The 461373-nt window shown below is 72.2% G+C and carries 372 protein-coding genes, 8 tRNA genes and 4 pseudogenes (2 of these 384 running past the window's edge); 166 read left to right on the top strand and 218 right to left on the bottom strand.

The window, feature by feature from the left end:
- Both AB0L89_RS02135 and AB0L89_RS02130 read right to left on the bottom strand, forming a co-directional pair.
- A protein-coding gene (locus tag AB0L89_RS02135; RefSeq protein ID WP_365132789.1) for a glycogen debranching N-terminal domain-containing protein crosses the window boundary here: on the bottom strand, positions 1–677 show its 5' portion. 1303 nt of this gene lie to the left of the window's left edge; only the first 677 of its 1980 coding nucleotides appear in the window; the start codon lies at positions 675–677; the stop codon falls past the left edge of the window.
- Complete coding sequence (locus tag AB0L89_RS02130) at positions 674–2152, bottom strand: hypothetical protein (RefSeq protein WP_365132786.1); 1479 nt, start codon at positions 2150–2152, stop codon at positions 674–676. The genes AB0L89_RS02135 and AB0L89_RS02130 overlap by 4 nt, the downstream gene beginning before the upstream one ends.
- Positions 2153–2574: 422 nt before the next feature.
- Between AB0L89_RS02130 and AB0L89_RS02125 the strand changes: the two genes are divergently transcribed.
- Both AB0L89_RS02125 and ppdK read left to right on the top strand, forming a co-directional pair.
- The gene (locus tag AB0L89_RS02125; RefSeq protein WP_365132783.1) at positions 2575–4086 is read left to right on the top strand and encodes an ROK family protein; all 1512 of its coding nucleotides are present in this window, start codon (positions 2575–2577) and stop codon (positions 4084–4086) included.
- 428 nt (positions 4087–4514) lie between these two features.
- Positions 4515–7250, top strand: a complete 2736-nt coding sequence (gene ppdK / locus AB0L89_RS02120; RefSeq protein WP_365132780.1) for a pyruvate, phosphate dikinase — start codon at positions 4515–4517, stop codon at positions 7248–7250.
- 218 nt (positions 7251–7468) lie between these two features.
- Here ppdK and AB0L89_RS02115 read toward each other — a convergent pair whose 3' ends face one another.
- Together AB0L89_RS02115 and AB0L89_RS02110 are read right to left on the bottom strand one after the other, a co-directional pair.
- On the bottom strand, positions 7469–8023 hold the full coding sequence (locus tag AB0L89_RS02115; protein WP_365132777.1) for a hypothetical protein: 555 nt from the start codon (positions 8021–8023) through the stop codon (positions 7469–7471).
- 4 nt (positions 8024–8027) lie between these two features.
- Positions 8028–12614: an RHS repeat-associated core domain-containing protein gene (locus AB0L89_RS02110; RefSeq protein ID WP_365132774.1), complete on the bottom strand. Its 4587-nt coding sequence runs from the start codon at positions 12612–12614 to the stop codon at positions 8028–8030.
- 333 nt (positions 12615–12947) lie between these two features.
- Here AB0L89_RS02110 and AB0L89_RS02105 point away from each other — a divergent pair, with 333 nt between their 5' ends.
- The 4 genes from AB0L89_RS02105 to AB0L89_RS02090 all read left to right on the top strand — a co-directional run bounded on the left by AB0L89_RS02105 (position 12948) and on the right by AB0L89_RS02090 (position 17355).
- Complete coding sequence (locus AB0L89_RS02105; RefSeq protein WP_365132771.1) at positions 12948–13223, top strand: hypothetical protein; 276 nt, start codon at positions 12948–12950, stop codon at positions 13221–13223.
- Between the two features lie 758 nt (positions 13224–13981).
- A complete protein-coding gene (locus AB0L89_RS02100; RefSeq protein WP_365132768.1) occupies positions 13982–14695 on the top strand; it encodes a TIGR02391 family protein in 714 nt (237 codons plus the stop codon).
- 72 nt (positions 14696–14767) lie between these two features.
- Entirely contained in the window at positions 14768–15892 is a 1125-nt protein-coding gene (locus AB0L89_RS02095; protein WP_365132766.1) for a hypothetical protein, read from the top strand.
- 221 nt (positions 15893–16113) lie between these two features.
- A complete protein-coding gene (locus AB0L89_RS02090; RefSeq protein ID WP_365132764.1) occupies positions 16114–17355 on the top strand; it encodes a hypothetical protein in 1242 nt (413 codons plus the stop codon).
- Between the two features lie 540 nt (positions 17356–17895).
- Here AB0L89_RS02090 and AB0L89_RS02085 read toward each other — a convergent pair.
- Positions 17896–18795: a hypothetical protein gene (locus AB0L89_RS02085; RefSeq protein ID WP_365132761.1), complete on the bottom strand. Its 900-nt coding sequence runs from the start codon at positions 18793–18795 to the stop codon at positions 17896–17898.
- 670 nt (positions 18796–19465) lie between these two features.
- Here AB0L89_RS02085 and AB0L89_RS02080 point away from each other — a divergent pair.
- On the top strand, positions 19466–20350 hold the full coding sequence (locus AB0L89_RS02080) for a hypothetical protein (RefSeq protein WP_365132758.1): 885 nt from the start codon (positions 19466–19468) through the stop codon (positions 20348–20350).
- A gap of 150 nt (positions 20351–20500) precedes the next feature.
- Here AB0L89_RS02080 and AB0L89_RS02075 read toward each other — a convergent pair whose 3' ends face one another.
- Entirely contained in the window at positions 20501–20707 is a 207-nt protein-coding gene (locus tag AB0L89_RS02075; protein ID WP_365132755.1) for a hypothetical protein, read from the bottom strand.
- Positions 20704–21228, bottom strand: coding sequence for a hypothetical protein (locus AB0L89_RS02070; RefSeq protein WP_365132752.1), 525 nt, complete (start codon positions 21226–21228; stop codon positions 20704–20706). Before AB0L89_RS02070 ends, AB0L89_RS02075 begins: the two co-directional genes overlap by 4 nt.
- A gap of 161 nt (positions 21229–21389) precedes the next feature.
- Here AB0L89_RS02070 and AB0L89_RS02065 point away from each other — a divergent pair, with 161 nt between their 5' ends.
- Entirely contained in the window at positions 21390–22523 is a 1134-nt protein-coding gene (locus tag AB0L89_RS02065; protein WP_365132749.1) for a helix-turn-helix transcriptional regulator, read from the top strand.
- 85 nt (positions 22524–22608) lie between these two features.
- Here AB0L89_RS02065 and AB0L89_RS02060 read toward each other — a convergent pair whose 3' ends face one another.
- From AB0L89_RS02060 to AB0L89_RS02040, 5 genes are read right to left on the bottom strand one after another with little or no spacing between them, the layout of a single operon-like run.
- Positions 22609–23811: an FAD-dependent oxidoreductase gene (locus AB0L89_RS02060; protein ID WP_365132746.1), complete on the bottom strand. Its 1203-nt coding sequence runs from the start codon at positions 23809–23811 to the stop codon at positions 22609–22611.
- Positions 23812–23814: 3 nt separating this feature from the next.
- The gene (locus AB0L89_RS02055; protein WP_365133942.1) at positions 23815–24003 is read right to left on the bottom strand and encodes a ferredoxin; all 189 of its coding nucleotides are present in this window, start codon (positions 24001–24003) and stop codon (positions 23815–23817) included.
- Between the two features lie 30 nt (positions 24004–24033).
- Positions 24034–24888, bottom strand: coding sequence for a fumarylacetoacetate hydrolase family protein (locus AB0L89_RS02050; protein ID WP_365132743.1), 855 nt, complete (start codon positions 24886–24888; stop codon positions 24034–24036).
- A gap of 31 nt (positions 24889–24919) precedes the next feature.
- The gene (locus AB0L89_RS02045; RefSeq protein WP_365132740.1) at positions 24920–25873 is read right to left on the bottom strand and encodes a 3,4-dihydroxyphenylacetate 2,3-dioxygenase; all 954 of its coding nucleotides are present in this window, start codon (positions 25871–25873) and stop codon (positions 24920–24922) included.
- Positions 25863–27323 (bottom strand): aldehyde dehydrogenase, encoded by a 1461-nt coding sequence (locus AB0L89_RS02040; RefSeq protein ID WP_365132737.1) that lies wholly within the window; start codon positions 27321–27323, stop codon positions 25863–25865. Before AB0L89_RS02040 ends, AB0L89_RS02045 begins: the two co-directional genes overlap by 11 nt.
- A 479-nt stretch (positions 27324–27802) precedes the next feature.
- Between AB0L89_RS02040 and AB0L89_RS02035 the strand changes: the two genes are divergently transcribed.
- Complete coding sequence (locus AB0L89_RS02035) at positions 27803–29314, top strand: aldehyde dehydrogenase (RefSeq protein WP_365132734.1); 1512 nt, start codon at positions 27803–27805, stop codon at positions 29312–29314.
- Positions 29315–29385: 71 nt separating this feature from the next.
- Positions 29386–30114 carry a gamma-glutamyl-gamma-aminobutyrate hydrolase family protein gene (locus AB0L89_RS02030; RefSeq protein WP_365133940.1) on the top strand — a complete coding sequence of 243 codons (729 nt, stop codon included), beginning with the start codon at positions 29386–29388 and terminating at the stop codon, positions 30112–30114.
- Between the two features lie 165 nt (positions 30115–30279).
- Here AB0L89_RS02030 and AB0L89_RS02025 read toward each other — a convergent pair whose 3' ends face one another.
- The gene (locus AB0L89_RS02025) at positions 30280–30864 is read right to left on the bottom strand and encodes a MarR family winged helix-turn-helix transcriptional regulator (RefSeq protein WP_365132731.1); all 585 of its coding nucleotides are present in this window, start codon (positions 30862–30864) and stop codon (positions 30280–30282) included.
- A gap of 175 nt (positions 30865–31039) precedes the next feature.
- Between AB0L89_RS02025 and AB0L89_RS02020 the strand changes: the two genes are divergently transcribed.
- Positions 31040–32533 (top strand): APC family permease, encoded by a 1494-nt coding sequence (locus AB0L89_RS02020; RefSeq protein WP_365132728.1) that lies wholly within the window; start codon positions 31040–31042, stop codon positions 32531–32533.
- Positions 32534–32544: 11 nt separating this feature from the next.
- Here AB0L89_RS02020 and AB0L89_RS02015 read toward each other — a convergent pair whose 3' ends face one another.
- On the bottom strand, positions 32545–33336 hold the full coding sequence (locus tag AB0L89_RS02015; protein WP_365132725.1) for an acetoacetate decarboxylase family protein: 792 nt from the start codon (positions 33334–33336) through the stop codon (positions 32545–32547).
- A 1022-nt stretch (positions 33337–34358) separates the two neighbouring features.
- Between AB0L89_RS02015 and AB0L89_RS02010 the strand changes: the two genes are divergently transcribed.
- Together AB0L89_RS02010 and AB0L89_RS02005 are read left to right on the top strand one after the other, a co-directional pair.
- A complete protein-coding gene (locus tag AB0L89_RS02010) occupies positions 34359–35693 on the top strand; it encodes a glutamine synthetase family protein (RefSeq protein WP_365133937.1) in 1335 nt (444 codons plus the stop codon).
- Positions 35694–35795: 102 nt separating this feature from the next.
- The gene (locus AB0L89_RS02005; protein WP_365132722.1) at positions 35796–37067 is read left to right on the top strand and encodes a cytochrome P450; all 1272 of its coding nucleotides are present in this window, start codon (positions 35796–35798) and stop codon (positions 37065–37067) included.
- Positions 37068–37085: 18 nt separating this feature from the next.
- Here AB0L89_RS02005 and dusB read toward each other — a convergent pair whose 3' ends face one another.
- The gene (dusB, locus tag AB0L89_RS02000; RefSeq protein ID WP_365132719.1) at positions 37086–38222 is read right to left on the bottom strand and encodes a tRNA dihydrouridine synthase DusB; all 1137 of its coding nucleotides are present in this window, start codon (positions 38220–38222) and stop codon (positions 37086–37088) included.
- Positions 38223–38470: 248 nt separating this feature from the next.
- Here dusB and AB0L89_RS01995 point away from each other — a divergent pair, with 248 nt between their 5' ends.
- The 4 genes from AB0L89_RS01995 to AB0L89_RS01980 all read left to right on the top strand — a co-directional run bounded on the left by AB0L89_RS01995 (position 38471) and on the right by AB0L89_RS01980 (position 42548).
- On the top strand, positions 38471–39286 hold the full coding sequence (locus AB0L89_RS01995; RefSeq protein ID WP_365132716.1) for a hypothetical protein: 816 nt from the start codon (positions 38471–38473) through the stop codon (positions 39284–39286).
- A gap of 51 nt (positions 39287–39337) precedes the next feature.
- Positions 39338–40813: an MFS transporter gene (locus AB0L89_RS01990; protein ID WP_365132713.1), complete on the top strand. Its 1476-nt coding sequence runs from the start codon at positions 39338–39340 to the stop codon at positions 40811–40813.
- Between the two features lie 108 nt (positions 40814–40921).
- A complete protein-coding gene (locus AB0L89_RS01985; RefSeq protein ID WP_365132710.1) occupies positions 40922–41938 on the top strand; it encodes an aldo/keto reductase in 1017 nt (338 codons plus the stop codon).
- A gap of 25 nt (positions 41939–41963) precedes the next feature.
- Positions 41964–42548 carry a TetR family transcriptional regulator gene (locus AB0L89_RS01980; RefSeq protein ID WP_365132707.1) on the top strand — a complete coding sequence of 195 codons (585 nt, stop codon included), beginning with the start codon at positions 41964–41966 and terminating at the stop codon, positions 42546–42548.
- Here the strand turns inward: AB0L89_RS01980 and AB0L89_RS01975 are convergent.
- The 3 genes from AB0L89_RS01975 to AB0L89_RS01965 all read right to left on the bottom strand — a co-directional run bounded on the left by AB0L89_RS01975 (position 42545) and on the right by AB0L89_RS01965 (position 44120).
- Entirely contained in the window at positions 42545–42859 is a 315-nt protein-coding gene (locus AB0L89_RS01975; protein WP_365132704.1) for a DUF1330 domain-containing protein, read from the bottom strand. The genes AB0L89_RS01980 and AB0L89_RS01975 overlap by 4 nt on opposite strands.
- A 39-nt stretch (positions 42860–42898) precedes the next feature.
- Positions 42899–43555 (bottom strand): class I SAM-dependent methyltransferase, encoded by a 657-nt coding sequence (locus AB0L89_RS01970; RefSeq protein ID WP_365132701.1) that lies wholly within the window; start codon positions 43553–43555, stop codon positions 42899–42901.
- Positions 43556–43664: 109 nt separating this feature from the next.
- Positions 43665–44120, bottom strand: coding sequence for a hypothetical protein (locus tag AB0L89_RS01965; protein ID WP_365132698.1), 456 nt, complete (start codon positions 44118–44120; stop codon positions 43665–43667).
- Positions 44121–44198: 78 nt separating this feature from the next.
- Here AB0L89_RS01965 and AB0L89_RS01960 point away from each other — a divergent pair, with 78 nt between their 5' ends.
- Positions 44199–45047, top strand: a complete 849-nt coding sequence (locus AB0L89_RS01960) for a helix-turn-helix domain-containing protein (protein ID WP_365132695.1) — start codon at positions 44199–44201, stop codon at positions 45045–45047.
- Here the strand turns inward: AB0L89_RS01960 and AB0L89_RS01955 are convergent.
- Positions 45044–45268 (bottom strand): hypothetical protein, encoded by a 225-nt coding sequence (locus tag AB0L89_RS01955; RefSeq protein ID WP_365132692.1) that lies wholly within the window; start codon positions 45266–45268, stop codon positions 45044–45046. The two genes, AB0L89_RS01960 and AB0L89_RS01955, sit on opposite strands and share 4 nt — an antisense overlap.
- A 105-nt stretch (positions 45269–45373) precedes the next feature.
- Entirely contained in the window at positions 45374–46756 is a 1383-nt protein-coding gene (locus tag AB0L89_RS01950) for a glycine--tRNA ligase (RefSeq protein WP_365132690.1), read from the bottom strand.
- Between the two features lie 177 nt (positions 46757–46933).
- Between AB0L89_RS01950 and AB0L89_RS01945 the strand changes: the two genes are divergently transcribed.
- The 4 genes from AB0L89_RS01945 to AB0L89_RS01930 all read left to right on the top strand — a co-directional run bounded on the left by AB0L89_RS01945 (position 46934) and on the right by AB0L89_RS01930 (position 50118).
- Positions 46934–47905, top strand: coding sequence for a metal ABC transporter substrate-binding protein (locus AB0L89_RS01945; RefSeq protein ID WP_365132687.1), 972 nt, complete (start codon positions 46934–46936; stop codon positions 47903–47905).
- Between the two features lie 32 nt (positions 47906–47937).
- Positions 47938–48738, top strand: coding sequence for a metal ABC transporter ATP-binding protein (locus tag AB0L89_RS01940; RefSeq protein ID WP_365132684.1), 801 nt, complete (start codon positions 47938–47940; stop codon positions 48736–48738).
- A 13-nt stretch (positions 48739–48751) separates the two neighbouring features.
- The gene (locus AB0L89_RS01935) at positions 48752–49645 is read left to right on the top strand and encodes a metal ABC transporter permease (RefSeq protein WP_365132681.1); all 894 of its coding nucleotides are present in this window, start codon (positions 48752–48754) and stop codon (positions 49643–49645) included.
- Between the two features lie 71 nt (positions 49646–49716).
- Positions 49717–50118: a transcriptional repressor gene (locus AB0L89_RS01930; protein ID WP_365132678.1), complete on the top strand. Its 402-nt coding sequence runs from the start codon at positions 49717–49719 to the stop codon at positions 50116–50118.
- A gap of 80 nt (positions 50119–50198) precedes the next feature.
- Here the strand turns inward: AB0L89_RS01930 and AB0L89_RS01925 are convergent, their stop codons facing one another.
- Genes AB0L89_RS01925 through AB0L89_RS01915 form a run of 3 tightly spaced genes read right to left on the bottom strand, consistent with a single transcriptional unit; the run spans position 50199 to position 52067 of the window.
- The gene (locus tag AB0L89_RS01925; protein WP_365132675.1) at positions 50199–51020 is read right to left on the bottom strand and encodes an isoprenyl transferase; all 822 of its coding nucleotides are present in this window, start codon (positions 51018–51020) and stop codon (positions 50199–50201) included.
- Between the two features lie 23 nt (positions 51021–51043).
- On the bottom strand, positions 51044–51793 hold the full coding sequence (recO, locus tag AB0L89_RS01920; RefSeq protein WP_365132672.1) for a DNA repair protein RecO: 750 nt from the start codon (positions 51791–51793) through the stop codon (positions 51044–51046).
- A gap of 58 nt (positions 51794–51851) precedes the next feature.
- Positions 51852–52067 (bottom strand): hypothetical protein, encoded by a 216-nt coding sequence (locus tag AB0L89_RS01915; protein WP_365133935.1) that lies wholly within the window; start codon positions 52065–52067, stop codon positions 51852–51854.
- A 348-nt stretch (positions 52068–52415) separates the two neighbouring features.
- Between AB0L89_RS01915 and AB0L89_RS01910 the strand changes: the two are divergent.
- Positions 52416–53257 (top strand): annotated as a pseudogene (locus tag AB0L89_RS01910) (helix-turn-helix transcriptional regulator).
- Positions 53239–53448, top strand: a complete 210-nt coding sequence (locus tag AB0L89_RS01905; protein WP_365132670.1) for a DUF397 domain-containing protein — start codon at positions 53239–53241, stop codon at positions 53446–53448. Before AB0L89_RS01910 ends, AB0L89_RS01905 begins: the two are co-directional and overlap by 19 nt.
- Here AB0L89_RS01905 and AB0L89_RS01900 read toward each other — a convergent pair.
- From AB0L89_RS01900 to AB0L89_RS01890, 3 genes are all read right to left on the bottom strand, one after another.
- Positions 53435–54907 carry a membrane-associated oxidoreductase gene (locus tag AB0L89_RS01900; protein WP_365132667.1) on the bottom strand — a complete coding sequence of 491 codons (1473 nt, stop codon included), beginning with the start codon at positions 54905–54907 and terminating at the stop codon, positions 53435–53437. The genes AB0L89_RS01905 and AB0L89_RS01900 overlap by 14 nt on opposite strands.
- A gap of 10 nt (positions 54908–54917) precedes the next feature.
- Positions 54918–55718 (bottom strand): isocitrate lyase/phosphoenolpyruvate mutase family protein, encoded by an 801-nt coding sequence (locus tag AB0L89_RS01895; protein ID WP_365132664.1) that lies wholly within the window; start codon positions 55716–55718, stop codon positions 54918–54920.
- Between the two features lie 63 nt (positions 55719–55781).
- Positions 55782–56255 carry a cupin domain-containing protein gene (locus AB0L89_RS01890; protein ID WP_365132661.1) on the bottom strand — a complete coding sequence of 158 codons (474 nt, stop codon included), beginning with the start codon at positions 56253–56255 and terminating at the stop codon, positions 55782–55784.
- A 140-nt stretch (positions 56256–56395) separates the two neighbouring features.
- On the opposite strand from AB0L89_RS01890, the gene AB0L89_RS01885 reads away from it, so the two are divergent.
- Positions 56396–57304 carry a LysR family transcriptional regulator gene (locus tag AB0L89_RS01885; RefSeq protein ID WP_365132658.1) on the top strand — a complete coding sequence of 303 codons (909 nt, stop codon included), beginning with the start codon at positions 56396–56398 and terminating at the stop codon, positions 57302–57304.
- A 10-nt stretch (positions 57305–57314) separates the two neighbouring features.
- On the opposite strand, the gene AB0L89_RS01880 is transcribed toward AB0L89_RS01885, so the two are convergent.
- The 16 genes from AB0L89_RS01880 to AB0L89_RS01805 form a co-directional block, all read right to left on the bottom strand.
- Positions 57315–57644, bottom strand: a complete 330-nt coding sequence (locus tag AB0L89_RS01880; RefSeq protein WP_365132655.1) for a transcriptional regulator — start codon at positions 57642–57644, stop codon at positions 57315–57317.
- Positions 57641–58078 carry a hypothetical protein gene (locus AB0L89_RS01875; RefSeq protein ID WP_365132652.1) on the bottom strand — a complete coding sequence of 146 codons (438 nt, stop codon included), beginning with the start codon at positions 58076–58078 and terminating at the stop codon, positions 57641–57643. The genes AB0L89_RS01880 and AB0L89_RS01875 overlap by 4 nt, the downstream gene beginning before the upstream one ends.
- 50 nt (positions 58079–58128) lie before the next feature.
- The gene (locus tag AB0L89_RS01870) at positions 58129–58890 is read right to left on the bottom strand and encodes an ABC transporter permease (protein ID WP_365132649.1); all 762 of its coding nucleotides are present in this window, start codon (positions 58888–58890) and stop codon (positions 58129–58131) included.
- Entirely contained in the window at positions 58887–59903 is a 1017-nt protein-coding gene (locus AB0L89_RS01865; RefSeq protein WP_365132646.1) for an ABC transporter ATP-binding protein, read from the bottom strand. Before AB0L89_RS01865 ends, AB0L89_RS01870 begins: the two co-directional genes overlap by 4 nt.
- Positions 59904–60040: 137 nt before the next feature.
- Positions 60041–60928 (bottom strand): thiopeptide-type bacteriocin biosynthesis protein, encoded by an 888-nt coding sequence (locus AB0L89_RS01860; RefSeq protein WP_365132643.1) that lies wholly within the window; start codon positions 60926–60928, stop codon positions 60041–60043.
- Positions 60925–63471 (bottom strand): hypothetical protein, encoded by a 2547-nt coding sequence (locus tag AB0L89_RS01855; protein ID WP_365132640.1) that lies wholly within the window; start codon positions 63469–63471, stop codon positions 60925–60927. The genes AB0L89_RS01860 and AB0L89_RS01855 overlap by 4 nt, the downstream gene beginning before the upstream one ends.
- Positions 63468–64568 (bottom strand): hypothetical protein, encoded by a 1101-nt coding sequence (locus AB0L89_RS01850; protein WP_365132637.1) that lies wholly within the window; start codon positions 64566–64568, stop codon positions 63468–63470. The genes AB0L89_RS01855 and AB0L89_RS01850 overlap by 4 nt, the downstream gene beginning before the upstream one ends.
- A 202-nt stretch (positions 64569–64770) precedes the next feature.
- On the bottom strand, positions 64771–64953 hold the full coding sequence (locus tag AB0L89_RS01845; RefSeq protein WP_365132634.1) for a thiocillin family RiPP: 183 nt from the start codon (positions 64951–64953) through the stop codon (positions 64771–64773).
- Between the two features lie 64 nt (positions 64954–65017).
- A complete protein-coding gene (locus AB0L89_RS01840) occupies positions 65018–65194 on the bottom strand; it encodes a thiocillin family RiPP (protein ID WP_365132631.1) in 177 nt (58 codons plus the stop codon).
- A gap of 43 nt (positions 65195–65237) precedes the next feature.
- A complete protein-coding gene (locus tag AB0L89_RS01835; RefSeq protein ID WP_107101937.1) occupies positions 65238–65414 on the bottom strand; it encodes a thiocillin family RiPP in 177 nt (58 codons plus the stop codon).
- A gap of 73 nt (positions 65415–65487) precedes the next feature.
- Entirely contained in the window at positions 65488–65661 is a 174-nt protein-coding gene (locus tag AB0L89_RS01830) for a thiocillin family RiPP (RefSeq protein ID WP_107101938.1), read from the bottom strand.
- A gap of 33 nt (positions 65662–65694) precedes the next feature.
- Positions 65695–65880, bottom strand: a complete 186-nt coding sequence (locus AB0L89_RS01825) for a thiocillin family RiPP (RefSeq protein WP_266489245.1) — start codon at positions 65878–65880, stop codon at positions 65695–65697.
- A 35-nt stretch (positions 65881–65915) separates the two neighbouring features.
- Positions 65916–66662 (bottom strand): nitroreductase family protein, encoded by a 747-nt coding sequence (locus AB0L89_RS01820; protein WP_365132627.1) that lies wholly within the window; start codon positions 66660–66662, stop codon positions 65916–65918.
- Entirely contained in the window at positions 66659–68314 is a 1656-nt protein-coding gene (locus AB0L89_RS01815; RefSeq protein ID WP_365132624.1) for a nitroreductase family protein, read from the bottom strand. The genes AB0L89_RS01820 and AB0L89_RS01815 overlap by 4 nt, the downstream gene beginning before the upstream one ends.
- Complete coding sequence (locus tag AB0L89_RS01810; RefSeq protein ID WP_365132621.1) at positions 68311–68940, bottom strand: TOMM precursor leader peptide-binding protein; 630 nt, start codon at positions 68938–68940, stop codon at positions 68311–68313. The genes AB0L89_RS01815 and AB0L89_RS01810 overlap by 4 nt, the downstream gene beginning before the upstream one ends.
- A gap of 8 nt (positions 68941–68948) precedes the next feature.
- The gene (locus AB0L89_RS01805) at positions 68949–70304 is read right to left on the bottom strand and encodes a YcaO-like family protein (RefSeq protein ID WP_365132618.1); all 1356 of its coding nucleotides are present in this window, start codon (positions 70302–70304) and stop codon (positions 68949–68951) included.
- 309 nt (positions 70305–70613) lie between these two features.
- Between AB0L89_RS01805 and AB0L89_RS01800 the strand changes: the two genes are divergently transcribed.
- Together AB0L89_RS01800 and AB0L89_RS01795 are read left to right on the top strand one after the other, a co-directional pair.
- The gene (locus tag AB0L89_RS01800; RefSeq protein WP_365132616.1) at positions 70614–71138 is read left to right on the top strand and encodes a SigE family RNA polymerase sigma factor; all 525 of its coding nucleotides are present in this window, start codon (positions 70614–70616) and stop codon (positions 71136–71138) included.
- A 232-nt stretch (positions 71139–71370) separates the two neighbouring features.
- Positions 71371–71556 carry a hypothetical protein gene (locus AB0L89_RS01795; RefSeq protein ID WP_365132613.1) on the top strand — a complete coding sequence of 62 codons (186 nt, stop codon included), beginning with the start codon at positions 71371–71373 and terminating at the stop codon, positions 71554–71556.
- A gap of 173 nt (positions 71557–71729) precedes the next feature.
- On the opposite strand, the gene AB0L89_RS01790 is transcribed toward AB0L89_RS01795, so the two are convergent.
- Entirely contained in the window at positions 71730–72389 is a 660-nt protein-coding gene (locus tag AB0L89_RS01790; RefSeq protein WP_365132610.1) for a GPP34 family phosphoprotein, read from the bottom strand.
- A 91-nt stretch (positions 72390–72480) separates the two neighbouring features.
- Between AB0L89_RS01790 and AB0L89_RS01785 the strand changes: the two genes are divergently transcribed.
- Positions 72481–73158 (top strand): AIM24 family protein, encoded by a 678-nt coding sequence (locus AB0L89_RS01785; RefSeq protein ID WP_365132607.1) that lies wholly within the window; start codon positions 72481–72483, stop codon positions 73156–73158.
- A 16-nt stretch (positions 73159–73174) separates the two neighbouring features.
- Here the strand turns inward: AB0L89_RS01785 and AB0L89_RS01780 are convergent, their stop codons facing one another.
- A complete protein-coding gene (locus tag AB0L89_RS01780) occupies positions 73175–74452 on the bottom strand; it encodes an aminotransferase class I/II-fold pyridoxal phosphate-dependent enzyme (RefSeq protein WP_365132604.1) in 1278 nt (425 codons plus the stop codon).
- Between the two features lie 179 nt (positions 74453–74631).
- Positions 74632–75747 (bottom strand): PP2C family protein-serine/threonine phosphatase, encoded by a 1116-nt coding sequence (locus tag AB0L89_RS01775; protein ID WP_365132601.1) that lies wholly within the window; start codon positions 75745–75747, stop codon positions 74632–74634.
- 207 nt (positions 75748–75954) lie between these two features.
- Between AB0L89_RS01775 and AB0L89_RS01770 the strand changes: the two genes are divergently transcribed.
- A complete protein-coding gene (locus tag AB0L89_RS01770) occupies positions 75955–78045 on the top strand; it encodes a regulator (RefSeq protein WP_365132598.1) in 2091 nt (696 codons plus the stop codon).
- A 10-nt stretch (positions 78046–78055) separates the two neighbouring features.
- Here the strand turns inward: AB0L89_RS01770 and AB0L89_RS01765 are convergent, their stop codons facing one another.
- The gene (locus AB0L89_RS01765; protein ID WP_365133932.1) at positions 78056–78784 is read right to left on the bottom strand and encodes a FadR/GntR family transcriptional regulator; all 729 of its coding nucleotides are present in this window, start codon (positions 78782–78784) and stop codon (positions 78056–78058) included.
- A 167-nt stretch (positions 78785–78951) separates the two neighbouring features.
- Here AB0L89_RS01765 and AB0L89_RS01760 point away from each other — a divergent pair, with 167 nt between their 5' ends.
- From AB0L89_RS01760 to AB0L89_RS01740, 5 genes are read left to right on the top strand one after another with little or no spacing between them, the layout of a single operon-like run.
- Positions 78952–80601: an ABC transporter substrate-binding protein gene (locus AB0L89_RS01760; RefSeq protein ID WP_365133929.1), complete on the top strand. Its 1650-nt coding sequence runs from the start codon at positions 78952–78954 to the stop codon at positions 80599–80601.
- 28 nt (positions 80602–80629) lie between these two features.
- The gene (locus AB0L89_RS01755) at positions 80630–81592 is read left to right on the top strand and encodes an ABC transporter permease (protein ID WP_365132595.1); all 963 of its coding nucleotides are present in this window, start codon (positions 80630–80632) and stop codon (positions 81590–81592) included.
- The gene (locus tag AB0L89_RS01750; RefSeq protein WP_365132592.1) at positions 81589–83634 is read left to right on the top strand and encodes a dipeptide/oligopeptide/nickel ABC transporter permease/ATP-binding protein; all 2046 of its coding nucleotides are present in this window, start codon (positions 81589–81591) and stop codon (positions 83632–83634) included. Before AB0L89_RS01755 ends, AB0L89_RS01750 begins: the two co-directional genes overlap by 4 nt.
- Positions 83631–84671 (top strand): oligopeptide/dipeptide ABC transporter ATP-binding protein, encoded by a 1041-nt coding sequence (locus tag AB0L89_RS01745; RefSeq protein WP_365132589.1) that lies wholly within the window; start codon positions 83631–83633, stop codon positions 84669–84671. Before AB0L89_RS01750 ends, AB0L89_RS01745 begins: the two co-directional genes overlap by 4 nt.
- On the top strand, positions 84668–85603 hold the full coding sequence (locus AB0L89_RS01740) for a dihydrodipicolinate synthase family protein (RefSeq protein ID WP_365132587.1): 936 nt from the start codon (positions 84668–84670) through the stop codon (positions 85601–85603). Before AB0L89_RS01745 ends, AB0L89_RS01740 begins: the two co-directional genes overlap by 4 nt.
- Positions 85604–85621: 18 nt before the next feature.
- Here AB0L89_RS01740 and AB0L89_RS01735 read toward each other — a convergent pair whose 3' ends face one another.
- The 6 genes from AB0L89_RS01735 to leuA form a co-directional block, all read right to left on the bottom strand.
- A complete protein-coding gene (locus AB0L89_RS01735; protein WP_365132584.1) occupies positions 85622–86308 on the bottom strand; it encodes a response regulator transcription factor in 687 nt (228 codons plus the stop codon).
- Positions 86305–87489, bottom strand: coding sequence for a histidine kinase (locus AB0L89_RS01730; RefSeq protein ID WP_365133926.1), 1185 nt, complete (start codon positions 87487–87489; stop codon positions 86305–86307). Before AB0L89_RS01730 ends, AB0L89_RS01735 begins: the two co-directional genes overlap by 4 nt.
- Before the next feature lie 119 nt (positions 87490–87608).
- Positions 87609–89705 (bottom strand): MMPL family transporter, encoded by a 2097-nt coding sequence (locus tag AB0L89_RS01725; protein ID WP_365132581.1) that lies wholly within the window; start codon positions 89703–89705, stop codon positions 87609–87611.
- Positions 89706–89825: 120 nt separating this feature from the next.
- A complete protein-coding gene (fxsT, locus tag AB0L89_RS01720) occupies positions 89826–93800 on the bottom strand; it encodes an FxSxx-COOH system tetratricopeptide repeat protein (protein WP_365132578.1) in 3975 nt (1324 codons plus the stop codon).
- Between the two features lie 67 nt (positions 93801–93867).
- Positions 93868–94599, bottom strand: coding sequence for a TerB family tellurite resistance protein (locus tag AB0L89_RS01715; protein ID WP_365132575.1), 732 nt, complete (start codon positions 94597–94599; stop codon positions 93868–93870).
- 171 nt (positions 94600–94770) lie between these two features.
- Complete coding sequence (gene leuA / locus AB0L89_RS01710) at positions 94771–96492, bottom strand: 2-isopropylmalate synthase (protein WP_365132572.1); 1722 nt, start codon at positions 96490–96492, stop codon at positions 94771–94773.
- A 327-nt stretch (positions 96493–96819) separates the two neighbouring features.
- Between leuA and AB0L89_RS01705 the strand changes: the two genes are divergently transcribed.
- From AB0L89_RS01705 to AB0L89_RS01690, 4 genes are all read left to right on the top strand, one after another.
- Positions 96820–97893, top strand: coding sequence for a M4 family metallopeptidase (locus AB0L89_RS01705; protein ID WP_365132569.1), 1074 nt, complete (start codon positions 96820–96822; stop codon positions 97891–97893).
- A 43-nt stretch (positions 97894–97936) separates the two neighbouring features.
- Positions 97937–98203: a protealysin inhibitor emfourin gene (locus AB0L89_RS01700; protein ID WP_365132566.1), complete on the top strand. Its 267-nt coding sequence runs from the start codon at positions 97937–97939 to the stop codon at positions 98201–98203.
- 135 nt (positions 98204–98338) lie between these two features.
- Positions 98339–99691, top strand: a complete 1353-nt coding sequence (locus AB0L89_RS01695; RefSeq protein WP_365132563.1) for a GH1 family beta-glucosidase — start codon at positions 98339–98341, stop codon at positions 99689–99691.
- Entirely contained in the window at positions 99688–100926 is a 1239-nt protein-coding gene (locus AB0L89_RS01690; RefSeq protein ID WP_365132560.1) for an MFS transporter, read from the top strand. The genes AB0L89_RS01695 and AB0L89_RS01690 overlap by 4 nt, the downstream gene beginning before the upstream one ends.
- 6 nt (positions 100927–100932) lie before the next feature.
- Here the strand turns inward: AB0L89_RS01690 and era are convergent, their stop codons facing one another.
- The gene (gene era, locus AB0L89_RS01685) at positions 100933–101886 is read right to left on the bottom strand and encodes a GTPase Era (RefSeq protein ID WP_365132557.1); all 954 of its coding nucleotides are present in this window, start codon (positions 101884–101886) and stop codon (positions 100933–100935) included.
- A gap of 197 nt (positions 101887–102083) precedes the next feature.
- Here era and AB0L89_RS01680 point away from each other — a divergent pair, with 197 nt between their 5' ends.
- Both AB0L89_RS01680 and AB0L89_RS01675 read left to right on the top strand, forming a co-directional pair.
- The gene (locus AB0L89_RS01680; RefSeq protein ID WP_365132554.1) at positions 102084–103397 is read left to right on the top strand and encodes an ammonium transporter; all 1314 of its coding nucleotides are present in this window, start codon (positions 102084–102086) and stop codon (positions 103395–103397) included.
- Positions 103394–103732 carry a P-II family nitrogen regulator gene (locus tag AB0L89_RS01675; RefSeq protein WP_365132551.1) on the top strand — a complete coding sequence of 113 codons (339 nt, stop codon included), beginning with the start codon at positions 103394–103396 and terminating at the stop codon, positions 103730–103732. Before AB0L89_RS01680 ends, AB0L89_RS01675 begins: the two co-directional genes overlap by 4 nt.
- A gap of 184 nt (positions 103733–103916) precedes the next feature.
- Here AB0L89_RS01675 and AB0L89_RS01670 read toward each other — a convergent pair whose 3' ends face one another.
- Together AB0L89_RS01670 and AB0L89_RS01665 are read right to left on the bottom strand one after the other, a co-directional pair.
- Entirely contained in the window at positions 103917–104270 is a 354-nt protein-coding gene (locus tag AB0L89_RS01670; protein ID WP_365132548.1) for a cytidine deaminase, read from the bottom strand.
- Between the two features lie 26 nt (positions 104271–104296).
- Positions 104297–105205 (bottom strand): helix-turn-helix transcriptional regulator, encoded by a 909-nt coding sequence (locus AB0L89_RS01665; RefSeq protein WP_365132545.1) that lies wholly within the window; start codon positions 105203–105205, stop codon positions 104297–104299.
- Positions 105206–105296: 91 nt separating this feature from the next.
- On the opposite strand from AB0L89_RS01665, the gene AB0L89_RS01660 reads away from it, so the two are divergent.
- Positions 105297–106772: an MFS transporter gene (locus tag AB0L89_RS01660; protein ID WP_365132542.1), complete on the top strand. Its 1476-nt coding sequence runs from the start codon at positions 105297–105299 to the stop codon at positions 106770–106772.
- A gap of 57 nt (positions 106773–106829) precedes the next feature.
- On the opposite strand, the gene AB0L89_RS01655 is transcribed toward AB0L89_RS01660, so the two are convergent.
- Both AB0L89_RS01655 and AB0L89_RS01650 read right to left on the bottom strand, forming a co-directional pair.
- Entirely contained in the window at positions 106830–107030 is a 201-nt protein-coding gene (locus AB0L89_RS01655; protein ID WP_365132539.1) for a DUF397 domain-containing protein, read from the bottom strand.
- Between the two features lie 193 nt (positions 107031–107223).
- Positions 107224–108144: a helix-turn-helix transcriptional regulator gene (locus AB0L89_RS01650; RefSeq protein ID WP_365132536.1), complete on the bottom strand. Its 921-nt coding sequence runs from the start codon at positions 108142–108144 to the stop codon at positions 107224–107226.
- Positions 108145–108592: 448 nt separating this feature from the next.
- On the opposite strand from AB0L89_RS01650, the gene AB0L89_RS01645 reads away from it, so the two are divergent.
- On the top strand, positions 108593–108724 hold the full coding sequence (locus tag AB0L89_RS01645) for a hypothetical protein (RefSeq protein WP_365132533.1): 132 nt from the start codon (positions 108593–108595) through the stop codon (positions 108722–108724).
- 205 nt (positions 108725–108929) lie between these two features.
- Here AB0L89_RS01645 and AB0L89_RS01640 read toward each other — a convergent pair whose 3' ends face one another.
- The 16 genes from AB0L89_RS01640 to hrcA all read right to left on the bottom strand — a co-directional run bounded on the left by AB0L89_RS01640 (position 108930) and on the right by hrcA (position 127211).
- On the bottom strand, positions 108930–109286 hold the full coding sequence (locus AB0L89_RS01640) for an MmcQ/YjbR family DNA-binding protein (protein ID WP_365132530.1): 357 nt from the start codon (positions 109284–109286) through the stop codon (positions 108930–108932).
- Positions 109283–110590 (bottom strand): hemolysin family protein, encoded by a 1308-nt coding sequence (locus tag AB0L89_RS01635; protein WP_365132527.1) that lies wholly within the window; start codon positions 110588–110590, stop codon positions 109283–109285. Before AB0L89_RS01635 ends, AB0L89_RS01640 begins: the two co-directional genes overlap by 4 nt.
- 4 nt (positions 110591–110594) lie before the next feature.
- Positions 110595–111092: an rRNA maturation RNase YbeY gene (ybeY, locus tag AB0L89_RS01630; protein ID WP_055701710.1), complete on the bottom strand. Its 498-nt coding sequence runs from the start codon at positions 111090–111092 to the stop codon at positions 110595–110597.
- A 12-nt stretch (positions 111093–111104) separates the two neighbouring features.
- Complete coding sequence (locus AB0L89_RS01625; RefSeq protein WP_055701709.1) at positions 111105–112139, bottom strand: PhoH family protein; 1035 nt, start codon at positions 112137–112139, stop codon at positions 111105–111107.
- Positions 112140–112636: 497 nt separating this feature from the next.
- Positions 112637–113740 (bottom strand): PfkB family carbohydrate kinase, encoded by a 1104-nt coding sequence (locus AB0L89_RS01620; protein WP_365132523.1) that lies wholly within the window; start codon positions 113738–113740, stop codon positions 112637–112639.
- A 64-nt stretch (positions 113741–113804) separates the two neighbouring features.
- The gene (locus AB0L89_RS01615; protein WP_365132520.1) at positions 113805–115118 is read right to left on the bottom strand and encodes a glucarate dehydratase family protein; all 1314 of its coding nucleotides are present in this window, start codon (positions 115116–115118) and stop codon (positions 113805–113807) included.
- Positions 115119–115211: 93 nt separating this feature from the next.
- Positions 115212–116402: a macrolide family glycosyltransferase gene (locus AB0L89_RS01610; RefSeq protein WP_365132517.1), complete on the bottom strand. Its 1191-nt coding sequence runs from the start codon at positions 116400–116402 to the stop codon at positions 115212–115214.
- 172 nt (positions 116403–116574) lie between these two features.
- Complete coding sequence (locus AB0L89_RS01605; protein ID WP_365132514.1) at positions 116575–117576, bottom strand: adenosine deaminase; 1002 nt, start codon at positions 117574–117576, stop codon at positions 116575–116577.
- Positions 117577–117646: 70 nt separating this feature from the next.
- Complete coding sequence (locus AB0L89_RS01600) at positions 117647–118552, bottom strand: ribonuclease Z (protein WP_365132511.1); 906 nt, start codon at positions 118550–118552, stop codon at positions 117647–117649.
- Between the two features lie 15 nt (positions 118553–118567).
- A complete protein-coding gene (locus tag AB0L89_RS01595) occupies positions 118568–118921 on the bottom strand; it encodes a histidine triad nucleotide-binding protein (RefSeq protein ID WP_365132508.1) in 354 nt (117 codons plus the stop codon).
- 109 nt (positions 118922–119030) lie between these two features.
- Positions 119031–122255: a S41 family peptidase gene (locus AB0L89_RS01590; protein ID WP_365133923.1), complete on the bottom strand. Its 3225-nt coding sequence runs from the start codon at positions 122253–122255 to the stop codon at positions 119031–119033.
- 73 nt (positions 122256–122328) lie between these two features.
- The gene (locus tag AB0L89_RS01585) at positions 122329–122862 is read right to left on the bottom strand and encodes a hypothetical protein (protein WP_365132505.1); all 534 of its coding nucleotides are present in this window, start codon (positions 122860–122862) and stop codon (positions 122329–122331) included.
- A gap of 280 nt (positions 122863–123142) precedes the next feature.
- Positions 123143–123883, bottom strand: coding sequence for a 16S rRNA (uracil(1498)-N(3))-methyltransferase (locus AB0L89_RS01580; protein ID WP_365132502.1), 741 nt, complete (start codon positions 123881–123883; stop codon positions 123143–123145).
- Entirely contained in the window at positions 123880–124953 is a 1074-nt protein-coding gene (locus AB0L89_RS01575) for a nitronate monooxygenase (protein WP_365132499.1), read from the bottom strand. The genes AB0L89_RS01580 and AB0L89_RS01575 overlap by 4 nt, the downstream gene beginning before the upstream one ends.
- A gap of 101 nt (positions 124954–125054) precedes the next feature.
- Positions 125055–126194, bottom strand: a complete 1140-nt coding sequence (gene dnaJ / locus AB0L89_RS01570) for a molecular chaperone DnaJ (protein WP_365132496.1) — start codon at positions 126192–126194, stop codon at positions 125055–125057.
- Positions 126195–127211, bottom strand: coding sequence for a heat-inducible transcriptional repressor HrcA (gene hrcA / locus AB0L89_RS01565; protein WP_365132493.1), 1017 nt, complete (start codon positions 127209–127211; stop codon positions 126195–126197). It abuts the gene before it with no gap.
- Between the two features lie 217 nt (positions 127212–127428).
- Between hrcA and AB0L89_RS01560 the strand changes: the two genes are divergently transcribed.
- Entirely contained in the window at positions 127429–128166 is a 738-nt protein-coding gene (locus AB0L89_RS01560; RefSeq protein WP_365133920.1) for an MBL fold metallo-hydrolase, read from the top strand.
- 35 nt (positions 128167–128201) lie between these two features.
- Complete coding sequence (locus tag AB0L89_RS01555) at positions 128202–129026, top strand: DUF3097 domain-containing protein (protein ID WP_365132490.1); 825 nt, start codon at positions 128202–128204, stop codon at positions 129024–129026.
- 422 nt (positions 129027–129448) lie between these two features.
- On the opposite strand, the gene hemW is transcribed toward AB0L89_RS01555, so the two are convergent.
- Both hemW and AB0L89_RS01545 read right to left on the bottom strand, forming a co-directional pair.
- On the bottom strand, positions 129449–130681 hold the full coding sequence (gene hemW / locus AB0L89_RS01550; RefSeq protein ID WP_365132487.1) for a radical SAM family heme chaperone HemW: 1233 nt from the start codon (positions 130679–130681) through the stop codon (positions 129449–129451).
- A 96-nt stretch (positions 130682–130777) separates the two neighbouring features.
- Positions 130778–132589 (bottom strand): SpoIIE family protein phosphatase, encoded by a 1812-nt coding sequence (locus AB0L89_RS01545; RefSeq protein ID WP_365132484.1) that lies wholly within the window; start codon positions 132587–132589, stop codon positions 130778–130780.
- Positions 132590–132934: 345 nt separating this feature from the next.
- On the opposite strand from AB0L89_RS01545, the gene AB0L89_RS01540 reads away from it, so the two are divergent.
- Both AB0L89_RS01540 and AB0L89_RS01535 read left to right on the top strand, forming a co-directional pair.
- The gene (locus AB0L89_RS01540; RefSeq protein ID WP_365133917.1) at positions 132935–137065 is read left to right on the top strand and encodes a HAMP domain-containing protein; all 4131 of its coding nucleotides are present in this window, start codon (positions 132935–132937) and stop codon (positions 137063–137065) included.
- A 12-nt stretch (positions 137066–137077) separates the two neighbouring features.
- Positions 137078–137662, top strand: coding sequence for a response regulator (locus tag AB0L89_RS01535; protein ID WP_365132481.1), 585 nt, complete (start codon positions 137078–137080; stop codon positions 137660–137662).
- 44 nt (positions 137663–137706) lie between these two features.
- On the opposite strand, the gene AB0L89_RS01530 is transcribed toward AB0L89_RS01535, so the two are convergent.
- Complete coding sequence (locus AB0L89_RS01530) at positions 137707–139596, bottom strand: long-chain fatty acid--CoA ligase (protein ID WP_365132479.1); 1890 nt, start codon at positions 139594–139596, stop codon at positions 137707–137709.
- Positions 139597–139844: 248 nt separating this feature from the next.
- Positions 139845–141713, bottom strand: coding sequence for a translation elongation factor 4 (gene lepA, locus AB0L89_RS01525; protein ID WP_365132477.1), 1869 nt, complete (start codon positions 141711–141713; stop codon positions 139845–139847).
- Between the two features lie 217 nt (positions 141714–141930).
- Between lepA and rpsT the strand changes: the two genes are divergently transcribed.
- Positions 141931–142191, top strand: a complete 261-nt coding sequence (gene rpsT, locus AB0L89_RS01520) for a 30S ribosomal protein S20 (protein ID WP_055702434.1) — start codon at positions 141931–141933, stop codon at positions 142189–142191.
- A 266-nt stretch (positions 142192–142457) separates the two neighbouring features.
- On the opposite strand, the gene holA is transcribed toward rpsT, so the two are convergent.
- On the bottom strand, positions 142458–143444 hold the full coding sequence (gene holA / locus AB0L89_RS01515; protein ID WP_365132474.1) for a DNA polymerase III subunit delta: 987 nt from the start codon (positions 143442–143444) through the stop codon (positions 142458–142460).
- Positions 143445–143538: 94 nt separating this feature from the next.
- On the opposite strand from holA, the gene AB0L89_RS01510 reads away from it, so the two are divergent.
- Positions 143539–143784 carry a hypothetical protein gene (locus AB0L89_RS01510; RefSeq protein ID WP_365132471.1) on the top strand — a complete coding sequence of 82 codons (246 nt, stop codon included), beginning with the start codon at positions 143539–143541 and terminating at the stop codon, positions 143782–143784.
- 94 nt (positions 143785–143878) lie between these two features.
- On the opposite strand, the gene AB0L89_RS01505 is transcribed toward AB0L89_RS01510, so the two are convergent.
- From AB0L89_RS01505 to leuS, 6 genes are all read right to left on the bottom strand, one after another.
- A complete protein-coding gene (locus AB0L89_RS01505; protein ID WP_365133914.1) occupies positions 143879–144760 on the bottom strand; it encodes a YceI family protein in 882 nt (293 codons plus the stop codon).
- A 235-nt stretch (positions 144761–144995) separates the two neighbouring features.
- Positions 144996–147593, bottom strand: coding sequence for a ComEC/Rec2 family competence protein (locus tag AB0L89_RS01500; RefSeq protein WP_365132468.1), 2598 nt, complete (start codon positions 147591–147593; stop codon positions 144996–144998).
- Positions 147590–148645 carry a ComEA family DNA-binding protein gene (locus AB0L89_RS01495; RefSeq protein ID WP_365132465.1) on the bottom strand — a complete coding sequence of 352 codons (1056 nt, stop codon included), beginning with the start codon at positions 148643–148645 and terminating at the stop codon, positions 147590–147592. The genes AB0L89_RS01500 and AB0L89_RS01495 overlap by 4 nt, the downstream gene beginning before the upstream one ends.
- A 318-nt stretch (positions 148646–148963) precedes the next feature.
- Entirely contained in the window at positions 148964–149815 is an 852-nt protein-coding gene (locus tag AB0L89_RS01490) for a DegV family protein (protein WP_365132462.1), read from the bottom strand.
- Between the two features lie 88 nt (positions 149816–149903).
- Positions 149904–150650, bottom strand: coding sequence for a hypothetical protein (locus tag AB0L89_RS01485; RefSeq protein ID WP_365132459.1), 747 nt, complete (start codon positions 150648–150650; stop codon positions 149904–149906).
- Positions 150651–150767: 117 nt separating this feature from the next.
- The gene (gene leuS / locus AB0L89_RS01480; protein WP_365132456.1) at positions 150768–153668 is read right to left on the bottom strand and encodes a leucine--tRNA ligase; all 2901 of its coding nucleotides are present in this window, start codon (positions 153666–153668) and stop codon (positions 150768–150770) included.
- 397 nt (positions 153669–154065) lie between these two features.
- Between leuS and AB0L89_RS01475 the strand changes: the two genes are divergently transcribed.
- Complete coding sequence (locus tag AB0L89_RS01475; RefSeq protein WP_365132453.1) at positions 154066–155250, top strand: hypothetical protein; 1185 nt, start codon at positions 154066–154068, stop codon at positions 155248–155250.
- Positions 155247–156839, top strand: coding sequence for an NADH-ubiquinone oxidoreductase-F iron-sulfur binding region domain-containing protein (locus AB0L89_RS01470; RefSeq protein ID WP_365132450.1), 1593 nt, complete (start codon positions 155247–155249; stop codon positions 156837–156839). Before AB0L89_RS01475 ends, AB0L89_RS01470 begins: the two co-directional genes overlap by 4 nt.
- Before the next feature lie 102 nt (positions 156840–156941).
- Here AB0L89_RS01470 and AB0L89_RS01465 read toward each other — a convergent pair.
- A tRNA-Ala gene (locus AB0L89_RS01465) sits at positions 156942–157014 on the bottom strand.
- A gap of 112 nt (positions 157015–157126) precedes the next feature.
- Here AB0L89_RS01465 and AB0L89_RS01460 point away from each other — a divergent pair.
- Positions 157127–158359, top strand: coding sequence for a glycosyltransferase 87 family protein (locus AB0L89_RS01460; RefSeq protein WP_365132447.1), 1233 nt, complete (start codon positions 157127–157129; stop codon positions 158357–158359).
- Here the strand turns inward: AB0L89_RS01460 and AB0L89_RS01455 are convergent.
- The 3 genes from AB0L89_RS01455 to AB0L89_RS01445 all read right to left on the bottom strand — a co-directional run bounded on the left by AB0L89_RS01455 (position 158328) and on the right by AB0L89_RS01445 (position 160283).
- Positions 158328–158561, bottom strand: a complete 234-nt coding sequence (locus AB0L89_RS01455; RefSeq protein ID WP_365132444.1) for a hypothetical protein — start codon at positions 158559–158561, stop codon at positions 158328–158330. The two genes, AB0L89_RS01460 and AB0L89_RS01455, sit on opposite strands and share 32 nt — an antisense overlap.
- A 3-nt stretch (positions 158562–158564) precedes the next feature.
- Positions 158565–158747 (bottom strand): hypothetical protein, encoded by a 183-nt coding sequence (locus AB0L89_RS01450; RefSeq protein WP_365132441.1) that lies wholly within the window; start codon positions 158745–158747, stop codon positions 158565–158567.
- A gap of 69 nt (positions 158748–158816) precedes the next feature.
- A complete protein-coding gene (locus AB0L89_RS01445; protein WP_365132438.1) occupies positions 158817–160283 on the bottom strand; it encodes an MFS transporter in 1467 nt (488 codons plus the stop codon).
- Positions 160284–160386: 103 nt separating this feature from the next.
- On the opposite strand from AB0L89_RS01445, the gene AB0L89_RS01440 reads away from it, so the two are divergent.
- Entirely contained in the window at positions 160387–161397 is a 1011-nt protein-coding gene (locus AB0L89_RS01440; RefSeq protein ID WP_365132436.1) for a helix-turn-helix transcriptional regulator, read from the top strand.
- Positions 161398–161475: 78 nt separating this feature from the next.
- Here AB0L89_RS01440 and AB0L89_RS01435 read toward each other — a convergent pair.
- The 7 genes from AB0L89_RS01435 to AB0L89_RS01405 all read right to left on the bottom strand — a co-directional run bounded on the left by AB0L89_RS01435 (position 161476) and on the right by AB0L89_RS01405 (position 166041).
- Positions 161476–161548 (bottom strand) — tRNA-Ala (locus AB0L89_RS01435).
- Positions 161549–161643: 95 nt separating this feature from the next.
- Complete coding sequence (locus AB0L89_RS01430) at positions 161644–162285, bottom strand: histidine phosphatase family protein (RefSeq protein ID WP_365132433.1); 642 nt, start codon at positions 162283–162285, stop codon at positions 161644–161646.
- Entirely contained in the window at positions 162282–162725 is a 444-nt protein-coding gene (gene rsfS / locus AB0L89_RS01425) for a ribosome silencing factor (protein ID WP_365132430.1), read from the bottom strand. Before rsfS ends, AB0L89_RS01430 begins: the two co-directional genes overlap by 4 nt.
- 164 nt (positions 162726–162889) lie before the next feature.
- Positions 162890–164674 (bottom strand): LCP family protein, encoded by a 1785-nt coding sequence (locus AB0L89_RS01420; protein ID WP_365132427.1) that lies wholly within the window; start codon positions 164672–164674, stop codon positions 162890–162892.
- Between the two features lie 16 nt (positions 164675–164690).
- A complete protein-coding gene (gene nadD / locus AB0L89_RS01415) occupies positions 164691–165329 on the bottom strand; it encodes a nicotinate-nucleotide adenylyltransferase (protein WP_055702806.1) in 639 nt (212 codons plus the stop codon).
- A gap of 77 nt (positions 165330–165406) precedes the next feature.
- A complete protein-coding gene (locus AB0L89_RS01410) occupies positions 165407–165571 on the bottom strand; it encodes a hypothetical protein (RefSeq protein WP_365132424.1) in 165 nt (54 codons plus the stop codon).
- Between the two features lie 86 nt (positions 165572–165657).
- Positions 165658–166041 carry a hypothetical protein gene (locus AB0L89_RS01405; protein ID WP_365134020.1) on the bottom strand — a complete coding sequence of 128 codons (384 nt, stop codon included), beginning with the start codon at positions 166039–166041 and terminating at the stop codon, positions 165658–165660.
- 99 nt (positions 166042–166140) lie between these two features.
- Here AB0L89_RS01405 and AB0L89_RS01400 point away from each other — a divergent pair, with 99 nt between their 5' ends.
- Complete coding sequence (locus tag AB0L89_RS01400) at positions 166141–167265, top strand: M48 family metallopeptidase (RefSeq protein WP_365132421.1); 1125 nt, start codon at positions 166141–166143, stop codon at positions 167263–167265.
- Positions 167266–167275: 10 nt separating this feature from the next.
- Here the strand turns inward: AB0L89_RS01400 and AB0L89_RS01395 are convergent, their stop codons facing one another.
- The 5 genes from AB0L89_RS01395 to proB form a co-directional block, all read right to left on the bottom strand.
- Complete coding sequence (locus AB0L89_RS01395) at positions 167276–168388, bottom strand: hypothetical protein (RefSeq protein ID WP_365132418.1); 1113 nt, start codon at positions 168386–168388, stop codon at positions 167276–167278.
- Positions 168389–168522: 134 nt separating this feature from the next.
- The gene (locus AB0L89_RS01390) at positions 168523–169134 is read right to left on the bottom strand and encodes a hypothetical protein (protein ID WP_365132415.1); all 612 of its coding nucleotides are present in this window, start codon (positions 169132–169134) and stop codon (positions 168523–168525) included.
- 83 nt (positions 169135–169217) lie between these two features.
- The gene (locus tag AB0L89_RS01385; protein WP_365132412.1) at positions 169218–170510 is read right to left on the bottom strand and encodes a glutamate-5-semialdehyde dehydrogenase; all 1293 of its coding nucleotides are present in this window, start codon (positions 170508–170510) and stop codon (positions 169218–169220) included.
- 132 nt (positions 170511–170642) lie between these two features.
- Positions 170643–171131 carry a hypothetical protein gene (locus AB0L89_RS01380; protein ID WP_365132409.1) on the bottom strand — a complete coding sequence of 163 codons (489 nt, stop codon included), beginning with the start codon at positions 171129–171131 and terminating at the stop codon, positions 170643–170645.
- Positions 171132–171348: 217 nt separating this feature from the next.
- Positions 171349–172455 carry a glutamate 5-kinase gene (gene proB / locus AB0L89_RS01375; protein WP_365132406.1) on the bottom strand — a complete coding sequence of 369 codons (1107 nt, stop codon included), beginning with the start codon at positions 172453–172455 and terminating at the stop codon, positions 171349–171351.
- Between the two features lie 314 nt (positions 172456–172769).
- Here proB and AB0L89_RS01370 point away from each other — a divergent pair, with 314 nt between their 5' ends.
- A complete protein-coding gene (locus tag AB0L89_RS01370) occupies positions 172770–174860 on the top strand; it encodes a hypothetical protein (protein WP_365132403.1) in 2091 nt (696 codons plus the stop codon).
- Positions 174861–174993: 133 nt separating this feature from the next.
- Here AB0L89_RS01370 and obgE read toward each other — a convergent pair whose 3' ends face one another.
- From obgE to AB0L89_RS01285, 17 genes are all read right to left on the bottom strand, one after another.
- Complete coding sequence (gene obgE, locus AB0L89_RS01365; RefSeq protein ID WP_365132400.1) at positions 174994–176442, bottom strand: GTPase ObgE; 1449 nt, start codon at positions 176440–176442, stop codon at positions 174994–174996.
- Between the two features lie 155 nt (positions 176443–176597).
- Positions 176598–176852, bottom strand: coding sequence for a 50S ribosomal protein L27 (rpmA, locus tag AB0L89_RS01360; RefSeq protein ID WP_010986870.1), 255 nt, complete (start codon positions 176850–176852; stop codon positions 176598–176600).
- A gap of 14 nt (positions 176853–176866) precedes the next feature.
- Positions 176867–177187: a 50S ribosomal protein L21 gene (gene rplU, locus AB0L89_RS01355; protein ID WP_362339609.1), complete on the bottom strand. Its 321-nt coding sequence runs from the start codon at positions 177185–177187 to the stop codon at positions 176867–176869.
- 186 nt (positions 177188–177373) lie between these two features.
- The gene (locus tag AB0L89_RS01350) at positions 177374–178726 is read right to left on the bottom strand and encodes a phospholipase D-like domain-containing protein (protein ID WP_365132396.1); all 1353 of its coding nucleotides are present in this window, start codon (positions 178724–178726) and stop codon (positions 177374–177376) included.
- A 242-nt stretch (positions 178727–178968) separates the two neighbouring features.
- A complete protein-coding gene (locus AB0L89_RS01345; protein WP_365132393.1) occupies positions 178969–182934 on the bottom strand; it encodes an Rne/Rng family ribonuclease in 3966 nt (1321 codons plus the stop codon).
- 235 nt (positions 182935–183169) lie between these two features.
- On the bottom strand, positions 183170–183970 hold the full coding sequence (locus tag AB0L89_RS01340; RefSeq protein ID WP_365132390.1) for a TIGR03936 family radical SAM-associated protein: 801 nt from the start codon (positions 183968–183970) through the stop codon (positions 183170–183172).
- A gap of 71 nt (positions 183971–184041) precedes the next feature.
- Positions 184042–185331: a hypothetical protein gene (locus tag AB0L89_RS01335; RefSeq protein ID WP_365132387.1), complete on the bottom strand. Its 1290-nt coding sequence runs from the start codon at positions 185329–185331 to the stop codon at positions 184042–184044.
- 47 nt (positions 185332–185378) lie between these two features.
- Positions 185379–187304 (bottom strand): TIGR03960 family B12-binding radical SAM protein, encoded by a 1926-nt coding sequence (locus AB0L89_RS01330; protein ID WP_365132384.1) that lies wholly within the window; start codon positions 187302–187304, stop codon positions 185379–185381.
- 50 nt (positions 187305–187354) lie between these two features.
- Positions 187355–188968 carry a CYTH and CHAD domain-containing protein gene (locus AB0L89_RS01325; protein WP_365132381.1) on the bottom strand — a complete coding sequence of 538 codons (1614 nt, stop codon included), beginning with the start codon at positions 188966–188968 and terminating at the stop codon, positions 187355–187357.
- 84 nt (positions 188969–189052) lie between these two features.
- Positions 189053–190246 (bottom strand): rod shape-determining protein RodA, encoded by a 1194-nt coding sequence (gene rodA / locus AB0L89_RS01320; RefSeq protein WP_365132378.1) that lies wholly within the window; start codon positions 190244–190246, stop codon positions 189053–189055.
- Positions 190247–190249: 3 nt separating this feature from the next.
- The gene (gene mrdA / locus AB0L89_RS01315; RefSeq protein ID WP_365132375.1) at positions 190250–192427 is read right to left on the bottom strand and encodes a penicillin-binding protein 2; all 2178 of its coding nucleotides are present in this window, start codon (positions 192425–192427) and stop codon (positions 190250–190252) included.
- 64 nt (positions 192428–192491) lie between these two features.
- On the bottom strand, positions 192492–193163 hold the full coding sequence (mreD, locus tag AB0L89_RS01310) for a rod shape-determining protein MreD (protein ID WP_055702327.1): 672 nt from the start codon (positions 193161–193163) through the stop codon (positions 192492–192494).
- A gap of 11 nt (positions 193164–193174) precedes the next feature.
- Positions 193175–194119, bottom strand: a complete 945-nt coding sequence (gene mreC, locus AB0L89_RS01305) for a rod shape-determining protein MreC (protein ID WP_365132372.1) — start codon at positions 194117–194119, stop codon at positions 193175–193177.
- Positions 194120–194276: 157 nt separating this feature from the next.
- The gene (locus AB0L89_RS01300) at positions 194277–195296 is read right to left on the bottom strand and encodes a rod shape-determining protein (protein ID WP_030362602.1); all 1020 of its coding nucleotides are present in this window, start codon (positions 195294–195296) and stop codon (positions 194277–194279) included.
- 311 nt (positions 195297–195607) lie between these two features.
- The gene (ndk, locus tag AB0L89_RS01295) at positions 195608–196021 is read right to left on the bottom strand and encodes a nucleoside-diphosphate kinase (protein WP_365132368.1); all 414 of its coding nucleotides are present in this window, start codon (positions 196019–196021) and stop codon (positions 195608–195610) included.
- Positions 196022–196132: 111 nt separating this feature from the next.
- Positions 196133–196480, bottom strand: coding sequence for a DUF4233 domain-containing protein (locus AB0L89_RS01290; RefSeq protein ID WP_365132365.1), 348 nt, complete (start codon positions 196478–196480; stop codon positions 196133–196135).
- Positions 196481–196485: 5 nt separating this feature from the next.
- Positions 196486–198006 carry a folylpolyglutamate synthase/dihydrofolate synthase family protein gene (locus tag AB0L89_RS01285; RefSeq protein ID WP_365132361.1) on the bottom strand — a complete coding sequence of 507 codons (1521 nt, stop codon included), beginning with the start codon at positions 198004–198006 and terminating at the stop codon, positions 196486–196488.
- Positions 198007–198173: 167 nt separating this feature from the next.
- On the opposite strand from AB0L89_RS01285, the gene AB0L89_RS01280 reads away from it, so the two are divergent.
- Positions 198174–199181, top strand: coding sequence for a rod shape-determining protein (locus AB0L89_RS01280; protein WP_365132358.1), 1008 nt, complete (start codon positions 198174–198176; stop codon positions 199179–199181).
- Positions 199182–199696: 515 nt separating this feature from the next.
- Here AB0L89_RS01280 and AB0L89_RS01275 read toward each other — a convergent pair.
- Positions 199697–200857 (bottom strand): histidine kinase, encoded by a 1161-nt coding sequence (locus AB0L89_RS01275; RefSeq protein ID WP_365132355.1) that lies wholly within the window; start codon positions 200855–200857, stop codon positions 199697–199699.
- A gap of 181 nt (positions 200858–201038) precedes the next feature.
- On the opposite strand from AB0L89_RS01275, the gene AB0L89_RS01270 reads away from it, so the two are divergent.
- The 5 genes from AB0L89_RS01270 to AB0L89_RS01250 all read left to right on the top strand — a co-directional run bounded on the left by AB0L89_RS01270 (position 201039) and on the right by AB0L89_RS01250 (position 206220).
- Positions 201039–201674 carry a hypothetical protein gene (locus AB0L89_RS01270; RefSeq protein ID WP_365132352.1) on the top strand — a complete coding sequence of 212 codons (636 nt, stop codon included), beginning with the start codon at positions 201039–201041 and terminating at the stop codon, positions 201672–201674.
- Positions 201675–201684: 10 nt separating this feature from the next.
- Entirely contained in the window at positions 201685–202821 is a 1137-nt protein-coding gene (locus tag AB0L89_RS01265) for a HAMP domain-containing sensor histidine kinase (protein ID WP_365132349.1), read from the top strand.
- Positions 202818–203504, top strand: a complete 687-nt coding sequence (locus AB0L89_RS01260) for a response regulator transcription factor (protein WP_365132346.1) — start codon at positions 202818–202820, stop codon at positions 203502–203504. The genes AB0L89_RS01265 and AB0L89_RS01260 overlap by 4 nt, the downstream gene beginning before the upstream one ends.
- 171 nt (positions 203505–203675) lie before the next feature.
- Positions 203676–204842, top strand: coding sequence for a UDP-N-acetylglucosamine 2-epimerase (non-hydrolyzing) (gene wecB / locus AB0L89_RS01255; RefSeq protein WP_365132343.1), 1167 nt, complete (start codon positions 203676–203678; stop codon positions 204840–204842).
- A gap of 28 nt (positions 204843–204870) precedes the next feature.
- Positions 204871–206220: a glycosyltransferase gene (locus tag AB0L89_RS01250; protein WP_365132340.1), complete on the top strand. Its 1350-nt coding sequence runs from the start codon at positions 204871–204873 to the stop codon at positions 206218–206220.
- A gap of 152 nt (positions 206221–206372) precedes the next feature.
- Here AB0L89_RS01250 and AB0L89_RS01245 read toward each other — a convergent pair whose 3' ends face one another.
- Positions 206373–208997, bottom strand: coding sequence for a valine--tRNA ligase (locus tag AB0L89_RS01245; RefSeq protein WP_365132337.1), 2625 nt, complete (start codon positions 208995–208997; stop codon positions 206373–206375).
- A 136-nt stretch (positions 208998–209133) separates the two neighbouring features.
- On the opposite strand from AB0L89_RS01245, the gene AB0L89_RS01240 reads away from it, so the two are divergent.
- From AB0L89_RS01240 to AB0L89_RS01225, 4 genes are all read left to right on the top strand, one after another.
- Positions 209134–210144: a hypothetical protein gene (locus AB0L89_RS01240; RefSeq protein ID WP_365132334.1), complete on the top strand. Its 1011-nt coding sequence runs from the start codon at positions 209134–209136 to the stop codon at positions 210142–210144.
- 199 nt (positions 210145–210343) lie between these two features.
- Entirely contained in the window at positions 210344–211399 is a 1056-nt protein-coding gene (locus AB0L89_RS01235; RefSeq protein ID WP_365132331.1) for a hypothetical protein, read from the top strand.
- A gap of 168 nt (positions 211400–211567) precedes the next feature.
- Positions 211568–212560, top strand: coding sequence for a hypothetical protein (locus AB0L89_RS01230; protein ID WP_365132328.1), 993 nt, complete (start codon positions 211568–211570; stop codon positions 212558–212560).
- Between the two features lie 71 nt (positions 212561–212631).
- Positions 212632–213543 (top strand): hypothetical protein, encoded by a 912-nt coding sequence (locus AB0L89_RS01225; RefSeq protein WP_365132326.1) that lies wholly within the window; start codon positions 212632–212634, stop codon positions 213541–213543.
- A gap of 85 nt (positions 213544–213628) precedes the next feature.
- On the opposite strand, the gene clpX is transcribed toward AB0L89_RS01225, so the two are convergent.
- The 5 genes from clpX to AB0L89_RS01200 form a co-directional block, all read right to left on the bottom strand.
- Complete coding sequence (gene clpX, locus AB0L89_RS01220) at positions 213629–214915, bottom strand: ATP-dependent Clp protease ATP-binding subunit ClpX (protein ID WP_365132323.1); 1287 nt, start codon at positions 214913–214915, stop codon at positions 213629–213631.
- A gap of 167 nt (positions 214916–215082) precedes the next feature.
- A complete protein-coding gene (locus tag AB0L89_RS01215) occupies positions 215083–215787 on the bottom strand; it encodes an ATP-dependent Clp protease proteolytic subunit (protein ID WP_055698249.1) in 705 nt (234 codons plus the stop codon).
- A 59-nt stretch (positions 215788–215846) separates the two neighbouring features.
- Positions 215847–216452 carry an ATP-dependent Clp protease proteolytic subunit gene (locus tag AB0L89_RS01210; protein WP_055698256.1) on the bottom strand — a complete coding sequence of 202 codons (606 nt, stop codon included), beginning with the start codon at positions 216450–216452 and terminating at the stop codon, positions 215847–215849.
- Between the two features lie 394 nt (positions 216453–216846).
- Complete coding sequence (gene tig, locus AB0L89_RS01205; RefSeq protein WP_365132320.1) at positions 216847–218229, bottom strand: trigger factor; 1383 nt, start codon at positions 218227–218229, stop codon at positions 216847–216849.
- A gap of 139 nt (positions 218230–218368) precedes the next feature.
- Positions 218369–218445, bottom strand: a tRNA-Pro gene (locus AB0L89_RS01200).
- A gap of 143 nt (positions 218446–218588) precedes the next feature.
- Here AB0L89_RS01200 and AB0L89_RS01195 point away from each other — a divergent pair.
- The 3 genes from AB0L89_RS01195 (at position 218589) to AB0L89_RS01185 (ending at position 221815) form a co-directional block, all read left to right on the top strand.
- A tRNA-Gly gene (locus AB0L89_RS01195) sits at positions 218589–218659 on the top strand.
- Between the two features lie 395 nt (positions 218660–219054).
- Positions 219055–220443 carry a family 2B encapsulin nanocompartment shell protein gene (locus AB0L89_RS01190; protein WP_365132317.1) on the top strand — a complete coding sequence of 463 codons (1389 nt, stop codon included), beginning with the start codon at positions 219055–219057 and terminating at the stop codon, positions 220441–220443.
- Positions 220430–221815, top strand: a complete 1386-nt coding sequence (locus AB0L89_RS01185; RefSeq protein WP_365132314.1) for a cysteine desulfurase — start codon at positions 220430–220432, stop codon at positions 221813–221815. The genes AB0L89_RS01190 and AB0L89_RS01185 overlap by 14 nt, the downstream gene beginning before the upstream one ends.
- Before the next feature lie 16 nt (positions 221816–221831).
- Here the strand turns inward: AB0L89_RS01185 and AB0L89_RS01180 are convergent, their stop codons facing one another.
- Positions 221832–223952, bottom strand: coding sequence for a serine/threonine-protein kinase (locus AB0L89_RS01180; protein ID WP_365132311.1), 2121 nt, complete (start codon positions 223950–223952; stop codon positions 221832–221834).
- Between the two features lie 86 nt (positions 223953–224038).
- Positions 224039–224233, bottom strand: coding sequence for a hypothetical protein (locus AB0L89_RS01175; RefSeq protein ID WP_055698257.1), 195 nt, complete (start codon positions 224231–224233; stop codon positions 224039–224041).
- Positions 224234–224853: 620 nt separating this feature from the next.
- Between AB0L89_RS01175 and AB0L89_RS01170 the strand changes: the two genes are divergently transcribed.
- The gene (locus AB0L89_RS01170) at positions 224854–226089 is read left to right on the top strand and encodes an acyltransferase family protein (protein ID WP_365132307.1); all 1236 of its coding nucleotides are present in this window, start codon (positions 224854–224856) and stop codon (positions 226087–226089) included.
- 7 nt (positions 226090–226096) lie between these two features.
- Here AB0L89_RS01170 and AB0L89_RS01165 read toward each other — a convergent pair whose 3' ends face one another.
- From AB0L89_RS01165 to AB0L89_RS01155, 3 genes are all read right to left on the bottom strand, one after another.
- On the bottom strand, positions 226097–226549 hold the full coding sequence (locus tag AB0L89_RS01165; RefSeq protein WP_365132304.1) for an HD domain-containing protein: 453 nt from the start codon (positions 226547–226549) through the stop codon (positions 226097–226099).
- 109 nt (positions 226550–226658) lie between these two features.
- The gene (locus AB0L89_RS01160; protein WP_365132301.1) at positions 226659–229112 is read right to left on the bottom strand and encodes an FtsX-like permease family protein; all 2454 of its coding nucleotides are present in this window, start codon (positions 229110–229112) and stop codon (positions 226659–226661) included.
- Positions 229112–229903: an ABC transporter ATP-binding protein gene (locus tag AB0L89_RS01155; protein WP_365133911.1), complete on the bottom strand. Its 792-nt coding sequence runs from the start codon at positions 229901–229903 to the stop codon at positions 229112–229114. Before AB0L89_RS01155 ends, AB0L89_RS01160 begins: the two co-directional genes overlap by 1 nt.
- Before the next feature lie 364 nt (positions 229904–230267).
- On the opposite strand from AB0L89_RS01155, the gene AB0L89_RS01150 reads away from it, so the two are divergent.
- Positions 230268–231485, top strand: coding sequence for a cation:proton antiporter (locus AB0L89_RS01150; RefSeq protein WP_365132298.1), 1218 nt, complete (start codon positions 230268–230270; stop codon positions 231483–231485).
- Between the two features lie 127 nt (positions 231486–231612).
- Here AB0L89_RS01150 and AB0L89_RS01145 read toward each other — a convergent pair whose 3' ends face one another.
- The gene (locus AB0L89_RS01145) at positions 231613–232788 is read right to left on the bottom strand and encodes a PP2C family protein-serine/threonine phosphatase (RefSeq protein ID WP_365132295.1); all 1176 of its coding nucleotides are present in this window, start codon (positions 232786–232788) and stop codon (positions 231613–231615) included.
- A 184-nt stretch (positions 232789–232972) separates the two neighbouring features.
- On the opposite strand from AB0L89_RS01145, the gene AB0L89_RS01140 reads away from it, so the two are divergent.
- On the top strand, positions 232973–234202 hold the full coding sequence (locus AB0L89_RS01140; protein WP_365132292.1) for a GNAT family N-acetyltransferase: 1230 nt from the start codon (positions 232973–232975) through the stop codon (positions 234200–234202).
- 36 nt (positions 234203–234238) lie between these two features.
- Here AB0L89_RS01140 and AB0L89_RS01135 read toward each other — a convergent pair whose 3' ends face one another.
- Together AB0L89_RS01135 and AB0L89_RS01130 are read right to left on the bottom strand one after the other, a co-directional pair.
- Positions 234239–235054 (bottom strand): DNA-formamidopyrimidine glycosylase family protein, encoded by an 816-nt coding sequence (locus AB0L89_RS01135; RefSeq protein WP_365132289.1) that lies wholly within the window; start codon positions 235052–235054, stop codon positions 234239–234241.
- A 123-nt stretch (positions 235055–235177) separates the two neighbouring features.
- The gene (locus tag AB0L89_RS01130; protein ID WP_365132286.1) at positions 235178–235663 is read right to left on the bottom strand and encodes a ribose-5-phosphate isomerase; all 486 of its coding nucleotides are present in this window, start codon (positions 235661–235663) and stop codon (positions 235178–235180) included.
- 184 nt (positions 235664–235847) lie between these two features.
- Between AB0L89_RS01130 and AB0L89_RS01125 the strand changes: the two genes are divergently transcribed.
- Positions 235848–237329 carry an amino acid permease gene (locus tag AB0L89_RS01125; RefSeq protein WP_365132283.1) on the top strand — a complete coding sequence of 494 codons (1482 nt, stop codon included), beginning with the start codon at positions 235848–235850 and terminating at the stop codon, positions 237327–237329.
- A gap of 168 nt (positions 237330–237497) precedes the next feature.
- Positions 237498–238826 (top strand): FAD-binding oxidoreductase, encoded by a 1329-nt coding sequence (locus AB0L89_RS01120; protein WP_365132280.1) that lies wholly within the window; start codon positions 237498–237500, stop codon positions 238824–238826.
- 22 nt (positions 238827–238848) lie between these two features.
- Here the strand turns inward: AB0L89_RS01120 and AB0L89_RS01115 are convergent, their stop codons facing one another.
- Complete coding sequence (locus AB0L89_RS01115) at positions 238849–239424, bottom strand: biotin transporter BioY (RefSeq protein ID WP_069886577.1); 576 nt, start codon at positions 239422–239424, stop codon at positions 238849–238851.
- A 262-nt stretch (positions 239425–239686) separates the two neighbouring features.
- Here AB0L89_RS01115 and AB0L89_RS01110 point away from each other — a divergent pair, with 262 nt between their 5' ends.
- The 3 genes from AB0L89_RS01110 (at position 239687) to AB0L89_RS01100 (ending at position 243552) form a co-directional block, all read left to right on the top strand.
- Entirely contained in the window at positions 239687–241087 is a 1401-nt protein-coding gene (locus tag AB0L89_RS01110) for an amino acid permease (RefSeq protein ID WP_365133908.1), read from the top strand.
- A gap of 146 nt (positions 241088–241233) precedes the next feature.
- Entirely contained in the window at positions 241234–242694 is a 1461-nt protein-coding gene (locus AB0L89_RS01105; RefSeq protein ID WP_365132276.1) for an amino acid permease, read from the top strand.
- A gap of 207 nt (positions 242695–242901) precedes the next feature.
- Entirely contained in the window at positions 242902–243552 is a 651-nt protein-coding gene (locus tag AB0L89_RS01100; RefSeq protein WP_365132273.1) for a superoxide dismutase, read from the top strand.
- A gap of 195 nt (positions 243553–243747) precedes the next feature.
- Here the strand turns inward: AB0L89_RS01100 and AB0L89_RS01095 are convergent, their stop codons facing one another.
- Entirely contained in the window at positions 243748–244389 is a 642-nt protein-coding gene (locus tag AB0L89_RS01095; protein WP_365132270.1) for a DsbA family protein, read from the bottom strand.
- Between the two features lie 145 nt (positions 244390–244534).
- Here AB0L89_RS01095 and pepN (AB0L89_RS01090) point away from each other — a divergent pair, with 145 nt between their 5' ends.
- Both pepN (AB0L89_RS01090) and AB0L89_RS01085 read left to right on the top strand, forming a co-directional pair.
- Positions 244535–247111 carry an aminopeptidase N gene (pepN, locus tag AB0L89_RS01090; protein ID WP_365132267.1) on the top strand — a complete coding sequence of 859 codons (2577 nt, stop codon included), beginning with the start codon at positions 244535–244537 and terminating at the stop codon, positions 247109–247111.
- A gap of 574 nt (positions 247112–247685) precedes the next feature.
- Positions 247686–248741, top strand: coding sequence for a hypothetical protein (locus AB0L89_RS01085; RefSeq protein ID WP_365132264.1), 1056 nt, complete (start codon positions 247686–247688; stop codon positions 248739–248741).
- Between the two features lie 105 nt (positions 248742–248846).
- Here AB0L89_RS01085 and AB0L89_RS01080 read toward each other — a convergent pair whose 3' ends face one another.
- The 5 genes from AB0L89_RS01080 to AB0L89_RS01060 form a co-directional block, all read right to left on the bottom strand.
- Complete coding sequence (locus tag AB0L89_RS01080) at positions 248847–250022, bottom strand: serine hydrolase domain-containing protein (protein WP_365132261.1); 1176 nt, start codon at positions 250020–250022, stop codon at positions 248847–248849.
- Between the two features lie 102 nt (positions 250023–250124).
- Positions 250125–251945 (bottom strand): TIGR03767 family metallophosphoesterase, encoded by a 1821-nt coding sequence (locus tag AB0L89_RS01075; RefSeq protein ID WP_365132258.1) that lies wholly within the window; start codon positions 251943–251945, stop codon positions 250125–250127.
- 255 nt (positions 251946–252200) lie between these two features.
- Positions 252201–252665, bottom strand: a complete 465-nt coding sequence (locus AB0L89_RS01070; protein ID WP_365132255.1) for an NUDIX hydrolase — start codon at positions 252663–252665, stop codon at positions 252201–252203.
- Positions 252666–252674: 9 nt separating this feature from the next.
- Complete coding sequence (locus tag AB0L89_RS01065) at positions 252675–253580, bottom strand: pyridoxamine 5'-phosphate oxidase family protein (protein WP_365132252.1); 906 nt, start codon at positions 253578–253580, stop codon at positions 252675–252677.
- A gap of 66 nt (positions 253581–253646) precedes the next feature.
- Positions 253647–254102 carry a VOC family protein gene (locus AB0L89_RS01060; RefSeq protein ID WP_365132250.1) on the bottom strand — a complete coding sequence of 152 codons (456 nt, stop codon included), beginning with the start codon at positions 254100–254102 and terminating at the stop codon, positions 253647–253649.
- A 125-nt stretch (positions 254103–254227) separates the two neighbouring features.
- Here AB0L89_RS01060 and AB0L89_RS01055 point away from each other — a divergent pair, with 125 nt between their 5' ends.
- Together AB0L89_RS01055 and AB0L89_RS01050 are read left to right on the top strand one after the other, a co-directional pair.
- Entirely contained in the window at positions 254228–254782 is a 555-nt protein-coding gene (locus AB0L89_RS01055; protein ID WP_365132247.1) for a CGNR zinc finger domain-containing protein, read from the top strand.
- Between the two features lie 222 nt (positions 254783–255004).
- On the top strand, positions 255005–258289 hold the full coding sequence (locus AB0L89_RS01050) for a S8 family serine peptidase (protein WP_365132244.1): 3285 nt from the start codon (positions 255005–255007) through the stop codon (positions 258287–258289).
- Positions 258290–258395: 106 nt separating this feature from the next.
- On the opposite strand, the gene AB0L89_RS01045 is transcribed toward AB0L89_RS01050, so the two are convergent.
- Both AB0L89_RS01045 and AB0L89_RS01040 read right to left on the bottom strand, forming a co-directional pair.
- On the bottom strand, positions 258396–259142 hold the full coding sequence (locus tag AB0L89_RS01045) for a hypothetical protein (protein ID WP_365132241.1): 747 nt from the start codon (positions 259140–259142) through the stop codon (positions 258396–258398).
- The gene (locus AB0L89_RS01040) at positions 259139–259672 is read right to left on the bottom strand and encodes a sigma-70 family RNA polymerase sigma factor (RefSeq protein ID WP_365132238.1); all 534 of its coding nucleotides are present in this window, start codon (positions 259670–259672) and stop codon (positions 259139–259141) included. Before AB0L89_RS01040 ends, AB0L89_RS01045 begins: the two co-directional genes overlap by 4 nt.
- Positions 259673–259867: 195 nt before the next feature.
- Here AB0L89_RS01040 and AB0L89_RS01035 point away from each other — a divergent pair, with 195 nt between their 5' ends.
- On the top strand, positions 259868–260884 hold the full coding sequence (locus AB0L89_RS01035; RefSeq protein WP_365132235.1) for an aspartate-semialdehyde dehydrogenase: 1017 nt from the start codon (positions 259868–259870) through the stop codon (positions 260882–260884).
- A 41-nt stretch (positions 260885–260925) separates the two neighbouring features.
- On the opposite strand, the gene AB0L89_RS01030 is transcribed toward AB0L89_RS01035, so the two are convergent.
- Positions 260926–262125, bottom strand: a complete 1200-nt coding sequence (locus tag AB0L89_RS01030; RefSeq protein ID WP_365132232.1) for an MFS transporter — start codon at positions 262123–262125, stop codon at positions 260926–260928.
- Positions 262126–262236: 111 nt separating this feature from the next.
- Here AB0L89_RS01030 and AB0L89_RS01025 point away from each other — a divergent pair, with 111 nt between their 5' ends.
- Entirely contained in the window at positions 262237–263118 is an 882-nt protein-coding gene (locus AB0L89_RS01025) for a LysR family transcriptional regulator (RefSeq protein ID WP_365132229.1), read from the top strand.
- On the opposite strand, the gene AB0L89_RS01020 is transcribed toward AB0L89_RS01025, so the two are convergent.
- Both AB0L89_RS01020 and AB0L89_RS01015 read right to left on the bottom strand, forming a co-directional pair.
- Positions 263115–263681 (bottom strand): DUF1203 domain-containing protein, encoded by a 567-nt coding sequence (locus AB0L89_RS01020; protein WP_365132226.1) that lies wholly within the window; start codon positions 263679–263681, stop codon positions 263115–263117. The genes AB0L89_RS01025 and AB0L89_RS01020 overlap by 4 nt on opposite strands.
- 88 nt (positions 263682–263769) lie before the next feature.
- Positions 263770–265047: a flavin-dependent oxidoreductase gene (locus AB0L89_RS01015; protein ID WP_365132223.1), complete on the bottom strand. Its 1278-nt coding sequence runs from the start codon at positions 265045–265047 to the stop codon at positions 263770–263772.
- A 362-nt stretch (positions 265048–265409) separates the two neighbouring features.
- Between AB0L89_RS01015 and pepN (AB0L89_RS01010) the strand changes: the two genes are divergently transcribed.
- Positions 265410–267977 carry an aminopeptidase N gene (gene pepN, locus AB0L89_RS01010; RefSeq protein WP_365132220.1) on the top strand — a complete coding sequence of 856 codons (2568 nt, stop codon included), beginning with the start codon at positions 265410–265412 and terminating at the stop codon, positions 267975–267977.
- Between the two features lie 100 nt (positions 267978–268077).
- Here pepN (AB0L89_RS01010) and AB0L89_RS01005 read toward each other — a convergent pair whose 3' ends face one another.
- From AB0L89_RS01005 to AB0L89_RS00995, 3 genes are all read right to left on the bottom strand, one after another.
- Positions 268078–268995, bottom strand: a complete 918-nt coding sequence (locus tag AB0L89_RS01005) for a LysR family transcriptional regulator (RefSeq protein ID WP_365132217.1) — start codon at positions 268993–268995, stop codon at positions 268078–268080.
- Positions 268996–269046: 51 nt separating this feature from the next.
- Positions 269047–269967 (bottom strand): DMT family transporter, encoded by a 921-nt coding sequence (locus AB0L89_RS01000; protein ID WP_365133905.1) that lies wholly within the window; start codon positions 269965–269967, stop codon positions 269047–269049.
- A gap of 195 nt (positions 269968–270162) precedes the next feature.
- A complete protein-coding gene (locus AB0L89_RS00995) occupies positions 270163–271650 on the bottom strand; it encodes an FAD-dependent monooxygenase (protein ID WP_365132214.1) in 1488 nt (495 codons plus the stop codon).
- A 99-nt stretch (positions 271651–271749) separates the two neighbouring features.
- Between AB0L89_RS00995 and AB0L89_RS00990 the strand changes: the two genes are divergently transcribed.
- Positions 271750–272343: a TetR family transcriptional regulator gene (locus tag AB0L89_RS00990; RefSeq protein ID WP_365132211.1), complete on the top strand. Its 594-nt coding sequence runs from the start codon at positions 271750–271752 to the stop codon at positions 272341–272343.
- A 156-nt stretch (positions 272344–272499) separates the two neighbouring features.
- Here AB0L89_RS00990 and AB0L89_RS00985 read toward each other — a convergent pair whose 3' ends face one another.
- The 3 genes from AB0L89_RS00985 to AB0L89_RS00975 are packed head-to-tail and all read right to left on the bottom strand — an operon-like array spanning position 272500 to position 275152.
- Positions 272500–272739, bottom strand: a complete 240-nt coding sequence (locus AB0L89_RS00985; RefSeq protein ID WP_055701284.1) for a hypothetical protein — start codon at positions 272737–272739, stop codon at positions 272500–272502.
- 20 nt (positions 272740–272759) lie between these two features.
- The gene (gene malQ, locus AB0L89_RS00980) at positions 272760–274919 is read right to left on the bottom strand and encodes a 4-alpha-glucanotransferase (RefSeq protein WP_365132208.1); all 2160 of its coding nucleotides are present in this window, start codon (positions 274917–274919) and stop codon (positions 272760–272762) included.
- Positions 274919–275152: a hypothetical protein gene (locus tag AB0L89_RS00975; protein WP_365132205.1), complete on the bottom strand. Its 234-nt coding sequence runs from the start codon at positions 275150–275152 to the stop codon at positions 274919–274921. The genes malQ and AB0L89_RS00975 overlap by 1 nt, the downstream gene beginning before the upstream one ends.
- A 406-nt stretch (positions 275153–275558) precedes the next feature.
- On the opposite strand from AB0L89_RS00975, the gene AB0L89_RS00970 reads away from it, so the two are divergent.
- On the top strand, positions 275559–278486 hold the full coding sequence (locus tag AB0L89_RS00970) for a beta-N-acetylglucosaminidase domain-containing protein (RefSeq protein WP_365132202.1): 2928 nt from the start codon (positions 275559–275561) through the stop codon (positions 278484–278486).
- 103 nt (positions 278487–278589) lie between these two features.
- Here AB0L89_RS00970 and AB0L89_RS00965 read toward each other — a convergent pair whose 3' ends face one another.
- Positions 278590–279126, bottom strand: a complete 537-nt coding sequence (locus AB0L89_RS00965) for an HNH endonuclease (protein WP_150184145.1) — start codon at positions 279124–279126, stop codon at positions 278590–278592.
- Positions 279127–279420: 294 nt separating this feature from the next.
- Here AB0L89_RS00965 and AB0L89_RS00960 point away from each other — a divergent pair, with 294 nt between their 5' ends.
- The 14 genes from AB0L89_RS00960 to AB0L89_RS00895 all read left to right on the top strand — a co-directional run bounded on the left by AB0L89_RS00960 (position 279421) and on the right by AB0L89_RS00895 (position 298600).
- Positions 279421–280500, top strand: a complete 1080-nt coding sequence (locus AB0L89_RS00960) for a mechanosensitive ion channel family protein (RefSeq protein ID WP_365132199.1) — start codon at positions 279421–279423, stop codon at positions 280498–280500.
- Between the two features lie 259 nt (positions 280501–280759).
- Positions 280760–281887, top strand: a complete 1128-nt coding sequence (locus AB0L89_RS00955) for an ROK family transcriptional regulator (protein WP_365132196.1) — start codon at positions 280760–280762, stop codon at positions 281885–281887.
- Positions 281888–281945: 58 nt separating this feature from the next.
- Complete coding sequence (locus tag AB0L89_RS00950) at positions 281946–283286, top strand: ABC transporter substrate-binding protein (protein ID WP_365132193.1); 1341 nt, start codon at positions 281946–281948, stop codon at positions 283284–283286.
- A gap of 11 nt (positions 283287–283297) precedes the next feature.
- Entirely contained in the window at positions 283298–284233 is a 936-nt protein-coding gene (locus tag AB0L89_RS00945; RefSeq protein ID WP_365132190.1) for a sugar ABC transporter permease, read from the top strand.
- Positions 284234–284242: 9 nt separating this feature from the next.
- Positions 284243–285151: a carbohydrate ABC transporter permease gene (locus tag AB0L89_RS00940; protein ID WP_365132187.1), complete on the top strand. Its 909-nt coding sequence runs from the start codon at positions 284243–284245 to the stop codon at positions 285149–285151.
- A gap of 8 nt (positions 285152–285159) precedes the next feature.
- The gene (locus AB0L89_RS00935; RefSeq protein WP_365132184.1) at positions 285160–286425 is read left to right on the top strand and encodes a 6-phospho-beta-glucosidase; all 1266 of its coding nucleotides are present in this window, start codon (positions 285160–285162) and stop codon (positions 286423–286425) included.
- A complete protein-coding gene (locus AB0L89_RS00930; protein ID WP_365132181.1) occupies positions 286416–287390 on the top strand; it encodes a BadF/BadG/BcrA/BcrD ATPase family protein in 975 nt (324 codons plus the stop codon). Before AB0L89_RS00935 ends, AB0L89_RS00930 begins: the two co-directional genes overlap by 10 nt.
- Before the next feature lie 345 nt (positions 287391–287735).
- On the top strand, positions 287736–289145 hold the full coding sequence (locus AB0L89_RS00925; RefSeq protein ID WP_365132178.1) for a hypothetical protein: 1410 nt from the start codon (positions 287736–287738) through the stop codon (positions 289143–289145).
- A 47-nt stretch (positions 289146–289192) separates the two neighbouring features.
- A complete protein-coding gene (locus AB0L89_RS00920; protein ID WP_365132174.1) occupies positions 289193–290188 on the top strand; it encodes a glutamate ABC transporter substrate-binding protein in 996 nt (331 codons plus the stop codon).
- A gap of 83 nt (positions 290189–290271) precedes the next feature.
- On the top strand, positions 290272–291591 hold the full coding sequence (locus AB0L89_RS00915) for a hypothetical protein (protein WP_365132171.1): 1320 nt from the start codon (positions 290272–290274) through the stop codon (positions 291589–291591).
- A complete protein-coding gene (locus AB0L89_RS00910) occupies positions 291588–294122 on the top strand; it encodes a tetratricopeptide repeat protein (RefSeq protein ID WP_365132168.1) in 2535 nt (844 codons plus the stop codon). Before AB0L89_RS00915 ends, AB0L89_RS00910 begins: the two co-directional genes overlap by 4 nt.
- A gap of 2 nt (positions 294123–294124) precedes the next feature.
- Positions 294125–295534: a protein phosphatase 2C domain-containing protein gene (locus AB0L89_RS00905; RefSeq protein ID WP_365132165.1), complete on the top strand. Its 1410-nt coding sequence runs from the start codon at positions 294125–294127 to the stop codon at positions 295532–295534.
- Positions 295535–295672: 138 nt separating this feature from the next.
- Positions 295673–297019, top strand: a complete 1347-nt coding sequence (locus AB0L89_RS00900; protein ID WP_365132162.1) for a VWA domain-containing protein — start codon at positions 295673–295675, stop codon at positions 297017–297019.
- Between the two features lie 87 nt (positions 297020–297106).
- Positions 297107–298600: an FHA domain-containing protein gene (locus AB0L89_RS00895; protein ID WP_365132159.1), complete on the top strand. Its 1494-nt coding sequence runs from the start codon at positions 297107–297109 to the stop codon at positions 298598–298600.
- 18 nt (positions 298601–298618) lie between these two features.
- Here AB0L89_RS00895 and AB0L89_RS00890 read toward each other — a convergent pair whose 3' ends face one another.
- Positions 298619–299584: a methyltransferase domain-containing protein gene (locus AB0L89_RS00890; RefSeq protein ID WP_365132156.1), complete on the bottom strand. Its 966-nt coding sequence runs from the start codon at positions 299582–299584 to the stop codon at positions 298619–298621.
- A gap of 177 nt (positions 299585–299761) precedes the next feature.
- Between AB0L89_RS00890 and AB0L89_RS00885 the strand changes: the two genes are divergently transcribed.
- Complete coding sequence (locus AB0L89_RS00885; RefSeq protein WP_365132153.1) at positions 299762–300175, top strand: globin; 414 nt, start codon at positions 299762–299764, stop codon at positions 300173–300175.
- Positions 300176–300256: 81 nt separating this feature from the next.
- Here the strand turns inward: AB0L89_RS00885 and AB0L89_RS00880 are convergent, their stop codons facing one another.
- The 7 genes from AB0L89_RS00880 to AB0L89_RS00850 form a co-directional block, all read right to left on the bottom strand.
- The gene (locus tag AB0L89_RS00880; RefSeq protein WP_365132150.1) at positions 300257–300943 is read right to left on the bottom strand and encodes a hypothetical protein; all 687 of its coding nucleotides are present in this window, start codon (positions 300941–300943) and stop codon (positions 300257–300259) included.
- Positions 300940–301374 carry a thioesterase family protein gene (locus AB0L89_RS00875; RefSeq protein WP_055697022.1) on the bottom strand — a complete coding sequence of 145 codons (435 nt, stop codon included), beginning with the start codon at positions 301372–301374 and terminating at the stop codon, positions 300940–300942. The genes AB0L89_RS00880 and AB0L89_RS00875 overlap by 4 nt, the downstream gene beginning before the upstream one ends.
- Positions 301375–301381: 7 nt before the next feature.
- On the bottom strand, positions 301382–303046 hold the full coding sequence (ettA, locus tag AB0L89_RS00870; protein WP_365132147.1) for an energy-dependent translational throttle protein EttA: 1665 nt from the start codon (positions 303044–303046) through the stop codon (positions 301382–301384).
- 241 nt (positions 303047–303287) lie between these two features.
- Entirely contained in the window at positions 303288–304679 is a 1392-nt protein-coding gene (locus AB0L89_RS00865; RefSeq protein WP_365133902.1) for a Cys-Gln thioester bond-forming surface protein, read from the bottom strand.
- 320 nt (positions 304680–304999) lie between these two features.
- Positions 305000–305446 carry a single-stranded DNA-binding protein gene (locus tag AB0L89_RS00860; RefSeq protein ID WP_365132144.1) on the bottom strand — a complete coding sequence of 149 codons (447 nt, stop codon included), beginning with the start codon at positions 305444–305446 and terminating at the stop codon, positions 305000–305002.
- Positions 305447–305545: 99 nt separating this feature from the next.
- Positions 305546–307390: a GTPase gene (locus AB0L89_RS00855; protein WP_365132141.1), complete on the bottom strand. Its 1845-nt coding sequence runs from the start codon at positions 307388–307390 to the stop codon at positions 305546–305548.
- 5 nt (positions 307391–307395) lie between these two features.
- Positions 307396–309087 carry a dynamin family protein gene (locus AB0L89_RS00850; RefSeq protein WP_365132138.1) on the bottom strand — a complete coding sequence of 564 codons (1692 nt, stop codon included), beginning with the start codon at positions 309085–309087 and terminating at the stop codon, positions 307396–307398.
- Positions 309088–309357: 270 nt separating this feature from the next.
- On the opposite strand from AB0L89_RS00850, the gene AB0L89_RS00845 reads away from it, so the two are divergent.
- Positions 309358–309430: transfer RNA gene (locus AB0L89_RS00845), tRNA-Arg, on the top strand.
- Between the two features lie 97 nt (positions 309431–309527).
- Here AB0L89_RS00845 and AB0L89_RS00840 read toward each other — a convergent pair.
- The 6 genes from AB0L89_RS00840 to AB0L89_RS00815 form a co-directional block, all read right to left on the bottom strand.
- Complete coding sequence (locus AB0L89_RS00840) at positions 309528–312704, bottom strand: type I restriction endonuclease (protein WP_365132135.1); 3177 nt, start codon at positions 312702–312704, stop codon at positions 309528–309530.
- 2 nt (positions 312705–312706) lie between these two features.
- Positions 312707–313885 (bottom strand): restriction endonuclease subunit S, encoded by a 1179-nt coding sequence (locus AB0L89_RS00835; RefSeq protein WP_365132133.1) that lies wholly within the window; start codon positions 313883–313885, stop codon positions 312707–312709.
- On the bottom strand, positions 313882–315894 hold the full coding sequence (locus tag AB0L89_RS00830) for a class I SAM-dependent DNA methyltransferase (RefSeq protein WP_365132130.1): 2013 nt from the start codon (positions 315892–315894) through the stop codon (positions 313882–313884). Before AB0L89_RS00830 ends, AB0L89_RS00835 begins: the two co-directional genes overlap by 4 nt.
- On the bottom strand, positions 315891–318077 hold the full coding sequence (locus AB0L89_RS00825; RefSeq protein WP_365132127.1) for an N-6 DNA methylase: 2187 nt from the start codon (positions 318075–318077) through the stop codon (positions 315891–315893). The genes AB0L89_RS00830 and AB0L89_RS00825 overlap by 4 nt, the downstream gene beginning before the upstream one ends.
- A gap of 400 nt (positions 318078–318477) precedes the next feature.
- Positions 318478–320400: an AMP-binding protein gene (locus AB0L89_RS00820; protein ID WP_365132124.1), complete on the bottom strand. Its 1923-nt coding sequence runs from the start codon at positions 320398–320400 to the stop codon at positions 318478–318480.
- A gap of 182 nt (positions 320401–320582) precedes the next feature.
- Positions 320583–321254: a TetR/AcrR family transcriptional regulator gene (locus AB0L89_RS00815; RefSeq protein ID WP_365132121.1), complete on the bottom strand. Its 672-nt coding sequence runs from the start codon at positions 321252–321254 to the stop codon at positions 320583–320585.
- A 70-nt stretch (positions 321255–321324) separates the two neighbouring features.
- Between AB0L89_RS00815 and AB0L89_RS00810 the strand changes: the two genes are divergently transcribed.
- The 3 genes from AB0L89_RS00810 (at position 321325) to AB0L89_RS00800 (ending at position 324824) form a co-directional block, all read left to right on the top strand.
- Positions 321325–321798 carry an SCP2 sterol-binding domain-containing protein gene (locus AB0L89_RS00810; protein ID WP_365132118.1) on the top strand — a complete coding sequence of 158 codons (474 nt, stop codon included), beginning with the start codon at positions 321325–321327 and terminating at the stop codon, positions 321796–321798.
- A 10-nt stretch (positions 321799–321808) separates the two neighbouring features.
- Positions 321809–323032: an acyl-CoA dehydrogenase family protein gene (locus tag AB0L89_RS00805; RefSeq protein ID WP_365132115.1), complete on the top strand. Its 1224-nt coding sequence runs from the start codon at positions 321809–321811 to the stop codon at positions 323030–323032.
- Positions 323033–323102: 70 nt separating this feature from the next.
- Positions 323103–324824 carry a hypothetical protein gene (locus AB0L89_RS00800; protein ID WP_365132112.1) on the top strand — a complete coding sequence of 574 codons (1722 nt, stop codon included), beginning with the start codon at positions 323103–323105 and terminating at the stop codon, positions 324822–324824.
- On the opposite strand, the gene AB0L89_RS00795 is transcribed toward AB0L89_RS00800, so the two are convergent.
- From AB0L89_RS00795 to AB0L89_RS00785, 3 genes are all read right to left on the bottom strand, one after another.
- Positions 324821–326461 carry a von Willebrand factor type A domain-containing protein gene (locus AB0L89_RS00795; RefSeq protein WP_365132109.1) on the bottom strand — a complete coding sequence of 547 codons (1641 nt, stop codon included), beginning with the start codon at positions 326459–326461 and terminating at the stop codon, positions 324821–324823. The two genes, AB0L89_RS00800 and AB0L89_RS00795, sit on opposite strands and share 4 nt — an antisense overlap.
- A 106-nt stretch (positions 326462–326567) precedes the next feature.
- Complete coding sequence (locus AB0L89_RS00790) at positions 326568–327431, bottom strand: ABC transporter permease (RefSeq protein WP_365132106.1); 864 nt, start codon at positions 327429–327431, stop codon at positions 326568–326570.
- Positions 327428–330085, bottom strand: coding sequence for an alpha/beta fold hydrolase (locus AB0L89_RS00785; RefSeq protein ID WP_365132103.1), 2658 nt, complete (start codon positions 330083–330085; stop codon positions 327428–327430). The genes AB0L89_RS00790 and AB0L89_RS00785 overlap by 4 nt, the downstream gene beginning before the upstream one ends.
- 110 nt (positions 330086–330195) lie before the next feature.
- On the opposite strand from AB0L89_RS00785, the gene AB0L89_RS00780 reads away from it, so the two are divergent.
- Both AB0L89_RS00780 and AB0L89_RS00775 read left to right on the top strand, forming a co-directional pair.
- Positions 330196–330651, top strand: coding sequence for a GNAT family N-acetyltransferase (locus tag AB0L89_RS00780; protein ID WP_365132100.1), 456 nt, complete (start codon positions 330196–330198; stop codon positions 330649–330651).
- Between the two features lie 15 nt (positions 330652–330666).
- Positions 330667–331938: a pyridoxal-phosphate dependent enzyme gene (locus AB0L89_RS00775; protein WP_365132097.1), complete on the top strand. Its 1272-nt coding sequence runs from the start codon at positions 330667–330669 to the stop codon at positions 331936–331938.
- Between the two features lie 206 nt (positions 331939–332144).
- Here AB0L89_RS00775 and AB0L89_RS00770 read toward each other — a convergent pair whose 3' ends face one another.
- The 6 genes from AB0L89_RS00770 to AB0L89_RS00745 form a co-directional block, all read right to left on the bottom strand.
- Positions 332145–333587 carry an APC family permease gene (locus AB0L89_RS00770; protein WP_365132094.1) on the bottom strand — a complete coding sequence of 481 codons (1443 nt, stop codon included), beginning with the start codon at positions 333585–333587 and terminating at the stop codon, positions 332145–332147.
- Between the two features lie 385 nt (positions 333588–333972).
- On the bottom strand, positions 333973–334323 hold the full coding sequence (locus AB0L89_RS00765; protein WP_365132092.1) for a 5-carboxymethyl-2-hydroxymuconate delta isomerase: 351 nt from the start codon (positions 334321–334323) through the stop codon (positions 333973–333975).
- 96 nt (positions 334324–334419) lie between these two features.
- Positions 334420–335931, bottom strand: coding sequence for a CoA-acylating methylmalonate-semialdehyde dehydrogenase (gene mmsA, locus AB0L89_RS00760; RefSeq protein WP_365132089.1), 1512 nt, complete (start codon positions 335929–335931; stop codon positions 334420–334422).
- Positions 335932–335948: 17 nt separating this feature from the next.
- Entirely contained in the window at positions 335949–337838 is a 1890-nt protein-coding gene (iolD, locus tag AB0L89_RS00755; RefSeq protein WP_365132086.1) for a 3D-(3,5/4)-trihydroxycyclohexane-1,2-dione acylhydrolase (decyclizing), read from the bottom strand.
- Positions 337835–338647, bottom strand: coding sequence for a 5-deoxy-glucuronate isomerase (iolB, locus tag AB0L89_RS00750; protein WP_365132083.1), 813 nt, complete (start codon positions 338645–338647; stop codon positions 337835–337837). Before iolB ends, iolD begins: the two co-directional genes overlap by 4 nt.
- A gap of 51 nt (positions 338648–338698) precedes the next feature.
- Complete coding sequence (locus tag AB0L89_RS00745; protein ID WP_365133899.1) at positions 338699–339526, bottom strand: deoxyribose-phosphate aldolase; 828 nt, start codon at positions 339524–339526, stop codon at positions 338699–338701.
- On the opposite strand from AB0L89_RS00745, the gene AB0L89_RS00740 reads away from it, so the two are divergent.
- A complete protein-coding gene (locus AB0L89_RS00740) occupies positions 339446–339697 on the top strand; it encodes a hypothetical protein (RefSeq protein ID WP_365134017.1) in 252 nt (83 codons plus the stop codon). The genes AB0L89_RS00745 and AB0L89_RS00740 overlap by 81 nt on opposite strands.
- 187 nt (positions 339698–339884) lie before the next feature.
- Here the strand turns inward: AB0L89_RS00740 and iolC are convergent, their stop codons facing one another.
- Positions 339885–340832: a 5-dehydro-2-deoxygluconokinase gene (gene iolC / locus AB0L89_RS00735; protein WP_365133896.1), complete on the bottom strand. Its 948-nt coding sequence runs from the start codon at positions 340830–340832 to the stop codon at positions 339885–339887.
- Positions 340833–340996: 164 nt separating this feature from the next.
- Between iolC and AB0L89_RS00730 the strand changes: the two genes are divergently transcribed.
- The 5 genes from AB0L89_RS00730 (at position 340997) to AB0L89_RS00710 (ending at position 346414) form a co-directional block, all read left to right on the top strand.
- Positions 340997–341896, top strand: coding sequence for a sugar phosphate isomerase/epimerase (locus tag AB0L89_RS00730; protein WP_365132080.1), 900 nt, complete (start codon positions 340997–340999; stop codon positions 341894–341896).
- Between the two features lie 140 nt (positions 341897–342036).
- Complete coding sequence (locus AB0L89_RS00725; RefSeq protein ID WP_365133893.1) at positions 342037–342906, top strand: helix-turn-helix domain-containing protein; 870 nt, start codon at positions 342037–342039, stop codon at positions 342904–342906.
- A 459-nt stretch (positions 342907–343365) separates the two neighbouring features.
- A complete protein-coding gene (locus tag AB0L89_RS00720) occupies positions 343366–343563 on the top strand; it encodes a MerR family transcriptional regulator (protein WP_365132078.1) in 198 nt (65 codons plus the stop codon).
- Between the two features lie 148 nt (positions 343564–343711).
- Positions 343712–344035: a heavy-metal-associated domain-containing protein gene (locus tag AB0L89_RS00715; protein WP_365132075.1), complete on the top strand. Its 324-nt coding sequence runs from the start codon at positions 343712–343714 to the stop codon at positions 344033–344035.
- Between the two features lie 120 nt (positions 344036–344155).
- Positions 344156–346414 carry a heavy metal translocating P-type ATPase gene (locus AB0L89_RS00710; protein WP_365132072.1) on the top strand — a complete coding sequence of 753 codons (2259 nt, stop codon included), beginning with the start codon at positions 344156–344158 and terminating at the stop codon, positions 346412–346414.
- A gap of 472 nt (positions 346415–346886) precedes the next feature.
- Here AB0L89_RS00710 and AB0L89_RS00705 read toward each other — a convergent pair whose 3' ends face one another.
- Together AB0L89_RS00705 and AB0L89_RS00700 are read right to left on the bottom strand one after the other, a co-directional pair.
- On the bottom strand, positions 346887–348176 hold the full coding sequence (locus AB0L89_RS00705) for a citrate synthase (protein ID WP_055702552.1): 1290 nt from the start codon (positions 348174–348176) through the stop codon (positions 346887–346889).
- A gap of 205 nt (positions 348177–348381) precedes the next feature.
- A complete protein-coding gene (locus AB0L89_RS00700; RefSeq protein WP_365132067.1) occupies positions 348382–350616 on the bottom strand; it encodes an ATP-dependent RecD-like DNA helicase in 2235 nt (744 codons plus the stop codon).
- Positions 350617–350941: 325 nt separating this feature from the next.
- Between AB0L89_RS00700 and AB0L89_RS00695 the strand changes: the two genes are divergently transcribed.
- Positions 350942–351490, top strand: a complete 549-nt coding sequence (locus AB0L89_RS00695; protein ID WP_365132064.1) for a DUF937 domain-containing protein — start codon at positions 350942–350944, stop codon at positions 351488–351490.
- Positions 351491–351556: 66 nt separating this feature from the next.
- Here the strand turns inward: AB0L89_RS00695 and AB0L89_RS00690 are convergent, their stop codons facing one another.
- The 3 genes from AB0L89_RS00690 to AB0L89_RS00680 are packed head-to-tail and all read right to left on the bottom strand — an operon-like array spanning position 351557 to position 354716.
- Positions 351557–352393, bottom strand: a complete 837-nt coding sequence (locus AB0L89_RS00690; protein WP_365132061.1) for a sugar phosphate isomerase/epimerase family protein — start codon at positions 352391–352393, stop codon at positions 351557–351559.
- Complete coding sequence (locus AB0L89_RS00685) at positions 352390–353559, bottom strand: dihydrodipicolinate synthase family protein (protein ID WP_365132059.1); 1170 nt, start codon at positions 353557–353559, stop codon at positions 352390–352392. The genes AB0L89_RS00690 and AB0L89_RS00685 overlap by 4 nt, the downstream gene beginning before the upstream one ends.
- Complete coding sequence (locus AB0L89_RS00680; RefSeq protein WP_365132056.1) at positions 353556–354716, bottom strand: Gfo/Idh/MocA family oxidoreductase; 1161 nt, start codon at positions 354714–354716, stop codon at positions 353556–353558. The genes AB0L89_RS00685 and AB0L89_RS00680 overlap by 4 nt, the downstream gene beginning before the upstream one ends.
- Before the next feature lie 136 nt (positions 354717–354852).
- On the opposite strand from AB0L89_RS00680, the gene AB0L89_RS00675 reads away from it, so the two are divergent.
- Positions 354853–355896: a LacI family DNA-binding transcriptional regulator gene (locus AB0L89_RS00675; protein ID WP_365132053.1), complete on the top strand. Its 1044-nt coding sequence runs from the start codon at positions 354853–354855 to the stop codon at positions 355894–355896.
- Between the two features lie 29 nt (positions 355897–355925).
- On the opposite strand, the gene AB0L89_RS00670 is transcribed toward AB0L89_RS00675, so the two are convergent.
- Entirely contained in the window at positions 355926–357467 is a 1542-nt protein-coding gene (locus AB0L89_RS00670) for a PLP-dependent aminotransferase family protein (protein ID WP_365132050.1), read from the bottom strand.
- A gap of 28 nt (positions 357468–357495) precedes the next feature.
- Between AB0L89_RS00670 and AB0L89_RS00665 the strand changes: the two genes are divergently transcribed.
- The 5 genes and pseudogenes from AB0L89_RS00665 to AB0L89_RS00645 all read left to right on the top strand — a co-directional run bounded on the left by AB0L89_RS00665 (position 357496) and on the right by AB0L89_RS00645 (position 363339).
- Positions 357496–358095 (top strand): LysE family translocator, encoded by a 600-nt coding sequence (locus AB0L89_RS00665; protein WP_365132047.1) that lies wholly within the window; start codon positions 357496–357498, stop codon positions 358093–358095.
- A gap of 84 nt (positions 358096–358179) precedes the next feature.
- Entirely contained in the window at positions 358180–359160 is a 981-nt protein-coding gene (locus tag AB0L89_RS00660; protein WP_365133890.1) for a helix-turn-helix domain-containing GNAT family N-acetyltransferase, read from the top strand.
- A gap of 55 nt (positions 359161–359215) precedes the next feature.
- Positions 359216–360016, top strand: a complete 801-nt coding sequence (locus AB0L89_RS00655; RefSeq protein WP_365132044.1) for a sugar phosphate isomerase/epimerase family protein — start codon at positions 359216–359218, stop codon at positions 360014–360016.
- A 711-nt stretch (positions 360017–360727) separates the two neighbouring features.
- Positions 360728–362554: pseudogene (locus AB0L89_RS00650) on the top strand (glycoside hydrolase family 3 protein); the annotation flags it as partial.
- 128 nt (positions 362555–362682) lie between these two features.
- The gene (locus AB0L89_RS00645; RefSeq protein ID WP_365132041.1) at positions 362683–363339 is read left to right on the top strand and encodes a hypothetical protein; all 657 of its coding nucleotides are present in this window, start codon (positions 362683–362685) and stop codon (positions 363337–363339) included.
- Between the two features lie 36 nt (positions 363340–363375).
- On the opposite strand, the gene AB0L89_RS00640 is transcribed toward AB0L89_RS00645, so the two are convergent.
- The 7 genes from AB0L89_RS00640 to AB0L89_RS00610 all read right to left on the bottom strand — a co-directional run bounded on the left by AB0L89_RS00640 (position 363376) and on the right by AB0L89_RS00610 (position 374660).
- A complete protein-coding gene (locus tag AB0L89_RS00640; protein WP_365132038.1) occupies positions 363376–364836 on the bottom strand; it encodes an aminopeptidase in 1461 nt (486 codons plus the stop codon).
- Between the two features lie 98 nt (positions 364837–364934).
- The gene (locus AB0L89_RS00635) at positions 364935–365342 is read right to left on the bottom strand and encodes a hypothetical protein (protein ID WP_365132035.1); all 408 of its coding nucleotides are present in this window, start codon (positions 365340–365342) and stop codon (positions 364935–364937) included.
- A gap of 142 nt (positions 365343–365484) precedes the next feature.
- Positions 365485–369237: an ABC transporter ATP-binding protein gene (locus AB0L89_RS00630; protein ID WP_365132032.1), complete on the bottom strand. Its 3753-nt coding sequence runs from the start codon at positions 369235–369237 to the stop codon at positions 365485–365487.
- Positions 369238–369349: 112 nt separating this feature from the next.
- The gene (locus AB0L89_RS00625; protein WP_365132029.1) at positions 369350–370288 is read right to left on the bottom strand and encodes a serine hydrolase; all 939 of its coding nucleotides are present in this window, start codon (positions 370286–370288) and stop codon (positions 369350–369352) included.
- A 150-nt stretch (positions 370289–370438) separates the two neighbouring features.
- Positions 370439–372127 carry a thiamine pyrophosphate-binding protein gene (locus AB0L89_RS00620; RefSeq protein WP_365132026.1) on the bottom strand — a complete coding sequence of 563 codons (1689 nt, stop codon included), beginning with the start codon at positions 372125–372127 and terminating at the stop codon, positions 370439–370441.
- Positions 372124–373116 (bottom strand): agmatinase, encoded by a 993-nt coding sequence (speB, locus tag AB0L89_RS00615; protein WP_365132023.1) that lies wholly within the window; start codon positions 373114–373116, stop codon positions 372124–372126. Before speB ends, AB0L89_RS00620 begins: the two co-directional genes overlap by 4 nt.
- A gap of 77 nt (positions 373117–373193) precedes the next feature.
- Entirely contained in the window at positions 373194–374660 is a 1467-nt protein-coding gene (locus tag AB0L89_RS00610) for a sodium:solute symporter (protein WP_365132020.1), read from the bottom strand.
- Between the two features lie 179 nt (positions 374661–374839).
- Here AB0L89_RS00610 and AB0L89_RS00605 point away from each other — a divergent pair, with 179 nt between their 5' ends.
- Together AB0L89_RS00605 and AB0L89_RS00600 are read left to right on the top strand one after the other, a co-directional pair.
- The gene (locus tag AB0L89_RS00605; RefSeq protein WP_365132017.1) at positions 374840–376339 is read left to right on the top strand and encodes a PucR family transcriptional regulator; all 1500 of its coding nucleotides are present in this window, start codon (positions 374840–374842) and stop codon (positions 376337–376339) included.
- A 356-nt stretch (positions 376340–376695) separates the two neighbouring features.
- The gene (locus AB0L89_RS00600) at positions 376696–377484 is read left to right on the top strand and encodes a phosphatase (protein ID WP_365132014.1); all 789 of its coding nucleotides are present in this window, start codon (positions 376696–376698) and stop codon (positions 377482–377484) included.
- Here AB0L89_RS00600 and AB0L89_RS00595 read toward each other — a convergent pair.
- The 4 genes from AB0L89_RS00595 to AB0L89_RS00580 all read right to left on the bottom strand — a co-directional run bounded on the left by AB0L89_RS00595 (position 377445) and on the right by AB0L89_RS00580 (position 381236).
- Positions 377445–378416 carry a cation diffusion facilitator family transporter gene (locus AB0L89_RS00595; RefSeq protein ID WP_365132011.1) on the bottom strand — a complete coding sequence of 324 codons (972 nt, stop codon included), beginning with the start codon at positions 378414–378416 and terminating at the stop codon, positions 377445–377447. The two genes, AB0L89_RS00600 and AB0L89_RS00595, sit on opposite strands and share 40 nt — an antisense overlap.
- A 57-nt stretch (positions 378417–378473) precedes the next feature.
- Positions 378474–379334: an acyl-CoA thioesterase II gene (gene tesB / locus AB0L89_RS00590; RefSeq protein WP_365132008.1), complete on the bottom strand. Its 861-nt coding sequence runs from the start codon at positions 379332–379334 to the stop codon at positions 378474–378476.
- Positions 379335–379358: 24 nt separating this feature from the next.
- On the bottom strand, positions 379359–380516 hold the full coding sequence (locus tag AB0L89_RS00585; RefSeq protein ID WP_365132005.1) for an acyl-CoA dehydrogenase family protein: 1158 nt from the start codon (positions 380514–380516) through the stop codon (positions 379359–379361).
- 126 nt (positions 380517–380642) lie between these two features.
- Positions 380643–381236, bottom strand: coding sequence for a TetR/AcrR family transcriptional regulator (locus tag AB0L89_RS00580; RefSeq protein WP_365132002.1), 594 nt, complete (start codon positions 381234–381236; stop codon positions 380643–380645).
- 142 nt (positions 381237–381378) lie between these two features.
- On the opposite strand from AB0L89_RS00580, the gene AB0L89_RS00575 reads away from it, so the two are divergent.
- From AB0L89_RS00575 to AB0L89_RS00545, 7 genes are all read left to right on the top strand, one after another.
- On the top strand, positions 381379–382995 hold the full coding sequence (locus tag AB0L89_RS00575; RefSeq protein WP_365131999.1) for a carboxyl transferase domain-containing protein: 1617 nt from the start codon (positions 381379–381381) through the stop codon (positions 382993–382995).
- A 52-nt stretch (positions 382996–383047) separates the two neighbouring features.
- On the top strand, positions 383048–385015 hold the full coding sequence (locus AB0L89_RS00570) for an acetyl/propionyl/methylcrotonyl-CoA carboxylase subunit alpha (protein WP_365131996.1): 1968 nt from the start codon (positions 383048–383050) through the stop codon (positions 385013–385015).
- Complete coding sequence (locus tag AB0L89_RS00565) at positions 385012–385986, top strand: hydroxymethylglutaryl-CoA lyase (protein ID WP_365131993.1); 975 nt, start codon at positions 385012–385014, stop codon at positions 385984–385986. Before AB0L89_RS00570 ends, AB0L89_RS00565 begins: the two co-directional genes overlap by 4 nt.
- A 6-nt stretch (positions 385987–385992) precedes the next feature.
- Positions 385993–387150: an acyl-CoA dehydrogenase family protein gene (locus AB0L89_RS00560; RefSeq protein ID WP_365131990.1), complete on the top strand. Its 1158-nt coding sequence runs from the start codon at positions 385993–385995 to the stop codon at positions 387148–387150.
- A 186-nt stretch (positions 387151–387336) separates the two neighbouring features.
- Positions 387337–388380 (top strand): ABC transporter substrate-binding protein, encoded by a 1044-nt coding sequence (locus tag AB0L89_RS00555; RefSeq protein ID WP_365131987.1) that lies wholly within the window; start codon positions 387337–387339, stop codon positions 388378–388380.
- A 136-nt stretch (positions 388381–388516) separates the two neighbouring features.
- Positions 388517–389941 carry an aspartate aminotransferase family protein gene (locus AB0L89_RS00550; protein WP_365131984.1) on the top strand — a complete coding sequence of 475 codons (1425 nt, stop codon included), beginning with the start codon at positions 388517–388519 and terminating at the stop codon, positions 389939–389941.
- Positions 389925–390596: a GNAT family N-acetyltransferase gene (locus AB0L89_RS00545; RefSeq protein ID WP_365131982.1), complete on the top strand. Its 672-nt coding sequence runs from the start codon at positions 389925–389927 to the stop codon at positions 390594–390596. Before AB0L89_RS00550 ends, AB0L89_RS00545 begins: the two co-directional genes overlap by 17 nt.
- Here AB0L89_RS00545 and AB0L89_RS00540 read toward each other — a convergent pair.
- Positions 390560–392122, bottom strand: a complete 1563-nt coding sequence (locus AB0L89_RS00540; RefSeq protein ID WP_365131979.1) for a beta-N-acetylhexosaminidase — start codon at positions 392120–392122, stop codon at positions 390560–390562. The two genes, AB0L89_RS00545 and AB0L89_RS00540, sit on opposite strands and share 37 nt — an antisense overlap.
- Positions 392123–392332: 210 nt before the next feature.
- On the opposite strand from AB0L89_RS00540, the gene AB0L89_RS00535 reads away from it, so the two are divergent.
- From AB0L89_RS00535 to glmS, 3 genes are all read left to right on the top strand, one after another.
- Positions 392333–393223, top strand: coding sequence for a DUF4429 domain-containing protein (locus AB0L89_RS00535; protein WP_365131976.1), 891 nt, complete (start codon positions 392333–392335; stop codon positions 393221–393223).
- Positions 393224–393497: 274 nt separating this feature from the next.
- A complete protein-coding gene (locus AB0L89_RS00530; RefSeq protein WP_055698481.1) occupies positions 393498–393755 on the top strand; it encodes a hypothetical protein in 258 nt (85 codons plus the stop codon).
- 58 nt (positions 393756–393813) lie between these two features.
- Positions 393814–395631: a glutamine--fructose-6-phosphate transaminase (isomerizing) gene (glmS, locus tag AB0L89_RS00525; RefSeq protein ID WP_365131973.1), complete on the top strand. Its 1818-nt coding sequence runs from the start codon at positions 393814–393816 to the stop codon at positions 395629–395631.
- Positions 395632–396088: 457 nt separating this feature from the next.
- On the opposite strand, the gene AB0L89_RS00520 is transcribed toward glmS, so the two are convergent.
- The gene (locus AB0L89_RS00520) at positions 396089–396613 is read right to left on the bottom strand and encodes a universal stress protein (RefSeq protein WP_365131970.1); all 525 of its coding nucleotides are present in this window, start codon (positions 396611–396613) and stop codon (positions 396089–396091) included.
- 494 nt (positions 396614–397107) lie between these two features.
- On the opposite strand from AB0L89_RS00520, the gene AB0L89_RS00515 reads away from it, so the two are divergent.
- The 5 genes and pseudogenes from AB0L89_RS00515 to AB0L89_RS00495 all read left to right on the top strand — a co-directional run.
- Positions 397108–397431: a hypothetical protein gene (locus AB0L89_RS00515; RefSeq protein ID WP_365131967.1), complete on the top strand. Its 324-nt coding sequence runs from the start codon at positions 397108–397110 to the stop codon at positions 397429–397431.
- A 396-nt stretch (positions 397432–397827) separates the two neighbouring features.
- Entirely contained in the window at positions 397828–399057 is a 1230-nt protein-coding gene (locus AB0L89_RS00510; protein WP_365131964.1) for a helix-turn-helix domain-containing protein, read from the top strand.
- A 10-nt stretch (positions 399058–399067) separates the two neighbouring features.
- Positions 399068–399670 (top strand): oligoribonuclease, encoded by a 603-nt coding sequence (gene orn / locus AB0L89_RS00505; protein ID WP_365131961.1) that lies wholly within the window; start codon positions 399068–399070, stop codon positions 399668–399670.
- 111 nt (positions 399671–399781) lie between these two features.
- Positions 399782–399854, top strand: a tRNA-His gene (locus AB0L89_RS00500).
- Between the two features lie 90 nt (positions 399855–399944).
- Positions 399945–400499: pseudogene (locus AB0L89_RS00495) on the top strand (HAD family hydrolase); the annotation flags it as partial.
- Positions 400500–401080: 581 nt separating this feature from the next.
- Here AB0L89_RS00495 and AB0L89_RS00490 read toward each other — a convergent pair.
- The 3 genes from AB0L89_RS00490 to AB0L89_RS00480 all read right to left on the bottom strand — a co-directional run bounded on the left by AB0L89_RS00490 (position 401081) and on the right by AB0L89_RS00480 (position 403245).
- Positions 401081–401290, bottom strand: a complete 210-nt coding sequence (locus AB0L89_RS00490; RefSeq protein WP_365131958.1) for a hypothetical protein — start codon at positions 401288–401290, stop codon at positions 401081–401083.
- A gap of 9 nt (positions 401291–401299) precedes the next feature.
- Positions 401300–401911: a hypothetical protein gene (locus AB0L89_RS00485; RefSeq protein ID WP_365131955.1), complete on the bottom strand. Its 612-nt coding sequence runs from the start codon at positions 401909–401911 to the stop codon at positions 401300–401302.
- A gap of 278 nt (positions 401912–402189) precedes the next feature.
- Positions 402190–403245 carry a LacI family DNA-binding transcriptional regulator gene (locus tag AB0L89_RS00480; protein ID WP_365131952.1) on the bottom strand — a complete coding sequence of 352 codons (1056 nt, stop codon included), beginning with the start codon at positions 403243–403245 and terminating at the stop codon, positions 402190–402192.
- 304 nt (positions 403246–403549) lie between these two features.
- On the opposite strand from AB0L89_RS00480, the gene AB0L89_RS00475 reads away from it, so the two are divergent.
- From AB0L89_RS00475 to AB0L89_RS00445, 7 genes are all read left to right on the top strand, one after another.
- Positions 403550–404884 (top strand): extracellular solute-binding protein, encoded by a 1335-nt coding sequence (locus AB0L89_RS00475; protein ID WP_365131949.1) that lies wholly within the window; start codon positions 403550–403552, stop codon positions 404882–404884.
- A 5-nt stretch (positions 404885–404889) separates the two neighbouring features.
- Positions 404890–405906, top strand: a complete 1017-nt coding sequence (locus tag AB0L89_RS00470) for a sugar ABC transporter permease (RefSeq protein WP_365131946.1) — start codon at positions 404890–404892, stop codon at positions 405904–405906.
- Between the two features lie 21 nt (positions 405907–405927).
- A complete protein-coding gene (locus tag AB0L89_RS00465) occupies positions 405928–406815 on the top strand; it encodes a carbohydrate ABC transporter permease (protein ID WP_365133887.1) in 888 nt (295 codons plus the stop codon).
- Positions 406816–406889: 74 nt separating this feature from the next.
- Positions 406890–408359 (top strand): family 1 glycosylhydrolase, encoded by a 1470-nt coding sequence (locus AB0L89_RS00460; RefSeq protein ID WP_365131943.1) that lies wholly within the window; start codon positions 406890–406892, stop codon positions 408357–408359.
- A 116-nt stretch (positions 408360–408475) separates the two neighbouring features.
- Positions 408476–410152, top strand: coding sequence for an aspartate-alanine antiporter (gene aspT / locus AB0L89_RS00455; RefSeq protein WP_365131940.1), 1677 nt, complete (start codon positions 408476–408478; stop codon positions 410150–410152).
- 3 nt (positions 410153–410155) lie between these two features.
- A complete protein-coding gene (aspT, locus tag AB0L89_RS00450) occupies positions 410156–411859 on the top strand; it encodes an aspartate-alanine antiporter (protein WP_365131937.1) in 1704 nt (567 codons plus the stop codon).
- Between the two features lie 49 nt (positions 411860–411908).
- The gene (locus tag AB0L89_RS00445) at positions 411909–413558 is read left to right on the top strand and encodes a bifunctional aspartate transaminase/aspartate 4-decarboxylase (RefSeq protein WP_365131934.1); all 1650 of its coding nucleotides are present in this window, start codon (positions 411909–411911) and stop codon (positions 413556–413558) included.
- A 105-nt stretch (positions 413559–413663) separates the two neighbouring features.
- Here AB0L89_RS00445 and AB0L89_RS00440 read toward each other — a convergent pair.
- The 3 genes and pseudogenes from AB0L89_RS00440 to AB0L89_RS00430 form a co-directional block, all read right to left on the bottom strand.
- Positions 413664–414551, bottom strand: a pseudogene (locus AB0L89_RS00440) (chitinase); the annotation flags it as partial.
- Positions 414552–414965: 414 nt separating this feature from the next.
- A complete protein-coding gene (locus AB0L89_RS00435; protein WP_365131931.1) occupies positions 414966–416354 on the bottom strand; it encodes a HAMP domain-containing sensor histidine kinase in 1389 nt (462 codons plus the stop codon).
- On the bottom strand, positions 416351–417055 hold the full coding sequence (locus AB0L89_RS00430) for a response regulator transcription factor (RefSeq protein ID WP_365131928.1): 705 nt from the start codon (positions 417053–417055) through the stop codon (positions 416351–416353). Before AB0L89_RS00430 ends, AB0L89_RS00435 begins: the two co-directional genes overlap by 4 nt.
- 122 nt (positions 417056–417177) lie before the next feature.
- Here AB0L89_RS00430 and AB0L89_RS00425 point away from each other — a divergent pair, with 122 nt between their 5' ends.
- Complete coding sequence (locus tag AB0L89_RS00425; RefSeq protein ID WP_365131925.1) at positions 417178–417714, top strand: hypothetical protein; 537 nt, start codon at positions 417178–417180, stop codon at positions 417712–417714.
- A gap of 27 nt (positions 417715–417741) precedes the next feature.
- Here AB0L89_RS00425 and AB0L89_RS00420 read toward each other — a convergent pair whose 3' ends face one another.
- Together AB0L89_RS00420 and AB0L89_RS00415 are read right to left on the bottom strand one after the other, a co-directional pair.
- Entirely contained in the window at positions 417742–418602 is an 861-nt protein-coding gene (locus AB0L89_RS00420; RefSeq protein ID WP_365131922.1) for a fused MFS/spermidine synthase, read from the bottom strand.
- Positions 418603–418668: 66 nt separating this feature from the next.
- Positions 418669–419172: a hypothetical protein gene (locus tag AB0L89_RS00415; protein ID WP_365131919.1), complete on the bottom strand. Its 504-nt coding sequence runs from the start codon at positions 419170–419172 to the stop codon at positions 418669–418671.
- Positions 419173–419463: 291 nt separating this feature from the next.
- Here AB0L89_RS00415 and AB0L89_RS00410 point away from each other — a divergent pair, with 291 nt between their 5' ends.
- On the top strand, positions 419464–420939 hold the full coding sequence (locus AB0L89_RS00410; protein WP_365131916.1) for a tetratricopeptide repeat protein: 1476 nt from the start codon (positions 419464–419466) through the stop codon (positions 420937–420939).
- 18 nt (positions 420940–420957) lie between these two features.
- Here the strand turns inward: AB0L89_RS00410 and AB0L89_RS00405 are convergent, their stop codons facing one another.
- On the bottom strand, positions 420958–421551 hold the full coding sequence (locus tag AB0L89_RS00405) for a histidine phosphatase family protein (protein WP_365131913.1): 594 nt from the start codon (positions 421549–421551) through the stop codon (positions 420958–420960).
- Positions 421552–421808: 257 nt separating this feature from the next.
- Here AB0L89_RS00405 and AB0L89_RS00400 point away from each other — a divergent pair, with 257 nt between their 5' ends.
- From AB0L89_RS00400 to AB0L89_RS00370, 7 genes are all read left to right on the top strand, one after another.
- A complete protein-coding gene (locus tag AB0L89_RS00400; protein WP_365133884.1) occupies positions 421809–422774 on the top strand; it encodes a phosphatase PAP2 family protein in 966 nt (321 codons plus the stop codon).
- On the top strand, positions 422725–423864 hold the full coding sequence (locus AB0L89_RS00395) for a hypothetical protein (protein WP_365131910.1): 1140 nt from the start codon (positions 422725–422727) through the stop codon (positions 423862–423864). Before AB0L89_RS00400 ends, AB0L89_RS00395 begins: the two co-directional genes overlap by 50 nt.
- Positions 423865–423928: 64 nt before the next feature.
- Positions 423929–425515, top strand: coding sequence for a hypothetical protein (locus tag AB0L89_RS00390; RefSeq protein ID WP_365131907.1), 1587 nt, complete (start codon positions 423929–423931; stop codon positions 425513–425515).
- Positions 425512–426876 carry an AAA domain-containing protein gene (locus AB0L89_RS00385; RefSeq protein WP_365131904.1) on the top strand — a complete coding sequence of 455 codons (1365 nt, stop codon included), beginning with the start codon at positions 425512–425514 and terminating at the stop codon, positions 426874–426876. The genes AB0L89_RS00390 and AB0L89_RS00385 overlap by 4 nt, the downstream gene beginning before the upstream one ends.
- A gap of 181 nt (positions 426877–427057) precedes the next feature.
- A complete protein-coding gene (locus AB0L89_RS00380) occupies positions 427058–427408 on the top strand; it encodes a hypothetical protein (RefSeq protein ID WP_365131901.1) in 351 nt (116 codons plus the stop codon).
- A gap of 170 nt (positions 427409–427578) precedes the next feature.
- Positions 427579–428235 (top strand): bifunctional DNA primase/polymerase, encoded by a 657-nt coding sequence (locus AB0L89_RS00375; protein ID WP_365131898.1) that lies wholly within the window; start codon positions 427579–427581, stop codon positions 428233–428235.
- A tRNA-Lys gene (locus AB0L89_RS00370) sits at positions 428226–428299 on the top strand. The genes AB0L89_RS00375 and AB0L89_RS00370 overlap by 10 nt, the downstream gene beginning before the upstream one ends.
- Positions 428300–428369: 70 nt before the next feature.
- On the opposite strand, the gene AB0L89_RS00365 is transcribed toward AB0L89_RS00370, so the two are convergent.
- Positions 428370–429650, bottom strand: a complete 1281-nt coding sequence (locus AB0L89_RS00365) for a M6 family metalloprotease domain-containing protein (protein WP_365131895.1) — start codon at positions 429648–429650, stop codon at positions 428370–428372.
- A gap of 313 nt (positions 429651–429963) precedes the next feature.
- Here AB0L89_RS00365 and AB0L89_RS00360 point away from each other — a divergent pair, with 313 nt between their 5' ends.
- Positions 429964–431817, top strand: a complete 1854-nt coding sequence (locus tag AB0L89_RS00360; RefSeq protein WP_365133881.1) for an EAL domain-containing protein — start codon at positions 429964–429966, stop codon at positions 431815–431817.
- Between the two features lie 23 nt (positions 431818–431840).
- Here AB0L89_RS00360 and AB0L89_RS00355 read toward each other — a convergent pair whose 3' ends face one another.
- Positions 431841–432914: an LLM class flavin-dependent oxidoreductase gene (locus tag AB0L89_RS00355; protein ID WP_365133878.1), complete on the bottom strand. Its 1074-nt coding sequence runs from the start codon at positions 432912–432914 to the stop codon at positions 431841–431843.
- A gap of 186 nt (positions 432915–433100) precedes the next feature.
- Between AB0L89_RS00355 and AB0L89_RS00350 the strand changes: the two genes are divergently transcribed.
- Together AB0L89_RS00350 and AB0L89_RS00345 are read left to right on the top strand one after the other, a co-directional pair.
- On the top strand, positions 433101–433349 hold the full coding sequence (locus AB0L89_RS00350; protein WP_365131892.1) for a hypothetical protein: 249 nt from the start codon (positions 433101–433103) through the stop codon (positions 433347–433349).
- Between the two features lie 65 nt (positions 433350–433414).
- Positions 433415–433606, top strand: coding sequence for a hypothetical protein (locus tag AB0L89_RS00345; protein WP_365133875.1), 192 nt, complete (start codon positions 433415–433417; stop codon positions 433604–433606).
- A gap of 9 nt (positions 433607–433615) precedes the next feature.
- On the opposite strand, the gene AB0L89_RS00340 is transcribed toward AB0L89_RS00345, so the two are convergent.
- Both AB0L89_RS00340 and AB0L89_RS00335 read right to left on the bottom strand, forming a co-directional pair.
- Positions 433616–434353 (bottom strand): decarboxylase, encoded by a 738-nt coding sequence (locus AB0L89_RS00340; protein ID WP_365131889.1) that lies wholly within the window; start codon positions 434351–434353, stop codon positions 433616–433618.
- A complete protein-coding gene (locus tag AB0L89_RS00335) occupies positions 434350–435183 on the bottom strand; it encodes a decarboxylase (RefSeq protein WP_365131886.1) in 834 nt (277 codons plus the stop codon). Before AB0L89_RS00335 ends, AB0L89_RS00340 begins: the two co-directional genes overlap by 4 nt.
- A 290-nt stretch (positions 435184–435473) precedes the next feature.
- Between AB0L89_RS00335 and AB0L89_RS00330 the strand changes: the two genes are divergently transcribed.
- Complete coding sequence (locus AB0L89_RS00330; protein ID WP_365131883.1) at positions 435474–436454, top strand: D-2-hydroxyacid dehydrogenase; 981 nt, start codon at positions 435474–435476, stop codon at positions 436452–436454.
- A gap of 31 nt (positions 436455–436485) precedes the next feature.
- On the top strand, positions 436486–437889 hold the full coding sequence (locus AB0L89_RS00325) for an amidase (protein WP_365131880.1): 1404 nt from the start codon (positions 436486–436488) through the stop codon (positions 437887–437889).
- A gap of 57 nt (positions 437890–437946) precedes the next feature.
- Here AB0L89_RS00325 and AB0L89_RS00320 read toward each other — a convergent pair whose 3' ends face one another.
- Positions 437947–438447: a DUF3830 family protein gene (locus tag AB0L89_RS00320; RefSeq protein WP_365131877.1), complete on the bottom strand. Its 501-nt coding sequence runs from the start codon at positions 438445–438447 to the stop codon at positions 437947–437949.
- Positions 438448–438544: 97 nt separating this feature from the next.
- Between AB0L89_RS00320 and ehuB the strand changes: the two genes are divergently transcribed.
- The 7 genes from ehuB (at position 438545) to AB0L89_RS00285 (ending at position 443690) form a co-directional block, all read left to right on the top strand.
- Positions 438545–439474, top strand: coding sequence for an ectoine/hydroxyectoine ABC transporter substrate-binding protein EhuB (gene ehuB / locus AB0L89_RS00315; RefSeq protein WP_365131874.1), 930 nt, complete (start codon positions 438545–438547; stop codon positions 439472–439474).
- A 2-nt stretch (positions 439475–439476) separates the two neighbouring features.
- Entirely contained in the window at positions 439477–440208 is a 732-nt protein-coding gene (ehuC, locus tag AB0L89_RS00310; protein ID WP_365133872.1) for an ectoine/hydroxyectoine ABC transporter permease subunit EhuC, read from the top strand.
- Positions 440205–440852: an ectoine/hydroxyectoine ABC transporter permease subunit EhuD gene (gene ehuD / locus AB0L89_RS00305; protein ID WP_365131871.1), complete on the top strand. Its 648-nt coding sequence runs from the start codon at positions 440205–440207 to the stop codon at positions 440850–440852. The genes ehuC and ehuD overlap by 4 nt, the downstream gene beginning before the upstream one ends.
- The gene (gene ehuA / locus AB0L89_RS00300; protein WP_365131868.1) at positions 440842–441657 is read left to right on the top strand and encodes an ectoine/hydroxyectoine ABC transporter ATP-binding protein EhuA; all 816 of its coding nucleotides are present in this window, start codon (positions 440842–440844) and stop codon (positions 441655–441657) included. Before ehuD ends, ehuA begins: the two co-directional genes overlap by 11 nt.
- Positions 441658–441854: 197 nt before the next feature.
- A complete protein-coding gene (locus tag AB0L89_RS00295; RefSeq protein WP_365131865.1) occupies positions 441855–442622 on the top strand; it encodes an IclR family transcriptional regulator C-terminal domain-containing protein in 768 nt (255 codons plus the stop codon).
- 71 nt (positions 442623–442693) lie between these two features.
- A tRNA-Lys gene (locus tag AB0L89_RS00290) sits at positions 442694–442767 on the top strand.
- Positions 442768–442934: 167 nt separating this feature from the next.
- Positions 442935–443690, top strand: coding sequence for an alpha/beta fold hydrolase (locus AB0L89_RS00285; RefSeq protein ID WP_365131862.1), 756 nt, complete (start codon positions 442935–442937; stop codon positions 443688–443690).
- On the opposite strand, the gene AB0L89_RS00280 is transcribed toward AB0L89_RS00285, so the two are convergent.
- Entirely contained in the window at positions 443670–445058 is a 1389-nt protein-coding gene (locus AB0L89_RS00280) for a class II 3-deoxy-7-phosphoheptulonate synthase (RefSeq protein ID WP_365131859.1), read from the bottom strand. The two genes, AB0L89_RS00285 and AB0L89_RS00280, sit on opposite strands and share 21 nt — an antisense overlap.
- 267 nt (positions 445059–445325) lie before the next feature.
- Here AB0L89_RS00280 and AB0L89_RS00275 point away from each other — a divergent pair, with 267 nt between their 5' ends.
- A complete protein-coding gene (locus tag AB0L89_RS00275) occupies positions 445326–446837 on the top strand; it encodes an anthranilate synthase component I family protein (protein WP_365131856.1) in 1512 nt (503 codons plus the stop codon).
- Positions 446838–446866: 29 nt separating this feature from the next.
- Complete coding sequence (locus AB0L89_RS00270) at positions 446867–447463, top strand: aminodeoxychorismate/anthranilate synthase component II (protein WP_365133869.1); 597 nt, start codon at positions 446867–446869, stop codon at positions 447461–447463.
- On the opposite strand, the gene AB0L89_RS00265 is transcribed toward AB0L89_RS00270, so the two are convergent.
- Complete coding sequence (locus tag AB0L89_RS00265) at positions 447450–448838, bottom strand: PLP-dependent aminotransferase family protein (protein WP_365131853.1); 1389 nt, start codon at positions 448836–448838, stop codon at positions 447450–447452. The two genes, AB0L89_RS00270 and AB0L89_RS00265, sit on opposite strands and share 14 nt — an antisense overlap.
- 119 nt (positions 448839–448957) lie before the next feature.
- On the opposite strand from AB0L89_RS00265, the gene trpD reads away from it, so the two are divergent.
- On the top strand, positions 448958–450016 hold the full coding sequence (gene trpD / locus AB0L89_RS00260; protein WP_365131851.1) for an anthranilate phosphoribosyltransferase: 1059 nt from the start codon (positions 448958–448960) through the stop codon (positions 450014–450016).
- On the opposite strand, the gene trpC is transcribed toward trpD, so the two are convergent.
- The 8 genes from trpC to AB0L89_RS00220 form a co-directional block, all read right to left on the bottom strand.
- Complete coding sequence (gene trpC / locus AB0L89_RS00255; RefSeq protein WP_365131848.1) at positions 449988–450800, bottom strand: indole-3-glycerol phosphate synthase TrpC; 813 nt, start codon at positions 450798–450800, stop codon at positions 449988–449990. The two genes, trpD and trpC, sit on opposite strands and share 29 nt — an antisense overlap.
- Positions 450801–451117: 317 nt before the next feature.
- Positions 451118–451402 (bottom strand): acyl carrier protein, encoded by a 285-nt coding sequence (locus tag AB0L89_RS00250; RefSeq protein ID WP_365131845.1) that lies wholly within the window; start codon positions 451400–451402, stop codon positions 451118–451120.
- 60 nt (positions 451403–451462) lie between these two features.
- Positions 451463–453217, bottom strand: a complete 1755-nt coding sequence (locus AB0L89_RS00245; RefSeq protein ID WP_365131842.1) for a fatty acyl-AMP ligase — start codon at positions 453215–453217, stop codon at positions 451463–451465.
- A gap of 13 nt (positions 453218–453230) precedes the next feature.
- Positions 453231–453788, bottom strand: a complete 558-nt coding sequence (locus tag AB0L89_RS00240; protein WP_365131839.1) for a hypothetical protein — start codon at positions 453786–453788, stop codon at positions 453231–453233.
- Positions 453785–454717, bottom strand: a complete 933-nt coding sequence (locus tag AB0L89_RS00235; protein ID WP_365131836.1) for a hypothetical protein — start codon at positions 454715–454717, stop codon at positions 453785–453787. The genes AB0L89_RS00240 and AB0L89_RS00235 overlap by 4 nt, the downstream gene beginning before the upstream one ends.
- A gap of 109 nt (positions 454718–454826) precedes the next feature.
- Positions 454827–456086: a cytochrome P450 gene (locus tag AB0L89_RS00230; RefSeq protein ID WP_365131833.1), complete on the bottom strand. Its 1260-nt coding sequence runs from the start codon at positions 456084–456086 to the stop codon at positions 454827–454829.
- Positions 456087–456114: 28 nt separating this feature from the next.
- Positions 456115–456966, bottom strand: coding sequence for an ABC transporter permease (locus tag AB0L89_RS00225; protein ID WP_365131830.1), 852 nt, complete (start codon positions 456964–456966; stop codon positions 456115–456117).
- Positions 456963–461373, bottom strand: the end of a protein-coding gene (locus tag AB0L89_RS00220; RefSeq protein ID WP_365131827.1) for an amino acid adenylation domain-containing protein. 6902 nt of this gene lie beyond the right edge of the window; 4411 of the gene's 11313 nt are visible here — the last part of the coding sequence; its start codon lies off the right edge, out of view — the gene reads right to left on this strand; the stop codon is at positions 456963–456965. The genes AB0L89_RS00225 and AB0L89_RS00220 overlap by 4 nt, the downstream gene beginning before the upstream one ends.

Below are 461373 nucleotides of genomic sequence, written 5' to 3'. Positions count from 1 at the left end.
GGCGCGCCGTGCGGACGCGCGGCGGCACTCAGTGCCACCTGGGCGGCGCCGTGCGCGTCGAGCTCCAGCGTCCACACGAGCCGGCGCGCACCGGCCCCGGTCTCCTCCACGCCGTCGGGCGCGGGGTCGGCCGTGACGGTCGTCCGCGAACACCACTCGCCGCGCCGGTAGGTGAACTCGACCCCGGTCGCCGCCTCGCCCTCCCCGCCGTCCAGCGGCTGCCGCGACCGGACGGCGCCGGACTTCGCGTACGTACGGTGGTCGGCGCGCAGCTCGAACTGGTCGGTGAAGTCGGCGTCCACGGTCAGCGCGAGACGGACCCGGGTGGGCACGGGACGGTTGCTGACGACCCGTAAGGACTCCAGGAACGCGCCCTCGGCGACGGCCTGTTCACGGAAGACCGTGTACGCGGGCGGCTCCTGGCGGGCGCCGCGCGGCACCAGGACGCAGCGGGCCGCGCCGGTGGCGGCGGGCGAGGTGTCCACGGGGGTGAGGACCTCGGGCACGGCGCCGTCGACGGTCAGCTGCCAGCGGCTCAGATGCCGGGCATCCCGTACGAACAGGCCGTCCGGGCCCGCGCCCGTGCCCCGCACCGCGCCGACGCCGCTGATGTCACCGCCCGCGCCCACCGCCGCGAACGTCCGTCCCCGCACCAGCAGTCGATGCCGATCACTCATGCCCACACCTCTCCCTCAGAGAGCCCGTCCCGCTCGCCGCGCCCACGCGTCCCGGTCCTGCCGTCGAGCAGCAGGTCCAGCGTGAGCGCGGCCGTCCAGCCGAAGCCGCGCGCCCCGCAGCCCCGGCCCGTGTACGGATCCACGTACTCGGCGAAGCCGCTCGCGCCCGCGACGTCGAGCAGCGTCTCCCGCAGCCCGTCCGCCCGCGCCGGCTCGCCGTGCAGCCGCAGACCCTTCTCCACCAGCCAGTTGGTGTTGAACCACGCCGGTCCGCGCCAGTAGCGGTGCGGGTCGAAGGCGGGTCCCGTCAGATCGTGGCTCGGCACGAGCAGTGCCGGGCCGCCGAGCCCGAAGTGCGGGCCGCACACGGTGCGCACCAGCGCCGCGGCGATGTCACGCGGCAGGCCGGGCAGCGCGAGCGGGACGAGTCCGGTGACGCCGCGCTCGGGGATGGGCGCGCCGGGCCCCGCGGCCGCACCGGGGCGCGGGTCGGGACCCGCGCGCAGGTCGCGGCAGAGGAAGAGCCCACGGGCCGGGTCCCACAGCCGCTCCACGAGCGTCCGCGTCAGCGCCTCGGCCCGGTCCCGCCGCGCCCACGACGCCCGCGCGAGCGGCGCCGGGTCGGCCGCGGAGTCCGCCAGCTCGGCCTCGATCAGGGCCAGGGCGTGCTCCGAGAGGATCAGCAGGGCGTTGAAGGCGGGGTCCTCCACGGCGAAGGCGCCGGGGCCGGGACCGTCCGCGTAGCCCCGGTCGCGGTACTGCTCGGCGAGCCGCACGTACCGGCCGTAGTCGAGGTCGGTCGGCCGGTCCCCGGGCGCACCGTGCTCCAGGTCCGTACGCCGGAAGGCACCGGACTCCGCGGGCCGCACCCGGCTCAGCGGGCCGTCCCAGCAGGGGCTGTTGTCCATGCCCTGCTCCCAGGGGTGCACGACGGCGGCGAGCCCCGCGCCGCCCGCGTTCCTGGCCCGCAGCAGATAGCCGTGCCAGGCAGCGAGGCGCGGCCGGACGCGGGCGAGGAAGGAGCGGGCCCCGGACAGACCGGGGTCGGCGCGGTGCACCAGCCAGGCGGCGAGCGCGTGCACCGGCGGCTGCACGATGCCGGAGGTCTGTACGCCGCCGGGGGCGCCGGCCGCGCGGCCCGCGGTGGTGGAGCGCCAGAAGTCGGGGCTCGGGAAGTAGGCGTCGAGGGGGACGGCGTCGTCGAACACGATGTGCGGGACGCGGCCGTCGTCCCACTGGGCGGAGAGCAGCATCTCCAGCTCCAACTGCGCGCGCAGCGGCGAGAGATGACGCAGGCCGATCGCGATGAAGGCGGAGTCCCAGGACCACTGGTGCGGATACAGCGCGCGGGACGGCACGGTCGACGTCCCCGTCCAGTTGGCCCACAGCACCTGGGCGGCCCGCTCGCGCAGCTCCCGCCGCGCGCCATGGCTGCTCCGAACGGCCGCCGGCCCGGTGGTCGCGCTGCGGTCCACGCGGAACTCCGATCTCCCCGGGGCACTCGACGGCCCGTCAGTTCGGTGTTATCCACCATAGAGTTACGTCTACGCAACACGCAAAACCCAATATGTAACGGGCAGTTGCCAAGCACAAGGGCGCTCGACGGGACCGGACCGACGACGGTCCGGAACGCGCCGCGGACGAACGGGAGGGGCGCATGAACGGGGCCGGGGCGGACGGGGCGGAGGCGACGGAGCAGCCCGGGGGCACGAGGGATGCCGGTGGCTCGGGGGATGCCGGTGGTGGCGACGCCGTCGGGGGCGGCCTCGCCTCGGTGGGCAGCCGCGGGGTGACGCGGGCTCCCGGGGTGCCGGGCGGGCATGGGGCGTCGAGCGGGCGCGGGGCTTCGGGCGGGCATGGGACGTCAGTCGGGCACGGGACGGCAGGTGGTCGTGGGATGCCTGGCGGCCGTGGAACGACGGGGAACCGCGGGACGGTCGGGAGCCGCGGGGCGCCGGGCGGCCCCGGCGATCTGCTGCACCTCGTCCGCAGCGGGCGGGCCACCACGCGGGGGGCGTTGCAGCAGGCGACCGGCCTGTCCCGGGCCACCGTCGGGCAGCGGCTCGACCGGCTGTTCCGGGCGGGGTGGCTGCGGGAGGGGGCCGGGGATCCCGTGGCGTCGCCCCTCGGCGGGCGGCCCGCGCTGCGGCTGGAGTTCGACGACGCACACGCGGTCGTCCTCGCCGCCGACCTGGAGACCCGGCACGCCCGCACCGCCCTGCTGACCCTGGGCGGCGAGATCATCGCCGAGCGCTCGGGGCCCCTCACCATCGAGGACGGACCCGACGCGGTCCTCGGCGAGCTGGGCGCCCGCTTCGGCGCGCTGCTGCGCGAGAGCGGACACCGGGCCGCGTCCGTCTGCGGCATCGGGCTCGCCGTGCCGGGCCCGGTCGACAGCGAGACGGGCCGCGTCGTCCAGCCGCCGATCATGCCGGGCTGGGACGGGTACGACATAAGGGCCCGGCTGCGGCGAGCCCTCGCCGAGGAGAGCCGGGGGCGGGCCGGTACGGGACCGGCCGGTACGGGGCAGGCCGCTACGGGACCGGACGGCGCGAGGGCGGACGGCGCGAGGGCGGACGGCGCGAGGGCGGACGGCGCGAGGGCGGACGGCACGAGGGCGGACGGCACGAGGGCGGACGGCACGAGGGCGGACGGCACGAGGGCGGACGGCACGAGGGCGGACGGCACGAGGGCGGACGGCGCGAGGGCGGACGGCGCGGCGCAGGACCCGGAACCCGGCGTCCCCCCGGACCTGCCCGTCCTCGTGGACAACGACGCCAACCTCATGGCGTACGGAGAACAGCGCACCCACTACCCGGACTGCTCGGCCTTCGCCCTGGTCAAGGTCTCCACCGGCATCGGCTCCGGCGTGGTCGTCGGCGGCGCGGTCTACCGGGGCATCGACGGCGGAGCCGGCGACATCGGGCACATACGGGTCCCCGACGGCGCGGACGCGCTGTGCAAGTGCGGCTCCTACGGCTGCCTCGCCGCCGTGGCCAGCGGCCGTGCGGTCGCCCGCCGCCTCACGGAAGCGGGCGTCCGCACGGCGGCGGGCGCCCCCGTGGCCTCCGGCTCGGACGTGCGCGCCCTCCTGGAGGCGGGCCACCCCGAGGCGGTGGGCCTCGCGCGCGAGGCCGGGCGGCGCGTCGGCGAGGTCCTCGCGACCGTCGTGACGCTCCTGAACCCGGGCGTTCTCATGATCGCCGGAGATCTGGCCGGAACTCCCTTCCTCACCGGCGTCCGCGAGCTCCTCTACCAGCGCGCCCTGCCCCGCTCCACGGCCCACCTGGAGGTCGTCACCTCACGGCTCGGCGAGCGCGCCGCGCTCATCGGAGCGGGAACGCTGGTGGTGGAACACCTGTACGCGCCCGAGCGCGCGGAGCGGCGGCTCGCGGCACTGGGCGTGTAGCGCCACCTGGAGCAGCCGCCGGGCGCGGCGCGGAAGGTCGCGAAGTCGGTCCGGATGCCAAGATCCAGCCCCTTCAAACGGCGTGATTCTCGCCACCCCTGATAGCCCTTGCGCTCAGATGAGCGGATCTGGGGCGACTGCACTTCTCCAAGGGGTGGCACTCAGTGCCACTGCTCGATCATTCATGAGCTGAACTCACATCTGAGATCAAGTCGCTCATCTGAGCAATTCCCAGGTTCTACAGGGGTTGCGACTTCAAGACTTGAACACAAGACCGCGCCGTCGGCTACCGCTCAGTCACTTTCGATCTAGCGGCGGACGGGTGGTTACGGCCGCATGACGCACAAGTGGACGTACCCAGGCGCCTTCGATCTGGGTATGTTCCTCGCCGTCAGGGCAGCCACCGAGCTCTCGAGGAGTCGAGACCCGTGTCGGAAAACAAAGATCCCCACGTAGCTCACACGAGTGAGAGCGTGAAGTTCGTTTACGACTTCACCGAAGGCAACAAGGACCTCAAGGACCTTCTCGGCGGGAAGGGCGCGAACCTCGCCGAGATGACCAACCTCGGGCTGCCCGTCCCCCCGGGCTTCACCATCACCACCGAGGCGTGCAAGACGTACCTCGACAGCGGCGACGAGCCCGTCGAGCTGCGTGACGAGGTGAGTGCGCACCTCGACGCCCTCGAGAAGACGATGGGCAAGAAGCTCGGCCAGGCCGACGACCCGCTGCTCGTCTCCGTGCGCTCGGGCGCCAAGTTCTCGATGCCCGGCATGATGGACACCGTCCTGAACATCGGGCTCTCCGACAAGTCCGTGACGGGCCTCGCCAAGCAGTCCGGCGACGACCGCTTCGCGTGGGACTCCTACCGCCGACTCATCCAGATGTTCGGCAAGACCGTCCTCGGCGTCGACGGCGAACTCTTCGAGGACGCGCTGGAGAAGGCCAAGGAGGCCAAGAAGGTCACGGTCGACACGGACCTGGAGGCGGCAGAGCTCAAGAAGCTCGTCACCAGGTTCAAGAAGATCGTCAAGACCGAGGCCGGGCGGGACTTCCCGCAGGACCCGCGCGAGCAGATGGACCTCGCGATCCGTTCGGTCTTCGAGTCGTGGAACACCGACCGCGCCAAGCTCTACCGCCGCCAGGAGCGCATCCCCGGCGACCTCGGCACCGCGGTCAACATCTGCTCGATGGTCTTCGGCAACCTCGGCCCGGACTCCGGCACGGGCGTCGCGTTCACCCGCGACCCGGCCTCGGGCCACCAGGGCGTCTACGGCGACTACCTGCAGAACGCGCAGGGCGAGGACGTGGTGGCGGGCATCCGCAACACCGTCCCGCTCGCCGATCTGGAGCAGATCGACAAGAAGTCGTACGACCAGCTCATGCAGATCATGGAGACCCTTGAGACGCACTACAAGGACCTCTGTGACATCGAGTTCACCATCGAGCGCGGTCAGCTGTGGATGCTCCAGACCCGCGTCGGCAAGCGCACCGCCGGTGCCGCCTTCCGCATCGCCACGCAGCTCGTGGACCAGGGCCTGATCGACGAGGCCGAGGCGCTCCAGCGCGTCAACGGCGCCCAGCTCGCGCAGCTGATGTTCCCCCGCTTCGACGAGGGCGCGAAGGTCGAGCAGCTCGGCCGGGGCATCGCCGCGTCACCCGGTGCCGCGGTCGGCAAGGCGGTCTTCGACTCGTACACCGCCATCAAGTGGTCGCGTTCGGGCGAGAAGGTCATCCTGATCCGCCGCGAGACCAACCCCGACGACCTCGACGGCATGATCGCGGCCGAGGGCATCCTGACCTCGCGCGGCGGCAAGACCTCGCACGCCGCCGTCGTGGCGCGCGGCATGGGCAAGACCTGTGTCTGCGGTGCCGAGGACCTGGAGGTCGACACCAAGCGGCGCCGCATGACCGTGGGCGAGACCGTCGTCGAGGAGGGCGACGTCGTCTCCATCGACGGCTCGACCGGCAAGGTGTACCTCGGCGAGGTGCCCGTGGTCCCCTCCCCCGTCGTCGAGTACTTCGAGGGCCGCATGCACGCCGGCGCCGACGACGCCGACGAGCTGGTCGCCGCCGTGCACCGGATCATGGCGTACGCGGACCGGGTGCGGCGCCTGCGGGTGCGCGCCAACGCGGACAACGCCGAGGACGCTCTCCGTGCCCGTCGCTTCGGCGCGCAGGGCATCGGCCTGTGCCGCACCGAGCACATGTTCCTCGGTGAGCGCCGCGAGATGGTCGAGCGCCTGATCCTCGCCGACGCCGACGACGAGCGCGAGGACGCCCTCAAGCAGCTCCTGCCGCTGCAGAAGCAGGACTTCGTGGAGCTCTTCGAGGCGATGGACGGCCTGCCCGTCACCGTCCGCCTCCTCGACCCGCCGCTGCACGAGTTCCTGCCGGACATCACCGAGCTGTCGGTGCGCGTGGCGCTCGCGGAGTCCCGCGAGGACCACAACGAGAACGACCTGCGCCTGCTCCAGGCCGTGCACCGCCTGCACGAGCAGAACCCGATGCTGGGCCTGCGCGGCGTGCGCCTGGGCCTCGTCATCCCCGGTCTGTTCACCATGCAGGTGCGGGCCATCGCGGAGGCCGCGGCCGAGCGCAAGAACGCCAAGGGCGACCCGCGCGCGGAGATCATGATTCCGCTCGTCGGCACGGTCCAGGAGCTGGAGATCGTCCGCGAGGAGGCCGAGCAGGTCATCGCGGAGGTCCAGGCGGCCACGGGCGTCGAGCTGAAGCTCGCGCTCGGCACGATGATCGAGCTGCCGCGCGCCGCGCTGACGGCCGACCAGATCGCGGAGGCCGCCGAGTTCTTCTCCTTCGGCACGAACGACCTCACGCAGACCGTCTGGGGCTTCTCGCGGGACGACGTGGAGGCCTCGTTCTTCACGGCCTACCTGGAGAAGGGCATCTTCGGCGTCTCCCCGTTCGAGACGATCGACAAGGACGGCGTCGGCAAGCTGGTCAAGGACGCCGTCAAGGCGGGCCGCGCCACGCGTCCCGACCTCAAGCTCGGCGTCTGCGGCGAGCACGGCGGTGACCCGGAGTCCGTGCACTTCTTCCACGAGGTGGGCCTGGACTACGTCTCCTGCTCGCCGTTCCGGATCCCCGTGGCCCGCCTGGAGGCCGGCCGCGCCGCCTCCCACTCGGTGGGCAGCGACCACCGGTAGGCAACGGCCCACCGGCCGAAGACCCCGGGACCGTCGCCGTGTCCCCGACCCTCAGTACCGATGCGGCGGCGGTTCCGGTTCGCGATGAAGGGGCAGCACCCGTGCGGGGGTGCTGCCCCTTCGGCATGGCCCGACCGGGCCGGGCCACGTGCCCTGACCGGTCGGACCACATGCCGTGACCGGCCAGACAACATGCCCTGACCGGTCGGGCCACCGGCTCATTCCGCTCTCAGCTCGCGGCTTCCGGCCCGGTTCTTCGCGATGTTCCGTGTCTTCTTGGTGTTGGCCGACTCGGCGACCACGGCGAGTACCGCCGGCGACCTCGACCACTCGGCGAGGTGGCGCTGCATCCAGTCCGTGACCTCCGCCAGCTCGGCCGGCGTCGGCACGTGACCGTCCTCGACGGACAGGTGGAACAGCCAGTCGTCGATGCGACGGCGGATGAACTCGCGGTTCCCCTCCGCCGTGAGCCGGTCGATCTCCGGCAGCAGTCCGTCCGCCCACTGCCGGAACTCGGCAGGACCGGCCGCCTTCCACGCCATCTCGTCCACGAGGGCGACCACCGCCGTCTTGGCCCCCATCTCATTGGGATCCCGCAGGATCGTGGCCACGATCGCCCGGTCCCGGTCGCGGCTCTGTGAGGAAGCGGCCGCCGAGACGACGCGCAGGTACGCGGACGTCCGGACGTGTTCGTCCGCGACGGCCTCGTCGACGTCCACGTCGAGGATGCCGGCCTCCGCCAGCAACTCGGCCACGTCGGAGTGCAATGTCATCGCTTCATCCCTTCCCGCAGGCTTTCTTGGCCGCCTCGGCGGCCTCGCGCTGTTCCTTCGCGGCCCGCTCCTCCGCCTGGCTTCGCTTGCCGAGCTTCCTGACAGCGGTCCTGATCTGCGGCTTGAAGTGCTCCACCGCTTGTCGCTGCTTGCTCGAAAGCTCCGGTTGGTTGTGGAGGGGTTTGCCGTTCGCCCCGATTCTGACCTCGCGGCCCCCGCCGCCGGTGACATGGGCGTGCGCCGGCTTGTCGACGTCGTACTCGTGCACGACGATCTTCACGCCGTTCTTGCTGACGTCGAGCAGGGAAAGGCCCAGCGGGTCGATCCACATGAACGGGTTGGGCACGTAACTGTGCGGCGTGAAGCCACCGTTGAGACCGATCGGGTCCGAGGTGAGGTAGCGGGCGGTCTCGGGGTCGTAGTGCCGGAAGAAGTTGTAGTGCAGCTCTGTCTCGGGGTCGTAGTACTGGCCCGGGAAACGCAGCGGTGTGTAGGCGGTGGCGCCGCGGTTCCAGACCGTGGTGCCCCAGAGGGTGGTCCTGGTGCGCCAGGCGATGTCGCCCTGTTCGTCGAGGAGCTCGGTCGGGGTGCCGACGAGGTCGGAGACGATGGCGTAGAAGCGGGCGTCCACTTCCTCGTCGGTGAGGTGTTTGCGCTCGGTCTGGGCCAGGGGGCGCAGGCCGTCGTGGTCCCAGGTGAGGGTCACCGATTCCGGTGCGCCCGGGGTGTGGCTCGTCTGTTCGCACAGGGTCGTGCCGTCCCAGGTGAAGTCGACCTGTTCGGCCACTGCCTCCCCCTGGTCCGTCATGCGCTGTTTGGACACGCGGCGGCCCAGGGGGTCGTAGAGGTAGCGCCACCGTGTGCCGTCGGGGGTCACCACGGAGGTGAGGCAGTCGTCCGCGTCCCATGCGTAGTGCCAGGTGTCGGGCTTGCGGGACAGGCGGGTCTTCTGGCGCAGGGTGGTGCGGCCCGCCGTGTCGCGCTCGTAGCGGACGTTGCCCGCCGCGGTGATACGGGTGCCGGTGTAGGTGCGGGGACCTGTCGCCTCCTGGCCCGGCATGGCGGCCGGCCAGGACGCGTCGGTCTGGTTGCCCGCCTCGTCGTAGGCGTAGGTCTCCGTCCAGCCCGCCGCGCGGACCGCGGTGACCCGGCCCGCCGCGTCCAGGTCGAAGCGGCGCGGACCGTTGAGCCGGTCCTCCATGCCGGTCAGATGGCCGTCCGCACGGTACGCGTACGCACGGTGCTGGATACGCGTGCCGGCCGGGCCCGTCAGTTCCTGTGCCGACAGGCGGCCCATGACGTCGTACACGTTCGTCAGCGTCAGGGCCTCGCCGACCGTGCGGGTGAGTTCCCGGCCCGCCTCGTCGTGCGTGAACGCCAGCCGCCGCCCGGACGTGGTCAGTTCGGTGGGGTTGCCCGCCGCGTCGTACGTCCACGTGCTCGTCGCGCCGGACGGTGTGGTGCGGCCGGTGCGGCGGCCCATCGCGTCGTACGTGTAGGTCAGGGTGCGGCCGTTGACCGTTTCCGAGAGCAGCCGGCCGACCTTGTCCCACTCCAGGCTCAGTGTCACGTCCGGGCCGACCGCCTCGGTGAGGCCGCCCGTCGCGTCGTAGGCGTACCGCGTGATCGCGGCGCCCGCCACGCTCTTCGTGACCGTCCGTCCCATCACGTCCCGTTCGAAGGTGATCTCGTCGCCCGCGGCCGTCGTACGGGTCACCAGATCGCCCGCCGCGTCGTGGGTGTACGTCAGCGTACGGTCGTCGAAGTCCGACTCCGCCACCAGGCGGCCCGCCGGGTCGTACGCGTAACTCCAGTTCAGACCCTGCGGGTTGGTGACCTTGCGGAGCTGGAGCTGGGTGTCGTGGTCGAACTCGTAGCGGACGCCGTCGGGGTCCGTGCGGGCCGCGATCAGGTCGAAGTGCGTGTACTCGTAGGTCGAGGTCGCGCCCATCGCGTCCGTGTGCGAGGTGCAGTTGCCCTCGCTGTCGTACGTCCACGACTCCGACGCGCCGTCCGCCTCCGTGCGACGCGCCAGTTTGCCCTCCACCGTCCACTCCAGGCGCGTGATCGCGCCCGTCGGGTCGGTGATCGTGTGCGCGCGGCCGAAGGCGTCGCGGTCGTAGCGGGACACCGCGCCCAGCTGGTCCGTGACGGCCAGCGGCAGGCCCGCCGCGTCGCAGCGCTGCTCGATGGTGTGGCCGAGGGGGTCCGTGACGGTGGACACGGCTCCGATGGGGTCGTGGGTGAAGCGGTGGGTCGTGCCGTCGGGGGCGGTCATGCTGGTGCAGTTGCCGTGCTCGTCCCATGTCTGGCGCAGGACGCCGCCGTCCGGACCGACGATCTCGACGGGCAGGCCGAGGTCGTTGTACTCCGCGCTGGCACACGTGCCGTCCGGAGGGCGAATGGCGGTCAGATTGCCGTGCTCGTCCCAGGTGTTCTCGGTGCGGCGGCCCAGCGCATCGGTGCGGGCGAGCAGGTTGTTCCAGCTGTCCCACTCGCTGTGGACCGTGCCGCCCAGGGGGTCCGTCTCGGACAGGAGCTGGCTGAGGTCGTTGTAGCGGTAGACGGTGACCCGGCCGAGGGCGTCGGTGTAGCGGGTTTCCCGCTCGTCGGGGCGGTACTCGATGGTGCAGGCCAGGTGGCCGCCGGTGCTCTCGCCGCGGACGCAGCGGTCCTCGTCGTCGTAGGTGAAGCGGTACCAGGTGTGGTTGCTGTCGGTCCAGGACGTGATGCGGGCTTCGTCGTCGTAGTCGAGCCACAGCCTCGGCTGCCCGGCCGAGTTGTGGATCTCGGCCAGATTGCCGACCTCGTCGTAGCCGTACGCGGCCACGAGTGTGCCGCCGGGGGTGTCCTCGGGGCGGGTGCCGGTGCTCTTGCCGGTGCCGGTGCCGACGCCTGCGCCCGTGCCGGGGGTGAGCAGGCGCAGCGCGGTGACGCGGTGGTCGTCGGTGTCCACCTTCAGGTGATAGCCGCCGGTGTGGCGGATCGCGGTGGGTACGCCGGTGGGGTCGTGGTCGATGTCGATGCGGTTGCCGTTGCGGTCGGTGATGGCGCGCAGGGGCAGGATTTCGTGTCGTTCTGCGGGAGGGGGGTTGTCCGCGGTGTCCGTGGTGTCCGTGGTGTTCGCGGTGTCCGCCGTGCTCACCGCGCCCGCCACGTCCTCCGTGCCCGCCGCGTCGGATATGACCGGGAGGAAGTGGCGGACGCGGCCGGTCTGCGGGTCGGTGGCCGTGACCGTGCCCGCGTCGTCGACGGCCAGCGGCCAGCGGGGGCCGTGCACGGGGAGCACGGGTTCGCCGCCGGGTTCGGGGTGGGGGTAGCAGAGCAGCTGGCCGTCCTCGGTGACGTAGATCAGACCTTCGTCGTCGATCTCGACCCGCTCGTCCAGCGTCGAGGCCCACGAGTCGCCGTACCAGTGGCCCCAGCGGTACGTGGACAGGTGCGTGCGCCGGAGGGCGAGCGGGAGCAGCCCCGGCAGCTCGACGTCCACCTTCTCCATGAGCATTTCGCCGGAGACCATGTCGATGGGGTCGCCGTTCTTGCAGCGCCCCTTGGTCGGCTTGCCCTTCTCCGCCACCTTCTTCATGCCGCCCGAGAGGGCCTTGCGCAGTCCCCCGGAGCGCAGTCCGCGGGCTCCGGCCTTCATGCCCTTGGCGAGTTTGGCGGCGGTGGTGAGGCCCTTGGCGCCCGGGATGCAGTCCATGGCGGCGAAGGCCACGTCCATGAGCGTGGCCTGGCCTTTCGCGTATTTGCTCAGTGTGTCCGCGAGGACGATGGCCCCGGCCACAATGACGATCGCGGCGAGGATCGGGCCGCCCACGATCATCGCGATGACACCCACGACGGCGACGACGACCTTGCAGACGGCGACGATGGTGTCCCAGTTGTCGGAGACCCAGTCGCCGATCTCCTCCCACCACTTGCGGTTCTGGATCCCCGCGTCGGAGGCCTCGTCGATCTTCCGCTTGGCGGTGCCCGCCGCGTCCTGACGGATCTTGCGGGCGTCCTCGGCCATCTTCTTCGCGGCCTCAAGCGCGCTCTGCGCGGAGTCGACGTCGCCCTGCGCGGACTTCTGCGCCTTCTCGGCGGAGGCGGCGTTGCGGGTGGCGGCCTTGACCTTGTCCGGATCCGGCTTGGGCACATCCTTGCCGGGCTTGTCCTGATACTTGTCGGCTTCCTTGCCCGCCTTGTCCACCCAGGAGTCCGCCGAGGACAGCCGGGTCTTGGCACTGCTGAGATCAGCCTGGGCCTCACGGCCCTTCACCAGGGCCTTGTCGGCCATGGTCTGGGCACGCTCCAGTTCCGGCCAGTACCCCGACAGCGCGTCGCCCGCCATCTCATAGCTCTTCTTGAGCTTCTTCAGCTTGCTCGGCGCGTCTTCGAACTTCTCCGTGAACGCCTCGGCCGTCTGCCCGGCCCACTGCAGGATGGCGTCCTCGCCCGCCATCCCCTTGATGTCCCGCAGGACTTTGCCCACGTCATCGGCGAAGTCATGCAGACTCCCGGCGAGCTTGCGCACCCGCTGCGGATCACCCGGCGTCGGATCCTTCTCCAGGTCAAGTACATGCCAATCCTGAGGTCGGTACGACACCGAAACGTTCCCCCGTCAAGTTGTCCACTTACGTCCCGAGACGCACCAGAAGCAGCTCTGGCGCTGCCCGTCCTGCACGAAGGATAGCCATAGCATTCAAGCCACTTGATCTTGATCACGGAAGTGCGGCGCCCCAAGCTCACCGGCCCGACGAACCCTGGACTGCACGCATCGAGTGCCAGAGCTGTTGACCTGTGGTCGCACTACTGAAGGTCGGCGCGGTGGGACTCTTGGTCGTGATGGTGATGAGCGATGCGACCATCCTCAGCAGGGCAGGTCGAAGCAAGGGGGGCCATGAGCAGTTCGCACCTCAACGCTCCTATCCAAGCCCGCATGTACGCGAAGACCCTGCACAAGGTGATCTGGATCGCCGCGATTGTGGTGTCAGCGGGCCTTCTGGCGCCGCCGCTGTTCTTCATCGCGGCCAAGAAGCGCGTCGCCGGTATGGCCGTGCCAGTGATCTACGCAGTGATCATCTATAGCTCGGTCATCGTGGCAACGATCCTCGGCAACTCGAAGAACTGGGAGGGGCTCGTTCTCGTAATCACGACGATCGTCGCCGCCGTGCACGCCACCATCCTCGATGCGGACTGGAAGCCGGGTCGATGACCGCCTAGGCATTGCGGCGTTATGGGTCTTGAAGGTTCCCGGGCCCGTGGCCCGATGATTGCCCGAGGCCCAGGTGATGCAACCCCAACTCGCAATCCCAGCTTGGGAAGCGACGGCGCTTGGGGAGCCATTCCGTTGCTGACCTGGCCACATGCTCTCTGAGTAGCCACGCGTCCGGGGCCCTGGGGAGCCGCTGTTGACCGTGGTTGTCCGCTCTTATGGGCACGCTATGGGCACGCCCCTGCGAGGAGGACGCTGGCGTCCTGGCGTGGCCTGCTTGATCTTGGGCTTGCGGCAATGCGCAGCGCTAATGCATGACGGCGTTGCGGTCGCACATGGTCACCGCCCCTCAGCCGCAAGTCCAGAGATCACAAAAAGTAGGCTTGGCCCTACAGACCTCGATCTCGATTACGCGCAGCCTGGTACCCATAGCGGCGGGCACGATGTGCCGCTGCGACTCCGAGGTCGAAAGATGTACCCACTTAGGTACTGACCTCGGTTCTCATCCCGGGGAGCCTGACGCTTGAGGTCAGGAGGCCAAGCGATGCGATGGATCGCCGAGGGATGCGGCGCGGTCGTGGCGCTGGGTGTGGCACGCCTGTTGCTTCGGCAGGTCCGGGGGCTTCTATTGGATGTCCGGTCGGTCATCCGCGCGTGGCGTGACCTTGTGCGCATCGTGGGAAGCGCAGCCGCGACCCGCAGCGGATCACGTCGACACAGGCACTGAAGCTGCGAACGCACCAGCCTACGATGTGTTCGTGGATCGTGACTGGATGCGGCAGCAGCTTGAGGGGTTCATCAACCTGGCCGCTCGCTACGAGGCCACTGAGCAGCCTGGAGATTACATCGGCGACGAGGGCCTGTACGCGCAACTCCACAGGGCCGAACCCACCGTCAAGCGAATCCTGCGTCTGTTGGATCCTGAACTGCCTGACAAGATCAATATTGATCAGATGGCGGGCGTCGCTATGGCCTGTAACGAAGTTCAGCGTGGTCTGGGCATCCTCGCCGCCATGGATGACTGGGCGACTCGGCTATTGCCGGACGCCCCGAGCTTGTCCGCCGACCGGTTGCACCCCTGGGTCTGGGAGCCGGCAGCTCCGCTGTGGGCCGCGGAGGCTCGGCAAGATGCCGTTCTCGCTGCTGCTCGGACCGTCAACCGTCGACTTCAGCAGAAGCTGAATCGCCACGACATCGGCGAGACCGACCTGTGCATGCAGAGCTTCGACTTGAAGGATCCTGTGGCCGGGAAACCCCGACTGCGGTTTCCCGGCGACCGCGATACGCCGACCTGGCGTGCTCGTCAGGAAGGGGCCAAGTACGTTGCCGCTGGTGCCTTCCTGGCAATCCGCAACGTTGCTGCTCACGAAGACGAGGTGACGTGGTCCGAGCAGGAGGCGCTGGAGCACTTGGCGACCCTGAGCGTTCTCGCCCGCTGGGTCGAGGAATGCACGGTGGAGTCCGCCACCTGACATAGGCCGGGCTCGGGATGCCACATCGACGTGGCACCGTCACGCTGCGAGCTCCGTCGCGTTGAAACAGGCGTGAACTCGATCTTCTCGTCTGCCGAGCGGCCGCTCTCGGCCGAACATGTCCTCAGCCTTCGGCCACTGCGCGTCGCGCAGCTCACGCGTGGTTGGGCCGTGGATGTCACTGCGGCCGACCTTGTGCAAGTCGCGGCTCCGGTTGATGCGGCGCGCCGGCTGTGGGCCGGCCGCGGCGACCTCGGAGGTACCGAGGCCAATAGGGGACTGGCGCGGATGCTGGAGGATCGGCCTGAGGACTTCGGTGCCGCGGGCCATATCGTGCTGGGCGCCGATGCCGTGGAAGTGCAGTCGGGTGTGCGGCCGTTCGGCGACTCCCTGCACATCATCGGGCCCGAGTGCATTGACGGTTTGCAGCGTTTGAAGGTCATTGCGGACGCGAGGGACCGGCTGTCGTACGACCATCTGCAGCTTTCCGTCATCCGCCTTGAGATCTACTGCGGCCCCGAGAGGGAGCGTGCTCGTCGCGTCTATGACGTCGCCGATCGATATCTCAACCCTTCCACGGCGCAGGATCGCTTGATCCGCTGTCCGAACATCCTCAACTTGATGCGGGGAGACTGGGAGAAGGGTGACTTCGATCCTCGGCGGGGCATGACGACAGGGATCCATGGGGAGCGCTTCTCCATGGCGGATGTGACCTCGGCCCTCGCCTGCCTGTCGGTCGATCCCCGACCGATCGCGGCGAACCTTGCTGCCACGGCGGAAGGGCGGGAAGCGCTGTGGGGCGACCGTGGTTCGCCCGTCTACCGAACTCTCTTTCATGGGCAGATGACCCCAGTGGGTGTAATGCGTGCCGTTGAGGCTTGGAGATCAGCTCATTTGGCGCTGGGGGCGATGCCACGGAAGTCCAGGCAGGGTTATGGCCACTTGATCGAGTACGCGCCGGAGTTGATCTGTTGGAAGGCTTGCCGCTCTCTGTCCCAGCCCTTGCCCCTGAGCTCGCTTCACGACCCCAAGTCGGCCTTTCCCTGGGTCAAGGCGATCGAACGCGATCTCCCCGCCGTCACAGTACAGACGGCAGGGAGGATGGTAGCCCGCTACCGGGCAGTTCGTCCTGAACGCAGTCGCCCGTACAAGGCAGAGGCTCCCGAACTCGGCTTGTGGATGGAACTCGCTGAGTGATCGATGTAACCAGTCTGAATTGGAGGGGCATTGTGGGCCCGGGCCGGCAGCCGAGCATCGCGTCGGCCTGGGCAGTGGGCGCCGGGGGCTACTGTACGGCGCTGGCTGTGCCCCCTAGTGTCAGCGAGCGCTCAAAGATCGCCATGATGCTGTGATCTCGCGGGCGCCAGCGCATGAATTCGGCCTTGGACATCGAGGTGTTGTGCCTGCAAGATGTTGTCGTGAGCAAGAAGGCCGAACCCTTCATCGTGATGATGACCCTCGACAGAGAGACGTCATCCGTGGTGCTGACTCGTTCGGACGGCAAGGAGGCTCGGCAGCCGATGGGCCAGTCACCGTTTGACAGCACCAGCCTCCTCTCGCGGTTGCACTACTCGCCTGCTCTTGGCGGCTTGCTTGCCGTCACATGCAAGGGCGATGACATCGCCTTTGAACTGCCTGCTCGTGACCGCGGTGACCAGCTCGAGCGTCGTCTCGTCGTATACCTGGACCAGAACATGTGGCGCCCGGTCAGCGAGGCCCTGCAAGGTGAGGCGACGGTAGAGGGTAAAGATCGAGACGCGGCAAATCAGTTGGCCGAGTGGGTACGGGACCGTCGTATCGTCCTCCCGGCTTCCGCCGGCCACTATTACGAGTCGACAAAGTGGTCGTTGACGGACAAGCGGTACCGCCTCGGCTTGACGATCCTCCAACTCAGCCGGGGATGGCAGATGCGGGATCCGCTTCAGGTACGCCGTGACGAAATCGACGGGATGTTCCGCGGTTGGCTAGGACAGGTCGATGACGTGCGAGCGGAGTCTGTATTCACACTCGCGCCCAACTCGCTCCATTCATCGAGTCGCTTGACGCCCTACACACCGCCTTCGGATTTCTCCGTCGATGACGCTTTTCGCATGGTCTCCCTGACGTCTGCTTCCGCATACATCGACGTCATGCTCGACACCGAGCAGGTTGAGCCTGGGCCAGAGCCCGGATGGGTCCAGTCCAATCAGCAGTTCAGCGATTGGCTGGATGGCCAAAGCTGGGACTCGCAACAGAAAAGGCGATCTATCGACGCCTTCCTGTTCGCCGACCTTCAGCGCGACCTGGCAGAGGGGGCACAAGCGGCCGGTCTCTCTCGGCAGGACCTCCAACAGTGGGGGCAGAAGCAGCCGATGGACGGCCTCAGCACATTGCCTGCGACGGGGATCTATCGCGAAATCCTTCACAACCGCCACCTCAACAGGGGCACGACTTGGCAGAGGAGTGACCTCACGGACATGATCTACCTGTCGTGCGCGGGCGGGTATGCGGACTTCGTCGTGTGCGAGCGACACATGCGGGATCCGTTGGAACGAGGAGTCAGACGCCTTGGGCTACGCACGAAGGTGTTTCGCCGCCTGAGTGAGGCCGTTGCGGCCATCGGCGATACTTTGGAACAACAGGCGCACGATACGAGTGCCCCCACAGAGCAGGAGTCGTAGGGACCTCGGTGCGGGTGATGGCTTGGGATGGTGCGTTGTGCCCAGGTGTCACGACCTGGGCGTCGTCCCCGCGGCGCCTCATCGCTGCGGCTGTCTCTACATGCCCTGCTTTGGCAAGTCCTTGGTGTTGCAGGGCCGGACGTTATTGACGCAAGCCAGTGCAGGGACTCGGTTCGAAGGATAGACAGGATGTCGTTGACGGCGCCGAATATGATCGCGGCAGTTTTTCCGCTCTTCCTCATAGGCTTCTTCGGTGCTCATGAACCAATTCTTCGGACGCCCTTGGGCCGCGTGCCGATAGTGGACGCTACTTGACAGAACTTTACATAGACCCCTCACCCGGTGGGGCATCCTGCGAGTTCGCTGTCCCAGCCGTGTGCAACGAGGCGGCGAGGATCCGACAAACCTCAACTCGCTGCCCCTGGTCGCAGCCCTCCAGAAGTCGCTCCAGGCGGCGAAGCACTGCCAGGTCTCGCCCGCAACGTGCGATCACACCCAGGACCACGCAAGCCGGCACTACCAGCACCAACGCAGACAAGGTCATGAGTCGTAGCCCTTCTTGATGTAGTCCACGACATCCCAAGTCTTGTTGTCGTACAGGCATGAACCGTGGCGATTCAAGATCACTGTGCGATCGCCGAGGTGAGCCGAGTGAGGAGAGAGCAAATTGAAAGCATTCCCCCGTGGCAGGCCGTCAGCGATGCCGTGAGCCAAGAGGTTTGCACAGAGTGTCTCCACGGTGTCGCCGCAGCACCACTCGATGACAAGATCGCCGGAGTGATGCGTGTAGCAGTTGGCGAACCCGTGCGGCTCTGCTGTTCTGTTCACCAACCGCGGACGACGCAGAATTCGACTCATCAACAGATCGCGCACCCGTAGGTCCGCGCTGCCTTCCGAGTCGGCCCACTCCTCGGCCTCCTGCCTTTCGTCGCGAGAGAGGCCGCCAGGGCCACGCTTCCAAAGAAGCACTTCATCCTCGCGCGCAGACGGCAGACGCATGTGACCGTGATCGGAGTGGATCACGGTGACTTGCGCCGGGCCGAGGGCGTCGTGGAGAACCACGCGGTCCCCGTTCCCTCGGGTGCGAAGCCCGGGGACTCCGCGGATGCCTCCGTAGATGTGATCGAACCGCGGCAGGAGCTCACGCAGAACCTCGTCCGCCATGTCGGACTCCAGGGTCAGTTCCAAGCTCTGACCATCTGGCCGCGCTTCACGCACTCCAAGAAGAGCACCGTTGAGTTGACGGTCCTTGAAGCTGCTTGCCAACACATGGGCCATGTGCGCTTCTAGACGGCGCTGATGAGGATCGGCGGCGTCTGCGACAGAGGATCCGAGATAGACGTTGGCCTGCCGGGCGAGCCTGGAAGCAGTCGAGAGCGTGAGTGATGTCTGGTTGCGGATCTTCTTGGCCAGACGGTTGGTGTTGCCTGAGCTGGACATGCGTCGGCCCTCCTTTTTTGCCGCCCGGCGACGACAAGAAGAGACAGATCGGATGTCCTAAGGCGTACTGACTGCTAACTGCGGGTGACTCTCAAGAGCCCACTGCTCGCTCCGACGCCGGGACCGGATGTAGCGAGACACGCTGCCGCAGCAGCGCCGCACACAATGTACACCAGGATCTTGCGCTCCATCCGGAGAATGGACGGCTTTTCGGTGCAGGGCACGGCACCCCCAAATTGGTCTAGATGACAAACAAACCCCAGGTCGCCGACCTGGGGTTTCATTATGGAGCGGGTGACGAGAATCGAACTCGCGCTCTCAGCTTGGGAAGCTGAGGTGTCCTAGGGGACCTCGCGGTGCAAGACTCTCGTTGCCTGACGCCGGGTCGTTGATTCCTCGGCGTTCCCCGCGGTTCCCCATACGATCGGGCACGTGTCTGGCACGGCCTCTGTCCGGAGCGGCGGGTGGGGCGTATGACTGTGAGCCCATGGCTCCGAAATCAGCACAGCCGCATGAGAGCATGGGTAGTTACCCATCCGCACTACGTACGCGAGTCAACGGCCTACGTCGACCCGGCCGTCTGGAACGCACGGCGAAGGGACACGTGGCCGTGGAATCTTCAGTGCCGCCGAGCAACGCGCGAACTGCTGGGCCTGTCTCGACCCACGTCGTGCGAGCTGCCATCACTGTGTGCCGCGATGCCCTGCATTGGCGTGACGATCTCCGCGGCATCTTCTGGGCAGCGGGAGTCTCTCGCCAACTCTACGAACGCTACGACCAACTCGGGATGAGCAAAGCGAGGATCGCACGCGCCATCTTCGATGAGTTGCATGAGCAAGGTTCGGCCGGACACGCGGTTCAGCGCAAGATCGTTGAAGAGCTCTGCCACATGCGGAAGCCCCATGCGGATGCTCCGGACCAGAAGGCCGGTGCCGAGGCACTGGCCGAGTTGAAGCGCGCAGCTCAGGAGCAAAGGATCCTTGTCGACCCGGAGCTTGCAGCGGCAGCTGCCCGTCGAGCTGCTGACAAGAGGCGCCGCCAGGTACTTCAAGAGCGTCAGCAACTTCTAGGAGAGCTGCGGCCCAGGTTCTTCGACCTCGTGAAGCAGGACGCAGCCGAATTTGCGCAACGGCGTGGATACGAGCTTGAGAAGCTACTGGCACAACTCTTCCGTGCCTACGAAATCGACTATCGCCCTTCCTACCGCATAGCCCACGAGCAGATCGACGGTTCGTTTCACTTTCGAGGATTCACATATGTCGTCGAGGCGCGATGGAGGACAGCACAGCCGGACTTGGGTGATCTGCTGGACTTCAAGGGGAAGGTTGACGGCAAGCTGGACAGCACTCGCGGCGCTTTTGTCTCGATGGCCGGCTACGACACCGAAATCCTCGACTACTTTGTGCGCAACTCTCGAGGGAGCAGGAACAACATCATCATGTTCACGGGGCGTGACATATCCCAGCTCTTTGAAGGACGTATCGGCCTTGTGGACGCGCTCACCAAGAAGGTCGACGCAGCCGAACAGGAGGGCCAGGCTCTGTGCGAGCTCTGATGCGAGGCGGTAGCTCTAGCGCGGGAGAGTGAGGGCGCACTCGACTGCATGCCCTCAAGGGCAGGGCATGGATCGGCCTCCAAGGCGGGGAATTCGACCCCACGCGCGCGAAGTGCGCCCCTTTGGCTTGCACCGCAGCTTCTCGTCGAGCTACCTCTCGAACTGCGTCAGCATGGAGCCGTTTGCCGTCTGCGCGGCGCGGGCGGCGGCGCGTAGGGCGCGGCGGATCCGTGTTCCGCCGTCGCACGTCTTCATGGCCTGGCAGGCCCGGCACGCGTCGATGTGCGCGAGGAGGACGTTGTACGTCTCTCGGGCGCGACGGTCCTCCTCGCGCTCGGCGGTATGCGCGGCGGTCACTGATCGGCCTCGCTGAGGACGGCGTGACCGGCGGTGACGAGGCTTTCGACGGCAGGCAGATCGCACAGGTCTCCCTGGAACCGGGGGCGCACCACCCAGTAGGTACCGGGCGGCTCGGTGCGGGTGAGCCTGGGCACGCCCATGTACGTATCCGTCCCGAGGCGAGGGGCAATGTCCTGGTGCCGCCACACGCTCCGTTCGATCGGCCGGATCAGGGCGTAGTACGTGCCGCCCATGGTCCGGCCGTCGTAGATCACAGGGCCGCGGAGGAGCTGCCCGAGGCGCCGAGAGACCTCTTCGGCCGCGGTGGAGCCCACCGACGCGTGGACGAGTGCGTCCGGCAGGCGGACCGCGTCGAAGCGGTGGCCCAGCGGCAACAGGGCGATGCCTGTGTCCGCCCACTCACGCCGTGCCTGTTCGGGCGTTTGCAGGGTGCACGCGAACCAGTCGGTGATGGCGCTCACGAGCGCCGGGGACACGCCGCTTCCTGTAGTCGGCAGACGTCCGGTGCCCTCATCCATGTCGACTCCTCGATGGTCGGCCGTGCCCGGAGCCGGTCGCAGGGCTGGCGGGCGCTGTCCCCATCTATGGAAGTGGGTCACCAGTGCGGGTGGAGGTGCCCCACCAGGGGCCTGCCAGGGGCCAGTTCGGCAGGTAGCGTGGCAGGCAGGAGGCCCCTTGCATGGACGACCTGAAGACGGCGCGGCGGAACTTCGGCGTACACCTCGCCGCTCTGCGCAAGCGGGCACGACTCTCCCAGTCCCAGCTCGCCGCACGCCTGTGCGCACTGAGTGGCACGACAACGCTGACCCGCAACGAGGTCTCCCGGTGGGAGCGGGGGGAACGGCTGCCGGATGCTTGGCTGGCCTCACTTTCCAGTGCCCTCGCCGTACCCGTGGAGGACCTCGGCCGCGCCGTCGCACGGGCCCGCGGGGAGGCGGACGAACCGCAGGACGACCACCCGCACGCCGTCGTGCGGGAACGGGCGGGCTGGCTGCTGGCACACGACAATGCGCACGGTGGCGACCACATCGCGGGCGCGGCGCTTCAGGTGTGGAGAGCGGAGCGCGCGCGGATCACCGGTGACGACAAGGCGCACCTGGCCGTCGTCGCCGAACTCGCCGAAATCACGGGGTGGCTGCTGTTCGATGCGGCCCGGCGCGAAGAGGCCCGCGTCGCCTGGACGGAGTCGCTGCACTTCGCGCGTGCCGCGGGCGACCGGACCATGCAGTGGTTCGCGATGGACCTGCTGGCCATGGAGGCGACGGAGAGCGGTCGTCCTGGCGAGGCACTGGCGCTCTGCGCGGAGAACACCGATGGCCGGGTGCCGCCACGCGTGGCACTGCTCGCCGAGCTCCGCCGCAGCCGCGCCCTCGCTGCCGTCGGCGACCGGGCCCGGGCTCGGCAGGCCATCGGCAGGGCACGCAGCAGCCTGGAGGACTCGCTGCATCCCCGCGACCCCCAGTGGTCGTGGTGGATCAACGACCTCGAGGTCACCGGGCACGAGGCGGAAGTCGCGCTGCTGCTGGCCGAGCCCAGGGACGCGGTGCCTCACTTCGAGCGGATCCGCGATCTGGTCCGTGCGGTCGACCCCACAGGCCGTGGCGCCCTGTTCTACGCGACCGCCGAGCTCGACGCCCTCGTGCGGCTCGGGGCCTGGACGGAGGTGGAGGAACCTCTCACGCGGCTCGCCCCGCTTCTGCGCAACGTGTCCTCGTCCCGTAATCGCAAGCGTCTGCGCAAGGTGCTGGGGTCCATCGACCGGAACGCCCCCCGCTGGCTGTCCGACACCGCGCACGAGGTCGCGGCAGGCTGAGGCAGAGCGTGCCGAAGGGGCTTCTTCCGGCTCAAGGGGCACGACCTTAAGGGGCACGGGGCCCAGAACTCTGGTCAGGACCGGCTCACGCCACCGTCTCGGGGAGGGCCAGCAGCTCTGCTCGGTGGTGGGCCGCCGCTGCTGCTGCGCTCGGGCCGCCCAGTGCCGCCACGCCGATCAGGCGGTCTCCCTGGTAGTAGCCGTAGAGCAGGTCGCCCCGCGTGGAGTCCGCGTCGCCTGACAGGAGGCGGGTTCGGGTGGCCAGGGCCGGCTGGCCGAAGGACTGGAGGCGGAGGTCGAACTGGTCGCTCCAGAAGGACGGCAGCGGTGCGAACGGGGCGGGGTCGGGCGGGTGCGTGCCGTTCAGGCCCGCGACCAGCGTGCGGGCCGCGTGGCGGGCGCTGTCGCCGGGGATGGACCAGTGCTCGACGCGGCGCGGCAGCGGGCCGTAGCGCGGGTTCGGGAAGCGTGCCACGTCGCCGACGGCGACCGCGTGCGCCAGGCCTCCGACGCGCAGCTGGGCGTCGCACAGGATGCCGTCGCCGAGGTCGAGACCCTCGGTGGCGGCCAGCCATTCGGTGTTGGGCAGCGAGCCGACCGCCTCGACGACCACGTCGGCGGCCACCTCGGTCCCGTCGTCGAGCACCGCGTGCGTGGTGGTCAGGTCAGCGACCAGACGGCCCATCAGGAACCGTACGCCGCGCGCCTCGTGGCGTCGGCGCAGCGCCCGCGCCAGGTCCGCGCCGACGGCCAGGACCATCGGCTCGGACTCCGGCGCGACGACCGTCACCGCGCAGCCCGCCGTCCGCGCGGTGGCGGCCACCTCGCAGCCGATGAAGCCCGAGCCGATGACGAGCACCCGGGCCCCCTCGACCAGCCGGGCGCGCAGCGCCGCCGAGTCCTCCAGTGTGCGTACGACGTGCCGGCGCGGGCCTCCGGCGAATGGGAGCCTGCGTGGCCGCACCCCCGTCGCGGCCACCAGACCCTCGTACGCATGGACGGCACCGTCGGCCAGCGTGAGCGTGCGCGCGGCCAGGTCGGCGGCGGCGACCGCCGTGCCCAGGTGCCATTGGACGTCGTCGACGCTGGCCCTGCGGCGCAGCACCGTGCCGGCGGCGGGGGCGTCTCCCGCGAGGACCTCCTTGGACAACGGAGGCCTGTTGTACGGGAGATGGGGCTCGTCACCGAAGACGGTGATCGCGCCGCGCCATCCCGCGGCCCGCAGCTGCTCCGCCGCGCGCAGTCCGCCGAGCGAGGCGCCGACGACCGCGATGCCCGCTGCCGTCACGCGTCAGCCCTCGACCCTGATGGCCTGCAAGGGGCAGACGTCGGCGGCGTCCTCGGCGTCGTCGCGCAGCGCGTCGTCGGGGTCCTCGACATAGGCGAGGTGCCCCTCCTCGTCGAGCCGGAAGATGTCCGGCGCGGCGAAGACGCACTGCCCGTGGTCCTGGCAGACGGCCAGGTCGACGGTGACTCTCAGCATTTCGACTCCCTTCCCCCGCAGGGGCTTTCAGCGGCGCGGCGGGCGGATGCCGCGGAACTCCCAGTCGCCGCCGAGCGCCGTGGAGAGGACCTCCTCGGACTCGGTGGGCTGGGCGCCGACGTCCGTGCGGACGGCCGTCGGTCCGGTGACGATGTGGTTGGTGAGCCGCCCGAGCCCTTCGGCCTCGACCTCGACGACGTCGCCCGGCTGTACGGGCCGGGAGCCCGCGGGCGTGCCGGAGAGCAGGACGTCGCCGGGCTCCAGGGTGATCGTGCGGGCGATGTCGGCGACGAGGTAGTGCATGTCCCACCGCATCTCGTCGGTCGAACCGTCCTGCACCAGGCGGCCGTTGACGTAGGTGCGCAGGTACTTGCCGCGGAAGTCCCAGCCGGTGACCAGGCCGGGGCCGAGCGGGCAGAGCGTGTCGGAGCCCTTGACGCGGAGCATGGAGCCGGCGTCGGTGTCACGGAAGTCGTGCAGCCCGAAGTCGTCGGCGACGGTGAAGCCCGCGATGTACGCGCCGGCGTCGGCGGGCGCGATGTTGCGGCAGGTCCGGCCGATGACGATGCCGATCTCGCCCTCGTAGTTGAGGTACTTGCAGCCCTCGGGGCGCACGACCGCGCCGCCGTGGGCGTTGAGCGCGGAGACCGGCTTGTGGAAGTAGGTGGGTGCGGGCGGCAGGCCGACGCCGAACTCCTCGACGCGGCTGCGGTGGTTGAGGTGGACGGCGACCACCTTGGAGGGGCGCACGGGCGGCAGGTGGTGCGCCTCGGCGGCCTTCACGGTGCGGCCGTCGGCGGCGATCAGCTCGTCGCCCTCGCGCACGACCTGGACGGCGGCACCGTCGAGGAGGACGCGGCGGTACTCGGTGGTGGCGGTCATGCGGCGCCCTCGCTCGGATCGGGAGAGACGGTCATGCGGCGTCCTCGCTCGGGTCGGGCGTGCCGGTCCAGCCGTCGGCCGGGCGGTCGAACCACAGGTGGATCTGGCCGGTGCCGACGGAGTTCTCGTACGCGCTGTAGGCACGGCCCCGGGCGGTGCAGCGCTCCTCTCCGAGGGCGCCGATCATCATCAGGTAGTGGCCGAAGCGGGCTTCGGGCCTGTGGGCGATGAACTCCGGCATCGTGGCGAGCACTTGGGCGTGGTCGCCGCGCTCGAACCACTCGATGCGCCGCTCGTCGGCGGCCCGCGCCTCGGGGGTGCGGATGTGGGACGGGTCGCTGGATTCGTGGGCGCGCAGTTCGCGCAGCGGCCAGAAGGTGTGGGACAGGGCGCCGGAGGCGATGAGCAGGACCTTGCGGCCCGCCAGCGCCCTGACTCCGTCGGCGAGCGCGCGGCCGAGCCGCAGGTGGTCCTCCGCGTCGCCGGTCTGACAGACCCCGATCGAGATCCACTTCTTGTCGGGGAGGCCGAGGCCCAGGTACGTCCACAGATTGATCGTGGCGTAGTACACGGGCAGGAAGGGATCGTCGATCGGGGTGATCCAGGTGCCGTGCGCGTCCGCGAACCGGGCGATGGAGTGGGCGAGTTCGGGGTCGCCCGGGTAGTCGTAGGGCATGCGGCACATGCCGCGCGGCAGCTCCTCGGAGGTGAAGAGCCCGGCACGGCGGGGCTGCGCGGAGACGACGAACTCGACGGTGGTCGCCCAGTGCGAGTCGAGGACGACGACGGTGTCGTAGTCGAGGGTCTCGAAGACGTCGGCACGCAGCGTGCGCAGGCCGGGGACGAGACTGATCTCGCGGCCTTCGTTGAGCTCCTTGCGGGCCGCCTCGGGCAGCACGATCGTGGGCACGTGGGCGAGGAGCCCGGCGCCGACGATCTCACCCGGGGCCTGCCGCGGCGGCCGGTGCGTGGTCTCACTCGTCACGGGCCCACCCCTTCGGCGCGGTCACGGTGTTCTTCAGGTCGCAGTAGAAGTCGAAGGACCAGTCGCCGCCCTCGCGGCCGACGCCGGACTGGCGGGAGCCGCCGAAGGGCGCGGAGAGGTCGCGTACGAAGAAGCAGTTGACCCAGACCGTGCCCGCGACGAGCCGCTCGGTGATCCGCCGGGCGCGCTCGCGGTCGCCGGTGGCGAGGGTGGCGGCGAGGCCGAAGCGGGTGCCGTTGGCGAGGCGTACGGCCGCGTCGTCGTCGCCGTCGGGGAAGGTCTGGAGGGTGAGGACGGGCCCGAAGACCTCCTCCTGGACGATCTCGGAGTCCTGGTCGACGTCGGTGAGGAGGGTGGGCCGGTAGTAGGTGCCGCCGAGCCGCGCGTCCAGCTCCTCGTGGCGGCCGCCGCCGATGACGGCCTCGGCGCCCGCGTCGAGGGCGCGGCGCACGAACCCGTCGACGCGGTCCACGTGGCGGGGGTGGATGGTGGGGCCGATGCCGGTGGCCTCGTCGCGCGGGTCTCCCTGGGTCAGCTTCGAGACCCGGTCGAGGAAGTGGCCGAGGAAGGCGTCACGTACGGACTCCTCCACGAGGAGGCGGGTGCCCGCGAGGCAGACCTGCCCCGCGTTGTCGTACTGCTCCACGGCGAGGTCGGCCGCCAGTTCGAGGTCGGCGTCGGCGAAAACGAGCAGCGGCGACTTGCCGCCGAGTTCGAAGCTGCACGGCACCAGGTGCGCGGCGGCGGCCCCGGCGATGCGGCGCGCGGTGGGCACCGAACCGGTGAAGCTGATGCGCCGCACGTCGGGGTCGGCGGTCAACGGCGCGCCCACCTCGTCGCCGTACCCCTGCACCACGTTGAACACCCCGGGCGGCAGCCCCGCCCCGTGCGCGATGTCCGCGAAGAGCGAGGCGGTCAGCGGGGTCCACTCGGCGGGCTTGAGGACGACGGTGCAGCCCGCCGCGAGCGCCGGCGCGATCTTCCAGGTGGCGAGCATCAGCGGGGCGTTCCACGGCGTGATCAGGACGGCGGGGCCCGCCGGGTCCCAGCTGACGTGGTTGGTGTGCCCGCGGGTGTCGAAGTCGTCGTGGCCGAGGGCGAGGAGGCGGTCGGCGAAGTAGCGGAGGTTGTGGGCGACGCGGGGCATGACACCGCGGCGGTGGGAGCGCAGCAGGGCGCCGTTGTCGGTGGTCTCGACGAGGGCGAGGTCCTCGGCGCGGGCCTCGACGCCGTCGGCGACGGCGTGCAGCAGCCGGGCGCGCTCGGCGGGCGGGGTGGCGGCCCAGCCCGGGAAGGCGGCGGTGGCGGCGGCGACGGCGGCCCGTGCCTCGGCGGCGCCACCGCGGGCGATCTCGGCGAGGGGCGCTCCGTCGATGGGCGAGCGGTCGGTGAACGAGATCGGGGAGGCGACGCGGGTGCCGCCGATCCAGTGCCGGGTGTCGACGGGCACGCCGGCGACGGTCGCCGTGTGCGGGGGCTGCGCGGGCTCGGGTGCGCGGGACGCGGGGGGCGCAGGGGGTGCGGGGGGTGCCATCGCGACCTCCAGTTCGTTTGAACCCAAACAACATTACGAACGGAGGGGCGACAGGGTCAACCCCCCGAACGGGCAAGCCTGTTCACGGGGCCAACTCCCGGAATGGGCAGGCCTGTTCACAGGGCCAACCCCCGGAGCGGGCAGGCCTGCTCACGGGACCAATTCCCGCAACGGACAAGCCTGCTCACGGGACCAACCCCCAGAACGGACAAGCCCGCCCACAGGGCCAACCCCCGGAACGACAAGCCCGCCCACAGGGCCAACCCTTCCAAGCGACAGGCCAGCCCACAGGGCCAACCCTTCCAAGCGACAGGCCAGCCCGCCGGACCAACCCCTCGTACCGGCAGGCCCGTTCAGCTACCGTTTGGACTCAAACAAATCTCAGGGAGGCACCGATGCCCGACGACGCCCTGACCACCTCCGGCCACCAGGACTGGCTCCGCCTGGCCGGGGAACTCATCCCCCGGCTGCCCACCCGGCACCGCGTCGCGGGCGCCGACGCGGACGGCTCGGGCGACGCGTTCCCCGTCGTCGCGCCGCGCGACGGCCGCACGCTCGCGCTGGTCGCGGACGCCGGCGAGAAGGAGGTGGACCTGGCGGTCGCCGCCGCCCGCCGCGCCTTCGACACCGGCCCCTGGCCCCGCCTCTCCCCCGCCGACCGGGGCCGCGCCCTCCTGCGGATCGCCGCTCTCGTCGAAGAGCACCGCTCCGAACTCGCCCTCGCCGTCACCCTGGAGAACGGCAAGCCCATCACGGAGTCGTACGGCATCGAGCTGCGCGCCCTGGCGAACACCTTCCGCTGGTACGGCCAGCTCGCCGACAAGCTCACCGACGAGTCCCCGCACACCTCCCCCGACGCGCTCGCCCTCGTCACCCGCGAGCCGTCCGGCGTGGTGGGCGCGGTCGTCCCGTGGAACTTCCCCCTCACCCTGGCGGCCTGGAAGGTGGCCCCGGCGCTCGCCGCGGGCTGCACGGTCGTCCTCAAGCCCTCCGAACTCACCCCGCTCTCCGCCCTGTTGCTCGCCCGCCTGGCCGACGAGGCGGAGCTGCCGCCCGGCGTGCTCAACGTCGTCGCGGGCGACGGCCCGACCGCCGGGCGCGCGCTCGGCCGCCACCCGGACGTGGACGTCCTCGCCTTCACCGGCTCCACGGCCGTCGGCCGGCACTTCCTGCGGTACGCCGCCGACTCCAACCTCAAGCGGGTCTGGCTCGAACTCGGCGGCAAGTCGCCGAACATCGTCCTGCCCGACGCCCCCGACCTCACCGCCGCCGCGGCCACCGCCGCGTGGGGCATCTTCTTCAACCAGGGCGAGATGTGCACGGCGCCGTCGCGGCTGCTCGTGCACTCCTCCGTGGCCGAGGAGGTCACGGAGGCGGTCGTCGCGCGGGCGCGCACGCTGCGGGTGGGCGATCCGCTGGACCCCGCCACCGAGATGGGGGCGCTCGCGGGCGCGGCACGCGTGACCGCCGTCCAGGAGCACGTGCGCGCGGCCCGGGAGGCCGGGTCGCGCCTGCGCGCGGGCGGCTCGCCGCGCGATGTCGTCCCCGGCGGCGCCTACTTCGACCCGACCGTCTTCGACCGGGTCGCCCCGGACACCGCGCTGGCCCGCGAGGAGGTCTTCGGCCCGGTGCTCGCCGTCCTGTCCTTCGACACGCTCGACGAGGCGGTCGCGCTCGCCGACGCCACCGAGTACGGGCTCGCGGCCGGCCTGTGGACCGCCGACCTGTCGACCGCGCACACGGTCGCGCGGCGGCTGCGCGCGGGCACGGTGTGGGTCAACTGCTACGAGGAGGGCGACCTCACGGTCCCCTTCGGCGGCTACAAACGGTCCGGACACGGGCGGGACAAGTCGGCGCACGCGCTGGAGAAGTACACGGAGCTGAAGACGACGTGGATCCAGCTGTGACGACGGCTCCCCGCACGGCGACGGCGCCCGGGGCCGTCGCGCGGACGCGCACCCCGGCCTCCCCCCGCCCCCTGATCGCGCTCCCCCAGCGGTACGCGGCGAAGACCTCCGCCCTGCGCTACGCCGCCGTGGTCACCGCGCGCGCCCTCGCGGACGCGGTGTTCCGCGCGGGCGGCGAGCCGTTCATGATGCACCCCGGCCCGCCGGAGGAGGCCGCCGAGCGGCTGGCGCGCTGCGCCGGTCTGCTGCTGCCCGGCGGCGGGGACATCGCGCCGTGGCGCTACGCGGACGGCGCGGACGATGCGACCGACGCGCAGGTGCACCGTTCCGTGTACGACGTGGACGACGCGCAGGACGACTTCGACCTGGCTCTCGCGCGGTGCGCGCTGGACACCGGCCTGCCGACGCTGGCGGTCTGCCGGGGGCTGCAGGTGGTGAACGTCGCGCGGGGCGGCACGCTGCGCCAGGACATGGGCGGTCCCGGGTCCGAGCACCGCCACAAGGTGCATCCGGTGCGGGTGGCGGCGGACTCCACGGTGGCCCGTGCGCTGGGTGCCGCCACGGGGATGGCGTCGGCCTCCTGCTACCACCACCAGTGCGTGGACGGTCTCGGGCGGGGCCTGGTCGCCACGGCGTGGGCGGCCGACGGGACGGTCGAGGCGCTCGAACTCCCCGGCCACGCGGGGTGGTTCGCTGCGGTGCAGTGGCACCCGGAGGACACGGCGGCCGCGGACGGCGCCCAACAGGGGTTGTTCGCGGGGCTGGTGCGGGCGGCGGAGGGGGCGGCCGGACGAAGGTGACCCGCGAGCCGACGGGGCCGTTCGCGCAGTTCCCCGCGCTACGGGGCACGGCCCAGGGACTGCGGGGAAGTCCGCCGACGCCCCGCCGGTGGGGGCTTGGCGCGCAGTTCCCCGCGCCCCTACGGGGCACGATCCAGGGACTGCGGGGAAGTCCGCCGGCCCGTCCTACGCCGCGCCGTCCGTCTTCGCCCGGCGGCCGCTGCGGCGGCGTGGGGGTTCCGCGCCCGCCAGGAGGTGGAGGCGGCGGTCGTCGCCCTTCTCCTCCGTCTGGAGCACGATCTTGCGCAGCAGGTCCGCGAGGGTCCGGCACTCCTCGTCCGTGAGGCCCTCGGTGACGAAGGCCTCCTCGGCGTTGAAGGCGGGGAAGACCTCGCCCATGAGGCGTTCGCCCTCGTCGGTGAGGCTGAGGAGGGCGAGCCGGCCGTCGTCGGGGTGGCCGCGGCGTTCGACCAGGCCACGCCCCGCGAGCGTACGGGCGACCCCCGTGAGCGTGCCCTTGGAGATGCCGGCCTCCTCGGCGACGTGCCGCGTCTCCATCTCGCCCCAGATCCAGACGACATAGAGCACGACGAAGGACGTCCACGTCAGGTCCGCCCCGCGCAGCACGGAGTTCTCGAAGTGCTGCCGCACGGCGGCCGCGGCGCGGTAGATGTTCGATACGGCGGCCATCTGCTCGTACGCGACGGGGGTGCCGCCGAGCCTGGCCCTGACCGCCTTCTCGGTCTCGCGGATGGTGCGATGGCCCGTCACGTCCGTGTCTCCCTGTTGCCGTGGTGCGGGTGGTGCGCGTGCCCGCCCCCAGTCTTTCAACACCCCTTGCCGGAGTGCACGCGTCTCCGTACCATCGGCGCCACTCGAATTTCGTACGGGCTCAAACGATATCGCGTTTCCGCCAGAAACGCCCTCCCCTCCCCGGAGTCCCGGTATGGCCATCGATCACCACGGCTCAGCCTCGCCCGCACCTCCCCTCTCCTCCCGCACCGCTCCCGAACGCCGCATCGGCGTCCCCGGGATCGTCTTCTTCGTCGTCGCCGCGTCCGCTCCCCTCACCGTGGCCGCGGGCGGCGTCCCGCAGTCGCTCGGCGTCTCGGGCGTGCTCGGCATCCCCCTCCTCTACCTCCTGACGGCCGCCGTGCTCGCCCTGTTCAGCGCCGGGTACGCGGCCATGAGCCGGCACATCACCGGCGCCGGGGCCTTCTACGCGTACGCCGCACAGGGCCTCGGCCGCACGCCGGGCGTGGGCGCCGCCTTCGTCGCGCTGCTCGCGTACAACGCCATGCAGATCGGCATCGCGGGGCTCTTCGGCGCCACCACCGCGGAGTTCATCGACGCGAAGACCGGCGTCGCCATCCCCTGGTGGGTGCTCGTGCTCCTCTGCACGGCCGTCGTCGGGGCGCTCGGGTACCGGCGCGTCGACCTCGGCGTGAAGGTCCTCGCCGTGCTCCTGGTCCTGGAGTTCGGGACCGTACTGGTCTTCGACATAGGGCAGTTCGGCCACGCCGCGGAGGGCGTCTCCGCGACGCCGCTCACCTGGGCCGCCGCCACGGACGGCTCGCTCGGCGTCGCGCTGTGCTGCGTCTTCGCCGCGTACATGGGGTTCGAGTCGGCGGCGCTGTACAGCGAGGAGTGCCGCGATCCGCGCCGGACGGTGGCACGCGCGACGTACATCGCCGTCGGGCTCATCGGCGTCTTCTACGCGGCGACGGCCTGGGCCATGATCACCGGCGCGGGCACGGAGCGGGCCACGCGGGTCGCGGCCGAACAGGGGCCGCAGATGATGTTCCTGCTCAGCGACTCCACCCTCGGCACGGCCTTCTCGGACTTCGCCCAGCTCTTCCTGATCACCAGCCTGCTGGCGGCGCTGCTGTCGTTCCACAACGCGGTGGCGCGGTACGTGCGTTCGCTGGGCCGGGAGGGCGTACTGCCGCGCGCACTGGGGGTCCTGCACCCCCGGCACGGCTCACCGCACCGGGGCTCGCTCCTCCAGACGGCGGTCACCGTCGTCGTCATCGGCGTGTTCGCGCTCGCCGGGCGGGACCCGGTCATGGACGTCTTCACCTGGCTGACGAACCTCGGGGCGCTCGGAGTGATCCTGCTCCTGCTCACCACGTCGGCCTCGGTGATCGGCTACTTCTGGCGCCGCCGCAGGCCGCCGCCGGAGCCGTTCTGGAACCGCCTGGCGGCCCCGGTCCTCTCCGGCGCCGCGCTCGCCGTCATCTTCTGGCTGGCGCTGACCAACTTCAGTGTGCAGCTGGGGGTTTCGTCGGGGAATCCGCTGCGCTGGATCCTGCCGGGCCTGATCGTGGCGGCGGCGGTGGCGGGGCTGGCGTGGGGCATGTGGTTGCGGCACGCGCGACCGGACACGTACGCGCGCATCGGCGGCCCGCCCGAGGACGCGGCGAGCGCCCCCAAGCCCTAGGCGCGCCCGCTTCAGAGCCCCCGCTCCAGCAGGGTGCCGCCGTTCCAGGTCACGCCCACCTGGCGGTAGTACGCGCCGATGGGCTCCTCGACGGTGAGGGCGGCCAGTTCCTCCGTGGGCGCGTCGAAGAGGTCGAGCTCGGCGTCGCCGGACCAGGACTGGCCGCCCTCGAAGGCGGCGGCGCCCGACTCGACGAGCTCGTCCAGGGCCAGGCCCTTGCCGTCGATGGACGGGAGTTGACGGTGGTGGGCCATCGGGTGGGCGTTGACGAACCCGTTCGTCGACGACGGGGCGCGCAGGGTGACGACCGCCTGGGCGAGACGGCGGTCGGCGGCGGCCAGCGTCGCGCCGAAGACCGCGCCGGCCTCGATGCGGGGGGCGGGGCCGTAGGGGTGGGGGCGGGTCAGGTGGATCGAGCCGAGCTTCTTCGGGTAGCCCTGGTGGTTGCCGCGGGCGATGGCGAAGTCCTTGTCGACCCAGATGTAGACGCAGCGGGAGTAGGTGCGGCCCCGGTAGGCGCAGCGGACGACCGCGAAGCACTCCTTGTACTGGGCGCGGACGGGGTCGAGGAGTTCGGCCCTCGTCGGGCCGCAGGACTGCCAGTCGGCCCAGATCAGGGCGACGGCGCCGGGGTCGTCCGGGGCGGGGTCCAGGGGGGCGGGGAGGAGTTCGCGGACGCGGGCGGGGTCGGTGCGGTACTCGATCGTGAGGAGGTCGCCGGAGTAGTGCCAGGGTGGGGGTGGCACGAGGGAGGACCTGCCGGTGGCGGTCTTGGGCGGAAAGAACCCTTGAACTCCGTTCATGGCGAACCCTTTCTCGGGCGCTTCGTTTGGGCCCGTACGATACGCCGGGGGCGGCGAGGTGTCACGGGTTCCTCCCTGGGGTCCCGCGGGGCGGGGGCCGTCGCCCGACCCTGCGTGCGGCTGCGCCGGGCTGGAGCCACTTTCGCCGCCGCCCGGCATCGGGGCTCATCCCCGCCTGCGCCGGGGCGGGGGCCACCTTTATCGCCGCCCGGCACGGTTCGGCTGCGCCGGGCTGGAGCCACTTTCGCCGCCGCCCGGCCCCGGGGCTCTTCCCCGCCTGCGCCGGGGCGGGGGCCACCTTTATCGCCGCCCGGCACCGTCCGCTTCCCGGCGCTCCGCGCCGGGTCTTCCCCACCCACCCACCCGTTTACCCCGCACCGCCCTGCCGGACCGGCTGCGCCGGGGCTGGAGCCTCCTTGATCGCTGCCCGGCACCGGGGGCTGTGCCCACCCGTTCCGCCCTGCGGAACGCCTGCCCACAGCAGCAATCACCGACGGCCGGTTGCCGCCCGCCGCGGGGACGGGCGGGCTGTTGTCCACCGGGTGCAGCGCGGGCGCACCGGCCCCCACCGGGCCGCACGCGCCCGACCGGCCCGAGGGGACGTGGGGGTATGTGCGAACGGAGCACCGAGCCAGCCATAGCGCCTTTGGACTTGAGGCGCGGCGCAGGGATGGCGAGTACGCACATACCCCCGCGACCCCGCCCCACAGACGGCAGGCGCGCACCAGCCCAAGACGCGTCGCCAGACGCCACGCCACCCGCGCCCGAGACGGCAGGCCACGCACCGGCAGACGCCAACGCCGCCCACCCCGCCCACAGGGCGACCGCGCATCCCCACCCGAGACGCCCCGCCCGAACCCTTGTCGTGGCGTCCCGCCAGTCATATCGTTTGAGGTCAAACAATAGAACGCGCACACGTCCCGATCCACCCACGCAGAAAGGCTGGGACCCGGGTGAGCGATGAAGCGAGCGCACACGCCAACGGCACCGCCAACGGCACCGTCACCGAGACCGTCGAGTCGCTGCGCGCCGCCGGTACCGACGTCGTCCGCGTCGTCTACCCCGACCTCATCGGGGCCGACCGAGGCCGCGACATCCTCCTCGGCCACCTGCCGAGCGCCTGCGGACACGGGCTCACCTTCTGCCGGGCCGTCTACCACACCACCCCGCGAGGCGACGTCGTCCCCATCCCCGGCGGCCTGGACGAAGGCCTCCCCGACCTCTGCGTCCGCCCCGACCTGGACACCCTGAAGCCCCTCCCCTGGGAGCCCGGCGTCGCCTGGTGCCTGGGCGACACCGTGGACCCCCACACCGGCACGCCCGTCGCCGAGTCACCGCGCGCGCTGCTGCGCCACGTACTCGCGCAGAGCGGCGACTACGCGGCGGACTTCGCCGGCACCGGCGGCGTCTTCCCCGTCGTCGGCCCCGAGCTGGAGTACTTCCTCTGCGACCCCGACCCCGCCGCCCCCTCCGGCTGGACCCCCTACGGCGGCGCCACCGGCAACGTCTACAGCGCGGGCCGCCGCGGCGACCCCGACGGCCATCTGCTGCGCACCCTGCGCCAGTTGGCCGGCCTGGACATCGGCGTCATCGCGGGCAACCACGAGTTCGACGGCGGACAGTTCGAGGTCAACCTCATCCACTCCGAGGCCCTGGACGCCGCCGACCGCGCCTTCCTGTTCAAGGCGGCCGTCAAGGAGAGCGCCCGCCGCGAGGGCCGCCTCGCGACCTTCATGGCCAAGCCGTTCGGCGGGCTGGGAGGTTCGGGGTTCCATCTGCACCTCTCCCTCGTCGACGGCTCCGGCCACAACGTCTTCGACGGCCCGGACGGCGAGCACGGCCTCTCCGACGCCGCCCGCCACGCCGTCGCCGGCGTCCTGCGGCACGCGCCCGCGCTCACCGCGCTGGCCAACCCGACCGTCAACTCCTACAAGCGGTTCGGCCCCGACACGCTCGCCCCCTGGCTGATCGACTGGGGCCTGGACAAGCGCAGCGCGATGGTGCGGATACCGCCCGAGCGGGGCGCGGGCGCACGCCTGGAACTGCGCCTGGGCGACGCCTCCGCCAACCCCTACCTCCTCGTCGCGGGCACCGTCGCCGCCGTCCTGCTGGGCCTGCGCGACAAACCCGAGCCGCCCGCGCCGCTGGAGGGCTACGGCTACGACGAGGCGACCGCGCCGCGCCTGCCCGGCACGCTCGGCGCCGCCCTGGACGCCCTGGAGGCCGACGAGGCACTGACCGGGCTGCTGGGCGAGGGCTTCACGCGCGCGTTCCTCACGTACAAGCGCAACGAACTCGAAAGGTACCAACAGACGGTCACGGACTGGGAGTTCACGGAGTACGCGTTCCTCATCTGACTTCGGCCGCACCCCCAGACGACCACCCGCAGACGACCACCCGCACCCCCAGACACCAGAAGCACGAGGCAGCACCAAGAAGCGTCCCGGAGGAGCACGTCCATGCGCACGGCCACCCCGCCGCCCCTCTCCCTCTCCGACGTCGACCTCGCCGACAACGACCGGTTCACCGACCGCGCGCTGCCCTGGCGGATGTTCGACGTGCTGCGCCGCGAGGACCCCGTCCACTGGCAGCCCGAACCCCCGCCCAACTCCGGCTTCTGGGCGGTCACCCGGCACGCCGACATCGTGCGCGTCGACCGTGACCCCGAGACGTTCACCTCGGAGCGGTTCACCAACCTCGAAGAGGTCGACGAGGACTACATAGCCCTGCGGCGCTCCCTGCTTGAGACCGACGGCCTGCGGCACCGGGCGATGCGGCTCATCCTCCAGAAGCGGTTCACGCCGCGCGCCGTCGCCACGTACGAGACGTTCCTGCGCGGACTGACCGCCCGCACCCTCGACGCGGCCCTGCCCAAGGGCACCTTCGACTTCGTCAGGGAGATCTCCGCCGACTTCCCGATCAACGTGCTCGCGCGGATGCTCGACGTCCCCGAGGGCGACACGCAGCAGCTCATCGACTGGGGCAACCGCATCATCGGCAACACCGACCCCGACTACGCGGACGTCCTCCTGGAGAGCGCGGAGAGCGAGCGGTACCGCGATCTGCCGTTCCGCTCCCCCGCGTCCCTCGAAGTCTTCGCGTACGGTAGGGAGTTGGCGAGGCAGCGGCGCGGCGGCAGCGGCGACGACCTGGTGAGCACGCTGGTGAACAGCTCACCCAAAGACGGCGTGCCGCTCTCGGCGACGGACTTCGACAACTACTTCCTGCTGCTCGTCGTCGCGGGCAACGAGACGACGCGGCACGCGATCTCGCACTCGACGCTCGCGCTGATCGAGCACCCCGAGGAGCGCGCCAAGCTGGTCGCCGACCCCTCGCTGATCCCGGCCGCGGTCGAGGAGTGCCTGCGCTGGGCCTCGCCCGTCTACCACTTCCGCCGCACCGCGACCCGTGACGTCGAGCTGGGCGGCAAGCGGATCAAGGAGGGCGACAAGGTGGTGCTGTGGTTCGCCTCCGGCAACCGTGACGAGAGCGTCTTCCCGGATCCGTACCGCTTCGACGTCACCCGGGAGAACAACGACCACGTCACCTTCGGCAAGGGCAGCCCGCACTTCTGCCTCGGCAACTCGCTGGCCCGCCTGGAGATGCGGGTCATGTTCGAGGAGCTGCTGCCCAGGCTCGCGGACATCCGGGTCGCGGGCGAGGTGCGGCGCGTGCGGTCGAACTTCGTCAACGGGATCAAGGAACTCCCGGTGACGGTGACGCTCAAGTAGCGGCGCTCCGGGGGCGGTTCAGCCGCCGGAGGTGTCCAGCTCCGCGTCCTCGCCGACGCCCGCGCAGTCGTAGGGGTCCTTCAGCCAGCCGTCCGGCAGGACCACGCGGTTGTTGCCCGACGTACGCCCGCGCGGGCCGTCCGCACCGGCCGGCCACGGCTGGTCGAGGTCCAACTCGCCCAGGCCGTCCTCCAGTTCGGCGAGGGACGAGGTGATCGCGAGGCGCTTGCGCATCTCCGAGCCGACGGCGAAGCCCTTCAAGTACCACGCCACGTGCTTGCGGAAGTCGATGACGCCGCGCGCCTCGTCGCCGATCCACTCGCCGAGCAGGGTGGCGTGCCGGAGCATGACCTTCGAGACCTCGCGCAGGCCGGGGGCGGCGGGCGCGCCCGTGCCCTCGAAGGCGGCGACCAGGTCGCCGAAGAGCCAGGGGCGGCCGAGGCAGCCGCGGCCCACGACGACGCCGTCGCAGCCGGTCTCCTTCATCATGCGGACGGCGTCGGCGGCCGACCAGATGTCGCCGTTGCCGAGCACCGGGATCTCGGGGACGTGCTCCTTGAGGCGGGCGATGGCGTCCCAGTCGGCGGTGCCGCCGTAGTGCTGCGCGGCGGTGCGGCCGTGCAGCGCGATGGCGGTGACCCCCTCCTCGACGGCGATCCGGCCCGCGTCGAGGAACGTGATGTGGTCGTCGTCGATGCCCTTGCGCATCTTCATCGTGACCGGCAGGTCACCCGCCCCCGCGACCGCCTCCTTGAGGATGGCGCGGAGCAGGTGGCGCTTGTACGGGAGCGCGGAGCCGCCGCCCTTGCGGGTGACCTTCGGGACGGGGCAGCCGAAGTTCAGGTCGATGTGGTCGGCGAGGTCCTCTTCCGCGATCATGCGGACGGCCTTGCCGACGGTCGCCGGGTCGACGCCGTACAGCTGGATCGAGCGCGGCTTCTCGGTCGCGTCGAAGTGGATCAGCTGCATCGTCTTCTCGTTGCGCTCCACCAGGGCGCGCGTCGTGATCATCTCGCTCACGAAGAGGCCCTTGCCACCGCTGAACTCCCGGCACAACGTCCGGAACGGCGCGTTCGTGATGCCCGCCATGGGGGCGAGCACGACGGGCGGCTGCACGGCGTGCGGGCCGATCGACAAGGGCTGCTGGGACGGCATGAAAGCTCTCCGGGACGGACGACGGGACCCTCCATTCTCCCTCACTCCCCAGCCGCCCGTCCCACCCTCCCTCCCGCCCCCTCCTCCAGCGCCCTCCGCCGCCCTCCACCCGCTCCGCCCGCTCCGCGCCATGGGCACCCATTCGCCGGTCCGGCAATGCCGGGATGATCGAATATCGGAGGTCGGCCGAGTTATTCAAGAAGATATGCACCGCACCACCCGGGGAACCTTGTAGATCGCGCGCCGCCGTGCCACTCTTCGAGACAGGCAGACGGGGGTGGGGGATGCTCGCGGCTCAGTATGCGGGAATATCGCATGAAACATGGGGGCTGGTCTTCAGCGCAACGCAAACCGCGGTCGTCGCCGTGGCTCTCCTCTTCGGACTCTCTCAGCTCAACATCATCCAACGCCAAAGAAATGCGGAATCACTGGCGTCCATGCATGCCGAATGGCGATCCATCGAGTCCGAAGCCATGCTCATCCTGCACGAAGTCCCCACCTTTTCAGGAGAGCTCGACGAACGCGCAGTCGAGTTGACGGCCTGGATCGCGCGGTGCACGGATGCGGATTCTCCCCCGCCTGAGCAGGAGCGCCTCCTCTGCGCCCAGTTTCTGGAGTATGCCCCACTTGTGGTCAACGCACTGAGCAACCTCTGCGCTTATCTCGATCGCTCGGCGCTCCGCGAGAGGGACCTGCTGTCCCAGATGAGCACGCGGATCTTAGAGGTCCATTACATACTGGAGCCGTACCTGCTTCTTGTGAGTTTCTGCCGAAAATCACGGTGGGGATTGCGCGTCCGAAGGCTCGGGATCGGGGCCGTGCGCTACTACAGCCGATCAAGATTTCAGGCTGTGCGCGGTTTCGACGTGAGAGGAGTCAATGTGCTTCCAGCCCTCCAGGACGGCGCAGCGATGATCCCGGAGAAGTTCCGACGCAAAGGCGTCTACATTCCGACGATGCGCGAGTGCGCGGAGACGGATCTCCAGGACATTGAAAGGCTCGGGCGAAGAGCCTCGACGCAGCCCGGCTGGGACAGGGTGGAGAAGCTGTTGCGGAAGGTCTGACGCGGAGCCCCGCACCCGACCGCACGCCCCCCGGAGGGCTACCGTCGAAAGATGCCCCCTGAACTCACCCACCGCAGACGGATGCTCGTCCTCGCGATCTGCTGCATGAGCCTGCTGATCGTCAGTCTCGACAACACCGTCCTGAACGTCGCGCTCCCCACCATGCAGAAGGAGTTCGACGCGAGCGTCGCGGGCATGCAGTGGACGATCGACGCGTACACGCTCGTCCTCGCCTCGCTGCTCATGCTGGCGGGCTCGACCGCCGACCGGATAGGGCGCCGCAAGGTCTTCCGGGCGGGTCTGGTGATCTTCACGCTCGGCTCGGTGCTCTGTTCGCTCGCGCCGAACCTGGAGTCCCTGATCGCCTTCCGCATGCTCCAGGCGGTCGGCGGTTCGATGCTCAACCCGGTCGCGATGTCGATCATCACGAACACCTTCACCGACCCGCGCGAACGGGCCCGCGCCATCGGCGTCTGGGGCGGTGTCGTCGGCATCTCCATGGCCGCGGGCCCGCTGGTCGGCGGGGTGCTCGTGGACTCCGTCGGGTGGCGCTCGATCTTCTGGATCAATCTGCCGGTGGGCCTCGCGGCGCTCTTCCTCACCCTGCGGTACGTCCCCGAGTCCCGCGCCCCGAAGCCGCGCCGCCCCGACCCGGTGGGGCAGCTGCTCGTGATCGTGCTGCTCGGCGCGCTGACGTACGCGATCATCGAGGCGCCCAAGGCCGGCTGGACGTCGCCGCTGATCCTCTCCTTCGCGGGCGCGGCGCTGCTGGGCCTGACCGGCCTGCTCCTGTACGAGCCGCGCCGCGCCGAACCCCTGATCGACCTGCGCTTCTTCCGGTCGGCGCCGTTCAGCGGGGCGACGGTGATCGCGATCGCCGCGTTCGCCGCGCTCAGCGGCTTCCTCTTCCTGTCCACCCTCTACCTCCAGGACGTACGCGGCCTGGACGCGCTGCACGCCGGGCTGTGGATGCTGCCGATGGCGGCGATGACGCTGGTCTGCGCGCCGCTGTCGGGGCGTCTGGTGGGCAGCCGCGGGCCGCGCGTCTCCCTCCTGGTCGCCGGGGTCGCGATGACGGCGTCGGGCCTGCTGTTCGCCGCGTTCCAGGCGGAGGACTCCAGCGGGACGCGCCTGCTCTCCTACGTCCTGTTCGGCCTGGGCTTCGGCTTCGTGAACGCGCCGATCACCAACACGGCCGTCGCCGGGATGCCGCGCGCCCAGGCGGGCGTGGCCGCGGCGGTCGCCTCCACCAGCCGCCAGATCGGCTCGACGCTCGGCGTCGCGGTGATCGGGGCGGTCTTGGCGTCGGGCGTCGCCGCCTCCTCGTACGCGACCGGCTTCTCGGAGGCGAGCCGCCCGGCCTGGTGGATCATCACGGGCTGCGGCGCGGCGGTGCTGCTGCTGGGGGCGCTGACGAGCGGGCGGTGGGCGCGGGAGACGGCGCGGCGGGCGGCGGAGCGGTTCGAGGAAGGGGAGACGGCGGAGGCCGGCGCCGGGCGACAGCCCCGGATGACGAATGACCGATGACCGGCGCGATCGATGACCGGCGCGATCGGTGACCGGTGACCGGTGACGAATAACAAGTGACAGATGACAGATATTGAAATCTGTCATCTGTCATGCCATGGTGGAGGCATGCGTACTCTCACCCTCGGAAACACCGGCCCCCGCACCTCCGCCCTCGGCCTCGGCTGCATGGGCATGTCCGCGCTGTACGGCGACGCGGACCGGACGGAATCCATCGCGACCGTCCACGCCGCCCTCGAAGCGGGCGTCACGCTCCTGGACACCGGCGACTTCTACGCCATGGGGCACAACGAGATGCTGATCGGCGAGGCCCTGCGCAGCGCCCCCGCCGCCCGCCGCGAGCAGGCGCTGACCAGCGTGAAGTTCGGCGCCCTGCGCGACCCGGACGGCGGCTGGTCGGGCTACGACGGGCGCCCGGCCGCGGTGAAGAACTTCGCCGCGTACTCGCTCCAACGCCTCGGCGTCGACCACATCGACGTCTATCGCATCGCCCGCATCGACCCCGACGTACCCGTCGAGGAGACGGTGGGCGCCATCGCCGAGCTGGTCGAGAAGGGCCACGTCCGGCACATCGGCCTCTCCGAAGTGGGCGCCGACACGATCCGCCGGGCGGCGGCCACCGCCCCCATCTCCGACCTCCAGATCGAGTACTCCCTCATCTCGCGCGGCATCGAGGCGGAGATCCTGCCGACGGTCGCCGAGCTCGGCATCGGCGTCACGGCGTACGGCGTGCTCTCCCGCGGCCTGATCTCCGGCCACTTCACCCGTGACCGGCAGCTGGCGGCCAACGACTTCCGCTCCATGAGCCCCCGCTTCCAGGGCGAGAACCTCGACCGCAACCTCGACCTGGTCGACGCGCTGCGCAAGATCGCCGACCAGAAGGGCGTCAGCGTCGCGCAGACCGCCATCGCCTGGGTGCTCGCGCAAGGCCCCCGGCACGGCGCGGCCATCGTGCCGCTGGTCGGCGCCCGGCGCAGGGACCGGCTCGACGAGGCGCTCGGCGCGCTCGGCGTCACGCTGGACGACGCGGACCTCGCCGCGATCGAGGCGGCGGTGCCGGCGGGCGCGGCGGCCGGTGCGCGCTACCCGGAGTCCCAGATGGCACACCTCGACAGCGAACGCTGACCCGTCCCCGGGTACGGTCTAGGCCATGGCGACCGCGGCTCCTCTCACCCCCGAACGCATCCTCGAGGCGACCGAGGAGGTGCTGCGCAGGCACGGCGCGGCCAAAGCCACGGTGGTCGACGTGGCCCGCGCCCTCGGGGTGAGCCACGGCACGGTCTACCGCCACTTCCGCACCAAGGCGGAGCTGCGCGGGGCGGTGACGCGGCGCTGGCTGGACCGTACCTCCGTGGTCCTCTCCGGGATCGTCACGGGCGCCGAGCCGCCCGAGGCGAAGCTCCGCCACTGGCTGGCGGCCCTCTTCGAGGCCAAGCAGCACAAGGCCGGTGACGATCCCGAACTCTTCGCCACGTACACGGTGCTGACCGACGAGAACAGCGACGTGGTCGACGCCCACATCGCCGATCTCACCGGCCAGCTGACCGCGATCGTCCAAGAGGGCGTCGAATCGGGCGACTTCACGGCCCCGGACGCCGCGACATCGGCCCGCGCGGTCTTCGACGCCACGAGCCGCTTCCACGACCCTGCCTACGCCCCCCACTGGTCCCGCCCCGGCATCGGGGCCGCCTTCACGGCGGTGGTGGACCTGACGGTGCGGGGGCTGCGGGCCTAGGCCGGGAGCGCGAACCCTTCCGGTGGCGCGCCCTCGGCGAAGAGCATGTCCACGCGCATCGCGTCCTGCCGTATCGCGCGGGCCCGGCGGTACTCCGGGGAGTCGTACCACTGCCTGACCCGGGCCATGTCCGGGAACTCAAGGACGACGCACCGGGACGCGGGCCACGTGCCCTCGACGGGGTCGGGCGTGGGCCCCGCGACCAGGTAGCGGCCGCCGTGGTCGAGGATGGACCGCCGGGCCACGGGCGCGTAGGCCAGGCCGGCTTCCTCGTCGAGCACGTCGATGGTGACGATGACGTATGCGGGCACGAGCTATGCCTCATTCCTTCGCGTCAGCATTCCTTGGCATCAGCGTTCCTTCGCGTCTGCGTTCCTTCGCATCAACAGGTGGCCCCTGCGGAACCTCTCGCCCTCGCCTGGTTCCCGGAGCATGCGGCCGGTCTCCGTGAAGCCGGACTCCGTCGCCAGCTCCGCGAGGGCGTCGATCGGCCAGCGGTACGCCGTCGTCACCTTGTGGTCGAACGGTGTGACCGGGGCGCCCTCCGACTCGAAGAAGGCGAGCAGGAGGTGGCCGCCGGGGGCCAGGACCCGGCGGAACTCCGCGAAGTACGGCGGCAGTTCCGCCGGAGGTACGTGGATCACGGAGTACCAGGAGACGACGCCGGACAGCCCGCCGTCCGGCAGGTCGAGCGCGTCCATGGAGCCGACCTCGAACCGGAGGTCGGGGTAGGCCTCGCGGGCCAGGCCGATCATCACGGGTGACAGGTCGATGCCGAAGGCGTCCAGGCCCAGGTCCCGCAGGAGCGCGGTCACCGGGCCTGGGCCGCAGCCCAACTCCGCGACGGTTCCCGGGCCGTCGGCCCGCACGTGGTCGGCGAACGAGGCGATCATGGAGCGGTCCGGCGAGGGCCCGGAGAGGTCGTCGCGGGCCATTCCCGCGTACACGGTGGCGATGGCGTCGTACGCGTCCGCCGTGGCACTGAGGTAGGTGGAGGATTCAGTCACGGGTGAGGACCCTAGGGGCCGCCTCTGACATCCGCCTCTGAAATCCGCCTCCGCCATCCGCCTCGGACATCCACCTCCGGCACCCGCCCCCACCGCCCCTCAGCGACCGCTACAGCCCGTCCTCCGTCGGCCGGTGCTCCACGTACTCGATGACCGTGCCGTCCCGGTGCCGGGCCGTGAAGCCCGAGCCCGTCGGGACCTTGATCAGCGGATCCGTGATCTCCGCGCCCTCCGCCGCGAGGCGGTCCAGGTACTTCTGCGCCGAGTCGACGAGCAGCGTGCCGTGCGTCGCGCGGAAGGGCGCCAGCGTCTCCTCCGTGCCCTCGATGAGGAGGAAGGCGCCCACCACCGCGAGGCAGAGGTTCTTCTCGGGGTACGCGAACCACATGTCCCGTTCCGTGCCGAGGAGTCGCTCGTAGGAGGCCGCCACGGCGTCCAGCGTGCCGGGGCCCGTGTAGACGCGGATGAGGGGGCGGGGTTCGGCCAGGTCCGAGGAGTCGTTTCGGCGGCGCCACATCGTCGGGGCCGGGGCGGGGATGCCGGTGTCGGTCGAGGTATCGGTCATGCGCCCAGCCTCGGCCCCGGCGGCCCCCGCAGCCAGAGAGGCATCTGTGGGGGTGAGTCCAGGTCATAGGCTGGGCGCATGGCGACCACGGAGAGCACGGAGCCCCTGGAGAGCACCGCCTCGGCCCTCCGGCGGCGGCTCGGCGGATTCCTGCGCGCCTACCGCGAGCACCTCTCCCCCGCTGACGTCGGGCTGCCGCACACCGCTCGCCGCCGCACCTCCGGCCTGCGCCGCGAGGAGGTCGCCGCGCTGTCCGGCGTCTCCGTGGCCTGGTATACCTGGCTGGAGCAGGGCCGCGTGGACACCTCGCGGCAGGTCCTCGACGCCGTCGCCCGCGCCCTGCGCCTGGACGCCGCCGCCCACCGGCACGCCCTGGCCCTCGCCGGGTTCACCGCCCCCGCCGCGGAGCCCCCGCCCACCGCGTACGACCCCGATCTCCGTGCCCTGCTGGACAGTTGGCCCGACAGCCCGGCGCTGCTCCTGGGTCCCGCGCTGGACGTCCTGGCCTGGAACCACGCGTACGCGGCGCTGTGGCCCGACCCCGCGGACATCCCCCGCGACCGGCGCAATCTGCTGCTCCTGCTGGTCGGCGACGCCCGGCACCAGCGGGTGCTGCCCGACTGGGAGCCGGTGGCGATGGAGCTGTACCGGCACCTGCGCACCCGCGCCGACCGCCGCCCCGGCGACGAGGGCTTCCGGCGGCTGACCGACCGGCTGCGGGCCGCGCGGCCCGACCTGGACGCGTGGTGGGCCTGCCGTTCGATCGGCGACTTCGCCCCGCGGACGGTGGAGGTCCGCCCCGAGGACGGCGGCCCGGCCCGCGCGTACGGCATGACGCTGCTGCTCGCCCCGCAGGCACCGGACGCGGCGATCCTCGTCCTGACCCCGAAGGGCCCGGCGGCCAGCGCGACGGCCCCCGGCGGCTAGGAGGCCGAGCCGGAACCCGGTCCCGCCGGATCCACCGTCGCCTGATGCTCCTGCGCCAGGTGTTCCTCGGCCTTGAGCCACGGCAGGAACTGCGCCTTCCTGCGCCATCCGCAGGTCCCGCAGCTCAACTGCCGCTGCACGCCCGCCTTCTGGACCTGGACGACGTGCTCGCGTCCGTGCTGGTCCCATCTGCTGACCTTGCTCGTGGTCATCGGAAGCATGCGCTTCAGTGTGCACAGAAGCCCCCGGTTCCATAACCCGGAACCGGGGGCTTCCACGAGCCTTCTACGGCGTCATGCGAGGAGCACGCGCCCGGGCGTCAGGCCTCAGCAGCCCACCAGGCGCGCGGCCAGGTAGCCCTCGATCTGGTCGAGGGAGACGCGCTCCTGCTTCATCGAGTCGCGCTCGCGCACCGTCACGGCGTTGTCGTCGAGGGTGTCGAAGTCGACCGTGACGCAGTACGGCGTGCCGATCTCGTCCTGGCGGCGGTAGCGGCGGCCGATGGCGCCGGCGTCGTCGAACTCGATGTTCCAGTTCTGCCGCAGGGCGGTCGCGAGGCCCTTGGCCTTCGGGGACAGCTCCGGGTTGCGGGACAGCGGCAGGACCGCGACCTTCACCGGGGCGATGCGGTGGTCGAAGCGCATGACCGTGCGCTTCTCCAGCTTGCCCTTGGCGTTCGGGGCCTCGTCCTCGATGTAGGAGTCGAGGAGGAAGGCGAGCATCGTGCGGCCGACACCGGCCGCGGGCTCGATGACGTACGGAGTCCAGCGCTCGCCGGCCTCCTGGTCGAAGTAGGACAGGTCCTGGCCCGAGGCCTTGGAGTGCGCCGACAGGTCGTAGTCGGTGCGGTTGGCGACGCCCTCCAGCTCGCCCCACTCGCTGCCGCCGAACTGGAAGCGGTACTCGATGTCGGCGGTGCGCTTGGAGTAGTGGGAGAGCTTCTCCTTCGGGTGCTCATACCACCGCATGTTCTCCTCGCGCAGGCCCAGGCCGGTGTACCAGTTCCAGCGCTGCTCCATCCAGTACTCCTGCCACTTCTCGTCCTCGCCCGGCTTGACGAAGAACTCCATCTCCATCTGCTCGAACTCGCGGGTGCGGAAGATGAAGTTGCCGGGCGTGATCTCGTTGCGGAAGGACTTGCCCATCTGCGCGATGCCGAACGGCGGCTTGCGGCGCGAGGTCTGCTGGACCTGGGCGAAGTTGGTGAAGATGCCCTGCGCGGTCTCGGGGCGCAGGTAGGCGACGGAGCCGCTGTCCTGCGTGGGGCCGAGGTGCGTGGCGAGCATGCCGGAGAACTGCTTGGGCTCGGTGAACTGGCCCTTGGTACCGCAGTTGGGGCAGTTGATGTCCGCGAGGCCGTTGGCCGGCGGGCGGTTGTGCTTGGCCTCGTAGGCCTCTTCCAGGTGGTCGGCGCGGTGGCGCTTGTGACAGGAGAGGCACTCGGTGAGCGGGTCGGAGAACGTCGCGACGTGACCCGAGGCCTGCCAGACCTCGCTGGCCAGGATCACCGACGAGTCGATGCCGACGACGTCCTCGCGCGAGGTGACCATGTAGCGCCACCACTGGCGCTTGAGGTTCTCCTTCAGCTCGACGCCCAGCGGTCCGTAGTCCCAGGCGGCGCGCTGACCGCCGTAGATCTCACTGCAGGGGAAAACGAAGCCACGGCGCTTGCTCAGGCTGACGATGGTGTCGATCTTGTCGGCGGCCACGGTGCTCTCTTCATGACGACGGCGGACGAAGCGGGAATACGCGCTCCGGGAGCGAATGCTTCAGGTTACCGGCGGCCTTACCCCCCTAATCAAATCGGTTCCGGTACGGCACCGGGCCCAGCGCGGGACCGGACCCCTTGTTGACAATCGTTTCCACATTTGTTGAAAATGAGTGTCATGAACGTACGACGCCTCATACCCACCGCAGCCCTCGCCTCCGCCACGGTCCTCGGCCTCACGGCGCTGACCGCCTGCTCCTCCTCGGCCGCGAGCGACAAGGACGGCAAGCTCGACGTGGTGGCGTCGTTCTATCCCATGCAGTACCTCGCGGAGCAGATCGGCGGCGACCACGTCTCCGTCACGAACCTCACCGAGCCCGGCCAGGAGCCGCACGACCTGGACGTCTCCGCCAAGCAGCGCGGACAGCTCGAAGAGTCCGACGTCGCCCTCTACCTCAAGGGCCTCCAGCCCGCCGTCGACGACGCGATCGACCAGTCCGGGATCAAGAACAAGGTCGACGCCGCCTCCCTGACCGACATGGAGAAGCACGGCAACGAGGTCGGCGGGCACGCGGCCGAGCACGACGAAGAGGGTCACGACGACCACGGCCACGACCACTCGCACGAGGGCGCCGACCCGCACATCTGGCTGGACCCGGTGAAGTACGCCGAGGTCGCCGAGGGCGTCGGCAAGGCCCTGGAGAAGGCCGACCCGGACAACGCCAAGACGTACGAGAAGAACACCGCGGCCCTCGTGAAGAAGCTCGGTGGCCTGGACAAGACCTTCAAGGACGGCTTGAAGGACACCGACTCCAAGGTCTTCATCACCACCCACGCCGCCTTCGGCTACCTCGCCGAGCGCTACGGCCTGACCGAGGAGGCCATCAGCGGCCTCGACCCCGAGGGCGAGCCCAGCGCCAAGCGCGTCAAGGACCTCCAGAAGATGGCGAAGGCCGACGGCGTCACCACCGTCTTCTACGAGACCCTCGTCAGCGACCGGACGGCCAAGACCCTCGCGAAGGACACCGGCCTGAAAACCGACGTGCTCGACCCGATCGAGGGCATCACGGACAAGTCCAAGGGCACGGACTACGTCCAGGTCATGGAGTCCAACCTGAAGGCGCTGCAGAAGGCCCTGGGCGCCAAGTGACCCTCTCCCCCGCGGCTTTGGAGGCACGAGCCATGAGCAAGTCAGCCGAACCGGGCGACACCGGCAGCGCCGACAGCGCCGTCATATCCCTGCGCAAGGTCACCGCCGAGCTCGGCTCGCGCCCCGTCCTGCGCGGGATCGACCTCACCGTGCGCCGCGGCGAGGTCGTCGCCCTGCTCGGCGCCAACGGCTCGGGCAAGTCCACGGCCGTGCGCACGGTCATCGGCCAGGTGCCCGTCACCGGCGGCGAGGTCGAGATCTTCGGCACCCCGCGCCGCCGCTTCCGCGACTGGTCCCGCGTCGGGTACGTCCCGCAGCGCACCACCGCCGCGGGCGGCGTGCCCGCCACCGTCACCGAGGTCGTCGCCTCCGGCCGCCTCTCCCGCGCCCGCTTCGGCGTGCTGCGCAAGGCCGACCGCGAGGCCGTCGCCCGCGCCATCGAGCTGGTGGGCCTCGCCGACCGCGCCAAGGACTCCGTGAACGCCCTCTCCGGCGGCCAGCACCAGCGGGTCCTCATCGCCCGCGCGCTCGCCTCCGAGCCCGAAGTGCTGATCATGGACGAGCCGATGGCGGGCGTCGACCTGGCCAGCCAGCAGGTCCTCGCCGACACCCTGCGCCTCCAGGTCGAGCGGGGCGCCTCCGTCCTGCTCGTCCTGCACGAGCTGGGCCCCCTTGAGCCGCTGATCGACCGCGCCGTGGTGCTGCGCGACGGCTGCGTCCTGCACGACGGGCCGCCCCCGGAGGCCGTCGGCCAGCACGCGCTGCCCGGCCACGACCACGTCCACCCGCACACCGCCGACGCCGAGCCGGTCCGTACCGGCCTGCTCACCTGAGGACGCGAGAACGATGGAACTCCTCAACTACGCCTTCATGCAGCGGGCGCTGCTCGCCGCCGTCCTGGTCGGCATCACCGCGCCCGCCGTCGGCATCTACCTCGTCCAGCGCCGCCAGGCCCTGATGGGCGACGGCATCGGCCACGTCGCGATGACCGGCGTCGGCCTCGGCTTCCTGCTCTCCACCTCGCCGGTGTGGATGGCGACGGCGGTCGCGATCATCGGCGCCGTCGTCATGGAGCTGATCCGCTGGTACGGCAAGACGCGCGGCGACATCGCGCTGGCGATGCTGTTCTACGGCGGCATGGCGGGCGGCGTCATGTTCATCAACCTCGCCCCCGGCGGCTCCAACGCGAACCTCCAGTCGTACCTCTTCGGCTCGCTCTCCACGGTCTCCGAGGAGGACGTCACCGCGATCTGCCTGCTCGCCGCGTTCGTGGTCCTCGTCACACTCGGCCTGCGCCGCCAGCTCTTCGCGGTCAGCCAGGACGAGGAGTTCGCGCGCGTCACGGGCCTGCCGGTGCGCGCCCTGAACCTGCTCACCGCCGTCACCGCGGCGGTCACCGTCACCGTCGCCATGCGGGTCGTGGGCCTGCTCCTGGTCTCCGCGCTGATGGTGGTGCCGGTGGCGGCCGCCCAGCAGCTCACCCGCAGCTTCGCGGCGACCTTCGCGATCTCCGTGGCGATCGGCGTCGCGGTGACGCTCGGCGGCACGGTCACCTCGTACTACCAGGACGTGCCGCCCGGCGCGACGATCGTCCTCCTGACCATCGGGGTCTTCATCGCCCTGACCGTCCTCGCCACACCACTGGCCCGGCGCAGGGCACGGGCCGCCGCCGCGGCCGAGGCGGCGGCGGGCGACCCCGTCGAGTGCGCCGTACCGGCCCAGCCGGTGGCCAAGACCTGACCCGCCTCATGAGCGACCTGGCACAATGGCCCGGCAGGCCCAGACCAGAGCGCAGACGCGAGGAGGCAACAGTGGGAGCCCCGGTTCGAGGCAGGTCGACCCGCCAGCGCGCGGCCGTGGCGGCGGCACTCGACGAGGTGGACGAGTTCCGCAGCGCCCAGGAGCTGCACGACATGCTCAAGCACAAGGGCGACTCGGTCGGCCTGACCACGGTCTACCGCACGCTCCAGTCCCTCGCCGACGCCGGCGAGGTGGACGCGCTGCGCACCAACGAGGGCGAGACGGTCTACCGCCGCTGCTCGACCGGCGAGCACCACCACCACCTGGTCTGCCGCGTCTGCGGCAAGGCCGTCGAGGTCGAGGGTCCGGCGGTCGAGAAGTGGGCCGAGGCCATCGCCGCCGAGCACGGATACGTGAACGTGGCGCACACCGTGGAGATCTTCGGTACGTGCGCGGAGTGCGCGAAGAAGTAGCCGTACGGAAGTCGCCATACGTACGTGAGGGCCCGCACCGTCGTCTCGACGGTGCGGGCCCTCACGCATGCGGGATCGGGTCAGCCCTTGGTGATCTGGAGCTCGTTCGGGATCGCGCCGCCGAAGCGGCGGTCGCGCGAGGCGTACTCCAGGCAGGCCCGCCACAGGTCGCGGCGGTCGAAGTCCGGCCACAGCACGTCCTGGAAGACCATCTCGGCGTAGGCGCTCTGCCACAGCAGGTAGTTGGACGTGCGCTGCTCGCCGCTGGGACGCAGGAACAGGTCCACGTCCGGCATGTCCGGGTAGTACAGGTACTTCGCGAAGGTCTTCTCGCTGACCTTGGACGGGTCGAGCCGGCCCGCCTTCACGTCCTCGGCGAGCGCCTGCGCGGCGTCCGCGATCTCCGCGCGCCCGCCGTAGTTCATGCAGAAGTACAGGGTCAGCTTGTCGTTGCCCTTGGTCTGCTCCTGGGAGATCTCCAGCTCCTTGGCGACCGACTTCCACAGCTTGGGCATGCGGCCCACCCAGCGCACCCGGATGCCCAGCTCGTCGAGCTGGTCGCGGGTCTTGCGGATGAAGTCGCGGTTGAAGTTCATCAGGAACTTCACCTCGTCCGGCGAGCGCTTCCAGTTCTCGGTGGAGAAGGCGTACAGCGAGATCGCGCCGACGCCCATCTCGATGCCGCCCTGGAGCACGTCGAGGACGCGCTCGGCGCCGACCTTGTGCCCCTCGGTGCGCGGCAGCCCGCGCTCCTTCGCCCACCGGCCGTTGCCGTCCATGACGATCGCGACGTGCTTGGGCACCAGCTCGCCGGGGATCTTCGGCGGCTGGGCGCCCGAGGGGTGCGGTTCGGGCGTCACGTACTCCCGGCGGGACCGTCCGAGGATTCCGCGTCGTGCCATGGGGGGCTCTCTCCTAGCTCGCTTCAGTTCTTCTCTACGTACCGCAGTGAACGCAGTCCGCGCTCCAAGTGCCAGTGCAGATAGGCCGAAACCAGCCCGCTGCCCTCCCTGGCGTGCCGCGCCTCACAGGCGTCGGCCGTCTCCCAGTCGCCCGTCAGCAGCGCCCCGAGCAGCGTGAGCGCCTCCGCCGACGGCACGACGCTGCCCGGCACCCGGCAGTCGGTGCAAATCGATCCGCCCGCCCCGACCGAGAAGAACCGGTTCGGTCCGGGCATGCCGCACTTCGCGCAGTCGGTGAAGCTCGGCGCGTAACCGTTCACCGCCAGGGAGCGCAGCAGGAAGGCGTCGAGGACGAGGTGCGGCTCGTGCTCACCGCGCGAGAGCACCCGGAGCGCGCCCACCAGCAGCAGGTACTGCTGCACGGCGGGCTCGCCCTCGTGGTCGGTGAACCGCTCGGCGGTCTCCAGCATGGCCGTCCCGGCGGTGTACCGGGCGTAGTCGGTCACGATCCCGCCACCGTACGGAGCGATCGTCTCACTCTGCGTGCACAACGGCAGTCCGCGGCCGACCAGTTCGCTCCCCCGCGCGAAGAACTGCACGTCGACGTGGGAGAACGGTTCGAGGCGGGCCCCGAACTTGGACTTGGTCCGGCGCACCCCGCGCGCCACGGCCCGCACGCGGCCGTGACCGCGGGTGAGCAGGGTGATGATCCGGTCCGCCTCACCCAGCTTCTGGGTGCGCAGCACGATGCCGTCGTCGCGGAACAGACTCATGGCCCCATTCTCGCGCACGCCACGGGGTGGCCGGGCCCGGGTTCACCTCAGGACGCCCTCAGGAGACCTCGCCCCGGCTGCGGGCGTTCGCGTACGCCGTCGCCGCGCGCAGCCGCTCCGCGCTGGTCGCCGTCCGGGCGGCCTCGGGGGTGCAGTCCCACTCCCTGCCTCCGCCGTAGGGGCGGAGCTGGACGTACGGGCCCTCGTGGCCCATGACCCTGCCGACGCGGCCGTTGCGGGTGTCCACGACGTACGAGCCGACGGGAAGGTGCACGGGGTGGTTCATGGCTCGCTCCTCAGGGCGACGGTCAGGCGGGCCGCCTGGTCGACGGAACATCCCCCCAATTCGACGCGCGGACATGGCGCCTCCCTCGCGAGGGCGGCGGGATCGATCCGCAATGACGGCAGCGTAATTCCCGCACGTGCCAGTGCGGTGCGCAATTCGTCCACTGTTTCCTCCGCATGCTCGACGCAGGCCACTGCGTGGGGGCTTTCTCCGGTCGCCACGTGGCTCCCCTTTCCTGTCGGATTTCACTCTTCCCGCCACCACGATGACGGCTTGCGCCTACACTCGGCAGGAGTCTGTCCCCTACAACTGCGGGGCTGCGGGAGGCGGTTGGCCATGGCCAATGGTTCACATGGTTCGAGGCAGGCGGCCTGGGAGTTCTTCGGCGCGGAGCTGAAGCGGAGGCGCGAGGACGCGGGGCTGAGTCAGTCGGCGTTGGGGGTTCGGGTTTTCGTTTCGGGCGGGTATATCGGCCAGTTCGAACAGGCAATTCGAAAGCCGCAGTTGGATGTGGCGCAGCGTATTGATGAGGTGCTACAAACCGACGGCTTTTTCGAGCGGATGTGGCGCAAGCTCATCAAGGATCAGCCATTTACGGAGTACTTCGCTCACGCGGCGGAGCTGGAGCGGCTGGCGACGGAGATCTGCGACTTCGCGCCGGCTGTGGTGCCAGGGCTCCTGCAAACACCCCGGTACGCGCGTGCGGTGTTCCTGAGCAGCAACCCGTTCGCCACCGACGAGTACGTCGAGGAGCTGATCAGGGGCCGCATGGATCGCACGCTGCTCCTCAAAGACGCCGCGCGGCCCGTGTACTGGGCGATCCTGCACGAGACCGTGCTGCTCGTTCCGGTCGGAGGCGCCGCCGTGATGGCTGAACAGCTCGATCACATCGCGACGATGACCCGCAAGCGCCAAGTGCTGGTGCAGGTCATCCCGTTCGCGGCCGGGGCGTACCCGGGGATGGGCAAGATGATGAAGCTCATGGAGTTCGAGGACGCTCCGCCAACGGTCTATACAGAAGCGGTGCTTTCGGGGAACCTCCTGACGATCCGGCAGTGGTGAAGCAGACGCGGGCGACTTACGATCTGCTCAGGGGCGTTGCGTTGTCGCCGGACGCGTCCCTGGATCTGATCGAATCGCTGTCGGAGGACTACAGACGATGCGCGAGTACGACCTGAGCACCGCCCGCTGGCGCAAGAGCAGCTACAGCGGCGGCAGCGGCGGGGAAGACTGCGTCGAGGTCGTCGACGGAGTGCCCGGCGTCGTCCCCGTGCGGGACAGCAAGGATCCCCGGGGCCCCGCCCTGGTCCTCGGCGCCGGAGCCTGGTCCGCCTTCGTCGGCGGACTCCGCGCCGCTACTGACGACTGATCGCCCGCGTCACCCCCGCCGCGATCGTCGTCGCGAGGGTCCAGCCCAGGACGATCAGCGCGTACCCGAACCACTGGTACGCCCCCTGCGCGGCGTACGCCCTCTCCTGCCCGAAGTCGACGATCGGCAGCAGCAGGTCCAGCGTGTAGAAGACGGGGTTGAAGTCCGGCGACTCGTCCGGCTTCAGCGCGGGCGGCCGGTGCAGCCAGAACGTCACCGCGCCCACCAGCACCAGCGACAGCAGCCAGACGGCCGCGCGCGTGGGCCGGAAGCCGTAGCCGACGGTGACGTCCTGGAGGTGGCCCCAGGCCCTGGCGTACGGCGGCAGCGTGGCCCGGTGGCGGCGGTGCTTGGCGAGTTGGACGGTACGGGCCGCCGCGTCGTCCCCGTTGTTCCGGTAGGCGGCGGTCAGTTGCTCGTACGCGTGCGGGACATAGCCGTCGGCGTCCCGCTCCAGCACCTGGAGGCGCCGTTCGGCGGGCTCGTTCGGACCGAGCCTGGTGTACGTGAGGCCGTCCAGACGGACCTCGTCCGGCCAGGTCTCCGGGGATATGTACAGCACGTCGAACTGGGAGCCGTGCAGCGTGATCGTGCCGTCGAGGCGCGGGGCGCGGTCCATCCAGAGCGTGCCGACGGTCAGACCGCTGGCCCGCAGCGCGACCCCGCCGGGGTTCGAGAGGCGGGCGGACTCCAGGTTGAGCTGCCCCGGTATGCGGGCGCCCCGCAGATTGATCCGCCCGTACGCCCGCAGCCGCGTCCCGTGCAGATCGGTACCGGCGTCGAGGTTCGACGCGTGGAGCGCCGTGCCCCCGGGATTGCTCAGGACCGCGTCGTCGAAGGTGATGTTCCCCGCGACGGTGGCGCCCGCGAGGCGGACCAGGCCGTGGGCGGTGAAGCCCCGGTCGGCCTCCAGGTCGTCGCCGATGGACGCGCGGTTGAGCGCGAGGATCGGACCCGACAACTCGGCGTCCGCGCGGCCCAGTTCGGCGCCGTCGAGAAAGACCGCCCCCGCGATCCGCGCGCCGCCGAGCCGGACGGGACCCCGGACGCGGCACCCCGACATGCGCAGGAGGCCGTCGAGCCGGAGGGTGGTGGCGTCCAGGCCGGGCAGGACGGAACGGCCCAGGTTCAGCTGGCGCAGCTGCGCGCCGTAGAGGTCGGGCGTGCCGTCGAAGAAGCAGGCCCACAGGTGGACCGCCGTCACGGCCTCCGCGTACTGGAGGTCGAGCCGCCCGCTGATCCGCGCGCCGGTGACCCGGAGCACCGGGACCTCCCCGTCCTGCCGGGGGCCGTCGAGGATCAGCGTGCGCAGCACCTCGGCCCGCACGGTCCGCTCGGGCCCCCACTCCGCCCCGGAGCGCGGGTCGTCCTCGCGCGCCGGCCGGAAGTCCACGGTCCGCCCGAGCGGATACGCCTCCCACACCCGCCGCTCCGCGGCGGTCAGTCGACTGATCTCCACCGCCGCGACTCTAGGCGAACGCCTCGGACAGCGCCTGCGTCTCCGCGTACGAGGGAACGTCCGCCGTGCGCGGCGGCAGACCCCCCGCGACCGCCGTGGCCGCCGCCACCGCCGCGCCGAGCGCCGCGCGGAACAGGAACGAGCCGCAGCTGACCCGCCGCACGCCCGCATCGGCGAGGTCCGGGAGGGCCGGGCCGTCGGGTGCGTGGAGGACGTTGAGCGGGGCGCCGAGGCCGGCGGTCAGCGCGGCGACGGCGCGCAGGTCCCGCAGGCCGGGCACGAACAGGCCGTCCGCACCGGCCTGTTCGTACGCGGCGAGGCGGCCCTCGGTCCGGGCGGCGCGGCCGTCGTCGCCCGGCAGCCAGTACGTGTCCGTGCGCGCGTTGACGAAGAGGCGGCCGGACACCGCCTCGCACACGGCGTGGAGGATCTCGCACTGATGGCCGAGGTCCCGCAGCGTGCCGTCCGGGCGCCCGTCCTCGATGTTGACGCCGACGACGCCCGCGTCCGCCAACTCGGCCACCAGCTGCGCGACGTCCTCCGGGCGGTCGCTGAAGCCGCCCTCGATGTCCACGCTGACCAGCGCGTCCAGGCGGGTCAGACCACGGGCGAGGCGGACCGTCTCCGCGCGGGCGGCGCCCGTGCCGTCGGGCAGGCCCGCCGCGGCGGCGACGCCCAGACTGGTCGTGCCGACCGCGCGGAACCCGGCGGCGGCGAGCGCGGCGGCCGACGCGTGGTCCCAGGCGTTGGGCAGCAGCAGGGGCGCACCGGTGCGGTGCAGGTCGCGGAACTCCTCGTACCGAAGTGTCATGACCCGACGGTAAGGGGGCGACGTTTCGGCGCGGGCCGAAGCGTCACCGCTCACCGGGGAGGCTCACCGCCAGGGCCCCTCCGTGGGGACGAAGTGGACGTCGTAGCGGTCCTGCTCGGGCAGCAGGCCGTCGAAGGTGTCCAGGCCGTGCTGGATGCGGCCGAGCGCGCGGAAGTAGCCGAAGCGCTCGACGCCCGGGGTGAGGACGGCGAGCAGTTCCGCCGTGGTGCCGGGCGCGGCGCCGAACGCGTGCGGCATGCGCGGCGGGACGACGACCAGGCCGCCCTTGCCCACCGTCACCGGGTCGCCGTCGAGCAGGAAGTCGACGGCGCCCTCGGTGACGTGGAAGAGCTCGTGCGACACCGCGTGGAAGTGCGGGCGGGCGCCGTCGGCGCCCTCGCCGAGGGCCAGGGTGTTCGCGCCGAGCGCGCCGCCCGTGCCGCTCGCGTCGGCGAGGAGACGGAAGCCTCCGCCGTGCGGAAGGGGGACGCGCTCGGCGTCCTCGCCCTGGACGACCAGCGCGTTCGGATCTGCCATGTCTGCTGCTCCCTTGCTCGTTCTGCTTGCCGGGGTTCATTCGAACCCGGGAAGAAGCCGCGAACCACAGGCGGTTGTCACCCACAGAAATCTCGGACCGAGATGGATCCGGGCAGGGACGGGCGGGGCGGGGGCGGGGCGTGGAGCTGCGGCAGCTGGAGTACTTCGTGGCGGTCGCCGAGGAGGGCGGGTTCGCGCGGGCGGCCGGGCGGATCGGGATCGTGCAGTCGGCGGTGAGCCGCCAGGTGCGGCTCCTGGAGTCGGAGTGGGGGGTCACGCTCTTCGAGCGGTCGACGCGGCACGTGCGGCTGTCCGGCGCGGGCGAGCGGCTGCTGCCGGAGGCGCGCGCCGTGCTCGCGGCGGCGGGCAGGACGCGCCGGGTGGCCGCCGACCTCGCGGGCGGGGCACGGGGGGTGCTGCGGCTCGGCACGGTGCAGGGGCCCGGCGGGCGCATGTACGGGGTGCTGGACGCGCTGGCCGGGCGGGCGCCCGAACTCCAGGTCGTGCTGCGGCGGTTGCCGCCCGCCGAGCGGCTCGCGGCGGTGCGCACGGGCGAGCTGGACGCGGCCTTCGTCCGTGCCGTGCGCGCGGCGGAAGGGCTTGAGCTGCTGCCCGTGTGGAGCGATCCGCTGTACGTGGCGCTGCCGTCGGGTCATCCGCTCGCCGCGGAGGGCGGCCCCGGCATCGGTCTTGACGCGCTCGTGCGGTCGGGGCTGCCGCTGCGGCTCGCGCCCCGCGGGGCCAACCCGCCCTTCCACGACCTGATCGGCGACGCGCTGCGGGACGCGGGGGCCGGACAGCCGCTGCTCGGGCCGCCGTTCACGACGCTCCAGGAGACGCTCTCGGCGATCGGGGCCCAGGCGGGCGCCGACGGGAGCGGGGGCTCGTGGACCGTCTTCTACGAGGTGGGCGCGCTGCCTTCGCTGCCCCGGGTCGCGGTGCGGCCCCTGGACGGACCGGCGCTCACCACCTGCCTCGCCGTGCGTCCCGGCCCGCCGGGCCCGGCGCTGCGGGAGCTGCTGCTCGTCACGTCGGCGGCGCCGCAGTAGCGGCCCCGCCTCACGCGGGGTGCTCGGTGCCGTCCGCAGGCTCGGGCTCCCACGCCGCGATGTCGCGCAGCGCGGCCAGGTGGCGGGCGAAGGCCGTCCGGCCCGCGTTCGTCAGGGAGAGCCAGGTCCGCGCGCGCTTGCCGACGAAGGCCTTGCGGACCTTCACGTACCCGGCCTGTTCCAGGAGGGCGGTCTGCTTGGACAGGGCCGAGTCCGTGATCTCGACGGTGTCGCGGAGGGTCTTGAAGTCGGCCTCGTCCACCGAGGCGAGCGCGGCGACGATGGAGAACCGGACCGGCGCGTGGATCAGGGTGTCGAGGGACTTGCGCGGATGCGTCACGGCGTGGCCCCGGAGGTGCGGGCCGCCCTGCGGTCGAGCACGCCGATCACGGCGAAGGGCACACCGCACAGGACGGCTCCCGGGATCCACCACAGCGCCTCGCCGGAGAAGAACGCCGTGCCGAGGGTGACCGTGAGCGTGTAGAGCGCGGCACCCGCCGTCGTCGTGAGGGCGTACAGGGTCCGGTGGTGGCGGGCCAGCACCGGCCGGGTCGCCGTGTAGATCACGAGACCGAAGAAGGGGATGAGCAGGACGACCGGGACGGCGTACTCCGAGGAGGGCTCGACCAGCAGGCCGTAGACGGCCGTCATGACCGTCATCGCCGCCCCGAGGAGGAACACCAGGGGGCCGGTCCCGCGGTTTCCCCCGCGCATCCGGGAAGCCAGTGCGTCGGCCGAGGCGAGGGCCTCCCGCGCTTCCTTCTTGTCCATCATGGCGCCTTCCTTGCGGGACAGGACTGGAGGATACGGTCGCATGCCGGCGCCTACGCGTCCTCGCCCTGGTCCCACTTGAAGGTGCGGACGGCCAGGGTGACCACGACGGCGGTGGTGGCGACGACGACCAGGACGGACAGCCAGACCGGGTGGGTCGGCTCGCCCTGGGACATCTGCGTGAGCATGAGGTCCGCGAAGAAGGACGTGGGCAGCAGGCCCAGCGTGGTGCGGACGGCGTCGGGCATGAGCTCCAGCGGGAACGCGAGACCGCTCAGGAACAGCGCCGCGAGCTGCACGAGCGTACCGACGTTGGTGGCGGCGTCCGGCGAGGACAGCCGGCCGCCGATCAGGTAGCCGATGCCGCCGAACATGGCGAGGCCGAGCAGGGCGATGCCGAACAGGGCGGGCAGGCGGCTCGGTTCGACCTTGCCGAGGGCGCACGCCAGCGCGAGCAGGACGGCCGCCTGCGCGGTGACCATGAGGACCCTGGCGATCATGTGCGTGAAGACGAGGCGGGCCCGGCCCACCGGTGTGGTGCCCAGGAGCCGGAGGGTGCCCTTGGTGCGCAGACTGGCCAGCGGTCCCGCGGTGACGGTCAGGGCGGCGCTGGTCACGGCGAGGAAGATCGCCATGGGGAAGACGAGCTGGAGGAAGTCCGGGGCGCCGGAGTCCTCCGGCATGGCGAAGCCGAGGCCGAGGAAGATGGCCAGCATCCCGAAGGGGAAGAAGAGCGCGAAGTAGAAGTACTTGGGATCGCGGATGAGCTCCCTGCCGTGCATGAGGGCCAGCTCGCGCGAGGACGCGGAGATCACACCATCACCCCTTTCTTCTCGGACGTGGCGTCGTCGTGCTCGGCGGGCGGCTCCGTGCCGTCGCCCGCCTCGTGGAAGGAGACTCCGGTGAGGAGGCGGAAGACCGCTTCGAGCCCGGCCTCCTTGATCTGGATGTGGCGGGCCCCGAGCGGACCGGCGAGCAGGCCGAACAGCGCGTCGGAGTCGTCGGTGCGCACGACGACCCGGGTGGTGCTGCCGGAGTCGTGGCTCTCGACGTGGGACACCCCGGGCGCGGTGCGCAGCTCCGCGAGGTCGGTGCCGTCCGCGACGGTGAAGTGCACTTCGCGCTCGGGCGCGTGGGTGCTGATCAGGTCCTGCGGCGTCCCGCACGCGGCGACCCGGCCCTTGTGGAGCACGGCGACCCGGTCGCAGAGCATCTCGGCCTCCTCCATGGAGTGCGTCGAGAGCAGGACGGTGCCGCCGGAGGCGCGGTGCGCGCGGATCGCGTCCCACAGCTCCTGGCGCGCGTTGGGGTCCATGCCCGTCGAGGGCTCGTCGAGCACCAGCAGACGGGGGCGGGAGATGAGCGCCGTGCCGACCAGGAGCCGCTGGCGCTGTCCGCCGGAGAGCTTCGCCACCCGCACGTCGCGGGAGGCCGTCAGGCCCATCCGCTCGATGACGGCGTCGGGGGTCTCGGGGTCGGGGTAGAGGGACGCCCAGACCCGCAGCAGCTCCGCCACCGTCTGCTGCTCGAACACGGCGGCGTGCTGCGGCTGGATGCCGACGCACTTGCGGATCTCGTCGCGCTGCGCCACGGGGTCGTATCCGAGGACCCGGACGGTGCCCGCGGTGGGGCGGCGCAGACCGGCGAGGGTCTCGATGGTGGTGGTCTTGCCCGCTCCGTTCGGACCGAGCAGGCCGAAGATCTCCCCCGGCCGCACGGAGAGGTCGATGCCCGCCAGGGCGACGACGTCCCCGTGGGGGCCCGGATACCTCTTGGTGACGTTCTGGAGCAGGATCGCCGTGTCGGGCGACGGGCTTCGTTCAGCCATTCCGCATCTGCCTCTCATCGGCTTGCGCCGAGGTCTCGCCGTGCGTACCGCTGTCCATCGTCTTGACTGTCAGCATGGCATCTACTTTCCAATTTGGAAAGTAGATGCGCGTCGGGTAAGTCGAATGTTTCCGGTGACTAGCCGGCCGAGGCGAGCACACCGAGGAGGCTCTCCTCGGCGGGCACGAAGCCCCAGCGGTTGAGGTCCATGTGCAGGTAGTGCAGGAGCAGTTCCTGCCGCGCCACGGGGTTGCCGTCGGCCTCCGCCGCGTCGAGGGTGCGCACGACCGTCGCGACGTGCCGGATCACGCTCTCCTGGAGGGACGCCTCGACGGACGCCTCCTTCGTGCCCTTCGCCGCGCGGGCGAGGAGGCCGCGCAGGTCCTCCTGGGCGGGCGCCGCCATCCGCAACTGCCGCCCCCACTGCCGGCGGTGGGCGGTCCAGAACGCGGTCCGCGCCTCCGCGTCGGGCAGCGCCGCCCTGATGAGCGCCCTCATGTACGCGACCGCGAGCGCCGCCCGGTCGAAGAGCGGCGCGAGCGCACCGATCCGCTGCTCGTCGTACCACCGGCAGGAGGCCGTGAAGAGCTCCTCCACCCGGGCCACCCCCCGCGCGCCGCCGTACTTGGCGAGTTCCGGCGCGTACAGGCAGCAGCGGGCCTGTCTGACCAGCGGAAGACCCTGCGGCACCGAGCCCGGCACGAGCCGTTCCACGGGGGCGGGCCGGTCGAGCGCGTGCAGCAGCCCGACCAGTTCGGGCAGGCGGGCGTGGACGCGGTCGACCCCGTCGGCGGAGCACTTCAGGCGCAGCCTCAGGTGATGGCCGCTCATGTCCCAGTAGCGCGTGAAGAACCACGCGGACGCCGCCTCCTCGGACGCCACCGCGGACAGCCACGGGATCAGCACCCGGGTGGCCTCGTCCATCGCGTCCGGATGCCCGGGGTAGGCGCGGACGTACCACCAGTCCGTGTCCACGCCCCCGTCCGCGCGGTCGGTGCGGTCGGTGCGGTCCTGTACCGGCATCATCGGTTCTCCTCGGGCCAGGCCAGCAGGGCCACGTGCTCGGTGACCCGGGGCCGGCCGAGGGCGTCGCGCTGGGCGTGCAGGGGGCGCTCGGGAAGTGCCTCCACGAGCCGGAGGTGGCTGGTGCGCGGGCTGAGCCAGTGGTGCAGCACGCCCACGGAGAGCGGCGAGGCCAGGGACACCCACATCGGTTTGCGGTCGGCGCTCATGCCGAGGGCGTCGCCCGCGCCCGCGAGCTGGTGCACGAAGACCTCCTCGGGGATGCCGTGGGCCCGGCGCAGCTCGTCGAGCCGGACGGCCAGGGCGGTCTCGCCGCGCTCGCCCGGCTCCGGGCGCGGGAGCGCCGAGGCCGGCACGATCCACGAGGCGCGCCGGGTGACGAGACGGCCCCCGGGACCGTCGGTGAGGCGGGGCAGCGCCACCACGTCGTCGCCGCAGAGCGGGCCCAGCTCGTGGGCCTTCGTCATCGTGTAGTCCGAGTGCGGCGAGCCGTTGACCCAGGGGTCGGCGAGGATCGCGAGCAGCCGCACGTAGGACTGGAGCAGGTGCTGCGGGATGAGTCCCAGGTAGGCGAGGCCGACGGGGTCGCCGCTCCGGTCGAACAGGGACAGCGTGTCGGTGCGGGCGTCGTGCGCGAGGACCGTGTCGTCCAGGGTGATCCCGTTCTCCGCGCCGACCTCGCCCGGCAGCACCAACGGCGGCAGCACGCCCCCGCATTCGGACTGCACGGTGTTGCAGTCGGTCCACACCACCAGCTCGCGGCGGTCGACGCCGGGCCAGCAGCGTGCGGTGTGCGCGGCGAGACGCTCGCGGAAACCGTCGCCGAGGAGCTTGCCGAAGCGGCTGAACAGCCCTCCGGTGCCCGCCCCGTACTGGTTGACCACGAGCCGGTGGCGGCCCGCCTCGATGTCGGACCGGTCCGCCGCCTCCAGCTGGAAGAAGACCCCGGTGTTCGGCGGGGCACTGGTCGGCCCGACCGGGAGCCAGGCCCGGTCCCCCGGGTCCCGCCGGCTCGCCATGTCCGCGAACAGGGCGCGTTCGAGCGGCGGATTGGCGTCCCGGTCGACGGTGAGCCGCATGAGGAAGCCGAGCGGGTCGCGGCAGACGCCGCCGGCGCCGAACTCCGCGGTGAAGCTCGCCAGGACGAAGTCGTAGAGGTGCGAGCGGAAGAGGTACGGCCGCACCCGCTCCCCCAGGAGCGCCAGGTCGTCCCTGACCTCGGGGACGGTCAGCGGGTCGGGCAGGACCAGGTCCGTCTCCCGGTCCTCGTAGACCAGCCCGCTGGGCGCCCGCTCCCCGCGGTCGCGCTGCCCGGCCCAGCCTCCGGTGAGGTCCCGCAGCTCCGTGGCCGCGGCGATCCGCCCCTTGCTGTCCGCCCGCCACGCGCCGTCGCCCAGGTCGTGGGCCCGCGCCAGGTCGCCGTGCCCGATCGGCGCGGCGGCGGGGGCGTCCGCCAGCAGCGCGGCCAGCGCGGGGAACGGCGCCTCGCCCCTGCGCCACGGCGGGACGGGCTGGACGACACCGGCGTCGAGCAGCCGGACGAAGCGGGCGAAGGGCCGGGCACCGCCGAGGGCGCCGAGGAGTTCGTCGAGCGTGGCACCGGAGGGCGTGGTCCCGGAGGGCGAGGTGCCGGAGGGCGAGGTGCCGGAGGGCGAGGCGGCCACCGCGGACAGGGCGGTCGTCGAGGCCAGGGCGTGATCGGCCTCCACCGCCCGGTCGTGGCGCCAGACCACGCCCTCGGTGATGATCACCTCGCTGTGGAGCAGCAGCCCCTCCGGCTCGGTGGGGGTGCCGGGGCGCACGGGCGCCACGCGGTAGCGCAGCAGTCCGGCGGTCGCCGGGTCGCCCGCCAGCCGGCGCAGCGCGAGGTGGGCGGTGGTCGCCGAGGTGCGGCTGCGCGCCCGGCCCTGTCCTTCCGCCCCGGCCTCGCCGACGGTCGTCAGCCCGGAGAAGGGACTCGTCTTGACGGCGGCGCGGGCGACGTAGGAGTAGAGCGTCTTCAGCTTCTTCGCCGACCGGGCCTTGTGGTCGCGGTGGCGGATCCAGTCGGGCGCGGCGATCGCCAGGAAGGCGGCGAAGTCGCTCTCCCCCGCGCCGCCTGCGGCCTCCCCGCCGGGTTCGAGCGTCCGGTGCAGCGCCTGGACGGCCCCGTCCCGGTCCTCGGCGAGCTGCTGGCCCAACTGGTCGAGCAGCGAATGCCGTTCACCGATGAGGCGGATCCATTCGTCGACGAGGAGGGCCGCGTCGGACGGCAGGCGTGCGGCCAGACGGCCGCGTACGTCCTCGTCCCAGGGCAGCGGGTCGAGCCGGTTGACCGACCGCTTGGCGGCCAGGACCTTGCGGCGCAGCGGTACGTCGTCGTCGAGCAGGGGGACGACCGCGAAGAGGGCGTCGGTGAGCCGGGGTGCCAGGGCGCCCAGGCGCTCGGAGACGGCGGCGTGTTCGGCCAGCAGCTTGCGGGTGGCGGGGGTGACCAGGTCGAGCGCGTCGGAGGGCAGGCCCGCCACCCGGGTCAGCACGAGCGGGGAGATCACGAGGGAGCTCATCGGCCCACCGCCGAGAGGGCGAGGTCCACGGTGACCGGGACGGCGTGGAACATGGCGTAGGCGAGGAGGCAGACATAGGCGACGGAGAAGAGTCCGTACGCCATGTGCCCGCGCCGCGCCGCCTTGCCGAGGTTGGCGAGGTGCGGCGGGAGTTCCTCGCGCCGGAGGGTGTGGCGCAGCAGGGCGAAGGCGCGCCCGCGCGCGTTGGTGAAGCCGGTCGCGGCCTCGATCGCGGTGTAACCGTCGCTGGGCATCAGCGGGTTGAGGTTGATGACCAGCATCAGGAGCTGCATGCCGAGCAGCAGCGCGGCGGTGTCCCTGAGCAGTCCGGTGGAGTTCAGGGCGACCACGCCCGACAGGGCGCAGAACCAGCCGTCGCTGAGGATGCCGGCCATGGCCAGGACGACGCGTCCGCCGCGTCCCCGGAACCGGTAGGCGTCCGTGCGGTCCACGTAGGCGACCGGCATGAAGTAGAAGAGCAGCGCGACTCCCAGGCCCCGCACCGGAGTTCCGAGCATCTGGGCGACCAGGGCGTGGGAGGTCTCGTGCATCAGCACGTACAGCAGCATCACGCCGGTGGCGAGCAGGAACGCGGGCCCCGCCGCGTCCTGCGGCGGCGGCATCTCGGTGAACAGGGTGTGGAAGCCCAGCCCGTAGCCCGCGATCGCGCCGAGCGCGGCGATCAGCACCAGCAGCTTCGCGGGCAGGGCGCGCAGCACCACGGCCACCGGTTCGAGCACGCGGGGCAGCGAGCGGGTCAGGATGATCCGCGGCATCAGCATCGACGTCCGGACGCGGCCGGCGCCCTGGGGCTTCTCGGGCGGCGCGGAGCCCTCCAGGAGACCGCTCCTGTCCAGGGCCGCGAGGAAGGTGTCGATCTGCCGGGAGAGCGCCTCGGCGCGCGCCTGGTCGGCGCGCGCGAGGAAGGCGACGAGGTCGTCGCGGGTGCGGGTGCCGTCCAGATAGGTGAGCACCACTTCGCCGGCGCGGGTGATGCGGTGGTAGTTCCCGGTGACCGGATCGAAGATCAGCGGGATGTCGTCCATCCCGCGTATGACCTCCAGCTCGTCTCGGAGCTTCGGTGGCGAACTGATCACTGTCTACCTCTCCTGTACTCCTGGACGCCCGGGGCCGACGGGCCGTGACCCGTTGACCCCGGGCCCTGCGTTGCAGGATGCTGCGAAATGAGAAAGCCGCCTTTCAGCGGCGCCGTCAGGCGCCGCCGAAAGGGAGGAGCCGAGCCCGGCGGGCAGGTGCCGAAACGGTGTCAGCCAGCGCGGCACCGCCTGCCGGGGCCGGTCACCCGTACGACGACGCCGTGGTGGCGCTGCTCGCCGAGCTGACCGGACAGGACGCGCACGCGGCGGACGTCGCCGTGGAGAAGGAACCCAGGGCGTTGCCCTGCGGCAGTTCCTCCACGAAGAGCTCCTCGTCCATCGCGTAGAGGTCGAACGCGTACGGATCGCCGTGCTGCTCGCTCATGGGGTGTCACCTCTTCTCTGTTTCTTGGTCGCCGGCCACGAGGGACCGGCCGGGGCGGAACGGTTCAGCCGACGCAGGAGGCCGTGGTGGCGCTGCTGGCCGAGCTGGCCGGGCAGGAGAAGGAGCTCGCCGAGGTGGCGCTGGAGAAGGAGCCGAGGGCGTTGCCCTGCGGCAGTTCCTCCACGAAGAGCTCGTCGTCCGTCGCGTAGAGGTCGATGAGCAGGTCGGTGCTGTCGTTCACAGGTGGAATCCCTTCTGGAAGTGGCGTGACCGCGACGGGCCGGTCAGCCGAAGGTCGAGGCGCTGCCGACGCTGGAGGCCGAGGTCGCCGGGCAGGACGCGGTCGACGCCGACGCGGCGGAGAACCAGCAGCCCAGGGCGTTGCCCTGCGGCAGTTCCTCGACGGACAGGTCGCCGTCCAGGGCGTACAGGTCGAACGCGTCCTCGTTGGTGGTGTCCACTGATCGATTCCTTTCGGACGAGGTGCTGTGGAAGGTGCTCACGACGGAGGCCCCGGCGGAGCCCCCGGGCCTGTCAGGTGTAGCTGGAGAAGGAGGTGAAGGAGGAGGCGGTGGTCGCCGGGCAGGAGGCCGAGCTGGCCGACCCCGCGGTGGAGACCGACGCGAGGGCGTTGCCGTCCGCCAGCGTCTCCATCTCCAGGGAGTCCTCAAGGATGTCGTCGAGGACGTAGAGCTCCAGTTCAGGCATGGTGCGCTTCCTTTCCTACGGGTAAGAGGTGACTCAGCCGGTGCAGTTGGCGGTCATGATGCTTCCGGCGCTGCTGACCGGGCAGCTGGCCGTGGTCGCGCTGGAGGCGGTGCTGAAGGTGCCCAGCGCCACGCCCTCGGGGATCTGCTCGATGGACAGGTCCTCGTCGCCCAGGTCGACGCTGTGGAGGTCGAGCTCCCACGCGCTGGCGTCGGTCATCGGATCACTTCCTTCTCTTCGTGGTGGTGCTCGGTTCACCGGTGGCCGGTCGGCCCCGGAGGCATGGGGGGCGGCACGGGTGCGCCGCCCAGGGCCAGGGCGAAGAGCTGGTGCCTGCTGGCCCCGTCGCTGCGCAGCGGCAGCCGTACGGAGGCCGGGATGAACCCGGCGAAGACGGTGCCGACGAGGCCGACGGCCACGGCGTCGAGCCACATCGTGTAGGCGGCGGCCGCGGTGCGGGTCATGAGCGTCCGGTAGCCGTGGGCGCCGTACAGCTCGCTAGCCAGGTCCAGGTCGGCGGCGAGGGAGACGATCGCGGCGGAGTCGCAGAACTCCCGCTGGATGGTGAGGCCGCGCAGCGCCTCGCCCTCCGGCAGCGGCGCGACCCGGACGTAGGACCGCTCGGCGCCGCCCGCCGCGTCGAGTCCGTACATGCCGGGCTCCAGGCCGTCGAGCCGGAAGGCGACGACGTTGATCTCCAGCGGCAGCCGCTCCGCCTCGTCCGGCCAGGACGCGAGGTCCGCCTCCATGCCCCGGGCGGCGACGTCGGCGACGAGCGAGGCGTCGACCGGGCCGGGCCCAAAGAACCGGACGGAGCGCCGCTTCTCCAACACGGTGAGCAGGGACGACCGCTCCCGCTGCCGGGCGGCGAAGCGGACGGGCGGTCCGAGGGGGACGGGCGGCCGGGGCGCGGGGCGGGCGGGCGCGGCGGCGGTGCCCGCGGGGGCCGGTGCCCGGAAGGCGGTGAGGAGTTCGGCCGCGAGGTCGTGCGGGCTGCTCATGGTGCGTCTCCCAGGTCGATGACGGCCGTGACCGGTTCCTTGTCGGGGTTGATGCCGAGCGCCGCGGCGACGGCGTCGTCGTCCCAGCGGGGGCGCAGGGCGAAGCCGATGCCGAGGGCGCGGGCCGCCTCCCGTGCGGTGGCCTGCGCGCAGCCGCTGTCGAGCAGCACGATCCGCAGGGCGAACGCGGAGTACTTGCGGGCGACCTTGGGGAAGTCGCCGGTCAGCACGATGCTGACCGGCCGGTCGCCGGGCACGGCGTCGGTGCGGGAGGACAGCCGGGCGAGGCGGTGCTCGGAGGAGACGTAGCCGTAGACGCCGGGGGCGATGCCGGGCACGTCGCGCACGACGGCGTACGCGGTCACCGAGCCGATGTTGCCGCCGCTCGCCGTCCAACGGGCCACCTTCTCGGCGCTGTCGGCGTTCTCGGCCTTGATCCCCGCCGTGACGGAGAGCAGCAGCGACAGCGTGTCCGGCCCGAGGGCCGTGCCGTCGCGCGGCGCGTCGGCGCGGTCGAGCCGGTCGTGGCCGGGCGGCGGCAGCTCGACGGCGGGGGCCACCGGCCAGGTCCGGGAGACGCGTTGCAGCGCCAGGTTGGAGGGCTTGTAGTGCATCTGGTGGGCCTTGAGGTCGGCGAACTCCTTCGGCGGCATGGCCACCGACGCCTCGAAGCGGGTGGCGGGCGCGGCGCGTTCCACGACCGGGCCCTCGGCGACGGAGCAGCGCGGACAGCCGGGCCGGGTCGCGGACGAGGTGTCGCGCTGGCCGAGGCTCTCCAGGTCCACGAGCCGCCAGCGCATCGGCAGCGGTGTGGGGGTGGTCCGGGAGACCGCGGCGAAGACGTCGCGGGCGAACAGCGCGGCGGCCAGCTCGTGGTCGCCCGCGGCCGCCGTGCGGTCGTCGGTCTCGTCGTCGGCGGTCAGACAGTCCAGGCACGGTGTCGTGCGGGAGTCGACCAGCGGGCCGAGCGCCGCCCGGCGGCCCCGCACGCTCAGCCGCAGCAGCGGGATGCCCTTGTCCCAGCAGTGGTCGGCGAGGAGGCGCGGGCCGGGCGCGCCGTCCCGACCGCCCGCGTCGGCCCAGACGACGAGCGACGTCCCCTCGGTGGGGGCGTCGCCGGTGCCCAGGGCGACCGGCATGGAACCGGTCAGCTCGTCCCGCAGGAGCGCGGCGAGCGCCGGGTCGCCGAAGATCTCGATCCCGGCGGTACGCAGGCGGGTGGCCGCCTCCTCCCAGCAGGGGTTCACCTCGGTGGCGCTGCCCACCCGGGACAGGTAGTCGGCGAGGCGGTCGTCGACGTCGGCGAGCGCCGCGCGGGCCGGCTCCGGGGGCGGCCCCTCCTCGACGACGCCGCAGGTCCACAGCAGCGAGAGCGCCTTGAAGACGACCTCCTCGGGCAGCCCGAGTTCGGCCGCGAGCCGGTCGTGGGTGCGCTCGCCGTCGAGCAGGCCGAGCAGTCCGGGCAGCATCTCGGTGGCGGACCGGCCGCGGAAGAGCTGCTTCTTGGGCGGTCCGGTCACCACCACCTGGTCGGCCTCGGCGCCGACGACGAGGCCCCGGCGCACCCGGGGCCGCAGGGGGATGCGCAGCTGCGGGTCGAACCGCGCGGCGGAGCCGACGGTCTCGGCCGTCATCATGGATCGGTCGCTCACGCTGTCCGCCCTTCGGTGATCGGTGCCAGTCGGTGCCACAGCTCGTCGCCCGCGGGCGCGGTGCGGCAGCGCGCGCAGCGGTCCACGGCGACCACGGAGGCCCTGCTGGTGGCGCCGGTGATCTGGTCGAACTTCCGCACGGTGCCGCCGATCGCCTCCGCGTCGGCCGGGGGGCGCAGCGCCTCCTCGATCGCCTGGCGGGCGAAGGCTGCGGCGATGCCGACGTGGTGGACCGGGTAGCCGGTGGGGTGCCGCTCCCCCGGGCCCGCGGTGCCGTGTCCGGGCCGCCGGTGCTGGTTGCGGCGGCGCACGTAGCACTGGTGGCAGGCCGTGCGGCCGGGGATCACCACGGGGCCGCACAGCACCTCGGTGGCGGTGGTGTGCACCCCGAACCACGGCGTGCCCCAGGCGAAGGCCGCCCGGTCCGTGGCCTCGTCGATGCGGGGCCGCTCATGGGAGCCGGCCAGGACGACGAGATCGGCGCGGGGCCACAGACTCGGGTGGGTGCCCTCGTCGATCTCCATCACGGTGACGGCGTGGCCGGGCTGCCGGGGGCCGTGTTCCAGGCGCCGCGCGACGTCCTTGCCGAACGCTCCCGAGGCGAGTACGAGCAGATGACGATTCATGACCCACCTCACGCGAAGGGCTGCGGATTGGGATTGATGCCGGCCTCGTCGTGCACGGGGTGGCCCATGGCGCGAGGAGCCTCGTAGAGGCGGGGGTGGGCGAGGTAGCGGGCCCGGTGCGCGAAGGAGAGCGGCATCAGCTGCGGCACCATGACCCGCACGGCGGTCGCGCCCACCTGGCGGGCCTCGTCGGTCGTGATGTCGACGACCACGACCTCGCCGCCGGCCCGGGACACGCGCTCCAGCAGCCAGGGCAGTTGCTCCGCTCCCGCCGCGGGGCGCGGCAGGTCGGCGAGGGCCCGCGTGGGGCGCTCGCCCTCCAGCAGGAAGTCGAAGCGGTGGCGCTGGTCGGGCTTCCCGGCGAGCAGCGCGCCGCCGATCACGCTGACGATGTCCTGCGGGTCGTCCGGGTTCGTGTGCCGGCTCGCGTGCGAGCGGAGCGCGATGCGCAGCGAGGCCGCCTCGCGGTGCAGCTTCGCGATGGCCTTGCCGGGGTCCGTGTCGCAGGTGGCGACGACGAGTTGGGCGAGGTCACGGTCGTGGTCGGCGAGCTGCACGCCGTAGATCACGGGGATGCCGAGGTCCGTCGTGGCGTCGAAGAGCAGGGTGCGGATGTTCTCGCCGGCGGCCCGCTCGACGAACGCCCGGTGCTCGGGGGCCAGTTCGTCGGGGCTGAACTCCAGCCGGGGCAGCCGCAGACGCTGGAGCCAGGTCAGGGCGATGGAGTCCCGTTCGACGACCTCCATCAGGCCGTTGGCCACCGCGGCCAGCGGGTCGGCGTGCGTGGCGCAGCCCGTGGAGACCGGGTGGACGTAGCGCTCCGCGGCCGACTCGGGCGAGCACTTCAGATAGACCTGGACGGCCGGTACGTACACCTTGCGGCCGCGCGCCAGGGACCAGCCCTCGACCCAGCGCAGGGGCATGTCCCGGTCGGTGGGCACCAGGCCGCAGCGGGGGTCGGCCAGTTCGGCCGGGGAGAGGTTCGGCCACTCCCAGGGCGCGATGGCGTCCTCGCCGAGCTCCGCGGCGGTCGCCCAGATCATGTCCCGCGGGGACCAGGCGCACGAGGAGTACCGCTCCAGCGACTCGGCGGCGGCGAGGTGCGCCGCCGTCTCGCTGTCCAGCGCCCCGCCGGCCCCGTCGAAGTTGCCGGAGGACGCGTCGTGCGTCCACTCCGACTGCGCGGCGAGCACCGCTCCCGGGTCGCCCAGCGATCCGGAGAAGACCGCGAAGTCCGGCTCGCCCTCGGTGACGGGCAGCCAGGTGAGCCGCGACACGAGTCCATAGGGCGACACGAGCTTTCCGATACGGCGCAGGGATTCGGGCACCGCGGCGCCCTGGGGTGTCGCCTGGAGCGTCCTCATTCCTTCCCCTCCTCGACCCGGTTGAATCCGGCAGAGCCGCAGCCGAGCCCTCTTCCCATTCGCATCCGTCGAAATCGCAAAACAATTCCCTCGTTCCGGACAGTGCAACTCCGCTTCGCGCCAGGAGGCCTGAGAAATTGCAACGCATGTTTCTACTGGGTCACTAGCGGGACAGCAGAGGACGTGTTTGACTCCGTTGGGCGCCGCGAGCGGCTCGGGTTCGCAATCTGCTGCGAACGGTTCCAACCTTCATCACGTGGTGGACAGGTCGGGGCGCTGTTCGGCGAGGCAAAGAATCTTGAAACGGGGATGAACAGATTGGACGAGTCGTACGAGGAGAGCTTCGCGCGGTACGTCGTGGGCGCCCGACCCGCACTCCGACGTAACGCCTTCGTACTGGTGGGGGACTGGTTCGCCGCTGACGATCTCGTACAGCAGACACTGATGGCCGTGTACCGGAACTGGGAGCGGCTGGACCGTCACGACGCACTGTCCGCCTACACCCGCACCGTGATGGTGCGCCTCTTCATCGACGAACGACGCAGACACCGCTGGACGCGCGAACTGCTGCAGGACTCGTTACCGGAACCCGCGCCCGCGCCGGAGGAGTTGGCACGGATCGGGGACCGCCTTGTCCTGCTCAAGGCGCTGTCCGACCTGACGGCCCGGCAGCGCGGGCTCGTCTATCTACGCTACTGGGAGGATCTGAGCATCGAGGAGGTCGCACAGATCATGGGGTGCTCCTCCTCGACGGTCCGCGGCTCCACGTCGAGGGCCCTGCGGATCCTGCGCGAGCGCCTCGGCGGGCTCGCGGGGACCGCGCGGGAGCACTGAGGAATGAGCTTGTCGGCCGCCGGCCAACAAGGCGCCCCGCCAAGGGTGTTGTCCTTGTCAAAGGTCCGGCGGCCCGGCATTCTGGGCCAGATGAACTCAACAGCGGCTACAGATACTCCCGCCAGGAGACAGGCACAGGAATCCTCCGAGGGCGCCTTCGGCGCACAGCGAGCTCCGGATCCGCTCGCGAGGGAAACGTGTTCTGTACCTTTGTTTTTATGGGGGCTGGGTCATGAGTGAAAAAGAGCGCGATCAGGCGTCGGAATGCGATCGGGACACCGCCGACTCGCTCCGCGAATGCATGCGTGCGCTCCTCGACTCGGCACCGGCCCCGGAGCCCGTACTGAGCGACGAGGAACTCCTCGCGAAAATCCGCGAGTCCGCCGCGAAGGCCCCGCCGAAGGAAGACTTCGACTGACGGGCGCCGTCATGCAGTGCCGGTCCGCTGCGCCGGACCGGGCCCACCGCATTCCCTATCCCTTTTCCCTTTCAACTACTCCTCATGTTCAACTGATACCCGGGTTCAACTGTCACTAAGGCCCAACTGTTACTCAGGCCCAACTGATACTCAGGTTCAACTGATCCTCACGTTCAACCACTTCTCATGGTGACCAGAGCGACCGCGCTCATCGCCGCCTGCATCTCCGCGATCGCCTTGCGGACGCTCTCGCCCGCCCACTGCCCCTCGGAGATCTCCCGCATCCTCGGCACGACCTCGCGCCGCGGCGCGTCGGGAAAGGCCAGGCGGTGCAGCTTGGCGCCGTGCAGCAGCGCGACGAGGCCGGCCGAGCGGTCGTCGGGCTCCGCGCCGCGCAGGACCGTTTCCGCCAGCCGCGCGCGCAGGGCGCGCTCGACCGTGCCGTCCGCCTCGGGGAACCGCCGCACCGGGAACATCCCCAGCACCTTGCGCTCCTCCTCGCCGACCAGGCCCCGCTCCCTGAGGGCCTCGACGGTGGCGTCCAGGACCTTGCGGTGGTCCTTGGTCAGCCACTCCGTCACCTTCGGCGGCCTGCGCCTGCCCGCCGCCCAGGCGTCGATCGCCCCGAGCCTGCCGTCCAGCAGGCCGACCCCCGTCGGGGCCCGGTCGACCACGGTGATCCGTCCCTGGTCCACGGAGACCCGGCGGGCCAGGACCAGATCGAGGACGATCGCGGCGGCCACCGCCCACTGACAGGACTGCCGCTCCTTCACCGCCCCGGACTCGTCGTCCAGCGACAGCAGCATGATCTCCTCGGCGAGTGTCACCGTCACGTCCGGCCCCCCTGTCACTCGACTCGTGGTCTGAGACGAGAAGAACGGGCAATCAGTTCCGCCGGTGTCCCGCATCGCTGAAGATGTGCAGATGAAGAGTGACTTGTTCTCCAGCGACCACATGGCCCAGCCGTCCCACGCGCCCGGCATGACCCTCCAGAACGCCAAGTCGATCAAGTACGCGGTCAGCGGCGAGATGCACGCGCGGCAGGGCGCGATGATCGCCTACCGGGGCAATCTGCAGTTCGAGCGCAAGAGCCAGGGCGTGGGCGGGATGCTCAAGCGGGCGATGACCGGTGAGGGCCTGCCGCTGATGGCCGTGCGCGGCCAGGGCGAGGCCTGGTTCGCGAACGAGGCGCAGAACTGTTTCATCGTGGACATCGAGCCCGGCGACGTCCTGACGGTCAACGGCCGCAACGTCCTGTGCTTCGACGCGAGTCTCTCGTACGAGATCAAGACCGTGAAGGGCGCGGGGATCACCGGCGGCGGCCTCTTCAACAGCGTCTTCACGGGCTCGGGCCGCCTCGGCCTGGTCTGCGAGGGCAACCCGCTGGTGATCCCCGTCTCCCCCCAGCAGCCGGTGTACGTCGACACGGACGCGGTGGTCGGCTGGACCGCCGACCTCCGCACGTCCCTGCACCGTTCGCAGTCCTTCGGATCGATGATCCGCGGCGGCTCGGGCGAGGCGGTGCAGCTGATGCTGGAGGGAGAGGGGCACGTCATCGTGCGGCCGAGCGAGGCGACCCCGCAGAAGCCGCAGCAGCACTGACGCACGCGGGCGTCGCCTAGGCGGCGGCCCGCTTCTCGTGGCCGACCAGGCGGACGCAGACGGTCAGGCCCTTGATCGCCTGCTCCAGCTCCGCGAGGCCCGGGTAGCTGGGCGCGACGCGGATGACGGCGTCGCGCGGGTCGTCGCCGTAAGGGTGGGTCGCACCGGCCGGGGTCAGCACGATGCCCGCCTCAGCGGCGCGGCGCACGACCTCCTTGGCGCAGCCGTCCTGGACGGTGAGCGTGACGAAGTAGCCGCCCTTGGGCGAGGTCCAGGCCGCCAGGCCGGTGCCGCCGAGCTCGGCCTCAAGGATCCGGGCGACCGCCTCGAACTTCGGCTGCAGCAGGGCGCGCTGGCGCTCCATGTGGGCGCGCACGCCGTCGGCGTCCTTCAGGAACATCACGTGGCGCAGCTGGTTGACCTTGTCGGGGCCGATCGAGCGCTTCTGGTTGTTGGCCAGCAGCCACTTCACGTTGGCGGGCGACGAGCCGAAGAAGGCGACACCGGCGCCGGCCGCGGTGATCTTCGAGGTGGAGCCGAAGACGAACGCGCGGTCCTCGTGGCCCGCCCGTGCGCAGGCGGCGAGCAGGTCGGCGAGCACGGCGGGCTCGTCGGTGAGGTGGTGGGCGGCGTAGGCGTTGTCCCAGAAGATCCGGAAGTCGGGGGCGGCGGTGGGCATCGCGGCCAGGCGCGCCACGGTCTCGTCGCTGTAGACGACGCCGTCGGGGTTGCTGTACTTCGGCACGCACCAGATGCCCTTGACGGCCGGGTTCTCGGCGACGAGCCGCTCGACCTCGTCCATGTCGGGGCCCGCGTCCGTCATCGCCACGGGGATCATGTCGATGCCGAACCGCTCGCAGAGCGCGAAGTGCCGGTCGTAGCCGGGCACCGGGCACAGGAACGCGACGCGCTCCTGGTCGACCCAGCGGGACTCGGCGCCGGGCAGCGTGCCGAGGAGGGCGTGCACGAGACAGTCGTGCATCAGCTCCAGGCTGGAGTTGCCGAGGGCGAGCAGCTGTCCGGCGGGGACCTGGAGCAGCTCGGCGAAGATCTCCCGGAGCTCGGGCAGGCCCTGGAGCCCGCCGTAGTTGCGCACGTCCGTGCCGTCGGCGGAGGTGTGCCGCCCACCGGGCAGGCTCAGCAGGTCCTCGGCGAGGTCCAGCTGCTCCGGCGCCGGCTTGCCCCGGGTCAGGTCCAGGGACAGACCGCGCCCGGCGAGGTCGTCGTAGTCCTTACGCGCCCGGTCGAGCAGCCCGTCCGGGGCCTGGGCGTCGGGGCTGAGCTCGGTGGTCATCGTGGTGCCTCTCGCAGGTGCCGCTGTGGGTGGGTGGTACGGGGGTGGAGCCTGCCGAGGATATAAACCGAGGACCCGGCGGGGCAGGGGTGACCGCTTCGCGAGATTTCTCCGGCACGAACGTGGACGGACGGCCCGCTCCCCGGACCCGCGCCTGCCCCGGACCCGGCCGGGGAAACTCAGCAGCGCGGTCGCGCGTCCAGCACCGCGGGTGACCGGCCGGGGCTCGGGCGGCCGGGCTCGGGCGGGTCCGCGGGCTGGCAGAGGACGAAGGCCACGTCGTCGGAGAGCGGGACCTTCGTGTGGCCCGTCAGGCGGGCGTACAGGGCGTCGAGCGCGTCGGCCGGCAGCGGCTCGCCCAGCGCCTGGGCGACGCCTTCGAGCAGCGGGAAGTCCGTGCCGCTCGCGTCGCGCGCCTCGCTGAGCCCGTCCGTGTAGAACAGCACCCGGTCGCCGGGCTGGAGCCAGGCGCGCTGTATCACCGGGCGCGGGCCGAGCCCCAGCGGCAGCGAGGGTTCCTTCGGTTCGAGCTGCTTGGTCTGCAGGCCCACCCGCAGCGGCGCGGGGTGCCCGCAGTTGACGAGCCGCACCTCGCCGGGGGCGAACTCGGCGAACAGCGCGGTGACGAAGTCCTCCGGCCCCAGCACCCGGCCGACCCGCTCGTCCATCGTGCGCGCCAGCTCGGGCAGCCGGGGGGTGACGTACACCAGGTCGCGGAAGGCCCCGATGACCTCGGAGGTGATCCGCAGCGTCGCGAGGTCGTGGCCGCACACGTCGCCGATGAGCACCCGCAGGCCGTACGGCGTGTACGCGACGTCGTACACGTCGCCGCCCACCGTCGCCCCCTGGACGGGACAGTGGTGGCGGGTGCACACCTCCACGCCGCCGATCCGCCGGGCGACGGGCCGCAGGATCGCGCCCTCCGCGGCCCGCGCCACCTCGGTGATCCGGGCCAGGGCGGCCGTGTCCGAGGCGCGCCGGGCGGCGGCCCCGACGATCAGCGCGCCGCCCGCCACCAGGACCAGGAGGTCCAGGAAGAACGGCGGGGAGGCCACGAAGCCGTGCGCGGCGCCCGCCACCAGGGCGAGCAGCACGGCCCCGCACGCGGCGGCGGCCGTCTGCCGGACGCCCTGCCGCAGGCAGGCCGTGAGCGGCGCGAGGAGAAGAGTGGCGGCCGCGGGCTCCCAGCCGCCGACGAACACGGCGGGGGCGGCCAGGGCGAAGGCGAGCACCCAGGGCAGCGCGCGGCAGGCCCGGGCACCCCATCGCTCGCGCCACCGCTTGAGGACGGCCATGCACGGCCCCCTACTCTGTGTAGCCCCGCTCCGGTGGAACGGCCACTATGGTCCACGGACACCGCCCGCACGACCGATTGACCGGACCGTGCCGCCGATGACCGGCGATGATCCACCGGTGGCGCCTTTTGCCCGCCTCGCGCGGGAGACCACTCAAGACGTGGCAAGCCCGGCCCCGGGGCGGCGCCGGGGAGGACACTCTGCGTCGTGACTCTCCCCACCGAGACGACGAGTTTCATCGGGCGGTCGGCCGAACTGCGCTCGGTCGAGGCACTGCTGGCGACGGAACGCCTCGTGACGCTGACGGGCGTGGGCGGTGTCGGAAAGTCCCGCATCGCGCTGCGGGCCGCCCACCGGGCCGAGCGGGACTTCACCCACGGGGCACGGCTGGTCCAGCTGTCGCCCCTGCGCGACGCGTCCCTCCTCGGGAACGTGCTCCTTGAGGAGCTCGGCCTGGTCGACCAGGCCACCGGGCCCGCCGAGGAGCTGGTCGCCCGGTGGCTCGCCGAAAGGCGGCTCCTGCTGGTCCTCGACTCGTGCGAGCACCTCGTGACGGCGTGCGCCCGCATGGTGCGGACCCTGCTCGACGCCGCGCCGGGGCTGCGCGTCCTGACCACCAGCAGGCAGCCGCTCGGCGTGCCGGGCGAGCGGTGCTTCGAGGTGGATCCGCTGCCGGTGGAACCTCCGTCGGTGGGGCGTCCGCCCGCGCGGCCGGGCGCGGCGGCGGGCCGGGGGGACGCGCTGGCGCTGTTCACCGAGCGGGCCGCCGCGTCGGCTCCGGGACTGGCCCTGGACGGCGCCCGGCACGTGTCGGCCGTGACCGTCTGCCACCGCCTCGACGGCATCCCGCTCGCCATCGAACTGGCCGCGGCCCGGCTGCCCGGCCTCTCCGTCGAGGAGCTCGCCGAGCAGCTCCAGCACCGCTTCGAGGCGCTGATCACCCGGGACGGGACCCCGGGCGCCGCCGCGCCGCGCCACCGGACCCTGCGCACCACCATCGGCTGGAGCCACGAGCTGTGCGAGCCGCTGGAGCGGCTGCTGTGGGCCCGCCTCTCGGTCTTCACCGGCGGCTTCGACGCGGACGGCGCGCGGGCGGTCGGCGCGGGCGGCCCGCTGCCGGCCCACGACGTCGTGCGGGTCCTGGACGGCCTGGTCGCCAAGTCCCTCGTACGCCGCCGGGCGGACGGCTCGGGCACCGCGCGGTACAGCATGCTGGACACGGTGCGGGAGTTCGGCGCGCAGTGGCTGCGCGAGCTGGGCGAGGAGCACGGGGCGCGGCGCGCGCACCGGGACTTCTACCGCGACCTGGCGCTGCGGGCCGACGCCGAGTGGCTGGGACCGCACCAGATCCGCTGGTACACCCGCCTGGCCGCCGAGCACGCCAACCTCCGTACGGCGCTGGACTTCAGCCTGTCGCGCGGCGACGGCCGGGCCGCCCTGGAGATGGGCGGGGCGCTGTGGTTCTTCTGGTTCGCCTGCGGGTTCGCGCGGGAGGGCAGGCACTATCTGGGGCGGGCGCTCGACCTGTACCCCGCGGCGTGCCCCGAGCGCGTCAAGGGCCAGTGGGCGTACGGTCTCGCGGCCATCGTGCAGGGCGACCTCGACACCGTGCGGCGGCTCGCGCACGCGCTCCACGAGACCCTCGACGGCACCGACGCCGCCCACGCCGCCGTCTACTTCGAAGGCGCCGCACTGACCCTCCAGGGGGATCAGGAGAGGGCCGCCCTGGTGCTCGACGCGGCGGCGGATCCCCCGCGACCGGCGGGCCCCTTCCCCGAGGCCTGGCTGCTGATCAAGGTGACGCGCGCGTTCGTACGGGTCCACCGGGGCGACTTCGACGTCGCGGCCGGCCACGCCGACGAGCTGTGCGCCAGGACCGAGCGGCTCGGCGAACGGTGGATGCGCGCCTGGGCCGGATACACCCGGGCCCTGGCGTCGGCCGGACTCGGCCTCCCCGCCGAGGCCGCGCACCACGCCCGCACGGCCCTGGAGGGCAAGGCCCTGCTCCACGACAGCGTCGGCGTCGTCATGACCATCGACGTACTGGCCTCGGCCGCCGCCGCGGAGGACCACGGCAGACACGCGGCCCGCCTGCTCGGCATCGGCCAGCGCATGTGGCAGGCCATCGGCACGTCCCATCTGGGCTCGCCCGAACTGCTCGCCACCCGTGCCGAGTCCGAGCGCGTGATCAGGCGGTCCATCGGCGACACGGCGTACGAGGAGGAGTACCGGACCGGCCTGGAGACCAACGCCGCCGAGGGCCTCGCCTACGCCCTCGCGGCCCCCTCCCCCGACTAGCCCGCGCCCCTCACCCCACCCCCCGCATCCCCTGCCCCGCCCGCTCCCCGATCCCCCGGAAGTGGTCGGCCATCGCCCGCTGCGCCCGTGCCGCGTCCTTCGCGCGCAGCGCGGCCACGATGTCGCGGTGCCGGGCCACCGTCACCTCGGGCGCCGGGTCGCTCGCCCAGTCCCGTGCGCCCGCCACCCGGTGGAAGACGTGCCAGAACGCGCCGAGGAGCTGCGGCACCAGTTCGTTGCCGAGCGGGCGGTAGAGCGTCTCGTGGAACTCGCGGTCCAGGTCGGGGAAGGCCGTCCCGGCGTCGGCCGCCTCCTCCATCTGCCGGACGAGACACTCCAGTTGGACCAGTTCGGTCTCGCCGAGCGTCCCGGCGACGCGCCGCATCAGTCCCTCTTCGAGGACCTCCCGTACCTCCAGGATCTCCGCGAGCGCCCGGGTGTCGTCGCGGAGCCTGACGAGCGCGCGGAAGGTGAGGCCGTCGGCGAGCGGGGTGAGGGAGGCCTGTCCGACGTATGTGCCGTGCCCGTGTCTGATCTCCACGATGTCCAGGGCCTGGAGGGCCTTCAGGGCCTCGCGCACGGAGTTGCGGCTGACGCCGAGCGCGGCCATCAGCTCGGTCTCGGTGGGCAGCGGCGCGCCCGGCCGCAGCCCTCTGTCCAGGATCAACTCGACGACCTCACGCCGCACTTGACCGCTCACACGCCGCTCTCGGATCGGCTCCTGCGCCATGCGCGCCATCGTAGGCACGGGTGACATCCCACGTCCCACCTCCGGCACGACTTCGTCCCGTTCGGATCCCTGCGCACTCTCTTGACCGGGTCCCGCGCCGCTCCTATGGTCGCCACGCCACCCACGACGTAGGACGTGGGACCTCTCAGGGAGGCAAGGGAGACACAGTGAGCGACCTGATCCCCCGGACCGCGACGCGCCACGGCTCACCGCACGCCGGCACACCGGACCGCCGGTCCTTCCTCAAGTACGGCGGCGCGCTCGGCGCGGCCGCCGCCCTCACCACCACGCTCTCCGCCTGCTCGTCGGGGCCCGAGTCCACCAACGAGACCGACGGCGGCGGCAAGGGCGGCGACGCGACGCTCACGGCCGTCATCGGCTATGGGAACGACGGCAGTTGGGACCCCACGCAGACCGCGTCCGCGTTCGCGATGGCCGGCAACGAACACATCTACGAGGGCCTGCTCGGCACGGACCCCCTCACCCGTGAGCCCTACGCCGCGCTCGCCACCGAGGTCCCGTCCGACCTCAAGGCGACCACGTGGAAGTTCGCCCTGCGCCCCGGCGCCACCTGGCACGACGGCAAGCCCGTCACCGCCGACGACGTGGTCTTCGTCTTCGACCGGATCCTGGACCCCACGACGCAGACGCTCGCCAAGGGCTTCTTCGAGAGCTGGCTCAAGGAGGTCAGGAAGGTCGACGCCACCCACGTCGAGCTGATCCTCAAGTTCCCCTTCCCCGACGGCGCGGCGCGGATCTCCCTCGCCAAGATCATGCCGAAGCACGTCTTCTCCCGGCCGGGCGCCTGGGACGACGCGACGAAGGGGAAGACGGTGGGTTCGGGCCCGTACCGGATGACCGCCCACCACCCGAAGTCGAACACCACCTTCGAGGCGTACGGGGACTACAACGGCCCCCGCAAGGCCGCCTTCAAGAAGATGAACTGGCTGACGATCGTGGACGCCGCGCCGCGCGTGGCGAAGATCTCCGGCGGCGACGCGGACGCGGAGATCTCCGACAACATCCCGTACGCCAACATCGAGCAGCTCAAGAAGGACGGCCTGACCGTCGAGGGCGGCGCGGGCATGAACAACCTCTTCCTGCTGTTCAACACCGCGCACAAGCCGTTCGACGACGTACGCGTGCGCCAGGCGCTGCACTACGCCATCGACCGCGACAAGATGATCGAGGCGGCGCTCAAGGGGCATGGCAAGGCGTCCACGTCCTTCCTCAACGAGGCCAACCCCACCTACCGGCCCGCCAAGACGGTCTACGGATACGACCTGGCGAAGGCGAGGAAGCTCCTGAAGGAGGCCGGGGTCGACAGCCTGAGGATCAACCTCATGGCCGTGAACGTGAGCTGGATCGTGGACTGTCTGCCCACCATCCAGGACGGCTGGAAGAAGCTCGGCGTCGAGGTCACCCTGGACCCGCAGGAGACCACCGCCGTCTTCACCAAGCTGGACCAGAAGAAGGACTTCCAGATCGTCGCCGCCGCCTCGAACCCCAACCAGTTCGGGCTCGACGCCGACCTGATCATGCACTACAACTACGGCCCCGAGAACATCTGGATGGGCTACGCCCGCTGGGCGGACGACCCCGTCGCCAAGAAGCTCTTCAAGGACATGGACCAGGCCACGCGCGAGTCCGACGCGGGCAGGAAGAAGGCCATGATCCAGGACTACGTCGACACCGTGGCCGAACAGGCCGTGCTCTACCCGGTCGTCCACAACGAGCTGATGACCGCCTGGGACCCCGAGAAGATCACCGGCATCAAGGCCCAGCCCTACCCGGGCATCAATCTCCTCCAGGCCAAGTGGGCCTGAGGCACGGCCAGTTCAGGAGTCGCCCGCCGTGACCGAAGTCCTCAGAATCCTGGCCCGCCGCGTCGCCCTGCTCGTCCCGCTGCTGCTCGGCATCGTGCTCTTCGTCTTCGTCGTGATGCGGTTCTCGGACGTCGACCCGGCCTCCGCGTTCTTCCAGGGCGCCAACCCGACCCCCGAGCAACTGCACGCGTTCCGCGAGGAGAACGGCCTCCTGGACCCGCTGCCCGTCCGCTACATCGCCTTTGTAGGGGACCTGCTCCAGGGCGACATGGGCATCAGCGTCCTCAACCGCTCCCCCGTCCTCGACCAGGTCGCCACCGCCCTGCCGCTCACCATGCAGCTGACCTTCCTGGGGCTCGGGATCGCCGTGGTGCTCTCCCTCGTCCTCGGCGTGACCGCCGCGATCCACCGCGACCGGCTGCCGGACCAGATCATCCGCGTCGTCTCCCTGACCGGGGTCGCGGCGCCCGGCTTCTGGCTGGCGCTGCTGATGATCCAGTACCTCGCGGTGGAGCTCGGCTGGTTCCCGACCGGCGGCTACATCAACCCCGGCGACTCCTTCACCGGCTGGCTCAGGACGATGACGCTGCCCGCCTTCGCGCTCTCCCTGCCGGTGGCGGCCGGGCTGACCCGCATCATCCGCACGGCCGTGGTCGAGGAGCTCGACAAGGACTACGTCCGCACGGCCGTCGGCAGCGGACTGCCGCCGGTCGTGGTCGTCGGCCGCAACGTCCTGCGCAACGCCCTCATCAACCCGCTCACCGTGCTCGGTCTGCGCGTCGGCTATCTGCTCGGCGGCGCCGTCGTCATCGAGACGATCTTCTCGCTGCCGGGGATGGGCAAGCTGATGATCGACGCCGTGAAGAACGGCGACCCGGCCGTCGTGCAGGGCGTCGTCATCACCACCGCCGTGGGCTTCGTGGTCGTGAACCTCGTCATCGACATCCTGTATCTGCTGGTCAACCCGCGGCTGAGGGGGGCGGGCCGATGATCGCCCCGCGCAAGGAGCTCACCGAGCGGCTCGCGGTCCCCGGCATCCGGCTCCGCTCGCTGCGCAAGCTCCCCGTCCTGTCGCGCGTCGCGGTGGGCCTGCTCACCGTCGTCGTCCTGATGGCGCTCCTCGCCCCGCTGATCGCCCCGCACGACCCGCTCGACCAGCAGCCCCAGGCGGGCGGCACCGGCGCCCCCTCCGCCGACCACTGGATGGGCCAGGACAGCCTGGGCCGCGACATCCTCAGCCGGCTGATGTACGGGGCGCGCTGGTCGCTGGCCATCGGGCTCGGCGCCACCCTGCTCGCCCTGCTGGTCGGCGCGGTGCTCGGGGCCGTCGCGGCGACCTCCCGCAAGGCCGTCGACGAGACGCTGATGCGCTGCCTCGACATCGTGATGGCGTTCCCCGGGATCGCGCTGGCCGCCGTGCTCGTCGCGGTCTTCGGCGGCGGCATCCTCGTCCTCATCTGCGCCATCGCGTTCCTGTTCACCCCGCCGATCGCCCGCGTGGTGCGCGCCAACGTCCTCGACCAGTACGGCGAGGACTACGTGGTCGCCGAGCACGTCGTCGGCGCGCGCACCCCACACATCCTGATCCGGCACGTCGCCGTCAACTGCGCGGCGCCCATCCTCGTCTTCTGCACCGTGCAGGTCGCCGAGGCCATCGTCTTCGAGGCCTCGCTCTCCTTCATCGGCGCCGGGGTGCGCCCGCCCGACCCGTCCTGGGGCAGCGTCATCGCCGACGGAAAGAACATGGTCCTGATCGGCGGCTGGTGGGCGACGGTCTTCCCCGGGCTCCTGATGCTGTTCACCGTCCTCGCCCTGAACATCCTCTCCGAGGGCGTGTCCGACGCGTGGGCCGCGCCCTCCGGGCGGGACGTCGCGGGCGCCGCCCGCACCCAGGACCGCGTCGAGGCCCCCGAGCCCGGCAGCGGCACGGTCCTTGAGCTGCCGGGCCTGACCGAGGCGGCCGGGCGGCTGCGCTCCCGGGCCCGCCCCCTGCCGTCCGGCGAACCGGTCCTCAGGGTCGAGCACCTGGCCGTCTCCTTCCCGCAGCGGCACGGCGGCGTGGACATCGTCGACGGCATCAGCTTCGACGTGCGCCCCGGCGAAGTCCTCGGCCTGGTCGGCGAGTCGGGCTGCGGCAAGTCGCTGACCGCTCTGACGGTGATGGGCCTGGAGCCGGCCGGGGCCCGCGTGCGCGGCAGCGTCACCTTCGCCGGACGGGAGCTGACCGGCCTGCCCCTGCGGGCCCGGCGCAGGCTCCTCGGCCACGACATGGCGATGATCTACCAGGACGCCCTGTCGTCCCTGAACCCGGCGATGACCGTGCGCTCCCAGCTCAAACAGGTCGTCCGCAGGGGCGGCCGCCGCACCCCGGCCGAGCTCCTCGGCCTCGTGGGCCTGGACCCCGAGCGCACCCTGCGCAGCTACCCGCACGAACTCTCCGGCGGCCAGCGCCAGCGCGTCCTGATCGCCATGGCCCTCTCCCGCGACCCGAAGCTGATCGTCGCCGACGAGCCGACCACCGCGCTCGACGTGACCGTCCAGGCGCAGATCATCCAGCTGCTGCTCCGGCTGCGCGAGGAGCTGGGCTTCGCGCTGGTCCTCGTCTCGCACGACCTGGCCCTGGTCGCCGACGTCACCGACCGGGTGGTGGTGATGTACGGCGGACAGATCGTCGAGACGGGCGTCACCGCCGACCTCGTGGAGGCACCGACGCACCACTACACGCGCGGACTGCTCGGCTCGGTGCTCTCGCTGGAGTCGGCGGCGCGCCGCCTCACCCAGATCAAGGGCGTCGTCCCGTCTCCGGCCGACTTCCCGAAGGGCTGCCGGTTCGCCGACCGCTGCCCGCTGGCGAGCGAGGTGTGCCGTCACGAGACGCCCGCGCTCGTGGGCGGCACGGCCCACGCGACGGCGTGCCATCACCCGGCGCCCCGCAGAGGCACGGGGAACGGCGCGACCGGCCACGACGGGCCCCCACACACGACCGCTCTCCCCACGGCGCGCCGCCCCACGACAGAGGGAAGGCCGAAATGACGACGGCCATCGCAGAGTTGAAGGACGTGCACGTCGTGCACACGGCCCGCACCGGCGGCCTGTTCGCACGGGACAAGGTCTACGCCCTGACGGGCGCCGGCCTGTCCATCGCCCCGGGAGAGACCGTCGGCGTGGTCGGCGAATCCGGCTGCGGCAAGTCGACGCTCGCGAAGGTCCTCGTGGGCATCCAGCGCCCCACGGCGGGCACGGTGTCGTTCCAGGGCCGGGACCTGTGGACCATGGCACCGGACACGCGCCGCACGGCACTCGGCACCCGCACCGGCATGATCTTCCAGGACCCCTCGACCGCCCTGAACCGCAGGCTGTCGATCCGGCAGATCCTGCGCGACCCCCTCGACGTCCACAAGCGGGGCAGCGCCCGCGAACGGGACGAACGAGTACGGGAGTTGATGGCCCTCGTCGGCCTGCCGAAGGTCCTCGCGGACGGGCTGCCGGGGCAGCTCTCCGGCGGGCAGCGCCAGCGCGTCGCCATCGCCCGCGCGCTGGCACTGGAACCGGACCTGGTGGTCGCCGACGAGCCGACGAGCGCCCTCGACGTGTCGGTGCGCGCCCAGATCCTCAACCTGCTCCTGGACCTGAAGGAACGCCTGGGTCTCGCCCTGGTGTTCGTGTCGCACGACATCCAGACCGTACGCAGGATGAGCGACCGCGTCGTGACCATGTACCTCGGACGGATCGTCGAGGAGTCGCCGGCCGAGGAGATCCTCGGCCGCGCCCGGCACCCGTACACGCGCGCCCTCTTCTCCGCCACACCCGGGCTGCTCGACCCCATCGACCCCATCCCACTGGCCGGCCCGGTGCCGTCGGCCACCCGGCCGCCGAGCGGCTGCCCGTTCCGCACCCGCTGCTGGAAGGCGGACGACGTGTGCGCCGGAGCCATGCCGGAGGCGCGATCGGCGGGCGCGGGGCACCGGTTCCGCTGTTTCCACCCCGTCGATGAGGGACAGTCGACCCACGAGTTGGTCACCCAGGCCGCCGCCACGGCCCCTGCCACCACCCCCAGGGAGCAACCATGACTCTTCCCGCCCCGCTCACCGGTGTCGTCCCGCCCGTCTGCACCCCCCTGACACCGGACCGCGAGGTGGACACCGCCTCCCTCACCCGGCTCGTCGACCACCTCGTCGAGGGCGGCGTCGACGGCCTGTTCGTGCTCGGCTCGACGTCGGAGGTCGCGTACCTGACGGACCGGCAGCGCGCGCTGGTCCTCGACACGGTCACCCGGCACGTGGGCGGCCAACTGCCGGTCCTGGCGGGCGCGATCGACATGACGACCCCCCGCGTCCTGGACCACGCGCGGGCCCTGGCCGGGGCGGGCGCGGACGCGGTCGTGGTCACCGCGCCCTTCTACACGCGGACCCACCCGGCGGAGGTCGCCCGCCACTTCCGCCTGGTCGCGCGCGGCTGTCCGGTGCCGGTGTTCGCGTACGACCTGCCGGTGTCCGTGCACACCAAGCTGGGCGCGGACCTGGTCGTCGCACTGGCCGCGGAAGGCGTGCTCGCGGGCCTGAAGGACTCCAGCGGCGACGAGGGCGGCTTCCGCAACGTCGTCCTCGGCAAGCGGTCGGGGCCGGGGCTCGCCGGGTTCAGCGTCCTGACGGGGTCCGAGGTGACGGTCGACTCGGCGCTCGCGATGGGCGCGGACGGCGTCGTCCCGGGCCTCGGGAACGTGGACCCCGCCGGATACGTACGGCTGTACCGGGCCTGCCACGAGGGCGACTGGGCGCGGGCGCGGGCCGAACAGGAGCGGCTGTGCGGCCTGTTCGGCATGGTCACGGCCGGCGACCCGGCCCGCATGGGCGGCAGCTCGGCCGCCCTGGGCGCCTTCAAGGCGGCCCTGTACCTGCGCGGCGTGATCACCTGCCCGGCCACGGCGGACCCGCAGATCCCGCTGTCCCCGGAGGAGACGAAGAGGGTGGGCAAGCACCTGGCGGCGGCGGGGCTGCTGTAGGCGCCGGGGCGGCCGCCCTCAGGACGGCGTCACCGAACCCGGTGACACCAGGCCCGACTCGTAGGCCATGATGACCAGTTGGGCGCGGTCCCGGGCGCCCAGCTTGCCCATGATGCGGCTGACGTGGGTCTTGGAGGTCAGGGGGCTCAGGCCCAGGGTCTCGGCGATCTCCGTGTTGTTCAGGCCGCGCGCGACCAGGCGCAGGACCTGCCGCTCCCGCTCCGAGAGGCCGTCGGGCCCGCCCTGCCCGGCGGTCACCGTCAGGTCGGGGACCGGGGTCCGCAGGACCCGGGCGATCAGGCGGGCCGTGGGGCCCGGCGACAGGAGGGACTCGCCGGCGGCCACCGTGCGGATGGCGTCGAGGAGTTCGGCGGGCCTGGTGTCCTTGACCAGGAAGCCGGAGGCACCGGCCCGCAGCGCCTCGACGACGTGCTCGTCCGTGTCGTACGTCGTCAGCATCAGGACCTTCACGCCCGCCAGGTCCTCGTCGGCGGCGAGCAGCCGGGTCGCCTCGATGCCGTCGAGGTCGGGCATGCGGATGTCCATGACGATCAGGTCGGCGCGCGCGGAGCGGGCCAGCTCGACCGCCGAGCGGCCCGTCCCCGCCTGTCCGACGACCTCCATGTCGGGCGCCGAGTCGATGAGCATGGCGAACGCGGCGCGCACCAGCGTCTGGTCGTCGGCGAGCAGGACGCGGACGGTCATGTCAGTCCTCCCAGGGACACGGGTGCCAGGGGCAGCACCGCGGACACCATGAAACCGCCCTCGGGCCGCGGCCCCGCCTCCAGGGTCCCGCCGACCGTACGGGCCCGCTCCCGCATCCCGACGAGCCCGTAGCCCGGCGCGTGGGCGGGCGCCCCGTCGCCGGTCCCGTCGTCCGTGACGCGCACGCGCAGCGCCGCGTCCTCGGTACGCACCGCCACCCGCACGGTCAGGCCGGGTCCCGCGTGCCGCACGGCGTTGGTGAGCGCCTCCTGCACGATGCGGTAGGCCGCGACGCCCACGGCGGGCGGCGCCTCGCACGCCGTCACGTCCAGCTCGACGCGGGCGCCCGCGGTGCGGGCCGCGGCGGCGAGGTCCGGCAGCCCGTCGAGGCCGGGCAGCGGTCCCCTGGCCTCCTCCTCGGTGCCGGACCGCAACACCTCCAGGGTGGCGCGGAGTTCACCGCGGGCGGTGCGGCAGGTCTCGGCGACGTCGTCGAGGGCCCTGGCGACGGCCGCGCGGTCGAGCCGGTCCGGGTCGGCGGCCAGCACGTGCGCGGCGACGGACGTCTGCACGCCCACCAGCGTGATGCTGTGCGCGAGCAGGTCGTGCAGGTCGCGGGCGACCCGCAGGCGCTCCTCGGCGACCCGGCGGCGCGCCTCCTCCTCACGGGTGCGCTCGGCGCGCTCGGCCCGTTCGACGACGGAGGCGACGTACTGCCGGTGGATGCGGACGTACACGCCGAGCAGCAGGAAGGCGACGATCCAGCCGGAGATGCGCAGCGACTCCGCGCCCTCGGCCAGGCCCTCGCTGAACTTGACGCCCAGCATGATGCCGAGGACCGCCGCGCCGACGAGGAGGGCGTTGCGGGGCCGGGTCCGGGAGGCCACGGTGAACAGCGAGGCCATCGACACCGCCATGGGCGCGGTGTGGTTGTTGTCCAGGGAGTGGTAGGTCAGCAGGATCACCATCATCACGACCATGACCCGCATCGGGGCGCGCCGCCGCCACACGATGACGACGTGCGCGACGAGCAGCAGCGCCCAGCCGAACAGGTCGGGCGGGGCGCCGTTGTCCCGCACGACCCGCACGATCACGACGGCGCTGGCCGCCATGGCGAGGGCGAACAGCGCGTCGGTGCGCAGCCGTTCACCCGGCGCGGCCGGTCCGAGGACGCGCTCGATGAGGTTGCGGCGGGCGGCGCCGCTCGCCGCGCCCGGACGTATGACGGGTGAGTCCACCGGACCATCTTCGGGTACGCGGGCGCCCCTCCGGGAGAGGAGGGGCGCCCGGCGGGAGCGGCTCAAGGCGAGGGCACCCGGACGGGTTCGGCCTCGGGGGCGGCGGGCGCCGCGGGCCGGGGCCGGGAGAGCGGCCCCGGCCACCACACCTTCCTGCCGAGCGCCACGCTCGCGCTCGTCACCAGATACGTACGCACCAGGAACGTGTCGAGCAGCACGCCGACCGCGATGACGAAGCCCAGTTCGACGAGCTGGACCAGCGGCATGTTGGTCAGGACGGCGAACGTCGCGGCGAGCACGAGCCCGGCCGAGGCGATGACGCCGCCGGTGGTGCGCAGTGCGGTGAGCGCGGCCGTCCCCGGTTCGGCCCCGTTCACGCACTCCTCCCGCATCCGGTGCATCAGGAAGATCCCGTAGTCCACGCCGAGCGCGACGAGGAAGACGAAGGACAGCAGCCCGAGCCCCGGATCGGTGCCCTCGAAGCCGAAGAGCGGTTCGAGGACGAGCCCGGCGATGCCGAGCGAGGCGCCCCACACCGCGACGACCGCGGCGAGCAGCAGCAGTGGCGCGACCAGGCTGCGCAGCAGGGCGACGAGGATCAGCAGGACGGCGCCGAGGACGAGCGGCACGACGATGTTCCGGTCCCGGGCGTTGGTGTCCTTCAGGTCGAGTTGCTGGGCGCTGGACCCGCCGACGTAGGAGCCGTCGAGCCGGTCCCGCAGCGCCTCGATCGTCGCGGTCTCCCCCGCCGACTCGGGCGGGGCGGCGGCGAGCACGGAGATCTCGGTCCAGCCCTTGGCGGTACGTCCCCGCTGGGCGCTCTCGACGCCCCGGGTGTCGCGGATCTCGCCGAGGGAGGCACCGGCCCGGTCGGCCGGGGTCATGACGGTGATCGGCTGGGTGCCCTGCTCGGGGTAGGCGGCGGCGAGGGTCTCCATCGCCGACACCGACTCGGGTGTTTTGGTGAAGGAGTCCTCCTGCTTGAGGGAGCCCGGCAGGTTCAGCGCCCCGAGCGCGAGGGCGCCCAGGAGCACGGCCCCGCTCGCGAGCACGGCCAGCGGCCTGCGCCCGGCCGAGGCGCCCATCGCGGCGAAGAGGCCGCGCCGCTGCTTGGGCGTGCTGCCGAAGGCGGGCACGAGCGGCCAGAACACGCGCCGCCCGAGCAGCACGAGGACGGCGGGCAGCAGCGTCAGCATCGCCGCGAGCGCGCACAGCACACCGACCATGCCGAGCGGCCCCATGCCCCGGCTGCTGTTGAGGTCGGCGGCGAGCAGGCAGAGCAGCCCGGCGGCGACGGTCCCGGAGGAGGCGAGCACGGCGGGCCCGCAGCCGCGCAGGGCGGCGACCATGGCGTCGTAGGGCCGCTCGATCCTGCGCAGTTCCTCGCGGTAGCGGGAGACGAGCAGCAGCGCGTAGTCCGTGCCCGCGCCGAACACGAGGATGGTCATGATGCCCGAGCTCTGTCCGGTGACGGACGTCCCGAACGCCTGGTTGAGTCCGTACGCGACGCCCATCGCGAGGTAGTCCGCGACGCCCGCGACGGCGAGCGGCACGAGCCAGAGGAAGGGGCTGCGGTAGATGAGCACGAGCAACAGCGCGACGACGGCGGCCGTGGTGTAGAGCAGCGGCCCGCCCAGCGAGTTGTAGACCTCCGCGGCGTCGGTGTCGAGCGCCCCGGCCCCGCCGACGTCGACGCTCAGCCCGCCGCCGCCCTCGGCGGCCTCGCGCACGTCCGCCACGAGGGCGTCGCGCTTGTCCTCGTCCTGCCCGGGCTCGGTGGAGGCGACGGGGTAGATGAGGGTGGTGCCGTCCTTCGAGGGCACGCCCTTCGGATCTGCCACGAGCCGATGAGCCCCCGCGATCTCGTCCACCTGCTCACCGGCGGTCCTCCGGTCGGCGGCGGTGAGCCCGCCGTCCCGGTGGTAGACGAGCACCAGCTCGGTGGCCTCGCCGCCCGGCAACTGGTCCTGGATCTTCGCGACTTCGGTCGACCCCGCGCTCGCCGGCAGATAGTCGACGGGCCGGTCCTTCTGCACGTCGGCGAGTTTCGCCGCGAACGGCGCGGCCAGCGCGATGACGACGATCCACAGCCCGAGCAGCCCCCAGGGCACGGCACGCCTTCGCCCTCGTGGCGCGGCAGCGGTCGGTGTGGCCCCCATGACGGGCCTCCTTCGGCAGGGATGACATGGTCTGCGTCAACCCTTCCGGGCACGGAGGGCGAATCCGTCGGGCTCGGGGGCGAGTTGGGGGGTACGGCGCGGGGAGGCCGAGGGCGGCGATTACACCCGGCGGAGTATCCGCAGGGCCTCCCGGGCGCGGTGCCAGTGGCCGGTGGCGAGGCAGAGCAGGAGGTAACGGCGGCCGATGGACCGGAGCTGGTGGGCGTGGGGGCCGAAGATCCCCTCGGTGTCCCGGAGCAGCCTGTCGAAGTGGGCGACCGAGCGGTGCGGGCGCAGGGCCCAGAGCAGGGCGTAGGCGTGGTGGGCGCGGGCCTGCACGGCCCAGACGTGGTCGGGCCCGTGCAGTCGCTCGCGGTCGGCGGCCAGGGCCGCGAACTCCGTCACGGCGGCACGGACCCGGCCGGTGCGGCGGGCGAGGTGCGCGGCCCCGGCGCGGGCGTCGAGGGTCCACGGGTGATCGGCGCCGTACAGCCGCGCGTAGTCGGCGGCCAGTTCGCGCATCGCGGTCAGGGCCCGGCGCCAGCGGCCGGAGTAGCGCAGGGCACTGGCCGCCCACCAGTCCCGCTGGGCGAGGGTCCAGGGGTGGTCGGGGCCGAACTCCTCGGTGAGGTCGGTCAGCAGACGCCGCTGGACGGCCACGTTCCGCCACACCAGGCCCACGGAAACATAGGCGGATCCGAGTCTTCGCCGGGCGACGACCGTGTCGTCGCCCAACGGCCCCGAGCGGCGTTCGGTCTCCGCGAGCACCTGCTTGCGGATGCCCAGCACCTTGATCCGGCGCTGGCACCGTCGCAGGGGGTACGCCGATCTGCGGAGCGCGCCGACGGTGTACGGGTGGCGGGGGCCGAGAAGCCCGCGGTAGTCCGTGTACAACTCCCCTGTCAGCTTCCTGACCTGCCGCCACCGCCCCGTCCAGGTGAGCGCCATCGCGTACTCCATGCGGACGGCGAGGGTCGCCGGGTGGTGCTCCCCGAACACCCGGGTGTTCTCTGCGAGCGACTCCTCGAACAGCTCCACCCGTTTGTGGTGGTGGCCCGCCGCCCCGTAGGCACGGGCCAGCCGGCGCCGGGCCATGAGCGTGTCGCGATGGTCGACGCCGCGCAGCCGGACCAGGTCGTGCAGCACCGCCACGCGTAATGCGACGGCCTCCTCGTACCGCCCGCACCAGCCGTAGGCGACGGCCGTGGCACCGCGCGCCCAGACGGTGTCGATGTGGTCGTCGCCGTACAGCCGGGCGAGTTGCGCGACGTTCTCCTCCCGCAGCGCGCAGGCCTCGTCCGCCCCGCCCAGGGCGTTCAGGGCCGACGCGAGGTCCGCGCGGGCCCGCAGGGCCTGCGGGTGACGGGCGCCGAGCGCCGCCGTGATGTCCCGCAGCGCGTGGCGCAGCCGCGTGGCGGCCTCGTCGATGCGCCCCTCCTCCTGGAGCAGCGTGGCGAGGTCGAGCCGGAGCCCGAGGGCCCGGGGATGGGCCGTGCCGTAGACGCGCTCCGTGTCGGCGAGCACCTCGCGTGCGACGGTGATCGCCTCCGCCGTGCGCCCCGCGTCGAAACAGGTCCTGATGTACTGGGACCGCGCGTTCAGCGTGTCCGGGTGCTCGGGACCCAACGTGCGGGTGTAGTCGGCCAGTACGTCACGGAAGGTCGCGTCGGCCGCGCTCTCCCGCAGGCCCTTGCCCAGGGCCCGCGCGAGGTTGACCCGCGCGGAGAGCGTGCCCCGGTGGTCCGGGCCGTGCAGGGCGGTCAGGTCGGCCACCACCTTGCGGTGCAGCTCGATGGACTCCTCGTCCCGGTCCAGCCGCATCAAGCACAGTGCGAGGGTGTCCCGCACGTCCGCCGTCTCCTCCGACCCGTCGCCGAAGACCCGCACGGCGTCGGCGGCGGCCCGCCGGGCCACCGTCAGCGCCTCGTCGTACCGGCCCGCGGAGAGACAGTTCAGCGCGAGGTCGTTCCTGGCGAGGACCACCTCCGGGGCGTCCTCGCCCACCTCCCGCACGCGCTCCGCGAGGAACTGCCGCAGCAGCGCGGCGCCTTCCCCGGCCAGGCCCGCCGACTCGTAGGTGCCCGCGAGCGTCCGCCAGGACGACAGCTCCGAGGCGCCGTCCGGCTCGGCGCCCGGTCCGGGCCCGGTACGGACGCCGTCCGTGAGCCCGGCGCGCATGCGTTCCGACAGGGCGACGGCCTCCGAAAGACGGCCTGCCGCCGCGTAGGCCCGCACCAGGCGGCCCCGGGCGGTCAGCGTGTCGGCGTGCTCGGTGCCGAACATGCGCTCGGCGTCCCGCACCGTGTCCTCGTACAAGGACACCGACGCGTCGAAGCGGCCCGCCAGTTGATACGTGGCGGCCAGCTCGGCGCGGGCGAAGTAGACGCGCTCCTCGACGACGTCCGGGGCACGCTCCACCAGCGCCAGGCGCCTTCGGCGGACCGCGAGGGCGTCGTCCATGCGCCCCGCCTGTACGCAGATCTGCCCGAGCGACCACAGCGCGTCCCGCAGCATCTCGTCCGGCACGTCCGCCGCCGCGTCGCACGCCTCCACGATCTCCCCGGCCACGGCGAGCGCCCGCGTCAGGTCCCCCACCTCGGCGAGGTGGTCGTTCGCCGCCCAGCTCCGCAGCTCCAGGAGCGGCTCCATGGCCCGTACGCCCCGCTCCGCCAGCTCCGGCCGCAGCGCGTCCCACAACGCCTCGACCTGGACCGCGAGCCGACGCCCGCGCTCGCGCAGCCGCCACGCGTCCTCGGCGGGCACGAGCAGCACGTCCAGATGGCGCACGACCGGATCCACCGCCGCGTCCAGCGTGCCCTCCCGCCGGGCCCGCTCCCGCAGGACGCGCTGCACGAGCCGGTGCACGCCGACCGCGTCGTCGCCGACGCGCGTGATGAGCGAGGCCTCGACGAGCGCGCCGAGGGCGTCCTCGGCCGCCGGGGCGTCATGGGTGCCGGCCAGCTCCACCACGCCGTGCAGCAGTGCGTGGGAGACGCCGTCCGGCGAGAGCACGGACAGCACGTCGAGCAGCAGCCGCACGAGCCGGCCCCCGCCACCGGGCCGCCCCTCCACCTCCTCCACCGCCAGCAGGACCGCCTCGGCCGCCCGGTGCGGATACCGGTCTCCCGGCACCCTGGCCAGCACCTCGTGCACGGGGTAGGCCCGCAGCCGCTCCAGGTAGGCCCGGTAGCCGCCGCCCCGCCCCCGGATGACCTCGGCGGCCTGCGCGAGCGCCAGCGGCAGGCAGCCCAGTTCCGCCGCGAGTTCGGCCGCGCCGTCGTCCTGCCCGCACCCGGACCGTTTGCCCAGGAAGTCCAGCGCCTCCTGCCGGGTGAAGACGTCGACGTCGACCTGCGCGCCCGCGATGTTCCCGAAGGACCGCACCGTCGTCGTCACCACGACCTGCGCGCGCCCCGCCGTCGGCAGCCAGGCGGCGACCTCGTCCGGGTCGGTCGCGTTGTCGACGACGATCAGGCACGGCAGGTCGGGGTGGGCGCCGAACCAGCCGAGCGCGGCCCGCGCCGCCGCCTCCACGTCGTCGCCGGGGGCCCGCACGCCGAGGCGGTCGGCGAGTTCGGCGAGGCCGGCGGCGAGCCGGCCGCCGTTCTCGGCGGTGAGCCAGGCGACGACGGGCCAGCCCTCCACGGCACGACGGCGCGCATAGGCCGCGGCGAGCTGCGTCTTGCCCACGCCGCGCGCCCCGGTGACGGCGTGCACGACGGTGAGTCCCGGTTCCCCCGCGGCCTGCTCCAGGGTGGCGAGGAGGTCCGTGCGCAGCTGGAAGCCCCGGGGCTCCAAGGGGAGTTCCCCCATGCGGACCAGCACCCGCGCGGGCTCGTCGCGGGCCGGGTCGGGGCCGGGCCCGGCAGGGACGGGCGGTGGCTGCGTCCGTGCGGTGGCCCGGCTCACCCACGCCGCGCCCGCCGTCCCGCCGATCGTCGCGACGACGGTCGCCGCGGCGACCCCGACGGCGATGCGGCCCTCCTCGGCCGAGGGCATCAGCGGTACCCGTACCGCGTAGAAGAGGATGAACACCCCGGCGAACGCGAGGGTGTTCAGGGCGATCACCGTCGCCCAGCGGACTCCGTCCCTCATGTCGGCGGATTGTCCCGGACCACGCCCCGCGCGGGACCCCGCGCGCGGAACTCCTCCCACGGAGCCGTCAGGACGGGGTCCGCGCCGCCACCAGGAGGCGGGCCACCTCGTCCGTGTCGATCGTCAGGGCGCAGCCCGCCGTGGTGAGCACGTCGCGCTCGGCCGGGGTGTAGGGGCCGTCGGCCAGGGCGATGCGGGCGCCCTGGAGGAGGAGGGCCTCGCGGCCCGCGGGGGCGAGGTGCGGGGCCAGGGGGCCGAGCGCCTCGTGGAGTTCGATGGCGAGGCCGGGGCCGCAGTCGGGCTCGGTGACGCGTCCGGCGTCGGTGGCGAGCGCGTCGACGAGGGCGACGAGCCGTTCCTCGGTGCAGTCGTCGTAGCCCGCGCCGCGCAGCGTGGCGACGGCCGTGTCGAGGGTGCTGCGCGCGGTGGTGCCGCCGGTGGAGAGGACCGCGAGGACGACGGTGTGCACGGCGTCGCGGAGCATCGCCGACAGCCGGGTGGTGGTGGGGTGGTCCAGGACGTCGGGGTCGAAGAAGTCCTGACAGGCTGCGCACTGGATGACCGGTCCCGCGGTGCCGCGCGGCACGACGGGCAGGCCGAGCAGCACGAAGCGGCGCCGGCCGGTCAGGCGCTGGTAGTTGCGGTCACCGCCGCAGGCGGGACAGAAGAACTCGCCGTCGCCGACGGCGTCCCAGGCGGTGTGCATGCCGATCACGCGCCTGCACACGGCCCGCCCGCGCGAGACGGGCAGGGCGAGGATGCGGGATTTTCGGCCGTTTCGTCCCCGAGCTGGCAGCATCACGCACCTCCGTAACTCCCCGGCTGCATTGCCGCGTTGGCGTGATGTTAGCCACATCGGTGATGCGGCGTCAGCACCTCGTACAGGAGAGCGAGCGGGACATGGCCGGGAGATGACGCGGCCCCGCCCGCCGAAGCGGCGGACGGGGCCGGAAAAGCACCGGTGGGGGGATCAGCGCGCCGCGCGGTTGACCGCGGAGACGGCGGCCTTCAGCGACGCACGTGTCGTGTTCGCATCGATGCCGACGCCCCACAGCACCTTGTCGCCGATCGCGCACTCGATGTACGAGGCGGCCTGCGCGGACGCGCCCTCGCTCATCGTGTGCTCCTGGTAGTCGAGCAGGCGTACGTCGATGCCGATGCCCTGGAGCGCGTCGAAGAACGCGGAGATCGGACCGTTGCCGGAACCGGTCAGGACGGTGTCCGCGCCGTCCAGCGTGGCCTCGACGGTGAGGGTGTCGACGCCGTCCTTGTCGGTCGTCGTCTGGCCGTTCTTGACCTGAATCCGACCCCAGGGGTTCTCGGGGTTGGGCAGGTACTCGTCGCGGAAGACGCTCCAGATCGCGTCCGGCGTGACCTCGCCGCCCTCGGCGTCGGTCTTCGCCTGGATGATCCGCGAGAACTCGATCTGCATGCGGCGCGGCAGGTCCAGCTTGTGGTCGTTCTGCAGGACGTACGCGATGCCGCCCTTGCCGGACTGCGAGTTGACGCGGATGACGGCCTCGTAGGAGCGGCCGACGTCCTTGGGGTCGATGGGCAGGTACGGCACGGCCCACTCGATGTCGTCGACGGTCTTGCCCTGGCTCGCGGCCCGGGTCTCCATCGCGTCGAAGCCCTTCTTGATGGCGTCCTGGTGGGAGCCGGAGAAGGCGGTGTAGACCAGGTCGCCCGCGTAGGGGTGGCGCGGGTGGATCTCCATCTGGTTGCAGTACTCGGCCGTACGGCGGATCTCGTCGATGTCCGAGAAGTCGATCTGCGGGTCGACGCCCTGGCTGAAGAGGTTCATGCCCAGCGTCACCAGGTCGACGTTGCCGGTGCGCTCGCCCTGGCCGAACAGGCAGCCCTCGACGCGGTCGCCGCCGGCCATGACGGCCAGTTCGGCGGCGGCCACGGCGGTGCCGCGGTCGTTGTGCGGGTGGATGGACAGGCAGACGAACTCGCGCCGGGAGAGGTTGCGGCTCATCCACTCGAAGCGGTCCGCGTGCGTGGACGGCGTCGAGCGCTCCACGGTGGCGGGCAGGTTGAGGATGATCTCGCGGTCGGCGTCGGGCTGCCAGACGTCCATGACGCCCTCGCAGACCTCCAGCGCGAAGTCCAGCTCGGTGTCGGTGAAGATCTCGGGGCTGTACTGGTATCCGAACACCGTCCGGTCGTCCAGCAGCTTGTCCGCGTACTCCATGACCAGGCGCGTGCCGTCGACGGCGATCTGCTTCACGGCGTCGCGCGAGCCGCGGAAGACGACATCGCGCCAGACGGGAGCGGTCGCGTTGTACAGGTGGACCGTCGCGCGCCGGGCGCCCTTCAGCGACTCCACCGTGCGCTCGATGAGCTCCTCGCGCGCCTGGGTCAGGACGGAGATCGTCACGTCCTCCGGGATCGCGTCCTCGTCCTCGATGATCGACCGCACGAAGTCGAAGTCCGTCTGGCCCGACGAGGGGAAGCCGACCTCGATCTCCTTGTAGCCCATGCGGACCAGCAGGTCGAACATGGCGCGCTTGCGAGCCGGGGACATCGGGTCGATCAGCGCCTGGTTGCCGTCGCGCAGGTCGGTGGAGAGCCAGCGGGGCGCGACCGTGATCCGCTGGTCGGGCCAGGTGCGGTCGGGGATGTCGACCTGCTCGTACCGGCCGTACTTGTGGATCGGCAGGGAAGTGGGGCGCTGGAAGTTCGCCATGATGCGTGGGCTCCTCGGGAGGGTGTCCGCTGGATCCTCGGCCAGAGGTTGTCCTCTGTCCCAGGGACGGCCGACGGTCTGAGCGCAACACCGAACTCCGCGGGGAGGGGGTCGGCCTCGACTACAGGCCCTCGCCGCGGCAGCTAAGAAGAAGCAGCCCGAATCGCATGATGTGCCGCAGCCTAGCCGAGCCGCGCGTTGTGCGCGGGCCCGTATCAGTATGCGGGATCCCCGGCAGGTAACGGCTATGGCGTGATCAATACCTCTATTTCATCAATCATGGTTGCAGGTAGTGACACAGGCATGACCCAGTGCCACATTGCCGCCATGACCGCCAACCCGACGGGCTTCGAGCCCGTTTTCTGCACCATCGTGCCGCCCCACGTCCTGGACACGCTCGCCCAGAACCAGGACCCCGCGCTCGCCTCGCCCGCCCGCCGCACCCTGGAGCGGGACGCCATCGAGCGCACCCACCGCCGCCTGACGACCGTCATCGGCGCCCCCAGCGTGGCCGCGCCCAAGGAAGCCGTGGCGGGCAAGCCGCACCGCACGATCTACGACGCCAAGCACCGCACGGAGCTGCCGGGCCGCAAGGTCCGCGGCGAGGGCGACAAGCCGGGCAAGGACGCCACCGTCAACCGCGCGTACGCGGGCCTCGGCGCCACGTTCGAGCTGTACCAGAAGTCCTACGAACGCAACTCGATCGACGGCAGCGGGCTGCCGCTGAACGCGACGGTCCACTACGGCGAGGACTACGGCAACGCCTTCTGGAACGGCGAGCAGATGGTGTTCGGCGACGGCGACGGCGAGATCTTCCTCGACTTCACCATCCCCGTCGACGTCATCGGCCACGAGCTGACCCACGGCGTCGTGCAGTACACGGCCAACCTCACGTACTTCGGCCAGCCGGGCGCCCTGAACGAGTCGATGGCCGACGTGTTCGGCTCGATGATCAAGCAGTACACGCTCGGCCAGACCGCCCACGAGGCCGACTGGCTGATCGGCGCCGGCCTGCTCGCCCCGCGCGTCACAGGCAAGGCGCTGCGCTCCATGAAGGAGCCCGGCACCGCGTACGACGACGACGTGCTCGGCAAGGACCCGCAGCCCGCCGACATGGACCACTACGTCAGGACGGGCCGCGACAACGGCGGCGTGCACATCAACTCCGGCATCCCCAACCGCGCGTTCTACCTGGTCGCCGACTCCCTCGGCGGTCACTCGTGGGAGCGGGCCGGACAGATCTGGTACGCCGTCCTGACCGGCGGCGAGCTGGCGCAGGACGCGTCCTTCGCGGACTTCGCGAAGCTGACGGTGGCCGCCGCCCGCGCGAAGTACGGCGACGGCGACGAGCTGAAGGCCGTCATCGACGCCTGGGCCACGGTCAAGGTGCCCACCGGCTGACGGTGCGCTACCGGCCGCCCACCCCGTGGAGTAGACAGGACCCATGCGTATCCAGGTGAAGCGGACCGGAGGATTCGCGGGCATCGACCGGCACGCCGAGGTGGACACCTCGCAGCTGGCCGATGCCCCGGAGTGGCACGCCCTGGCCGAAGCGGCCGTGGCCGAGGGCAGGAGCACCCCGCCGATAGGGGTGCCGGACGGCTTCAACTACCAGCTGACGGTGGACGGGCGGACCGTGTACTGCTCGGACCCGCGGCTGACGGAGCCGCAGCGCAAGCTGATCTCGCGGGTGCTGAAGGAGGGGTCGTAGCAGGGGTTCGCGGCGGGGTGCCGGGCACCGGTCCCGGCACCCGTCCGGACGCCACCCGGTAGAACGTGAGCGTTGTTCATCTTTTCCGCGCACGCCCATTGACTTCCGTACTCGGCAGTACGGAAGATCCCGCCCATGGCAGCGAGTGCGGCAGTACCCCGTTTCCCCCGCGGCTTCCTGTGGGGCGTGTCCACCTCGGCGCACCAGATCGAGGGCGCCGCCGACGAGCGCGGCCCCTCGGTGTGGGACGCGTTCACGGCCGTACCGGGGAACGTGAAGGACGGCACGACGGCCGCCGTCGCCTGCGACCACTACCACCGCTACCGCGAGGACGTCGCGCTCGTCCGTGACCTCGGCGTGGACGCGTACCGCTTCTCGGTCTCCTGGCCCCGCGTCCTGCCCGCCGGCACCGGCGACGTGCACACGGCGGGCCTGGACTTCTACGACCGCCTCGTCGACGAGCTCTGCGCGGCGGGCATCCGGCCCGTGCCCACCCTCTTCCACTGGGACACCCCGCTGGCCCTCCAGGAGCGGGGCGGCTGGCTCGACCGCGGCACCGCCGAGCGGTTCGCCGACTACGCGGCCGTCGTGGCGGCCCGCATCGGCGACCGCGTCACCAAGTGGATCACCCTCAACGAGCCCGCGGAACACACCCTGCTGGGCCACGCGCTCGGCCAGCACGCGCCGGGCGAACGGCTCCTCTTCGACGCGCTGCCCGTCGCCCACCACCAGCTCCTCGCGCACGGCCTCGCCGTACGGGCGCTGCGCGCGGCGGGCGCCACCGACATCGGCATCGCCAACTCCCACGGCCCGACCTGGCCCGCCTCCGACGCCGAGGAGGACACGGCCGCCGCGGACTTCTACGACGTCCTCCTCAACCGCCTCTTCGCCGACCCGCTCCTCCTCGGCCACTACCCCGAGGGCATCGGCGACCTGATGCCCTCCCCCGACCTCGCGGCGGACCTGGCGGTCATCGCCGAGCCGCTCGACTGGTACGGGATCAACTTCTACCAGCCGACCAAGGTGGGCGCCCCGCTCCCCGGCGGCACGGCCGCCGAGTTCTCCGGCGTCACCCTGCCGCCCGAACTCCCCTTCTCCCCCAGGGAGATCGAGGGCTACCCGGTCACCGGCTTCGGCTGGCCCGTCGTCCCCGACTCCCTCACCGAACTCCTCACCGCCTTCCGCGACCGCTACGGCGACCGGCTGCCGCCCCTGGTCATCACCGAGAACGGCTGCTCGTACGACGGACTCGACGACCAGGAGCGGATCACCTACCTGGACGGCCATCTGCGCGCCCTGCACCGGGCGTTGGAGGCGGGCGTCGACGTGCGCGGCTACTTCGTGTGGTCCCTGATCGACAACTTCGAGTGGGCGGAGGGCTACCGGCAGCGCTTCGGCCTCGTCCACGTCGACCGCACCACCCAGGAGCGCACTCCGAAGGCCTCGTACCACTGGCTGCGCGCGGCGCTCCGGGCGCGGCGACCATGACGGCCGCGGCGCTGCGGGAGCCGGCCGACCGGGTCGGGCGCGGCTGGACGAGCACCCTGTCGGTCGCCAACGGCGCGATCTGGGTGGGCTGGTACGGCCCCCTGCAGATCCTGCTCGCCGTACAGGCGGAGGACCTCGCCCCCGTGGGCACCTCGAAGGAGACCGTCCTCGCCTGGGTCACGGGCGTCGGCGCGGTCGTCTCCCTCGCCGCCAACCCGCTCTTCGGCGCGCTCTCGGACCGCACGACGTCCCGCTGGGGGCGGCGCACCCCGTGGATCGTGGCGGGCGCGGCGGGCGGCGCCGCGGCACTGCTGCTGCTCTCGGCGGCGGGCTCGGTGTGGTGGATGGCGGCGGGCTGGTGCCTGGTCCAGCTCACCCTGAACGCCGCGTTCGCCGCGATCACGGCCGCCGTGCCGGACCGGGTGCCGCGCCTCCAGCGCGGCTCGGTGGGCGGCTGGCTCGGGGCGGCGCAGCTGCTCGGCGTGGTCGTCGGCACGGGCCTCGCGACGGTGGCCGGCGGGACGGTCGCGGGGTACGCGGCCTGCGCGGTGTTCACGGTGGCGGGCGTCCTGCCCTACGTCGTACGCCACCGGGACCTGCGCCTGGCGCCCGCCGACCGCCCGCCGTGGCGGTGGCGGACCTTCCTGACCGGCTTCTGGCTCAGCCCGCGCCGCCACCCCGACCTCGCCTGGGCCTGGCTGACCCGCTTCCTGATCAACGTCAGCAACTCGCTGGTGCTGCTCTACCTCTTGTACTTCCTGCGGGACCGGCTGCACCGGCCCGACCCGGACGAGGGCGTGCTGATCCTGACGGCCGTGAACGGCGCGACGATGCTCGCCACGGTCGTGGTGGGCGGCGCCTGGTCGGACCGGTCCGGCCGCCGCAAGCCCTTCGTGATCTGGTCGGGCGCGCTGATGGCGGTGGCGACGGGCCTGCTGGCCCTCTGGCAGACCTGGCCGGGCGCGCTCGTCGCGGCGGCGGTGCTCGGCATCGGCTTCGGCGTCTTCACCTCGGTGGACTTCGCCCTGATGACGGACGTCCTGCCCGAGGCGGCGGACCGCGGCAAGGACCTCGGCATCATCAACATCGCCAACTCGCTCCCCCAGGTGGCGGCCCCCGCGCTGGCGGCCCCGATCGTGACGCACCTGGGCGGCTACCGCGTGCTGTACCTGACGGCGGCGGTGATCGGGCTGGCGGGGGCGGTGCTGGTGCGGCGGATCAGGGGCGTCGAATGAGAGCTCTCAGAAACCGAGCTTCCGCAGCTGCCGGGGATCGCGCTGCCAGTCCTTGGCGACCTTCACGTGCAGGTCGAGGAAGACGGGCGTACCGAGGAGCGCCTCGATCTGCTTGCGGGACTTGATGCCGACGTCCTTCAGCCGCTTGCCCTTGGGGCCGATGATGATGCCCTTCTGGCTGGGCCGCTCGATGTAGACGAACGCGTGGATGTCGAGCAGCGGCTTGTCCGCGGGACGGTCCTCGCGCGGCAGCATCTCCTCGACGACCACGGCGATGGAGTGCGGCAGCTCGTCGCGCACGCCCTCCAGCGCGGCCTCGCGGATCAGCTCCGCGACCATGACCTGCTCGGGCTCGTCCGTGAGGTCGCCCTCGGGGTAGAGCGCGGGGCCCTCGGGCAGCAGCGGCACGATCAGGTCCGCGAGCAGACCGACCTGCTGGTCGCCGACCGCCGACACCGGGATGATCTCGGCCCACTCGAAGCCGAGGTCCTTGCCGAGCCGGTCGATGGCGATGAGCTGCTCGGCCAGCGCCTTGCTGTCGACGAGGTCCGTCTTGGTGACGACCGCGATCTTCGGCGTCTTCTTGATGGACGCGAGTTCCTTGGCGATGAACCGGTCGCCGGGGCCGATCTTCTCGTTCGCGGGCAGGCAGAAGCCGATCACGTCGACCTCGGCCCACGTGGTGCGCACGACGTCGTTCAGCCGCTCGCCGAGCAGCGTGCGCGGCTTGTGCAGGCCGGGGGTGTCCACCAGGATCAGCTGGGCGTCGTCGCGGTGGACGATGCCGCGCACGGTGTGCCGCGTGGTCTGCGGCTGGTCGGCGGTGATCGCCACCTTCTTGCCGACCAGAGCGTTCGTGAGGGTGGACTTGCCCGCGTTGGGGCGGCCGACGAAGCAGGCGAATCCGGCGCGGTGCACGGCCTCGGACGGCTCGGCTGATGACGGGTTACGAACGCTCATGGCGCCCATTGTCCCTGATCCCACGAGCCGCGCCGCACCGCGCGCCCCCACCGGCCGGGCGGCCCCGCCCCCGCCCCGTCCGCGCCCCACCCCGCCGCACCCTCCCGTGAGCCCCCGGAAACAGCCGCGCAACACGAAACACACCGGAAACGCCGGGGTGCGCGAACCGAAACGCGCGGCGGTGACGCTCTTCCCCCATGTCCCCCATGACGACGACCACCGCCGCCCCCCACCTCGACACCGGCGACACCGCGTGGCTGCTCGCCGCCACCGCGCTCGTCCTCCTGATGACGCCGGGCCTCGCCCTCTTCTACGGCGGCATGGTCCGCACGAAGAGCGTCCTGAACATGCTCCTGATGTCCTTCGTGTCGATCGCCCTGGTCACGGTGGTGTGGCTGCTCGCGGGCTACTCGCTGGCCTTCGGGGACGACGCGTTCGCGGGCCTGATCGGCGGCTTCGACCACCTCGGCATGGCGGGCATCGGCCCGGCGTCCCTGACGGGCTCGGTCCCCACGCTCCTCTTCACCACCTTCCAGCTCACCTTCGCGATCATCACGGCCGCGCTGATCAGCGGCGCGATCGCGGACCGCACGCGGTTCGGGGCGTGGGTGGTCTTCGTACCGGTGTGGACGCTCCTCGTATACGTTCCCGTCGCGCACTGGGTGTGGGGCCCGGACGGCTGGATCGCGAACGCGCTCGGCGCGCTGGACTTCGCGGGCGGTCTGGTCGTCGAGATCGCGTCGGGTGCCTCCGGTCTCGCCCTGTGCCTGGTGCTCGGCCCGCGCATCGGCTTCAAGAAGGAGGCGATGCGGCCGCACAACCTGCCCATGGTCCTGATGGGCGCGGGCCTGCTCTGGTTCGGCTGGCTCGGCTTCAACGGCGGCTCGGCCCTCGGCGCGAACGGCCTGGCGGCGGCCTCGCTCCTGAACACCCTGGTCGCGGGCTGCACCGGCCTGCTCGGCTGGCTCCTCGTGGAGCAGCGGCGGGACGGCCACCCCACCACGTTCGGCGCGGCCTCGGGCGCGGTGGCGGGCCTGGTGGCGATCACGCCGTCGTGCGGGGTGGTCGACGTGCCGGGCGCGGCGGTGATCGGCCTGGCGGCGGGCGTCGTCTGCTCGTACGCCGTCGCGTGGAAGTTCCGCCTGGGCTACGACGACTCGCTGGACGTCGTCGGGGTCCACCTGGTGGGCGGGGTGATCGGGACGCTGCTGATCGGGCTGTTCGCGACGGCGACGATGACGACGGGCGGCCAGGAGGGCCTCCTGCACGGCGGTGGGTTCGCCCAGCTCGGCAAGCAGACGGTGGCGGTCCTCGCGGTGGCGGCGTACACGTTCACCGTCACGTACGCCCTCGGCAGGGCCGTCGACGGGCTGCTCGGCTTCCGGGCGCCCGCCGAGCACGAACTGACGGGCCTGGACCAGACACAGCACGCGGAGAGCGCCTACGATCACGGCGTCCTGACGAGCCCCGTGGGCTCCGCGTCGGTCAAGAAGGGGAGCACCGTCGCATGAAGCTGATCACCGCGATCATCAAGCCGTTCCGCCTGGACGAGGTGAAGACGGCTCTCCAGGAGCTCGGCATCCACGGCCTGACGGTCACCGAGGCCAGCGGATACGGCCGCCAGCGCGGCCACACCGAGGTCTATCGCGGCGCCGAGTACCGGGTCGACCTGGTCCCGAAGGTCCGCGTCGAGGTGGTCGTCGCCGACCCGGACGCGGACCCGGCCATGGCCGCGATCGTCCGCGCGGCCCACACGGGAAAGATCGGCGACGGAAAGGTCTGGTCGGTCCCGGTCGACACGGTGATCCGCGTCAGAACGGGCGAACGGGGTCCGGACGCGGTGTGAGCAGTTTCAGCCCCTCCGGCATCGTGACCGGGGCCGGGAGGTCGGGAGGTTCAGCCCTCCGGCATCGTGACCGGGGCTGGGGCTGGGGGTTTCAGCCCCTCCGGCGTTTGAGGAGCGGGGTCCGGGGCGGAGCCCCGGTTTCGGGAAGGGGCGGGATCGGGGAAGAGACCGCCGGAGGCAGACCTCAGCCCGCCGCCACCCGCACCCGGACCTCCCCGTCGGGCCCCGCCAGGAACACCGGCGTCCCGGCCCCGCCGAGATCCCGCACCGCGGCGACGTCCTCGTCCGCGACCGCCTCCGCCCCGGAGACGACCGCCGCCGCCTCCAAGGACTCCGCCCCGGACGCCACCGCCATGGCCACCGCCGTCCGCAGCGCGGACAGCCGGAGCGACTCCAGCTCCACGGTCCCCGCCACATACGTGCGCCCGGTCTCGTCCCGCACGGCCGCCCCCTCGGGCACCCCGTTGCGGGCCCTGGCGGAACGGGCCAGGGTGACGATCTTGCGGTCCTCGGGATCCAGCGCGGCGCTCTCAGTCATGCCCCGAGCATACGGAGCACGCCCCGCTAGACCGCCACCGGATGGAACGACCCCCGCCGCCCCTCCGGCGACGCCAGCCACGCCAGCTTCCCCGCCGTGTCCACCCCCGCGTCCGCACCGGCCCCCGGCATCGGCGTGTGCAGCACGATCGTGAGGTCGGGCCTGGCCGGCACCTTCAGCTGGGTGGACTCCAGGAACAGCGTCCCCACGAGCGGGTGCTCGATCTCCTTGGCGACCTGCCCGCCGGGCAGGATGTCCCGCCGCTCCCACAGCTCCACGAAGTCCGCGCTCGCCGCCCGCGCCTCCTCGATGACCGCCGCGAACCCGTCGTCGTCGGGGTGCTCCGAGCACGCGGCCCGGTACATCGCCACGACCTGCGGCGCGTTCCGCTCCCAACTGCTGGCGCGGGCACGGTAGATGGGGTCGGTGAAGAAGGTGAGCAGACAGTTGTCGGAGGTCTCCGAGCGCATGCCGAGGACGGACGCCGCCGCGTCGTTGTACATCACGCAGTTCCAGTACGCGTCCATGATGTGCGCGGGCTGCGGCATCCACGTGTCGATGAGCCGCCGCAGGCCCTCGCACATGGCCTGGTCGTCCCTGGCGACCTCGGGCCGCGGCGGGTTGAGCCCGGCGAGGACGTAGAGGTGGCGCCGCTCGGCGCCGCTGAGCCTGAGGACGCGCGCCACCGCGTCGAGGACCTGCGGGGAGACGGAGATGTCGCGGCCCTGCTCGAGCCACTGGTACCAGGACGCCCCGACCCCGGCGAGCACGGCGACCTCCTCGCGGCGCAGCCCCGGCGTGCGCCGTCGCGCCCCGCCGTCCGGCAGCCCGGCCTCCGCGGGGCTGACCCGGGCGCGCCGGCTCATCAGGAACTCCCGGAGCTCCCCGAGACGACGTGCCTTCGAGGCGTCCTCGACCGACGACACTGCGACCATGCGGCGCTCCCCCAAGCCCTGACTGGTGTTCCGACCACCAGCATAAGTTCCCGCTCCCCACGACTATTCCGGGCGCCCGAAGCTCTTGTGCATGGCGATCGACACCTCCACCGCCCCGTCCACCGAGGCCACCCCGTCCGCCGGGACCACCCCGGCCCCCCGCTCCCCCGAGGCCGCCGCGCGGGCGCCGCGACCCCACACCCCCAAGCTCTCCACCCGCGACAAGCTCGTCCTGTTCGTGCTCTGCGCCGCGCAGTTCATGGTCGCGCTGGACTTCTCCGTCCTGAACGTCGCGCTCCCCGTGCTCGGCGCCGACCTCGGCATGAGCACCTCCGCCCTGCAGTGGGCGGTGACCGCGTTCGCGCTGCCCTCGGGCGGGTTCCTGCTGCTCTTCGGCCGGATGGGCGACCTGTTCGGGCGGCGCAGGCTGTTCCTCGCCGGGCTCGCGCTCTTCGGTCTCGCCTCGCTGCTCGCCACGTTCGCCTGGGACCCGGCGTCGTTCCTGACCGGGCGCGCGCTGCAGGGCGTCGGCGCGGCGGCCATCGTGCCGACCGGCATGTCCCTGCTGACCACGACCTTCCCCGAGGGCCCGCAGCGCGACCGGGCGCTCGGCATCTCCGGCACGCTGCTCTCGCTCGGCTTCACGGTCGGCATGGTGCTGGGCGGCGTACTGACCGACACCCTGGGCTGGCGCTCCACCATGGGCCTGCTGACCCTCTTCGCGCTGATCGTGCTGCCGCTGGCGCCCGGTCTGCTGCCGGAGTCCCGCACCCCGGACCGCCCCCGCCTGGACGTCCCCGGCGCCGTGACGGTCACCGGCGGTCTGCTCGCCCTGATCTACGCCCTGTCGACGGCGGCCGAGCGCGGCTTCGGCGGCACCGACGTCATCGTGACCCTGGTGGCGGGCGTGCTCCTGCTCGCGGCCTTCGGATACGTCGAGTCGCGCGCCGCCTCGCCGCTCGTCTCCCTGCCCATGCTGCGGCGCCGCACGGTGGCCTTCGGCAACCTGGGCGGCCTGGTGACCTTCTCGATGATGTCGACGGTGGTCTTCGTGCTGACCCTGTACCTGCAGGAGGTGCTGGACCTGTCGGCGTTCGAGACGGGTCTGGTCTTCGGCGTGCAGGGCGTGCTGTCGGTGGTCGCCGGGATCTACGCGCCGCGGGTCATCGGCCGCTTCGGGGCGCGCCGCACGCTGGTCGGCTCGCTGCTCGGCCAGGGCCTGTTCGTGGCGGCGCTGCTCGGCATCGGCGAGGGCGGCTGGTCGGTGTACCTGGCCACGGCGGCCGTGTCGGTGGCGAGCATGTTCCACCTGGGCGCCATCGTCTCGTACGGGGTGACGGTCACCTCGGGCGTCCCCGACGAGGAGCAGGGCCTGGCGACGGGCCTGGTCACGTCCACCCAGCAGGTGGGCATCACGATCGGCATCCCGCTGCTCGGCGTCCTCGCCACGACGGGCCCGGACCTCCTCGCGGGCACGCGGACCGTCCTCGTGATCGACACGGCGGTGGTCCTCGTGACGGCGGCCCTGGTCTCCCTGGGCCTGCGCCGCGGTGCCGGCCGCGGCTAGCTCCCCCCGTGCACGGCGACGGCCCGTCCTCCTGGGGAGGCGGGTCGTCGCCGTGTCTCACGGGCGGCGGCCCCCGGCGGGCGGCGCCGCCAGGGCGAGAAAGGCCGACCAGGCCTTCGGGCCGAAGTCGACGACGGAGTCCCGGGGGCGTGCGGAATCGCGCACGCGAACCTTCTCACCGGTCCAGGCGACCTGCACGCAGTTGTCGTCCGCGCCGTCGCTCGCGCTGCTCTTGCGCCACGTCCATGAGCTGCCCACGCTTCTCCTCCACCCCGGGTGCGGAAGACCAGCCGTCGCTGCTCACGGCGGAAGGACGGAGACAGGGTTTCAAGCCCGGCCGATTCCCCCGTGCGGCTGGTGCAGGGACACGCAGCACCTCTTCCAGAATAACGGGGCGCCATACGAATATGAACGACCCGTTTCCCGCCAAGATCCCACGGCCCAGGGCGAGTTACTCCTGTGCGACGGCTGTCTCCACGGGGGCCGTGTCCCCGAGCAGCGCCTCCAGATCGTCCCTGCCGTCCTCCATCCTCTGGGCCAGCGCCCGCAGCAGTGGCCCGATGTCTTCCTTGATGGCGAGGTCCTCCAGCTCCCAGAACCGCTCCAGGTAACGACCTGTCTCGTCCGGGGCGTTGGTGGTGTACGAGTCGCCGCGCGGGTTCTCCAGATAGAGGGAGTCCGGCATCTCCTCGGCCTCGAACTCGAAGTGGCTGAAGGGCCCTTGGATACCCGCGTGGGCGCCGATGCTGAAGGGCAGGATCTGGATGGTGATGCCCGGCTTGGCCGCCAGCTCGGCGAGCCGCTCCAGCTGGGCACGCATCACACCGCGTCCGCCGACATGGCGGCGCACGACCGCCTCGTCGAGGATGTAGAAGAGCTCCCGCCCGCCCGAGGTCAGCAACTCCTGCCGCGCCAGGCGGACTTCGACACCGCGCTCCAGGCGCTCCTCGGGGATGTGCTTGTTGTAGGAGAGCATGATGGCGCGCGCGTACTCCTCGGTCTGGAGCGGACCGGGCATCAGCAGTGAGCCGTAGTGCCGAATGATCGAGGCCGAGGACTCCAGGGCGAGGAACTCCAGGAACTCCTTGCCGTACAGGTCGCGGTACTCGCTGTAGGGCATTCTCCGGCTGCCCCGCGCCAGATCGAGCAGTTCGTCGATCTTGCGCCGGTCCCTGATGTTGTACGCATCCAGGAGAGGCCGCAGGTCGTTGACCGAGATGCCCACCTCACCGGCCTCGATCCGGATCAGCTTCGAGGGACTCCACTCCATCTTGGCCGCGACCTGCCGCTGAGTGAGGCGGGCAGCGGTACGCGCCTTGCGGAGCTCGGTGCGCAGCCGCAGCCGCTGGAGTGCCGCGTTTGGCACGCTCATGATGGCTCCACCCCCAAGTGGACCGTGCGAGGTGCAACATAGCAGATTAGCAGCTTACTCATCGAGACCTTCCGGGGCGCCAGTTCACGTCACTGCCAGGAGAACCCATGTCCGCTGGAGCGGCAACAGGAGCGCCCGGCAGTTGCCGAAAAGCTATATCGCATTTCGCGAGCTGCGTATCGGAGGCTGCGAACTAGATACTCACCTTCAGCCACCTATCCGACAGCACTCTACCCAGGTGCGCACCTGCAGGCTACGCTGGTCTGAAGCAAACGCACGCCCAACTCACCCATCCCGACAAGGAGGTTGGTCGGCAGGGAGCGAACCTGCACGTCACGTCACTCCATCGAGTGTCACGCGCCCCCCGTTCCCTCTTCCTGGCGCCGCCCATCCGTGGATCGCCGCGGTATCCACGACGTGCGTGGACACCAGGAAGGAGAACAGCCCGATGGCCGAGAAGCCTGACGGGCGTCGCACCATCCACACGTGGACCGAATGGGCCGCACTGTCGGCTCCGTGGATCAGTCTCGTCCTGCTGATCCAGGAGATCGTCGAGAAGTGGGTCCTGCCCCACGTGTGAACGGCACTGGCCCCGACCTAGGGGCCGGGGCCAGGTACGGCGGACGCCATCGCACAGACGTTTCCACTCCGAGTTCCCTTGGCCTGGCAGCCCGGAGTGGGAGCGTTTCGGATCCGCCTCTCACTCCATTCTGCCGCCCCGCCACGCCGATGGCGAGGGCCTGTTGGGACACTCTGCCGACCACACCCCGGGTCGCGCACGCCCCTCAAGGCCGGTCGAGACGCAAACGCTCCGCCCGTGGCAGCCCGGCGACCACCAAGTCGTACGAGTCCTCGACGAGTTCCCTGATCTGGCGGTCCGGCAGTGCGCCCTGGACCGTGACGGTGTTCCAGTGGCGCTTGTTCATGTGCCAGCCCGGCACGATCTCCGGGTGGGCCGCCCGCAGCCGGTCGGCGATGTCCGGCTCGCACTTGAGATTGACGGTCAGCGGGCGCCGGTCGAGGGCCGTGAGCGCGAACATCTTCCCCGCCACCTTGAAGACCGACGTCTCCGGCGTGAACGGGAAGTCCTCCACCGCGTCGTTGAAGGACAGGCAGAACGTCCGCAGCTCCTCGGGCGTCACCCGGACTCCCCCTCCTTCGCCGCGTCCGCGACGGCCGCCACGGGCTCCACGAGCACGGTCACGATCTTGTTCCTGCGGCCGGCCGCGGACTCCGCGGTGAGCTTCAGCTCCCGCCCGTCCGGCAGCGGCACGACCGCCGAGGCCCCCGCGATCGGCACGCGGCCCAGCTGCTTGGCGAGCAGTCCGCCGACCGTCTCGACGTCCTCGTCGTCGAACTCGTCGAGGCCGAACAGCTCCCCGAGGTCGCCGATGTCGAGCCGCGCGGTCACGCGGTAGCAGCCGTCGGCCAGCTCCTCCACGGGCGGCAGTTCACGGTCGTACTCGTCCGTGATCTCGCCGACGATCTCCTCCAGGATGTCCTCGATCGTCACGATGCCGGCCGTGCCGCCGTACTCGTCGATGACCACGGCGACGTGATTGCGCTCCTGCTGCATCTCGCGCAGCAGGTCGCCCGCGTTCTTCGTGTCGGGCACGAAGGTCGCCGGGCGCATCGCCGTCGACACCAGCTCGGACTCGCTGTCGCGGTTGATGTGCGTCTTCCTGGCCAGATCCTTCAGGTAGACGACACCGACGATGTCGTCCTCGCTCTCACCCGTCACGGGGATGCGCGAGAAGCCGGAGCGCAGCGCGAGGGTGAGGGCCTGGCGGATCGTCTTGAAACGCTCGATGGAGATCAGGTCGGTGCGCGGGACCATGACCTCGCGCACCAGCGTGTCGCCCAGCTCGAAGACGGAGTGCACCATGCGGCGCTCGTCGTCCTCGATCAGCGACTCCTTCTCGGCGAGGTCCACCATCGCGCGCAGCTCCGCCTCGGAGGCGAACGGGCCGCGCCGGAAGCCCTTGCCGGGCGTGAGCGCGTTGCCGATGAGGATCAGGAGCGGCGGGATCGGGCCCATCACGCGGGCCAGCGGCAGCAGGACGTACGCCGCGGCGGTCGCCGTGTTCAGCGGGTGCTGGCGGCCGATGGTGCGCGGGGAGACCCCCACGGCGACGTAACTGACGAGGACCATCACGCCGATGGCGACCGCGAGGGCCTGCCAGGTCTCGTCGAACTCCCGCAGGCAGGCGTACGTCACCAGGGCCGCCGCGGCCATCTCGCACGCCACCCGCACGAGCAGCGCCACGTTCAGATAGCGCGTGGGGTCGGCGGCGACCTGCGCGAGCTTCGCGCTGCCGCGCCGCCCGGAGCGGACCGCCTCGTCCGCGCGGAAGCTGGAGACGCGGGCGATGCCCGCCTCGGCGCAGGCCGCGAGCCAGGCCACGACGACCAGGGCGACCGCGCCCGCGATCAGCTGAGGACTCATGGGCTTACGAGACGGTGGGCGCCGGGGACGGGCCGGTCAGGCCCTTCTCGGCACGCCAGCCGTCGACGATGGCCGCCTGGAGGCCGAACATCTCGGCCTTCTCGTCGGGCTCCTCGTGGTCGTAGCCCAGCAGGTGCAGCACTCCGTGGACCGTCAGGAGCTGGAGCTCCTCGTCCATGGAGTGCTGCGTCGGCGCGTCGGCGCCCTGCTTGGTGGCGACCTCGGGGCAGAGCACGATGTCGCCGAGGAGGCCCTGCGGGGGCTCGTCGTCGTCCTTCATGGGCGGCCGCAGCTCGTCCATGGGGAAGGACATGACGTCCGTCGGCCCCGGCAGGTCCATCCACTGGATGTGGAGCTGCTCCATGGCGTCGGCGTCCACGACGATCACCGAGAGCTCGGAGAGCGGGTGGATGCGCATCCGCGCGAGGGCATAGCGGGCGATGTCGAGGATCGCCTGCTCGTCGACCTCGGTTCCGGACTCGTTGTTGACGTCGATCGACATGGCGCTGCTGGTCTACTTCCCGTTGTTGCCGCCGCCGGTGGCGCGGCTGTCGTGCTGCTCGTACGCGTCGACGATACGGCCGACCAGCTTGTGCCGTACGACATCGTGCGAGGTGAGCCGCGAGAAGTGGATGTCCTCCACGCCGTCGAGGATCTGCTGGACCTCGCGCAGACCGCTCTTGGTGCCGCCCGGCAGGTCGACCTGGGTGATGTCACCGGTGATGACGATCTTCGAGTCGAAGCCGAGGCGGGTCAGGAACATCTTCATCTGCTCGGCGCTGGTGTTCTGCGCCTCGTCGAGGATGATGAACGCGTCGTTCAGCGTCCGGCCGCGCATGTACGCGAGCGGGGCGACCTCGATGGTCCCCGCGGCCATGAGACGCGGGATGGAGTCCGGGTCGAGCATGTCGTGCAGGGCGTCGTACAGCGGGCGCAGATACGGGTCGATCTTCTCGTACAGCGTGCCGGGCAGGAAGCCGAGGCGCTCGCCGGCCTCGACCGCGGGGCGGGTCAGGATGATGCGGTTGACCTGCTTGGACTGCAGGGCCTGCACCGCCTTGGCCATGGCGAGATAGGTCTTGCCCGTGCCGGCGGGACCGATGCCGAAGACGATCGTGTGCTTGTCGATCGCGTCGACGTACCGCTTCTGGTTGAGGGTCTTGGGGCGGATGGTGCGGCCGCGGGACGAGAGGATGTTCTGCGTGAGGACCTCGGCGGGGGTCTCCTCCGTGCCGTTGCCGTTCTCGTCCGCCCTGAGCATGGCGATCGAGCGTTCCACTGCGTCCTCCGTCATCGGCTGACCGGTGCGGAGCACCAGCATCATCTGGTCGAACAAGCGCTGGATGAGGGCGACTTCGCGGGCATCGCCCACGGCGCTGATCTCATTGCCCCGGACATGGATGTCGGCCGCCGGGAAGGCCTTCTCGATCACCCGCAGCAGGGCGTCGCCCGAGCCGAGGACGGTCACCATCGGGTGCTTCGCCGGGACGGTGAAGTGGGCTCGGGCCTGGTCCTGTGCGTCGGTGTGAGTGGTGGGTGTCTGAGTCATGGGCCGGCTCTGAAGGCCTGCTCATCCTCCTCGTGCGGGGCTTGGTGGCCGCTCGACAGCCTTGCGGTTCCCAGGGTACGACGCGCCACCTCACTGGCCGTAGGCCTTTTCTCCCCGACCGTCCCGGACGCCCCGACGGCCCCGGCCGACCTGACCGCCGCTCCGCGGCGGATCCCCCCACCCACCCACCCGTTCACCCCGCACCGCAAGGCCGAGAAGCCCCCCACCGCTGTGGGCGCGACGCGGTGGCGAACCAGCCGCTCCTGCTGTGGGCAGCGGCACTGGCCGGGTAGCCGCCCCCCGCTGTGGGCAGGCGTTCCGCAAGGCGGAACGGGTGGGCACAGCCCACGGTGCCGGGCAGCGAGAAGTGTGGCCCCAGCCCCGGCGCAGCCGAACCGTGCCGGGCGGCGATAAAGGTGGCACCCGCCCCGGCGCAGGCGGGGAAGCCCGGCGCGGGGCACCCCGTAAGACCGCTCAAGCCCCGGCGCCGCCGGACGTCACGCCGAGCGGAACCCGATCGTCGGGACCGCGCGCCGCAGCGGCCAGGGGCGGGCCACAGAGGGAAGCAGCGCCTCCAGGAAGGCGTACCGACTCAGCGCCAAAGGATCCTGGTCGTCGAACTCCCGCACCCGGCGCCACCACGCCCCCACCTCCGCCCACCCGGGCGCGGACAGGGACCCCCCGAACTCCTGGACGGAGAGCGCCGCCGTCAGACCGGCGAAGGCGAGCCGGTCCGCCAGCGGCCACCCCGCCAGCGTCCCCGTGACGAACCCCGCGACGAAGACGTCCCCCGCCCCCGTGGGATCGAGCGCCTCCACCTCGATGGCCGGCACCTCCGCCGTCTCCCCCGTCCGCCCGTCCACCGCGTACGCCCCCTCCGCCCCCAGCGTCACCACCGCCAGCGGCACATGCTCGGTCAGCGCCCGCGCGGCGGCCCGCGGACACGACGTCCCCGTGTACCGCATCGCCTCCTCCGCGTTCGGCAGGAACGCCTCGCAGTGCGCCAGGTCGGCCAGGCCCGCGAGGTCCCACCGCCCGGTGTCGTCCCACCCCACGTCCGCGAAGATCCGCGTCCCGCTCCGCGCGGCCTGCGCGATCCACGGCGCGCGCGTGCCCGGCGTCAGCGAGGCGACGGCGGCACGCGCACGCGGCGGGCACGCGGGCGCGCCCCCGTCCGGCGCGTCGGCGTCCGGCGGCGGCTCGTGCCCGTGGCTGACCATGGTCCGCTCGCCCTCGTACGCCATGGAGACCGTCACCGGCGAGTGCCACCCCGCCACGGTCCGTGACGTGGACAGGTCGATCCCCTCGCCGCCTTCGAGGGCGTCCCAGCAGTACTCCCCGTAGTGGTCGTCCCCGAAGGCCGCCGCCAGCGACGTGCGCAGCCCGAGGCGGGCGAGCGCGGTCGCCATGTTGGCGACGCCGCCGGGGCTCGACCCCATGCCGCGCGCCCAGGACTCGGTCCCGCGCACGGGCGCGGAGTCGAGCCCGGTGAAGATGATGTCGAGGAAGACCGTGCCGGTGAGGTAGACGTCGCAGTCCGGATCGCCGGCTCTGCGGGCCGCCTTCAGCGGGTCGACGGTGGGCTGTACGGGTACGACCATGCAGGCAACGTAACGGACGATGCCCAAAGAGGCCCGGGGTTGCCCCCGCGGCACGACGGAACGGTCACCAGCGCGGCACGGCCGGAGTCACCCACTCCGGTTCCACCACCCGCATCGCGGCCGCGTCGTCCCGCTCCCGCATCGCCGCGAAGTCCGCGTCGAGCCAGCGCGCGTGCAGCGCCGCGAGCCGGTCCCTGTCGAGCTCGACACCGAGCCCGGGGGCATCGGTGACGGCGACCTTCCCGTCGACGAACCGCAGCCGCGAGGTCAGCACGTCCTCGGCCTGCCACGGGTAGTGCGAGTCGCAGGCGTGGTCCAGCACGGGGACGGTCGCCGCGACGTGCGTCATCGCGGCCAGACTGATCCCCAGATGCGTGTTGGAGTGCATCGACACGGCCACCCCGAACGTCCGGCACACGGCGGCGAGTTCGCGCGTGCGCCGCAGCCCGCCCCAGTAGTGGTGGTCGGAGAGCACCACCTGCACGGCCCCCTTCGCGAACGCCTCCGGTATCTCCTCGAAGGTGGTCACGCACATGTTCGTGGCCAGCGGCACCCGCGTGCCCGCCGCGACCTGCGCCATCGCGGGCGTGCCGAGCGCGGGGTCCTCCAGGTACTCCAGTACGTCGCCGAGCTCGTCCGCGACCTTCAGGGACGTCTCCACGGACCAGGCGCCGTTGGGGTCGAGCCGCAGCGGCGCGCCCGGGAACGCCCGCGCGAGGGCGCGGATCGCGGCGATCTCCTCGTCCGGCGGGAAGACGCCGCCCTTGAGCTTGAAGGAGCCGAAGCCGTGGCGCTCGGCGAAGAGCCGGGCCTGGGCGACGACCCCGGCCGGGTCTAGCGCGGCCCCCCACCCCGCGTCCGGCTCGCTCGCCACGCCGGCGGGGTGCCCGTCCCACTTGTAGAACAGGTACGCGCTGTACTCCACGGCGTCCCTGACCCGGCCGCCGAGCAGCGCGTGCACGGGCAGCCCGAGCGCCTTGCCGAGCGCGTCCAGGCACGCCACCTCGAACCCGGAGACGACGGACAGGCGCAGCTTGTCCGCGGTCTGCACCCCGCGCAGCCCGCCGACGTCCACGGCGTCGTCGACCCGCGCCGCGTCCACGGCCGTCTCGTCCGCGAGTGTGAACAGCCCGTTCAGATCGGACACGGGGCGCCCGACGAGCCGCTCGGCGAACGGCCGCGCGAGCTCCAGATACTTCCCGTCCCCGTACGTCTCCCCGATCCCCGTCACGCCACCGGCCGTGACCACCTCCACGATCAGACGCGGGGTGTAGGGCTGGTGGACGCCCTGGGTGTTGAGGAGCGGCGGATCGGCGACGAGGACGGGCGTGAGACGGACCTCTTCGATGACGAGACTGCCGGAGCTCTGTCCATACATGAGAACGGAGACTAGGTACACGAACGCGCCACCGTCAATGGGGCGGTACCCCGCGCCCCGGGAAGGGGCGCGGGGTACCGCGCAAGGGTGCGGCTACAGCTCCGCCTCGATCAGGTCGGCCGCCCGTGCGGTGCCGCCCTCGGCCCGCACCTCCGCCTTCAACTCGGCGCACCTGCGCGCCACTTCGGGGTCCGCCACCAGATCGAGCAGCGCACCCCGGAGCACCTCGGCGGTGGCGGCCGCCGTGTCGATGCGCCGCGCCACTCCCAGCTCCACGAGCCGGTCGGCGTTCAGCGGCTGCTCCGCGCCCTGCGGCACGGCGATCATCGGCACGCCGGAGAAGAGCCCTTCCGAGCTGCTCCCCATCCCGGCGTGGGTGACGAACGCGTCGGCCTGTTCCAGGATCGCCAACTGCGGCGACCAGGAGCGGACTTCGATGCTGGAGGGAAGGTCGTCGCCGAGTTCGGCGGGATCCACGTGCTTGCCGATCTGGAGCACCACGTGCCACCCGGGCAGGTCCCCGAAGGCGGCCACGCAGTTCCGGTAGAACTGCGGCTGCTGGGTGTAGGCCGAGCCGAGCGAGACCAGGAGCACCTTCTCGGCGCCCTCCGGCCGCGTCCAGCTCTGCCGCTTCGCGCGCTCCCCGAAGCAGGGCCCGACGAAGTCGATCCGCTCGGCGTCGACGGTGTCGGCGTGCGGCTGCATGGCGCGCGGAATCGTGGCGAGCGCCCGCGGCGGCACGCCGGAGAACTCCGCGACGTCCGGCGTGGTGGCCCCGCACCCGGCGAGCCACTCCTTGAAGCGGGCCTCCAGGACGTCGGCGCCCGGCAGTCGCGCGAGGTGCGCGCCGACCTCCTCCTGGTAGCTGCCCCAGGCCACGTAGGTGGGCGACAGCTGCACCAGCGGCCGCCCCTGCGCCTCGGCGAGCGCGCGGGCTACATAGGCGCCGATGTCGTACAGGTACAGGTCAGCGGGGTCGTCGTCGTACGCCGCGCGGAGCTGCGGGAGCACCGCCATCGCGTCGTCGAGGAAGAGCGCGCTGGCCTCGATCGGGTCCTCGGGCCAGATGTTGTCGTGGTGCGGGAGCGTCGACGTGTACGGCACGAGCTCGGCGCCGGTGGGCTCGATCAGGCCCGCGGCGGCCGGGTCGTTGGCGTACGTCACGCGGTGGCCGCGCGCGACCAGCTCGGTGATGATCTCCAGGCTGGGCAGCACATGGCTGACCATCGGGACGCCGATCATGGCGATGTGGGCACGGCGACGGGAAAGTCGGCGGGATGACATGGGAGTTCCTTCGGTTGCAGAACGTCACGGATGAAGGCACGGCGACCCGCCGCCCCGGCCCTCGTACGCGGGTGGGACCTCGCGTGGGGCGGGCGGTCGGGCCGAAGGGGCCGTGTCAGCCGTAGATCTGCAGGAAGGAGTCCATGCCGGGACGGTAACCCGGCACCGACGATCAGTCGAACGAATATTCCGCGACCTCGGCGAGATACCGCGCCCGCAGCGCCTCGTCCGCCGCGTCCCGGTCCAGGAAGGCCGCCTCGAAGGAGTTGCGGGCGAGCGTGCGCAGCCGCTCCTGGTCGAGGCCGAGGGCCTCGCGCACCGCGTGGAAGGTGTCGTCGACGTACCCGCCGAAGTAGGCCGGGTCGTCGGAGTTGACCGTGCACATCAGGCCCGCGTCGAGCATGCGCGGCAGCGGGTGCTCCTCCAGGACGTCGACGGCGCGCAGCCGGACGTTCGAGAGCGGGCAGAGCGTGAGCGGCACCCGCTCGCGCACCAGGCGCTCCACGAGCTCCGGGTCCTCCATGCAGCGCAGACCGTGGTCGACGCGCTCGACGCGCAGCACGTCCAGGGCCTCGGTGATGTACGACGGCGGGCCCTCCTCGCCCGCGTGGGCGACGAGCCGCAGCCCGAGGGCGGCGGCGGCCTCGTACACCTCCTTGAACTTGACCGGCGGGTGGCCGACCTCGGCCGAGTCGAGGCCGATGCCGATGATCCGGTCGAGGTGGGGCTTCGCGGCCTCCAGGGTGGCCATCGCGGACTCGGCGGACTCGTCGCGCAGGAAGCACATGATGAGCCGCGTGGAGATGCCGTGCCGCTCCTCGCCGCGGTCCAGCGCGCGGGACAGGCCCTCGATGACCGTGCCGATCTCCACGCCGCGCGCGGTGTGGGCCTGCGGGTCGAAGAAGATCTCCGCGTGCCGCACGCCCTGCGCGGCGGCGCGGGCGAGGTAGGCGTCGGCGAGTTCCTCGAAGTCGGCCTCGGTGCGCAGCACGGCCATGAGGCCGTAGTAGAGGTTCAGGAAGCTCTGGAGGTCGTCGAAGAGGTAGGCCTTGCGGAGCTCCTCGGTGTCGGCGTAGGGCAGTTCGACGCCGTTGCGCGCGGCGAGCGCGAAGGCGAGCTCGGGTTCGAGGGTGCCTTCGATGTGGAGGTGGAGTTCGGCCTTGGGGATCGGCATGGTGCGGTCTCGCTCGGTTCTGTGCGGGAGCCCCGGGGCCGTGGTGGCGTCCCCGGGGCTGCGGTGGTGCTCAGGTTCGTTTGGGCAGGGGGACGCGCAACAGGTCCCGGGCGACGGTGAGTTCGCCCTCGAAGCCGGCGGCGCGGGCCTGGTGCTCGTACGCGGTCGGGTCGGGGTAGCGCTGGCTGAAGTGCGTCAGGACCAGATGGCGCACGCCGGCCTCGGCGGCCACCCGGGCCGCCTGACCGGCCGTCAGGTGTCCGTGGTCGAGGGCGAGGCGCTCGTCCTCGTCGAGGAACGTCGACTCGATGACGAGCATGTCGCAGTCCTCGGCGAGCGCGTGCACGCCGTCGCAGAGCCGGGTGTCCATCACGAAGGCGAAGCGCTGCCCGCGCCGCACCTCGCTGACCTGGTCGAGGCCGACGCCCCCGAGGCTGCCCTCGCGCTGGATCCGTCCGACGTCGGGCCCCGTGATGCCGTGCCCGGCGAGCAGCTCCGGCAGCATCCGTCGTCCGTCGGGCTCGACGAGGCGGTAGCCGAAGGACTCGACGGGGTGCGAGAGCCTGATCGCGTCGAGGGTGTACGCGGCGGTGGCCGCCAGCACGCCGTCGGCGGCCACCGGGACCTCGGTGAGCGGCACGGTCTCGCGGTAGGCCGTCGCGTGGCGCAGCCGGTCGAAGAAGCGCTGCCCCGAGGCCGGGAAGTGGGCGGTGACGGGGTGCGGGACCCGGTCGAGGTTGATGCGCTGGATCACCCCGGCGAGGCCCAGGGAGTGGTCGCCGTGGAAGTGCGTGACACAGATCCGGTGCAGGTCGTGCGCGGCGACCCCGGCGCGCAGCATCTGGCGCTGCGTGCCCTCGCCGGGGTCGAACATGATGCCCTGGCCGTCCCACAGCAGGACGTAGCCGTTGTGGTTGCGGTGCCGGGTGGGGACTTGGCTCGCGGTGCCGAGCACCACCAGTTCACGTACGGACAAGGCGCGTTGTCCCCGCTATCCGGGCGGCCACTGGAGGCCGCGGCCGCCCAGGACGTGCGCGTGCGCGTGGAAGACGGTCTGGCCGGCGCCGGAGCCGGTGTTGAAGACGATGCGGTAGCTGTCGGACTTCTCCTCGGCGGCCACCTCGCCCGCCTCGCGCAGCACGTCGGCGGCGGCCTTCGGCTCGGCGGCGGCGAGCGACGCGGCGTCCGGGTAGTGCACCTTGGGGATCACCAGGACGTGGGTCGGCGCCTGCGGGTTGATGTCACGGAAGGCGAGAGTCGTCTCCGTCTCCCGGACGACGGTCGCCGGCACCTCACCCGCGACGATCTTGCAGAACAGGCAGTCGCTTTGCGCTTCGCCCGCCATGGGCCGCCTCCTAGCTGAGCAGGACGAGAACGATCAGTACGTTCGGCATGCTATCGGCCCGCGCCGCGGTGACCGGGGGAAGGTCACCGCGGCGCAGCGCCCGCGGGGCTCACTCCGAGCCGGGCACCGGGGGCGCGGCCTTCGCCGGGTGCTCCGCGAGCGCGGCCAGCGCGATGCGGACCGCCTCGTCCAACTGCGGGTCACGGCCCGCCGCGTGGTCCTCCGGCGTGATGACGACCTCGACGTCCGGGTCGACGCCGTGGTTCTCGACGCCCCACTCCTGGCCCTCCATCCAGAACCCGTACTTGGGCTGCGTCACCAGCGTCCCGTCGACCAGCCGGTAGCGGCTGTCGATGCCGACGACGCCGCCCCAGGTGCGCGTGCCCACCACGGGCCCGATGCCGAGCGCCCTGATCGCGGCGTTGACGATGTCGCCGTCGGAGCCGGAGAACTCGTTGGCGACGGCGACGACCGGGCCGCGCGGCGCGTCCATGGGGTAGCTGAGGGCGCGCGAGCCGCGGGGCAGGTCCCAGCCGACGATGCGGCGCGCCAGCTTCTCCACGACGAGCTGCGAGGTGTGCCCGCCGCGGTTCTCCCGGACATCGACGACCAGGCCCTCGCGGGCGACCTCGATGCGCAGGTCGCGGTGGATCTGCGCCCAGCCGGGCGCCTGCATGTCGGGCACGTGGAGATAGCCGAGGCGGCCGCCCGAGCGCTCGTGGACGTACGCCCGCCGGTCGGCGACCCAGGCGTGGTAGCGCAGCGGCTCCTCGTCGTCGACGGGGATCACCACGGCGTGCCGGGGGTCGCCGCCGCCCGACGGCGAGACGGTCAGCTCCACGGGCTTGCCCGCGGTGCCCACGAGCTGCGGTCCCGGTCCGGTGACCGGGTCGACGGGCCGGCCGTTGACCTCGATGACCGCGTCGCCGGGGCGGACCGCGACGCCGGGCGCCGCCAGCGGCGACTGCGCGGACGGGTCGGAGGTCTCCGAGGGGAGGATCCGGTCGATGCGCCACAGGCCGTCCTCGCCGCGCGAGAGGTCCGCGCCGAGCAGGCCCTGGCGGTGCGCGCCGCCCCCGCCGCCGGAGACGACGTACGCGTGGGAGGTGCCCAGCTCGCCCTGGACCTCCCAGAGCAGGTCGACGAGGTCGTCGTGGGTGGCGACGCGGGCCAGGACGGGGCGGTAGCGCTCCAGGACGGCGTCCCAGTCGACGCCGCCCATGTCGGGCCGCCAGAAGTTGTCCCGCATCAGGCGGCCCGTCTCGTCGTACATCTGGCGCCACTCGGCGGCCGGGTCGACGGTGTGGCGGACCCGGGAGAGGTCGACGGTGATGTTCGAATCGCTGTCGTCGTCGCCGGAGGCCCGCCGGTCGCTGGGCACGACCTTCAGCTTGCCGTCGGTCCACAGCAGGACCCGCTTGCCGTCGCCGGTGACCGCGAAGTGGTCGGCGTCCGCGGCCAGTTCCTCGACGCGGCGCTGCGCGAAGTCGTACCGCTCCAGCTCGGTCCTCGGCTCCGGGTCGTTCGGGGTGGCGCGGGAGGCGCCGAGCACGCCGCGCACCGGGTGGCGCAGCCAGAGCAGCCCGTCCTTGGCGGCACGCAGCGTGGTGTAGCGGGCGGCCTCGACCGGGAACGGCACGATCCGGTCGGCGAGTCCGTCGAAGTCGATGCGGGTGACGGGGGCGCCCTCGCTGTCGGGGGTCTCGGCGCCGGGGCCGTCCTGCGCGTCGAAGGGCCGGCCGTGGCGCTGCGGTCCGAACGGCGACGGGGTGGTCGCGGCGAGCGTGATCAGGTGGGGCCGCGAGCCGCCGACGAAGGCCAGGTCGAAGACGTGCTCGTCGTAGACCGGGTCGAAGGCGCGCGCGGAGAGGAACGCGAGGTGCTTGCCGTCGAGCGTGAACGCGGGCGCGTAGTCACGAAAGCGCAGCGGGGTCGCCTCGGACACCGAGAGGTCGGCGGTGTTGGCGAGTCTGAGCTGGCGCAGCGGGCGCGGCCCGGGGTGCGACCAGGCCAGCCACGCCGAGTCGGGCGAGAAGACCAGGCCGGTGGCCTCGCCGTCCTCGCTGCGGTCGACCTCGCGCACCTCGCCGCTCTCGCGCTCGACGAGCAGGACGCGGCCGTCGTGCGAGGCGACCGCGGCCCGGGAGCCGTCCGGCGCGACGGCGAGCGACAGGACCCGGCCGAGCTGGCCCGCGGCGAGCCTGCGGGGCGTCGCGCCGGGCGCGGGGCCGGTGGCGGGGGCGAACTCCAGGGCCTCGTCGCCCTCGGCGTCGGTGACCCACACGACGTGTTCCTCGCCCTGGACGCGGAAGGTGCGGGGCAGCCGGGCGCGCACGCCGTGCCGGGCGGCGAGGGCGCGGGCGGGGCCCTCGCGGTGCGTGACCCAGTGCACGGAGCCGCGCACGGAGACGGCGCTGCCGCGTCCGGTGTGGTCGGGGGCCGCGGCGCCGAACCAGCGGGCGGCGGTCACGGGGTGCGGCTGGAGGTCGGTGCGCTGCCCGCCGAGCCGGACGTCGAGCCGGCGCGGCTCGGCTCCCGACAGGTCGTCCAGGATCCACAGTTCACCGGCGCAGGCGTAGACGACGCGGGTGCCGTCGGTGGCGGCGTGCCGGGCGTAGAAGCCGTCGAGCGGCGTGTGCCCGCGCAGGTCGGAGCCGTCGGGCAGCGAGGAGTACAGGGCCCCGACGCCTTCGTGGTCGGAGAGGAAGGCGATGCGCTCCCCCACCCAGAGCGGGTACTCGATGTTCCCGTCGAGCTCCGCGTGGACGCGTACGAAACCGGCCTCGTCGTCCCCGTCGGACCGCCGGATCCACAGCTTGCCCGCGGTGCCGCCCCGGTACCGCTTCCACCAGGCGGCCTCGCGGCCCATCGGCGCGGACAGCAGCAGGACCTGCCCGTCGGGCCCGTGCGCGACGTCGCCGACCATGCCGTACGGCAACGTGGCCGCGGGTCCGCCGTCGAGCGGGACGGACCGCGCCCAGGTGCGGCGCAGCGAGGCCTGGCCCTGGGCGCTGATCGCGAGGACCTGCCCGTCGGGCGTCCAGCCGCGCACGGCGGCCTTCGGATCGCCCCAGTACGTCAGCCGCGTGGAGGGGCCGCCGTCCAGCGGCGCGATGTGCACCTCGGGCGCTCCGTCGCGGGTGGACGTCCAGGCGACGGTCGTGCCGTCCGGGGAGATCCTGGGGTGGTTCACGGGCATGTTGTCGGCGCTGACCCGCCAGGCGCGGCCCCCGTCGAGGGGCGCGACCCAGACGTCGTCCTCAGCCGTGAACGTCGCCAACTCGCCGTGAACGTGCGGGAAACGAAGGTACGCAGTCTGTGTCACATCGCCCAGCCTAAGCAGGCTCCGCGCGGGCCGACACCGGTTTGGATCACTTGCTCCCGGGCCGTCCGCGCGGGGTGCCCGCTCACTTTCCGGGGACGCAGTCGCAGGTCGGCTGGGGCTGGTGCTCCGGAGGCGCGGTCACCGTGACGGTCGTGGTGGGACCGGGCTGGGGCTCTTCGTGCGAGGGCTCCTGGGAGGGCTGGCCTCCGCCGCCGTTCCCGCCGTTGCCGTTCCCGCCGTTGCCATTGCCCCCGTTCCCTGTGCCTCCGTTGCCGGAGCCGTCGTCGTCGCCCGCGGCGCAGTCGCCGAGGACGTCGACGCGGAACCACTCCTTGTTGCCGACCCTGGCGGTGAGGTTGCCGCGCACGCAGGCCCCGTCCACGACGGAGTACACCCGGCCCTTGATGGTGATGTCCGTGCCGTCGGAGGTCTCGCCCTGGCAGTCCACCTTGACGACCGGGTCGGAGGTCGCCGACCCGGTGTGCGGCGTGACTCTGTCCTCGAAGGCGGCGGTGCAGCTGAGCCAGGACACGTCGACGCCCTGCCGCTCCAGCTCCTTGGTGCCCGCCTCGTCGGTGGTGATCGCGACCGCGGAGGTGTTGATCTGACCGTCCACGGGGTCGCACGCGGTGGCCCCGAGCGCGGCGGCGGCCGCGACCGAGACCGCGAGAACCAGTCGCCGCCCGCGCGTACGCGACGGCGGACCGTGCGCCGGGCGCTTGCCCGGGCGGTGTGTCGAGCGGCGTCGTATGCGCCTTAATGCCCCCATAGGCGGCAGCGTGCCACCGCGAACCCCCGTGCGGTAGACCGGATTGCGTCCTGTGTCCACTTGTCCGGCGCCCGCACCCGGACGTCCGAAAGCGGCCCTGCCGGGCGGGGCGCGGGCCCCGGCGCGGTCAGCTCCAGCGGCCCGTACGGCCGAGAAGCAGCGCCGTCGCCGCCGTGCCCGCGGTCGAGGTGCGCAGCACGCTGGGACCCAGCCGGTAGGGCCGCGCGCCCGCCTCGGCGAACGCCGCCAACTCCTCGGGGGACACGCCCCCTTCGGGCCCGACCACCAGCACGATGTGCCCGGACTCGGGCAGTTCGGCCGTCGCCAGCGGCTCGCTGCCCTCCTCGTGCAGGACGGCCGCGAAGTCGGCGTCCGCGAGCAGGGCGGCGACCTGCTTGGTCGAAGCGGCCTCGGCCACCTCGGGGAAGCGGACCCGGCGCGACTGCTTGCCCGCCTCGCGCGCGGTGGCCCGCCACTTGCCGAGGGCCTTGAGGCCGCGGTCGCCCTTCCACTGCGTGATGCAGCGCGAGGCGGTCCACGGCACGACGGCGTCCACGCCGGTCTCCGTCATGGTCTCCACGGCCAGTTCACCGCGGTCGCCCTTGGGCAGCGCCTGCACGACGGTGATCCGCGGCGACTCCTCGGGCTCCTCGGCCACGGAGTCCATCTGCACGATCAGCCGGTCCTTGCCCTCGGTGCCGAGGACCACGCAGTCCGCCCAGCGCCCGGCGCCGTCGGTCAGCACGACGTCCTCACCGGCGCGCAGCCGCTTCACCGAGACGGCGTGCCGCCCCTCGGGGCCGTCCACCACGTACCGTCCGCCGGCGCCCGCGTCGAAGTGGTCGACGACGAAGACCGGGGCGGTCACGCGGCGCCCTCCGCGGCCGACGACGCCTTGGCCTCGGCGAGTTCGGCCACCAGGACCTCCACGAGCCGTCCCGCGGGCAGCTCCCGGGCGAGCCGGTGCCCCTGCCCGGCCCACAGCGCCATGGCCTGCGCGTCACCGGCCTTCGCCGCGGCCTTGCGCAGCCCGCTGGTGAGGTGGTGGACCTGGGGGTAGGCGGCGGGCGCGTAGGGGCCGTGCTCGCGCATGAAGCGGTTGACGAGGCCGCGCGCGGGGCGCCCGGAGAAGGCGCGGGTCAGCTCGGTCCGCACGAAGAGCGGGTTGGTCATGGCCTGCTTGTGCAGGGCGTTGGCGCCCGACTCGGGGGTGACGAGGAAGGCGGTGCCGAGCTGCGCCGCGTCGGCGCCGGCCGCGAGGACGGCGGCGATCTGCGCGCCGCGCATCAGCCCGCCGGTGGCGACGAGGGGGATCTGCACGGTCTCGCGGACCTGCGTGATCAGGGAGAGCAGCCCGATCCCGGCGCCGTCGGTCTCCGGGTTGTCCTTGTGGGTGCCCTGGTGTCCGCCCGCCTCGATGCCCTGGACGCACACGGCGTCGGCGCCCGACCACTGGGCGGTCTGCGCCTCCTCGGGGGTGGTGACGGTGACGACGGTGAGGGTGCCGGCCCGCGCGAAGGAGTCGAGGACGTCGCGGGTGGGGCACCCGAAGGTGAAGGAGACGACCGGCACGGGGTCGTCGAGCAGGATCGCCAGCTTGGCGTCGTACCCGTCGTCGCGCCCGCTGTCCGGGTCGCCGAGCTCCGTCTCGTACCAGGTGGCCTCGCCGGCGAGCTGGTTGCGGTAGACCTCGACGGCGGCGGTGTCCGCGTACTCGGGCTGCGGCATGAAGAGGTTGACGCCGAAGGGCCGCGAGGTCAGCGACCGCAGCTGTTTGATCTCCTGGTACATCCCGTCGGCGGTCTTGTAACCGGCGGCGAGGAACCCGAGCCCGCCGGCCTCGGAGACGGCGGCGGCCAGCTGCGGGCCGGACGCGCCGCCCGCCATGGGGGCCTGCACGATCGGGTGGCGGCAGAGATCGGTCAGTGCGGAGGACATGACCGCATCGTGCCACGTCCTCCCGCCCCGGCCGAATCACCCCTTCCGGGCATACGACGGCGGGGCACCCCCGAGAGGGGGGTGCCCCGCCGTGCCGGGCGCTACCGCCCGTTGAACGCGTCCTTGAGGCGCGAGAAGAGTCCCTGCTGACCGGGCTGGAACTGCCCCGTGGGCCGCTCCTCGCCCCGCATCTTCGCCAGCTCCCGCAGCACCCGCTCCTGCTCCGGGTCGAGCTTGGTCGGCGTGAGGACCTCGACGTGCACGATGAGGTCACCGCGCCCGCCGCCCCGCAGATGCGTCACACCGCGGCCGTGCAGCGGGATCGACTGCCCGGACTGCGTACCGGGACGGATGTCGACCTCCTCCATGCCGTCGAGCGTCTTCAGCGGCACCTTCGTGCCGAGCGCCGCCGCGGTCATCGGGATGGTGACGGTGCAGTGCAGGTCGTCGCCGCGCCGCTGGAAGACCTCGTGCGGCAGCTCGTGGATCTCGACGTAGAGGTCACCGGCGGGACCGCCGCCGGGGCCGACCTCGCCCTCGCCCGCGAGCTGGATCCGCGTGCCGTTGTCGACACCGGCGGGGATCTTCACGGTCAGCGTCCGCCGCGACCGGATGCGGCCGTCACCGGCGCACTCCGGGCACGGGGTCGGCACGACCGTGCCGAAGCCCTGGCACTGCGGGCACGGCCGCGAGGTCATGACCTGGCCGAGGAAGGACCGCGTGACCTGCGACACCTCACCGCGACCGCGGCACATGTCGCACGTCTGGGCGGAGGTGCCGGGAGCGGCGCCCTCACCACTGCACGTCGTGCAGACGACGGCCGTGTCGACCTGGATGTCCTTGGTGGTCCCGAAGGCGGCCTCGTCGAGGTCGATCTCCAGCCGGATCATGGCGTCCTGGCCCCGGCGCGTGCGCGACCGCGGCCCCCGCTGCGACGCCGTCCCGAAGAACGCGTCCATGATGTCGGAGAAGTTGCCGAAGCCGCCGGCGCCGAAGCCGCCCGCGCCCTGGCCGCCGCCCGCCTGGGACAGGGGGTCGCCGCCGAGGTCGTAGACCTGCTTCTTCTGCGGGTCCGACAACACCTCGTACGCGGCGTTGATCTCCTTGAAGCGCTCCTGAGTCTTCGGATCCGGATTCACATCCGGGTGAAGCTCACGCGCCAGCCTCCGGAAGGCCTTCTTGATTTCGTCCTGGGAAGCGTCGCGGCGCACGCCGAGTACGGCGTAGTAGTCCGTGGCCACTTACGACTCCGCCAGGATCTGTCCGACGTAACGTGCCACTGCGCGTACTGCTCCCATCGTTCCCGGATAGTCCATGCGGGTCGGTCCGACCACGCCCAGCTTGGCGACTGCCTCGCTGCCCGAACCGTAGCCGACCGAGACCACGGACGTGGAGCTGAGTCCCTCATGGGCGTTCTCATGACCGATCCGTACGGCCATACCCGAATCCTGCACCTCACCAAGCAACTTGAGGAGCACGACCTGCTCCTCCAGAGCTTCCAGGACGGGCCTGATGGTGAGGGGAAAGTCATGTCCGAAGCGGGTGAGATTGGCGGTTCCGCCGATCATCAGCCGCTCCTCGGTCTCCTCCACGAGGGTTTCGAGGAGGGTGGAGAGGACGGTGGAGACCGTACCCCGGTCCTCGGTCTCGAATGCCTCGGGCAGGTCCTGCACGAGCTGCGGCACATCCGCGAAGCGGCGGGCCGCGACCCGGCTGTTGAGCCGCGCCCGCAGGTCCGCGAGCGCCGTCTCGCCGAACGGCGCCGGGCAGTCGATCATGCGCTGCTCGACCCGGCCGGTGTCCGTGATCAGCACGAGCATCAGCCGCGCGGGAGCCAGCGAGAGCAGCTCCACGTGCCGCACCGTCGAACGGGTCAGCGAGGGGTACTGCACGACGGCGACCTGCCGCGTCAACTGCGCGAGCAGGCGCACCGTGCGCCCCACGACGTCGTCGAGGTCGACGGCGCCGTCGAGGAAGTTCTGGATGGCCCGGCGCTCGGGCGCGGTCATCGGCTTGACGCCGGCGAGCTTGTCGACGAAGAGCCGGTAGCCCTTGTCCGTCGGAATGCGCCCCGCACTGGTGTGGGGCTGGGCGATGAACCCTTCCTCCTCCAGCGCCGCCATGTCGTTGCGGACGGTGGCCGGAGAGACACCGAGCCGGTGCCGCTCGGTGAGCGCCTTGGAGCCGACGGGCTCCTCCGTGCCCACATAGTCGTGGACGATGGCGCGCAGCACTTCGAGCCTGCGTTCACTGAGCATCGCGCACACCTCCAGCTGTCTCCGTCGTTCACGACGGGCTCCGGTGTCCCCCGAGCCCCCCGCCTGGCACTCACCACGGGCGAGTGCCAGCCTTTCAAAAGGTCAGTGTACGGCCGTGAGGTACGGACCGGGCAAGGCCGGACCCCCCTAAGTCATGCCGACGTGTACGGCAGCGGCTGCCGACGTGCGGCGCAGCGGCTAGCGTCACCGTATGGACGTGACGCCGGCATGGGAACAGGCGGGCTGGGAACGGCTCGCACCGCGGGTGGGACGGTGCCGTCTGCCGGTCTGGGACTGCACGGCGGGGCTCGTCGTCGGTGACGGCGCCGCCCTCATGATCGAGGCGGGCGCGAGCCTGGCCGAGGGCGCGGCCCTGCGCACGCAGGCCCGGCGGATCCTCGGCGGCGACCGCAGGGTCACCCACCTCGCCCTCACGCACCCGCACTTCGACCACGTCCTCGGGGCGGCGGCGTTCGCGGGCGTGGAGGTGTACGGCGCGGTGGGCATCGACACGGTCCTCGCCGACGGCCGCGACGAGCTGCGCGCGGACGCGGTGCGGCACGGTCTGGCCGCGGACGCGGCGGCGGAGGCCGCCGACCTCCTCGTCCACCCGCACCACCTGGTGTGCGGGGAGTGGACGCTCGACCTCGGCGGCGGCACGCAGGTGCTCCTGGCCAACGTCGGCCCCGGGCACACGGGCCACGACCTCGTGGTCCTGGTGCGCGACGGCGACGGCGGGCGGGAGATCGTCTTCTGCGGCGACCTCGTCGAGGAGTCGGGCGAACCGCAGGCGGGGCCGGACGCGGCGCCCCGGCACTGGCCGGCGGCGCTCGACCGGCTCCTGGACCTCGGCGGCGAGGACGCGCTCTACGTGCCGGGGCACGGCTCGGTAGTGGATGCGGCTTTTGTCCGTGCGCAGCGTGCGGCGCTTGCCGCCCGCTTCGGCGTGTCGTAGCCCCGACCGGGGCCGATCTTCCTATCGTCGGCAGAATGCGCCAGTACTCCGCCGACCTCACGCCCCCTTGGAAGAAGCCGAAGTCCGTGCCCGAGGTGGCGGCGGACGCCGGCCTCGTGGTCGAGGAGCTGAGCACCGGGTTCTGCGGAGCGGTGATCCGCTGCGAGAAGACGGCGCAGGGGCCGACGGTGACGCTGGAGGACCGCTTCGGCAAGCACCGGGTCTTCCCCATGGAGCCACGGGGCTTCCTCCTCGAAGGGCGTACGGTCACGCTGGTCCGCCCCTCCGCGGTGGCGACGGCGCCTCCGCCGCGTCCCACCCGCACCGCGTCCGGCTCGGTGGCCGTGCCCGGCGCGCGGGCCCGGGTCGCCCGCGCCGGACGCATCTACGTCGAGGGACGGCACGACGCCGAGCTGGTCGAGCGGGTCTGGGGCGACGACCTGCGCATCGAGGGCGTCGTCGTGGAGTACCTGGAGGGCATCGACGACCTCCCCGCGATCGTCGCGGAGTTCGCGCCGGGGCCGGACGCGCGCCTCGGCGTCCTCGTCGACCACCTGGTCCCCGGCTCGAAGGAGTCCCGCATCGCGGCGGAGGTCACCAGCGACCACGCCCTGGTGGTCGGCCACCCCTACATCGACGTCTGGGAGGCCGTGAAGCCGTCCTCCGTGGGCATCACGGCGTGGCCCCGGGTCCCCAGGGGCCAGGACTGGAAGACGGGCGTGTGCCGGGCGCTTGGCTGGCCCGAGAACACGGGCGCGGCCTGGCAGCACATCCTGTCCTCGGTCCACACGTACAAGGACCTGGAACCGTCCCTCCTGGGCAGAGTGGAAGAACTGATCGACTTCGTGACGCTTCCCTGACCTGCCCTGGCGGGGGCGCCTCGGACGACGCGCGGTCGCTTCGCCTGTGGGGCGGGGCCGCGGGGGTATGTGCGTACTCGCCATCCCTGCGCCCCGCCCCAAGCCCAAAGACGCCATCGCCCGCTCAGTGCTCCGTTCGCACATACCCCCACGTCCCCTCAGGCCGGTCGGGCGCGTGCGGCCCGGTGGGGGCGGGCCGCTGGTCCCCGCGGTGGGCGGCAGTCCGCCCCCGCTGTGGGCAGGCGTTCCGCAGGGCGGAACGGGTGGGCACAGCCCCCGGTGCCGGGCAGCGAGAAGTGTGGCTCCAGCCCCGGCGCAGCCGGACCGTGCCGGGCGGCGATGAAGGAGGCACCCGCCCCGGCGCAGGCGGGTGTCAGCCCCGGGGCGGGGCACCGTGAAGGGGGCGCCCGACCCGGCAGGGGTCAGTCGACCAGGTCGCGGACCACCGCGTCCGCGAGGAGCCGGCCCCGCAGGGTGAGAACCGCCCGCCCCGCCTCGTAGGGGCCGGGTTCCAGCAGGCCGTCCGCCAGCGCCCGGCGAGCAGAGGACAGCCCCTCCTCCCTGAGGAGAGACAACGGGCACCCCTCCCGCAGCCGAAGCTCCAGCAGGACCCGCTCGACCCGCCGGTCCTCGTCCGCCAGGACCTCCCGCCCGGCCCCGGGCGACCGCCCCTCCGCCAGCGCCCCCGCATACGCCCCGGGATGCTTGACGTTCCACCACCGCACGCCGCCCACGTGACTGTGGGCCCCCGGCCCGGCCCCCCACCAGTCCGCCCCCCGCCAGTACAGCTCGTTGTGCAGGCACCGCCCGGCCTCGGAGGTGGCCCAGTTGGACACCTCGTACCAGTCGAAGCCCGCACTCCCCAGCACCTCGTCCGCGATCAGGTACCGGTCCGCGTGGACGTCGTCGTCGGTCATCGGCACCTCCCCGCGCCGGATGCGCCGGGCCAGCTGCGTGCCCTCCTCGACGATCAGCGCGTAGGCGCTGACATGGTCGGGCCCCGCCCCGATCGCCGCGTCCAGCGAGGCCCGCCAGTCGTCGTCGGACTCCCCCGGCGTGCCGTAGATCAGGTCGAGGTTCACGTGGTCGAACCCCGCCGCCCGCGCCTCGGCCACGCACGCCTCGGGCCGTCCCGGCGTATGCGTACGGTCGAGCACCTTCAGGACGTGCTGCCGCGCGCTCTGCATGCCGAAGGAGACACGGTTGAACCCGCCCTCCCGCAGCTCGCTCAGATACGCGGTGTCGACCGACTCCGGATTGGCCTCGGTCGTGATCTCCGCGTCCTGTGCGAGCCCGAACTCGTCCCGCACGGCCGCCAGCATCCGCACCAGATCGCGCGCGGCGAGCAGCGTCGGCGTACCGCCCCCGACGAACACGGTCCGCACGGGCCGCGGGTCGTCCCCGAGGACCTTCCGCGCGAGCCGCACCTCGTCGACCAGGGTCTCCGCGTAGTTGTCGCGCGAGGCGAGCACACCGCCGGAGCCGCGCAGCTCGGTCGCGGTGTAGGTGTTGAAGTCGCAGTAGCCGCAGCGCGTGGCGCAGTACGGGACGTGCAGGTAGAAGCCGAGCGGGCGGGAGGCCGCGCCGTCCAGGGCGGACGCGGGCAGCGCCCCGTCCTCGGGCATGGGCTCACCATCGGGCAGTGCGGAAGGCATGTCCTCGATTGTCCCGCACCGCGCGAACCCCTCGGCGCACGGCCGGAAGCCCCGGTGCGCCACCGGGAGCCTGCCACGCACCGCCGAGCGCCCCGCTCACCTCGCCTGGAGCACCAGCAGCGCCAGATCGTCGTCCGGCGGCCGCTCCGAGAACTCGTGCACGAGCCGCCGGATCCGCTCCGCCACCAGCCCCGCGTCCAGTCCCGCGCACCCGGCGAGCGCCCGCGCGAGCCCCTCCCCGTCGTCGAACTGGAGCCGCCCCGAGCGCCGCTCGGTCACCCCGTCCGTCACGCACAGCAACGTCTCGCCGGCCCGCAGCTCGAAGGTCTCGCTCGTGTACGTCTCGTCCTCGACGACCCCGAGCAGCACCTGCGGGGTCGCCGCCTCCCGTACCTTGCCCTCGGGCGAGAGCAGCAGCGGCAGCGGATGCCCGGCGCTCGCGATCGTGCAGCGCACGCCCCCTTCGTACGGCTCCAGCTCCCCGTACAGGAGCGAGAGGAAGCGCGAGGTGGAGCCCTCCTGCGGGACTCCCTGGCCGCCCGCCACCGCGACGACCGCCGCCGCCGCGTCCGCCGCCTCGGTGGCGTCGTCCAGGAGGAGCTGGTTGAGACGGTCGAGGACCTCCGCGACCTGGTAGCCCTCGCGGGCCAGCAGCCGCAGCCAGGGCCGGGCGAGCCCGATGACGACCGCCGCCTCGGGGCCCTTGCCCTGGACGTCGCCGAGCGCGAAGCACCAGCGGCCGTCGCCCGCCTGGAACACGTCGTAGAAGTCGCCGCCGGGCCCGCCCTTGTCCCGCGGCTCGTACACCACACCGCTCTCCACGCCGGGGATCTCGGCGACCTTGCTGGGCAGCAGCCCGCGCTGGAGGATCTGGCTGATGTTGGCCTGTCGCTGATAGCGGCGGGCGGTGCTGATCGCGAGGGCGACGCGGCGGCTGAAGTCCTCGATGAGACCGGTGACCTCGTCGGGGAAGCGGGCCAGTCCGGCCCGGCCGATGACGAGCGTGCCGAGCGCCCGTCCGCCCGCGACCAGCCGGTACGCGAGCGCCGTGCCGGACGGCTCGCCGGCCAGCGCCTCGCCGGGCCAGGGCACGGGGACGGCCCCCGAGCCCGCCGCGGCGGGCAGCCGGGGCGGCTCCTTCTCCAGGACGCGCCGCAGCTCCTCTATCCGGTGCTCGCTGGTGTGCCAGACGCGGGCGAGCCGGGTGCCCTGGGCGTCGTCCACGCCGCGCCCCGACCCCTCCGACGCGTCGTCGTCGAACCACACCGCGCACCAGTCCGCGAGGCGCGGCACGAGCAACTGCCCGGCGAGCGCGGCCACCAGGTCCACGTCGAACTGCCCGGCCAGCAGGTCGGAGGCCTCCGCCAGGAAGCTCAGCGCGCCGCGGTTGACCCATTCCGTGTCGTGCGTGACCCGCTTGGGCAGCGGCGCGAGCAATTCGGCGGCGCGCAGTCCGCGCTGGAGCGCCTGGTCGTTCGCGTACGACTCGATCTCCTGGCCGGCCTGGACCCCCTCGACGGGCAGCCGGGCCCAGACGGTCTTGGTCCCGGTGCGGTAGGTGATGCCCCAGGACTCCGAGAGGGTCGCGACGAGGTGCAGTCCGCGGCCATACTCGGGAGTGCCGGTCGAGGGCTGGCCCTGGTCGCTGCGGACGGCACGGGAGGGGTGGTGGTCGGACACCTCCAGGACAAGCGTTTCCGTACTCTCGCCGGGCTCCGCCTCGTCCAGGCGGCACAGCAGCTCGACGGTGGTGCCCGCGTGCACCACGGCGTTCGTCACCAACTCGCTGACCAGCAGCACCGAGTCGTCGGCCAGGCGGTCGGTGATCCCCGCGGCCGCGGGGACGCCCAGTTCGGTCCAGTCGGCGAGCGCCGCGCGCACGAATCTTCGGGCCGCGGCGGGGGCCATCGGGTTTCCGGGCAGCGAGGTGCGCACCACCGCCGGCGGCCCGGGTCGGTCCGGGGTTGTGGCGGAGGCGCGAAAATCGGTCTCCCGTTGCATCGGAATGGACCCCACGGTGCGGCTCCTGAGCAGTTCGGGCGAATACGCCTCAGGCGACACCCACAGAGTGACAGACTGACCATGCCCATAAGCACCGAGTTACTGAAGTGGGCCGTTATGAGTGAGAACAGTGCTATGCCCGTGGTCGGACGCGGCCGGATTCCGGCCCCCGCACGGAAGGCCGGCGCCGAAGCCCGAAGCGACTTCGGCATGGAACCGACCGCCGCCCAGCTGCGCCCTCTTCTCGCCGCCATGCGGGCCGCGCGGGACGGGGACTTCACCAAGGTCGCGCCGGTCGGCGACGGCCTGACGGCGGAGCTGTACACGGTCTTCAACGAGATGCTGGACCGTTCCCTCCACTTCGACGGCGAACTCGTGCGCGTACGCCGGGAGATCATCCGGCACGGCCGTCTGGACGAACGGTTCGCCGCCAGCCCGGGCCAGGGAAGATGGGCGGCCCGCGTCACGGAGGTCAACACCCTCCTCGACTCCCTGGTGGCCCCGGCAGCCAACGCCACCCGGGTGCTCAACGCGGTCGCGGGCGGCGACCTCACGCAGCGTGTCGACCTGCACGACGGCACCCGTGAACTCCGCGGCGACTTACGCCGGCTCGGCCGCGCGGTCAACACGATGGTCGACCAGCTGTCCCTCTTCACGGGCGAGGTCACGCGCGTCGCCCGCGAGGTCGGCACGGAGGGGCGGCTCGGCGGTCGCGCCAAGGTGCGGGGCCTGTCGGGCAGTTGGCGGGACGTGACCGAGGCCGTGAACACGATGGCGGCGCGGCTCACCGCCCAGGTGCGCGACATCGCCCTGGTGACGACGGCGGTGGCGCAGGGCGACCTGACCCGCACGGTCACCGTCGAAGCGACGGGCGAGCTCCTCGAACTGAAGCTCACCGTGAACACGATGGTGGAGCAGCTCTCCGCGTTCGCCGCCGAGGTGACCCGCGTGGCGCGCGAGGTGGGTACGGAGGGCCAGCTCGGCGGGCGCGCGCAGGCACGCGGGGTGTCGGGCGTGTGGAAGGACCTCACCGACAACGTCAACTTCATGGCCTCGAACCTCACTTCGCAGGTCCGCAACATCGCCCAGGTCACCACCGCCGTCGCCAACGGCGACCTGAGCCAGAAGATCACCGTCGACGCCCGGGGCGAGATCCTGGAGCTGAAGTCGACGGTGAACACGATGGTGGACCAGCTCTCCGCGTTCGCCGACGAGGTCACCCGCGTCGCCCGCGAGGTCGGCACCGAGGGAAACCTCGGCGGGCGCGCTCAGGTCCGCGGCGTCTCGGGCGTCTGGAAGGACCTCACCGACAACGTCAACTTCATGGCGGACAACCTCACTTCGCAGGTCCGCAACATCGCGCTGGTGTCGACGGCCGTCGCCCAGGGCGACCTCGGCAAGAAGATCACGGTCGAGGCGAAGGGCGAGATCCTGGAGCTGAAGTCGACCATCAACACGATGGTGGACCAGCTCTCCGCGTTCGCCGACGAGGTCACCCGCGTCGCCCGCGAGGTCGGCACCGAGGGAAACCTCGGCGGCCAGGCCCAGGTCCGCGGCGTCTCGGGCGTCTGGAAGGACCTCACCGACAACGTCAACTTCATGGCCTCGAACCTCACCTCGCAGGTCCGCAACATCGCCCAGGTCACCACCGCCGTCGCCAACGGCGACCTCTCCAAGATGATCACGGTCACGGCGCGCGGCGAGATCCTGGAGCTGAAGGACACCGTCAACACGATGGTGGAGCAGCTGCGCGCCTTCGCCGACGAGGTCACGCGCGTGGCCCGCGAGGTGGGCACGGACGGCAGGCTCGGCGGCCGCGCGCAGGTCCTGGGCGTCTCGGGCGTCTGGAAGGACCTCACCGACAACGTCAACTACATGGCGGACAACCTCACCGGGCAGGTCCGCAACATCGCGCAGGTGGCCACCGCCGTGGCCCAGGGCGACCTCTCCAAGAAGATCGACGTGGACGCGCGCGGCGAGATCCTGGAGCTGAAGACCACCATCAACACCATGGTGGACACGCTCTCCTCGTTCTCCTCCGAGGTGACCCGCGTGGCCCGCGAGGTGGGCTCCGAGGGCCAGTTGGGCGGCCAGGCCCGGGTCGAGGGCGTGTACGGCACGTGGAAGCGCCTGACGACGAACGTGAACGAGCTTGCGCTGAACCTCACCACCCAGGTCCGCGCCATCGCCGAGGTCGCCTCCGCCGTGGCGCAGGGCGACATGACCCGCGCCATCACGGTCGAGACGCGCGGCGAGGTGTCCGAGCTCAAGGACAACATCAACCTCATGGTCTCCAACCTCCGTGAGACCACCCGCGCCAAGGACTGGCTGGAGTCCAACCTCGCCCGCCTGGCCGGCCTGATGCAGGGCCACCGCGACCTGATGGAGGTCGCCGACCTGATCCTGCGCGAGCTGACCCCGTTGGTGAACGCCCAGTACGGCGCCTTCTTCCTGGCCGACCCGGACACCGCCGAGGGCCCCGCGCCCACCCAGGTCACCGCGAAGGGCCTCGCGTTCATCGCGGGCTACGGCGCGGCCCAGGGCTCGGTCGTCGACACCGGCGGCATGCCCGCGCAGGGCCTGGTCCGCCAGGCCGCGCTGGAGAAGAAGCGCATCCTGGTCGAGGAGGTCCCGCCGGACTACATCAAGATCCACTCGGGGCTCGGCGACGCGGCGCCCGCCACGGTCGTCATCATCCCGATCCTCTTCGAGGACAAACTGCTCGGCGTGATCGAGCTGGCCACGTTCTCCCGCTTCTCCGACGTCCACCTGGCGTTCTTCGACCAGTTCGTGAACACCATCGGCGTCGCGATCAACACCATCATCGCCAACTCCCGTACGGAGTCGCTGCTCGGCGAGTCCCAGCGCCTGGCCACCCAGCTCCAGGAGCGCTCGGACGAGCTCCAGCGCCAGCAGGCCGAGCTGCGCCGCTCGAACGCGGAGCTGGAGGAGAAGGCGGCCCTGCTCGCGACGAGCTCCCAGTACAAGTCGGAGTTCCTGGCGAACATGTCGCACGAGCTGCGCACGCCGCTCAACTCCCTGCTGATCCTGGCCCGGCTGCTCTCCGACAACCCCGACAACCACCTCTCCGACCAGGAGGTGCAGTTCGCGACGACGATCCACCGCTCCGGCTCCGACCTGCTCCAGCTGATCAACGACATCCTGGACCTGTCGAAGATCGAGGCGGGCCGCATGGACGTACGCCCCAAGAAGCTCCCGCTCATCAAGGTCCTCGACTACGTCCACGCGACGTTCCGGCCGCTCACCCTCGACCGCGGGCTCGCCTTCGACGTGGCGGTCGGCGAGGACGTGCCGCGCGAGATGTTCACCGACGAGCAGCGGCTCCAGCAGATCCTGCGCAACCTCCTGTCGAACGCGGTCAAGTTCACCTCGGCGGGCAGCATCGAGCTGCGCGTCAGCCGGGTGAAGACCGCCTCGGCCGACCGGCTGCTGCACGACCACGACGACCTGCTCTGCTTCGCCGTCAGCGACACCGGGATCGGCATCCCGTCCGAGCAACTCCCGGTGATCTTCGAGGCGTTCCAGCAGGCCGACGGCACGACCAACCGGAAGTACGGCGGCACCGGCCTCGGCCTCTCCATCAGCCGGGAGATCGCCGGCCTGCTCGGCGGCCGCATCACCGCGGAGAGCCGCCCGAGCCAGGGCTCGACCTTCTCGCTGTACGTCCCGGTCGTGCACCCCGGCCACGGCGCGGCCGCCATCGCGTACGCGGCCTCGCGCACCCAGCACCTCCCCGAACCGATCGAACACGCCGCCCTGCGGCCGCACACCGCACTCGAACCGGACGACAGCTGGCCCACCCCCACCAAGCTGGAGGAGTGGAAGCAGGGCAAGGCGGGGCGCATACTGCCGGGCCGCCGGGTGCTCATCGTCGACGACGACATCCGCAACGTCTTCGCCCTGACCCATGTGCTCAGCCGTGTCGGCATGCCCGTCCTGTACGCGGAGAACGGCCGCGAGGGCATCGAGACGCTGGAGCGCAACCCCGACGTCGACATCGTCCTGATGGACATCATGATGCCGGAGATGGACGGGTACGAGACGATGGCCGCGATCCGTCGCAGCCCCCGCTGGCGGGGCCTGCCCATCGTCGCCCTCACCGCCAAGGCCATGCCCGGAGACCGCGAGAAGGCCATCTCGCAGGGCGCGACCGACTACGTTCCGAAACCCGTGGACGTGGACCAGTTGCTCGGCGCCGTCTGCTCCCTCCTCGACCCCGAGGGCGCGGCCGCCGAGGAGCAGAACACCTCCCCGAACTCACCGTCCGCCCCTATCTCCACCTCCACCGATTCAGCATCCGTCGCGGCGGAACAGACAAGTGCTCAGGGAGAAAGTCCTGTTCCGCCGCCGGCGACTGAGTGAGGCACCGTGACCATGAGCGCAGAGTCCATCATCGACCATCGCGCGAGCATCCTCCTTGTCGACGACATGGAGGACAACCTGATGGCTCTCGAAGCGGTCCTCGGATCGCTGAACGAGCCGTTGGTCCGAGCCCGTTCGGGCGAGGAAGCCATGAAGGCCCTCCTGCGGCAACGATTCGCCGTGATCCTCCTGGACGTCCGGATGCCCGGCATGGACGGCTTCGAGACCGCATCGAACATCAAGCGCCTCGACCAGACCAAGGACGTGCCCATCATCTTCCTGACGGGCACCGACAACGACGCGGGCTATGCCTTCCGCGGCTACGCGACGGGCGCCGCGGACTACCTCACCAAGCCCTTCGACCCGTGGGTGCTGCGCGCCAAGGTCACGGTCTTCCTCGAACTGCACCGCAAGAACCAGCAGTTGGAGCGGATACTGCTCCGCGAGCAGCAGCAGTTCGACGAGCTGGCCGCGCGCCTGTCGGCGATCGAGTCCCACATGGCCGCGAGCAGCCTCAAGGACGTCCTCGAACTGCGCCACCACGTCACGCACATGGAGGAACTCGTCCAGGAAATGCGCCGCGGACGGGTCGTCTAGACCGGACGCCCCGTCCGCGTACGAACGCCACCGGATCCCGCTGATCAGGCCTCGCGCGATCCGGCGTACATGTCCTCGATGAGGTGCTTGTACTCCCGCTCGACGACCGGACGCTTCAGCTTCAGGCTGGGCGTCAGCTCGCCGTGCTCGACGTCCAGGTCGCGCGGCAGGAGCCGGAACTTCTTGATGGTCTGCCAGCGCTGCAGGCCTTCGTTCAGCTGCTTCACGTACCCCTCGATGAGCGCGACCGTCGCGGGGTCCGCGCACACCTCGGCGTAGGACTTGCCGCCCTGGCCGTTCTCCTCGGCCCAGCCGAGGATGGCGGGCTCGTCGAGGGAGATCAGCGCGGTGCAGAAGTTACGGTCGGCGCCGTGCACCAGGATGTTGGAGACGTACGGACAGACCGCCTTGAACTGCCCCTCGACCTCGGCGGGCGCGATGTACTTGCCGCCGGACGTCTTGATCAGGTCCTTCTTGCGGTCGGTGATCCGCAGATAGCCGTCGACGGAGAGCTCGCCGATGTCACCGGTGTGGAACCAGCCGTCGCTCTCCAGGACCTCGGCGGTCTTCTCGGGCAGCCCGTGGTAGCCCTCCATGATGCCGGGGCCGCGCAGCAGGATCTCGCCGTCGTCCGCGATGCGCACCTCGGTGCCGGGCAGCGGCTTGCCGACGGTGCCGGTGCGGTAGGCCTCTCCGGGGTTCACGAAGGAGGCCGCGGAGGACTCCGTCAGGCCGTACCCCTCAAGGATGTGGATGCCGGCGCCGGCGAAGAAGTAGCCGATCTCGGGGGCGAGGGCCGCCGAGCCGGACACCGCCGCGCGCAGCCGCCCGCCGAACGCCTCGCGGAGCTTGGAGTAGACGAGCGCGTCGGCGACCTTGTGCTTGGCGCCGAGCCCGAAGGGCACCGAGGCGGTGCCGGTCCTGCGGAAGTTGTCCTGGCTGGCCTTCGCGTACTCCCGGGAGACCTCGGCGGCCCACAGGAAGATCTTGTACTTGGCGCCGCCACCGGCCCGCGCCCTGGCGGCCACGCCGTTGTAGACCTTCTCGAAGATGCGGGGCACGGCGGCCATGTACGTCGGCTGCACCACCGGCAGATTCTCGATGATCTTGTCCACGCGGCCGTCGACCGCGGTGACGTGCCCGAGCTCGATCTGTCCGGAGGTCAGCACCTTGCCGAAGACGTGCGCGAGCGGCAGCCACAGGTACTGCACGTCGTCGGGCCCGAGCAGGCCGGTCGCCGCGATGGCCTTGGCCATGTACGACCAGTTGTCCTGCGGCAGACGCACGCCCTTGGGGCGGCCCGTGGTGCCGGAGGTGTAGATGATCGTGGCGAGCTGGTCGGCGGTGATCGCCGCGATCCGCTCCTTGATCAGCTCGGGGTTCTTCTCCAGGTGCGCGGCGCCGCGGGCCTCCAGATCGGCGAGCGTGAGCACCCAGCCCTCGGGGTCGCCGTCGACCGGCCCCGCGCCCTGTGCGTCGAGCACCACGACGTGCCGCAGCTCGGGCAGCTCGGCCCGCTTCTCGCGCGCCTTGGCGAGCTGCGCGGCGTCCTCGGCGATCAGCACGCGGCTGCCGGAGTCGGCCAGGATGTACGCCGACTCCTCGGCGTTGGTCTGCGGGTAGACGGTCGTGGTGGCCGCGCCCGCGCACATGATGCCGAGGTCGGCGAGGATCCACTCGACCCGCGTGGACGAGGCGAGGGCGACGCGCTCCTCGGGCTGGAGACCGAGCTCGATCAGGCCCGCCGCGATGGCGTTGACGCGGTCGGCGGCCTGCGCCCAGCTGAGCGTCCGCCACTCGTCGGGACCTTCGCCGGAGGCGGCTGGGACGGGGTAGCGGTAGGCCTCGGCATCCGGCGTGGCCGCCACGCGCTCCAGGAAGAGATGCGCCACGGAGGGCGGACGGTTCTCGATCAAGGTCTGTGTGTCGCTCACGACATCCTCCGGGCCCACGACGGTGCGGCGAACTGGCTGGCGGCTGCTTCTTACATCCCTGTCGGCTACTTGTTTAACTTGCGAGTAACCTACGAGTGGTGATCAGAGTAGAGCGCCGACGCCCGGTGCGTAAGGGGCTGCTGCCTGTCACTTCCTACAGACACCCAAACGGAACGGGCCCGCCGCGCCGAGGCGCCGCGGGCCCGTTCCGGCCTGCTGTGAACAAGGGTGACGACGGTGACGGGAGGCTACTTCTTCGCCTTGCCGCCGCTGTCGTCACTGGAGAGCACCGCGATGAAGGCTTCCTGCGGCACCTCGACGGAGCCGACCATCTTCATGCGCTTCTTGCCCTCCTTCTGCTTCTCCAGGAGCTTGCGCTTACGGGAGATGTCACCGCCGTAGCACTTGGCGAGGACGTCCTTGCGGATGGCGCGGATGGTCTCGCGCGCGATGACCCGGGAGCCGATCGCGGCCTGCACCGGCACCTCGAAGGCCTGCCGCGGGATGAGCTCGCGCAGCTTGGCGACGAGCCGCACGCCGTACGCGTACGCCGCGTCCTTGTGCGTGATCGCCGAGAAGGCGTCGACCTTGTCGCCGTGCAGCAGGATGTCGACCTTGACGAGCTGCGCGGACTGCTCGCCCGTGGGCTCGTAGTCCAGCGAGGCGTAGCCGCGGGTCTTGGACTTCAGCTGGTCGAAGAAGTCGAAGACGATCTCCGCGAGCGGCAGCGTGTAGCGGATCTCGACGCGGTCCTCGGAGAGGTAGTCCATGCCGAGCATGACGCCGCGCCGGTTCTGGCACAGCTCCATGATCGAGCCGATGAACTCGCTGGGCGCGAGGATCGTGGCGCGCACGACGGGCTCGAAGACCTCGTCGATCTTGCCCTCGGGGAACTCGCTCGGGTTGGTGACCGTGTACTCGGTGCCGTCCTCCATGATCACGCGGTAGACCACGTTCGGCGCGGTGGCGATCAGGTCGAGGCCGAACTCGCGCTCCAGGCGCTCGCGGATCACGTCGAGGTGCAGCAGCCCCAGGAAGCCGACGCGGAAGCCGAAGCCGAGCGCCGCGGACGTCTCGGGCTCGTAGACGAGCGCGGCGTCGTTGAGCTGCAGCTTGTCCAGGGCGTCGCGCAGTTCGGGGTAGTCCGAGCCGTCCAGCGGATACAGACCGGAGAAGACCATCGGCTTCGGGTCCTTGTACCCGCCGAGGGCCTCGGTGGCGCCCTTGTGCAGGGAGGTGATCGTGTCACCGACCTTGGACTGGCGGACGTCCTTCACACCGGTGATCAGGTAGCCCACCTCGCCGACGCCGAGGCCGTCGGCCGCGAGCATCTCGGGCGAGTTGGTGCCGATCTCCAGGAGCTCGTGCGTGGCGCCGGTCGACATCATCCGGATGCGCTCGCGCTTGTTGAGCTGGCCGTCGACGACTCGTACGTACGTCACGACGCCGCGGTAGGAGTCGTAGACCGAGTCGAAGATCATCGCGCGGGCCGGGGCGTCCTTGACGCCGACCGGGGCCGGGATCTCGGCGACGACCTTGTCGAGCAGCGCCTCGACGCCCATGCCGGTCTTCGCGGAGACCTTCAGCACGTCCTCGGGCTCGCAGCCGATGAGGTTGGCGAGCTCCTCCGAGAACTTCTCGGGCTGGGCGGCCGGCAGGTCGATCTTGTTGAGGACCGGGATGATCTTGAGGTCGTTCTCCATCGCCAGGTAGAGGTTGGCGAGGGTCTGGGCCTCGATGCCCTGGGCCGCGTCGACGAGGAGGACCGTGCCCTCGCAGGCCGCGAGCGAACGCGAGACTTCATACGTGAAGTCCACGTGGCCCGGGGTGTCGATCATGTTGAGGATGTGGGTACTGCCCTCGTCCGGGCCCTCGGTCGGGGCCCAGGGCAGACGCACCGCCTGGGACTTGATCGTGATGCCGCGCTCTCGCTCGATGTCCATGCGGTCGAGGTACTGAGCACGCATCTGCCGCTGCTCCACCACGCCGGTGAGCTGGAGCATGCGGTCGGCGAGCGTGGACTTGCCGTGGTCGATGTGCGCGATGATGCAGAAATTGCGGATCAGAGCCGGGTCGGTACGGCTCGGCTCGGGCACATTCTTAGGGGTCGCGGGCACGCAGGGTCCTGTCTCTTGAGGCGCCTGTCGCCTCGGGTCGGATCTATACGTAGGTTCCATCGTCCCATGGGTGAGGGACTGCGCCCGGTTTGGGCCGGTCGGAGGGCGGCTGGTACCGTGGGCAGCTGTGTCTCGTAGCCCTCTCAGCGTCGAGGCGCATGTCGTAAACACTCATCTGCAGTACCTCTGCAGTACCTGAACCTGAAAAGGCTCTTTCGTGGCGAACATCAAGTCCCAGATCAAGCGGATCAAGACCAACGAGAAGGCGCGTCAGCGCAACAAGGCGGTCAAGTCTTCGCTGAAGACCGCGATCCGCAAGGCCCGCGAGGCCGTTGCCGCCGGTGACGCCCAGAAGGCCGCCGAGCTCACGCGTGAGGCCACGCGCCAGCTCGACAAGGCCGTCTCCAAGGGTGTCATCCACAAGAACCAGGCCGCCAACAAGAAGTCGGCGCTTGCTTCGAAGGCCGCGTCCCTCTAAGGGCTGAAGCCTCTGCTGAGTGCATCGGCGGTCGCTCCGGCGGCCCACGGTTGACACTCACTTGATTCGACGCCGGTACGGGACCCAGCGGACCCTCTCTTCCGCTCCCGTACGGGCACCCCGGAGCCGTACACGACTGCGTTCGCCACGCGGGTACGGATCCACACAGCGTGAACGGAAGCCCCGTTCCACCGACCTTCCCCAGGTCGGCGGGACGGGGCTTTCGCCGTTGCGCGTGACGGGACGGGCAGGGAGGGGCGGGAGGGTCAGCCCCGGCGGGACCTGGCGGCGCGGGCGATGGCCACGACGGCCTTCTCCAGGGCGTACTCCGGGTCGTCGCCGCCGCCCTTGACGCCCGCGTCGGCGGCCGCGACGGCGGTGAGCGCGGCGGCCACGCCGTCCGGGGTCCAGCCGCGCATCTGCTGGCGCACCCGGTCGATCTTCCAGGGCGGCATCCCCAGCTCACGGGCGAGGTCGGCGGGGCGTCCGCCGCGCGCGGAGGAGAGCTTGCCGATCGCCCGGACGCCCTGCGCGAGGGCGCTGGTGATCATGACGGGGGCGACGCCGGTCGCCAGGGACCAGCGCAACGCCTCCAGCGCCTCGGCGGCCCTGCCCTCCACGGCCCGGTCGGCCACCGTGAAGCTGGAGGCCTCCGCCCGGCCCGTGTAGTACCGGCCGACGACCGCCTCGTCGATCGTGCCCTCGATGTCCGCCACCAGCTGGGCGACCGCGGAGGCCAGCTCGCGCAGGTCGCTGCCGATCGCGTCGACCAGGGCCTGGCACGCCTCCGGCGTCGCGGAACGGCCCAGCGTGCGGAACTCGCTCCGCACGAACGAGAGCCGGTCCGCGGGCTTGGTCATCTTGGGGCAGGCGATCTCGCGCGCGCCCGCCTTGCGGGCCGCGTCGAGCAGGCCCTTGCCCTTGGCGCCGCCGGCGTGCAGCAGGACGAGGGTGATCTCCTCGACGGGCGCGTCGAAGTACCCCTTCACGTCCTTGATCGTGTCGGCCGACAGGTCCTGCGCGCTCCGCACGACGACGACCTTGCGCTCGGCGAAGAGCGAGGGGCTGGTGAGCTCGGCGAGCGTGCCGGGCTGCAGCTGGTCGGGGGTGAGGTCGCGCACGTCCGTGTCCGCGTCGGCGGCGCGGGCGGCCGCGACCACCTGCTGCACGGCGCGGTCGAGGAGCAGGTCCTCCTGCCCCACGGCGATCGTGACGGGGGCGAGCGGGTCGTCGTTTGCTGTCTTCCTGGCCATCGCGGTCAAGCATCCCACGCGGCACTGACACCGCGTCCCGGCTCCGTCCCGTACCGCCTCTCCCGCACCTGATCCCGTATCGGAGAATGGGCACGTGAGCGACGTACGACATGTCCTGGTGCTGCCCGACCGCGATGCCGCGGAAGAGGTCGCCGAAGAGCTTCCCGACCGCTTCGGCATCGCCGAGGAACCCCAGCTCGTACGCGACGCGCTGGCCGGCGAGGACGACGCCGAGGACGCCCAGTGGCTGGTCGTGGTCGAGGACCCCGGCTCCCGCCTCGACCCGGCGGCCCTCGACGAACTGGCCGCCGAGCACGAGGGCTGGCTGGAGGCTCCTTAGCGGCGGTGCGCCGTCCGGGGGCGGCCTCCGAGCGCCGTCCGGGGGCGGCCTCGGCGCGCGGGCCCCGGTCGGCCGCGGCACGCGGCCCCGGGCGTCACTTCTTGGGGATGACCTGGATGTCGAGGTCGATCGTGATGCTGTGCCCGACGGCCGCGATGCCGCGCGCGAGCATCGTCTGCCAGGTGATCGTGAAGTCGTCGCGGTGCAGTTCGGTGGTGGCACGGCAGGCGACGCGGGTCTCGCCCTCCAGCCCCTGGCCGACCCCCAGGTACTCGGTGTCCAGCGTGACCGTCCGCGTCACACCGTGCAGCGTCAGACCACCGGATATCGCCCACCGGCTGCCGCCCTTGTGCACGAAGCGGTCGCTGTAGAACTCCATCGTCGGGAACCGCGCCACGTCGAGGAAGTCACCCGAGCGCAGGTGGTCGTCGCGCATCTTGACCGCGGTGTCGATGGAGGCCGCGTCGATGACGACGTGCATGGCGGAGTCCTCCATGCGCTCGCCCACCCGGATCGCCCCCGCGAAGCTGTTGAACCGCCCGTGGATACGGGCCAGTCCGATGTGCCGCGCGGTGAACGCGACCGAGGAGTGCAGGGGGTCGATCTCCCAGTCGCCGGGCTCGGGCAGCGTCGGGGGCTGGGCGACCTGGAGCATGACGTCACCGAGCGAGGCGTGCGCGTTCTCCCCGACGGTGGCGCTCGCCCGGTACGGCGTGAACCCCTCCGCCGACACCGCGAGACGGTAGTCCCCGGCCGGCACCGTCATCACGAACGACCCGAACGGATCCGTGCCCCCGCTGACGACCTTGCGCCCCATGGCGTCGCTGACGGCGAACTCCGCGTTCCGCACCGGCTCATTGACCGGGTCGAGCACCCGGCAACTGAGCACCCCCGCGTCCTTCGGCACCGGGAACGCCGACAAAGGCCCCGTCCGCCCCGCCCGATTCGTACGGTTTCCCAGCCAGCGGCCGAACACGCGCGACACACCCCCGCGTCACTTGACAACACCTGCACACTGCAACGAAAAGGCATTCGATCACCGTTGCGGCTTTCCATGCAACACGAACCCACATCGCAGGAATGCTGACGATGCGTTGAAAGTGTCGCGAGTAGCCCGAATTGCTAGCACCCCTTTCACGTCTTGCCAGGTCAGGAAGTGTTCCCGGCGGTAGCTCTTCGGGGAGCCGCAGCCGTAGAGCGGTGGGTGGGCGCTAGGGCGGGCGCGTGGCCACTTCAAGGCGTGGTGGCGTTCCGCCTCTCGCCCCGCCCCCGGACCCCATCACCGCGATCGAGCCGTGCGTGTCCGTACGCAGCACCTCCGCTCCCCCGCCCCGCAGCGCCGCGAGCGTCGCGGGCGCCGGGTGTCCGTACGAGTTGTCCGCGCCGCAGGAGATCAACGCCAGCCTCGGCGCCGCCCTGCGCAGCAGCTCCGGATCCTGATGGGCCGAGCCGTGATGGGCGACCTTCACCACGTCCACGGAGGCGAGCGACGCGGCCGCCGGCGTGCGCAGCAGGGCTCGCTGCGCCGGCGGTTCGAGGTCCCCGAGGAACAGCAGCGTCAGCCCCGCCGTCCGTACGAGCAGAGTGACGCTCGCGTCATTGGGCCCCTCGGGCCGCGGCATCGGTCCCGCCGGCGGCCAGAGCACCCGCCACTCCAGCGCACCCGTGCGGCGCCGCTCCCCCACCACGGCCCGGGTCACCGGAACACCCGCGTCCGCCGCCTGCTCCCGCACGAAATCCGCCTGCTCCGGTGGCTCCTGGAACCCCGTCGTCTGGATCACCCCCACCTCACGCCCCCGCAACACCCCCGGCAGCCCCGCCACGTGGTCCGCGTGGAAGTGCGTGAGCAGCACGAGGGGCACCCGGCTGATCCCGAGCGAGCGCAGGCAGCGGTCGACCGCCACCGGGTCGGGCCCCGCGTCCACCACCACCCCCGCGCCGTCACCCGCCGCGAGCACCGCCGCGTCGCCCTGCCCCACGTCGCACATCACCAGCCGCCACCCCTGGGGCGGCCAGCCCGCGATCACCCGGGTGACGGGAGGCGGCTGGACGATCACCAGGAGGAGCAGCACGACGCAGGCGGCGGCGAGCCACGGATGCCGTGCGAGCCTGCGCCCCGCCAGGACGAGGGCCACCGTGGCGAGAGCGAGGAGGAGCCCGCCGCGCCAGCCGCCCGGCCAGTCGACCCCGCTGCCGGGCAGCGCCGCCCCGGTCCGGGCGATCTCCGCGATCCACCCGGTCGGCCAACTCGCGGCCCAGGCCAACCCCTTGGCGACCGGCATCGCCACCGGCGCCACGGCCAGCGCCCCGAATCCGAGCACGGTGGCCGGCGCGACGGCGAACTCGGCCAGGAGATTGCACGGCACCGCGACCAGACTCACCCGGGCCGCGAGCACGACGACGACGGGCGCGCACACCGCCTGGGCCGCCGTGGCGGCGGCCAGCGCGTCGGCGAGCCGCCGCGGGACCCCACGCCTGTGCAGCGCGGCACCCCAACGCGGCGCGAGCGTCAGCAGCGAGGCGGTGGCCAGCACCGAGAGCAGGAACCCGGGACTGCGGGCCAGCCACGGGTCGTACAGGACGAGCAGCAGCACCGCCGCGGCCAGCGCCGGGATCAGCGACCTGCGCCGCCCCGTGGCGAGTGCCAGGAGCGCGATCAGCCCGCAGGCCGCGGCCCGCAGCACGCTCGGGTCCGGCCTGCAGACGATGACGAACCCGAGGGTGAGCGCCCCGCCGAGCACGGCCGTCGCCCGCAACGGAATGCCCAGCTTCGGCGCGAGACCGCCCCGCTCGACCCGCTGGGCGGCGCCCGGCGGTCCGATGAGCAGGACGAGGACGATCGTGAGGTTGGCGCCGCTGACGGCCAGCAAGTGGACCAGGTCGGTCTCCCGGAAGGCCTGCTCCAGCTCGGGCGGCACCCGCGAGGTGTCCCCGATGACGAGTCCGGGCAACAGGGCGCGGGCGTCGGCGGACAGCCCGTCCGTGGCCTCGCGCAGCCCGGCCCGCAGCTCTCCCGCGAGCCGCTGCGCTCCGGACGGCGCCCCGATCACCCGCGGCGCCCGCTCCCCCGACACCCGCAGCACCGCCGCGGCCTTGTCCCCCTCCGGCAGCGGCGGCGCCAGCCGGGCCCGCACCCGCAACCGCGTCGACGGCAACAACGCGAGCCAGTCGTCACCGGGCCGGGCCCGGGCAGCGCCGGACCGGGCACCGCCGCCCCCGGCTGCACCGTCCTCACCACCTCGTTCCCTGCGCGGCCCGGCCCCCTTGCCCTCCGTCCGCACGACGACCAGGACCGGCGCGCGCGTCACCGTCCATGTGCCGTGCGGCTCGGCGATCCGGACGACCTCCGCCTCCAGCACGACGGCGGGTGGCAGTGCGTGCGCACGCGCGACCCGGGGCCGGGTGCGCCGGGGGTCGGAGGTGACCTTCACCTCCGCCTCCACCTCGGCGTGGGCGCCGGCCAGCGCGGGGACCGGGCCACGGCGCAGATCCGCCCCGTGCAGCGCGGCCGAGCCCGTCGCCCCCGCGACACAGAGCAGCACCGCGACCGCCGACCAGCGCCCCGACGCCCGCCGCCGGGCCGCAGAGCGCCCTCGGACCGCCCCTGTCACCCACAGGGCTCCGGCCACCATCACGCAGACCGCCACCGTGGCGACCGCCCGGCGCGGTGGGGCGTCCAGCATCAGCGCGGCCGCAGCCCAGGCCGCGAGCGCGGGTGGCACCAGCCTGAGGTCGACCGGCCCCTCCTGTCGGGGATGCGCGGCCCCGAGGCGGTGCCCGGAGGCGGCGTGAACTGCCTGGCGCCTCATGGCCGTACGAGATCCTGGAGGTCGGCGAAGCGCCGATCACCGATGCCGTTGACCTCACGGAGCTCTTCGACGGACCGGAAACCGCCGTGCTCGCTGCGATAGTCGATGATGTGCTGCGCCAACACCGGCCCCACGCCCGGCAGTTCGTCGAGCTGCTCCGCGGTCGCCGTGTTCAACCCGATCGGCGCGGTGGGCGCCGCCCCGCCCACGCCTGACACGCCGCCCGCTCCGGCGCCGACCCCGGCACCGCCCGTCCCCCCTGCACCACTGGCCCCGGCTCCCGCCCCGGGTCCTCCCACCACCACCTGTTCGCCGTCCATCAGGAACCGTGCGCGATTGAGGCCGTCCATGTCGGTGCCCGGCCGGACCCCGCCGGCCACCCGGAGGGCGTCCGCCACGCGGGAACCCGCCGGCAGTCGATGAACCCCCGGCCTGCGGACCTTTCCGCTGACGTCCACGACGATTCCGCCGCCCGCGGCACCCCCACCCGCCGGCGCCCGCCCCGCCCGCGCCGGAGGCCCCGGCGAGGGAGCCGGCTGCGCGCCCTCGCCGGGGGCGGCGCCCGCCTCGCGCACCACGTCGGGCGGCCGCACGGGCTGGGTCCGCCCCGTCCAGAAGTGCTGGGCGGCGAAGGCACCGGCGACCACGAGAAGCACGACGAGCGCGACCACGCTGCGCCGTTCAAGGCCGCACCGCGACTGCAACCACACCGGCAGCCGCTCCCGGACGGCGAGCGCCGCCCGCTCCCGCCGCGAGGCCACCGGCCTCGCCGGAGGTTCCGCTTGTCCTCTCCCCGGCTCCTCCCGCCCCTCGTCGGAGTCGTCCTCCTGCGGTGCCGCCACCGCCGTCGAGGGGACCGGGGCATCCGCCCAGCCCCAGCCCTCCTCAGGGCCCCTCTCCAGCAGCGCCACATCCTGCGGCGCCACATCCAATCGGGGCGAGGACGAGGACCAGGACGAGGACGCGGACGAGGGCGGTGGTGGTGGTTGTGGCTCGGCGAAGAGTCTCCGCGCCCGCAGCCGCACCGCCTCCGCCTCGGCGCGTCTGCGCATGGCCCTGCCGCGCGCAGCGTGGTGGTGACGCGCACGGCCGTCGGACGCACGACCGTCGGATGCGGGGCCGCGACCGGGGCCGCTCGTCGCCGAGGCCGCCCGGGAAGGCGCACGTGAGGATGGCCGGGAAGGTGCCCGTGCCGAGAGCTGTGAAGAGAGCCGTGAAGGTGTCCGTGAAGATGATCGAAGTGCCATGCCGACGACGTTAGGCACAGCGGGAAATAATTGTTGATCTTGGTCAAATACCGTGGATTACCCAGCAGTTGTGGATAACTCCGTCACCCTCACGAGCGAGCCCGAGCCATCCCTACCGACGGCTCACTGCTCGCACGGCGAGACCACAGCGCCCAGCAACCCCGGCCCCGTGTGTGCCCCGATCACCGCGCCCACCTCGCTGACATGCAGCTCCGCGAGGTCGGGCACCCGCTCCCGAAGCCGGTCCGCGAGGGCCGACGCGCGCTCCGGCGCCGCCAGATGGTGTACTGCGATGTCAACAGGGCCCGCGCCGGCCCGTTCGACCACGATCTCCTCAAGGCGGGCGATCGCCTTCGACGCCGTCCGCACCTTCTCCAGCATGTCGATCCGGCCGCCGTCGAGCTTCAGCAGCGGCTTCACGGCGAGCGCCGAACCCAGCAGCGCCTGCGCGGCACCGATGCGGCCGCCCCTGCGGAGATAGTCGAGGGTGTCGACGTAGAAGTAGGCGGACGTGCCCGCGGCCCGCTTCTCCGCGGCCGCCACCGCCTCCTCGGCCGAGTCGCCCGCCTCCGCGGCCCGGGCCGCCGCCAGAGCGCAGAAACCGAGGGCCATCGCGACCATGCCGGTGTCCACCACCCGCACCGGCACCGGCGCGTCCTTCGCGGCCAGGACCGCCGCGTCGTACGTACCGGAGAACTCGGCGGACAGGTGCAGCGAGACGATGGCCGTGGCACCCGCCTCCGCGACCTTCCGGTACGTCTCGGCGAACATCTCCGGGCTGGGCCGGGACGTGGTCACGGGCTTCCGCTTCTGCAACGCCAGGGCGAGGGAGCGGGCCGAGATCTCGGTGCCCTCCTCCAGCGCCTGGTCACCCAGGACCACGGTCAGGGGCACCGCGGTGATGCCGTGCCGCTCCATCGTCCGCTGCGGCAGGTAGGCCGTTGAATCCGTGACGATCGCGACATGGCGGGACATGAGCTGGAGATTACCTGCCTGGGCCCCCGGGTGGCAGCCCGGCCCCCGCTCGTCCGGTTCACGACGGGCTCCGCGCGTCACCGGCGGGTCAGGTCGTGCTCTCCGGCTTGGTCTTCTTCTCCCAGGGATACGTGGGCGTCGGAGTGGGCGGGGCGATCGCGGGCTGCGTCGGCTCCTGGGCGCGGGCCGCCCGGTCGGAGCCGGACGGCTCGGACCAGGTCTGCTCGGCGTCCTTGCCCGGCGCGGGCTCGGGCTCGGGCCAGGCGGGCGGGGCCTGCGCGGGCGCGGGCTCCGTGGTCCAGTGCCGCAGGGCACCGGCCTCCATGTCGATCTGCGTGCTCAGGGAGTCCAGGTCGTCGCTCGCGAACTTGCGGGCCCGGTCGCGCGCCGACCACCGCAGCGAGTCCGCCGCCTTCGTGATCTGCTCCGTGCGCTCCCGCAGCTCGGGGAGCCGCTGGGCCAGCGACGCCTTGTCCGGGTCGCGCTCCAGGCGCCGCAGCTCGTCGTCCAGCTCGTGGCCGTGGACGCTGAGCCGCTCGAAGAGCTCCAGGGACTCCTTCAGCGAGGCGTCCTCGGCCACGCCCGCGTGCAGGACGTCCTGTGTGGACCGCATGGACGTGCGCAACGAGAGCCGCAGCTGGGCCAGTTCACCCGCCGTGCCGACCTGCGCGAAGCTCTTCGCGCGGAGCGTGGTGTCCTCCACCGTGCGGCGGGCCTCCAGGATGGTGCGGTCCACGCCGCGCTTGGCGGCCCGGACCACCTTCACCGTCACGTACACACCCAGCACCATGAACAGCACGAAAAGCAACGCCACGATTGCGCCCACCGCTTCCATGACGCTCCTCTCCGTATCCAGCCCGCACCGACGGCTTCTTCCACCGTAAACGGAGAAGGCAGGCCGGAGGTTCCAACGGAACCCCCAACCTGCCCGTAAGGGAAGACCCCTATGCCGCTACGCGGGGACGATGTTCACCAGCTTCGGCGCCCGCACGATCACCTTGCGGATCCCCGCGCCGTCCAGCGCGGCCACGACCTTCTCGTCGGCCAGCGCGACCTTCTCCAGATCGGCGTCGGAGATCGAAGGAGAGACCTCCAGGCGCGCCTTGACCTTGCCCTTGATCTGCACGACGCAGGTCACGGACTCGTCCACGACGTACGCGGGGTCGGCGACCGGGAAGTCCTGGTGGACGACCGAGTCGGCGTGGCCCAGCTTGCGCCACAGCTCCTCGGCGATGTGCGGGGCCAGCGGCGCGATCAGCAGCACCAGGCGCTCGGCGACGGACCTCGGCACCGCGCCGCCCACCTTCGTCAGGTGGTTGTTCAGCTCGGTGATCTTGGCGATGGCGGTGTTGAACCGCATGCCGTCCAGGTCCTGGCGCACGCCGTCGATGGCCTTGTGCAGGGCGCGCAGGGTGGCCTCGTCGATGTCGGCCTCGGCGGCGTCGGCGACGGTGACCTCACCGGTCGACTCGTCGACGATCAGACGCCACAGGCGCTGCAGCAGGCGGTACTGGCCCACGACCGCGCGCGTGTCCCAGGGGCGCGACACGTCCAGGGGACCCATCGCCATCTCGTACAGGCGCAGGGTGTCCGCGCCGTACTCGTCGCAGATCTCGTCCGGGGTGACGGCGTTCTTCAGGGACTTGCCCATCTTGCCCAGCTCGCGCTTGACGGGCTCGCCCTCGAAGAAGAACTTCCCGTCGCGCTCCTCGACCTCGGCGGCCGGCACCGGGAAGCCGCGGGCGTCCCGGTAGACGTAGGCCTGGATCATGCCCTGGTTGTACAGCTTGTGGAACGGCTCGGCGGACGAGACGTGTCCCAGGTCGAACAGGATCTTCGACCAGAAGCGGGCGTACAGCAGGTGCAGCACCGCGTGCTCGGCACCGCCCACGTACAGGTCGACACCACCGGTCGGCTGCCCCTCGCGCGGGCCCATCCAGTACTGCTCGACGTCCGGGTCGACCAGCTTCTGGTCGTTGCGCGGGTCCAGGTAGCGCATCTCGTACCAGCACGAGCCCGCCCAGTTGGGCATGGTGTTGGTCTCGCGGCGGTACTTCTTGGGGCCGTCGCCCAGGTCCAGCGTGACGTTGACCCACTCTTCGTTGCGCGACAGCGGCGTCTCCGGAGAGGTGTTCGCGTCGTCCGGGTCGAAGGTGCGCGGGGAGTAGTCGTCGACCTCCGGCAGCTCCAGGGGCAGCATCGACTCGGGCAGCGAGTGGGCGACGCCGTCCTCGTCGTAGACGATCGGGAAGGGCTCGCCCCAGTAGCGCTGGCGGCTGAACAGCCAGTCGCGCAGGCGGAAGTTGACGGTGCCCTCGCCGATGCCGCGGGCGGCCAGCCAGCCGGTGATGCGCGCCTTGGCGTCGACGACGCCCAGGCCGTCCAGGGTGACCTCCTCGTTCGAGGAGTTGATCAGCTTCGCCTCGTACGAGGAGAAGGCCTCGTCCCACGTCGCGGTGTCGGTGCCGCGGTCGTCGGAGGGCTCGACCACGCAGCGCATCGGCAGGTGGAAGGCGCGCGCGAAGGCGAAGTCGCGGCTGTCGTGCGCCGGGACGGCCATGATCGCGCCGGTGCCGTAGCCCATCAGGACGTAGTCGGCGATGAAGACCGGGACCTGCTCGCCGCTGACCGGGTTGGTGGCGTAGACGCCGGTGAAGACGCCGGTCTTCTCCTTGGCGTCGGCCTGGCGCTCCACGTCGGACTTGGCGGCGGCGATGGCGCGGTACTTGGCGACGGCCTCGGCCGGCGTGGCGTGCCCGCCGGTCCACACCTCGTGGGTGCCCTCGGGCCAGGCGGCCGGGACGACCTTGTCGACCAGGTCGTGCTCGGGCGCCAGGACCATGTAGGTCGCGCCGAACAGGGTGTCCTGGCGGGTGGTGAAGACGGTGATGGCGTCGCCCTCGGTGCCCACGGGGAAGTCCACGCGGGCGCCCTCGGAGCGGCCGATCCAGTTGCGCTGCTGCAGCTTGATGGCCTCGGGCCAGTCCAGCGCGTCCAGGTCGTCCAGCAGACGGTCGGCGTACGCGGTGATGCGCATGTTCCACTGGCGCAGCTTGGCCTTGAAGACGGGGAAGTTGCCGCGCTCGGAGCGGCCGTCGGCGGTGACCTCCTCGTTGGCCAGGACGGTGCCCAGGCCGGGGCACCAGTTGACGGGCGCGTCGGAGGCGTAGGCCAGGCGGTACCCGCTCAGGACCTCGGCGCGCTCCGCGGCGTCCAGCTCGCTCCACGCGCGCGTGGAGTCCGGTACGGCGCGCTCACCACTGGCGAACTGCGCGACCAGGTCGGCGATCGGACGGGCCCGCTTGGCGTCGGCGTCGTACCAGGAGTTGAAGATCTGGACGAAGATCCACTGGGTCCACTTGTAGTAGTCCGGGTCGATCGTCGCGAAGGAGCGGCGCTTGTCGTGACCCAGGCCCAGGGCGCGCAGCTGCGCCTTCATGTTCTCCATGTTGGCCTCGGTGGAGGCCCGCGGGTGGGTGCCCGTCTGCACGGCGTACTGCTCGGCGGGCAGGCCGAAGGCGTCGAAGCCCAGGGTGTGCAGGACGTTGTGGCCGTTCATCCGCTGGAAGCGCGCGAAGACGTCCGTGGCGATGTACCCCAGGGGGTGGCCGACGTGCAGGCCCGCTCCGGAGGGATACGGGAACATGTCCATGATGAACTTCTTGGGCCTGGCGACCAGCGCGGCCTCCGCCTCGTTCCGCGCGGCCATGTCGCCGCTCGGGTTCGGCGCCTCGTAGGTGCCTTCGGCGTCCCAGAAGTCCTGCCAGCGTGCCTCGATCTCAGCGGCCAGAGCGGCCGTATAGCGGTGCGGCGCGGCCACCTCGGAGGCGGCAGCAGAATTCGTCTCGCTCATGATCCTCAAAGCTCCATCGATCGTCTCTGCCTGCGGAATCGGCCGTCCTGGCCAAACAAAAATGCCCCTCGCACAGGAGGGGACGCCGCGCCGATTCCGACCGCGATTCACCGGCGGTCGGGACTGATCAGCGCGGCCCGCTAAGCAGAAGGCGTACGGCACGCATGGCGTCAGGGTACCGCAGCGCCCGCGCGACCCGCGACGAGCTTCCCCGGGCCCCCTCCGGACACCTCACTCCTCAGCCATTGGCCAAGGATTACTCCGCGTACCCCCCTCTATCGGGGCAACACCAAGATCGCGTCGCGCTTTGATAACAACGCAATAACTCAAACCCCGTACCCACCGGTATGGAGCGACTTAGCATGCGGCGGGACCGAACCACTTCGGAGCCGCCCCCATGAACCCTCTGCACCCCCATCGCAAGAGCCGTTCCCTCCCGTCCGCGGCACGGCCCGCACCGCCCCGCTCCCTGCCGCCCTCACGGGCCCTGGGGGCCGGAGCCCTGCTCCTGATACCCCTGCTCGTCCTCACGGCCGGCGACCAGTTCCGCGCGGCGCTCGACTTCACCGCCGGCGTCCTGTGCCTGGTCTCGCTCACCGCCTCCGTGGTCTGGGGCCTGGTCGCCACGGACCGTCTGTTCCTGCACTCGCGCCAGCGCCTGCTCGCCCAGGCAGTGCATCGCGCCACGGCGCTCGCCTCCGTCGCCTTCCTGCTGCTGCACGGCACCGTCAAGGTCGCGCTCGACCACGTGTCCCTGCTCGGCGCCCTGCTGCCCTTCGGGCTCGGCGTGTCCGGCGGCGCCGGGCTCATCGGCCTCGGCTCGCTCGCGGGTCTCCTCATGATCGCCACGGGCGTGACCGGCGCCCTGCGCAGCGCCTTCGCCTCCCCCGCGCGGATCGCGTCGCGCTGGCGGGCGCTGCACATGCTCGCCTATCCCGCCTGGTGCGCGGCGCTGGTCCACGGCCTCTACGCGGGCCGCCCGCCGAAGCCATGGGTGGTCGCCCTGTACTGCCTGTGCCTGGTCGCCGTCGCCGGGGCGGTCGCCCTGCGCGCGGCACCCCTGCCGGTCAAGCGGAAGGTCGCCGCCCGGATCCTCTCCCTGCTCGAACCGGAACGCGCCGCACCGCTCGCCCAGGAGCCGCTCCCGCTCCAGGAGGAACCACCCGCGCGGGACACCGCTTTCGCCCCGCTCCCCGGATCGGGTGCCTACGCCCCCGCCCCGGACCCGTCCATCGGCATCTCGGCCGCCTACCGCGCGCTGACGCCCACCACCACGGTCGCGCAGCCCACCGTCCCGCGGCCCCGCACCGAGCACTCGGGACGGTGGCCCGCGCCCTCCCCGCCGCCGCCCGTCGAATCGCCGTACGTGGCACCCCAGCCGACCTACGACACGGCTCCCCAGCCCGTCTACGACCCCGCGCCCGACTACGACGCCCCGCTCGACCCGGCCCCCGAGCCCGGGTACGAGCCCGTCCCGGACCCCGCACACGACAGCGGCCCCGCCACCGAACCCCTGCACCGGCCCTTCCAGGCACCCAGCTCGGGCGAGCCCTGGAACGCCGCCACCGGAGGCCATCCGTGAACGCGCCGCTGCCCGACGTCCCCGAAGTCCGCGTCGTCGGCCTGCCCCTGCTCACCTCGGGCTTCGACCTGGTCGAACGCCTCGATCTCGGCATGCACCTGAAGGTGCACGGCCCGCTGGAGCCCATGGCGGGCGAGCCGCTGGCCCGGCTCGCCGAGCAGATCTCGCTGCGCGGCAGGGGCGGCGCGGGCTTCCCCTTCGCCCGGAAGCTGCGCTCCGTGGCCGAGGCGGCGATCCGCCGGGGCGTACGTCCGGTCGTGGTCGTCAACGGCAGCGAGGACGAGCCCGCCTGCCGCAAGGACACCGTCCTGATCAACCGCGCCCCGCACCTGATCCTGGACGGCGCCCTGCTCGCCGCCGAGGCCCTCGGGGCCCGCACGCTGGTCGTCGGCGTGACCCGGGACTCCACCGAGGCCTCGATGCGCACCGCCCTGGCCGAGCGCGGCCTCGGCAACCGGCGCGGATCGGCCCTCCGCGCGCGGGTGCAGCGCAATCCCGTGCGGATGGTCACCGGGGAGTCCTCGGCGCTGGTGCGCTCGGCGGACGGCGGGCCACCGCTGCCGCCGGGCCGCAAGGTGCGGACGTCCGACTCCGGAGTGGGCGGTGCCCCCACCCTGCTCTCGAACGCGGAGACCTTCGCGCAGCTCGCGGTGGCCGCGCGGACGGGTGCCGAGCGCTACTGCCGCACCGGCCTGCGCGACGAGCCCGGCACGGTGCTGCTGACCCTCTCCGGAGCGGTCGCCCGGCCGATGGTCGTCGAGGTGCCCACCGGAGTGCCCCTGCGGTACGTCCTCGAACTCGCCGGCGCCCCGGCGCTCCCCCAGGGCGTGCTGACGGGCGGCTATCACGGCAAGTGGCTCGACAGCGTCACGGCGCACGACGCGGTCGTCTCGCGGGCCGCCCTGGAGGCCTGCGGGGGCGCTCTGGGCGCGGGCGCGATCCTGCCGATCGGCGAGGGCACCTGCCCGCTCGGGGAGGCCCTGCACGTCGCGAACTGGCTGGCCGCCGAGAGCTCCGGGCAGTGCGGCCCCTGCTACCTCGGTCTCCCTGCGGCCGCTCGCGGCCTCGCCGACGTCCTCCAGGGCGGCGGCCCGACCGCCCTGGAGGCGCTGCGCGAGGTAACGCGGGCCGTGAAGCGGCGGGGGGCGTGCAAACACCCCGACGGTTCGGCGGCCTTCATCGAGTCGACGATCTCGGCGTTCACCGACGACCTCGCGGCGCACGTCCTGGGCGGCGGCTGCGGCAGACCCGTCGAGGGGATCCTGCCCCTCCAGGACGAGGCCGCCCCTGCGGAGGTGCCCAGCGGCCGCAAGCTGGCCGTCGACTGGACGCTCTGCCAGGGCCACGGGCTGTGCGCGGACATCGTCCCCGAGCTGATCCAGCTGGGCCCCGACGGCTTCCCCTCGGTGGCGGAAGCCTCCGTGCCGCGTTACTCCGAAGCGCGTGCCGCACGCGCCGTGCGCCGCTGTCCTGCGCTCGCCCTGCGCATCGAGGAGGACCCGAGGGCGGCGGCCGCGGTCCGCCCGGCGCTGCCCGCCGCACTCCCGCCCGGCCGGCTCCGCAGGGCACTCGGCAGCGGAAAACAGTGACAAGGAGAGTCACGACAACGAACGTCCGCGATCGGACGGCCCGGAAGGGATGACACAAAGAGAGCGGGCCACCCGATCCGGGTGGCCCGCTCTCAATCCCTGTGGAGCTAAGGAGAATTGAACTCCTGACCTCCTGCATGCCATGCAGGCGCTCTACCAACTGAGCTATAGCCCCTTGCTTTGTCCGCCCGGTTTCCCCGGCGGCTCCGCCAACATTACACGGTCATACCCGTGCTCCACCAAATCGTTTCCGGTCTGGGTGGATACGCCCGGTACTGTCAGCCTTCGTGACCGTGATCGCGCTCGCCGCAGCCCGCCGTCGTGTGCCCCTGGCCGCCGGGGTCTGCCTGCTGTCCTTCACGGCCTTCTGGATCGCGCAGCGCGCCGCCGACGTCTCGATGATCGACCTGATGGTCTACCGCGCCGAGGGCGAGACCGTGCGCGCGGGCGGCGACCTCTACGCGCTGCGCGCCACCGAGGCGCTCCTGCCCACCACCTACCCGCCGTTCGCCGCGCTCCTGTTCACCCCGCTGACGCTGCTCGGCACGGCGGACCTGCGGACCGTCGCGACGCTGGGGAACCTGCTGCTCCTGGTCGTCTTCGTCCGTCTGTCGCTGCGGCTGATCGGCGACGGGCCGATCGGCGACGAGCGGCACGCGCGCGTGGAGAGCGCCCTGTGGGTGTCCGCGCTCGCCGTCTGGTGCGAGCCGGTGTGGACGACCCTGCGCTACGGGCAGATCAACCTGCTGCTCGCCGTCCTCGTCCTGTGGGACCTGTCCCGGCGCCCCGGTGACCGCCGGGCGGGCGTGGGCATCGGCGTCGCGGCGGCGATCAAGCTCACGCCCGCCCTCTTCGCGGTGCTCCTGCTGCTCACCGGAGCCGTGCGGGCGATGCGGGGCGACGCGTGGCGGCCCGCCGTGCGGCACGCGTGCGTGGCGGCCGCGTCGTTCGCCGGGGCGACGCTCCTCGCGGCCGCCGTCCTGCCGTACGACTCGTGGCGCTTCTGGACCCGGATGGTCTTCGAGGCGGGCCGGGTCGGATTCGCCGAGGACACCGCGAACCAGTCCCTGCGGGGCGTCCTCGCCCGGCTCCTGCACACCGGGGAGCCGGGCGGGGCCTGGGCCCTCGCGGCCGTCGCGGTGGGCGCGCCCGGCCTGGCGGTCGCGGTGACCGCCGCGCTGCGCGGGGAGCGGGCCCGGTCCGCGCTCGCCTGCGCGGCGACGGCACTCCTGGTGAGCCCGGTGTCGTGGTCGCACCACTGGGTGTGGTGCGTGCCGATGGTGCTGCTGCTGGGGACGGAGGCGGTGCGCCGGGGCGGCCGGGCGCCGTGGGCGGTCACCGGGGCGGCGGCCCTCGTCTTCTGCTCGTACGCCCTGTGGTGGGTGCCCCACGGAACAGGACGACTGGAACTCGGCCAGAATTATGGCCAGATGACGCTGTCGGCCCTCTACGTAGTGACCGCTTTTGGGTTCCTCGTGCAGCAGGCCGTCACGCTGTGGCGAACGAATAGAACCGCTTGAGCGTGCAGTGCTCGTCCAGGAGCCGGCCGTAGATCGGCTCCCCTTCGAGCTCGCGGTACGTCTCGATGGGGTCGCCCTTTATGATCAGCGCCCGCGCGCATTCCTCGCACCAGTACTGGTACTCCTGGTTGACCGGTTCCATGTCGCGGACGATCGGCGTGCCACTGTCGCACCAGTCGCACTTCCGCCTGTGTGCACCCATCGATCAGCTCCAGCTGTGGCCGCAGGCGGTGCACACGTACGAGACTCCGCCGTTGTCACCCAGTACTTGGGCGACATGGGTCGAGCCGCAGGAAGGGCAGTTGAGGAGCGTGCGGAGCGCGGCACGTTCTCGTACGGCCGCCTCGTCGAAGAGGCGGTCGACCTCTTCGATGATGCTCGCAGGCATCGCGCTCTCCCTCCCTCGGGCTGCGTCCCCTTCCGGCCGTCCGATTCTGCCACGGTCTGAGCGAGCCGGTCAGCGACGCATTCGTACCAGTCCGGACACGGCACCGAGTGCGGCGACCGCGGCCAGCGCGCAGGTGCACACCAGGAGCGCGCTTCCGGATGAATACGCCCCTGGGGCCCCTTCCGACTCAAGCCGGTTCAGAAAAAGAGCACCGAAACCGGCGACACCGGTCAGCTGACCGAGCTGGGTGACCGTCGCGAGCAGCCCGCTGGCGTCCGCCGCGTCCTCGGCCCGCACGGTGGCGAGCGCCCTGGTGAGCGTGGGGCTGAAGCCCAGGGAGAGCCCCGCGCCCAGGCCGACGAAGGCGGCGTAGAGCAGGAGCCCGCCGTCACCGCCCTCGCGCAGCAGCAGGCCCACGGCGGTCACCGACACCGCGGTCAGCGCGAACCCGCCGGGAATCAGCGACCGTTGAAGCGCCTGGGGCCAGCGGCGCCAGGTCAGGCCCACCAGACCGAAGACCACCGCCGTCGGCCCGAAGGTGAGGCCCGCCCGCAGCGCGCTGTAGCCGAGGCCGCCCTGGATGTGCAGGGTGAGCGCGAAGAGGAAGCCCGCGTTGACGGCCATCACGCCGACGATCCGGAAGATCGCCAGGCCCATGCCGGGCGTCCGCAGGACCCGGGGCGCGATCAGCGGCGCCCCGCCGCGCCGGGCGAGCCGGGACTCGTACGCGCGAAAGAGGGCGAAGCAGCCGACGGCGGCGGCCAGCGAGAGCCAGGACCACAGCGGCCAGTCCGTCTCCTGCCCGAGCACCAGCGGCACGGTGAACAGCGAGACGGCGGCACCGAGCAGCACGAGTCCGGGCAGATCGAGACCCCGGGCCCGCTCCGCCGACCGCTCCGCGTCGTCGTCGCGCGGCAGCACGCGCACCGCCATGGCCAGGAGGACCACGCCGACCGGCACATTGACGAGGAAGACCGGCCGCCAGCCGGTGCCGAAGAGGTCGGCGCTGACGAGGACCCCGCCGAGCACCTGGCCCGCGGCGGCGCCGACCGCGAGGACCGCCGCGTACGCGCCGAGCGCCCGCACCCGCGCCTCGCCCGCGAAGTTGCGCTGGATCAGGCTGAGCACCTGCGGGATGAGGACCGCCGAACCCGCGCCCTGCACCAGCCGGAAGGCGATCAACTCGGCGGTTCCCTGGGCCAGTCCGCAGGCGAGCGAGGCCGTGGTGAAGAGCGCGAGCCCCACGAGATAGACGCGGCGGTGGCCGAAGCGGTCGCCGAGCCGGGCGCCGGTGATCAGGAGGACGGCATACGTGATGGTGTAACCGGCGATCACGAGCTGCAACCCGGCACCGGACGCGTGGAGTTCGGCGCGGATGGTGGGCGCCGCGACATTCACGATGAAGACGTCGAGCAGCGCCATGAACTGGGCGGCCAGCACGACGGTGAGCAGGCGTCCGCCGCGATTGTCAGTGCCGGGGTCTTTACTGGACAGGGAAGTTGGACCCGCGGGGGCGGGTGGGGTGGTCGTCGTCATGCCATCGAGCGTGAGGACGACACGGCACGGGTGACGAGAGCCCGCCGATGCTGGTACTGACAGCACCTGGCAGGGACAGGGGCGGGGGCGGACGATGGGGGACGTGACGACGATGACGGCGACACAGGGGCAGCCCGGCGCGGCCCGGAGCCGGGCGCGGGCGGCGGCACAGACGACGGCACGGCCACAGGCACCGGCTCGGGCGCAGGCACAGGCCCCGGCCCCGACCTCGGCCCCGGCTCCGCCAGGAACCGCACAGCGCCGCAGGCCGGAGCTCGCCGCCTTTCTGCGCGGTCGCAGGGCACGGGTGACACCGGCCGACGTCGGCATGGCCCCGGGCCTGCGCCGCCGCACCCCGGGGCTGCGCCGCGAGGAGGTCGCCCAGCTCTCCGGCGTCGGCGTGACCTGGTACACCTGGCTCGAACAGGGCCGTCCCATCAACGCGTCGCCGCAGGTCCTGGACGCCGTGGCGCGGACCCTGCGCCTGGACCAGCCCGAGCGCGAGCATCTGTACCACCTGGCCGAGGTGCCCTACGCCCCGGACCGCGAGGCGGCGGCCGAGGCGGTGGGCGCGGAGATCCAGGGCATCATCGACGCCATGGACCCGTGCCCGGCGGTGGTCTACAACGCGCGCTACGACGTCCTCGCCACCAACCCCGCCTACCGCGACCTCTTCCTGTTCCCCCAGGCCCCCGGCCTCGGCGTGCCGAACGTGCTGTGGGCGCTGTTCACCGGGCCCCCCGAGGAGTGCCCGCTGGTCTTCCGCGACTCGGAGCTGCCGGTGATGGCGGCGACGCTGCGCAATGCGTACGGCCGGCATGTCGGCGAGCCCGCCTGGGAGGGCTTCATCCGCAGCCTGTCCGCCGCGAGCCCGCTGTTCGCGCGGCTATGGGAGAGCGGCGACGTCATACCGCCCGGACCGCGCGTGAAGACGTTCCGGCACTGCGCGGTCGGTGAGCTGCGCATGACGTCGGCCTCCCTGAGCATCGACGGCATGCCGGAGACGCGGATCGTCGTCTACACACCGAACGACGAGGAGAGCAGGCGCCTGGCGGCGAAGCTGCGCGAGCTCAGGGCTCCCGCGGCAGAGGCTCCCGCGGATCGCACCCCCTGACGGGCACAGCGGAATTTCCCCCCTGACGGGCACAACAAAAGATCCCGCCCCCTGACGGGGACGGGATCTTCGGGACTGTGGAGCTAAGGAGAATTGAACTCCTGACCTCCTGCATGCCATGCAGGCGCTCTACCAACTGAGCTATAGCCCCTTGTGTTCTTCCCGCTCTGCGGTGCGAACAAGAAGAACTTTAGCCTGCGACCAGCCGGAATGTGAAATCCGGGTCCGGCCGCCCTCCGGGGCGACTCAGTCGTCGTCGCCGAGCACCGGTTCCGGCAGCGTGCCGGCGTTGTGCTCCAGCAGGCGCCAGCCGCGCGCGCCCCGGCCGAGGACCGACCAGCAGCAGTTGGACAGACCCCCGAGCCCCTCCCAGTGGTGGGACTCCAGACCGAGGAGGCGTCCGATGGTGGTGCGGATGGTGCCGCCGTGACTGACCACCACGAGCGTGCCGTTGTCGGGCACCTTCTCGGCGTGGCGCAGGACGACGGGCGCGGCCCGGTCGGCTACCTCGGTCTCCAGTTCGCCGCCGCCGCGGCGCACCGGCTCGCCGCGCTTCCACGCGGCGTACTGCTCGCCGAAGCGGGCGATGATCTCGTCGTGCGTCAGGCCCTGCCACTCACCGGCGTACGTCTCGCGAAGCGCCTCCTCGTGCGTGACGGGGAGGCCGGTGATCGAGGCGAGCTCGCCGGCCGTGGCCGCCGCGCGCTTGAGGTCGGAGGCGACGATGGCGTCCGGCTTCAGGGAGGCGAGCAGCCGGGCGGCCCGCCTGGCCTGGGCCACGCCCGTCTCGGTGAGCTCGATGTCCGTGGAGCCCTGGAAGCGGCGCTCCAGGTTCCAGGACGTCTGGCCGTGCCGCCAGAGGATGATCCGGCAGCCGCGGTTGCTCACCGCAGCTCACCGTCCAGGTCGGCCTCCGCCGCGGCCTGCTGCTCCGCGTGCTCGGCGGCCTTGCCGCGGGTCGCCTTGGCGTCCTCCGGCAGGTCGAGCTCGGGGCAGTCCTTCCACAGGCGCTCGAGGGCGTAGAAGACCCGCTCCTCGCTGTGCTGGACGTGCACCACGATGTCCACGTAGTCGAGGAGGATCCAGCGGGCGTCGCGGTCGCCCTCGCGGCGGACCGGCTTGGCGCCGAGCTGCTTGTTCAGCTGCTCCTCGATCTCGTCGACGATCGACTTGACCTGGCGGTCGTTGGGTGCGGAGGCGAGCAGGAAGGCGTCCGTGATCGACAGCACGTCGCTGACGTCGTACGCGATGATGTCGTGCGCGAGCTTGTCGGCAGCCGCCTGCGCGGCGACGTTGATGAGCTCGATGGAGCGGTCCGTGGCGGTCACTAGAGAGCTTTCCTTCGGGTGGGCGATACACCCCAAGGGTCTCACGGACCGCCGACGGCGCCCCAGACGATTTCGTCACCGCCCCCGCGCAAGGGAGGCCAAGGCCTTCGCGCGCAGGCGTCGCCTCCGCCGCGCGAAGGCCTTCGGCCCGTGGTCCGGCCGCCCTAACCGGTGGTCCGGTAGTCCTGGCCGAGGACGACGGAGACGTCGGCGTTCGAGGCCGTCCGGCCCTTGCGGACCGCGCTCGCCGGCAGGCCGAGGGTCTTGGCGACCTCGGTGGCCTGCGCCTTCTTCGCCTCGTCGGCGTACGTGACCTGCGAGGCGGCCGCGGCCGTGGCGCCCGCGCCGCCGTCGATGAAGGTGTAGCCGCCGTTGACCAGGGCGACCCGGGCATCCTGGCCCGCGTCCTTCTTGCCGGAGGCGTTCTTGACGCCGACCCGGACGGCCGCGCCCTTGTCGGGGCTCTTCACCGCGCCGCCGAGGACGTCCTTGACCACGGTGTCGCCGGCCTTCTCGGTCAGCGTGCCGTCCTGCTGCACCGGCAGCAGCGTCGTCTTGTAGTCGCCGCCCTTCGCCCGGTCGGCGAGCTTGGCGAGGAAGGCGCCGAGGTCCTTCTCCTTGAGCGAGGGGTCGAGGATCTGCGCGAGCGACTCCACCGTGGTGGTCGCGGCCTGCGGGTCCGACGACAGCTTGCGCAGGATGCCCTGCATGACCGCGCCGAAGCGGCTGAGCTGCGCGGTCTCGGCCTCGCCGGGCGCGCGGTACGTGGCGTACGCGACCGCCATCGGCCCGCTCAGGGTCTGCTGCTCGCCCTTCTTGACGAGGGGGGCCTCGCCCTTCTCCGCCTTCGGGTCGGGCACGTCGGTGTTCGTGTCGATGTCGATGTTGCCGACGAGTTCGACGAGGTTGTTCAGGTACGGGGTGTCCAGGCGCCAGGTGCCCTCGACCGAGGTGCCGAGCACCGTGTCGATCGACTCGCGGGTGCCGGTCGAACCGTCGTCGTCTACGGACTTGCCGAGCGTCGTCGGCGTACCGTCGTCGTCCGACACGGCCAGCGAGTTGGGCAGCAGGACGGTGGCGCCCTGCTTGGTGGTGGCGTTGTCCACCAGGAGCGCGGTGGAGGTGAGCTTGCCCTTGGTGTTGTGCAGATGGACGACGACGACGTCCCGCTTCTGCGGTCCGGTCGCGGCGTCCGCGCCGTCCTGGCCGTCCGACTGGCCGGGCAGCTTGCCCGCGAACCACAGGTAGCCGACGCCGCCCGCGAGCACCAGCGCGAGCACCACGACGAGCGCGACGACGCGGGTGCGCCCGCGCCGCTTGGCCTCCTCGCGCCGCTCGGTGCGGCTCTCGGTGAACTTCAGCCAGTCGATGACGTCTTCGGACTCCTCGTCCGGCTCCTCGATGAAGGAGAACTGCTCGGTCTTGTACTCACCGGGCTCTTCGCGCCGCTGCTCGGGCAACTGCTCGGGCCGCGCCGCGGGCTCCGACTGCTGGTGCTGTGCGTATGAGGGCTGCTGGGACTGCTGGGGCTGAGGCCGGCCCTGCTGGGGCTGAGGCTGCTGCTGACCGTGCTGCGGCTGCTCGACGTGCTGAGGGTGGGGCTGTTGCTGCTGCGGAATCCACCCGGTGGTGTCGTACGAGGTACCCGTACCGGTACCGGTACCGCCCGCGCCACCCGTGCCATAGGCCCCGGTGTCGTACCCCTGCTGCGCCGCCTGCTGCTGCCCCTGGTGCTGGGCCTGCTGCTGCCCGCCCGCGTACGGGTCGTACCCGTACCCCTGGGGCTGCTGGTGGTGCGGATGCGGCTGCTGTGGGGGCACCTGTGGCTGCACCTGCTGGTACACCGGCCGTCCGTACTCGTCGTACCCGACGACCTGGTACTGATCAGCCGCGTACTCGCCCGCATACGGGTCGCTGCCCGCATACGGGTCGTACTGTCGGTCGTTCACCGGTGCCCCTCTCGGCTCATTCGCCGCGGTACAGCTCGCGCTTGTCGATATAACGCACCACACCGTCCGGCACCAGATACCAGACCGGGTCCCCCTTGGCGACCCGCGCGCGGCAGTCCGTGGACGAGATCGCCAGGGCCGGCACCTCCACCAGGGAGACACCGCCCTTGGGCAGTCCGGGGTCGGCCAGCGTGTGGCCGGGCCGGGTGACCCCGATGAAGTGCGCGAGGGAGAACAGCTCTTCCGTGTCCCGCCAGGTCAGGATCTGGCCGAGGGCGTCGGCGCCCGTGATGAAGAAGAGGTCCGTGTCGGGGTTGAGGGCGCGCAGATCGCGCAGCGTGTCCGTGGTGTACGTCGCTCCGCCGCGGTCGATGTCGATGCGGCTCACCGAGAACTGCGGGTTCTCGGCGGTCGCGATGACCGTCATCAGATAGCGGTCCTCGGCGGGTGACACCTGCTTGTCGCTCTTCTGCCACGGCTGGCCGGTCGGCACGAACACCACCTCGTCGAGGTGGAATTGCGCGGCGACCTCGCTGGCCGCCACGAGGTGTCCGTGGTGGATCGGATCAAACGTTCCGCCCATGACGCCCAGGCGGCGCTTGCCGTTGCTCACCGGACCGGTCCCCGGACCGGTAGGCATGTCCTGCTCTCCCATGCGTGCAGACCCTACCGGCCCGGCGGACGAGCCCTGTTTCAGCGGTCCCGTTCAGGGACGGCCACTCAGTGGTCCCGTCAGCGGTCCCGGTTGAAGCGCGTGGTGATCCACAGGAGCAGCATGAGGACGACGAACGCGCCGCCGCCGGTGAGGAGGGGGCTGAGGCTTTCGTGGTTGCCGCCGTGCTCGCCGCCCTCGGAGGCGAGAGTGACCAGCTGGGCGGCAGTGCTGTGGAGGCTCATCTCAGGCAGGACCTATCCGGGGGTGGGATGGACATAAAGACTTCCGGCCCATCGTAAGCGGGGGCCTCGCTCCGGCTCACGCCGACTCAGCTGTTGCGGCTGTCCGCGCCCTTGTCGGACGTCCGCTCCTCGGACGCCTGCTCCTCGGACGTGCGGTCCTCAGACGTGCGGTCCTCAGACACGTGGTCCTCAGACATCCGGTCCTCAGACATCCGGTCATCCGACATCCGGTCATCCGACGAGCGGTCCCCGGACTTCTCGTCCCCGGACTTCCGGTCCTCCGACTTCCGGTCCTCGGACAAGCGGTCCGCCTCGTTCCCCTGCCGGTAGCCGCGCAGCAGGAACCAGCCCACCAGTACGCATCCGAAGACCATGACGATCAGGACGATCCGCAGCAGATTGCCGGGTCCCTGCTGCTCCGCGGCCTTGGCCGCCTCCGTGAGCCAGTCGGCCCCAGGATTGTGCTCCATGACGGAAGACTCCTTCTGTGCGCTGCCCTGTCACGGTATCTCCGCCTAGGCTGGGCCCCACCTCGGGGGCAGAGGAGGACGAGACATGGGGGATGCGGCATGACCGACGACAACCAGCACGGCGGCGGGGACGGCACCGGCCACGAGCACGTGCCGAGCCGGCAGCGCAGGCGCTTCCCCGGCATCTCGTCGCGGGCGTACGAACACCCGGCGGACCGCTCGGCCCTGGTGGCCCTGCGCAAGCTCAGCGGGTTCGACACGGTCTTCAAGGCCCTCAGCGGCCTGCTGCCCGAGCGGAGCCTGAGGCTCCTGTTCCTCTCGGACTCGGTCCGCGTGTCCGACGCGCAGTTCGCGCACCTCAACACCATGCTGCGGGACGCCTGTTACATCCTGGACCTGGAGAAGGTCCCGCCGATGTACGTCAACCAGGACCCGGTGCCGAACGCGATGTGCATCGGCCTGGACGAGCCGATCATCGTCGTGACGACGGGCCTGGTCGAGCTGCTGGACGAGGAGGAGATGCGGGCGGTCGTCGGCCACGAGGTCGGGCACGCCCTCTCCGGCCACTCCGTCTACCGCACGATCCTGCTCTTCCTCACGAACCTCGCCCTGAAGGTCGCGTGGATCCCGCTCGGCAATGTCGCGATCATGGCGATCGTGACGGCGCTGCGCGAGTGGTTCCGCAAGTCCGAGCTGTCGGCGGACCGGGCGGGCCTGCTGGTCGGCCAGGACCTCCAGGCCTCCATGCGCGGCCTGATGAAGATCGCGGGCGGCAACCACCTGCACGAGATGAACGTGGACGCGTTCCTTGAGCAGGCCGAGGAGTACGAGGCCGGGGGCGACCTGCGCGACTCCGTACTGAAGATCCTGAACGTGCTGCCGCGCTCGCACCCCTTCACCACCGTGCGCGCCGCCGAGCTGAAGAAGTGGGCCGAGTCCCGCGACTACCAGCGGATCATGGACGGCCACTACCCGCGCCGCGACGAGGACAAGGACACCTCGGTCTCCGACTCCTTCCGCCAGTCGGCCTCCTCGTACGCCGACAACGTACGCAACAGCAAGGACCCGCTGATGAAGCTGGTCAGCGACATCGCGGGCGGCGCGGGCGACCTGGGCGGCAAGCTCCGCGGAAAGTTCACGGGCCAGAGCGGACAGGCAGGCCAGGGCGGTCAGAGCGGACAGGGCGGCCAGGGCACCGGCAGCCCCTCCGACGACGACAAGTAGTCCTCAGGAATCAGGAAGGCGACAGCGAAGGCTGGGCCGACTCCGCCAGCGAGCCGCACAGCGCCGTCGCGTCCCCCGTCGCGTACGGGTCGGTGCCGGCCGGGCCGCCGCCCTTGGCCCGCTGCCCGGCGAGCAGCGGCCGCAGATGGCTCGTCGCGTCGCTCGCGCAGGCGAGGGGGCCCGCCTGCGTGGCGGAGACGAGCAGCTCGGCCTGGTGCATCCGCAGGTCGTCGCGGTCGAAGCGGAAGTGCAGCTCGCGCCGGACGGTGAACAGGGACGCCTTGACACCGTCCGCGCCGGCGCCCTTGGCGGTGTCGCCGCCGGCCTCACCGGCACCCACCGGCCGCAGCGCGTACACGAACGTATGGTCCGAGGTCACCTCGAGCGTGTTCTTGTCCGTCTCGACGGCCCGCAGCGTGCCCTGGGTCCTGACGTGCTTGTCGGCGAGCGCGGTGCGCGTCGGGTCGAACCGCACCAGCCAGCCGGTGGCCGCGTGCCGCCCGTCGGCCACGGGGTGCGCGAAGCTCCGGTCGAACTGGTCGAGCTGCTCCGGGTCGAGCAGGATCCGCACGGAGCGCGCCGAGCCGCCGGTGAGCACGTCCGGGTCGAGCGAGGACTCGACGAGGTAGTCCTTGGCGGTGGTCAGCGCGGCCATCACCTGGCTGTCCGAGAAGTGCGAAGTGCGGCGCGCGGCGGGGAGGTTGATGCCTCCGGCGCCCACCGGGAACTGCGCGGCGGGGCTGTGTTCGTAGAGGTCGTCGACGCTCTTCGAGCCGGGCACGCGGCCCTGCGGGGCGAGCGGTATCACCGTCATCCGCAGCGGCTCGGGACGCTTGGCGGCCGGGGTCTGGTACGGGTGGCGTACGCCCATGTAGATCGCGGTGCCGAAGGCCACCGCGATCAGGACGACGAGGATCACCGCCTGCCGGGACAGGGAGCGGTGGAGGGCGGGGCGGCGGCGCACGGCGCGCGCGTGGTCGACCATGCGCTCCTGCGCGGAGAACTCCTGGAGTCGCGCAGCCCGTACGAACGACTCGTCGAAGACGACGGATCGGTACTCGTCCTCGCCACCGTTGGGAGTGCCCTCGGGTGTCCCCGCAGGTGGATCTCCTGGCCCGCCCATACCTTCAGGGTAGGTCTCCGGGCCGCCAGGTAAACGCCCTGGTACACGACAACTTCTGACAACTCCTCACGGGCGCGCGCAGGCGCGGGGTGCCGTGCGGAGCGGGGCCGCGGTCAACGGGAGGGCGGCGTGCGTCAGGGCGTGCGCGGCACCGCGGGGACCGCCGGCTGGCCGAACTCGGCCGAGGCGGAGGGGCTCGTCGCCACCTTCGTGTCGGGGCTCTGGCCGACCTCCGTCGAGGCGGGCGCGGGCACCTTGTCCTGGCGGCCCGAGGAGGCGCCGCGGTAGACGGCGGTGAAGGCCAGGGCGACCATGCCGATGCCCATCAGGAGGGCGAGCATCCAGGCGACGGGGCGGTGCCAGCGGGCCCGGCCGAGGCGGCGGTCGCGGCCGTACCCGTCGTCGAGGAGGTCCGGGTCGTAGACGTCGTCGAAGTCCCGGTCGCGGCCGAACTCGGCGCCGTCGTCGGGGCCGAAGCCGTCCTCGTAGTACTCGTCGTCCGGGGTGTCGTGGCCCGGACCGCGGGTGCGGGCCCTGCGGGCCTCGGCCTCGGAGGCCTCGGCGCGCGCCTGGGCGGCGGCCAACAGCCGCTCCACCGCGGTCGGTTCATGCACTTCCGCGGCGCGTACGAAGTCCTCGTCGAAGACCACGGAGGCGAACTCTTCGTCCGCACCCCCGCGGTCGCGGTCGTCGTCGGGCTCCCAGCCGTCAGGGAACGACGGCGTGCCCCCCACGTCCTCCGGCACCCTCCCAGAGTAGACCTGGGAGGGGCAACTTGGGCAGACAGAAAGGGAATTCGGCCCGAGTGACGCGGAACTTCCCCGGCGGCTCAGCGCACGTGGCCGTCGCCCGTCACGATGTACTTCGTCGAGGTCAGCTCGGGCAGGCCCATCGGGCCGCGCGCGTGCAGCTTCTGCGTGGAGATGCCGATCTCGGCGCCGAAGCCGAACTGACCGCCGTCGGTGAAGCGCGTCGAGGCGTTCACGGCGACCGTCGTGGAGTCCACGAGCTGGGTGAAGCGGCGCGCGGCCTGCTGCGAGGTGGTGACGATGGCCTCGGTGTGCCCGGAGGTCCACAGCCGGATGTGCTCGACGGCCTGTTCGAGGGTGTCGACGACGGCGGCGGCGATGTCGTACGAGAGGTACTCGGTCTCCCAGTCCTCGGTGGTCGCGGGCACGACGGTGGCCTTGGTGCCGTCGGCGTGGGCGAGGACGCGCTCGTCGGCGTGGACGGTGACGCCGGCCTCCGCGAGGGCGTCGAGGGCGCGCGGCAGGAAGGCGTCGGCGATGTCCTTGTGCACGAGCAGCGTCTCGGCGGCGTTGCAGACGCTGGGGCGCTGGGCCTTGGAGTTGATCAGGATGTCGACGGCCATGTCGAGGTCGGCCTCGGCGTCCACGTACACGTGGCAGTTGCCCGTGCCGGTCTCGATGACCGGGACCGTGGACTCCTCGACGACGGTCCTGATCAGCGAGGCGCCGCCGCGCGGGATGAGCACGTCGACGAGGCCGCGGGCGCGCATCAGCTCCCGTACGGAGTCGCGGTTCTCGCCGGGGACGAGCTGCACGGCGTCGGCGGGGAGCCCGGCGCCGTGCACCGCGTCGCGCAGGACGCGCACGAGCGCGGTGTTGGAGGCGTACGCCGACGACGAGCCGCGCAGGAGGACGGCGTTGCCGGACTTCAGGCAGAGGGCGGCCGCGTCCACGGTGACGTTCGGACGGGCCTCGTAGATGATCCCGACGACACCGAGCGGGACGCGGACCTGGCGCAGGTCGATGCCGTTGGGCAGCGTGGAGCCGCGGACGACCTCGCCGACCGGGTCGGGCAGGGCGGCCACGTCGCGCACGTCGGCGGCGATGGCGCGGACCCGCTCGGGGGTGAGGGTGAGCCGGTCGACGATCGACTCGCTGGTCCCGGCCTCGCGGGCGCGCGCGGTGTCCTTGGCGTTGGCCTCGACGATCTCGGCGGTCCGCACCTCGAGCGCGTCGGCGATCGCGAGCAGCGCGTCGTCCTTGGCGGCGCGCGGCAGTGGCGCGAGCGTGGCGGCGGCGCCGCGGGCGCGGTAGGCGGCCTGGGCGACCGGCGAGAGGTTGTCGTACGGCGAGACGGGAGAGAGCGACGTCATGCCCGCAGGGTAATCCCCGCGCGCGCGGCGTCCACCCGGTATTCCAGTCCCCGAGACTCCGGCCTCCGGGACTCCTGTCCCCGGGGCTCGGCCTCCGGGGCTCCGCCGCCCCGGAGGTTCCGGGGCGGCGGCTCAGAACGGGTGGACGCCGACGGGGGTGGCCGGAAGCGGGCCGTACCCCTCGGCGATGCGCTGGTGATACGTGTCGCGGTCGATCACTTCGAGTCCCACGATCTCCCACGGCGGGAGCTGGGCGGTCTGCCGGTGCTCGCCCCACAGCCGCAGCGCGACGGCGGCCGCGTCGTGCAGGTCGCGGGCCTCTTCCCAGTAGCGGATCTCGGCGTGGTCCGGCGCGTATCTGCTGGTCAGCAGAAAGGGGTGGTCATGGGCGAGCTGTTCGAGGCCTCGCCTGACCTCCTTCAGCGGGGCCTCGGCGCCGGAGACGCTCAGCGTGACGTGCCACAGGCGGGGCGCGTCCACGGTCTCCCCCTCCCCGCTCTCGCGCGCATCGCCCTCGTGCGCGGTGTGGGAGTCGCTCTCGTAGGCCGCCCCCGCCGCGATGCTCGTCAGCGCACGCTCGGCCGAACCGCGGGACGCCGGCCCTGGGCGCACTCGTCTCACGACGGCCTCCTTTACGCAATGGTGGTGCGGATACGCAACGGTCGTGCGCAACTGTCTTCAACAAAGTTGAGCAGGCCAAGCGGTCCCGCGGGGCGGTTTTGGGGAGTTTCACCTCGCACGGGCCGGTCGGCCGGGGCCGTTCGCGGCGGTTTTCGGCCGGGGCCGGTGGGGCGGGTGGTCCGACGCGACCTGCGGCTTCGCCGGGGAGGCGGGCGGCCTATCCGTGCAGCAGGACGAGATCGTCGCGGTGCACGACCTCGCGCTCGTACGCAGGTCCGAGTTCCCGCGCCAGGTCGCGCGTGGAGCGGCCGATGAGCATCGGGATCTCCTTCGCGTCGAAGTTGACCAGCCCCCGCGCGACCGCCCGCCCCGCGGCGTCCCGCAGCTCGACCGGGTCGCCCGCGGAGAACTCGCCCTCGACCGCGGCGATGCCCGCGGGCAGCAGCGACTTGCGCCCCTCGACGACCGCGCGCACCGCCCCGTCGTCGAGGGTGAGCGCGCCCTGCGGCTCGGAGGCGTGCTGCAGCCACAGGAGGCGGTCGGCGGAGCGGCGGCCCGTGCGGTGGAAGTACGTGCCGGTGGCGCGGCCCGCGAGGGCGTCGCCCGCCTGGCTCGCGGAGGTCAGGACGACCGGGATGCCGGCGGCCGCGGCGATCCGCGCGGCCTCGACCTTGGTGACCATGCCGCCGGTGCCCACCCCCGCCTTGCCGGCGCTGCCGATCTGCACATGCGCTATGTCGTCGGGGCCGGTGACCTCGGAGATCCGGGAGGTGCCCGGCTTGGCCGGGTCGCCGTCGTAGAGGCCGTCCACGTCGGAGAGGAGGACCAGGAGGTCGGCGTGGACGAGGTGCGCGACGAGGGCGGCCAGCCGGTCGTTGTCGCCGAAGCGGATCTCGTCGGTGGCCACGGTGTCGTTCTCGTTGACGACGGGCAGCGCGCCCATCGCGAGGAGCTGGTCGAGGGTGCGCGAGGCGTTGCGGTGGTGGGCCCTGCGGGCCATGTCGTCGGAGGTGAGGAGCACCTGTCCCACGCGTACGCCGTACCGCGCGAAGGAGGCGGTGTAGCGCGCCACGAGCAGGCCCTGGCCGACGCTGGCGGCGGCCTGCTGGCGGGCGAGGTCCTTGGGGCGCCGCACCAGGCCGAGCGGGGCGAGCCCCGCGGCGATGGCACCGGAGGAGACGAGGACGATCTCGCGCTCGCCGCCGCTGCGGCTCTTGGCCAGTACGTCGACGAGGGCGTCAACGCGGTCCGCGTCCAGGCCCCCCGATGCGGTGGTCAGAGATGAGGACCCGACCTTGACGACGACCCGCTGCGCCTCTGCCACTGACTGCCTTGCCGCTGCCACGCTCTTCCCCAACTGGTCCCGGGTGATGAACCCGCCGCTCCGGACCTGCAATCTACGTGAGCGCGCGGGCCCGGCGCCTGCCCATTCCGAGGGGCGGACCGGCTCCGGCGCCGCCGGGCGCGCAGCGGGCACAATCCAGTCAGAGGCAAAAATCGCCGTCGAGGTTCAGTCTTCTTTGCCCCTTTATCCGGTGATTGATGTCACGGAAGATTGCTAGGGAGCCACCGCGCGTCATACGGTCAGTGGTCGACTTCCCCCCATTCCCACTTCTTCCCCGCCAGGAGCCCAAGCCCGTGCCCTCCGCCGGACTCGCCCCACGTCGCCTCGTGCAGCTGTCAGCACTGTTCGCGATGTTCGCGCTCTTCACGACCCAGCTCGTGACCGCGCTGATTCCCTACGTCCCGGTGTTCATCGCCGCGGCCGCCGCGAATCTCGCGCTCGACATCTATCTGCAGTACAAGCAGCCGGGCCTCCTCTCCCTCCTTGGCAAGATCCGCTTCGACGTCACGGTCCGCCAGCTCCTGCGCGACATGCTCATCCTGGTCGGCCTGCTGCGCATCGACGGCATCGAGCCGCTGGCCGAGCAGTCGCCGCTGACCATCGCGCTGCTCGCCTTCTACATGCTGCACTTCGGCTGCCAGGCCGTCGCGGTGCTGGTGCGCCGCACCCGCTCGCTGCCGATCGTCACGCGCAACATCGACACCTCGAAGCTGCACCTGACGGCCGCTCCCCCGCGGATCCTGTCGCGCCGCCAGGCCCACCGCCTGCTGACCTTCTCGGTGCCGACGACGGTCGGCCTGCTGGTCACCGCGGCGACCACCGACGCGTACTGGGGCGGCATCGGGCTCGCCGTCTCCCTCACGCTGATCGGCGCCGGCGCGCTGTACCTCGCCACGTGGCTCCTGCCGAAGAAGCGGGCGAAGAACGACGAGAAGGTCATGGAGTGGCTCGACCAGTGGCTGGCCGAGTACCAGCCGACCGTCGCCATGTACTTCTCCGGCGGCACCACCTCCGCGTACCAGGCCAACATGTGGCTCTCCACGCTCTCCGCGCTGGACGGCAAGCCGCTGATCGTGCTGCGTGAGCGGTTCATGGTGCAGAAGATCGACGCGACGGACGTGCCGATCATCTGCTTCCCGAAGGTCGCGACGATGTTCTCCCTGGAGACGTCGACGCTGAAGATGATGCTGCACCCGGCGAACGCCGCGAAGACCTCGCAGGTCCTGCGCATCCCGACGATCAAGCACGCCTTCATCAACCACGGCGAGAGCGACAAGCTCTCCTCCTGCAACCCCTACGCGAAGGCCTACGACGAGGTGTGGGTGGCGGGCCCCGCGGCCCGCGACCGCTACCAGCTCGCGGACATCGGCGTGGACGACAAGGACGTCGTCGAGGTCGGCCGCCCACAGCTGTCCCCGATCCGCCCCTACACCGGCGCGCCCACCGGGGCGTACACGACCGTGCTGTACGCCCCCACCTGGGAGGGCTGGGACGGCAACCCCGGCAACACCTCGGTGGTCCTCGCCGGCGAGAACATCGTCCGTGAGCTGCTCGCCGACCCGGCCGTGCGCCTCCTCTACAAGCCGCACCCGATGACCGGCTCGCAGAACCCGCAGGCGGGCGCGGCCAACGAGCGCATCAAGGCGATGATCCTCGCGGCCAACACCAAGCGCTCCGGCGCGCGCCCCGGCCCCGACGCCGCCGCCGAGCTGGAGCGCCGCGCCGCGGTCCTTGACCAGCTGACCGCCCGGAAGTTCCGCAAGAGCGCGGACGAGCAGGAGCGGATGATGCTCCAGGGCGCCCCGGACGGCGACGCGCAGGCCGCGGTGGCCGAGGCGACGGCCGCGTGGGAGACCGCGTTCTGGGGCTCCTTCCCCGAGTGGGAGCACCAGATCATCACGTCCTCGCGCCCGGCGATCTTCTCCTGCTTCAACCAGGCCGACCTGCTGATCAGCGACGTCTCCTCGGTCGTCTCGGACTGGCTGACCAGCGAGAAGCCGTACGCCGTCGCCAACACGGCCGGCATGTCCGAGGCGGAGTTCCGCGCGAGCTTCCCGACGGCGTCCGCGGCGACGATCCTCGCGCCCGAGGCGGACGGCGTGGCGGGCCTCCTGAAGGCCGTGCGCGCCCCGGAGCTGGACTCCCACGGCGAGGCCCGCGCGGAGCTCAAGGAGCACCTCCTGGGCCCCTCGGACCCGCCTTCCCTGGCCCGCTTCAACGCCGCGGCCCTGGACCTGTGCGCCCAGGCGGACGCCCGCCGCGCCCGGATGGCCTCCCGCGTCGACGCGGACATCCCGGGCCAGCGGATCGCCGAGGAGGCCGCGGAGGAAGCGGCCCAGGACGCGACGGAGTCGAACGGCGCGGAGGACTCGGTCACCGCGTAGGCACCTCGCACGCACGAGAAGGGCCCCGGAGCTTCCGCTCCGGGGCCCTTCCCCTATGAGGTCCTGCGCGTGCTCGACGCCGCTGTGCCGGGCGCCCGGCACAGCGGGCGACCGACTGGACCGACCAGACCGACTAGAACGGCTCGAAGTCGTCGTACTCCTGCTGTGCCTCGTCCCGCTCCGCCTGGCGGTCCTTGCGGCGCTGCGCGGCCGGACGGGGGGCCTCCAGGCGGTGGTCCTCGCCACGGCGGCCGAGCATCTCCGCGCCCGCCATCATCGTCGGCTCCCAGTCGAAGACGACCGCGTTCTCCTCGGGGCCGATGGCCACGCCGTCGCCCGCCTTCGCGCCCGCCTTCATCAGCTCGTCCTCGACGCCGAGGCGGCTGAGACGGTCCGCGAGATAGCCGACGGCCTCGTCGTTGTTGAAGTCGGTCTGCCGCACCCAGCGCTCGGGCTTCTCGCCGCGCACGCGGAACAGCGGCTCGCCGGCGACCTCCTCGCGGCGGACGGTGAAGCCGCTGTCGTCCACGGCCTTGGGCCGGATGACGATGCGGGTCGCCTCCTCCTTCGGCTTCGCGGCACGCGCCTGGCCGACCAGCTCGGCGAGGGCGAAGGACAGCTCCTTGAGGCCCTTGTGCGCGACGGCCGACACCTCGAAGACGCGGTAGCCGCGCTCCTCCAGGTCGGGCCGGACCAGATCGGCGAGGTCCTGCCCGTCCGGTACGTCGATCTTGTTCAGGACGACGATGCGCGGACGGTTCTCCAGGCCGGCGCCGTACAGCCGCAGCTCCTCCTCGATGACCTCGAGGTCGGAGGCGGGGTCGCGGTCGGACTCCAGGGTCGCCGTGTCGAGGACGTGCACGAGCACGCTGCACCGCTCGACGTGGCGCAGGAATTCGAGGCCGAGGCCGCGGCCCTGGCTGGCACCGGGGATGAGGCCCGGCACGTCGGCGACGGTGTAGACGGTCGAACCGGCCGTCACCACGCCCAGGTTGGGGACGAGCGTCGTGAACGGGTAGTCCGCGATCTTCGGCTTCGCCGCGCTCAGCACGGAGATCAGCGAGGACTTGCCCGCGCTCGGGTAGCCCACCAGGGCGACGTCGGCGACGGTCTTGAGCTCCAGGACGACGTCCCGCTCCTCGCCGGGCACGCCGAGCAGCGCGAAGCCGGGGGCCTTGCGCCGGGCGGAGGCGAGGGCCGCGTTGCCGAGGCCGCCGCGGCCGCCCTGGCCCGCGACGAAGGTGGTGCCCTGGCCGACCAGGTCGGCGAGCACATTGCCCTGCTTGTCGAGGACGACCGTGCCGTCGGGGACGGGCAGGACCAGGTCCTGGCCGTCCTTGCCGGAGCGGTTGTCACCGGCGCCGGGCTGGCCGTTGGTGGCCTTGCGGTGCGGGCTGTGGTGGTAGTCGAGGAGCGTCGTGACGTCCTGGTCGACGACCAGGATCACATCGCCGCCACGGCCGCCGTTCCCGCCGTCCGGGCCGCCGAGCGGCTTGAACTTCTCACGGTGGACGGAGGCACAGCCGTGGCCTCCGTTACCCGCGGCGACGTGCAGTTCGACGCGGTCCACGAAGGTGGTCATGGTGGGGTGCCTCCAGAAACGTACGGAAATTTCTACTGCGTCTGTGTCCATCTAGAACACGCGAAAGGCGGACCCGCTTCCCGAAATACCGGGAAGAGAGGTCCGCCCTCGCAGAACTCGCTCGACGAGCGCCTAGTCAGTCAGTGAAGACGGACTCAGGCGACCGGAACGATGTTCACGACCTTGCGGCCGCGGTGGGTACCGAACTCCACCGCACCGGCGTCCAGCGCGAACAGGGTGTCGTCCTTGCCGCGACCGACGCCCGAGCCCGGGTGGAAGTGGGTGCCGCGCTGGCGGACCAGGATCTCACCGGCGTTGACGACCTGACCGCCGAAGCGCTTCACGCCGAGCCGCTGAGCATTGGAATCGCGACCGTTCCGAGTGGACGATGCGCCCTTCTTGTGTGCCATCTTGTCTCAGTCCCTTACTTCGCAGCCGTGGGGATACCGGTGATCTTGATCGCCGTGTACTGCTGACGGTGACCCTGACGACGGCGGTAGCCGGTCTTGTTCTTGTAGCGAAGGATGTCGATCTTCGCGCCCTTGTGGTGGTCCACGACCTCGGCCGTGACCTTGATACCGGCCAGCACCCACGGGTCGCTGGTCACGGACTCGCCGTCGACAACGAGCAGGGTCGAGAGCTCGACCGTGTCGCCAACCTTGGCGGTGGAAATCTTGTCAACCTCAACGATGTCGTCGACAGCAACCTTGTGCTGGCGACCACCGCTGCGCACGATGGCGTACACGCGGATCTCTCTCTCGCTCGGAACGGGTCCCCCGCAGTCCAGCCGCCGCAAGAAGCGAGCGGCCTCTCTCATGGCGCAGGCCACGGGAGGAAAAAGGTTTACGAGGGGCGGACGTGCATAGGAACACGCCGACGGTCAAGGTTACGGGGCCGTCCCCGGAGGGTCAAACCGGCCCCGCACCCCCGCTCACGTGACCGGGTTCTCGCCGTCCGGCGGCAGCGGCTTGACGCCCTTGCACAGGTCGGTCTTGTCCGCGCTGCCCGGCCAGGCCACGGCCCGCGTGCGGTCGAAGTGCGCGCGGTACGTGTCGTGCACCGAGTCGTCGTCGACCTTCACGATCGCCTCGTCGTTCTCGCGCAGCGCGGGCGCCGTGTAGTTCTGCGAGCCGGTGAAGGAGAGCTTGTTCCGCTTGCCGTCGTACATGCCGTCGATGAGCACGTACTTCGAGTGGATGATGTAGGGCGTCGTCAGCCGGGAGCCGGGGTGCAGCGGGTCCCGGTCGTCGTTGTAGCAGCGCATGGACGGGCCGCCCGTCTTGTGGAGCTGCTCCCAGGTGCCCGGGGTGCCGTTCTGGCTCTTGGCGCTGTCCGTCTCCGCGTACAGGATGCTCACCGAGCAGCCGGCCTTCTTCAGCGCGACGAACTTGTCGGCGATCTGCTTGCGCGTGATCTTGAAGATGGCGGCGCGCACCTTGGTGTGCTGGGTCACGCCGGCCGCGTCCTTGTACGTGCACTTCACGTTGTTCAGGACGGAGTACATGGTGTCGGTCTCGTTGACCGTGCCGTTGCGCGGGAAGAAGTAGGACTTGTAGCGGCCGCTGCTGACCGTGCGGTAGTCCCAGTCCGCCCAGCGCTTGCCGAGCATGTCCGTGAAGTACTCCGCGTACGCGTCGTACATCGCGGGGTTGTCCGGCAGCAGCAGCGCGTCGTTGAAGAACTTCGTGTGCGCCGACGGCGTGGAGTTCGACGTGGTCTGCACGACGACGTCCTTCGCGCCCTCGACCTCCGAGAACAGCCAGAACTTGTTGTGCATGATCGACTTGCCGTACCTCGGGTCGCCCAGACAGGACTTCCCCGTCGGGCAGAGCGTCACGAAGGACGGCTTGCTCTTGTCGGTGCCGAGCGCCGTCTTCAGCGTGCTGTACGAGGTGTTCGCCGGGCGGTCGCTCCTGCTGGTCTCGTCGAGCAGGATCTGCACGTGCACGCCACGGTTCTTGGCCGCCACGAGCGCGTCGACGACCGAGGCCTCCCACACGTGGTAGACCGCGACCTTGATGGTCGAGCCGGGCACCGCGGCGTTGGTCAGCTCCAGGAGCCGCGTGCGTATCGCGTACTGGTGGTCGGTGTCGCCCTTCGGATCGTTGAAGATCGGCCCCTCCGTCCAGGCGGGTGCCGTCTCCGCCGAGGCGGTGCCCGCGGCGCCCGCCGCCTGGAGCCCCGCCGCCGAGAGGACCGTGGCCAGCACGACCGCCTGGCGTCCGCCCTTGGCCGGTGTTACCGCACGGTGTCGTCCCGTGCCCCGCAGGCGCGCACGCGCCATCTGTCATCCCTCCCCCGACGCGGGCGCACCGTCTCCCCAACGCGCGCCCACGCCCCCGTTCATTTGTCAGATCTCATGAGTTTTACAGGTACCTCCCGGCTCTCCAACGGGGAGGTACGCGATTCACGCTTTCGAGCTGCGAAACGCCGGTTCCCGGACAGACCGGTGCCCCTTCGCTCGGCGTTCTCGCCGTGCAAAGGGGCACCGGGTGTGCGAAGCGCTCAGGCCTCGTCAGCGAGCGGTCAGCTCTCGCCGGCGGCGCTCGCGGAGACACCGGCCGGCGGCTGCTCCGCCGCCGCGGCCTTCTTCGCCGTCGCCTTCGACGCCTTCTTGGCCGTCGTCTTCTTGGCGGCCGTCTTCTTGGCCGCGGTCTTCTTGGCGGCGGCCTTCTTGGCCGGCGCCTTCTTGGCGGTCTTGCGCGCCGTCTTCTTGGCCGGAGCCGCCTCCTCGGCGGGGGCCTCGGCGTCGGCCTTGTCAGCGGACGCGTCCGCGGGCTTGTCCGCGTCGGCCTTGTCCGTCGACGGGACGACCACGACGGCCGCCTCCTCGGACGCGGTCGGCGCGGTGGCCTTGCGCACCGCGCGGCGGCGCGGACGGGCCGGCGCGGCGTCGGCGACGGGCGCCTCGGCCACGGGCTCGGCCACCGGCTCCGCCACGGGCTCCACGACCGGCTCGGCCTTCGGAGCCACGGGCTCGGCGCTCTCCGCGGCCTTCGGCGCACCGGCGGGCGACGTCGCCTTGCGGACCGCACGACGACGCGTGCGTCCCTTCGGCGCGGCGTCCTCGGCGGGCGCCTCGGCAGCGGCGGCCGCCTCGACGGCCTCGGGCGTGCCGACCACCGGGTCCTCGACGGCCGGCGCCTCCGCGCGCGGGGCCTCGGCCTCGACGACGACCGGCTCCTCGACCCGCGCCTCGGCCTTGGCGGCCTTGGCCTTCCTGCCCGACTTCTTCGCGGCCGCCTTGGGGGCGTCGGCCTGCGCGGCCTCGTCCTTCGGGGCCTCGACCGGAGCGGACTCCGCCTTCGGCGCGCCCGCCGGAGCAGATGCGCGACGGGTCGCCCGGCGCCGCGAACGGCCCCGGGAAGCGGCGGCCTCGGCCTCGGCCGCGCTGCTGTACAGCTCCTCGTCCGGGACGAACTCGGGCTCGGGCAGCGCCACCGGAGCGGCGACCTCGGCCTCGGTCTCGGTCTGTGCCGAGCCCTCCGCCGTCTCCGTCTCGTGCGAGTCGTGCGTGTGCTCGTGACCGTGGTCCTGGTGGTCCGAGCCGCCGCGCCCACGCTTCTTGCGCTTGCCGCCGCCACCGGAGGACGTCGGCTGCTCCATGTGCACGATGACACCGCGGCCGTTGCAGTGGACGCAGGTCTCGGAGAAGGACTCCAGCAGACCCTGGCCCACCCGCTTGCGGGTCATCTGGACCAGGCCCAGCGAGGTGACCTCGGCGACCTGGTGCTTCGTGCGGTCCCGGCCCAGGCATTCGAGCAGGCGGCGCAGCACGAGGTCCCGGTTGGACTCCAGGACCATGTCGATGAAGTCGATGACGACGATGCCACCGAGGTCGCGCAGCCGCAGCTGGCGCACGATCTCCTCGGCCGCCTCCAGGTTGTTCCTGGTGACGGTCTCTTCGAGGTTGCCGCCCTGACCGGTGAACTTGCCGGTGTTGACGTCGACGACGATCATCGCCTCGGTCTTGTCGATCACCAGCGAGCCGCCGCTGGGCAGCCAGACCTTGCGGTCCAGGGCCTTGGCGAGCTGCTCGTCGATCCGGTACGTCGCGAAGACGTCGACCTCGGACGTCCACTTCGACAGGCGGTCCGCCAGGTCGGGCGCGACGTGCGAGACGTAGCCGTGGATGGTCTGCCACGCGTCGTCGCCGCTGACGATGACCTTGGAGAAGTCCTCGTTGAAGATGTCGCGGACGACGCGGACGGTCATGTCCGGCTCGCCGTAGAGCAGGCTCGGCGAGCTCGTCGAGGTCGCCTTCGCCTTCTTCTGGATGTCCTCCCACTGCGCCTGCAGACGCTCTACGTCACGGCGCAGCTCGTCCTCGCTCGCGCCCTCGGCGGCGGTGCGCACGATGACGCCCGCGTCCTCGGGGACGATCTTCTTGAGGATGGTCTTCAGACGCGCGCGCTCGGTGTCGGGCAGCTTGCGGCTGATGCCGGTCATCGAGCCCTCGGGCACGTAGACCAGGTAGCGGCCGGGCAGCGAGACCTGGCTGGTCAGGCGGGCGCCCTTGTGGCCGATCGGGTCCTTGGTGACCTGCACGAGGACCGACTGGCCGGACTTCAGGGCGGACTCGATGCGGCGCGGCCCGTTGGCCATGCCGAGCGCCTCGAAGTTGACCTCACCGGCGTACAGGACGGCGTTGCGGCCCTTGCCGATGTCGATGAACGCGGCCTCCATCGACGGCAGCACGTTCTGGACCTTGCCCAGGTAGACGTTGCCGACGTACGAGGTGGCCTGCTCCTTGTTGACGTAGTGCTCGACGAGCACGTTGTCCTCGAGGACGCCGATCTGGGTGCGCTCGCCGTTCTGGCGGACGACCATCACGCGCTCGACGGCCTCGCGGCGCGCAAGGAACTCGGCCTCGGTGATGATCGGCACGCGGCGGCGGCCCTGCTCGCGGCCCTCGCGGCGGCGCTGCTTCTTGGCCTCCAGGCGGGTCGAGCCCTTGATGGACTGGACCTCGTCGGCGCCGGACTCGCGCTCGTCCTTCTTGCGCGGCTCACGGACCTTGACGACCGTGCGCTCGGGGTCGCCGTCGCCCGGCTCGCCCTCGCCGGAGTCACCGGCGCGGCGACGGCGCCGACGGCGCCGACGGCTGCTGCTGGAGCCGGAACCGGACTCCGAGGCCGACTCCTCCGACTCCTCGGTCTCCTGCTCGGCCTCCGCGCCGTCCTCGTCGGACTGCTCGGCGGCGGTGTCGTCGGACTCGGCCGTGGCCTCGCCCTGCTCCGCGTCCTGCTCGGCGGCGTCACCGCGGCGACGGCGGCGGCCACCGCGACGGCGACGACGGCCCTGGCGCTCGCCGGAGTCCTCCGTGTCGTCGTCGGACTCGGCCTGCTCGGCGGCGTCCTCGGCCGGCTCGGCCTCGTCGGCGGTCTCGGCCGTGGCGCTCTCGCGCTCCTCGGCGGCGGGCTGCTCGTCGGCGGCGCGACGGCGGCGGCGCCGGCGCGGGGCGGGCTCCTCCTCCGCCACGGCGGGGGCGGGCTGCTCGGCGGCCTCCTCCTCCGCGGCCTCGGCGGCGGCCGCGGCGGCGGCGCGCTCCGGGGTCTGGAACATCGGCTCGGCGAACACGGGCGCCTGGAAGACGGCGACGGCCGGACGGCCGGGCTTGCGGCCGTCCTCGTCGGCGTCGTCGCCCCGGGCCTTGCGGGCCTTCTGCGCGGACGGCGCGGAGAAGCCGGCGGCGGCGGTCTTGCGGGTGGCGCGGCGGCGCGTACGGCCACGGGGGGCGTCGTCGTCCGCGGACTCCGCGTCGGCCGCGAGGGCCTCGTCGACGGCAGGCTTCCCGGCGGCCTTCGCCGGGGCCTTCTCGGCCTTGGCGGCGGGCTTCTCGGCGGCCTTCTCCTCGGCCTCCGCCGCCTTCTCCTCGGTCTTCGTCCCGGTCTTCGTCTCGCCGGAGGCGGGCGCGGAGACGCTGCGGGTGGCGCGGCGGCGCGTGCGGCGCGGCGCGGCCTCCTCGGCGACCGGCTCCGGCTGTGCCTCGGGCTCGGCCTCGGCGGGGGCCGCGGCCACGGGGGCGGCGGTCTCCTCGGCGGCCTGCGGCGCACCGGCGGGCGCGGAGGCGCGGCGGGTCGCACGGCGGCGCGTGCGCGGCGCGGGGGCGGCCTCCTCGGCGGGCTCCGCGGCCTTCTCCTCGACGGGCGCGGGCGCCTGGGCGGCGGGCTCCGTCACCTCGGCGGTCTGCGGCGCACCGGCCGGCGCGGAGGCGCGGCGGGTGGCACGGCGGCGGCGCGGAGCCGGGGCCGCCTCGGGCTCGGGCTCGGCGACCACGGGGGTCTCGACCGCGTCCGCGGTCTCCTCGGTCTCCTCGACCTCGGGGTTCTCGTCGGCGGGGGTGGCCGGTATGGCCGGGGCCGCGGCGTCCGCGGTGCCGGCGGGCGGTCCCGCGGGACGCGACGCCGCACGGCGCCGACGGCGCGGCGGCAGGGTGTCGCTGGGGGTGTTGTTCTGCGATCCCTCAGCGGGTTCGTTCGGCTCAAGCATGCGGGCGGTTCTCCCGTCACGCTCCCGGGCGCCGCGCCTGGTCCGGTGATGTCCGCGGCCGGCGCTGCATGCGCGTGGCCGCCATCCGGGGCGCGGGCGCCGCACGGGAGCTCTCTATGTCTTGTCTCGCCGGTTCCGTACGCCCATGTGCGGACGGCCTGGCGAAAGTCTCGGTCAGTGCGCTGCCCGACCCAGGTGGCTCCCGAGTACGAGGGCGGCGCGGTGACGTACGTCCCTAACGGGGGCCTTCCGGCGCCGGCGCCTTCGCGGCGGCAGAGACGGCGGCCGTGGGTGGAGCGGCCGTGACTGCCTCGCGGTCGGGCGCGAGCGGGTCGGTCACCGTGCCGGTCTCTTCATCGAAAAGCCCCTGCGCCAGCCTGGTCACCGCTGCGGGGACCGGCGGCGCCAGGTCGGCCACAGCTCGGAGACCGGACAGGACGTCGTCAGGTCGTACGGCAGGTGTCACGTGCCGAACAACCAGCCGCAGTATCGCACAGGGCTTGTCGGTCGGCCTATCAGCGTCGTGCGTGGTCGGTTCGCCGTCGGCGATCGTCGTGAGGCTCACGACGGCCTCGCGGGCGTCGAAGGTACGGATGCCGTTCTTGGTGCGGCGCTGCACCTCGACCCGCTCGGCGGCGGTGAACAGCTCGGCGGCACGGGCCGCGTCGGCGCTCTCCACGCCGTCCAGGCGCAGCTCCCAGACGGAGGCGGTCAGCCGGTCGGCGAGCCCGGACGTGCGGGACTCGACGGCGTCGACGATGTCGAGCCCGGCGGGCATCGACTCGTCGAGGAGCACACGGAGCTTCTCCGGGTCGCGCGGTGCGGTGAGCGCGATCTCCAGGTACTCGGCCTCACTGCCCGTGCCGGTGGGTGCGGCGTTGGCGTACGACACCTTGGGGTGCGGTGTGAACCCCGCCGAGTACGCCATGGGCACCTCGGCGCGGCGCAGCGCACGCTCGAAGGCGCGCTGGAAGTCACGGTGGCTGGTGAACCGGAGGCGGCCGCGCTTGGTGTAGCGCAGTCGGATGCGCTGCACCGCGGGTGCGGGCGGCGGGCCTTCGGGCTGTCGCTTGCCCAGTGGAACTTCTCCTTGTGTGCGGTCCGGGGTCACCCCCGCGCGTGCGGGGGAACTGCACTCCCGGGATTCTTCTCTAGGTTACGCGGCTCCGGCGTGTCCCGTTCCCGCCGGGCCACCGGTACGGGCACCGGCTCCCCGGGCACCGCGGCCACCGGGAGCGGCTCCTTCGGCGCCCCGAACAGCATGCGGCGTACGTCGGCCCGGGCCTGGCGCACGCTCTCGCGGGCCGCCGCGAGGGCCTGCCGGGTCGCGCGTCCGGCGTCCTTGACCACCTTGGCGGCGGGGCGCCACACGGCGTCGCGGACCACGTGCCCGACGGGGGTGAGGATCGTGCGGTACGCCCAGCGCACCGGCTCGACGAAGATCCACCGAAGGAGTCTGCCGAGGAAGCGGCCCACGGCCAGGGAGATGTGTCCGGCGACGCGCCAGGCGTGCCCGAGCGCGTCGCCGATCTCGCGGGCGACGACGGCGACGGCCCGGCCGACGGGCGCGAGCACCCACCGCCACAGGGCGACGACGGGCACGACGAAGATCCAGCGGCAGAGCGTGGTGACGACGGTCCAGGTGCCGCCCGCCAGCCAGGCGATGCCGTGCCCGACGGGCGTGAGCACATACCGGTACAGCCACACCGCGGGCACCACGACCAGCACGTTCGCGAGCCAGGCGAGCGCGAGGCCCACCGGCACGACCACGTAACGCCACAGGGCGACCCACGGCCAGACGAAGAGCGCCTTGAACAGCCACACCAGGGCGGCGCCGATGCCCCGTCCCGCGGCCTTGGCGCCGCTGCCGATCGCCTGCGCGAGCCAGGCGATGCCGTGGCCGATCGGGGTGAGCACCCGTGCGTAGAGCCAGGTCGCCGGGGTCACGACGAGGGTGCGCACCAGCCAGGCGATGCCGTGGCCGAGCGGCGTCAGGACCCCTTCGTACAGCCACAGGGCGGGCACCACGAGCAGCGTGTACCCCAGCCAGGCGAGGCCCTTGCCGACCGGCACGGCCACGTACCGCCACAGACCCACCCACGGCCAGACGAAGACGGCCTTGAGGAGCCAGGTCAGCGCGGCGCCGAGGGCGCGGCCGACGGGCCGCAGCGCCCTGAGGTACAGGAAGCGCCCGCACACGGCGAGCGCGTCCCACACCAGGCGCACCGGCACGACGAGGACGAGCACGACGATCCGCACGGGAAGGCGGATCGCGACGGCGAGACAGCCCTCGGCCTGCTGCGGCCGCGGCTGCGGCAGCCCGGCGCCCCGCGGATCGGGCAGCGGCTGTGGCTGCTGCCGGGGCTGCTCGGGCCGAGGCCGTTTTTCCAGGTCCATGTCGTGCTAGACGCGTGCCGTGCCGGTTCGGATGCGAACGGTCCCCGTCACTTCACGACCGTGAGCGGCAGCAGCTTCTTGCCGGTCGGGCCGATCTGGATGTGCGTGTCCATCTGGGGGCAGACACCGCAGTCGAAGCACGGGGTCCAGCGGCAGTCCTCGACCTCGGTCTCGTCGAGCGAGTCCTGCCAGTCCTCCCAGAGCCAGTCCTTGTCGAGGCCGGAGTCCAGGTGGTCCCAGGGCAGGACCTCTTCGTAGGTGCGCTCGCGCGTGGTGTACCAGTCGACGTCGACGCCCATCCCGGGCAGCGTCTTGTCGGCGCACTGCATCCAGCGGTCGTACGAGAAGTGCTCGCGCCAGCCGTCGAAGCGGCCGCCGTCGTCGTAGACGGCGCGGATGACGGCGCCGATGCGGCGGTCGCCGCGCGAGAGCAGGCCCTCGACGATGCCGGGCTTGCCGTCGTGGTAGCGGAAGCCGATCGAGCGGCCGTACTTCTTGTCGCCGCGGATCTTGTCGCGGAGCTTCTCCAGGCGGGCGTCGGTCTCCTCGGAGGAGAGCTGCGGGGCCCACTGGAACGGCGTGTGCGGCTTGGGCACGAAGCCGCCGATGGAGACGGTGCAGCGGATGTCGTTGGACCCGGAGACCTCGCGGCCCTTCTGGATCACGTTCATCGCCATGTCGGCGATCTGCAGGACGTCGTCGTCGGTCTCGGTGGGCAGGCCGCACATGAAGTACAGCTTCACCTGACGCCAGCCGTTGCCGTACGCGGTCGCGACGGTGCGGATGAGGTCCTCTTCCGAGACCATCTTGTTGATGACCTTGCGCATGCGCTCACTGCCGCCCTCGGGGGCGAAGGTGAGGCCGGAGCGGCGGCCGTTGCGCGTGAGCTCGTTGGCCAGGTCGACGTTGAAGGCGTCCACGCGGGTCGACGGGAGGGACAGGCCGATCTTGTCCTCCTCGTACCGGTCCGCGAGGCCCTTGGCGACCTCGCCGATCTCGGAGTGGTCCGCGCTCGACAGCGAGAGCAGGCCGACCTCCTCGAAGCCGGTCGCCTTGAGGCCCTTGTCCACCATCTCGCCGATGCCGGTGATGCTTCGCTCCCGCACGGGGCGCGTGATCATGCCGGCCTGGCAGAAACGGCAGCCGCGGGTGCAGCCGCGGAAGATCTCCACGGACATGCGCTCGTGGACGGTCTCGGCGAGCGGGACGAGGGGCTGCTTGGGGTAGGGCCACTCGTCGAGGTCCATGACGGTGTGCTTGGACACGCGCCACGGCACGCCCGACCTGTTGGGCACGACGCGGCCGATGCGGCCGTCCGGGAGGTACTCCACGTCGTAGAACGCCGGGATGTACACGCTGCCGGTGCGCGCGAGGCGGAAGAGGACCTCCTCGCGTCCGCCGGGACGGCCCTCGGCCTTCCACTGGCGGATGATCTCGGTCATGTCGAGCACGGCCTGCTCGCCGTCGCCGATGATCGCGGCGTCGATGAAGTCGGCGATCGGCTCGGGGTTGAAGGCCGCGTGGCCGCCGGCGAGCACGATCGGGTCGTCCAGGCCGCGGTCCTTGGCCTCCAGGGGGATCCCCGCGAGGTCGAGGGCGGCGAGCATGTTGGTGTAGCCGAGCTCGGTGGAGAAGCTGAGCCCGAAGACGTCGAAGGCCTTCACCGGGCGGTGGCTGTCCACCGTGAACTGCGGGACCTGGTGCTCGCGCATCAGGGCCTCCAGGTCGGGCCACACGCTGTACGTGCGCTCGGCGAGGACGCCCTCGCGCTCGTTGAGGACCTCGTAGAGGATCATGACGCCCTGGTTGGGCAGCCCCACCTCGTACGCGTCCGGGTACATGAGCGCCCAGCGGACGTCGCACGACTCCCACGGCTTGACGGTGGAGTTCAGCTCACCGCCGACGTACTGGATTGGCTTCTGCACATGCGGGAGCAGAGCTTCGAGCTGTGGGAAGACCGATTCGACAGACATCGCGAACCTTCATGAGCCGGCAGGGGTGACCATCAAGCGTACCCCGGCATTCAGGCGCCCAGCGCCGCCCGCAGTTTCCCCGCCGACGCCTTGGCCCACACCGCGGGCAGCTCCCGTTCCTGGTCGGCCGCGACCGCTTCCTCCTGGCCGTACAGCAGGCCCCAGGTGAAGGCCGACTCCCCCGCCAGGTGCGCCTGGACCGCCAGGGCCCGCAGCGCCTCGCGGGCGACCACGCTGTCCTGGTGCTCGCCGAGCACGGTCTGCACGGCCTTCATCCGCTTCGCGAAGCGCCCGGCGGACCCGCCGAGCGCGGGGGTGGCCGCCTCGCCCGCGTACCGGGCGCGCTTGGCGGCCTTGCGGGCGTCGTGCATGGCCAGGTCGCGGTCCTGCCCCGCGGGCAGCTCCAGGGCGTGCTCGACGCGGGTGGCGAGGCGGTCGTAGTCCTTGAGGATCGCCTTGGGCAGGGCCTCGGCGGCCGGCGCGGAGGCGGCGGGGAGCAGCGGGGGCGCGGCGAGCAGCGCGTCGACGGTGTCCAGGAGCGCGAGGTAGCGCTTGCCGTCGAGCACGGCGACCGTGCGGCGGCGCGATCCCGCGCGGCGGGCGACGGTCCAGATGCGCAGCCGTCCGCGCACCGGGCCGAGCAGCAGGGTTCTCGGCAGGGCGGAGATCCGGCCGGTGAACCGCTCGGTGAGCACTTCCTGGTCGCGGTCGACGCCCAGCTCGCCCGCCAGCCACTTGAGTTCCTCGCCGACGGGATCGGTGACCGTGCGGTCGAGGACCTTCCTGTACGTACGGAAGGCGCTGCGCATCCGGCGGGTGGCGACGCGCATCTGGTGCACGGAGTCGGGCAGGTCGCGGCGGACGGCGGGGTCGAGCGAGACGATCGCGTCGCGCTGGGCGCGCAGGTACGCGAGGACGTGGTCGCCCGCGGTGCCCGGTCCCTCCCCGACGGCGTCGCGCACGGCCTCCGCCACGGCCTCGCGCTTGCCGGCCTTCTTGCCCCTGCTGGTCGCGCCCTCGGGTGCGGCCTTCTCTCCCTTGCGCCCCTTGGCCGCCTTCGGCTCGGTCTCCGCCAGCGCCCTGGCCAGCTTCGACGGGGAGGCGGAGCGCCGCGCGCCCGCCTTCCTCAGCTTCTTCTCGACCTTGTCGAGGAGCGCCGGGTCGCCGTCGTCCGCCAGCTCCACCTCGGCCTCGGACCACGCGGCGGTGCCGCCGCCCCGGGTGAGCCGCTCGGCGCGGACGCCGTCGACGCTGACCTCGGCGAGCAGCCGGCCGTCGGCGTCGACGAGGTGGCGCAGGTCGCGGGCGGACAACAGCCGGACGAGCGGGACGAGTTCGGCCTCGCGGACCCGGGAGCGCACGAGCCCGGCCAGCGCGCGCGGCACGGTGGCCGAGAGCGGCGCCTGGACCTCGTCGCGCACGCCCTCGGCGAGGGACACCGGGAGTTTGAGGTGCCAGCCCGCGTCGTCGCCGCCCGTGCGCCGGCGCAGGGTGATCGAGGCGGCGGCGAGGCGCTGGTCGGGGGTGTCCCAGTAGACGGCGTCCAGTTCGACGACGCCCTTGTCGACCACGTCCGCGACCCCGGCGACGCCGGACAGATCGGGCAGCGCCCGGTCCGCCCCGACCTCGTACTTCCGCTCGATCTCGCGCTTCGTGTGGGCCATGAACCGAATCTAGACGCGAAACCGCGCGGTGGGCAGCCCCGCGACGGCCAACGACGGTCGCGGGGCTGCCCACCGGTGGAGCGGTCAGGCCGACATGGGCCGCTGCACCTTGATCGACTGGAGCAGTCCGACGGCCACCCAGACGGCGAACATCGAGGAGCCCCCGTAGGACACGAAGGGCAGCGGCAGGCCCGCCACCGGCATGATGCCGAGGGTCATGCCGATGTTCTCGAAGGCCTGGAAGGCGAACCAGGCGATGATCCCGGCGGCGACGATCGTGCCGTACAGCTCGGTCGTCTCGCGGGCGATGCGGCAGGCGCGCCACAGGACGACGCCGAGCAGGAGCAGGATCGCGCCCGCGCCCACGAAGCCGAGTTCCTCGCCCGCGACCGTGAAGACGAAGTCGGTCTGCTGCTCGGGGACGAACTGTCCGGTGGTCTGGGAGCCGTTGGTGAGGCCGGTGCCGGTGAGGCCGCCGGAGCCGATGGCGATGCGGGCCTGGTTGGTGTTGTAGCCGACGCCCGCCGGGTCGAGCGCGGGGTTGGCGAAGGCGGCGAAGCGGGCGATCTGGTAGTCGTCCAGGACGCCGAGCTGCCATATGGCGACGCCGCCGAGCGCGCCCGCGCCGAGCAGTCCGAACACCCAGCGGTTGGAGGCGCCGGAGGCGAGCAGCACGCCGAGCACGATCATCGCCATCACCATGACCGAGCCGAGGTCGGGCATCAGCATGACGATCATGACCGGCACGGCGGCGAGGCCGAGGGCCTGGACGACCGTGCGGTGGTCGGGGTGCTCCTTGTCGCCCGCGTCGACGCGGGCGGCGAGCAGCATCGCCATGCCGAGGATGATCGTGATCTTGCAGAACTCGGACGGCTGGAGCGACTGGCCCGCGATCACGATCCACGCGTGGGCGCCGTTGATGGTCGCGCCGAGCGGGGTGAGGACGAGCAGCACCAGGAAGACGGAGACGCCGTAGAGGATCGGCACGGCGGTGCGCAGGGTGCGGTGGCCGAGCCAGACGGTGCCGCCCATCAGGACGAGGCCGATGCCGATGTTGATGACGTGCTTGATCAGGAAGGCGTACGGGTCGTCGCCGACCAGTTCGGTGCGGTTGCGGGTCGCCGAGTAGACGAGCGCGGCGCCGATCGCGGAGAGCGCGAGCGCCGCGAGCAGCATCGGCCAGTCGAGCCGGCGCACTATCGAGTCGCGGGCCAGGAGCCGCGACATCGAGGAGCGCTCGGGGCCGTACCCGGAGACGGAGAAGCCATTGCCGGTCATGGGCTAGTCCCGCCTCCAGTTGGCCGTGGGACCGGCCGCGAGTTCCTGCTGCTCGGCCGGCGGCTTGGGCGCCTCGGGCTTGTACGGCTTGATCTTCGGGGAATCGATGGAGCCGTCGGTCTCGATCTTCGGCAGGTTCTTCTGCGGCTCGGGCAGCAGGGCCTTCTTCTTGTCCTGGTTGCCGCTGTCGTCGAGGCCGTACATGGCGTCGTAGATCTTGCGGACGGCGGGTCCGGAGGCGCCGGAGCCCGTACCACCCTGGGAGATCGTCATGACGATCGAATAGTCCTTGGTGTACGTCGCGAACCACGAGGTGGTCTGCTTGCCGTAGACCTCGGCCGTACCCGTCTTGGCGTGCATCGGGATCTTGTCCTGCGGCCAGCCGCCGAACCGCCACGCGGCCGTACCGCGCGTCGCGACGTCCGCGAGGGCACCGTCTATGTCCTTCTGCAGCGCGGCGTTCATCGGGAGCTTGCCGTGCGACTTGGGCTTGATCTCCTCGACCTGCTTGCCGTCGGCGCTGATGATCGCCTTGCCGACGGTGGGGTCGTAGAGGGTGCCGCCGTTGGCGATGGCGGAGTAGATCGTGGCCATCTGGATCGGCGTGACGAGGGTGTCGCCCTGGCCGATGGAGTAGTTGACGGAGTCACCGGCGCGCATCTTCATGCCTTCGAGGCAGTTCTCGTACGCGATGCGCTCGGCGTAGTCGCCGCTCTTCTTGCCCTGCTTGCACCAGGCGTCCTTGTTGGCCTTCCAGTAGTCCTTCTTCCACTGGCGGTCCGGGACGCGGCCGCTGACCTCGTTGGGCAGGTCGACGCCGGTCTCCTTGCCGAGGCCGAACTGGTGAGCGGTCTTGTAGAACCAGTCCTTGGCGTCCTTCTTGGGCTTGTTGCCGCCGTCCTTGGCCCACTGGTCGTGCGAGAGCTTGTAGAAGACGGTGTCGCAGGAGACCTCGAGCGCCTGGCCGAGGGTGATGTTGCCGTGGCCCTTGGACTCGAAGTTCTTGAAGGTCTGGCCGCCGATGGAGTACGAGCTGGGGCACGGGTAGCGGCCGTTGAACTGGTAGCCCGCGTTGACGGCGGCCGTGGTCGGGATGACCTTGAAGATCGAGCCGGGGGCGGCCTGGCCCTGGATGGCGCGGTTGAGCAGCGGGTAGTTGGAGTTCTTGCCGGTGAGCTTGGCGTAGTCCTTGCCGGAGATCCCGCCGACCCAGGCGTTCGGGTCGTACGACGGGTTGGAGGCCATGGAGATGATGCGGCCGGTCTTGTTCTCCATGACGACGACGGCGCCCGCGTCGGCCTTGTAGTTCTCGCCGGTGTTCTTGTCGAACTCGTCGCGGGCCTTCTTCATCGCGTGGTCGAGCCAGTACTCGGAGACGGCCTGCACGCGCGCGTCGATGCTGGTGACGACGTTCGCCCCGGGCTCGGCCTTGTCGGACTTGGCCTTGCCGATGACGCGGCCGAGGTTGTCGACCTCGTAGCGGGTGACGCCGGCCTTGCCGCGCAGCTGCTTGTCGTACGTGCGCTCCAGGCCGGAGCGGCCCACCTGGTCGGAGCGCAGGTAGGGCGAGTCGCTGTCCTTGGCCTTGTTGATCTCTTCGTCGGTGACCGGCGAGAGGTAGCCGAGGACCTGCGCGGTGTTGGACTTGCCGGGGGCGGCGTAGCGGCGCACGGCGGTGGGCTCGGCGGTGATGCCGGGGAAGTCCTCGGAGCGCTCGCGGATCTGGAGGGCCTGCTTGGGCGTGGCCTCGTCGGTGATCGGGATCGGCTGGTAGGGCGAGCCGTTCCAGCAGGGCTGGGGCGTCTTGGAGTCGCAGAGGCGGACCTTGTCGGAGACGTCCTTGGTGCTCATGCCGAGCACGTCGGCGAGCTTGCCGAGGACCGCCTTGCCGTCGTCCTTCATCTTCATCAGGTCCGTGCGGGACGCGGAGACGACGAGACGGGTCTGGTTGTCGGCGATCGGCACCCCGCGCGCGTCCAGGATCGAGCCGCGCACGGCGGGCTGGACGACCTGCTGGACGTGGTTGCCGGAGGCTTCCTTGGCGTACTCGTCGCCGTTGCGGATCTGGAGGTACCAGAGGCGGCCGCCCAGGGTGAGCAGCAGGGAGACGACGAGGATCTGGATGACGACGAGCCGGATCTGGACCCGTGGGGTCCGTCCGGTCTCCGGAATGTTGGTCACTTCTCCCCTCCCCTGGTGCGTCCCCTGCCCGGTCCTTCGGTGCGGTCGGCGAAGTGCTGCGACCTCACAGGCGCTTGACCCCCTTGATGCGTCCGGCGCGGGCGACCCGGGCCTTGGCGGCCTTCGCCCGCAGGCCGCCGCGCTGGTTGCCGATACGGAGTCCGGTGCCGGACGAGAGCCAGCCGGAGGAGACGTCGGCCGCCTTGTTGGCGGGGGAGTTCTCCCCCAGCGGGTCGTTCTCGGCGCGGCGGGCGAGCGCGATGATCAGCGGCACGGTGAACGGCGCGAGCAGCAGGTCGTAGAGCGCGGCGGTGAACAGCAGGCCGCCCAGGCCCACATGGCGGGCGGCGGTGTCGCCGACCAGGGAGCCGACGCCCGCGTACAGCAGCGTCGACCCGATGGCGGCGCCGACGACCACGACGAGCGGGCCGGTGGCGGAGCGGAGCCGGCCGCCCTCCGGCTTGGCGAGTCCGGCGAGGTAGCCGATGACGCAGAGCACGAGCGCGTACCGCCCGGCGGCGTGGTCGGCGGGCGGCGCGAGGTCCGACAGGAGTCCGGCGCCGAAGCCGATGAGGGCGCCGCCGACGTGGCCGTAGACCAGGGCGAGGCCGAGGACGGTGAGCAGGACCAGGTCCGGGACGGCGCCGGGCAGTTGCAGGCGGGCCAGGACGCTGACCTGGATGACCAGGGCGACGACGACCAGCGTGGTGGAGAGCAGGATTCGGTTGAAGCGCATGGTCCGGTCTCCTACTGCTCGTCGCCGTTGCCGGCCGGGGGCTGTCCTGACGGGGTGGCCGTGACGGTCACCGTCGGGGTCGGCTTGGGCTTCGCGGGCTTGGGCGGCAGGACCGTGTCGCGCGGGTCCTCGCGGGGCGCCTCGACGACGACGCCGACGATGTCGAGCTTGGTGAACCCGACGTACGGCTTCACGTAGATGTTGCGCGTCAGGTCGCCGCCCGAGGGGTCGACGCGGACGACCTCGCCGACCGGGACGCCGGGCACGAACGGCTTGTCGGCCTGCGAGCCGAAGGTGACCAGGCGGTCGCCCTTCTTGACCTTGGCCTTGCCGTTCAGGAGCTGGACGGACAGGGGGCGGTCGCCCTGGCCGGTGGCGAAGCCGAGCTCGTCGGTCTTCTCCATGCGGGTGCCGACGGTGAAGTCGGGGTCGTTGGCGAGCAGGACGGTCGCGGTGTTCGGGCCGACCGTCGTGACGCGGCCGACGAGGCCGTCGCCGTTCAGGACCGTCATGTCGCGCTTGAGTCCGTCGTTCGCGCCGGCGTCGATGGTGACGGTCCAGGAGAAGCCCTGGGCCGCTCCTATCCCGATGACCTCGGCGCCCTTGATGCCGTACTGCCCGGCGCCCGCCTTCTTCAGCATGCTGTCCAGCTGGCGCACGCGGCTGCGGTTGCGGTCGTCGCTGCCGAGCTTGGCCTTCAGGGCCGCGTTCTGCCGCTCCAGTTCGGCGATGCGGTCGTGGCGGTCGCCGGAGTCGCGCACCGCGCCGATGGCGTTCCCGATCGGATCGACGGCCGAGGAGACCCCCTCCTCGACCGGACCGAAGACGGTGGCGGCGGCCTGGCGGGCACCGTCGACCGGTGAATCCTCGCCTCCGCGGATGTCCACCGTGATCAAAGCGAACGCGATGGCGATCAGCAGCACCAGGAGCAGCCGGCTCTCTCGTGTGTCCCTCACGTGCGGCGGCGTGCCTTCCTCAATCGGATTCCGCGGAATCTGCGGGTTCCACGGAGTTCTGGGGAACTCTTGTGCCTTGCCTATATATCAACGATCCGCCGCACGAGGTGACAGGCACTCGTACGGCGGACCCCCGTTCAGGGCGTGCGCGCCCTGGTCATCTGCGGGGCTGGGCGTCGAGCACCTGCTGCAACGCCTCGAACTCCTCCACGCACTTGCCGGAGCCGAGCGCCACGCTGTCCAGCGGGTCCTCGGCGATGTGGATCGGCATGCCGGTCTCCCGGCGCAGCCGCTCGTCGAGGCCGCGCAGCAGGGCGCCGCCACCCGTGAGAACGATGCCGCGGTCCATGACGTCACCCGACAGCTCCGGCGGGCACTTGTCCAGGGTGGTCTTGACCGCGTCGACGATCGCGTTGACCGGCTCCTCGATGGCCTTGCGGACCTCGGCGGCGGAGATGACGACGGTCTTGGGCAGCCCGGAGACCAGGTCCCGGCCGCGGATCTCGGTGTGCTCGTCGGCGTCCATGTCGTACGCCGAACCAATGGTGATCTTGATCTGCTCGGCCGTGCGCTCGCCGAGGAGGAGGGAGTACTCCTTCTTGATGTGCTGGATGATCGCGTTGTCCAGCTCGTCACCGGCGACGCGGATCGACTGCGCCGTGACGATTCCGCCGAGCGAGATGACCGCGACCTCGGTGGTGCCGCCGCCGATGTCCACCACCATGTTGCCCGTGGCCTCGTGGACCGGCAGGCCGGAGCCGATGGCCGCGGCCATGGGCTCCTCGATGATGTGCACCTGGCGCGCGCCGGCCTGCGAGGAGGCCTCGATGACGGCGCGGCGCTCGACGCCGGTGATGCCGGAGGGCACACAGACGACGACGCGCGGGCGGGCGAGGTAGCGCCGCTTGTGGATCTTCAGGATGAAGTAGCGGAGCATGCGCTCGGTGATCTCGAAGTCGGCGATGACGCCGTCCTTGAGCGGGCGCACCGCGACGATGTTGCCGGGCGTGCGCCCGATCATCTTCTTCGCTTCGGCGCCGACCGCGAGAATGCCACCGGTGTTGGTGTTGATCGCGACGACCGACGGTTCGTTGAGTACGATCCCCCGACCCCTGACGTACACCAGCGTGTTGGCGGTCCCGAGGTCGACAGCCATGTCACGGCCGATGAACGACATGTTGTTCCCCATGAGGATGCGTCTGGCCTTCCCTAGTGGAGCGTGTGATGGCTTTTTAGGTAGGCGAGGTGGGTGCTGTGTGGTGGAGGCTTCCATCGTAGTCTCGGCCGCGCGAAGACGGCGCGAGGGTCTTCGCCATTGTCAGCAGATGATGCGCCGCCCCGCCCTTGGAGACGTGCCATCGGAGGCACGGGTTCCCCCAATTGGGGTGCATATGCCAAGGGACGGCCGAATTTCTCCGGCCGTCCCAGGTCGGGGCGGCGACTTTCTGACTCGATGTCAGAACTGCGCGACGGCGTCCGGCTCCGCGGTCAGGAGGCGCCCGGGAAGAAGATCTTGAGCTCGCGCTCGGCGGACTCCTCGGAGTCCGAGGCGTGGATCAGGTTCTCGCGGACGATGGTGCCGAAGTCACCGCGGATCGAGCCGGGCGCGGCGGCGATCGGGTCGGTCGGACCGGCCAGCGCGCGCACGCCCTCGATGACCCGCTCGCCCTCGACGACGAGCGCGACGACCGGGCCCGACGACATGAAGGCGACCAGCGGCTCGTAGAACGGCTTGCCCTTGTGCTCGCCGTAGTGCTGCTCCAGGGTCTCCTGGTCGAGCGAGCGCAGCTCCAGCGCGGAGATCGTCCAGCCCGCCTTGCGCTCGATGCGGCCGATGATCTCGCCGATCAGGCCACGACGAACGGCGTCGGGCTTCAGCAGGACGAGGGTGCGCTGGCTCATGTGCGGCTCCAAGAGGTGTTCTTACGATCTTTGCGATCACACGGATGGCCCGCACGATACCGGGGGCGGCTACGCGGTGTTACCTCCGGCCTCCGCCCGGCACCGGCCCGCCTACGCCTCGGCGGCCTCGGCCTGCGCGGCGAACCTGGCCTTGGCCTCGTCGACCTTGCGGCCGAAGTGGACCGAGGCCCACCACAGCCCGGCGAACACCGCGCCCATGAAGAACATCGCCGGCACCACGAAGCCGCTCGCGATCAGTGCGATCTGCAGGGCCCAGCCGAGCTGCACCCCGCCGGGCCGGGTGATCACGCCGCACAGCAGCACGCACAGGACCATGGCGATGCCGCTGACCGTCCAGACCGTGCCCATGGACAGGTCCGGGTCCTTCATGGCGACCAGACCGGCGAAGCCGATGACGAAGAACTCGCCGATCAGCGTCGAAGCACAGAGCGTACGCACAGGAGTCAGCCCCTCCCCAGGAGCAGTCGGGCCTCGCCGACCGTGATGACGGAACCGGTGATCAGTACGCCGCCGCCGGCGTACTCCCCCTCTTCCTCGGCCAGCGTGATCGCGGCCTCCAGGGCGTCGTCCAGGCGCGGCTCGACCTGGACGCGGTCGTCGCCGAAGACCTCGACGGCGATCCCGGCGAGCTCGTCCGCGTCCATCGAGCGGTGGCTGGAGTTCTGCGTGACGACGATCTCGGCGAAGATCGGCTCGAAGGCCTCCAGGAACCCCCGCACGTCCTTGTCGCCGCTCGCGCCGACGACGCCGATGAGGCGGCTGAAGTCGAAGACCTCGCTGATCGCGGCGGCGGTGGCGCGGGCGCCCGCCGGGTTGTGCGCGGCGTCCAGGACGACGGTGGGCGAGCGGCGCACGATCTCCAGGCGGCCGGGCGAGGAGACCGTGGCGAAGGCCTTGCGGATCGTCTCGATGTCCAGCGGGCGCGCGTGCTGCGAGCCGACGCCGAAGAACGCCTCGACGGCGGCGAGCGCCACCGCGGCGTTGTGCGCCTGGTGCTCGCCGTGCAGCGGCAGGAAGACCTCCTCGTACTCCCCGCCGAGGCCGCGCAGGGTCAGGAGCTGGCCGCCGACGGCGACCTGGCGGGCGACGACGCCGAACTCCAGGCCCTCGCGGGCCACCGTCGCGTCGACCTCGACGGCCTTCTTGAGGATGACCTTGGCGGCGTCCACCGGCTGCTGGGACATGATCACCGTCGCGTCCGGCTTGATGATGCCGGACTTCTCCTGGGCGATCTCGCCGGGCGTGGTGCCCAGGCGGTCCGTGTGGTCCAGGTCGATGGGGGTGATGACGGCGACCGAGCCGTCGATCACGTTTGTCGCGTCCCAGCTGCCGCCCATGCCGACCTCGACGACGGCCACGTCCACCGGGGCGTCCGCGAAGGCCGCGTACGCCATGCCGGTGAGGACCTCGAAGAAGGAGAGGCGGTACTCCTGCCGGGCGTCGACCATCTCGACATACGGCTTGATGTCGTCGTACGTCTCGACGAAGCGCTCGGGGGCGATGGGGGCGCCGTCCAGGCTGATCCGCTCGGTGATCGACTGGACGTGCGGGGACGTGTAACGCCCCGTGCGCAGCTCGAAGGCGGAGAACAGGGCCTCGATCATGCGGGCCGTGGACGTCTTGCCGTTCGTCCCCGTGATGTGGATCGAGGGGTAGGAGCGCTGGGGCTCGCCCAGGACGTCCATCAGCGCGGCGATGCGGCTGACGGACGGCTCCAGCTTGGTCTCGCCCCAGCGGCCCGCCAGCTCCGTCTCGACCGCGCGCAGCGCCCGGTCGACCTCCGGGTCGGCGGGGCGGGCGGGGACGTCGCTCTCGGGCGGTCCTGCCTGGGTGCGCAGCGTGCGGCTGCCCGCCTCGATCACCGCGAGGTCGGGGTCACGGTCGGTCTCGGCCCCGACGATGTCCTCGAAGGCGTCGTCCGGGTCGGCGGGGCGGTCGTCGTCGTGCGGGGGGAGCTCACTCACGTACGCCAGTCTACGGAGCACCGCCGACACTCGCCGTCAGGACCTCCCGGTCGGCCCCCGCGCGGGCCTCCGGCCCGCCCCCGGGACCTTCGTCAGGACCTTCGGCCCGTCCGTTTCGGGACTTTGGTCCCTCCGCTTTCGGGGGTCGCCGGGCAAACTTGGCGATCATGGACATAGGTATCGACCTCGGCACAGCGAATACCCTCCTCTACGTCCGCGGCCAGGGGATCGTGCTCAACGAGCCGTCCGTGGTGGCCGTGCGGGAGGGCAAGGGCGGGGCGCTCGCCGTGGGGGCGGAGGCCAAGGAGACCATCGGGCGCACCCCCGGGTCCATCACCGCGATCCGCCCGCTGCGGGACGGCGTGATCAGTGACTACGAGGCGGCCGAGGAGATGATCCGGCACTTCGTGCGCAAGGCCGTGCCGGGGCGGCGCCCCCGTACGCGCATGGTCGTGTGCGTGCCGAGCGGCGTCACGCCCGTGGAGCGGCGCGCGATCGTGCACGCGTCGCAGCGGGCCGGGGCGCGGGCCGTGCACCTCGTCGAGGAGCCGATGGCGGCGGCCATCGGCGCGGGTCTTCCCGTCGCCGAGCCGCGCGGCTCGATGGTCGTCGACATCGGCGGCGGCACCACCGAGGTCGCCGTGATCTCCCTGGGCGGGATCGTCACGGCGCAGTCCCTGCGGGTGGGCGGCGACCGGCTCGACGCGGCCATCACCGACTTCGTGCGCAAGGAGCACGCGCTGCTGATCGGGGAGCGCACCGCCGAGGACATCAAGGTGCACATCGGGTCGGCGTGGCCGGTGCCGGGTGAGGACGCCCTGGAGATGCGGTCGTTCACCGTGCGGGGGCGGGAGAAGGTCGGCGGGCTGCCGAAGACGGTGGACCTGACGGCGCGCGAGGTGCGGGCGGCTCTGGACGAGCCGGTCGAGCAGATCATCGCGGCGGTCAAGGCGACGCTGGAGGAGTGCCCGCCGGAGCTGTCCGGCGACATCATGGAGCACGGGATCGTCCTGACGGGCGGCGGCGCGCTCCTGCCGGGCCTCGACCTCCGCCTCGCCTCCGCGACGGGAATCCCGGTCTTCGCCGCCGAGAACCCGCTGGACAGCGTGGCGCTGGGCTGCGGCAAGTGCGTGGAGGACTTCGACGGGTTGGAGCGGGTGATGTCCGCGGCGTGACCTGGCGGGGGCGCCTTGGGCGGTGCTGCGCCTGGCGGGGCGCCATGGACGGTACTGCGCCTTGGGTCCGCCCGTGGGGCGGGGCTGCGTTGGCGTCTGCCGGTGTGTGCGCCTGCCGTCTGTGGGGGCGGGGCCGCTTTGGCGTCTGTCGGTGCGCGGTCGCTTCGTCTGTGGGGCGGGGCCGCGGGGGTATGTGCGTACTCGCCATCCCTACGCCCCGCCCCAAGTCCAAAGACGCCAACGTGCGCTCAGTGCTCCGTTCGCACATACCCCCACGTCCCCTCGGGCCGGTCGGGCGCGTGCGGCCCAGTGGGGGCCGGTGCGCCCGCGCTGCACCCGGTGGGCAGCAGACCGGCCGTCCCTGCTGTGGGCAGGCGTTCCGCACGGCGGAACGGGTGGGCACAGCCCACGGTGCCGGGCAGCGATAAGTGAGGCTCCAGCCCCGGTGCAGGCGGGGAAGAACCCCGGGGCCGGGCGGCGATGAAGGCGGCGCCCGCCCCGGCGCCGCCGAGGGGTCAGGAGAGTTCGCCTGCCGGGAGGTGGGCGGAGACTTCGTACGTGCCGTCCCGGGGGCCCGCCGCGAAGGCGCCGCCCACCGCACGGATGCGTTCCGCCATCCCCGTCGTCCCCGTCCCCGCGGACACCGGCACGGACTGCGGCGCCGCGGACGGCAGCGCGTTGCGGACGACGATCTCCAGGCGGGTGCCCCGGAGGGCGACCCGGACCTCCACCGGCTCCCCCGGCGCATGCTTCGCCGCGTTCGTCAGACACTCCTGCACCACACGGTGGACCGCCGCCTGACGCAGCGGCGACAGCCGGTGGGCCGCCCCGTCGACCAGGAGCTCCACGGGACTGCCCGCCCGCCCGCTGCGCTCGGCGAGCCCGGGAAGCGCGTCGAGGCCCGGCGTCGGCGCGCCGTCCGCACCCCGCTGCACGATGATCTCGTTGAGCATCCGGTGCGCGCTGCGCGCCGTCTCCGACAGCTCCTCGAACTCGTCCGCGAACGGCCCGCCAGCGGCCCGCCGCGCCAGCACCTGCGACCGCACGCTCAGCAGCGTCAGCTCGCGCCCCACGAAGTCGTGGACGTCCCGCGAGATGCGGGTGCGCTCCTGCTGGACGGCGTGCAGCGTGTCCGTCTCCGCGCGCTGCGCCTCCAGCGCCCGGACCAGGTCCTGCCGGTTCGCGGCGACGCCGACCCCCGCCGCGAGCACGCCGATCGGGACGACCAGGCTCAGGAACGAGCCGAGCGTGTCCCCGCGGTGCACCGGCCAGCCCGGCAGATTGAACATCACGTACGCGAAGGCCACGTACCCGACGACACCGACCGTGCCCGCCGCCCGGCCCCGGTGGCGCCCCAGGGAGTAGAGCGCGAACTGCGCCAGCGTCAGCTCGTGCAGCCAGCCCAGGAAGAGGAGCGCGATCCCGTACGTCAGCCAGGGCGTCCGGCGGCGCAGCAGCAACGAGGCCGCGCCGCCGGCGAGGGCCAGGACGGCGAGCGGGCCGTTCAGGGAGTTGTCCGCCTCGGCGAGGCCCGGCACGTCCAGGCTCATCAGCGCGAAGGCGCTCAGGGCCGTGAGCGCGTCCTGGGCCCTCGGCGCCCCGGACCAGCGCGCCGAGAGGCGGCCGGCGGCGGCCGCCGCCTGGCGAATCGCCTGGGCGGCGGACACATTGCGCATGCCCTCCATCATCCAAGGTCTTTCGGCCCGTTTCACCGGACTTACGTCCTTGTCCTGGTGATTTGCCGCACCCCGGGTGTTTACGGATGATCATGGGCGAAACGGCCGGTCCCTGCACACAACGGGTGTACTTTCGGCGCGGCTGCCCGCTCCCGGTGCGCCCCAGGGGTCAAATCGGACCATGTGGTATGCCCAGAATTCCGCCAGGCGGACCCATCAGCTCGCCGGTGACGCCGGGGTCCTCCTGTGGACCGCGCTGTGGGCCGCCGCAGCCGTCACCGCGTACCGGCTGACCTGTCTGCTCGCCCTCCCCCGCGCCCTCAAGGAACACAGGGCGCCGCTGCCCCTGGTCGGCGGGCGCGCCGACACCGTGCTGCGGCGGGTCGCCGCGGCCGTCGACGCGATGGACCCGCTGACCGTGCGGACCGCCGTCGCCGTCGGCGCCGTCGCCCTGTTCGTCGTCCCCGTCGGCCTGCTCCTCGCCCTCTGGCTGCCGCGCCGGGTCCGGTGGATCCGGCAGGCGGGCGCCGCCCGCGACCTCGCCGGCACCGCCGACGGCCGCGAGCTGCTCGCCCTGCGCTCCCTGCTCCGGCCGCTCGACGAGGTCGCCGCCACCGCCTCCGAGATCCCCGACGCGACCCCGGGCAGCCTCGCCTGGGGCTGGCGGCACGGCGACCCCGAGACGCTGGACGCGCTGGCCGCGGCGGAGCTGGAACGGCTCGGCCTGGACTTCGCACCGCAGCCGCCCGGCCCCTGCCCCCTCGACCACGCCGTCCCGGCACAGGCCGCCGAGGCCGCCGCCGCCCCGGTCGGATAGGGCGGCGCCGGTGCCCCAGACCCTGCGCCTGACCGCCCAGGTCGCCCACGCCCTGCTCAGGGCCATCCCCGAGGGCGCCCTGCTCGTCGGGGCGGACCTGCGGGTGATCGCCGTCAACCCGCAGCTCGTCGAGCTCGCGCGGCTCCAGGACGTCGACACCTCGCCGGGCGCGCCGGTGGAGGCGCTCGCCGCCGCCGTCGCGGAGCAGCTGCCCCCGGGCAGCACCGCCCTGCGCCAGCTCAACCGCCGCCAGTTCCCGCGCAAGGCCGAGATCCGGTTCCTCGACGGCCGGATCCTGCTGACCAGCCGCCGGCAGATCGACGTGGACGGCGAACACGTCGGCGCCCTCTGGCTGGCCGAGGACATCACCGAGCAGCGCCGCCGCGAGAACGATCTGCGGCGCCACGTCCGCACGCTCGGCGACCTGGCCCGCGAACGCTCCGAGTTCACCGCCCGCGCCTCGCACGAGCTGCGCACCCCGCTCGCCACGATCCTCAGCTTCTGCGGCCTGCTCGCCGCGCCCTCGGGCGGCCCGCTCTCCGCGAGCCAGCGCACGTACCTGGACACCATCGACCGCAACGCGCACCGCATGCAGGAGATGGTCGACGGGCTGCTGCACGCCTCCACGGCGGTGGGCACCCGCGCGGAGCCCGCGTACGCGCGCGTGGACATGGCCCGGCTCCTGGGGCGCCTCACCTCCGACCTGCTGCCGCGCGCGACGGCCGCCGGGATCTTCCTGGCCCACGACCACGAGCCGGGGCCGCCCGCCGTCGCCGACCGCGCCCAGCTGGAGAACGCGCTCGCCGCGCTGCTCGACAACGCCGTGAAGTTCACCCCGCCGGGCGGCACCGTCACCGTCTCCGCCCACCCCTACGACGAGCCGGACGGCACCGGCTGGGAGATCTCCGTGGCCGACACCGGCATCGGGATCCCCAAGGAGTTCCACGAGGAGGTCTTCACCGAGTTCGTGCGCGCCCCCAACGCCCGCCGCGGCGCCTACCCCGGCACCGGGCTCGGGCTCTCCGCCGTCCGCGACACCGTGCGGCTGCACGACGGTCACATCGCCCTGCACGGCGGGGAGGACGACGGGACGACCGTGGTGGTCCGGCTGCCCACGGGCGGCCCCGCCCGGACCGGACACGGATGAGTTCCCTGCTCGTCGTCGAGGACGACCCCGACCTCGGCCTCGCGCTGCGCGCCGTCCTCGGCGAGGCCGGGTACGAGACGGTGCTCGCCGAGGACGGTCACGCCGCGCTGCGGCTGCTGTTCTCCGAACGGCCCGCCCTGATGGTCCTGGACCTGATGCTGCCGGGCCTGGACGGCTGGGAGGTCCTCGACCGCACCCGTGACATGACCGACCTGCCCGTCCTCGTCCTCTCCGGCCGCACGAGCGTCGCCGAGCGGGTCCGCGGGCTGCGTGCGGGCGCCGACGACTACCTGATCAAACCCTTCGACCCGCAGGAGCTGCTCGCCCGCATCGAGGCGCTGCTGCGGCGCAGCCGTCCCGACCAGTGGCGCGGCGACTACGTGGAGGCGGGCCTGCGGATGGTGCCCGAGCGGCGGTCCGCGGTCTGGCAGGGCCAGGAGGTCCGGCTCAGCGACATCGAGTACCGGCTGCTCCAGGTGCTCGTACGCAACCGGGGGCGCGTGGTCACCACCGAGCAGCTCCTCGACCAGGTGTGGGACGCGCCGGACGGCTCCGGACGGGAGCGGGTGAAGTTCGCCGTGCTGCGGCTGCGGCGGCGGCTCGCGGTCTCCGAGGCGGCGGGGGCCGAGGACCCCCTGGAGTCGGTGCGAGGGCTGGGGTACCGGTACCGGGGGCCCGCCTAGCGGGCCTTCCGGCCCTCCCTACGGCCGAAGGTCCAGGCCCTAGGTCCCGAACCCCGTCATCCGGGCATCCGCAACCGTCGCGCAACCGAGCGCGATCCGGGTCCGCAACCAACGGCCTGCACCCTCCAGGACATAAGCCCCTATGTCCCGTTTCCCCTGGAGTGCCCCCGCGTGTTCGCAGCCGTCACCGCCCCCGCCCAGCAGCTTCCCGAGCGCAGCGTCGCCGTCGTCCTCGGCACCCGTCCCGAGCTCGTCAAGCTGGCGCCCCTGGTCCGGCTGCTCGGCCCCGCGGCCCGGCTGATCCACACCGGCCAGCACTACGACGACTCCCTCTCCGGACGCTTCCTCGCCGAGCTCGGGCTGCCCGAGCCCACCCTGCTCGACGGCGTCGGCGGCCAGGCGCGCGCCGTACAGATCTCCGCCGCCCTCACCCAGCTGGACGCCGAGTTCGCCGCCCGGCCGCCCCGCGCCGTCGTCGTCCAGGGCGACACCAACGCGGCACTGTCCGGCGCGCTCGCCGCCAACGCCCGCGACATCCCCCTCGTCCACATCGAGGCGGGCCTGCGCAGCCACGACCGCGCCATGCCCGAGGAGCACAACCGCGTCCTGATCGACCAGCTCTCCGACGTGCTGTGCGCCGCCACCGAGGAGAACCGCGCCAACCTCCTCGCCGAGTCGATCCCCACCGAGCGGATCGCCGTCACCGGCAACACCGTCGTCGAGGCCGTCCGCGACACGCTGCCCGCCGACGCCGAGCGTGCCGCGCTCCTCGCCGGGCACGGCCTCACCCCGGACGCGTACGTCCTGGCCACCGTGCACCGCCCCGAGAACACCGACGACCCGGCGGCGCTGCGGGCCGTCCTCACCGAACTGGCCGCGCTCGCCGAGCAGTTGCCCGTCCTCGTCCCGCTGCACCCGCGCACCCGCGCCCGCGCCGAGGCCGCCGGGCTCGACGCCCTGCTCGCCCCGCTCACCCTGCTGCCGCCCATCGGCCACGGCGAGTTCCTCGCGCTCGCCCGGCACGCGGCACTGCTCGTCTCCGACTCCGGCGGCGTCCAGGAGGAGGTCACCGTCCTGGGCCGCCCCCTGGTCGTGGTGCGCCGCTCCACCGAGCGCCCCGAGGCCATGGCCGCCGGCTTCGCCGAGCTCGTCGGCCCCGGGCCCGGCGTCGGCCACGCCGCGCGCGGCCGGCTCGCCGAGGGCCCGGCCGGGCTGCACCGCCTCGCCGCCACCCCGAGCCCCTTCGGCGACGCCCAGGCCTCCCGGCGCATCGTCGCGCTCCTGACGGACCTGGTGGCCGAGGGCGCCACCGCCGCCCGCCTGCCCGCAGCGGCCTGACGCCCGCTCCCCCACCCCAGGACTCCTGATGCTGACCTTCGACCGGCTCCTGTTCCTCTTCCCCTTCGTCCTGCTCGGCTGCTTCCTCGTGTACTGGGCGGGCGCCCGGCACGCCTATCTGCGCCGCGCCGCGCACGAGAGCGGCGACCCGAGCGCCTTCGACTGGCACTTCTTCGTGCCCTGCCGCGACGAGGAGACCGTCGTGGGCGCCACCGTGGACCGGCTGCGCACGGACTTCCCCGCCGCGCACGTGTGGGTCGTCGACGACGCCAGCGAGGACCGCACGGCCGCCGTCGTCGCCGCGCTCGCCGAGGACGACGTCCGCGTCCACCTGGTGTCGCGCCGCAGGCCCGACGCCCGCATCGGCAAGGGCGCGGCCCTGAACGCCGCCTACGCCGAGCTCGACGACTACCTGCCGCGCGACGCCGACCGCTCCCGTGTCGTGGTGTGCGTCGTCGACGCCGACGGACACCTCGCCCCCGACGCGCTGACCGCCGTCAGCGGCCCCACCGCCTTCGGCGACCCGGAGATGGGCGGCGTCCAGGTCAGTGTGCGGATGCGCAACGTCGAGGAGCGGCGTCCGCTGCCCGAGCGCGGCCGGCTGCTCAACGCACTGGCCCGGCTCCTGGTCCGCATGCAGGACATGGAGTTCGCCGTCTCCAACGCGGGCATGCAGCTCCTGCGCGGGCGCACCGGATCCGTCGGGCTCGGCGGCAACGGCCAGTTCACCCGGCTCACCGCCCTCGACCGGATCGCCGCGGCCGAGCGCCGCCCCTGGCAGCGCGACGCGCTCCTGGAGGACTACGAACTGGGCCTCCACATGATCCTGGGCGGCTACCGCGTGACCCACGTCGCCGACACGTACGTCTCCCAGGAAGGCCTGCCGCACGCCCGCCGCTTCCTGACGCAGCGCACCCGCTGGGCGCAGGGCAACCTGCAGTGCGTGCGGTATGCGCCGCGCATCGTCGGCTCGCGCCACTACGCCGGACGCGGCGTCCTGGAGACGCTCTACACCTTCATGCAGCCCCTGGCGCACGTCGCCAGCCTGGTGCTGACCGTGCTGCTCGTGGCGGCCCTCGCGCTCGGCCGCTCCCCGCTGGACTCCGCGCTCGGCGTCTGGCCGCTGGTGCTCGCGCTGACCGTGCTCTCGATCCTGCCGTTCGCGCTGTGGGGTCCGGTCTACCGCAGGGACTTCGCGCCCGAACACTCCCGGCTCAAGGGCCTGTTGTGGGGCTTCGCGCTGTGGCTGTACGCGTACCACGTCTTCGTCGTCGCGACGCGCGGGCTGCTGCGGGTGCTGCGGGGCAGGAACGGCTGGGCCAAGACGCGGCGCAACGCCGAGGTGGTGGGCGCGGGGCCCGTGGCCACGGAGGCCTGACCGGCCCGGCGGTACGCGAACGAAGGCGCCCGGAACCGAGTGGTTCCGGGCGCCTTCATCACCCCCGCGGTGGCGGGGAACACTGAGCCTTGTCCTTCTCGGCAGCGGCCAGGTCGGGCTCACCTCCGCATGCGCGGAGAGGCATTGCCGCGTCAGGCCGCCGGCAGCTTCGCGAGCTGGTCCTCCAACCGCGCGATGTCCTCCATCGCCTTGCTCAGCCGCGTACGAATCTTCTCCACCACCTGGTCCGGAGCCTTCGCCAGGAACGCCTCGTTACCGAGCTTGGCCTCCGCCTGCTGACGCTCCTTCTGCGCGGCGGCCAAGTCCTTGGCCAGGCGCTTGCGCTCGGCCGCCACGTCGATCGTGCCGGACAGGTCGAGCGCGACCGTGGCGCCCGAGACCGGCAGCGTCGCCGTCGCCGTGAAGGCGTCGCCCTCCGGCTGGAGGCGAAGGAGCTGGCGGATGGCGGCCTCGTGCGGGGCGAGCGCCGTGCCGTCCAGGGTGAGGCGGGCCGGGACCTTCTGGCCCGGCTGGAGCCCCTGGTCGGCGCGGAAGCGGCGGACCTCCGTGATGACCTGCTGGAGGGTCTCGATCTCCTTCTCCGCCGCGGCGTCGCGGAAGCCGCTGTCCTTCGGCCAGTCGGCGACGACGACCGATTCGCGGCCGGTGAGCGCCGTCCACAGCGTCTCCGTCACGAACGGCACGATCGGGTGGAGCAGGCGCAGCGTGACGTCCAGGACCTCGCCGAGGACGCGGGCCGAGACCTTGGCGCCGTCGCCGCCCGCCATGAACGTCGTCTTGGACAGCTCGACGTACCAGTCGAAGACCTCGTCCCACGCGAAGTGGAACAGCGCGTCGGAGAGCTTGGCGAACTGGAAGTCGTCGTAGAGCGCGTCGACTTCGGCCACCGTCGCGTTCAGCCGGGACAGGACCCAGCGGTCCGTGGCGGAGAGCTGCTCGGCCGGGGGCAGGTCGCCCTCGATCGTGGCGCCGTTCATCATCGCGAAGCGCGTGGCGTTCCAGATCTTGTTCGCGAAGTTGCGCGAGCCCTGGACCCAGTCCTCGCCGATCGGCACGTCGGTGCCGGGGTTGGCGCCGCGGGCGAGCGTGAAGCGCAGGGCGTCCGAGCCGTACTTGTCCATCCAGTCCAGCGGGTTGACCGCGTTGCCGAAGGACTTCGACATCTTCTTGCCGAACTGATCGCGGACCATGCCGTGCAGCACGATCGTGTGGAACGGCGGGGTGCCGTCCATCGCGTACAGGCCGAACATCATCATCCGGGCGACCCAGAAGAAGAGGATGTCGTAGCCGGTGACCAGGACGGAGTTCGGGTAGAACTTCGCGAGGCTCTCGGTCTGCTCGGGCCAGCCGAGCGTGGAGAACGGCCACAGGCCGGAGGAGAACCACGTGTCGAGCACGTCGTTGTCCTGCGTCCAGCCCTCGCCGGTGGGCGCCTCGTCGTCGGGGCCGACGCAGACGACCTCGCCGTTCGGGCCGTACCAGACCGGGATGCGGTGGCCCCACCACAGCTGGCGCGAGATGCACCAGTCGTGGAGGTTGTCGACCCAGTCGAAGTAGCGCTTCTCCATCTCCTGCGGGTGGATCTTGACCTTGCCGTCGCGGACCGCGTCACCGGCGGCCTTGGCGAGCGGGCCGACCTTGACCCACCACTGCATCGACAGGCGCGGCTCGATGGTGGTCTTGCAGCGCGAGCAGTGGCCGACGGAGTGCGAGTACGGGCGCTTCTCGGCGACGATGCGGCCCTCGGCGCGCAGCGCGCCGACGATCGCGGAGCGGGCCTCCAGGCGGTCCAGGCCCTGGAAGGGGCCGGGCACGGTGATGACCGCGTGCTCGTCCATGACCGCGATGTTGGGCAGGCCGTGGCGCTGGCCGATCTCGAAGTCGTTCGGGTCGTGCGCCGGGGTCACCTTGACGGCGCCGGTGCCGAACTCGGGGTCGACGTGCGCGTCGGCGACGACGGGGATCGTGCGGTCGGTCAGCGGCAGCTTGATCTGCTTGCCGACCAGGTGCTTGTACCGCTCGTCCTCGGGGTGCACCGCGACGGCGGTGTCACCGAGCATCGTCTCGGCGCGGGTGGTGGCGACGACGATGGTGTCCTCGCCCTCGCCGTACGTCATGGAGACGAGCTCGCCGTCGTCGTCCTGGTACTCGACCTCGATGTCCGAGATCGCCGTCAGACAGCGCGGGCACCAGTTGATGATGCGCTCGGCGCGGTAGATCAGCTCGTCGTCGTAGAGCTTCTTGAAGATCGTCTGGACGGCCTGCGAGAGGCCCTCGTCCATGGTGAAGCGCTCGCGCTCCCAGTCGACGCCGTCGCCCAGGCGCCGCATCTGGCCGGAGATCTGGCCGCCGGACTCGCCCTTCCACTTCCAGACGCGCTCGATGAACGCCTCACGGCCGAGGTCGTGGCGGGACTTGCCCTCCTTGCCGAGCTCGCGCTCGACCACGTTCTGCGTGGCGATGCCGGCGTGGTCCATGCCGGGCTGCCACAGCGTCTCGTGGCCCTGCATGCGCTTGCGGCGGGTGAGGGCGTCGATCAGCGTGTGCTCGAAGGCGTGGCCCAGGTGGAGCGCGCCCGTGACGTTCGGCGGGGGGATGACGACGGTGTACGGCGGCTTCTCGCTCTTGGCGTCGGCGGAGAAGTAGCCCCGTTCTACCCAGCGCTCGTACAGCGGCCCCTCTACCTCGGCCGGCGCGTACTGGGTCGGCAGTTCGGGAGTGGTCGCTGGAGGCTGCTGCTGAGCGTTCTCGGTCACGCGGTCAGTTTAGAGGGGTCACGGAGTGACCCCGAAACCGGAATCCTCGACATCGCTTACGGCCCGGGGCCCCAATGATCCCGGACTTCGTTCAGGATGTCCGGGACACATAGACGTTCGAGGGGGACCCCACGCGATGAGCTACAACCAGCCAGGCCCGTACGGCGGCCAGCAGCCCGAGCAGCCCGGCCCCTACGGGGGCGGCCAGCCGCAGCAGCCGGGTCCCTACGGAGGGCAGCCCCAGCAGCAGCCGGGACCCTACGGGGGGCAGCCCCAGCAGCCCGGCCCCTACGGCCAGCCGCCGCAGGCGCCCCCGCCCGGCTACGGCTACCCCCAGCAGGCGCCCCCGCAGGACGGCGGCTACGGCGGGCCCCAGCAGCCGGGCCCGTACGGGCAGCAGCCGCAGGGCGTCCCGCCGCAGGGCCCCTACGGGCAGGTCCCGCCCCCGCCGCCCGGTGGCGGTGCCGGCGGCGGCAAGAAGAAGACCGGCCTGATCATCGGCGCGGTGGCCGTGGTCGCCGCGATAGGCGTGGGCGCGTACTTCCTCTTCGGCGGCAGCGGCTCGGCGTCGGTCGAGGACGACGGGGCGCACAAGCTGGTGCCGCCGGCCTCGGTCGGCGCGTACAAGAAGTCCGACGACACCGGCTCGGGCGACGACGGCCCGCTCGGCTCCGGCGACAAGAAGAACGCCGAGGAGATCGGCATCAAGAACGCGGAGAACGTGGCCGCCTCGTACAAGTCGGGCGAGGCACTCGCGGGGAAGCAGATGAGCTTCCAGGGCATGTACGGCGAGATCGAGGACCCGGAGAAGGCCGTCGACGACGGATTCGCCAAGGCCCAGGAGAACTCCGAGAAGGGCTCGGGCGACAACGTCGGCGACCCCGAGGAGATCGCGTTCGAGGGCAGTCCCGAGACCGTGGAGCCCGACAGCCTGGACAACGCGGTCATGAAGTGCCAGACCGCGAGCTTCAAGGAGGGCAGCAAGAAGACGGAGCTGCCGGTCTGCATCTGGGCCGACCACAGCACCTACGGCATCGTCTTCGGCATCGACACGGCCGCGATGATGAAGGGCGGCGGCGGGATGGCCACGGACGACGTCGCGTCGTTCGCGGCGGACCTGCGCAAGGCCGCGCGCGTCAAGGCGTAAAGCAGCGCCTTTCCCCAGGCGTAGCGGATCATTTGCGGAGAAAGGGCCCGGGGCGGTTCGGCCGCCCCGGGCCCTCGTACGTCCGCCCTCTGGCACAGCCCTTCAACAACTCCGCATCGATCCGCCCCTGGGCCCCGACCCCGTGCGGGCATCCGCCAGGATGTTCGGAACACATAAGCATCGGGAGGGAACCCCAGCGATGAGCTACAACCAGCCGGGTCCGTACGGCGGGCAGCAGCCCCAGCAGCCCGGACCGTACGGCGGCGGCCAGCCCCAGCAGCCCGGCCCCTACGGCCAGCCGCCCCAGGCTCCGCAGCCCGGCTACGGCTACCCGCAGCAGGCTCCCCCGCCGCAGGGCGGCTACAGCCAGCCGCAGCAGCCCGGCCCCTACGGCCAGCAGCCGGGAGTCCCGCCGCAGGGCCCGTACGGGCAGCCGCCCCAGGCGCCCTACGGGCAGGTCCCGCCCCCGCCGCCGGGCGGCGGCGGCAAGAAGACCGGCCTCATCATCGGGATCGTCGCCGTGGTCGCCGCGGCAGCGGTCGGCGGCTACTTCCTCCTCGCGGGCGGCGACGACGACAAGGGCGGCAAGAACGGCGGCTCGTCCAGCGTCGCGGACAGCGGGGGCGCCGGCGGCAAGGGCGGTGTCGAGGACGACGGCCCGCACAAGCTGACGACGCCGGAGACCGTCATCACCGAGTACAAGAAGAAGCCGGACGAGTCCAGCGGCCCGAGCAGCGTCGACCTCGACAAGGCCGAGGCCGCCGGGGTGAAGAACCCCAAGGACGTGCAGGCGCAGTACGAGTCGGGCTCCGACGACAACCCGATGGCCAAGAAGGTGCTGAGCTTCGGCGGCGTCTACGGCGAGATCGAGGACCCCGAGGGCGTCGTCGACCACATGTTCGCGAACGCCGCGAAGGAGTCGCAGCAGGGCGGCACCGCCGGCAGCGGCGGCGGGAACGTCGAACTGGTCGGCGAGCCCAAGGCGTTCACGCCGTCCGAGCTCGACGGCGCCGTCCTGAAGTGCCAGGAGATGAAGATCGACCTCGGCGGCGGCGCGGGCACCACCGGCTCCACGTCCGGAGCGTCGGGCCCGAGCAAGATGTCCGCGGCGACCTGCATCTGGGGCGACCACAGCACCATCGGCTACGTCGTCTCCACGGACGTGAAGGGCGCCCTGACCGGCGCGTCCGCCGACCTCGACGAGGCGGCGACCACCTCGGCCAAGCTCCGCGGAGAGGTCCGCGTCAAGCTCTGACGCGCCCCGCTCCCGCTCCCCTCGGAGAGGCGCCCGTCCGGGCCTCTCCGAGGCGGTCCGGCCCTGTCGTGCGCATATCGTGAGCATGCCGCCCCCGCCTCTCCGCGGGCCGTCCGGGTCAGTCAGGATGTCGCAGAGACGTCAGCATCCAGAGGGGGAGCCCCAGCAATGAGCCACAACCAGCCGGGTCCGTACGGCGGCCAGCAGCCCGGACCGTACGGCGGCGGCCAGCCCCAGCAGCCCGGCCCCTACGGCCAGCCGCCCCAGGCGCCCCAGCCCGGCTACGGCTACCCGCAGCAGGCTCCCCCGCCGCAGCCCGGGTACGGCTACCCCCAGCAGGCCCCGCAGCAGGGCGTCCCCTACGGCCAGCCCCAGCAGCCGGGCCCCTACGGGCAGCCGCCGCAGGCCCCGTACGGGCAGGTCCCGCCCCCGCCGCCGGGCGGCGGCGGCAAGAAGACCGGCCTCATCATCGGGATCGTCGCCGTGGTCGCCGCGGCGGCCGTCGGCGGCTACTTCCTCCTCGCGGGCGGCGACGACGACAAGGGCGGCAGGAACGGCGGCTCGTCGAACGTGGCGGACGGCGGCATCAAGGACGACGGCCCCCACAAGCTGACCACGCCCGACACCCTCCTCGGCGAGTACCAGAAGGAGGACGGTCAGACCGGCGGCTTCAACTCCAGCGACCTCGCGGCCGCCGAGAAGGCGGGCGTGAAGGACCCCCAGGACGTGGACGCCGGGTACAAGGCGGGCGACGAGAACAACCCGCTCGCGCAGAAGGCCATCCAGTTCATGGGCGTCTACGGCGACGTCACCGACCCGGGCAAGGTCGTCGACGGCATGTTCGCCAAGGTCAAGAAGGACTCCCAGAAGGGGGGCTCCTCGACGGGCGAACTGGTCGGCAGCCCCGAGGACTTCAGCACCGGCGACACCGTCCTGAAGTGCCAGGAGTCCGTGATCAAGAACGACAGCGCCGACCCGGGAGCGGGGGCGTCCTCGGGCCCCAAGGAGATCCGCATGCCGGTCTGCATCTGGGGCGACAACAGCACCGTCGCCGTCGTGGTCCCGGTCGAGGTCGCGGACGCCATGGCCGGTGAGATCTCGCTGGAGGACGCCTCGGCCACCGCGCTGAAGGTCCGCAAGGAAGTCCGCGTCAAGGCCTGACGGACCCGGCGCCGGACACCGCACCACCGCACCACCGCACCACCGCACCACCAACGAGGGGAACCCACGCAGTGAGCTACCAGCAGCCCGGACCGTACGGCGGCCCGCCACAGCAGCCCGGCCCCTACGGCCAGCAGCAGCCCGGCCCGTACGGGCAGCCGCCGCAGCAGCCGTACGGCCAGCCCGGTGGCTACGGCCAGCCCCAGCAGCCGGGGCCCTACGGGCAGCCGCCGCAGGGCATTCCGCCGCAGGCGCCCTACGGGCAGTACCCGCAGCCCCCGCAGGGCGGCGGCGGCAAGAAGACCGGGCTCATCATCGGCGCCGTGGTCGTCGTGGCCGCGGCCGCCGTCGGCGGGTACTTCCTCCTCGCCAAGGGTGACGGCGGCTCGTCCGTCGCCGACGACGGCAAGACGTACGAGCTGACGACGCCCGCGACGGTGCTCGGCGGCGAGTACAAGAAGACGGAGTCGGCAGGCGGGGGCGGCGGCATGTCCTCCAGCGACATCAAGGACCTGGAGGACAGGGGCGTCGGCAACCCCAAGGACGTCAACGGCCAGTACACCGCGGGTGCGAGCACGAGCCAGAAGAGCCTCAACTTCTCCGGTGTGTACGGCGAGATCGACGACCCCGAGAAGATCGTCGACGGCATGTTCGCCGAGATGAAGAAGAAGTCGACGGAGACCCCCGGCAGCATCAACCTCATCGGGGACCCGGAGGAGTTCACCCCGGACGGCTTCGACAACGGCGTCATGAAGTGCCAGAAGGCCGAGTTCCGGATGGGCGGCGCCGACAAGGCCGAGACCGAGGACGGCATCCCCAACACCTTCCAGACCCCGCTGTGCATCTGGGGCGACCACAGCACCGTCGCCTCCGTCGGGCACTCCGACGCGAGCGCCACCGCCAGTGGCAAGGAGATCTCGCTGGCCACCGTCGCGGACCTCGCGGCCAAGCTCCGCTCCGACGTCCGCGTCGAGGCCAAGTAGCGCCCCGCGGACGGAGATACGTGAAAGGGGGCGCCCGGCGAGTGATCGCCGGGCGCCCCCTTTCACGTACCGAAGAAGAGACCGCCTACGCGGACTTCTGCTCCCCGGCCCCCGGGCCGCGCGCGTCGCGCGGCACCAGCGTCGGGTTCACGTTCGAGCGGACGACGTCCGCCGTGATGACGACGCGGGCCACGTCCTTGCGGGACGGCACCTCGTACATCACCGACTGCAGGACCTCTTCCATGATGGCGCGGAGCCCTCGGGCGCCGGTCTGCCGCAGGATCGCCTGGTCCGCGATGGCCTCCAGGGCCTCGCGCTCGAAGTCCAGCTCCACGCCGTCGAGTTCGAACAGGCGCTGGTACTGCTTCACGAGCGCGTTGCGCGGCTCGACCAGGATCTGGAGCAGGGCCTCACGGTCGAGGTTGTGGACCGAGGTGATCACGGGGAGGCGGCCGATGAACTCGGGGATCATCCCGAACTTCACCAGGTCCTCCGGCATGATGTCCTCGAACTGGTCCTTCTCCTCCATCTCGCGCTTCGAGCGGATGGTGGCGCCGAAGCCGATGCCCTTGGCGCCCGCTCTCGACTCGATGATCTTCTCGAGGCCGGCGAAGGCGCCGCCCACGATGAAGAGCACGTTCGTCGTGTCGATCTGGATGAACTCCTGGTGCGGGTGCTTGCGTCCGCCCTGCGGCGGCACGGAGGCCGTGGTGCCCTCCAGGATCTTCAGCAGGGCCTGCTGGACGCCCTCACCCGATACGTCGCGCGTGATCGACGGGTTCTCGCTCTTGCGGGCGACCTTGTCGATCTCGTCGATGTAGATGATGCCCGTCTCGGCCTTCTTGACGTCGTAGTCGGCGGCCTGGATGAGCTTCAGGAGGATGTTCTCCACGTCCTCGCCGACATAGCCCGCCTCCGTCAGCGCCGTCGCGTCCGCGATGGCGAACGGGACGTTCAGCATGCGGGCGAGCGTCTGCGCGAGGAGCGTCTTGCCGGAGCCGGTCGGACCGAGCAACAGGATGTTGGACTTGGCGAGTTCGATCGCGTCGTCACGGCCCTGCGCGCCGCCGTTCTCTCCGGCCTGGACCCGCTTGTAGTGGTTGTACACCGCTACCGAGAGGGCCTTCTTCGCGGGCTCCTGGCCCACGACGTAGCCCTCAAGGAATTCGTAGATCTCGCGAGGCTTGGGAAGTTCCTCCCAGCGGACCTCGCTCGTCTCCGCGAGCTCTTCCTCGATGATCTCGTTACAGAGGTCGATGCACTCATCGCAGATGTACACACCGGGGCCTGCGATGAGCTTCTTGACCTGCTTCTGACTCTTTCCGCAGAACGAGCACTTGAGCAGATCGCCGCCGTCACCGATGCGTGCCACGAGGTGCTTCCCCTTCGCCTGGGAGACGCCACGTTCAGCGGCTCCTGGTGCCTCATATCCGACGGTACCTTGCCGGGCCCCCCGTTCGGGCCCCCCTTGGCACGGTTCGCTTCGACGCGGGTCGTGCGCGAACCGTGCCAGGGAGCGGCAGATGCTACAGCTCTGCGTCAGACGACCGAGGAATTGTTCATCTTCCGGGTGGAGATGATCTGGTCGACCAGGCCGTACGCGAGCGCGTCCTCGGCCGTGAGGATCTTGTCGCGCTCGATGTCGTCGCGGATCTTCTCGATCGGCGTCGTGGAGTGCTTGGCCAGCATCTCCTCCAGCTGCGAGCGCATCCGGAGGATCTCGTTGGCGGCGATCTCCAGGTCGGAGACCTGGCCGCGGCCGGTCTCGCTGTAGGGCTGGTGGATCAGCACGCGGGCGTTCGGGAGCGCCATGCGCTTGCCCGGCGTACCTGCCGCGAGCAGCACGGCGGCGGCGGACGCGGCCTGGCCCATGCAGACGGTCTGCACGTCGGGCTTCACGAACTGCATCGTGTCGTAGATCGCCGTGAGGGCGGTGAAGGAACCACCCGGGCTGTTGATGTAGATCGAGATGTCGCGGTCCGGGTCCATCGACTCCAGGCACAGGAGCTGCGCCATGACGTCGTTGGCGGAGGCGTCGTCGATCTGCACGCCGAGGAAGATCACGCGCTCCTCGAAGAGCTTCGCGTACGGGTCGTACTCACGCACGCCCTGCGAGGTGCGCTCGACGAAGCGCGGGATGACGTAGCGCGACTCGGCGCGCGCGCCGGTGAACTCGGCCTGCGCGGACTGGCGGTACTCGGCCTGGGTGCGCTCGTACAGGCCGCTGCCGGGGAAGTTGTTCATCTCTCTTGGTCTCCTGAGGAGCGTGGGCTGAGGGGTCGGCTGAGGGCGCTGAGGGGGCCTCAGGCGCCCGTGCCGCCCCCGCCCGGCATGCCGGCGGCGCTGGACATGATGTCGTCGATGAGGCCGTACTCCTTGGCCTCCTGCGGGTCGAACCAGCGGTCGCGGTCCGAGTCGTGGGTGACCTGCTCCACGGTCTGGCCGGTGTGGAAGGCCGTCAGCTCCGCCATGCGCTTCTTGGTGAGCAGGAGCCGCTCGGCGTGGATCTTGATGTCCGACGCGGAACCGGCGAGACCGGCGGAGGGCTGGTGGATCAGGATCTCGGCGTTCGGCAGCGCGAAGCGCTTGCCGGGCGTACCCGCGCTGAGCAGGAACTGGCCCATGGAGGCGGCCATGCCCATCGCGATCGTCACCACGTCGTTCTTGATGTACTGCATGGTGTCGTAGATCGCCATGCCCGCGGTGATCGAGCCGCCGGGGCTGTTGATGTACAGGAAGATGTCCTTGTCCGGGTCGGCGGCAAGGAGCAGCAGCTGCGCGGTGATCTTGTTGGCAATGTCGTCGTCGACCGGCTGGCCGAGGAAGATGATCCGCTCGTTGAGCAGCCGGTTGTAGACCTGGTCGCCGAGGCCACCACCGATGGAAGGCTCGCCGGCGGCGGAGGGCATCAGATTCGTCACGTATCCACCTGCTCGTCTTACGACGGCGCCGGGCCGTCTCACGTCTTCTCCTGGGACCTGGGTTCCCTCGTGCGCGCCGACTCTCCGGGGCGGCTTCGGGGGCTCCCCTGCCCTCGTATTCATGGACCCTAACGCGCGGGGCCCTCCGGGGAATCCCGGAGGCCTGACTGTTCGCTGTGAGCGCAGGTTGCGCCCCGTAGGGGCGCGGGGAACTGCGCGATCAGCCACGTACGAGCCGCAGACGCGTCTGCCGGGGACTGCCCCATGGCGAGTGCGGCTTTTCGTGGGTCGCTCGCGCCGTTCCCCGCGCCCCTAAACACCGGGCCCCAGGGACTGACGTCCCTGGGGCCCGGTGTTGCGTTCAGCAGCGGAGCGAGGCCGCTCAGGCCTCGGTCTTCTCCTCGGCCGAAGCGGCGACCTCGGTCTGCTCACCCTCAGCGGCAGCGACCTCGTCCTCGTCGTCGAGGTCCACGACCTCGCCGTTCGTGTCCTTGACCGTCGCCGCCTCGACGACGACCGCCAGGGCCTTGCCGCGGGCGACCTCGCCGACCAGCATCGGGACCTGGCCGCCCTCGACGACGGCCTGGGCGAACTGGTCGGGGGACATGCCGGAGGACTGCGCGCGACGCATGAGGTGCTCGGTGAGCTCCTCCTGGTTCACGTTCAGCTTCTCCTTGTTGACGAGCTCGTCCAGGACGAACTGCGTCTTGATGCCCTTCTCCGCCTGCTCCTTGGTCTCGGCGTCGAACTCCTCGCGGGACTTGCCCTGGATCTCCAGGTACTTGTCCAGGTCGAGGCCCATCTGGCCGAGCTGGTGGTGCTCGAGGTTGTGCGTGCGGGTCTGGATCTCGTCCGCGAGGAGCTTCTCGGGGACGGGGACCTCGACCAGCTCGAGCAGCTTCTCCAGGACGCGCTCCTGGGCCTGCGTGGCCTGGTCGTACTGCTTCATGTTCTCGAGGCGCTTGCGGCTGTCCGCCTTGAGCTCGTCCAGGGTGTCGAACTCGGAGGCCAGCTGCGCGAAGTCGTCGTCCAGCTCCGGCAGTTCACGCTTGGCGACCTGGGTGACCTTGACGGTGACCTCGGCCTCCTTGCCGGCGGCCGAGCCGCCCTTGAGCTCGGAGGTGAAGGTGGCCTCGCCACCGGCCTCCAGGCCCGTCACGGCGTCGTCGATGCCCTCGAGCAGCTCGCCGGAGCCGATCGTGTAGGAGACGCCGGACGCGACGCCGTCCTCCAGGACCTCGCCCTCGACCTTGGCCTCCAGGTCGATCGTCACGACGTCGCCGTCCTCGGCGGCACGCTCGACCGGGGAGGTGGAGGCGAAGCGCCCGCGCAGCTCCTCGACGGCCTTGTCGACGTCCTCGTCGGTGACCTCGACGGCGTCGACCTCGACCTCGATGCCGGAGTAGTCCGGGATCTCGATGGTCGGACGGACGTCGACCTCGGCGGTGAAGTTGAGGGTCTCGTTGTCCTTCAGCTCGGTGATGTCCACCTCGGGCTGACCCAGGACGTTGAGCTCGGCCTCGTTGACCGCCTCGGTGTAGAACTTCGGCAGCGCGTCGTTGACGGCCTCTTCGAGGACCGCACCGCGGCCGAAGCGCTGGTCGATGACGCGGGCCGGGATCTTGCCCTTGCGGAAGCCCTTCACCGTGACCTGCTGGTTGATCTTCTTGTACGCCGCGTCGAGGCTGTCCTTGAGCTCCTCGAAGGGCACCTCGACAGTGAGCCGAACCCGGGTCGGGTTCAGGGTCTCCACGGCGCTCTTCACGGTTCGGTCTCCTTGGTGGGCTGACTGCTTGGTTTCTGCCCGGATCAGAGACACACGGGCACACAGCTTGCATAGTAACGGCAAGCGGGAGCCGACCCACAATGCGATCTTGGATGCGATCGCCCGGAGAGGAACAAGGTGGTCGGGGTGGCGGGATTTGAACCCACGGCCTTCCGCTCCCAAAGCGGACGCGCTACCAAGCTGCGCCACACCCCGTCGGTGCGACACGTAGGGTACATGCCCGCAGGCAGTGCGGCTCCCCGTTAAACGGGGGCGGAAAGAAGGGGGTGTGCGGGGAAGGCCCGCGACCCGCTACGATGCCTGTCGTGCCGCGGTCCCCGGTCCGTGGCGTGAACCATGCGGGCGTAGCTCAATGGTAGAGCCCTAGTCTTCCAAACTAGCTACGCGGGTTCGATTCCCGTCGCCCGCTCTGACAAGGAGAACCCCGGACCGATTCGGTCCGGGGTTCTTCGCGTTCCGGGCGCTCGCCGGGCCGGGGTACGGGGCGGGATGCGAGGCGGGGGCACCGGCCGCCCGGGAGCACCGAAGGGCCCGGTTTTGCCAGAGGACTTTGCGCCCCCCGCCATAACGGCTTCTTTCAGCACCGCATAGCTCCCCCTCAGGGACGTATCGCGTCGGATACGAGCAGTTCGGAATCGCCCCTTCCGGTGCCGTTCCGAGAGCCGCGCCGCTCAGCGGGGCGGCGCCCCGAGGGCGGCCGGTGCATTCCGGCCTGTCCTCTTCAATCACGAAAAATGACCCCTTGTGGTCTGGCGATCAACACGCTGACGATCGGTCCCACTTTCCCGCTTCGAGGAGGTTGTAATGACCGACCGACTGTCTCTCGGACCCGATGCCGCACGGCAGCTGGCGACCGCCACCAAGACCACGCCCCAGATGCGCGGCATCACCCCGCGCTATCTGCTGCGCGCCCTGCCCTGGGTCGACCTGGAGTCCGGCGTCTACCGCGTGAACCGCCGCCGCACCTACGTGCTCGGCGACGACCGCATCAGCACGTACGAGGAGAACGGCGCCTCGCGTGTGGTGCCGGGCGACTTACGCGAGATGCCCTACCTGCGCGAGGCCGACGACGCCACGGTCGCCGCCCTCGCCGACGCCTTCACCGAGGTGACCTTCGAGCCCGGCCAGGTGCTCGTCCAGGAGGGCGACACCGCCGACCGGCTGTGGGTGCTCGTGACCGGGCGGGCCGAGAAGCGGGTGACCGGGCGGTACGGCGAGGACGCGCTGCTCGACGTGGTCGGCGACGGCCAGTTCTTCGACCTGGGCGCCTGGACGCGGGAGGAGCCCATGCCGTACCGCGTGCAGGCCCTCACCCGCGGCACCGCGCTCGTGGCCGACCGCTCGGCGCTCGCCTCCGCCGCCGAGCGCGACGAGGGGGTGCGCACCGCGATGGCGGCCTACGCCGCCGACGACGGGTCCCTGCCGGGCGCCGAGGTGCCGGTGGACCTGGCCTCCGGGCACGTGGGCGAGCCCGACCTGCCGGGCACGTTCGTCGACTACGAGGACGCGCCCCGCGAGTACCACATGACCCTCGCCCAGACCGTGCTGCGCGTGCACACCCGCGTCGCCGACCTCTACAACGGGCCCATCGACCAGACCCGCGCCCAGGCGAACCTGACCATCGCGGCGCTGCGGGAGCGCCAGGAGGCCTCGCTCCTGAACCACCCCGAGTTCGGTCTGTTCAACAGCGTCTCCGCCGGGCAGCGCGTGCAGGCCCGCACCGGGGCGCCCACCCCCGACGACCTGGACGAGCTCCTGTCGAAGGTGTGGAAGCAGCCCGGCTACTTCGTCGCGCACCCCAAGGCGATCGCCGCGTTCGGACGGGAATGTACGCGGCGGGGTGTGCCCCCGGTGACGGACAACCGGTTCGGCAGCCCGCTGCTGACCTGGCGCGGGGTGCCGCTCCTGCCCTCCGACAAGGTGCGCTTCACCAACGGCTCGGGCGTCCACACGGGCACCACCGAGATCCTGCTGATGCGGATGGGCGAGGCCGAGCAGGGCGTCGTGGGCCTGCGGCCCGGCGAGGTCGCGGACGAGGTCGAGCCCGGCCTGTCGATGCGGAACATGGGCGTCGACAACAAGGGCATCACGTCGTACCTGATGACGGCGTACTTCAACACCGCGGTCCTGGTGGAGGACGCCATCGCCGTCCTCCAGAACGTCGAGGTGGCCAAGTACCATGACTATTCCTGACGTTCTGGGATCTTTGGTGCCGTCCCGGGCGGTGCCGGCCCCGACCCAGGCGGTGCGGCCGGCCGTGCCCTCCGCCGAGCCGCCGCCCACCGCGGCGCCTGCCGCCCCGGAGCCGGTGCCCGCCCCGCAGGCCATGGAGCCGGCCGCCTCCCCCGGCGCCTTCTCCGCCGAGGCGGTCCGCGGGGACTTCCCGATCCTGCACCGCACGGTCAACGGCCACCCGCTGGTCTGGCTCGACAACGCCGCCACCACGCAGAAGCCGCGCCAGGTCATCGAGGCCCTCACCGCGTACTACAGCGCCGCCAACTCCAACATCCACCGCGGCGCCCACACCATGGCCCGCGAGGCGACCGAGCTGTACGAGGCGGGGCGCGCCGCGGTCGCCTCGTTCCTGGGGGCCGAGTCGCCGGAGACGGTCGCGTTCACGCGCGGCACCACCGAGGCGATCAACCTGGTCGCCCAGACGTGGGGGCGGGCGAACCTCGGTCCCGGGGACGACATCCTCGTACCCGTTCTGGAGCACCACTCCGACATCGTCCCCTGGCAGCTGATCGCCAAGGAGACGCGGGCGCGGGTGGTGCCCGTGCCGCTGGACGCCGACGGGCAGATCGACCAGGCCGCCTATGCCGACCTGCTGTCCTACCGCACCCGGCTGGTCGCGATCAGCCACGCCTCGAACGTGCTCGGCACGGTCCCGCCGGTCAAGGAGATGGCCGCGCTCGCGCACCGCTACGACGCCCGGGTGCTCGTGGACGGCGCCCAGGCGGTCGCCCACCTGCCGGTGGACGTGCGGGACCTCGGCGCGGACTTCTACGTCTTCTCCGGGCACAAGCTGTTCGCGCCCACGGGCATCGGCGCCCTGTACGCGCGCCCGGAGATCATGGCCGCGCTCAAGCCGTGGCAGGGCGGCGGCAACATGATCGAGTCGGTCTCCTTCGAGCGGACGACGTTCGCTCCCCCGCCGCACCTCCTGGAGGCGGGCACCGGGCACATCTCCGGTGTGGTGGGCCTGCTGGCCGCGCTGAACTGGCTCTCCGGCCTCGACCAGGGCGCCGTCCTGGCGTACGAGAACGCGCTCATGGCGTACGCGCAGCAGGCCATGGCCACCGTGCCGGGGCTGTCCCTGCTGGGCGCGGCGCCGGACCGGATCGCGGTGCTGACCTTCACGCTCGCGGGGCAGGACCCGGCGACGGTCGCCGACTGGCTGGACCGCGACGGCATCGCGGTCCGCGCGGGCCACCACTGCGCGCAGCCGGCGCTCGCGCACTACGGCCTGGAGTCGGCGGCCAGGGCGTCGCTGTCGCTCTACAACACGTCGGAGGAGGTGGACCGGCTCGTGGCGTCGCTGCGGGCGCTGCAACAGGCCTCGTGAGCCCGGCCGTCGGCGGTCAGGGGTGACGCACGTCGACGGTGTACACGGAACGGATGCCGTACGGGACGTAGAGGGCGTCGTCGACGAGGGTGAGCGGGGCGCCCTCGTCGGCACCCCAGGCCTGCACGCCGAGCCGCCCGTCCCGGGTCCACCGCACCCGGCCGGTCTCCCGGTCGAGTGCGGCGAGGCGGCCGTTGGGCGACGTCACGTAGACCCGGGTCGCGGAGGCGAGGGGCCGGCCGGGGTTCTCGACGGTGGAGTTGGCCTCCCAGGCCTCGCGGCCGGTGCGGGGGTCGACGGCGCGGACGCTGCCGCCCGGCAGCCTGAAGTAGAGCGTGCCCCGGCTGAGCACGGGCGCGGTGCCCGCGGACTGGGGCCGGGCGAGCCGGACGGTGCGACGGTCGTGGCCGCCCGTGGTGACGCTGACGAGGTGGCGGATCTTCGACGCGGAGGTGTCGGCGAGCAGCAGGCGCCCGTCGGTCTGGCCGATGAGGGTGAGGGTGCCGCGCACGGTGACCGTCCAGGACGGCTTGCCGGTGGCCGGGTCGAGGCGGGAGACGCGCGTGCCGGCCTTCTCCGTGGCGCAGAGCAGGTAGCCCTTGGCGGCGGCCTCCCGGAGCTGGCAGTCACCCATGGGGAGCGGGTGCTTCCAGCGGGGGTCGCCGTCCTCGGGGTCGAGGAGGGCGTACGAGGTGCTTCCCTCGCCGAGGGTGGTGAGGACGCCGTCCTCCGTGGCCGCGGCGGTGCTCGTCCCCGGGTCGAGGTCGGGCGCCTCCGCGAAGGAGCCGTGCTGGGTCGGGGTGGTCCACAGGGTGTCGCCCGACCGGGCGTCCACGGCCTGGATCGCGTAGTCCCCGACGGACTGCCGGTCCTTCCCTTCCGTCTCGTCGTTGCGGTACACGAAGACGCGGTCGCCCGCCGTCCCGATGACGTCGCCCTCCATGTTGCTGCTGTCGTCGGGTCCCGGGTCGACGGGCTTGCCCCATTCCCGCTCGCCGGTGGCCAGGGAGAAGCGGACGGCCTTGACGTCGTCGCCCGCGCAGATCAGTCCTCCCCCGGCGGCGGCGCAGCGCGCGAAGAGGCCGGAGGCGTCGCCCCGGCCGCCGGTGGTGTCCTTCGCCGTCCACTCCCGCCACCCGGCGGGCAGCACGCTCGCCGCCGCGGTGTCGTCCTGGGCGAGGGTGACGGCCAGGCCCGTGCCCAGGAGCGCGAGGAGCACCCCGCCCACCGACGCCGCGACCAGGAGCCTGCGGCGGCGGGGCCGCGGGGCGGGCTCCTCGGTGCCGGGTGCGGGTGCCCCGGGCCCCGGCTCGCGTCTCGGCGGCGGCTCCTCGCCCTTGAGCAGGGCGAGGAGCTCGTCCGGGGTGGGGCGTGCCGCGGGGTCCTTGTCCAGGCACCGCTCGACGAAGGGGCGCAACTCGGCGGGGACGCGGTCGAGTTCGGGTGTGCCCTCGACGACGCGGGTGGCCGTCTCGTAGGGGCTGTCGCTGTCGAAGGGGCCCGCGCCCGTCGCCGCGTAGGCGAGGACGGCGCCGAGCGAGAAGACGTCGGAGGCGGGGCCGACGTCGCGCGGGGTGGTGAGCTGCTCCGGGGACATGTAGGGCGGGGTGCCCATGACGCGGCCCGTCTGGGTCAGGGCGTCCGCGCCCAGCGCCTCGGCGGCGCGGGAGACCCCGAAGTCGATGACGCGGGGGCCGTCCTCGGCCAGCATCACGTTGGCCGGTTTGAGGTCGCGGTGGACCACGCCGACGCGGTGGATGTCGCGCAGCGCCTCGGTGAGTCCGGCGGCCAGCTCGCGCAGCCGCTCCAGCGGCAGCGGGCCCTCGCGGCGCACATGGCCGCCGAGGTTCTCGCCGGGTATGTAGACGGTCGCCATCCAGGGGCTGGGCGCGTCCGCGTCGGCGTCCACGACGGGGGCGGTGAAGGCGCCGCTGACCTGGCGCGCGGCGGCCACCTCACGGCGGAAGCGGGTGCGGAACTCCTGGTCGTCGGCGTACTGCCCGTGGACGACCTTCAGGGCGAGGCGGCGGCCCGACGCGGAGCGGGCGAGATAGACGACGCCCATGCCGCCGGAGCCGAGCCGGTCCTCGATCGGATATCCGCCGATCCGGTCCGGATCCGAGTCGCGCAGCACCATCCCTTACGCCCCCGTCCCCCGCGGCCCCGCTCTCCAGTTCCCCTTCTCCGCAGCGTACGCCGCTTCGGCAGCGGCCCCGAAGGGCCTCAGAAACTGATCGAGTTGATGGTCTCCGCCACTTCGTTGAGGAAGCGATTTATCGACGGCGCCATGCCGGTGGAGGCGAGGAAGAACCCGAAGAGCACCGCGACGAGCGCGGGCCCCGCCTTGAGCGATCCCCCGCGGATCAGCACCACAAGGATGATCGCCAACAGCAGTACCACTGACAGCGAAATGGCCACACTGATCACACCCTAGGTCGGTCGCTCTCCCGGCCCGGGGGGTACGACCCCGCACACCCCCGCCAGGGACCATCGTGCCACCAACGGGCCCACTGTATGCGGCGGGTGACACATCGTCGGCCAACGCTTCCGGATCCGGCGCGCGGGGGCGACCCTCGGGGCGCATGAACAGCGCACCCCCGCACGGCAATTCGACGACCTGCGGTCATCGGCAATTCGGCTTGATCGTTGCCATCGCCACACAGGACGTTCGCAGGAAATTCGAATTGTTGCCGGGCACACATCACGCGGCCGTAACCCCACCGAAAGGCATGGACCAAACGGACATTGCACGGGAGTCGGCCGCAGGCGTTATGCACCATTTAAACCGGATGAGTTGTGACGTACGGGACAAGATGCCGTCACATCTGTTTGCCTACTCAACCGATTCCCGGGTACTCGGGACCCGTTAAGCGGGATTCTCCCCAGAGATTGACAGAGGTTGACTTGAGAGAAGTGACGAGGGTTTTACGAAGACACTATAGCGACGCTAGGGTGCCTCAGATGTTCCACGCTGCCACCATCCCCGCAGGCGCAGTGCGGTCCCGGATCGTCTCACCGAGTTCTTGGTGGGAGGGCCTGTGACCAACTCGGTGCACCCGCACGGACGCCACCGGGCGCCGCTCCCCCCAGTCCAGGTGCCGGCGGACGGAGTCCCCACTCCCCGCGCCCACCACCCGACCCCACAGGCCGCGACCGCTACCGCTCCCCCCACCCCGTCCGGCCACAGCACCGCCCACAGCACCGCCCGGAGCGCGCCGAAGCCCGCCAAGCAGCGGGACGCGTTCTTCGACAACGCCAAGTACCTGGCGATCGTCCTCGTGGCGATGGCCCACGCGTGGGAACCCCTGACGGATCACAGCCGCGCCGCCGAGGCGCTGTACATGACCGTCTACACCTTCCACATGCCGGCGTTCATCCTGATCTCCGGCTACTTCTCGCGCAGCTTCGACATGCGGCCCGACCGCCTCAAGCGGCTGGTCACCGGCGTCGCCGTGCCGTACGTCATCTTCGAGGTCGCGTACACCCTCTTCAAGCGCTACGCCGACGACGACCCCACCCAGCCGATCAGCCTGCTCGACCCCTGGTACCTCACCTGGTTCCTGGTCGCGCTGTTCGTCTGGCGGCTCACCGTGCCGCTGTGGAAGATCGTGCGCTGGCCCGTGCCGCTCGCGCTGGCCATCGCCATGCTCGCCGTGATCTCACCGGACATCGGCGACGACCTCGACCTGCAGCGCGTCCTGCAGTTCATGCCGTTCTTCGTGCTCGGCCTCTTCATGAAGCCCGAGTACTTCCAGCTGGTGCGCCGCCGCGAGGTGCGGATCCTGTCCGTGCCGGTCTTCGCGTGCGCGGTGCTCCTCGCGTACTGGGCCGCGCCCCGGATGACCTCCGTGTGGTTCTACCGCCGCGACAGCGCCCAGGAGCTGGGCGTGCCGTGGTGGGTCGGCATCGTGATGACGCTGGCGCTCTTCGGCTGCTCCGTCGTCCTCACCGCGTGCTTCTTCGCGTGGGTGCCGCGCCGCAAGATGTGGTTCACGATCCTCGGCGCCGGCACGCTGTACGGCTACCTGCTGCACGGCTTCCTCGCCAAGGGGTCCCGTTTCTGGGGCTGGTTCGAGGAGTACGAGTGGCTGCACAAGCCGCTCGGCGAGATCTTCGTGACGGCGGTCGCCGCGACCGTGGTCACCCTGCTCTGCACGCCTCCCGTGCAGCGGATGTTCCGCTTCGCGATGGAGCCGAAGATGGAGTGGGCCTTCAAGCGGGACGCGGCGGCGCTGGCCCGGGAGCGGGCCAAGTCCTCGGCGAAGGCGACGTAGCCGGGACCTACTCGATCCCCAACAGGGCGCGCATGTCGGCGTACTTCGCCGTCAGGCGCGCCCTTGTCGTCTCGTCGAGGACCGCGAGGCGGGCCGGGTCCGCGTTGTGGGCGAGGTCCGCCTCCTTCACCAGGCGGGCGCCGGGGGTCGCGAGGATCCGTCGCGCGTACGACTCCCTGGGCTCTCCCGCGCGCTTGGTGAGCGCGCGGACGATGGCCTTCGTACGGGGGGTCAGGGGGGCGTCCGTGAGCCACTGCTCCGACAGGGCGTCGTCCTCGACGGAGTCGTGGAGCCAGGCGGCGGCGATCTGGTCGTCGTCGCCGCCTCTTCGCCGGACCCCGTCGGCCACTGCCTGGAGGTGCTCGGCGTAGGGGCGGCCCGCCTTGTCCGTCTGGGTGGCGTGGGCGCGGCGGGCCAGGGCCTCCACGTCGGGGAGGGCGAGGATCGGACTGGGGTTCATGCGGGGGATCTTTCCCCGACCCCACCCCTTCCCGAAACCGGGGCTCCGCCCCGGACCCCGCTCCTCAAGCGCCGGAGGGGCTGAAGGAAACGGACTCCGGAGGGGCCCGTCACGTGGACTTCAGTGCCGCCCTTGCCGGGAGGGTCGTCGCCGCGAGGCCCAGTGCCAGGACCGCTGCCACGAACGAGCCGTACACCAGCGGTGGGATGTACGGGGACTCCCCCGTCAGGCCCTTCATCATCGGGACCAGTGTGGCCAGGGCGATGGCCGAGCCGATCGCGATGCCCGCGCAGGCGACCAGGAGAGCCTCCCAGCGGATCATCCGCATCACCTGGCGGTGCGTGGAGCCGATCAGGCGGAGCGTGCCGAGTTCGCGGCGGCGGTCCAGGACCGTCATCACCAGGGTGTTGACCGCGGCGACCGCCGCGAAGCCGCCGAGTACGGCCGCCATCACGGTGTTCCCCCAGGCGTTGACCGCGCGGTCCACGGACTGGGCGGTGGCGTAGCCGTCGCGGTCCTTGAGGGTGCCGAGGCCCGCGAGCGCCTCCGCGGAGCCGCCCCTGGTCCAGAGCTCGGTGGCGAAGGACGAGGTGACGTGCCGCCGCACGTCGGCCGCGGGCATCGTCACCTGGGAGAGGCCGAGGCCCCTGCCGTACGTCGCCACGACCTTCGGCGACGCCTTGGTGCCGTCGGGCAGCCGGATGGCGACGCGGTCGCCCGTCTTCACGTGGGCGGAGTCGGCGAGTGCCGCGTCGATCGCGATCTCGCCCCTGCCGAGCCGCAGGGTGCCCGTCTCGACCTTCAGGTCCTGGACCTTCGCCAGGTCGGCGGCCGAGCCGGTGATGCCCTGGGTGGACGCCGACTCCAGCCAGCGGTCGCCGCCGGAGCCCACCGGGACGAGCACGGAGGTCTTGAGCAGGCCGACGGCCGAGGTGACCCCCGGGGTGTCGGCGGCAGCGGCCACCGCGCCCGGGGCGAGACCCGTGCCGGAGGTGACGATGTGGTCGGCGGTGATGCCCGCGCGCTGCTGGTCGGCGGCGACCCGGTCCTCGCTGGTGTGCATGAAGACGAGGACGGAGGAGAAGGCCATGGCCAGCACGATCGGGGTGATCGCGGAGGCCAGCCGCCGGGCGTTGCTGCGGGAGTTGGCGGCGGCGAGCGAGCCGGACGCGCCCGCGCCGCGCAGCGGCAGGCCGAACAGGGCGGCGCAGGCGCGGGCGACCAGCGGGCCGAGCAGGGCCACGGCGAGCATGAAGAGCATGACGATGCCGAGCGCCGCGTTGGCCGCGTCCTCACCGGTGTTGCGCGCGGCGACCCCGGCGAGGACCGTGCCGCCGACCGCGGCCGCGACGCCCAGCGGCGTACGGATCCACCCGAACCCCACCCGCTCCACGGACGCCTCGGTGAGTGCCTGGCCGGGCTTGATGCGGGAGGGGCGGCGGGCCGCCAGGTACCCGGCGCCGAGCGCGGTGACGACGGCGACGCCGACGGCGGTGACGAGCGGGATGAAGGAGACCGACAGGTCCAGGGCCCCGGGGATCGCGCCCCGGTCCTTCAGCTGCCCGAACCACCAGGAGGCCAGGGCGATTCCGGGCAGGATGCCGGCCGCTCCGGCGAGCGGCGCGACGAGCAGGGCCTCGGTGGCGATGGTGCGGCGGATCTGGCGCGGGGTGGTGCCGATGGCCCGCAGCAGGGCGTACTCGCGGGCGCGCTGGCCCACCGAGAGGGCGACGGTGCCGGCCGCGGTGAAGACGGCGGTCATGGTGGCGACGCCGCCGAAGGAGCCGCCGAGCGCGGTGAGCATCTCCTTGGCGTAGGCGAGCGAGGAGCCCTCGGCGGCGCTGCGGTCGTCGCCGGTGTGGACCTGGGCCTTGGCGCCCAGGGCGTGCGCGACCCGGGACTTGAGGGTGGCGGCCGCGACGCCTTCCTCCGGCAGGACGGCGATGGCGTCGACCTTGCCCGGGTGGCCGGAGATCCGGACGGCCTCGGAGTCGGCGAACCACGCGGTGGGGGCGCCCTGCCGGCCCGTCACGGTGCCGGAGACGCGGAAGTCGCGGGGGCCGTCCGCCGTGGTGAGCGTGGTGCGCTCGCCCACGGTGGCGCCGGGCGCGGCCAGGACGACCTCGCCGGGCCGCGGGGCGCGGCCCGTGGCGAGCTTCTCGCCGGTGAAGGCGGTGGAGCCCCAGCCGTGCGCGGTGACGTCCTTGTCGCCGGAGCGCACGGGGAAGGTGACGTCGGCGACGGCGGTGCGGGCGCCGGGTGCCGCGGCGGCCTCGGCGACCAGCGAGTCGTCCAGGCGCGCGCGGTCGGGCAGCGGGCTGGTGCTCTCGGACCTGCTGTCGCCGCTGCCGGTGACGAAGTGGACGGACTGGTCGGCGGCGGCCACGACGGGCGCGCCGGCGTAGCGGGTGGGCGGCACGGAGGCGCGTACGCCCGTCTCCAGGAGGATGCCGCAGGCGGTCACGATCAGCGAGGCCATCATCAGCGCGACGAACGTGCCGACGAACGCGGCAGGTTTGAAGCGGACGGCCGCGCGGGCGAGGCCGTTGGGCATGTACGCCATTACGCGGCCACCCCCGCGCGGACCGGTGCCGTCAGCGCCGCCATGCGGGCCGTGATCCGCTCGGCAGAGGCGCGCTCCAGGTGGTCGACGAGACGGCCGTCGGCGAGGAACAGGACGCGGTCGGCGTGGGCCGCGGCGGCCGGGTCGTGGGTGACCATGACGACGGTGGCGCCCATGCCGTCGACGGCGGAGCGCAGCAGGCCGAGGACCTCGGTGGCCGTGGTGGTGTCCAGGGCCCCGGTCGGCTCGTCGGCGAAGATCACGTCGGGCTCGGTGACCAGGGCGCGGGCGATGGCGACGCGCTGCTGCTGGCCTCCGGAGAGCTGGCCGGGGCGGCGGCCGCCCTTGTCGCCGAGGCCGACGCGGGCGAGCATCTCGGCGGCCTTGCGGCGGTCGGGGCGACGGCCCGCGAGGCGCATCGGCAGGACGACGTTCTGCTCGACGGTCAGCGAGGGCAGCAGGTTGAAGGCCTGGAAGACGAAGCCGAGGCGGGTGCGGCGCAGGGCGGTGAGCTTGTTCTCGCTCATGCCGGTGATCTCGGTGCCGCCGAGGTGGACGGTGCCGGCGGTCGGCCGGTCCAGGCCCGCCGCGCACTGGAGGAACGTGGACTTGCCGGACCCCGAGGGCCCCATGACGGCGGTGAAGCTGCCGTACGGCAGGGCGAGGTCGATGCCGGCGAGCGCGTGCACGGCGCCGGATCCGCGGCCGTACTGACGGCGGACACCGCGCAGTTCGACGGCCCGGTCGCCGGGGTGACCGGCGAAAGGACCGCCGGGGAGGCCGCCCGGCATCGGGGGCACCGCCGCGGCCGTCGTGCCGCCCTCGGTCCGGTTCTTCCGTCGCAGCCCCATGGCCGTGTCCGCCTTCCGTTCGTCAGCCGCCGGGACCTCGCGGTGAGTCGTCCCTGGTCGATGCATCGAACGTACGGATCAGGGGGTGGTGCGGACCATGAGGTCCGCTGGCGAACACGGGGTGGGGAGAACCCCACCACGGCAGTCGTAAGGACCCGCCTTCATTCGTTTGGTAACCTAAGTATTGACGCGTTCTTGACGCGCCCTTTGCACTTCGTCATTGCGCCAGCGTCAACGCCCTGTCGACTCGTACCGACCAAACAGGAGGAACGGGCCCATCGGACACGCAGACACCTTGATAGCCATGGGTGGCGCATTTCTCGCCGCCGCCGTCCTCGCGCGCCTCGGCGGCCGCATCGGACTCCCCACCATTCCGCTCTTCATCCTGGCCGGGATCCTCCTCGGCCCCCACACCCCCGGCGTGGTCCTGGTCTCCGACCCCCACGACCTGGAAATGCTCTCGGCGCTCGGCCTGGTCCTGCTGCTGTTCTACCTGGGCCTCGAGTTCCACATGGACGACCTCAAGACCGGTGGCCGCAAGATGGCCGTCGCCGGAGGCATCTACCTCGCCCTGAACGTCGGCGCCGGCCTGGGCTTCGGATTCGCTCTCGGCTGGGGCACCTCCGAAGCGCTGGTCCTCGCCGGAGTCCTCGGCATCTCCTCCTCGGCGATCGTCACGAAGGTCCTGGTCGACACGGGCCGCCTCGGCAACCCCGAGACCAAACCGATCCTCGGCATCATCGTCGTCGAGGACATCTTCCTGGCGCTCTACCTCGCGGCGCTCCAGCCGATCCTGTCCGGCGCGGACAGCCTGTCGGCCGCCGTGATGGACGGCGGCAAGGCCTTCGGGTTCCTGCTGCTCCTCGCCCTCGCCGCCCGCTTCGGCACGCGCGTCATCGGCCGGCTCTTCGCCATCAAGGACGACGAACTGCTCGTCATCTCCTTCCTCGGCGCGGCCGTCTTCGTCGCGGGCGTCTCGGAGTGGTTCGGCGTCGCGGACGCGATCGGCGCGTTCATGGTCGGTCTGATGCTGGGCAGCACCGCGTCCGGCAACCGCATCCGCAAGCTGGTGCACCCCCTGCGGGACGCGTTCGGCGCGATCTTCTTCTTCGCGTTCGGGCTCTCCATCGACCCCGGCGACCTGCCGGTGGTGCTGTGGCCGGTCCTCGCGGCGGTCGCCCTGACGCTCCTGATGAACGTCCTGGCCGGGCTCGGCGCGGCCCGTGTGTACGGCTTCGGCGCGGGCCCCGCGGCCAACATCTCCACCACGCTGCTGGCGCGCGGCGAGTTCGCCCTGATCCTCGCCACGATGGCGGCGGGCGCGGGCCTGGACGCACGCCTCTCGCCCTTCATCGCGGGCTATGTCCTCCTGCTCGCCGTCCTCGGCCCCCTGGCCGCGGGCCGCTCGGACTGGCTGGCCCGCGTCCTCCCGAAGGGCAAGGGCGGCGACCCCGGGGACGGCGGCCCCACCCCGTCCCCGAAGCCGGAGACGGCACAGAGCTCGGCGACCAGCCTGGCCTAGCCGCGACCGGTCACCCTCATGCGCAAGGGCGCGGGCATCATCTGCCCGCGCCCTTGACGTGTTCGGGGTGCCCTTTGCCCCCCCCTTGATAGCCCCCGCCGATTGCCCCCTGAGCCTCCCGTGCTCCCTAGGCGTCCCGGCAGATCAGCAGGAGGGCCCGGTCGTCGTTCACGTCCTTCGCCACCGCCTCGATCAGGTGCCAGGCCGCGCCGTGGAAGCCGCCGGCCACGTAGCGGTCGGCCTCGCCCGTCAGGCGGTCCATTCCTTCGGCGATCTCGCGGTCGGAGGTCTCCACGAGGCCGTCCGTGAACAGCATCAGGACGTCGCCGGGGCGCAGCGCGCCCTTGACCGGGTCGAACTGCGCGCCGTCGTAGACGCCGAGGAGCGGGCCCTGGCCCGTCTTCTCCTCCCAGCGACCGCTGCCCGCACTCAGCTGGAGGCCCGGCGGGTGGCCCGCCGAGAAGAGTTCGTAGTCGCCGGTCTCCAGGTCGAGGACCAGGTGGATGGAAGTCGCGAAGCCCTCGTCCCAGTCCTGGCGGAGCAGATAGCCGTTGGCGGCCGGCAGGAAGGCGTGCGGGGGCAGGGAGCCGAGCAGGCCGCCGAAGGCGCCGGACAGGAGCAGGGCGCGCGATCCGGCGTCCATGCCCTTGCCGGAGACGTCGGTGAGGACGGCCTCCAGGGTGCGGCCGCCGTTCGTGCGGGCCGCCACGACGAAGTCGCCGGAGAAGGACTGGCCGCCGGCCGGGCGCAGCGCCATCTCGCGGTGCCAGCCGCGCGGCAGCTTCGGCAGCTTGCTCTGGACGCGGATGCGCTCGCGCAGGTCGAAGAGCATCGTCCCGCCGCCGCGCCAGGGCACCCCGACCCGGCTGCGGAACTGCGCGATGAGCAGCCCGAAGAAACCGCAGGCGGCGACCACGAGGACGACGCCCGGGGTGACCCTGGAGGGGCCCTCGGCGTACGGGCCGAGCTGGACCGACTCGACGATCAGGGCGACCGCCGACGCCGCGTACAGGCCGAGCAGGCTGGCGGGGCGCAGCAGCAGGCCGCCCGCGACGATGGGCAGCACGAGCGCGGCCGGGGAGCACCAGACGTTGTTGACGACCGTGCAGACCGTGATCACGGGGATGGTCAGCAGCAGTCCTGCCAGCGCGACCCAGTCCGAGCCGTCGCCGCGGAAGTAGTCGACCCCGGATTTGCGCAGCACGATGCGGGCCCGGTGCACCCTCTTCTTCATCCGGGCCGTGAACGTATCGGCTTCCGCGCGCCGCTCGCGTCGCACGCGCCGTACTCCTCGTACTGCCATTGCTCGTGGACCTTATCCAGCGGGCCGGGCACTTCGCACGGGAGGTCCCGGTTGTCCCCCGTCAGGGGCATGCCGAAGGACGGGTGGCGACGGGTGGCGGGCGGTGCCGGACAAGGGCCGGACGGCCTGCGGGTACCGGGAAATCCGGTCGCACCGGTCCGCGGCGCGCTGGTAGGCATGGCATATGACGAAAGACGTGCGGGTGCTCGCCGAGGCCGACTGGAACACGTGGTACGACGCGCTGGATCTCGCCTTCGGCGGTGTCCCCGAGTCCGACGACGAGCGGGAGCTGTGGCGCGCGCTCACCGAGGTGGACCGGTCGATCGGCGTGTGGGACGGGGACGCGTGCGTGGGGACGGCGGGGGCCTTCTCCTTCCGTCTCTCGGTGCCGGGCGGCGCCCTGGTGGACGCGGCGGGCGTCACGATGGTGAGCGTGGCGGCCACGCACCGGCGGCGCGGGATCCTGACGTCGATGATGCGGCGGCAGCTGGACGACGTCCGCGCGGGGGGCGAGCCGCTGGCCGTGCTCACCGCGTCCGAGCCGGTCATCTACGGCCGGTTCGGGTACGGCGCGGCGACCCAGCAGATGAAGGCCGACATCGACACGACCCGGGTGGGTCTGTCCATGCCGGCCGGTGCGGACGACGTACGCCTGCGGAACGTGAAGGCCGCCGACGTCCACGCCGCGTGCGAGGCGCTCTACGCACGCCGGGTCACGGAGCGGCCGGGTCTGCTGGCCCGGCAGCCGGGCTGGGAGCGGCTGGGGCTGCTCGACCCGCAGAGCGAGCGCAACGGCTCGTCGCCGTTGCAGTGCGTGGTGGCCGAGCGCGCGGGCGAACTCGTCGGGTACGTGCGGTTCGCCGTGAAGCCCGAGTGGGACTGGAAGGGCCCGAAGGGTGCGGTCCTCGTCCGCGACATCGAGGCCCTGGACCCGGCGGCGTACGCGGCGCTGTGGCGGTTCCTGTTCGGCATCGACCTGACGTCGACGGTCGTCGCCCGCAGTCGTCCGGTGGACGACCCGCTGCTTCAGCTGGTCTCGGACGTCCGGCGCTGCGACCTCTCGGTGCGCGACTCGCTGCACGTGCGGCTCGTCGAGGTGGGCGCGGCGCTCGCGGCCCGTACGTACCAGGCGCCCGTGGACGTGGTGTTCGAGGTCGAGGACGCCTTCTGCCCCTGGAACGAGGGGCGTTGGCGGCTCACCGGCGACGCCAAGGGCGCCTCGTGCGAGCGCACGGACGACGCGGCCGATCTGGCCCTGTCCGTCAGGGAGTTGGGCTCGGCCTACCTCGGCGGTGTGTCCCTGTCGTCGCTGGCGGGGGCGGGCCGGGTGCGGGAGCTTCGGCAGGGCGCGCTGGCCGAGGCGTCGGTGGCGTTCGCCTCGGACGCGGCGCCGTGGCTGCCGCACGGCTTCTAGCCGGGACCCTGGGCGGGCCGTCGGTCGCGGGGGCGTTCAGGCCCGGCCGCGCTGGCAGGTCGGGCACCAGAAGAGGTTGCGGGCGGCGAGGTCGGCGGTGCGGATCTCGCCGCCACAGATGTGACAGGGCTGGTTCGCCCTGCGGTACACGTACACCTCGCCGCCGTGGTCGTCGACGCGCGGCGGGCGGCCCATGGCCTCGGGGGTGTGCTCGGGCCTGACGGTGTCGATGCGGTTGAGGCGGACGCCCTCGCGCATCAGCTCCACGAGGTCGGCCCAGATCGCGGTCCAGCGCTCCTCGGTGAGGTCCTTGCCCGGGGTGTACGGGTCGATGCCGTGCCGGAAGAGGACCTCGGCGCGGTAGACGTTGCCGACGCCCGCGATGACCTTCTGGTCCATGAGCAGGGCGGCGACGGTGGTGCGGCTGCGGGAGACGCGGCGCCAGGCCTTCTCCGGGCCGTCCGCCGCGCGCAGCGGGTCCGGGCCGAGCCGGTCGTGTATCGCCCGCTTCTCCTCGTCCGTGACGAGGGCGCAGGTGGTGGGGCCGCGCAGGTCGGCGTAGTGCGTGTCGTTCGCCAGGCGCAGGCGGACGGTGTCCGTGGGCGGCGGGGCGGGCGCCTCGCCGAGGGCGTACTTGCCGAAGAGGCCGAGGTGGACGTGGATCCAGCCGGTGTCCTCGAAGCCGAGGAAGAGGTGCTTGCCGTGGGCCTCGGCGGCGTCCATCACCTGGCCGGTGACCAGGGCCGCGCTGTCGCTGAACTTGCCCTGCGGGCTGGTCGCCGCGACCTGACGGCCCTGGAACCGGGTCCGGTGGTCGGCGGCGAGCCGGTGAATGGTGTGCCCCTCCGGCAACGGATCCTCCTCGGAGTGGTGATGGGTGGGCGGAGGGGCGGGATCTCTTCCCCGGTCCCGCCCCTGCCCGAAACCGGGGCTCCGCCCCGGCCCCCGCTCCTCAGACGCCGGAGGGGCCGGGATTCACTGCTGGGGGTGGCCTTCGGGGATGGCGGGCAGCTCGCCCGTCTCCTCGTAGCGGGACAGCATCTCGATGCGGCGCGTGTGACGCTCCTCACCCGAGTACGGCGTCCCCAGGAAGATCTCGACGAACTTCGTCGCCTCGTCCTGCGTGTGCATGCGGCCGCCGATGGAGATCACGTTGGCGTTGTTGTGCTCACGGCCGAGCGCGGCGGTCTGCTCGCTCCAGGCCAGGGCCGCCCGCACGCCCTTCACCTTGTTCGCGGCGATCTGCTCGCCGTTGCCGGAGCCGCCGATGACGATGCCGAGGGCCTCCGGGTCCGCGGCGGTCCGCTCCGCGGCGCGCAGGCAGAACGGCGGGTAGTCGTCCTGGGCGTCATAGATGTGGGGCCCGCAGTCGACGGGCTCGTGGCCGTGGCTCTTGAGCCATTCGACCAGGTGGTTCTTGAGTTCGTAGCCGGCATGATCCGAGCCGAGGTACACGCGCATGGGTCCGAGTGTGGCACGTCCCGGGGCGGGTAGCCGCGACCGGGGCGGGGACTTGATCTCCCTGTTCAGGACCTTGGTCCAGGCCTTTGGCCGGAATACAACGATCCGGATTCAGGACTTCCGTCCCGTTCACCCCTGAGTTTGAATGCGGGGGCTCGTGACCCGAGAACTTAAGGATTCGTCCATGACCTCGCAACCCTCCCTTGCGAAGGCAGACAGCGCCCCCGCATCGCCTGGGGATCCGCAGTCTGGAGACAGTGGTGGCGCCGGCGACGGCCTGAAAGCGGGTCTCAAGAACCGCCACCTCTCGATGATCGCCATCGGCGGTGTGATCGGCGCCGGTCTCTTCGTCGGCTCCAGCTCCGGCATCGCCGCGGCCGGACCCGCCATCCTCATCTCGTACGCCCTCGTCGGCACGATGGTCGTCCTCGTGATGCGGATGCTGGGCGAGATGGCCGCCGCACGGCCGACCTCCGGCTCCTTCTCCACCTACGCCGACCAGGCGCTCGGCCGCTGGGCCGGTTTCTCCATCGGCTGGCTGTACTGGTTCTTCTGGGTCGTCGTCCTCGCGGTGGAGGCCACCGCGGGCGCGGTGATCCTCAACGGCTGGATACCGGCGGTCCCGCAGTGGGGCTGGGCGCTCATCGTGATGGTGGTGCTCACCGCGACGAACCTCGTCTCGGTCGGCTCCTACGGCGAGTTCGAGTTCTGGTTCGCCGGCATCAAGGTCGTCGCGATCGGCGCGTTCGTCGCGATCGGCCTGCTCGCCGTCTTCGGCGTGCTGCCCGGCTCCGACAACCCCGGCGCGGGCTTCGCGCACCTCACCGACGCGGGCGGCTTCTTCCCCAAGGGCGCGGGCGCCATCCTCACCGGTGTGCTGATGGTCGTCTTCTCCTTCATGGGCAGCGAGATCGTCACGCTGGCCGCCGGTGAGTCCGAGGACCCGCAGCGCGCGGTCACCAAGGCGACGAACAGCGTCATCTGGCGCATCGGCGTCTTCTACCTGGGCTCGATCTTCGTCGTCATCACGCTGCTTCCGTGGAACGACAAGTCGATCGTCGAGGACGGCAGTTACGTCGCCGCGCTGAACTCGATCGGCATCCCGCACGCCGGCCAGGTCATGAACGTCATCGTGCTGACCGCCGTGCTCTCCTGCCTCAACTCCGGGCTCTACACCGCCTCCCGCATGGCCTTCTCGCTCGGCCAGCGCGGCGACGCGCCCAAGGCCTTCGCCCGCACCAACGCGCGCGGTGTGCCGCAGGCCGCGATCCTCGGCTCCGTCGTCTTCGGCTTCCTCGCCGTCTGGTTCAACTACCAGTGGCAGGACACCGTCTTCGACTTCCTGCTCAACTCCTCGGGCGCGGTCGCCCTCTTCGTGTGGCTGATCATCTGCTTCACGCAGCTGCGGATGCGCGGGATCATCCTGCGCGAGGAGCCGGAGAAGCTCGTCGTGAAGATGTGGCTGTTCCCGTATCTGACCTGGGTCACGATCGCGATGATCTCGTTCGTGCTGGTCTACATGCTCGTCGACGAGTCCGGCCGCAAGCAGATCCTGCTCTCGCTGCTCGCCGCGGCGTTCGTGGTCGCGTTCTCGCTGGTGCGGGAGCGGATCCGCGCGCGCGACGCGGCCGGGACCGACGAGGCCAAGGACCAGGTCGAGGCCTGATCCCCGGCCCACACGGCCCTTTCGTACGAAGCCCCCGCGGTCCTCGGCCACGGGGGCTTCGTCGTGCCCGTGAGGCGCCACAAATGTTGACGGCGGATGTCAGGTTAATGCGGGACGCTCTCCCCGTCAGAGGGAAACACGCAGCTCAAGGTCTCGACGGAGGCTCCCGTGGACTTCACCGCACAGCGACTCGCGTTCCGGCCCGGCGACGCGGGGTACGACGAGGAAATCGCCGGGTTCCAGACCGGTTTCACGACACGGCCCGCCGTCGTGTTCGGCGCGGTGACCACCGGCGACGTCGTCGCCGCCGTGTCATACGCCGCCGGGCGCGGCCTGCCCGTCGGCGTCCAGGCCACCGGGCACGGCCTGCCCGGGGCGTCCGAGGGCGGCGTCCTCATCAGCACCCGCCGGATGGACTCCGTGCGGATCGACCCCGCGGCGCGCACCGCCACCGTCGGCGCGGGCGTCCGCTGGAGCCGCGTCGTCGAGGCCGCGGCGCCGCACGGCCTCGCCCCGCTGAACGGCTCCGCGCCGAGCGTCGGCGCCGTCTCGTACACCCTCGGCGGCGGACTCGGCCTCCTCGCCCGGGAGTTCGGCTACGCGGCCGACCACGTCCGCTCGCTCGACGTCGTCACGGCGGACGGCACCGCGCGCCACGTCACCGCGGACGGCGACCCCGAGCTGTTCTGGGGGCTGCTCGGCGGCGGCGCCAACCTCGGCGTGGTCACGGAGCTGGAGATCGGCCTGGTGCCGGTGACCCGGGTGTACGGCGGGGCGCTCGCGTTCGACGGCCGCGAGGTCGACCCGGCCGCCGTGCTGCGCGGCTACGAGGAGTGGACGCGGACCGTGCCCGACAAGGTGACCTCGTCGCTGTCGGCGCTGGCCTACCCGGACATCCCCCAGCTCCCGCCGCACCTGCGGGGCCGCTACCTCGTCTCGGTCCACGTCGCGTTCACCGGTACGCCGGCCCAGGGCGAGCGCCTGGTGGCGCCGCTGCGGGCGCTCGGGCCCGCCGTGTCGGACACGCTGCGGGAGATGCCGTACACCGAGAGCCGCACCATCCACAGCGACCCGGACTTCCCGCACGCCTACTACGGCGACAGCGCGGTCCTCGACGGCCTCGACGTGCGCGGAGCCGGTGAACTCCTCGCGCTGACCGGGCCCGACGCGGCCTCGATGCACGTGGTGAAGATCCACCACCTGGGCGGGGCGCTCGCGCGGCCCGCGCGCAACGCGGTGCCCCACCGCCGGGCGGGCTGGGTGGCCATGATCCTGTCGCCGCTGGAGGGGACGGACGTCGCGACGGTGCGGGACCTGCACGCCCGGGCGTTCGGGCGGGTGGCGCCGCAGCGGGTGGGGCGCTTCCTCAACTTCGCGTTCGGCGGCGGCGACCGCCCGGAGGGGATCTACGACACGGATACGCGAAAGAGGCTCGCCGAGTTGAAGGCCACGTACGACCCGGCGAACCTCTTCAGGCGGAACTACGACGTCAGTTGAGCACTGACCGGCTTCGGACCGCTCAGCGGTCGAGCAGCTTCCAGGCCGTGGGCAGCGCGCCCATCGCGAGCGCGGCCTTGAGGGCGTCGCCGATCAGGAACGGCGTGAGCCCGGCCGCGACGGCCTGGGTCAGCGACATGCCGGTGGCGGCGGCCAGGTAGGGGACGCCGACCGCGTAGATGATCGCGGAGCCGAGGACCATCGTGCCCGCGGTGCGCAGCACGGAGCGGTCGCCGCCGCGGCGGGCGAGGGCGCCCACGACGGTGGCGGCGAGCAGCATGCCGAGGACGTAGCCCAGCGACGGGGCCGCGACGCCGGAGCCCGCCTGCGCGAACCACGGCATGCCGGCCATGCCCACGAGGGCGTACAGCGCGAGCGAGAGGAAGCCGCGGCGGGCGCCCAGCGCCGTGCCGACGAGCAGCGCGGCGAAGGTCTGGCCGGTCACCGGCACCGGGGAGCCCGGCACGGGCACCGCGATCTGGGCGGCGATCCCGGTGAGCGCGGCGCCGCCGAGCACGAGGGCCGCGTCCTTCACGCGGGACGCGGGCAGCAGGTCGGCGAGGACCTGACCGGGGCGGGTGGTGGCGGCGATGCTCATCGGGACTCCGCGGGGACGTGGGCAGGTTGGGACGCGTCGACGCTATCCCAGGCGGAGGCGCGGCAACACGGTCTCCGGCCGACAACCCGGGGGCGGGGCCTTGGTTGGCTCCGTACAAAGGGGAGCGCGTACACCTCGGGGGGCGTGATGCTCGTCACTGAGGTGGGCGGGCGGGTGGCTCGTTTTGCGCGGGGGGCCGCCGCCCGGAGAGACTGTGGAGTCCCACCAAAGTCTTGTGAGCCCCCGAGAGCAGCTGACCACCATGCACGACCCCCAGGCCACGGCCGCGCCCCTCGGGGACGAGAAGGAACCGCTCGGCGGCGGGCTCAAGCAGCGGCACCTGACCATGCTCGGGCTCGGCGGGGTCATCGGGGCCGGGCTCTTCGTGGGCTCGGGGGCGGGGATCTCCGTCGCGGGCCCCGGCATCGTCGTCTCGTACCTGATCGCGGGCGCGCTCGCGATGTGCGTGATGCGGATGCTCGGCGAGATGTCCGCCGCGATGCCCGCGTCCGGCTCCTTCTCCGTGCACGCGGAGCGCGCGCTGGGCCGCTGGGCCGGTTTCAGCGTCGGCTGGCTCTACTGGTTCCTGCTGGTGGTCGTGCTCGCCGTGGAGGCGACCGGCGCCGCGCAGATCGCGAACGGCTGGGCGCCCGCCGTGCCGCAGTGGGCCTGGGTGCTGGTCTTCATGCTGGTCTTCACCGGCGCCAACCTCGCCGCGGTGAAGAACTTCGGCGAGTTCGAGTTCTGGTTCGCCACCCTGAAGGTCTTCGCGATCGTCGCCTTCCTGGTCCTCGGCCTGCTCGCGATCTTCGGCGTGCTGCCCGACACGGACCCCGTGGGCCTCACCAACCTCACCGGCCACGGCGGCTTCCTGCCCAACGGCTGGGAGGGCGTCGTCTCCGGCGTCCTGGCCGTCGTGTTCGCCTTCGGCGGCCTGGAGGTCGTCACGATCGCGGCCGCCGAGTCCGAGGACCCGGTGCGCTCGGTCGCCCGCGCGGTGCGCAGCGCCGTCTACCGCATCCTCTTCTTCTACGTCGGGTCGATGCTGGTCATCGTGACGGTGCTGCCCTGGACGGCGCAGCACGCCGGGGTCAGCCCGTATGTGAGGGTCCTCGACTCGATCGGGGTGCCGTCCGCCGGGACGATCATGAACATCGTGGTGTTCGTGGCGCTGCTCTCGGCGCTCAACGCCAACCTCTACGGCTCGTCCCGCATGATCTTCTCGCTGGCCGAGCGCGGCGAGGCACCCAAGGCCCTGCTGAAGGTGTCGGGCGGCGGGGTGCCGCGCCGCGCGGTCCTCGCGTCGGTGGCCTTCGGCTTCGTCTCGGTCGTCCTCAATCTGAAGTGGCCGGACTCCGTCTTCCTCTACATGCTCAACTCCGTCGGCGCGGTGCTGCTCTTCGTCTGGGCGCTGATCGCGCTCTCGCAGCTGCGGCTGCGCCGGCGCATCGAGCGGGAGGCCCCGGAGCGGCTCGTGCTGCGGATGTGGGCCTTCCCGTATCTCACCTGGGCGGCGCTGGCCGCGATGGTGGCCGTGCTGGGCCTGATGCTGACGGACGACGCGGCGCGCCCGCAGCTGCTGTGGTCGGCGGGGGCGACGGGGCTCGTCCTGGCGGTCGCGGGGCTGCGGGAGTGGCGCGAAGCACGCGCGCGACGCGTGTGAACCAGCGGTGAACTTGATGTGTCCATTTCTTCACAACGTGTGAGCGTCGTGTCCGTATAGCGGTCAGCTGTTCCCTGTCAGCGGTACCGGACCTCAGACTGTGGGCCGCTCGCTCCCCCGTCTCAGCTACTGAACAGGGCACGCCCATGTCTCGGACGTCCACCCCCCAGGACACAGCACCCGAAGCACCCAAGGCCGACTCCCCGCTGGTCCACGGCCTCAAGCAGCGACACCTCTCCATGATCGCCCTCGGCGGCGTGATCGGAGCGGGCCTCTTCGTGGGGTCCGGAGCGGGCATCGCCGCGGCCGGCCCCTCGATCGTCCTCGCCTACGCGATATCCGGCGCGCTCGTCATGCTCGTGATGCGCATGCTGGGCGAGATGTCGGCCGCGAACCCGGCCTCGGGCTCCTTCTCCGTCCACGCCGAGCGGGCCATCGGCCCCTGGGCGGGCTTCACCGCGGGCTGGGGCTTCTGGTTCCTGCTCTGCGTCGCCGTCGGCCTGGAGGGCATCGGCGCCGCGAAGATCATGGTGGGCTGGTTCCCCGACAGCCCGGAGTGGGCCTGGGTCGCCCTCTTCATGCTGGTGTTCTGCGGCGCCAACCTGACGGCCGTGAAGAACTTCGGCGAGTTCGAGTTCTGGTTCGCCGCCCTCAAGGTCGGCGCGATCACGCTCTTCCTCGGCATCGGCGTCCTCGCCGTCCTCGGCCTGCTGCCCGGCTCGGACACCTCCGCCCCCGGCCTGGACAACCTCACCGGCGAGGGCGGCTTCATGCCGAACGGCACGGACGGCCTGATCATCGGCCTCCTCGCCTCCGTCTTCGCGTACGGCGGTCTGGAGACCGTCACGATCGCCGCCGCCGAGTCCGAGAACCCGGTCAAGAGCGTCGCCAAGGCCGTGCGCACGGCGATGTGGCGCATCGCCGTCTTCTACGTCGGCTCGATGCTCGTCGTCGTCACGCTGCTGCCGTGGGACGACAAGGAGGTCGTCGCCAAGGGCCCGTACGTCGCCACGCTGGACCACCTCGGCATCCCCGGCGCCGGCGAGATCATGAACGTCATCGTCCTGATCGCCCTGCTCTCCGCGATGAACGCCAACATCTACGGCGCCTCGCGCATGTCGTACTCCCTCATCGAGCGCGGCCAGGGACCCCGGGCGCTCGGCAGGATCTACGGCGGCGTCCCGCGCCTCGCGGTCCTCGCCTCCTCGGTCTTCGGCTTCGTCTGCGTCCTGCTCAGCTACTGGCGCCCCGACGACGTCTTCCCCTGGCTGCTCAACATGATCGGCGCGATGATCCTGGTCGTCTGGATCTTCATCGCCGCCTCGCAGCTGATCCTGCGCCGCCGCACGGAGCGCGAGGCCCCGGAGAAGCTCGTCGTGAAGATGTGGGCCTTCCCCTTCCTGACCTGGGTGGCGCTGGCCGCCATGGCGTACGTCTTCTACCTGATGACCGACCAGCCGGACACGCGCAAGCAGCTGCTCGCCACGGGTGCGCTGACGCTGGCGCTCGCCGCGATCGGGTTCGCGCGGCAGAAGATGGCGGAGAAGAGGGGCGGCACCGCGGGTGGCACCGGCTCCGCCGACACCTCCGGCACCATCGACGCCTAGGCGTCACGCTCCTCCGCACTCCCGAAGAGCCCCGGACCAACTGGTCCGGGGCTTTTCCGTGCCCGGATATTCCCGCGCGGACCTAGGACAAAGGGCTGATCAACTGCGCGGGGCTCCTGCTGCTAGCCTGCACTTGCGACGGACTTGCAATAACTTGTGAACCACAACAGCGCACTACAGCAGAGCAGCAGTCGGAGGGCTCGGACCATGGCCATTTACACGCTTCCTGAACTTCCGTACGACTACGCGGCGCTCGAACCTGTCATCAACCCGCAGATCATCGAGCTGCACCACGACAAGCACCACGCGGCGTACGTGAAGGGCGCGAACGACACCCTCGAGCAGCTGGAGGAGGCGCGCGACAAGGAGACGTGGGGCGCCATCAACGGCCTGGAGAAGAACCTGGCCTTCCACCTCTCCGGTCACATCCTGCACAGCATCTACTGGCACAACATGAACAGCCCGAAGGACGGTGGCGGCGGCGAGCCGCTGGCCGCGGACGGTGTGGGCGACCTCGCCGACGCGATCACCGAGTCCTTCGGCTCCTTCGCCAAGTTCAAGGCCCAGCTGACCAAGGCCTCGGCCACGACGCAGGGTTCGGGCTGGGGCGTGCTCGCCTACGAGCCGCTCAGCAACCGCCTCATCGTCGAGCAGGTCTACGACCACCAGGGCAACATCGGCCAGGGCTCGACGCCGATCCTGGTCTTCGACGCCTGGGAGCACGCCTTCTACCTGCAGTACAAGAACCAGAAGGTCGACTTCATCGAGGCCATGTGGCAGGTCGTCAACTGGCAGGACGTGGCCAAGCGCTACGCCGCCGCGAAGGAGCGGGTCAACAGCCTCCTGCTGGCCCCGTGAAGCCCCGGCTGTCGTCCGCTCCCCCGGTGACAGCCGCAGCACGTCTCGCCTCGTGATCGTCTTCTCAACCTTCACCGAGGCGGGCGGATGAAGGAAAGGCCCCCGTGAGGACGTGACTCACGGGGGCCTTTCGGTATGCGCGGTTCCGGGGGACGGTGGGGCCATGGGCCCTCGGGGCGGTCCGCGGTCGAGCGCTCAGTCGAAGACGGGGCCCTGCGTGCGCGTCCGCTTGATCTCGTAGAAGCCCGGGATCGACGCCACCAGGAGCGTGCCGTCCCACAGCTTCGCCGCGTCCTCGCCCTTGGGGGCCGGGGTGACGACCGGGCCGAAGAAGGCGATCTGCTCGCCGTCGGCGCCGGGGACGGCGATGACGGGCGTGCCGACTTCCTGGCCGACCTTGTCGATGCCCTCCTTGTGGGAGGCGCGCAGCTCGGCGTCGTACGCGTCCGAGTCCATGTGGTCCGCCAGGTCCGTCGGCAGGCCCACGTCCTCCAGGGCGCCGACGACGGCCTCACGGGTGGGGCCCTCGCCGCGGTTGTGGAAGCGGGTGCCGAGCGCGGTGTAGAGCTTGCCGACGACCTCGTCGCCGTGCTTCTGCTGCGCGGCGATCGCGACGCGGACCGGGCCCCAGGCCTTGGTCTCCAGCATCTCGCGGTACTCCGCGGGGACCTGGTCGAGCTTGTCCTCGTTCAGGACCGCGAGACTCATCACGTGCCAGCGGACCTCGATGTCACGCAGCTTCTCGACCTCGAGGACCCAGCGGGAGGTCATCCAGGCCCAGGGGCACAGCGGGTCGAACCAGAAATCGACGGGGGTCTTGCTGCCGTTCTCGGACATGTCTCTCCCTAGGGAATCCGTTCGCATCTGGTCCGGGAAAACGTCCGTGGCGCACCGGGGCATTCCCGGATGTCGGCCGCAGACGGCACATGCGAGGATCGTAGACATTCGTACGAGTCTTGCGAGTCACAAGGGAGTGCCGCCCGTGCCCGGTGAGAATCTGTCCCGCGACGAGGCCCACGAGAGGGCCGCGCTGCTGTCCGTCGACGGTTACGAGGTCTTCCTCGACCTGCGTTCGGCGGTGGGCGAGAGCGGTCAGGAGCCGCGCACGTTCCGCTCGGTGACCACGATCCGGTTCCGCAGCGCCGAGCCGGGCGCCGCGAGCTTCGTGGACCTGGTCGCGCCGAGCGTCACGGCCCTCTCGCTGAACGGCAAGGACCTGGACCCCTCCGAGGTCTTCGACGGCACCAGGATCGCCCTGGAGGACCTCGCCGAGGAGAACGAGCTGGTGGTGGACGCCCAGTGCGCCTACAGCCGCACCGGTGAGGGCATGCACCGCTTCGTCGACCCGGAGGACGGCGAGGTCTATCTCTACACGCAGTACGAGCCCGCGGACTCCCGCCGCGTCTTCGCCAACTTCGAGCAGCCCGACCTGAAGGCGCCCTACCGCTTCGAGGTGCGGGCGCCCGAGGGCTGGACGGTGTGGTCGAACGGCGTCGGCGAACTGACCGACGGTGTCTGGAAGTTCGCCGAGACCAAGCCGATCTCGACGTACATCACGGCGGTCGTCGCCGGCCCCTACCACTATGTGACGGACTCCTACGAGCGCGTCCTGGAGGACGGCACGCGCCTGGAGATCCCGCTCGGCGCGATGTGCCGCAAGGGCCTCGCCCCGCACTTCGACGCGGACGACGTCTTCCTGGTCACCAAGCAGGGCCTGGACTTCTTCCACGACAACTTCGACTACCCCTACCCCTTCGGGAAGTACGACCAGGCGTTCGTGCCGGAGTACAACCTCGGGGCGATGGAGAACCCGGGCCTGGTGACCTTCCGCGAGGAGTACATCTTCCGCGGCAAGGTGACCACCGCGTCGTACGAGCGCCGGGCCAACGTGATCCTGCACGAGATGGCCCACATGTGGTTCGGCGACCTCGTCACCATGCGCTGGTGGGACGACCTGTGGCTCAAGGAGTCCTTCGCCGACTTCATGGGCACCTTCTCGATGGTCGAGGCGACCCGCTTCACCAACGGCTGGATCACCTTCGCCAACAACCGCAAGGCGTGGGCCTACCGCGCCGACCAGCTGCCCTCCACGCACCCGGTCACGGCCGACATCCGCGACCTGGAGGACGCCAAGCTCAACTTCGACGGGATCACGTACGCGAAGGGCGCCTCGGTCCTCAAGCAGCTCGTCGCGTACGTGGGACGGGACGCGTTCCTGGAGGGCGCCCGGCGCTACTTCAAGCGGCACGCGTACGGCAACACCGTCCTCGGCGACCTGCTCTCCGTCCTGGAGGAGACCTCCGGGCGCGACATGACCTCGTGGTCGCGGTCCTGGCTGCAGACGGCGGGCGTCAACTCCCTGACCCCGCAGGTGATCCTGAACGCGGAGGGCCGGATCACCGAGCTCTCCGTGGTGCAGGAGGCACCCGAGTCGCACCCCGAACTGCGGCCGCACCGGGTGGCCGTGGGCCTGTACCGCCGGGCCGCCGGCGGCGCCCTGGAGCGGTACGCCCGCGCGGAGGCCGACGTCGAGGGGCCGCGCACGGTGGTGACCGGGCTGGCCGGCGAGGAGGCGCCCGAGCTCGTCCTGGTCAACGACGACGACCTGACCTACTGCAAGATCCGCTTCGACGAGAACTCGCTGGCGACCCTGCGGGACCACCTCGGCGACATCACCGACCCGCTGGCCCGCGCGCTGTGCTGGTCCGCGCTGTGGAACCTCACGCGGGACGGGCTCATGCCGACGCGTGACTTCATCGACCTCGTGCTGCGCTTCGCCGGGCGCGAGAGCGACATCGGCGTGCTGCAGATGCTGCACACCTGGGCGGGCTCCGCCCTCACGCACTACGCCGCGCCCCAGTGGCGCGAGGAGGGCGGCCGGGCGCTGGCCGAGGGTGCGCTGCGGGAGCTGCGGATCGCGGAGCCGGGCAGCCAGCACCAGCTGACGTGGGCGCGGTTCTTCGCGACCGTGGCGTCGTCGGCGGCCGACCTCCAGCTGCTGCAGGGCCTACTGGACGGCACGGCCAAGATCGACGGCCTGGAGGTCGACCAGGAGCTGCGCTGGGCCTTCCTGAGCCCGCTGGCCGCGCGCGGCGCCGCCGACGAGGAGGTCATCGGCGCGGAGCTGGCACGGGACGACACGGCGTCCGGCAAGCGGCACCAGGTGCGGTGCCTGGCCGCGCGGCCCTCGGCGGCGGTCAAGGCGCAGGCGTGGGTCTCCGTGGTGGAGTCCGACGCGCTGTCCAACGCGCTGGTGGAGGCGACGATCGCGGGCTTCACGCAGCCGTCGCAGCGGGAGCTGGTGGCGCCGTACGCCGCCAAGTACTTCGACGCGATCGAGCGGGTCTGGGCGGACCGGTCGATCCAGATCGGCATGGACGTGGTGAAGGGCCTCTTCCCCCACCTCCAGGGTGACGAGGCGACGCTGGCGTCGGCGGACGCGTGGCTCTCCGCCCACGCGGACGCCGCGCCCGCGCTGCGCCGCCTGGTCCTGGAGGCCCGGGACGACCTCGCGCGTTCGTTGCGGGCGCAGTCGTGCGACGCGGAGGCAGCGGCCTGACCGTCTCCCCCGCGTGACGCCCCCGTGCCGGGACCCGGCACGGGGGCGTCCCCTGTTCGAGGAGGGACCCGGCGCCTTCCGGGGGCTCCCCGGCACCGGAGTTGCCGGTTCTTCGGCTCTCCGCCGCCACCGAACAACACCGCCGCTCCGCGGCGGCCCTTCCCCACCCACCGGAAAACGGCGGGCCACCCCGCCCCTACGCCCACCTTCCGGCGCGGGGCAAACGGGTGGGTGGGTGGGGACCATCCGCCGCGAAGCGGCGGAACAAACCCACCACGACCGAAAGCCGAAGAACCGCCCCTACCTCCACCTCTCGGCGCGGGGCAAACGGGTGGGTGGGTGGGGACCATCCGCCGCGAAGCGGCGGGACGAACCCACCACGGCCGGAAGCCGAGGAAACAGGGCCCGCCCCCGCACGGGCCCCCGGCGCCGGGGACGGGGCGGATGTTCGAGGCCGAGCGGCCAGGAAACATCGGCAGTCGAACTCCTGTACTTTAGGGCAGCCTTGTCCGGGTTTGTCGACGGCCCTGTAACAGCGGTTAGCGGGCCGAGGGCACGCGGGAACGACCGGGTCATGAACCACAACGCCCCGCTCTCCCCGCTCCCCCTGAACCACCTCGCCGACACCCAGCTCCGTGTCCTGAGCACCGCCCAGCTCCGCGAGCACGGCGTCTCCTCCGCCGAGGCCGGCGCCCACTGCCGCCCCGGCGGCCCCTGGCAGCAGCTCCTGCCGGGCGTGTACCTGCTGCACCCGGGCCCGCCCACCAGCGAGGAGCGGCTGCACGGCGCGCTGCTCTACACCGGCCGCCCGCCCGCCAGGACCGCCCAGGGCATCCCCGGCCAGCCCGGCGCGGGTGAACCGCACGCCCCGTACGCGGACGCGATGATCACCGGCCTGGCCGCACTCGCCCTGCACCGGTTCTCCTCCGCTCCCCCGCTGCTCTCCCTGGACCACATCGACGTCCTCGTGCCCCGCACCCGACGGCTGCGGTCCACCGGATTCACCCGGCTCGTGCGCGGCAACGCACTGCCGACTCCCCAGCAGATCACGGGAGTTCCGGTCGCCCCGGTGCCGCGCGCCCTCGCCGACGCGGTGGCGCAGCTCGCCGAGGCGGGCGTCGTGCGCCGGCTGCTCACCGAGGCGGTGCGCGGCGGGCACTGCGAACCGGCCGCGATCGTGCGGGAGTTGAACCACGCCCGGCTGCTCACCCGCCCGCACGTCGTCGACGCCGTCGACTCGCTGCTCGCCGAGGGCCGCGCCATCGCCGAGAGCCGCCTGTACCGGATGGTCTCCGACCACGGTCTGCCCGACCCGCTGTGGAACGTCGACCTGCGGCTGCCCGGCGGCCCCCACCTCGGCGGCGTCGACGCCTACTGGCCCGACCAGGCCGTCGCGGTGGAGCTGGACACCCGGGCGCCGCGGCAGGGCCTTCGGCAGGACGACGACGCGACGTGGTCGGAGTACGCCCGTAAGCGCGAGCACCTGGAGCGGCTCGGCATCACCGTCGTACACATCACCCCCAAGAAGCTCAGGGACGCGCTGGAGCAGCAGGCGGCGGTGGTGCGGACCGCGCTGATGGCCTCGGGGGACCGTGAGCCCGCCGCGTACGTCGTGGTGCTGCCGAGATAGCGCGGACGCGGTACCGCACTCGCAGGAGGGGAGTGCAGGGGCGGAGTCCGGACCGGTCCGGGTTCCGCCCCTGTGCATGTCCGCGTGCGGGCGTGCCGGGCCGCGTTACGAGCCGCAGTACTCCGCCTCGAACACCGCCTCCTCGTCCCCGCCGGGACCGTTGAAGTTGAGCGCCAGCGCATGGCGGCCGTCCGCCGTCGAGACCGCCACCGACGACGAGCCGTGGATGCCGCCGCCGTGCCCCCACACGACCGTCCCGCAGCTCGTCGTGATGGCCTCGATGCCCAGCCCGTACCGCCGGCCCGGCGCGTCGTCGCCCAGGGGCACCGTCGTCTTCATCTCGGCGAGCTGCTTCTTCGGCAGGAGCCGGCCGCGCAGCAGCGCGGTGTAGAAGCGGTTGAGGTCCGCCGAGTCGGAGATCATCGAACCGGCCGCGCCCGCGACGGTCGGATTGAGCTCCGTCACGTCGTGGAGCGGGGCGCCCGGCTCGTCGGAGAGCCTGGTGTACGCCCGTGAGGCGGGGCCCGGCAGGGCCGGATCGGTGCCGGGCACCTTCGTGGCGCGCAGGTGGAGCGGTTCGATGATCCGCTCCCTGATCTGCCGCGCGTACGACGTGCCGGTGATCTTCTCGATGAGCATGCCCGCGAGCACGTAGTTGGTGTTGGAGTACCTCCAGGCCGTGCCGGGCGCGAAGTCCGGCTTGTGGCGCATCGCGATGGCGACCAGTTCCTCGGGGGTCCAGGTGTCATAGCGGTGTTCGAGGAACTGCTCGCTGAACACCGTCCGCTGGAATCCCTCGTCGGCCGTGACGTTGAAGATCCCGCTGGTGTGGTTGAGGAGCTGCCGCACGGTGATCCGGTCCCCGTCGTGGCCGTGGCCCTCGACGACGCCCGGCAGCCACCGCCCGACCGTGTCGTCCAGGTCGAGTCTGCCCTCGGCCTCCAGCTGGAGGAGCACGGTGGCGACGAAGGTCTTGGTGATGCTGCCGACGCGGTAGCGGTCGTGCTCGCCGCGCGGAGTCTTGCGCTCCAGGTCGCCGAGGCCCGCGGCGGCGTTCCAGGGGCCGCGCCGGTCCTTCGCCTGCGCGGTCACGCCGGGCGCGTCCTCGTTGAGGGCGGCCCGCATCGCGCGCAGCGTCGCGCGGTGCCCGTCCGCGCCGCCCCGCTCCGGCGGCGCGGCGAACGCGGGGGCCGCGAAACCGCCCGCCACCACCGTCACGGCGAGCGCCGCCGCCACCCCGGCCCGTCCCCTCGACTGCCTCACGCGCTTGAGCACTGCCATGTGCTGCCCCTTCCGTCCCGACGGTCGTCGGCCGAGGGGACCCGGGGGCCGGTGCGGAGGTTGAGCGCCACGCCGGGGTTGAGCCGGATCCGGCCTTCCGGTTCAGCCCTTGCGCAGGACGAGTTCGGTGTTCCGGTCGCCCGCCTCGCCGCCCAGCGTGGGCTTGGCGCCGGGGGCGTTGAAGGACAGCTCGCGGTAGAGGGCGGCCAGACCGGTCTGGGAGAGGTCGGCGAAATCCGTGCGGTGCGGGGCGGCGGACTCGATGAGCGTGGTGAAGACGGAGATCGTGCCGTCGTGGTTGTCGGTGAGTTCGACGACCCGCGCCAGCTGCGGGAAGTCGATGTGGGACGCGGTGGAGACCTCCCAGAAGGAGCCGTGCGGGGTGCGGTGCGGGGTGATGGCGTTCTTGTGGCTGTGGCCGTTGACCCAGGCGAGGACGGAGCGGTGCCGGCCGAGCAGTTCGACGACCTCCTCGCCGCCGTGCCGGGCCTCGCCGGGCCGCGCCGGGTCGTGGCGCAGGTTCCGCATGGTCCTGCTGGTGTGGTGGCTGAGGACGACGACGTACGAGGGACCGCCGGCCCGCCGCTCGTTCGCCGCCAGCTCCCGCTCCAGCCAGCGCAGTTGCGAGGTCCCCAGCGACCCCTCGTAGTGGCCGCCCGGATCGGTGGTGTCGAGGCTGATGCCGAGCACGTCGTCGCTGATGCGGAAGGAGTAGTACTGGGTGGCGGAGGCGAGGTTCTCCTGGGTGTAGCCGTGGCCGACGGGGCCGGGGCCCGTGTGTGCGGGGTCCAGGTGCGCCCGGACGTACTCGGCGGGGGTGAAGGGTGCCCGTGACGCGTCCGGCGTGATGGACCGCATGCGTCGCGCCTCGCTCTTCAGGAGGTCCTTGAAGAGCGCGCCCTTGGGGTCGCGGCCCTTCTTGACGGCCTTCCACAGGGCCGCGCCCCGCGACTCGTCCAGGGACATCAGCTTCTTCCCGCCGACGGCGAACTCGGAGAGGTAGGAGTCCCTGGGCGCCCAGCAGCCGCCGGGCAGCGCGTCGTGGTTGCCGACCGTGGAGTACCAGGGCAGCCCGAGGCCGGGGCTGTTGACCTCGCGGATCGCGGCGTCGAGGAAGCCGTGCAGGCGCGGGAACCCGAGGTTCTTGTCGGCGTCGCGGACCGCGTCGTCGGGCTGCCAGTACAGCGTGAGGCCGCTGGACTGCACGCCTTCGTAGCGGCGCGGGTCACCGGTGTTGGGGCGGATGCGGCCGCCGTTCATCACCGTCAGGAACCAGTCCAGTTCGGCCCGCGAGTTGTTGTCGGTGTTGTCGCCGGTCGTCACGACGCAGTGCAGGGGCGCGCCGGTGGCGGGCGCGCCGCGCAGGGCGTTGACCCGCTCGACCAGGGAGACGGCACCGGCCACCGACAGGGACTCGTGGGGCCGCCAGGCGCTCGCGGTCTGCGCCCGCAAGTACTCGTACCGCAGGGGGTGTTGTACGTCGACGAGGTGCAGGTCGGTGAACTGGACGAACGCGGCGAGCGCGGTGCGCCGCCCCTCGCGCCCCGCCTTGGCCGCCGCGAGGTCGCCGCGCACGACGCGCCGCCAGGCGGGCCCGTCGCCGAGCCGCCGGTAGCCGGAGGTGCCGCGGGCGGCGGCGACGGTGAGCAGGGTGGTGCCGTTCTTGTACGGCATGAGGGGCGCGGCGGGGGCGGGCCTGGAGCGCGCGATGGCGGCCCGGCCCGCGGGGGCGGCGTTGCCGGAGCCGGCGCCGGGCCCGAGCGCGTAGCCGATCCCGGCCGAGAGGCCGACCGCTCCGGCGGCGGCCAGCAGGGCGCGGCGGTCGAGCCGGCCCGTGGCGGTGGCGGCGGAGGCGGCCGTCGCGGTGGCGACGCCCGCTACGGCCGTGGCGGTTGCGGTGGTGACAGAGCGTATGCGCGACATGGCGCGGTCTCCCCGAGTGCGAACGCGTCGGCAGTGGTCGCGGGGGGTCCGGGCCCGGCTGCGGCCCGTGAACTCTCCGCTCGTACTGGATCGTTGGCATCGGGGGTGGCCTGCGCGTGAACGAGACCGCAACGGGCGGCGCCGATCACCGTACGTGGATCATCGGGTGCCCTGCGTGGTCACGCGACCCTCTCCGGGCGGAGAGGAGGCGGTCACTCCACGTTCACCTTTCGGGGAAGGGAAGGCGGCGGGAGCTCAGTGCGGGGTGTCCGGGGCGTGGCGGTGTCCGTCGGCCGGGCGGGAGCGCCACAGCTCCAGGCCGATGTCGACGAGGCCGACGCGGTCGAGGTCCGGCACGGCCTCCAGGGGGTGCCAGGCCGCGAGGTCCGTGGAGCCGTCCGTCTCGTGGCGCAGTTCGCCGCCGGTGACGCGCCCCTCGTACACGATCCGCAGCCCGTGGAAGTCGGCGACGGCGCCGAGCCTGCGGGGGTAGCGGCGGCGCAGCGAGTCGACGCCGAGGAGCGCGACCGGCTCGACGACGTAGCCGGTCTCCTCGTCGGCCTCGCGGATCACGGTGTCGTAGGGGTCCTCGCCGTGGTCCATGCCGCCGCCGGGCAGCGTCCACCGTCTGCTGCCGTCACCGGCGACCCAGCGGGCCAGCAGCACCTGCCCGTCGCGTACGCATACGGCGTAGGCCGCCACCCGGAGCTCTTTGTGCACAGGGTGACGCTAGTCCCCGTTGCCGGGATTGGCAGGGGAGAACTCGGGGTCGGACCAACGCCACGGGCTGGCGTGCGGGGTCTCGACCGCCTCCGCGAGGTCGAACCGGACCGTGCGCGAGCCGTCGGCCGCGTGCAGCGTGCGGGCCGTGCCGGTGAGCTGGAGGGACGTGCCCGTCGTCCAGTCGAGGAAGAGGAGTCCGGCGCGGGGGTCCTCGACGAGGTTGCCGAGGCTGAGGAACATCGCGTTGCCCGGGAAGTCGTCCCATTCCAGGGTGTACGGCGAGGTGACGCGCACGAAGCCGGGGTTGCCGCCGCGGTGGCTGGCGTCGGCGCCGCGGGCGTGGACGGTGGCGAGGAAGAAGGTGTCGGCGGCGGCGACGAACGCGCGCTGCCCGTCGGTGAGCCGCGTGCCGCGCACGGGCTCGCCGGGCCCCTCCGGCCGCCGCCCCTCGTACAGCTCCCGCTTCTGGAGGTACTTCGGGCAGTTGGAGAACACCTGGTCGGCGGCGATCGCCAGGCCTCGGGAGGTGGGCCGGGCCCGGCCGTTGAGGCGCATGCGGCGCCGGGTGCGCGGGTCCAGGGCGATGGTGCCGACGGGGGTGCCCTCGCGGGCGAGGGCGGCGGCGAGGGGGTCGCCGGGGCGCGGCGCCCCGGCGACCGAGATCTGCCGGGGCCCCGTGGCCCGTACGAAGCCGGGGTCGCCGGTGAGCGGCGAGGCGTGGACCGCGCCCGTCCCGTCCGCGCCGCCGATCACCAGCAGCGGCTGGAGCTCCAGGAAGGCGGCGGCGACGGGGCGGATGCCCTGGCCTATCGAGCGGCCCACGTGGTCGGCGAGGTCGCGCACGCCGGCCTTGTCCTGCACGGTGCGGGAGCCCTGGTGGTAGGGGGACCGCGTTTCGGTGTGCGGCGTCATCGGTGAGCTCCTTCTGCGGGTGCGTCGTGGCGTGTCGCGCGGTTCCCCGTGCCTCTTGCGGGGCGCCTAGAAGAAGCCGCACGTCGGTGCCGACTCCACCGGGGCATCGGCCTCCTCGGCCCCGGACGCGGCGAAGATCTCCAGGCGTGTGCCGTCCGGGTCGTGGAAGAAGATCCCGCCGGACGCCGCACCCTCGCCGTGCGGCACCACGCCGTCGTACGCGAACTCCACGCCGTACTCCCGCAGCGCGTTCTCGTACTGCCTGACCTGCTCGATGGTGTCGACCTCCAGGGCGAGGTGGTGCAGGCCGGCGCGCCCCGGGGCGTACCCGGCGTCCGCCTGCTGCCAGAGCGTGAGCACGGGGCGGCCGCCCTCCCCGAGGAAGGCGAAGCGGCGGCCCTCCTCCTTGCCCTCGCCGATGACGCCGTACCCGATGACGTCGCGGTAGAAGGCGAGCGAACGCTCCAGGTCGGTGACGTTCAGCCCGATGTGGCCGGTGCGCGGAGCGGTGGACGTGGTCATGACTCTCCCCTGGTCTGCCTGGAATCCGTCGTCGTACTAACCTTTCAACACGACATTAAAGGTTAGGCGCGGACGCCGTCAACCGGTCACGTAACCTTGAGGGGTTAGCACCGAAGGGAGCCCCCATGCCCGCCGCCCAGCCCCCGCACGACCCCCGGCCGCTCGTCGGCGAGCCGCTCTCCCTCGACCTGCTCAACACCGTCTGGATGCACGAGGGCGAGCGCCAGGACCTGCTGACCGGCACCGAGGGGCTCGCGGTCTGGCTCGGAGCGAACGGGCTCGACGCCCGCTTCGCCGCCGACGGGCCGACCCTGGAGCACACCCTGCGCGCCCGCGACGCGCTCGCCGCCGTCGTGGACTCCCCCGGCGACCCGGTGGGCACCGCCCGCGTCGACGAGGTCCTCGCACACGGCCGCATCCGCGCGACCCTGACCCCGCGGGGCCCCGGCGAGGAGCCCGAGTTCGCGGACCCGGCCCGGGGCCCGGCCTGGCTCGCGGCGCGCGACTACCTCCGCCTCCTGGCCGCCGCGCCCGACCGGATCCGCGGCTGCGCCCACGAGGCGTGCGTCCTGCACTTCTTCGACACCTCGCGCAACGGCACCCGCCGCTGGTGCTCCATGGCGGCCTGCGGCAACCGCGCGAAGGCCGCGCGGCACTACGCGCGCTCGCGCGAGACGTGACAGGGCCGGGAACAGTTCCCGGCCCAAGTCACCCTATGCACCGCCTTGTCCGCCATGGCGTATGGCGGAATTACGCCATGCCCCGATCACAGCTCGGACAACTCTCCCCAAACAGCAGCCACTTGCGTAAGGCTGAGCGGTCGTCCGGCCCCGGATTCCGGAACTTCCCGGTCTCCGGGCCGGACCGACCCTCCTTCCCGACCTTCACGCACAGGGATGCCGATGCCCAGATCCAGTTCCAGCGCCAGACGCGCGCCCCGTCTCGCGATAGCCGTCGGCCTCACCGCCGCGCTCTGCGCGACCGGGGCCGCTCCCCTGGCCTTCGCGGCGGACGAGTCCCCCGCGCCCGCCCCCAAGTCCGCGGGCGGCAAGCTCGGTTCGGCCGACGCCGACCTGCTCGCCGACGCCAAGGCGGACGGCGAGAAGACCGTCACGATGATGGTCGCCACCGCGCCCGGCGCCACCGAGCAGGTCGCCGACCAGCTCGACGGCGTCAAGGGCGGCTCCGTGGGCCGCACCGACGACAAGCTCGGCTACGTCCGCGCGACCGTGCCGACCGCCAAGGCCGACGCCGCGATCAAGTCGGCCGCGAAGCTGTCGTCCGTGCACGCCATCGATCTGCGCCACGAGATCGAACTGGACGACCCGACCCCGGCGGCGGACCGCGCGAAGGGCGCGAAGCCGGCCGCCAAGGGGACGTACCCGGGGCCGGACAAGAACACCCCCGCGAAGAACCCGTACAACCCGTCCGCCGAGACGGGCGCCGTCGACTTCGTGAAGAAGCACCCGAAGGCCGACGGCCGGGGCATCACCATCGGCATCCTCGACTCGGGCATCGACCTCGCCCACCCGGCGCTGCAGAAGACGACGACCGGCGAGCGCAAGATCACCGACTGGGTCACCGCCACCGACCCGATCGTCGACCAGGACGGCACCTGGCGCCGCATGACCAACCCGGTCACCGGCCCCACCTTCGCCTGGGACAGCGAGACGTGGAAGGCCCCCGCGGGCTCCTTCCAGGTCAACCGCTTCCGCGAGTCCGCCACCACCGGCGGCGACGCCAAGGGCGACATCAACCGCGACGGCGACACCACCGACAGCTGGGGCGTCCTGTACGACCCGGCCGCCGGCACGGTCCGCGTCGACCTGAACAACAACAACGACTTCACCGACGACGAGGTCCTCAAGCCGTACAAGGACGACCACCAGGTCGCCTACTTCGGCAAGGACGACCCGGCGACCGACGTCGTCGAGCGCGTCCCGTTCGTCGTCGAGATCCGCAAGGACGTGCCGACCGACCCCTACGGCGGCGACTGGGTCGGCAAGAAGGCCGACTTCGTCAACATCGGCGTCATCGAGTCCGAGCACGGCACGCACGTCGCGGGCATCACCGCCGCCAACGGCCTGTTCGGCGGCAGGATGAGCGGTGCCGCCCCCGGCGCCAAGCTGGTCTCCTCGCGCGCCTGCACCTGGACCGGCGGCTGCACCAACGTCGCGCTCACCGAGGGCATGATCGACCTCGTCACCAAGCGCGGCGTCGACATCGTGAACATGTCGATCGGCGGCCTCCCTGCCCTCAACGACGGCAACAACGCGCGCGCCGAGCTCTACACGCGGCTCATCGACACCTACGGCGTCCAGCTGGTGATCTCCGCGGGCAACTCCGGCCCCGGCGCGAACACCATCGGCGACCCTGGCCTCGCCGACAAGGTCATCTCGGTCGGCGCCGCCATCTCCAAGGAGACCTGGGCCGCCAACTACGGCTCCCAGGTGGATCGTTCGTACGCGATGATGCCGTTCTCCTCGCGCGGCCCGCGTGAGGACGGCGGCTTCGCGCCGATCATCTCGGCGCCGGGCTCGGCCATCAACACCACGCAGACCTGGCTGCCCGGCTCCCCGGTCGCCGAGGCCGGCTACCAGCTGCCCGCCGGCTACTCGATGCTGCAGGGCACCTCGATGGCGTCCCCGCAGGCCGCGGGCGCCTCGGCCCTCCTCCTCTCCGCCGCGAAGCGGGAGAAGATCGACCTCACCCCGGCGAAGCTGCGCACCGCGCTGACCTCGACCGCGGACCGCATCCGCGGCGAGCAGGCGTACGCCCAGGGCACCGGCCTCATCGACGTCGTCGACGCCTGGGAGGCCATCGAGGACGACGCGACGGCGCACACCTACACGGTGAAGGCCCCGGTCGACACCGCCCTGGAGCAGGAGCTGAAGAAGCCCGGCACCGGCATCTACGACCGTGAGGGCGGCCTGAAGGCCGGCCAGAAGCGGACCTACGACGTGACGGTCACCCGCACCTCGGGCCCGGACCGCGGCGTCCGCCACGAGCTGGACCTCGTCAACAACCACGAGGACACCTTCAAGCTGCTCACCAAGGGCGACGTGACGCTGCCGCTGAACAAGCCGGTCACCGTCAAGGTCCAGGCGAAGGCCAAGTCGGCCGGCCTGCACAGCGCGATCCTCACCGTCGACGACGAGCGCACCGAGGGCGTCGACCAGCAGATCATGACGACGGTCGTCGTCTCGACCCCGCTGGCCAAGCCCGCGTACACCTTCTCGGCGTCCGGCTCGACGCAGCGCAACACCCCGCAGTCCTACTTCGTCACCGTCCCCAAGGGCGCCAAGTCCCTGGAGGTCTCCCTCGGCGGCCTGAAGGACAAGAGCCAGACCCGCTTCATCGCGGTGCACCCGTACGGCGTCCCGGTCGACTCCACGTCGTCGATCGTCTGCTACCCGAACTACGAGAACCCCGCCAACACCTGCCGCCCGGACCTGCGTTCGTACGCGGAGCCGCAGGCCGGTGTCTGGGAGATCGAGGTCGAGTCGCGCCGTACGTCGCCGCTGCTCGACAACCCGTACAAGCTGAACGTCGCCGCGCTCGGCGTCGCCTTCGACCCCGCCGTGCAGACGCTCCCGGAGGCGAAGGTCGGCTCGGCCGCCCCCGTCTCCTGGAAGGTCACGAACAACTTCGCGGCCGTCGACGGCAAGCTGAAGGGCGGCTCGCTGGGCTCGGCCAAGTCCGCGAAGCCCACCATCAAGCCGAACGAGACCCAGGTCACCGAGGTCGTCGTCCCCGCGGGCGCCGAGCGGCTCGACGTCGCCATCGGCTCGACCTCGGACGTCGCCGCCGACCTGGACCTGGCCGTCAAGAAGGACGGCAAGGTCGTCGGTTCGTCGGCGGAGGGCGACTCGGAGGAGTCGGTCAGCCTGACGAAGCCGGCCGCCGGGACGTACACGATCGAGGTGACGGGCTACTCGGTGCCGTCCGGCTCGACCACGTACGACTACCGTGACGTCTTCTTCTCGGACGCGCTCGGCAAGGTCACGGTCGACGACGCGAAGCAGGTCCGGCTCGGCAACGGCGCCACGGCCGCGGTCGACGCGAAGGTCGAGGCCAAGGCCCCGGCCGCCGAGGGCCGCGAGCTGTTCGGCGAGGTGTCCCTGCTGAACGCGGGCGGCACGGTCGCGGGCAGCGGCAGCGTGAAGGTGGAGAAGGTCACGCCGTAACGGCCGGGGCCGCCGCGGTCGGCGGCCCTCGTGGAAGAGTCCCGTCGGGATGTCGCCCTGGTGCGCATTCCGGCGGGACTCTTCCGCGATCGGCCCCCGCTCCCCCTCAGTCCCCCGGCCCCGGCCGGCCGTCGCAGCGGATGTCCTGCGACTTCGGGAGGGCCTTGGTGATCATCTTGCGGAGCGGGGCGCGGTCCTTGCCCGTCGCCCAGTTGTCCGGCTCCGCCGCGCCCTTGGGGATGGTGATCAGGGTGCGGTCGCCCTTCTTCAGGCGGGGGTCCACGTCGTGGACCATCGGGAAGGTGATCGTGGCGGGGCCCGTCGTCGGCTTCAGGTAGTCGCTCACCTCGACCGTGATGCGGTCGCGCTCCGCTCCCGGGACCGGGGTGACCTCGGTGACCGTCCCCTCGGCGATGAGGCGTGAGCAGGCCACGAAGCCCTCGGGGCTCTGGTCCGCGTCCGCGCCGCCGCCCGCCCTCTCGTCGGGCGCCGCCTCCTTCGCCGCGCCCGCGGAGTCGTCGCCCGCCGTCGGGCCGCCCGCCATGACCAGCCAGGCCGCCCCGCTCACCAGCGCCGCCGCCACCACGGCGGCGACCGCGACGAACACCACGGCCACGAAGTCGCGCCTGCGGCGCGGCGGGCACAGCGGGACGGGCTCGGCCGGTGGCGCCGGGCGCGCCGCCAGCGCGTCGCCCACGGCGCCGAGACGCTCCCTGAGCAGGGCGACGTCGGCCACGGCCGCCGCGTGCTCGGCGGCGAAGCCGGGATCGGCGCGGGCCCCGTCGGGCACCGGGTCGTCCGTCAGGGCGAGCATCAGCGCGTCGACGTCGTTGTCCTTGGCGGCCACGGTCACACCACCTCCCCTTCGTGCAGCCGGGCCCGCAGGAGCCGTACCGCCGAGTGCAGTCTGCTCTTGACCGTGCCCTCCGGGATGCCGAGTTCCGTGGCGATGGCCCGTACCGGCAGGTCGGCGTAGAAGCGCAGGACCACGACCTGGCGCTGGGCGTCCGGCAGCTCGCCGAGGCCCTGGGCGACGGCGAGCGAGGTGGCCCGCGCCTCCGCGCCGTCCTCGTCGGTGGACTCGCGCCACAGCACCGCGAGCCGCTCGCCGAGCCGCTCCTGCCTGCGCCGGGCCCGGTGCCAGTCCATGGCGAGGTTGGAGGCGACGACGGCCGCCCACGCCGAGACGTCGCGCGGGGCCTCGCGGCCGTCCGCGGCCCGCTCCAGGAGCTTCAGCCGGACCTGCTGCACCCCGTCGGGCAGGTCGGCGTGCGGCACCCCGCCGAGCGCGAGCACCGCCCGCACCCGGTCCTCCTGGGCGGCGTCCAAGGGATCCGCCCCCCGGGTCCCCGCCTGCGCGCGGCGCGCTTTTCTGCGCAGCACTGTGCCCCTCCCGTCCCCGCGTTTCCCCTAGGACGCCGGGGGCGTCCGAAACGTTCGGACGAATGTGGCGTCCCGCACCTCGGACAATGGATTGGACAAGGCGGCCGTGGACAGACGCATCATGGAGCAAGCCCGGGCCCAGGTCACCAGGCCGGACGCACAGTCGCGGGCCACGCACATACGGAGGAAGTCCCTGTGAAGGTCGGAATCGTCGGAGCCACCGGTCAGGTCGGCAAGGTCATGCGCAAGATCCTCGTCGAGCGGGACTTCCCCGTCGACGAGCTGCGCCTGTTCGCCTCGGCCCGCAGCGCCGGCACGGTCGTGGACGGCGTGACGGTCGAGGACGCCTCGACGGCCGACTTCACGGGCCTGGACATCGTGCTGTTCTCGGCCGGCGGCGCCACCTCCAAGGCCCTCGCCGAGAAGGTCGCCTCGCAGGGCGCCGTGGTGATCGACAACTCCTCGGCGTGGCGGCGCGACCCCGAGGTGCCGCTGGTGGTCTCCGAGGTGAACCCGCACGCGATCAAGGACCGCCCCAAGGGCATCATCGCCAACCCGAACTGCACGACGATGGCCGCCATGCCGGTCCTCAGGCCGCTGCACGCCGAGGCCGGTCTTGAGGCGCTGGTCGTCGCCACCTACCAGGCCGTCTCCGGGTCCGGTCTCGCCGGTGTCGACGAGCTCTTCGAGCAGGTCAAGAAGGTCGGTGAGGACGCGCCGAAGCTCACGCACGACGGCTCCGCGGTGGACTTCCCCGAGCCGGACAAGTACGTCGCGCCGATCGCGTACAACGTCCTGCCGATGGCGGGCTCCGTCGTCGACGACGGTCTGAACGAGACCGACGAGGAGCAGAAGCTGCGCCACGAGTCCCGCAAGATCCTGGAGATCCCGGAGCTCAAGGTCTCGGGCACCTGCGTGCGCGTGCCGGTCTTCACCGGGCACTCCCTCCAGGTCAACGCCCGCTTCGCGCGGCCGATCAGCCCCGAGCGCGCCACCGAGATCCTCTCCTCGGCCGAGGGCGTCGTCGTCACGGACGTGCCCACGCCGCTGGCCGCCGCGGGCAAGGACGACGCGTTCGTGGGCCGCATCCGGGGCGACGAGACGGTCGAGAACGGCCTGGCGTTCTTCATCGCCGACGACAACCTCCGCAAGGGCGCGGCGCTGAACGCCGTCCAGATCGCGGAGCTGGTGGCGGCCGAGCTCAAGGGCTGACACCCCGGACGGACGCTTCCCTCGTACGCGGAAGGGGGCGGTCACCCTTCGCGGGTGGCCGCCCCCTTCGCGCAGGCCACCGCCACCAGCGCGAGGCCCGCGAGGCCGCCGCCGAGCCACAGGACCGCGCCAGGACCGCCGCCGTCCGCGACCCGGCCGCCGAGGAAGGCGCCGAGCGCTATGGCCACGTTGAACACCCCGGCGAAGAGCGCCGACGCCGTGTCGCGGGCGTGCGGGGCCGCGGCCATCACCCAGTTCTGGGCGGAGACGGAGACCCCGCCGTACGCCAGGCCCCACGCCACGAGCAGCGCCACCGACGCGGCGAGCGAGCCGCCCGCGGGCACCATCAGGAGCGTCACGGCGCCGAGCACGGCGCAGATGGCGAGCAGCGCCCTGCGCGGGTCGCGGGCCGCGACGGCGCCGCCCGCGAAGTTGCCGACGATGCCGGCCACGCCGTAGGCGAGGAGCAGCCCGCTGATCAGGCCCGCGCCGATGCCGGGCACGCGTTCCAGGACGGGGCGCACATAGGTGTACGCGGCGAAGTGGCCGGTGACCAGGAGGGTGACGGCGAGGAGTCCGGCCCGCAGCCGGCCGATGCGCAGCAGCGCGGCGAACGCGCCGAGCCTGATCCCCTCGCGGACGGGCAGCTCCGGCAGGACCGCGGCGAGCAGCCCCGCGACGGCGAGGGCGAGCACGGCCAGGGACGCGAACCCCCAGCGCCAGCCGGCCAGTTCGCCCAGGAGCGTGCCGGCGGGCACCCCGACGACGGACGCCACCGCTATCCCGCTGAAGATCACCGCGGTGGCCCGCCCCGCGGACCGCGCGCGGACCAGCCGGACGCCGAGCCCGGCCGCGATGGCCCAGACGCCGCCGATGCAGACGCCCACCAGGACGCGCGCGACGAGCAGCACGCCGAAGGCGGGCGCGAGCGCGGAGGCGACGTTGGCGGCGGCGAGCAGCGCCATCAGCGCGCACAGCACCGTGCGCCGGTCGGCGTGGCGCACGGCGACGGGGAGCAGCAGGGCCGCGAGCGCCGCGACGATGCCGGGCAGCGTGACGGTGAGGCCCGCGGTGCCGTCGGAGACGCCGAGGTCCGCGCTCATGGCGGTGAGGAGTCCGACGGGGAGCATCTCCGTGGTGACGACGGAGAAGGTGGCGACGGCCACCGCCGCGACGGCGAGGCGGCCCCGGGGGCGGGGCGGCGCGCTCTGCCGTGCGGGTATCTGTGTGCTCTGAGACATGGCATCCACCCTGTGGGGGTCCCCGCCCGGGAACAACGCGGAAGATCTCATCCTTGTATGAGCCGGATTGATCGATCGGGACATCGGGCACACGGGAGAGGGACGCACGCCATGGGCGGACCGGGGAACGGACTGGAGATCCGGGAGCTGGAGTGTTTCCTGGTGCTCGCCGAGGAGCTGCACTTCGGGCGGGCGGGTGAGCGGCTCTACGTCTCGCAGAGCCGCGTCAGCCAGTTGCTGGCCGCCCTGGAGCGGCGGATCGGCGCGCGCCTGCTGGAGCGTACGAGCCGCAGGGTCCGGCTGACCACACTCGGGGAGCGTTTTCTCGCCGAACTGCGGCCTTCGTACGAGGAGTTGACCTCGGTCGTGGAGCGGGCGAGGACGGCGGCGCGGGGCGTCGAGGGCACGCTGAGGATCGGTTTCCAGGGGACCGCGGACGCGCGTCTCATGGCGGCCATCGAGGTCTTCCAGGAGCGGCACCCGGGGTGCGCGACGGAGATCGTGGAGATTCCCTTCGCGGACCCCTTCGGCGCGGTGCGGTCCGGTGCCGTGGACGCGGCGATCGTGCTGCTCCCGGTCGCCGAGCCGGATCTCGTGCTCGGTCCCGTCCTGTCCGGTGAGCCGCAGACCGTCGCGGTGTCGGTGCGGCACCCGTTCGCGGGGCGCGCCTCGCTGACGGCGGCGGAGCTGACGGGGACTCCGCTGATCTCGGCGGCGGGGCCCGCCCCCGCGTACTGGCGCGAGGCGCACGCCCCCTCCGGCGCGCCCGCGCCCGCGGTCCGCACGCTCCAGGAGGGTCTGACGCTGGTCGCGGCGGACCGGGGCGCGATGCTGCTGTGCACGCCGACGGCGGAGTACCACGGCCGCAGGGACATCGTCTTCGTCCCGGTCGACGGGGTGCCGGACTCGGTCCTCGGGATGGTCTGGCACCGGGACGGGGAGACGGCGCGGGTGCGGGAGTTCGCGCGGGCGGTGGCGGCGGAGCGCGGCTAGCCCGCCGGTCCCGGCCTGCGCACCTCGAACTGGAAGCAGCCGTACTCGACGGCGCGCACGTGCACGAGGGCGACCTCGGGGTCGGCGAAGGCCTCGGCGAACGCGGCGTCGAAGCCCCGTTCCTGGTCCTCGGGGATCTCCAGGCGGCGGCCCCCGACGATGTGTCCGGCGGCGTCGTAGCGGCGGATCGTGCGCTGGGCACCGGCCCGGGAGAAGGGATAGCCCGCGCGCTCCGGCGCCGGGCCCGCGCAGGGGTCGGCGTGGATGAAGACGGGCCCCTGCTCGTCGTAGGCACCGGGGGCCGCACCGGTCTCGGCGGCCCAGCGGCGCAGCGGCGCGTACGAGACGAGGGCGACGCGCTCACCGGGGGCGACGGGCCGCAGACAGCACCGCAGCGGGGAGCCGCCCTCGTGGTCGACGTACGGCACGCGGGCCTGCCCGGCGTCGTCGACGTCGCGGAGCTGCCGGAGGACGGCGGGGGCGATGGGGAGCGGGGTGTAGGCGGTGGGGACGCGGTCGGTGGCGGTGTGCGGGGTGCTGGTGGTGTCCGGTGCGCTGTTCATGCCCCGAGCCTCGCGCGCGGGCGGGAGGACCGCTGGCGGCTTTCGGACGGGGCGTTCCCGGGGACGGCGGGAAGGTGCGGCACTCCCCTCACCCCACCCCCCAGGACCCCCTCCCGTTCAGCTCCGCCACGTCCACTCCCGTGGTTCTTCGGTACGCCTCGTCGAGGAAGGCGAGTTCCTCGGGGTTCAGGACGTTCTCGACGTGGTCGAAGCCGTCCGGGGCGCGTTCGGCGACCGCCTGGAGGATGCGGTCGGCGGGCATGTCGCGGTTGGCGAGGACGATCGCGTTGACCGCGTCGCGCCGCACCTCCTCGTACGCGCGCAGGCCCGCCTCCCGGTCCGGCGAGGTGTGCGCAAGGCAGCGGGCCAGGACGCGGGCGTCGAGGATCGCCTGGGAGCCGCCGTTGGACCCCACCGGGTACATCGGGTGGGCCGCGTCGCCGAGCAGGGTGACCGGTCCCCGGCCCCAGCGGGCCAGCGGGTCCCGGTCGACCATCGGATACTCCAGGATGTGCCGCGTGGCGGCCAGCATCGCGGGCACGTCGAGGTCGCCGACGCGCCACCCCGCGTAGTGCGGCAGGACGTCGGAGAGCCGCCCCGAGCGGTTCCAGTCGGCGGGCCCCGCCATGCCGTGGTGGTGCGTCAGCGGGAACCGCACCTCCGCCACCCAGTTGAGCAGCGCCCGCCCGCGCTCCTGGGCCGGCCGCGAGATCGGGTAGACGACGAGCTTCGCGGTGGCGTTGCTGCCCGCGACGGCGACCGTGCGCCCGCCGAGCACCGGATGCCAGTCCACGGTGCCGCGCCACATCCGGATGCCGTTCCACAGCGGCGGCCCCTCGCCGTGGTGCAGCACGGCCCGCACCGCCGAGTGCAGGCCGTCCGCCCCGACCAGGGCCCGCACCCGCACCGCGTACTCCCTGGCGCGCCGCACGTCCCGCAGGATCACCCGCAGCGCGGGGCCCTCCCGCTCGGCCAGGCGCACGAAGGCCGTCCCGGTGCGCACCGCGTGGTCGCCGAGCCGGTCGCGCACCGCGTCCAGGAGCAGCAACTGGAGGGCGCCGCGGTGGATGGAGTACTGCGGCCAGTGGTAGCCGAGGGCGCGGCCGCGCGGCTCGGCCCAGATGCGGTTGCCGTGCCGGTCGAAGTGGACCATCTCGTCGGGCGCGACGGCCGTCGCGGCGAGCTCGCCGCCGAGCCCCAGCTCGGTCAGCTCCCGCACGGCGTGCGGCAGCAGGTTGATCCCCACGCCGACGGGGCGCAGTTCGTCGACGGGGTCCACGACCCGGACCTCGATGCCCGCCGCGTGCAGACTCAGTGCCGTGGTGAGCCCGCCGATGCCCGCGCCCGCCACCAGTACGTCGATCATGGCCGTCGCGCGGCCGGACCCGCGCCGCCCGGCAGCGCTTCGTTCCCCAGCATCTCCCGCGTCCCCCTGTGGTTCCTGACCGTCCTCGTGGCCGTGGTCTGCGGCCGCCCCGGACCGGTGCGAACGCGCGGAGCGTAACCGCACGGCAGCGGGAGAACAATGGCCCGGGCGGCCATCCCGGGCCGCATGGAAGGATGGCCGGAAACACCACAAGTGGCACCCCCCGAAGCCGCCGTACGTCCTAATTGAAGAGACCAGAACGACCTGTCGCGCCGGCGCGGGACCAGCAGGCCCCCGCCGTGCCGACGTCGACCCGACGACGACCAGAGACGACCAGAAGTCGTTTCCGAGGAGATGACCGCGTGCCCGGCACCAATCTGACCCGCGAAGAGGCGCAGCAGCGGGCGAAGCTGCTCACCGTTGACTCGTACGAGATCGATCTCGACCTCTCCGGCGCGCAGGAGGGCGGCACCTACCGGTCCGTGACCACGGTGCGCTTCGACTCCGCCGAGGCGGACGCGGAGACCTTCATCGACCTGGTGGCCCCCGCGGTCCACGAGGTCGTCCTGAACGGCCACGCGCTGGAGGTGGGCGCCGTCTTCCGCGACTCGCGGATCGCGCTGCGCCACCTCCAGGCCGGGCCCAACGAACTGCGGGTCGTGGCCGACTGCGAGTACACCAACACCGGCGAGGGCCTGCACCGCTTCGTCGACCCGGTCGACCAGCAGGCGTACCTGTACACGCAGTTCGAGGTGCCGGACGCCCGCCGCGTCTTCGCCTCCTTCGAGCAGCCGGACCTGAAGGCCACCTTCCAGTTCACCGTGAAGGCGCCGGGCGGCTGGACGGTGATCTCCAACTCGCCGACGCCCGAGCCGAAGGACGACGTCTGGACGTTCGAGCCGACGCAGCGCATGTCGACGTACGTCACGGCGCTGATCGTCGGCCCGTACCACGCGGTCCACTCGTCCTACGAAGGCCCGAACGGGCAGTCCGTGCCGCTCGGCATCTACTGCCGTCCCTCGCTCGCCGAGTTCCTCGACGCGGACGCGATCTTCGAGGTCACCCGGCAGGGCTTCGACTGGTTCCAGGAGAAGTTCGACTACAACTACCCCTTCCCGAAGTACGACCAGCTCTTCGTGCCGGAGTTCAACGCGGGCGCGATGGAGAACGCGGGCGCGGTGACCATCCGCGACCAGTACGTGTTCCGCTCGAAGGTGACCGACGCCGCGTACGAGGTGCGGGCCGCCACGATCCTGCACGAGCTGGCGCACATGTGGTTCGGCGACCTGGTCACCATGGAGTGGTGGAACGACCTGTGGCTGAACGAGTCGTTCGCCACCTACGCCGAGGCCGCCTGCCAGGCGTACGCCCCGGACTCGAAGTGGCCGCACTCCTGGACGACGTTCGCCAACTCCATGAAGACGTGGGCGTACCGCCAGGACCAGCTGCCGTCCACGCACCCGATCATGGCCGACATCCGTGACCTGGACGACGTCCTGGTCAACTTCGACGGCATCACGTACGCCAAGGGCGCCTCGGTGCTCAAGCAGCTCGTCGCGTACGTCGGCCAGGACGAGTTCTTCCAGGGCGTGCAGGCGTACTTCAAGCGGCACGCGTTCGGCAACACGCGCCTGTCCGACCTGCTCGGCGCGCTGGAGGAGACCAGCGGCCGCGACCTGAAGACCTGGTCGAAGAAGTGGCTGGAGACGGCCGGCATCAACGTGCTGCGGCCGGTCGTGGACGTCGACACGCGCGGCGTCATCACGTCCTTCGCGGTCAAGCAGGAGGCCCCGGCGCTGCCCGAGGGCGCCAAGGGCGAGTCGACGCTGCGCCCGCACCGCATCGCCATCGGCTTCTACGACCTGGACGACGCGTCCGGCAAGCTGGTCCGCACCGACCGCGTGGAGCTGGACGTCGACGGCGAGCTGACGGCCGTGGAGGCCCTGGTCGGCAAGGCCCGCCCGGCGGTCATCCTGCTCAACGACGACGACCTCTCGTACGCGAAGGTCCGCCTGGACAGCGAGTCGCTGGCCTTCGTCACCGAGCACATCGGCGACTTCGAGGCCTCGCTGCCGCGGGCGCTGTGCTGGGCGTCGGCGTGGGACATGACGCGCGACGCGGAGCTGCCGACGCGCGCCTACCTCGCCCTGGTCCTCTCGGGCATCGGCAAGGAGTCCGACATCGGCGTCGTGCAGTCGCTGCACCGCCAGGTGAAGCTCTCCCTCGACCTGTACGCGGCCCCGGCGGGCCGGGACGAGGCGCTGGCCCGCTGGACGGCGGCGACGCTGGAGCACCTGCGGGCCGCCGAGCCGGGCGGCGACCACCAGCTGGCGTGGGCGCGCGCGTTCGCGGCGACGGCCCGTACGGACGCCGACCTGGCCCTGCTCGAAGGCCTCCTCGACGGCTCGGAGTCGGTCGAGGGGCTCGCGGTCGACACGGAGCTGCGCTGGGCGTTCGTCGCGCGGCTCGCGGCGACGGGCCGGCTCGACGAGGCGGGCATCGCCGCGGAGCTGGCGCGGGACAAGACCGCGGCGGGCGAGCGGCACGCGGCGTACGCGCGTGCGGCGCGGCCGACCGAGGAGGCCAAGGCCGCGGCGTGGGCGTCGGTCGTCGAGTCCGACACGCTGCCCAACGCGATCCAGGAGGCGGTGATCGGCGGCTTCGTCCAGACCGACCAGCGTGAACTCCTCGCCTCCTACACGGAGAAGTTCTTCGCCTCGGTGAAGGGCGCGTGGGACTCCCGCTCGCACGAGATGGCGCAGCAGATCGCCACGGGCCTGTACCCCTCGCTGCAGATCGAGCAGGCCACGCTGGACGCGACGGACGCGTGGCTGGCCTCCGCGGAGCCGAACGCGGCGCTGCGGCGGCTGGTGACGGAGTCCCGTGCGGGTGTGGAGCGGGCGCTGAAGGCTCGCGCCGCGGACGTGTAGCTCGCCCTCTGCCGGGCGGGGTCCCCTTTCGGGTGGCCCCGTCCGGCAGTTCGGGATCCGCGGGCCGCGAGTGGGCCGGTCGCGCGGTTCCCCGCGCCCCTTACGGGGCGTCCTCGCGGGCCGGGACCGCCTCCCGGAGCGCGGCCAGGACTCTCGCCACCGCCGCGCCCGCCGATGCCCCGCGGCGCACCGCCGCGATGACGTGGCGGGTCGGGTGGTCCTCGGAGAGCTCCCGCATGACGACGCCGTCCCGGCGCGCCGCCGCCAGCCGCGGGACCAGCGCGACCCCCATGCCCGCCTCGACCATCGCGAGGATCGCCGTCCAGCCGGACGCCGAGTGCGCCTGCTCCGGGGTGAATCCCGCGCTCTCGCAGGCCGCCCGGGTGATCTCGGACCAGGGGCCGCTCCCGCCGAAGATCCACGGTTCGCCCGCGAGGTCGGCGAGGCGGAGTCCGTCCGTCGACGCGAGCCGGTGGTCGCCGGGCAGCGCCACGTCCAGCGGGTCGGCGAGCAGGGACTCCCGGGTGAAGCGCGTGTCCGCGTCGGCCCCGGCGGGCGCCTGGACGGCCAGGGACAGGGCGACGTCCACCTCCCCGGCCGCCAGCAGTTCGTACGCCTCCGCCGCCTCGGTCTCCCGTACGCGTACGGAGATGCCGGGCGCCGCCTCCCGCAGCGCCCGCACGGCGGGCACGACGAGCGCGGGCACGGCCGTCGAGAAGGCGCCGACCCGCACCTCCCCCGCCTCACCCTGGGCGTATGCCGCCAACTCCGCGTCGGCACGCTCCAGTTGGGCGAAGACGGCCTCGGTGTGCCGCAGCACCAGATGCGCGGCGTCGGTGAGCCGGACCCGCCGCCCGTGCGCCTCCAGGAGCGGCACGCCCAGCTGCCTGGCGAGGTTGGACAGCTGCTGCGAGACGGCCGAGGGCGTCATCCGCAGGGCGTGCGCCGTCGCCGTCACGGTCCCCCGCTCGCTCAACGTGCGCAGGATCTGCAGCTTCTTGATGTCCCACTCGCTCATGAGGCCAACGTACCGACTGGTCAGCAGCGGGGTTCCCACCGGCCGCCCCGCCTACTTCGCGCGGGCCGCGCCCAGCACGACCCCGCCCAGGATCAGGCCCATGCACAGCACCTGGAGCCACCCCATGGCCTCGCCGAGGACCGCGAAGGAGAGCAGGGCGACGCAGACCGGCTGGAGGTAGTAGACGACTCCGGCGCGGGCCGCGCCGATGAGCGAGATCGCCTTGTTCCAGGCGAAGAAGGCGACCGCGGAGGACACCACGCCGACGTACAGGAGCGGGGAGACCGTGCCGACGGTGGGCGTGAAGCCGCCCTGGAGCGCGTAGCTGGCCACGAAGACCGGCAGCAGCATCAGCGCGCCGAGCACGAACGTCGCGAAGAGGAAGGGCAGTCCGCCGATCTCGGCGGGCTTGCGCCGCAGCAGCGCGCTGTACGAGCCGAAGGAGACCGCCGCCGCGATGATCCAGAGGTCGCCGACCGCGAAGTCCATGGCGAGCGAGCCCTTGCTGACCAGGAGGAGCACTCCGGCGCAGGCCACGAGCATGCCGGTGACGCGGCGCGCGCCGAGCCGGGCGCCGCCGAGCCGTTCGTAGACGGCCATGAGGACCGGCGAGGCGGCCATGATCATGCCCATGTTGCCCGCGCTGGTCGTCATGCCGGCCTGGTTGACCAGGGTGTTGTAGACGGTGACGCCCAACAGGGAGGCGAGGAGCAGGAACTTCAGGTGCCGCCGGAGCAGCCTGCGCTGCCGCCAGGTCTCGCGGGCCGCGAACGGCGCGACCGCAGCGATGGCGATGATCCAGCGCCAGAACGCGTGCTGGACGGGCGGCACGGTGTCGTGCAGGGCCCGGGAGGTGACGAAGCTGCCCGACCAGACGACCGTGGCGAGGGCCGCGAGGGCGAGGCCGACGCCGATGGGGCGCGCGGCCGCCCTCGCGGCGGCCGGTGCGGTGTGAGCGGGGGTCCGGTCCAGGACTGCCACGGGGTATCCCTTGCCTCTCTCCCCGCGGTGGCGGGGGTCTCGGTTCTCCCCGCGGTGGCGGGGGTCTCGGTTCTCCCCGCGATGGCGGGGGTCTCGGTGCGGTGCGGGACCACCGTGACACCTCCACACCCATCAGGTCCATCGAATCTTTCCGCTGTTTATTTGTAGGGAAAGTGAACGATCGACTCAGGCCGCTCCCCACGCCCGCAGGGCCGCCGCCACCTCGCCCGCCTCCGCGTCCTCCGCCGCCCACGCCACGTATCCGTCGGGGCGGACCAGGACCGTCGTGCGGCGGCCGCTCGCCCAGTGGGCGGGCACGGCGCGGCCCGCCGGGAGCTTCTCGCCGTCCGGGGCGACGAGCACGAACTCCCCCGCGCGCAGGACCTCGTGGAGCCGCCCCTCCTGGAGCGCGACGTCGGGGACCCGGCGCCCGGTGAGGCGGTGGGCGCCCTTCGGGGCCGGGTAGGCGACGCCGATGCCGGTGATCCGGCCCGCCACCCCGGCGCGCAGCGCGGGCACACGGCCGACGAGGGCCACGAGCCCGGCCCGCGCGGCGCGCGTCCAGGGGCGCCTGGCCATCGCGAGCCTGATGAGCCCGCCGCTGCTGCGCAGCACCGCCCTGCCGACCGGGTGCCGCTCGGCCTGATAGGTGTCCAACAGGCCCCGCGGGGCCCGGCCCTCGAGCGCGGCGACCAGCTTCCAGCTCAGATTGGCGGCGTCCTGGAGGCCCGTGTTCATGCCCTGGCCGCCGGCCGGGGAGTGGACGTGCGCGGCGTCCCCGGCGAGGAAGACCCGGCCCACGCGGTACGCGGGCGCCTGCCGCTCGTCGCTGTGGAAGCGGGACATCCAGCGGGCGTCGTACATCCCGTGGTCCCGGCCGAGGGCGGCCCGCGTGATCTCCCTGACCTCGTCGAGGCCGAGCGGCTCGCTGTCGGGCACGTCATGGGTGCGGTTCCAGCCGACGACGCGGTAGTAGCCGTCGCCGAAGGGCACGATGACGGCGAAGGCGTCACCGGCGCCGTTGACGGCGAGCAGCGACTCCGGCGGCTCGGCGAGCCGGACGTCGGCGAGGACCAGCGAGCGGATGACGGACCGGCCCGGGAAGGGCAGCCCGACCGCCTCACGCACGCCACTGCGCAGCCCGTCGGCGCCGACCGCGTAGGCGGCGCGCAGAGCGCCCGGTGTGCCGCCGGGGCCGCGGACGTCGAGCGTGACGCCGTCGGCGTCCTGGTCGAGCCCGACGACCTCGGTCCCGTACACGAACCGCACGCCGGCCTCGACCGCCCGCCGCTCCAGAGTCCGTTCGACCTCGTACTGCGGGACGACCAGGACGTGGCGGAAGCGGGAGGGGAGGTGCGAGAGGTCGAGCGAGGCACGCCCGAAGAAGCGCAGTGTGCTCAGCGGTTCGCCCTTGGCGAGCAGTTCGTCGGCGAGGCCGCGCGCGTCCAGCTGCTCCAAGGTGCGGGCATGGACGGCCATCGCGCGGGAGAGGTTGCTGATGCCGTGCGCCCGCTTCTCGACGAGGGTGACGGGGACGCCCGCCGCGGCGAGGTCCCCGGCGAGCAGCAGCCCGGTGGGTCCCGCGCCGACGACCACGACGCTCTCGGCGCTCTTGACGATCTCGGCGCCCTCGGCCTTCTCGGTGTTGCCCGTGTGCCCGGTGGTGCCGTTCATGGCCGCCTCCTGATGCCAACACTTGTTGGTCAACGCTTGTTGGCCAACGTAGAACCGCACCTATGGACTGTCAACAGGTGTTGGCCTACGTTTGTTGGCATGACCGGAAGAGAACCTGCCGACGGACCCTTCGGCCCGCCGGCCCGCCGCTCCGACGCCACCCGCGCGGGCATCCTGGCCGCGGCCCGCGAGCGGTTCGCCGCCGACGGGTACGAGCGCGCGACGATCCGCGCCATCGCCAGGGACGCGCGCATCGACCCGTCGATGGTGATGCGCTACTACGGCAACAAGGAGGGACTGTTCGCCGCGGCCACCTCCGTCGACCTGCGGCTGCCGGACTTCGCGCGGGTGCCGCGCGAGGACGCCGGGCGGGTGCTCGTGACCCACTTCCTGGCCATGTGGGAGGACGGTGACGTGCTCGTCGCGCTGCTGCGCGTCGGCATCACCAACGAGGCGGGCGCCGAGCGCATGCAGGGCATCTTCGCGGCGCAGATCCTGCCGGTGGCGCGTCAGGTCTGCCCGGACCCCGCCGAGGCCCCGACGCGGGCCGCGCTCTGCGCGTCGCAGCTGCTCGGCATGGCGCTGGCGCGGTACGTGCTGCGCATCCCGCCGTCGGTGGCGCTGACCCGCGAGGAGATCACCCGATGGCTCGCGCCGACGCTCCAGCGCTATCTGACGGCCGAGCGGCCGTGACCACTCCCGGGGCCTCAGGACCCCGGGCACGCGAGCACGCCGAGGGCGCCCTCCTGCCACGGCCGCGCGGAACGGCGGTACGTCGCTGAAGGGCGCCCTCGGCGCGGAAAGCTGAGGAACGGGGACCGCCGCGGCGGTCCCCGGGGGTGCCTTCGGTCAACCCTGCTTCTGCTGCTTGCGGGACTTGTCGCCGACCATCACGAGGCCCGCGATCACCAGGAACAGCACGATGGGCGCCACGACAAAGAGGCCGAGCGTGTCGATGACACTCAGGCCCGAGCCCGGGTCGTCGCCGTCGTCGCGCACGAGCGCGCTCGCGGGGGACGACATGAGCAGCATCATCAGCGTCGTGCCGGAGGCCAGGGCGCCGGCGCGCAGAGCGTTCTTCTTGTCCACGGTGCAAACGTAGCGAACTCCTAAACGGGGTGCGCGCCCGGGGGTGCCGTACGGACCCCGCCGGCCCGGCCGGGACCCCCGCGGAACACCGCCATGAGCGCGTGCAGACGCGGGGAGGCCGCCAGGTCCTCCAGGGTGACGGGGCGTCCGGCGGCGTCGGCGACCGGCAGCCGCCAGTTGGGGTACTGGTCCCAGGTGCCCGGCAGGTTCTGCGGGCGGCGGTCGCCCACCGCGTCCGGCAGCCAGACGCCGACCATGCGGGCCGGGGTGGACAGCAGGAAGCGGTGCACGGCGCGGATCTCGTCCTCCTCGTCGCCGACGCCGCCGGGCAGCAGCCCGAGCCGGGAGAGCAGGCACAGCCACTCGTGCACGTCGGCGGCGGCCTCGGCCCGCTCCTGCGCCAGCGGGCGGGTCAACAGGCCCAGGTCGTGGCGGAGTCGGACGTGCTCGCCGGTGAGCCGGGCGGCCGTCGACGGCAGGTCGTGCGTGGTGGCGGTGGCCACGCAGTCCGCGCGCCAGGCGTCGGCGGGGAGCGGGCGGCCCGTGCCCTCGCCCCCGTCCTCGCCCACCCAGTCCCGCTCGAACCAGAGCACGGAGGTGCCGAGCACGCCGTGCTCGCGCAGCCGCTCGCGCACGCCCGGCTCGACGGTGCCGAGGTCCTCGCCGATGACGAGGGCGTCCGCACGCCGCGCCTCCAGCGCCAGGACGGCGAGCATCGCCTCGGCGTCGTAGTGCACGTACGTCCCCTCGGTGGGCTCGTGGCCCTCGGGGATCCACCAGAGGCGGAACAGGCCCATGACGTGGTCGATGCGGAGCGCGCCCGCGTGCCGCAGCAGGCCGCGCAGGAGCGCCCGGTAGGGGGCGTAGCCGGACTCGGCGAGGCGGTCGGGGCGCCAGGGCGGCAGGCCCCAGTCCTGGCCGCGCGCGTTGAAGGCGTCCGGCGGGGCGCCGACGGTGCTGCGGGGCGCGAAGTGCCGCTGCTGGGCCCAGGCGTCGGCGCCGCCGGGGTGCACGCCGACCGCGAGATCATGCACGAGACCGATGTCCATGCCGGCCTCGCGCGCGGAGCGCTGGGCGGCGGCGAGTTGGGTGTCGGTGAGCCAGGCGAGGCGGCAGTGGAAGTCGACGCGGTCCATCGCGGCGCGGCGGGCTCGGGCGGTGGCGGGCGAGGCGGGATCGCGCAGCGGGGCGGGCCAGGAGTGCCAGTCGGGGCCGTGGATCTCGGCGAGGGCGGACCAGGTGGCGTGGTCCTCCAGGGCGGTGCCCTGGTCGGCGAGGAAGGAGTGGTAGGCGGCGCGGCGGCCGGGGCCGAGGGGGACGTCGTGGAGCAGTTCGAGGGCGACGAGCTTGAGCCGCCAGACGGCGTCGCGGTCGATCAACTCGTCGTCGTGGAGGACCGCTTCGCGTAATCGGTCGGCCTCCCGGCACAGCTCCTCGGCCCGCTCCCTGGCCTCGCCCCTCAGGTACGCGAACTCCGGGACGGCCTCGACGCGCAGGTGCACGGGGTCGGGGAAGCGGCGGGAGGAGGGGCGGTACGGGGAGGGGTCGCCGCCCGGCCCCCGCGGCGGGCTCGGCACGGCCGCGTGCAGCGGATTGACCTGGACGAAGCCGGCGCCCAGGTCCCGCCCCGCCCAGGCGGCGAGCTCGGCGAGGTCACCCAGGTCGCCCATGCCCCAGGAGCGACGGGAGAGCAGCGAGTAGAGCTGCACGAGGAAGCCGTGCGCGCGGCGCTCCGGGGTCCTGATCCGGCGGGGGGCGACGACGAGGTGGGCCTCGGCCTCGCGCCCCTCGGGGTCGCGCACGCGCAGGCGGTGCGTGCCCGGCGGCAGCGGTGCGTCCCGCGGGATGCCGTGCTCCGCCGGGTCCGGCGGCAGCTCCCAGGCGCGGACGCCGCCCTCCTCCAGCTCCACCCGCATCCGCGTCCCCGGCGCCAGGGCCGCGAGCGGGGCGGGCCGGGGGCCGTCCTCCCACAGGACCACCGTCGGGGGCAGCAGCCGGGCGGAGAGCTCGGCCTCGCGGGCCGCGAGGGCGGCGCGGACGGCCTCGGGCGTGCTCGCGTCCACGCCGAGCGCGGCGAGGGCCGCGATCACCGCGGTGTCGGAGGCCGGGACGGTACGCCCCGGGGACGTGGAGTAGGAGGTGGCCACGCCGTACGACGCGGCCAGCCGGCTCAGGGCCATCAGACCCCCATGGAGTCCAGGCCCGAGGCCATGCCGGTGGAGGTGGGCTCGCTGGTCAGCGGCGCGGCGTCGGCGAGCGGCGGCTCACTGGTCAGCGGCGCGGCGTCGGCGAGCGGGGGCTCACTGGTCAGCGGCGGCTCCAGGCAGCCGCAGGAGCAGGAGCCGTCGAGGCCGGAGTCGGGGCTGGAGACCTGTGGGGAGAACGCGTCGAGCAGAAGGTTCGCGGCGGCCACGTGGAGCTCCTTTTCAGGGGGCAGGTCTCGCCAGCCCTACCCACTGCTCGGGATCGCAGACGTATACGGCACCCCAACGTGTTCCTGGTCACATTTCGTTCCCCGTACGGAAGTTGTTCCGCCCGGACCCCGCCGCCCTCCGGAAGATCCGGGTCCGAGCCCTCGGCCGCCGGGAAGACGTCCGTCGCCGCGGCCCCGCCGCCCGCCCTTCCAGGAACGCTCGTTTCCCGCGGTTTTCCGGCACCTTTCCGTCCCTTGTGTCCCCGGAAACGCGCAGGTTCCGCGAAGAAAGACGGCCCCTTCACCAGGCCCCGTTGACACCTCCGTCGCGTCAGTGGTGGGCTCACTGCCACACGTGACGTCAGGGCCCGCGAGGACCCCGGGAACGAGGACAGGGGCGAGGGCCGTGCAGGTGCGGCGCAGGAAGGGCGCGGCCGCGATCGCGGTCGCCGTCATCGCGGGTGCCCTCGGCGGTGCGCCCGGCGCGGTCGCGGCCCCCGGAGCGCCCGGCGCCCCCGTCGCCTCCCCCGACGCCGGCACCACCGGCCGCGAGGCCGGATCCGGCCTCCCGCCCGTCTGGCCCCGGCCCCAGTCGATGAGCGCCGCCGGGACCTCCGTGACCGTGGGCGACGACGTCGTCCTGGTGACCGCGGACGAGGAGCACGCCGACCCGTACGCCCTGGCGGCCCTGCGCGACCTGCTGCGCGAGGCGGGAGCCCGAAGGATCACCGAGGCCCGCGACGGCGCCCCGCTGCCCGCGGGCGGCGCGCTGGTCGTCCGCGTCGGCGGCGGCGGCGCCGACCGCGCCCTGCGCTCCCTGGGCGTCCGCGAGCGCGGCGACCTGCCCGACGGCGGGTACCGCCTGGCCGCGGGCCGCGTCGAGGGGCGGGACACCGTCGCCCTCACGGGGACCGGCGAGGACGGCCTCTTCCACGGCGTGCAGACCCTGCGCCAGCTCACCGGCGACGCCCGCGGCGTCCCCGGCGTACGGATCCGCGACTGGCCCGGCACCGCCGTGCGCGGCCTGACCGAGGGGTTCTACGGCACCCCCTGGACGCGTGAACAGCGCCTGGCCCAGGTCGACTTCATGGGGCGGACCAAGCAGAACCGCTATCTCTACGCCCCCGGCGACGACCTCTACCGCCAGGCCCGCTGGCGCGAGCCCTACCCGGCGGACCAGCGCGCCGACTTCCGCGCGCTGGCCGAGCGCGCGAGGGCCAACCACGTCACGCTCGCCTGGGCGGTCGCCCCGGGCCAGGCCATGTGCATGTCGTCCGACAAGGACGTCAGGGACCTCACGCGCAAGATCGACGCGATGTGGGCGCTGGGCGTGCGCGCCTTCCAGCTGCAGTTCCAGGACGTCAGCTACAGCGAGTGGCACTGCGGCCAGGACGCGGAGACGTTCGGCTCGGGCCCGAAGGCCGCGGCGAAGGCGCAGGCCGAGGTCGCCAACGCCGTCGCCGCGCACCTGGCCGCGCGCCACCCGGACGCGAAGCCGCTCTCCCTGATGCCGACCGAGTACTTCCAAAACGGCTCGACCGAGTACCGCGCGGCCCTCTCGCACGACCTGGACCGCCGCGTCGAGGTCGCCTGGACGGGCGTCGGCGTCGTCCCCAAGACCATCACGGGGCGCGAACTGGCGGGCGCCCGCGCGGCGTTCGGCCCGCACCCGCTGGTCACAATGGACAACTACCCCGTCAACGACTTCGCGCAGGACCGTATCTTCCTCGGCCCCTACACCGGCCGCGAGCCCGCCGTCGCCACCGGCTCGGCCGCCCTGCTCGGCAACGCCATGGAGCAGCCCTCCGCGTCCCGCATCCCGCTGTTCACGGCCGCCGACTACGCCTGGAACCCGCGCGCCTACCGCCCCCACGAGTCCTGGCTCGCCGCGATCGACGACCTCGCGGGCGGCGACGCGAAGGCGCGGGGCGCGCTGCGGGCGCTGGCGGGCAACGACGCCTCGTCCGTGCTGGGCGCCGACGAGTCGGCGTATCTGCGGCCGCTCATGGGCGAGTTCTGGCAGGCCCGCACGACGACGGACCGGACGCGGGGCGAGGACTCGGCGCGGCGGCTGCGCGCCGCGTTCACCGTGATGCGCGAGGCGCCGCGGCGGCTCGCCGGCAGCTCGCTCGACGACGAGGTGCGGCCCTGGATCGACCAACTGGCGCGCTACGGCGAGGCGGGCGAGCGGGCCGTCGACATGCTGCGCGCCCAGTCCGAGGGGGACGGCGCGGCGGCCTGGCGGGCCTCGCGCGCCCTGGCGGGGCTGCGGAAGGAGCTGCGGGCGAGCGGCGCCACCGTCGGCGAGGGCGTGCTCGACCCGTTCCTGACGCGCGCGCAGAAGGCGTACGCGACGTGGGCGGGCACCACCGGCGAGCGGGCGGCGGACGGCGGCACGGCCCGGTTCGGCCGGGAGCGTCCGCTCGCCGCGGTGACGGCGCTGACCGACCCCGGCACCCACGGCGAGGTGGAGGCGCACGTCCCCGGCCAGGGCTGGCGGCGCATCGGCGCGCTCTCCGAGAGCGGCTTCACCGAGGTCCGGGCGAAGGACGTGCGGGCCGACGCGGTCCGCGCCGCGCTCACCGACGGCACCGTCCGCCACCTCGTGCCCTGGTTCGCCGACGCCCCCGCCGCCCGTCTCGCGCTGGCCCGCACCGAGGCCGACGCGGAGATCGGCGGCGGCGCGCAGCGGGTCACGGCGGAGCTGCTCTCGCTGCGCCCCGGCGACGTCCGCGGAAGGCTGCGGGCGAAGGCGCCCGGGGGCATCGAGGTGAAGGTCCCCGGGGAGTCCACGCTGCCGCGCGGCACCCGCGTCGACGTGCCGGTCGAGATCACGGTCCCGGCGGGCACCCGGGCGGGGACGTACGACGTCCCGGTGAGCTTCGGCGACGAGACCCGCACGGTGTCCGTCCGCGCCTACCCGCGCACGGCGGGCCCGGACCTGGCGCGCGGCGCGAAGGCCTCGTCGTCGGGCGACGAGACGAAGGACTTCCCGGCGTCTGCGGCGGTCGACGGCGATCCCGGCACCCGCTGGTCCTCCCCGGTCGAGGACGGCGCGTGGTGGCAGGTGGAGCTCGCGGAGCCGGTCAGGCTCGGGCAGGTCGTGCTGCGCTGGCAGGACGCGTACGCGAAGGGCTACCGCGTGCAGACGTCGTCGGACGGCCGGACCTGGCGCACGGCGGCGACCGTGCGGGACGGCAGGGGTGGCCGGGAGGCGGTCCGCATGGACGCGCGGGACACCCGCTACGTGCGGGTGCAGGGCGACGAGCGGGCCACGCGCTTCGGCTACTCGCTGTGGTCGGTCGAGGCGTACGCGGTCGCCGACGGGCGGTGACCGCGCGCGCCACGCGGGTGACGCACACGGCGTACGCACGGCAGCCGTGACGTGCGCACGTACGGAAGACGTACGCACGTACAACAAAGGCCCGGATCGATTGCTAGGCGGAAATGCCGTCGATCCGGGCCATCGCGTCGTCCGCGCCGAACGGCTGCAAGTACGGCAGCCAGCGCGGATCCCTATGTCCGGTCCCGATGATGCGCCACGCGAGGCCCGAGGGCGGCGCGGGCTTGTGCCGCAGCCGCCAGCCCAGCTCCATGAGGTGCCGGTCGGCCTTGACGTGGTTGCAGCGGCGGCAGGAAGCCACCACGTTGTCCCAGGCGTGCTGGCCGCCCCGGCTCTTGGGAATGACGTGGTCGACGCTGGTTGCGACGCCACCGCAGTACATGCACCGACCGCCGTCGCGGGCGAACAGGGCCCGTCTGGTCAGAGGAACGGGCCCCCTGTAAGGGACCCGGACGAACCGCTTGAGGCGGACCACGCTGGGTGCGGGGACGGTGCGTGTGGCGCTGTGCATGAAGGCGCCGGATTCCTCGAGGCAGAGAGCCTTGTTCTCCAGGACGAGGACGAGCGCGCGGCGGAGCGGTACGACGCCGAGGGGCTCGTACGACGCGTTGAGGACCAGGACATGCGGCACGGATGCCTCCTTGTACGCCGGCGGCGCGTGGCTCGCGCCGGGACGATCTGTAGCCAGTCTCCCCTCATGCCTGGTCGTAGCGCCAGCATGTGCCCGTAACGGCCTTGAAGTGTTTTCGACCACAAGGGGGGCGCGACCCCCCGTGCCACACGCCTGCTCCCCAGGTGAACACCACCTCTCCTTCGAACATGACAACGATCCACACACGATGCCCCGTTAGTGTGGTGGGTCTGCCCGGTTCCCCCGGTTCTCCCTAGTTCACCGGGCAGGCCGCGACACCTGGAGGTATTCGCCGTGCTCTTGTCCGTCCTGACGGCAGCCGGAACGGACCCGGACGACCCGTCGAAGCCGAAGACGCCCACCTTCGAGGACGCCCAGGAGAGCGCCACGAACGCGGCGAGCTGGGTCGAGCAGAACTGGTCCACCTGGCTGAGCATCGGGCTGCGCATCGTGCTGATCGTGGCCATAGCCGTCGTCCTGCGCGTCCTGGTCCGCCGTGCGATCACCAAGCTGATAGACCGCATGAACCGCACGGCGCAGGCCGTGGACGGCACGGCGCTCGGCGGGCTCCTGGTGAACGTGGAGCGCCGCCGGCAGCGCTCGCAGGCGATCGGCTCGGTCCTGCGCTCGGTGGCGTCCTTCCTGATCCTCGGCACGGCCGCGCTCATGATCCTCGGCACGTTCGAGATCAATCTGGCCCCGCTGCTCGCCTCCGCCGGTGTGGCGGGCGTCGCGATCGGCTTCGGCGCGCGCAACCTCGTCACGGACTTCCTCTCCGGCGTCTTCATGATCCTTGAGGACCAGTACGGCGTCGGCGACTCCATCGACGCGGGCGTCGCCTCCGGCGAGGTCATCGAGGTGGGCCTGCGCGTGACGAAGCTGCGCGGCGACAACGGCGAGATCTGGTACGTCCGCAACGGCGAGGTCAAGCGCATCGGCAACCTCTCCCAGGGCTGGTCCACCGCGGGCGTCGACGTGACGGTGCGCCCGGACGAGGACCTGGAGAAGGTCAAGGAGACCCTCGCGGCGGTCGGCGAGGCCATGGCGAAGGACGAGCCCTGGAACGAGCGGCTGTGGGGCCCGGTGGAGATCCTCGGCCTGGACAGCGTGCTGCTCGACTCGATGGTGGTGCGGCTCTCCGCCAAGACGATGCCGGGCAAGTCCCTGGGCGTGGAGCGCGAGCTGCGCTGGCGCGTCAAGCAGGCGTTCGACGAGGCGGGCATCCGCATCGTCGGCGGCCTCCCCCTGCCCCCGGAGGAAGCCGCCACCCCCGACCCCACGGCCGCCATGTCGCCCCCCTCCGCCTACGCCTCGACGACGTCCCCCCAGTCCCTGGCCACGGCCCCGATACAGCCGCCGAATCTGGCGAAGTAGCCACGCGCGTACCGGTGCCGGACGCACCCCGTGCAACACCCGCCCCCGCAGGTAACGACTTGGTTGCCGCGGGGGCGCTCGCTATTGACGGGTTATTCACGCCAGCCGTACGGTCCTCACGAATTGGAAAGTTTCCTAACAGTTGAGGGACGCCCCCGGCGGTGAGGTCGCGGGGCCGGGGAGCCGAAGGGCGGGGGTCGTCATGGCAGCGGCAGGGAGTACTCCGGGGACGCCGGGGACGCCGCGCGTCCTGCGCGCCATGAACGACCGTGCCGTCCTCGACCTCCTGGTCGCCCACGGCCCCCTCACCCGTACCCGCATCGGCGAGCTGACCGGGCTGTCGAAGCCGACCACGTCCCAGCTCCTCGGGCGCCTGGAGGCCGCCGGGCTCGTGCACACCACCGGCAGCCTCAGCGGCCGCCCCGGTCCCAACGCCCTGCTGTACGAGATCGACCCGGGCGCCGGACACGTCGCCGCGCTCTCCGCCGACCCGACCGGCATCACCGCCCTCGTCGCCGACATCACCGGCACCGTCCTGGCCCAGGAGCGCGTGGAGGCCGACGCCGTCGCCGAGGACGTGCGCCACCGCACCGCCCAGCTCGTCGCGGAGGCCGTCGACGGCGCCCTGCGGCAGGCGGGCCTCGGCCACGACGACCTGCGGGCCGCGGTGATCGGCACCCCCGGCGCCATCGACCCGCACACCGGCCAGCTGCGCTACGCCCCGCACCTGCCCGGCTGGCACTCCCGGACGCTGCGCGACGATCTCGCCGCCGTCCTCGGCACCCCCGTCGACATCGAGAACGACGTGAACCTGGCCGCCGTCGCCGAGCAGTACGAGGGCGCCGCCCAGGACTTCGACAACTACGTGCTGACCTGGCTCGACGAAGGCGTCGGCGCCGCCATCGTGCTGGGCGGCACCCTGCTGCGCGGCGCCACCGGCGGCGCGGGCGAGATCGGCTACATGCCGCTGCCCGGCGCCCCGCTGGTGCGCGGCGGCTCGGCGGGCAGCGGCTCGGCGAGCGGCGGCGGTGACGGCGGCTTCGAGAGCCTCGTCTCGGCGTACGTCGTGCGCGAACTCACCGGCGGCGGGGCGACGCTGGCCGAGGTCATGGCCGACGACGCCGCACTCGACGAGGTCGCCCGGCGCATCGCCACCGGCATCGCCGCCGTCGTCGCCGTCGTCGACCCCGAACTCGTCGTGCTCTCCGGCTCGGTGGCGCAGGCCGGCGGGGACAAGCTGCGCGTCCGGGTGGAGGAGGAGCTCACCGGGCTAGCGCTGCCCCGCCCGCAGATCCGCATCAGCGAGCTCGACGGCGACCCGATCCTCACCGGCGCCCTGCGCTCGGCCCTCACCCAGGCCCGCGACCAGGTCTTCGACACGGCCTGACCTCCTACTTCCCCCGCCACCTCCCCGCCCCTCCCCTCCCCCGTAAAGGAAGTCCGCCATGCCGCGATGGCGCATGCCCACCTGCGCGTCCGCGGCGCTCGCCGCAGCCGGTCTGTTGCTCTCCGGCTGCGCCAACCCGAGCGTCGGCAGCGCGAACGACGACCCGACCAAGCCGGTCACCCTGAAGTTCTGGCACGGCTGGTCGACGCCCGGCGAGGTCAAGGCCGTCAACGACAGCATCGCCCGGTTCGAGAAGCTGCACCCGAACATCGACGTGCGGGCCACCGGCAACGTCTCCGACGAGACCGTCAACCAGGCCCTGCGCGCGGGCGGCGACAAGGCCCCGGACGTGGTGTCCTCCTTCACCACCAACAACGTCGGCCAGTACTGCGACTCGGGGATGTGGGCGGACCTCGACCCGTTCATGAAGAAGACCGGGCTCGACAAGAAGAAGGTCTTCCCCAAGACCCTCCTCGACTACACGAGCTACCGGGGCACCCAGTGCGCCCTTCCGCTGCTCGCGGACGCCTACGGGATGTACTACAACAAGGACGCCTTCGACGAGGCGGGGATCAAGCGTCCGCCGCGCACGATGTCCGAGTTCGAGAAGGTCGCCGAGAAGCTGACCGTGCGCAGCGGCAAGGACTCGTACAAGCGGGTCGGCTATCTGCCCAACTTCCGCTTCTACCAGAACAGTCCGGACCGGCTCTTCGCGCAGTGGGGCCCAAAGTACTTCGACGCCGAGGGCGACGCGCGGCTCGCCGACGAGCCCTCGACGTACACGTTCTTCAAGACGGCCAAGAAGCTCGCCGACGCGCAGGGCGGGTTCGACGACCTGGAGCGGTTCCGGCTGACCTTCGGCGACGAGATGTCCAGCCAGAACGCCTTCCTGACCGGCAAGGTCGCCATGCACCTGGACGGCGAGTGGCGCGGCCTGATGCTGGACGAGGCGAAGGCGAAGTTCAACTGGGACGTGGCGCCGCTGCCCGTCCCCGACGACCAGGCCGACACGTACGGACGCGGCTTCATCACCGGCACCGTCGCCGGGATCGCGCACAGCAGCAAGCACCAGAACGCCGCGTGGGAGCTGGTGCGGTTCCTGACCGCGGACACCGATCAGGTCGTGCACTTCGCGAACGACATCCACAACGTGCCGTCCACGTTCGCCGCCCTCAAGTCCCCCGACCTGGACGCCGACCCGACCTTCCGGACCTTCTTCGACATCCTGGAGAACAAGCACAGCAAGGCCCTGCCGCCCTCCGTCAACGGCGGCGCCTACGTGGTCTCGCTCCAGGACTTCGCGTACTCCGTCGAGGCCGGGCGCGTGGGTGATCTGCGCAAGGGCCTGACGAAGCTCGACGACCAGATCGACGCCGACACCCTCCAGTCGAAGAGCTGAGGACCCCCGCCATGGCACTGCAACTCTCCAACCCCGCGCGCCGCAGACTGCGCACGCTGGGCTTCCTGTCCCCCTGGCTGGTGGGCTTCAGCGTCTTCTTCGCGTACCCGCTGATCGCCACCGTCTACTTCTCGTTCATGCACTACAACCAGATCAAGGAGCCCACCTTCGTGGGCCTCAGGAACTGGCGTTACGTGTTCGAGCAGATGCCGCTGTTCGGGCCCGCCCTGTGGAACACCCTGTGGCTGGTCGTGATCATGGTGGCCCTGCGGGTGGTCTTCGGGCTCTCGCTCGGGCTGCTCATCACGAAGATCAAGACGGGCGTCGGGTTCTTCCGCACCGCCTTCTACATCCCCTACCTCGCCCCGCCGGTGGCCGCCACCGTCGCCTTCGTCTTCCTGCTCAACCCGGGCACGGGCCCGGTCAACGAGGTCCTGGGCTCGATCGGCATCTCCGGGCCCAACTGGTTCAACGACCCGGACACCGCCAAGCCCTCGCTGGTGCTGCTCTCCCTGTGGGGCATCGGCGACCTGATGGTGATCTTCATGGCCGCGCTGCTCGACGTGCCGAAGGAGCAGTACGAGGCCGCCGAGCTGGACGGCGCGGGCCCGTTCGCCAAGTTCCGCTACGTCACCTGGCCCTCGATCACCCCGATCGTGATGTTCGCGGTGGTCACGGGCGTCGTGCAGACCATGCAGTACTACACGCAGGCACTGGTCGCGGGGAAGGTCGCCTCCGGCGTCAACATCGGCCCCGGCTCGGTGATCCAGCCCGGCTACCCGGACCACTCGACCCTCACGGTCCCCCAGCTCGTCTACCAGATGGGCTTCCAGAACTTCAACACCGGTGCGGCGTGCGTTCTCTCGCTCGTGCTGTTCGCCATCGCCATGGCCGTGACGATGCTCCTGATGCGCAAGCGCTCCGGGCTGCTCGCGGCGGAGGACTGAGGAATCCCGATGACTTCCACGACACTCAGCGCACCCGCGCCCACACCCGAACGCGCCGCCCCGGCCCGGGGCCCCGCCGCCGCCCGCGCCCGCCGCAAGCGCGCCCTGCACTGGATCGCCGTGCACAGCGTCGCGATCGCCGTCGCGCTGCTCTTCGTCCTGCCGTTCGTCTTCGTCTTCCTGACGTCGGTGATGAGCGACGCGCAGGCGATGAGCGGCGACCTGTGGCCCGACTCCTGGCACTGGTCCAACTACAAGGAGGTGTTCGAGACACCGGGATTCCTGGACTGGTGGCGCAACTCGCTGATGTACGCGGCCCTCGGCACCCTCTTCACGGTCTGCTCGGCGATCCCCGTGGCGTACGCGCTCGCCAAGTTCCGCTTCCGCGGCCGGCGCACCGCGATGCTGCTCGTCATCTCGACGATGATGCTGCCGCCGCAGGTCATCGTGATCCCGATGTACCTGGTGTGGGCCCAGCAGTTCCACCTGTCGGGCACGCTGTGGCCGCTGATCATCCCGATGGCCTTCGGCGACGCCTACTCGATCTTCCTGCTGCGGCAGTTCCTCCTCACCATCCCCAAGGAGTACATCGAGTCGGCGAAGGTCGACGGCTGCGGCGAGTTCCGCACCATGGTCAAGATCGTGGTGCCGATGGCCAAGCCAGGCATCGCCGCCATCGCGCTCTTCCAGTTCTTCTACTGCTGGAACGACTACTTCGGACCGCAGATCTACGCGGCCCAGAACCCCGGCGCCTGGACGCTCAGTTACGGCCTGGAGTCGTTCAAGAGCGCCCACAGCGTCAACTGGAACATGACCATGGCCGCGACGCTGCTGGTCATGGCGCCGGTCATCATCATCTTCTTCTTCGCACAGAAGGCCTTCGTCGAAGGCGTCACCCTCACCGGAGTAAAGGGCTGAGACACACCATGAAGCTCGCAGTGGTCGGCGGAGGGTCGACCTACACACCCGAACTCATCGACGGATTCGCGCGGCTGAGGGACACCCTGCCGATCGAGGAGCTGGTGCTCGTCGATCCGGCCGCCGACCGCCTGGAGCTGGTGGGCGGTCTGGCCCGGCGCATCTTCGCCAAGCAGGGCCACCCGGGCCGCATCGTCACCACCTCCGACGTGGACGCGGGCGTCGCGGACGCCGACGCGGTGCTGCTCCAGCTGCGCGTCGGCGGGCAGGCGGCCCGCAACCAGGACGAGACGTGGCCGCTCGAATGCGGCTGCGTCGGCCAGGAGACCACCGGCGCGGGCGGCCTCGCCAAGGCGCTGCGCACGGTCCCCGTCGTCCTCGACATCGCCGAGCGCGTCCGCCGCACCAACCCCGACGCGTGGATCATCGACTTCACCAACCCGGTGGGCATCGTCACGCGGGCGCTGCTCCAGGCCGGGCACAAGGCCGTCGGCCTGTGCAACGTGGCGATCGGCTTCCAGCGCAAGTTCGCCAAGCTGCTCGACGTGGCACCGGGCGAGGTCCACCTCGACCACGTGGGCCTCAACCACCTGACCTGGGAGACGGGCGTACGCCTCGGGGGCCCGGGCGGCGAGGACGTCCTGCCGCGGCTCCTCGCCGAGCACGGCGACGCCGTCGCCGAGGACCTGCGGATGCCGCGCGCCGTCGTCGACCGGCTCGGCGTCGTGCCCTCGTACTACCTGCGCTACTTCTACCAGCACGACGCGGTCGTCGAGGAGCTGAGGACCAAGCCGTCACGCGCGGCCGAAGTGGCCGCGATGGAGAAGGAGTTGCTGAAGATGTACGGCGACCCCACCCTCGACGAGAAGCCGGAGCTGCTCGCCAAGCGCGGCGGCGCCTTCTACTCGGAGGCGGCCGTGGACCTCGCGGCTTCGCTGCTCGGCAACGGCGGCAGCCCGTACCAGGTCGTGAACACGGTGAACAACGGCACGCTGCCGTTCCTGCCGGACGACGCCGTCATCGAGGTGCAGGCCACGGTCGACGGCCAGGGCGCCAAGCCGCTCGCGGTGCCACGCCTCGACCCGCTGTTCGCGGGGCTCATCGCCCACGTCACCGGCTACGAGGACCTGGCCCTCCAGGCCGCGCTGCACGGCGGTCGCGACCGCGTCTTCAAGGCGCTGCTCGCGCACCCGCTGGTCGGCCAGTACGCGTACGCCGAGCAGCTCACCGACAGCCTCATCGCGCACAACCGGGAGCACCTGGCGTGGGCGTAGGCACGAGCGTGCTCGCGATCGACGCGGGCAACAGCAAGACCGACGTCGCGGTGGTCGCGGCCGACGGGCGGATCGTCGGCGCGGCCCGCGGCGGCGGGTTCCAGCCGCCGCAGGTCGGGATCGAGACCGCGGTGGACGTCCTCGCGGACGCGGTGACGCGGGCGTTCGGCGAGGCCGGTGTCGACTCGGTGGGCCATGTCTCCGCGTGTCTGGCCAACGCCGATCTCCCGGTCGAGGAGCGGGAGTTGGCGGATGCCCTGCGGCGTCGCGCGTGGGGCCCCTCCGTCGACGTGCGCAACGACACCTTCGCGATCCTGCGCGCCGGTCTCCTGGAGGACTCCGAGCCGCGCGGCGTCGCCGTGGTGTGCGGCGCGGGCATCAACTGCGTGGGCATGCTGCCCGACGGGCGCACCGCCCGCTTCCCCGCCATCGGCCGGATCTCCGGCGACTGGGGCGGGGGCGGCGGCCTGGCCGAGGAGGCCCTCTGGTTCGCCGCGCGCGCCGAGGACGGCCGCGGCGAGGCGACCGCGCTGCGCGAGGCGCTGCCCGCGCACTTCGGCCTGGAGTCCATGTACGCGCTGATCGAGGCGCTGCACCTGGGCCGCATCGCCCCGGTGCGGCGGCACGAGCTGACGCCGGTCCTGTTCGCCACGGCCGCGGCGGGCGACGCCGTGGCGCGCACGGTGGTCGACCGCATGGCCGACGAGGTCGTCGCCATGGCGACCGTCGCCCTCGGCCGCCTCGACCTGCTCGACGAGGAGGCCCCGGTGCTGCTCGGCGGCAGCGTGCTCGCGGCGCGCCATCCCCAACTTGACGACCGCGTACGCGAGTTGCTGGCCGAGCTGGCGCCCAAGGCGGAGCCCCGGGTCGTCACCGCGCGGCCGGTGCTCGGCGCGGCGCTGCTCGGGCTCGACCAGGTGGGGGCGCACAGGGAGGTGCACGCGCGCGTGCGGGCGCAGTACTAGGCGCCGGACGGACGCACGGCCGTCCGGCCCCCCGTCGGACGGCGTGCGCGCGGGCGGGAACCGAAGACCCCTCAATCTCGTGTACATGGGCAGGGATCCGAACAAGATCGAGTCAAGGCCTGTGCGGATGTCAGTCCCTGCGGCAATACTTGCGGCCGTGCACTTCTTCCCGCGCTGCGCGCGCCGGGCGGAAGAACCGTCCGGAGACCCGAGGGGGAGGTCGAGGTCAAGGTGACAAATCCGCCGAACGGCAGCGCGGTGCCGCCTGGTCCGTCCGGACCGGCGCCGAGCCCGCCGGGGCAGGCACCCGCACCACCCGCACCGGCCGTACCGCCCGCGCCGACGATGCCCACCGTGCCGCCGCAGGCGCCGGGCGCCCCGCCCCCGGCACCGGCCGGGACCGCGCCGACACCCGTGGCCGCGCGCCGCACCGCCTGGTCCGAGGGCGTCGACCGGCTGCGCGCCGCCGCGACCACCGAGCCGGGCAAGCTGCGCATCATCGGGGCCGTACTGGCCCTGCTCGTCGTCGCGTTCGGCGCGGTCACCACCTGGCAGATGACGGACCGCGCGGCCGCCGCCGACGACGTGCTGCACCGCAGCCAGCCGCTGAGCGCCGACGCCGCGGCCATCTACCGCTCGCTGGCCGACGCCAACACCGCGGCCTCCAGCGGCTTCCTCGCCGGCGGCCAGGAGCCGCCGGCCGTCCGCGCGCGGTACGAACGCGACATCGAGCGGGCCTCCGAGAAGCTGGCGACCGCCGCGTCGAACGCGGGCGCGGACTCCTCGTCCGCGGCCGCCGTGGGCAAGCTCAACAAGCTCCTGCCGGAGTACACCGGCCTGATCGAGCGCGCCCGCGCCAACAACCGCCAGGGCCTGCCCCTCGGCGGCGCCTACCTGCGGTACGCGAACGCGACGATGCAGACGCAGATGCTCCCGGCCGCCGAGAAGCTCTACAAGGCGGAGAACGCACGGCTCGGCGACGACTACGACCACGCCAAGCCGTACCCGTGGTTCGCCATCGCCCTCGGCGTCCTCGCCCTCGCCGGTCTCGCCTGGGCCCAGCGCCGCAACTACCGCAGGACGAACCGGGTGTTCAACCACGGCCTGCTCGCCGCGACGGCCGCCGCGTCCGTCGTGCTGCTCTGGCTCGTCGTCGGCCACACCTTCGCGCGCTCGGGGCTCAACGACTCCTACGACAACGGCGTGCGGTCCCTGAACGTGCTCAACGACGCCCGGATCAGCTCCCTGAAGGCCCGGGGCAACGAGAACCTCACCCTGGTCAGCCGCGGCGCCGAGACCACCGAGGTGGGCGGCGAGACCGAGGACAAGTTCGACGTCGCGTACCGCGCGCAGATGAAGCAGCTCGGCGACGCCGAGAGCGGCCTGCTCGGCAGGGCCGCGGACCTCGCCGACGACGTCGCGGGCGAGAACCCGGTCGCCGAGGCCGTGAAGAACGTGGGCGTGTGGCAGGACCGGCACAAGGTGGCGCGCGCCAGCGACGACTCCGGTGACTACCAGGGCGCGCTGGACAAGGTCATCGGAGCCAAGGACAAGGCACCGACCGGCGAGTGCTTCGACAACGTGGACGCGGCCCTGGACAAGGCGCTGGCCCATGAGCAGGGCGAGTTCAAGCAGGCCGCGAAGGACGGCAGGGGCGCGATGACCGGACTGCCGGTCGGCGCCGCCGTGCTGGCGGTCCTCGCCGCGGCGGGCGCCGTCCTCGGCATCGGCCGCCGGCTTTCGGAGTACCGGTGAGGAGGGCCGAGATGGGGACGGCCGAGGCGGAAGGGGGCGCACGGCGCATGCGGACACGACGTGGCACGACCTGGCCGCGCGGCTGGGGCGGACTCGGGGCGATGGGGCTCGCCTGCGCGCTGACCGGGACGCTGGTCCTGGCCCTGCCGCGGCACGAGGCCTCCGACGGCGGCGCGGCGGACCGGGGCGGGGCCGGCACCACGGTGGTCACGCCCGCGCGGGCGGACGCCGAGGACTGCAACGACCGCAGCCTGCGCCCCTCGCCCAAGGACGGCCCGACGATCGAGAAGATCAAGGACCGCGAGGTCAAGAAGCTGATCGTCGGCGTCGACCAGAACAGCTACCGCTGGGGCTACCGCGACCCGAACAAGAAGGGCGGCGAGCTGGAGGGCTTCGACATCGACCTGGCGCACCGGATCGCCGAGGAGATCTTCGGCGACCCCGACGCCGTGGTGTTCCGCGCCATCCCCACCAACCAGCGCATCCCCGCCCTCAAGAGCGGACAGGTGGACATGGTCGTCCGCACCATGACGATCAACTGCGAGCGCCTGGACGACGTCGACTTCTCCACCGGGTACTTCGAGACGGGCCAGCAGGTGCTCGCCCCCGTGAAGTCCTCGATCACGGGCTACAACCCGACGCTCGCGGGCAAGAAGGTCTGCTCCGCCTCCGGTTCGATCGCGGAGGAGGAGCTCAAGAAGAAGAACTACGGCGCCGACATCTCCACCACGGTGCCCAACCAGCTCGACTGCCTGGTGCGGCTGCAGCTCGGCGAGGTGGACGCGGTGGTGACCGACAGCGCGCTCGCCGCGGGCCAGGCCGCGCAGGACCCGACGGTCGAACTCAAGGGCGAGAAGCCGTTCACCACCGAGCACTACGGCGTGGCGATGAAGAAGGGCTCGGACGACCTGGTCCGCCGGGTCAACAAGGTCCTCGCCGACTTCCGCGACGACAAGAACGGCTGGGAGAAGTCGTACGACACCTGGCTCGAGGAGGGCCTCGGCACCTCGCCGGGCCCGCCGAAGGCCGAGTACCGCGACTGACCCGGAACCATGACCGACCAGGAGCGGACAACCGACCTGATACCACTGAAGAGTTACGGCAACGCAGAGCGGAGAGGTGATCGATGAGCGTCGCGGGACCCCCCGGTCCGGTGATGGACCGGGACGAGGTGGACCGTGCGCTGGCGCGCCTCGACGCCGAGCACGAGGCGATCGAGACCTCGCTCCTCGCCCTGCAGGACCACGCGGGACGCCGCCTCCTTGAGGGCGCCGAGCTGACCGGCGTCACCCAGGAGCGCTGGGCGGCCACGGAGGGCCGGATCACGCTGCTGTGGGCCTACTTCGACGCGTACGCGGGAGCGCTGCGCACCGCGCACGAGACGCGCGGCCGCAGGCGCTGGCCCAGCCGTGACGACCTCGTGGAGCTCACGGAGCTGCTGCGCGGCGAGTCGGTGACCGTCGCGGGCGGCTCCGCGGGCGGCGCGGGCGGCTCGATCACCGGGCCCGCCCGGCTCACCGAGCGCTTCACGCTCGAAGAGCTGGTGACCCGTATGAACGACCTGTACGCGAACTCCCTGGACATGGTCGTCGCCGCCGACGCGGTGTGGTCCGCGCTGCCCGCCCGCATCGACCTGCTCGCCGCCGAGCTGGCCCGCACCCGCCAGCTCGCGCACTCCGTCGGCGTACGGCCGGGCGAGCACCCCTCGGGCGACGACCTGGAGCGGATCACCCGCACCCTGACCGCGCTGCGCGAGCAGGTGGTGTCCGATCCGCTGGCCTTCTGGCAGCGGGCGGAGGGCAGTTCGGCGCCGGGCGGCGGCCGGCCGGCGACCGACCGCTACGACCGCGAGGCGCGCGCCCTGGAGGAGGTGCGCCGCGAGATCGAGGCGGTGCTCACCGTCCGCCAGGACGCCGAGGCCCGCCTCGGCCGGCTGCGCGACGTGCTCTCGCGCGCGGATCGCACGCTCGCGGAGGCCAGGAACGCCCGGGGGGAAGTCCTCGCCAAGATCGCCGCCTCCGAGGTGCCCGCGGTCAGCGGCCCGCCGACCGCGCTGCAGGAACAGCTGGCGATGGCCGCGGACTACCGCAGGCACGCGCAGTGGCACCGGCTCTCGCCGCTCCTGGAGTCCCTGGAGCGGAAGGCCGAGGACGAACTGCTGCGCGCCCGCGAGTCGTTGACCGCCGTGACGGCGCCGCTCGCGGTCCGCGCGGAGCTGCGCGGCCGTCTGGACGCGTACAAGGCGAAGGTCGCCCGGCACGGCCACGCCGAGGACCCGCTCCTGATCGAGCGGTACGACGCGGCGCGCCGCATGCTGTGGAGCGCGCCCTGCGATCTGCGCGTGGCCGAACAGGCGGTCCTGCGCTACCAGCAGGCCGCGGCGGAGGTGCTCGCGCCGAGGATCCCGCAGCAGGGCGGGACCACCGACCGGAGGGGGGAGACATGACCCAGCGACAGTGCCAGCGGCCCGGCTGCACGGGGTCGTACGAGGACGTCGGCGGCGGCGAGCTGTACTGCGACACCTGCGGGCTCGCCCCGGTCGTGGCGCCGAACGGCATGGTGGGCTCGCAGCCGACCGGCATCACCGGCGGCGGCCGGGGCTCGCGCGGGTCCGGCAGCGCGAGCGGCCGCTCCTCGTCGCGGTCGTCCTCGCGCTCGTCGCGGTCCTCGCGCTCGCAGTCCTCGCGCCGTTCGGTGTCGGGGCGGCTCTCCCGTTCCCTGTCGGGCGGTTCGACCTCGCGCTCGGTGTCGGTGCGCAGCTCCGGATCGGCGGCGGGGTCCTCGCGCGGGCGCCTGGGCGTCGGCCTGGTCGAGGTGCCGGACGTGCCGCGCCCGGACCCGCGCGGCGCGGTGCAGCGGAACCCGGAGGTGCCCGAGCGGAAGCGGTTCTGCTCGCGCTCGGACTGCGGGGCGCCGGTGGGGCGTGCGCGCGGTGAACGGCCGGGCCGCACCGAGGGGTTCTGCACCAAGTGCGGCCACCCCTACTCCTTCGTGCCGAAGCTGAACCAGGGCGACATCGTGCACGGCCAGTACGAGGTCGTGGGCTGTCTGGCGCACGGCGGGCTCGGCTGGGTCTATCTCGCCATCGACCGCGCCGTGTCGGACCGCTGGGTGGTCCTCAAGGGCCTGCTCGACACGGGTGACCAGGACGCGATGGCCGCCGCGATCTCCGAGCGCCGCTTCCTCGCCGAGATCGAGCACTCCAACATCGTCCGGATCTACAACTTCGTCGAGCACCTCGACCAGCGCACCGGCTCCATGGACGGCTACATCGTCATGGAGTACGTGGGCGGCAAGTCCCTGAAGGAGATCGCCAACGGCCGCCGCACGGCCGGGGGAAGGCGTGATCCGCTGCCGGTCGAGCAGGCCTGCGCGTACGGCATCGAGGCCCTGGAGGCGCTCGGGCACCTGCACAGCCGCAACCTGCTGTACTGCGACTTCAAGGTCGACAACGCCATCCAGACCGAGGGCCAGCTCAAGGTCATCGACATGGGCGCGGTCCGCAGGATGGACGACGACGAGTCCGCGATCTACGGCACGGTCGGCTACCAGGCCCCCGAAGTGGCCGAACTGGGCCCCTCGGTGGCCTCCGACCTCTACACGGTCGCCCGCACCCTCGCGGTCCTGACCTTCGACTTCCAGGGCTATACGAACGTGTTCGTGGACTCCCTGCCCGACCCCGACAACATCGAGGTCTTCCGCACGTACGAGTCGTTCTACCGCCTCCTGGTGCGGGCCACGGACCCGGACCCGGCCCGCCGCTTCGCCTCCGCGCAGGAGATGGCCGAGCAGCTCACCGGCGTCCTGCGGGAGGTCGTGGCGCTCCAGACGGGGCGGCCGCGGCCCGCGCTGTCCACGCTGTTCGGGCCCGAGGTGAAGGTGACGGACACGGAGCTGTTCGCGGAGCTGTCCGGGGACGTGTCCCGGCTCGGGGCGCGCCCCCTGGCCCCGGCGGGCTCCAACGGCCACCCGGAGCTGCCGCCCGCCGCCCCGGCCGAGGCCACGCTCGTCCGGCCGCTGGATTCCGCCGCGACGGCCCTGGCCCTGCCGGTGCCCCGCGTCGACCCGAACGACCCGAACGCCGGGTTCCTCGCCGGTCTCATCGCCTCCGCCCCCGCCGAGCTGATCACCGCGCTGCGGGCCGCGCCCGCCGACTCCATCGAGCTCCAGCTGCGCGGCCTGCGCGCCCGGCTGGCCATGGGTGAGCTGACGCCCGCCGCCGAGGCCCTCGCCGATCTGGAGCGGCAGCGCCCGGACGACTGGCGGGTGGTCTGGTACCGGGGCGTGGCGGCCCTGGCGACCGGCGACTTCGAGAACGCGGCGCTGTCCTTCGACGCGGTCTACGACGCGTTCCCCGGCGAGCCCGCGCCGAAGCTGGCGCTCGGCGTCTGCGCGGAGGTCCTGGGCCAGCTCGACAACGCCGCCGAGTACTACCGCCTGGTGTGGACGACCGACCCGAGCTATGTGAGCGCCGCGTTCGGTCTGGCCCGGGTGCGGCTCGCCGCCGACGACAGGTCCGGCGCCGTGCGCACCCTGGAGTCGGTGCCGGAGTCCTCCATCCACTACACCGCGGCCCGGGTGGCTGCGGTGCGGGCGCGGCTGCGGTGGCGCCTGTCGGCGGGCGCGGCGGCCTCGCCGGGCACGGCCTTCCTGGACGAGCTGACGGCCGCCGCAGGGCAGATCGAGGCGCTCGCGGGATTCGGGCTCGACGCGGTCCGCAGGGAGCGTCTGTCGACCGAGGTTCTGGGGACGGCGCTCGACTGGGTACTCTCCGGTAGGCACTCTGGTCACGCTTCCGCGCCACCGGCCGCCACCGGCGCGCGGACCGTACTGCTCGGCAGCGACCTGGACGAGCGCGGTCTCCGGTTCGGTCTGGAGCGTTCGTACCGGACACTGGCCCGGCTCGCTCAGGGTGGCGAGGAGAGGATCGAACTGGTGGAGCGGGCCAACCGTTTCCGCCCCCGGACGTGGGTGTGAGTATGTCGCAGATGCCCCAGCTGTCTGCCTGCCCCAGCTGTGAGGAGCCGCTGGAGTCGGGTGACCTGTTTTGCGGAGCGTGCGGGTTCGACCTGTCGGCCGTGCCGGCACGCCCGCAGGTGTCGCCCCAGGAGGCCGCCGCGCCTTCCGGTGACCCCGGCGCCGCGGACGGGCAGCCCGCGCGGTGGCCGGACGCCCCGGAGGTCGACAGCTCCGACGTGCCGGTGCCGACGCACCACGCGGGGGAGCTGCGGGGCACGGACTCGGCGGGCGGCGAGCTCGCGGAGCAGCAGACGCCGGGGACGGACGCGCCCGAGGAGGCCGTGCCCGCGGGAGCCGGAACCGAAGGAGCCGGGCCCGCCGCGCGGGTCGAGCCGGACGAGTACCCGCTGGCCGCGCCCGCCGCGACCGACCCGGGCCAGGCGGACGAGGCGGACGGGTCGGACGCCCCCGCCGACCCCCGTACGACCGCCCCCGACCCGACGCCCCCCGCGGGCACCAAGGTCTGCGTGGCCTGCCGTTCGGGCCGGGTGGACCCGGACGGGTACTGCGAGAACTGCGGGCACGCCCAGCCGCGCGAGCGCGACCACATGGAGCAGGAGCTCGACGCGGTCGCCGCGGTCAGCGACCGGGGCCTGCGCCACCACCGCAACGAGGACGCCTTCGCCATCTCCGCGGCCGCGCTGCCCGACGGCTCCCCCGCCGTCGTCGCGATCGTCTGCGACGGCGTCTCCTCCGCGACCCGTCCCGACGACGCCTCGCTCGCCGCGTCCCGCGCCGCCAACGAATCGCTCCAGGGCGCGCTGCCGCGCGGCACGCATCCGCAGCAGGCCATGCACGACGCGATCCTCTCGGCGGCCGACGCCGTCAACTCCCTTGCCGACGAGCCCGCTCCGGCCCGCGAGCACAGCCCGCACCAGAACGCGCCCGCGTGCACCCTGGTCGGCGCGATCGTCGCCGGCGGTCTGCTGGTGGTCGGCTGGGTCGGCGACAGCCGCGCCTACTGGGTCCCCGACGACCGCAGCGGCCCCACCGTCCGCCTGACCGAGGACGACTCGTGGGCCGCGCAGATGGTCGCCGCGGGTCTGATGAACGAGGCCGAGGCGTACGCCGACGACCGCGCGCACGCCATCACGGGCTGGCTCGGCGCGGACGCGTACGAACTGGAGCCGCACACCGCTTCCTTCAAGCCGGACCGTGCGGGTGTAGTGGTGGTGTGCACGGACGGACTGTGGAACTACGCGGAAGCGGTCGAGGAGATGGCCGACGCCGTGCCCGCCGACGCCGCGGACCGGCCGCTGCACAGCGCCCAGGTCCTGGTCGGCCACGCGCTGGACGGCGGGGGCCACGACAACGTAACAGTGGCCGTCGTCCCGTTCCCCTTCGTGCCGCAAGGGGCAGGATCGGCCTGACGCGGACGTGCACGCCGCCCGCGCGGGAGCGGACGCTCACGCGCGGGTGCCGTCGCGCCCGCCAACAACGGTGTCACCCCGCCGACTTGGGGGAGGCGGGGGGACGAACGTCTGAGGATCTGAGGGGGAGCAGCATCCATGGCCAATTTCTCGAAGTCGAACGTGCCGCAGTTCTCGGTCGACGTCTATCAGAACGAGTTCCTGCCGGAGGGCGGCCGCGAGGTCAACGCCATCGCCACGGTGACCTCGACCGGCGGTGGAACGATCGGTTCCGCGGTCGGTGCCCCGCATCTGTACTCCGCGGGCCAGAGCCCGGACGCCGCCGTGGCGATCATGGTCGACTGTTCCGGCTCCATGGACTACCCGCCGACGAAGATGCGGGGCGCCAGGGACGCCACGGCCGCGGCGATCGACGCGCTGCGCGACGGCGTGCACTTCGCGGTGATCGGCGGTACGCACGTCGCCAAGGAGGTCTACCCGGGCAACGGGCGCCTCGCGGTGGCCGACGCGCAGACCCGTGAGCAGGCCCGGCAGGCGCTGCGCCGGCTGAGCGCGGGCGGCGGCACGGCGATCGGCACCTGGCTGGGCCTGGCCGACCGCCTCCTGGCCTCGGCCGACGTCTCCATCCGGCACGGCATCCTGCTGACCGACGGCCGCAACGAACACGAGTCGCCCGAGGACCTCAGGGCCGCCCTGGACGCCTGCGCGGGACGCTTCACCTGCGACGCCCGCGGCGTCGGCACGGACTGGGAGGTGAAGGAGGTCACAGGGATCGCCTCCGCGCTCCTCGGCACCGCCGACATCGTCGCCGACCCGGCCGGGCTCTCCGCCGACTTCACGCGGATGATGGAGACGGCGATGGGCAAGGAGGTCGCCGACGTCAGCCTGCGGCTGTGGACGCCGCTGGGCACGGAGATCAGGTTCGTCAAGCAAGTGGCGCCCACCGTCGAGGAGTTGACCGACCGCCGCACCGAGGCGGGACCGCGCGCCGGTGACTACCCGACCGGGTCGTGGGGCGACGAGTCCCGCGACTACCACATCTGTGTACAGGTGCCGGGTGCCGAGCTGGGCCAGGAGATGCTCGCGGCCCGGGTCTCCCTCGTGGTGCCGCGGAGCGACGGCAGCGTGCAGACCCTCTCGCAGGGCCTCGTACGGGCGGTGTGGACGGACGACATGGCGGCCTCTACCTCGATCAATCCGCAGGTCGCGCACTACACCGGCCAGGCCGAACTGGCACAAGTCATCCAGCAGGGGTTGGATGCCCGTAAATCGGGCGACGTGGACGGGGCAACGGCCAAGCTGGGCCGCGCCGTTCAGCTCGCGAGCGCCTCGGGCAACGCGGATACGGCGAAACTGCTTTCGAAGGTGGTGGACGTGGTGGATGCCGCGGCAGGTACTGTTCGATTGAAGGCGAAGGTCGCCGAGGCCGACGAGATGACACTCGAGACACGGTCGACGAAGACTGTTCGCGTGAAGAAGCAGTAGCGCGGCGCGCCCGCGCCGCGGATCCTTGCCGCTACGTACCGCAATGCACGGCCCTCGGGCCGGTGAAGGAGAGGGGGAAGCGCCGACATGCCGACCTGCCCGAACGGACACCAGTCGGGTTCCGACGACTGGTGCGAGGTCTGCGGTCACCGCATGGCCGGTGCCGTACCGCCGCCCCCGCCCCCGCCGCCCCCCGCGGCCGGGTACGGCTACCCTCCGCCGCCGCCCGGCCAGGACCCGGGCTTCCCGCAGCCCGCGCCGGGCCGCCCGCATCTGGCCGCGGTACCGGACCCGTCGCCCGAGGCGGAGCTCTGCCCGCAGTGCCGCACGCCCCGCGAGGCGAACGCGCCGTTCTGCGAGGAGTGCCGCTGGAACTTCCTGACGAACACGGCGACGTCGTACACCCCGGCCGCGCCGAACCCGCCGCTGCCGGGCACGCACGGCGGCCCCGGGTCGCCCGTGCAGCCCGGCCGGCCGTTCCAGCCCGCGCCGCCCGGCGGTCCGCAGCCCGGCGGTCCGCAGGGGCACCCCGGCCAGCCCGGACCCGGTCAGCCGGGCCGCCCCGGTCAGGACCCGTTCGACTACCAGGGCTCGCGTCCCTCGCAGATGAACCGCCCGGCGGAGCCGATTCCGCCGTTCGGCAACGGCGGGGGCAACGGTCCCGGTGGGTCCGGCGGTCCCGGCGGTCCCGGTTACGGCTACCCCGGTCCGCAGGCCCCCGGCCAGCAGGGTCCGGGTCAGCAGGGTCCGGGTCAGCCCGGCCCCGGCCCGCAGGCGCCTGGTCAGCCCGGCCCCGGTGGGCCCGGCGCCGGCCAGCCCGGTCAGGTCCCGCCCGGTGCGCCGCAGGCGTTCCAGCAGCCCGGCCCGCCCGCGCCGCCCGCGTTCCCGCAGGAGACGGGGGCCCCGCAGGGTCCGCCCCCGCCGCCGCCCGGTCCGGGTGGTCACGGCGGCCCCGGTGGTCCCGGCGGCCCCGGTGGCCCTGGTGGCCCGTCCTTCGGTGGCGGTGGCGACGACTGGGTGATCTCCCCGCCGTCGGCTCCGGCCCAGCAGGAGCCGTTCCAGCCCGGTCCCCCGCAGCCCGGCCCGCCCCAGCCTCAGGACCCCTTCCAGCCGCAGGACCCCTTCCAGCAGCAGGGGGCCCCGCAGCCGCCGCAGCCCCAGGCCCCGCAGGGTCCCGGCACGTGGACGGCGACGATCGGTCCCGACCGTGAGTACTTCATGGCGATGATGCAGCGCAGCGGCCCCGAGGCGTCGGGCCTGAACCTGCCCGCGTACTCGCCGGAGCAGCAGCGTCCGCTGGTCGGCAACCAGATCAGCATCGGCCGCCGCAGGCACTCCACGGGCGACACCCCGGACATCGACCTGTCGGTGCCCCCGGAGGACCCGGGCGTCTCGCACCAGCACGCGGTCCTGGTCCAGCAGCCGGACGGCAGCTGGGCGGTCGTCGACCAGAACTCCACGAACGGCACCACGGTCAACGGCGGCGAGGAGCCGATCCAGCCCTTCGTGCCCGTCCCGCTCCACGACGGCGACCAGGTGCACGTGGGCGCCTGGACGACGATCACGATCCGCCGCGACTGAGCCCGTCGACGCGGGCGGTCACAGTGGCCAGACGTACGGCCCTTCGGGGTCGTCCAGCCAGGTCCACGCGTGCCGCCCGCTCACGGTGATCCCGAAGCGCTCGCGCACCGGCCGGCCCTCGCGCTGCCACAGCGCGAGCGCTTCGTGCGGATCGAGGCGGCCCGCGGTCAGCTCCAGCAGGAAGCGGAAGAGCTCGCTCGCCAGGACCCGGCGCGGCAGTCCGCCGATGTGCTGCTCCAGCGGGGGCCTGGCGCCGGCACCGCGCAGCGGCACGAAATAGGCGGGCGTGTGCAGGAAGCGCCCCTCGGCGTGCTCCGCGTCCCGCACGGTCAGCGCGATCAGGCCGGTGGCCAGCGGCGCCAGGATCCGGGCGCCGGGGGTGCACTGGGCGAGCCAGGGCAGCGGCACCGAGGCGAGGGTGCAGGTCGCGATGATCCGGTCGTAGGGCGCGTGCTCGGGGCAGCCGGCCGCGCCGTCGCCGGTCACCACGGCCGGGCGGTACCCGGCGGCGGCCAGGTGCCGGCGTGCGGACTCCGTGATCTCCGGGTCGAGGTCGACGGTCGTGACGTGGTCGTCGCCGAGCCGGTGGGCGAGCAGCGCGGCGTTGTAGCCGGTGCCGGCGCCGATCTCCAGCACGTCGCAGCTTCCCTCGTCCGGTACGTCCAGTTCGTCGAGCATCTTCGCCATCAGGGACGGCTGGCTGCTGGACGACACGAGTTCCCCGTCGCGCACCCGGGTGGCGAGCGGCGCGTCCGTGTAGGCCCCGCGCAGCCAGCGGGCGCGGCGCTCCGCGTCGGGGTCCTCGCCCCAGAGCCGTTCGTAGCCGCCGCCCACGCCCACGTAGTAGTACGGCACGAAGAGGTGCCGCGGCACGGCATCGAACGCCGCCCGCCAGGCCGGGGTGCCCCGCCAGGCCCCGCTCGCCTCGATCTCGCGCACGAGGGCTGCCCGGGCCGCCGCCACGAGTGCAGGGTCGGGTTCCATGGGTCCACTGTGCTGCGCCTTCGCCGTCGATGCGAGTGGCAGGGCGGGGCGATCCGCCGGTGATCCCCCGGTGATCCGCGGGCGACCTGCGGGCGATCCGCGGGCGATCACGGCCGTCCGCCGGTGATCCGCCCGGGAGTCCTAAGCCTTCCGTCCTCGGTCGCGCCGTCTGAGACCATGGACGGTGTGAAAGAGATCCCACGCGGCACGCTTCAGGAGCAGTCCTTCTACGAGCAGGTCGGCGGCGAGGAGACCTTCCGGCGCCTGGTGCACCTCTTCTACCAGGGGGTCGCGGAGGACCCGCTGCTGCGGCCGATGTACCCGGAGGAGGACCTGGGTCCGGCCGAGGAGCGCCTCGCGCTCTTCCTGATGCAGTACTGGGGCGGCCCGCGCACCTACAGCGACAACCGCGGCCACCCGCGCCTGCGCATGCGGCACGCGCCGTTCACGGTCGACCGCGCCGCCCACGACGCCTGGCTGAAGCACATGCGCGTCGCCGTCGACCAGCTCGACCTCTCCGAGGAGCACGAGCGGACGCTGTGGAACTACCTGACGTACGCCGCGGCCTCGATGGTGAACTCCGCGGGCTGATCCCCGGATCCCGGGCTCCCGCCCCCGCGGCGTGTGACCGCGCGCGGGGCAGGGGCTCGGGCCGCTAGGGGTGAGGAGGGATCACGCGGGCATGACGAGGAGCCCTCCCACCCCGGCCTGTCGGACGACGACGGACCCGAAGTCCGTACGCAGCCGCAGCCACGCCCCTGAGGACAGGAGGGTCATGGAGTCCCCCCGCAGGAATCCCAGGGCCTGCGCGGCGTGCGCGACCCGCACGGGAAGGCCCGTCCCCCCGATGGACCGGGACCAGATCTCCCGCCCCATCCGGTCGAGCTCGGCCCGCACGCGCCGCTCCGGCGCCAACTCCTCGACGCGCGCCTTGAATTCGGTCACCGCCGCCGCGACCAGGCCCCGCACCGCGTCCATCGCGGGCAGGCCCGGCTCCGCGCGCCAGCCGCCCCGCGGCGGCAGCACCCCGGCCCACGGCGGCCCGGTGACGGACGGGGGCACGGGGGCGACGCCCGCCGTCTGGACGGACTCCGCGGACTCGGCCACGGACTCCAGGAACTCACCGGCGGAGACGGTGACGTCGAGCGTCGTGTCGAGCCCGTGCTCGTACGGCTTGGCGAGCCGCGCCGTACGGACGGCGAGCACCTCGAACGACGGCGGCCGCCCGAACACGGCGAGCGTGTCCCCGGCGGCCTGCAGCCGCACCGCGGCCGCCCGGTCGTAGTGGATCAGCCGGGCCAGGAAGGCGGCGAGGTCCGCCGCCTCCCCGGCGTCGACGAAGTGCAGCCGCGCGGTCATGCCGCAAGCGCCCCCGCACCGTCGGAGTCGTCGAGGTACTCCTCGAGCACGGCGCGCTCCTCGGCGGTGATCCGCCGGGGCCGCTGCGCCTCCAGGTTGAACGGCACGACGACCGTCGAGGCCCGCACGTAGACCTGCTCGGGATCCTTGACCTCGTACGAGATCGTGAGCGAGGCCGCACCTATCTTCGTCACCCACGACTCGATGGTGACCGGCTCGTGCCGGTGCACCAACGGCCGTACGTAGTCGATCTCGTGGCGGGCCACGACGGACCCGCCCGAGAACGACGGGCTGCCGTCACCCGGTGCGATCCGGAACATGAAGTCGATCCGCGCCTCTTCCAGGTACCGCAGGAAGACCGCGTTGTTGACGTGCCCGAAGGCGTCCATGTCCGACCACCGCATGGGGCAGCTGTAGATGTGCCGACTCATGTCAGTGTCAGCCCCGGGTGAGCTTCTTGTACGTGGCACGGTGCGGACGGGCCGCGTCCGGGCCGAGGCGCTCGATCTTGTTCTTCTCGTACGCCTCGAAGTTGCCCTCGAACCAGAACCACTTGGAGTCGCCCTCATAGGCGAGGATGTGCGTCGCCACTCGGTCCAGGAACCACCGGTCGTGGGAGACGACCACGGCCGCACCCGGGAACTCCAGGAGCGCGTTCTCCAGGGAGGACAGCGTCTCGACGTCGAGGTCGTTGGTCGGCTCGTCGAGGAGCAGCAGGTTGCCGCCCTGCTTGAGGGTGAGCGCGAGGTTCAGGCGGTTGCGCTCACCGCCGGACAGGACGCCGGCCGGCTTCTGCTGGTCCGGGCCCTTGAAGCCGAAGGCGGAGACGTACGCGCGCGACGGCATCTCGACCTGGCCGACGTTGATGTAGTCCAGCTCGTCGGAGACGACGGCCCACAGCGTCTTCTTGGGGTCGATGTTGGCGCGGCTCTGGTCGACGTACGAGATCTTGACCGTGTCGCCGACCTTGATGGTGCCGGAGTCGGGCGTCTCCAGACCCTGGATCATCTTGAAGAGGGTCGTCTTGCCGGCGCCGTTCGGGCCGATGACACCGACGATGCCGTTGCGCGGCAGCGTGAAGCTCAGGTCGTCGATGAGGACCTTCTCGCCGAAGGCCTTGGAGAGGTTGTTGACCTCGACGACGATGTTGCCCAGGCGCGGGCCCGGCGGGATCTGGATCTCCTCGAAGTCCAGCTTCCGCATCTTGTCCGCCTCGGCGGCCATCTCCTCGTAACGGGCCAGACGCGCCTTGGACTTGGCCTGCCGTCCCTTGGCGTTGGACCGCACCCACTCGAGCTCTTCCTTGAGCCGCTTGGCGCGCTTGGCGTCCTTCTGGCCCTCGACCTTGAGACGGGTCTGCTTGGTCTCCAGGTACGTGGAGTAGTTGCCCTCGTAGCCGATGGCGCGGCCGCGGTCGAGCTCCAGGATCCAGCCGGCGACGTTGTCGAGGAAGTACCGGTCGTGGGTGACGGCGACGACGGTGCCGGGGTACTTCGCGAGGTGCTGCTCCAGCCACTGCACGGACTCGGCGTCCAGGTGGTTGGTGGGCTCGTCGAGGAGCAGCAGGTCGGGCGCCTCGAGCAGCAGCTTGCACAGCGCGACGCGGCGCTTCTCACCACCGGAGAGGTTGGTGACGGGCCAGTCGCCGGGCGGGCAGCCGAGCGCGTCCATGGCCTGCTCGAGCTGGGCGTCCAGGTCCCACGCGTTGGCGTGGTCCAGGTCCTCCTGGAGCTTGCCCATCTCCTCCATGAGCTCGTCGGAGTAGTCGGTGGCCATGAGCTCGGCGACTTCGTTGAAGCGCTTGAGCTTGCCCATGACCTCCTTCGCGCCGTCCTGCACGTTCTCCAGGACGGTCTTGGACTCGTCCAGCGGGGGCTCCTGCAGGAGCATGCCGACGGTGTAGCCGGGCGACAGGAAGGCGTCGCCGTTCGACGGCTGCTCGATGCCGGCCATGATCTTCAGCACCGTGGACTTACCGGCGCCGTTCGGACCCACGACACCGATCTTCGCGCCAGGAAGGAAGCTCAAGGTGACATCGTCGAGGATCACCTTGTCGCCGTGCGCCTTGCGCGTCTTGCGCATGGTGTAGATGTACTCAGCCAAGAGAAACCGTCCGGCAATCAGTGAGTGGGCAGATACACCCCATCTTGCCGTACGGCCAGCCCTCGGCGGAAACCGGATAGTTGCCCGCCGGGAACCGGCCTCGCCCACGGTGACCGCGCGACTACTTCTCGCGCATCGGGCGGGCGCCCACCACCTCGATGTCCACCACCTCGATGTCCACCGCCCCGATGTCCACCGTCCCGGCGCCCGTGCCCGGCTCCCCGCGCCCGGCTCCCCGCGCTCAGTCCTCCGTGGACGTCTCCGGCGGCGTCTGCTTCTTGCGGAGGAGGAACATCGTCACGCCGCCCAGGGCCACGAAGGCCACCGCGATCGTGGCGATCAGGGGCGTGTTGCTGGAGCTGCCCGTCTCCGCCAGGTCGCCGCCGCCCGTCGTGCCGCCGGCCGACGCGGGGCTCGGTTCCGAGGCGGGCTGGGCCTTGTTGCCGATCGCGCTGCCCTCGGTCCGGCAGTCGAGTACGCCCTTGAAGCGCTTCTCGAAGCCGTTCGGGCCCTTGATCGTGAAGTCGTAGGGCTGGTCCTCCTGGAGCGGGATCGTCACGGTCTGCGACGCCCCCGCCCCGATGGTGTGCTCGAAGCCCATCAGCCGGAAGGTGAACGGCGCGTCGCCCTTGTTGCTCGCCGTGATGTCCACGCCGTCCTTGGCGCAGTTCTTCTCCGCCGACAGCGCCGGGATCGCTCCCTTGTCGGCCCAGTCCGCGGTCGCCGTCGCCGAGACCGTCGACTCGCTGGAGCCCGCGAGGATCTGTGTCTGGCTCCTGGTCTCGGAGGTGAAGGCCCGTCCGACCGGCACGGTGGTCGACGCCTGCACGGAGAGCGCGGCGGAGCCGTCGGGGGCGTCCTTCGGCACGTCGAAGTAGAGCCTGCTGCCGTTGCCCGCGGACTTCACGGGCTTGCCGTCCTTGCCGACGATCCGCACGCCGCTCGTCGCGGAGTCCACCGGCGGGGTCACCGTCACCGAGTCCGCGTCGGTCCGCACGGTGACCGGCCCGAGCCGCTCCCCCGCGGGCCCCGAGACCGCGGGCGGTTCGAGGGTGAGCGACGCCTTCGGCTCGGCGGTGTTCCGCGCGCTCTTGTAGAGGTAGTCGGCGAGCTTCTCGGCCTGCGGGTCGACCGCGTCGACCTTCGCACCGTCGGAGTACCGCCAGATCGCCACCTGCGTGCCGGCGGCCGCGGTCTGCTCGGTGAGAGAGCGTGCGCCCGCCTTCTGGGCCAGCGCCGCCAGGTCGTTCACCTGCGGGTAGGAGTGCTGCAGGATCCAGCGGATCCGGCCCGCGTCACGGTTGGCGTTCAGCGAGGTGCCGCTCCAGGGGGTCTCCTGGTACTTGGCGTCCTTCTGCGTGGGGTTGTGGACGTCGACGCAGTACGTCTTCAGGGTGCCGCCGCCCTCGACGGACATCTCGAAGAGCCCCGCGGGCACCTCCTGCGAGGTGCCGTTGTCGTGGATGACCGCCTGGTCGTACGTCTGCAGACCGCCCAGCGTCGCGACCGCTCCGCCCCGGTGCTGCGGCACCTCTTCCGCCGCGGCCGCACCGGCGCCGGCTATCGCGCCCATCGCGACCAGTCCCGACGTCACCGTCACGGCCGCGAGGCGGGCGGCGCCTCGGCTACGTATGGACAACGCAGAAAACACTGAATTCCCCTCCGGGCGGGACCCGTTGTGAACGAGGGGGGTGGTCCCGCCAGCAGATCGAAAGGGGCAGGAACACCAGCCGCGCGCTTGGCATCTCCTGCCAACTGCCCCGTGAGCTACGTCCGGCATCCTAAGTAAGCGGCACACCACGATCCCCGGTCATGGCATCGGATAACCGATCCGACTCGTAATCGTTATCGCCAACACCCGTTCCGAGCTGGGCTTATCGACAAATCAATGACGTTCGTCCGCCGATAAGCCGCACATCGGTCGCCACCGCGCCGAGGGTGCCTGACGGATCGTCACCCCACCGGCGCGGGCTCCTCGTCCCGCGCCGCCTCCGGGGCGGCACCCGCCCGCTCCGCCGCAGGCGCCGTCAGTGTCGCGTTGCCCCTGGCCACCCGCCGGAACGCCGCGGTGCCCCGCGACAGATCGTGGCCGATGGCCAGCGCCTCGATGTCCGCCGACGTCCAGTGCTGGCCGCCGCGCTCCTCGTCGCGCACCTTCAACCGGCCCTGCACGATGACCGGTTCGCCGACCGTGAGCGAGCCCTGCACGTTCGTGCCGAGCGCCCGCCAGGCCCACACCGTGAAGAAGTTGGTGTGTCCGTCGTTCCACGTGTTCTTCGCCGCGTCGAAGTACCGCGACGTCACCGCGAGCCGGAACCGCGCCACCGGCCCCGACGGCAGCTCCCGGTACACCGGCGTCGTCGCCACGTTCCCCACCACCGTCACCAGCGTCTCGTTCATGACTGGCCCTCCCCCGTATCGTCCGTCCCCGCCGCCGCGCCTTTCGCGGCCGCCGTTCCAGACTGCACGGGCCGGGCCGATCCCGCTGGGCCCTGTGGGCTACCCACCGGTTGTGGAAAACCCCGTCACCCGTACGTACTGCTCCCTGACCTCCCGGTACCGCAGCAGCTCCGCCGCCACCGGATCAAGGACCCGTGCCCGCCCGCACCCGGCCGCCGCCTCCCGCAGCCGCCGTTCCGCCTCGTGGCCGTACCGGCGCGCGGGCCCCCGCGCCGCCATCCGGCTCGCCCACTCCACGCACGGGCCGCCCACGATGCCCGCCAGCATCAGCAGCACCGGCACACCCAGGTTCGGCTGGGCGATCCCGATGATCTGCCCCACCAGCCAGAGCCCGCCGACCACCTGGAGCAGCGTCATCGCGGCCTGCGCGAGGACCGCGACCGGCCACCAGCCCGGCCGGGGCGGACGCCCGGCCGGCACCGCCGTGACCGCCAGTCCGTCGAGCGCCTCGGGCAGCCCCTCCGCGCCGCGCACCGCGGCCTCCCGCACGGCCTGCCCCCAGGGCGCGGGCAGGCCCGTCGCCGCCTCGTCGGCCACCGTGCGCACGGCGTGCTCCACGCGCTGACGTGCCGTCGCCTCCTCGTCCACCGGCGCCTGTGCGACCGGCCCCAGCGCGCCCTGCGGCGAACGCTGCGCCTCGTACCACCGCCACAGCCGCAGCCAGGGATCGCCGCACGCCTTGCCCGCGTTCCTGCGCCAGGCCCGCTCCGCGGCGTCGCCCGCCGCGGCCGCGCCCACCGCGTCCGCGAGCCGGTCGGCGAACTCCTCGCGCGCCTCCTCGCTGAGCCCGATCCGCCCCTGGCCCCGGCCCGGCTGCGCCCCGGCGACGTACACCGGACGCAGTCGTTCCGCGGCGGCGTCCAGGTCGGCGGAGATCCGGCGGGCGGCGGCGCCCCGCTCCTGGGTGAACTGGCCGAGCGCCTCGCGCAGTTCACCGAGCCCGTCGCCGGTCAGCGCGGAGAGCGCGAGGACCGTGGCGCCGGGCTCACCGTGCTCGCCGAGCGCGATGCCGTCCTCGTCGAGCAGGCGCCGCAGGTCGTCGAGGACCTGGTCGGCGGCGTCCCCGGGGAGGCGGTCGATCTGGTTGAGCACCACGAAGGTGACCTCCGCGTGGCCCGCCATGGGCCGCAGATAGCGCTCGTGGAGCATCGCGTCGGCGTACTTCTCCGGGTCGACGACCCAGATGACGGCGTCCACGAGGGCCAGGATCCGGTCGACCTGCTCGCGGTGCTCGCCGACCGCCGAGTCGTGGTCGGGCAGATCGACGAGGACGAGCCCCTGGAGTTCATCGGCGCCGGCCCCCTGGAGCGGGCGCCTGCGCAGCCGTCCGGGGATGCCGAGCCGGTCGAGGAGGCCCGCGGCGCCGTCCGTCCAGCTGCACCCGATGGGCGCGGCGGTGGTCGGCCTGCGCACGCCCGTCTCCGAGATCATCACGCCGGCGAGCGCGTTGAAGAGGGTCGACTTGCCGCTTCCGGTGGCGCCCGCGATGGCGACGACGGTGTGCCGTTCGGAGAGCCTGCGCCGGGTGGCGGCCTCGTCCAGGACGCGGCCCGCCTCGGCGAGCGTCCCGCTGTCCAGGCGGGTGCGGGAGAGCCCGACGAGTTCGCGCAGCGCGTCCAGTCGGGCGCGCAGGGGTCCTTCGTACGTGGGAGACGCGGGGGACAACGGAGACGAGGGGGACGACGGGGACGCGCCGGGGGGCAGGTACGCGCGCGTGCCGGTGTTCTGGTCCGCGTCCGCGTCCGCGGCGCGCCCGCCGTGGCCGACGCGCCGTGCGATGAGCCCGTCGTCCCAGGCCCGTTCGGGCCCGCTCCCGGAGTGCTCGTCGCGCTCGGCCGGGTCGCCGGGGTGGGCGTGATCGGCGTGATCAGTGACGGCGGTCACCGCGGTCACCTCTCCTTCTGCAGTACGGACAGGGCTGCGATCAGCTCGGCCTGGGGTTCGGGGTGCACGTCGAGGGCGTCCAGGGGGGCGAGGCGGCGCTCCCGCTCGGTGCCGAGGACCTTCTCCAGGTAGTCGGTGAGCAGGCGGCCGCCGCGGTCGCGCAGCCGGACCGCGCCCTGGGCGCCGATCCGTTCGGCGAGGATCTCCCCCGCCGCACGGGCCCGGCGCCCGCCGAGCAGGGCCGTGGCCAGCAGCGCGGCGACGACTTCGGGGTCGGGCAGGGCGTTCTTGTCGACGCGTTCCAGGCCGCGTACTTCCTCTTCGGCGTACTCCTCCAGGACGCGCCGCCAGCGGCGGACGGCCATGCCGATGCGGTGTTCGGCGCTCTCCGCGCGCGGGTCGCGGTCGGCGAGGCCCGGGGCGCCGGCGGCCGGCTCGCGCCGCCAGGTCTCGTCGATGCGCTCGTCGGCGGCGGTGACGGCGCACAGCAGCAGCGCCTCCAGGCTCGCGACGATGGCGTCGAGGAGTTCGCCCGCGCCGCAGTCGAGGGGGTAGCTGCGCCACCGCTTCAGGGCGTCGCCGGCGAGCACGCCGCCCGCCTGCAGACGGCCCCGCACGCGCGCGTGCTCGTTCTCGTACGCCTCGTCGACGGCGGCGGTGAGCCGCAGCGCGGCCGCGTACTGGGCGGCGACGGCGCCCGCGAGCTCCGGCATCCGGGAACCGAGGGAGCCGATGACGCCGTGCGCGGTGCGGGAGACGGCCTGGGCGCGGGCGGTGGGGTCCTGGACGCGGTGGGTGAGCCAGGCGCGCAGCGGCGCGACGGCGGTGGCGGGGAGCAGGCCGCCGCCGCCCGCGGACTCGGGTAGTTCGGGCACGGTGAAGCGCGGTACGTCGCCGAGGCCCGCCTTGGCGAGCAGCGCGCCGTACTGCCGTGACACCTCGGTGACCACCTGGTGGGGGACGCGGTCGAGGACGGTGACGAGGGTCGCGTCGTGCTCCTTGGCGGTGCGCAGCAGGTGCCAGGGCACCGCGTCGGCGTACCGCGAGGCGGTCGTGACCATCACCCATACGTCGGCGGCGGAGATCAGCTCGGCGGCCAGCACGCGGTTGTCGGCGACGAGCGAGTCGACGTCGGGCGCGTCGAGGAGGGCGAGGCCGCGGGGCAGGCTCGGCGCGGTCTCGATGCGCAGGGCGCGCTCGTCCTCGTGCACGGCGGCCAGCACGTCCTCGTCGTCGTCCGCCTCGCCGTCCCCCTCACCGCCGTCCGGGTCCTCCTGATGGGGCATCCACACGCGCGTGAGGTCGGGCAGGACCCGCATTCCCGCGAACCAGTGGTGGTCGTCGGGGTGACAGACGAGCACCGGGGTGCGCGTGGTGGGCCGCAGCACCCCCGCCTCGCTGACCTGCCGGCCGACGAGGGAGTTCACGAGCGTGGACTTGCCGGCCCCGGTGGATCCGCCGACAACGGCGAGAAGCGGCGCTTCGGGCGCCTTGAGCCGGGGCACCAAATAGTCGTCGAGCTGCGCCAGCAACTCGTCACGGTTGGCACGCGCGCGTGGCGCCCCTGGCAGGGGGAGCGGAAAGCGTGCGGCGGCGACGCGCTCGCGCAGGGCGGAGAGTGCGTCAAGCAATTGAGGCCGTACGTCCAAGGTCACCACATGTGAAGAATGCCCAATTTTGACGGCTTTCTGAAGCATATGGACGCCTCTGCGCGCCGATCGGACACAGGGGACGGAAGGGACGACTGGGGCGCAGGCATAACGAGTGCACAACACCCGGGGCGTGAGACGCCAAAAGCGATGCGAGATTCGCACCTGCCTGCGATTATCAGGACCGCTTCACTGAACCTCCACATCACGGCGCGGACGCGAAGCACCAGGGACAGGGACCCGGGAGCCCTATCCTTGTCCCCGGCAAGGTCACGGATCTCCCCCACATCCGGCCCCCATGCCACCCGGCCACACCCGGCCCCCGTAGCTCAGTGGATAGAGCAGGCGCCTTCTAAGCGCTTGGCCGCAGGTTCGAGTCCTGCCGGGGGCGCAACCTCTCTTCCGGTCGTCCCGCCCCGGGGCATCCCTTCCGGCCGCGCGGGCCGGAACCGGGGGCCACCCGCCGGGCGCGCGCGGGCGCCGCGTCCTCAGCGCTCCTCCCCCACCCCTTCCTCCCGCCGGATGATCCGCCACGCCGCCTTGCGGGCGTTGCGGTCCAGGGTGGACTTGAAGCCCTTGTCCGGGCCGAAGTACTGGCGGCCGAGGCCCGCGATGGTGTCGATGTGGTCGGCCATCTTGTCCTCGAAGACGTCGTCGAAGACCAGGCCGAAGTTGTCGACGTCGTTGTTGGCCACGGCGGCCGCCCGGACCTTGGGGTCGGCTTTGGCCTCCTCGAAGGGGGCCAGCACGTCGCCCTCCGTGAACGCGGTGCCGAACTTCTCGTTGAACCGCTCGATCAGCTCGGACAGCAGCGACTTCTCGCCCTCCTTCGTCGCGCCCGCCCCCTCCGCGAACCCCTTGAGGTCGGCCGGGCCCTCGGCGCCGAGCGACACGTCGTACTCGCCGGCCTTCTCCACCCGCAGGTGGCTGAGGTCGACCTCGCCTATGTCGACGCCGCCGTCGGCGCGCCGCGGCAGCCGGTTGAGCAGGTGGCGGCCGTACAGGTGCAGGCGCTCCAGGTCGGCGTCCCGGTACGGCACGATCTGCGCGAGGAAGCCGTACTTGCGCACGTAGTCGTTCAGGTCGGCGCGGAAGTCCTCGGCGGTCTCCGCGTCCTCCTCGGCCCCGCTCGTCACGAGCGCGGTGAACCGCGCGACGGCCGGGGACAGCAGGCGGTACAGCTCCGCGTGCAGCTTCTCCCACGTGCCGGGCACGCCGCCCGCCTTCTCCTGCGCATCGAGGTACGCGGCGGCGAACGCGTCCATCTCCCGCTCGGCCAGGACCGGGGCGGACATGACGCGGCCCTGCGCGGTGTAGAGGAGGTTCGGGTCGGAGGGGAGGGTCGTCGCCTCCTCGAAGTAGGGGCGGAAGGCCTTCTGGATGTCCTCGGCCTCGTTCTCGAAGTCCAGGACCGCGAGGTCGGCCTGGGTCTTGCGCTCGGCCGTGCGGTTGAGGCGGGACAGGGTCTGGACGGCGGAGATGCCGGTGAGCTTCTTGTTGACGTACATCGTCGTCAACAGCGGCTGGTCGAAGCCGGTCTGGTACTTCTCGGCCACGACGAGGATCCGGTACTCGGGCTTGCCCCTGCCGCCCGCCCGGACGCTCTTGTCGTCCGCCCGCGTGTACGCGAACGCCGCGGGCAGCGCGCTCTCGGCGAGCCCGCCGTTCTCCTTGCTCTCGGTGGTCTCCTCGCCGTCGACGGTGAGGCTGCCGGAGAAGGCCACGAGGACCCCCAGGTCGGGGTACTCGGCGTCGTAGCCACGGTCCTTGAGGTAGCTCTTGACGGCCCGCGCCAGCTGTACGGCCGAGTGCCGCGAGGCGGTGACCACCATCGCCTTGGCACGCCCGCCGAGCCGGCCGCGGGTGTGCGTGACGAAGTGCTCGACGACGACCTGGGCGTGCTGGGCCACGGTCGAGTCATGGGTGATCGCGAAGCGGGCGAGCAGGCTGGTGGCCCGGGACTGATCGACCTCCTTCTCGTCCGGGTTCTGGTTCACCAGCTTCCAGTACGTGTTGTACGTCGCGTAGGAGCGCAGCGGGTCGAGGATGAAGCCCTCCTCGACGGCCTGCCGCATCGCGTACGTGTGGAAGGGCCGGTACTTGTCCTCGCCGTCGATGGTGTCGGGCGTGCCGAACAGTTCGAGGGTCTTGGCCTTCGGGGTGGCGGTGAAGGCGAAGTACGAGAGGTTCGCGGCGCGCGAGCGCTCCTCGGCCTTCTTCCTGAGCCGCTCGGTGAGTTCGACGGTCGTCGCGCCCTGGTCCTCGGAGTCGGCGTCCAGGCCGAGGTCGCGCAGGGCCGCCCGGACGGCGGTGGCGGCGTCGCCGGACTGCGAGGAGTGCGCCTCGTCGACGACGATCGCGAAGCGGCTGCCCGCGATCTCCGTCGGATGGCGCTTGATGAAGTCGAGGAGCGCGGGGAAGGAGTGCAGCGTGACGGTGACGATCTTCCCGGTGTCCCGGGACAGCGCGCGGGCGAGCTGCTCGCCCTTCGCCCCGTTCTTCTCGTCGATCTTCACGACGAGCCCTGCCGTGCGCGAGAAGCTCCCGACGGTCTCGCGCAGTTGGGCGTCGAGGTTGCGGCGGTCGGTGATCACGACGACCTTGTCGAAGACCGGCTCCCCGGGCGTGATGCGGCCCTGCGCGAGCGCCTGCGGGTCCAGGGCGCCGGGGTCCGTGTCGGCGTGCAGGTCGGAGAGCCGGTGGGCGAGCCAGCCGATGGTGTTGGACTTGCCGGACCCGGCGGACGCCATGACCAGGTAGTGCTGACCGGAGCCGTGGCGTGCGGCGTGCGCGGTCAGCTTCTTGACCACGTCCCACTGGTGGAAGCGCGGGAAGACCGTGGTGCGGGCCACGCCCTTCTTCGGCTTCGGCTGGTGCACGAAGCGCTCCAGGAGGTCGAGCCAGTTCCCCCGCTCCCACACCTGCTCCCACAGGTAGGAGGTGGCGTACGTGCCGAAGGCGGTCGGCACCGGGTTGCCCGCGCCGCCGGGGCGTCCCGGGCCGTCGGAGCCGGTGTTGAAGGGCAGGAAACGGGTGCTCTGCCCCTGGAGCCGGGTGGCGACGAAGACGAGATCGGGGTCGACGGCGAAGTTCGCGACGACGCGGCGCGTGAAGATCGGCTCGGTCGGGTCGCGGTCGGTGCGGTACTGCTTCTTGGCGCGCTCGACGCCCTGGCCGGTGAGCGGGTTCTTCAACTCGGCGGTGGCGACGGGGATTCCGTTGAGGAAGAGGGCCAGGTCGAGGCGGTTGCCCTGGTCGGCCTGCTTGGTGGCGTACGCCAGCTCCCGTACGACGGTGAGGCGGTTGGCGCGGTAGCCGTCGAGGACGGAGTCGTCGGCGATGAGGTTCGGCCGGAAGTACGCGACGCGCAGCTTCACGCCGCGGTCAGGCACGCCGTCGCGCAGGACGTGCGCCAGGCCGTTCTCGGCCACGGCCTGGTCGAGCCGCTTGGCGAAGCCGCGTTCGGCGTCCGCCCGGCTGCCGTAGACGCCCGTCAGCTCGGCCCACTCGTCGGGCTGGGTGGCGTCGATGAAGGCGAACAACTCGTCGGGATCCAGGCCGAGATCGGCCCGGTAGTCCTGGGGGCGCGCCTCGCGCCAGCCGCGGTCGAGCAGGGCCGCGACGATCGCGGAGCCGAAGGCCTTCTCGTCGTGCACGGGGGACATGGCTACTGGACTCCGTCCATGTGTGCGGAAACACCCCGGCCACCAGCCGTGGAGACGTCGAACCGCCCGCTCACCGCCGCCGCGACGAGGGCCTGGCGGCGCTCCACGAGGAGCCGCACCTGCTTCCGGAGCGCCGACTCCAGGCCGGCGCGGTCGGCGTGCTCGCGCGCGATCCGGTCGATGAGTTCCTGCTGCTGGTCGTCCGGGGGAAGCGGCACCAGCACCGCGTTCATCTCTTCCTGGGTGATCTTTTCACGCGTCGCGCCCGACATGCACAGATTGCGGTCGAACACATTGAGCACCTCGGCCAGGAGCCGGCCCTTCATGCCCGTGGACCGCAGGACGTGCGCGTGGTTGTTGACCCAGATCTTCCCCTCGACGTGGAAGGCGACCTCGGCGGTCGGATTCGCCAGCTGCGCCCCGTCCTCGCCGAGCAGTACCAGCGGCTCGTCGAAGAGGAAGCCGTCCACGTGGTCGACGACGCGGCTCGCCCCGTAATAGGGGTAGGGGCCCTGTCGTTTCGAGCGTTCCTCGGCGCTCAGCGGAATGCGCCGCCCGTCCAGGCATTCCGTCAGGTACCGCAGGGGGACGAGCCGCCAGTCGGCGGGAATCTCCGGCAGCCAGCCCAAGGACGTCGGCTTCGTCGGCGCACCCCGCAGTCCCCGCCGCAGCACGTCGCGCACCGCCGAGAACCGCTTCTGCCGCAGCAGGTCGAGCTGGCGCTCCCGCTTGCGGATCACGCGGTCGATGACCTCGGTCTCGGCGTCGAGGAAGGCCGCGATGCGGCGCTGCTCGTCGAGCGGGGGCACCCACAGGCGCCGGCCGCCCACCGCGCTCGCCGTCAGCAGCGGCTGGGCCGTCCTGGACGCGAGGTCGGGAAGGCGCGCGGCCAGCAGTCCGTAGTACATGTACTCGGGGGCCAGGTCCGGGCCCGCGACCGCGATGATGGAATTGTCCGAGGCCCAGCACGCGGTACGCGCGAAGTGGACGGCGCCGACCGTTCCGACGCGGCCGATGACGACGCTCTTCGCGGGCGCGTTGGCCCGGCGCGACCTGCCGATCTCGCCGGAGGCGCCCATGAGCGGGAACTCCCCGTCGTCCGCGCGGAATTCGTCGCAGGACGTGCCGCTGCGCAGGTGGAGCACCCACTTCAGGGACACCTCGCCGGCGGGCGCCGTCATCGGTCGGTCACCTTGCCCAGCAGCGCCTGGATCTCCGCCTCCAGGGACTTCAGCTCGGCGTCGATCTCCGTGAGCGGACGCGGCGGTTCATGGACGTAGAAGAGGCGCGTGAACGGAATCTCGTACCCGGTCCTCGTCTTGGTGTGGTCGATCCACGCGTCCGGGACGTGCGGGTGCACTTCGCGCTTGAGGTGCTCCTCGACGTCCTCGCCCAGCGGTACGTTCTCGTAGTCCCGCAGCTCCGGGTCCGGCTCCGGCCTGTCCTTGATCCTCTGGAGCTCGCCCCGGGGGTCGCGCACCCCGACGGCCTCGCGGACCGCCTTCGTGAACGGAGCGCCCGACGGCCAGGTCAGACCGGCCGCGACGACCGCGCCCTGAAGCGCCACGAACGCGTCCGACCGCGCCGCCCAGGACGTGCCGAGCAGCGTACGCACCGCCGCGACGAACTCCTCGGCCCGCTCCAGGCGCTGGACCGGACGGGCCGCCGCCAGGGCCGTCAGCGTCGCCTCACTCACCTCGAAGCGAAGCCTCAACGGCCGCTCCACGGTGATGCGCCGGTACCCGAAGGCCGAGTTCTCCAGGACCTTCACCTTGTGGTGGAGGGGGTGCTCCGGGTCGGCCGCGACCTGCACCGCCTCCGCGTACAGGCGGGTGATGTCACCGATGTGGTCGGGCCTGCCGTTCGTGCCGTCGCCCAGCTCCTTGCGCTTGTCGCCGAGGGACTTGCGCATCTTCACCCACTGGTCGCGGGCGTCCAGGAGCACGACCTTGCGCTCGTGGTCGCGGTCCTTGCGGTTGGTGAGGATCCAGAAGTACGTGGAGATGCCCGTGTTGTAGAAGAGCTGGTCCGGCAGGGCGACGACCGCCTCCAGCCAGTCGTTCTCCACGATCCAGCGGCGGATCTCCGACTCGCCCGAACCGGCCGCGCCCGTGAACAGCGGGGAGCCGTTGAAGACGATCGCGAGGCGGGAGCCGCCGTCGCCGTGCACGTCGACCGGCTTCATCTTGGACAGCATGTGCTGGAGGAAGAGCAGCGAGCCGTCGTTGATGCGGGGCAGGCCCGCGCCGAAGCGGCCGGCGTCGCCGAGCGCCTCGTGCTCCTCCTCGACGTCGTCCTTGACCTTCTTCCAGTCCACGCCGAACGGCGGGTTGGCCAGCAGGTAGTCGAACCGCTTGCGCGCGTGGCCGTCGTCGGAGAAGGAGTTCCCCGCGGCGATGTTGTCGGGGTCCTGGCCCTTGATCATCAGGTCGGACCGGCAGATCGCCCAGGACTCGGGGTTCAGTTCCTGGCCGTACACCTCGACCGTCGCGTCGGGGTTGAGGGCGGTGATGTGCTCCTCGGCGGCGCTGAGCATGCCGCCCGTGCCGCACGCCGGGTCCATGACCGTGCGCCCCACGCCCGGCACGCTCAGCGCGTCCGCGTCCGGCGCCACGAGCAGGTTGACCATCAGCTTGATGACCTCGCGCGGGGTGAAGTGCTCACCCGCCGTCTCGTTGGACTGTTCGGCGAAGCGGCGGATCAGCTCCTCGAAGATGTAGCCCATGTTGTGGTTGGGCACCTTGTCCGGGTGGAGGTCCAGATCGGTGAACCTGCCGATGACGCGGTAGAGGAGGTTCGCGTCGTCGAGCTTCTTGATCTGCCGGCTGAAGTCGTACTTCTCCAGGACCTCGCGGGCGTTGTCGGAGAACGCGTTCACATAGATCTGCAGGTTCTTGGCCGCCGTCGTGGCATCGCCCGCGATCCTGCTCAGGGTGAGGCTGCTGGTGTTGTAGAAGACCTGGCCGGAGGCGCGGCGCATCAGCCGCTCGGGCTTGACGTCCTCGTCGGCGTAGCGCGCGTAGAACTCCGCGAACTTCTCGCGCGTCGGCTCCAGGACGCACTCCAGGCGGCGCAGCACCGTGAACGGCAGGATCACCTTGCCGTAGTCGGACTGCTTGTAGTCGCCGCGCAGGAGTTCGGCGACGGACCAGGCGTTGTTCGCCAGTTCCGCGTGCTTGCTGCTGTTCAACGGATTCCCTTCGGTGGTGGCAGCAGTGTCCCGCCGGTCAGGCCGTCGGCGAGCGCCTTCGGTGTGAGCGACGCGAGCTCCGCTGTCCGGCGCGCGGCTTCCCGCAGCGTGTGCAGATGCCGGAAGGCCTCGCCGTAGCGGCGCTGCTCCGCCAGCGGAAGGAGGGGCACCCGCAGCCTCGCCGCGTCGACGCGCAGCGCGCCGGTGCCCACCGACGCCCGGGTGAGGTTGTCCTCGGCGGCGAGGAAACCGGCGAGGAACCAGGGGTCGAGGCGGTCCGGGTCCGGGCGGACCAGGCGCACGCCACGGCCGATGACCGCACCGGCGTCGTGCGCGTCGGCGACCCGGGCCTGCCCGTCGCCCCCGCCGCGGACCTCGGCCAGCAGGACGTCGCCCTCGGCGACGACGGTCGTGGTGTGCGGGGCCGGGGTCTCCGGGTCGGCGCCGGGCCCTCGCCCGGCCGCCAGGTCGCGGCCGGTCAGCACGGGACGGCCGGTGTGCTCGGCGGGGGTCGGGGTGCCCGGTTCCCGCGAGGAGGCGGGGGCGGCCCGGTGGAGGGTCAGGGCGCCGCCGCGCGTGAGGTCGGCGAGGGACGCCGTGCGCCACGCGCGGGTCTCCGTGCCCGCCGCGGGCCACTCCTCCTGCCCGGCCGCGGCGGCCAAGGCCCGTGCCGCCCCGGCCAGTTCGCCGCACAGGCCCCTGGCCCGCTCGGCGGTGCCCGCCGGGTCGGCCGCGGCGGTCGAGGTGCGGATGTGGCGGGCCGGTGTGACGTCGACCAGGTCGTCGAGGAGGTCCACGACCGGGACCGCGCGGGCCTGGCCCGGCACGTCCGTGAATCCGGCCGGGTCGGCGGCGAAGCGGCTCCAGTGCCCGAGGACCGTCGCGGTCAGGGCGTCCCAGGCCGTGTCCGCGCGCGGCCGGGACGGGTCACGCGGCGCGGCGGGGCGCGGCAGGCCCGCCGTCGCGGGACCGGCGGGCGCGGAGGCCTCCACGCACAGCACCGAAGGGTGCGCGGGCGCGGTCGCCCGGGGCCGCCGGAGGATCCACACGTGCAGGCCGACGTGGCGCGGCGGTGCGGCGCCCGGGGGCAGCGCGACGACCGCGCGCAGCGTGCCCGACCTGATCAGCTCGGCGCGGACGCAGCGGCCCAGGGAGCGCGCGGCGGTCGCGGGCGGCAGCAGGACGACGGCGAAGCCGCCGGGTCCGACGTGCGCCAACGCGTGCTGTGTCCAGGCCAGTTCGGAGTCCCCGCGCGGCGGTACGCCGTACGCCCAGCGCGGGTCGTGGACGAGTTCGTCGTGCCCCCAGTCGCGGTCGCCGTACGGCGGATGGCACAGCACCCCGTCGGCGGCCAGGTCGGGAAAGGCGTCGGCGCGCAGGGAGTCCGCCGTGCGGAGTTCCGCGTCGGCCTCCGGGGCGTCGAGCCCGAGGCGGACCAGGCTCCGCCGGGCCTGCACCGGCTCGGCGTCCTGCCCGCACAGCCGGCGCGCGCCCTGTCGCGCGGCCGCGGCCAGCAGGGCGCCGCCGCCGCAGGCCGGGTCGAAGACCCTTGGGGGGTAGGGCAGTTCGGGTGCGGCGACGCCGAGGAGGCCGGCCATGAGGTCGGCGAGCGGGCCGGGCGTGGGATACGCGCCGCCGACCGCCGTGTCCTCCAGCTCGCGCTCGGCGAGCACGTCGGCGGCCTGCGGGGACCGGCCCGCGTGGACGCAGCGCAGCACCGCGCGCAGCAGGGGCGCGTCCGCGGTCCCGTACGTCACCTCGCCGAAGGCGGACTCCGCGTGCGCGGGCAGGGCGCCGACGGCCGCCCCGGCGCGGGCCGCCAGATCGCTGTCGGGAAGGTGCTCGGCGGTGGCGAACAGGTCGGGGCGTCGGCACCCGGCGAGGACGAACGGGAGGAGCCGGGTGGCCGTCGCGCGGCCTGGCGGGTCGAGCCGGAGGAGGGTGCGCAGCTCCTCGACGGGCGGGACGGGCGTGCCGTGCCCGCGTCCGGCGAGCCAGGTCCGCACCTCGGCCACGTCGTACAGCGGGCTGGTGTCCGTCCCGGCGACGGGGGTGGGGAAGTCCGTGTGCCGGCGGCGCCAGTTGCTGACCGTGGCGCGGGTGACCCCGGCGATACGGGAGATCTCCGCCGCGGTGACCTGGGCCGATGCCCCAGGTGCGGCGGGCTCGGTCGGCTTCGGCATGGTGCGGTTCCGGCTGTTCGGCGTGGCTGGCAGGCGTCAGATTACACCTCCCGGAAAAGCGTCTCGGCGTTTGACGGTGCTTTCAGCCGGCAGACGGTCTCAGCTCCCCGTACGCCCCCTCCGGCACCGCCGGACTCCGTGGTGTCACGGCGGGCACGCGCGCGTACGGGGCGTTCTGCGGTGGGCGGGCGTCCCGTACGTCCTTGTTCGGTGGGCGGGCGTCCCGGCCGTTCTTGTTCGGCGGGTGGGGCCGGCGCCGCCGAAGTACGGGGTCGGGAACTTCCCTGCCGGTGCCGTCCGTTGACCCAGTGGAGCCGGTGGCGCCACCGGCCCCGCCAACCAGGACGCCGCCGCCCCCGATCCCCGCGAGGCCGCCCGCCCCTCGCCCTCACGGGCCTCCTCACTCCCCGTAGAGCGCCTCGATCTCCGCCGCGTACGCCGCCGTCACCGCATGCCTCTTGATCTTCAGGGACGGCGTGAGCAGGCCGTTGTCCTCCGTGAACTCGCCCCCGACGACGGCGAACCTGCGGATCGACTCGGCCCTGGACACCGCCGCGTTGGCGTGGTCCACGGCCTTCTGGATCTCCGCGAGCATCTCCGGGTCGCGCGCGAGGTCCGCGAGCGGTGTGTCCTTGGGGCGCTTGCGTACGGCGAGCCAGTGCTCGACGGCCTCGGGGTCCAGGGTGACGAGCGCGGCGACGTACGAACGGTTGTCGCCCACGACGATGCACTGGCCGACCGGCGCGCGGCTGCGCAGGCGGTCCTCCAGGACGGCGGGCGAGACGTTCTTGCCGCCGGAGGTGACGATGATGTCCTTCTTGCGGCCGGTGATCGTGAGGTAGCCGTCCTGGTCGAGGGCGCCCAGGTCCCCGGTCGCGAACCAGCCGCCGGTCAGCACCGCGTCCGTGGCCGCCGGGTTGTTCCAGTACGACCCGAAGACGATGCCGCCCTTGATCAGCACCTCCCCGTCGTCCGCGATGCGCACGGCCGTGCCGGGCACGGGCAGGCCGACGGTGCCGGGGCGGGGCCGCAGCGGCGGGGTGATGGTGGCGGCGGCCGTGGTCTCGGTGAGGCCGTACCCCTCGTAGATGATGATTCCGGCGGCGTAGAAGAAGAGGTTGAGGTCGCGGTCCAGGGGCGAGCCGCCGCTGATCGCGTAGCGCAGCCGGCCGCCGACCTCCTTGCGGATGCGGCGGTAGACGAGGAGTTCGTACAGCGCCCAGCCGGCGCGGAGACCGAGGGACGGGCCGGGGCCGCTCTGGTCGAGGAACCTGTTCAGGTACGCCTCGCCGAAGCGCACCGCGATCCGCTCGGCGCGGTCGAAGGAGGCGCCGCGGCCGATCTTCTCGGCCGTCGCCCGTCCGGTGTCGTGGATCTTCTCGAAGAGGTACGGCACGCCGACGACGAACGTCGGCCTGAACGACCTTAGTTCCGGGCGGAGTTCGTCGGGCTTGATGCTCGGGCAGTGGCCGAGCTCGATGCGGGCGAGCATGCAGGCGATCTGGATGGTGCGGCCCAGGATGTGCGCGAGCGGCAGGAAGAGGAGCGTGGAGGCGACCTGCCCGGTGATCTCCTTGAAGACGGGGTGGAGGAGGTCGACGGTGTTCGCCGCCTCCGCGTGCAGGTTGCCGTGGGTGAGGACGCAGCCCTTGGGGCGGCCGGTGGTGCCCGAGGTGTAGCAGAGGGTCGCGATGGAGTCGGGGGTGAGCGCGGAGCGCCGCTTGGTCACCTCCTCGTCGGACAACCCGGCCCCGAGAGACGTCAGTTCGGCCAGCGCGCCGCCGTCCAGGTGCCGCACGCGCGGCGGGGCGTCGAGGGCGCGGACGGCCTCCCCGACGGTCGCCGCGTTCTCCGCCGTCTCCGCGACGACCAGGCGGGCGCCGGAGTCCCGGACGATCCACTCGATCTGCTCCGCCGAGGACGTCGCGTAGACGGGCACGGTCTGGCCGCCCGCCGCCCAGATCGCGAAGTCGAGGACCGCCCACTCGTAGCGGGTGCGCGACATCAGCGCGACGCGGCCGCCGGGTTCGAGGCCGTCGGCGATCAGCCCCTTCGCCGCCTCGGTCACTTCGCGCGCGAAGGCGGCGGCGGTGACGGGGTGCCACCGGCCGTCCCGCTTGCGGCGCAGGACCACGGCGTCGGGCGCCTCGGCGGCGTTGGTGAAGGGGATGTCGGCGGTGCTGCCCGCCGTCGCTCCCGGCACGAGGGCGGCGGCGCGGGCCTCGCGCACGGTGCCGTGCTCGTCCCTGACGAGTTCGACCCTGCCGCGCTCCGCCAGGTCGCTGCGGCGTTGCGCCCTTTTCAGATCCTTGCGTACGCCCATGACGGCTCCCCGGCTCCCGGTTCCCGGCGCTGTGCGGGTGATCGGTGTTGCTCGGCACGTACTCAGTTACTTACTCGGGGGTCAACTTACCCACCCGTAAGGAAAATTCAATGGGTCGGACGGGACGGGACACCGCCCGCCCCTTCACCCGCCCCCACTCGACCCTTCACCCGACCCTCGGGTCACCCCTCCGCGGGACTCCAGACCTCCCCCTCCAGGACCCGCCCCATGCCCACCCACACCATGTTCATCAGCCGCAGCGTCACGCCTTCGGGCGACTGGCCGGGATGACCCGCCATCCAGTCGGTGAGCGAGTCCGCCGCGCCCACGAGCGCGTGCGCCACGAAGTCGGCGTCCTCGTCGGAGAGCTGGTGGGAGCCTGGACCGTCCTGGGTGATGCCCGCCCAGACCAGGCCCGCCACCTCCGCCATCACCGCGCGGCGCGCCTCGGCGACGGCCGCCGCGATCGCCTCGCTCAGCTCGGAGGCCTGGCGGTGCAGGACCACCCAGCTGTCGCGGTGCTCGGCGACGAAGGTGAAGAACGCCAGGAGCCCCGCGTGCAGCCGGAGTTCGGGCGCGGCCTCGCCCGCCGTCGCCGCGCCCTGGAAGGCGCCGACCAGGCGGTCCGCCTCGCGGCGCAGACAGGCCAGGAAGAGGCCCTCCTTGGAGTCGAGGTACAGATACACCATCGGCTTGGAAATTCCGGCGAGTTCGGCGATCTCGTCCACCGAGGCGCCGTGGTAGCCACGCTTGGCGAAGACCTGGACCGCCACGTCGACGATCTGACGCTCGCGCTCGGGGCGCGGGACGCGCCGCCTGCGCGGGCCGGACGCACCGTCGGATATGCCGCTCACCCTTGTCAGCCTCCCTGGTTCCGACTTACCTTACTCTTTAGTAAGTTTACTTCAGGGTAAGGAGATTGCGATGGCGGACGACGACATCAGCAAGATCGCGGAACTCGACTTCGCCCGCGTCACGCCCGAGGAGTTCGCGCGGATCGTGAAGGGCCTGTCCGGCGGGGAGATCGCGGAGATCGCCCGCGACGGCGCGCTGCGCACCCGGGTCCTGAAGGAGGTCTTCGGGCGCATGGAGCGGCAGTTCAAGCCGGAGACGGCGGGCTCGCTGAAGGCCCTCATCCGCTGGAAGGTCACGGGCAGCGGGGAGAACGAGGAGGCGGTGTACGAGACGGACATCGCCGACGGCACCTGCACCGTCCGCGAGGGGCGCTCGGACGCCGAGCCGCGCGTCACGCTCATCATGGGCGACGCCGAGTTCCTCAAACTGGTCTCCGGAAACGCCAGCCCCGTCACGATGTTCATGATGCGCAAGGTGAAGATCGCGGGCGATGTGGCGCTCGCGTCCGGGCTCACCCGCTACTTCGACATCCCCAAGGCCTGAGGAGCGCGCCATGCCCTTCTCCCTCGAACTGACCGAGGAACAGCGGGACTTGCGCGAGTGGGTGCACGGCTTCGCCGCCGGGGTCGTGCGGCCCGCCGCCGCCGAGTGGGACGAGCGCGAGGAGACTCCGTGGCCCGTCGTCCAGGAGGCCGCGCGGATCGGGCTCTACGGCTTCGAGTCGCTGGCCGAGCTGTTCGGCGACCCCTCGGGGCTCTCGCTCCAGATCGCCAACGAGGAGCTGTTCTGGGGCGACGCGGGCATCGGGATGGCGCTGTTCGGCACGTCGCTCGCCGTCGCCGGGATCTTCTCCGCGGGCACACCGGACCAGCTGGCCGAATGGGTGCCGCAGTGCTTCGGGGACGAGGACGAGCCGAAGGTCGCGGCGTTCTGCGTGTCCGAGCCGGAGGCGGGCTCGGACGTCTCGGCCCTGCGCACCCGCGCCACGTACGACGAGGCGCGCGACGAGTGGACGCTCAGCGGCCAGAAGGCGTGGATCACCAACGGCGGCATCGCGAACGTGCACGTCGTGGTGGCGTCCGTGGATCCCGCCCTGGGCTCGCGGGGACAGGCAGCGTTCATCGTCCCGCCGGGCACGCGCGGGCTCGAAGGGGGCAAAAAGATACGGAAGTTGGGACTGCGGGCCTCGCACACGGCCGATGTCTTCCTGGACGACGTGCGGGTGCCGGGGAGCTGTCTGCTGGGCGGCAGGGAGCGCCTCGACGCGCGGCTCGCGCGGGCCCGCGAGGGCGTGCGGGGTGCGCCCGGGGCGCGGGGGCAGGCCGCCATGGCCACGTTCGAGGTCAGCCGTCCCACGGTGGGCGCGCAGGCCCTCGGGATCGCCCGCGCCGCCTATGAGTACGCCCTCGACTACGCCGGTGAGCGCGTCGCCTTCGGCCGGCCGATCATCGAGAACCAGTCCATCGCGTTCGCCCTCGCCGACCTGCGCACCGACATCGAGGCGGTGCGCCTGCTGATCTGGCAGGCCGCGTGGATGGCCCGCAACGACAAGTCCTTCGACGCGGCCCAGGGCTCCATGTCGAAGCTGCGGGCGGGCGAACTGGCGGTCGCCGCGAGCGAGAAGGCCGTGCAGGTGCTGGGCGGCGCGGGGTACAGCAGGGAGCACCCGGTGGAGCGCATGTACCGGGACGCGAAGATCTACACGATCTTCGAGGGCACGAGCGAGATCCAGCGGCTGGTGATCGCGCGGGCGATATCGGGGCGGCAGATCCGCTAGGCCCCTGCCGGGCGGCGGCGCCGTGGACGTCGGCCTCAAGGCCGTACTGACCTGCGCCGATGTAGCGGTCATGACGACAGCTGCGTACTCCCCCGCCCGTGGGTCCGAAGGCGTCGCGCTCGGACGGGTCGGGAGCTGGCTGGTGCCGGCCCTCGTCCTGTGCGTCGCCGGGTTCCAGCGACGGTGGATGTCCGACGACGGCCACATCTACGTGCGCACGGTGCGGCAGATCCTGGCCGGGAACGGGCCCGTCTTCAACGCCGGTGAGCGCGCCGAGTCGTCCACCGGCACCCTGTGGCAGTGGCTGCTCGTCCTGGCCGGGGCGTGCGGCCTCGACATCGCCACCGCGGCGATGTACGGCGGACTGCTGCTCACCGCCGCCGGGTGCACGCTCGCCGGGCTCGGCGCGCTGCGGCTGCGCGGCGACGGCGGTACGGGCCGCCTCTTCGTGCCGTGCGGGGCGCTGGTGGTGCTCGCGCTGCCGCCCGTCTGGGACTTCGCCACCTCGGGCCTGGAGACGGGGCTCGCCACCTGCTGGATCGCGGGCGCCTGGCTCGCGCTCCTGGCCCGGCCGCGCTCGCCGTGGACGAGCGCGCTGCTCGGCCTCGGCCCGCTCGTCCGGCCCGACCTGGCCCTGGTCTCGGTGGTCTTCCTGGCCGCGCAGTGGGTGACGGCCCGGCCCTCCTGGCGCGGGGCGCTCGCGGGGGCCGGTGCCGCGGGCGCGCTGCCCGTCGCGTACGAGATCTTCCGCATGGGGTACTACGGGCATCTGATGCCGCTGCCCGGCGTCACCAAGGAGGCCTCACGGAGCCTGTGGGCGCGGGGCGCCGCGTACTTCTGGGACTTCATGGGCCCGTACGTGCTGTGGCTTCCGCTGCTTCTCCTCGTCGCCGGGTTCCTGGCATCGGGGCGCCCGCCGGTCCGTACGCGCGGGAGCGTGCGCGCGATCGCGCCCGTGGCCGCTCCCCTGGTCGCGGGCGCGCTGTGCTGGGTCTACGTCATCAAGGTGGGCGGCGACTTCATGCACGGGCGGATGTTCCTGCCGGGGCTGCTCCTGATGCTGCTGCCCGTCTTCGTCGTACCCGTCACCCGGGCGTGGGGCATCGTCGTCCTGGGCGTGGCCGTGTGGGCGGTGGCGTGCGCGGGCGTGCTGCGGGTGCCGTACGAGGGGCGCATCGGGCCCGGCGGCATCGCGGACGAACGCGGTGTGTACGTACGGCAGAACGCGGCCCCGCACCCCCTCCACCACGACTTCGCGGGACAGCCGGGCAACCGGGCCTACGCCGGTCTGGTCCGCGCGCGGGCACGGGCCGGCGTGCCCACGCTGCTGCTCGCCAGGACGCCGGTGACGGGCGGCGCGCCGGGGGTGACCGGCGTCTACAACACGCTCGGCTTCAGCGGTTCCGTCGTCCCGCTCTCCGGCGCCGCCCTCGACCCCATCGGGCTCGCCTACCCGCTCGCGGCCCACTCCGAGGGCATCGACGGCCGCGTGGGGCACGACAAGCGCCTGCCCGACGAGTGGATCGTCGCCGAGCGCGGCGCCGCCGAGCTGCCCGCCGGGCTCGACCAGGACCGGGTCGACGCCGCCCGGCGGGCCCTGCGCTGCGCGCCGTTCGCGGAGCTGCGGGCGGCGACGCGGGACCCGCTGACGGCCGGGCGCTTCTGGCGGAACCTGACGGGCGCCGTCCAGCGCACGGCCTTCCGCTTCCCCAATGACCCGGTGCGCGCGGAGCGGGAGGTGTGCGGGCCGGGGCGGGACCGGCCCGCCCGCGCCGACGGCTCCGGCCGCTAGCCCGCCGCCAGGGACTCGCCGGGCCGGACCTCGCCCCGGGGCGAGCCGGACGACTCGGGCGGCTCCTCCTCGTGTCCCCCGCCGCTCAGGCGCGCGGCCCGGTCGATGGCCGTCGCCAGATCGCGCGCCTGCTCGTTCTCCAGGGACAACGCGCGGGCGTGGCCGGAGAGTTCACGCAGGGAAGGGGCGGCGGGCAGCGCGGTGTAGCCCTCCGGGCGGGCGTACCCGCCGCCGCGGCCGGACCGCAGGCCGTCCGCGAAGTACGCGGCGACGGCGGACACCTGGAAACCGTCGTCCGCCCGCCACACGTCGCCCGCCAGGTCGGCCGCCTCGATCCGCCCCGACTCCTCGTGCGGGGCGCGGCTCCCGGGGTCGAGCCAGCGCACGCTCGCCGTGGCGAGGTGGCCGGTGGCGCCCGGCTTGGCGCGCACCGCGTACAGCGCCGTCACCGTGTGCCCGGGGCCGACCTCGCCGCCGTCCACGGAGTCGTCGCGGAAGTCGTCGTCGGCGACCGCGCGGTTGTCGTAGCCGATGAGCCGGAACCGCTCGACGGTCTCCGGGTCGAAGGCGACCTGCGCCTTCGCGTCGCGGGCGCGCAGCTCGATGTGGGCGGGCAGCTTCTCGCAGAAGACCTCGCGGGCCTCCTTCTCGTCGGACACATAGGTGGTGTGGCCGTCGCCCTTGTCGGCGAGCCGCTCCATCAGGGCGTCGCCGTAGTCGCTGCCGACGCCGACGCCGAAGAGGGTGATGCCGTGCTCGCGGCGGGCGTCGGAGACACGTTCCAGGATGCCGTCGGCGCTGGTGTCGCCGGTGTTGGCGAGGGCGTCGGAGAGCAGGACGACACGGTTGGTCGCGCCGCTCCGCCTGCCGCGGACCGCGGTGTCGTAGCCGGTGGTGATGCCCGCTTCGAGGTTGGTGGACTGGGTGGGCTCCAGACCGTCGACGGCGTCGTGCACGCGGGCGCGGCCCGCGCCCGCGTCGCCGAGGCGGGTCATCGGCAGGACCGTCTCGGCGGTGTCGCTGAAGGTGACCAGGGCGACCGAGTCGTCGGGGCGCAGCCGGTCGGTCATGAGGCCGAGGGACTTCTTGACGAGGTCGAGGCGGCCCGGCTCGGCCATGGACCCGGAGACGTCGATGACGAAGGTGAGGGCGGCCGGCGGGCGTTTCGCCTCGTCCGAATCGCCTCGGGTGGCGAGGCCGACGCGCAGCAGCGACCAGCCGTCGCCGGTGCGGGCGCCGTCGACGCTCACGGAGAAGCCGTCGCCGTCGGGCCGCGGATAGTCCTGGCGGAAGCTGTTGACGAACTCCTCGGGGCGGACCGTCGCGGGGTCGGGCAGCCGCCCCTCGGCGAGGGTGCGGCGCGCGAAGCCATAGGAGGCGGTGTCGACGTCCAGGGCGAAGGTGGAGAGGTAGTCCGGCGCGGGCTCCCGCTCGGCGCCCTCCCGCTCGCCGGGGGCCTCGGTGGCGCCGGGGGCCGCCCGGTCGGGCGCGGGCAGCGGCGCGCTGCCGCCGTCCCGCTTGCTGCCGTCAGTGGAGGAGGCGCTCCGGTCGCCGCCTCCGCCGCCGCAGCCCGCGAGCAGCAGCCCGCCCGCCATGGCCACGGCGAGCAGCCCGTGGCGTGTCTTCCGGGTCCGCATCTGTCCCCCTCGCGTCGTCGGCTTTCCTGACTGTGACGCGGGAGGTGCCCAAAGCGATCGGCACGGGACGTTGCGGAACCGTCTCGATGCGGCTACGGCAGTGCCTTCACGACACCACGTCCTTGCGCGCGAACCCGCGGAAGGCCAGCGCGAACAGCACCAGCGCGTACGTCACCGAGACCGCCGCTCCCTGGATCATGCCGCCCCACTCGGGGCGCGGCTGGATGAGGTCGGCCCAGGCGAACTGCCAGTGCGCGGGCAGGAAGTCGCGCCAGTCGCCCAGCGCCGTCACCGCGTCGAGCACGTTCCCCACGATGGTGAGGCCGACCGCGCCGCCGACCGCGCCGAGCGGCGCGTCCGTCTTGGTGGAGAGCCAGAACGCCAGCCCGGCGGTGACCAGTTGGGAGACGAAGACGTACGCCACGACGACGAGGAGGCGCTGGGCCGCCGTGCCCGCGGGGAGCTCGCCGCCGGTCGGGATCTCCAGCGGCCCCCAGCCGTACGCGAGTGTGCCGACCGCCAGCGCGACCACCGGGAGCAGGACCATCGCGGCGGCGCTGAGGCCGAGGGCGACGGCGAGCTTGGACCACAGGAGGCGGGCCCTGGGCACCGGGGCCGCCAGCAGATAGCGCAGCGACGACCAGCTCGCCTCGGAGGCGACGGTGTCCCCGCAGAACAGCGCGACGGGGATGACGAGCAGGAAGCCCGCCGAGACGAACAGGCACGTCGCCGCGAAGTTCGTGCCCGACGCGGTGGCCGTGTCCATCAGCGTCACCGCGTCGTTGCGCTCGCCCGGCGAACCGGCGACGGCGAAGGCGATGACCAGCACGACGGGCAGCAGCGCCATGATGCCGAACATCAGGAGCGTGCGGCGCCGCTTCAGCTGGCGGACCGCCTCGACCCGCAGGGGCAGGGTGTGCCGGGCGCGGTAGCCGGGTGCGGTGGGGCGCTCCAGGGTGGGGGCGCTCATGCGCTGCCTCCGATCAGGGTCAGGAACGCGTCTTCGAGGCGGCGGTGCGGGCCCATGGACTCCACGGGCACTTCCAGGCGCACCAGTTCGGGAAGGAGCCGGGCGGCGCTCGCGCCCTCGGTGCCGTCGAGCCGGACCAGGAGGCCGTCGGCCACGCGGACCGCGGAGGCGACGCCGGGCAGGGCGGCGACCTTCTCGACCAGCGGGTCGGGGATCTCGGCCGCGAGGCCCACCAGGAGCGTGTCCCCGGAGCCGACGATCTCGGCGACGGGGCCCGCCTGGACGAGCCGGCCGCGGTCCATGACGACCAGGTGCGTGCAGGACTGCTCGACCTCGGCGAGGAGGTGGCTGGAGACGATGACGGTGCGCCCGCCGCGCGCGTACCGGATCATGACCTCGCGCATCTCGCGGATCTGCGGCGGGTCGAGGCCGTTGGTCGGCTCGTCGAGGATCAACAGGTCGGGCAGGCCGAGCATGGCCTGGGCGATGGCGAGACGCTGGCGCATGCCCTGGGAGTACGTCCGCACGGCGCGGGCCAGCGCGTCGCCGAGTCCGGCGATCTCCAGCGCCTCTTCCAGGTGGGCGTCCTCGGCGGGGCGTCCGGTGGCCTTCCAGTACAGCTCCAGGTTCTCCCGGCCCGAGAGGTGGGGCAGGAATCCGGCGCCCTCGACGAAGGCGCCGACGCGGGAGAGGACGGGGGCGCCGGGCCGGATCGCCTGGCCGAAGACGCGGATCTCGCCCGCGTCGGGGCGGATCAGGCCCATGAGCATGCGCAGGGTGGTCGTCTTGCCCGCGCCGTTCGGCCCCAGGAGGCCGAGGACCTGGCCCTTGTCGACGCGGAAGGAGAGGTCCCGCACGGCGTACCGGTCGGTGGATCCGGCGTACTTCTTGCTCAGGCCGGTGATCCGCAGCGGGACGTCGGCGAGCTCCGGGTCCGGGGCGGGCGCGGTCGTCCGGCGGCGTCCGGTGACGAGCAGGACGAGGGCGAGCACGGCTCCGGTCACCGGCAGCCACCACACCCACGCGGGCAGCGGCGCGGCGGCGGTCTCCACGCCGGGCGCCGTCGGCACCGTCAGACCGCTCTTGAGGGAGACGGTGTACGTGGCGGGGTCGGCCGGCGAGGCGTACCCGAGGTCGGTCGAGGAGAGGGCCAGGCGGAGCCGGTGGCCCTTCTGCGCCTCGTGGTCGACGGCGGGCAGGGTCAGTTCGACGTCCTTGCCGTCCCCGGCGCCCTCGACGCGGACCGGGGCGACCAGTTGTGCGGGCAGGACCTGCTGCTTGCCGTCGGGCCCGACGTCGTACACCTTCGCGAAGAGCACCGCGTCCTTCGAGGAGGACTTCACGTGGACGCGGACCTTCGGGGTCCCGGTGATGCGCAGGTCGGCGCCGAGCGGCTCGGAGTCGAACGCGGCGAACTGCCCGGGGAAGTCGAGGGAGACGCCGACGCCGAGCGAGGACAGCCGGGAGAGCGAGCCGCCGCCGAGGCCGGGCAGCGCGGAGATCGCGGGCGGGCTCGCGCCCGCGGGGTTGTCGATGGTCTTCTCGCGCCCGCCGAGCGGGATCTCGCGGCCGCCGCTGACCAGGCCCGGATAGCGGTCCCCGTGCGCGCCGCGCAACTGTGCCGCGCCGTCGGTGGAGTCGATGCCTCCGGTGCGCGTGACGCGGAAGGCCGGTCCGGTGTCGGCGCTCTTGTCGTCCTTCAGATAGCGGTCGAACCACGCGCCGACCCGCTTCTCCACGCGGCCCTGCTCGCGGTCGCCGCCGTCGTGGCCGCCCGCGATCCAGTCGACGGACACGGGCGCGTGGTGGGCGCGGATCGCCTTGGCCATGGCGTCGGCCTGGCCGAGCGGGAAGAGGGAGTCGGTCTGGCCCTGGGTGATGAGGGTGGGCACCTTGATGCGGTCGGCGACGGCGGACGGGCTGAGTCCGGCGAGCAGCTTCCGCGCGCGCTCGTCCGGCTTGCCGGCCGCCGCGACCCGCTCGTACGTCGCGCACAGGTTCTTCTCGAACTTGTCGCAGCCGCCGCTGATGTTGATGAAGAGTCCGGCCCAGAGCTTCTTGAAGACGCCGTCGGGGAACAGCGAGTCCGCGAGGTTCCAGTACGTGATCTGCGGGGCGATCGCGTCCACCCGGCGGTCGTACCCCGCGGTGAGCAGGGCGGCCGCTCCGCCGTAGGAGGCGCCGGTGATGCCCACGCGCGGGTCGCCGTCCCCGTCGAGCCGCACCTCGGGGCGGGTGGCGAGCCAGTCGATCAGCTTGGAGACGTCGGCGATCTCGCCCTTGGGGTCGTTGAGCCCGATCCTGCCGCTGGACTTGCCGAAGCCGCGCGCGGACCAGGTCAGGACCGCGTACCCGTCACGGGCGAGGTCCTCCGCCTGCGCGCGCACGTCGCTCTTGCTGCCGCCGAAGCCGTGCCCGACGAGGACGGCGGGGCGCTTGGCGGCGGCGTCGCCCGCGGTGAAGTAGGAGGTGTCGATCCTCGCGCCGCCGGTGTCGACGACGCGGTCCGTGCGGCGCACGGCCGGCGCGTCGTCCGAGGCGACCGCCGTCCATGTGCCCGCGCCCGCGAGCACCACGACGGCGGCCGCGGCGGCGAGCAGCCGGCGCGGCCCGCGGCGCACCGGGAACCTGGGCCTGGGCAGTCGTAGATCCATGTCGTCAAAGGTACGGGCGCCCACCGACAAGCGGGGCAGCCGCCGGGGTGAACCGCGGTGCCTCCCCGGGGAGTAGACCCCGGGCCCCGCGTACCGCGATCGTGGTACGCATGGAGATCAGAACCGCCACGAACCTCGCCGAGGTGACCGCCGCCGGGCCGCTCTTCGACGGCCCGGTCCGCCCCGAGGCGGCCCGCCGCTTCCTGGACAGCCCCGGCCACCATCTCCTGCTCGCGTACGAGGACGACGGCGGCGGCGACGGCGAGCGCGTCCCGGTCGGCTTCGTCAGCGGCGTCGAGACCGTCCACCCCGACAAGGGTGTGGAGATGTTCCTGTACGAACTCGGGGTCGCCGAGGGCCACCGGCGGCGCGGCACGGGCCGCGCCCTGGTGAACGCCCTGGCCGCGCTCGCCCGGGACCGGGGCTGCTACGGCATGTGGGTCGGCGTCGGGACGGACGACGAGGCGGCGCTGGCGACGTACCGCAGCGCGGGCGGGCGGAGCGAGGGCACGTTCGCGTCGGTCACCTGGGACTTCGGGATGCCGGACGCCGTGTGTCAGGGGTGAATACACTCTGCGCCTATGACACTTGGGGCTTCATCCACGACTCCTGAGGACCTCGGTTCCCTCGCCGTCGGCCAGCGCTCGCTCGGCGACCCGTCCGTCCGCTTCCCGCTGTGGCCGCCGCTCACCGCCGGCTGTCCCGTCACCAGCACGGAGGCGGTGTCGTACCCCGTAGAGGTCGACTACGCCTACGACAAGGTCCCCACGGAGCTGTTCACCGCCGCGCCGGGAACCACGGCGCCAGGAGCCGCCGCGCCCGTGCTGCCGCGCGGCCACGACCGGTGGGCCCCGCTCCTGCCGCCGCTGCACGCGCCCGGACTCGGCGAGGGCGGCACGCCCCTGGTCCCCTTCGGCGACGGCCTCTGGATCAAGGACGAGTCGCGCAACCCGACCTGGAGCCACAAGGACCGCATCAACCGCGTCACCGTGAGCGCGGCGGTCGGCGCGGGCGCGGAGGGCATCGTCGTCGCCTCCTCCGGCAACCACGGCGCCTCCGCGGCGGCGTACGCGGCGCGGGCCGGGCTGCGGTGCGTCGTGCTCAGCTCGGCGGGGACGCCGCCGGCGGTCGACGCGTTCCTGCGGGCGTACGGCGCCGTGGTGCTGCCCGTGCCCGCGGACGCGCGGTGGCCGCTGCTGCGGCGCGTCGTGGAGCGGTTCGGGTACCACCCCGTCAGCAATGTGACGCCCACGCACACCGGGCACGCGTTCGGGCCCGAGGGCTACAAGACCCTCGCGTACGAGATCCACGCCGACGTCGGCGTGCCCGCGGCCGTCTTCGTGCCCACGGGGTACGGCGAGCTCCTCTTCGGCGTCTGGAAGGGCTTCGCGGAGCTGGTCGCGCTCGGCGTCGCCGACCGGGTGCCGCGCCTCTTCGGCTGCGAGCCCGCCGCCGGGGGGCCGTTGGCGGCGGCGGTGCGGGGCGGGCTGCCGGCGGCGCGGGTCCCCGTCGGGGAGACGGCGGCGTACGCGATCGACTGCTCCACCGGCGGGTACCGGGGCGTCGTCGCCGTGCGGGAGAGCGGGGGCGGGGCGCTGCTCGTCTCCGACGGGGAGATGGCCGCGGCGCGGGACGAGCTGGCGCGGGGCGGGCTGTGGGCGGAGCTGTCCGCCGCGGCGGGGCTCGCGGGGTACCGGCAGCTGGCCGCCACCGGTGGCCTCGGCGACGGTCCCGTGGTGTGCGTGTCCACGTCGAGCGGCTTCAAGGACCGCGACCTGCTGGCGGGGCCGGGGTCGGCGGCGGTGGACCCGGAGGACTGGGAGGAGATCGTGCGGCGGGTCGAGTCGGGCTGAGGCCCGCGCCTCCGGCGGGCGGGGCTGGAACTGCTGCGGCCCGCCCGGAGGTACCCAGCCCGTCCGGAGGTACCCAGCCCGTCCGGCGTTTGAGGACGAGCGCGGAGCGCGATCGACCGAGCCCCGCCCGGCGGAGCCGGAATGTTCGGGAAGGGGCGGGATCGGGGAAGAAGCCGCCGGAGGCACGGCCTCGGCCCAAGACGGCCTCAGCCCGACACGCCCTCCGCCCACTCCTCCTCCGGCACACTCACCAGCCACCGCGTCTCCCGGCGCGGGCGCAGGTACAGGGCCCAGTACAGCGTCGCCACCAGGACGATCCCGCCGGTCCAGGCGAGGTAGGAGACCTCCTGCTGACTCAGGACGTACGCGAGGACCGCGACCAGGACCACCGGCACCGCCGGCCACAGCGGCATCCGCCAGGCCGCGCCCGCCCCGTGCGACCCGCGCCGGGCCAGCAGCGCGGCGACCGCCACCAGGAGGTACATGCCGGTCACGGAGACGCCGGTCACGCCGTACAGCGTGTCCAGGTTGACGAAGCAGAGCGCGGCGCCGGGGACGCCGACGAGGAGCGTGGCCACCCACGGCGCACCGGAGGCGCCGAGCCGCGACAGCGCCCGGTTGACCGGCCTGGGCCAGGCCTTGTCGCGCGCGGAGGCGAACAGGACGCGGGAGTTCTGGATGACCATGACGATGCCCGCGTTGATGATCGCGAGGGCCACGCAGAGGCTGACGAACGTGCCGACCGCCGAGTTGGACCAGGCGGTGACCATGCCGCTGATGTCGCCCCGGGTCAGCGCCGCCAGGTCCGACGCGCCCATCGTGATCGCGACGACCGGCACGAGGATGATCACCGAGGAGATGGCGAGGGTGGCCAGGACGGTGCGCGCGACGTTGCGGCGCGGGTTCTCCATCTCCTCGGAGAGGTAGACCGCGGTGGAGAAGCCCTGGGTGACGAAGAGGGCGATGGCGAGGCCGGAGACGATCAGCATGGCCGTCACGGTGTCGACGCCGCCGGAGCCGGGGCCGGAGCCGGACGCCACCGTGAGGTCGGTCAGGCTGCCCACGCCCCGCTCGGCGTGCGCGAAGCCGAGGACGGCCACGACGCCCGCCGCGACGACCTCCAGGACCAGGAAGATGCCGGTGATCCACGCGTTGGCGCGCAGGTCGAGCAGGCCCGCGAGGGTGGCGAGGATCATGACACCCGCGCCCGCGTAGGAGGGGTCGAGGTGGAGGACGGGGGTGAGGTAGTCGGCCGTACCCATGGCGATGACGGGCGGGACGATCATCACGACCAGCAGGGACAGGACGAAGACCAGCCAGCCGGCGAGGCGGCCCGCCATCGTGGAGACCATCGCGTACTCGCCGCCCGCGCTGGGGATGAGCGTGCCGAGCTCCGCGTAGCAGAACGCGACGCCCACGCAGAGCAGCGAGCCGATGGCGATGGTGAGCGCGGTGGCGGTGCCGAGCGAGGAGAAGAGGTCGGGGACGACCACGAAGAGGGTGGAGGCGGGCGTCACGCACGACAGCGTGAGGAGGGTGCCGCCCACGACGCCGATGGAGCGCTTGAGCTTCTGGGGACTGCCCGGGTCCGCCGGGACCGCCGGGGGCGCGGTCTCGGACGACTGGAGCGGGCGAAGCGTATCGGTCATGGAGCGCGGTTCCGATCGACTCGTGCGGCAGGAGTTGCGGCGGGAGCGCTATCGCCTCCGAAGGCTGTTGAGCTGCGTTTTCCGTGGCTCCCGGCGGGTCATCGAACCCCGGCGGTAACCAGCACGTCAACGGTCATTTGCCTACGGAATCCGCAGGTGGACGCGGACCCAAGTCACCTGGCTTTCCAAAGGGTTTACGCCCTGGGGTGGCAATGAACATCCCGGCGCGGTAGTTGACCTTGCCTTCACAGGCATATCGATGCAGAAGCTTTCGGTGCCCGAATTGCACCCTGTGCACGGGAACCGCAAAGGAGTCGTTAAAAAAGAAACGGCGCCGTCCGAAATCCGGACGGCACCGTTCCACCCAGGGTCACGGGCGCGTGACTCAGTGCGTCGGACACAGCCGGTACGACGGGTCCAGGTCGCGCACCTCCACCGAGTACGTCGCCCCCTCGACGCCCGACAGATGCTTGCCGAGCAGCGCCAGCACGTCGTCGGAGAGCCCCGCCTTCGCCTCGGGCGTGCGCCCCGCCAGCAGGCCCACGGTGACGTGCACGAAGGGGGCGTCGGCCCCGCCGTCCACGAAGGCCGCCGAGGGGCGGCAGAACGTCTTGCCCACCCCCACCGAGTCCACCCGCTCCACGACCAGGGGATGCAGCTCCGCCACCAGGGCGGGCAGATCCAGGACGCCGGACAGGGTGTCGGCGTAGTCGATGTCGATGTGCGGCATGCTCATGGCCTCTCATGTAGTGCACACGCATCGTAGAACCACCGGGACACGGCGAAGCCCCCGGCCACGGGAGGCCGGGGGCTCGGGGACCCTGGGGGTACCTCAGTGGTTGCGCGGGAAGCCCAGGTCGACGCCGGACGGCGCGTCCGAGGGGTCGGGCCAGCGCGTGGTGACGACCTTGCCGCGCGTGTAGAAGTGCGTGCCGTCGTTGCCGTAGATGTGGTGGTCCCCGAAGAGGGAGTCCTTCCAGCCGCCGAAGGAGTGGTAGCCCACCGGCACGGGGATCGGCACGTTCACTCCGACCATGCCCGCCTCGATCTCCAGCTGGAAGCGACGGGCCGCGCCGCCGTCCCGGGTGAAGATCGCGGTGCCGTTGCCGAACGGCGAGGCGTTCATGAGCGCCACGCCCTCCTCGTAGGTGTCCACGCGTAGCACGCACAGGACCGGGCCGAAGATCTCGTCCTGGTAGGCCTTGGCGGTCGTGGGGACGCGGTCGAGCAGCGAGAGGCCGATCCAGTGGCCGTCCTCGTGGCCCTCGACGGTGTAACCGGTGCCGTCCAGGACGACCTCGCAGCCCTCGGCCGCGGCGCCCGTGACGTAGGAGGCGACCTTGTCGCGGTGGGCGGCCGTGATGAGCGGGCCCATCTCGGACGTCGGGTCGGTACCGGGACCGATCTTGATCTGCTCGGCGCGCTCCTTGATCTTCGCGACGAGCTCGTCGCCGACCGAACCGACCGCGACGACGGCGGAGATGGCCATGCAGCGCTCGCCCGCGGAGCCGTAGGCCGCGGAGACGGCGGCGTCGGCGGCCGCGTCCAGGTCGGCGTCCGGCAGGACCAGCATGTGGTTCTTGGCGCCGCCGAGGGCCTGCACGCGCTTGCCGTTGGCGGAGGCGGTGGTGTGGATGTACCTGGCGATCGGGGTCGAGCCCACGAAGGAGACGGCCGATACGTCCGGGTGCTCCAGGAGGCGGTCCACGGCGACCTTGTCACCGTGCACGACGTTGAAGACGCCGTCGGGCAGACCGGCCTCGCTCAGCAGCTCGGCGATCTTCATCGACGCGGACGGGTCCTTCTCGCTCGGCTTGAGCACGAAGGTGTTGCCGCACGCGATGGCCAGCGGGAACATCCACATCGGCACCATGGCCGGGAAGTTGAACGGCGTGATGCCCGCGACGACGCCGAGCGGCTGGCGGATGGAGGAGACGTCCACGCGACTCGCCACCTCCGTCGACAGCTCGCCCTTCAGCTGCACGGTGATGCCGCAGGCCAGGTCGACGATCTCCAGACCGCGGGCGACCTCGCCGAGCGCGTCCGAGTGCACCTTGCCGTGCTCGGCGACGATCAGCTCGGCGATCGCGTCGCGGTTGGCGTCGAGCAGGGCGCGGAACTTGAAGAGGATCGCGGTGCGCTTGGCCAGCGACGAGGTGCCCCAGGTCGCGAAGGCCTCGCGGGCCGAGGCGACGGCCGCGTCCACCTCGTCGACGCTCGCGAAGGCGACCTGCGTCGTGACGGCACCGGTCGCCGGATCGGTGACCGGGCCGTACGTTCCGGACGCGCCCGCGGCTCGCTCGACGGGCTTGCCACCGATCCAGTGGTTGACGGTCTTCGTCATGACAAGCATCCCTACTCTCACAGGTGGCGGCGTCGGGCAGTGACGTGCCGGTCGTACTCTTCCCTGGCCTTGACCGCGGACACCCGGGTCGCCGTCTCGGCCACGGGCACATCCCACCACGCCTGTGCCGGGGGCGGGCCCGACACTGTGTCTGCCGTTTCCGTCTCCACATAGACACATGTGGGACGGTCTGCCCCGCGCGCCTCGCGCAGCGCCGCGCGCAGGTCCCGGACCGTCTTGGCGCGCAGCACCCGCATCCCGAGCGAGGCCGCGTTCGCCGCGAGATCGACGGGCAGCGGGCCCTCGGTGTACGTCCCGTCCGCCGCCCGGAAGCGGTAGGCGGTGCCGAACCGCTCGCCGCCCACGGACTCCGAGAGGCCGCCGATGGAGGCGTAGCCGTGGTTCTGGAGGATCACGACCTTGATCGGGACGTTCTCCTGGACGGCCGTGACGATCTCCGTCGGGTTCATCAGGTACGTGCCGTCGCCGACCAGCGCCCACACGGGCCGCTCCGGCGCGGCGAGCGCGACGCCGATCGACGCGGGGATCTCGTATCCCATGCAGGAGTAGCCGTACTCGACGTGGTACTGCCGGGGCGAGCGCGCCCGCCAGAGCTTGTGCAGATCGCCGGGGAGCGACCCCGCGGCGTTGATCACGACGTCCTCGTCCGTCACCAACCCATCCAGGACGCCGAGGACTTGGGCCTGGGTGGGGCGCACGTCCGGCTCGTCCGTCTGGAAGGCGGCGTCCACGCGCTGCTCCCAGCGCTCCTTGTCGTCGGTGTACTCGACGGCGTAGGCGGGCTCGACGCGGTGGCCGCGCAGGGTCGCCGTGAGGGCTTCGAGGCCGGCGCGCGCGTCGGCGATCAGGGTGGCGCCGGCCATCTTGTGGCCGTCGAAGGGCGCGACGTTCAGGTTGAGGAAGCGCACGCCGGGCGCCTCGAAGAGCGTGCCGGAGGCGGTGGTGAAGTCGCTGTAACGGGTACCGACACCGATCACCAGGTCGGCGGTGCGGGCCAGTTCGTTGGCGGTGGCCGTGCCGGTGTGCCCGATGCCGCCGACGTCGGCCGGGTGGTCGAAGCGCAGGGAGCCCTTGCCCGCCTGGGTGGAGGCCACGGGGACGCCGCTCGCCTCGGCGAACTCCCGCAGCGCGTCCTCGGCGGCGCTGTGGTGGACGCCGCCGCCCGCGACGACCAGGGGGCGCCGGGCGTCGCGCACCGCGGCCGCGGCGGCGGCCAGTTCGCGCGGGTCGGGCGCGGGGCGGCGCACGGCCCACACCCGCTCGGCGAAGAACTCCTCGGGCCAGTCGTACGCCTCGGCCTGCACGTCCTGCGGCAGGGCGAGGGTGACGGCGCCCGTCTCGACGGGGTCGGTGAGCACCCGCATCGCGGCGAGCGCGGCGGGGATCAGCGCCTCGGGGCGGGTCACGCGGTCGAAGTAGCGCGACACCGGGCGCAGGCAGTCGTTGACCGACACGTCGCCCGCGTAGGGCACCTCGAGCTGCTGGAGCACCGGGTCGGCGGGGCGGGCCGCGAAGGTGTCGCCGGGCAGCAGGAGGACGGGCAGGCGGTTGACGGTGGCGAGCGCGGCGCCGGTGACGAGGTTGGTGGCGCCGGGGCCGATGGAGGTGGTGACCGCGTGGGTGGACAGCCGTCCCGACTGCCGGGCGTATCCGACGGCGGCGTGCACCATGGCCTGCTCGTTGCGCCCCTGGTGGAAGGGCATCGCGTCGGCGTGCTCCACGAGCGCCTGGCCGATCCCCGCCACGTTGCCGTGCCCGAAGATGCCCCAGGTCGCGCCGATCAGCCGCTGCCTGGTGCCGTCCCGCTCGGTGTGCTGACGGGACAGGAAGCGCACGAGCGCCTGCGCGGTGGTCAGCCGGACGGTCCTCGTCGGGGGCGTCGTCATTGATATCCCTCCGTGTGATCGGGGTGGAAGCAGATCCGCCACTCCCTCTCCTGACCCGGTCCCGCCATCACATTCAGGTAGTACATCGCGTGGCCCGGCTGCGCGATCGACGGGCCGTGCCAGCCGTCGGGCACGAGGACGGCGTCACCCGTGCGGACCTCGGCGAGGACGTCGGTGCCGCCCGCACGGGACGGGAAGACCCGCTGGTAGCCGAAGCCGTCGCGCCCGCCGGCGGCCTCGATCTCGAAGTAGTAGATCTCCTCGAGCTCGGCCTCGACGCCGGGGCGGTGCTCGTCGTGCTTGTGCGGCGGGTACGAGGACCAGTTGCCGCCGGGCGTGATCACCTCGACGGCGATGAGGCGGTCGCAGTCGAAGGCGTCCGCGGACGCGAAGTTGCGCACCTCGCGGGCGCAGGTGCCGCTGCCGCGGCGCTCGACGGGTACCTCCGGCGCGGAGCCGTAGCGGGCGGGGAGTCGACGCTCGCACTTCGCTCCTGCCAGGGCGAAGCGGCCTCCCGCGCCGGAGGCGATCTGGATCTGGGCATCCCGGGGGACATAAGCGAAGTCGGAGACTCCGCTGAACACGCTCTCCCGGCCCAGCAGTTCGATGATCCCGCCTTCCGTATGCACCGTACAGCCGCCGGTCAGCGGGAGCACGATCCATTCACTCTCACCAGTGGCGAAGGAGTGCCTTCCGCCCGGTTCGAGTGCGACGACACGCAGGTGCGAGTAGGACCAACCGGCGCGTTTCGGATCGATGTCGAGGGCGTACGGCCCGTCGGCCGCACTCCCTTTCGGTACGTACGTCATCTGTGCCTCCTCGGCCCGGCGCGGTCCCGGGCCCCCGTGTCCGCGTGTCGGCTAGAGCAGTCCCACGGCGGTGTCGACCGCCCCCGCCACGTCCCCGTCGGGCGGATAGAGCAGGGCTCGGCCCACGACGAGGCCCTGCACGGTGGGCAGTTGCAGGGCGCCGCGCCACTTCTCGTACGCGGCGTCCTGGTCGCCCCCGACGTCGCCGCCGAGCAGGACCGCGGGCAGCGTCGAGGTCTCCATGACGCGGGCCATGTCGTCGGGGTTCTCGGTGACGGGGACCTTCAGCCAGGTGTACGCGGAGGTGCCGGCGAGCCCCGAGGCGATGGCGATGGACCGGGTGACGGCCGCCGCGCTCAGGTCGTTGCGGGGCGTGCCGTCCGGGCCCCGGCTGGTCAGGAACGGTTCCACGAACACCGGTAGACCGCGTTCCGCCATCGCGTCGACGGCGCGGGCCGCCGCGTGCAGGGTGGTCAGCGAGCCGGGGTCGGCGTAGTCGACGCGGAGCAGCAGCTTGCCCGCGTCGAAGCCGAGCCGGTCGAGGTCCTCGGGCCGGTACCCGGTGAACCGGTCGTCGAGCTCGAAGGCGGCGCCCGCGAGGCCCCCGCGGTTCATCGACCCCATGACGACCTTGCCGTCGAGGGCGCCGAGGAGCAGCAGGTCGTCCAGGACGTCGGCACTGGCGAGCACGCCGTCGACGCCGGGGCGCGAGAGCGCGAGGCAGAGCCGTTCGAGGAGGTCGCCGCGGTTGGCCATGGCGAGGGGGTCGCTCCCCACCCCGAGGGACCCGCGGGCGGGATGATCGGCAGCAATGATCATGAGCCGCCCACCGTCCCCGAGGAGGGGCCGGCGGGGACGACGGGCGGCGGCTTCGGCGATGGCTTCGGGGCGTTCGGCCCGGGTACGGGCGAGCGAGGTGACGTCCACGAGATTCATGTGCGCGCCTCCGACAAGACGTTCGGCCACGGCGACGACATCGGCCCCTCCGGTGACGACGACAGATCCAGCCCCTCCGGTGACGACGACAGAATCAGCCCCTCCGGCGTTTGAGGAGCGGGGTCCGGGGCGGAGCCCCGCGCACGACGCCCGAGGACAGGACTCACCGAACGACCCCCGCGCCCACCGCACAAGCGAGACAATCCCAGCCCCTCCCGTGACGACGACAGAATCAGCCCCTCCGGCGCTTGAGGAGCGGGGTCCGGGGCAGAGCCCCGAGAACGGCGCCCCCGTCCGACGCTCACCGGACGACCCCCGCGTCCACCGCAGAGGCGACCTCGCCAGAAAACGGCATGGCGGACGAGCACTCCAGGCGGGACGCCACGATCGCCCCCGCCGCGTTGGCGTACCGCATGATCCGTTCCAGGTCCCAGCCCGCGAGCAGCCCGTGGCACAGCGCCCCGCCGAACGCGTCGCCCGCGCCGAGGCCGTTGAGGACCTTCACCGGCAGCGGCGGCACCTCGGCCGACTCGCCCGCGCGGTTCAGCGCGAGGACACCCTTGGGCCCCTGCTTGACGACCGCCAGTTCGACGCCCGCGTCGAGCAACGCCCGCGCCGCCGCGAGGGGTTCGCGCTCCCCCGTGGCGATCTCCACCTCGTCGAGGTTGCCGACGGCGACGGTGGCGTGGGCGAGGGCGGCGGCGTAGTGGGGCCGCGCCTCGGCCGGATCGGCCCAGAACATGGGCCGCCAGTCCAGGTCGAAGACCGTGGCCCCCGTCGGAGCCCCGGCGGACCGCACCGGCCGCGCGGCCAGCGCCGCGAGCGTCGCCGTACGGCTCGGCTCCGCGCACAGCCCCGTACCCGTCATCCAGAAGATCCGCGCCCCGGCGATCGCGTCGAGGTCCAGCTCGCTCTCGTGGATCTCCAGGTCGGGCGCCTTCGGCTGCCGGTAGAAGTACAGCGGGAAGTCGTCGGGCGGGAAGACCTCGCAGAACGTCACCGGGGTCGGCAGGCCCGCGACCCCGCTCACCCAGCGGTCGTCGACGCCGAACTCCCGCAGTTCCTTGTGCAGATACGCGCCGAAGGGGTCCTCCCCGGTGCGGGTGACGACGGCGACGCGGCGGCCGAGGCGGGCGGCGGCGACGGCGACGTTGCTGGCCGAGCCGCCGAGGAACTTCCCGAACGTGGTGACCTCGGCGAGGGACACCCCGGCCTGGAGGGGGTACAGGTCCACCCCGATCCGGCCCATGGTGATGACGTCGTACGGATCGGTCACCCTGCACGTCCCCTCTCCGGACCCGCTCGGTCTGCTCCCCCAGGTCTAATCCCGTCCCAGGAGCCCTGTCAACATTTTGTCCTTACATTCGGACCAGTCCTTGACACTCTTCCGAGGCGGCCGGAAGTCTGGCCGGTATGACGACGCTGTCTCGCATCCGGATCGGTTCGGCGCCCGACTCGTGGGGCGTGTGGTTCCCCGAGGACCCCCGGCAGGTCCCCTGGGAACGATTCCTCGACGAGGTCGCGGAGTCCGGGTACGAGTGGATCGAGCTGGGGCCGTACGGCTATCTGCCCACCGACCCGGCCCGGCTGAGGACCGAGACGGCCCGCCGCGGCCTCAAGGTGTCCGCGGGCACCGTCTTCACGGGGCTGCACCACGGGAGCGCCGTCTGGGAGAAGACCTGGGCCCATGTCGCGGACAACGCCGCGCTCGCGCAGGCCATGGGCGCCGAGCACCTCGTCGTCATCCCCTCCTTCTGGCGCGACGACAAGACCGGCGAGGTCCTGGAGGACCGCGTGCTCACGCCCGCACAATGGCGTGAACTGACCACCCAGACCGAGCGCCTGGCCCACGAGGTGCGCGAGCGGTACGGCCTGCGCGTCGTCGTCCACCCGCACGCGGACACCCACATCGACAGCGAGGAGAACGTCACCCGCTTCCTCGACGCCACCGACTCCGGCCTCGTCTCGCTCTGCCTGGACACCGGCCACTACGCGTACTGCGGCGGGGACAGCGTGAAGCTCATCGAGACGTACGGCGAGCGCATCGGCTATCTGCACCTCAAGCAGGTCGACCCGGAGGTCCTCGCCGAGGTGCGGGCGCGGGAGGTGCCGTTCGGCCCGGCGGTGGCGCGCGGCGTGATGTGCGAACCGCCCGCCGGGGTGCCCGCGCTGGAGCCGGTGCTCGCCGCGGCCCAGAAGCTCGACGTCGACCTCTTCGCCATCGTGGAGCAGGACATGTACCCGTGCGCGCCGGACAAGCCGCTGCCCATCGCCCGCCGCACCCGCGCCTTCCTCCGCTCGTGCGGCGCCTAGGGGACACGGACGTACACGACGGACCGCGTCCCAGGGTCCTCAGGAGCGCGGGGGAACCCGTCCGCTGGGAGATCGCCCTCGCGCGCCCGCACCCCCGGCTGCGGCCCGGCGTGATCAGCTACCGGGGGACGCGGCTCGCGATGAGCGGACCGCGCCGGCGCCTCGAAGTGCCCATCGGCGCCGTGACGCTGCTGCTCGGCTTCGACCGGCCGCTGCGGATCTCGGGCGTCGGCGGGCCGGGGAGCGCACGGCCCGCGCGCCCTCCCGTCTCCCTCGTCTCGGTGCTGTCCGGGCTCGGCACGACGCCGGTGCTCGGCGAGCACGACGGGCGGCTCGCGGGCGTCGAGGTGCTGCTCGCGCCGTGGGCCGCGTTCACGCTCTTCGGCACCGCGCTGCACGAACTGGCCGACCGCACCCTGGATCCCGACGCGCTCGGCGTGCGGCCGGAGCCGGGCCGCTGGGGCAGCGTGGCGGAACTGGCCGCGGCGCTCGGCGCGTTGCCGTCGTGGCGGGCGCGGTTCGCCCTTCTGGACGACGTGTTCGGCCGGTGGGCCGACACGGGCCCGCCGTCCTCGGCACGGACCGTGCGGGCCTGGAGCGAGCTCGTACGCTCCCGGGGCACCGCCCCCGTGGGGCACCTCGCCGAGGAAGTCGGCTGGAGCGTGCGCCAGTTGGAGAACCGCTTTCGGGAGCAGATCGGGATCGGCCCCAAGGCGGCGGCGCGGGTGCTGCGGCTGCAGCGGGCCCGGGCGATGCTCGCGGCCGGGCGCGGGCAGGCGGAGACGGCGGCGGTCTGCGGCTACTACGACCAGGCGCACCTGAGCGGTGAGTTCAAGGCGATGACGGGGTGCACGCCCGGCCAGTTCACGGCGGCGCGGCGGACGGCCGGGGCGCCCTGGGGCGCGCCTCCGTCGGCCGACCGGGTCGACGGGGAGCCCACGAGCCTGGTGCTGCCCACCGGCCCCGCGGGCCCGGGTGCGCTTTTTTCCAAGACCGGCGGGCGGCGCTGACGGCACGCTGTGGCCCTTGAGCCAACAGGCCGCGGGGGAACCCGCCCCTTTCCGTGCCGGGAGCCGGGAGGGGCGCGGGTGAGCCGGTGGGCCGGACCCGGCGCAGCGGGCCCGGCCCACCTCGGCCTGCCGTCATCCGCCGCCGCGCGGGGCCTGCCCCTCCCCGGGCAGGCGGGAGGGCGAGTCCCCAGGGAGAGCACGCGGCCCCTCGCGATGACACGCGCCGCTCGTGCGCCGGGGTAACGCGCTGGGCTGATGCGTCGCTTCCGTCACAAACGCTCCCTTCCTGTCACATCTGTCTCGCGTACGCGGGTTTTGCGTCACAGGGGATCGACAGCCGCTCCCCTGTGCTCACCGGGCGTCGTTCACCGGGCACAGGCTGAGTGATCGCCGCGCGCAGCGCCCAGCTCCCCCGTCGGCCCCTCCGGCCGCTCTGGGTGCGCGCAGGGAGGTGCACTGATGACCGACCGCAGGCTCTGGTCGTACAAGGAGATCGCCGCGCACATCCGGGTGCAGCCCGACACCGTGCGCTCGTACCGCAAGCACGGGCTGCTGCCCGAGCCCGACCACGTGGAGGGCGGCAAGCCGTACTGGTACGCCGACAGCATCCGCGCCTGGGTCGCGGCACGCCCCGGCAACCGCGGGCGCAGAGACTGACGCCGTGCGCCGTTCCCCTCGGAGCGACCTCGTTGATTAATACCCCCTAGGGGTATAGTGTGACGTGCGTCGGGAGGCCCCCGGGACCACCGGGGCCCCCTGGCACGTTACGCCGCACCAGCACACCCGCTTCCCCGAGGAGAACGACATGAGCGCCCAGACCGAGCTCCCGCAGGCCGCGTCCGAGACGACCGGCTCCTGCTGCTCCCCCAGCGGTTCCTGCCACTCCGACGGCGCCGCCGAGGCGCCGCAGGGCGCCGTCACCACCGTGTACGAGGTGACCGGGATGACCTGCGGGCACTGCGAGGGCGCCGTCTCCGACGAGATCTCGGAGATCGCCGGGGTCAGCTCCGTCAAGGCCGTCGCCGCCACCGGCCAGGTGACCGTGGTCTCCGAGGCCCCGCTGGACGAGGCCGCGGTGCGCGCCGCCGTGGACGAGGCGGGCTACGAGCTCGTCGGCGTCAAGGCCTGAGCCCCGCCCGCGGACGCGGGCACGACCCGCGCCCCACCGGGTACCCGGGCCCCTGGTGTCGACCCCGACGCCATGGGGCCCGCAGCCGTCTCATCACCCCGGAAGCCGTACGAAAGAGCCATGACCGAAGTCTCCGAAGTCGAACTCGCCGTCGGCGGGATGACCTGCGCCTCCTGCTCGTCCCGCATCGAGAAGAAGCTGAACCGCATGGAGGGGGTGACCGCCACGGTCAACCTCGCCACGGAGAAGGCGAAGGTCGCGTACACCGACGGGGTCGAGGTCCCCCAGCTGATCGCCCTGATCGAGAAGCTCGGGTACTCGGCCGAGGAGATCGTCCCGCCCGCCCCGGAGCCCGCGGACGGGGACGCACCGGCCCCGACCACCGCCGACATCACCGAACCCGACACCCTGCGGCAGCGCCTGATCGTCTCCGCCGCCCTCGCGCTGCCCGTCGTGCTGCTCGCGATGGCCCCCGCCCTGCAGTTCGACAACTGGCAGTGGCTGTCGCTGACGCTGGCCGCGCCGGTCGTCGTCTGGGGCGGCCTCCCCTTCCACCGGGCGGCCCTCACCAACCTCCGGCACGGCGCCGCGACCATGGACACCCTCGTCTCCGTCGGCACGCTCGCCGCCTTCGGCTGGTCGCTGTGGGCGCTGTTCTTCGGGGACGCCGGGATGCCGGGCATGCGGCACGGCTTCGACCTCACCGTCTCGCCGGGCGACGGCGCCTCGACGATCTACCTCGAAGTGGCCGCGGGCGTCATCACCTTCATCCTGCTCGGCCGCTGGCTGGAGGCCCGCTCCAAGCGACGGGCCGGCGCGGCCCTGCGCGCCCTCCTGGAACTCGGCGCGAAGGACGTCACCGTGCTGCGCGACGGGGTGGAGCAGCGGGTGCCCGTCGGGCGCCTGGCCGTCGGCGACCGTTTCGTCGTACGCCCGGGAGAGACCGTCGCGACCGACGGCACCGTCGTCGAGGGCGCCTCCGCGGTCGACGCCTCGATGCTGACCGGCGAGTCCGTCCCGGTCGACGTGGGCGCGGGCGACGCCGTGACCGGCGCGACCGTGAACACCTCGGGCCGCCTCGTGGTGGCGGCGACCCGCGTCGGCGCCGACACCCAGCTGGCCCGGATGGCGCGGCTCGTCGAGGACGCGCAGACCGGCAAGGCCCAGGTGCAGCGCCTCGCCGACCGGATCGCCGGGGTGTTCGTGCCGGTGGTCCTGCTCATCGCGGCCGGCACGCTCGGCGGCTGGCTGGGCGCCACGGGCGACGTGACCGCCGCGTTCACCGCCGCCGTCGCCGTACTGATCATCGCCTGCCCCTGCGCGCTCGGCCTGGCAACCCCGACCGCCCTCATGGTCGGCACCGGCCGCGGCGCCCAGCTCGGCATCCTGATCAAGGGCCCCGAGGTCCTGGAGTCCACCCGCAAGGTCGACACCGTCGTCCTGGACAAGACGGGGACGGTGACGACGGGCCGCATGGACCTGAAGGAGGTGTACGTCGCCGGGGACACCGGCGAGAAGCAGCTGCTGCGCCTCGCGGGCGCCCTGGAGCACGCCTCCGAGCACCCGATCGCGCGGGCCGTCGCGGCGGGCGCCGCCGACCGCCTGGGCATCGGCACGGAAGAACTCCCGGCGCCCACGGGGTTCGAGAACGTCGCCGGGTCCGGGGTGCGCGGCACGGTGGACGGGCACGCCGTCCTCGCGGGCCGCGAGCGGCTCCTGGCGGACGCGGGCGTCACCGGCCTGGACCAGGTGGCCAAGTTGCGCGACGACGCGGAGGCGGCCGGGCGCACGGCCGTCCTGGTCGCCTGGGACGGCGTCGCGCGCGGTGTCCTGACGGTCGCGGACACCCCCAAGGAGACCAGTGCGGAGGCGGTGCGCGAGCTGCGCGCGCTGGGCCTCACCCCGGTGCTGCTGACCGGTGACAACAAGGCCGTCGCCGCCGCGGTCGCGGACGCGGTGGGCATCGCCCCCGACGCCGTGTACGCGGAGGTCCTGCCGCAGGACAAGGTCGACGTCGTACGGCGGCTGCAGGGCGAGGGGCGGGTCGTGGCGATGGTCGGCGACGGCGTGAACGACGCCGCCGCGCTGGCCGCCGCCGATCTGGGCCTGGCGATGGGCACCGGCACGGACGCCGCGATCGAGGCGAGCGACCTGACGCTGGCGCGCGGGGACCTGCGGGTCGCGGCGGACGCCATCAGGCTCTCCCGGAAGACCCTCGCCACGATCAAGGGCAACCTCTTCTGGGCCTTCGGCTACAACGTCGCCGCGCTGCCTCTCGCGGCGGCCGGACTCCTGAATCCGATGATCGCGGGAGCCGCCATGGCGTTCTCTTCGGTGTTCGTGGTGACGAACAGTCTGCGTCTGAGGACGTTCACATAACCCCTTCACATGTCCGTTTCGACACCTTCACACCAGTGCCCCGATCCCCATATCGGGGCTCTTGCGCATGTACAGGACATATGCAAGAGACGCAGATCACAGTGACGGGAACGTAACCATTGAGGGGGGTCGCGAGTCTAATGGTGCGATGCAGGAAGATGTCTTGGGGGACGCCTTCCGGCATAGGGGACATCTTGGGGGATGTTCCTGGAATTGCGTTGCCGGGGCACGTGCACCGGGGAGCTTTGAGCGGCCCTCCCGTACGTACGCGTCCCGGCAGACCGCAGGGCAACCACAGACGCCCGGCCGGATCCCGTGGGGGGAATCCGCACCGGGAAAAAGGGAAGCGCCCCGACCGTCGACCCGTGGGGGGATCGATGGCGGGGCGCTTTCCGCTACGTAAGGAGCGCCCCGTGAGGGGCGCGGGGAGCCACGCGACCGGCCGGAGCCGACCCGCAGCCGCCCAGAGGGCTCAGCGGCCCTCGACCGGGACGAAGTCCCGGAGAACCTCACCGGTGTAGATCTGGCGCGGGCGACCGATGCGGGAACCCGGCTCCTTGATCATCTCGTGCCACTGGGCGATCCAGCCCGGCAGCCGGCCGAGGGCGAACAGGACCGTGAACATCTCGGTCGGGAAGCCCATGGCGCGGTAGATGAGGCCCGTGTAGAAGTCCACGTTCGGGTAGAGCTTGCGCTCGACGAAGTAGTCGTCGGCCAGCGCGTGCTCTTCCAGCTTCAGCGCGATGTCGAGCAGCTCGTCGGACTTGCCGAGCGCCGAGAGGACGTCGTGCGCCGCCGCCTTGATGATCTTCGCCCGCGGGTCGAAGTTCTTGTAGACGCGGTGCCCGAAGCCCATGAGCTTCACGCCGTCTTCCTTGTTCTTCACCTTGCGGATGAAGGTGTCGACGTCGCCGCCGGAGGCCTGGATGCCCTCGAGCATCTCCAGGACCGACTGGTTGGCGCCACCGTGCAGCGGGCCCCACAGGGCCGAGATGCCGGCCGAGATCGAGGCGAACATGTTCGCCTGCGAGGAGCCGACCAGACGCACGGTGGAGGTCGAACAGTTCTGCTCGTGGTCCGCGTGCAGGATCAGGAGCTTGTCGAGCGCGGCGACGACGACCGGGTCCAGCTCGTACTCGGCGGCGGGCACCGAGAAGGTCATGCGCAGGAAGTTCTCGACGTAGCCGAGGTCGTTGCGCGGGTAGACGACCGGGTGGCCCTGCGACTTCTTGTAGGCGTAGGCGGCGATCGTCGGAAGCTTGGCGAGAAGGCGGATCGTCGAGAGGTGACGCTGCTTCTCGTCGAACGGGTTGTGGCTGTCCTGGTAGAACGTCGACAGCGCGCTGACCACGGACGACAGCATGGCCATCGGGTGGGCGTCACGCGGGAAGCCGTCGTAGAACCGCTTGACGTCCTCGTGCAGCAGGGTGTGCTGCGTGATCTCGTTCTTGAAGGTGGCCAGCTCGTCGACCTTCGGCAGCTCGCCGTTGATCAGCAGGTACGCCACCTCGGTGAAGGTGGAGCGCTCGGCCAGCTGCTCGATCGGGTAGCCGCGGTACCGGAGGATGCCCTGCTCGCCGTCGAGATAGGTGATGGCGGATTTATAGGCGGCGGTGTTGCCATAGCCGCTGTCCAGGGTCACCAGACCGGTCTGGGCGCGGAGCTTCCCGATGTCGAAGCCCTTGTCGCCGACGGTCGAATCGATCACCGGGTAGGTGTACTCGCCATCGCCGTACCGCAGTACTACAGAGTTGTCGCTCACGTCATCCCTCACCGACGTTGTGCCTCTTCTTCGAGGTGCCCTGACTGTCTCTACCATCCCCCATTTGGCCCTGGAGAGTGCACTCGGGGTCGACCATTGGGCCTATTGGCGGCACTCAGTGCCGCCAACCTGCTCATCCTGCCCCCTTCGCCCCGGTTCCGAAAGTGCTCTGTGACCTTTCCGACTCGTTTGATCGATCAAAACGTCACGGGCCTGCTCCGCGACGCCCCGAAAGCCTGAAGTCCAGGGCCGTACAGCGTCTGCCCGCGGACACCGTCCGTACCGCCTGACCTAGAGCCTTGCGCGAACCGACCAGGACGACCAGCTTCTTGGCGCGCGTCACGGCGGTGTAGAGCAGATTCCGCTGGAGCATCATCCACGCTCCCGTGGTGACCGGAATCACCACTGCCGGATATTCACTTCCCTGGGAGCGGTGGATCGTCACCGCGTACGCGTGTGCCAGCTCGTCCAGTTCGTCGAAGTCGTAGGGGACTTCCTCGTCCTCGTCCGTGCGGACCGTCAGGCGCTGCTCGTCGATGTCGAGGGCGGTGACGACGCCCACCGTGCCGTTGAAGACGCCGTTCTGTCCCTTTTCGTAGTTGTTGCGGATCTGGGTGACCTTGTCGCCGACGCGGAACACCCGGCCGCCGAACCGCTTCTCCGGCAGGTCGGGGCGGGCGGGGGTGATGGCCTGCTGGAGGAGGCCGTTGAGCGTGCCGGCGCCGGCCGGGCCGCGGTGCATGGGGGCGAGGACCTGGACGTCGCGCCGGGGGTCGAGGCCGAACTTCCGCGGGATGCGGTGCGCGGCCACGTCCACCGTCAGACGGCCCGCGTCCTCCGTCTCGTCCTCGACGAAGAGGAAGAAGTCCTTCATGCCCTGAGTGAGCGGCGGTACGCCGGAGTTGATGCGGTGGGCGTTGGTGACGACGCCCGACTCCTGGGCCTGCCGGAAGATGCGGGTGAGGCGGACGGCGGGGATCGGGCTGTCCTCACTGAGCATGTCCCGCAGGACCTCGCCCGCGCCGACGCTGGGCAGCTGGTCCACGTCCCCGACGAAGAGCAGATGGGCGCCCGGCGGGACGGCCTTCACCAGCTTGTTGGCGAGGAGGAGGTCGAGCATCGATGCCTCGTCGACGACGACCAGATCGGCGTCCAGCGGACGGTCCTTGTCGTACGCCGCGTCGCCCCCCGGCTTCAGTTCGAGCAGGCGGTGCACCGTGGAGGCCTCCGCGCCGGTGAGCTCGGCCAGGCGCTTGGCGGCGCGTCCGGTGGGGGCGGCGAGGACGACCTTGGCCTTCTTGGCGCGGGCCAGCTCGACCACGGAGCGGACCGTGAAGGACTTGCCGCAGCCGGGCCCGCCGGTCAGGACGGCGACCTTGCGGGTCAGCGCGAGCCTGACCGCCGCCTCCTGCTCGGGGGCGAGCTGGGCGCCCGTGCGGTCCGAGAGCCAGGCCAGGGCCTTGTCCCAGGCGACGTCACGGAAGGCGGGCATGCGGTCGTCGTCGGTCTTCAGGAGGCGCGAGAGCTGGGCGGCGAGGGAGAGTTCGGCGCGGTGGAAGGGGACCAGGTAGACGGCCGTGATGTCGTCGCCGCCGTCCGGGTCGGGCAGCGTCTCGCGGACGACGCCCTCCTCGTCCTGCGCCAGCTCGGCGAGGCAGTCGATGACGAGGCCCGTGTCGACCTGGAGGAGCTTGACCGCGTCCGCGATCAGGCGCTCCTGCGGGAGGTAGCAGTTGCCCTGGTCGGTGGATTGCGAAAGGGCGTACTGGAGACCGGCCTTGACGCGCTCCGGGCTGTCGTGCGGAATGCCGACGGACTGGGCGATGCGGTCGGCGGTGAGGAAGCCGATGCCCCAGACGTCGGCGGCGAGGCGGTACGGCTCGTTCTTCACGACGGAGATCGAGGCGTCGGCGTACTTCTTGTAGATGCGCACGGCGATGGAGGTGGAGACGCCGACGCCCTGGAGGAAGACCATCACTTCCTTGATGGCCTTCTGCTCCTCCCAGGCGGCGGCGATCATCTTGGTGCGCTTGGGGCCGAGGCCGGGGACCTCCACGAGCCGCTTGGGCTCGGTCTCGATGACGTCGAGGGTGTCGACGCCGAAGTGGGTGGTGATCCGGTCGGCCATCACCGGGCCGATGCCCTTGATCAGGCCGGAGCCGAGATAGCGGCGGATGCCCTGGATGGTGGCGGGCAGCACCGTCGTGTAGTTCTCGACCGTGAACTGCTTGCCGTACTGGGGATGGGAGCCCCAGCGGCCCTGCATCCGCAGCGATTCCCCGACCTGGGCGCCGAGCAGCGCGCCGACGACGGTCAGCAGGTCACCGCCGCCGCGACCGGTGTCGACGCGCGCGACCGTGTACCCGGTCTCCTCGTTGGCGTACGTGATGCGCTCGAGGACCCCCTCCAGCACCGCCGCCGTGGCAGCTGAACTCGACATGATCCGACGCTACCGTCCGGCACCGACAGCGCGGGAAGCCCTGTGGACAACTTCGAAGGGGCCCGGTCTACGGACCGGGCCCCTTCGCTTCCCTCCCCATGCCAGAAACCCCGTGATTCCCCCCGGAATCCCCCCAGATCCCCCCTCAAGAAGTCCTGACTCCCAGTACGACACGCGTCGTGCCCGAAGGGTTGCACCGCGTCGCGAGGAATTTTTCCGGGCGGCTCACCAGCGGTTCGGGGACCGCTTCCCGGTGTGCTTCCAGGCGTGCCTCCAGGTGCGCTTCCAGGTGCTGACAAAGCGGGGCAGACGTAGCGTTTGTCGCATGAGCGATTCTCAGTCGGATGGTGACGGCTCCTTCGAGCGGGACGTGCTGGACGAGCTCGGCGACGACAGGCTCCAGGAGATCGCCGGGCTGCTCGGCACGGACGCGGCCGGCGCCCAGGACGTGGTGGGCACCACGGTGTCCGCGCTCTCCGGGGGCCTCCAGGACAAGGCGGCGGCCCCGGACCCGGCGGAGGCGGAAGAGGTGCGCCAGGCGGTCACCGAGGCCGCCGAGGCGCCCGCGCCGGGCGACGCACCCCTCCAAGGGGTGGCCGCCTTCGGCGGGTTGGGCGGCCTGGCGGCCGGCGGGATGATGTCCGGCGTACTCGCCAAAATGAGCAAGCCGGTGGCCAACGCGGTCTCCAAGAAGACCGGCATTCCCGCGCCGACGGTCACCCGCGTCATCGAGATGCTGATCCCCGTGGTGCTCGCGGTCCTGACCAAGCGCGCGGCGAAGGCGAAGGCCCCGGGCGCGGCACCGGGCGCGGCCCCCTCCTCCGGCGGCGGTCTCGGCGATCTGCTCGGCCAGATCCTGGGCGGCAAGAAGTAGCCCGCGCCACGAAGGCACCCCGCACCACGAAGGCGCGCCGCACCCCCGAAGCCGTGCGCGGCCCCCTCACGCGTACGCGGCGAACCGCTCCACCGTCTCCCTGAGCACCTCTCCCCCGTCGCGCGCCCACAGCGCCTCGTTGAAGATCTCGACCTCGATCGGCCCGGTGTACCCGGCCGCTTCGACCCACCGGCGGAAGGTCTTGAAGTCGACGCTGCCGTCGCCCAGTTGCCCGCGGCCGAGCAGGACGCCCGCGGGCAGCGGCGTGATCCAGTCCGCCAGCTGGAAGGCGTGGACGCGCCCGCCGGCCCCGGCCCGCGCGATCTGCTCGGCGGCCCGGTCGTCCCACCACAGGTGGTACGTGTCCACGACGACGCCCACCTGGTGCGCGGGGAAGCGTTCGGCCAGGTCGAGCGCCTGCGCCAGGGTGGAGACCACACAGCGGTCCGCGGCGAACATGGGGTGCAGCGGCTCGACGGCCAGGCGCACGCCCCGCTCCTCGGCGTAGGGCCCGAGGACGGCGAGGGCGTCCGCCACGCGCTCGCGCGCGCCCGCGAGGTCCTTGCTCCCGGCCGGGAGCCCGCCCGAGACGAGCACCAGGGTGTCCGTGCCGAGCGCCGCCGCCTCGTCGACCGCCGCGCGGTTGTCGTCGAGGGCACGCGCGCGCGCCGCCGGTTCCCCGTCCGTGAGGAAGCCGCCCCGGCACAGACTGGTGACGGCGAGGCCCGCGTCGCGCATGAGGCGGGCGGTGCGTTCGAGCCCGTACTCCTGGACGGGGGCGCGCCACAGGCCGACCGCGCCGACGCCCTCCTTGACGCAGCCCTCGGCGAGTTCGGGGAGCGACCACTGCTGGACGGTCTGCTGGTTGAGGCTCAGCCGGGACACCGGCACCGGGGTGCTCATTGCGGGACTCCGTGGACGGTGAGCAGCGCGCGCATGCGGGACGCCGCGAGGTTCGGGTCGGGGAACAGGCCGAGTCCGTCGGCGAGTTCGTAGGCGCGGGCCAGGTGCGGCAGCGAGCGGGCCGACTGGAGGCCGCCCACCATCGTGAAGTGCCCCTGGTGCCCGGCCAGCCAGGCGAGCAGGACGACGCCGGTCTTGTAGTAGCGGGTGGGCGCCTGGAAGAGGTGGCGGGACAGCGCGACGGTGGGGTCGAGGAGTTCGCGGAAGGCCTTCGCGTCGCCGGTGTCGAGGAGGCGGACGGCCTGTGCGGCGAGCGGCCCCAGCGGGTCGAAGATGCCGAGCAGGGCGTGGCTGAAGCCGTGGTCGTCGCCGGCGATCAGCTCGGGGTAGTGGAAGTCGTCGCCGGTGTAGCAGCGGACGCCGTCGGGGAGGCGGCGGCGCAGGGCGATCTCGCGGTCCGCGTCCAGGAGCGAGACCTTGATGCCGTCGACCTTGTCGGGGTGGGCGGCGATCACCCGCAGGAAGGTCTCCGTCGCCGCGTCCAGGTCGGCCGAGCCCCAGTAGCCCTCCAGGGCGGGGTCGAACATCGGGCCGAGCCAGTGCAGGATCACCGGCTCGCCCGCCTGGCGCAGGAGGTGGCCGTAGGTGTCCAGGTAGTCGTCCGGCGAGGTGGCCGCGGCGGCGAGGGCCCGTGAGGCCATCAGGATCGCGCGGGCGCCGACCGCCTCGACGAGGCCGAGCTGTTCCTCGTACGCGTCCCTGACCTGTGCCAACGTGGCGGGCCCGGCGAGCTGGTCGGTCCCGACACCACACGCGATACGGCCGCCGACCGCGTGCGCCTCGGCGGCCGAGCGCCGGATCAGCTCGGCGGCGCCCGCCCAGTCCAGGCCCATGCCGCGCTGGGCGGTGTCCATGGCCTCGGCGACGCCAAGCCCGTGCGACCACAGGTGGCGGCGGAAGGCGAGGGTGGCGTCCCAGTCGACGGCGGCCGGGGAGGCCGGGCCGGTGTCGGCGCGGGGGTCGGCGACCACGTGGGCGGCGGAGTAGACGGTGCGGGAGGCCGGGGGCGGCCCGCCGGGCGCGGTGGGCAGCGGCTCGGCGCGGGGGGTGTACGCGCGCGTGCCGCCCCCTTCGGCCGGCAGCAGGACGGTGACGGGGGTGCTCACAGCTCGATCTCCGGTACGGCGACGCGGCGGCCCTCGGCCGAGGACTTCAGGCCCAGTTCGGCGAGCTGTACACCGCGCGCGCCCGCCAGGAGGTCCCAGCGGTAGGGCGCGTCGGCGTACACGTGCTTGAGGAAGAGCTCCCACTGCGCCTTGAAGCCGTTGTCGAAGCCCTCGGGGCCCTGGTTGTCGGGCACTTCCTGCCACTGGTCGCGGAAGGAGTGGGTGGCGGGCAGGTCCGGGTTCCACACGGGCTTGGGGGTCGTGCTCCGGTGCTGTACGCGGCAGTTGCGCAGGCCCGCGACGGCCGAGCCCTCCGTGCCGTCGACCTGGAACTCCACCAGTTCGTCGCGGTTGACGCGCACGGTCCAGGAGGAGTTGATCTGCGCGATCACGCCGCCGTCCAGCTCGAAGATGCCGTAGGCGGCGTCGTCGGCGGTGGCGTCGTAGGGCTTGCCCCGCTCGTCCCAGCGCTGCGGGACATGGGTGGCGGCGAGCGCCTGGACGCTGCGCACGCGGCCGAACAGCTCGTGCAGGACGTACTCCCAGTGCGGGAACATGTCGACGACGATGCCGCCGCCGTCCTCGGCGCGGTAGTTCCAGGAGGGGCGCTGGGCCTCCTGCCAGTCGCCCTCGAAGACCCAGTAGCCGAACTCGCCGCGGACGGACAGGATCCGGCCGAAGAAGCCGCCGTCGACGAGCCGCTTCAGCTTGCGCAGGCCCGGCAGAAAGAGCTTGTCCTGGACGACGCCGTGCTTGATGCCGGCGGCGCGCGCGAGACGGGCCAGCTCCAGGGCGCCCGCGAAGCCGGTCGCGCTCGGCTTCTCGGTGTAGATGTGCTTGCCGGCGGCGATGGCCTTCTTCAGGGCGTCCTCGCGGGCGGAGGTGACCTGCGCGTCGAAGTAGATGTCGACGGCCGGGTCGGCGAGGACGGCGTCGAGGTCGGTCGAGACGTGCTCCAGGCCGTGTTCCGCGGCGAGCGCGCGCAGCGCGTGCTCCCTGCGGCCCACCAGGACGGGCTCGGGCCACAGCACGGTGCCGTCGCCGAGGTCGAGGCCGCCCTGCTCGCGGAGGGCGAGGATCGAGCGGACCAGGTGCTGGCGGTGGCCCATGCGTCCCGTGACGCCGTTCATGGCGATGCGCACCGTCTTGCGTGTCACGAAAGTCCCTCCGTAGGGGCGTAGCAAGCGCTTTCTATCTCTAGGCAAGCTAGCCTGCCGCACAAGGTTCGGACAAGGGCTTCGGTCGAGAGCGGTGACCGGGGGCCGAGAACACGGGCGACCGGAGGACGACGAGATGACCGTGACCCTGGCGGACGTGGCGGCCCGCGCGCAGGTCTCCCCCGCCACCGTCTCCCGCGTGCTGAACGGCAACTACCCCGTGGCGGCGGCCACGCGCGAGCGCGTCCTGCGCGCCGTGGACGACCTCGAATACGTCCTGAACGGCCCCGCGAGCGCGCTCGCGGCGGCCACCTCCGACCTGGTCGGCATCCTCGTCAACGACATCGCGGACCCCTTCTTCGGGATCATGGCGGGCGCCGTGCAGTCCGCGATCGGCGGACCCGGCGGGCGCGCGGGCGGCGAGCGGCTCGCCGTGGTCTGCAACACCGGCGGCTCGCCCGAGCGCGAGCTGACCTACCTCACCCTGCTCCAGCGCCAGCGCGCCGCCGCGGTGGTCCTCACCGGCGGCGCGGTCGAGGACCCCGAGCACGCCGCCGCCCTCGCCGGGAAGCTGCGGCGCCTGGCGGAGGCGGGCTCACGGGTCGTGCTGTGCGGACGGCCGCCCGCGCCGGACACCGACGCGGTGGCGCTCGCCTTCGACAACCGGGGCGGCGGCCGGCGGATCACCGAGCACCTGCTGAGCCTCGGCCACCGGCGCATCGGCTACGTCGCGGGCCCCGAGGAGCGCACGACCACCCGGCACCGCCTGGAGGGCCACCGGGACGCGCTCGCCGCGCGCGGCGTCGCGGACGACCCGGCGCTGACGATCCACGGCCCCTACGACCGCCGCTCCGGCTACGACGCCACGGCCGAACTCCTGCGCCGCGCCCCCGGTCTGACGGCCGTGGTGGCCGCGAACGACACGGTGGCGCTCGGCGCCTGCGCGGCACTGCGGGACCAGGGCCTGCGCATCCCCGAGGACGTGTCGGTGGCGGGCTTCGACGACCTGCCGTTCAGCATCGACGCGGTCCCCGCGCTCACGACGGTGCGCCTGCCCCTGCACGAGGCGGGTGCGCGGGCGGGCCGCATCGCGATGGGCAAGGAGAACACCCCGCCGGGCGGAGTGGCGACGGTGCACGGGGAGCTGATGGTGCGGGGGTCCACGGGCGCGCCGCGGTAGGGCTGCGCACGGGACGGCCCCCGGCCCGCTCACACCAGCGCCCCGATCACCCCCACCCCCTCCTCGATCAGCGTCGGCGTACTCGCCGCGTAGCCGAGGACCAGGCCCGGGGCGTGCGGGAGCTGGGTGTGCCAGGACAGCGGGTGGACCTTGACCCCGCGGGTCAGGGCCGCCGTGGCGAGGGCCGTGTCGGGGCCGTCGTACGCCCTCTCGTCGAGGGTGAGGGTCAGATGCAGGCCCGCCGCGGCGCCGTGCACCACCGCGCCCGGCAGCGCCGTGCGGATCGCCTCGATCATCGCGTCCCTGCGCCTGCGGTGGTGCTTGCGGATGAGCCTGAGGTGACGCTCCAGGTCGCCGGATTCCATCAGGTGGGCCAGGACCAGCTGGGGCAGCGCCGCACTGCCGAGGTCGACGAGGCGTTTGGCGTCCACCAGCGCGTCCCGGTACGCGGGCGGGGCGAGCAGCCAGCCCAGGCGCAGGGCCGGCGCGAGGAGCTTGGAGACGCTGCCCGCGTAGCAGACGTGGCCGGGGAGCAGGGCGCGCAGGGCGGGGACGGCGGGCCGGTCGTAACGGTGTTCGGCGTCGTAGTCGTCCTCGATGACGAGCCCGCCGTCGCGGGCCCAGTCCATCAGCTCGCGCCGCCGCTCGCCGCCGAGGACGACCCCGGTGGGGAACTGGTGGGCGGGCGTGAGCAGCACGGCCGGCGCGCCCGTGGCGCGCAGCGCGTCGACGCGGACGCCCTGGGCGTCGACCGGGACGGGCGGGGTGCCGAGCGGCCGCAGATGCTGGCGCACGCCGAGCGAACCCGGGTCCTCGACGGCCACCTCCGCGATCCCCTCCGCCCGCAGCACGTCGACGAGCAGCCGCAGGGCCTGGGCCGTGCCGTTGACGATCAGCACGTCGTCCGGGTCGGCCGGGATCCCGCGGTTGCGGGAGAGCCAGCGGGCCACGGCGCCGCGCAGCGCCGGGGTGCCGCGCGGATCGCCGTACCCGAAGTCCGACGGGGTGAGCCCGGCGAGCACGGACCGCTCGGCGCGCAGCCAGGCCGCGCGCGGGAAGGCGGCCAGGTCGGGCAGGCCGGGCGACAGGTCGATGCGGGCGGGCGCGGCACGGACGGCGTCGAACGTGCCCAGGTCGGTGGGCGAGGCGAAGCTGAAGAAGGCGGGTCCGGGACGTGACGAACCGTCAACCACAGTCGGCCTCGCGGGTGTTGATCCGACGTGGGGGACGGCCACGACGACCGTGCCGCCCCGGCCGCGCCCCGCGACGTGCCCGTCCTCGGTGAGCCGCCGGTAGGCCTCGGTGACGACACCGCGGGAGACGCGCAGTTCACCGGCGAGGGTGCGGGTGGCGGGGAGCCGGTCGCCGACGGCGAGGCGGCCGTCCGCGATGGCGCGCCTGATCCGCCGCGCCAGCCAGTCGGCGAGCCCGCCCCTGGGCGCGTCACGGGGATCGAGCTGGAGGAAGTCGGAGGCACCGCCGCCCCCCGACGCCCCACCGGCACCACTCGGCACCCCTGCCCCGCCGACCGATATGGACCGATCGAGAGGAGATCCATTGGACCTGTTCATGGATCCATTCTGGCGACAGGGTCAAGGCATGGAATTTCTGCTCACCTCCCTCGTCGTCTGCGTGACGCCGGGCACCGGCGTCCTGTTCACGATCACGGCGGGCCTGTCCCGCGGCGCCCGCGCCGCCGTGGTCGCGGCCGTCGGCTGCACCCTGGGCGTCGTCCCGCACATGGTCGCCGCGATCACCGGCCTCGCCGCGCTGCTGCACACCAGCGCGGTCGCCTTCCAGATCCTCAAGTACCTGGGCGTGGCCTACCTGCTGTACATGGCCTGGAGCACGCTGCGCGACAAGAGCGAGCCGACCGCCGAGCGGGAGAGCGAGCCGCGCTCGGCGGGCCGCACGATCCTGACCGGCGTACTGATCAACATCCTCAACCCGAAGCTGACACTGTTCTTCTTCGCGTTCCTGCCGCAGTTCGTGAGCGCCGACGAGCCGTACGCGCTGCTGCGCATGACGGAGCTGAGCGCGTACTTCATGCTGATCACCTTCGTGGTCTTCGTGGCGTACGGCCGCTTCGCCGCGGCGATGCGGGACCACGTCATCGCCCGCCCACGCGTGCTGAGTTGGCTGCGACGCACCTTCGCGGCGGCGTTCGCGGCGCTGGGCGCGCGTCTTGCGTTCCTCTGACGGGCCCACTCGACGCGAGGGGTTCCCGCTCGGGCCGCTCCGACGTACCGTTGACTCAGTCAAAGGTGACCCGGAGTGATCCGTATGACGAAGCCGGCCCGTGCGCCCTCGCCGCCGTCCAGTGCGCCCGTCCACGAGATGCGCGCCTTCAACCGCTTCTACACGAACCTCATCGGCGCGCTCGACTACCGCCGCCACCTGTACGTCCCGTACACCCTCACCGAGTCCCGCGTCCTGTACGAGCTCGCCCGCGCGCCGCACACCGACGCCGCCGACCTGCGGGCCGAACTCTCGCTCGACGCGGGGTACTTGAGCCGACTGCTCGCCAAGTTCGAGCGGGACGGACTGGTCGGGCGCGCGCCGTCCGTGCCCGATCCGCGCCGGCAGCGCATCACGCTCACCGCGCGCGGGCGCGACGCCGCCGACCTGCTCGACGAGCGGTCGCGGGAAGCGGTCGGCTCGCTGCTCGCCGACGTGCCCGCCGCCGACCGGACCCGGCTCACGGCGGCCCTGCGCACCGTACGGGAGATCCTCAGCCGCACCCCGGGCCGCACCGCCCGCCACCGTGCCGCCGTCCTGCTCAGGGAGCCCCGCGCGGGCGACCTCGGCTGGATCGTGGAGCGCAACGCCGCCGTGTACGCGGCCGAGTTCGGCTGGAACGCCGACTACGAAGGCCTGGTCGCCCGCATCGTCGCCGACTTCGCCCAGGACCACGACCCCCACCTGGAGCGGGTGTGGATCGCCGAGCTCGACGGGCGGCCCGTGGGGTGCGTGATGTGCGTACGGGACGAGGCCCCGGGGACCGCGCGGCTGCGGCTCCTGCTCGTGGAACCGGACGCGCGGGGTCTCGGGATCGGGGACCGACTGGTCGGCGCCTGCGTCGAGTTCGCGCGCGGCGTGGGCTACCGCGAGCTGACCCTGTGGACCAACGACGTCCTCGAAGCGGCCCGTGGCATCTACCGCCGCCAGGGCTTCGTCCTCGTCGCCGAGAAACCCCACCGTTCCTTCGGCGCCGACCTCGTGGGACAGGACTGGCGGCTTCCGCTGCACGAGCGGCCCGCGTGAGGAACGGCGGGGAGGCGGGGTTGACCACGCTCGCACGGCGCCTACTGTCGGGGCCATGAGATTCGCCTTCTCCACCCTCGGCGTGCCCGGCCTGCCCGTCCCCGACGTGCTGCGGCTCGCCACCGCCCACGGCTACCACGGTGTCGAGCTGCGCGCACATCCCGAAGAACCGGTGCACCCGGGGCTCGGTCTGGTCGAACGGGCCGACGTGGCCGCCGAGTTCAAGGCGGCCGGCGTCGAGATCCTCGGGATCGCCGGGTACGCGCGCGTGGCCGAGCCCGGCGACGACGAGCCCGTCCTCGACGAGATCCGCACCCTCGTCGCCCTCGCGCGCGACCTGGGCGCTCCCTTCGTCCGGGTCTTTCCCGGCGGCGGTACGGAACAGAGTGCGGACGAGGCCGACGCGACGGCCGCGCGGCGGCTGGGGACGGCGGCGCGGTACGCCGCCGATGCCGGCGTCCGCATCCTCCTGGAGACCCACGACTCGCACCGGACCGGTGCGGATGCCATGCGGGTCCTCGGGGCGGTCGGGCATCGGCAGGTGGGGGCGCTGTGGGACGTGATGCACACGTGGCTCGGGGGCGAGTCTCCCGCGGAGAGCTTCGCCGCGTTGTCTCCCTACCTCGGGTATGTCCAGGTGAAGGACATCGCCTCGTCGTCCGATACGACGCCGGTGGCGCTGGGGGACGGGGTGTTGCCCCTCGGTGAGTGTGTGGGGCTGTTGGCGGAGGCGGGGTGGGACGGGTGGCTCTGCTGGGAGTACGAGAAGCGGTGGTACGAGCGGGCGGCTCCGCTGGCCCCTCAATTGGCCCCGGCCCGGGACCTCCTCTCCCGCCTGGTCTCCCGAGCCCCGTAGCCCCCGCTGCGCCGGGGCCGGGCCTCACCCCCTCGCCGCCGGTCCGGCTGCGCCGGGGCTCGGGCCACGGTCATCGCCGCCCGGCACCGCTCGGCTGCGCCGGGGCTGGAGCCACACTTATCGCCACCCGGCACCGGGGGCTGTGCCCACCCGTTCCGCCCTGCGGAACGCCTGCCCACAGCAGAGACCACCGACGGCCGGTTGCCGCCCTACAGCCCGAGGGGACGTGGGGGTATGTGCGAACGGAGCACCGAGCAGGCGCTGGCGTCTTTGGACTTGAGGCGGGGCGCAGGGATGGCGAGTACGCACATATCCCCGCGGCCCCGCCCCACAGACGAAGCGAGCGCGCACCGCCCAAGGCGCCCCGCCAGTCACGGTGTGCCGCCCCCGTACCGACTTCCCGAATGCGGGCGTCATTCGGGAACCCACGCGGGCGCCCTTCCGTCAAAAGGGCAACTGCCGGTGAGTCTCCGCATGGCGGTGTCGGCATCGCTGCTGGCTGCGAACGCTGACCACCCTCTCCGCCGCCTGCGTCCGGCAGCCTGCCGTCACCGGCGCGCCCCCCTCCAACAGCGCCGGTGACGGCCCGCCCCTCCCCCCGCCCCTCCCCCCGCTCTTGACCTTGACCGGCAGAAATCTTCGGGATATCGGTTGGCACCTGAAAGTTTTCTCCGGCCCGCAGGAGCCCACGTGCCTCACCAAGAAGACCTCGACGCCCGCCTCCGCGCCCTCATCGCCACGATGACCTTGGAGGAGAGGGTCGGCCAGCTCTTCGTGATGCACGTGTACGGCCACACCGCCACCGACCCCGCCCAGGCCGACGTCGACACCAACCTCCGCGAGATCGGCGTACGCGACGCCGCCGAGCTCATCGCCCGCTACCACCTCGGCGGCGTCCTCTACTTCGGCTGGGCGCACAACACCCGCGACCCCCACCAGATCGCCGAGCTCTCCGCCGGCATCCACCGGGCCTCCCCCACCGTCCCCGTACTGATCTCCGTCGACCAGGAGCACGGCGCCGTCGCCCGCGTCGGCGCCCCCGCCACCCTCCTGCCCGGCGCGATGGCCCTCGGCGCCTCCGGCTCGCACGAGCACGCCCGCGAGGCCGCCCGCATCGCCGGCGCCGAGCTGCGCGCCCTCGGCATCCGCCAGGACCACGCCCCGGACGCCGACGTGAACGTCGACCCCGCCAACCCCGTCATCGGCGTCCGCTCCTTCGGCGCCGACCCCGAGACCGTCGCCGGCTTCGTGACCGCGCAGATCGAGGGGTACCAGAGCGCCGGCATCGCCACGGCGGCCAAGCACTTCCCCGGCCACGGCGACACGACGGACGACAGCCACACGGAGCTGCCCCGCATCCACCACACCCGCGAGGAGTGGGACCGCTTCGACGCCCCGCCGTTCCGCGCCGCGATCGCCGCGGGCGTCGACTCGGTGATGACCGCGCACATCGTGGTGCCCGCCCTGGACCCGTCGGGCGACCCCGCGACGCTCTCCCGCCCGATCCTGACCGGCATCCTGCGCGAAGAGCTCGGCTTCGACGGCGTGATCTCCACGGACTCGCTCGCGATGCGGGGCGTACGCACGAAGTACGGCGACGACCGCGTGGCCGTCCGCGCGCTCCAGGCGGGCGTGGACCAGCTCCTGAACCCGCCGCACCCGGAGGTCGCGTGGAACGCGGTGCTCCGGGCCGTCGCGGAGGGCGAGCTGACGGAGGAGCGCATCGACGCGTCGGTCCTGCGCGTCCTGCGGATGAAGGCGAAGGTGGGCCTCCTGGACGACCTCCTCGACGTCCCCGCCCAGGACCGGACGCCCCTCGCCCTCACCCCCGCCGCCGTGGACGCCGCCGTGGGCATCCCCGCCCACCTGGCCGCGGCCGACCGCATCGCCGAGGCCACCACGACCCTCCTGGAGAATCCGGACGGACTGCTCCCGCTGTCGCCCGACACGCACCCCGGCGTCCTGGTGGTCGGCGTGGACCCGCGCTCGCCGTCGGGCACCACGGGCCCGCCCACCGAGGTCCTCGCACGGACCCTGAGCGGTCTGGGCTTCCGGGCCACGTCCCTGCCCACCGGCACGGCCCCCGACACCGCGACCGTCGAGAAGGCCGTGGCGGCGGCGCGGGGCCAGGACGCCGTGCTCGTGGCGACGTACAACATCACCACCCACGCCGCCACGAAGGACAACACCCAGGCGGCGAACACCGCCCTCGCCGGGAACGCCCGCGCCCACCAGGCCACGGACCCGGCCGCCGGGACCGGGGACGACGCCCACGACCAGGCCGCCCTGGTGGCCGCGCTCAAGGCGACCGGCGTCCCCGTCGTCGCCCTGGCCGTCCGCAACCCGTACGACGTGGCCCATCTGCCCCCGGTCGACGCCGCCCTGGCCTCGTACTGCTGGACGGACGTCGAACTGCGCGCCGCGGCACGGGTGATCGCGGGCCGCGCCGCGCCGCGGGGACGGCTGCCGGTGCCGGTGCGCCGGGCGGACGACCCCGACCAGGTGCTGTACCCGATCGGCCACGGCCTGACGTACTGACACCGGCGTACCGGCGCGTGGGCCGCGCTACCCGCGCACCACCCCCCAACAGGCCCAAAGCACCCCGCGCACCTGGCGTGCGCCCGCTCCGGCGGGTCACGCTGGGTGCACATATCGGGGGGATCGCCATGTTCGTCTGCGAGTCGGGGCGGCCACGTGCGGCCGCGGTGGCGCTCTGCGCGCTGCTGCTCGCCGCCGCGCCGGCGCTGACCGGCTGCCAGAAGTCCGGTTCCGGCTCCGGCTCCTCCCCGTCCGGCCGGATCGACGACCAGACCCCCGCCGCCTCACGCCCCAACGGCTTCGGCGCGGTCTTCCTCGCCGTGGACGAGTGCAGTTCGCGGGGGCGCGCGGCGTTCACGGAGGTGCCCTGCACCAGCGAGCGGGCGGCGGCGCGGGTCGTCGCGCGCTACGACGGAGCGGTCCGTCAGGGCCCGGTCTGCCCGGCGCGCACGGACTTCGTGCTGCACATCAGCGAGAGCAGGCCCGCGGGGGACGAGGACGGCGACGGCGAGGTCCCGCAGGGCTACGCGTGCATGCGGAACCTGGAGCCGCCGCACCCCGGTGACCCCGGGCGCGGCGGCGGTCCGCGGACCGTCGTCGGGGACTGCGTGTACGGCGCGGGGCGCGGCGAGGTGCGGGAGACGGCCTGCGACGGCTCCGGCAGGCGCGAGCCGCAGTACCGGGTGGCGGCGGCGGTGACGGACCGCGCCCGGTGCCCGGCCGCCACGGCGCTGTACGTGACGCTGGGCGGGGAGCGGCCCGTGGGGTGCGCGGTACGCATGTGACACCCCCCGGGGCACCCCTCGCCCTCGTCCGAAGACCTACCGCCGCACCGGCAACGCCTCCCGCGCGTCCCGCCGGTCCAGCTTCTTGTCGTACGCGGCCAGCGGCTTGCCGGACGGCGCGGAGACGCCCGCCCACGCCTGGATCCGCTGCGTCGCCCTCGCCTTCTCGTCCGCCGTGAGCTGCGAGACGGTCGCGCCGTGGTTCGCGCCGGGCGCCGTGAAGACGTGGTTGTCGTGCTTGGCGCCCCGCGCAGGCCGGTACCGCTCGGCGCCGTACGGGTCGTACTCGCCGTACACGTACATCATCCGCTGCCCGTGGTGACGCACCCACCGGTCCGCGTCCCGCATCACCCGGGGGTCGAACGTCATCGGGATCTCGCGCGGCACGAAGTTGCGCGGCGGCTGGTAGCCGTAGCGGCTCAGGTCGCCGAGCCACGGCTGGCTGATGTCGGGCGAGCCGAGTTCGGTGCCCGCCTGGTAGTAGTACGGCACGTAGGCGTCGAGCCCCTGGTCGGTGTAGAAGGACCAGCCGACCACGTCGTCGACGTAGTCGTAGAGCGCCTGGTCGGACACGGTGGCCGCGTCCGGGATGCGGCCGCACGCGGTGGCGGCCGGCTGGTACTGCCAAAAGCCCCACACCAGGTCCATGACGACCGCTTCGAAGACCTTGTCCAGCGTGCCGACGGTCTTGAAGGTGTAGCCCTCCGCCTCGGCGAGGGCCGCGAGCTTCGCCGACAGCGGCCCCCTGCGCGTCAGCGCCTCGCGCTGCACGGCCTGGATCCGGTCGCGGCACTCCTTGGTGCCGACGTTCGCGAAGAACGCGTCGTACGCCGAGTCCTCCTTGTCGTCGACGTCGTTGGGCGCGACGTAGGCGACGACGCCCGCCATGTCGCGCGGGTAGAAGCGCTCGTAGGCCGTCGCGGTCATGCCGCCCTTGGAGACGCCCGTGGCCAGCCACTTCTTGCCGTAGACGGACTTCAGGGCCCGGTAGAGACGGTGCTGGTCCGAGGCGCCCTGCCAGCTGTCGAGCTTGGACCAGTCGGCGGGCTCGGGGCGCGAGGGCGCGAAGTAGCGGTACTCCATGGAGATCTGGTTGCCGTCGACGATCTGCGTCGGCTCGCGGCGGCTGGGGTTGGTGGAGACGTTGTAGCCGCTCGTATAGAAGACCGTGGGGCGGTCGGTGTCCTTGTGGAGCACGGTCAGGCGCTGCTTGAAGGTGCCCTTGGACGGGTGGCGGTGGTCCACGGGCTGGGTGTAGTTCAGGACGAAGAAGCGGTAGCCGGGGTACAACTTCTCCTCGATCAGGCTCATGCCGGGTACGGCGAGCAGCCTGTCCTTGATGTCCGGTTCCGCGGCGGGGTTCGCGTCCACGGCGGGCTTCGCGTCCGCGGTGGTGGCCGGTTCCGCGGCGGTGGCCGCTCCGGTCGTCGCTCCGGCCGCGCTCATCGTGCCTATCAGCACCACGAGCGACACCAGCCATCTGAGCGCCTTGCTCATGCGTCCTCCCCTGTCGACACAGCAGTGCCCCGGAACCTAATGGAGCAACTGGGTCTACGACAGAGGGAGTTGGGCGAGGCCCGCGCGGCGGGGGCGGCTCAGCAGAGGATCCAGCCCGAGCTGACCCCGCGCCCGCTGATCCGCGCCTTCACCCAGACGCAGCGGTGGCCCGCGTGGACCGTCACCGGACCGGCGCGGTGGGTGAAGCGGCCCTTGTCGCGGGCGGGCCTGCTGCCGCGCGCCTGGACGCTGACCGACATGGGCTTGCGCGCGCCGGGCTTCTTGGCGACGGCCACGGCGCAGATGTAGCCGCGGCTCTTGAAGACGTCGACCTTGCCGGTGCTGAAGGGGAGCGAACGCACCTTGCGGCCGGCGCACACGCCCGTGACGGCCTCGGCCGACGCGGTGCCGGGGCCCGCGAGGGCGATCAGCACGGAGGCGGCGAGCACGGCGGTGCCGAGCGTCAGCCGCCGTCGTATCCGACCACGGCCGCGTCCACTGCTCACGATTGCCCCTCCCGCCACTGTGGCCTCAGCGTACTGATGTACGGACGCAGTCCACGGCCCGCGCGGTTGCGGCCTCCCGCGCTTTTCCCCGCGAATCCACGCCGTGCCTCCCGGGACCCACCGGCCCCGGGAGGCACGGCCCTCAGGCGGCCTCCACGGCCTCGCCCACGAACGTCCGCCACAGCTCGGCGTACCGCCCGTCCAGCGCGAGGAGTTCCTCGTGCGTGCCGTCCTCCGCGACCCGCCCGTGGTCCATCACGACCACGCGGTCGGCGCGGGCCGCCGTGGTGAGGCGGTGCGCGACGACCAGCGTGGTGCGCTTGCCCGCGATGCGGTCGGTGGCCTGGTTGACCTGCGCCTCCGTGGCGAGGTCGAGCGCGGCGGTGGCCTCGTCGAGGAGCAGGATGTCGGGGGCGACGAGCTCGGCGCGGGCCAGCGCGATCAGCTGCCGCTGCCCGGCGGAGAGGTTGCGGCCCCGCTCGGTGACCTCGTGGAGGTAGCCGCCGTCCAGGGTGGCGATCATGTCGTGCGCGCCGACCGCGCGGGCCGCGGCCTCGACCTGTGCGTCGGTGGCGTCGGGCCGGCCGTAGGCGATGGCGTCGCGGACCGTGCCCGCGAAGAGGTACGCCTCCTGCGGCACGACACCCAGGCGGTGGCGGTAGGACGTGAGGTCCAGGGAGCGCAGGTCCGTGCCGTCGACCGTGACGCGGCCGCCCGTGGGGTCGTAGAAGCGGGCGACGAGCTTGACGAGCGTCGACTTGCCCGCGCCGGTCTCGCCGACGAAGGCGACGGTCTGCCCGGCGGGGATCCGCAGGCGGATGCCGCTGAGCGCCTCCTCGGACGCGCCCTCGCCGGTGGCCTGGTACGCGAAGTCGACGTCCTCGAAGGCGATCTCGCCGCGCAGCGAGAGCACCTCCATCGGCTCGTCCGCGGCCTTGGTGGACGTCGGCTCCTGGAGCAGCTCCTGGATGCGGCCGAGCGAGACGGTGGCCTGCTGGTAGCCGTCGAAGACCTGGGAGAGCTGCTGCACGGGCGCGAAGAACAGGTCGATGTAGAGGAGGTAGGCGACGAGCGCGCCGGTGGTCAGCGTGCCCGCCTCGACCCGGCCCGCGCCCACGACCAGCACGGCGACGACGGCCACCGACGACAGGAGCTGCACGAACGGGAAGTACACCGAGATCAGCCACTGGCCGCGGATGCGGGCCTTGCGGTAGCTGTCGCTGTTCTCCGCGAACCGCTCGCCGCCCGCCCGCTCGCGCCGGAAGGCCTGCACGATGCGCAGCCCGGCGACGGACTCCTGGAGGTCGGCGTTGACCACGGACACGCGCTCACGCGCCAGTTCGTACGCCTTCACGCTGGACTTGCGGAAGAAGTACGTGCCGACGATCAGCAGCGGCAGCGTCGCGAAGACGACGAGCGCCAGCTGTACGTCGATGACGAGCAGGGCGACCATGATGCCGAAGAAGGTGACCACGGAGACGAAGGCGGTGACGAGCCCGGTCTGCAGGAACGTGGACAGGGCGTCCACGTCCGTGGTCATCCGGGTCATGATCCGCCCGGTCAGCTCGCGCTCGTAGTAGTCGAGCCCGAGGCGCTGGAGCTGCGAGAAGATCTTCAGCCGCAGCGAGTAGAGGACCCGCTCGCCGGTGCGGCCCGTCATCCGAGTCTCACCGGTCTGTGCCGCCCACTGGACGGCGACGGCGGCGAGCGCGAGCCCGGCCGCGGTCCAGACGGCGCCGAGCGCGAGTTGGCTGACGCCCTCGTCGATGCCGTGCCGGATCAGCACGGGGAGCAGCAGGCCCATGCCCGCGTCGACGGCGACGAGCAGCAGGCTCAGGAGCAGCGGAAGCCGGAATCCGGCGAGCAGCCTGCGCAGGCCGTACGACTCCTCGGGGGTGACCGCGCGGGCCTCGTCGATGCCGGGGGTGTCGGTCGCCGGGGGCAGCGCGTCGACCTGGGCGAGGAGTCCGGGCGTGGCCGGCATCCCGGAGAGCGCGGTGTCCTTGGGCTCGCGGTCGCCGGTCCACAGGGCGGGCGTGATGCCGCGCTCGGCGTCGAACTCGGCGTCGAGCTCGGCGCGTACGGAGGTGTCCTCGGGCCGGTCGGCGGGCAGCGCGTGGCCCGGCGAGACACCGCCGAGCTCGTCGGGGTCGGTGAGCAGGCGCCGGTAGAGGGCGGAGCGCTCCTCCAGCTCCTCGTGGGTGCCGAGGTCGGCGAGGCGTCCTTCGTCGAGGACGGCGATGCGGTCGGCGAGGCCGAGGGTGGAGCGGCGGTGGGCGATCAGGAGCGTGGTGCGCCCGGCCATCACGCCCCGCAGAGCCTCGTGGATCTCGTGCTCGACTCGGGCGTCCACGGCGGAGGTGGCGTCGTCGAGGACGAGGAGGCGGGGGTCGGTGAGGATGGCGCGGGCGAGCGCGATGCGCTGGCGCTGGCCGCCGGAGAGGGTCAGGCCCTGCTCGCCGACCTTGGTGTCGTAGCCGTCGGGCAGCTCGGATATGAACCGGTCGGCCTGCGCGGCGCGCGCGGCGGTCTCGATCTGCTCCTGGGTGGCCTGCGGGTGGCCGTAGGCGATGTTGGCGCCGACGGTCTCGGAGAAGAGGAAGGAGTCCTCGGGCACGAGCCCTATGGCGGACCGCAGGGAGGCGAGGCTCAGCTCGCGCACGTCGTGGCCGCCGATGAGGACGGCGCCGTGGCTCACGTCGTAGAAGCGGGGCATGAGCAGCGAGACCGTCGACTTGCCGCTGCCGGACGAGCCGACGACGGCGAGGGTCTCGCCGGGGCGGATCTCGAAGGAGAGCCCGTCGAGCACCGGCCGGTCCGCCTCGTACGCGAAGCCCACGTCGTCGAACTCGACGGTGGCGGGGGCGTCGGCGGGCAGTTCCTTGTGCCCGTCGGTCAGGCTCGGCTCGGTGTCGATGAGTTCGAGGACGCGCTCGACGCCGGCGCGGGCCTGCTGGCCCACGGTGAGGACCATGGCGAGCATCCGCACGGGACCGACGAGCTGCGCGAGGTAGGTGGAGAAGGCGACGAACGTGCCGAGCGTGATCTCGCCGCGCACGGCGAGCCAGCCGCCGAGGGCCAGCATGGCGACCTGGCCGAGCATGGGGACGGCCTGGAGGGCCGGGGTGTAGCGGGAGTTGAGGCGGATGGTGCGCAGCCGGCCCGCGAAGAGCCTGCGTCCGACCTCCCTGAGCTTGCCGGTCTCCTGCTCCTCCTGCCCGAAGCCCTTCACCACGCGTACGCCGCTGACGGCGCCGTCGACCACGCCCGCCACGGCGGCGGCCTGGGCCTGCGCGTACCAGGTGGCGGGGTGCAGCCGGGAGCGGGAGCGGCGGGCTATGTACCAGAGGGCGGGGGCGACGGCGAGGGCGACGAGGGTCAGCGGCAGCGAGAGCCACGCCATGATCACGAGGGAGATCACGAAGAGCAGGATGTTGCCGATGGTCATCGGCAGCATGAAGAGCAGGCCCTGGATCAGCTGGAGGTCGCTGGTGGCCCGGCCGACGACCTGGCCGGTGGACAGCTCGTCCTGCCGCCGTCCGTCGAGCTTCATGATCGTCCCGTACATCTCGGTCCGCAGGTCGTGCTGGACGTCGAGGGCGAGACGGCCGCCGTAATAGCGGCGGATGTAGGTGAGGACGTAGACCACGAGGGCCGCGCCGATGAGCGCGCCCGCCCAGGGGGCCATGGCGCGGGTGCCGCTCTGCCCGTCCTGGCCGATGACGTCGTCGATGATCACCTTGGTGATCAGGGGTACGAGGGCCATGACGGCCATGCCGCCGAGCGAGGACCCGAGCGCGAGCACGACGTCCTTCGGATACCGCCACGCATATCCGACGAGCCGTTTCGCCCACCCGGCCGTCGCCTGCCCGGACCCGCCCCGTTCCTCCGCCACCAGCTGCCTCCCGTCGACCTGACCTGCCGAGAGGCCCAACACGGCGGGATGCGGATTTCATCCCGCCGCAACAATCCCCGTCGCGGTGGAGCCCGCGACGGGGTGAGGCCCGTCAGCTGCCGGGGACGGCCACGAACGCCTCCCGCGGCGAATCCGTGGGAGCGTAGCGCCGGGCCGCGGGGGCCCGGGGCGTCAGATCCTTGTGGATGGCACGGGACACGCGCTGGATGGTGTCGACGCCGTAGTTCATGGTGCCGTTGCCGTGGGTGAGCACGGAGATCGTGTAGTCGTGGCCGCCGCCCTTGAAGGCGCCGATGCTGTGCACCCGCCAGCCGTGGGTCGCCCGCTGCAGCCAGCCGTTCTTCACGTGGATCGCGACGCCGGACGGCGCGCCGGCGGGGGTGCCCCAGCGCTGCGAGGGGACGACCTTGCCCATCAGCTTCAGGAGGTAGGTCCGGGACGCGTCGGTCAGGACGGCGTTCTTACCGGAAATCAGTGCGAGGAGCTTCTGCTCGTCGGTCGTGTTGATTCGAGTGAGTCCCCAGTAGCCGCCCGAGCCCGGCACCGTCCTGGTCATCTTCGCGGCCTTGAGGAAGCCGTTGATCTTTCCCGTGCCGAGCTGGCGCCAGAGCGTGCTGGTCGCCGCGTTGTCGGACTTGGTGATCATGGCGGTCGCGAGGTTCTTCTCGCGGGCCGACAGGCTCCGGCCGCTCTTCTGGGCGTCCCACAGGAGCGTCGCGAGGACGGTCGCCTTGACGACGCTGGCCGAGTCGAACCCGGTGGTGGCACGCAGGGTACAGGTGGTGTTGGTGGTGCGGTCGTGGAGACCGACCGCGACGGTGCCCTTGCGGTTCTTCAGCGCCGCCGTGATGTCCTTGGTGAGCTTGGCGGCCAGGCCGGCCTGCGCGGAGGTGCAGGTGACCTTCGGCGCGGTCGCGGCGACGGCGGGCGTGGCGACGGCGGCCGTACCGAGCGGCACCAGCACCCCGGCGGCGAGGCCCGCCGAGAGCACGCGGGCACGCCTGGATATCCCCGATACCGGGTGAGTCATGGAGGTTCCCCCTTGGATCCGTACACGGCCCTCGGGGCCTGTACAGGCGCGCCCCCCGGCGCACCCGCCCCACATGACTCACCGGCACCGGTGAAAGGTTGTATGAATTTGTACGACAATCTCGCCGGATCGGACCGGACGCGTCCCTGATCAGCCCAGGTGCGTCGGCGCGAACATCTTCAGGAGCGCGGGGAGCACCACCACGGACGGCCCCGGCTCGGCCAGCGCCTTCGCCAGGTCGTCCCGGAGGGTCTCCGGGCTCGTCCGCACGCCCGGCACCCCGAAGGACTCCGCGAGCTTGACGAAGTCCGGGCGGGCCAGCTCCGTGGCCGTCGCCTCGCCGAAGGCGTCGGACATGTACTCGCGCAGGATGCCGTAGCCGCCGTCGTCGACGATCAGCCAGGTCACCGGCAGGTTGTACTGCTTCGCCGTGGCCAGCTCGGCGATCGAGTACATCGCGCCGCCGTCGCCCGAGACCGCGAGGACCGGGTGCGAGGGGTCGGCGGCCGCCGCGCCGAGCGCCGCCGGGAAGCCGTAGCCGAGGCCGCCCGCGCCCTGGGCCGAGTGCATGGTGTTCGGGCGGCGCGCGTCGAAGGCCGACCACGCCCAGTAGGCGAGGATCGTCATGTCCCAGAAGGACGGCGACGTGTCCGGCAGGGCCTCGCGGACGGCCGCGAGCACCTGCTGCTCCAGGGCGAGGTCCTGCCCGTCGATCCGCTCACGGACCTTGGCCAGCAGCGCCGCGACCCGCTCGGGCGCCGAGGGGTCCTCCCGGGGCGCGTCGATGGTCTCCAGGAGGGCGGACAGCGCGAGCCGCGCGTCCGCGTGGATGCCGAGCGCGGGGTGGTTGGACTCCAGCTTGCCGGGGTCCGCCTCGATCTGGACGACCCGGCCGCGGGGCTCGAACGTGTGGTAATTCGACGAGAGCTCGCCGAGGCCCGAGCCGACCACCAGCAGGACGTCCGCGTCCTCCAGGAAGTCGGTGGTGTGCCGGTCCTCCAGCCACGACTGGAGCGAGAGCGGGTGCTCCCAGGGGAAGGCGCCCTTGCCGCCGAAGGTCGTGACGACCGGCGCGTTCAGCAGCTCGGCGAGCGCGCGCAGCTTGCCGGAGGCGTCGGACCGTACGACTCCGCCGCCCGCGATGATCGCGGGGCGCTCGGCGCGGGAGAGCAGGTCGGCGGCGACGGCGGTCAGCTCGGGGCGCGGCACGACGTCCTCGGGCGTCGCGTCCACCGCGGTGACCACCGGCAGCGTCGTACCGGCGAGGAGCACGTCCTGCGGGATCTCCACCCAGACCGGGCCGTGCGGCGCGGTGAGCGCCGACTCCCAGGCCGCGGCGATCGCGGAGGGGATCTGCGAGGCCGTACGGACCGTGTGCACGGACTTCACGATGTCGCGGAACGAGGCCTGCTGGTCGCGCAGTTCGTGCAGATAGCCGTGGCGGCCGCCGCCGAGCCCGGCCACCGGGACCTGGCTGCCGATCGCGAGGACCGGGGAGGACCCGGCCGCCGCCTCCTGGAGCGCGGCGAGCGAGGTCAGCGCGCCGGGCCCGGTGGACAGGAGCAGCGGGGCGACCTCGCCGGTGACGCGGCCGTACGCGTCGGCGGCGAAGCCCGTGTTGTTCTCGACGCGGAAGCCGACGTAGGCGAGCGAGGAGCGGCGCAGCGCGTCGAACATGCCGAGCGCGTGCTGTCCGGGCAGGCCGAAGACGGTGGTCGCGCCGAGTCCGGAGAGCGTCTCCATGACGAGGTCGCCGCCGTTGCGCCCCGGGGGCGGGTTCAGCGCGGCCTCGGTCTGGGCGGCGGTGGGCCGCAGGACGACGTCGTGGTCGTGGGTCACCGGGCGCTCCCCGCTTCGCGGGCCTCCGCGATCTGGCGGGACATGATCGTCGTCAGCTCGTACGCGGTGTGGGAGGCGGCGACGGCGGTGATCTCCGCGTGGTCGTAGGCGGGGGCGACCTCGACGACGTCGGCCGAGACGAGGTTGCAGGAGGCCAGGCCCCGCAGGATCTCCAGGAGCTCGCGGGAGGTCATGCCGCCCGCCTCGGGGGTGCCGGTGCCGGGCGCGTGGGCCGGGTCGAGGCAGTCGATGTCGATGGAGATGTACAGCGGGCGGTCGCCGATGCGCTGGCGCAGCTGGTCGGCGACCTCGTCGGCGCCGCGGCGGTAGATGTCCGCCGAGGTGACGATGCCGAAGCCCATCTTCTCGTCGTCGGTGAGGTCCTTCTTGCCGTACAGCGGACCGCGGGTGCCCACGTGGGAGAGCGCCTCGGTGTCGAGGATGCCCTCCTCGACGGCACGGCGGAACGGCGTGCCGTGGGTGTACTCGGCGCCGAAGTAGGTGTCCCAGGTGTCCAGGTGCGCGTCGAAGTGCAGCAGGGCGACCGGGCCGTGCTTCTTGGCGACCGAGCGCAGCAGCGGCAGGGCGATGGTGTGGTCGCCGCCGAGCGTCATCATGCGGGCGCCGGAGCCGAGCAGGTCGTCGGCGGCGGCCTCGATGGTCTCCACCGCCTCGTTGATGTTGAACGGGTTGGCGGCTATGTCGCCGGCGTCCGCGACCTGGGCGAGCGCGAACGGCGAGGCGTCCTGCGCGGGGTTGTAGGGGCGCAGCAGCCGGGAGGCCTCGCGGATGGCGTTGCCGCCGAAGCGGGCGCCGGGGCGGTAGGAGACGCCGGTGTCGAAGGGCACGCCGACCACGGCCACGTCCGTCCTGCCGCCGACCTCGTCCAGGCGCGGCAGGCGGGCGTACGTCGCCGGGCCCGCGTACCTCGGGATGCGGGAGGAGTCGACGGGGCCACGCGGGGTCGTCGGGGTCTCGGCGCTGCTCATGGTCGGTTTCCTCCTGTTGGTGCGGGTGCTGCGGTTCAAGTGTCGCGCGGCCCACCGACAGCGGGCCGCGCACGGGGCTAGACGGCCACGGGGGCCTCCGGCTCGGCCTCCTCGGCACCCCGCCCTGCCAGGCGCTCGCGCCAGGCGGCGAGCACGGCCGCGTCGGTGGGCTTCGTGGCGAGGGAGACGACGACGTAGACGGCCAGCGAGGTCAGCAGGCCGTAGTAGACGGGCTCGTTGGCGAGGATCCCGTACGCCCACATGAGTCCGACGACGGAGAGGCCGCCGGCGGCGACGGCCGCGAGCGCGCCGGCCGCGGTGCCCCTGCGCCACAGCAGGCCGCCGAGGATGGGCACGAGCAGCCCGCCGACGAGCAGGTTGTACGCGACGGTCAGCGCCTGGACGACGTCGTTGAGGGCGATGGCGATGACGATCACGCCGACGCCCATGACGAGGATGAAGGCGCGGTTGCCCTTGACCTCGTCGTGCGGCTCGTCGCCCGCGTCGGCCTTCACCGCGCCCCGCAGCCGCGACCAGATGTCGTTGTTGGCGACGGTGGCGCAGGCGATGAGCGCTCCGGAGGACGTGGACATCACGGCGGCGAGCGCGGCGGCGAGGACCAACCCTCGTACGCCCATCGGGAGTTCGTCCTTGACGATGGTCGCGAAGGCCGCGTCGGCGCTCGGCAGCTTGGGGTACATGACCTTGGCGGCGGTGCCGATGACGGCGCCCGCGATCGCGTAGACCAGGCAGTAGGTGCCGGCGACGGTGCCTCCGTAGCGGGCGACCTTGTCGCTGCGGGCGGTGAAGACGCGCTGCCAGATGTCCTGGCCGATGAGCATGCCGAACGTGTAGATCAGCACGTACGTGAAGATCGTCTCGCCGCCGATGCCCAGCGGGTCGAAGTACTCGGTGGGCAGCTTGGCCTTCATCTCGCTGAAGCCACCCGCCTTGACGACGGCGATGGGCAGCAGCAGGAGCAGCACGCCGATGGTCTTCACCACGAACTGCACCATGTCGGTGAGGGTGATGGACCACATGCCGCCGAGCGTGGAATACGCGACGACGATCGAGCCGCCCAGGATGATCGCCACGGTGCGGTTCAGGTCGAACAGGACGTCGAAGATCGTGGCGTAGGCGATGGTCGAGGTGACCGCGAGCATCAGCGTGTACGCCCACATGACCACTCCGGAGATGACGCCCGCGCGCCCTCCGTAGCGCAGGTCGAGCATCTCGGAGACGGTGTAGACCTTCAGACGCGCGATGCGGGCCGAGAAGAAGACGCTCAGCGCGAGGAGTCCGAGGCCGATGGTGAAGACCATCCAGGCACCGGAGAGGCCGTACTGGTAGCCGAGGCCCACGCCGCCGATGGTGGAGGCGCCGCCGAGCACGATGGCGGCCATCGTCCCGGAGTACATCCACGGCCCGAGGCGGCGCCCGGCGACCAGGAACTCACTCTTGGACTTGGCGCGGCGCATGCCCCACCAGCCCATGGCCAGCATCCCGGCGAGATAGACGACGATCACTGTGTAGTCGACGGCCATTGGGGGGCCTCCTTCGCGCACCTCGGTGGCGTGTCGTGCAGATGGGGGTGGGGACCGGCCCTGGGGACAACCGCCCGTACCCATGGCCTCTGGTCGGCACGACCTTAGGTGGCCGGAAAGCAACGCTGAAGTGTACGTTTCCTCCACTCTCCATGACCGAGATGGATGGAACATCCACCATGACCGATCCCACGGCCCCCGCCACGCCGCTCGCACCGCCCCCGGGGACCCCGACGGCCCCGCCCACCCCACCCGTCCCGCTCGCCGCGCTGCTCGCCCGCGAGGACCTGGGGCTGCGGCAGATCGCCGGCCCGGACGCGCGGACGGCGGGGACGGCCGTGCAGTGGGTGCACACCTCGGAGATGACGGACCCGTACCCGTACCTGCTGGGCGGCGAGCTGCTGCTCACCGCGGGCGTGCACATCACCGACCCGGCGGGCGCCCACCTGGACGACTACGTGGCCCGCATCGTCGCGGCGGGCGGCGCGGCCCTCGGCTTCGGCGTGGCGCCCGTGCACGACACGGTGCCGCGCGCCCTGGCCGAGGCCTGCGACCGCCACGGCCTGCCGCTCGTCGAGGTGCCGCCCCGCACCACGTTCAGCGGCGTCGCCCGCGCGGTGTGGCGGCTCATGGCCGAGGCCCGGCACGCCGAGCTGCGCCGGGTGACCGAGGCGCAGCAGGGCCTCGCGACGGCGGCGGCCCGGCCCGACCCGGTCCCCGCGGTGCTGCGCCAGCTGGCGGCGCGGCTCGGCGGGCTCGCGGCGCTGTACGGGCCCGACGGGGCGGAGCTTCAGGCGGCGGGGCGGACGCGGGAGACGGCGCGGGAGGCGCTGCGGGAGCTGACGGCGGTCGTGCGCCGCGGTACGCCTGCCGCGCCCGCCTCCGCCGCCGACACGGACCGGGAGACCCATCTGGCCGCCTACGCCCTCGGCGGCGGCCGGGGCTTCGCGCTGGGCGTCGCCACGGACCGGCGCGAGGCGGGCGACCACACCATCGCCGGGGCGGCGGTCGTGCTGCTCTCGCTGCTCACCGGGGAGCACCAGGGCGCCTCCGAGGCGGCGCGCTCGGCGGCTCTCGTGCGGCTGCTGCTCGGGGCGCCCGCGGCGGACGTCACCGCCCTCCTGGGGGGCGACCGGTGGACCGTGGCGCACGCGCGCGGGGAGCGCACCCCGCTGGCCGCGTCCGCGCTCGCGGCGGCACTCGGCAGCGGTCTGGTCGACCCGTACGGCGACGACGGCGTCGTACGCCTGCTCGTGCCCGCCGACCGCGAGGTCTCCGCGGCGGACGGCTGGACCCTGGGCGTCTCGGCCCCTGCGTCCCCCGGCGACCTCGCGGCGGCCGACGCGCAGGCGGCCCGCGCCCTGCGCCGCGCCGAGGCCACCCGCCAGCCCCTGGTGCGCCATCGCGCGAGCGGCCTCGCCTCCCTGGTCGCACCCGAGGAGGCCGACGCCCACGCGCGCGTACTGCTCGGCCCGCTCGCCGGCAGCGAACCGCTGACCCGGACCCTGCGCACCTGGCTCTCCCTGCACGGCAGTTGGGACCGCACGGCGGTGGCGCTCGGAGTACACCGCAACACGGTGCGCCAGCGGATCACCCGGTGCGCGACGCTCCTGGGGGCGGACCTGGACGACGCGGACGTACGCATGGAACTGTGGTTCGCACTGAGCCGAACCCCATGAGGGGGCCGGGCCTGTCAGGGGGCGGGCCCCATAAGGGGGCCGGGCCTGTCAGGGGGCCGGGCCCCGTAAGGGCCGCGGGGAACTGCGCGCCAAGCCAGGACGAGCCCGCAGCCAACAGCGCACCCCACCCGCCCAAGCCAGCGCACCGCAAACGCAGCGGCAGCGGACCCAGACCGTGCGACGACACGGACGCGGCCCCATCAGGGGCGCGAGGAACTGCGCGCCAAGCCCACACGAGCCCGCAGCCAAAAGCGCACCCCACCCGCCCAAGCCAGCGCAGCACAGCGGTACACGTCACAGGCCCAGGCTGTGGGACGCCCCGGCCCCGCGGCCCGAGCGACGGCACAATGGGGTGCATGCCGATACCCAGCCGTGCCGCGCTCGTCGACCACCTCGTACGCACTCGCATCGCGGGCGACGTCGCCACACCCCGCGAGAACAACCTCAGCCACTACAGGAAGCTCGCGAACGGCGACCGTCACTACTGGCTCGGCCTGGAGCTCGGCGACCGCTGGACGGACGAGCAGGACGTCCTCGCGGTGATGGCCGAGCGCTGCGGCGTGATCGACGACCCGCAGCACCGGCAGGGCCAGGACACCATCGACCCGGAGCTGACGGTCGACGCCCTGGAGCGGATGGCGGCCCGCCTGCGCAAGGCCGCCGCCGGCAAGGAGAGGGTCCTTTTCGCGACCGGCCACCCCGGAGGCCTCCTCGACGTGCACCGCGCGACGGCCGCCGCCCTGCGCGCGGCGGGCTGCGAGATCGTCGTGATCCCCGAGGGCCTGACCGCCGACGAGGGCATGGTCTTCCAGTTCGCGGACGTGGCGATGCTGGAGCGCGGCGCGACGCTGTGGCACACCCACTCCCCCGAGCCGATGAACGCGATCCTGGACGGCCTGGAGCGCGAGGGCCGCCCGCTGCCCGACCTGGTCGTCGCCGACCACGGCTGGGCGGGCCGCGCGGGCCAGCGCGGCGTGGACTCCCTCGGGTACGCGGACTGCAACGACCCGGCCCTGTTCATCGGCGAGGCCGAGGGCACCGTCCAGGTGACGGTGCCGCTCGACGACCATGTCACGAGCCCGCGCCACTACGACCCGATGACGGCCTACCTGCTGGACTCCGCGGGGCTCTCCGGGGACTCCTGAGCGGGCCCCGGCGTCGGGTCGAGGTAGACCCGCCTGACCGCCGGGAAGCGCTCCTGGAGGCGGTGCGCCATGCGGTCGCAGGCGCGCTCGATGTCGGCGGCCGTGGACATGTCCCGGAAGTCGACCTTCGCGGCGACCAGGGCCTCCTTGGGGCCCTGGAGCAGCGTGGTCAGCTCCAGGACGTCCACGACGTGCGGGTCGGCGAGGAGTTCGGCCCGCACCCCGGCCCGCATCTCCGGCGGCAGCGGACGCCCGATGAGCAGCTCGGAGTTGGCGTGGCCGAGGACCCAGGCGACGTACACGAGCAGCACGCCGATGCAGAGCGAGGCGACGCCGTCCCAGACACCGGACCCGGTGAGCTGCCCGCCGAGCAGCCCGCCCGCGGCCAGCAGCAGGCCCACCAGCGCCGCGGAGTCCTCCATGACGACGGCCTTCACGGCGGTGTCGGGGGTGTGGCGCAGATAGCGCTTGAGGTGCACCCCGAAGCGGTCCGCCTCGCCGCGCGCCTGCCGCAGGCCGGTGCGCAGCGAGTAGCCCTCCAGGAGGAAGGCGACGCCGAGCACGACGTACGAGACGAGCGGGTCGCCCGGCTCCTCGCCGTGGGTGAGGGTGTGGATGCCGTCGTACACGGCGAAGACGCCGCCGCCGACGAAGGTGGCGACCGAGGCGAGCAGCGCCCAGATGTAGCGGGCGCCTCCGTAGCCGAGCGGGTGCTCCTCGTCGGCGGGCTTGTCACCGGCCCGGAGGGAGACGAGGAGCATCAGCTCCGTGACGGTGTCGGCCACGGAGTGCGCGGCTTCGGAGAGCATGGCACTGGATCCGCTGATGACGCCGGCGACGGCCTTGGCCAGCGCGATCCCGAGGTTGGCGACGGCGGCGACGATGACGGTGAAGGTGCTCTCGCCGCCCGCCTCTGACGCTTGCTCACTCATGTATCGGACGGTATGTCCGATCCGCGGGGAGCGCGAACCCCGGGGCACGCCCCGGGCTCACCTCGGGACGCGCACCACGCCTTCCTGGATGACGGTGACCGCGAGCCGCCCGTCCTGCGTCCAGATCCGCGCCTGGCCGAGGCCGCGCCCGCCGGAGGCCGACGGCGACTCCTGGTCGTAGAGCAGCCATTCGTCGGCGCGGAAGGGCCGGTGGAACCACATCGCGTGGTCCAGGGAGGCGCCGACGACGTCGCCGACGGCCCAGCCGCCCCGGCCGTGCGCGAGCAGCACCGAGTCCAGGAGGGTCATGTCCGAGACGTACGTGGCGAGGCAGACGTGCAGCAGGGGGTCGTCCGCGAGCTTGCCGTTGGCGCGGAACCACACCTGGGAGCGCGGCTCGCGCGGCTGTCCGACGGTGCCCCACGGCGGTACGTCGGCGTAGCGCAGGTCGACGGCGGCGCGGGCCTCGACCAGCCGCTCGGCGACGTGCGCGGGCAGATGGCGGGGCAGCATCTCGGCGGCGGTGGGCAGTGTCTCCGGGTCGGGCGCGTCCGGCATGCCGGACTGGTGCTCCAGGCCCTCCTCGTACGTCTGGAAGGACGCGGAGAGGTGGAAGATCGGCTGCCCGTGCTGGACGGCGACGACGCGGCGCGTGGTGAAGGAGCGGCCGTCGCGTATCCGGTCGACCGTATACACGATGGGCGCGCCGGGGTCCCCGGGACGCAGGAAGTACGCGTGCAAGGAGTGGGCGGGCCTGTCCTCGGGGACGGTGCGTCCGGCGGCGACCAGGGCCTGCGCGGCGACCTGGCCTCCGAAGACGCGGGGCACGAGCGCCGAACGGCTCACGCCCCGGAAGATATCCTCCTCGATCTGCTCCAGGTCGAGCAGATCGAGGAGGGCTTCAAGTGCCTGGTTCATGGGGGAAGTTCTACACGCCGGTCTTTACAGGCCCATGTCCTTGGCGATGATCATCTTCATGACCTCGCTGGTGCCGCCGTAGATGCGGTTGACGCGGTTGTCCGCGTACAGGCGGGCGATGGGGTACTCGTTCATGAAGCCGTAGCCGCCGTGCAGCTGGAGGCACTTGTCGATGACGCGGTGGGCGACCTCGGTGTTGAACAGCTTCGCGGAGGCGGCCTCGGCGGCGGTCAGCTCGCCCGCGTCCAGGGCCTCCAGGGCACGGTCGGCGACGGCCTCGGCGGCGTCCACCTCGGCCTGGCAGGCGGCCAGCTCGAACTTGGTGTTCTGGAAGGAGGCGACCGTCTTGCCGAAGACCGTGCGGTCCTGGACGTACTCCTTGGCGAACCGGACGGCGGCCTTGGCCTGCGCGTACGCGCCGTAGGCGATGCCCCAGCGCTCGGAGGGGAGGTTGCTGCCGAGGTAGTAGAAGCCCTTGTTCTCCTCGCCGAGGAGGTCCTCGACGGGCACCTTGACGTCGACGAACGCCAGCTCGGCGGTGTCGGACGTCTTCAGGCCCAGCTTGTCGAGCTTGCGGCCGATGGAGTAGCCCTCGGACTTGGTGTCGACGGCGAAGAGGGAGATGCCGAAGCGGCGGTCCTCGGCGGTCGGCGCGGAGGTGCGGGCGCAGACGATCACGCGGTCGGCGTGCACACCGCCGGTGATGAAGGTCTTGGAGCCGTTGAGGACGTAGTGGGTGCCGTCCTCGGAGAGCTTGGCCGTGCTCTTCATGCCCGCGAGGTCGGAGCCGGTGCCCGGCTCGGTCATCGCGAGGGCCCACATCTCCTCGGCGGAGACGAACTTCTCCAGGTAGCGCTTCTTCTGCTCGTCGGTGGCGAGCGCCTTGATGTAGGGCAGGGCGAGCAGCACGTGCACGCCGGAGCCGCCGAAGGTGACGCCCGCGCGGGCGGTCTCCTCGTACTGGATGGCCTCGAACTTGTGCGTGTCCAGGCCGGCGCCGCCGAACTCCTCGGGGACGTTGATGCCGAAGAGGCCGAGCTCGGCGAGCTTGTAGTAGAACTCGCGCGGCACGATGCCCTGCTGGAACCACTCGTCGTAGTGGGGGACGACCTCGGCCTCGATGAAGGCGCGCAGGGTCTCCCGGAACGCCTCGTGGTCCTCATTGAAAACGGTACGGCGCACGGAGAACTCCCTCTGCCCACGACGACTAAGCGCTTGCTCAGTCAGCAGGTTACCCGGGAGTCACCAGAGCGTCCAGAGATGCGCGTCACTCGCCGGAGCCCGGCAGGCCCCTCCAGGGCGCCCCGGTCACTCCCCCACGGCCGAGGCGAACGCCCCGCGCGCCAGGCGGTGCAGCAGCCCGGCCATGCCGGCCCGACTGGGCAGCGCGTCGCGGCGGCTCAGGTGCGGCGTGGAGTTCAGCAGCCCGAAGACCGCGTGCACGGACACCCGCGCGGCGTTCTCGGCGAGGTCCGGGTAGACCTTGCGCACGACGTCGACCCAGATCTCCACGTACTGCCGCTGGAGCTGGCGGACCAGCTTGCGGTCGCTGTCCCGCAGGCGGTCCAGCTCACGGTCGTGCAGGGTGATCAGGGAGCGGTCGTCGAGGGCGAAGTCGATGTGCCCCTCGATGAGCGCGTCCAGGACCCGCTCCGGCGGGCCGTCCGCGTCGGCCACGCACCGCTTGCCGCCCGTCAGGAGCTGGCCGCTGATGCCGACGAGCAACTCGGCGAGCATCGCGTCCTTGCCCGCGAAGTGGCGGTAGAGCCCCGGACCGCTGATGCCGACGGCGGCCCCTATCTCGTCCACGCCGACCCCGTGGAAGCCCCGCTCGGCGAAGAGCCGGGCGGCCTCCTTGAGGATCTGCTCACGGCGGGTGGGGGCGTCGGTTCTCGTGGCCATGGAATTGATTCTAGACAGGCCGGTTAGCGCTCGTTAACCTGAAGGAAACGCGTTAACGGTCATTAACCCATCTTCATCCCTACGACGGCTTGATCGGGCGGACCGCGCACGATCGAGTGGACCGAGCAAGGGGGCTCGACGGATGCAGCAGGCACCAGTCCTCGCGAGCGCGGCAGATCCCGCGTCCGAGGCATGGCGGGCGAACGAGGCGGCGCACACCGCCCTCGCCGAGGAGTTGCGGGCCAAGCTCGCGGCGGCCAGGCTCGGCGGCGGCGAGCGGGCGCGGGCCCGCCACGTGGCGCGCGGCAAGCTGCTGCCCCGGGACCGCGTGGACACCCTCCTCGACCCCGGCTCGCCCTTCCTGGAGCTGGCCCCCCTCGCGGCCCACGGGCTCTACGGCGGGGACGCCCCGGCGGCCGGCGTCATCGCGGGCATCGGCCGGGTCTCGGGCCGCGAGTGCGTGATCGTCGCCAACGACGCCACCGTCAAGGGCGGCACGTACTACCCGATGACGGTGAAGAAGCACCTGCGCGCCCAGGAGGTGGCCCTGGAGAACCGCCTCCCGTGCCTCTACCTGGTCGACTCGGGCGGCGCCTTCCTGCCCATGCAGGACGACGTCTTTCCCGACCGCGAGCACTTCGGGCGGATCTTCTACAACCAGGCCCGGATGTCCGGCGCGGGCATCCCGCAGATCGCCGCCGTCCTCGGCTCCTGCACCGCCGGCGGGGCGTACGTCCCCGCGATGAGCGACGAGGCGGTGATCGTGCGCAATCAGGGCACGATCTTCCTCGGCGGCCCGCCCCTGGTGAAGGCCGCGACCGGCGAGGTCGTCACCGCCGAGGAGCTGGGCGGCGGCGAGGTCCACTCGCGCGTCTCCGGAGTGACCGACCACCTCGCCGAGGACGACGCCCACGCCCTGCGCATCGTGCGCACGATCGTCTCGACGCTCCCCGAGCGCGGCGCGCTGCCCTGGGCCGTGCGCCCGGTGGAGGAGCCGAAGGTCGACCCCCTGGGTCTGTACGGCGCGGTGCCGACGGACTCCCGCACCCCCTACGACGTCCGCGAGGTCATCGCGCGCGTGGTCGACGGCTCCCGCTTCGCCGAGTTCAAGGCGGAGTTCGGCACGACGCTGGTCACCGGCTTCGCCCACATCCACGGCCACCCGGTCGGGATCGTCGCGAACAACGGCATCCTGTTCGCCGAATCCGCCCAGAAGGGCGCCCACTTCATCGAGCTGTGCGACCAGCGCGGCATCCCCCTGGTCTTCCTCCAGAACATCTCCGGCTTCATGGTCGGCAGGGACTACGAGGCGGGCGGCATCGCCAAGCACGGCGCGAAGATGGTGACGGCCGTGGCCTGCGCCCGCGTGCCGAAGCTGACGGTCGTCGTCGGCGGTTCGTACGGCGCGGGCAACTACTCGATGTGCGGCCGGGCCTACAGCCCCCGCTTCCTGTGGATGTGGCCGAACGCCAAGATCTCCGTGATGGGCGGCGAGCAGGCCGCGTCCGTCCTCGCCACGGTCAAGCGCGACCAGTTGGAGGCGCGCGGCGAGGAGTGGGCCGCCGAGGACGAGGAGTCCTTCAAGGACCCCATCCGCGCGCAGTACGACGAACAGGGCAACGCCTACTACGCCACGGCCCGGCTCTGGGACGACGGCGTGATCGACCCGCTGGAGACCCGGCAGGTCCTCGGCCTGGCCCTGACCGCGTGCGCGGGCGCCCCGCTGGGCGAGCCCGGCTACGGCGTCTTCCGGATGTGAGGGGCGGACGATGAGCGACTTCCAGCAAGGAACCACCCCGGGGAGAGGGACCATGTTCGACACGGTGCTCGTCGCCAACCGGGGCGAGATCGCGGTCCGCGTCATCCGTACGCTGCGCGCGCTCGGCGTGCGCTCGGTCGCCGTCTTCAGCGACGCGGACGCGGACGCCCGGCACGTGCGCGAGGCCGACACGGCGGTGCGCATCGGCCCGCCGCCGGCCACCGAGAGCTATCTGTCCGTGGAGAGCCTCCTGGCGGCCGCCGCCGCGACCGGCGCCCAGGCGGTCCACCCGGGCTACGGCTTCCTCGCGGAGAACGCCGACTTCGCGCAGGCGTGCGCCGACGCCGGGCTCGTCTTCATCGGCCCGCCCGCCGAGGCCATCGCCCTCATGGGCGACAAGATCCGTGCCAAGGAGACGGTGAAGGCGGCCGGCGTCCCGGTCGTCCCCGGCTCCTCCGGCAGCGGCCTGAGCGACGCCCAACTGGCCGACGCGGCACGCGAGATCGGCACCCCGGTGCTGCTCAAGCCGAGCGCGGGCGGCGGCGGCAAGGGCATGCGCCTGGTGCGGGACGAGGCCCTGCTCGCCGACGAGATCGCGGCGGCCCGGCGCGAGGCCCGCGCCTCCTTCGGCGACGACACCCTGCTCGTGGAGCGGTGGATCGACCGCCCCCGGCACATCGAGATCCAGGTCCTCGCGGACGGCCATGGCAACGTCATCCACCTCGGCGAGCGCGAGTGCTCCCTCCAGCGCCGCCACCAGAAGATCATCGAGGAGGCGCCCAGCGTCCTCCTCGACGAGGCCACGCGCGCGGCGATGGGCGAGGCCGCAGTCCAGGCGGCCCGCTCCTGCGGGTACGCGGGCGCGGGCACGGTGGAGTTCATCGTGCCGGGCAGCGACCCCTCGTCGTACTACTTCATGGAGATGAACACCCGCCTCCAGGTGGAGCACCCGGTCACGGAGCTGGTCACCGGGCTCGACCTGGTGGAGTGGCAGCTGCGGGTCGCCGCGGGCGAGCCGCTGCCGTTCGCGCAGGACGACATCACCCTCACCGGACACGCGGTGGAGGCCCGGATCTGTGCCGAGGACCCCGCGCGCGGGTTCCTGCCCTCGGGCGGCACGGTGCTCGCCCTGCGCGAGCCGCAGGGCGACGGCGTGCGCACCGACTCCGGCCTGAGCGAGGGCACGGAGGTCGGCAGTCTCTACGACCCCATGCTGTCGAAGGTCATCGCGTACGGCCCCGACCGCGCCACCGCCCTGCGCAAGCTGCGCGCCGCCCTCGCGGAGACGGTCACGCTGGGCGTGCCGACGAACGCGGGCTTCCTGCGCAGGCTGCTTGCCCACCCGGCGGTGGTGGCGGGCGAGCTGGACACCGGCCTGGTGGAGCGCGAGGCGGACGCCCTCGTCCCGGACGGCGTGCCCGACGAGGTGTACGAGGCGGCGGCCGCGGTCCGCGACGCCGCGCTGCGGCCTTCGGGCGACGGCTGGCGCGACCCCTTCTCCGTACCGAGCGGCTGGCGGCTCGGGGGCACCCCGGCGCCCGTCACGCACTGGCTCCGCCCGGCGGGCCACGACCCCGTCGCCCACCAGCTGCGCGGCGGTGTACGGGCCGTGGGCCCCGACCGCGTCTCGGTGAGCGTCGACGGCGTGCTGCACACCTTCCACCGCGCCGGCGACTGGCTCGGCCGCGAGGGCGACGCCTGGCACGTCCAGGACCACGACCCGGTGGCGGCCTCCCTGACCGGCGCCGCGCACGCCGGGGCGGACGCGCTCACCGCCCCCATGCCCGGCACCGTCACCGTCGTGAAGGTCTCCCCCGGCGACCGCGTGAGCGCGGGCCAGAGCCTGCTCGTGGTCGAGGCGATGAAGATGGAGCACGTCATCTCCGCCCCGCACGCCGGCACCGTCACCGAGCTCGACGTCACCCCGGGCTCCACCGTCGCCATGGACCAGGTGCTCGCCGTGGTCGAGCCCGACGAGACGCCCGGGGCCGACGAGGCCGACTCCAAGGAGGCGTCATGACCGCCGCCGGACTCCCCATGGCCGTCCCCGCCCAGGCACTGCCGCCCCGCGTCCGCATCCACGAGGTCGGCGCCCGCGACGGCCTGCAGAACGAGAAGCAGGTCGTGCCCACCGAGATCAAGGCGGAGTTCGTCCACCGCCTGGCCGACGCGGGCCTGACCACCGTCGAGGCGACCAGCTTCGTGCACCCCAAGTGGGTGCCCCAACTGGCCGACGCCGAGCAGCTGTTCCCGCTCCTCGGCGACCTCCAGGGCATCCACCTGCCGGTCCTCGTGCCGAACGACCGGGGGCTGGACCGCGCCCTCGCGCTCGGCGCGCACCGCGTCGCGGTCTTCGCCAGCGCCACCGAGTCCTTCGCCAGGGCCAACCTCAACCGCACGGTGGACGAGGCCCTCGCGATGTTCGCCCCGGTGGTCTCCCGCGCGCGGGAGCAGCGGCTGCACGTCCGCGGCTATCTCTCGATGTGCTTCGGCGACCCCTGGGAGGGCCCGGTGCCCGTCGCCCAGGTCGTCCGCGTCTGCCGCGCCCTGCTCGACATGGGCTGCGACGAGCTGAGCCTCGGCGACACCATCGGCGTGGCCACTCCGGGCCATGTCCAGGCGCTGCTCGCCGCGCTGAACGAGGAGGGCGTGCCGACCGACCGCGTCGGCGTCCACTTCCACGACACGTACGGCCAGGCGCTCGCCAACACCCTCGCCGCCCTCCAGCACGGCGTGACGACGGTGGACGCCTCGGCGGGCGGCCTCGGCGGCTGCCCGTACGCGAAGAGCGCCACCGGAAACCTCGCCACCGAAGACCTCGTGTGGATGCTGCACGGCCTCGGCATCGACACCGGGGTCGACCTCGGCCGCCTCGCCGCCACCAGCGCGTGGATGGCCCAGCAGTTGGGCCGACCCAGCCCGTCCCGCACCGTCCGTGCCCTCACGGCCGACTCCCACGAAGAGCAGGCCGACTCCCACCAGGAGCAGTGAAGATCGATGGACCACCGTCTGAGCCCCGAGCACGAGGAACTGCGCCGCACGGTCGAGGCGTTCGCGCACGACGTCGTCGCCCCGAAGATCGGCGACTTCTACGAGCGCCACGAGTTCCCCTACGAGATCGTCCGCGAGATGGGCCGCATGGGCCTGTTCGGCCTGCCCTTCCCCGAGGAGTACGGCGGCATGGGCGGTGACTACTTCGCGCTCGGCATCGCCCTGGAGGAGCTCGCCCGCGTCGACTCGTCCGTGGCGATCACCCTGGAGGCGGGCGTCTCGCTCGGCGCGATGCCGATCCACCTCTTCGGCACCGACGAGCAGAAGCGCGAGTGGCTGCCGAAGCTGTGCGCGGGCGAGGCCCTCGGCGCCTTCGGCCTGACCGAGCCGGACGGCGGTTCGGACGCGGGCGGCACGCGCACGACGGCGGTGCGCGACGGCGACGACTGGGTGATCAACGGCTCCAAGTGCTTCATCACCAACTCCGGTACGGACATCACGGGCCTGGTCACGGTCACCGCCGTCACCGGCCGCAAGGACGACGGCCGCCCGCTGATCTCCTCGATCATCGTGCCGTCGGGGACGCCGGGCTTCACGGTCGCGGCGCCGTACTCGAAGGTGGGGTGGAACGCCTCGGACACCCGTGAGCTGTCCTTCTCCGACGTCCGCGTCCCCGCGGCGAACCTGCTGGGCCAGGAAGGCCGGGGGTACGCCCAGTTCCTGCGCATCCTCGACGAGGGCCGGATCGCGATCTCCGCGCTGGCCACCGGGCTCGCGCAGGGCTGTGTGGACGAGTCCGTGAAGTACGCGCACGAGCGGCACGCGTTCGGCCGCCCGATCGGCGCGAACCAGGCCATACAGTTCAAGATCGCCGACATGGAGATGCGGGCGCACATGGCGCGCGTCGGCTGGTACGACGCGGCCTCGCGCATGGTCGCGGGCGAGCCGTTCAAGAAGCAGGCGGCGATCGCCAAGCTCTACTCCTCGACGGTCGCCGTGGACAACGCCCGCGAGGCCACCCAGATCCACGGCGGATACGGCTTCATGAACGAGTACCCCGTGGCCAGGATGTGGCGGGACTCCAAGATCCTGGAGATCGGCGAGGGCACGAGCGAGGTGCAGCGCATGCTGATCGCCCGGGAGCTGGGCTTCGCGGCGAGCTGAGGCACGCGCCCCGCGGCGCGGCCGGAGCCGGTGCGCGCACACCGCGGCCGGAGCCGGGGCGCATACGCCGCATCGTGACCCATGTGACGTCCGGGGCCACTGGAATCCAGAGGAGCTTAGGCTAACCTAAGCTCTAATTCCGGCCAGTGGCCCCGCCACCGCACCGTCACGAAAGCAGAGACCCACATGTCCCAGTCCCGTCTGACCACGCCGTCCCGCCGCGGCATCCTCGCCGCCGGCGGCGCCCTCGGCCTCACCGCCGTCCTGGCGGCCTGCGGCAGCGAGAAGAAGGACGGCGCCGGCAAGACCGGGGGCGACACGGGCAAGACCGGACCCTGGAGCTTCAAGGACGACCGCGGCGAGACCGCCAAGAAGGACGCGACGCCCAAGAACATCGTCGCGTTCACCGGCGTCGCCGCCGCCCTGTACGACTACGGCATCGAGTGCAAGGGCGTCTTCGGCCCGACGAAGACCAAGGACGGCAAGGCCGACGTCCAGGCCGGCGACATGGACATCAGCAAGCTGACGATCATCGGCAACGAATGGGGTCAGTTCAAGATCGAGAAGTACGCGGCCCTCGCCCCGGACGTGCTGATCTCCACGATGTTCGACGACAAGGGCACCCTCTGGTACGTCCCGGAGGAGAGCAAGGACAAGATCCTCGGCCTCGCCCCGAGCGTCGGCATCAGCGTCTACGACCGCCAGCTCACGCACCCGCTCCAGCGCATCCAGGCGCTCGCCGAGTCGCTGGGCGCGGACATGAAGTCCGACAAGGTCGTCAAGGCGAAGAAGCGCTTCGAGGAGGCCTCGGAGCGGCTGCGCAAGGTCGCCAAGGCGCACAAGGACATCAAGGTCCTCGTCGGCTCCGCGAGCCAGGAGCTGTTCTACGTCTCCGGCTCGAACCTCTCCGTGGACCTGGAGTACTTCAAGGCCCTCGGCGTGAACATCATCGAGCCGCCGGAGTCGGCCAAGAAGGAGTCCGGCGGCTGGTTCGAGAACCTCAGCTGGGAGAACGTCGACAAGTACGACGCGGACCTCATCATGATGGACAACCGCACCTCGGCGATCCAGCCGGCCGACCTCGACAAGCCGACCTGGAAGAAGCTGCCCGCGGTCAAGGCCGGACAGGTCATCCCGCGCGTCGCCGAGCCGATCTTCTCGTACGCCAAGTGCGCGCCGGTCCTGGAGGACCTGGCCGACGCGATCGAGAAGGCGAAGAAGGTCGCCTGACCTCACCGCACCCCTCGGCACCACAGCCCTCTCCGCACCGCGGAGGGGGCTGTTCCGTTCCCCCCACCCCACGACAGAAAGAAGTTAGGTTAGGCTTACCTCACCTTTCAAGACCCCTCACCCCAGAGGACAGTTCATGCGCTCGCACCTGCTCAACGACACCACCGTGGAGCGGTACCGCGGCTCCGTGACCGAAGGAGTCGAGCGGGTGGCGGACCGACTCGCCGCCGCCTCCCGCCCGTTCACCGGGATCACCGCCGAGGACCTCGCCCCCCGCGTCGGCGCGGTCGACCTGGACGAGCCCCTGCACGACACCGTCGCCGCGCTCGACGAGCTCGACGAGCTGTACCTGCGCGACGCCGTGTACCTCCACCACCCCCGCCACCTGGCCCACCTCACCGCCCCGCCCGTCATCCCCGCCGTCCTCGGCGAGGCCGTGCTCTCCGCCGTCAACTCCTGCCTCGACACCTGGGACCGCTCCACGGGCGCCACCCTCATCGAGCGCCGCCTGATCGGCTGGACCGCCGAGCGGCTCGGCCTCGGCCCCGCCGCCGACGGGGTGTTCACCAGCGACGGTGCCCAGTCGAACCTCCAGGCCCTGCTGCTGGCCCGCGAGGCCGCAGAGGCCACCACGGCCGCCGGGGAGCGCGACCTGGCGTCCCTGCGCGTCTTCGTCTCCGAGGCCGACCACGCCGGCGTCCGGCGGGCGGCCCGGCTGCTCGGCCTCGGCGCGGACGCCGTCGTGACGATCCCCACCGACCGCGACAAACGCCTGCAGACCGTGGCCCTCGCCCGCGCCCTGGAGCGCTGCCGCCGCGACGGCCTCTCCCCCATGGCGGTCGTCGCGACGGCGGGCACCACCGACTTCGGCTCCATCGACCCGCTGCCCGAGACCGCCGCCCTGTGCGCGCAGTACGGCACCTGGCTGCACGTGGACGCTGCGTACGGCTGCGGGCTGCTGGCCTCCCGCAGGAACCGGCACCTCCTCGACGGCATCGAGCGCGCCGACTCCGTGACCGTGGACTTCCACAAGTCCTTCTTCCAGCCGGTGGGTTCGTCGGCGCTGCTGGTGCGCGACCGCGGCGCGCTGTCCGGCACGGCCCGGGACCGCACCCCCGACCAGGCGGGCAAGTCCCTCCAGACGGACCGGCGCTTCGACGCCCTGAAGCTGTGGATGACGCTGCGCGTGATGGGCGCGGACGCCGTCGGCGACCTCTTCGACGAGGTCTGCGAGCGGGCCACCGAGGGCTGGCGGCTGCTCGCCGCCGACCCCCGCTTCGACGTCGTGGCCGAGCCGCAGCTGTCCACGCTGACCTTCCGCTACATCCCCGCGGCGATCTGCGCGCCCGCCGCCATCGACCGCGCCAACCTCTACGCCCGCAAGGCGCTGTTCGCCGCCGGTGACGCGGTGGTGGCGGGCGCCAAGGCGGGCGACCGCCAGTACCTGAAGTTCACCCTGCTCAACCCGGAGACGACCGCCGCCGACCTCGCGGCCGTCCTCGACCTGATCGCCGACCACGCCGAGCGGTACCTGGGAGAGAGCCTTGACCGCGCCTGCTGACCCGCGCATCCGCACCGCCGACCCGGACGGCTTCGCGCTGCGCCCCCTCGACCCCCTGACCGAGTCCGAGCTGGTCCACGACTGGGTCACCCACCCCGCGTCCGCGTCCTGGCTGATGCAGCACGCCAAGCTCCCCGACGTCGAGCGCGCGTACATGGCCGTCGCGGCCGCCGAGCACCGCGACGCCTTCCTCGGTCTGTACCGGGGCGTGCCGGCCTTCCTGATGGAGCGCTACGACCCCCGGTACGTCGAACTCGTCGGCCTCTACGACCCGTTGCCCGGCGACGTCGGCACGCATCTGCTGGCCGCGCCGTCCCACGTCCACATCCCCGGCTTCGGCCTCGGCGCGCTCACGGCGGTGCTGCGCGAACTGTTCGCCGACCCGGCGACCGAGCGGGTCGTGGTCGAGCCCGACGTGCGCGACCGGGCGGCCCACGCCCGCAACGAGGCCGCCGGGTTCCGCGCGCAGACCCTCGTGCAGAAGCCGGAGAAGGAGGCCCTGCTCAGCTTCTGCACCCGGGACCGGTTCGCGGCGGCGACGGCCGTCCGCGCGGGCCGGTCCGCCCGGACCGGACGGGGCCGGGGAGACGGTCCTCCCCGGCCCCGTCCCCGTACGCCCTACTTGGCGGGCCAGGGCACCTGCGGCGACTTGTAGAAGTCGATGCCGAGCGCGTCCCAGCGCGGGGCCTGCGCGGCGAGCCGCGTCTTGTACGCGTCCCAGTCGTGCGTGGCCGCGGGCGACCAGCCGAGCTCGGCGATGCCGGGCAGCCGCGGGAAGGCCATGTACTCCAGCTGGTCCGGGGTGGAGAGGGTCTCCGTCCACAGCGGCGCCTCGACACCGAGGACCGCGTCCGCGGGCGCGCCCTGGAGGTACGTGCCCGGGTCCCAGTCGTAGGACCGCTGCACCTCGACGTAACCCGCCCAGGAAAGCCCGAGCGGGGTGTCCTTGGTGTACTTGTGGTCGATGTAGGCGCGGTCGGCCGGCGAGAGGACCAGCTTGGTGCCGTTCTTCGCGGCGTTCACGACCTGCTCTCGCTCGGCGGCGCCGGTCCTGTCGTAGCCCCAGTACTGCGCGACGGCGCCCTTCGCGGGCCTGGCGCCGGTCAGCTGGTGCCAGCCCATGACCGTCTTGCCGTACTTGGCGACCACCGGCTGCACCTTGTCCATGAAGGCGACGAAGTCCTCGTGACTGGTGGAGTGCGCCTCGTCACCGCCGATGTGGAGGTACTTGCCGGGCGTCAGCGCGGCGAGCTCGCGGATCACGTCGTCCACGAAGTCGTACGTCACGTCCTTCTTCACGCACAGCGAGCTGAAGCCGACCTCGGTGCCGGTGTACAGCGGCGGGGCGACGCCGTCGCAGTTCAGCTCCGCGTACGAGGCGAGCGCGGCGTTGGTGTGCCCCGGCATGTCGATCTCGGGGACGACCTCCATGTACCGCGACGCGGCGTAGGCGACGATCTCCTTGTACTGCGCCTTCGTGTAGAAGCCGCCCTTGCCGCCGCCGACCTGGGTGGAGCCGCCGTACGTCGCGAGGCGCGGCCAGGAGTCGATGGCGATGCGCCAGCCCTGGTCGTCGCTGAGGTGCAGGTGCAGCTTGTTCATCTTGTAGAGCGCGGCCTGGTCGATGTAGCGCTTGACCTGGTCGACGGTGAAGAAGTGCCGCGAGACGTCGAGCATCGTGGAGCGGTAGTCGTAGCGCGGCTCGTCCTCGACGGTGCCGCCCGCGATCCGCCACGGGCCGCGCTGCGCGGTCTTCTTCTCGACGGCGGCGGGCAGGTGCTGGCGCACGGTCTGGACGCCGTGGAAGAGCCCGGCGCCCGTCCGTGCGGTGATGGTGAGGGAGCCGCGCGAGGAGATCACGCGGTAGCCCTCCTCGCCCAGCGCCTTGTCCGCCGGCTCGGTGCTGATCCGCAGCCGGATGCCGTCGCCGCCCTTGCCGGAGGTGACGGGCAGCTTGTAGCCGGTGGAGGGGCGCAGCACCTCGGCGAGGTACTCGCCGACGCGGCGCTCCTGCGCGCCGGAGCCGACCCGGATGCGGGTCCTGGCGGTGATCTCGTAGCCGGGCCCGCCCGGTTGGACCTTCGCGGGGGCGGGCACCACCTGGCCGAGCGGGGTGACCTCGGGACCGGACGCCCGCGAGGAGGGGGCGGCCGCGAAGCAGGAGATTCCGGCGGCCGCCACGAGCAGCAGCGAACCGAGGAGGCGGGGGATGCGTCGGACTCGTGTCGATCTCTTGTGCAGTCTCACAAGCGGGTCCCTTCGACGGGCCGGCGCCGCACTGGCGCATCTGTGGTGCATCGCAATCGAACGGTCCTCATTGGTAACCCGGCCCCCACAAGGGGTCAAGGGGTGTAGACCACTTCGCCCGGTGGTCGGTGCGAGAATCCCTGCATGGCGGAAATCATCCAGCGCGACGGGACCTGGACGTTCGACGGGGAGACGCTGCGCCTCGTGCCGGGCCGCGACAAGAACGTGTCCCTGCTGCGCAAGACGCTGGGCGAACTGGCCGTGCCCCTCAAGGCGTTGGCGGGCATCGCCTTCGAACAGGGCAAGAAGTCGGGCCGGTTGAGGCTGCGGCTGCGGGACGGCGCCGACCCGCTGCTCCAGGCGACGGGCGGCAAGCTGACGGACTCCGCGGACCCCTACCAGCTGACGGTGGAGCCGGACCGGTACGGGGTCGCGGAGTATCTGGTCGACGAGGTGCGCAACGCCCATCTGATCGAACAGGTGCCGGCCGCGTCCTGCGAGGCCTATCTCCTGTCGGGCCCCGCCGTGCCGCTGTCCGTCTCGGCCGGGGACGGCACGGCGAGCTTCGACGGGGAGCACATCCGCCTGGAGTGGAACTGGAAGACGGAGGAGGCGAAGTCCGCCTCCGGCACCCGGTCGCTGGCGCTCGCCGATGTCGCGGCGGTGGAGTGGCAGCCGGCGGCCGGCCTGGAGAACGGCTACCTCCGCTTCACCGTGCGCAACGCCCCGACCAAGGCCCCGCCGAAGTACGACCCGAACTCCGTCGAGCTGTGGGGCTTCAAGAAGGACCCGCTCATGGCGCTGATCGCGGCGGCGGTCCAGGCCCGCCTTCCGCACCCCACGGGGCCGGGCCCCGCGCGGGCGGCGGCCGACGCCGCGCCCGCCCTGACCGCGGCCGCGTCCCCGTCGCCCGCGGGCGACGACCACGACGCGCTGCTGCGCCGGCTGCGGGAGCTGGGCGAGCTGCACCAGTCCGGGATCCTCACGGACGAGGAGTTCAGCGTGGCGAAGCAGGCGGTCCTGAAGCGGATGTGAGCGCGCCCGACGGGGCGCGTTCCCCGTCCCCACCTCCGGACGCGAGCACCTTCGGCGGGACACGCGCCCCGCCCACCGGCGTACGGGAAAGCCACCCGCCGCGCACGGAAGCGCCATCCACGCGCACGGAAACGCCGCCCTCCGGCGCGTGCGGGCCCCCTTCGCGCCACCTCGTGCCCCGTTCCGGCGGGATTCCTGGCCCATTCCGACACGCCCCTGCCCGAATCCGGGCAGGATTCTTGCGAACGGGCACCCGATACCCCAGGATCAACGAATGCACGACGACCTGGTGGACCACCTCACCCGCAGCACCCCGCTCCAGCGGGGCGAAGCCCTGCGGGTCGTCCAGGACGTGCTCGCCTACTTCGACGAGACGACCGAGCAGTTCGTCCGTCGCCGCCACCGCGAACTGCAGGGTCAGGGCCTGCTGAACGCGGCGATCTTCGAGCGGATCTCGGCGGATCTCGCGTACCGCGCGGTCGCCCCGCCCGAGCTCACGCTCAGACAGCTGCGCCGCATCGTCTACGGCTAGGCCGCGGACGCCCGGCGCCGCAGGATCACGACCACCCTCTACGACTAGGAAACCCTCTATGTGCGGAATCGTCGGATATATCGGCAAGCGTGACGTCGCCCCGCTGCTCCTCGAAGGCCTCCAGCGCCTGGAGTACCGCGGCTACGACTCCGCGGGCATCGCCGTCACCAGCCCCAAGGCCGCGGGCCTGAAGATGGTCAAGGCCAAGGGCCGCGTCCGCGACCTGGAGGCCAGGGTCCCCGCCCGCTTCAAGGGCACGACCGGCATCGCCCACACCCGCTGGGCCACCCACGGCGCCCCCTCCGACGAGAACGCCCACCCGCACCTGTCCCAGGACAACAAGGTCGCCGTCGTCCACAACGGCATCATCGACAACGCCTCCGAGCTGCGCGCCAAGCTCACCGCCGACGGCGTCGAGTTCCTCTCCGAGACCGACACCGAGGTCCTCACCCACCTCGTCGCCCGCTCCCAGGCGGACACGCTTGAGGAGAAGGTCCGCGAGGCCCTGCGCCACATCGAGGGCACCTACGGCATCGCCGTCCTGCACGCCGACTTCAACGACCGCATCGTCGTCGCCCGCAACGGCTCCCCCGTCGTCCTCGGCATCGGCGAGAAGGAGATGTTCGTCGCCTCGGACGTCGCGGCCCTCGTCTCGCACACCCGCCAGGTCGTCACCCTCGACGACGGCGAGATGGCCACCATCAAGGCCGACGACTACCGCACGTACACCACCGAGGGCTCCCGCACGACCGCCTCGCCGACCACCGTGGAGTGGGAGGCCGAGTCGTACGACATGGGCGGCCACGACACGTACATGCACAAGGAGATCTTCGAGCAGCCCGACGCGGTGGACCGCGTGCTGCGCGGCCGCATCGACGACCGCTTCTCCACCGTGCACCTCGGCGGCCTCAACCTCGACGCGCACGACGCCCGCAAGGTGCGCCGCGTCAAGATCCTGGGCTGCGGCACCTCGTACCACGCGGGCATGATCGGCGCCCAGATGATCGAGGAGCTGGCCCGCATCCCCGCCGACGCCGAGCCCGCGTCCGAGTTCCGCTACCGCAACCCGGTCGTGGACCCCGACACCCTCTACATCGCGGTCTCCCAGTCCGGTGAGACGTACGACGTGCTGGCCGCCGTCCAGGAGCTCAAGCGCAAGGGCGCGCGCGTCCTCGGCGTGGTGAACGTGGTCGGTTCCGCGATCGCCCGCGAGGCGGACGCGGGCGTGTACGTCCACGCGGGCCCGGAGGTCTGCGTCGTCTCCACCAAGTGCTTCACCAACACCACGGTCGCCTTCGCGCTGCTCGCCCTGCACCTGGGCCGCATCCGTGACCTGTCGGTCTCCGACGGCAAGCGGATCATCGAGGGCCTGCGCAAGCTGCCCGGCCAGATCTCGGAGATCCTCAAGCAGGAGGACGAGATCAAGAAGACCGCCAAGCAGTACGCGGACGCCCGCTCGATGCTCTTCATCGGGCGCGTACGGGGCTACCCCGTGGCCCGCGAGGCCTCCCTCAAGCTCAAGGAGGTCTCCTACATCCACGCCGAGGCGTACCCGGCCTCCGAGCTGAAGCACGGCCCGCTCGCCCTCATCGAGCCCGCGCTGCCGACGGTCGCGATCGTCCCGGACGACGACCTGCTGGAGAAGAACCGCGCCGCCCTGGAGGAGATCAAGGCCCGCAGCGGCAAGATCCTCGCGGTCGCGCACCAGGAGCAGGAGAAGGCCGACCAGACGATCGTCGTCCCGAAGAACGAGAACGAGCTGGACCCGATCCTCATGGGCATCCCGCTCCAACTCCTCGCCTACCACACGGCGTTGGCGCTGGGCCGCGACATCGACAAGCCGCGCAACCTGGCGAAGTCGGTGACGGTGGAGTAGGCCGCGTCCACCAAGTGAACGACCCCCTGTGCGTGCCACCAGCACACAGGGGGTCGTTCTTCAGGGGCCGGGGTCGCCCATTACCCCGACCCGCGCCCGGCTCAGCCGGCGGCCGTCACTCCCCGGCCGGCAGGGCGCCCCGGGAGAGCCGTCGGCCAGTGGGCGAGTGCGGCCGTCGCGCCGTGCCGGGCGAGCCCGAGGGCGAGATGGCCGAGAGTCGAGGTGGCGCTTCCCGCAGAGACGTCGTCGTCCACGGCGGGCCCCTTTCCTGTGCAGTCGTGCGGTGGTGCCGTGCCGGGACCGCGGAGGGGACGCCGGTGGCCTTTATGTACCCTTCACAAGCGAACAAAGCACCTCTACGCACGGGTAGATTTATCCGTTCGCCCCACCTCACCACACCGCGCACGCACGGGAGTTGAGCACGCCGCTCCCCCGCCCCACCTGGGGTGCGGAAGGGTCAGGGAATGACGACGACGGGCCGCTGCGCCCGCCGCGCGAGGCGTCCCGCGACGGAGCCGAAGATGCGGCCGACGATGCCGTGCGTGGAGCCGACGACGATCGCGTCCGCGCTGTACTCGCGGCCGACCTCCTCCAGCTCGTGGCAGATGTCGCCGCCGCGCTCGACGAGGATCCACGGCACCTCGGACAGGTACTCCGCGCAGGCCAGTTCGAGGCCGAGCACCTCGGTGCGGTGGTCCGGCACGTCGACGAAGACCGGGGGCTCGCACCCCGCCCACACCGTGGTGGGCAGCCGGTTGGCGACATGGACGATGATCAGACCCGAGCCCGAGCGGTGGGCCATGCCGATCGCATAGGCGAGGGCCCGCTCACTGGACGTCGAGCCGTCGAAACCGACGACGACACCGTGCCGAAAGGCGGGATCGCAGGAGTGACGCGGTTCTTCCGCCGCTCGGGGGGTCGTCGTGGGATCGGCGACCTGCCGCTTGCGGTCCGCGGGTTCGGAGAATTCGTGACCGGCCATCGGTGTCTCGGCGAAGGAGTCCTCTGTGGGAGGGGCGGCTTTTCGGGTGGTGCGGAAGTTCAGGACCATGAAGGTCGTCCGGGAATCATCTTCCCAACCCCATACCCCCAAGGGTACGGCGACACTCCTCTCCTGCCCAGAGCTCACGCAGGGCCCGAACGGGCCCGCGCCGGGCCTTGTACCGCACCTCCCCGGCGTTCACCGGAGCATGCATGAGCCTCGCCCGTATGGCAATGGTTGCTGCCTCCTACAGGCGGTTTGCCCACCCGTCCGGACGCGGTCTCACGCCACTCCCAGTGACCCACCGAAGGACCACGCGTTGAACCTCCGTACGCCACCGCCACAGGGAGCACGCCGTGCCTGGACCCTCGACCGCGTCGCCACCTTCCACCCGTCGCTCTGATTCACCCGAGCAAGTCCGGCAAGGCCGGCACCACTCGGCGCACGGCCGCCGGCGGCCGCCCGAGGGGGCGCACGAGCGCCGCCCCGCCGGCGTGCCCGCACCACGCGCCCAGGAGCCGCAGCAGGCGCCCCCGCAGGACTCGGCGAGCGACGTGGTCCGCTGGGCCGCGTTCAGCTGCGTACTGGTTCCCGTCGTGCTCGTGGGGTACGGCACCTCACTGGCGGGCGCCGCCGGCTCCGCGCTCGGCCTCGTGGCCGTCACCGGGGTCTGCCGGCTGCTCCTGCGACAGTCCGAGCGAGGTGCCGCGCGACTGCTTGCAGAACAGAACAGCGGGAACCGCGGACGGCACGGCAGGACGGCCTCCGGGGCGCACAGGGGCACGCGTCGACATGCCGAAGGTGCGCCGGTCGACTGACTGATTCACACACACGCTCCCGTAGCTTTTCAGCCAACTTCGGGGAGCGATGCATTCCTTGGCCGAACAGGCCCCCAACCCCCGTCCGACCAGGGCTGAAAGCCGCTCCGGAGGCGCGCGCACCCTATGGGGACCGGCCACGGAGCCGAGGCCCACTTCCCAGCAAGCTCCCCGAGTGCAACGCTTCGTGATCGAATGCTTCACGCCAAGTTGCCATGTCGACAATCCACCGGGTGCTGAACTGGTCACCCCGGCGGCACGGGACACAGTAGATTCGATCTTGACTGTATTACGGCGGGGGACTGGTGGAGGACCGAGGGGAAACGTGCAGGAGCGACAGGCCCAACAAGCACGTCAAGAACAGGGAGCCGCGACGACCGAGGGGGGTTTAGCACCATGAGCCACGACTCCACTGCTGCGCCTGAGGCCGCGGCTCGGAAGCTCTCGGGGCGTCGCCGCCGGGAGATCGTAGCGGTGCTGCTCTTCAGCGGCGGTCCCATCTTCGAGAGTTCCATACCGCTCTCCGTATTCGGCATCGACCGGCAGGACGCCGGCGTCCCCCGCTACCGGCTGCTCGTGTGCGCCGGCGAGGAGGGGCCCCTGCGGACCACCGGCGGACTCGAACTCACCGCGCCACAAGGCCTGGAGGCGATCAGCCGGGCGGGCACGGTGGTCGTACCGGCCTGGCGGTCGATCACATCGCCGCCACCGCCGGAGGCGCTCGACGCGCTGCGCCGCGCCCACGAGGAGGGCGCCCGGATCGTCGGGCTGTGCACGGGCGCTTTCGTGCTCGCGGCGGCCGGACTCCTTGACGGACGTCCGGCGACCACCCACTGGATGTACGCGCCGACGCTCGCGAAGCGCTATCCGTCCGTCCACGTGGATCCGCGCGAGCTGTTCGTCGACGACGGAGACGTCCTGACGAGTGCCGGCACCGCGGCCGGAATTGATCTCTGTCTGCACATCGTGCGCACGGATCACGGCAACGAAGCGGCGGGCGCGCTCGCCCGCAGGCTTGTCGTGCCCCCGCGCCGGGCCGGCGGCCAGGAGCGCTATCTCGACAGGTCTTTACCGGAGGAGATCGGCGCCGACCCGCTCGCCGAGGTCGTCGCCTGGGCGCTGGAGCATCTCCACGAGCAGTTCGACGTGGAGACGCTGGCCGCGCGTGCGTACATGAGCAGGCGGACCTTCGACCGCAGGTTCCGCTCGCTCACCGGCAGCGCGCCCCTGCAGTGGCTGATCACCCAGCGGGTGCTGCAGGCGCAGCGGCTGCTGGAGACCTCCGACTACTCCGTCGACGAGGTCGCGGGCCGCTGCGGGTTCCGCTCGCCGGTGGCGCTGCGGGGTCACTTCCGGCGCCAGCTGGGTTCGTCCCCCGCTGCCTACCGGGCCGCCTACCGCGCCCGCAGGCCGCAGGGCGAGCGGGCCCTGGAGGCCGCCGCGGTGACCGCGCAGTCCATGCCCACGCTGGTGGAGGCGGGCCCGGTGCCGACACAGACCAGGCGCACGGCGGCAGCCAGCGCGCTCGGTCCCTCGGCCTCCTTGCCCACCGAGCCCGGCAAGCCGCACTCGGACGCGTACGCGCCAGGTCGTGCGCCTCTGCCCGGGCAGAGGAGTGCGCCGTAGGGTAAGACGCATGAACGATCGCATGGTGTGGATCGACTGCGAGATGACCGGGCTCTCGCTGACGGATGACGCACTTATCGAGGTGGCCGCACTGGTCACCGACTCGGAACTGAACGTGCTCGGCGAAGGGGTGGACATCGTGATCCGCCCGCCGGACGCGGCGCTGGAGACCATGCCCGAGGTGGTGCGCACCATGCACACCACCTCGGGGCTCCTCGACGAGCTGGCCGGCGGCACCACGCTGGCCGACGCCGAGGAGCAGGTCCTGGCGTATGTACGTGAGCACGTCAAGGAGCCGCGGAAGGCTCCGCTGTGCGGAAACTCGGTCGGCACCGACCGCGGCTTCCTGCTGCGGGACATGCGGACACTGGAGGAGTACCTCCACTACCGGATCGTCGACGTCTCCTCCATCAAGGAGCTGGCCCGGCGCTGGTACCCGAGGGCGTACTTCAACAGCCCGGACAAGAACGGCAACCACCGCGCGCTCGCCGACATCCGCGAGTCGATCGCCGAGCTCCGCTACTACCGCGAGGCGATCTTCGTCCCGCAGCCCGGCCCCGACTCGGACACGGCGAAGTCGATCGCGGCCAAGCACGTCCTGCCTGCGGAGTAGCCCCGCGGGAGGCCTCTCGTACGGGGTCCGGAAAACGTGTGCGCGAGCACCCCTTCGGACCCTGTACACTTTTTCTCGGCCGGTCAGAAGAACGACAAAAGACCGGGCATGGTGGGTGTAGCTCAGTTGGTAGAGCACCTGGTTGTGGTCCAGGTGGCCGCGGGTTCAAGTCCCGTCACTCACCCTGATGAATCAGGACCCGGCCTGCGAAAGCAGGCCGGGTCTTTTTCGTTCCCTGATTCCCGGCGTACCGATTACCGGGACCCCATGTGACCCGCGCCATACCGTCTCCGCGCTCGTCGGGGCCGTGGTCGCCCAGGGGAAAGACAACGCCGAGGCGCTCCGTCTCATCCAGCCGGGCATCGACATCCCCTCGGCGTATCGGGCCCGCGAGGAGGCCGGACGCGGCGAGCACCTCGACGAGACCGACGCGTACGAGGACGTCCGTCCCGCCCTGTCCGCGCTGCGTGACGCCGGTGTACGCGTCGTCGTCGCCGGCAATCAGACGGTGAAGGCGGGCGAGCTGCTGCGCGCCCTGGACCTGCCCGCGGACCTGATCGCCGTGTCCGGGGAGTGGGGCGTCGCGAAGCCCTCTCCCGCGTTCTTCGAGCGGCTCGTCGCCGAGGCCGACGCCCCGGCCCACGAGATCCTGTACGTGGGCGACCACCCACAGAACGACACGCTGCCCGCGCACGCGGCCGGGCTGCGTACGGCGCATCTGCGGCGCGGCCCGTGGGGTCACCTGTGGCACGCGGATCCCGAGGTCGTCGCGGCGGCGGACTACCGCATCGAGTCCCTCATGGACCTCCTGCCCATCGTGACGACCTGACCCACGAGGCTCGCCGCGCGAAGAACCGGAGCCAGGCCGCCCTCGGACTGGATGCCGCTCGCCTGGACGGCTCCTTCACCGGCACGGAGCCCCGTGTCCACGCCGCGCTGCCGGACATCTCGGCGAGCACGGTGGACGCGGTGGCGTACAAGTGCGGCGCACACGACCTGAGCGCACGGCTCATGCTGCGGGCGCACGCACGCTGGAGGTCGCGGTCGACATCGCGCCCGCCGTGACAGACAGGGCTACGGCTGCGGCCCGGGGCGCGCTGCACATGCGCGCGGCGGTCGTCGCAGGTCGGGATGGTGACGCCGACAGGGGGCGCTCGCACATCGCCCTGGCGCGGCTCCTGAGTGCACGGGCGCCGGAGGCGACGTACTTGGGTACGGCGTTCGGTCCGGAGTCCGTGCGCGGACACGAGTTGTCCGTCGCGGTGTGCCTCGGCCACGACCACATCGACGAGGCCCCGATGCCGGGCTCCGGACACCGCCTTGGTGCACATCGCCCGGGGCTCCCCCCGAGGGGGAGCACGATGAGACCGACACCGGAAGGCGCCCGACGGGGGCACCTTCCGGGTGTGGTCAGGCGGTGTGGCGGCGGCGGTAGCGGCGGGCCGACCAGATGCCCACCGCCAGGCCGGGGACGAGGCAGCTCAGGAGGTTCACGGTGCCGCCGCGGCCCTCCAGTGCCCAGATGCCGACACCGAGCAGCAGCGCGGTGCAGACGAGGGTGACGAGCACACCGACCGCCATCTCGGTCCACCAGTTACGGGAGCTGTACGCCCTGTTCACGATCAACGCCTACTTGGTGATGAAGTGGCACTGCACGGCTTTGCGGCTGCCATTGATGAAAAGCTGCGCACAGGCCTTTCCGTACTTGGGCAGCGTGTGCGCCCCGATCTTATAGGTGGGGAATGTTCCCGTGTAACACTTCGTCCGCAGCGGTCCTCGCTTGATCTTGTACGTCTTGCCCGCGGTGTCGGCGTAATGGAATTCGAGGCGGGCATTGCAGAACCGCGAGCCGAGCGCCGCGGGGCCCACGCAGTCGACGCCGGCGAGCTGGCTGCTGACCTTCTTGCCCGAGCCCTTGACCGAGTGGGTCAGGAAGCAGCCGGACGGCACCTTGATGGTTACTCCGCCGTGGGAGTACGTAAAGACGCCGAGCGCCGTGGAGCCGGTCGCGGACCGCAGTGCGCCGTCAGGCAGCTCGGAGTAGTCGGGCGCCTTTACTTCTTCCTCTTCCTCCGGGGTCACCTCTTCACCGGGAATGTCCTCGATGACGACATCGTCGGCGAGCACTTCGCCCGAGTAGTCGGACGGAATGTCCTCGGACGCGTACGCCGGAGAAGTACCGACGGCGATCAGAGCGGCGGTGGAAACTCCTGCCATGACGGCTGCGGAGAATGCGCGCACGTCAACCCCCCATAGGTTTGCGCGAAACAGTTCGGAGGAGACCGTAACGACCTTCTACAGACGTGTCGAACTTGGATTCATGGGGCGGGCCGGGCGAGAAGCGGCGAAGGAAGCGAAGGCGGGCCGCTTCGGTGAGGCGGGCCCGTGGTCAACGTGCCGCGTCTCGCGTGCACTTGGGTGACCGACCCCTTGACCTTTCCTTTACCGGCACTTTCCCTCTTCATGTGACGAGGGTCATGCCGATACGGGGCACGCCCACGAGGGGCGCACCCCTGCCCTCAGGACGACGCCCGCTCCACCAGCTCCGTCGGCAGCACGATCTGGGGGCGGTGCGGGCGGCGGGGGGTCGGTGGGTGGGGGGTTGCGATCTCGCCGAGGAGGACGTCCGTCATGGTGCGGCCCATCTGGGTGATCGGCTGGCGCACGCTCGTCAGGGGCGGGTCCATGTGCCGGGCGATCGCCGAGTCGTCGAAGCCGACCAGGGCCACGTCCTCCGGTATCCGGCGGCCCGCGGTGCGCAGGACCTGGCGGGCGCCCGCCGCCATCACGTCCGAGCCCGCGAAGACCGCGTCCAGGGCCGGGGCGCGCTCCAGGAGCTCGGTCATCGCGCGGCGGCCGCCCTCCTCGGTGAAGTCGCCCTGCACGATCAGCGTCTCGTCGACCTCGTGGCCCGCGCTCTCCAGGGCGTCGCGATATCCGTCCAGGCGGCGCTGGGCGCCGAACACGTCCAGGCGGCCGGTGATCGTGGCTATCGCGCGGCGGCCGCGGGCCAGCAGGTGGTCGACGGCCGCGCGGGCCCCCGCGAAGTTGTCCGAGTCCACCGAGGCCAGCGTCTCGTCCGCCGATCTGCGGCCGCTGATCACCGCGGGGATCTCCAGCTGCTCCAGCAGGTCGGGCAGCGGGTCGTCCGCGTGTACCGAGACCAGCAGGACGCCGTCCACGCGGTGCGCGGCCAGGTACTGGGCGAGGCGCCTGCGCTCGCGGTCACCGCCCGCGAAGGTGAGCAGGAGCTGCATGTCCGTGTCGGCGAGGGCCTGGCCCACGCCGTGGATGATGTCCGAGAAGTACGGCTCGGCGAAGAAGCGCGACTCCGGCTCGGGGACGACGACCGCGATCGAGTCCGTGCGATTGGCCGCCAGCGCCCTGGCCGCCGTGTTCGGAACATAACCGAGCTCGGCCACCGCCTCCTCGACGGCGGCCCTGGTGCGTTCGCTCACGCGCGGCGAGCCGTTGATCACCCGCGACACGGTGCCGCGGCCGACGCCGGCGCGGACCGCGACCTCTTCGAGCGTGGGACGCCCCCCGCTCCGCCCCCTGGGCTGACGAGTCCCCATCTCCCTGCCTCCCAACGACGCGAATCTAACAGCCGGTCACCCGGGCCGGACCCACGGCCCGCCCCGCACCCCGACACGGCTCGGTCACCGCTCGCCGGATGCCTTCAACTCTTGGCGTCCGTCGCCTTGACACCCCCGCGGCGAGCCGCGACTCTTCAAGACATCACACATGGGAGCGCTCCCATTCTATCTGGCTCTTACCCGACCCGCACGTCCCCCGCCCACGCCGGATATCCCCAACTCGCAGTCCCATCACTCCAGTTGACCGAGGGCGGTCGGCACGTCAAGGAACGAGGAGGACGCAATGCGCTACAGGACTCGTACGTCCCGCTCGATGGCGGCCCTCGCGGCCGCCACCGCCCTCACCGCCGGTCTGCTCGCCGGCTGCGCCGCGGACAAGGAGGAGCCGGGCGGCTCCTCGGGCGGCGGAGGCGGAGGCGGCGAGGGCAGGACCACCCTCACGATCGGCGTCTTCGGCGCCTTCGGTCTGCAGGAGGCCGGTCTCTACAAGGAGTACGAGAAGCTCCACCCGGACATCAAGATCAAGCAGAACTCCGTGCAGCGCAACGAGAACTACTGGCCCGCGCTGCTCACCCACCTCAGCAGCGGCAGCGGCCTCTCCGACATCCAGGCCGTCGAGGTCGGCAACATCGCCGAGCTGACCACCACGCACTCCGCCAAGCTGATGGACCTCGGCAAGGTGAAGGGCGTCGACAAGGGCGACTTCCTGGACTGGAAGTGGCAGCAGGGCACCACCAAGGACGGCAGGACCATCGGGCTCGGCACCGACATCGGCCCCACCGGCATCTGTTACCGCAAGGACCTCTTCGAGAAGGCCGGTCTGCCCACCGACCGCGAGGAGGTCGGCAAGCTCTGGGCGGGCGACTGGAAGAAGTACCTCGCCGCGGGCAAGCGGTACCAGGCCAAGGCCCCCAAGGGCACCTCCTTCGTGGACGGCGCGACGGGCGTGATGGCGGCCGTGCACGCCTCGGGCACGGAGAAGTTCTACGACAAGGACGGGGAGCTGATCTACAAGGACAGCCCCGCGGTGAAGGAGGGCTGGGACCTCGCCGCCGACTTCGCCGAGTCGGGCCTGACCGCCAAGCTCCAGCAGTTCCAGCCCAGTTGGGACCAGGCGATCTCCAACGGCTCCTTCGCCACGCTGACGTGCCCGCCCTGGATGCTCGGCTACATCAAGGACAAGGCCGGCGACAAGGGCGAGGACACCTGGGACGTCGCCGCCTCCCCGAAGCCCGGCAACTGGGGCGGCTCCTTCCTGACCGTGCCCGAGGCGGGCAAGAACAAGGAGGAGGCCGCTGAGCTCGCCGCCTGGCTGACCGAGCCCCAGCAGCTCGCCAAGCTGTTCGACGAGCGGGCGAGCTTCCCGAGCGCCGACGCCGCCTATGACCTGCCCGAGGTGAAGGACGCCAAGAACCCCTACTTCGGCAACGCCCCCGTGGGCCAGATCTTCTCCAAGGCCGCCGAGGGCGTGCCGGTCCAGCCCATCGGCCCCAAGGACGGGATCATCTCCCAGTACCTGGCCGACACCGGGATGCTCGGCGTCGACCAGAAGGGAACCGCTCCCGACGAGGCCTGGGACAAGGCCGTGAAGACGATCGACAACGCTTTGGACCAGTGACCGGGATGACGAGCGACGCCAGCACCGCCGCGCCCTCGCAGGAGGAGGGCGCGGCGCCCCGCACCAAGGCCGCCACGGGGTCCGCCGACCCCGCCGAGGAGCGCCGCAGGGCCCGGCGCAGCCGGCGCTACCGCTGGGACGTCAAGTGGAGCCCCTACGCCTTCATCGCCCCCTTCTTCCTCTTCTTCGTCGCCTTCGGGCTCTTCCCGCTGCTCTATACGGGGTGGGCCTCGCTGCACCGCGTGGAGCTGGGCGCGCCCACCGACATGGAGTGGGTGGGGCTGCGCAACTTCTCCCGGCTCTGGGACGACGAGTTCTTCTGGAACGCGCTGCGCAACACCTTCACCATCGGGCTCCTGTCCACCGTGCCCCAGCTCCTGATGGCGCTGGGCCTGGCCCACCTCCTCAACTACCGGCTGCGCGGCTCGATGTTCTTCCGGGTCGCGATCCTGACCCCGTACGCCACGTCGGTGGCCGCGGCGACCCTCGTCTTCGTGCTGATGTTCAGCCGCACCGACCACGGGATGATCAACTGGGGTCTCGGCCTGATCGGGATCGATGCGGTCGACTGGCAGAACGGCGACTGGAGCGCGCAGTTCGCCGTGTCCGCCATCGTGATCTGGCGGTGGACCGGCTACAACGCCCTCATCTATCTGGCGGCGATGCAGGCCATCCCGCACGACCTCTACGAGTCGGCGGCCCTCGACGGGGCGAGCCGCTGGCAGCAGTTCCGGCACGTCACGATCCCTTCGCTGCGGCCGACGATCCTGTTCACCTGTGTGGTCTCGACGATCGGGGCGACCCAACTCTTCGGTGAGCCACTGCTGTTCAGCCAGGGCGCGAGCCCCACCGGCGGCTCCGACCACCAGTTCCAGACGCTCGGCCTCTACCTCTACGAGCAGGGCTGGTTCAACCAGCACCTCGGCCGGTCCTCGGCGATCGCCTGGACGATGTTCCTGATTCTCGTGCTGATCGGTCTCGTGAACTGGGCCATCAGCCGCCGGATCCGCAAGAGCGCGTGAGGGGATGACGTGACCACCACTCTGTCCACCCGGCCCCGCAGGCCGGGCACGAAGGACACGCGCCGCCCCGGGAAGCGGGGCGCGGGGCGCCAGCTGCACGGCGGCAAGCTCACCTACGCCGTCCTCGTCCTGTTCACCGTCGGCTCGCTCTTCCCGCTGGTGTGGACGGCGATCGCGGCCTCGCGCAACAACACCCGGCTCGCCGAGACTCCTCCTCCCTTCTGGTTCGGCGGCAATCTCTTCAAGAACCTGGAGATCGCCTGGACGGACGCCAACATGAGCGCCGCCCTGCTGAACACCCTGGTGGTGGCCGGCACCATCACGCTGGGCACCGTGCTCTTCTCCACCCTCGCGGGCTTCGCCTTCGCCAAGCTCCGCTTCCGCTTCCGCGGCTTTCTGATGCTGCTCGTGATCGGCACGATGATGGTGCCGCCGCAGCTCAGCGTCGTACCGCTGTTCATGGTGGTGGCGAAGCTGGGCTGGACCGATCAGCTGCAGTCCGTGATCCTGCCCACCCTCGTCAGCGCCTTCGGGGTGTTCTTCATGCGGCAGTACCTCAAGGAGGCGCTGCCCACCGAGCTGATCGAGGCCGCCCGGGTGGACGGGGCGAGCAGTTGGCGGGTGATCTGGCACGTGGTCTTCCCGGCCGCGCGCCCCGCGATGGCGGTCCTGGCCATGCTCACCTTCGTCATGGCGTGGAACGACTTCTTCTGGCCGATCATCGCCCTGACCCAGGAGGGCGAGCCGACCGTGCAGGTGGCGCTCGCCGGGCTCGGCCGCGGGAACATCCCGGATCAGTCCGTGATCATGGCGGGCGCGCTGCTCGGGACGCTGCCGCTGCTGCTCGCGTTCGTGCTGTTCGGCAAGCAGATCGTGGGCGGGATCATGCAGGGCGCGGTCAAGGGCTGACCCGGCCGACCCGCCCCGCGGCGCCGTCGGCCGCGTCAACTCCTCCTTTCCGTACGACTCATGGGAGCGCTCCTATGTCTTCGTCCACCGTGAACTCGACCTTTCCCGCCGGCTTTCTGTGGGGCGCCGCGACCGCCGCGTACCAGATCGAGGGGGCCGTGCGGGCGGACGGCCGCACCCCTTCCATCTGGGACACCTTCAGCCATACGCCCGGCAAGGTGCTCGGCGGCGACACGGGGGACATCGCCGTCGACCACTACCACCGGTGGCGCGACGACGTGCGCCTCATGGCGGACCTGGGGCTGTCCTCGTACCGCTTCTCGGTGTCGTGGTCGCGGGTGCAGCCCACCGGGCGCGGGCCCGCCGTGCAGCGCGGGCTCGACTTCTACCGCGCGCTCGTCGACGAACTGCTCGCGCACGGCATCCGGCCGATGGTCACCCTCTACCACTGGGACCTGCCCCAGGAGCTGGAGGACGCCTTCCCCAGCGGCTCGGCGGCCGGCGGCGGCTGGCCGGAGCGCGACACCGCCTACCGCTTCGCGGAGTACGCCGGGATCGTGGCCGGTGCGCTCGGGGACCGCGTGGAGATGTGGACGACGCTCAACGAGCCGTGGTGCAGCGCCTTCCTCGGCTACGGCTCGGGGGTGCACGCCCCGGGCCGCACCGATCCCGCGGCCGCCCTGCGCGCGGCTCACCACCTCAACCTCGCGCACGGCCTGGGCGCGCAGGCGCTGCGCGACACGCTGCCGGGCCGCGCGCGGATCGGCGTCAGCCTCAATCCGAGCGCCGTGCGCCCGCTCACCGCCTCCGCGGCCGACCAGGACGCGCGGCGCCGGATCGACGCGCTGGCCAACCGCGTCTTCACCGGGCCGATGCTGCACGGCGCGTACGACGACGACCTGCTGGCCGACACCGCGGGCGTCACGGACTGGGCCTTCGTCGGGGACGGCGATCTGCGCATCGCCCGGCACCCGCTCGACTTCCTCGGCATCAACTACTACTCCCCCGCTGTCGTGTCGGCCGTCGAGACCGACGGGTCCGAGGGGAACGGCCGGCCGCGCCCCGACGGGCACGGCGCGAGCGACCACTCCCCCTGGCCGGGCGCCGACGAACACGTCCTCTTCCACCGGGCGCCCGGTGAACTCACCGCGATGGACTGGCCGGTGGATCCGACCGGTCTGAAGGACCTTCTCCTTGAGTACACCGCTCAGGCCCCCGGGGTTCCCCTCTATGTGACGGAGAACGGCGCGGCCTACGACGACCGGCCGGGTCCCGGCGGCCAGGTCCACGACCCCGAGCGCATCCGCTATCTGCACGGCCACCTCGCCGCCGTGCACGAGGCGATCGCGGAGGGCGCCGACGTCCGCGGCTACTACCTCTGGTCGCTGCTCGACAACTTCGAATGGGCGTACGGCTACAGCAAGCGGTTCGGCGCGGTCCACGTCGACTACGCGACGCAGGCCCGCACCCCGAAGTCGAGCGCCCACTGGTACGCGAAGGTCGCCGCCTCCGGTGAGCTGCCGAGGGAGCACGGGATGGGCTGACCCGCCACCCGGCGGGGTCCGCGCGGAGCCGAGTGGCAGCCTCCCACTCGGCTCCTTATTTTGCGGATATGCCGCATTACATACCTAAAGCCACAGAACGGGCACGGTGAGTGCCCGTGGGAGTCCTCCGCGACCATCCCGAGCTCGCGCTCTTCCTCTGCCTCGCCCTCGGCTACCTGGTGGGCAAGCTCCGCGTCGGACCCATCACCCTCGGCGGCATCTGCGGCACGCTGATCGTCTCGCTGCTGCTGGGCGCCTGGACCGAGGTCACCGTCTCCGACGACGTCAAGACGATCTTCTTCGCGCTGTTCATCTTCGCCCTCGGCTACATGGCGGGCCCCCAGTTCTTCGCCAACCTCAACCGCAGGAGCCTGCGCTTCTTCGCGCTCTGCGGGATCGAGCTGGTCTGTGTCCTGGCCATCGCGTTCGGCCTGGCCAAGGCGTTCGACCTGGACGTGGGCACGGCCTCGGGCATCCTCGCGGGCGCCGCCACCGAGTCCGCCGTGGTCGGCACGGCCACCGAGTCGATCGCCAAGCTGGGCGACCTCACCCAGGCGCAGATCACCGAGTACCAGGGGCACGTCGCCACCGCGTACACCGTCTGCTATCTCTTCGGCCTGATCACCATCGTGATCTACACCAGCCAGATCATGCCGATGCTGCTGCGCGTCAACCTCCGGGACGCCTCGCGCGAGCTGTGGGAGAAGATGCGCGGGGGCGGCGGCCTGGAGGCCGACGAGCGCGCCGCGCTGCCCGGCATGGTCGGCCGGACCTATCTGGTGACGGCGGGCGACGGCCGGACCGTCGGCGCCCTGGAGTCCGAGCTCGACGGCCGCATCACCGTCGAGGCCGTCAAGCGCGGCAGCAGGCTGCTGACCCCCGCGCCCGGCCTGGAGCTGACCCTCTCCGACCTGGTCCTCCTGGTCGGCCGGCGCGCCAACGTGATCGAGGCGGGCCGCCTCATCGGCCCCGAGACCCCCGGCATCCCCGGCGTCGACACCCCGCTCGCCACCAGCCAGGTCGCCGTCACCGAGAAGGCGACGGACGGCCTCACCGTCGACCAGCTCCAGCAGGCCCACCCCGAGTTCGCCGCGGACGGCGTGTACGTCACCGAGGTGCTCCGCGGCGACCAGCACCTGCCCGCGGCCGGCGACACGACGCTGCGCCGCGGCGACGTGCTCACCCTGGTCGGCGCCCGCTCCGGACTGAACAAGCTGGTCGCCCGGATCGGCGCGGTCGTCAAGAACGACGCCACCGACTTCATCTATCTGGGTCTCGGCATCGCGGCGGGCTCCCTGCTCGGACAGGTCGTCGTGAAGTTCGGCGACGTACCGATGTCGCTCGGCACCGGCGGCGGCTGTCTGATCTCCGGGCTGCTCTTCGGCTGGTTCCGCTCCCGCAAGCAGACCTTCGGCGCCTTCCCGCCGCAGGCCGCCGGGACCATCAAGGACATGGGCCTCGCGGTCTTCATCGCCTGTACGGGGCTGGTGTCCGGGCCGCAGGCCTGGCCGCTGCTCAAGGAGTACGGGGCGCTGCTCCCGTTCGCCGGGATCGCCATGGTCCTCGTCCCCGCGACCCTCTCCCTGGTCGTCGGGCGCAAGCTCCTGAAGATCGAGAAGCCGCTGCTCATCGGAGCCATCGCGGGCCAGCAGTGCTCGACCCCCGCGATCACCTCGGTCACCCAGGTGGCCCAGAGCTCCGTGCCGATGCTCGGCTACACGATCACCTATGCCCTCTCCAACTTCCTGCTCCCCCTGACCGGGCCGATCCTCGTCGGCGTCCTCGGAGCGTGAGAAATGATCGACTTCCTCAACCGGAACATCTTCCAGCCCCACCCCGAACTGCTGGTCTTCATCACCGTCGCGCTCGGCTTCCTCTTCGGGAAGCTGCGCTACAAGGCCATCGCGCTCGGCGCGGTCACCGGCTGCCTGGTCGCGGGACTGCTGCTCGGTGCGCAGTTCAAGGTGACGATCGACGGGACGGTGAAGAACCTCTTCTTCACGATGTTCCTGTTCGCGCTCGGCTACAAGGTCGGCCCGCAGTTCTTCCGCGGCCTGAAGAAGGACGGCCTGCCGCAGGTCCTCAACGCCGTCGTGGTCTGTGTGACGGGCCTGCTCGTCTGCTGGGGCTTCGCGGCCATGCTCGGCTACGGTCCCGGCCTCTCGGCGGGCCTCCTCGGCGGGGCGCTCACCCAGTCCGCCGTGATCGGTGTCGCGCAGGACGCCATCGGCAATCTGCCGGGGCTCTCCTCGGGCGCCGTCAAGGAGCAGGAGAACCTCGTCGCCGTCGGGTACGCCGTCTGCTACCCGCTCGGCACGATCCTGTGCGCGATGCTCCTGGCCAACGTCCTGCCGAAGCTCTACCGCAAGGACCTCGCCGCCGAATCGGCGGCGCTCGCCAAGGAGTTGGACGCCCCGGCCGACGACCCCGACCTCGGCGAGGGCTACTACGAGGTGGTCCTGCGCGCCTACCGCGTCGAGCGGCCCGACGTGGTCGGCCGCACCATCGACGACTTCGAGGACCAGCAGAAGCAGCTGGGCCGCCGCCTCTACATCACCGGCGTGCGGCGCGAGGGCACCGTCCTGCCGCACGACCAGAAGACCGTGCTGCGCGAGGGCGACGTCGTGGCCATGAGCGCCCTCCGCGGCGACCTGGTCACCTATGACGCGCGCACCCACGTGGGCGGCGAGGCCGACGACGTCGAGCTGCTCGGCTACCAGACCGAGACGCTGCACGTCGTCGTCTCGGACAAGGCGCAACTCGGCAGGACGATCGGCGAGTTGCGGGCGGAGCCCTTCATGGTCGGCGTCTACGTCGACAAGGTGTACCGCTCCGGCGCCGACTTCCCCTACCGGCTCTCCACCAAGCTGGAGCGCGGCGACACCCTCACCCTCACCGGGCCCAAGCGACTGGTGGACCCGGCGGGCAGGGAGATCGGCAAACCGGTGCCGACGTCGTTCGCCACCGACATGCTCTGGGTCGGCCTCGGCATCTTCCTCGGCGGCTGCGTCGGGATCCCGGCCCTGACCGCGGGCGGCGTGCCGATCTCGCTCTCCACCTCCGGCGGCGCGCTCATCATGGGCCTGGTCTTCGGCTGGATCCGCGGCAAGTACCCGACGTACGGCAATGTCCCGCCCGGCGCCCAGTGGTTCATGGACACGCTCGGGCTCTGTCTGTTCGTCGCGGTCGTCGGCCTGAACGCCGGGCCGAGCTTCACCAGCGGCCTCTCCTCGGCGGGCTGGGGGCTCCTCGTCTTCGGCGCGGTCGCCACCGTGATCCCGCTGATCGTCGGCTTCCTCTTCGGCCACTACGTACAGAAGATCCGCTTCCCGATCCTGATGGGCGTCCTGGCCGGCGGCCAGACCACCACGGCGGCGATCGGCGCGATCAACGAACAGTCCAAGTCCCAGGTACCGACGCTCGGTTACACGATCCCGTATGCCGTCGGCAACGTCCTCCTGACGATCTGGGGCGCCGTCATCGTCCTCCTCCACCACTGAGTACACCGACTTCTCGTAGTCACCGACTTCTCGTAGTTAAGGAAGCACCGTGCCGAAGACCACCTTCACCCGCGAGGAAATCCAGTCGTTCGCACAGCTCAGCCCCTTCGAGCTGAAGGACAAGTTCATCCAGATCGCGCAGGCGGCACAGGCCGACAAGCCGGGCCAGAAGGAGAAGTCGAGCACCCAGATGCTCAACGCGGGCCGTGGCAACCCCAATTGGACCGCCACCGGACCGCGCGAGGCCTTCTACGCGCTCGGCTACTTCGCCCTCTCCGAGTCCAGGAGGGTGTGGACGGCCGACAACCTCGGCGGCATGCCGGAGAAGCCGGGCTCCGGCGAGCGCTTCGACACGTTCGTGCGCCGCCACCCCGACCTGCCCGGCATCGAGCTCCTGGAGAAGTGCGTCGCGTACGCCGTCGAGCGCTTCGGCTTCGACCGCGACGCCTTCCTCCACGAGCTGACCGACAGCTCGATCGGCGACAACTACCCGGTGCCCGACCGCATGTTGACGCACACGGAGCAGATCGTGCGCGGCTATCTCGCCGACGAGATGTTCGACGGGAAGCCGCCGTCGGACAACCTGTCGCTGTTCGCGACCGAGGGCGGCACGGCGGCGATGTGCTACATCTTCGACTCGCTGATGAAGAACGGGATCCTGAAGAAGGGCGACAAGATCGCCCTGATGGTGCCGGTGTTCACGCCGTACATCGAGATCCCCGAGCTCGACACGTACGAGTTCGACGTCGTGCCCGTCGAGGCGAGCCTGTTCACCGAGACCGGCGTGCGCGAGTGGCGCTACCCCGCCGAGGAGGTCGCCAAGCTCGCCGACCCCGCCATCAAGCTGGTCTGTCTCGTGAACCCGTCCAACCCGCCCTCCCTGGCGCTCAGTCGGCGCGTCGCCGACCAGATCAAGGACATCGTCGCGACCGAGAACCCGAACCTGCTGATCGTCACCGACGACGTGTACGGCACGTTCGTGGAGGACTTCCGCTCGATCGCCGCCGACCTGCCGCGCAACACCCTGCTCGTGTACTCGTACTCCAAGCACTACGGCTGCACGGGCTGGCGCCTCGGCGTGATCGGCCTGCACGACGACAACGTGGTCGACGAGATGATCGCCGGGCTGCCGCTGACCGAGAAGGACCGGCTCGCCCGGCGGTACGGGACGCTGTCGCTGGAACCGGAGAAGATCCGCTTCATCGACCGCCTGGTCGCCGACTCCCGCCAGGTCGCCCTCAACCACACGGCGGGGCTCTCGCTCCCCCAGCAGGTGATGATGGCGCTCTTCTCGCTCTTCGACATGCTGGAGGAGGGCCAGGCGTACAAGGCGCGGATCCGGGCGATCGTCAAGCAGCGGCTCGACCTGCTGCTCGAAGGCGCCCAGATGAAGATCGCCGAGGACCCGAAGCGGGCCGGGTACTACATCGAGCTGGACCTGCTCGCCGAGGCCGAGCGCGTCCACGGCAAGGACTTCGCGGACTTCCTGGAGAAGAACTACGAGCCGGTGGACCCGCTGTTCCGGCTCGCCGAGCAGACCCATGTGGTGCTGCTCAACGGCGGCGGCTTCGACGGGCCGCAGTGGTCGGTCCGGGTATCGCTCGCGAACCTGGACGACCTCGACTACCTCAAGATCGGCCACCATCTGCGCGGCATCTTCGACGACTACGCCGAGGAGTGGCGGGCGGCCAAGGGCTGAAGGGGGTGGTGCCCCGGCCGGGTGGGGGGATACCGGCCGGGGCACCCTGGGGGGGGTGATGGCTCTGCGTACGAGGGGCCAGGGAGCCCGGCCCACGGGTACTCGCTACTTATACGCGGCAAACGCCTTCGTAAACGCGAGCGGCTGCTGCTCGATCGAACTGCACGTCGGCTGCGCGGAGTTCGAGGCCCCGCCGGGGCAGGCCTTGTCGCGGGTCGAGGACCACATCGACAGCCAGCCCAGGCCCTTGGCCTTGGCGAACTTCACCAGCTGGGCGGCGTCGTCGGCCTTGAAGACCTCGGTGTTCACGTCGTTGACGCCGATCATCGGGGTGACGGCGACGGCCTGCCACGCGGCCTTGTCGGAGAGGCCGAGCGCGGTCTTGAGCTGCTTCTGCGTGGCGGTGGCCGCCTGAATCGCATACGTGCCCATGTCGCCGCTGTAGGCGGGTCCGTAGTCCATCGCCATCACGTTGACGGCGGAGATCTTCACGCCGTTCTTCTTGGCGTTCGCCAGCAGGTCGACGCCGGGCTGGGTCAGGCCCTCGGGCATCACGGGCAGCGTGAAGGAGACGTTCAGGCCCGGGTGCTGCTTCTGGAGCGTGGCGATGGCCTGGGCGCGGCGGGTGTTGGCGGCGGTGTCCGGCAGGGCCGCGCCCTCGATGTCGAAGTCGACCTTGGTGAGTTCGTACGTGTCGACGACCTTGCCGTACGCCTTGGCGAGCGAGGCGGCGCTGTCGCACTTCAGGCCCAGCTCGGAGCCGGCCGCGCCGCCGAAGGAGACGCGGACGTCGCCGCCCTTGGCGCGCAGGGCGCCGATCTGGGAGGCCACCTTGTCGTCGCCGAGTCCGGTGGCGCCGCCCCAGAGGGGCTCGCAGCCGCCGCCTGAGGTGATGAAGGCGAGGTTGAACTCCTTCACGCCGGTCTTCTGCGCGGTGTCGACGAGGTCGTAGGCGGGGGCGAGGGAGGTGTCCACGAAGGGCGCGAACTTCGCGGCGGCCTTGGTCTTGGCCGGGGCCTTCTTCGCCGGCGCGGCCTTGGTCGCGAGGGCCGTCCCGGAGAAGAGGAAGGCGCCGCCGCCGACGAGTGACGCGGCGACGAGCCCGCCGACGACCTTGGACCGGGTGCTCACCGTGCGCCGGTGCGTGCTGCTCATGGCGTGCCTGCCTTCTTCGCTGTACGGGGGTGGGGGTGCGATCACGCTAGCCCCGCGATGAGCGACAAAAGGGGTGACTCCGGCCGGAGTTGGGGATCTTAGGGTCCCCTTAAGGGAAGGATGGGGCTCGATTAATGCTGCGGGCCGTCGGTGGCCGGTCGCGCGGTTCCCCGCGCCCCTGAAGGGGCCTTCGGCGAGGCCCGGCAAGGGGTGCGGGAGCGCGAGCAACCGAGAACGCGCCCGCGGGGAGACTCAGCCCGGGCTCGGAGCCCGCTTCCGGCGACGTACGGCGACGCCCCGGTGCCCGCGGCGCCCCTCCGCGGGACGGCGGGGGTCCAGCTGGATCCAGATGCGGACCTCCGTGCCGCCGAGGACCGAGCTGCCGACGCGGACGTCGCCGCCCGTCGACTCGGCGAGGCGGCGCACGATGTCGAGGCCGAGGCCCGTGGAGCCGTCCTCGCCCGAGCCCGCCCCGCGGGCCAGCGCCGCCTCGGGGTCGGCGATGCCCGCCCCCGCGTCGGAGACGAGGACGATCACCGCGTCCTCACCGCTGTGCACGTCCACCGCGAACGCCGTGCCCTCGCGCGTGTGCCGGAAGACGTTGCCGAGCAACGCGTCGAGCGCGGCGACCAGTTCGGTCCGCGCCACCGGTATCCGCACCGGCCGGTCCACGCCCGCCACCCGGACCTCGCGGCCCTCGTCCTCCGCGAGCGCCGACCAGAAGGCCATCCGCTCCCGGATCACCTCGGCCGCGTCGCAGCCCGCGCCCGGCCCGGCCGTCGCCGTCTGCGGCTTGGCGTCCCGCGCGGTACGGATGATCGTGTCGACCTCGCGCTCCAGCGTCTCGACCGCGGTCCGGGTCTGCTCCGCGGCGGGACCGTCGCCGAGCGAGGCCGCGTTCAGCCGCAGCACCGTCAGCGGCGTCCGCAGCCGGTGGGACAGGTCGGCCGCCAGCTCCCGCTCGTTGGCGAGCAGTTGCACCACCTGGTCGGCCATCGAGTTGAACGCCACGGCGGCCAGCCGCAGCTCGGTCGGCCCCTCCTCGGGCACCCGCGCCCCGAGCTTGCCCTCGCCGAGGTCGTGCGCGGCGCCCACCAGGCGCCTGGCGGGCTGGACCATGCGGACGCCGAGCCGGTCGGCGACCGCCACCGAGCCGATGACGAGCGCGATGCCGACGCCCGCGAGCACCACCCACGCCGTCGTCACGCCGTTGCTCATCTCGTCCTCCGGCACGAAGATCTCCACGACCGCCGTGCCGGAGCTGAGCGCGGTGGGCTGGAGCACCACGAAGCCGCCGGGCACCTCGGTGGTGCGGGCCCGGCCGTTCCTGCGGGTCGCCTCCACGGCCCGCGCCTCGGCGCGCGGCTCGCCCACCTCGAAGGCGGGGGCGTCGTCGACGGCGGGCACGTACACGGCCATCCGCCCGTCGCCGCCCGCCTCCGACGAGGCGACGGCCCGGGTGAGCTCGCCCCGGTCGGTGGTGATGGAGAGGGTGGGGCCCATGCCCGCGCCGTGCCGCTCCGCGTTCGAGATGGCCCGGTCCCTGGCCATCTCCTTGACGACGAGGCCCAGCGGCACCGCGAAGGCCACCACGACCATCACCGTGACGGCCAGGCAGACCTTGACGAGGGCCCACCTCACAGCGGTGGCCCCGGCAGCGGCGGCTCCAGCTTCACGCCGACCCCGCGCAGGGTGTGCAGATAGCGCGGGCGGGCGGCCGTCTCGCCCAACTTCCGCCGCAGCCAGGAGAGATGGACGTCGATGGTCTGGTCGTCACCGTAGGACTGCTGCCAGACCTCGGCGAGGAGTTCCTTGCGCGGCACGACGACACCGGGCCGTCCGGCGAGGAACGCGAGCAGGTCGAACTCGCGCCGGGTCAGGTCGAGCCGCGCCCCGTCCAGCTCGGCCTGGCGCCGCAGCGGGTCGATGGCGAGCCCGCCGACGCGGAGCACGTCGCTCGGCGGGGCCTCCCCGGCCGGGACGCGGGCGCGGCGCAGGACGGCGGCCATGCGGGCCGACAGGTGCTCGACGGAGAACGGCTTGGTGAGGTAGTCGTCGGCGCCGTCGTTCAGGAGCCGTACGATCTCGGCCTCGTCGTCCCGCGCGGTGGCGATGATCACGGGTACGTCCGTGATGCCGCGCAGCATCTTCAGCGCCTCCGACCCGTCGAGGTCGGGCAGGCCGAGATCCAGGATCACCACGTCAAAGCGGAAATGGGCGACCTCGCGCAGCGCCTCAAGGGCCGTGCCGACGCTGCGCACGGTGTGCGAGGCCTCGGTCAGGTGCCGGATGAGGGCGGAGCGTACGAACTGGTCGTCCTCGACGACGAGCACACTTGCCATGGGCGGCACCGTACGCCATACGGCGGAACGCGGTCCTCCCCGGGACGGGCCGCCCGGCGCCGCCCCGCGAGGGGGCCGCCCCGCGGGACAGGGCCTCGCCGTGTGGTGCAGTATGGCCCGCGATGCACAGAGGACTCGTACACACCATCGCGTGGTCGCTCGCCACGGGCGCGGCGGTCACGCTGTCCTGGTGGGGCGTCCACACGGTGCTGGCGGGGACCGTCTACGACCCGCCGCGCGCCCTGCCGCTCGCGGCCGACGACGGCGGGAACGACGACGCGGAGCCGCTGTCCTCCTCGACGCACCGCTCCGAGCCGCCGCGGACCGGGAAGCCGTCGAAGTCCGCCGAGCCGTCGAAGAGCCCCCGAAAGACCACCGAACCGTCCGAGAAGCCCTCGAACACGCCCTCCGCTCCTCCGCCGGCCAACTCCGGCACGGGGACGGTGAAGGGCTACAACACCGACGGCGGCCGGGTCGTCTTCGCCCTCGGCGAGGACTCCGCGACGCTGGTCTCGGCGACCCCGGCGGCCGGCTGGTCGGTGCAGACGTGGAAGCAGGACAAGTGGATCCGCGTGGAGTTCACGGCGGGCGCGGCCAAGCTGTCGGTGTTCTGCACCTGGCACGACACCGCGCCCCGGGTGGAGATCAACAAGTACTGACGCGGTGCCGCGCGGCGGCGGGGCCCGTCAGCGGAACACCGAGGGCGGCGGCGCCGGCGAGGCGACGGCGCTCGCGTCCGTGACGGCCGCCGCTCCCCCGCTGAAGTCCCGCAGCCCACGGCCGTGTTCGACCCGGCCGGGGTGCGGGTCGCCCGCGCAGCGCCGGGTCAGCTCGGCGAGCGGCAGCGGCCGGTCGGAGCCGAGCAGGACGGCGTTGCCGAAGCGCTTGCCGCGCAGCACGGCGGGGTCGGCGACGAGCGCGAGCTCGGGGAAGAGCGTGGCGGCGGTGGCGAGCTGGCCGCGCAGATGCGCCAGCGGCGGGCCGTCGGCGAGGTTGGCGACGTAGTACCCGCCGGGCGCCAGGGCCCGGCGCACCTCGGCGAGGAACTCCGTGCTGGTGAGGTGGGCGGGGGTGCGGGCCCCGCTGAAGACGTCGGCGATGACGAGGTCGGCCCAGCCGTCGGGGACCTTCGCGAGCCCTTCGCGGGCGTCGGTGCCGCGCACCCTGACCCGGGCCTGCGGGTCCAACGGCAGCTCACGGCGGACGAGTCGGACGAGCGCGGTGTCGCGCTCGACGATCTGCTGGGTGGAGCGGGGGCGGGTGGCGGCTATGTAGCGGGCCAGCGTGAAGGCGCCGCCGCCGAGGTGGAGGGCCTGGACCGGTTTCCCAGGGGGCGCCACGAGGTCGGCGATGTGGCCGATCCTGCGCTGGTACTCGAAGTCGAGGTACGCGGGGTCGTCGAGGTCGACGTGGGACTGCGGGGCTCCGTCCACGAGCAGCGTCCAGGCGCGCGGCCTGTCCCGGTCCGGCATGAGCTCGGCGAGTCCGCCGTCCACCTCTTCGACGACGGCCTCCCGCGCTTCCCGGGACCGCTTGTTCCTTGCCATCTGGCCATTATCGGCGTACGCCGCCGGGGTGGCCCGATGACCTTGGGCGAGGCCGCCGGGGCGGGGTCAGCGGCAGTTGTCCGCGGCCTCGATGGTGCGGGCGGCCTGGCCGAGCGCGGCCCGCAGGACGGCCGGGTCGGTGACGGCGTCGCCGTCCGGGGGCAGCAGCCAGCCGGTGCCCGCGACGGGCGGCTCGGGGACGACGGGTCCCGGCTCCGGCGTGACGTACACGCTCATGCCGCGGCCGAAGGTCTGGGTGCAGGCGCTGCCCGGCAGGTCCCAGCCGTCGGCGGTGCCGGGCGGCACCAGGAAGCCGAGGGTGTCGCAGCTGCCGTCGTGCAGCACGGGTCCGACGGTGTCGCCCGCGCCGCGGCGCAGGATGTCGACCGCTTCGAGGCCCTGGCGCGCCGGGACCGTGACGAGGTCACAACACTCGTCGTCGCAGGGGTCCGCGCCGGGGGGCGAGGCACTGCCGTCCTGGGTGGGCCGATGCCGTGCCGTCGTCAGGGATGCGGGCGAGGTGTCGCTCCCCGCACGGGAGTCGCTGTTCTCCATGCCGATCTCCAACAAGGGGACCCCTCCTCGCCGTGCGGGAGCCGCGTCACTCCCGCTCCTCGTGGTTCAACGCCGATCGGCGTCAACAGGCACTGCGGCACGCCGCCGCAAAGGATGGCAGTTCATGGCGGATCCCGTATGAGATATCCGGTTTGTAGCCAAACTCCGCGTGCCGGACGTGTCACAGCGGGTACCTTCGTGCTCCGCCGGAACAGGGGCAGCCCCGCGAGATCCCTTACGCGGGCGCGGCGTCCGGTGCGCGAGCGTGCGCACGGTCCGGCACGATCCGCACGAGAGGGTCCGGCCATGGCGTCGTCACCGATGGCATCGTCCACTCAGTCCCCACGACCGAACCTCGCCTTCCGGCAGCTCCGCGGACAGCGCTCGCCGGGCGAGTTCGCCGCCGCGGTGCGGCGGGCCGCCCGGGAGATCGGCGAGCGGGTCAGCTGCGACGCCCGCTACATCGGGCGCGTGGAAGCGGGCGAGATCCGCTGCCCCAACTACGCCTACGAACGCGTGTTCCTGCACATGTTCCCGGGCCGGACGCTGACCGACCTGGGGTTCGCCCCCCGCTCGGTGGTGCGCGGCAGGGGCGCGCGCACGGAACCGGACGAGCCCCCGGTCCACTCCGACACCGACTTCCCGATCACCGTCCCGGCGCAGACCGCGGTCCCTCCGCACGAGTCCCGTCCGTCCGGGTGCGGCCCCCACGCCCGCGATCCCTACGCGATCCGGACCCACGAGGAGAGCGACGTGCAACGCCGCGCGTTCATGGCCGGCTCCACGGCCACCGTGGCGGCCGCGCTCGGACCCATCGGACTCACGCTGGGCGGCCCGGCGGAGGCCGCGGCCCTGCGCGGGCGCCGGGTCGGCGAGGCCGAGGTCGGCGCGGTCGAGGAGGCCGTACGCAAGATCAGGCTGCTCGACGACCGGCACGGCGCCGACGGCCTCTACCGTCGCGCGGCCGCCCCGCTGCGCACCGCCTACACCCTGCTGGACGCGGGGACCACGACGCGGCAGTCCACCTCGGACCGGCTGCACTCGGGCGCCGGCGAGCTGGCCATCTCCGTCGGCTGGCTGGCGCACGACTCGGGGCGCTTCGACGACGCCCGCTCGCACTACGCCGAGGCCCTCGCCACGGCGCGGGTCTCCGGAGACTCCGCCCTGGAGGCGCACGCCTTCTGCAACACCGCCTTCCTCGCGCGGGACGCGGGACGGCCCCGGGAGGCGGTGCGGGCGGCGCAGGCCGCCACGCGGGTGGCGCGCCAGCTCGGCTCGCACCGGCTGCTCTCGCTCATCGCGCTGCGGGAGGCCGGGGGCTGGGCGGGGCTCGGCGACCGCTCGGGGTGCGAGCAGTCGCTGACCCGGGCGCACGCCCTGTTCGACCGCGGGACGTGCGAGGCCGACCCGGAGTGGATGAGCTTCTACGGCCCGGCCGAGCTGGCGGGCCTGGAGGCCCAGTGCTGGTCGGCCCTCGGCGACTGGGGCCGGGCCGCCGGGCACGCGCGGCACGCGGCGGCCACCGCCTGTGCGCAGACCCCGCAGTTCACCCGGAACATCGCGCTCTACACCGCCGAGCTCGCCGACGACCTGGCCCGCGCGGGCCGCCCCGACGAGGCGGCGACGGCGGGGCTGCGGGTCCTCGCGCTCCTGGACGAGGTGCAGTCCTCCCGCATCCAGTCGATGCTCGCCACGACGGCACGGGTCCTGCTGCCGCACCGCAGGGCCTCCGGCGTGGGCGGCTTCCTGGAGCGGCACGCGTCCTTGCCGCGTGCCGTGTAGCCGGGCGCCGGCGGCGGGCTAGGACAGGTGGCCCGTCTCGTTCCACGACTCGACGGCGGGCTCTCCGTAGGCCCAGCCCAGGGTCGACAGGGAGGTCGGGTTGAGACGGATGCGGGCGGCGAACTCGATGCCGAGGCCCAGCCAGCGCGCGCCGATCACGCGCAGGATGTGACCGTGCGCGAAGACCAGCACGTCGCGGTCGGCGCTCCTGGCCCACGCGACGACCTCGTCCGCGCGCGCGGAGACCTGCGCCAGCGTCTCCCCCTCGGGGACGCCGTCCCGCCAGATGAACCAGCCGGGGCGGACCGCCTGGATGTCGGCCGGGGTCATGCCGTCGTACGCGCCGTAGTCGAACTCCATGAGCGCGTCCCAGGTGGTGGCGCGGTCCCCGAAGCCGGCGATCTCGCAGGTCTCCCGCGCGCGGGAGAGCGGGCTGGTGCGCACCTCGACGTCCGGGAGGCCGTCGTAGGGCGCGCGGTGCAGCCGCTCGCCCAGGAGCTTGGCGCCGCGGCGGCCCTCCTCCAGGAGCGGGATGTCCGTCCTGCCGGTGTGCTTGCCGGACAGGGACCATTCCGTCTGTCCGTGCCGGGCCAGCAGGATGCGGGGTGCCATGGGGAACTCTCCAATGTCGTACGCGTGAACCTCGGGCAACGCCGCCCGGACGGGACTTTTGCCGCCTTTGCGGACAGAGGGCGCCCGCCCCCTCCATCATCGCCCACCGTCCGGCAACCGCTCGCCGGGCCTGGCAACCCGACCGCCGATCTCTGCGTCTAAGACGACCGGAGGACGCCTCGACGGCCATCGCGTACGCCGTAAAGTGAGGCCGCGGCATACGCCGCATGAACAGCTATGAGTGGGGGATCGACCGGATGCCGAAGAGCGCCACACCGGCCACCGGGGGCATAGCCGGACACCGGCTTCGCTGGTGGACGGAGCTGCCGCTGATCGTCCTGGTGTACGCCGCCTACTCGGCGGGCCGGCTCCTGGCCCGGGGCGACGTGTCGACCGCCGTCGACCACGGCATCGGCATCCTCAGAGCCGAACAGTTCCTGCGGCTCGACGCGGAGAGTCCGCTGAACCGTCTCTTCACCGCCCACGCCTGGATCGGCATTCCCGCGGACTTCTGGTACGCCTCGCTGCACTACCTCGTCACGCCGGCCGTGCTGGTCTGGCTCTTCCGCAGCCGCGCGGTCCACTACCGCGCCGCGCGCGCGTGGCTGATGATCTCCACCCTGATCGGCCTGGTCGGCTTCACGCTGCTGCCGACGTGCCCGCCGCGGCTGCTCAGCGCGGGCCACGGGTTCGTCGACACCATGGCGCAGTACAGCGACTACGGCTGGTGGGGCGGCGAGGCGAGCGCGCCCCGGGGCCTGGGCGGCATGACCAACCAGTACGCGGCGATGCCCAGCCTGCACGTGGGGTGGGCGCTGTGGTGCGGCGTGATGCTGTGGCGGCACGGGCGCTCGCCGCTGACCCGGGTGGCCGCGGTCGCCTACCCGCTGATCACCACGCTCGTCGTGATGGGCACCGCCAACCACTACTTCTTCGACGCGCTCGCGGGTGCCCTGGTGATGGGGATCGGGCTGCTGCTCGTGCGGCCCGTGCAGCGGCTCACCGACCCGGTCATGGCACGGCTGCGGGAGCGTTTCGTACGCCCCGCCGCGCGGCCCGCCGCGGCCACCTCCGCCACAGAGCCCTCAATTGTCAGTGCCGGGTGCCAGACTTCGGCGGGTGAGCGAATTCCCCGACAGCGCAAGCAGAGTGCCGACCCCGGCGCCGAGCCGAGTGCCCAGCCCGCCGACGCGGGGGACGGCGCTCCGGCACCGGTTCGCTGAGCTGCGCGGCCCCGACGTCCCCGCCCGGCCGCTGGACGCCCGCGCCCTCGCCGCGCTCGCGGCCAACCCCGGGTGCGGGCGGCGCGCGCTGCTGGACGGCGCGGGCGTGGACAAGACCGCGCTCGCGCAGTCGCTCGGCGCGGCCTCCGGCTTCGGCCAGTCCCAGTTCGCCTTCATGCGGGGCAATGCCTTCGAGGCACGGGTCAAGGCCGACGGCGGCGCGGAGCTGCTGCGGCTGACGCACGCCCGCTTGGGCGGCGGCCCCGAGCCGGTGCCGGGCGAGTCCGTCGTCCCCGACCTGTCGGCGGCCGGCCCCGAGGGCCGCGCGGCGCGCACGGCGCTGGCGCTGCGCGAGGCCACCGAGGCAGGCACCTGGACGCTCCTGGACCACCCGATGCTGGCCCTGGACGTCGCGGGGGCGCCCGCGTTCCTGGAGCCGGACGCCGTGGTGGTCCAGCCGGACGGCGGCTGGGCGGTCGTCGAGATCAAGTCCTTCCCGATGATCGACGGTTCGGCGGACGCGGCGAAGGTCGGCGCCGCCGCCCGCCAGTCCGCGGTGTACGCGCTGGCGCTTGAGCGGGTGGCCGAGCGGATGGACCCGGCGCCGCGCATCCGGCACCACGTCCTGCTCGTCTGCCCCAAGGACTTCTCCAACCTGCCCACGGCGTCCGCGATCGACGTCCGCAAGCAGCTGTCGGTGACCCGGCGCCAGCTGGCCCGGCTGGCCCGCGTCGAGGACATCGCGGCGCGGCTCCCGCCGGGCACGACGTTCGACGTGCGGCGCCCCGCCGACGAGCTGACGGCGGCGGTCGAGGCGGTCCCCGCGACGTACGCACCCGAGTGCCTGGCCGCCTGCGAGCTGGCCTTCCACTGCCGTGCCCGCGCCCGTGAGGAGGGCGAGGTGACCTCGCTGGGCCGGGCGATCCGCGGCGAGCTCGGCGGTCTGACGTCCATCGGCGAGGTCCTCGCGGCGGCGGCCGGCGCCGCGGGCGATGCGGCGGACCCGGCGGTGGCGGCGCTGCGCAGGGCGGCGGGGCTGCGGGCCGAGGCGCTGGCGGGCGCGGGGGTCCAGGGAGGCGCGGCGTGCTGAGCCCCGCGTCGTGGCGGACGCCCCCGCAGGAAACCGGTCCGCGGACGGAGAGGTGCCGCAGCACATGTCACTGATCGACGCTCTCGCCCGGCTGGAGGCGGTCACCACGGGGCGGGCCCGGCCGCGGGCGACGGTCCGCCACCGGCACATCTCCCAGCGCCCCCTCGTCCTCGTGCCGCTCACCACCGCGGGCGAGGCGGGCGCCCCGCTCGGCGCCCTCGTCGGGACGGAGCGCACCTCCCCCCGGCTGCTCGTCGTCCCGCAGCCCCGCGACCGCGACCTGCGCTTCGCGTTCCTCGCGGAGCTCGCCGAGATCGTCCTGCCGTACGTCGACGGGTTCGCGGACGACGTGGAGACGGCCGAGCGCAACGAGACCGACCCCGAGACCGGCAAGCGCGTCAAGGTCGAGGTCGACCTGTGCGCGGACGCCCCGCAGCTGATCGTGCCGAGCCGCGCGGGCATCGAGTTCGTGCGGCTCCTCGGCCGCTCCATGCGCTTTCGCCGCACGGCCGAGCAGGACCCCGAGACGCCCTATCCGGCGCCGCCCCGCGTCCCGCTCCTCGGCCGCTGGCTCACGCACTTCGGGGAGCGCAGCCGCGTCCCCGGCTCGTCCCTGCTCGCCGCCATGACGGAGCTGCTCTCCCGGCACTGGGCCACGGGCCAGTCCAGCCTGGAGGACCAGCACCTGGGCGCCCTGCTCGCCTGGATCGAGGCGCCGGAGGGCACCTCGGGCGCCGAGGCCGCGCTCCGCGCCGAGCTGGCCCGCGACCGGGACGGCCAGCTGCTGTGCCCGCCGGCGGGCCCGGCGACGGACCCGGCGTTCGACAACGACCTGCTGGCCCCTGCCATGGAGCGCTACGACCGCGCGCGCGGCGCGCTGGCCGCCGCCGAGGACGGCGTCGAGGCGGACGAGCGGCTGGGGCTGCTGACCGCCGCGGAGCGGGAGATCGACGCGCTGATCGACAGCAGGACCCGCCCCACCTGGGACGCCGTGTGGCGCGGCCTGGACGCGCTGTGCACGCTCCCCGAGGCGGCGCACGCCGCCGACCGGTGGACCCGCGACCGCTGGTCGTTCACCGGCCACCGCGACCGCGTGACGGCGGGCGAGCCGCCGCAGCCCCGGGTCGACGACGCGGTCACCGCGGCGAACAAACTGGCCACGCGCGAGCGCGAACAGGCCCGCCTGGACGCCCAGGAGGCCCTGGACGACCCGCTGGTGATGGCGGGCCGCCGCCTGGCGGGCGAGGCGTTCGCCGGTGAGGTGACGGAGGTCGTCATGGCGTACAGCGAGGCCAGGAGCCCGCGCCCGCGCCCCCTGATCACCGTGCGCACGGACGACCACCCGCACCTCGGCGAGCGCACGAAGGTGTTCCGCTCGCTCGCGGGCAAGCCGCAGACGGCGGAGTTCGTGGCGTACGAGGCGGAGGGCGCCGTCGTGCTGCGCCTCACCGACAAGATGGGCCGCGGCAAGGAGCCCGAGGCGGGCTCGGTCCCCGACAAGGGCGACCGGATCTGCTGGACGCTCTTCGAGCACGAGCAGCGCGGCGGCCCCAAGCTGCCGGACCCCGAGAACACCCCGTGGACGCACGGCGGACCGCCGTCGGACGCCGCGGAGAGCCCCGACCCCGTGACCGCGGAGGACGCCCTGTGAGCCGGCTCGCCCCGCCCGCGGGCAACACCTTCGACCCCGGCGCCGAGGCCGCCCGCGCCACGGCGGCGATCCTCCACGACACGCTGCACGGCACGCACCGCGGCGTCGTCGTCGACTCCCCGCCGGGCGCGGGCAAGTCGACGCTGGTGGTCCGCGCCGCGCGCGAACTGGCCGCGGCGGGACACCCGCTGATGGTGATCGCGCAGACGAACGCGCAGGTGGACGACCTGATCCTGCGCCTCGCCGAGAAGGACCCGGAGCTTCCGGTGGGCCGGCTGCACAGCAGCGACCCCGACGCGTACGACAAGGCGCTCGACGATCTGGCGAACGTGCGCAAGTCGACGAAGGCGGGCGACCTGGCGGGCCTCGACGTGGTGGTCTCGACGGCGGCGAAGTGGGCGCACGTCAAGGCCGACCAGCTGGAGGCGCCGTGGGGGCACGCCATCGTCGACGAGGCGTACCAGATGCGTTCGGACGCGCTGCTCGCCGTGGCGGGGCTCTTCGAGCGGGCGCTGTTCGTGGGCGACCCGGGGCAGTTGGACCCGTTCGCGATCGTCGGCTCGGAGCAGTGGGCCGGTCTGTCGTACGACCCCTCGGCCTCCGCCGTGAGCACGCTGCTCGCCCACAACCCCGAGCTGCCGCAGCACCGCCTGCCGGTGTCCTGGCGGCTGCCCGCCTCGGCGGCGCCGCTGGTCTCGGACGCCTTCTATCCGTACACGCCCTTCCGCAGCGGCACGGACCACGGGGACCGTTCGCTGACGTTCGCGGTGCCGTCGGACGGTTCGGGCCCGGACCGGGTGATCGACGAGGCGGCGGAGTCGGGATGGGGCCTGCTGGAGCTGCCCGCGCGGAACACGCCGCGCACGGACCCGGAGGCGGTCCGGGCGCTGGCCCTGGTCGTCCGCCGGCTCCTGGACCGGGGCGGCGCGACCACGTCGGAGCGCGGGCCCGCGCCCGCGCCGCTCACCGCCGACCGGGTGGCCGTCGGCACGGCCCACCGCGACCAGGCGGCGGCGGTGCGCGCCGCGCTCGCCGGCCTCGGCGTCGCGGACGTCACGGTGGACACGGCGAACCGCCTGCAGGGCCGTGAGTACGACGTGACGGTCGTCCTGCACCCGCTGTCCGGCCGCCCCGACGCCACGGCGTTCCACCTGGAGACGGGCCGCCTGTGCGTGCTGGCGTCCCGCCACCGGCACGCCTGCATCGTGGTCTGCCGCGCGGGCGTCAGCGACCTCCTGGACGACCATCCGTCCACGGAACCGGTCCAGCTGGGCGTCACGATGAAGTTCCCGGACGGCTGGGAAGCAATGATGTCCACATGGGATCACTGGTCCGAGCACCGGGTGGTCTGGCCCCGTTAGGGGCGCGGGGAACTGCGCGCTCAGCCCTCGAAAGGCCGCAGACGCGTCTGCGGCTCCATCGTGGTTGCTCGCGCAGTTCCCCGCGCCCCTGACGGGCCCAAGGCCCACTTGCAGGGCGGGGGACAATGGGAGATGGCCGGACGCCGGACAGACGGCCCGCACCGTACGAGGAGGACGAACCATGGCGGAGCCCGAGCGGCCCCGGACCGAGCAGCGCATGCGCCCCGCTCCCCTGCTCTTCGAGCCGGCCGAGGCGGTCGGCGACCCCGAGCACTTCTTCGACCTGGAGTCGATCGAGGACCCGCGCGAGCTCCTGGACCGCGCGACCGAGCTGACGCACGCGTTCCGCGCGGCGACGGACCGCTCCGTCGAGTTCCAGGCGATCGCGGCCGCCCAGCTCGCCGACCCCCGCCGCTTCGACCGCCTGACGCCCGCGCTGATCGCGGAGCGCGCGGAGTGGACCGAGGACTACGCGAAGAAGATGGTCGAGTTCGGGCGTGACCTGCTGCGCGGGGGCGTCGAGGAGCGGTAGCGCAGGACCGGCGGCCTGTCGGAGGGGGCGGCCGGAGAGGGTCGGAGCCGGGCGCTCACATGATCTTCCGGCATATGCCCAGGGGCAAGATAGCGCTCTCCACCCCCGGCTGTCCCGGTTTTTCGCAACTCCCAGAAACGGAATGCTTACTACCGGTAGATGTAGAGGGTATGAACAGCAGCCTCTCCCTCCACGGCCCGACACCGGTGCCCGCCGCCACGGCCCCGTCCCCCACCGGGCCCGCCCGCGACGCCTGTCACGTCACCGCCGACGGAGCCGCCTGGCTCGCCTCCGCGGAAACGTATCCGCTCAGCGCCCTGACCCACTGGCGCACCCGGCCCGCCGCCCCCGCCGTCCTGCCCTGCGGCTCCGCGTTCGACGTGGTGAGCGTGCCCGCCGTGTTCGGGCGGCGGATGCTCGACCGGTTATGGGAGGAGGGCCCCGGATCCGGGCCCGTGGCCGCGCACCGCGGCCGGATGCTGCTCTTCGCCTCCCCCGGCACCGCCCAGCGGCTGCCGTCCCTCCTGGAGTGGGAGGAGTGGGGCTCCGCGGTCCCCTCGGTGCTCTGCCACGGCACGGGCGACGCGGTCACCGTGCCCTCGCCCGCCGCGGGCGGTGCCCCGGACGGCGGTACGCCCGGCCCCCGGCCCCACTCGCGCTGGCTGGTCGCCCCCGACACCCGGCACCCCTGGCTGCCGGGCCCCGAGGTGCTGCTCTGGGCCTGCGTCCGGGCCGCCAGGGCGGCCGCGGGATCCGCGGTACGGATATCGATTTTTCCTGGCGGCGATCAGGATGCTAATGTCTACGACGTCAGCAGGCGCCGCTAGCTCAGTTGGTTAGAGCAGCTGACTCTTAATCAGCGGGTCCGGGGTTCGAGTCCCTGGCGGCGCACAGACAGCAAGAAGCCCCTCGCGCAAGCGAGGGGCTTCTTGCGTGTCCGGGGGCGGGGCGGGCGTGCGGCTCAGCCCGTGGTGACCTTCACCGTCCACGCCCCGGACGCCGTCCGTCCCGCCACCTCGACGCGCACGTCCTCGCCGGGCACCGTGAAGCTCTCCCCCACCCGCACCGGGGCGTCCGCCAGCTGCGGGTACACCGAGTCGCCCCAGCAGGACTCGGAGTCCGGATGGGCGTCGACGACCTCGACGGGCCCGCCGCCCGACGCCGTCTCGCCCCGCACCTCGTAGACGAGGACGCCTTCCGTGCACGTCGCGTGGTCGTTGCCGGTGGCGCCGCGCGCCTCCAGGGCGATCGCCGTGTCCCGGCCCGTGCGGACCACCGCGAGCCTGGTGCCGCCCCGGGCCCCCGGCGCCGGGGCCGCCGCGAGCGGCTCCAGGGTCAGGCGCTCCGTGCCCGTGCCCACGCACCGCACCTGGCGCGGCTCCAGCCAGCCCAGCTTCCACTTGTGCCAGCCGAAGAGGTCGGGGGCCAGGCCGAACTGGCTGCCCATGACGTCCCAGTCGCCGACGTAGGTGTCCCAGTCGCCCTTGCCGTCGGTCGGGCGGTGGTAGAGGTCGGGCAGGTCGAAGACGTGGCCCGTCTCGTGGGCCAGGACGTTGCGGTCCGGCGGGTGCTGCTCGAAGACCGTGACGATGCGCCGGATGTCCGTGCCGTCGGCCCGCATCGGGTGGTCGAAGTTCACGACCTTCGTCGCGTCCGAGTCGACGCCCGGCGCGTCCGGGTCGGCGACGAAGTAGACGATGTCGTACCGCGAGAAGTCCACGTGCGGATCGGCGGCGGCCACCGCGTCCCGCAGATAGGCGCCGCGCCGCTGGGCGTTCCAGTCGCGCTGTATCGCGTACGACATGGAGTCCTCCGGCATCTCCACCCACTCGCGCCGGGGATGCGGTTTCAGGGTGAACCTGCCGTACGAGGCCCGCTCGAAGAAGCGGCTCGTGGCGGGGAAGTAGTCGGCGGTCAGCTCCTCGGGGGTGGTCAGCGGCGGGGAGTCAGGGAAGGACAGGAAGACCATCACCGCGTCCAGGGTCCTGGCCGGGCGCGGGTAGGCGGTGTTCCAGGTGTCGAGGCCCTCCGAGTGGTGCGCGGCGGTGCGGCGCAGGGCGCACGGTCCGGCGGCGGACTCGGCGATCGCGGGACCCGCGACCAGAGAGGTGGCGGCCAGCGCGGTCAGCGAGGTGAGCAGTGCCGCGGTGGTGCGCAGACGGGAATTCTCCCCTCCACGGGTGAGTCCCCAAGGGGGGAGCTGACGCGGCACGTCGACCTCCGGGTGCGGAATGCGGGACACCCCACCCACCCTGTGATGTTTTGTTGAAGTCTGCCCTGTTTGTCTGGCCCTTCCGAGTGAGGAGCGGGCCCGGGGACGACACCCCGACCGCTCATGGATCGACACAAGCGGTCGGGTCACAAAGGAACCCGTCCACTGCCGAGCAGAAACGATCTGCCGTCGGCGACGGGCCCCACCCGGCCCGGTGGCACGGCTGGAACGGCCCTCTGGCCAGCCTCTATGATCGGCACACTTTCCTGCGCGGGCCCGGCCTCCGAGCCGCCGCCGGCCACCCGCCCTCCGCCCGACGAGACCTGTTCGAGCACAAACTGCACTGCGGGAGCAAGCGGTGAACGGAACGTCCGAAGGGCCCACCCCCACCACGGCCACGGCACCCGACCAGGCCAGGACGACCGGCGCGAAGGCCCGGCCCCGGGAGCGGGCCGACCACCGCGGCGCCTTCATGACCGCCCCGCTCCCCCTGGCCGTCGTCGACTCCGAGGGCCTGGTCGTCGACGCCAACGAAGCCCTCGCCGCCCTCCTCGGCACGGCCCCCGGGGCGCTCGCCGGACGCGTCGCCGCGGACCTGGTCGACCTGGCCTCCGACGCCCGCACCTGGCACGCGTACCGCGAGGTGCTCCGCGGCCGGCAGGCCAGACTGCGGTGCAGCCGCCGGCTCAAGCACGCCGACGGGCAGTCCCTGTGGGTCCAGATCACGGTGTCGCCGATGCCCGCGGCGCCCGGCGGGGACGCCGGGGACCGCGGGGACGGCGAGAGGACCGTGCTGCTGGCCGCCGCCGACATCACCGCACGCCGCGAGCTGCAGGCCCGGCTGCGCCACGTGCAGATGCACGACCCCGTCACCCGGCTGCCCAACCGCAACCTGTTCTTCGAGCGCCTGGCCGCCGCGCTGGAGGCGGGCGCCTACGACGACACGAGCAGCGGCCGGATCGGGCTCTGCTACCTCGACCTGGACGGGTTCAAGGCGGTCAACGACACCCTCGGCCACCGGATCGGCGACCGGCTGCTCGCCGCCGTCGCCGAGCGGCTCCTGCGCTGCGCCGACCGGTCCGGGTACGGCAGGGCGGCGGCGCCGCTGGTGGCGCGGCTGGGCGGGGACGAGTTCGCGCTGCTCGTCGAGGAGTCGACCGGCACGGACCAGCTGGCGGACCTCGCCGAGGCGGCCCTGAAGGCGCTGCAGGAACCGTTCGACCTCTCCGGGCAGCGGCTCTCCGTCTCGGCCTCCATCGGCGTGGTGGAACGGCGCGCCGCGGGCACCACCACGACCGGCCTCATGCAGGCCGCCGATACCACGCTGTACTGGGCCAAGACCGACGGCAAGGCCCGCTGGACCCTCTTCGACCCCGAGCGCAACGCCCACCGCATGACCCGCCAGACGCTCGCCAGTTCGCTGCGCCCCGCCGTCGAGCGCGACGAATTCGTCCTGGACTACCAGCCGTTGGTGGGACTCGACGACGAGGGCGTACGGGGCGTCGAGGCGCTGGTGCGGTGGCGGCATCCACAGTTCGGACTTCTGACGCCGAATCGGTTCATCGGACTGGCCGAGGAGGACGGCTCGATCGTGCAGCTCGGCCGGTGGGTGCTGCGGACCGCCTGCCGGCAGGCCCGGCGCTGGCAGCTGGCGCACCCGGAGCGCGAGCCGGTGTTCGTCAGCGTCAACGTGGCGGTGCGGCAGGTGTGGGACTCCGACCTGGTCGCGGACGTCGCGGACATCCTCGCCGAGACCGAACTCCCGGCGGGTCTGCTCCAGTTGGAGCTCACGGAGTCCGCCGTGATGGGCTCGGCGGGACGCCCGTTGCAGGCCCTTCAGGCGCTCAGCGACATGGGCGTGCGGATCGCCATCGACGACTTCGGCACGGGGTACTCGAACCTCGCCTACCTGAGCCGGCTCCCGGTGTCCGCGCTGAAGCTGGACGGGTCGTTCGTGCGGGGCTTCATGTACGAGGAGGGCGAGGAGCACCTGAACCCCGCCGACGAGGTCATCGTCGAGGCGATGGTGCAGCTGGCGCACCGGCTGGGGCTCACGGTGACCGCGGAGTGCGTGGAGACCGCGGCGCAGGCCGCGCGGCTCCGGCGGATCGGGTGCGACACCGGGCAGGGGTGGCTGTACTCGCGGCCCGTGCCGCCGGAGCGCATCTCCGTCCTGCTGGGCGGGGAGCCCTCCTAGGCGGAGGGCTCCCCTTCGCGCGCTCAGGCCGTCGGCAGTCCGTACGCGTCCGCGATCAACTCGTAGGAGCGCAGACGGAGATCGCCGCTGTGGGCGTTGCCCGTGATCATCAGCTCGTCGGCGCCGGTGCGCTTGGCGAGGTCGTCGAGGCCGGTGCGGACCTGGTCGGCGGTGCCGTGGATGACGTTGGAGTTCCAGGTGGTGATGAACTCCCGCTCCATCTCGGTGAACCGGTGCGCCTCCGCCTCCTCGGGGGTGGGCACGAGGCCGGGGCGGCCGGTGCGCAGGCGGACCATGTTCAGGGCGGCGGCCATGACCTGGCGGCGGGCCTCGTTCTCGTCGTCGGTGGCGAGGGCCGAGACGCCGATGAGGGCGTAGGGCGCGTCGAGGACGGCGGACGGCTTGAACGACTCGCGGTACAGGTCGAGCGCCGGGACGGTGTTCTGCGCGGAGAAGTGGTGCGCGAAGGCGAACGGCAGGCCGAGGACACCGGCAAGACGGGCGCTGAAACCGGAGGAGCCGAGCAGCCAGATCGGCGGGCGGTGGGGGGACTGCACACCGCCGGGCGAGGTCGCCTGGACGGGTCCCGGCACCGCGTGGATGCGTCCGTACGGGTGGCCGTCGGGGAAGTCGTCGTCCAGGAAGCGGATGAGCTCGGCGAGCTGCTGGGGGAAGTCGTCGGCGCCCTCGTTGAGGCGGTCGGTGCGGCGCAGGGCGGCGGCGGTGGCGCCGTCGGTGCCGGGGGCGCGGCCGAGGCCCAGGTCGACGCGGCCGGGGGCCATCGCCTCCAGCGTGCCGAACTGCTCGGCGATGACGAGCGGGGCGTGGTTGGGCAGCATCACGCCGCCGGAGCCGAGCCGGATGCGGCCGGTGTGGGCCGCGAGGTGGGCGAGGATCACGGCCGGGGACGAGGAGGCGACACCGGGCATGGAGTGGTGCTCGGCCACCCAGTAGCGGTGGTAGCCGCGGCTCTCGGCGAGCTTCGCGATCCCGACGCTGGTGCGCAGGGCGTCGGTGGCGGTGCGGCCCGCCCCGACGGTCACCAGGTCGAGCACGGACAGGGGCACGGGCGCGGTGCCGTGCCGCTCGCCGTGGATGCCGTCGTCGTCCGGGCGCTCCCCGCGGTCGTCGCGGGTGCCGCCGCCGGTCGGGTCCACTGTCACTGGGGGTGCCTCCTGCACTGCGTACGTACGTCACGTGGGTACGCGAGAGCCAACAGGAGGCTCACTCCGTTTTATTCCCCGCCCGGCGGCCGGGCCGCGCGCGGCGCTACCGTGCCGACCATGGCTGATCGCAGGAAGACCCTCGTCGACGGAGTCGAGGTCGAGGTGCCCAACACCATCCCGGACATCCGCGCCGCCCTGCCCAAGGAGCGGCGCGCGGAGTTCGACCGGGCCATCAACGAGGCCGGGGTCGACGAGATCCACGCGGTGATGCGGCACTGGATGCTGGAGGCCGTGCCCGATCCCGACGCCGAGGCCCGCCTCGCGCGCCTGGCCTCCGACGAGGCCGAGAGGCGGGGCACCGCGTGAGCCCCCGCCATCGCAGGGGCCACCGCGTCACCTACGCGCCGCCCGCCGACGACACCCTCGCCAAGATGGGCGACGCCGAGGCCTTCCGCGCCGCCCTCGCCCGCACCGTGGGCCGCGATCCCTACGGCCACGGCTCCACGCCCGTGCGCGACGACCCCGACCGCAGGGAGGCGACGGTGAACGGCGCCATCGTCCTCTACTACGTCTCCGGGTCGGTCCAGACGTTAACGGTGGTGCGGCTGATACTCAGCCCGTGAGGCCGCCGCTCACTCCCTGGCCTGGACGATCGGTTCCTTGGTGAACAGGGAGCCGAGCGCCGGGGCGTTCACCCGGCGCCGGGCCAGCCGCAGCGCCTCCCAGACCGTGACCTGGTTCGCCGTCAGGACCGGCTTGCCGACGGCGTCCTCCAGGTCGCGCAGGTACGCCGCCGTGTGCAGGGCCGTGTCCGGCAGGAGCAGCGCCTGTGCGTCCGCGTGGTCGCCCTCGCGGGCCAGCGCGAGCACCTCGTCGCGGCCCCAGGTGCCGACCTCCGCGGCGGTGATGATGCCGCTGCCGCGGGCCGCGACGACCTCCGTGCCCGCCGCCTTCAGGAAGGCCGAGAAGTGCCCGGCCACGTCCTCCGGGTACGTCGCCGCGATCGCGACGCGGTCCGCGTCCACCTCGCGCACGGCGTGGGCGAAGGCGAACGACGTCGAGGAGGCGGGCAGGCCCGCCGTGCGGGCGAGCGTGCGGACCTGGTCGTGGGCGCCCTCCCAGCCGAAGACGAAGCTGCCGCTGGTGCACGCCCACACGACCGCCTCCGCGCCGGACAGCCGCAGCTCCTCGACGCCCGCGGCGAGCCGGGCGGCCGAGCCCATCTCCAGGAGCGCGTCGACGCGGTGCGCGTCCTCTCCGATGTCCGTGTGGACGACCTGGAGCCGCACGTCGCTGCCGAGCATCTGCTCCATGCGGGGGTAGTCGTCCTCGGCCGAGTGCCCCGGGTAGAGGAATCCGAGTGCCGTCACGTCCAGCCTCCTCCTTCTGCGGGTGGCCCCGCGGATGGTCCATCGGGCAGGCCCTGCGGCGGCGCCGGCGGCCCCAGCGGGCTCGCGCCCGGCCGTGCCCCCGGATCGATCAGTGCCTGATAGGGCCCTACCGCACGCGTACCCAGCCGACGCAGGGCGGACCACATCGTCACCTGGTTCGCCGAGATCACCGGCATCCGCAGCTCCGCCTCAAGCTGCGGGATGACGTCGTACGTCGGGAGGTTCGTGCAGCTGATGAAGAGGGCGTCGACACTGCCGTGGACCGCGCGGCGCGCCATGTCGGAGACGTCCCGGTAGGGGACCTTCCAGATGTGCCGGGTGAGCCCGAGGTAGGCCCGGCCCGCGACGGTGACGCCGGCCTCGGCCAGGTACGCCTCCAGGGATTGGGTCACCGACCAGGTGTAGGGCGTGACCAGGGCGATGCGCCGGGCGCCCAGTTCGTCGAGGGCCTCCAGGAGCGCGCCCGAGGTGGTCACGGAGGAGACGGCGCCCTCGCGCGTCATCGCCTCGCACATGGCGCGCTCGCCGGCGGTGCCGCCGACGAAGCTGCCCGAGGTGCAGGCGTACGCGAGGACCTCGGGCTCCGCCGCGGTCAGCGCGCGCACCGCTTCGGCGAGCGTCTCGTGCTCGCTGACCAGGCGCGCGAGGTCCAGGCTGACCTCGACGGGCACGTAGGGAGTCCGGGTCAGATGCAGGGAGACCTCGTCCGGGATCCAGCGCCACAGTTCGCGGTCGAGGGCGAAGTCGAACGGAGCGACGACACCGACACCGCGTTGTGGGTGCGGTCCGCCGAGGAAGGAGACGTCCATGAGCAGGCCCCAAGTTCGTGCGTGGTGATCAGGGACCGGCCGGTGGCCGGGGACGAGCGATGCCGGCGACGCGCCGGGACGTCGGGACGGGGATGCCTGCGCGGACGTACCGCACAGAGTGTGCGAGCGGTTGCACGGAGAGTACGCGATTGTCGGGATGCCGGGGTACGACAGAGCCTCTGTTGACGAAGGTAGGTTCGGGTGCCAGCGTGGTCAATCCGCACATCTCAGACGGCCGATCCACACCTCCTCAGGGAAGCGGAATCTCATTGCGAAACGGTTTCCCCGCGATGTCCGACACGACGTCCGGCACGATGTCCGAAACGACCGTCCTGGTCCTTGACGCCGCGCCGCCCGCGCCGCCGCCCCGCCTCGGCCGGCTGACCGGACGGGCCCGCGTCCGGCACGCGGACGCGTCCACCCTGGCGGAGCAACTGCCGCTCGCGGACGCCCTGTTGGTGTGGGACTTCAGCTCGGACGCGGTGCGCCGGGCCTGGCCGGGCGAGGGGCCAAGGCCCCGCTGGGTGCACACGGCGAGCGCGGGCGTGGACCACCTCATGTGCCCCGAACTCGCCGCCTCCGACACGGTGGTCACCAATGCGCGGGGCGTCTTCGACGAGCCCATCGCGGAGTACGTGGCGGCGCTGGTGCTCGCCCAGGCCAAGGACCTACCGCGCACCCTGGACCTGCAGCGCGAGCGCGTCTGGCGGCACCGCGAGACCCGGCGGATCGCCGGCACGCGCGCGTGCGTGGTGGGCTCGGGGCCGATCGGCCGGGCCGTCGCCCGTACGCTGCGCAGGCTCGGCATCACCACGGCGCTGGTGGGCCGCACCGCGCGGGCCGGGGTGCACGCGTCCGAGGACCTGGACCGGCTGCTGTCGCGCGCCGACTGGGTGGTGTGCGCGGCGCCGCTCACGGACGAGACGCGCGGCATGTTCGACGCCCGGCGCTTCGGCGTCATGCAGCCGTCGGCGTACTTCGTCAACATCGGGCGCGGTCCCCTGGTCGTCGAGGACGACCTGGCGGCGGCGGTGTCCAACCGGTGGATCGCGGGCGCGGCGCTTGACGTCTTCGCGGACGAGCCGCTGCCCGCGGACAGCCCGCTGTGGACGGTGCCGGGGCTGATCGTCTCGCCGCACATGAGCGGCGACACGGTCGGCTGGCGGGACGAACTGGGCGCGCAGTTCGTCGAGTTGTTCGAGGACTGGGCGGCCGGCCGGCCGCTGAGGAACGTGGTCGACAAGAAACGTGGGTATGTCCCTGGGCATTGATCACCCCCCGACTGCCTGCTGAGGAGCGTGCATGACCGAGCTCACGGATCTCACCGCCGTACAACTCGTCGACGGCTACCGCAAGGGTGAATTCAGTCCCATCGAGGTGGTCCGTGCCGCGCTGGCGCGGGCCGAGGGGACCCAGGGCACGGTGAACGCGTTCGTCCGGCTGGAGGACGGGCCCGCCCTGGAACAGGCGGCGGCCAGTGCGGAGCGGTGGCGGCGGGGTGAGCCGCGGGGCCTGGTGGACGGCGTGCCGGTGTCGGTGAAGGACCTGCTCCTGCTGCGCGGCGGGCCGACCCTGCGGGGCTCGAAGACCGTGCGGGCGGAAGGCAGTTGGGACGAGGACGCGCCGTCGGTGGCCCGGCTGCGGGAGCACGGCGCGGTCTTCATCGGCCGCACGACGACCCCGGAGTTCGGCTGGAAGGGCGTCACGGACGGTCCGCAGAGCGGCATCACCCGCAATCCGTACGACCCCTCGCGCACCTCGGGCGGTTCCAGCGGCGGCAGCGCGGTCGCCGTGGCCGTCGGCGCGGGCCCCCTCTCGCTCGGCACGGACGGCGGCGGCTCGGTGCGGATCCCCGCCGCGTTCTGCGGCATCTTCGCGCTGAAGCCGACGTACGGCCGGGTGCCGCTGTACCCGGCGAGTCCCTTCGGGACGCTCTCCCACGTCGGCCCGATGACGCGCGACGCGGCCGACGCGGCGCTGATGATGGAGGTCATCACGGGCCCCGACCCGCGCGACTGGTCCCAGCTGGGCGCCGTGGCGGGCAGCTTCCGGGCGGGCCTGGAGGGCGGTGTGCGCGGGCTGCGGGTCGCCTACTCCCCCTCGCTGGGCGGGCAGGTCGCGGTGCGGCCGGCCGTCGCGGCGGCCGTGCGGCGCGCGGTGGAGTCGCTGGCGGCGCAGGGCGCGTACGTCGAGGAGGCGGACCCCGACTTCTCCGACCCGGTGGAGGCCTTCCACACCCTGTGGTTCAGCGGGGCCGCGCGCGTGGTGCAGCACTTCTCGCCCGCGCAGCGCGAGCTGCTCGACCCGGGGCTGCGGGAGGTCTGCGGGCAGGGCGCGCGGTACAGCGCGCTGGACTACCTCGCGGCCGTCGACGCCCGCATGGACCTCGGCCGCCGCATGGGGCAGTTCCACTCGACGTACGACCTGCTGGTCACGCCGACGCTGCCGATCACCGCGTTCGAGGCGGGCGCGGAGGTGCCCAAGGGCTCGGGGCACCGGCGGTGGACGGGCTGGACGCCGTTCACGTACCCCTTCAACCTCACCCAGCAGCCGGCCGCGACGGTCCCCTGCGGGGTCGACGACGACGGGCTGCCGGTCGGGGTGCAGATCGTGGGGGCGCGGCACACGGACACGGTGGTGCTGCGCGCGGCGCACGCCCTGTACGAGGCCGGGGCCGGGGGGATCGCACCGCCCGCCGTGGCGTAGGCGCCGGCGCTTCGCCCCCGGACCTCCGGTCCCCTGGCCCTCGGTCGCCGGGCGGCTCTACATCCGCCGGAAATTCAGGGTCTCGCCCTGCGCGCCCGCGCGCCACAGGTCGTTGCAGGCCTCGGCCATCCGGTCGAGGCCGTCGACGATCTGGCCCCAGACGATGCCGGGGACCCAGCCCACGTCGCCGTTCAGGAGCAGGTTGTTGCGCTCGTAGAACAGGGCGAGGTCGACGACGGTGGTGCCCGCCTTCACGTCGGCCGCCGGCTCGTAACCGTAGGCCTGGGTTCCCAATTCCGTGCCGGAGAAGGAGAAATAACAGAGATCTCCCGGAATAGGGGTGACTGTCGGATTCTCCAGGGGCGGCTCGCGGTCCGCGAAAGCCGGGAAGAGGGCGTAGATCTCATTGCGCGCATACTTCGCGTGATAGACGTCCGAGCCGAGGGGCAGTGCCTCCCACACCGCCGCGCAGGTCACCGGAGCCCGGTCGTCGAGCAGCTTTGCCGTGCACTGAACTCCCCGCTTGGCGAGGGAGACTTCGATGAATCGCTCTGCCATGTTTCCCATGCTCCTCCCTGGGTCAAGAGGACAACGATTGCATCAGGGGCGAGAATTCACCGGCATATCTCGTGTCGAGTCGGGTAGCCGCGCGCCCATGGCTCCACCACTTGGGAACGACGAGGGATTCATAGGCAGAGCGGTACGCCGCCGTGCCCTGCTCACCGGAGCGGGCGGGGCGGCGATGGCCGCGTTCGGGGTCTCGGCATGCAGCCGGGTCCCGGAGGAAGGGAAGGTCGAGGGGGGCGATCTACTGGACCGGCTGCGGGACAGCGGCACGGTCAGGATCGGTGTCGCGGGCGAGGTCCCGTTCGGCTACATCGACGAGAACGGCGAGGTCACCGGAGAGGCTCCGGCGATCGCCAAGGTCATCTTCCCGCGCCTCGGCGTGCCCAAGGTCAAGGCGGTGCCCACCAAGTTCGGTGCGCTGATTCCCGGGCTCACCCAGGCCCGGCAGTTCGACGTGGTGTCGGCGGGCATGTACATCAACCCGGTCCGCTGCGAGCAGGTGCTCTTCTCCGATCCCGACTACCTGATGCTCGACTCCTTCATCGTGAAGAAGGGCAACCCGCACGGCATCAAGTCCTACGAGGACATCGCCAAGAAGGGCCTGCGGCTGGCGAGCGGCACCGCCTACGCGGAGATCGACTACGCCAAGGCCGCGGGCGTGAAGGACGTCCTCGTGCTGCCCGACCAGGTGGCGGGCATGGACGCCGTGGCCCAGGGCCGCGTGGACGCCTTCGCCGGCACCAACGTCACCGTGCGCACGGTGATCAAGAACAACCCGCGGGTCGAGGCGACGGAGCCGTTCCAGCCGGTCGTCGACGGCAAGCCCGCCTACGGCGCCGGCGGCTTCGCCTTCCGGACCGGGGAGAAGAACCTCCGGGACGCCTTCAACAAGGAGCTGCACAAGCTCAAGGACAGCGGCGAGCTGCTGCGGATCGTCAAGCCGTTCGGCTTCACCGCCGACGAGATGACGGATCTGACCGTGGAGAAGCTGTGCCCCCCGGCGAAGGGCGGCTCCTGATGATGTCGTCGGAGTTCTTCTCCAACTGGTTCCTGCCCGGGATCTGGATCACCGTCCAGGTCACCTTCCTCAGCGCGGCCCTCGCCTTCGTGATCGCCTTCCCGATCGGCGTGCTGCGCACGTCCCGGATCTGGATCGTGCGCTTCCTCGCCGGGGCCTACTTCGAGATCTTCCGCAGCACCTCGTCGCTGGTCTTCATGTTCTGGATCGCGTTCACGGTGCCGCCGGTGTTCCACATCAGCTTCCAGCCGATGGCCGCGGGCATCCTCGCGCTCGGCATCACCTACGGGGCGTACGCCTCCGAGATCGTGCGCGGTGCGCTCGCCGCGGTGCCGCCCGCCCAGCGCGAGGCGGGCATCGCCCTGAACTTCACCCCGCTCCAGCGGCTGCGCCGCATCGAACTGCCGCAGGCCTGGCCGGAGATGATCCCGCCGTTCAACAACCTGCTGATCGAGCTGCTCAAGGGCACCTCGCTGGTCTCCCTCATCGCGGTGGCCGACATGACCTTCGCGGGTGACCTGCTGCGGCTCGTCAAGAACGAGAGCGCGCCGATCTACACGCTGCTGCTCGCGCTGTACTTCGTCCTCGCCTTCCTCCTCACCCGCGGCATGCGGCTCCTGGAGCGGCACGCCAAGAAGCGGGTCGGACAGGCGCCCGCGAAGAGCGGCCTGTTCGGCGGGATGCGCTCGTCGTCGTCGATCGATGCCGTCACCGGCACGGGGGGTGCCAAGTGAACTGGGACTGGTCGCATGTCGACGACTTCATGCCGCTCTTCTGGGACGGCGTGTGGCTCACCCTCAAGGCGCTGTTCTTCGGCACCCTGATCGCCTTCTCCCTCGGCCTGGTCTGGGCCGTCGCCCAGCGCTCGGAGAAGAAGTGGATCCGCTGGCCGGTCACGGCGGTCACCGAGTTCATCCGCAACACCCCGCTCCTGGTGCAGCTGTTCTTCCTCTTCTACGTGGTGCCGCAGTGGGGGCCCTCGATGTCGCCCCTCACCACGGGCATCGTCGGGCTCGGGCTGCACTACTCGACGTACACCTCCGAGGTCTACCGGGCCGGGATCGAGGGCGTGCCCGCGGGGCAGTGGGAGGCGGCGACCGCGCTCAGCCTCTCCAAGCGCCGCACGTGGACGGCCGTGATCCTGCCGCAGGCGGTGCGCAGGGTGATCCCCGCGCTCGGCAACTACGTGATCGTCATGCTGAAGGAGTCGCCGCAGATGGCGGCCATCGGCGCGCTGGACATGCTGGGCCAGGCCCAGGGATTCAGTCAGACGACCTTCACCTACGAGGCGATCAGCGTGGTCGGTGTCGCCTTCATCGTCATCGCCTACCCGGCCTCTCTTCTTCTGCGAGTTTTGGAGCGTCGCCTTGTCCGCTGACAGCAGCACTTCCCAGGAAATCCCCAACCCGGCCGTCGACGGCAGCGAGCTGATCCGCTTCGACAAGGTCGTCAAGCGCTACGGCTCGAACACCGTCCTCGACGAGCTGGACTTCTCGGTCGCCTCCGGCAAGCACGTGACGCTGATCGGCCCCTCCGGCTCCGGCAAGACCACGATCCTGCGGCTCCTGATGACGCTGGTGAAGCCCGAGCAGGGCACCATCAAGGTGGGCGGCAGGTACCTCACGCACGAGGAGAAGAACGGCAGACTCGTCCCGGCCGGCGAGAAGCACGTGCGCGAGGTCCGCAAGAACATCGGGATGGTCTTCCAGCAGTTCAACCTGTTCCCGAACATGAAGGTGCTCAGGAACGTCACGGAGGCGCCCGTCAGCGTCCTCGGCCTGTCCCGGGACGAGGCGGAGGAGCGGGCCCGCGAGCTGCTCGACATGGTGGGGCTCGGCGACCGCTGCGACGCGTACCCGACGCAGCTCTCCGGCGGCCAGCAGCAGCGGGTCGCCATCGCGCGGGCGCTGGCGATGCGTCCGCAGGTCCTGCTGCTGGACGAGGTGACCTCCGCGCTCGACCCGGAGCTGGTGGCCGGCGTCCTCGACGTGCTGCGCGACATCGCGCACACCACGGACATCACCATGCTCTGCGTGACCCACGAGATGAACTTCGCCCGGGACATCTCGGACCAGGTGCTGATGTTCGACTCGGGCCGGGTCATCGAGTCCGGTACGCCCGAGAAGATCTTCACGGAGCCGGAGCACGAGCGGACCCGCGAATTCCTCAGCGCGGTGCTCTGACCGCGCCGCACCGCCCGGGGCCGCGGACCAGTTCCGCGGCCCGGGGCATGACCTGGGCATATGCCACAGTGGCGCGTTCCGGCCGACACGGCCGGAGCGCGCCGACAATCTCCCCAACAGCCGCTCCGAACGCGCTACTTGCCGGTTATCGTGGAACGAGCCCAACTGTCCGGAACCGTTCCACGCAGGGGGAAGTCGTGGTGTTGAAGCACGAGGCGACCGCGCCGCACCACTCGGTGCAGGGCGCCCTGCGCGTGCTGGAGATCGTCGCCCGGCACGGCACCGGGGTCACCACCGCCGAGCTCTCCCGCGAGAGCGGCGTCCCCCTCGTCCGGCTCACCCCGCTCCTGCGCATGCTGCGCCGCGAGGGTTACGTCGAGCAGCTCACCGACACGGCGACCGGTGCGTACGTCACCGGGGAGTCCCTCAGCCGCCTCGGCTCGGCCCACCGGCACGACGAGGCGCTGCGCGAGAAGCTCCAGCAGATCCTGGACGGCCTGCGCGACTCCATCGGCGCCGCCGTCTACATCAGCCGCTATCTGGACGGCGAGGTCCGCGTCACCGAGTTCGCCGCGGGCCCCCGCACCCCCGCGGTCAACGAATGGGTGGACTTCCGCTCCTCCGCCCACGCCAGCGCGGTCGGCAAGAGCCTGCTCACCCAGCTCGACGTGAACGGCCGCAGGGACCACCTCTCGCGCCACAAGATGGCCCGCCTCACCTCGCGGACGATCACGAACGAGCGGGTCCTGCTCAACCGCCTCGCCGCCCAGCCCGCCACGGTCCCGGTCCTCGACCTCCAGGAGTACGCGGTCGGCACGGTCTGCGCGGCCGTCCCCATCACCGCGGGCGCCGCCGTGGGCTGCCTCGCCCTGTCCCTGCCGGTCGAGCACGCACACCGGCTGCGCGAGGCCGCGGACACGCTGAACCGCGGGGCGGCCCCGGTGCTGCTCTCCCTGGCGATCTAGGCGCGGCGCCGCGCCCGCCCGCCGTGGTCACGGGCACCCTCCCGGACCAGGTACTATTTACTCGTCAGCAAGCGCCGCTAGCTCAGTTGGTTAGAGCAGCTGACTCTTAATCAGCGGGTCCGGGGTTCGAGTCCCTGGCGGCGCACAGACAGCGAAGGCCCTCCGTTCACGCGGAGGGCCTTCGTCGTGTCCGGCCCCGCCCGGCCTCGCCTCGCATGCCCCCCGCGTCCACCCTGTCGGGCCGCTGCCCTGTCAGGCCGCTGTCAGCACCGGTCCTGATCCTGGGTGCGGTACGTACAGGACTTCGGGGATATGGGCCTTGGGGGCAGCAGGATGGTCTGGACGCAGTGCGCAAAACCACGGCCGTTCGCGGCACGGCGGCTGGTCTGTTTTCCGCACGCGGGAGGCTCGCCCTATTTCTTTCAGGCCTGGGCCAAAGAGCTCACGGATTTCGAGGTGCACTCGGTGTGTTATCCCGGGCGCGCGGAACGGATGTCCGAGCCGCCGGCCACCGATATCCGGAGCATGACCGGGCCCATCGCCGATTCCGTCGAGGAATTGCTGTCCGACGGACGGCCCACCGATTTCTTCGGGCACAGCATGGGGGCGGCCATCGCCTATGAGGTGGCCGTCGCCCTGGAGGAGCGCGGGCATTCCCTCGGGCATTTCTTCGCCTCGGGGGCACGGGCGCCGCAGCTGATGGAACCGGACGCCGCCGCGGAGACCACCTGGGACGACGAGGCGGTCACCGAGACGCTGGTCGAGCTGGGCGGGACGGACACCGAGCTGCTGCGGAACCCGGCCTTCGTCGACATGGTGATGCCCTACATCAGGGCCGACTTCCGCATGCTCGCCTCCTACGGGCCCGAGCGGCACGTCCGTCTCTCGTGCGCCGTCACGGCCCTCCTCGGGGAGACGGACCCCCGGGTGAGCCCCCGGCAGGCGGACGCCTGGCGGGAGTCGACCCGGGGACCCTTCCGGATGCGGACGGTCCCCGGCGGTCACTTCTACCTGGCCGAGGACCCGCCCTTCGCCGTCCTGGCCGCGTCAGCCGCCGAGGCCGGCTGAGCCCGCGGGGCGGTCGCGGTACATCTCGGCCAGCCGGAAGGCCAGGTCGAGCGACTGCGTGTGGTTCAGGCGCGGGTCGCAGGCCGTCTCGTAGCGCTGGGGCAGGTCCTCGGGCCGGATCGCGTTGCCGCCGCCCACGCACTCGGTGACGTCGTCCCCGGTCAGCTCCACGTGGATGCCGCCGGGGTGGGTGCCCAGCTCGTGGTGGACCTCGACGAAGCCGCGCACCTCGTCCATGATCGCGTCGAACCTGCGGGTCTTGTGGCCGCTGGCCGCGGTGATGGTGTTGCCGTGCATCGGGTCGCTCACCCAGCAGACCAGCGCGCCCTCCGCGTTGACCTTCTCCACCAGCGTGGGCAGCACGTCGCGGATCCGCTCCGCGCCCGCCCGGACCACGAAGGTCAGACGGCCCGGCTCGCGGTCCGGGTCGAGCCGGTCGAGCAGGCCGAGCACGTCGTCCGGGCGGGTGGCCGGGCCCAGCTTGACCGCGATGGGGTTGGCCACGCGCGAGAAGTACTCGACGTGCGCGCCGGTCAGGTCCCGGGTGCGCTCCCCGATCCACAGCAGATGGCCGCTGGTGGCGTAGGAGCGGCCGCTCTCGGCGTCGGCGCGGGTCAGGGCCGCCTCGTAGTCGAGCAGCAGGCCCTCGTGGCTGACGAAGAACTCGGCGGAACCCATCTCCCGGGTGTCGACGCCGCACGCGTGCATGAAGGCCAGGCTGCGGTCGATCTCGTCGGCCAGGCGCTCGTAGCGCTCGCCGGCCCGGGAGTCCGCCACGAAGCCCCGGTTCCAGGCGTGCACCTGGCGCAGGTCGGCGAAGCCGCCGGTGGTCAGGGCCCGGACCAGGTTGAGCGTGGTGGCCGAGGACTCGTACATCGTGCGCAGCCGCCGCGGGTCGGGCCGCCTGGCCTCGGCGGTGAAGTCCGTGCCGTTCACGGCGTCGCCCCGGTAGGAGGGCAGCACGACGTCGCCGCGGCGCTCCTCGGAGCTGGAGCGGGGCTTGGCGTACTGGCCGGCCATCCGGCCGACCTTGACGACCGGCAGCGAGGTGGCGTGGGTGAGGACCACGGCCATCTGGAGCAGGGTCTTGAGCTTGCCGTGGATGGCCTCGGCCGTCGTGCGCGCGAAGGTCTCCGCGCAGTCGCCGCCCTGGAGCAGGACGGCCTCGCCGCGCGCCACGGCCGCCATCCGGCGCCGCAGCAGGTCGCACTCGGCGGCGAAGACCAGCGGCGGGGCGGTCGCCAGCGCGCGGGCCACGGCGGTCAGCTCCGCCCGGTCGGGCCAGTCGGGCTGCTGTGCCGCGGGAAACGCGCGCCAGGATTCGGCGGCGCCATTCTTGGCTTCGGATTCCCTCGTGCTGATTCTCATTGCTGCCTTCCGTACGGGCGGCGGACAGGGCGGAAGATCTCATTAAAGGCGCGGTACGGGGACGACACCCGGCATTTGCCGCCGAGTTCGACGGGCCTCAGCACAATCCACCGGGACCACTCGGGTCAAGCGAATCGGGAGTGGTCCGCATCCGGGGGCACGGATTGGTCTGGCACCGCCGACGGGCCCGCTGATTTGCTGACCGCAGCCGAAACGGACCGAATCGGCCGATGCCGCAGACGGCACCGAATTCACGAGGAGTTCACCATGCCGGGAACGAGCACGATCGGTGTCAGGGTCACCGATACGGAGCTGCCGGGCCACGACCCGCTCGACCTGTACGCACAGCTGCGGGAGCTGCTCCCGGCGCAGGACGTCTTCCTCTTCGAGAGCGTGGACGGCGCCGACCAGGACCGCCGCTCGGCCGTCGTCGGCTTCGGCCGGCTGGCCGAGCTGAGGGTCTACGACGGGCGCGTCGAGATCGACGGCGCCGACGGCGTCGCCGACGCCCTGGCCCGGGAGGCGGCGGCGCTCGGGATGACCCCGGACCCGTCGTCCGCGGCGCCCGGCGCACGCGGGCTGCGCTTCACGGGACCGGACCGGATGTGGGAGCTGCTGTCGCGGGCGCAGGGGCTGTTCGCCGTGGACACCGGGCTGCCCACGACGTCGTACGCCTTCGGGTTCCTGACCACGTTCGCGTACGAGTCCGCCTGGCACATGGAGGAGCTGCCCGCGCGCACCAAGGAGCCGCGCGGCCCCGACATCACCCTCACGCTCTTCCGCGAGACGGTCTGGTACGACCTGACCACGGGGCGGGTGCGGCGGCTGACCGCCGAGAGCGACGCCTTCGCCGGGGCGCCGGGCCCGGTGGACGCCTCCGGCGCGCTGCGCGCGGCCTGCGCGGCCGTCGCGGGCGGGGCCGCCGTGCCCGCGGCTCCCGCGCCGCTGTCCGTGCGCGACAGCGTGAGCCGGGAGACCTTCCTGGGCTGGGCCGACCGGTGCCTGGAGCACATCAGGGTCGGGGACATCTACCAGATCCAGATCGGCCACCGCATCGACGTGCGCTCCACCCTGACGCCGATCGAGGTCTACCGCAGGCTGCGGGACCGCAACCCGTCGCCGTACATGTATCTGATGCCCCGCGCGGGCAGCACGCTGATCGGCGCGAGCCCCGAGCTGTTCTTCCGGGTCGAGGGCGACACGATCGAGATGCGGCCCATCGCGGGCACCGCGCGGCGCGGCCCGGACGACGAGGAGAACCAGCGGCGCGTCAAGGAGATGCGGGAGAGCACCAAGGAGCGCGCCGAGCACATCATGCTGGTCGACCTGTGCCGCAACGACATCGGCCGCGTCACCCGCCCCAGCACCCAGCCCGTCGACCGGCTGATGGCGGTGGAGACCTTCTCGCACGTCTTCCACCTGGTCTCCTCCGTCGCGGGCCGGCTCCAGGACGGGGTGGACGCCTGGCAGGCGGTGCGGGCGACCTTCCCCGCGGGGACGATGACCGGGGCGCCGAAGGTGCGCGCCATGGAGATCATCGACGGCCTGGAGGAGCAGCGGCGCGGCAGCTACGCGGGCGCCGTGGGCCTGGTCGACGTGCGCGGCTGGAGCGAACTGGCCCTGTGCATCCGCACCGTCGAGTACGACGGGACGACGTACTCCACCCAGGCCTCGGCGGGCATGGTCGCCCAGTCGGAGCCCGCGGCCGAGTGGCGGGAGACCCTCGCCAAGATGGGGGCCGCCTACTGGGCGCTCACCGGTGAGGAGCTGCTGTCGTGAACACCACCGATCCGAAGGACATCGCGGACATGAAGGTCCTGCTGATCGACGCGTACGACAGCTTCGTGCACATCATCGACCAGTACCTGCGCACGCTGGGGGCGCGGACGGAGGTCGTGCGGTCGCTGACCCGCTCCCCCGACGAGCTGGCCGCCTCGCGGCCCGACGCGGTGGTGCTCGGGCCGGGGCCGGGCCATCCCGCCGAGTCCGGCCACGTCGAGCTGGTGCACCGGTTCGCCGGGCGGGTGCCGCTGCTCGGGGTGTGCCTGGGCCACCAGGCGATCGCGCTGGCCCACGGCGGCCGGATCGAGGTCGCCGACCAGGTGATGCACGGCCGCACCAGCATGGTGCGGCACGACGGCGAGGGCCTGTTCCAGGGGCTCGGCCACACCCTGGAGGTGACCCGCTACCACTCGCTGATCGTCGCCGAGCCGCTCCCGGACGAGCTGGTCACCACCGCCGTCGCCATCGACCACGGCTATGTGATGGGGCTGCGGCACCGCACGCTGCCCATCGAGTCCGTGCAGTTCCACCCGGAGAGCATCACGACCACGGGCGGCCTGGACATGATGCGCAACTTCCTCGCGTCGGCCGCGGGTTCACCGGCCCGGCTCACCGGCGTCTGACCGCGCCCACCGCCCTGATGGCCTCGCCCACCGCGGAGCGGGGCAGGTGCGCGTGGCCCACCACGAGCGCGGGGGCGTCCCCGCGGGGCCGGGCGTGGAACGCGGCGGCCCCGCGCACCAGGACGGAGCGGCGCAGCGCCCCGGCGACCAGCGCCCCCTCGTCGGTCCCCCGGGGCAGCCGCACGTAGGCGTGCAGCCCGGCGGCCGGGCCGGGCACCGCGGCGCCGGGCAGGTGCGCGCGCACCGCCTCCTCCAGGGCCTGTCTGCGGGTGCGGGCCAGGGAGTTGAGCCGGCGCAGGTGCCGGTCGAACAGGCCGGTGCGCAGGAGTTCGGCGAAGGCCAGCTGGGTGAGGCTCTCGGTGCCCAGGTCGTGCCGGGCGCGGGCCCGCAGCAGCTGTTCGAGCATCGGCTCGGGGGCGGTGAGCCAGCCCAGACGCAGGCCGGGCGAGAGCGCCTTGCTCGCGGTGCCCGCGTAGACGACCCGGTCGGGCAGGGTGCGCTGGAGCGCGAGGGGCCGGGCGCCCCGCTCGTACCAGAGCCCGCCGTCGTAGTCGTCCTCGATCACCCAGCCGTCGACGTCCCTGGCCCAGCGGGCCAGGGCCTCGCGGCGCCGCGCGGACAGCGTCACACCGGTGGGGAACTGGTGGGCGGGCGTGACCAGGACGGCGCGCGCGCCGGAGGCGGCCAGCGCGTCGACGTCGATGCCCTCGGCGTCGACCGGCACGGGCAGGGTCCGCAGCCCGCTCTCGCGCACGAACTGGCGCTGGCCCGGGTGGCCCGGGTCCTCGATCGCGAGCGCGTCGATGCCCAGGTGCCGCAGCACCGGGCAGAGCAGACCGAGCGCCTGCGCGAATCCGCCGACCACCATGACCCGCTCCGGCGCGGTGCGCACTCCCCGCAGCCGGCCCAGGTAGGAGGTGAGTTCGCGGCGCAGCGCGGGCTCACCGGCCAGCGGCGGGTAGTCGTGGTGGGTCAGCTCGGCCTCGTGCAGGGCCTGCTGGTAGCAGCGCAGCCACTCGCGGCGCGGGAAGGCGGGGACGTTGCTGCCGCCGGGGCGCAGGTCCCAGCGGACCGGCGGGACCTGTCCCTCGTCCAGCAGCGCGGGCACGACGGCCGTGTCCTCGATGTGGCCCACCACCCGGGTGCCCGCGCCCTGTGCCGCCTCCAGGTATCCCTCGGCGACGAGCTGTCCGTACGCCTCCACCACCACGCTGCGCGAGACGTCGAGGTCACCGGCGAGCCGGCGACTGGACGGCAGCCGGGTGCCCGGGTGGAGAATCCCCTCGGATATCTCCTTCTTGATGAATTCCTGGATCTGCGAGGTCAGGGAATGCGTGGAATCCCTGACCACCTCGACCGCGATGTGCAGCGCCACGGACCTGTCCCTTCTGAAGTGGACCGCAAAGGTCACCGGTGAGTGGTCTGGAACGGGCGTGCCGCTTTTTACAGACTGGGCGGCGAAACGTCCGCTGGCGCCTTTCAAGGAGAGTCCCCGTGACTGCCGAGCCGCAGGGTCGTACCTGGCCGCACTTGCTGAACGCGCTCCTGGAGCGCACCGATCTGACCGCCGACGACACGGCCTGGGCGATGGACCAGGTGATGTCGGGCGACGCCGGGGCCGCCAAGCTGGCCGGGCTGCTGGTGGCGCTGCGCGCCAAGGGCGAGACCGTGGACGAGGTCGAGGGCATGGTGCGCGCCCTGTACCGGCACGCCGTGCCGCTGGAGGTCGCGGGCCCCGCCGTGGACATCGTCGGGACCGGCGGCGACGGCTCGAACAGCGTCAACGTCTCCACGATGTCGGCGGTCGTGGCGGCCGCGGCGGGCGCCCGGGTGGTCAAGCACGGCAACCGCTCGGCGTCCTCGGCCTGCGGCTCGGCCGACGTCCTGGAGGAGCTGGGGGTGGCGCTGACCCTGGAGCCGGAGCAGGTCGCGGCGGTCGCCGAGGAGGTCGGCATCACCTTCTGCTTCGCCCCGGCGTTCCACCCGGCGATGCGGCACGCGGCCGGGCCGCGCCGCGACCTCGGCATCCGCACGGCCTTCAACCTGCTGGGCCCGCTGGCCAATCCGGCCTCCCCCGCCGCGCAGGCGGTGGGCGTCGCCGACCGGCGCCAGGCGCCGCTGCTCGCGGGGGTGCTGGCCCGGCGCGGGGTGTCCGCGCTGGTCTTCCGCGGGGACGACGGGATGGACGAGCTGACGGTCACCACCACCTCCACGGTCTGGTCGGTCGTCGGGTGCGAGGTGCGCACCGAGTCCTTCGACCCGCGCGACATCGGGATCGACTACGCCCCGGCCGCCGCCCTGCGCGGCGGGGACCGCGCTCACAACGCCCGGGTGGCCCACGAGGTGTTCGCCGGGGCCAGGGGGCCGGTGCGGGACGCGGTGCTGCTCTCGGCGGCGGCCGGTCTGGCGGCTCTCGCACCGTCCGGGAGGAGCGTCACCGAGCGGCTCGCGGCCGGGGTGGAGCGGGCCGCCGAGGCCATCGACTCGGGCGCGTCGGCGGCCGTGCTCGAACGCTGGGCGACGATCACCTCGAAGCACGCGCAGGGCGGCTGACGCGGCCGGCGGCGACCAGGGCGGCGACGGCCGCCCTGGGGCTGGTGCCGGTGACCACGGACTCGCCGACCAGGACGGCGTCGGCGCCGTGGGCCGCGTACGCACGGACGTCCTCGGGGCCGCGGACGCCCGACTCGGCGATGCGCACCACGCCCTCGGGGAGCCCGGGGGCGACCCGCGCGAAGGTCGCGCGGTCCACCTCCAGGGTGCGCAGGTTCCGGGCGTTGACCCCGACGAGCCGGGCGCCGGCCGCGACCGCGCGCTCGGCCTCCCGCTCGTCGTGCACCTCGATCAGCGGGGTCAGGCCGATCTCCTCGGCCTGGCCGAGCAGTTCGGCCAGCTGGGCCTGGCCGAGGGCCGCGACGATGAGCAGCGCCAGGCTCGCGCCGTGCGCCCGCGCCTCCCACAGCTGGTAGGGGTCGACGATGAAGTCCTTGCGCAGCAGCGGCACGTCCACCGCGGCGCGGACCGCGGCCAGGTCGTCGAGCGAGCCGCCGAACCTGCGCCGCTCGGTGAGGACGCTCACCGCGCTCGCGCCGCCCGCCGCGTAGTCGGCGGCCAGCGCCGCCGGGTCGGCGATGTCGGCGAGCGCGCCCTTGGAGGGGCTGGCCCGCTTCACCTCGGCGATGACCTTCACGCCGTCCGTGCCGCGCAGCAGCGCGACGCAGTCGCGGGCCGGTCCCACGGCGGCCGCCCGGTCGGCCAACTCGGCCTGGGAGACCTCGCGTCGGCGGTCCGCCATGTCGGCGAGGGCTCCCTCGACGAGCGCGTCGAGTGCGTTCATCTGGCTGTGTCCTTCCCCATGCGGGGCGCCGGACGGAAACGGGCCGGTCCGCGACCGGCGGTGGCGCCACCGGAGAAGACCCTAGGAACGGGCGAAAGCCGAATCCACCTTCTTAAGCATTGGATGAAACTCGCAGGTGGGAATGGACCGGCGGTTTTCCGCCCGTTCGGATATCGAAATCGCGATGCGGTTTCCGTGCACCTTTCCGCGCGATTCCCCGGTCCTGTCAGCGCGCCGTCAGCGCCTTGTCAGTGGACGGCCCGGGACATACGGAAATCCTTTGTACGTCATTACGCCGTACGTCATTCCGCCGTACGTCATGCCGCCGGGTGTTCGCGCAGGACCGCCACCACGTCCTCGGCGACCTCGGCGATGCTCGGGCGGCCGAGCAGGAGCTCGGGGGCGAGCGGGACGCCGCACCAGCGCTCCAGCTCGCCGGCGAGCCAGGTGCCGGTCGCCGAGTCGACCCCGAAGGCGCTGAGCGGCACGTCGAGGTCGATGACGTCCGGCGCCAGTTCCAGCATCCCGGAGAGCACGTGGACGAGGTGGTCGGCCACCTCCTGCTCGGTGATGTCCTGCGGGGCCTTCGTACGCGCACTCATCTGCTGTCTCCTCCGTGCATCTGCGGGACTTCGGGTCCGCGGGGCCGGTGGCCCCCGGCTTCAACGACTGGACCACTGGGCGAGCAACCGCAGCCGGCCCGCCGCCACGTGCTCCGCGCAGGCCCGGCGGCGGATCTTGCCGCTGGTGGTGCGGGGCACCTTGTTCCTGGCCACCGCGTAGACGCTCACCGGCGCGGGCAGCGCCTTGGCGGCCGCGATGCCGGCGGCGCGCACGGCGGCGGCCAGCTCTTCCGGGTCGCGGGCGCCGGTCTCGATGACGACGGCCACCCCGTCGCGCTCCTCGGTCAGCGGCCAGGCGGCGGCGCGCTGGTGCGCGAAGGCGGGGTGCGCGGCGGCCGCCACGGCCTCCAGGTCCTGCGGGAAGTAGTTCTCGCCGCCGATGATCAGTACGTCCTTGAGCCGCCCGGTGACGAAGAGTTCACCGCCGTCGAGGAAGCCCAGGTCTCCGGTGCGGACGAAGGAGCCCTCCGTGCCCGGCGGGCCGCCCTCGGTCCGCGCGCCGAACACCTCGGCCGTCGCCGCCGCGTCGGCCCAGTAGCCGCCGCAGTTGCCGGGCGCGGCCACCCAGAGCTCGCCGACCACCCGCTCCGCGAGCGGATGGCGGGTCGCGGGGTCCACGACGCACACCCGGGTGCCGGGGATCGCGGTGCCGCAGCCGACCAGTTCGACGGTGTCCGGGGACGGGCCGACCGGCACGGCCTTGCCCTCCGCGAGCGCGGTCCGGTCGTAGTGGCGCACCCGGGTCGGCGTCAGCGGCTCCCCTATGGTGACGCTGAGCGTGCACTCGGCGAGGCCGTAGCCGGGCGAGAAGGCCTCCGCGCGGAAGCCGCTCGCCCCGAACGCCTCGGCGAACCGGCGCAGCGTCGCCGCCCGCACGGGCTCGGCGCCGTTGGCCGCCACCCGCCAGGACGACAGGTCGATCAGCTCCCGCTCGGCCGCCGGGACGCGCTGGACGCACAGGTCGTACGCGAAGTCGGGGGCGGGCGCGAACACGTCGTCCTCGGCCGCGACGGCGCGCAGCCACACACGGGGGTCGCGCACGAACGTGGCGGGCTCCATGGAGACGGCCGCCGCCCCCGACACGAGCGGCAGGACGACACCGGTGCACAGCCCCATGTCGTGGAAGAACGGCAGCCAGGAGACCACGGTGGTGCCGGCGCCGATGTCGCAACGGTCGCCCAGGGCACGCTGGTTGGCGACCAGGTCGCCGTGGCGGACGATCACCCCGCGGGGGTCGCCCGTCGAGCCGGAGGTGTACTGGAGCAGGGCGGTGGCCGCCGGGTCCAGGGCCTCGGGGGCGGGCGGCGCGGGCGTGTCGTGCGCGGGCCGCGTCACGGGGATCCAGGAGAGCGGCGGCCCCTCGCCCTCGGCGTCCGCCCGCCGCGCCTCCTCGGCGTCCTCGGCCGTGGAGACGAGCGCGGCGACGGGCGCGCAGTCGCGGCGGATCGCCATGAGGCGGTCGGAGCGGACGGTGGCGCGCTGCCGCGCGCCGGTGCGCAGCGCGGGTACGGGCACCGCGATCATGCCCGCGTACAGACAGCCGAGGAAACCCACGTGGAAGTCGAGGCCCGGCAGGGCGGGGACGATGACGCGGTCGCCGGGTGCGCCCGTCGCACGCAGGGCGGCGGCCACGGCGCGCACGCGCGCCAGGAGTTCGGCGGCGGTCAGGCGGGCGAGGCGCTCGCCGCCCGCGCCGAGCGCGGTGAACGGCGGGCGGTCCGCGTCCAGTCGGGCGCGGGCCAGCAGCGCGTCGACGACGGTGTCGGTCCGGGGCGGCGCGGTCGGACGGTCCACGGCTGCACTCTCCTCAGGCGGCGTGGTGCCCGGCCGCCGCGCGGTCGAGCCACTGGGTGAAGGCGGGCAGGTCCGGCAGGATCACCGTCGAGCAGGCGAGCACGGCGAGGTTCTGCCGCATGGCGGTGATCGCGACGACCGTGCGGCCCGCCCGGTAGGCGGAGAGCATCTCGGCGGCGGTGCCCATGCTGGGCTCGTGCCCCGGCAGCCAGGCCACGCACACGTCGCTGCGGGCGGCCAGCAGGGTCAGCTCGTGGAACATCTCGGTGAGGTCGACGAGTTCGGGCGCGAGCTCGGCGCGGTGAACGGAGCGCACCGCGGTCAGCCGGGCGTGGGCGGCGCGGATGTCGGCCGGGTGCGCGGCCTCCCACTCGGCCATCAGGACGCCCGGGTCGTGGATGACGGCGTCGGGCCGGTGGGCGCGGATGGCGGAGGTCAGGGCCGCGCGGTAGGACTGGTCGATCAGGTTCGAGCCGGTCCTCGCGCCCTGCATGGTCCCGGCGAGGAAGAAGGACGGCGCGGTCCCCGGCAGGGGCGGAAGTCCGGTGGCCGTCGTCTCGGTGGCCGTCATTCGTCCTCCTGGGAGTAGGCGGGCAGTTCGAGGCCGGCGGGCGCGGCGGCGCGGTGCAGGGCGGCGGCCCGCAGCAGCACGTCCTCGACGTCCCCCGGAGCCACGCCGACGGCGTCGGCGACCGTCTCGCGGTTCTTGTCGAACGCGCGCGTCCCGTGGCGGGCGACGACGCCCTGGTTGTCCTTGGAGATCATGCCCCGCACCGCCATCCGCGCCTGCCGCCCGGCGAGCGGCAGAATGAGCTCCGCGAGCTGTTGGGTGCCGGGGTGGACCACGCGTACGGAGACGCTGTGCTGCTCGGGGTGGAGCAGCTGGGGGCGGATCGCGTCGGCGGCCGGCGGGACGGGGCCGAGGACCTGCTCCGGGCGCAGCACGAACGCCCGCGAGATCACGTTGTGGCCGCGGCGCGGGCTGAAGCGCAGGTAGTTCAGCTGGATCGAGTCGTCGTCGAGCTGCCAGCGCACCCGCACCCCGCTCGGCGCGGGCGAGCCGTCGGCGCGCGAGCGCAGCGGATAGGCCTCGGCCGTCCGCGACACCGCGCCGTCCACCGCGTCGGCCCGCTCCAGGCGCAGCGGGGCGCGGTGCAGCAGATACGGGTCGAGGACGGTGATGCCGTCCGCGTCGTGGTAGACGGCGGCCACGTGCCGGCCGTCGAAGCGGTACTCGGCGGCCACACCCGCGTGTTCGGCGACGAGCCGCCCGGCCTCGAAGGACTGCCAGGCGCAGGTGCCCCCGTAGGACGCGGGCAGCGGTCCTTCGCCGAAGTACTCGTGGAGCTGGGCCGCGCTGTTGTACGGGTACGAGGTGAGGAGGTCGGCGAGCACGGTGCCCTGGACCGCGCGCAGCGGTGCGGCGGCCCCGGCCCCGTACGGCGCCGACCGTACGGAACCGGCCAGTTCCACCGGCCTTTCGGTGCTGATCACGTCCATGCCCCGGCCTCCCACGACCATCGTCGGATCGCTGTGGATCGGCCGCTCTGCCGCGACCTGGGAGGAGCCTGCCAACCCTTGCTGACAGGGGCCTGACGGAGCGGGCGGACTAGCCGGCCCGCTCCGGGGTGAGCGTGACGGGCAGCCCGCTGTAGCCGTGGACGAAGTTGGAGTAGAGCCGCTGCGGGGGTCCGTCGAGCCGGATTTCGGCCACCCGCTCGCGGAGCGCCTCGACCATGGCGTTCACGTGCACCCGGCCCAGGAAGGCGCCCAGGCAGAAGTGCGGGCCGTGCCCGAAGGCCACGTGCTTGTTGGGGGTGCGGGCGACGTCGAAGGCGTACGGGTCGGCGAAGACGTCCTCGTCGAAGTTGGCGGAGCTGTTCCACAGGGTGACCACGTCACCGGCCTTGATGACCCGGTCGCGCAGCGGCACGTCCTCCAGGGCGCGGCGCCCGAAGTGCATGGCGGGGGTCGTCCAGCGCATCACTTCCTCGGTGGCGCTGTCCGCGTCCACCTCGCCGGACTTGAGCCTGCGCCACTGCTCGGGGTTCTCGCTGAAGGCGATGAGGCCGCCGATGGAGGACATCCGGCTGGACTCGTCGCCGCCGAGGATGAGGCTGTAGCAGTTGAAGACGACCTCGTCGTCGGCGAGCGGGGCGCCGCCGACCGTGGCCGTGGCCAGGGTGCTGATGACGTCCTCGCCCGGGTTCCTGCGCCGCTCGGCGGCCAGCTCGGAGAAGTAGAGCAGGATCTCGTTGCGGGCCATCACCTCGTCCAGGGCGCTGTCCTCGGAGCTGTGCCGCGACAGCGTCTGGGTGTTCCACTCGACCAGGCGCTCGCGGTCGGCGGCGGGGATGTCCATCAGGTCGCCGATCGTGTTGATCGGGATGTGGTCGGCGACGTCGGTGACGAAGTCCAGCGAGCCGTGTTCCAGGGCCTGTTCGACCAGTTCGCGGGTGCGGCGGTGCACGCCGTCCACCACGGGCTGGAGCACCCGGGGCGAGAACGACTTGAGCATGAGGTTGCGGATCTCGCGGTGCCGGGCGCCGTCGGTGACCGCCAGCATCTTGCGGGAGGCGGAGTCCTCGCCCTGCAGGAGGGTGGCGAGGACGTTGCCGCGCTCGGAGGTGAACCGCTTGTTGTCGCGGTAGACGTCGACCACGTCGGCGTACTTGGAGATCGCCCAGAACCCGGGCATCCGGGCGCCCGCCACGGGCTGCCAGTGGACCGGGCTCTCGGCGCGGAAGCGGCGCCACATGGCGTGCGGGTCGTGGTCGAGGAAGGTCTGCGGGTCGGTGAGGTCCAGGCCGTCGAGGCCGGGCCCGGCGTCCGGGGCCCGGGTCGTGGCGGTCGGGGTGTGCGTCGTCATGGGTTGTCTCTCCACCAGGCTTCGGGGGTCAGGAGCCCGCGGTGCGGTAGCGCCGCAGGCTGACGGTGAAGCAGAGCGCGAACAGCACGCCCAGCGTCACCGCGATCACCACACCGGGATGTTCGGAGGGGAAGCTGCCACTGCTGGTGGCCGGGTTCCCCCACAGGTCGCGGCAGGTCGAGATGACGGCGGTGATCGGGTTCCACTCCGCGACCGGACGGACCAGGGCCGGCATGGAGGCCGGGGCGAGGAAGGCGCTGGAGACGAAGGGCAGCACGATCACGATGAACGGCGTGACCACGCTGATCGTCTCCACGTCGCCGAGCGTCACCGCGAAGAGCACGCCGAGCCAGAGCATCACGTACGTCAGGAGCACGATCAGCCCGAATCCGGCGAGCACCTCAAGGGCCCCGGCGTGCGGCCGCCAGCCGAGCAGCAGCCCGGCCCCCGTGACGACGGCCAGTCCGAGCAGCCCCACCAGGAGGTCCGCGAAGGTGTGCGCGAAGAGCACCGCGGACCGGCTGATGGGCATCGACCGGAACCGGTCGACCAGGCCGCCCTTGAGGTCCATCGCCACCGACACCGCGGTCGGTCCGACGCAGGCGAGCGCCACCTGGACGGCGCCGCCCGCGAAGACGTACTCGGCGTAATTGCCGCCCGCCGGAAGGGTGATGGCGTCACGGAAGAGGTAGCCGACCATGACCATCGACACCAGCGGGCTCATGGCCACGCCGAGCACGCGGCCCGGGGCCCTGCGCAGGTGCAGCAGGCGCCGGCCGGTGACGGCGACCATCTCGGTGAACATGGCGCGCAGGCCGCCCGGGGAGCTCGGCAGGTCCGTGCCGGGTCCCGCGGGGGCGGGTTTCAGGGCTGTCGTCATCGCTGGTCACGTCCGTCCTGGTCCTTGCCCTGCTCCTGGTGCGTGTGCGCGGCCCCGTGCAGCCGGTCGAGCTCGGCGGCGAGGGCCGGGCCGACCTCGGCGAGCGCCCCGGGGTCGAGGAGGGCGTCGTGGTCGCAGTCGATCCGGTGCACGTCGAGGGTGCCGACGTAGGGCCTCCACAGCTCGGACAGGTCGGGCGCGGGCTCGCCCGTGTCCGTCCGGCCCGCGACGAAGAGCCGCATCGTGCCGTCGTAGCGCCGGGGCGTGTAACGGGCGTGCAGGACCGGGTGGTTGGACATCAGGCCCACCATGCGGGCCATGCGCTCCTCGCCCATCTGCGCCAGCGGGCTGTCGTCGCGCCGCAGCGCGTCGATGACGTCGCCGACCACCAGCGGCCGGTCGCCGAACCCGGCCGGGTCGTGCCCGATGCCCTCCAACAGCCAGGCGAGCTTGGCCTGTTCGTCCTGATCCGCGCCCTCGGCTGCCGGGTCGCCCGCGGCGCGCGGGTAGGAGTCGAGGTTGGCGACGAGGCCGACCTCGTCGCCGGCCGCGCGCAGCTGGACCGCGATCTCGAAGGCGAGCAGCCCGCCGAGCGACCAGCCGAGCAGGTGGTACGGGCCCTCGGGCCGCACCTTCTTGATCATGCCGATGTACTCGGCCGCGGTCTCCTCGATGCTCGTGGGCAGCGGGGCGCCGTCCACGACGTACGGGGCCTGGATGCCGTAGACCGGGTGCTCGGCCCCCAGGTGCGGGGTGAGCGGCATGTACGACAGGGCGAATCCGACCCCGCTGTGCAGGCAGAACACCGGGGGGCGGCTGCCCGTCGGCTTCATGCACAGCACGGTGCCGAACGGGTCGGAGAACTCCGCGCCGTCCTCGCCGCCGATCGCGTCCATCGCGTCGGCCATGATCTGCGCGCCGCGGCGGCCCGCCGGGGCGTCTGCCGCGGAGGGGGCCGGGGCGTCTGCCGCCGGGCCGGACTCCAGGGAGGCCGCGAGCGCCCGGACCGTCTGGTGCGCGAAGACGTCCGCGCTGCTGATCTCCAGGCCCGCCTTGCGGGCGAGGGCCACCAGACGCAGTGACTTCATGCTGTTCAGCGACGTCTCGAAGAAGTTCTCCGCGACGCCGAAGGACTCGACGCCCAGGACGTCGGCGACGATCGCGCACAGCGTCTCCTCGGCGGCGCTGAGCGGGCCGGGCCCGTCCGCGGGCACCGCGTCCCCGGCCTCGGACTCATCGGCCGGCGGGGGCGCGTCGGGGGCCAGCAGGTTGCCCGCCGTGTCCCACTTGGCGCGCTCGCCGGTCCGCAGGAGGCGGGCGCCGGGCGGCCCGTACGGGTCGGCCACGAAGTGCTCGGCGCTGGCGCCGGGCAGGCCCGCGTAGCCACGGCCGAGCCCGTCACCGCCGACGTACACCTCCCCCACCGCGCCCGGCGGCAGGGGCGCAAGCCACTCGTCGAGGACATAGGTGCGGGTGTTCCAGACGGCCCGGCCCGGCACGGGTGTCCGGGGCGTCGACCAGTCCTGCGGCAGCGGCTCGGCGGCGCCCGCCCCGGCCCCGGAGAGCAGCGGCACGAGGAGCCCGCCGTCCGCACCGTCGGCGTGCGCGCCGGACTCCAGCGCCCAGGCCAGCAGGTTGGCGGCCGCGCGGTGTTCGACGACCGTGCCACGGGGGCGGCCCGCCGCGTCGTCCGCGCGGATCACGTACGCGGCGTGGCCGGGCCGCAGCGGCGCGGTGCGGTCCGCGTCGGTCACCGGGTCGGTGGAGCCGCCGCGCACCTCGGGGCCGTCCAGGACGACCGCGGTGACGCCGGTGCTCCGCAGCCTGCTCGCCAGGCCCGCGGTCGTCAGCACGCACAGCGGGTCGGTGTCGGCGAAGAGCGCCTTGGTCCGCGCGACCGGCTCGTCCGCGGCGATCGGCACGTAGGCCGCGCCGGACTTGAGGACGGCGAGCGCCGCGACGGCGTGGTCCGCGGGACGCGGCACGGCGAGCGCGACGATCCGGTCGGGTCCGGCGCCGATCGCGAGCAGGCGGCGCGCCAACTGGTTCGACTTGGCGTCGAGTTGGGCGTAGGTGAGGCCCTTGGTCCCGGATCCGACGGCGATCGCGTCGGGGGCGGCCGCCGCCCGCGCGGCGAACAGCTCGGGCAGGGTCGCCGGCGGCAGCTCGCGCGCGGTGTCGTTCCACTCGGAGAGGATCCGCTCGCGCTCGGCGCCGGTGAGCAGGTCGAGGCCGCTGAGGCGGACGTCGGGGTCGGCCGCGACCGAGCGCAGCACCTCCTGGAACTGCTCCGCCATGCGCTGCGCGGTGTCCCGCGTGAACAGGTCGGTGCTGAAGGTGAGCAGGCCCCGGACACCGCCACCGCCGGGCCACGGCAGCAGCTCCAGCATCAGGTCCATCTTGGCGCGGTCGGACGCGGCGTACTCGGGCACGACGGTCAGGCCGGGCAGGTCCAGCGGCAGGTTGCCCTGGTTCTGGACGCTCAGCATCACCTGGAACAGCGGGTGCCTGCCGCGGGCGCGGGCGGGCCTGAGCGCGTCGACGACCTGGTCGAAGGGGATGTCCTGGTGCGAGTACGCCGCCAGGTTGGTCTCCCTGATCCGGTCCAGCAGTTCGCGGAAGGTCGGGTCGCCGCTGGTGTCGCCGCGCAGCGTCAGGGAGTTGATGAACATGCCGACCAGGTCGTTGAGGGCGTCGTCCGTGCGTCCCGCGATCGGCGAGCCGACCGGGATGTCGGTGCCGGCGCCCAGCCGGGTCAGCAGGGCGGACAGCGCCGCCTGGAAGACGATGAACTCGGTGGTGCCGGTCTGCCGGGCGAGCTCAAGGAGCGTGCCGTGCAGGCCGGACTCCAGCTCGAACATCACCATCTCGCCGCCGGACGTGCCCGCCTCGGGGCGCGGGAAGTCGGCGGGCAGCCGCAGCTCGTCCGGCAGGCCCGCGAGGGCGTCCCGCCAGAAGGAGAGCTGCTGGGCGGCGAGGCTGTCCGGGTCGTCGGCCGCGCCGAGCAGCTCGCGCTGCCAGGCGGCGAAGTCGGCGTACTGCACGGGCAGCGGGGTCCGCCGCGGCACCCGGCCGTCGCAGCGGGCGCGGTAGGAGGACGCCAGGTCGGTCAGCATGGGGCCGATCGACCAGCCGTCGAAGACGATGTGGTGGAAGACCAGCATCAGGACCCACTCGTCCACGCCGAGCGCGAACAGCCGGGCCCGCAGCGGCGCTTCGGACCGCAGGTCGAAGCCCAGGTCGGCCTCGGCGGCCAGCGCCTCGGCCAGCTTGGCCTCCGAGACCGTGCGGGTGCGCAGCACCGGCGCGCCCGTCGCGGCGTCGAGGACCCGCAGCGACGGCACGCCGTCGGTCTCCGGGATGACGGTCCGCAGCACCTCGTGGCGCTCGACCAGGTCGTTCAACGCCCCTTGCAGGGCTGCCTCGTTGAGACGGCCGGAGAGCCGGAAGGCCATCGGGGTGTTGTACGTTCCGTCGCTCGCGTCCTGGCTGCGGTTGATGAACCACTGCTGTTCCTGGGCGAAGGACAGCGGCGGCTCCGTGCCCTGGGGCGCCGGGACCAGCGGCGGCCGTGCCCCGTCCGCCGACTCGACGTGCCCGGCCAGCGCGACGACCGTGCGTGCCTCGAACAGCGCGCGGATGGGCAGTTCGACGGCGAGCACGCTGCGCACCCGGCTGACCAGGCGCGTCGCGAGCAGCGAGTGCCCGCCGATCTCGAAGAAGTCGTCGTCGATGGAGACCCGGGCCACCCCGAGGACGTCCGCGAACAGACCGCAGAGGATCTCCTCGACGGGGGTGCGCGGCGCGCGGCCCCCGAGGGTGTCGCCGAGGTCGGGCGCGGGCAGCGCCTTGCGGTCGAGCTTGCCCTGCGCGGTGAGCGGCAGGGCGTCCAGGGCGACGACCGCCGACGGCACCATGTACTCCGGCAGGGACAGGGCGAGCTGGTCGCGCAGCCCCTCGGCGACACCGGGTTCCCCGGTCACGACGTACGCCACCAGGCGGCGGTCGCCGTCCTCGCTCTCGGAGACGATCACGGCGGCCTGCTCGACGCCGCGCTGGGCGAGCAGGGCGGCGGAGATCTCGCCGAGCTCGATGCGGAAGCCGCGCAGCTGGACCTGGTCGTCGGCGCGGCCGACGTAGTCGAGCTGGCCGTCCGGCAGCCAGCGCACCAGGTCGCCGGTGCGGTACATCCGGGCGCCCGCCGGGCCGAAGGGGTCGGCGACGAAGCGCTGGGCGGTCAGCTCGGGGCGGCCCAGATAGCCGCGCGCCAGGCCGCCGCTGACGTACAGCTCGCCGACGACGCCGCGCGGCGCGAGCCGCAGGTGGTGGTCGAGGACGTACACGCGGTGGGCGTTGGTGGGCCGGCCGATCGGCGGGCGGGCGTCACCGGCCAGCGGGCCGCCGACG

It is taken from the genome of Streptomyces sp. NPDC052114, from assembly GCF_040680155.1.
Classification (GTDB): domain Bacteria; phylum Actinomycetota; class Actinomycetes; order Streptomycetales; family Streptomycetaceae; genus Streptomyces.
This window is presented reverse-complemented; position numbering and strand designations above follow the sequence as displayed.

Excerpts from the sequence above, each read along its gene's own strand:
- AB0L89_RS01800 (WP_365132616.1), top strand. The coding sequence starts at position 70,614 with ATGAACAGATTGGACGAGTCGTACGAGGAGAGCTTCGCGCGGTACGTC.
- AB0L89_RS00410 (WP_365131916.1), top strand. The coding sequence starts at position 419,464 with ATGGCGTCGTCACCGATGGCATCGTCCACTCAGTCCCCACGACCGAAC.
- AB0L89_RS01030 (WP_365132232.1), bottom strand. The coding sequence starts at position 262,125 with ATGTCTCAGAGCACACAGATACCCGCACGGCAGAGCGCGCCGCCCCGC.
- AB0L89_RS00560 (WP_365131990.1), top strand. The coding sequence starts at position 385,993 with ATGGACCACCGTCTGAGCCCCGAGCACGAGGAACTGCGCCGCACGGTC.
- AB0L89_RS01860 (WP_365132643.1), bottom strand. The coding sequence starts at position 60,928 with ATGATGCCGGTACAGGACCGCACCGACCGCACCGACCGCGCGGACGGG.
- AB0L89_RS01210 (WP_055698256.1), bottom strand. The coding sequence starts at position 216,452 with ATGCCCTCCGCCGCCGGCGAGCCTTCCATCGGTGGTGGCCTCGGCGAC.
- AB0L89_RS01820 (WP_365132627.1), bottom strand. The coding sequence starts at position 66,662 with ATGAGCAGCCCGCACGACCTCGCGGCCGAACTCCTCACCGCCTTCCGG.
- AB0L89_RS01805 (WP_365132618.1), bottom strand. The coding sequence starts at position 70,304 with ATGAGGACGCTCCAGGCGACACCCCAGGGCGCCGCGGTGCCCGAATCC.
- AB0L89_RS01130 (WP_365132286.1), bottom strand. The coding sequence starts at position 235,663 with ATGCGCGTGTACCTCGGCTCGGATCATGCCGGCTACGAACTCAAGAAC.
- AB0L89_RS01670 (WP_365132548.1), bottom strand. The coding sequence starts at position 104,270 with ATGACTGAGAGCGCCGCGCTGGATCCCGAGGACCGCAAGATCGTCACC.
- mreD (WP_055702327.1), bottom strand. The coding sequence starts at position 193,163 with ATGCGCTTCAACCGAATCCTGCTCTCCACCACGCTGGTCGTCGTCGCC.
- AB0L89_RS01785 (WP_365132607.1), top strand. The coding sequence starts at position 72,481 with ATGAAGAGTGACTTGTTCTCCAGCGACCACATGGCCCAGCCGTCCCAC.
- AB0L89_RS00400 (WP_365133884.1), top strand. The coding sequence starts at position 421,809 with ATGCCGAAGAGCGCCACACCGGCCACCGGGGGCATAGCCGGACACCGG.
- AB0L89_RS01280 (WP_365132358.1), top strand. The coding sequence starts at position 198,174 with ATGGACATAGGTATCGACCTCGGCACAGCGAATACCCTCCTCTACGTC.
- AB0L89_RS01155 (WP_365133911.1), bottom strand. The coding sequence starts at position 229,903 with ATGCCGGGCGGCCTCCCCGGCGGTCCTTTCGCCGGTCACCCCGGCGAC.
- AB0L89_RS01140 (WP_365132292.1), top strand. The coding sequence starts at position 232,973 with ATGACGAAAGACGTGCGGGTGCTCGCCGAGGCCGACTGGAACACGTGG.
- AB0L89_RS00520 (WP_365131970.1), bottom strand. The coding sequence starts at position 396,613 with ATGGCCGGTCACGAATTCTCCGAACCCGCGGACCGCAAGCGGCAGGTC.
- hrcA (WP_365132493.1), bottom strand. The coding sequence starts at position 127,211 with ATGCTCAGTGAACGCAGGCTCGAAGTGCTGCGCGCCATCGTCCACGAC.
- AB0L89_RS01475 (WP_365132453.1), top strand. The coding sequence starts at position 154,066 with ATGAACCCTCTGCACCCCCATCGCAAGAGCCGTTCCCTCCCGTCCGCG.
- AB0L89_RS00405 (WP_365131913.1), bottom strand. The coding sequence starts at position 421,551 with ATGGCACCCCGCATCCTGCTGGCCCGGCACGGACAGACGGAATGGTCC.
- AB0L89_RS01005 (WP_365132217.1), bottom strand. The coding sequence starts at position 268,995 with ATGAGCGAGTGGGACATCAAGAAGCTGCAGATCCTGCGCACGTTGAGC.
- AB0L89_RS00660 (WP_365133890.1), top strand. The coding sequence starts at position 358,180 with ATGACGAAGCCGGCCCGTGCGCCCTCGCCGCCGTCCAGTGCGCCCGTC.
- AB0L89_RS02115 (WP_365132777.1), bottom strand. The coding sequence starts at position 8,023 with ATGACATTGCACTCCGACGTGGCCGAGTTGCTGGCGGAGGCCGGCATC.
- AB0L89_RS00915 (WP_365132171.1), top strand. The coding sequence starts at position 290,272 with ATGAGCGTCGCGGGACCCCCCGGTCCGGTGATGGACCGGGACGAGGTG.
- AB0L89_RS00280 (WP_365131859.1), bottom strand. The coding sequence starts at position 445,058 with ATGAGAATCAGCACGAGGGAATCCGAAGCCAAGAATGGCGCCGCCGAA.
- AB0L89_RS01645 (WP_365132533.1), top strand. The coding sequence starts at position 108,593 with ATGGCCGAGAAGCCTGACGGGCGTCGCACCATCCACACGTGGACCGAA.
- AB0L89_RS01185 (WP_365132314.1), top strand. The coding sequence starts at position 220,430 with ATGACTATTCCTGACGTTCTGGGATCTTTGGTGCCGTCCCGGGCGGTG.
- glmS (WP_365131973.1), top strand. The coding sequence starts at position 393,814 with ATGTGCGGAATCGTCGGATATATCGGCAAGCGTGACGTCGCCCCGCTG.
- AB0L89_RS02105 (WP_365132771.1), top strand. The coding sequence starts at position 12,948 with ATGTACGCGAAGACCCTGCACAAGGTGATCTGGATCGCCGCGATTGTG.
- AB0L89_RS00785 (WP_365132103.1), bottom strand. The coding sequence starts at position 330,085 with ATGGATCTACGACTGCCCAGGCCCAGGTTCCCGGTGCGCCGCGGGCCG.
- AB0L89_RS00535 (WP_365131976.1), top strand. The coding sequence starts at position 392,333 with ATGGCGGAAATCATCCAGCGCGACGGGACCTGGACGTTCGACGGGGAG.
- AB0L89_RS01095 (WP_365132270.1), bottom strand. The coding sequence starts at position 244,389 with ATGTCCGAGAACGGCAGCAAGACCCCCGTCGATTTCTGGTTCGACCCG.
- AB0L89_RS01650 (WP_365132536.1), bottom strand. The coding sequence starts at position 108,144 with ATGAGCGTGCCAAACGCGGCACTCCAGCGGCTGCGGCTGCGCACCGAG.
- AB0L89_RS01855 (WP_365132640.1), bottom strand. The coding sequence starts at position 63,471 with ATGAGCTCCCTCGTGATCTCCCCGCTCGTGCTGACCCGGGTGGCGGGC.
- AB0L89_RS01385 (WP_365132412.1), bottom strand. The coding sequence starts at position 170,510 with ATGACGTCGCTCTCTCCCGTCTCGCCGTACGACAACCTCTCGCCGGTC.
- AB0L89_RS01740 (WP_365132587.1), top strand. The coding sequence starts at position 84,668 with ATGACTCTTCCCGCCCCGCTCACCGGTGTCGTCCCGCCCGTCTGCACC.
- hemW (WP_365132487.1), bottom strand. The coding sequence starts at position 130,681 with ATGCCTTCCGCACTGCCCGATGGTGAGCCCATGCCCGAGGACGGGGCG.
- fxsT (WP_365132578.1), bottom strand. The coding sequence starts at position 93,800 with ATGAGGGACGGAGTCCGCTGGGCGACGGTGATCGCCCTGAACACCCTC.
- AB0L89_RS02035 (WP_365132734.1), top strand. The coding sequence starts at position 27,803 with ATGCCCGACGACGCCCTGACCACCTCCGGCCACCAGGACTGGCTCCGC.
- AB0L89_RS00390 (WP_365131907.1), top strand. The coding sequence starts at position 423,929 with ATGTCACTGATCGACGCTCTCGCCCGGCTGGAGGCGGTCACCACGGGG.
- AB0L89_RS00595 (WP_365132011.1), bottom strand. The coding sequence starts at position 378,416 with ATGAGTGAGCAAGCGTCAGAGGCGGGCGGCGAGAGCACCTTCACCGTC.
- nadD (WP_055702806.1), bottom strand. The coding sequence starts at position 165,329 with ATGGGAGAGCAGGACATGCCTACCGGTCCGGGGACCGGTCCGGTGAGC.
- AB0L89_RS00420 (WP_365131922.1), bottom strand. The coding sequence starts at position 418,602 with ATGGCAAGGAACAAGCGGTCCCGGGAAGCGCGGGAGGCCGTCGTCGAA.
- AB0L89_RS00225 (WP_365131830.1), bottom strand. The coding sequence starts at position 456,966 with ATGACGACAGCCCTGAAACCCGCCCCCGCGGGACCCGGCACGGACCTG.
- AB0L89_RS01635 (WP_365132527.1), bottom strand. The coding sequence starts at position 110,590 with ATGAGTCCTCAGCTGATCGCGGGCGCGGTCGCCCTGGTCGTCGTGGCC.
- AB0L89_RS01020 (WP_365132226.1), bottom strand. The coding sequence starts at position 263,681 with ATGAACAGCGCACCGGACACCACCAGCACCCCGCACACCGCCACCGAC.
- AB0L89_RS01395 (WP_365132418.1), bottom strand. The coding sequence starts at position 168,388 with ATGGGCGGGCCAGGAGATCCACCTGCGGGGACACCCGAGGGCACTCCC.
- AB0L89_RS00770 (WP_365132094.1), bottom strand. The coding sequence starts at position 333,587 with ATGACCGATACGCTTCGCCCGCTCCAGTCGTCCGAGACCGCGCCCCCG.
- AB0L89_RS01335 (WP_365132387.1), bottom strand. The coding sequence starts at position 185,331 with ATGGACCTGGAAAAACGGCCTCGGCCCGAGCAGCCCCGGCAGCAGCCA.
- aspT (WP_365131937.1), top strand. The coding sequence starts at position 410,156 with ATGATCGACTTCCTCAACCGGAACATCTTCCAGCCCCACCCCGAACTG.
- AB0L89_RS02005 (WP_365132722.1), top strand. The coding sequence starts at position 35,796 with ATGCGCACGGCCACCCCGCCGCCCCTCTCCCTCTCCGACGTCGACCTC.
- AB0L89_RS01665 (WP_365132545.1), bottom strand. The coding sequence starts at position 105,205 with ATGGTCGCAGTGTCGTCGGTCGAGGACGCCTCGAAGGCACGTCGTCTC.
- tesB (WP_365132008.1), bottom strand. The coding sequence starts at position 379,334 with ATGAACCAGGCACTTGAAGCCCTCCTCGATCTGCTCGACCTGGAGCAG.
- AB0L89_RS00610 (WP_365132020.1), bottom strand. The coding sequence starts at position 374,660 with ATGGCCGTCGACTACACAGTGATCGTCGTCTATCTCGCCGGGATGCTG.
- AB0L89_RS01555 (WP_365132490.1), top strand. The coding sequence starts at position 128,202 with ATGCGCCAGTACTCCGCCGACCTCACGCCCCCTTGGAAGAAGCCGAAG.
- AB0L89_RS01980 (WP_365132707.1), top strand. The coding sequence starts at position 41,964 with ATGGCGACCGCGGCTCCTCTCACCCCCGAACGCATCCTCGAGGCGACC.
- AB0L89_RS00810 (WP_365132118.1), top strand. The coding sequence starts at position 321,325 with ATGGCGGACGACGACATCAGCAAGATCGCGGAACTCGACTTCGCCCGC.
- AB0L89_RS00945 (WP_365132190.1), top strand. The coding sequence starts at position 283,298 with ATGGCACTGCAACTCTCCAACCCCGCGCGCCGCAGACTGCGCACGCTG.
- AB0L89_RS01110 (WP_365133908.1), top strand. The coding sequence starts at position 239,687 with ATGCACGACCCCCAGGCCACGGCCGCGCCCCTCGGGGACGAGAAGGAA.
- AB0L89_RS00550 (WP_365131984.1), top strand. The coding sequence starts at position 388,517 with ATGCGCTCGCACCTGCTCAACGACACCACCGTGGAGCGGTACCGCGGC.
- AB0L89_RS00910 (WP_365132168.1), top strand. The coding sequence starts at position 291,588 with ATGACCCAGCGACAGTGCCAGCGGCCCGGCTGCACGGGGTCGTACGAG.
- AB0L89_RS00530 (WP_055698481.1), top strand. The coding sequence starts at position 393,498 with ATGCACGACGACCTGGTGGACCACCTCACCCGCAGCACCCCGCTCCAG.
- AB0L89_RS00345 (WP_365133875.1), top strand. The coding sequence starts at position 433,415 with ATGGGCGACGCCGAGGCCTTCCGCGCCGCCCTCGCCCGCACCGTGGGC.
- AB0L89_RS01825 (WP_266489245.1), bottom strand. The coding sequence starts at position 65,880 with ATGACCGACGCCAGCGCGTGGGAGCTCGACCTCCACAGCGTCGACCTG.
- AB0L89_RS00720 (WP_365132078.1), top strand. The coding sequence starts at position 343,366 with ATGACCGACCGCAGGCTCTGGTCGTACAAGGAGATCGCCGCGCACATC.
- AB0L89_RS00940 (WP_365132187.1), top strand. The coding sequence starts at position 284,243 with ATGACTTCCACGACACTCAGCGCACCCGCGCCCACACCCGAACGCGCC.
- AB0L89_RS01615 (WP_365132520.1), bottom strand. The coding sequence starts at position 115,118 with ATGTATGGACAGAGCTCCGGCAGTCTCGTCATCGAAGAGGTCCGTCTC.
- trpC (WP_365131848.1), bottom strand. The coding sequence starts at position 450,800 with ATGAACGCACTCGACGCGCTCGTCGAGGGAGCCCTCGCCGACATGGCG.
- AB0L89_RS01540 (WP_365133917.1), top strand. The coding sequence starts at position 132,935 with ATGCGGGCCGCGCGGGACGGGGACTTCACCAAGGTCGCGCCGGTCGGC.
- AB0L89_RS01705 (WP_365132569.1), top strand. The coding sequence starts at position 96,820 with ATGACCGCCAACCCGACGGGCTTCGAGCCCGTTTTCTGCACCATCGTG.
- AB0L89_RS00605 (WP_365132017.1), top strand. The coding sequence starts at position 374,840 with ATGACCGATCCCACGGCCCCCGCCACGCCGCTCGCACCGCCCCCGGGG.
- AB0L89_RS00470 (WP_365131946.1), top strand. The coding sequence starts at position 404,890 with ATGACGAGCGACGCCAGCACCGCCGCGCCCTCGCAGGAGGAGGGCGCG.
- recO (WP_365132672.1), bottom strand. The coding sequence starts at position 51,793 with ATGAGTCTGTTCCGCGACGACGGCATCGTGCTGCGCACCCAGAAGCTG.
- AB0L89_RS01060 (WP_365132250.1), bottom strand. The coding sequence starts at position 254,102 with ATGACCACGTCCACCGCTCCGCGCACCGGCCACATCGGGCTGAACGTC.
- AB0L89_RS01455 (WP_365132444.1), bottom strand. The coding sequence starts at position 158,561 with ATGGGTGCACACAGGCGGAAGTGCGACTGGTGCGACAGTGGCACGCCG.
- AB0L89_RS00920 (WP_365132174.1), top strand. The coding sequence starts at position 289,193 with ATGCGGACACGACGTGGCACGACCTGGCCGCGCGGCTGGGGCGGACTC.
- AB0L89_RS01810 (WP_365132621.1), bottom strand. The coding sequence starts at position 68,940 with ATGAATCGTCATCTGCTCGTACTCGCCTCGGGAGCGTTCGGCAAGGAC.
- AB0L89_RS01675 (WP_365132551.1), top strand. The coding sequence starts at position 103,394 with ATGAAGCTGATCACCGCGATCATCAAGCCGTTCCGCCTGGACGAGGTG.
- rpmA (WP_010986870.1), bottom strand. The coding sequence starts at position 176,852 with ATGGCACACAAGAAGGGCGCATCGTCCACTCGGAACGGTCGCGATTCC.
- AB0L89_RS00235 (WP_365131836.1), bottom strand. The coding sequence starts at position 454,717 with ATGGACGTGATCAGCACCGAAAGGCCGGTGGAACTGGCCGGTTCCGTA.
- AB0L89_RS00780 (WP_365132100.1), top strand. The coding sequence starts at position 330,196 with ATGGAGATCAGAACCGCCACGAACCTCGCCGAGGTGACCGCCGCCGGG.
- AB0L89_RS01055 (WP_365132247.1), top strand. The coding sequence starts at position 254,228 with ATGCCCGCCGCCCAGCCCCCGCACGACCCCCGGCCGCTCGTCGGCGAG.
- AB0L89_RS00325 (WP_365131880.1), top strand. The coding sequence starts at position 436,486 with ATGACCGAGCTCACGGATCTCACCGCCGTACAACTCGTCGACGGCTAC.
- AB0L89_RS01500 (WP_365132468.1), bottom strand. The coding sequence starts at position 147,593 with ATGAGGCGCCAGGCAGTTCACGCCGCCTCCGGGCACCGCCTCGGGGCC.
- AB0L89_RS02065 (WP_365132749.1), top strand. The coding sequence starts at position 21,390 with ATGGACGACCTGAAGACGGCGCGGCGGAACTTCGGCGTACACCTCGCC.
- AB0L89_RS00575 (WP_365131999.1), top strand. The coding sequence starts at position 381,379 with ATGCAGCAGGCACCAGTCCTCGCGAGCGCGGCAGATCCCGCGTCCGAG.
- AB0L89_RS00995 (WP_365132214.1), bottom strand. The coding sequence starts at position 271,650 with ATGAACGGCACCACCGGGCACACGGGCAACACCGAGAAGGCCGAGGGC.
- AB0L89_RS00460 (WP_365131943.1), top strand. The coding sequence starts at position 406,890 with ATGTCTTCGTCCACCGTGAACTCGACCTTTCCCGCCGGCTTTCTGTGG.
- AB0L89_RS00840 (WP_365132135.1), bottom strand. The coding sequence starts at position 312,704 with ATGTCCCCCGTGCACGACGAGAAGGCCTTCGGCTCCGCGATCGTCGCG.
- AB0L89_RS00800 (WP_365132112.1), top strand. The coding sequence starts at position 323,103 with ATGACGACAGCTGCGTACTCCCCCGCCCGTGGGTCCGAAGGCGTCGCG.
- AB0L89_RS01890 (WP_365132661.1), bottom strand. The coding sequence starts at position 56,255 with ATGGCAGATCCGAACGCGCTGGTCGTCCAGGGCGAGGACGCCGAGCGC.
- AB0L89_RS00425 (WP_365131925.1), top strand. The coding sequence starts at position 417,178 with ATGCACAGAGGACTCGTACACACCATCGCGTGGTCGCTCGCCACGGGC.
- AB0L89_RS01935 (WP_365132681.1), top strand. The coding sequence starts at position 48,752 with ATGGAACTCCTCAACTACGCCTTCATGCAGCGGGCGCTGCTCGCCGCC.
- AB0L89_RS01260 (WP_365132346.1), top strand. The coding sequence starts at position 202,818 with ATGAGTTCCCTGCTCGTCGTCGAGGACGACCCCGACCTCGGCCTCGCG.
- AB0L89_RS01610 (WP_365132517.1), bottom strand. The coding sequence starts at position 116,402 with ATGTCATCCCGCCGACTTTCCCGTCGCCGTGCCCACATCGCCATGATC.
- AB0L89_RS01190 (WP_365132317.1), top strand. The coding sequence starts at position 219,055 with ATGACCGACCGACTGTCTCTCGGACCCGATGCCGCACGGCAGCTGGCG.
- AB0L89_RS00740 (WP_365134017.1), top strand. The coding sequence starts at position 339,446 with ATGATCGGCAGCAATGATCATGAGCCGCCCACCGTCCCCGAGGAGGGG.
- AB0L89_RS01015 (WP_365132223.1), bottom strand. The coding sequence starts at position 265,047 with ATGATCGACGTACTGGTGGCGGGCGCGGGCATCGGCGGGCTCACCACG.
- AB0L89_RS01575 (WP_365132499.1), bottom strand. The coding sequence starts at position 124,953 with ATGTCCTCCGCACTGACCGATCTCTGCCGCCACCCGATCGTGCAGGCC.
- AB0L89_RS01400 (WP_365132421.1), top strand. The coding sequence starts at position 166,141 with ATGACCGACGACAACCAGCACGGCGGCGGGGACGGCACCGGCCACGAG.
- AB0L89_RS00565 (WP_365131993.1), top strand. The coding sequence starts at position 385,012 with ATGACCGCCGCCGGACTCCCCATGGCCGTCCCCGCCCAGGCACTGCCG.
- AB0L89_RS00725 (WP_365133893.1), top strand. The coding sequence starts at position 342,037 with ATGAGCGGACCGCGCCGGCGCCTCGAAGTGCCCATCGGCGCCGTGACG.
- AB0L89_RS01625 (WP_055701709.1), bottom strand. The coding sequence starts at position 112,139 with ATGACTCAGACACCCACCACTCACACCGACGCACAGGACCAGGCCCGA.
- AB0L89_RS00285 (WP_365131862.1), top strand. The coding sequence starts at position 442,935 with ATGGGCCTTGGGGGCAGCAGGATGGTCTGGACGCAGTGCGCAAAACCA.
- AB0L89_RS00690 (WP_365132061.1), bottom strand. The coding sequence starts at position 352,393 with ATGAGCACCCCGGTGCCGGTGTCCCGGCTGAGCCTCAACCAGCAGACC.
- AB0L89_RS01450 (WP_365132441.1), bottom strand. The coding sequence starts at position 158,747 with ATGCCTGCGAGCATCATCGAAGAGGTCGACCGCCTCTTCGACGAGGCG.
- AB0L89_RS01325 (WP_365132381.1), bottom strand. The coding sequence starts at position 188,968 with ATGGCCCACACGAAGCGCGAGATCGAGCGGAAGTACGAGGTCGGGGCG.
- AB0L89_RS01230 (WP_365132328.1), top strand. The coding sequence starts at position 211,568 with ATGAGCCACAACCAGCCGGGTCCGTACGGCGGCCAGCAGCCCGGACCG.
- AB0L89_RS01105 (WP_365132276.1), top strand. The coding sequence starts at position 241,234 with ATGTCTCGGACGTCCACCCCCCAGGACACAGCACCCGAAGCACCCAAG.
- AB0L89_RS01745 (WP_365132589.1), top strand. The coding sequence starts at position 83,631 with ATGACGACGGCCATCGCAGAGTTGAAGGACGTGCACGTCGTGCACACG.
- AB0L89_RS00430 (WP_365131928.1), bottom strand. The coding sequence starts at position 417,055 with ATGGCAAGTGTGCTCGTCGTCGAGGACGACCAGTTCGTACGCTCCGCC.
- AB0L89_RS00675 (WP_365132053.1), top strand. The coding sequence starts at position 354,853 with ATGACCGTGACCCTGGCGGACGTGGCGGCCCGCGCGCAGGTCTCCCCC.
- ybeY (WP_055701710.1), bottom strand. The coding sequence starts at position 111,092 with ATGTCGATCGACGTCAACAACGAGTCCGGAACCGAGGTCGACGAGCAG.
- AB0L89_RS00645 (WP_365132041.1), top strand. The coding sequence starts at position 362,683 with ATGTTCGTCTGCGAGTCGGGGCGGCCACGTGCGGCCGCGGTGGCGCTC.
- AB0L89_RS01680 (WP_365132554.1), top strand. The coding sequence starts at position 102,084 with ATGTCCCCCATGACGACGACCACCGCCGCCCCCCACCTCGACACCGGC.
- AB0L89_RS01445 (WP_365132438.1), bottom strand. The coding sequence starts at position 160,283 with ATGACGACGACCACCCCACCCGCCCCCGCGGGTCCAACTTCCCTGTCC.
- AB0L89_RS01270 (WP_365132352.1), top strand. The coding sequence starts at position 201,039 with ATGTGGTATGCCCAGAATTCCGCCAGGCGGACCCATCAGCTCGCCGGT.
- AB0L89_RS01050 (WP_365132244.1), top strand. The coding sequence starts at position 255,005 with ATGCCCAGATCCAGTTCCAGCGCCAGACGCGCGCCCCGTCTCGCGATA.
- AB0L89_RS00900 (WP_365132162.1), top strand. The coding sequence starts at position 295,673 with ATGGCCAATTTCTCGAAGTCGAACGTGCCGCAGTTCTCGGTCGACGTC.
- AB0L89_RS00250 (WP_365131845.1), bottom strand. The coding sequence starts at position 451,402 with ATGAGTGCGCGTACGAAGGCCCCGCAGGACATCACCGAGCAGGAGGTG.
- AB0L89_RS00765 (WP_365132092.1), bottom strand. The coding sequence starts at position 334,323 with ATGAGCATGCCGCACATCGACATCGACTACGCCGACACCCTGTCCGGC.
- AB0L89_RS01085 (WP_365132264.1), top strand. The coding sequence starts at position 247,686 with ATGAACCACAACGCCCCGCTCTCCCCGCTCCCCCTGAACCACCTCGCC.
- AB0L89_RS00805 (WP_365132115.1), top strand. The coding sequence starts at position 321,809 with ATGCCCTTCTCCCTCGAACTGACCGAGGAACAGCGGGACTTGCGCGAG.
- AB0L89_RS01595 (WP_365132508.1), bottom strand. The coding sequence starts at position 118,921 with ATGGCGGGCGAAGCGCAAAGCGACTGCCTGTTCTGCAAGATCGTCGCG.
- AB0L89_RS00850 (WP_365132138.1), bottom strand. The coding sequence starts at position 309,087 with ATGCTTCAGAAAGCCGTCAAAATTGGGCATTCTTCACATGTGGTGACC.
- AB0L89_RS01490 (WP_365132462.1), bottom strand. The coding sequence starts at position 149,815 with ATGTCCCGCCATGTCGCGATCGTCACGGATTCAACGGCCTACCTGCCG.
- AB0L89_RS01165 (WP_365132304.1), bottom strand. The coding sequence starts at position 226,549 with ATGAACCCCAGTCCGATCCTCGCCCTCCCCGACGTGGAGGCCCTGGCC.
- rodA (WP_365132378.1), bottom strand. The coding sequence starts at position 190,246 with ATGACCGGCAATGGCTTCTCCGTCTCCGGGTACGGCCCCGAGCGCTCC.
- AB0L89_RS01875 (WP_365132652.1), bottom strand. The coding sequence starts at position 58,078 with ATGATGGACAAGAAGGAAGCGCGGGAGGCCCTCGCCTCGGCCGACGCA.
- ehuB (WP_365131874.1), top strand. The coding sequence starts at position 438,545 with ATGGCTCCACCACTTGGGAACGACGAGGGATTCATAGGCAGAGCGGTA.
- AB0L89_RS00655 (WP_365132044.1), top strand. The coding sequence starts at position 359,216 with ATGAGATTCGCCTTCTCCACCCTCGGCGTGCCCGGCCTGCCCGTCCCC.
- AB0L89_RS00955 (WP_365132196.1), top strand. The coding sequence starts at position 280,760 with ATGAACGACCGTGCCGTCCTCGACCTCCTGGTCGCCCACGGCCCCCTC.
- AB0L89_RS00230 (WP_365131833.1), bottom strand. The coding sequence starts at position 456,086 with ATGACGACGCACACCCCGACCGCCACGACCCGGGCCCCGGACGCCGGG.
- AB0L89_RS01115 (WP_069886577.1), bottom strand. The coding sequence starts at position 239,424 with ATGAGCATCGCCGCCACCACCCGCCCCGGTCAGGTCCTCGCCGACCTG.
- AB0L89_RS00695 (WP_365132064.1), top strand. The coding sequence starts at position 350,942 with ATGAGCGATTCTCAGTCGGATGGTGACGGCTCCTTCGAGCGGGACGTG.
- AB0L89_RS01605 (WP_365132514.1), bottom strand. The coding sequence starts at position 117,576 with ATGCCGATCCCCAAGGCCGAACTCCACCTCCACATCGAAGGCACCCTC.
- AB0L89_RS02070 (WP_365132752.1), bottom strand. The coding sequence starts at position 21,228 with ATGGATGAGGGCACCGGACGTCTGCCGACTACAGGAAGCGGCGTGTCC.
- AB0L89_RS01410 (WP_365132424.1), bottom strand. The coding sequence starts at position 165,571 with ATGAGCCTCCACAGCACTGCCGCCCAGCTGGTCACTCTCGCCTCCGAG.
- AB0L89_RS00835 (WP_365132133.1), bottom strand. The coding sequence starts at position 313,885 with ATGACGGCGCCCGCCGGCGAGGTGTCCCTGAAGTGGGTGCTCCACCTG.
- AB0L89_RS00775 (WP_365132097.1), top strand. The coding sequence starts at position 330,667 with ATGACACTTGGGGCTTCATCCACGACTCCTGAGGACCTCGGTTCCCTC.
- iolC (WP_365133896.1), bottom strand. The coding sequence starts at position 340,832 with ATGGGCCGGATCGGGGTGGACCTGTACCCCCTCCAGGCCGGGGTGTCC.
- AB0L89_RS01715 (WP_365132575.1), bottom strand. The coding sequence starts at position 94,599 with ATGCTGCCAGCTCGGGGACGAAACGGCCGAAAATCCCGCATCCTCGCC.
- AB0L89_RS00715 (WP_365132075.1), top strand. The coding sequence starts at position 343,712 with ATGAGCGCCCAGACCGAGCTCCCGCAGGCCGCGTCCGAGACGACCGGC.
- obgE (WP_365132400.1), bottom strand. The coding sequence starts at position 176,442 with ATGACCACCTTCGTGGACCGCGTCGAACTGCACGTCGCCGCGGGTAAC.
- AB0L89_RS00880 (WP_365132150.1), bottom strand. The coding sequence starts at position 300,943 with ATGACCGCGCGGCTGCACTTCGTCGACGCCGGGGAGGCGGCGGACCTC.
- AB0L89_RS00510 (WP_365131964.1), top strand. The coding sequence starts at position 397,828 with ATGAGCCACGACTCCACTGCTGCGCCTGAGGCCGCGGCTCGGAAGCTC.
- AB0L89_RS00330 (WP_365131883.1), top strand. The coding sequence starts at position 435,474 with ATGTCCGACACGACGTCCGGCACGATGTCCGAAACGACCGTCCTGGTC.
- AB0L89_RS01350 (WP_365132396.1), bottom strand. The coding sequence starts at position 178,726 with ATGGCGCGTGCGCGCCTGCGGGGCACGGGACGACACCGTGCGGTAACA.
- AB0L89_RS01750 (WP_365132592.1), top strand. The coding sequence starts at position 81,589 with ATGATCGCCCCGCGCAAGGAGCTCACCGAGCGGCTCGCGGTCCCCGGC.
- ehuC (WP_365133872.1), top strand. The coding sequence starts at position 439,477 with ATGTCGTCGGAGTTCTTCTCCAACTGGTTCCTGCCCGGGATCTGGATC.
- AB0L89_RS01065 (WP_365132252.1), bottom strand. The coding sequence starts at position 253,580 with ATGACGCCGCACACCGAAACGCGGTCCCCCTACCACCAGGGCTCCCGC.
- AB0L89_RS01545 (WP_365132484.1), bottom strand. The coding sequence starts at position 132,589 with ATGGCCCCCGCCGCGGCCCGAAGATTCGTGCGCGCGGCGCTCGCCGAC.
- AB0L89_RS00240 (WP_365131839.1), bottom strand. The coding sequence starts at position 453,788 with ATGACGGCCACCGAGACGACGGCCACCGGACTTCCGCCCCTGCCGGGG.
- AB0L89_RS01895 (WP_365132664.1), bottom strand. The coding sequence starts at position 55,718 with ATGACACTTCGGTACGAGGAGTTCCGCGACCTGCACCGCACCGGTGCG.
- AB0L89_RS01150 (WP_365132298.1), top strand. The coding sequence starts at position 230,268 with ATGGGTGGCGCATTTCTCGCCGCCGCCGTCCTCGCGCGCCTCGGCGGC.
- AB0L89_RS00335 (WP_365131886.1), bottom strand. The coding sequence starts at position 435,183 with ATGGACGTCTCCTTCCTCGGCGGACCGCACCCACAACGCGGTGTCGGT.
- AB0L89_RS01960 (WP_365132695.1), top strand. The coding sequence starts at position 44,199 with ATGGCGACCACGGAGAGCACGGAGCCCCTGGAGAGCACCGCCTCGGCC.
- AB0L89_RS02015 (WP_365132725.1), bottom strand. The coding sequence starts at position 33,336 with ATGAACGGAGTTCAAGGGTTCTTTCCGCCCAAGACCGCCACCGGCAGG.
- malQ (WP_365132208.1), bottom strand. The coding sequence starts at position 274,919 with ATGGCCCTGAGCCGGCTGGCCGCGTCGTACGGCGTGGCCACCTCCTAC.
- dusB (WP_365132719.1), bottom strand. The coding sequence starts at position 38,222 with ATGCCGTCCCAGCAGCCCTTGTCGATCGGCCCGCACGCCGTGCAGCCG.
- AB0L89_RS00820 (WP_365132124.1), bottom strand. The coding sequence starts at position 320,400 with ATGGGCGTACGCAAGGATCTGAAAAGGGCGCAACGCCGCAGCGACCTG.
- AB0L89_RS01780 (WP_365132604.1), bottom strand. The coding sequence starts at position 74,452 with ATGACCACCGAGCTCAGCCCCGACGCCCAGGCCCCGGACGGGCTGCTC.
- AB0L89_RS01345 (WP_365132393.1), bottom strand. The coding sequence starts at position 182,934 with ATGCTTGAGCCGAACGAACCCGCTGAGGGATCGCAGAACAACACCCCC.
- speB (WP_365132023.1), bottom strand. The coding sequence starts at position 373,116 with ATGAGCAGCGCCGAGACCCCGACGACCCCGCGTGGCCCCGTCGACTCC.
- AB0L89_RS01660 (WP_365132542.1), top strand. The coding sequence starts at position 105,297 with ATGGCGATCGACACCTCCACCGCCCCGTCCACCGAGGCCACCCCGTCC.
- AB0L89_RS01690 (WP_365132560.1), top strand. The coding sequence starts at position 99,688 with ATGACGGCCGCGGCGCTGCGGGAGCCGGCCGACCGGGTCGGGCGCGGC.
- AB0L89_RS01955 (WP_365132692.1), bottom strand. The coding sequence starts at position 45,268 with ATGCTTCCGATGACCACGAGCAAGGTCAGCAGATGGGACCAGCACGGA.
- AB0L89_RS00795 (WP_365132109.1), bottom strand. The coding sequence starts at position 326,461 with ATGCGGACCCGGAAGACACGCCACGGGCTGCTCGCCGTGGCCATGGCG.
- AB0L89_RS00875 (WP_055697022.1), bottom strand. The coding sequence starts at position 301,374 with ATGAGTCGGCACATCTACAGCTGCCCCATGCGGTGGTCGGACATGGAC.
- AB0L89_RS00320 (WP_365131877.1), bottom strand. The coding sequence starts at position 438,447 with ATGGCAGAGCGATTCATCGAAGTCTCCCTCGCCAAGCGGGGAGTTCAG.
- AB0L89_RS01240 (WP_365132334.1), top strand. The coding sequence starts at position 209,134 with ATGAGCTACAACCAGCCAGGCCCGTACGGCGGCCAGCAGCCCGAGCAG.
- AB0L89_RS01495 (WP_365132465.1), bottom strand. The coding sequence starts at position 148,645 with ATGCGCAGACGCGCCGAGGCGGAGGCGGTGCGGCTGCGGGCGCGGAGA.
- AB0L89_RS00860 (WP_365132144.1), bottom strand. The coding sequence starts at position 305,446 with ATGAACGAGACGCTGGTGACGGTGGTGGGGAACGTGGCGACGACGCCG.
- AB0L89_RS02020 (WP_365132728.1), top strand. The coding sequence starts at position 31,040 with ATGGCCATCGATCACCACGGCTCAGCCTCGCCCGCACCTCCCCTCTCC.
- AB0L89_RS00475 (WP_365131949.1), top strand. The coding sequence starts at position 403,550 with ATGCGCTACAGGACTCGTACGTCCCGCTCGATGGCGGCCCTCGCGGCC.
- AB0L89_RS00710 (WP_365132072.1), top strand. The coding sequence starts at position 344,156 with ATGACCGAAGTCTCCGAAGTCGAACTCGCCGTCGGCGGGATGACCTGC.
- AB0L89_RS00270 (WP_365133869.1), top strand. The coding sequence starts at position 446,867 with ATGAAGGTCCTGCTGATCGACGCGTACGACAGCTTCGTGCACATCATC.
- AB0L89_RS00600 (WP_365132014.1), top strand. The coding sequence starts at position 376,696 with ATGCCGATACCCAGCCGTGCCGCGCTCGTCGACCACCTCGTACGCACT.
- AB0L89_RS01905 (WP_365132670.1), top strand. The coding sequence starts at position 53,239 with ATGCGCGAGTACGACCTGAGCACCGCCCGCTGGCGCAAGAGCAGCTAC.
- AB0L89_RS00480 (WP_365131952.1), bottom strand. The coding sequence starts at position 403,245 with ATGGGGACTCGTCAGCCCAGGGGGCGGAGCGGGGGGCGTCCCACGCTC.
- AB0L89_RS00670 (WP_365132050.1), bottom strand. The coding sequence starts at position 357,467 with ATGAACAGGTCCAATGGATCTCCTCTCGATCGGTCCATATCGGTCGGC.
- AB0L89_RS00825 (WP_365132127.1), bottom strand. The coding sequence starts at position 318,077 with ATGCCGAAGCCGACCGAGCCCGCCGCACCTGGGGCATCGGCCCAGGTC.
- AB0L89_RS01990 (WP_365132713.1), top strand. The coding sequence starts at position 39,338 with ATGCCCCCTGAACTCACCCACCGCAGACGGATGCTCGTCCTCGCGATC.
- AB0L89_RS01925 (WP_365132675.1), bottom strand. The coding sequence starts at position 51,020 with ATGGCACGACGCGGAATCCTCGGACGGTCCCGCCGGGAGTACGTGACG.
- AB0L89_RS02085 (WP_365132761.1), bottom strand. The coding sequence starts at position 18,795 with ATGTCCAGCTCAGGCAACACCAACCGTCTGGCCAAGAAGATCCGCAAC.
- mmsA (WP_365132089.1), bottom strand. The coding sequence starts at position 335,931 with ATGACGAAGACCGTCAACCACTGGATCGGTGGCAAGCCCGTCGAGCGA.
- AB0L89_RS01620 (WP_365132523.1), bottom strand. The coding sequence starts at position 113,740 with ATGGTCGTACCCGTACAGCCCACCGTCGACCCGCTGAAGGCGGCCCGC.
- AB0L89_RS01145 (WP_365132295.1), bottom strand. The coding sequence starts at position 232,788 with ATGGCAGTACGAGGAGTACGGCGCGTGCGACGCGAGCGGCGCGCGGAA.
- AB0L89_RS01160 (WP_365132301.1), bottom strand. The coding sequence starts at position 229,112 with ATGGCGTACATGCCCAACGGCCTCGCCCGCGCGGCCGTCCGCTTCAAA.
- AB0L89_RS01830 (WP_107101938.1), bottom strand. The coding sequence starts at position 65,661 with ATGCCTGAACTGGAGCTCTACGTCCTCGACGACATCCTTGAGGACTCC.
- AB0L89_RS01985 (WP_365132710.1), top strand. The coding sequence starts at position 40,922 with ATGCGTACTCTCACCCTCGGAAACACCGGCCCCCGCACCTCCGCCCTC.
- AB0L89_RS01485 (WP_365132459.1), bottom strand. The coding sequence starts at position 150,650 with ATGGAAGCGGTGGGCGCAATCGTGGCGTTGCTTTTCGTGCTGTTCATG.
- AB0L89_RS00555 (WP_365131987.1), top strand. The coding sequence starts at position 387,337 with ATGTCCCAGTCCCGTCTGACCACGCCGTCCCGCCGCGGCATCCTCGCC.
- AB0L89_RS01080 (WP_365132261.1), bottom strand. The coding sequence starts at position 250,022 with ATGGCAGTGCTCAAGCGCGTGAGGCAGTCGAGGGGACGGGCCGGGGTG.
- AB0L89_RS01235 (WP_365132331.1), top strand. The coding sequence starts at position 210,344 with ATGAGCTACAACCAGCCGGGTCCGTACGGCGGGCAGCAGCCCCAGCAG.
- AB0L89_RS00895 (WP_365132159.1), top strand. The coding sequence starts at position 297,107 with ATGCCGACCTGCCCGAACGGACACCAGTCGGGTTCCGACGACTGGTGC.
- iolD (WP_365132086.1), bottom strand. The coding sequence starts at position 337,838 with ATGACGACGCCCCCGACGAGGACCGTCCGGCTGACCACCGCGCAGGCG.
- AB0L89_RS00375 (WP_365131898.1), top strand. The coding sequence starts at position 427,579 with ATGAACAGCAGCCTCTCCCTCCACGGCCCGACACCGGTGCCCGCCGCC.
- AB0L89_RS00925 (WP_365132178.1), top strand. The coding sequence starts at position 287,736 with ATGCCCACCGTGCCGCCGCAGGCGCCGGGCGCCCCGCCCCCGGCACCG.
- iolB (WP_365132083.1), bottom strand. The coding sequence starts at position 338,647 with ATGACGTACGTACCGAAAGGGAGTGCGGCCGACGGGCCGTACGCCCTC.
- AB0L89_RS00625 (WP_365132029.1), bottom strand. The coding sequence starts at position 370,288 with ATGACTCACCCGGTATCGGGGATATCCAGGCGTGCCCGCGTGCTCTCG.
- AB0L89_RS00950 (WP_365132193.1), top strand. The coding sequence starts at position 281,946 with ATGCCGCGATGGCGCATGCCCACCTGCGCGTCCGCGGCGCTCGCCGCA.
- AB0L89_RS01405 (WP_365134020.1), bottom strand. The coding sequence starts at position 166,041 with ATGGAGCACAATCCTGGGGCCGACTGGCTCACGGAGGCGGCCAAGGCC.
- AB0L89_RS00730 (WP_365132080.1), top strand. The coding sequence starts at position 340,997 with ATGACGACGCTGTCTCGCATCCGGATCGGTTCGGCGCCCGACTCGTGG.
- ndk (WP_365132368.1), bottom strand. The coding sequence starts at position 196,021 with ATGAGCCAGCGCACCCTCGTCCTGCTGAAGCCCGACGCCGTTCGTCGT.
- leuS (WP_365132456.1), bottom strand. The coding sequence starts at position 153,668 with ATGAGCGAGACGAATTCTGCTGCCGCCTCCGAGGTGGCCGCGCCGCAC.
- AB0L89_RS01535 (WP_365132481.1), top strand. The coding sequence starts at position 137,078 with ATGAGCGCAGAGTCCATCATCGACCATCGCGCGAGCATCCTCCTTGTC.
- AB0L89_RS00665 (WP_365132047.1), top strand. The coding sequence starts at position 357,496 with ATGGAATTTCTGCTCACCTCCCTCGTCGTCTGCGTGACGCCGGGCACC.
- AB0L89_RS01075 (WP_365132258.1), bottom strand. The coding sequence starts at position 251,945 with ATGTCGCGCATACGCTCTGTCACCACCGCAACCGCCACGGCCGTAGCG.
- AB0L89_RS01940 (WP_365132684.1), top strand. The coding sequence starts at position 47,938 with ATGAGCAAGTCAGCCGAACCGGGCGACACCGGCAGCGCCGACAGCGCC.
- AB0L89_RS01700 (WP_365132566.1), top strand. The coding sequence starts at position 97,937 with ATGCGTATCCAGGTGAAGCGGACCGGAGGATTCGCGGGCATCGACCGG.
- AB0L89_RS00640 (WP_365132038.1), bottom strand. The coding sequence starts at position 364,836 with ATGAGCAAGGCGCTCAGATGGCTGGTGTCGCTCGTGGTGCTGATAGGC.
- AB0L89_RS01845 (WP_365132634.1), bottom strand. The coding sequence starts at position 64,953 with ATGAGCGAGCAGCACGGCGATCCGTACGCGTTCGACCTCTACGCGATG.
- AB0L89_RS01725 (WP_365132581.1), bottom strand. The coding sequence starts at position 89,705 with ATGGGGGCCACACCGACCGCTGCCGCGCCACGAGGGCGAAGGCGTGCC.
- AB0L89_RS02050 (WP_365132743.1), bottom strand. The coding sequence starts at position 24,888 with ATGACCGCCACCACCGAGTACCGCCGCGTCCTCCTCGACGGTGCCGCC.
- AB0L89_RS01735 (WP_365132584.1), bottom strand. The coding sequence starts at position 86,308 with ATGACCGTCCGCGTCCTGCTCGCCGACGACCAGACGCTGGTGCGCGCC.
- AB0L89_RS00580 (WP_365132002.1), bottom strand. The coding sequence starts at position 381,236 with ATGGCCACGAGAACCGACGCCCCCACCCGCCGTGAGCAGATCCTCAAG.
- AB0L89_RS00350 (WP_365131892.1), top strand. The coding sequence starts at position 433,101 with ATGGCTGATCGCAGGAAGACCCTCGTCGACGGAGTCGAGGTCGAGGTG.
- AB0L89_RS02125 (WP_365132783.1), top strand. The coding sequence starts at position 2,575 with ATGCCTGGCGGCCGTGGAACGACGGGGAACCGCGGGACGGTCGGGAGC.
- AB0L89_RS01025 (WP_365132229.1), top strand. The coding sequence starts at position 262,237 with ATGGGCGGACCGGGGAACGGACTGGAGATCCGGGAGCTGGAGTGTTTC.
- AB0L89_RS01775 (WP_365132601.1), bottom strand. The coding sequence starts at position 75,747 with ATGGCCGTCCTCAAGCGGTGGCGCGAGCGATGGGGTGCCCGGGCCTGC.
- AB0L89_RS00790 (WP_365132106.1), bottom strand. The coding sequence starts at position 327,431 with ATGAGCGCCCCCACCCTGGAGCGCCCCACCGCACCCGGCTACCGCGCC.
- AB0L89_RS01765 (WP_365133932.1), bottom strand. The coding sequence starts at position 78,784 with ATGGCGCGCATGGCGCAGGAGCCGATCCGAGAGCGGCGTGTGAGCGGT.
- AB0L89_RS00380 (WP_365131901.1), top strand. The coding sequence starts at position 427,058 with ATGGCGGAGCCCGAGCGGCCCCGGACCGAGCAGCGCATGCGCCCCGCT.
- AB0L89_RS00935 (WP_365132184.1), top strand. The coding sequence starts at position 285,160 with ATGAAGCTCGCAGTGGTCGGCGGAGGGTCGACCTACACACCCGAACTC.
- era (WP_365132557.1), bottom strand. The coding sequence starts at position 101,886 with ATGAGCGTTCGTAACCCGTCATCAGCCGAGCCGTCCGAGGCCGTGCAC.
- AB0L89_RS01330 (WP_365132384.1), bottom strand. The coding sequence starts at position 187,304 with ATGTCTGTCGAATCGGTCTTCCCACAGCTCGAAGCTCTGCTCCCGCAT.
- AB0L89_RS00885 (WP_365132153.1), top strand. The coding sequence starts at position 299,762 with ATGGACGGTGTGAAAGAGATCCCACGCGGCACGCTTCAGGAGCAGTCC.
- AB0L89_RS01275 (WP_365132355.1), bottom strand. The coding sequence starts at position 200,857 with ATGCGCAATGTGTCCGCCGCCCAGGCGATTCGCCAGGCGGCGGCCGCC.
- holA (WP_365132474.1), bottom strand. The coding sequence starts at position 143,444 with ATGGCCAGGAAGACAGCAAACGACGACCCGCTCGCCCCCGTCACGATC.
- orn (WP_365131961.1), top strand. The coding sequence starts at position 399,068 with ATGAACGATCGCATGGTGTGGATCGACTGCGAGATGACCGGGCTCTCG.
- AB0L89_RS01215 (WP_055698249.1), bottom strand. The coding sequence starts at position 215,787 with ATGAACAACTTCCCCGGCAGCGGCCTGTACGAGCGCACCCAGGCCGAG.
- AB0L89_RS00570 (WP_365131996.1), top strand. The coding sequence starts at position 383,048 with ATGTTCGACACGGTGCTCGTCGCCAACCGGGGCGAGATCGCGGTCCGC.
- AB0L89_RS01865 (WP_365132646.1), bottom strand. The coding sequence starts at position 59,903 with ATGGCTGAACGAAGCCCGTCGCCCGACACGGCGATCCTGCTCCAGAAC.
- leuA (WP_365132572.1), bottom strand. The coding sequence starts at position 96,492 with ATGGCGAACTTCCAGCGCCCCACTTCCCTGCCGATCCACAAGTACGGC.
- AB0L89_RS01125 (WP_365132283.1), top strand. The coding sequence starts at position 235,848 with ATGACCTCGCAACCCTCCCTTGCGAAGGCAGACAGCGCCCCCGCATCG.
- AB0L89_RS01100 (WP_365132273.1), top strand. The coding sequence starts at position 242,902 with ATGGCCATTTACACGCTTCCTGAACTTCCGTACGACTACGCGGCGCTC.
- AB0L89_RS01695 (WP_365132563.1), top strand. The coding sequence starts at position 98,339 with ATGGCAGCGAGTGCGGCAGTACCCCGTTTCCCCCGCGGCTTCCTGTGG.
- AB0L89_RS01180 (WP_365132311.1), bottom strand. The coding sequence starts at position 223,952 with ATGGTGCTGCGCGACTCGGATCCGGACCGGATCGGCGGATATCCGATC.
- AB0L89_RS01945 (WP_365132687.1), top strand. The coding sequence starts at position 46,934 with ATGAACGTACGACGCCTCATACCCACCGCAGCCCTCGCCTCCGCCACG.
- AB0L89_RS00890 (WP_365132156.1), bottom strand. The coding sequence starts at position 299,584 with ATGGAACCCGACCCTGCACTCGTGGCGGCGGCCCGGGCAGCCCTCGTG.
- AB0L89_RS00275 (WP_365131856.1), top strand. The coding sequence starts at position 445,326 with ATGCCGGGAACGAGCACGATCGGTGTCAGGGTCACCGATACGGAGCTG.
- AB0L89_RS01795 (WP_365132613.1), top strand. The coding sequence starts at position 71,371 with ATGAGTGAAAAAGAGCGCGATCAGGCGTCGGAATGCGATCGGGACACC.
- AB0L89_RS01965 (WP_365132698.1), bottom strand. The coding sequence starts at position 44,120 with ATGACCGATACCTCGACCGACACCGGCATCCCCGCCCCGGCCCCGACG.
- AB0L89_RS00990 (WP_365132211.1), top strand. The coding sequence starts at position 271,750 with ATGACCGGAAGAGAACCTGCCGACGGACCCTTCGGCCCGCCGGCCCGC.
- AB0L89_RS00700 (WP_365132067.1), bottom strand. The coding sequence starts at position 350,616 with ATGTCGAGTTCAGCTGCCACGGCGGCGGTGCTGGAGGGGGTCCTCGAG.
- AB0L89_RS00905 (WP_365132165.1), top strand. The coding sequence starts at position 294,125 with ATGTCGCAGATGCCCCAGCTGTCTGCCTGCCCCAGCTGTGAGGAGCCG.
- AB0L89_RS01250 (WP_365132340.1), top strand. The coding sequence starts at position 204,871 with ATGCTGACCTTCGACCGGCTCCTGTTCCTCTTCCCCTTCGTCCTGCTC.
- AB0L89_RS01300 (WP_030362602.1), bottom strand. The coding sequence starts at position 195,296 with ATGTCGTTCATCGGCCGTGACATGGCTGTCGACCTCGGGACCGCCAAC.